At 71.3% G+C, this 452,410-nt stretch carries 418 protein-coding genes, 4 tRNA genes, 1 rRNA gene and 4 pseudogenes (2 of these 427 only partly in view); 189 read left to right on the forward strand and 238 right to left on the reverse strand.

Annotated features, from left to right (window positions below; genetic code table 11):
* Window positions 1-71 (reverse strand): 16S ribosomal RNA (locus Sspor_RS19910); it reaches 1,454 nt to the left of the window's first position.
* A gap of 906 nt (window positions 72-977) precedes the next feature.
* Between Sspor_RS19910 and trpS the strand changes: the two genes are divergently transcribed.
* A complete protein-coding gene (trpS, locus tag Sspor_RS19915) occupies window positions 978-1,982 on the forward strand; it encodes a tryptophan--tRNA ligase (protein ID WP_202200336.1) in 1,005 nt (334 codons plus the stop codon).
* 47 nt (window positions 1,983-2,029) lie between these two features.
* Here the strand turns inward: trpS and proC are convergent, their stop codons facing one another.
* The 5 genes from proC to Sspor_RS19940 form a co-directional block, all read right to left on the reverse strand.
* Window positions 2,030-2,839 (reverse strand): pyrroline-5-carboxylate reductase, encoded by an 810-nt coding sequence (gene proC, locus Sspor_RS19920; RefSeq protein WP_202200337.1) that lies wholly within the window; start codon window positions 2,837-2,839, stop codon window positions 2,030-2,032.
* A gap of 124 nt (window positions 2,840-2,963) precedes the next feature.
* A complete protein-coding gene (locus tag Sspor_RS19925) occupies window positions 2,964-3,701 on the reverse strand; it encodes an ABC transporter permease (RefSeq protein WP_202200338.1) in 738 nt (245 codons plus the stop codon).
* On the reverse strand, window positions 3,698-4,519 hold the full coding sequence (locus tag Sspor_RS19930) for an ABC transporter ATP-binding protein (RefSeq protein WP_202200339.1): 822 nt from the start codon (window positions 4,517-4,519) through the stop codon (window positions 3,698-3,700). Before Sspor_RS19930 ends, Sspor_RS19925 begins: the two co-directional genes overlap by 4 nt.
* A gap of 81 nt (window positions 4,520-4,600) precedes the next feature.
* Window positions 4,601-5,131 carry a hypothetical protein gene (locus tag Sspor_RS19935; RefSeq protein ID WP_372499706.1) on the reverse strand — a complete coding sequence of 177 codons (531 nt, stop codon included), beginning with the start codon at window positions 5,129-5,131 and terminating at the stop codon, window positions 4,601-4,603.
* Window positions 5,132-5,273: 142 nt separating this feature from the next.
* Window positions 5,274-5,576 (reverse strand): SH3 domain-containing protein, encoded by a 303-nt coding sequence (locus Sspor_RS19940; RefSeq protein WP_202200340.1) that lies wholly within the window; start codon window positions 5,574-5,576, stop codon window positions 5,274-5,276.
* A 106-nt stretch (window positions 5,577-5,682) separates the two neighbouring features.
* Between Sspor_RS19940 and Sspor_RS19945 the strand changes: the two genes are divergently transcribed.
* Complete coding sequence (locus tag Sspor_RS19945) at window positions 5,683-7,809, forward strand: serine/threonine-protein kinase (protein ID WP_237403937.1); 2,127 nt, start codon at window positions 5,683-5,685, stop codon at window positions 7,807-7,809.
* 52 nt (window positions 7,810-7,861) lie between these two features.
* Here the strand turns inward: Sspor_RS19945 and ilvD are convergent, their stop codons facing one another.
* The 5 genes from ilvD to Sspor_RS19970 form a co-directional block, all read right to left on the reverse strand.
* Window positions 7,862-9,712: a dihydroxy-acid dehydratase gene (gene ilvD / locus Sspor_RS19950; RefSeq protein ID WP_202200341.1), complete on the reverse strand. Its 1,851-nt coding sequence runs from the start codon at window positions 9,710-9,712 to the stop codon at window positions 7,862-7,864.
* 122 nt (window positions 9,713-9,834) lie between these two features.
* Complete coding sequence (locus Sspor_RS19955; RefSeq protein ID WP_202200342.1) at window positions 9,835-10,464, reverse strand: TetR/AcrR family transcriptional regulator; 630 nt, start codon at window positions 10,462-10,464, stop codon at window positions 9,835-9,837.
* A complete protein-coding gene (locus Sspor_RS19960) occupies window positions 10,461-11,315 on the reverse strand; it encodes a sugar phosphate isomerase/epimerase family protein (RefSeq protein ID WP_202200343.1) in 855 nt (284 codons plus the stop codon). The genes Sspor_RS19955 and Sspor_RS19960 overlap by 4 nt, the downstream gene beginning before the upstream one ends.
* Window positions 11,316-11,882: 567 nt before the next feature.
* On the reverse strand, window positions 11,883-12,263 hold the full coding sequence (locus Sspor_RS19965; protein WP_202200344.1) for a DUF3592 domain-containing protein: 381 nt from the start codon (window positions 12,261-12,263) through the stop codon (window positions 11,883-11,885).
* Window positions 12,264-13,083: 820 nt separating this feature from the next.
* Entirely contained in the window at window positions 13,084-14,022 is a 939-nt protein-coding gene (locus Sspor_RS19970) for a Ppx/GppA family phosphatase (RefSeq protein WP_202200345.1), read from the reverse strand.
* A 63-nt stretch (window positions 14,023-14,085) separates the two neighbouring features.
* Here Sspor_RS19970 and Sspor_RS19975 point away from each other — a divergent pair, with 63 nt between their 5' ends.
* Window positions 14,086-14,955: a DUF3109 family protein gene (locus tag Sspor_RS19975; protein WP_202200346.1), complete on the forward strand. Its 870-nt coding sequence runs from the start codon at window positions 14,086-14,088 to the stop codon at window positions 14,953-14,955.
* Window positions 14,956-14,987: 32 nt separating this feature from the next.
* On the opposite strand, the gene Sspor_RS19980 is transcribed toward Sspor_RS19975, so the two are convergent.
* Entirely contained in the window at window positions 14,988-16,751 is a 1,764-nt protein-coding gene (locus Sspor_RS19980; protein WP_202200347.1) for a BACON domain-containing protein, read from the reverse strand.
* A 182-nt stretch (window positions 16,752-16,933) separates the two neighbouring features.
* Between Sspor_RS19980 and radA the strand changes: the two genes are divergently transcribed.
* Together radA and disA are read left to right on the forward strand one after the other, a co-directional pair.
* Window positions 16,934-18,346: a DNA repair protein RadA gene (gene radA / locus Sspor_RS19985; protein ID WP_202200348.1), complete on the forward strand. Its 1,413-nt coding sequence runs from the start codon at window positions 16,934-16,936 to the stop codon at window positions 18,344-18,346.
* A 211-nt stretch (window positions 18,347-18,557) separates the two neighbouring features.
* Complete coding sequence (gene disA, locus Sspor_RS19990; protein ID WP_202200349.1) at window positions 18,558-19,682, forward strand: DNA integrity scanning diadenylate cyclase DisA; 1,125 nt, start codon at window positions 18,558-18,560, stop codon at window positions 19,680-19,682.
* Window positions 19,683-19,700: 18 nt separating this feature from the next.
* Here the strand turns inward: disA and Sspor_RS19995 are convergent, their stop codons facing one another.
* Window positions 19,701-20,507, reverse strand: a complete 807-nt coding sequence (locus Sspor_RS19995) for a hypothetical protein (RefSeq protein WP_202200350.1) — start codon at window positions 20,505-20,507, stop codon at window positions 19,701-19,703.
* Between the two features lie 227 nt (window positions 20,508-20,734).
* Between Sspor_RS19995 and Sspor_RS20000 the strand changes: the two genes are divergently transcribed.
* The 6 genes from Sspor_RS20000 to Sspor_RS20025 all read left to right on the forward strand — a co-directional run bounded on the left by Sspor_RS20000 (window position 20,735) and on the right by Sspor_RS20025 (window position 26,763).
* Window positions 20,735-21,718, forward strand: coding sequence for an iron-sulfur binding domain-containing protein (locus Sspor_RS20000; RefSeq protein ID WP_237403938.1), 984 nt, complete (start codon window positions 20,735-20,737; stop codon window positions 21,716-21,718).
* A gap of 185 nt (window positions 21,719-21,903) precedes the next feature.
* Complete coding sequence (locus Sspor_RS20005; RefSeq protein WP_030010715.1) at window positions 21,904-22,464, forward strand: SigE family RNA polymerase sigma factor; 561 nt, start codon at window positions 21,904-21,906, stop codon at window positions 22,462-22,464.
* Window positions 22,465-22,499: 35 nt separating this feature from the next.
* Window positions 22,500-23,132: a hypothetical protein gene (locus Sspor_RS20010; RefSeq protein WP_202203754.1), complete on the forward strand. Its 633-nt coding sequence runs from the start codon at window positions 22,500-22,502 to the stop codon at window positions 23,130-23,132.
* Window positions 23,133-23,161: 29 nt separating this feature from the next.
* Window positions 23,162-23,875, forward strand: a complete 714-nt coding sequence (cseB, locus tag Sspor_RS20015; protein ID WP_030727090.1) for a two-component system response regulator CseB — start codon at window positions 23,162-23,164, stop codon at window positions 23,873-23,875.
* Between the two features lie 273 nt (window positions 23,876-24,148).
* Window positions 24,149-25,465, forward strand: a complete 1,317-nt coding sequence (gene cseC / locus Sspor_RS20020) for a two-component system sensor histidine kinase CseC (protein WP_202200351.1) — start codon at window positions 24,149-24,151, stop codon at window positions 25,463-25,465.
* 71 nt (window positions 25,466-25,536) lie between these two features.
* Complete coding sequence (locus Sspor_RS20025) at window positions 25,537-26,763, forward strand: LamG-like jellyroll fold domain-containing protein (protein ID WP_202200352.1); 1,227 nt, start codon at window positions 25,537-25,539, stop codon at window positions 26,761-26,763.
* Window positions 26,764-26,869: 106 nt separating this feature from the next.
* Here Sspor_RS20025 and Sspor_RS20030 read toward each other — a convergent pair whose 3' ends face one another.
* Complete coding sequence (locus Sspor_RS20030; protein WP_202200353.1) at window positions 26,870-27,463, reverse strand: M23 family metallopeptidase; 594 nt, start codon at window positions 27,461-27,463, stop codon at window positions 26,870-26,872.
* A 317-nt stretch (window positions 27,464-27,780) separates the two neighbouring features.
* Here Sspor_RS20030 and Sspor_RS20035 point away from each other — a divergent pair, with 317 nt between their 5' ends.
* Window positions 27,781-30,729 (forward strand): NACHT domain-containing protein, encoded by a 2,949-nt coding sequence (locus tag Sspor_RS20035; RefSeq protein WP_237403939.1) that lies wholly within the window; start codon window positions 27,781-27,783, stop codon window positions 30,727-30,729.
* Between the two features lie 79 nt (window positions 30,730-30,808).
* Here the strand turns inward: Sspor_RS20035 and Sspor_RS20040 are convergent, their stop codons facing one another.
* Entirely contained in the window at window positions 30,809-33,334 is a 2,526-nt protein-coding gene (locus Sspor_RS20040) for an ATP-dependent Clp protease ATP-binding subunit (protein ID WP_202200354.1), read from the reverse strand.
* A 462-nt stretch (window positions 33,335-33,796) separates the two neighbouring features.
* On the opposite strand from Sspor_RS20040, the gene Sspor_RS20045 reads away from it, so the two are divergent.
* Window positions 33,797-34,429 (forward strand): SCO3374 family protein, encoded by a 633-nt coding sequence (locus Sspor_RS20045; protein WP_202200355.1) that lies wholly within the window; start codon window positions 33,797-33,799, stop codon window positions 34,427-34,429.
* Window positions 34,430-34,433: 4 nt separating this feature from the next.
* On the opposite strand, the gene Sspor_RS20050 is transcribed toward Sspor_RS20045, so the two are convergent.
* From Sspor_RS20050 to Sspor_RS20080, 7 genes are all read right to left on the reverse strand, one after another.
* Window positions 34,434-34,769: a histone-like nucleoid-structuring protein Lsr2 gene (locus Sspor_RS20050; protein ID WP_202200356.1), complete on the reverse strand. Its 336-nt coding sequence runs from the start codon at window positions 34,767-34,769 to the stop codon at window positions 34,434-34,436.
* Between the two features lie 165 nt (window positions 34,770-34,934).
* Window positions 34,935-35,465, reverse strand: coding sequence for an amino-acid N-acetyltransferase (locus tag Sspor_RS20055; protein WP_030727070.1), 531 nt, complete (start codon window positions 35,463-35,465; stop codon window positions 34,935-34,937).
* Window positions 35,466-35,476: 11 nt separating this feature from the next.
* Window positions 35,477-35,929 carry a BlaI/MecI/CopY family transcriptional regulator gene (locus tag Sspor_RS20060; RefSeq protein WP_202200357.1) on the reverse strand — a complete coding sequence of 151 codons (453 nt, stop codon included), beginning with the start codon at window positions 35,927-35,929 and terminating at the stop codon, window positions 35,477-35,479.
* Between the two features lie 102 nt (window positions 35,930-36,031).
* Entirely contained in the window at window positions 36,032-36,196 is a 165-nt protein-coding gene (locus tag Sspor_RS20065) for a hypothetical protein (protein WP_202200358.1), read from the reverse strand.
* 14 nt (window positions 36,197-36,210) lie between these two features.
* Window positions 36,211-36,774: a hypothetical protein gene (locus Sspor_RS20070; RefSeq protein ID WP_202203755.1), complete on the reverse strand. Its 564-nt coding sequence runs from the start codon at window positions 36,772-36,774 to the stop codon at window positions 36,211-36,213.
* A 97-nt stretch (window positions 36,775-36,871) separates the two neighbouring features.
* Window positions 36,872-37,057 (reverse strand): DUF397 domain-containing protein, encoded by a 186-nt coding sequence (locus Sspor_RS20075; protein ID WP_202200359.1) that lies wholly within the window; start codon window positions 37,055-37,057, stop codon window positions 36,872-36,874.
* A 227-nt stretch (window positions 37,058-37,284) separates the two neighbouring features.
* Entirely contained in the window at window positions 37,285-38,415 is a 1,131-nt protein-coding gene (locus tag Sspor_RS20080; protein ID WP_202200360.1) for a threonine aldolase family protein, read from the reverse strand.
* Between the two features lie 112 nt (window positions 38,416-38,527).
* Here Sspor_RS20080 and Sspor_RS20085 point away from each other — a divergent pair, with 112 nt between their 5' ends.
* The 5 genes from Sspor_RS20085 to Sspor_RS20105 are packed head-to-tail and all read left to right on the forward strand — an operon-like array spanning window position 38,528 to window position 43,960.
* Window positions 38,528-39,439, forward strand: a complete 912-nt coding sequence (locus tag Sspor_RS20085) for a Rossmann-like and DUF2520 domain-containing protein (RefSeq protein ID WP_202200361.1) — start codon at window positions 38,528-38,530, stop codon at window positions 39,437-39,439.
* The gene (gene panC, locus Sspor_RS20090; RefSeq protein ID WP_202200362.1) at window positions 39,436-40,428 is read left to right on the forward strand and encodes a pantoate--beta-alanine ligase; all 993 of its coding nucleotides are present in this window, start codon (window positions 39,436-39,438) and stop codon (window positions 40,426-40,428) included. The genes Sspor_RS20085 and panC overlap by 4 nt, the downstream gene beginning before the upstream one ends.
* A complete protein-coding gene (locus tag Sspor_RS20095; protein ID WP_344550415.1) occupies window positions 40,425-42,176 on the forward strand; it encodes an L-aspartate oxidase in 1,752 nt (583 codons plus the stop codon). Before panC ends, Sspor_RS20095 begins: the two co-directional genes overlap by 4 nt.
* A 2-nt stretch (window positions 42,177-42,178) precedes the next feature.
* A complete protein-coding gene (gene nadC, locus Sspor_RS20100; RefSeq protein ID WP_202200363.1) occupies window positions 42,179-43,147 on the forward strand; it encodes a carboxylating nicotinate-nucleotide diphosphorylase in 969 nt (322 codons plus the stop codon).
* A 3-nt stretch (window positions 43,148-43,150) separates the two neighbouring features.
* A complete protein-coding gene (locus Sspor_RS20105) occupies window positions 43,151-43,960 on the forward strand; it encodes a type III pantothenate kinase (protein WP_202200364.1) in 810 nt (269 codons plus the stop codon).
* A 69-nt stretch (window positions 43,961-44,029) separates the two neighbouring features.
* Here the strand turns inward: Sspor_RS20105 and Sspor_RS20110 are convergent, their stop codons facing one another.
* Entirely contained in the window at window positions 44,030-44,239 is a 210-nt protein-coding gene (locus Sspor_RS20110; protein ID WP_202200365.1) for a hypothetical protein, read from the reverse strand.
* A gap of 198 nt (window positions 44,240-44,437) precedes the next feature.
* Here Sspor_RS20110 and Sspor_RS20115 point away from each other — a divergent pair, with 198 nt between their 5' ends.
* Window positions 44,438-45,565 (forward strand): DUF5937 family protein, encoded by a 1,128-nt coding sequence (locus tag Sspor_RS20115; protein ID WP_202200366.1) that lies wholly within the window; start codon window positions 44,438-44,440, stop codon window positions 45,563-45,565.
* 231 nt (window positions 45,566-45,796) lie between these two features.
* On the forward strand, window positions 45,797-47,347 hold the full coding sequence (locus Sspor_RS20120) for a M28 family metallopeptidase (RefSeq protein ID WP_202200367.1): 1,551 nt from the start codon (window positions 45,797-45,799) through the stop codon (window positions 47,345-47,347).
* A 73-nt stretch (window positions 47,348-47,420) separates the two neighbouring features.
* Here the strand turns inward: Sspor_RS20120 and Sspor_RS20125 are convergent, their stop codons facing one another.
* Window positions 47,421-48,374 carry an SAM-dependent methyltransferase gene (locus Sspor_RS20125; RefSeq protein ID WP_202203757.1) on the reverse strand — a complete coding sequence of 318 codons (954 nt, stop codon included), beginning with the start codon at window positions 48,372-48,374 and terminating at the stop codon, window positions 47,421-47,423.
* A 154-nt stretch (window positions 48,375-48,528) separates the two neighbouring features.
* Between Sspor_RS20125 and Sspor_RS20130 the strand changes: the two genes are divergently transcribed.
* Together Sspor_RS20130 and Sspor_RS20135 are read left to right on the forward strand one after the other, a co-directional pair.
* Window positions 48,529-49,731 (forward strand): sensor histidine kinase, encoded by a 1,203-nt coding sequence (locus Sspor_RS20130; protein ID WP_202200368.1) that lies wholly within the window; start codon window positions 48,529-48,531, stop codon window positions 49,729-49,731.
* 17 nt (window positions 49,732-49,748) lie between these two features.
* Complete coding sequence (locus tag Sspor_RS20135; protein WP_202200369.1) at window positions 49,749-50,423, forward strand: response regulator transcription factor; 675 nt, start codon at window positions 49,749-49,751, stop codon at window positions 50,421-50,423.
* A gap of 63 nt (window positions 50,424-50,486) precedes the next feature.
* Here Sspor_RS20135 and Sspor_RS20140 read toward each other — a convergent pair whose 3' ends face one another.
* The 4 genes from Sspor_RS20140 to Sspor_RS20155 all read right to left on the reverse strand — a co-directional run bounded on the left by Sspor_RS20140 (window position 50,487) and on the right by Sspor_RS20155 (window position 53,338).
* Complete coding sequence (locus Sspor_RS20140) at window positions 50,487-51,083, reverse strand: hypothetical protein (RefSeq protein ID WP_202200370.1); 597 nt, start codon at window positions 51,081-51,083, stop codon at window positions 50,487-50,489.
* On the reverse strand, window positions 51,080-51,355 hold the full coding sequence (locus Sspor_RS20145; RefSeq protein WP_202200371.1) for a hypothetical protein: 276 nt from the start codon (window positions 51,353-51,355) through the stop codon (window positions 51,080-51,082). Before Sspor_RS20145 ends, Sspor_RS20140 begins: the two co-directional genes overlap by 4 nt.
* A 76-nt stretch (window positions 51,356-51,431) precedes the next feature.
* Complete coding sequence (locus Sspor_RS20150; RefSeq protein WP_202200372.1) at window positions 51,432-52,850, reverse strand: PH domain-containing protein; 1,419 nt, start codon at window positions 52,848-52,850, stop codon at window positions 51,432-51,434.
* Complete coding sequence (locus Sspor_RS20155; protein ID WP_202200373.1) at window positions 52,847-53,338, reverse strand: PH domain-containing protein; 492 nt, start codon at window positions 53,336-53,338, stop codon at window positions 52,847-52,849. The genes Sspor_RS20150 and Sspor_RS20155 overlap by 4 nt, the downstream gene beginning before the upstream one ends.
* 31 nt (window positions 53,339-53,369) lie before the next feature.
* Here Sspor_RS20155 and Sspor_RS20160 point away from each other — a divergent pair, with 31 nt between their 5' ends.
* The 5 genes from Sspor_RS20160 (at window position 53,370) to Sspor_RS20180 (ending at window position 57,505) form a co-directional block, all read left to right on the forward strand.
* Window positions 53,370-54,512 carry an NADH-quinone oxidoreductase subunit D gene (locus tag Sspor_RS20160; protein WP_202200374.1) on the forward strand — a complete coding sequence of 381 codons (1,143 nt, stop codon included), beginning with the start codon at window positions 53,370-53,372 and terminating at the stop codon, window positions 54,510-54,512.
* A 44-nt stretch (window positions 54,513-54,556) separates the two neighbouring features.
* Entirely contained in the window at window positions 54,557-55,405 is an 849-nt protein-coding gene (locus tag Sspor_RS20165) for an arylamine N-acetyltransferase family protein (RefSeq protein ID WP_202200375.1), read from the forward strand.
* 29 nt (window positions 55,406-55,434) lie between these two features.
* Window positions 55,435-55,650, forward strand: a complete 216-nt coding sequence (locus Sspor_RS20170; RefSeq protein WP_202200376.1) for a hypothetical protein — start codon at window positions 55,435-55,437, stop codon at window positions 55,648-55,650.
* A gap of 135 nt (window positions 55,651-55,785) precedes the next feature.
* Complete coding sequence (locus tag Sspor_RS20175) at window positions 55,786-56,130, forward strand: hypothetical protein (RefSeq protein WP_202200377.1); 345 nt, start codon at window positions 55,786-55,788, stop codon at window positions 56,128-56,130.
* 109 nt (window positions 56,131-56,239) lie between these two features.
* A complete protein-coding gene (locus Sspor_RS20180) occupies window positions 56,240-57,505 on the forward strand; it encodes an alpha/beta hydrolase family protein (RefSeq protein ID WP_202200378.1) in 1,266 nt (421 codons plus the stop codon).
* On the opposite strand, the gene Sspor_RS20185 is transcribed toward Sspor_RS20180, so the two are convergent.
* Entirely contained in the window at window positions 57,502-58,398 is an 897-nt protein-coding gene (locus Sspor_RS20185; RefSeq protein ID WP_202200379.1) for an NAD(P)-dependent oxidoreductase, read from the reverse strand. The genes Sspor_RS20180 and Sspor_RS20185 overlap by 4 nt on opposite strands.
* 117 nt (window positions 58,399-58,515) lie before the next feature.
* Between Sspor_RS20185 and Sspor_RS20190 the strand changes: the two genes are divergently transcribed.
* Window positions 58,516-59,109, forward strand: a complete 594-nt coding sequence (locus Sspor_RS20190; RefSeq protein WP_202200380.1) for a TetR/AcrR family transcriptional regulator — start codon at window positions 58,516-58,518, stop codon at window positions 59,107-59,109.
* 229 nt (window positions 59,110-59,338) lie between these two features.
* Here Sspor_RS20190 and Sspor_RS20195 read toward each other — a convergent pair whose 3' ends face one another.
* The 4 genes from Sspor_RS20195 to Sspor_RS20210 all read right to left on the reverse strand — a co-directional run bounded on the left by Sspor_RS20195 (window position 59,339) and on the right by Sspor_RS20210 (window position 62,837).
* Window positions 59,339-60,346 carry a hypothetical protein gene (locus Sspor_RS20195; RefSeq protein ID WP_202200381.1) on the reverse strand — a complete coding sequence of 336 codons (1,008 nt, stop codon included), beginning with the start codon at window positions 60,344-60,346 and terminating at the stop codon, window positions 59,339-59,341.
* Window positions 60,347-60,443: 97 nt separating this feature from the next.
* Window positions 60,444-61,433, reverse strand: coding sequence for an ABC transporter substrate-binding protein (locus tag Sspor_RS20200; RefSeq protein WP_202200382.1), 990 nt, complete (start codon window positions 61,431-61,433; stop codon window positions 60,444-60,446).
* Between the two features lie 32 nt (window positions 61,434-61,465).
* A complete protein-coding gene (locus Sspor_RS20205; protein ID WP_202200383.1) occupies window positions 61,466-62,134 on the reverse strand; it encodes an ABC transporter permease in 669 nt (222 codons plus the stop codon).
* Window positions 62,135-62,138: 4 nt separating this feature from the next.
* A complete protein-coding gene (locus Sspor_RS20210; RefSeq protein ID WP_202200384.1) occupies window positions 62,139-62,837 on the reverse strand; it encodes an ABC transporter permease in 699 nt (232 codons plus the stop codon).
* Window positions 62,838-62,986: 149 nt separating this feature from the next.
* Between Sspor_RS20210 and Sspor_RS20215 the strand changes: the two genes are divergently transcribed.
* The gene (locus tag Sspor_RS20215) at window positions 62,987-63,949 is read left to right on the forward strand and encodes an ABC transporter ATP-binding protein (protein ID WP_202200385.1); all 963 of its coding nucleotides are present in this window, start codon (window positions 62,987-62,989) and stop codon (window positions 63,947-63,949) included.
* A gap of 60 nt (window positions 63,950-64,009) precedes the next feature.
* Here Sspor_RS20215 and Sspor_RS20220 read toward each other — a convergent pair whose 3' ends face one another.
* Complete coding sequence (locus tag Sspor_RS20220; protein WP_202200386.1) at window positions 64,010-65,119, reverse strand: alpha/beta hydrolase; 1,110 nt, start codon at window positions 65,117-65,119, stop codon at window positions 64,010-64,012.
* 152 nt (window positions 65,120-65,271) lie between these two features.
* Between Sspor_RS20220 and Sspor_RS20225 the strand changes: the two genes are divergently transcribed.
* The 6 genes from Sspor_RS20225 to Sspor_RS20250 all read left to right on the forward strand — a co-directional run bounded on the left by Sspor_RS20225 (window position 65,272) and on the right by Sspor_RS20250 (window position 70,259).
* Window positions 65,272-67,119: a phosphatidylglycerol lysyltransferase domain-containing protein gene (locus tag Sspor_RS20225; RefSeq protein ID WP_202200387.1), complete on the forward strand. Its 1,848-nt coding sequence runs from the start codon at window positions 65,272-65,274 to the stop codon at window positions 67,117-67,119.
* A 172-nt stretch (window positions 67,120-67,291) separates the two neighbouring features.
* On the forward strand, window positions 67,292-68,164 hold the full coding sequence (gene folP, locus Sspor_RS20230) for a dihydropteroate synthase (RefSeq protein ID WP_202200388.1): 873 nt from the start codon (window positions 67,292-67,294) through the stop codon (window positions 68,162-68,164).
* Between the two features lie 25 nt (window positions 68,165-68,189).
* Entirely contained in the window at window positions 68,190-68,633 is a 444-nt protein-coding gene (locus Sspor_RS20235) for a nuclear transport factor 2 family protein (protein ID WP_202200389.1), read from the forward strand.
* Window positions 68,634-68,762: 129 nt separating this feature from the next.
* Complete coding sequence (gene folB, locus Sspor_RS20240) at window positions 68,763-69,122, forward strand: dihydroneopterin aldolase (RefSeq protein ID WP_030010912.1); 360 nt, start codon at window positions 68,763-68,765, stop codon at window positions 69,120-69,122.
* Window positions 69,119-69,727: a 2-amino-4-hydroxy-6-hydroxymethyldihydropteridine diphosphokinase gene (gene folK, locus Sspor_RS20245; RefSeq protein WP_202200390.1), complete on the forward strand. Its 609-nt coding sequence runs from the start codon at window positions 69,119-69,121 to the stop codon at window positions 69,725-69,727. Before folB ends, folK begins: the two co-directional genes overlap by 4 nt.
* 46 nt (window positions 69,728-69,773) lie before the next feature.
* Window positions 69,774-70,259: a DUF3180 domain-containing protein gene (locus tag Sspor_RS20250; RefSeq protein WP_202200391.1), complete on the forward strand. Its 486-nt coding sequence runs from the start codon at window positions 69,774-69,776 to the stop codon at window positions 70,257-70,259.
* Between the two features lie 8 nt (window positions 70,260-70,267).
* Here Sspor_RS20250 and Sspor_RS20255 read toward each other — a convergent pair whose 3' ends face one another.
* The 9 genes from Sspor_RS20255 to dacB form a co-directional block, all read right to left on the reverse strand.
* The gene (locus tag Sspor_RS20255; protein WP_030654589.1) at window positions 70,268-70,597 is read right to left on the reverse strand and encodes a hypothetical protein; all 330 of its coding nucleotides are present in this window, start codon (window positions 70,595-70,597) and stop codon (window positions 70,268-70,270) included.
* Window positions 70,598-70,668: 71 nt separating this feature from the next.
* Window positions 70,669-71,538, reverse strand: a complete 870-nt coding sequence (locus tag Sspor_RS20260; RefSeq protein WP_202197473.1) for an IS5 family transposase — start codon at window positions 71,536-71,538, stop codon at window positions 70,669-70,671.
* A gap of 93 nt (window positions 71,539-71,631) precedes the next feature.
* Complete coding sequence (locus Sspor_RS20265) at window positions 71,632-72,009, reverse strand: hypothetical protein (protein ID WP_202200392.1); 378 nt, start codon at window positions 72,007-72,009, stop codon at window positions 71,632-71,634.
* Window positions 72,010-72,012: 3 nt separating this feature from the next.
* Window positions 72,013-72,621 (reverse strand): GTP cyclohydrolase I FolE, encoded by a 609-nt coding sequence (gene folE, locus Sspor_RS20270; RefSeq protein WP_030756162.1) that lies wholly within the window; start codon window positions 72,619-72,621, stop codon window positions 72,013-72,015.
* Window positions 72,622-72,727: 106 nt separating this feature from the next.
* A complete protein-coding gene (gene ftsH, locus Sspor_RS20275; RefSeq protein ID WP_202200393.1) occupies window positions 72,728-74,755 on the reverse strand; it encodes an ATP-dependent zinc metalloprotease FtsH in 2,028 nt (675 codons plus the stop codon).
* Between the two features lie 216 nt (window positions 74,756-74,971).
* Complete coding sequence (gene hpt, locus Sspor_RS20280) at window positions 74,972-75,532, reverse strand: hypoxanthine phosphoribosyltransferase (RefSeq protein WP_030228417.1); 561 nt, start codon at window positions 75,530-75,532, stop codon at window positions 74,972-74,974.
* 65 nt (window positions 75,533-75,597) lie between these two features.
* Entirely contained in the window at window positions 75,598-76,650 is a 1,053-nt protein-coding gene (gene tilS / locus Sspor_RS20285) for a tRNA lysidine(34) synthetase TilS (protein ID WP_202200394.1), read from the reverse strand.
* A 224-nt stretch (window positions 76,651-76,874) separates the two neighbouring features.
* Window positions 76,875-78,017 (reverse strand): Rv3626c family coenzyme F420 biosynthesis-associated protein, encoded by a 1,143-nt coding sequence (locus Sspor_RS20290; RefSeq protein ID WP_202200395.1) that lies wholly within the window; start codon window positions 78,015-78,017, stop codon window positions 76,875-76,877.
* 38 nt (window positions 78,018-78,055) lie between these two features.
* Complete coding sequence (gene dacB / locus Sspor_RS20295) at window positions 78,056-79,534, reverse strand: D-alanyl-D-alanine carboxypeptidase/D-alanyl-D-alanine endopeptidase (RefSeq protein WP_202200396.1); 1,479 nt, start codon at window positions 79,532-79,534, stop codon at window positions 78,056-78,058.
* 133 nt (window positions 79,535-79,667) lie between these two features.
* Here dacB and Sspor_RS20300 point away from each other — a divergent pair, with 133 nt between their 5' ends.
* A complete protein-coding gene (locus Sspor_RS20300) occupies window positions 79,668-80,162 on the forward strand; it encodes an inorganic diphosphatase (protein WP_030756147.1) in 495 nt (164 codons plus the stop codon).
* Between the two features lie 215 nt (window positions 80,163-80,377).
* The gene (locus Sspor_RS20305; protein WP_237403940.1) at window positions 80,378-82,018 is read left to right on the forward strand and encodes a threonine/serine exporter family protein; all 1,641 of its coding nucleotides are present in this window, start codon (window positions 80,378-80,380) and stop codon (window positions 82,016-82,018) included.
* A gap of 153 nt (window positions 82,019-82,171) precedes the next feature.
* Here Sspor_RS20305 and Sspor_RS20310 read toward each other — a convergent pair whose 3' ends face one another.
* From Sspor_RS20310 to Sspor_RS20350, 9 genes are all read right to left on the reverse strand, one after another.
* The gene (locus Sspor_RS20310) at window positions 82,172-82,873 is read right to left on the reverse strand and encodes a DedA family protein (RefSeq protein ID WP_202200397.1); all 702 of its coding nucleotides are present in this window, start codon (window positions 82,871-82,873) and stop codon (window positions 82,172-82,174) included.
* 120 nt (window positions 82,874-82,993) lie between these two features.
* Complete coding sequence (locus Sspor_RS20315; RefSeq protein ID WP_202200398.1) at window positions 82,994-83,752, reverse strand: MerR family transcriptional regulator; 759 nt, start codon at window positions 83,750-83,752, stop codon at window positions 82,994-82,996.
* Window positions 83,753-83,828: 76 nt separating this feature from the next.
* A complete protein-coding gene (locus tag Sspor_RS20320; protein WP_202200399.1) occupies window positions 83,829-84,611 on the reverse strand; it encodes an ABC transporter permease in 783 nt (260 codons plus the stop codon).
* On the reverse strand, window positions 84,608-85,543 hold the full coding sequence (locus Sspor_RS20325) for an ATP-binding cassette domain-containing protein (RefSeq protein ID WP_202200400.1): 936 nt from the start codon (window positions 85,541-85,543) through the stop codon (window positions 84,608-84,610). The genes Sspor_RS20320 and Sspor_RS20325 overlap by 4 nt, the downstream gene beginning before the upstream one ends.
* 76 nt (window positions 85,544-85,619) lie before the next feature.
* Window positions 85,620-86,249, reverse strand: coding sequence for a PadR family transcriptional regulator (locus Sspor_RS20330; protein WP_202200401.1), 630 nt, complete (start codon window positions 86,247-86,249; stop codon window positions 85,620-85,622).
* 24 nt (window positions 86,250-86,273) lie between these two features.
* A complete protein-coding gene (locus Sspor_RS20335) occupies window positions 86,274-86,786 on the reverse strand; it encodes a DinB family protein (protein WP_202200402.1) in 513 nt (170 codons plus the stop codon).
* Window positions 86,787-86,889: 103 nt separating this feature from the next.
* Window positions 86,890-88,977: a penicillin-binding protein 2 gene (gene mrdA, locus Sspor_RS20340; RefSeq protein ID WP_202200403.1), complete on the reverse strand. Its 2,088-nt coding sequence runs from the start codon at window positions 88,975-88,977 to the stop codon at window positions 86,890-86,892.
* Window positions 88,978-89,038: 61 nt separating this feature from the next.
* Window positions 89,039-90,496 (reverse strand): aldehyde dehydrogenase family protein, encoded by a 1,458-nt coding sequence (locus Sspor_RS20345; protein WP_202200404.1) that lies wholly within the window; start codon window positions 90,494-90,496, stop codon window positions 89,039-89,041.
* A gap of 89 nt (window positions 90,497-90,585) precedes the next feature.
* On the reverse strand, window positions 90,586-91,464 hold the full coding sequence (locus tag Sspor_RS20350) for a Sco1979 family transcriptional regulator (RefSeq protein WP_202200405.1): 879 nt from the start codon (window positions 91,462-91,464) through the stop codon (window positions 90,586-90,588).
* A 341-nt stretch (window positions 91,465-91,805) separates the two neighbouring features.
* Between Sspor_RS20350 and Sspor_RS20355 the strand changes: the two genes are divergently transcribed.
* The gene (locus tag Sspor_RS20355) at window positions 91,806-92,315 is read left to right on the forward strand and encodes an ATP-binding protein (RefSeq protein WP_094744647.1); all 510 of its coding nucleotides are present in this window, start codon (window positions 91,806-91,808) and stop codon (window positions 92,313-92,315) included.
* Window positions 92,316-92,436: 121 nt separating this feature from the next.
* On the opposite strand, the gene Sspor_RS20360 is transcribed toward Sspor_RS20355, so the two are convergent.
* Window positions 92,437-92,682, reverse strand: coding sequence for a DUF397 domain-containing protein (locus tag Sspor_RS20360; RefSeq protein WP_030726905.1), 246 nt, complete (start codon window positions 92,680-92,682; stop codon window positions 92,437-92,439).
* A 136-nt stretch (window positions 92,683-92,818) separates the two neighbouring features.
* The gene (locus Sspor_RS20365; RefSeq protein WP_202200406.1) at window positions 92,819-93,997 is read right to left on the reverse strand and encodes a DUF2786 domain-containing protein; all 1,179 of its coding nucleotides are present in this window, start codon (window positions 93,995-93,997) and stop codon (window positions 92,819-92,821) included.
* A gap of 156 nt (window positions 93,998-94,153) precedes the next feature.
* On the opposite strand from Sspor_RS20365, the gene Sspor_RS20370 reads away from it, so the two are divergent.
* On the forward strand, window positions 94,154-95,872 hold the full coding sequence (locus Sspor_RS20370) for a bifunctional 3'-5' exonuclease/DNA polymerase (protein ID WP_202200407.1): 1,719 nt from the start codon (window positions 94,154-94,156) through the stop codon (window positions 95,870-95,872).
* 6 nt (window positions 95,873-95,878) lie between these two features.
* Here Sspor_RS20370 and Sspor_RS20375 read toward each other — a convergent pair whose 3' ends face one another.
* From Sspor_RS20375 to Sspor_RS20390, 4 genes are all read right to left on the reverse strand, one after another.
* Complete coding sequence (locus Sspor_RS20375; protein ID WP_202200408.1) at window positions 95,879-97,132, reverse strand: hypothetical protein; 1,254 nt, start codon at window positions 97,130-97,132, stop codon at window positions 95,879-95,881.
* A gap of 73 nt (window positions 97,133-97,205) precedes the next feature.
* The gene (locus tag Sspor_RS20380; protein ID WP_202200409.1) at window positions 97,206-97,721 is read right to left on the reverse strand and encodes a SigE family RNA polymerase sigma factor; all 516 of its coding nucleotides are present in this window, start codon (window positions 97,719-97,721) and stop codon (window positions 97,206-97,208) included.
* A 76-nt stretch (window positions 97,722-97,797) separates the two neighbouring features.
* Window positions 97,798-98,304: a GNAT family N-acetyltransferase gene (locus Sspor_RS20385; RefSeq protein WP_202200410.1), complete on the reverse strand. Its 507-nt coding sequence runs from the start codon at window positions 98,302-98,304 to the stop codon at window positions 97,798-97,800.
* A 205-nt stretch (window positions 98,305-98,509) separates the two neighbouring features.
* A complete protein-coding gene (locus tag Sspor_RS20390) occupies window positions 98,510-99,733 on the reverse strand; it encodes a serine hydrolase domain-containing protein (RefSeq protein ID WP_202200411.1) in 1,224 nt (407 codons plus the stop codon).
* Between the two features lie 141 nt (window positions 99,734-99,874).
* Here Sspor_RS20390 and Sspor_RS20395 point away from each other — a divergent pair, with 141 nt between their 5' ends.
* The 4 genes from Sspor_RS20395 to Sspor_RS20410 all read left to right on the forward strand — a co-directional run bounded on the left by Sspor_RS20395 (window position 99,875) and on the right by Sspor_RS20410 (window position 104,384).
* Window positions 99,875-101,482, forward strand: a complete 1,608-nt coding sequence (locus Sspor_RS20395; protein WP_202200412.1) for an outer membrane protein assembly factor BamB family protein — start codon at window positions 99,875-99,877, stop codon at window positions 101,480-101,482.
* Window positions 101,483-101,508: 26 nt separating this feature from the next.
* Complete coding sequence (locus Sspor_RS20400; RefSeq protein ID WP_202200413.1) at window positions 101,509-102,351, forward strand: DUF8017 domain-containing protein; 843 nt, start codon at window positions 101,509-101,511, stop codon at window positions 102,349-102,351.
* A gap of 146 nt (window positions 102,352-102,497) precedes the next feature.
* Entirely contained in the window at window positions 102,498-103,751 is a 1,254-nt protein-coding gene (locus Sspor_RS20405; protein WP_202200414.1) for an MFS transporter, read from the forward strand.
* Window positions 103,752-103,805: 54 nt separating this feature from the next.
* Window positions 103,806-104,384 (forward strand): TetR/AcrR family transcriptional regulator, encoded by a 579-nt coding sequence (locus Sspor_RS20410; protein WP_237403941.1) that lies wholly within the window; start codon window positions 103,806-103,808, stop codon window positions 104,382-104,384.
* 70 nt (window positions 104,385-104,454) lie between these two features.
* On the opposite strand, the gene Sspor_RS20415 is transcribed toward Sspor_RS20410, so the two are convergent.
* Genes Sspor_RS20415 through Sspor_RS20425 form a run of 3 tightly spaced genes read right to left on the reverse strand, consistent with a single transcriptional unit; the run spans window position 104,455 to window position 106,838 of the window.
* Complete coding sequence (locus tag Sspor_RS20415; RefSeq protein ID WP_202200415.1) at window positions 104,455-104,640, reverse strand: hypothetical protein; 186 nt, start codon at window positions 104,638-104,640, stop codon at window positions 104,455-104,457.
* A gap of 45 nt (window positions 104,641-104,685) precedes the next feature.
* Entirely contained in the window at window positions 104,686-105,510 is an 825-nt protein-coding gene (locus tag Sspor_RS20420; RefSeq protein WP_202200416.1) for a class I SAM-dependent methyltransferase, read from the reverse strand.
* Complete coding sequence (locus tag Sspor_RS20425) at window positions 105,507-106,838, reverse strand: cytochrome P450 (RefSeq protein ID WP_202200417.1); 1,332 nt, start codon at window positions 106,836-106,838, stop codon at window positions 105,507-105,509. Before Sspor_RS20425 ends, Sspor_RS20420 begins: the two co-directional genes overlap by 4 nt.
* Window positions 106,839-107,146: 308 nt before the next feature.
* Here Sspor_RS20425 and Sspor_RS20430 point away from each other — a divergent pair, with 308 nt between their 5' ends.
* From Sspor_RS20430 to Sspor_RS20465, 8 genes are all read left to right on the forward strand, one after another.
* A complete protein-coding gene (locus Sspor_RS20430) occupies window positions 107,147-107,515 on the forward strand; it encodes a hypothetical protein (RefSeq protein WP_202200418.1) in 369 nt (122 codons plus the stop codon).
* A gap of 197 nt (window positions 107,516-107,712) precedes the next feature.
* A complete protein-coding gene (locus tag Sspor_RS20435) occupies window positions 107,713-108,102 on the forward strand; it encodes a hypothetical protein (protein ID WP_237403942.1) in 390 nt (129 codons plus the stop codon).
* A gap of 27 nt (window positions 108,103-108,129) precedes the next feature.
* Window positions 108,130-109,101: an ABC transporter ATP-binding protein gene (locus tag Sspor_RS20440; protein ID WP_237403943.1), complete on the forward strand. Its 972-nt coding sequence runs from the start codon at window positions 108,130-108,132 to the stop codon at window positions 109,099-109,101.
* 2 nt (window positions 109,102-109,103) lie between these two features.
* Complete coding sequence (locus Sspor_RS20445) at window positions 109,104-109,988, forward strand: ABC transporter permease (RefSeq protein WP_202200419.1); 885 nt, start codon at window positions 109,104-109,106, stop codon at window positions 109,986-109,988.
* A 17-nt stretch (window positions 109,989-110,005) separates the two neighbouring features.
* On the forward strand, window positions 110,006-111,241 hold the full coding sequence (locus Sspor_RS20450; protein WP_202200420.1) for a cytochrome P450: 1,236 nt from the start codon (window positions 110,006-110,008) through the stop codon (window positions 111,239-111,241).
* Window positions 111,241-112,470, forward strand: a complete 1,230-nt coding sequence (locus Sspor_RS20455; RefSeq protein WP_202200421.1) for a flavin monoamine oxidase family protein — start codon at window positions 111,241-111,243, stop codon at window positions 112,468-112,470. Before Sspor_RS20450 ends, Sspor_RS20455 begins: the two co-directional genes overlap by 1 nt.
* Entirely contained in the window at window positions 112,467-113,459 is a 993-nt protein-coding gene (locus Sspor_RS20460) for a Rieske 2Fe-2S domain-containing protein (protein WP_202200422.1), read from the forward strand. The genes Sspor_RS20455 and Sspor_RS20460 overlap by 4 nt, the downstream gene beginning before the upstream one ends.
* A gap of 2 nt (window positions 113,460-113,461) precedes the next feature.
* Window positions 113,462-114,241: an alpha/beta fold hydrolase gene (locus Sspor_RS20465; RefSeq protein ID WP_202200423.1), complete on the forward strand. Its 780-nt coding sequence runs from the start codon at window positions 113,462-113,464 to the stop codon at window positions 114,239-114,241.
* A gap of 81 nt (window positions 114,242-114,322) precedes the next feature.
* On the opposite strand, the gene Sspor_RS20470 is transcribed toward Sspor_RS20465, so the two are convergent.
* Genes Sspor_RS20470 through Sspor_RS20500 form a run of 7 tightly spaced genes read right to left on the reverse strand, consistent with a single transcriptional unit; the run spans window position 114,323 to window position 126,369 of the window.
* Window positions 114,323-116,287 (reverse strand): carbamoyltransferase C-terminal domain-containing protein, encoded by a 1,965-nt coding sequence (locus tag Sspor_RS20470; protein ID WP_202200424.1) that lies wholly within the window; start codon window positions 116,285-116,287, stop codon window positions 114,323-114,325.
* Between the two features lie 33 nt (window positions 116,288-116,320).
* A complete protein-coding gene (locus Sspor_RS20475) occupies window positions 116,321-116,458 on the reverse strand; it encodes a hypothetical protein (protein ID WP_202200425.1) in 138 nt (45 codons plus the stop codon).
* A gap of 12 nt (window positions 116,459-116,470) precedes the next feature.
* The gene (locus tag Sspor_RS20480) at window positions 116,471-119,425 is read right to left on the reverse strand and encodes an NHLP bacteriocin export ABC transporter permease/ATPase subunit (protein WP_202200426.1); all 2,955 of its coding nucleotides are present in this window, start codon (window positions 119,423-119,425) and stop codon (window positions 116,471-116,473) included.
* Window positions 119,422-121,722, reverse strand: coding sequence for an NHLP family bacteriocin export ABC transporter peptidase/permease/ATPase subunit (locus Sspor_RS20485; protein WP_237403944.1), 2,301 nt, complete (start codon window positions 121,720-121,722; stop codon window positions 119,422-119,424). Before Sspor_RS20485 ends, Sspor_RS20480 begins: the two co-directional genes overlap by 4 nt.
* Window positions 121,723-121,734: 12 nt before the next feature.
* Window positions 121,735-122,547, reverse strand: coding sequence for a biotin/lipoyl-containing protein (locus Sspor_RS20490; RefSeq protein WP_202200427.1), 813 nt, complete (start codon window positions 122,545-122,547; stop codon window positions 121,735-121,737).
* The gene (locus tag Sspor_RS20495; protein WP_202200428.1) at window positions 122,544-124,064 is read right to left on the reverse strand and encodes a SagB family peptide dehydrogenase; all 1,521 of its coding nucleotides are present in this window, start codon (window positions 124,062-124,064) and stop codon (window positions 122,544-122,546) included. The genes Sspor_RS20490 and Sspor_RS20495 overlap by 4 nt, the downstream gene beginning before the upstream one ends.
* Before the next feature lie 19 nt (window positions 124,065-124,083).
* Entirely contained in the window at window positions 124,084-126,369 is a 2,286-nt protein-coding gene (locus tag Sspor_RS20500; RefSeq protein ID WP_323187537.1) for a TOMM precursor leader peptide-binding protein, read from the reverse strand.
* A gap of 254 nt (window positions 126,370-126,623) precedes the next feature.
* Here Sspor_RS20500 and Sspor_RS20505 point away from each other — a divergent pair, with 254 nt between their 5' ends.
* Entirely contained in the window at window positions 126,624-129,167 is a 2,544-nt protein-coding gene (locus Sspor_RS20505; RefSeq protein ID WP_272934840.1) for an AAA family ATPase, read from the forward strand.
* Window positions 129,168-129,258: 91 nt separating this feature from the next.
* Here Sspor_RS20505 and Sspor_RS20510 read toward each other — a convergent pair whose 3' ends face one another.
* The 4 genes from Sspor_RS20510 to Sspor_RS20525 form a co-directional block, all read right to left on the reverse strand.
* Complete coding sequence (locus Sspor_RS20510) at window positions 129,259-130,044, reverse strand: VOC family protein (RefSeq protein WP_202200431.1); 786 nt, start codon at window positions 130,042-130,044, stop codon at window positions 129,259-129,261.
* A complete protein-coding gene (locus Sspor_RS20515; protein WP_202200432.1) occupies window positions 129,978-130,880 on the reverse strand; it encodes a hypothetical protein in 903 nt (300 codons plus the stop codon). The genes Sspor_RS20510 and Sspor_RS20515 overlap by 67 nt, the downstream gene beginning before the upstream one ends.
* An 84-nt stretch (window positions 130,881-130,964) precedes the next feature.
* Complete coding sequence (locus tag Sspor_RS20520; RefSeq protein ID WP_202200433.1) at window positions 130,965-131,240, reverse strand: hypothetical protein; 276 nt, start codon at window positions 131,238-131,240, stop codon at window positions 130,965-130,967.
* A gap of 10 nt (window positions 131,241-131,250) precedes the next feature.
* Window positions 131,251-131,448 (reverse strand): hypothetical protein, encoded by a 198-nt coding sequence (locus Sspor_RS20525; RefSeq protein WP_202200434.1) that lies wholly within the window; start codon window positions 131,446-131,448, stop codon window positions 131,251-131,253.
* Between the two features lie 410 nt (window positions 131,449-131,858).
* Between Sspor_RS20525 and Sspor_RS20530 the strand changes: the two genes are divergently transcribed.
* Window positions 131,859-132,827 carry a LuxR C-terminal-related transcriptional regulator gene (locus Sspor_RS20530; protein WP_308445575.1) on the forward strand — a complete coding sequence of 323 codons (969 nt, stop codon included), beginning with the start codon at window positions 131,859-131,861 and terminating at the stop codon, window positions 132,825-132,827.
* A gap of 89 nt (window positions 132,828-132,916) precedes the next feature.
* On the forward strand, window positions 132,917-133,624 hold the full coding sequence (locus Sspor_RS20535; RefSeq protein WP_202200436.1) for a PaeR7I family type II restriction endonuclease: 708 nt from the start codon (window positions 132,917-132,919) through the stop codon (window positions 133,622-133,624).
* A 21-nt stretch (window positions 133,625-133,645) separates the two neighbouring features.
* On the opposite strand, the gene Sspor_RS20540 is transcribed toward Sspor_RS20535, so the two are convergent.
* The 11 genes from Sspor_RS20540 to bldG all read right to left on the reverse strand — a co-directional run bounded on the left by Sspor_RS20540 (window position 133,646) and on the right by bldG (window position 151,660).
* Entirely contained in the window at window positions 133,646-135,319 is a 1,674-nt protein-coding gene (locus tag Sspor_RS20540; RefSeq protein ID WP_202200437.1) for an Eco57I restriction-modification methylase domain-containing protein, read from the reverse strand.
* Window positions 135,320-135,533: 214 nt separating this feature from the next.
* Window positions 135,534-135,607, reverse strand: a tRNA-Thr gene (locus Sspor_RS20545).
* A gap of 145 nt (window positions 135,608-135,752) precedes the next feature.
* Entirely contained in the window at window positions 135,753-137,321 is a 1,569-nt protein-coding gene (locus Sspor_RS20550; protein WP_202200438.1) for an alpha/beta hydrolase, read from the reverse strand.
* Between the two features lie 184 nt (window positions 137,322-137,505).
* On the reverse strand, window positions 137,506-138,717 hold the full coding sequence (locus tag Sspor_RS20555) for a DNA polymerase III subunit delta' (protein ID WP_202200439.1): 1,212 nt from the start codon (window positions 138,715-138,717) through the stop codon (window positions 137,506-137,508).
* A gap of 78 nt (window positions 138,718-138,795) precedes the next feature.
* Window positions 138,796-142,071 (reverse strand): dTMP kinase, encoded by a 3,276-nt coding sequence (tmk, locus tag Sspor_RS20560; protein ID WP_202200440.1) that lies wholly within the window; start codon window positions 142,069-142,071, stop codon window positions 138,796-138,798.
* A 157-nt stretch (window positions 142,072-142,228) separates the two neighbouring features.
* The gene (topA, locus tag Sspor_RS20565) at window positions 142,229-145,048 is read right to left on the reverse strand and encodes a type I DNA topoisomerase (protein ID WP_202200441.1); all 2,820 of its coding nucleotides are present in this window, start codon (window positions 145,046-145,048) and stop codon (window positions 142,229-142,231) included.
* Between the two features lie 610 nt (window positions 145,049-145,658).
* Window positions 145,659-147,173 (reverse strand): DUF7059 domain-containing protein, encoded by a 1,515-nt coding sequence (locus Sspor_RS20570; RefSeq protein ID WP_202200442.1) that lies wholly within the window; start codon window positions 147,171-147,173, stop codon window positions 145,659-145,661.
* Window positions 147,174-147,358: 185 nt separating this feature from the next.
* Entirely contained in the window at window positions 147,359-147,925 is a 567-nt protein-coding gene (locus tag Sspor_RS20575) for a small secreted protein (protein WP_202200443.1), read from the reverse strand.
* A 163-nt stretch (window positions 147,926-148,088) separates the two neighbouring features.
* Window positions 148,089-150,491, reverse strand: a complete 2,403-nt coding sequence (locus Sspor_RS20580; protein WP_202200444.1) for a sodium-translocating pyrophosphatase — start codon at window positions 150,489-150,491, stop codon at window positions 148,089-148,091.
* A 267-nt stretch (window positions 150,492-150,758) separates the two neighbouring features.
* A complete protein-coding gene (locus tag Sspor_RS20585) occupies window positions 150,759-151,196 on the reverse strand; it encodes an ATP-binding protein (RefSeq protein ID WP_202200445.1) in 438 nt (145 codons plus the stop codon).
* A gap of 122 nt (window positions 151,197-151,318) precedes the next feature.
* A complete protein-coding gene (gene bldG, locus Sspor_RS20590; protein ID WP_008743037.1) occupies window positions 151,319-151,660 on the reverse strand; it encodes an anti-sigma factor antagonist BldG in 342 nt (113 codons plus the stop codon).
* 70 nt (window positions 151,661-151,730) lie between these two features.
* Here bldG and sftH point away from each other — a divergent pair, with 70 nt between their 5' ends.
* Window positions 151,731-154,220 carry a DEAD/DEAH box helicase gene (gene sftH / locus Sspor_RS20595; RefSeq protein WP_202200446.1) on the forward strand — a complete coding sequence of 830 codons (2,490 nt, stop codon included), beginning with the start codon at window positions 151,731-151,733 and terminating at the stop codon, window positions 154,218-154,220.
* Between the two features lie 321 nt (window positions 154,221-154,541).
* On the opposite strand, the gene Sspor_RS20600 is transcribed toward sftH, so the two are convergent.
* From Sspor_RS20600 to ssd, 7 genes are read right to left on the reverse strand one after another with little or no spacing between them, the layout of a single operon-like run.
* Window positions 154,542-154,883 (reverse strand): Rv3654c family TadE-like protein, encoded by a 342-nt coding sequence (locus Sspor_RS20600; protein ID WP_202200447.1) that lies wholly within the window; start codon window positions 154,881-154,883, stop codon window positions 154,542-154,544.
* Complete coding sequence (locus tag Sspor_RS20605) at window positions 154,880-155,266, reverse strand: TadE family type IV pilus minor pilin (RefSeq protein ID WP_202200448.1); 387 nt, start codon at window positions 155,264-155,266, stop codon at window positions 154,880-154,882. The genes Sspor_RS20600 and Sspor_RS20605 overlap by 4 nt, the downstream gene beginning before the upstream one ends.
* Window positions 155,253-155,450 (reverse strand): DUF4244 domain-containing protein, encoded by a 198-nt coding sequence (locus tag Sspor_RS20610; protein WP_202200449.1) that lies wholly within the window; start codon window positions 155,448-155,450, stop codon window positions 155,253-155,255. Before Sspor_RS20610 ends, Sspor_RS20605 begins: the two co-directional genes overlap by 14 nt.
* A 49-nt stretch (window positions 155,451-155,499) precedes the next feature.
* Complete coding sequence (locus Sspor_RS20615) at window positions 155,500-156,276, reverse strand: type II secretion system F family protein (RefSeq protein WP_202200450.1); 777 nt, start codon at window positions 156,274-156,276, stop codon at window positions 155,500-155,502.
* Window positions 156,276-157,142, reverse strand: a complete 867-nt coding sequence (locus Sspor_RS20620) for a type II secretion system F family protein (protein ID WP_202200451.1) — start codon at window positions 157,140-157,142, stop codon at window positions 156,276-156,278. Before Sspor_RS20620 ends, Sspor_RS20615 begins: the two co-directional genes overlap by 1 nt.
* 14 nt (window positions 157,143-157,156) lie before the next feature.
* Window positions 157,157-158,305: a TadA family conjugal transfer-associated ATPase gene (locus Sspor_RS20625; protein ID WP_202200452.1), complete on the reverse strand. Its 1,149-nt coding sequence runs from the start codon at window positions 158,303-158,305 to the stop codon at window positions 157,157-157,159.
* Window positions 158,302-159,435, reverse strand: coding sequence for a septum site-determining protein Ssd (gene ssd / locus Sspor_RS20630; RefSeq protein ID WP_202200453.1), 1,134 nt, complete (start codon window positions 159,433-159,435; stop codon window positions 158,302-158,304). The genes Sspor_RS20625 and ssd overlap by 4 nt, the downstream gene beginning before the upstream one ends.
* Window positions 159,436-159,974: 539 nt before the next feature.
* Here ssd and Sspor_RS20635 point away from each other — a divergent pair.
* On the forward strand, window positions 159,975-160,850 hold the full coding sequence (locus Sspor_RS20635) for an HAD family hydrolase (RefSeq protein WP_051778799.1): 876 nt from the start codon (window positions 159,975-159,977) through the stop codon (window positions 160,848-160,850).
* 422 nt (window positions 160,851-161,272) lie between these two features.
* Here the strand turns inward: Sspor_RS20635 and Sspor_RS20640 are convergent, their stop codons facing one another.
* Window positions 161,273-162,094, reverse strand: a complete 822-nt coding sequence (locus Sspor_RS20640) for a Fic family protein (protein WP_202200454.1) — start codon at window positions 162,092-162,094, stop codon at window positions 161,273-161,275.
* Window positions 162,095-162,203: 109 nt separating this feature from the next.
* On the opposite strand from Sspor_RS20640, the gene Sspor_RS20645 reads away from it, so the two are divergent.
* Window positions 162,204-163,226 carry an ATP-binding protein gene (locus tag Sspor_RS20645; protein ID WP_202200455.1) on the forward strand — a complete coding sequence of 341 codons (1,023 nt, stop codon included), beginning with the start codon at window positions 162,204-162,206 and terminating at the stop codon, window positions 163,224-163,226.
* Here the strand turns inward: Sspor_RS20645 and Sspor_RS20650 are convergent.
* On the reverse strand, window positions 163,180-164,487 hold the full coding sequence (locus Sspor_RS20650) for a polysaccharide deacetylase family protein (RefSeq protein WP_202200456.1): 1,308 nt from the start codon (window positions 164,485-164,487) through the stop codon (window positions 163,180-163,182). The two genes, Sspor_RS20645 and Sspor_RS20650, sit on opposite strands and share 47 nt — an antisense overlap.
* 235 nt (window positions 164,488-164,722) lie before the next feature.
* Between Sspor_RS20650 and Sspor_RS20655 the strand changes: the two genes are divergently transcribed.
* The 5 genes from Sspor_RS20655 to Sspor_RS20675 all read left to right on the forward strand — a co-directional run bounded on the left by Sspor_RS20655 (window position 164,723) and on the right by Sspor_RS20675 (window position 172,439).
* A complete protein-coding gene (locus Sspor_RS20655; protein WP_202200457.1) occupies window positions 164,723-167,164 on the forward strand; it encodes a SulP family inorganic anion transporter in 2,442 nt (813 codons plus the stop codon).
* 159 nt (window positions 167,165-167,323) lie between these two features.
* Window positions 167,324-169,321, forward strand: a complete 1,998-nt coding sequence (gene acs, locus Sspor_RS20660; RefSeq protein WP_202200458.1) for an acetate--CoA ligase — start codon at window positions 167,324-167,326, stop codon at window positions 169,319-169,321.
* Window positions 169,322-169,530: 209 nt separating this feature from the next.
* The gene (gene nhaA, locus Sspor_RS20665; RefSeq protein WP_202200459.1) at window positions 169,531-170,964 is read left to right on the forward strand and encodes a Na+/H+ antiporter NhaA; all 1,434 of its coding nucleotides are present in this window, start codon (window positions 169,531-169,533) and stop codon (window positions 170,962-170,964) included.
* A 60-nt stretch (window positions 170,965-171,024) separates the two neighbouring features.
* A complete protein-coding gene (locus Sspor_RS20670) occupies window positions 171,025-171,483 on the forward strand; it encodes a phage holin family protein (protein ID WP_202200460.1) in 459 nt (152 codons plus the stop codon).
* Window positions 171,480-172,439 (forward strand): alpha/beta fold hydrolase, encoded by a 960-nt coding sequence (locus Sspor_RS20675; protein WP_202200461.1) that lies wholly within the window; start codon window positions 171,480-171,482, stop codon window positions 172,437-172,439. The genes Sspor_RS20670 and Sspor_RS20675 overlap by 4 nt, the downstream gene beginning before the upstream one ends.
* Before the next feature lie 330 nt (window positions 172,440-172,769).
* On the opposite strand, the gene Sspor_RS20680 is transcribed toward Sspor_RS20675, so the two are convergent.
* The 3 genes from Sspor_RS20680 to nth all read right to left on the reverse strand — a co-directional run bounded on the left by Sspor_RS20680 (window position 172,770) and on the right by nth (window position 175,701).
* Window positions 172,770-173,972, reverse strand: coding sequence for a MarP family serine protease (locus tag Sspor_RS20680; RefSeq protein WP_202200462.1), 1,203 nt, complete (start codon window positions 173,970-173,972; stop codon window positions 172,770-172,772).
* Between the two features lie 13 nt (window positions 173,973-173,985).
* Entirely contained in the window at window positions 173,986-174,708 is a 723-nt protein-coding gene (locus tag Sspor_RS20685) for an NUDIX hydrolase (RefSeq protein ID WP_202200463.1), read from the reverse strand.
* A 144-nt stretch (window positions 174,709-174,852) separates the two neighbouring features.
* Window positions 174,853-175,701, reverse strand: a complete 849-nt coding sequence (gene nth, locus Sspor_RS20690) for an endonuclease III (RefSeq protein ID WP_237403945.1) — start codon at window positions 175,699-175,701, stop codon at window positions 174,853-174,855.
* A 271-nt stretch (window positions 175,702-175,972) separates the two neighbouring features.
* Here nth and Sspor_RS20695 point away from each other — a divergent pair, with 271 nt between their 5' ends.
* Both Sspor_RS20695 and Sspor_RS20700 read left to right on the forward strand, forming a co-directional pair.
* Window positions 175,973-176,647, forward strand: a complete 675-nt coding sequence (locus tag Sspor_RS20695; RefSeq protein ID WP_003981529.1) for a Crp/Fnr family transcriptional regulator — start codon at window positions 175,973-175,975, stop codon at window positions 176,645-176,647.
* A 176-nt stretch (window positions 176,648-176,823) separates the two neighbouring features.
* On the forward strand, window positions 176,824-177,630 hold the full coding sequence (locus tag Sspor_RS20700; RefSeq protein WP_202200465.1) for a nucleotidyltransferase domain-containing protein: 807 nt from the start codon (window positions 176,824-176,826) through the stop codon (window positions 177,628-177,630).
* Window positions 177,631-177,680: 50 nt separating this feature from the next.
* Here the strand turns inward: Sspor_RS20700 and Sspor_RS20705 are convergent, their stop codons facing one another.
* The 5 genes from Sspor_RS20705 to sp36 form a co-directional block, all read right to left on the reverse strand.
* Window positions 177,681-177,980: a hypothetical protein gene (locus tag Sspor_RS20705; RefSeq protein WP_202200466.1), complete on the reverse strand. Its 300-nt coding sequence runs from the start codon at window positions 177,978-177,980 to the stop codon at window positions 177,681-177,683.
* Window positions 177,977-178,822, reverse strand: coding sequence for an MBL fold metallo-hydrolase (locus Sspor_RS20710; RefSeq protein WP_202200467.1), 846 nt, complete (start codon window positions 178,820-178,822; stop codon window positions 177,977-177,979). Before Sspor_RS20710 ends, Sspor_RS20705 begins: the two co-directional genes overlap by 4 nt.
* Window positions 178,819-179,790 (reverse strand): NUDIX hydrolase, encoded by a 972-nt coding sequence (locus Sspor_RS20715; protein WP_202200468.1) that lies wholly within the window; start codon window positions 179,788-179,790, stop codon window positions 178,819-178,821. Before Sspor_RS20715 ends, Sspor_RS20710 begins: the two co-directional genes overlap by 4 nt.
* A 176-nt stretch (window positions 179,791-179,966) precedes the next feature.
* Window positions 179,967-180,440 (reverse strand): RidA family protein, encoded by a 474-nt coding sequence (locus tag Sspor_RS20720; protein ID WP_202200469.1) that lies wholly within the window; start codon window positions 180,438-180,440, stop codon window positions 179,967-179,969.
* Entirely contained in the window at window positions 180,437-180,598 is a 162-nt protein-coding gene (gene sp36, locus Sspor_RS20725) for a Sp36 family protein (protein ID WP_007264966.1), read from the reverse strand. Before sp36 ends, Sspor_RS20720 begins: the two co-directional genes overlap by 4 nt.
* Before the next feature lie 208 nt (window positions 180,599-180,806).
* Here sp36 and bagA point away from each other — a divergent pair, with 208 nt between their 5' ends.
* Together bagA and bagB are read left to right on the forward strand one after the other, a co-directional pair.
* Window positions 180,807-181,790: an ATPase BagA gene (gene bagA / locus Sspor_RS20730; RefSeq protein ID WP_202200470.1), complete on the forward strand. Its 984-nt coding sequence runs from the start codon at window positions 180,807-180,809 to the stop codon at window positions 181,788-181,790.
* Window positions 181,787-183,070: an ATPase BagB gene (gene bagB / locus Sspor_RS20735; protein ID WP_202200471.1), complete on the forward strand. Its 1,284-nt coding sequence runs from the start codon at window positions 181,787-181,789 to the stop codon at window positions 183,068-183,070. Before bagA ends, bagB begins: the two co-directional genes overlap by 4 nt.
* A gap of 29 nt (window positions 183,071-183,099) precedes the next feature.
* Here the strand turns inward: bagB and Sspor_RS20740 are convergent, their stop codons facing one another.
* Entirely contained in the window at window positions 183,100-183,450 is a 351-nt protein-coding gene (locus Sspor_RS20740; RefSeq protein WP_202203763.1) for a WhiB family transcriptional regulator, read from the reverse strand.
* A gap of 384 nt (window positions 183,451-183,834) precedes the next feature.
* On the opposite strand from Sspor_RS20740, the gene Sspor_RS20745 reads away from it, so the two are divergent.
* Window positions 183,835-186,138 (forward strand): transglycosylase domain-containing protein, encoded by a 2,304-nt coding sequence (locus Sspor_RS20745; protein ID WP_202200472.1) that lies wholly within the window; start codon window positions 183,835-183,837, stop codon window positions 186,136-186,138.
* 96 nt (window positions 186,139-186,234) lie between these two features.
* Here Sspor_RS20745 and Sspor_RS20750 read toward each other — a convergent pair whose 3' ends face one another.
* Entirely contained in the window at window positions 186,235-186,696 is a 462-nt protein-coding gene (locus tag Sspor_RS20750; RefSeq protein ID WP_202200473.1) for a GatB/YqeY domain-containing protein, read from the reverse strand.
* A gap of 68 nt (window positions 186,697-186,764) precedes the next feature.
* Here Sspor_RS20750 and Sspor_RS20755 point away from each other — a divergent pair, with 68 nt between their 5' ends.
* The 3 genes from Sspor_RS20755 to Sspor_RS20765 all read left to right on the forward strand — a co-directional run bounded on the left by Sspor_RS20755 (window position 186,765) and on the right by Sspor_RS20765 (window position 189,761).
* Window positions 186,765-187,703 (forward strand): metallophosphoesterase, encoded by a 939-nt coding sequence (locus Sspor_RS20755; RefSeq protein ID WP_202200474.1) that lies wholly within the window; start codon window positions 186,765-186,767, stop codon window positions 187,701-187,703.
* A gap of 161 nt (window positions 187,704-187,864) precedes the next feature.
* Window positions 187,865-187,938, forward strand: a tRNA-Pro gene (locus tag Sspor_RS20760).
* A gap of 188 nt (window positions 187,939-188,126) precedes the next feature.
* The gene (locus tag Sspor_RS20765; protein ID WP_202200475.1) at window positions 188,127-189,761 is read left to right on the forward strand and encodes a cell envelope integrity TolA family protein; all 1,635 of its coding nucleotides are present in this window, start codon (window positions 188,127-188,129) and stop codon (window positions 189,759-189,761) included.
* Here the strand turns inward: Sspor_RS20765 and Sspor_RS20770 are convergent.
* Entirely contained in the window at window positions 189,691-190,530 is an 840-nt protein-coding gene (locus Sspor_RS20770; RefSeq protein ID WP_202200476.1) for a PE-PGRS family protein, read from the reverse strand. The two genes, Sspor_RS20765 and Sspor_RS20770, sit on opposite strands and share 71 nt — an antisense overlap.
* Window positions 190,531-190,723: 193 nt before the next feature.
* On the opposite strand from Sspor_RS20770, the gene Sspor_RS20775 reads away from it, so the two are divergent.
* The gene (locus tag Sspor_RS20775; protein WP_202200477.1) at window positions 190,724-192,124 is read left to right on the forward strand and encodes an MGMT family protein; all 1,401 of its coding nucleotides are present in this window, start codon (window positions 190,724-190,726) and stop codon (window positions 192,122-192,124) included.
* 32 nt (window positions 192,125-192,156) lie between these two features.
* Here the strand turns inward: Sspor_RS20775 and Sspor_RS20780 are convergent, their stop codons facing one another.
* The 3 genes from Sspor_RS20780 to Sspor_RS20790 form a co-directional block, all read right to left on the reverse strand.
* Entirely contained in the window at window positions 192,157-193,671 is a 1,515-nt protein-coding gene (locus Sspor_RS20780) for a LacI family DNA-binding transcriptional regulator (RefSeq protein WP_202200478.1), read from the reverse strand.
* A gap of 29 nt (window positions 193,672-193,700) precedes the next feature.
* Window positions 193,701-194,030, reverse strand: a complete 330-nt coding sequence (locus tag Sspor_RS20785; RefSeq protein WP_202203764.1) for a helix-turn-helix domain-containing protein — start codon at window positions 194,028-194,030, stop codon at window positions 193,701-193,703.
* 138 nt (window positions 194,031-194,168) lie between these two features.
* The gene (locus Sspor_RS20790; RefSeq protein WP_202200479.1) at window positions 194,169-194,420 is read right to left on the reverse strand and encodes a helix-turn-helix domain-containing protein; all 252 of its coding nucleotides are present in this window, start codon (window positions 194,418-194,420) and stop codon (window positions 194,169-194,171) included.
* A gap of 589 nt (window positions 194,421-195,009) precedes the next feature.
* Between Sspor_RS20790 and Sspor_RS20795 the strand changes: the two genes are divergently transcribed.
* The 6 genes and pseudogenes from Sspor_RS20795 to Sspor_RS20820 all read left to right on the forward strand — a co-directional run bounded on the left by Sspor_RS20795 (window position 195,010) and on the right by Sspor_RS20820 (window position 201,814).
* On the forward strand, window positions 195,010-195,849 hold the full coding sequence (locus Sspor_RS20795; protein WP_202200480.1) for a winged helix-turn-helix transcriptional regulator: 840 nt from the start codon (window positions 195,010-195,012) through the stop codon (window positions 195,847-195,849).
* Between the two features lie 5 nt (window positions 195,850-195,854).
* Window positions 195,855-196,355 (forward strand): annotated as a pseudogene (locus Sspor_RS41735) (zinc finger domain-containing protein); the annotation flags it as partial.
* Window positions 196,356-196,628: 273 nt separating this feature from the next.
* Window positions 196,629-197,579 carry an ATP-binding protein gene (locus Sspor_RS41790; protein ID WP_237403946.1) on the forward strand — a complete coding sequence of 317 codons (951 nt, stop codon included), beginning with the start codon at window positions 196,629-196,631 and terminating at the stop codon, window positions 197,577-197,579.
* An 870-nt stretch (window positions 197,580-198,449) separates the two neighbouring features.
* On the forward strand, window positions 198,450-199,010 hold the full coding sequence (locus Sspor_RS20810) for a MobC family plasmid mobilization relaxosome protein (RefSeq protein ID WP_202200482.1): 561 nt from the start codon (window positions 198,450-198,452) through the stop codon (window positions 199,008-199,010).
* On the forward strand, window positions 199,007-200,707 hold the full coding sequence (locus Sspor_RS20815; RefSeq protein ID WP_202200483.1) for a relaxase/mobilization nuclease domain-containing protein: 1,701 nt from the start codon (window positions 199,007-199,009) through the stop codon (window positions 200,705-200,707). The genes Sspor_RS20810 and Sspor_RS20815 overlap by 4 nt, the downstream gene beginning before the upstream one ends.
* A gap of 315 nt (window positions 200,708-201,022) precedes the next feature.
* Window positions 201,023-201,814: a ParB N-terminal domain-containing protein gene (locus Sspor_RS20820; protein ID WP_202200484.1), complete on the forward strand. Its 792-nt coding sequence runs from the start codon at window positions 201,023-201,025 to the stop codon at window positions 201,812-201,814.
* Window positions 201,815-201,885: 71 nt separating this feature from the next.
* Here Sspor_RS20820 and aspS (Sspor_RS20825) read toward each other — a convergent pair whose 3' ends face one another.
* The 8 genes from aspS (Sspor_RS20825) to Sspor_RS20860 form a co-directional block, all read right to left on the reverse strand.
* On the reverse strand, window positions 201,886-203,202 hold the full coding sequence (gene aspS, locus Sspor_RS20825) for an aspartate--tRNA(Asn) ligase (RefSeq protein ID WP_202200485.1): 1,317 nt from the start codon (window positions 203,200-203,202) through the stop codon (window positions 201,886-201,888).
* Window positions 203,203-203,574: 372 nt separating this feature from the next.
* Complete coding sequence (locus tag Sspor_RS20830) at window positions 203,575-204,318, reverse strand: class I SAM-dependent methyltransferase (RefSeq protein WP_202200486.1); 744 nt, start codon at window positions 204,316-204,318, stop codon at window positions 203,575-203,577.
* A 20-nt stretch (window positions 204,319-204,338) separates the two neighbouring features.
* Window positions 204,339-205,733, reverse strand: a complete 1,395-nt coding sequence (locus Sspor_RS20835) for a hypothetical protein (RefSeq protein WP_202200487.1) — start codon at window positions 205,731-205,733, stop codon at window positions 204,339-204,341.
* Entirely contained in the window at window positions 205,733-206,500 is a 768-nt protein-coding gene (locus Sspor_RS20840; RefSeq protein WP_202200488.1) for a hypothetical protein, read from the reverse strand. The genes Sspor_RS20835 and Sspor_RS20840 overlap by 1 nt, the downstream gene beginning before the upstream one ends.
* Before the next feature lie 37 nt (window positions 206,501-206,537).
* A complete protein-coding gene (locus Sspor_RS20845) occupies window positions 206,538-207,122 on the reverse strand; it encodes a CYTH domain-containing protein (protein WP_202200489.1) in 585 nt (194 codons plus the stop codon).
* A gap of 146 nt (window positions 207,123-207,268) precedes the next feature.
* The gene (locus Sspor_RS20850) at window positions 207,269-207,568 is read right to left on the reverse strand and encodes a hypothetical protein (RefSeq protein ID WP_202200490.1); all 300 of its coding nucleotides are present in this window, start codon (window positions 207,566-207,568) and stop codon (window positions 207,269-207,271) included.
* Between the two features lie 73 nt (window positions 207,569-207,641).
* The gene (locus Sspor_RS20855) at window positions 207,642-208,151 is read right to left on the reverse strand and encodes a nucleoside-diphosphate kinase (RefSeq protein ID WP_202200491.1); all 510 of its coding nucleotides are present in this window, start codon (window positions 208,149-208,151) and stop codon (window positions 207,642-207,644) included.
* Window positions 208,152-208,472: 321 nt separating this feature from the next.
* Window positions 208,473-208,697, reverse strand: a complete 225-nt coding sequence (locus tag Sspor_RS20860; RefSeq protein WP_237403947.1) for a hypothetical protein — start codon at window positions 208,695-208,697, stop codon at window positions 208,473-208,475.
* Between the two features lie 268 nt (window positions 208,698-208,965).
* On the opposite strand from Sspor_RS20860, the gene Sspor_RS20865 reads away from it, so the two are divergent.
* The 3 genes from Sspor_RS20865 to Sspor_RS20875 all read left to right on the forward strand — a co-directional run bounded on the left by Sspor_RS20865 (window position 208,966) and on the right by Sspor_RS20875 (window position 211,411).
* Window positions 208,966-210,189, forward strand: coding sequence for a helix-turn-helix domain-containing protein (locus Sspor_RS20865; protein ID WP_202200492.1), 1,224 nt, complete (start codon window positions 208,966-208,968; stop codon window positions 210,187-210,189).
* Between the two features lie 10 nt (window positions 210,190-210,199).
* Window positions 210,200-210,682, forward strand: coding sequence for an NUDIX domain-containing protein (locus tag Sspor_RS20870; RefSeq protein ID WP_202200493.1), 483 nt, complete (start codon window positions 210,200-210,202; stop codon window positions 210,680-210,682).
* A 120-nt stretch (window positions 210,683-210,802) separates the two neighbouring features.
* Complete coding sequence (locus Sspor_RS20875) at window positions 210,803-211,411, forward strand: nucleotidyltransferase domain-containing protein (RefSeq protein ID WP_202200494.1); 609 nt, start codon at window positions 210,803-210,805, stop codon at window positions 211,409-211,411.
* A gap of 266 nt (window positions 211,412-211,677) precedes the next feature.
* On the opposite strand, the gene Sspor_RS20880 is transcribed toward Sspor_RS20875, so the two are convergent.
* Window positions 211,678-214,125, reverse strand: a complete 2,448-nt coding sequence (locus Sspor_RS20880; RefSeq protein ID WP_202200495.1) for a WD40 repeat domain-containing protein — start codon at window positions 214,123-214,125, stop codon at window positions 211,678-211,680.
* 200 nt (window positions 214,126-214,325) lie between these two features.
* Here Sspor_RS20880 and Sspor_RS20885 point away from each other — a divergent pair, with 200 nt between their 5' ends.
* The 3 genes from Sspor_RS20885 to Sspor_RS40665 all read left to right on the forward strand — a co-directional run bounded on the left by Sspor_RS20885 (window position 214,326) and on the right by Sspor_RS40665 (window position 217,086).
* Window positions 214,326-214,559 (forward strand): hypothetical protein, encoded by a 234-nt coding sequence (locus Sspor_RS20885; protein WP_202200496.1) that lies wholly within the window; start codon window positions 214,326-214,328, stop codon window positions 214,557-214,559.
* Between the two features lie 419 nt (window positions 214,560-214,978).
* Complete coding sequence (locus tag Sspor_RS20890) at window positions 214,979-216,313, forward strand: DNA cytosine methyltransferase (protein WP_202200497.1); 1,335 nt, start codon at window positions 214,979-214,981, stop codon at window positions 216,311-216,313.
* A 161-nt stretch (window positions 216,314-216,474) separates the two neighbouring features.
* On the forward strand, window positions 216,475-217,086 hold the full coding sequence (locus Sspor_RS40665; protein ID WP_237403948.1) for a very short patch repair endonuclease: 612 nt from the start codon (window positions 216,475-216,477) through the stop codon (window positions 217,084-217,086).
* 6 nt (window positions 217,087-217,092) lie between these two features.
* On the opposite strand, the gene Sspor_RS20900 is transcribed toward Sspor_RS40665, so the two are convergent.
* Window positions 217,093-217,281, reverse strand: coding sequence for an AbrB/MazE/SpoVT family DNA-binding domain-containing protein (locus Sspor_RS20900; protein WP_202200498.1), 189 nt, complete (start codon window positions 217,279-217,281; stop codon window positions 217,093-217,095).
* Between the two features lie 223 nt (window positions 217,282-217,504).
* Between Sspor_RS20900 and Sspor_RS20905 the strand changes: the two genes are divergently transcribed.
* The 3 genes from Sspor_RS20905 to Sspor_RS20915 are packed head-to-tail and all read left to right on the forward strand — an operon-like array spanning window position 217,505 to window position 222,183.
* On the forward strand, window positions 217,505-219,850 hold the full coding sequence (locus Sspor_RS20905; protein ID WP_202200499.1) for an ATP-binding protein: 2,346 nt from the start codon (window positions 217,505-217,507) through the stop codon (window positions 219,848-219,850).
* A 12-nt stretch (window positions 219,851-219,862) separates the two neighbouring features.
* Entirely contained in the window at window positions 219,863-221,521 is a 1,659-nt protein-coding gene (locus Sspor_RS20910) for a DEAD/DEAH box helicase family protein (protein WP_202200500.1), read from the forward strand.
* Window positions 221,522-221,526: 5 nt separating this feature from the next.
* Window positions 221,527-222,183, forward strand: coding sequence for a hypothetical protein (locus tag Sspor_RS20915; protein WP_202200501.1), 657 nt, complete (start codon window positions 221,527-221,529; stop codon window positions 222,181-222,183).
* Window positions 222,184-222,375: 192 nt separating this feature from the next.
* Here Sspor_RS20915 and Sspor_RS20920 read toward each other — a convergent pair whose 3' ends face one another.
* The 6 genes from Sspor_RS20920 to Sspor_RS20945 form a co-directional block, all read right to left on the reverse strand.
* Entirely contained in the window at window positions 222,376-223,305 is a 930-nt protein-coding gene (locus Sspor_RS20920; RefSeq protein WP_202200502.1) for a hypothetical protein, read from the reverse strand.
* Between the two features lie 451 nt (window positions 223,306-223,756).
* Window positions 223,757-224,035, reverse strand: a complete 279-nt coding sequence (locus tag Sspor_RS20925; RefSeq protein ID WP_189743857.1) for a hypothetical protein — start codon at window positions 224,033-224,035, stop codon at window positions 223,757-223,759.
* A 150-nt stretch (window positions 224,036-224,185) separates the two neighbouring features.
* Window positions 224,186-224,701 (reverse strand): DUF5956 family protein, encoded by a 516-nt coding sequence (locus Sspor_RS20930; protein ID WP_202200503.1) that lies wholly within the window; start codon window positions 224,699-224,701, stop codon window positions 224,186-224,188.
* Between the two features lie 52 nt (window positions 224,702-224,753).
* The gene (locus Sspor_RS20935) at window positions 224,754-225,350 is read right to left on the reverse strand and encodes an HD domain-containing protein (protein ID WP_202200504.1); all 597 of its coding nucleotides are present in this window, start codon (window positions 225,348-225,350) and stop codon (window positions 224,754-224,756) included.
* A 6-nt stretch (window positions 225,351-225,356) separates the two neighbouring features.
* Window positions 225,357-226,658, reverse strand: a complete 1,302-nt coding sequence (codA, locus tag Sspor_RS20940; protein WP_237403949.1) for a cytosine deaminase — start codon at window positions 226,656-226,658, stop codon at window positions 225,357-225,359.
* Between the two features lie 35 nt (window positions 226,659-226,693).
* Window positions 226,694-226,861: a hypothetical protein gene (locus Sspor_RS20945; RefSeq protein WP_202200505.1), complete on the reverse strand. Its 168-nt coding sequence runs from the start codon at window positions 226,859-226,861 to the stop codon at window positions 226,694-226,696.
* 97 nt (window positions 226,862-226,958) lie between these two features.
* Here Sspor_RS20945 and Sspor_RS20950 point away from each other — a divergent pair, with 97 nt between their 5' ends.
* A complete protein-coding gene (locus tag Sspor_RS20950) occupies window positions 226,959-228,764 on the forward strand; it encodes a S9 family peptidase (RefSeq protein WP_202200506.1) in 1,806 nt (601 codons plus the stop codon).
* A 43-nt stretch (window positions 228,765-228,807) separates the two neighbouring features.
* On the forward strand, window positions 228,808-229,569 hold the full coding sequence (locus tag Sspor_RS20955) for an SURF1 family protein (protein ID WP_202200507.1): 762 nt from the start codon (window positions 228,808-228,810) through the stop codon (window positions 229,567-229,569).
* A gap of 87 nt (window positions 229,570-229,656) precedes the next feature.
* On the opposite strand, the gene Sspor_RS20960 is transcribed toward Sspor_RS20955, so the two are convergent.
* The 7 genes from Sspor_RS20960 to Sspor_RS20990 all read right to left on the reverse strand — a co-directional run bounded on the left by Sspor_RS20960 (window position 229,657) and on the right by Sspor_RS20990 (window position 235,810).
* A complete protein-coding gene (locus tag Sspor_RS20960; RefSeq protein ID WP_202200508.1) occupies window positions 229,657-230,742 on the reverse strand; it encodes a hypothetical protein in 1,086 nt (361 codons plus the stop codon).
* A complete protein-coding gene (locus Sspor_RS20965; RefSeq protein WP_202203769.1) occupies window positions 230,739-231,446 on the reverse strand; it encodes a SigE family RNA polymerase sigma factor in 708 nt (235 codons plus the stop codon). The genes Sspor_RS20960 and Sspor_RS20965 overlap by 4 nt, the downstream gene beginning before the upstream one ends.
* Window positions 231,447-231,692: 246 nt before the next feature.
* A complete protein-coding gene (locus tag Sspor_RS20970; protein WP_202200509.1) occupies window positions 231,693-232,766 on the reverse strand; it encodes an aspartate-semialdehyde dehydrogenase in 1,074 nt (357 codons plus the stop codon).
* Entirely contained in the window at window positions 232,763-234,037 is a 1,275-nt protein-coding gene (locus Sspor_RS20975; RefSeq protein WP_030726444.1) for an aspartate kinase, read from the reverse strand. The genes Sspor_RS20970 and Sspor_RS20975 overlap by 4 nt, the downstream gene beginning before the upstream one ends.
* 151 nt (window positions 234,038-234,188) lie before the next feature.
* Window positions 234,189-234,836: a DUF5063 domain-containing protein gene (locus Sspor_RS20980; RefSeq protein ID WP_202200510.1), complete on the reverse strand. Its 648-nt coding sequence runs from the start codon at window positions 234,834-234,836 to the stop codon at window positions 234,189-234,191.
* Window positions 234,829-235,428, reverse strand: coding sequence for a recombination mediator RecR (gene recR / locus Sspor_RS20985; protein WP_030010802.1), 600 nt, complete (start codon window positions 235,426-235,428; stop codon window positions 234,829-234,831). The genes Sspor_RS20980 and recR overlap by 8 nt, the downstream gene beginning before the upstream one ends.
* 37 nt (window positions 235,429-235,465) lie before the next feature.
* Window positions 235,466-235,810: a YbaB/EbfC family nucleoid-associated protein gene (locus Sspor_RS20990; protein WP_094744798.1), complete on the reverse strand. Its 345-nt coding sequence runs from the start codon at window positions 235,808-235,810 to the stop codon at window positions 235,466-235,468.
* Between the two features lie 270 nt (window positions 235,811-236,080).
* On the opposite strand from Sspor_RS20990, the gene Sspor_RS20995 reads away from it, so the two are divergent.
* Window positions 236,081-236,827, forward strand: a complete 747-nt coding sequence (locus Sspor_RS20995; RefSeq protein ID WP_202200511.1) for an SLATT domain-containing protein — start codon at window positions 236,081-236,083, stop codon at window positions 236,825-236,827.
* Window positions 236,828-236,883: 56 nt separating this feature from the next.
* Here the strand turns inward: Sspor_RS20995 and Sspor_RS21000 are convergent, their stop codons facing one another.
* From Sspor_RS21000 to Sspor_RS21010, 3 genes are all read right to left on the reverse strand, one after another.
* A complete protein-coding gene (locus Sspor_RS21000) occupies window positions 236,884-237,534 on the reverse strand; it encodes a putative DNA-mimic protein (protein ID WP_202200512.1) in 651 nt (216 codons plus the stop codon).
* A gap of 195 nt (window positions 237,535-237,729) precedes the next feature.
* On the reverse strand, window positions 237,730-238,395 hold the full coding sequence (locus Sspor_RS21005) for a GntR family transcriptional regulator (protein WP_202200513.1): 666 nt from the start codon (window positions 238,393-238,395) through the stop codon (window positions 237,730-237,732).
* 175 nt (window positions 238,396-238,570) lie between these two features.
* Window positions 238,571-239,932: an aspartate aminotransferase family protein gene (locus tag Sspor_RS21010; RefSeq protein WP_202200514.1), complete on the reverse strand. Its 1,362-nt coding sequence runs from the start codon at window positions 239,930-239,932 to the stop codon at window positions 238,571-238,573.
* Between the two features lie 177 nt (window positions 239,933-240,109).
* Here Sspor_RS21010 and Sspor_RS21015 point away from each other — a divergent pair, with 177 nt between their 5' ends.
* The 11 genes from Sspor_RS21015 to Sspor_RS21065 all read left to right on the forward strand — a co-directional run bounded on the left by Sspor_RS21015 (window position 240,110) and on the right by Sspor_RS21065 (window position 250,279).
* Window positions 240,110-240,739, forward strand: coding sequence for a DJ-1/PfpI family protein (locus Sspor_RS21015; protein WP_202200515.1), 630 nt, complete (start codon window positions 240,110-240,112; stop codon window positions 240,737-240,739).
* On the forward strand, window positions 240,732-241,304 hold the full coding sequence (locus Sspor_RS21020) for a MarR family winged helix-turn-helix transcriptional regulator (protein WP_202200516.1): 573 nt from the start codon (window positions 240,732-240,734) through the stop codon (window positions 241,302-241,304). Before Sspor_RS21015 ends, Sspor_RS21020 begins: the two co-directional genes overlap by 8 nt.
* A 128-nt stretch (window positions 241,305-241,432) precedes the next feature.
* Window positions 241,433-241,822: a nuclear transport factor 2 family protein gene (locus Sspor_RS21025; RefSeq protein WP_202200517.1), complete on the forward strand. Its 390-nt coding sequence runs from the start codon at window positions 241,433-241,435 to the stop codon at window positions 241,820-241,822.
* 5 nt (window positions 241,823-241,827) lie between these two features.
* Window positions 241,828-242,460 (forward strand): LysE family translocator, encoded by a 633-nt coding sequence (locus Sspor_RS21030; RefSeq protein ID WP_202200518.1) that lies wholly within the window; start codon window positions 241,828-241,830, stop codon window positions 242,458-242,460.
* 224 nt (window positions 242,461-242,684) lie between these two features.
* Complete coding sequence (locus tag Sspor_RS21035; RefSeq protein WP_202200519.1) at window positions 242,685-243,755, forward strand: alpha/beta hydrolase; 1,071 nt, start codon at window positions 242,685-242,687, stop codon at window positions 243,753-243,755.
* Entirely contained in the window at window positions 243,748-244,950 is a 1,203-nt protein-coding gene (locus Sspor_RS21040; RefSeq protein WP_202200520.1) for an acyltransferase family protein, read from the forward strand. The genes Sspor_RS21035 and Sspor_RS21040 overlap by 8 nt, the downstream gene beginning before the upstream one ends.
* Before the next feature lie 22 nt (window positions 244,951-244,972).
* Window positions 244,973-246,292, forward strand: coding sequence for a sensor histidine kinase (locus Sspor_RS21045; protein WP_237403950.1), 1,320 nt, complete (start codon window positions 244,973-244,975; stop codon window positions 246,290-246,292).
* Window positions 246,289-246,960 (forward strand): response regulator, encoded by a 672-nt coding sequence (locus Sspor_RS21050; RefSeq protein ID WP_202200521.1) that lies wholly within the window; start codon window positions 246,289-246,291, stop codon window positions 246,958-246,960. The genes Sspor_RS21045 and Sspor_RS21050 overlap by 4 nt, the downstream gene beginning before the upstream one ends.
* An 87-nt stretch (window positions 246,961-247,047) precedes the next feature.
* Window positions 247,048-248,385, forward strand: a complete 1,338-nt coding sequence (locus Sspor_RS21055) for a sensor histidine kinase (RefSeq protein WP_202200522.1) — start codon at window positions 247,048-247,050, stop codon at window positions 248,383-248,385.
* Window positions 248,382-249,041: a response regulator gene (locus tag Sspor_RS21060; protein WP_202200523.1), complete on the forward strand. Its 660-nt coding sequence runs from the start codon at window positions 248,382-248,384 to the stop codon at window positions 249,039-249,041. The genes Sspor_RS21055 and Sspor_RS21060 overlap by 4 nt, the downstream gene beginning before the upstream one ends.
* A gap of 29 nt (window positions 249,042-249,070) precedes the next feature.
* Window positions 249,071-250,279, forward strand: a complete 1,209-nt coding sequence (locus Sspor_RS21065) for a cytochrome P450 (RefSeq protein ID WP_202200524.1) — start codon at window positions 249,071-249,073, stop codon at window positions 250,277-250,279.
* A gap of 35 nt (window positions 250,280-250,314) precedes the next feature.
* Here Sspor_RS21065 and Sspor_RS21070 read toward each other — a convergent pair whose 3' ends face one another.
* Window positions 250,315-251,907, reverse strand: a complete 1,593-nt coding sequence (locus tag Sspor_RS21070) for an ABC transporter permease (protein ID WP_202200525.1) — start codon at window positions 251,905-251,907, stop codon at window positions 250,315-250,317.
* Window positions 251,904-252,797 (reverse strand): ABC transporter ATP-binding protein, encoded by an 894-nt coding sequence (locus Sspor_RS21075; protein WP_202200526.1) that lies wholly within the window; start codon window positions 252,795-252,797, stop codon window positions 251,904-251,906. Before Sspor_RS21075 ends, Sspor_RS21070 begins: the two co-directional genes overlap by 4 nt.
* Before the next feature lie 72 nt (window positions 252,798-252,869).
* Here Sspor_RS21075 and Sspor_RS21080 point away from each other — a divergent pair, with 72 nt between their 5' ends.
* From Sspor_RS21080 to Sspor_RS21095, 4 genes are all read left to right on the forward strand, one after another.
* Window positions 252,870-253,442 carry a GbsR/MarR family transcriptional regulator gene (locus tag Sspor_RS21080; RefSeq protein WP_237403951.1) on the forward strand — a complete coding sequence of 191 codons (573 nt, stop codon included), beginning with the start codon at window positions 252,870-252,872 and terminating at the stop codon, window positions 253,440-253,442.
* A 119-nt stretch (window positions 253,443-253,561) separates the two neighbouring features.
* Entirely contained in the window at window positions 253,562-253,981 is a 420-nt protein-coding gene (locus Sspor_RS21085; protein WP_030755782.1) for a helix-turn-helix domain-containing protein, read from the forward strand.
* Window positions 253,982-253,991: 10 nt separating this feature from the next.
* Window positions 253,992-254,408 (forward strand): VOC family protein, encoded by a 417-nt coding sequence (locus Sspor_RS21090; RefSeq protein ID WP_202200527.1) that lies wholly within the window; start codon window positions 253,992-253,994, stop codon window positions 254,406-254,408.
* Window positions 254,409-254,475: 67 nt separating this feature from the next.
* Window positions 254,476-256,869: an ATP-binding cassette domain-containing protein gene (locus tag Sspor_RS21095; protein WP_202200528.1), complete on the forward strand. Its 2,394-nt coding sequence runs from the start codon at window positions 254,476-254,478 to the stop codon at window positions 256,867-256,869.
* A 165-nt stretch (window positions 256,870-257,034) separates the two neighbouring features.
* Here Sspor_RS21095 and Sspor_RS21100 read toward each other — a convergent pair whose 3' ends face one another.
* On the reverse strand, window positions 257,035-257,868 hold the full coding sequence (locus Sspor_RS21100; protein WP_202203772.1) for a diacylglycerol kinase family protein: 834 nt from the start codon (window positions 257,866-257,868) through the stop codon (window positions 257,035-257,037).
* 184 nt (window positions 257,869-258,052) lie between these two features.
* On the opposite strand from Sspor_RS21100, the gene Sspor_RS21105 reads away from it, so the two are divergent.
* Together Sspor_RS21105 and Sspor_RS21110 are read left to right on the forward strand one after the other, a co-directional pair.
* A complete protein-coding gene (locus tag Sspor_RS21105) occupies window positions 258,053-259,336 on the forward strand; it encodes an adenylosuccinate synthase (protein ID WP_030010833.1) in 1,284 nt (427 codons plus the stop codon).
* Between the two features lie 192 nt (window positions 259,337-259,528).
* A complete protein-coding gene (locus tag Sspor_RS21110) occupies window positions 259,529-260,365 on the forward strand; it encodes a PP2C family protein-serine/threonine phosphatase (protein WP_202200529.1) in 837 nt (278 codons plus the stop codon).
* Here Sspor_RS21110 and Sspor_RS21115 read toward each other — a convergent pair.
* Window positions 260,362-261,324 carry an IS481 family transposase gene (locus Sspor_RS21115; RefSeq protein ID WP_202200530.1) on the reverse strand — a complete coding sequence of 321 codons (963 nt, stop codon included), beginning with the start codon at window positions 261,322-261,324 and terminating at the stop codon, window positions 260,362-260,364. The genes Sspor_RS21110 and Sspor_RS21115 overlap by 4 nt on opposite strands.
* A 157-nt stretch (window positions 261,325-261,481) precedes the next feature.
* On the opposite strand from Sspor_RS21115, the gene Sspor_RS21120 reads away from it, so the two are divergent.
* The gene (locus Sspor_RS21120; RefSeq protein ID WP_202203773.1) at window positions 261,482-262,444 is read left to right on the forward strand and encodes an MASE1 domain-containing protein; all 963 of its coding nucleotides are present in this window, start codon (window positions 261,482-261,484) and stop codon (window positions 262,442-262,444) included.
* Window positions 262,445-262,486: 42 nt separating this feature from the next.
* The gene (locus tag Sspor_RS21125; protein ID WP_237403952.1) at window positions 262,487-263,338 is read left to right on the forward strand and encodes a hypothetical protein; all 852 of its coding nucleotides are present in this window, start codon (window positions 262,487-262,489) and stop codon (window positions 263,336-263,338) included.
* A 39-nt stretch (window positions 263,339-263,377) separates the two neighbouring features.
* Here the strand turns inward: Sspor_RS21125 and Sspor_RS21130 are convergent, their stop codons facing one another.
* From Sspor_RS21130 to Sspor_RS21185, 12 genes are all read right to left on the reverse strand, one after another.
* Window positions 263,378-264,256, reverse strand: coding sequence for an alpha/beta hydrolase (locus Sspor_RS21130; protein ID WP_202200531.1), 879 nt, complete (start codon window positions 264,254-264,256; stop codon window positions 263,378-263,380).
* A gap of 171 nt (window positions 264,257-264,427) precedes the next feature.
* Window positions 264,428-265,639 carry a kynureninase gene (gene kynU, locus Sspor_RS21135; protein ID WP_202200532.1) on the reverse strand — a complete coding sequence of 404 codons (1,212 nt, stop codon included), beginning with the start codon at window positions 265,637-265,639 and terminating at the stop codon, window positions 264,428-264,430.
* The gene (locus Sspor_RS21140; protein WP_202200533.1) at window positions 265,632-266,486 is read right to left on the reverse strand and encodes a tryptophan 2,3-dioxygenase family protein; all 855 of its coding nucleotides are present in this window, start codon (window positions 266,484-266,486) and stop codon (window positions 265,632-265,634) included. Before Sspor_RS21140 ends, kynU begins: the two co-directional genes overlap by 8 nt.
* Before the next feature lie 165 nt (window positions 266,487-266,651).
* Window positions 266,652-267,065: a DUF3151 domain-containing protein gene (locus Sspor_RS21145; protein ID WP_150258495.1), complete on the reverse strand. Its 414-nt coding sequence runs from the start codon at window positions 267,063-267,065 to the stop codon at window positions 266,652-266,654.
* Between the two features lie 76 nt (window positions 267,066-267,141).
* Window positions 267,142-267,846 (reverse strand): ScbR family autoregulator-binding transcription factor, encoded by a 705-nt coding sequence (locus Sspor_RS21150; RefSeq protein ID WP_202200534.1) that lies wholly within the window; start codon window positions 267,844-267,846, stop codon window positions 267,142-267,144.
* A 188-nt stretch (window positions 267,847-268,034) separates the two neighbouring features.
* A complete protein-coding gene (gene fbaA, locus Sspor_RS21155; protein ID WP_030012792.1) occupies window positions 268,035-269,057 on the reverse strand; it encodes a class II fructose-bisphosphate aldolase in 1,023 nt (340 codons plus the stop codon).
* 320 nt (window positions 269,058-269,377) lie between these two features.
* Window positions 269,378-269,941 (reverse strand): orotate phosphoribosyltransferase, encoded by a 564-nt coding sequence (pyrE, locus tag Sspor_RS21160; protein ID WP_237403953.1) that lies wholly within the window; start codon window positions 269,939-269,941, stop codon window positions 269,378-269,380.
* Window positions 269,942-269,974: 33 nt separating this feature from the next.
* Window positions 269,975-270,763, reverse strand: a complete 789-nt coding sequence (locus Sspor_RS21165; RefSeq protein ID WP_202200535.1) for an aldose epimerase family protein — start codon at window positions 270,761-270,763, stop codon at window positions 269,975-269,977.
* Between the two features lie 32 nt (window positions 270,764-270,795).
* Complete coding sequence (locus tag Sspor_RS21170) at window positions 270,796-271,623, reverse strand: SRPBCC family protein (protein ID WP_202200536.1); 828 nt, start codon at window positions 271,621-271,623, stop codon at window positions 270,796-270,798.
* Between the two features lie 33 nt (window positions 271,624-271,656).
* Window positions 271,657-273,300: a polyamine aminopropyltransferase gene (locus Sspor_RS21175; protein ID WP_202200537.1), complete on the reverse strand. Its 1,644-nt coding sequence runs from the start codon at window positions 273,298-273,300 to the stop codon at window positions 271,657-271,659.
* A 115-nt stretch (window positions 273,301-273,415) separates the two neighbouring features.
* Window positions 273,416-273,964 (reverse strand): DUF2617 family protein, encoded by a 549-nt coding sequence (locus Sspor_RS21180; RefSeq protein ID WP_202200538.1) that lies wholly within the window; start codon window positions 273,962-273,964, stop codon window positions 273,416-273,418.
* Window positions 273,965-274,287: 323 nt separating this feature from the next.
* The gene (locus tag Sspor_RS21185; protein WP_202200539.1) at window positions 274,288-274,515 is read right to left on the reverse strand and encodes a hypothetical protein; all 228 of its coding nucleotides are present in this window, start codon (window positions 274,513-274,515) and stop codon (window positions 274,288-274,290) included.
* Window positions 274,516-274,652: 137 nt separating this feature from the next.
* Between Sspor_RS21185 and Sspor_RS21190 the strand changes: the two genes are divergently transcribed.
* Complete coding sequence (locus tag Sspor_RS21190; RefSeq protein ID WP_202200540.1) at window positions 274,653-275,840, forward strand: pyridoxal phosphate-dependent aminotransferase; 1,188 nt, start codon at window positions 274,653-274,655, stop codon at window positions 275,838-275,840.
* Window positions 275,841-275,914: 74 nt separating this feature from the next.
* On the opposite strand, the gene Sspor_RS21195 is transcribed toward Sspor_RS21190, so the two are convergent.
* Window positions 275,915-276,265, reverse strand: coding sequence for a hypothetical protein (locus Sspor_RS21195; RefSeq protein WP_202200541.1), 351 nt, complete (start codon window positions 276,263-276,265; stop codon window positions 275,915-275,917).
* Window positions 276,262-276,747, reverse strand: coding sequence for a prevent-host-death family protein (locus Sspor_RS21200; protein ID WP_237403954.1), 486 nt, complete (start codon window positions 276,745-276,747; stop codon window positions 276,262-276,264). Before Sspor_RS21200 ends, Sspor_RS21195 begins: the two co-directional genes overlap by 4 nt.
* Window positions 276,748-277,212: 465 nt before the next feature.
* Here Sspor_RS21200 and Sspor_RS21205 point away from each other — a divergent pair, with 465 nt between their 5' ends.
* Complete coding sequence (locus Sspor_RS21205) at window positions 277,213-278,403, forward strand: putative hexosyltransferase (protein ID WP_202200542.1); 1,191 nt, start codon at window positions 277,213-277,215, stop codon at window positions 278,401-278,403.
* Window positions 278,404-278,406: 3 nt separating this feature from the next.
* On the opposite strand, the gene Sspor_RS21210 is transcribed toward Sspor_RS21205, so the two are convergent.
* Window positions 278,407-278,958, reverse strand: coding sequence for a type III secretion system chaperone family protein (locus Sspor_RS21210; protein ID WP_202200543.1), 552 nt, complete (start codon window positions 278,956-278,958; stop codon window positions 278,407-278,409).
* A 166-nt stretch (window positions 278,959-279,124) separates the two neighbouring features.
* A complete protein-coding gene (clpB, locus tag Sspor_RS21215; protein WP_202200544.1) occupies window positions 279,125-281,725 on the reverse strand; it encodes an ATP-dependent chaperone ClpB in 2,601 nt (866 codons plus the stop codon).
* Window positions 281,726-281,848: 123 nt separating this feature from the next.
* On the opposite strand from clpB, the gene Sspor_RS21220 reads away from it, so the two are divergent.
* Window positions 281,849-282,262: a pyridoxamine 5'-phosphate oxidase family protein gene (locus tag Sspor_RS21220; protein WP_202200545.1), complete on the forward strand. Its 414-nt coding sequence runs from the start codon at window positions 281,849-281,851 to the stop codon at window positions 282,260-282,262.
* A gap of 134 nt (window positions 282,263-282,396) precedes the next feature.
* Here Sspor_RS21220 and Sspor_RS21225 read toward each other — a convergent pair whose 3' ends face one another.
* Window positions 282,397-282,711 (reverse strand): Rieske (2Fe-2S) protein, encoded by a 315-nt coding sequence (locus Sspor_RS21225; protein WP_030383724.1) that lies wholly within the window; start codon window positions 282,709-282,711, stop codon window positions 282,397-282,399.
* 353 nt (window positions 282,712-283,064) lie between these two features.
* Here Sspor_RS21225 and Sspor_RS21230 point away from each other — a divergent pair, with 353 nt between their 5' ends.
* The gene (locus tag Sspor_RS21230; protein ID WP_202200546.1) at window positions 283,065-284,141 is read left to right on the forward strand and encodes a helix-turn-helix transcriptional regulator; all 1,077 of its coding nucleotides are present in this window, start codon (window positions 283,065-283,067) and stop codon (window positions 284,139-284,141) included.
* A 108-nt stretch (window positions 284,142-284,249) separates the two neighbouring features.
* Here the strand turns inward: Sspor_RS21230 and Sspor_RS21235 are convergent, their stop codons facing one another.
* Window positions 284,250-287,351 carry an FG-GAP-like repeat-containing protein gene (locus Sspor_RS21235; protein ID WP_202199063.1) on the reverse strand — a complete coding sequence of 1,034 codons (3,102 nt, stop codon included), beginning with the start codon at window positions 287,349-287,351 and terminating at the stop codon, window positions 284,250-284,252.
* 469 nt (window positions 287,352-287,820) lie between these two features.
* Here Sspor_RS21235 and Sspor_RS21240 point away from each other — a divergent pair, with 469 nt between their 5' ends.
* Both Sspor_RS21240 and Sspor_RS21245 read left to right on the forward strand, forming a co-directional pair.
* Complete coding sequence (locus Sspor_RS21240; protein ID WP_237403955.1) at window positions 287,821-295,113, forward strand: ricin-type beta-trefoil lectin domain protein; 7,293 nt, start codon at window positions 287,821-287,823, stop codon at window positions 295,111-295,113.
* 40 nt (window positions 295,114-295,153) lie between these two features.
* A complete protein-coding gene (locus Sspor_RS21245; protein ID WP_202200547.1) occupies window positions 295,154-295,573 on the forward strand; it encodes a barstar family protein in 420 nt (139 codons plus the stop codon).
* 159 nt (window positions 295,574-295,732) lie between these two features.
* Here Sspor_RS21245 and Sspor_RS21250 read toward each other — a convergent pair whose 3' ends face one another.
* From Sspor_RS21250 to dnaK, 4 genes are read right to left on the reverse strand one after another with little or no spacing between them, the layout of a single operon-like run.
* Window positions 295,733-296,203: a heat shock protein transcriptional repressor HspR gene (locus Sspor_RS21250; RefSeq protein ID WP_202200548.1), complete on the reverse strand. Its 471-nt coding sequence runs from the start codon at window positions 296,201-296,203 to the stop codon at window positions 295,733-295,735.
* A 2-nt stretch (window positions 296,204-296,205) separates the two neighbouring features.
* On the reverse strand, window positions 296,206-297,387 hold the full coding sequence (gene dnaJ, locus Sspor_RS21255) for a molecular chaperone DnaJ (protein ID WP_202200549.1): 1,182 nt from the start codon (window positions 297,385-297,387) through the stop codon (window positions 296,206-296,208).
* 39 nt (window positions 297,388-297,426) lie between these two features.
* Window positions 297,427-298,077: a nucleotide exchange factor GrpE gene (grpE, locus tag Sspor_RS21260; protein ID WP_202200550.1), complete on the reverse strand. Its 651-nt coding sequence runs from the start codon at window positions 298,075-298,077 to the stop codon at window positions 297,427-297,429.
* Window positions 298,077-299,924: a molecular chaperone DnaK gene (gene dnaK, locus Sspor_RS21265; protein ID WP_202200551.1), complete on the reverse strand. Its 1,848-nt coding sequence runs from the start codon at window positions 299,922-299,924 to the stop codon at window positions 298,077-298,079. The genes grpE and dnaK overlap by 1 nt, the downstream gene beginning before the upstream one ends.
* A gap of 243 nt (window positions 299,925-300,167) precedes the next feature.
* Here dnaK and Sspor_RS21270 point away from each other — a divergent pair, with 243 nt between their 5' ends.
* Both Sspor_RS21270 and Sspor_RS21275 read left to right on the forward strand, forming a co-directional pair.
* A complete protein-coding gene (locus Sspor_RS21270) occupies window positions 300,168-300,701 on the forward strand; it encodes a sugar transferase (RefSeq protein ID WP_202200552.1) in 534 nt (177 codons plus the stop codon).
* Between the two features lie 110 nt (window positions 300,702-300,811).
* A complete protein-coding gene (locus Sspor_RS21275) occupies window positions 300,812-303,337 on the forward strand; it encodes a (Fe-S)-binding protein (RefSeq protein ID WP_237403956.1) in 2,526 nt (841 codons plus the stop codon).
* 74 nt (window positions 303,338-303,411) lie between these two features.
* Here the strand turns inward: Sspor_RS21275 and Sspor_RS21280 are convergent, their stop codons facing one another.
* A complete protein-coding gene (locus Sspor_RS21280; protein WP_202200553.1) occupies window positions 303,412-304,119 on the reverse strand; it encodes a hypothetical protein in 708 nt (235 codons plus the stop codon).
* Window positions 304,120-304,416: 297 nt separating this feature from the next.
* Here Sspor_RS21280 and Sspor_RS21285 point away from each other — a divergent pair, with 297 nt between their 5' ends.
* Window positions 304,417-305,328, forward strand: a complete 912-nt coding sequence (locus Sspor_RS21285; protein WP_202200554.1) for a Yip1 family protein — start codon at window positions 304,417-304,419, stop codon at window positions 305,326-305,328.
* Between the two features lie 67 nt (window positions 305,329-305,395).
* Here Sspor_RS21285 and Sspor_RS21290 read toward each other — a convergent pair whose 3' ends face one another.
* A complete protein-coding gene (locus tag Sspor_RS21290; RefSeq protein ID WP_030009869.1) occupies window positions 305,396-305,893 on the reverse strand; it encodes a phosphoribosyltransferase in 498 nt (165 codons plus the stop codon).
* A complete protein-coding gene (dcd, locus tag Sspor_RS21295) occupies window positions 305,890-306,477 on the reverse strand; it encodes a dCTP deaminase (RefSeq protein ID WP_202200555.1) in 588 nt (195 codons plus the stop codon). The genes Sspor_RS21290 and dcd overlap by 4 nt, the downstream gene beginning before the upstream one ends.
* Before the next feature lie 459 nt (window positions 306,478-306,936).
* Between dcd and Sspor_RS21300 the strand changes: the two genes are divergently transcribed.
* A tRNA-Gly gene (locus tag Sspor_RS21300) sits at window positions 306,937-307,010 on the forward strand.
* A 115-nt stretch (window positions 307,011-307,125) separates the two neighbouring features.
* On the opposite strand, the gene Sspor_RS21305 is transcribed toward Sspor_RS21300, so the two are convergent.
* The 6 genes from Sspor_RS21305 to Sspor_RS21330 form a co-directional block, all read right to left on the reverse strand.
* Window positions 307,126-309,717 carry an FtsX-like permease family protein gene (locus tag Sspor_RS21305; protein WP_202200556.1) on the reverse strand — a complete coding sequence of 864 codons (2,592 nt, stop codon included), beginning with the start codon at window positions 309,715-309,717 and terminating at the stop codon, window positions 307,126-307,128.
* Entirely contained in the window at window positions 309,714-310,334 is a 621-nt protein-coding gene (locus tag Sspor_RS21310) for an ABC transporter ATP-binding protein (RefSeq protein WP_237403957.1), read from the reverse strand. Before Sspor_RS21310 ends, Sspor_RS21305 begins: the two co-directional genes overlap by 4 nt.
* Window positions 310,335-310,517: 183 nt before the next feature.
* Entirely contained in the window at window positions 310,518-310,847 is a 330-nt protein-coding gene (locus Sspor_RS21315; RefSeq protein WP_202200558.1) for a hypothetical protein, read from the reverse strand.
* Between the two features lie 1,005 nt (window positions 310,848-311,852).
* A complete protein-coding gene (locus Sspor_RS21320; protein WP_202200559.1) occupies window positions 311,853-312,281 on the reverse strand; it encodes a hypothetical protein in 429 nt (142 codons plus the stop codon).
* Window positions 312,278-312,664: a hypothetical protein gene (locus tag Sspor_RS21325; protein WP_202200560.1), complete on the reverse strand. Its 387-nt coding sequence runs from the start codon at window positions 312,662-312,664 to the stop codon at window positions 312,278-312,280. The genes Sspor_RS21320 and Sspor_RS21325 overlap by 4 nt, the downstream gene beginning before the upstream one ends.
* A gap of 159 nt (window positions 312,665-312,823) precedes the next feature.
* On the reverse strand, window positions 312,824-313,450 hold the full coding sequence (locus Sspor_RS21330; RefSeq protein ID WP_202200561.1) for a TetR/AcrR family transcriptional regulator: 627 nt from the start codon (window positions 313,448-313,450) through the stop codon (window positions 312,824-312,826).
* A gap of 134 nt (window positions 313,451-313,584) precedes the next feature.
* Between Sspor_RS21330 and Sspor_RS21335 the strand changes: the two genes are divergently transcribed.
* Entirely contained in the window at window positions 313,585-314,523 is a 939-nt protein-coding gene (locus Sspor_RS21335; RefSeq protein WP_202200562.1) for an alpha/beta fold hydrolase, read from the forward strand.
* 90 nt (window positions 314,524-314,613) lie between these two features.
* Here the strand turns inward: Sspor_RS21335 and Sspor_RS21340 are convergent, their stop codons facing one another.
* A complete protein-coding gene (locus tag Sspor_RS21340; RefSeq protein ID WP_202200563.1) occupies window positions 314,614-315,105 on the reverse strand; it encodes a hypothetical protein in 492 nt (163 codons plus the stop codon).
* A gap of 103 nt (window positions 315,106-315,208) precedes the next feature.
* Here Sspor_RS21340 and Sspor_RS21345 point away from each other — a divergent pair, with 103 nt between their 5' ends.
* Together Sspor_RS21345 and Sspor_RS21350 are read left to right on the forward strand one after the other, a co-directional pair.
* Window positions 315,209-315,451, forward strand: a complete 243-nt coding sequence (locus Sspor_RS21345) for a hypothetical protein (protein ID WP_202200564.1) — start codon at window positions 315,209-315,211, stop codon at window positions 315,449-315,451.
* Window positions 315,452-315,608: 157 nt separating this feature from the next.
* A complete protein-coding gene (locus Sspor_RS21350) occupies window positions 315,609-316,541 on the forward strand; it encodes a CAP domain-containing protein (protein ID WP_202200565.1) in 933 nt (310 codons plus the stop codon).
* Between the two features lie 58 nt (window positions 316,542-316,599).
* Here the strand turns inward: Sspor_RS21350 and Sspor_RS21355 are convergent, their stop codons facing one another.
* Window positions 316,600-317,898, reverse strand: a complete 1,299-nt coding sequence (locus tag Sspor_RS21355) for a VWA domain-containing protein (RefSeq protein ID WP_202200566.1) — start codon at window positions 317,896-317,898, stop codon at window positions 316,600-316,602.
* Between the two features lie 208 nt (window positions 317,899-318,106).
* Between Sspor_RS21355 and Sspor_RS21360 the strand changes: the two genes are divergently transcribed.
* Window positions 318,107-318,571: an anthrone oxygenase family protein gene (locus Sspor_RS21360; RefSeq protein ID WP_202200567.1), complete on the forward strand. Its 465-nt coding sequence runs from the start codon at window positions 318,107-318,109 to the stop codon at window positions 318,569-318,571.
* A 69-nt stretch (window positions 318,572-318,640) separates the two neighbouring features.
* Here the strand turns inward: Sspor_RS21360 and Sspor_RS21365 are convergent, their stop codons facing one another.
* Together Sspor_RS21365 and Sspor_RS21370 are read right to left on the reverse strand one after the other, a co-directional pair.
* Window positions 318,641-318,931: a helix-turn-helix domain-containing protein gene (locus tag Sspor_RS21365; protein ID WP_202200568.1), complete on the reverse strand. Its 291-nt coding sequence runs from the start codon at window positions 318,929-318,931 to the stop codon at window positions 318,641-318,643.
* A gap of 29 nt (window positions 318,932-318,960) precedes the next feature.
* Complete coding sequence (locus Sspor_RS21370) at window positions 318,961-319,371, reverse strand: VOC family protein (protein WP_030011646.1); 411 nt, start codon at window positions 319,369-319,371, stop codon at window positions 318,961-318,963.
* Window positions 319,372-319,746: 375 nt separating this feature from the next.
* Between Sspor_RS21370 and Sspor_RS21375 the strand changes: the two genes are divergently transcribed.
* The gene (locus Sspor_RS21375) at window positions 319,747-321,594 is read left to right on the forward strand and encodes a galactose oxidase early set domain-containing protein (protein WP_202200569.1); all 1,848 of its coding nucleotides are present in this window, start codon (window positions 319,747-319,749) and stop codon (window positions 321,592-321,594) included.
* A gap of 96 nt (window positions 321,595-321,690) precedes the next feature.
* Here Sspor_RS21375 and Sspor_RS21380 read toward each other — a convergent pair whose 3' ends face one another.
* Entirely contained in the window at window positions 321,691-322,161 is a 471-nt protein-coding gene (locus Sspor_RS21380) for a MarR family winged helix-turn-helix transcriptional regulator (protein WP_202200570.1), read from the reverse strand.
* 99 nt (window positions 322,162-322,260) lie between these two features.
* Here Sspor_RS21380 and Sspor_RS21385 point away from each other — a divergent pair, with 99 nt between their 5' ends.
* Together Sspor_RS21385 and Sspor_RS21390 are read left to right on the forward strand one after the other, a co-directional pair.
* The gene (locus Sspor_RS21385) at window positions 322,261-323,103 is read left to right on the forward strand and encodes an NAD(P)H-binding protein (RefSeq protein ID WP_202200571.1); all 843 of its coding nucleotides are present in this window, start codon (window positions 322,261-322,263) and stop codon (window positions 323,101-323,103) included.
* 27 nt (window positions 323,104-323,130) lie between these two features.
* A complete protein-coding gene (locus Sspor_RS21390) occupies window positions 323,131-323,556 on the forward strand; it encodes a MarR family winged helix-turn-helix transcriptional regulator (RefSeq protein ID WP_202200572.1) in 426 nt (141 codons plus the stop codon).
* A gap of 20 nt (window positions 323,557-323,576) precedes the next feature.
* Here Sspor_RS21390 and Sspor_RS21395 read toward each other — a convergent pair whose 3' ends face one another.
* Window positions 323,577-323,966, reverse strand: a complete 390-nt coding sequence (locus tag Sspor_RS21395; protein ID WP_202200573.1) for an SHOCT domain-containing protein — start codon at window positions 323,964-323,966, stop codon at window positions 323,577-323,579.
* Between the two features lie 115 nt (window positions 323,967-324,081).
* Between Sspor_RS21395 and Sspor_RS21400 the strand changes: the two genes are divergently transcribed.
* Window positions 324,082-324,630 carry a potassium channel family protein gene (locus Sspor_RS21400; protein ID WP_202200574.1) on the forward strand — a complete coding sequence of 183 codons (549 nt, stop codon included), beginning with the start codon at window positions 324,082-324,084 and terminating at the stop codon, window positions 324,628-324,630.
* Window positions 324,631-324,685: 55 nt separating this feature from the next.
* Window positions 324,686-326,077 carry a chloride channel protein gene (locus Sspor_RS21405; RefSeq protein ID WP_202200575.1) on the forward strand — a complete coding sequence of 464 codons (1,392 nt, stop codon included), beginning with the start codon at window positions 324,686-324,688 and terminating at the stop codon, window positions 326,075-326,077.
* 62 nt (window positions 326,078-326,139) lie between these two features.
* Here the strand turns inward: Sspor_RS21405 and Sspor_RS21410 are convergent, their stop codons facing one another.
* The 3 genes from Sspor_RS21410 to Sspor_RS21420 all read right to left on the reverse strand — a co-directional run bounded on the left by Sspor_RS21410 (window position 326,140) and on the right by Sspor_RS21420 (window position 328,406).
* Window positions 326,140-326,565: a type IV pili methyl-accepting chemotaxis transducer N-terminal domain-containing protein gene (locus tag Sspor_RS21410; RefSeq protein WP_202200576.1), complete on the reverse strand. Its 426-nt coding sequence runs from the start codon at window positions 326,563-326,565 to the stop codon at window positions 326,140-326,142.
* Window positions 326,566-326,691: 126 nt separating this feature from the next.
* Window positions 326,692-328,062, reverse strand: a complete 1,371-nt coding sequence (locus tag Sspor_RS21415; RefSeq protein WP_202200577.1) for an FAD-binding oxidoreductase — start codon at window positions 328,060-328,062, stop codon at window positions 326,692-326,694.
* A 44-nt stretch (window positions 328,063-328,106) separates the two neighbouring features.
* Window positions 328,107-328,406, reverse strand: a complete 300-nt coding sequence (locus tag Sspor_RS21420) for a hypothetical protein (protein ID WP_202200578.1) — start codon at window positions 328,404-328,406, stop codon at window positions 328,107-328,109.
* 186 nt (window positions 328,407-328,592) lie between these two features.
* On the opposite strand from Sspor_RS21420, the gene Sspor_RS21425 reads away from it, so the two are divergent.
* Entirely contained in the window at window positions 328,593-329,333 is a 741-nt protein-coding gene (locus tag Sspor_RS21425; protein WP_202203776.1) for a PP2C family protein-serine/threonine phosphatase, read from the forward strand.
* A gap of 26 nt (window positions 329,334-329,359) precedes the next feature.
* On the opposite strand, the gene Sspor_RS21430 is transcribed toward Sspor_RS21425, so the two are convergent.
* From Sspor_RS21430 to Sspor_RS21440, 3 genes are all read right to left on the reverse strand, one after another.
* Window positions 329,360-329,725, reverse strand: a complete 366-nt coding sequence (locus tag Sspor_RS21430; protein ID WP_202200579.1) for a 5-carboxymethyl-2-hydroxymuconate Delta-isomerase — start codon at window positions 329,723-329,725, stop codon at window positions 329,360-329,362.
* A 114-nt stretch (window positions 329,726-329,839) separates the two neighbouring features.
* Window positions 329,840-330,319 (reverse strand): SRPBCC family protein, encoded by a 480-nt coding sequence (locus tag Sspor_RS21435; protein ID WP_202200580.1) that lies wholly within the window; start codon window positions 330,317-330,319, stop codon window positions 329,840-329,842.
* Entirely contained in the window at window positions 330,316-330,849 is a 534-nt protein-coding gene (locus Sspor_RS21440; protein WP_202200581.1) for an RNA polymerase sigma factor, read from the reverse strand. Before Sspor_RS21440 ends, Sspor_RS21435 begins: the two co-directional genes overlap by 4 nt.
* A gap of 400 nt (window positions 330,850-331,249) precedes the next feature.
* On the opposite strand from Sspor_RS21440, the gene Sspor_RS21445 reads away from it, so the two are divergent.
* The 5 genes from Sspor_RS21445 to pucL all read left to right on the forward strand — a co-directional run bounded on the left by Sspor_RS21445 (window position 331,250) and on the right by pucL (window position 335,691).
* Window positions 331,250-331,453: a cold-shock protein gene (locus tag Sspor_RS21445; RefSeq protein WP_030011983.1), complete on the forward strand. Its 204-nt coding sequence runs from the start codon at window positions 331,250-331,252 to the stop codon at window positions 331,451-331,453.
* Between the two features lie 168 nt (window positions 331,454-331,621).
* Window positions 331,622-331,993, forward strand: coding sequence for a GvpU-like protein (locus Sspor_RS21450; protein ID WP_202200582.1), 372 nt, complete (start codon window positions 331,622-331,624; stop codon window positions 331,991-331,993).
* Window positions 331,994-332,229: 236 nt separating this feature from the next.
* Window positions 332,230-333,057, forward strand: coding sequence for a PaaX family transcriptional regulator C-terminal domain-containing protein (locus Sspor_RS21455; protein ID WP_202200583.1), 828 nt, complete (start codon window positions 332,230-332,232; stop codon window positions 333,055-333,057).
* A gap of 84 nt (window positions 333,058-333,141) precedes the next feature.
* Window positions 333,142-334,491, forward strand: coding sequence for an aspartate aminotransferase family protein (locus tag Sspor_RS21460; RefSeq protein WP_202200584.1), 1,350 nt, complete (start codon window positions 333,142-333,144; stop codon window positions 334,489-334,491).
* Between the two features lie 282 nt (window positions 334,492-334,773).
* Complete coding sequence (gene pucL / locus Sspor_RS21465) at window positions 334,774-335,691, forward strand: factor-independent urate hydroxylase (RefSeq protein ID WP_202200585.1); 918 nt, start codon at window positions 334,774-334,776, stop codon at window positions 335,689-335,691.
* 58 nt (window positions 335,692-335,749) lie between these two features.
* Here pucL and Sspor_RS21470 read toward each other — a convergent pair whose 3' ends face one another.
* Window positions 335,750-336,214 carry a histidine phosphatase family protein gene (locus Sspor_RS21470; RefSeq protein WP_202200586.1) on the reverse strand — a complete coding sequence of 155 codons (465 nt, stop codon included), beginning with the start codon at window positions 336,212-336,214 and terminating at the stop codon, window positions 335,750-335,752.
* 189 nt (window positions 336,215-336,403) lie between these two features.
* Between Sspor_RS21470 and Sspor_RS21475 the strand changes: the two genes are divergently transcribed.
* From Sspor_RS21475 to Sspor_RS21500, 6 genes are all read left to right on the forward strand, one after another.
* The gene (locus tag Sspor_RS21475; protein ID WP_150258425.1) at window positions 336,404-336,619 is read left to right on the forward strand and encodes a CbtB domain-containing protein; all 216 of its coding nucleotides are present in this window, start codon (window positions 336,404-336,406) and stop codon (window positions 336,617-336,619) included.
* Between the two features lie 50 nt (window positions 336,620-336,669).
* Window positions 336,670-337,437 carry a CbtA family protein gene (locus Sspor_RS21480; RefSeq protein ID WP_202200587.1) on the forward strand — a complete coding sequence of 256 codons (768 nt, stop codon included), beginning with the start codon at window positions 336,670-336,672 and terminating at the stop codon, window positions 337,435-337,437.
* A 21-nt stretch (window positions 337,438-337,458) separates the two neighbouring features.
* Window positions 337,459-337,707, forward strand: coding sequence for a hypothetical protein (locus Sspor_RS21485; RefSeq protein WP_202200588.1), 249 nt, complete (start codon window positions 337,459-337,461; stop codon window positions 337,705-337,707).
* Between the two features lie 221 nt (window positions 337,708-337,928).
* Window positions 337,929-338,528, forward strand: a complete 600-nt coding sequence (locus Sspor_RS21490; RefSeq protein WP_202200589.1) for a class F sortase — start codon at window positions 337,929-337,931, stop codon at window positions 338,526-338,528.
* Between the two features lie 114 nt (window positions 338,529-338,642).
* Window positions 338,643-339,026 carry a hypothetical protein gene (locus Sspor_RS21495; protein WP_202200590.1) on the forward strand — a complete coding sequence of 128 codons (384 nt, stop codon included), beginning with the start codon at window positions 338,643-338,645 and terminating at the stop codon, window positions 339,024-339,026.
* Window positions 339,027-339,083: 57 nt separating this feature from the next.
* A complete protein-coding gene (locus Sspor_RS21500; RefSeq protein WP_202200591.1) occupies window positions 339,084-339,308 on the forward strand; it encodes a hypothetical protein in 225 nt (74 codons plus the stop codon).
* Window positions 339,309-339,377: 69 nt separating this feature from the next.
* Here Sspor_RS21500 and Sspor_RS21505 read toward each other — a convergent pair whose 3' ends face one another.
* Window positions 339,378-339,785, reverse strand: a complete 408-nt coding sequence (locus Sspor_RS21505; RefSeq protein ID WP_202200592.1) for a hypothetical protein — start codon at window positions 339,783-339,785, stop codon at window positions 339,378-339,380.
* A gap of 179 nt (window positions 339,786-339,964) precedes the next feature.
* Between Sspor_RS21505 and Sspor_RS21510 the strand changes: the two genes are divergently transcribed.
* From Sspor_RS21510 to Sspor_RS21525, 4 genes are all read left to right on the forward strand, one after another.
* Window positions 339,965-340,792 (forward strand): hypothetical protein, encoded by an 828-nt coding sequence (locus Sspor_RS21510; protein WP_202200593.1) that lies wholly within the window; start codon window positions 339,965-339,967, stop codon window positions 340,790-340,792.
* A gap of 82 nt (window positions 340,793-340,874) precedes the next feature.
* Window positions 340,875-342,869, forward strand: coding sequence for an FUSC family protein (locus Sspor_RS21515; RefSeq protein WP_202200594.1), 1,995 nt, complete (start codon window positions 340,875-340,877; stop codon window positions 342,867-342,869).
* A gap of 108 nt (window positions 342,870-342,977) precedes the next feature.
* Entirely contained in the window at window positions 342,978-343,679 is a 702-nt protein-coding gene (locus Sspor_RS21520) for a hypothetical protein (protein ID WP_237403958.1), read from the forward strand.
* The gene (locus Sspor_RS21525) at window positions 343,667-344,956 is read left to right on the forward strand and encodes a sensor histidine kinase (protein WP_202200595.1); all 1,290 of its coding nucleotides are present in this window, start codon (window positions 343,667-343,669) and stop codon (window positions 344,954-344,956) included. Before Sspor_RS21520 ends, Sspor_RS21525 begins: the two co-directional genes overlap by 13 nt.
* Window positions 344,957-345,038: 82 nt before the next feature.
* Here the strand turns inward: Sspor_RS21525 and Sspor_RS21530 are convergent, their stop codons facing one another.
* Window positions 345,039-347,126 carry a PhoX family protein gene (locus Sspor_RS21530; RefSeq protein ID WP_202200596.1) on the reverse strand — a complete coding sequence of 696 codons (2,088 nt, stop codon included), beginning with the start codon at window positions 347,124-347,126 and terminating at the stop codon, window positions 345,039-345,041.
* Between the two features lie 312 nt (window positions 347,127-347,438).
* Between Sspor_RS21530 and Sspor_RS21535 the strand changes: the two genes are divergently transcribed.
* Entirely contained in the window at window positions 347,439-348,992 is a 1,554-nt protein-coding gene (locus tag Sspor_RS21535) for a VWA domain-containing protein (protein ID WP_308445547.1), read from the forward strand.
* A 108-nt stretch (window positions 348,993-349,100) separates the two neighbouring features.
* Here the strand turns inward: Sspor_RS21535 and aspS (Sspor_RS21540) are convergent, their stop codons facing one another.
* Window positions 349,101-350,921 carry an aspartate--tRNA ligase gene (gene aspS, locus Sspor_RS21540; protein WP_202200598.1) on the reverse strand — a complete coding sequence of 607 codons (1,821 nt, stop codon included), beginning with the start codon at window positions 350,919-350,921 and terminating at the stop codon, window positions 349,101-349,103.
* 158 nt (window positions 350,922-351,079) lie between these two features.
* Between aspS (Sspor_RS21540) and Sspor_RS21545 the strand changes: the two genes are divergently transcribed.
* Both Sspor_RS21545 and Sspor_RS21550 read left to right on the forward strand, forming a co-directional pair.
* Complete coding sequence (locus Sspor_RS21545) at window positions 351,080-353,305, forward strand: SpoIIE family protein phosphatase (protein WP_202200599.1); 2,226 nt, start codon at window positions 351,080-351,082, stop codon at window positions 353,303-353,305.
* 40 nt (window positions 353,306-353,345) lie between these two features.
* Window positions 353,346-354,419 (forward strand): AI-2E family transporter, encoded by a 1,074-nt coding sequence (locus Sspor_RS21550; RefSeq protein WP_202200600.1) that lies wholly within the window; start codon window positions 353,346-353,348, stop codon window positions 354,417-354,419.
* A gap of 31 nt (window positions 354,420-354,450) precedes the next feature.
* Here Sspor_RS21550 and Sspor_RS21555 read toward each other — a convergent pair whose 3' ends face one another.
* The 6 genes from Sspor_RS21555 to Sspor_RS21580 form a co-directional block, all read right to left on the reverse strand.
* A complete protein-coding gene (locus Sspor_RS21555) occupies window positions 354,451-355,446 on the reverse strand; it encodes a pirin family protein (RefSeq protein WP_202200601.1) in 996 nt (331 codons plus the stop codon).
* A 108-nt stretch (window positions 355,447-355,554) separates the two neighbouring features.
* The gene (locus Sspor_RS21560) at window positions 355,555-355,935 is read right to left on the reverse strand and encodes a hypothetical protein (protein ID WP_237403959.1); all 381 of its coding nucleotides are present in this window, start codon (window positions 355,933-355,935) and stop codon (window positions 355,555-355,557) included.
* A 112-nt stretch (window positions 355,936-356,047) separates the two neighbouring features.
* Window positions 356,048-357,007 carry an ArsR/SmtB family transcription factor gene (locus Sspor_RS21565; protein WP_202200602.1) on the reverse strand — a complete coding sequence of 320 codons (960 nt, stop codon included), beginning with the start codon at window positions 357,005-357,007 and terminating at the stop codon, window positions 356,048-356,050.
* A gap of 72 nt (window positions 357,008-357,079) precedes the next feature.
* The gene (locus Sspor_RS21570; protein ID WP_033215170.1) at window positions 357,080-357,538 is read right to left on the reverse strand and encodes an SseB family protein; all 459 of its coding nucleotides are present in this window, start codon (window positions 357,536-357,538) and stop codon (window positions 357,080-357,082) included.
* Between the two features lie 82 nt (window positions 357,539-357,620).
* A complete protein-coding gene (locus Sspor_RS21575; RefSeq protein ID WP_202200603.1) occupies window positions 357,621-357,836 on the reverse strand; it encodes a DUF397 domain-containing protein in 216 nt (71 codons plus the stop codon).
* Window positions 357,817-358,668, reverse strand: coding sequence for a helix-turn-helix domain-containing protein (locus tag Sspor_RS21580; RefSeq protein ID WP_202203779.1), 852 nt, complete (start codon window positions 358,666-358,668; stop codon window positions 357,817-357,819). Before Sspor_RS21580 ends, Sspor_RS21575 begins: the two co-directional genes overlap by 20 nt.
* 122 nt (window positions 358,669-358,790) lie before the next feature.
* Between Sspor_RS21580 and Sspor_RS21585 the strand changes: the two genes are divergently transcribed.
* The 5 genes from Sspor_RS21585 to Sspor_RS21605 all read left to right on the forward strand — a co-directional run bounded on the left by Sspor_RS21585 (window position 358,791) and on the right by Sspor_RS21605 (window position 363,576).
* Window positions 358,791-359,000, forward strand: a complete 210-nt coding sequence (locus Sspor_RS21585; RefSeq protein ID WP_202200604.1) for a hypothetical protein — start codon at window positions 358,791-358,793, stop codon at window positions 358,998-359,000.
* The gene (locus tag Sspor_RS21590) at window positions 358,997-359,362 is read left to right on the forward strand and encodes an ATP-binding protein (protein ID WP_202200605.1); all 366 of its coding nucleotides are present in this window, start codon (window positions 358,997-358,999) and stop codon (window positions 359,360-359,362) included. Before Sspor_RS21585 ends, Sspor_RS21590 begins: the two co-directional genes overlap by 4 nt.
* A gap of 116 nt (window positions 359,363-359,478) precedes the next feature.
* Window positions 359,479-361,305 carry an acyl-CoA dehydrogenase gene (locus Sspor_RS21595; protein ID WP_202200606.1) on the forward strand — a complete coding sequence of 609 codons (1,827 nt, stop codon included), beginning with the start codon at window positions 359,479-359,481 and terminating at the stop codon, window positions 361,303-361,305.
* A 149-nt stretch (window positions 361,306-361,454) separates the two neighbouring features.
* Window positions 361,455-362,183, forward strand: a complete 729-nt coding sequence (locus Sspor_RS21600; RefSeq protein WP_202200607.1) for a hypothetical protein — start codon at window positions 361,455-361,457, stop codon at window positions 362,181-362,183.
* A 100-nt stretch (window positions 362,184-362,283) separates the two neighbouring features.
* Window positions 362,284-363,576, forward strand: a complete 1,293-nt coding sequence (locus tag Sspor_RS21605) for a M18 family aminopeptidase (RefSeq protein ID WP_202200608.1) — start codon at window positions 362,284-362,286, stop codon at window positions 363,574-363,576.
* Between the two features lie 23 nt (window positions 363,577-363,599).
* Here Sspor_RS21605 and Sspor_RS21610 read toward each other — a convergent pair whose 3' ends face one another.
* Window positions 363,600-365,444 carry an NHL domain-containing thioredoxin family protein gene (locus Sspor_RS21610; protein ID WP_202200609.1) on the reverse strand — a complete coding sequence of 615 codons (1,845 nt, stop codon included), beginning with the start codon at window positions 365,442-365,444 and terminating at the stop codon, window positions 363,600-363,602.
* A 763-nt stretch (window positions 365,445-366,207) separates the two neighbouring features.
* On the reverse strand, window positions 366,208-367,953 hold the full coding sequence (locus tag Sspor_RS21615; protein ID WP_372499829.1) for a recombinase family protein: 1,746 nt from the start codon (window positions 367,951-367,953) through the stop codon (window positions 366,208-366,210).
* Between Sspor_RS21615 and Sspor_RS21620 the strand changes: the two genes are divergently transcribed.
* Window positions 367,952-368,506, forward strand: a complete 555-nt coding sequence (locus Sspor_RS21620) for a Uma2 family endonuclease (protein WP_202200611.1) — start codon at window positions 367,952-367,954, stop codon at window positions 368,504-368,506. The two genes, Sspor_RS21615 and Sspor_RS21620, sit on opposite strands and share 2 nt — an antisense overlap.
* A 26-nt stretch (window positions 368,507-368,532) precedes the next feature.
* Entirely contained in the window at window positions 368,533-369,198 is a 666-nt protein-coding gene (locus Sspor_RS21625; RefSeq protein ID WP_202200612.1) for an MSMEG_1061 family FMN-dependent PPOX-type flavoprotein, read from the forward strand.
* Here Sspor_RS21625 and Sspor_RS21630 read toward each other — a convergent pair.
* Window positions 369,189-369,719 (reverse strand): DUF4240 domain-containing protein, encoded by a 531-nt coding sequence (locus tag Sspor_RS21630; protein WP_202200613.1) that lies wholly within the window; start codon window positions 369,717-369,719, stop codon window positions 369,189-369,191. The two genes, Sspor_RS21625 and Sspor_RS21630, sit on opposite strands and share 10 nt — an antisense overlap.
* 28 nt (window positions 369,720-369,747) lie before the next feature.
* A complete protein-coding gene (locus Sspor_RS21635; RefSeq protein ID WP_202200614.1) occupies window positions 369,748-370,560 on the reverse strand; it encodes an ATP-grasp domain-containing protein in 813 nt (270 codons plus the stop codon).
* A 32-nt stretch (window positions 370,561-370,592) separates the two neighbouring features.
* Here Sspor_RS21635 and Sspor_RS21640 point away from each other — a divergent pair, with 32 nt between their 5' ends.
* Entirely contained in the window at window positions 370,593-371,114 is a 522-nt protein-coding gene (locus Sspor_RS21640; RefSeq protein ID WP_202200615.1) for an LURP-one-related/scramblase family protein, read from the forward strand.
* Here the strand turns inward: Sspor_RS21640 and Sspor_RS21645 are convergent.
* On the reverse strand, window positions 371,086-371,397 hold the full coding sequence (locus Sspor_RS21645; RefSeq protein WP_237403960.1) for a hypothetical protein: 312 nt from the start codon (window positions 371,395-371,397) through the stop codon (window positions 371,086-371,088). The two genes, Sspor_RS21640 and Sspor_RS21645, sit on opposite strands and share 29 nt — an antisense overlap.
* A 105-nt stretch (window positions 371,398-371,502) precedes the next feature.
* Window positions 371,503-372,282 (reverse strand): carbon-nitrogen family hydrolase, encoded by a 780-nt coding sequence (locus Sspor_RS21650; RefSeq protein WP_202200616.1) that lies wholly within the window; start codon window positions 372,280-372,282, stop codon window positions 371,503-371,505.
* Window positions 372,283-372,432: 150 nt separating this feature from the next.
* Here Sspor_RS21650 and Sspor_RS21655 point away from each other — a divergent pair, with 150 nt between their 5' ends.
* Window positions 372,433-373,263 (forward strand): maleylpyruvate isomerase family mycothiol-dependent enzyme, encoded by an 831-nt coding sequence (locus tag Sspor_RS21655; protein WP_202200617.1) that lies wholly within the window; start codon window positions 372,433-372,435, stop codon window positions 373,261-373,263.
* Here the strand turns inward: Sspor_RS21655 and Sspor_RS21660 are convergent.
* Together Sspor_RS21660 and Sspor_RS21665 are read right to left on the reverse strand one after the other, a co-directional pair.
* The gene (locus tag Sspor_RS21660; RefSeq protein WP_202203781.1) at window positions 373,238-374,614 is read right to left on the reverse strand and encodes an MFS transporter; all 1,377 of its coding nucleotides are present in this window, start codon (window positions 374,612-374,614) and stop codon (window positions 373,238-373,240) included. The two genes, Sspor_RS21655 and Sspor_RS21660, sit on opposite strands and share 26 nt — an antisense overlap.
* 68 nt (window positions 374,615-374,682) lie before the next feature.
* The gene (locus Sspor_RS21665; RefSeq protein WP_202200618.1) at window positions 374,683-375,333 is read right to left on the reverse strand and encodes a GntR family transcriptional regulator; all 651 of its coding nucleotides are present in this window, start codon (window positions 375,331-375,333) and stop codon (window positions 374,683-374,685) included.
* Between the two features lie 173 nt (window positions 375,334-375,506).
* Here Sspor_RS21665 and Sspor_RS21670 point away from each other — a divergent pair, with 173 nt between their 5' ends.
* Window positions 375,507-376,688, forward strand: a complete 1,182-nt coding sequence (locus Sspor_RS21670; RefSeq protein WP_202200619.1) for a DUF418 domain-containing protein — start codon at window positions 375,507-375,509, stop codon at window positions 376,686-376,688.
* Here Sspor_RS21670 and Sspor_RS21675 read toward each other — a convergent pair.
* From Sspor_RS21675 to Sspor_RS21685, 3 genes are all read right to left on the reverse strand, one after another.
* Window positions 376,672-377,004 carry a protease inhibitor I42 family protein gene (locus Sspor_RS21675; protein WP_202200620.1) on the reverse strand — a complete coding sequence of 111 codons (333 nt, stop codon included), beginning with the start codon at window positions 377,002-377,004 and terminating at the stop codon, window positions 376,672-376,674. The genes Sspor_RS21670 and Sspor_RS21675 overlap by 17 nt on opposite strands.
* A 15-nt stretch (window positions 377,005-377,019) precedes the next feature.
* Complete coding sequence (locus Sspor_RS21680) at window positions 377,020-378,894, reverse strand: C1 family peptidase (RefSeq protein ID WP_237403961.1); 1,875 nt, start codon at window positions 378,892-378,894, stop codon at window positions 377,020-377,022.
* Window positions 378,895-379,134: 240 nt separating this feature from the next.
* Entirely contained in the window at window positions 379,135-380,244 is a 1,110-nt protein-coding gene (locus tag Sspor_RS21685) for an FAD-dependent monooxygenase (protein ID WP_202200622.1), read from the reverse strand.
* Window positions 380,245-380,410: 166 nt separating this feature from the next.
* On the opposite strand from Sspor_RS21685, the gene Sspor_RS21690 reads away from it, so the two are divergent.
* The 3 genes from Sspor_RS21690 (at window position 380,411) to Sspor_RS21700 (ending at window position 383,134) form a co-directional block, all read left to right on the forward strand.
* Window positions 380,411-381,415 (forward strand): TetR/AcrR family transcriptional regulator C-terminal domain-containing protein, encoded by a 1,005-nt coding sequence (locus tag Sspor_RS21690; RefSeq protein ID WP_202200623.1) that lies wholly within the window; start codon window positions 380,411-380,413, stop codon window positions 381,413-381,415.
* Window positions 381,416-381,426: 11 nt separating this feature from the next.
* Complete coding sequence (locus Sspor_RS21695; protein ID WP_202200624.1) at window positions 381,427-382,632, forward strand: DUF1266 domain-containing protein; 1,206 nt, start codon at window positions 381,427-381,429, stop codon at window positions 382,630-382,632.
* Window positions 382,633-382,723: 91 nt separating this feature from the next.
* Window positions 382,724-383,134: a PPOX class F420-dependent oxidoreductase gene (locus Sspor_RS21700; RefSeq protein WP_202200625.1), complete on the forward strand. Its 411-nt coding sequence runs from the start codon at window positions 382,724-382,726 to the stop codon at window positions 383,132-383,134.
* Window positions 383,135-383,187: 53 nt separating this feature from the next.
* Here Sspor_RS21700 and Sspor_RS21705 read toward each other — a convergent pair whose 3' ends face one another.
* The 10 genes from Sspor_RS21705 to pdhA (Sspor_RS21750) all read right to left on the reverse strand — a co-directional run bounded on the left by Sspor_RS21705 (window position 383,188) and on the right by pdhA (Sspor_RS21750) (window position 395,303).
* On the reverse strand, window positions 383,188-383,952 hold the full coding sequence (locus tag Sspor_RS21705; protein WP_202200626.1) for a hypothetical protein: 765 nt from the start codon (window positions 383,950-383,952) through the stop codon (window positions 383,188-383,190).
* 25 nt (window positions 383,953-383,977) lie between these two features.
* Window positions 383,978-384,748: a hypothetical protein gene (locus Sspor_RS21710; RefSeq protein WP_202200627.1), complete on the reverse strand. Its 771-nt coding sequence runs from the start codon at window positions 384,746-384,748 to the stop codon at window positions 383,978-383,980.
* Between the two features lie 26 nt (window positions 384,749-384,774).
* Entirely contained in the window at window positions 384,775-385,365 is a 591-nt protein-coding gene (locus Sspor_RS21715) for a DUF4291 domain-containing protein (protein WP_202200628.1), read from the reverse strand.
* Window positions 385,362-385,919: a hypothetical protein gene (locus Sspor_RS21720; RefSeq protein ID WP_202200629.1), complete on the reverse strand. Its 558-nt coding sequence runs from the start codon at window positions 385,917-385,919 to the stop codon at window positions 385,362-385,364. Before Sspor_RS21720 ends, Sspor_RS21715 begins: the two co-directional genes overlap by 4 nt.
* A gap of 13 nt (window positions 385,920-385,932) precedes the next feature.
* Window positions 385,933-390,558, reverse strand: a complete 4,626-nt coding sequence (locus Sspor_RS21725; protein WP_202200630.1) for a putative T7SS-secreted protein — start codon at window positions 390,556-390,558, stop codon at window positions 385,933-385,935.
* Complete coding sequence (locus Sspor_RS21730; protein ID WP_202200631.1) at window positions 390,558-391,115, reverse strand: hypothetical protein; 558 nt, start codon at window positions 391,113-391,115, stop codon at window positions 390,558-390,560. The genes Sspor_RS21725 and Sspor_RS21730 overlap by 1 nt, the downstream gene beginning before the upstream one ends.
* Entirely contained in the window at window positions 391,115-391,444 is a 330-nt protein-coding gene (locus Sspor_RS21735) for a hypothetical protein (RefSeq protein WP_308295950.1), read from the reverse strand. The genes Sspor_RS21730 and Sspor_RS21735 overlap by 1 nt, the downstream gene beginning before the upstream one ends.
* 236 nt (window positions 391,445-391,680) lie before the next feature.
* A complete protein-coding gene (locus tag Sspor_RS21740; protein ID WP_202200633.1) occupies window positions 391,681-393,108 on the reverse strand; it encodes a dihydrolipoamide acetyltransferase family protein in 1,428 nt (475 codons plus the stop codon).
* Window positions 393,109-393,120: 12 nt separating this feature from the next.
* Window positions 393,121-394,101: an alpha-ketoacid dehydrogenase subunit beta gene (locus Sspor_RS21745; protein ID WP_030010542.1), complete on the reverse strand. Its 981-nt coding sequence runs from the start codon at window positions 394,099-394,101 to the stop codon at window positions 393,121-393,123.
* Window positions 394,101-395,303 (reverse strand): pyruvate dehydrogenase (acetyl-transferring) E1 component subunit alpha, encoded by a 1,203-nt coding sequence (pdhA, locus tag Sspor_RS21750; RefSeq protein WP_202200634.1) that lies wholly within the window; start codon window positions 395,301-395,303, stop codon window positions 394,101-394,103. Before pdhA (Sspor_RS21750) ends, Sspor_RS21745 begins: the two co-directional genes overlap by 1 nt.
* 327 nt (window positions 395,304-395,630) lie before the next feature.
* Here pdhA (Sspor_RS21750) and Sspor_RS21755 point away from each other — a divergent pair, with 327 nt between their 5' ends.
* Window positions 395,631-396,290 (forward strand): response regulator, encoded by a 660-nt coding sequence (locus tag Sspor_RS21755; protein ID WP_202200635.1) that lies wholly within the window; start codon window positions 395,631-395,633, stop codon window positions 396,288-396,290.
* Between the two features lie 70 nt (window positions 396,291-396,360).
* Here the strand turns inward: Sspor_RS21755 and Sspor_RS21760 are convergent, their stop codons facing one another.
* Window positions 396,361-397,980 carry a protein kinase domain-containing protein gene (locus Sspor_RS21760; protein WP_202200636.1) on the reverse strand — a complete coding sequence of 540 codons (1,620 nt, stop codon included), beginning with the start codon at window positions 397,978-397,980 and terminating at the stop codon, window positions 396,361-396,363.
* Window positions 397,981-398,209: 229 nt separating this feature from the next.
* Here Sspor_RS21760 and Sspor_RS21765 point away from each other — a divergent pair, with 229 nt between their 5' ends.
* From Sspor_RS21765 to Sspor_RS21810, 10 genes are all read left to right on the forward strand, one after another.
* Complete coding sequence (locus tag Sspor_RS21765; RefSeq protein ID WP_202200637.1) at window positions 398,210-399,886, forward strand: protein kinase domain-containing protein; 1,677 nt, start codon at window positions 398,210-398,212, stop codon at window positions 399,884-399,886.
* 182 nt (window positions 399,887-400,068) lie between these two features.
* Window positions 400,069-400,542, forward strand: a complete 474-nt coding sequence (locus tag Sspor_RS21770) for a hypothetical protein (RefSeq protein ID WP_202200638.1) — start codon at window positions 400,069-400,071, stop codon at window positions 400,540-400,542.
* Window positions 400,543-400,638: 96 nt separating this feature from the next.
* Complete coding sequence (locus Sspor_RS21775) at window positions 400,639-401,295, forward strand: PadR family transcriptional regulator (RefSeq protein ID WP_202200639.1); 657 nt, start codon at window positions 400,639-400,641, stop codon at window positions 401,293-401,295.
* Window positions 401,296-401,320: 25 nt separating this feature from the next.
* Window positions 401,321-402,079: an ABC transporter ATP-binding protein gene (locus tag Sspor_RS21780; RefSeq protein ID WP_202200640.1), complete on the forward strand. Its 759-nt coding sequence runs from the start codon at window positions 401,321-401,323 to the stop codon at window positions 402,077-402,079.
* Window positions 402,080-402,180: 101 nt separating this feature from the next.
* Window positions 402,181-404,937, forward strand: a complete 2,757-nt coding sequence (locus tag Sspor_RS21785; protein WP_237404351.1) for an ABC transporter permease — start codon at window positions 402,181-402,183, stop codon at window positions 404,935-404,937.
* Between the two features lie 111 nt (window positions 404,938-405,048).
* Complete coding sequence (locus Sspor_RS21790; RefSeq protein WP_030014634.1) at window positions 405,049-405,588, forward strand: bacterial proteasome activator family protein; 540 nt, start codon at window positions 405,049-405,051, stop codon at window positions 405,586-405,588.
* A gap of 158 nt (window positions 405,589-405,746) precedes the next feature.
* Window positions 405,747-406,610 carry an NTP transferase domain-containing protein gene (locus Sspor_RS21795; protein WP_202200642.1) on the forward strand — a complete coding sequence of 288 codons (864 nt, stop codon included), beginning with the start codon at window positions 405,747-405,749 and terminating at the stop codon, window positions 406,608-406,610.
* Complete coding sequence (locus Sspor_RS21800) at window positions 406,607-407,935, forward strand: molybdopterin molybdotransferase MoeA (RefSeq protein ID WP_202200643.1); 1,329 nt, start codon at window positions 406,607-406,609, stop codon at window positions 407,933-407,935. Before Sspor_RS21795 ends, Sspor_RS21800 begins: the two co-directional genes overlap by 4 nt.
* Window positions 407,923-409,023 carry a potassium channel family protein gene (locus Sspor_RS21805; protein WP_202200644.1) on the forward strand — a complete coding sequence of 367 codons (1,101 nt, stop codon included), beginning with the start codon at window positions 407,923-407,925 and terminating at the stop codon, window positions 409,021-409,023. Before Sspor_RS21800 ends, Sspor_RS21805 begins: the two co-directional genes overlap by 13 nt.
* Before the next feature lie 26 nt (window positions 409,024-409,049).
* Window positions 409,050-410,027, forward strand: a complete 978-nt coding sequence (locus Sspor_RS21810; protein WP_202200645.1) for an NAD(P)H-quinone oxidoreductase — start codon at window positions 409,050-409,052, stop codon at window positions 410,025-410,027.
* Between the two features lie 73 nt (window positions 410,028-410,100).
* Here Sspor_RS21810 and Sspor_RS21815 read toward each other — a convergent pair whose 3' ends face one another.
* The 3 genes from Sspor_RS21815 to pdhA (Sspor_RS21825) are packed head-to-tail and all read right to left on the reverse strand — an operon-like array spanning window position 410,101 to window position 413,587.
* The gene (locus Sspor_RS21815) at window positions 410,101-411,435 is read right to left on the reverse strand and encodes a dihydrolipoamide acetyltransferase family protein (RefSeq protein WP_202200646.1); all 1,335 of its coding nucleotides are present in this window, start codon (window positions 411,433-411,435) and stop codon (window positions 410,101-410,103) included.
* The gene (locus Sspor_RS21820) at window positions 411,435-412,403 is read right to left on the reverse strand and encodes an alpha-ketoacid dehydrogenase subunit beta (RefSeq protein ID WP_202203782.1); all 969 of its coding nucleotides are present in this window, start codon (window positions 412,401-412,403) and stop codon (window positions 411,435-411,437) included. The genes Sspor_RS21815 and Sspor_RS21820 overlap by 1 nt, the downstream gene beginning before the upstream one ends.
* A 47-nt stretch (window positions 412,404-412,450) precedes the next feature.
* Window positions 412,451-413,587: a pyruvate dehydrogenase (acetyl-transferring) E1 component subunit alpha gene (gene pdhA / locus Sspor_RS21825; RefSeq protein WP_202200647.1), complete on the reverse strand. Its 1,137-nt coding sequence runs from the start codon at window positions 413,585-413,587 to the stop codon at window positions 412,451-412,453.
* Between the two features lie 178 nt (window positions 413,588-413,765).
* On the opposite strand from pdhA (Sspor_RS21825), the gene Sspor_RS21830 reads away from it, so the two are divergent.
* Complete coding sequence (locus tag Sspor_RS21830; RefSeq protein WP_372499700.1) at window positions 413,766-414,338, forward strand: Lrp/AsnC family transcriptional regulator; 573 nt, start codon at window positions 413,766-413,768, stop codon at window positions 414,336-414,338.
* An 82-nt stretch (window positions 414,339-414,420) separates the two neighbouring features.
* On the opposite strand, the gene Sspor_RS21835 is transcribed toward Sspor_RS21830, so the two are convergent.
* Both Sspor_RS21835 and Sspor_RS21840 read right to left on the reverse strand, forming a co-directional pair.
* Window positions 414,421-415,008, reverse strand: a complete 588-nt coding sequence (locus Sspor_RS21835) for a TetR/AcrR family transcriptional regulator (protein WP_202200648.1) — start codon at window positions 415,006-415,008, stop codon at window positions 414,421-414,423.
* The gene (locus Sspor_RS21840) at window positions 415,005-416,516 is read right to left on the reverse strand and encodes a 3-hydroxyacyl-CoA dehydrogenase (protein ID WP_202200649.1); all 1,512 of its coding nucleotides are present in this window, start codon (window positions 416,514-416,516) and stop codon (window positions 415,005-415,007) included. The genes Sspor_RS21835 and Sspor_RS21840 overlap by 4 nt, the downstream gene beginning before the upstream one ends.
* A 124-nt stretch (window positions 416,517-416,640) precedes the next feature.
* On the opposite strand from Sspor_RS21840, the gene paaN reads away from it, so the two are divergent.
* Entirely contained in the window at window positions 416,641-418,323 is a 1,683-nt protein-coding gene (gene paaN / locus Sspor_RS21845; protein WP_202200650.1) for a phenylacetic acid degradation protein PaaN, read from the forward strand.
* A gap of 60 nt (window positions 418,324-418,383) precedes the next feature.
* Here paaN and Sspor_RS21850 read toward each other — a convergent pair whose 3' ends face one another.
* Complete coding sequence (locus Sspor_RS21850) at window positions 418,384-419,031, reverse strand: MerR family transcriptional regulator (RefSeq protein ID WP_202200651.1); 648 nt, start codon at window positions 419,029-419,031, stop codon at window positions 418,384-418,386.
* Between the two features lie 101 nt (window positions 419,032-419,132).
* Here Sspor_RS21850 and Sspor_RS40670 point away from each other — a divergent pair.
* Window positions 419,133-420,065: pseudogene (locus Sspor_RS40670) on the forward strand (hypothetical protein); the annotation flags it as partial.
* Here the strand turns inward: Sspor_RS40670 and Sspor_RS21855 are convergent.
* The 3 genes from Sspor_RS21855 to Sspor_RS21865 are packed head-to-tail and all read right to left on the reverse strand — an operon-like array spanning window position 420,021 to window position 422,654.
* Entirely contained in the window at window positions 420,021-420,782 is a 762-nt protein-coding gene (locus tag Sspor_RS21855; RefSeq protein WP_202200652.1) for a TrmH family RNA methyltransferase, read from the reverse strand. The pseudogene Sspor_RS40670 and the gene Sspor_RS21855 sit on opposite strands and share 45 nt — an antisense overlap.
* 52 nt (window positions 420,783-420,834) lie before the next feature.
* Window positions 420,835-421,995, reverse strand: coding sequence for an HTTM domain-containing protein (locus tag Sspor_RS21860; protein WP_237404352.1), 1,161 nt, complete (start codon window positions 421,993-421,995; stop codon window positions 420,835-420,837).
* The gene (locus Sspor_RS21865; protein ID WP_237403963.1) at window positions 421,992-422,654 is read right to left on the reverse strand and encodes a DUF5819 family protein; all 663 of its coding nucleotides are present in this window, start codon (window positions 422,652-422,654) and stop codon (window positions 421,992-421,994) included. The genes Sspor_RS21860 and Sspor_RS21865 overlap by 4 nt, the downstream gene beginning before the upstream one ends.
* Window positions 422,655-422,789: 135 nt before the next feature.
* On the opposite strand from Sspor_RS21865, the gene paaA reads away from it, so the two are divergent.
* The 6 genes from paaA (at window position 422,790) to Sspor_RS21895 (ending at window position 427,797) form a co-directional block, all read left to right on the forward strand.
* Window positions 422,790-423,851 (forward strand): 1,2-phenylacetyl-CoA epoxidase subunit PaaA, encoded by a 1,062-nt coding sequence (gene paaA / locus Sspor_RS21870; protein WP_372499699.1) that lies wholly within the window; start codon window positions 422,790-422,792, stop codon window positions 423,849-423,851.
* Entirely contained in the window at window positions 423,848-424,132 is a 285-nt protein-coding gene (paaB, locus tag Sspor_RS21875) for a 1,2-phenylacetyl-CoA epoxidase subunit PaaB (RefSeq protein ID WP_030009045.1), read from the forward strand. The genes paaA and paaB overlap by 4 nt, the downstream gene beginning before the upstream one ends.
* Window positions 424,129-424,872: a 1,2-phenylacetyl-CoA epoxidase subunit PaaC gene (gene paaC, locus Sspor_RS21880; RefSeq protein ID WP_202200655.1), complete on the forward strand. Its 744-nt coding sequence runs from the start codon at window positions 424,129-424,131 to the stop codon at window positions 424,870-424,872. Before paaB ends, paaC begins: the two co-directional genes overlap by 4 nt.
* Window positions 424,866-425,372, forward strand: a complete 507-nt coding sequence (gene paaD / locus Sspor_RS21885) for a 1,2-phenylacetyl-CoA epoxidase subunit PaaD (protein ID WP_202200656.1) — start codon at window positions 424,866-424,868, stop codon at window positions 425,370-425,372. Before paaC ends, paaD begins: the two co-directional genes overlap by 7 nt.
* Complete coding sequence (locus Sspor_RS21890; RefSeq protein ID WP_202200657.1) at window positions 425,373-426,476, forward strand: 2Fe-2S iron-sulfur cluster-binding protein; 1,104 nt, start codon at window positions 425,373-425,375, stop codon at window positions 426,474-426,476.
* A gap of 178 nt (window positions 426,477-426,654) precedes the next feature.
* Window positions 426,655-427,797 carry an acyl-CoA dehydrogenase family protein gene (locus Sspor_RS21895; RefSeq protein WP_202200658.1) on the forward strand — a complete coding sequence of 381 codons (1,143 nt, stop codon included), beginning with the start codon at window positions 426,655-426,657 and terminating at the stop codon, window positions 427,795-427,797.
* Between the two features lie 7 nt (window positions 427,798-427,804).
* Here Sspor_RS21895 and Sspor_RS21900 read toward each other — a convergent pair whose 3' ends face one another.
* From Sspor_RS21900 to Sspor_RS21935, 8 genes are all read right to left on the reverse strand, one after another.
* The gene (locus Sspor_RS21900; RefSeq protein ID WP_202200659.1) at window positions 427,805-428,149 is read right to left on the reverse strand and encodes a rhodanese-like domain-containing protein; all 345 of its coding nucleotides are present in this window, start codon (window positions 428,147-428,149) and stop codon (window positions 427,805-427,807) included.
* A 69-nt stretch (window positions 428,150-428,218) separates the two neighbouring features.
* Window positions 428,219-428,980, reverse strand: a complete 762-nt coding sequence (locus Sspor_RS21905) for a J domain-containing protein (protein WP_237404353.1) — start codon at window positions 428,978-428,980, stop codon at window positions 428,219-428,221.
* Window positions 428,981-429,150: 170 nt separating this feature from the next.
* Window positions 429,151-430,551 (reverse strand): DUF2252 domain-containing protein, encoded by a 1,401-nt coding sequence (locus Sspor_RS21910; RefSeq protein ID WP_202200661.1) that lies wholly within the window; start codon window positions 430,549-430,551, stop codon window positions 429,151-429,153.
* Between the two features lie 57 nt (window positions 430,552-430,608).
* A complete protein-coding gene (locus tag Sspor_RS21915; RefSeq protein WP_272934841.1) occupies window positions 430,609-431,268 on the reverse strand; it encodes a response regulator in 660 nt (219 codons plus the stop codon).
* 9 nt (window positions 431,269-431,277) lie between these two features.
* Complete coding sequence (locus Sspor_RS21920) at window positions 431,278-432,984, reverse strand: sensor histidine kinase (protein ID WP_237403964.1); 1,707 nt, start codon at window positions 432,982-432,984, stop codon at window positions 431,278-431,280.
* Between the two features lie 122 nt (window positions 432,985-433,106).
* Window positions 433,107-434,162 (reverse strand): toxin glutamine deamidase domain-containing protein, encoded by a 1,056-nt coding sequence (locus tag Sspor_RS21925; protein WP_202200662.1) that lies wholly within the window; start codon window positions 434,160-434,162, stop codon window positions 433,107-433,109.
* The gene (locus tag Sspor_RS21930; RefSeq protein WP_202200663.1) at window positions 434,150-434,365 is read right to left on the reverse strand and encodes a hypothetical protein; all 216 of its coding nucleotides are present in this window, start codon (window positions 434,363-434,365) and stop codon (window positions 434,150-434,152) included. The genes Sspor_RS21925 and Sspor_RS21930 overlap by 13 nt, the downstream gene beginning before the upstream one ends.
* A gap of 307 nt (window positions 434,366-434,672) precedes the next feature.
* Window positions 434,673-434,755 (reverse strand) — tRNA-Leu (locus Sspor_RS21935).
* Window positions 434,756-435,048: 293 nt separating this feature from the next.
* On the opposite strand from Sspor_RS21935, the gene Sspor_RS21940 reads away from it, so the two are divergent.
* The 6 genes from Sspor_RS21940 to pknB all read left to right on the forward strand — a co-directional run bounded on the left by Sspor_RS21940 (window position 435,049) and on the right by pknB (window position 443,152).
* Window positions 435,049-435,888 carry an FHA domain-containing protein gene (locus Sspor_RS21940; RefSeq protein WP_202200664.1) on the forward strand — a complete coding sequence of 280 codons (840 nt, stop codon included), beginning with the start codon at window positions 435,049-435,051 and terminating at the stop codon, window positions 435,886-435,888.
* Between the two features lie 10 nt (window positions 435,889-435,898).
* The gene (locus tag Sspor_RS21945) at window positions 435,899-436,402 is read left to right on the forward strand and encodes an FHA domain-containing protein FhaB/FipA (RefSeq protein WP_202200665.1); all 504 of its coding nucleotides are present in this window, start codon (window positions 435,899-435,901) and stop codon (window positions 436,400-436,402) included.
* A 147-nt stretch (window positions 436,403-436,549) separates the two neighbouring features.
* Window positions 436,550-438,010 (forward strand): PP2C family protein-serine/threonine phosphatase, encoded by a 1,461-nt coding sequence (locus Sspor_RS21950; RefSeq protein WP_237403965.1) that lies wholly within the window; start codon window positions 436,550-436,552, stop codon window positions 438,008-438,010.
* Window positions 438,011-438,044: 34 nt separating this feature from the next.
* Entirely contained in the window at window positions 438,045-439,469 is a 1,425-nt protein-coding gene (locus Sspor_RS21955; protein WP_202200667.1) for an FtsW/RodA/SpoVE family cell cycle protein, read from the forward strand.
* Entirely contained in the window at window positions 439,466-440,929 is a 1,464-nt protein-coding gene (locus Sspor_RS21960) for a peptidoglycan D,D-transpeptidase FtsI family protein (RefSeq protein WP_202200668.1), read from the forward strand. Before Sspor_RS21955 ends, Sspor_RS21960 begins: the two co-directional genes overlap by 4 nt.
* Before the next feature lie 195 nt (window positions 440,930-441,124).
* Window positions 441,125-443,152: a Stk1 family PASTA domain-containing Ser/Thr kinase gene (gene pknB, locus Sspor_RS21965; RefSeq protein ID WP_202200669.1), complete on the forward strand. Its 2,028-nt coding sequence runs from the start codon at window positions 441,125-441,127 to the stop codon at window positions 443,150-443,152.
* Between the two features lie 225 nt (window positions 443,153-443,377).
* Here pknB and Sspor_RS21970 read toward each other — a convergent pair whose 3' ends face one another.
* From Sspor_RS21970 to Sspor_RS21995, 6 genes and pseudogenes are all read right to left on the reverse strand, one after another.
* Window positions 443,378-444,103 (reverse strand): class E sortase, encoded by a 726-nt coding sequence (locus tag Sspor_RS21970; protein WP_202200670.1) that lies wholly within the window; start codon window positions 444,101-444,103, stop codon window positions 443,378-443,380.
* Between the two features lie 13 nt (window positions 444,104-444,116).
* Window positions 444,117-444,956 (reverse strand): annotated as a pseudogene (locus tag Sspor_RS21975) (class E sortase); the annotation flags it as partial.
* The gene (locus Sspor_RS21980) at window positions 444,938-445,576 is read right to left on the reverse strand and encodes an aminodeoxychorismate/anthranilate synthase component II (RefSeq protein WP_202200672.1); all 639 of its coding nucleotides are present in this window, start codon (window positions 445,574-445,576) and stop codon (window positions 444,938-444,940) included. The pseudogene Sspor_RS21975 and the gene Sspor_RS21980, both read right to left, overlap by 19 nt.
* Window positions 445,573-445,773, reverse strand: coding sequence for a hypothetical protein (locus tag Sspor_RS21985; RefSeq protein WP_158721000.1), 201 nt, complete (start codon window positions 445,771-445,773; stop codon window positions 445,573-445,575). The genes Sspor_RS21980 and Sspor_RS21985 overlap by 4 nt, the downstream gene beginning before the upstream one ends.
* Before the next feature lie 65 nt (window positions 445,774-445,838).
* Window positions 445,839-446,594 (reverse strand): class E sortase, encoded by a 756-nt coding sequence (locus Sspor_RS21990; RefSeq protein ID WP_202200673.1) that lies wholly within the window; start codon window positions 446,592-446,594, stop codon window positions 445,839-445,841.
* Window positions 446,566-447,340 (reverse strand): annotated as a pseudogene (locus tag Sspor_RS21995) (DUF881 domain-containing protein). Before Sspor_RS21995 ends, Sspor_RS21990 begins: the two are co-directional and overlap by 29 nt.
* A 91-nt stretch (window positions 447,341-447,431) precedes the next feature.
* Between Sspor_RS21995 and crgA the strand changes: the two are divergent.
* Window positions 447,432-447,686: a cell division protein CrgA gene (gene crgA, locus Sspor_RS22000; RefSeq protein ID WP_030383881.1), complete on the forward strand. Its 255-nt coding sequence runs from the start codon at window positions 447,432-447,434 to the stop codon at window positions 447,684-447,686.
* A gap of 115 nt (window positions 447,687-447,801) precedes the next feature.
* On the opposite strand, the gene Sspor_RS22005 is transcribed toward crgA, so the two are convergent.
* The gene (locus tag Sspor_RS22005; protein ID WP_202200674.1) at window positions 447,802-448,680 is read right to left on the reverse strand and encodes a rhomboid family intramembrane serine protease; all 879 of its coding nucleotides are present in this window, start codon (window positions 448,678-448,680) and stop codon (window positions 447,802-447,804) included.
* Between the two features lie 102 nt (window positions 448,681-448,782).
* Window positions 448,783-449,310, reverse strand: coding sequence for a peptidylprolyl isomerase (locus Sspor_RS22010; RefSeq protein ID WP_202203786.1), 528 nt, complete (start codon window positions 449,308-449,310; stop codon window positions 448,783-448,785).
* Between the two features lie 147 nt (window positions 449,311-449,457).
* Between Sspor_RS22010 and Sspor_RS22015 the strand changes: the two genes are divergently transcribed.
* The gene (locus Sspor_RS22015) at window positions 449,458-450,165 is read left to right on the forward strand and encodes a DUF5324 family protein (RefSeq protein WP_372499697.1); all 708 of its coding nucleotides are present in this window, start codon (window positions 449,458-449,460) and stop codon (window positions 450,163-450,165) included.
* An 87-nt stretch (window positions 450,166-450,252) separates the two neighbouring features.
* Here the strand turns inward: Sspor_RS22015 and Sspor_RS22020 are convergent, their stop codons facing one another.
* Complete coding sequence (locus Sspor_RS22020; protein WP_237403967.1) at window positions 450,253-450,792, reverse strand: LysM peptidoglycan-binding domain-containing protein; 540 nt, start codon at window positions 450,790-450,792, stop codon at window positions 450,253-450,255.
* 198 nt (window positions 450,793-450,990) lie between these two features.
* On the opposite strand from Sspor_RS22020, the gene Sspor_RS22025 reads away from it, so the two are divergent.
* Window positions 450,991-451,896, forward strand: coding sequence for an ATP-grasp domain-containing protein (locus tag Sspor_RS22025; protein WP_202200675.1), 906 nt, complete (start codon window positions 450,991-450,993; stop codon window positions 451,894-451,896).
* A gap of 85 nt (window positions 451,897-451,981) precedes the next feature.
* Window positions 451,982-452,164: a hypothetical protein gene (locus Sspor_RS22030; protein ID WP_202200676.1), complete on the forward strand. Its 183-nt coding sequence runs from the start codon at window positions 451,982-451,984 to the stop codon at window positions 452,162-452,164.
* A 74-nt stretch (window positions 452,165-452,238) separates the two neighbouring features.
* Here Sspor_RS22030 and Sspor_RS22035 read toward each other — a convergent pair whose 3' ends face one another.
* Window positions 452,239-452,410 carry the final stretch of an AfsR/SARP family transcriptional regulator gene (locus Sspor_RS22035; RefSeq protein WP_266817282.1) on the reverse strand. It continues 2,993 nt past the right edge of the window, so the window shows 172 of its 3,165 coding nt (coding positions 2,994-3,165); its start codon lies beyond the right edge, outside the window — the gene reads right to left on this strand; the stop codon is at window positions 452,239-452,241.

A 452,410-nucleotide genomic window follows, 5' to 3' on the forward strand; every position in this document is an offset into this window, starting at 1 on the left:
CATCGTTCGACTTGCATGTGTTAAGCACGCCGCCAGCGTTCGTCCTGAGCCAGGATCAAACTCTCCATGAATGTTTACCCGTAATCGGGTGCACACATCACTTAGAGCGGGCGCATCATGTCGGAATATGACCGACGCGCCACAACGTCCTCGCTGTGTTGTTGCCTGCAAGTGCACCGGCGAACCGGAGCCTTACAGGTCTTTTTCAAAGGAACCTCATCCACCGAAGTGGACGGGGTATCAACTTCTGGCGTTGATTTTTGGCACGCTGTTGAGTTCTCAAGGAACGGACGCTTCCTTTGTACTCACCCTCTCGGGCTTTCCTCCGGGCTTTCGTTCTGTTCTTGCGTTTCCGACTCTATCAGAGTCAGTCCCGCTCCGCTTTCCAGGTTTTCGCTTTCGCGTTTCCCTTTCCGGCGAGTCCGACTCTATCAGATCCTTTCGGGCCTGACCCCCAGTCAGCGGGGCTTGTCTTCCGGGCTGTTGGGCCCTTTCGACGAGTGAGACAGTAGCGGATTCCTTGCCCCCGAACCTAATCGGCGGCCGCGTCCTGGAACGCGGATTCCTCATTCGCAAATACGCATGAAAACGAGACGACGGAGTGCGTCGTTCGTTCGAATGTGTGGTGCGGGATGGCCGTCCGGGGACCGACCAGGGTCGGCGCTCACTTCGGACAACTCGAAGAACCTTACGGACCGGGCACACCTGTGTCAACCCCCGGCCGGCCCGCCACGCCGGATCCGCAAAACTCCCGCCGCCCCCGGACCCATCGGTCTACGCTGGGCCCATGACTACGCATGCGCTCACGCTCAGCCTTCGCTGGTGGGCCGCCTGACGGCGGCCGACCTTCCACGCGAGCACGCATGCGCTCACGGCCGCCGCTTCGGCGGCCGTTTTTGTTTCTCCCCTCCCGGGGAGTGGCTCGGTCGCCCGACGCGGTGGCCGCCGACACCACTCACACCCAGGGAGAGCAGGACATGACGACGAAGAGGATCTTCAGCGGGATCAAGCCCACCGGACATCTGACGCTGGGCAACTACCTCGGGGCGGTACGGCAGTGGGTCGCCGCCGACCGGACGCCGGAGTCGGCGCTGTTCTGCGTCGTCGATCTGCACGCTCTGACCGTCGAGCACGAGCCGGCGCGCGTACGAAGGCTCAGCCGGCAGGCGGCGACCCTGCTGCTGGCCGCCGGCCTCGATCCGCAGCGGTGCACCCTCTTCGTGCAGAGCCATGTCGACGAGCACACCCGGCTGGCGTACCTCCTGGAGTGCACCGCCACCGACGGGGAGCTGCGGCGGATGATCCAGTACAAGGAGAAGGCGGCGAAGGCGCAGCTCTCCGGGGAGGGGGTGCGGCTGTCGCTGCTCACCTATCCCGTGCTGATGGCGGCGGACATCCTGGCGTACGACGCCCAGGAGGTGCCGGTCGGGGAGGACCAGCGGCAGCACGTCGAGCTGACCCGGGATCTGGCGGTGCGGTTCAACCAGCGGTACGGGCACACCTTCACCGTGCCGAAGGCGACGCTTCCGGAGGTGGCCGCGCGGGTCATGGACCTCCAGGATCCGACGTCGAAGATGGGGAAGTCCCACGAGAGCGGGGCGGGCATCGTCTATCTGCTCGACGAGCCGGGGGCCGTGCGCAAGAAGGTGATGCGGGCGGTCACCGACAGCGGGGACGGTGCGGTGGTCTACGACCGGGAGGCGCGGCCGGGCGTCGCCAATCTGCTGGACATCCTGGCGGCGTGTACCGGGGGTGACCCGGCTGTGCTCGCCGACGGGTACGGCGGCTACGGGGCGCTGAAGCGGGATGTCGCCGACGCGGTGGTCGAGGTGCTGCGGCCCGTACAGGAGCGGCACGCGGAGCTGGCGGGCGATCCGGCTCAGGTGGAGAAGGTGCTGCGGGAGGGTGCCGGGCGGGCCAGGGAGCTGGCGCGGCCGGTGGTGGACCGGGCGTACCGGGCCATCGGATTGCTGGAGCCGTGACGGGTGGGGGTCTCGCGTGCCTCGGGGCCCCCACCGGTACGGGTGTCTCAGCTGTTGCCGGAGGCGAGCTCGCGGCTGCGGTCGCGGGCCGCTTCGAGGGCGGCGATGAGGGCGGCGCGTACGCCGTGCTTCTCCAGCTCGACGATGGCGTTGATCGTGGTGCCGGCCGGGGAGGTGACGGCCTCGCGGAGCTTGACCGGGTGTTCGCCGCTGTCGCGGAGCATGACGGCGGCGCCGATGGCGGCCTGGACGATCAGGTCGTGGGCCTGGGCGCGGGGCAGGCCGAGGAGGATGCCGGCGTCGGTCATGGCCTCGACGAGGAAGTAGAAGTAGGCGGGTCCGGAGCCGGAGAGGGCGGTGGCGGCGTCCTGCTGGGACTCGGGGACGCGCAGGGTCTTGCCGACGCCGCCGAAGATCTCCTCGGTGTGGGCGAGGTGCTCGGCGGTGGCGTGGCTGCCGGCGGAGATGACGGACATGGCCTCGTCGACGAGGGCGGGGGTGTTCGTCATGACGCGGACGACGGGGGTGCCGGGGCTGAGCCGTTCCTCGAAGAAGGCGGTGGGGACGCCGGCGGCGCCGCTGATGACCAGGCGGTCGGCGGGCACGTGCGGGGCGAGCTCGTCGAGGAGCTTGGCCATGTCCTGGGGCTTGACGGTGAGGATGAGGGTGTCGGCGCGCTTGGCGGCCTCGGCGTTGGAGACGGCCTCGACCCCGTAGCGGGTGCGCAGTTCCTCGGCCCGTTCGGGGCGGCGGGCGGTGACGAGGAGCTTCGCGGCGGGCCAGCCACCGCGGATCATGCCGCTGAGCAGGGCCTCGCCGATCTTGCCGGTACCGAGGACCGCGACTGTCTGGGTCATGCCCGATTCACCTCGCCTGGGGGTACCCCCAGCGGTGGCCGGGGGTGCTTCTTGCGCGCTACGTGTGCGTCCTCATCCTTTCACCCGTGGAAGGAACGGGGCGGGGTTGTCCGGCCTGTGGGCGTCAGGGGGTGCGGCGGCGGAGGGTGACCGCGCCGAGGGCGAGGACGAGCAGTGCGCAGGCGGCGACGATCGCGGCGTCGCGGACGAAGTCGGCGGTCATGTCGGTGTGGGTGAGGACCTGGGTCATGCCGTCGACGGCGTAGGACATGGGCAGGACGTCGGAGAGGCCTTCCAGGACGGGGTGCATGGTGTCGCGGGCGGCGAAGAGGCCGCACAGGAGCAGCTGGGGGAAGATCACGGCCGGCATGAACTGGACGGCCTGGAACTCGGAGGCCGCGAAGGCGGAGACGAAGAGTCCGAGTGCGGTGCCGAGGAGGGCGTCGAGGAGGGCTACGAGGAGGAGGAGCCAGGGGGATCCGACGACGTCGAGGCCGAGGGCCCAGAGGGCGAGGCCGGTGGCGAGGAGGGACTGGAGGACGGCGACGGCTCCGAAGGCGAGGGCGTAGCCGGCGATGAGGTCGCCCTTGCCGAGGGGCATGGCGAGGAGGCGTTCCAGGGTTCCGGAGGTGCGTTCGCGCAGGGTGGCGATGGAGGTCACCAGGAACATGGTGATGAGGGGGAAGATCCCGAGGAGTGAGGCGCCGATGCCGTCGAAGGTCTTGGGGCTGCCGTCGAAGACGAAGCGCAGCAGGGTGAGCATCAGTACGGGGACCAGGAGCATCAGCGCGATGGAGCGCGGGTCGTGGCGGAGCTGGCGCAGGACGCGGGCGGCGGTGGCGGTGGTGCGGGCGGCGTTCATCGGGTCTGCTCCCGGATGGCGGTGACGTTGGTGGCGGCAGCGGCGTCGGCGTTGGCTTCGTCGACGAGGCGCAGGAAGCCCTCCTCGACGGTGGTGGCGTGGGTGCGGGTGCGCAGTGCGTCGGGGGTGTCCTGGGCGAGAATGCGGCCTTCGCGCATCAGGAGCAGGTCGTGGCAGCGCTCGGCTTCGTCCATGACGTGGGAGGAGACGAGGATCGTGGCGCCGCGGGTGGCGGTGATGTCGTGGAAGAGGTTCCACAGATCGCGGCGCAGGACGGGGTCGAGGCCGACGGTGGGTTCGTCGAGGACGAGGAGCTCGGGGGTGCCGAGCAGGGCGACGGCCAGGGAGACGCGGCTGCGCTGGCCGCCGGAGAGGTTGCCGGCGAGGGCGCCTGCGCGGCTGGTGAGGTCGACGTCGGTGATGGCGCGGCTCACGGCGGCGGCGCGGCGGTCGGCGGCGGCGCGGCCGGGGTCGAGGACAGCGGCGAAGTAGTCGAGGTTCTGCCGGACGGTGAGGTCGTCGTAGACGCTGGGCGCCTGGGTGACGTAGCCGATGCGGGAGCGGAGGCGGGGGTGGCCGGCGGGGTGGCCGAGGACGTCGAGGGTGCCGGTGACGTGGGCCTGGGTGCCGACGATGGCGCGCATGAGGGTGGATTTTCCGCAGCCGGAGGGGCCGAGGAGGCCGGTGATGCGGCCGCGGGGGACGTCGAAGGCGAGGGAGTCGAGGACGGTGCGGGGGGTGCGGCCGGTGCCTCGGCGGACGGTGAGGTCATGGGCGTGGACGGCGGCCGGGTCTCCCTCGGGCTGCTTATTCATCATGTGATGAATAATGCTCCTGGGGGTGCCGGACGTCAATCTCCGGGAGGAGTGAGGTGCGGGCTCCGGGCGCCGGGCTGCGGGCTACTTCTTGCGCTTGGGCCGGCGGGCGGCCGGGTTCCCGGTACGGGTGCTGCGGCGGCGGGCGTACTCGGCCCGGGCGCGCTCGTACTCGGCGCGGCGGAGCTTCTCGCCCGGCGCCTCACCGAGGCAGCGCAGGAAGTACGCGATCAGGGAGCCGATGAAACCGATCGTCTTGAGGCCCTTGAGGGCGGCCTCGTCGGAGGACGGGGCGGGGCGACGGCTGTAGGAGGCCCACGTCTTGGTGAAGGCGATGGAGCTGGCGATCGCGAAGAGGACGACGACCGAGATGCTGAGGAAGGGGCCGACGTTGCCGATCTCCAGCCCCTCGTAGGACAGGCGCAGCAGCAGGGCGGCGGAGATCGCGGTGGCCAGGGAGCCGATGGCGAGGCCGACGCGACGCAGGGCGTAGCCGCCGTCGTGCTCGACCCAGGTGGTGCCGAAGAACCGGATCGGCTCGGGCTGCGGGCCGGCGGGCACCGCCGCCTGCGCGGCCGGCTCGGCGGGGGTCTGGTCTCGCTGGTCGTCGCTCACGCAGCGATTATCCCTCGCCGGGCCGGTCGGGCCCGGTGTGTCTCACGTGTCAGACGGGGCGGGCGCGGGTCGCCCCTGCCGCCGCCCCGCGCCACCGCGGACCTTCACCCGGTCCCCGGGACCGCGCTCCCGTTCCGGGCGGTCAGCCGCACTGGGTGACGACGTAGCCGTCACTGCCCGTCTTCACGTACGCGTCGGAGACGAAGCGGCCGTTGCCGATGCAGTCCCAGATGTCGGTCGTGCCGTACGGGCCCGAGACGGTGGTGCCGTCGCACTGGCAGCGGAGCGTCACGGTCGCGCCGTACGGCAGGACGTCGATCACCGGATAGTTGGTGCCGGGGCCGCTGCGGACGTTCAGCCGGGAGCCGGGGGCCACCGGGTAGGACGGGTAGCCCGAGCCGGACGCCAGGCTCTGGACTTGGCTTGAATCGTTCTCCACCGACATACGAAATCTCCCCCCATGGGTGTTGCCGTGCGCAACTCGCGCAGGGTAGCAGGACCTTGGAGACTCCTACGGGTCATCGACTAGGCTCCGGCGGGGGTGGTGATCGGTGCATTCGCTGCGCGCGGACTACGCGGGATTTCCGGAGTACGCCGGGCAGTACCGGCTCGAATCGGTGCTCGGCTCCGGAGGGATGGGCGTCGTCCATCTGGCCACGTCCGGCTCGGGACTGAAACTCGCCGTCAAGATCGTGCACGCCGAGCACGCCGTCGACCCGGAGTTCCGGGCCCGGTTCCGCCAGGAGGTCGCCGCGGCGCGCCGGGTCAGCGGGGCGTTCACCGCACCCGTCGTGGACGCCGATCCCGATGCCGAACGGCCGTGGATGGCCACGCTGTTCATCGACGCACCGACACTCTCCGAGCGCGTACGGGAAAAGGTGCTGGACCCGGCCGAACTGGCCCGTCTCGCCGCCGGCCTGGCCGAGGCGCTGCGGGACATCCACCGTGCGGGAGTCGTGCACCGGGACCTGAAGCCCAGCAACGTGCTGATGGCTCCGGACGGTGTGCGGGTCATCGACTTCGGGATCTCCCGCCCGGCGGACAGTGACCTGCGGACCGAGACCGGCAAGCTGATCGGCACCCCGCCGTTCATGGCGCCCGAGCAGTTCCAGCGTCCCCGCGAGGTGGGGACGGCCGCGGACGTCTTCGCCCTGGGCGCGGTACTCGTGTACGCCGCGACGGGGCACGGCCCGTTCGACTCGGACAGCCACTACCTGGTGGCCTACCAAGTGGTGCACAGCGAACCGGACCTGACCGGGCTCCCGTCGCGGCTCGTCCCCCTCGTCGCGCGGTGCCTGGCGAAGGATCCGGCGGAGCGGCCCACCGCCGAGGCACTGATCGCCGAGATGCGCGCGCTCGCGTACCCGACCGCCGAGGACACCCAGGCCTTCATCCCGCGGCCGCGGCGGCCCGTCGAGGCCGAGCAGGTCACCCACCAGAGGGAGCGGGTCGCCGCCGCACCGCAGGCGCCGCCCCGCCGGCGGACCCGGATGGCGGTCGGGGCCGGGGTCGGGCTGCTGCTGCTCGTGGGCGGGACCGCCGCCGGATACCAGCAGTTCGGGACGGCGCCCGGACCGCCCGCCCAGATCGCGGCGAAGACGGGTACGGCACCGCAGAAGAGCTTCGCCCCGTGGGCGGTCCCCCTGGGCAAGCCCGCGACCGGCAGCCGGACCGGGGCCTGTTCCTGGCAGGCGGCCCTCTACTGCGCCGGACCGGGCCTGGTCGCCGCACGGCTCGACCCCGCGGACGGCTCCACGGTATGGGCCCTGGAGGCGCCCGGACCGGCGCAGGGCGCGACGGTCCTCAGCGCGCCCCAGCACGCGGGCGGGCAGGTCCTCGCCGTGGTGCCGGGCAGCGAAACGCTCCAGGCACTGGACCCGGACACGGGAGCCGAGCGCTGGAGGCACAAACTCCCGGGCGGCTCGCAGGCCGTGGTCGCGGGCGGGCAGATCCTGCTGGTGGGGACGGGCGGCAGCGTCACGGCGCTGGACCCGGCGCACGGCACGCCGCGCTGGACCAGGCAGATCGGCGGGGTCGGATCCGTCTGGTGGGGCGACGGCGGTCCGAAGGGCGGGACGCCCGCGCTGTACGTGGCGACGCCCGAGAGCGGCGGCGGGTCCACGCAGATCGCGGCGGTGGACCCGGCCGACGGGACGGTGCGCCGGCAGCTGCGGACGGAGGGGCGGCTGCGGCCGGTCGGCACCGCGCGGGGCGGGCTGTACCTGCTGGAACTCGACGCGTCCTCCAGGACCACCGCCGTCGTGCACGCCGACCTCACGACGCGCACCGTGCACCGGGTACGGCCGAAGGCGCCGCTCTTCGACGCGGAGGCGACGGTCGACCCGGACGGGAACACGTATCTGTTCGGGACCTCCGGCACGCTGGTCGCGGTCGGAGCGGACAAGGAGCTGTGGCGGTCGGAGACGGGCGTGACCGTGGCCTCCCGGCCGGTCTTCACCGACGGCCGGGTCTGTCTGATGGCGCCGGACGGACGGCTGCTGGCCGTCGACGCCGCCAGCGGCCGGCCCGCGGGGCAGACCCGGCCGCGGATGACCGACGGCAAGGCCACCACCTACGCGGCGACCCTGCCCGCTCCGGTGGCCGGGGACGGGCGGGTGTTCGGGAGCGCGCCCGACGGGACGGTGTTCGCGGTGGCGGCGGATCCGGGCGGGTGGTGAGACGCCGGCGCCCCCGCACCGGAGGGTGCGGGGGCGCCGGCGGGGTCGGTGGTCAGCCCAGGCGGGTGACGTCGCGGACCGCGCCCTTGTCGGCGCTCGTGGCCATCGCCGCGTAGGCGCGCAGGGCCGCCGAGACCTTGCGCTCGCGGTTCTTCGGGGCGTAGACGCCGCCGAGGGCCGCGTGGCGGGCCGCCAGCGTGGCCTCGTCGACCAGGACCTCGATGGACCGGTTCGGGATGTCGATGCGGATCCGGTCGCCGTCCTCGACGACCGCGATGGTGCCGCCCGAAGCCGCCTCCGGGGAGGCGTGGCCGATGGACAGGCCCGAGGTGCCGCCGGAGAAGCGGCCGTCCGTCACCAGGGCGCAGACCTTGCCGAGGCCGCGGCCCTTGAGGAAGGAGGTCGGGTACAGCATCTCCTGCATACCGGGGCCGCCGCGCGGGCCCTCGTAGCGGATGACGACCACGTCGCCCGCCTTGACCTCCTTGCGGAGGATCTTGTCGACGGCCTCGTCCTGCGACTCGCAGACGACGGCCGGGCCCTCGAAGGTCCAGATCGACTCGTCGACGCCGGCGGTCTTCACGACGCATCCGTCCTCGGCGATGTTGCCGCGCAGGACGGCCAGGCCGCCGTCCTTGGAGTACGCGTGCTGCACCGAGCGGATGCAGCCGCCCTCGGCGTCGAGGTCCAGGGACTCCCAGCGCTTGGACTGGGAGAAGGCGGTGGCGGAGCGCTCGCAGCCGGGGGCCGCGTGCCACAGCTCCATGGCCGTGTCGGTGGCCGTGCCGGAGCGGGCGTCCCACTTCGCCAGCCAGTCCTCCAGGCCGTCGGAGTGGACGGTGGTGACGTCCTTGTTGAGGAGACCGCCGCGGTGCAGTTCGCCGAGGATGGCGGGGATGCCGCCGGCCCGGTGGATGTCCTCCATGTAGTAAGTGCCGCCGGGCGCCACGTTCGGAGCGACCTTGGACAGGCACGGGACACGGCGCGAGACGGCGTCGATGTCGGTGAGGTCGTACTCCAGACCCGCTTCCTGCGCCGCGGCCAGCAGGTGCAGGATCGTGTTCGTCGAGCCGCCCATGGCGATGTCGAGGGCCATGGCGTTCTCGAAGGCCTCGCGGGTGGCGATGTTGCGCGGGAGGACGGACTCGTCGCCGTCCTCGTAGTAGCGCTTGGTGATCTCCACGACCGTGCGGCCGGCGTCCTCGTACAGGGCGCGGCGGGCGGTGTGCGTGGCGAGGACCGAGCCGTTGCCGGGCAGGGCCAGGCCGATGGCCTCGGCGAGGCAGTTCATCGAGTTGGCGGTGAACATGCCGCTACAGGAGCCGCAGGTGGGACAGGCGTTCTCCTCGATGCGCAGCACGTCCTCGTCGGAGACGTTCTCGTTGGACGCGTCGACCATGGCGTCGATCAGGTCCAGCTTGCGGACGGTGCCGTCGACGAGGGTCGCCTGACCGGCCTCCATCGGGCCGCCGGAGACGAAGACGACCGGGATGTTGAGGCGCATGGCGGCCATCAGCATGCCGGGGGTGATCTTGTCGCAGTTGGAGATACAGATCAGCGCGTCGGCGCAGTGCGCCTCGACCATGTACTCGACCGAGTCCGCGATCAGGTCGCGGGAGGGGAGGGAGTACAGCATGCCGCCGTGGCCCATGGCGATGCCGTCGTCGACCGCGATGGTGTTGAACTCGCGCGGGATCGCGCCGGCGGCACGGATGGCGTCGGAGACGATCCGGCCGACCGGGGCCAGGTGGGTGTGACCGGGGACGAACTCGGTGAAGGAGTTGGCGACCGCGACGATCGGCTTGCCGATGTCCGCGCTCGCTACGCCCGACGCGCGCATCAGCGCACGCGCGCCTGCCATGTTGCGGCCGTGGGTGACGGTGCGGGACCTCAGCTCGGGCATGCGGTTTCACTCCCCATGAGTGCGGCTGTACGGTCAGCCGCGACTGCGGATATGGCTCAGATACGAGGCTACGCCCACCGCCCGCGATCCGGACACCGCGTCCGGATGCCGGGACGGCGGGCTCATTCCTCGGTCAGGTACCGCTGGAGCGTGGGCGCAACGAGCGCCACGATCTTCTCCGGGTCGGCGGACGCGAGGGGCTCGACCTGGACCACGTAGCGCAGGATCGCGATGCCGACCATGTGGGAGGCGGCGAGCTCGGCGCGGAAGGTCGGGTCGGGGACGTCCAGGTCGGCGGCGACGCGCTCCAGCAGCCGCCGCAGCACCAGCTGGCGCAGCACCTTCGCGGCGGCCTCGTGCGTGAGCGCCGAACGGATCACGGCGAGCAGCGGGACCCGGGTGACCGGGTTCTCCCAGACGCCCAGGAAGTAGCGGGCGAGGCGCTCGCCGATGCCTTCCGGCCCCTCGCCGATGATCGCGGGGACCACCAGGGCGGGCTCGATGCTGACCTCGATGGCGGCGGCGAACAGGTCGTCCTTGCTGCCGAAGTAGTGGTGCACCAGCGCCGGGTCGACACCGGCGACCCTCGCGATGCCGCGCACGGACGTCTTGTCGTACCCGCGCTCCGCGAACACCTCACGGGCGGCGAGCCGGATGCGCTCCGGGGTGCCGGGGCCGTCGTCGGCCTCGTCCTGCCGGGGCCGGCCGGGGCCGCGGCGGCGCGGCTTGGGGGCGTCCGGGGTATCGGTCACGGTCGGCGGGCCCTGTCACGCTCGGCGGTGGGGGTGGGGCCGGCGGTGGGGCCGGCGGCGAGGTGCAGGCGGGTGAAGGCCAGCGCCTCGGCGAGATCGGCCTCGCGCTCGGCGGAGGACATCGCCCGGCGGGTGTTGACCTCGATCACCACGTGCCCGTCGAACGAGGTCCGCGCGAGGCCCTCCAGCAGCTCGGCGCAGGGCTGCGTACCGCGGCCGGGAACCAGGTGCTCGTCCTTGGCCGAGCCGTTCCCGTCGGCGAGGTGGATGTGCGCGAGCCGGTCGCCCATGCGGTCGATCATCGCGCTGGCATCGGTACGAGCGGTCGCGGTGTGCGACAGGTCGACGGTGAAGTGGCGGTAGTCGTCCTTGGTCACGTCCCACTCGGGGGCGTACGCGAGCATCTCGCGGTCGCGGTAGCGCCACGGGTACATGTTCTCCACGGCGAACCGGACGTCGGTCTCGTCGGCCATCCGCCAGATGCCGGTGACGAAGTCCCGCGCGTACTGGCGCTGCCAGCGGAACGGCGGATGGACGACCACGGTGCTCGCCCCGAGCCGCTCGGCCGCCGCCTGGGCGCGCTGCAGCTTGGTCCACGGGTCGGTGGACCACACCCGCTGGGTGATCAGGAGGCAGGGCGCGTGCACGGCGAGGATCGGCACCCCGTGGTGGTCCGACAGCCGGCGCAGGGCGTCGACGTCCTGACTGACCGGATCCGTCCAGACCATCACCTCGACGCCGTCGTAACCGAGGCGCGCGGCGATCTCGAAGGCGGTCGCCGTCGACTCCGGATACACGGAGGCGGTGGATAGGGCGATTTTCGCGGTCGGGACACGGACTGGTTCTGCCACGGAGACAGGGTACGGGCCCGGGACGACACCTGACCGTGACAACGACCACGAGGGCGGGGGCGGGGCTCCGGAGGGGCGGGCTGGGGGGACGAGGGGAGGTGGCTGAGCGGGGTCGGGTGGTGGGGCGGGGCTCCGGAAGGGCCGATCCGCTCATTCGGTGGTCAGGGATGTGTATGGGGGTTTCCCGTCAGTCTCATCGTCTCTCCGTGTCGGGCCGGTCCCTCAAGGGCGCTCCTTCGTCGCGTCGCTACGCGATGGCCTGACGGCCACCCTTGACCGACCGTCCCGCCCCGGAAATCCGAAGACTGCCGAGAAGCCCCCAAAAGAACGAGCCGGTCCAAGCTTTAAGGGACGGGGTAGTCAGAGACCCCCTGCCCGGACGGGGGTGGGGACGCCCGACAGACGGGGCCCATCCAGACCCGGACCCGGGTCGGGTGAGGCGCGTCCAATCGCTACGCGCTCCTGACGTCTCAGCGTCCGACGACCGTCCTGGGCTGGACATAGGCAGCCCAAGGCCCGGGGCCGGTGAGGACGGTCTTGCGGCGACAGGACCGTTGCGCATCGGATTCAGAGGGTGACCAGCCGTACCAGCAGCACCGTCACCGTGCAGAGCGTGAACGTCGCCCCGATCGTGGTGAACAACAGATAGAGCCCCCTCCCGTCCATGCCCACGATCGAGAACCGGCGTGTGTTCTCCGGGTCGTACCGGACCGTGACGGTGGCCCCCACGCGGAAGGCGCTTCCGACCGATCCGCGACCGTACCTGGACCTGTGTTCGCAGGCCTTCCCGTCCTGGGAGGTCCACGCTGCGACCGGAAGGTAGTACGTGTCGCCCTCACTGCCCTTGTGGGCTTCGTGTCGAACGATTCGACCCACGGCGGTCACACCCTTGCGCCGCAGCAGACTCAGGTGGCGCAGGCCGACCACGCCGACAGCGAGAAACCCCATGCCGAGCGTCAGCGGGATGAGGGAGACAAACCATTCACGTCCCATGATCTACGCGACGCAAACCCTGAACGGTCGGTTGCGGGACCGCCTGTGGCTGAGCGTGGAACAACGGCTATTTCGTCGTGGAAGCGGGTCAACGCACGCGACTGACCTTGAGAGCTGACGATTTGCCCCAATTGGCCCGATCTGGGAGCGAGTCTGTGGTGTCGTGCCGGCGTTGACCCGGTTCCACGACGACATAGTCGAGGTACCGGCCGTCAGTCCCTCTCAGCGGCTCTCATCAGCCCCGGACGGTCGTCGGACGCAGGTCGAGCGCCGGATCGAGGTCGTGGGCGGCCTATGTCCAGCCCAGGACGGTCGTCGGACGCTGAGACGTGGGGAGCGCGTAGCGATGTGGTGCGCTTCCCCCGATCCGGGTCCGGGTCTGGATGGGCCCCGTCTGTCGGTCGTCCCCCACTCCCGTCCGGGCAGGGCATCTCCGACCACCCCGTCCTGATCCTTGAGTGCCCGGCTCGTTCTTTTGGGGGCTTCTCGGCAGTCTTCGGATTTCCGGGGCGGGACGGTCGGTCAAGGGTGGCCGTCAGGCCATCGCGAAGCGACGCGACGAAGGAGCGCCCTTGAGGGACCGGCCCGACACGCAGAGACGATGAGACTGACGGGAAACCCCCATACACATCACTGACCGCCGCCCGAGCAGCTCCCGCCCTCCGGAGCCACCGCCCCACCACCCGACCCCGCCCCAGCGGAACAGCCCCTCCGTAGCCACCGCCCCACCACCCGACCCCGCCCGAGCGGAACAGCCCCTCCGGAGCCCCCGCCCCTACGCCTCCGGTGCCGGCATGTGGTCCAGCCTGCGCAGGATCACGCCCTCGCGGAGGGCCCACGGGCAGATCTCCAGTTCCTCCACGCCGAAGAGGTCCATCGCGCCCTCCGCGACCAGCGCTCCCGCCAGGAGCTGGTTCGCCCGGCCCTCCGAGACGCCCGGGAGGGCCGAGCGCTGGGCGGTGGTCATCGCCGCCAGGCGCGGGACCCATTCCTCCAGGGACTTGCGGGTCAGATCCCGCTGTACGTACAGGCCCTCCGCCGAGCGGGCCGCGCCCGCGATGCGGGCCAGCTGCTTGAAGGTCTTCGAGGTCGCCACCACGTGGTCCGGCGCGCCGAAGCGGCTGAACTCGCGGACCGTGCGGGCGATCTCCGCCCGCACGTGCCGCCGTAGCGCCCGGATGTCCAGCGCGTCCGGCGGGTCGCCCGGGAGCCAGCCCGAGGTGAGGCGCCCCGCGCCCAGGGGGAGGGAGACGGCCGCGTCCGGGTCCTCGTCGATGCCGTACGCGATCTCCAGGGAGCCGCCGCCGATGTCCAGGACCAGCAGTTTCCCGGCGGACCAGCCGAACCAGCGGCGGGCCGCGAGGAAGGTGAGCCGGGCCTCGTCCTCGCCGCTCAGCACCGGCAGGTCGACGCCGGTCTCGGCCTTGACCCGGGCAAGGACCTCGTCCGCGTTCGTGGCCTCGCGTACGGCGCTGGTCGCGAAGGGGAGGACGTCCTCGCACCCCTTGTCCTCGGCGGCCTGGACCGCGTCGCGGATCACCGATACGAGGCGCTCGACGCCGTCGGGCGTGACGGCGCCGCGCTCGTCCAGCAGCTCCGCCAGCCGGATCTCCACCTTGTGCGAGTGCGCCGGCTGCGGGCGCGCGCCGGGGTGCGCGTCCACCACCAGCAGATGGACCGTATTCGAACCCACATCCAGCACACCGAGTCTCATAGGGGGAAACGCTACTGCGAGGAAGACTCGGGGGCTGTGTAAGGGGCGCATAGGCTTGGGTATGTGCCAAATACGAAGAAGGCCAACAAGACCCGGTCGCAGAAGGACACGGGCAAGGACACCAAGGACACCGTCAAGGGCAAGGCGAAGGCCGGCACCAAGGGCGGTAAGGACAAGGCCGTGATCGCGGCCGACGAGAAGGGGCTCGACTTCCCCCGGGCCTGGGTGGAGTTCCCCGATCCCGCCGACGACGAGCAGGTCTTCCGCTGTGACCTGACCTGGCTGACCTCCCGCTGGACCTGCATTTTCGGCAGCGGCTGTCAGGGCATCCAGGCGGGCCGGGCCGACGACGGCTGCTGCACGCTCGGCGCGCACTTCTCCGACGAGGACGACGAGAAGCGCGTCGCGCAGCACGTGGCCCGGCTGACGCCCGAGCTGTGGCAGTTCCACGACGTCGGCAGCGAGAGCGGGTGGACGCAGGCCGACGACGACGGGGAGAAGCAGACCCGCCGCTGGGACGGCGCGTGCATCTTCCTGAACCGGCCGGGGTTCCCCGCCGGAGCCGGCTGCTCGCTCCACATCCTCGCGGTGAAGGAGGGCCGGGAGCCGCTGGAGACCAAGCCCGACGTCTGCTGGCAGCTGCCGATCCGCCGGACATACGAGTGGATCGACCGGCCGGACGACACGCGCGTGCTGCAGGTGTCGATCGGTGAGTACGACCGCCGCGGCTGGGGGCCGGGCGGCCACGATCTGCACTGGTGGTGCACGTCGGCCACCTCCGCGCACGGTGCCGGGGAGCCGGTGTACGTGTCGTACCGTCCCGAGCTGACGGAGCTGATGGGCAAGGAGGGCTACGAGGAGCTGGTGAAGCTGTGCGAGGCGCGGCTCGCCTCGCTGCTGCCGATGGCCCCGCATCCCGCGGATCCTGCCTGATCGCGGTCCCGCTCAGGGCTGACCGCGGCCCCTCAGGGTCCGGGTGACACCGACGGGGCGGGGTCCGGGGCGGGGGAAACCGTTCCGCCTGAGCCCTCCGTCGGGGTCGGCGCCGGCGTCGGGGACGGCGGAGGGATCGTCGGCTCCGTCGGGGTCGGTGTCGGGGTGGGCGGCGGGGTCGGGTCCGGCGAGGGTGCCGGGGTCGCGGGCTGCGTCGGGTCCGGGGTGGGCGCGGGCGTGGCGGCGGGACGGCCGCGGCCCTGGATGGAGACCACCGCGCCGCTCGGGTCGACCCCGACCCGGGCGCTCCAGGCGCCGACGGGCTGGCCCTCGGGGTCCACGTTGATCCGTAGGGTGACCGATTCTCCTGGGGCGAGCGTGCCCGCGGTGCGGCTCGCGCGCAGCCAGGGGGCGTCGGACCAGAGCCGCCAGTCCACCGGGGCGCCGCCGGAGGCGGTGAGGGTGAGCAGGGTGACGGCGCCCTGGGCGGCTGCGGCCACGGTGAGGCGGCCGGGGTCGCCGGCGTGGTCGGGGGTCGCGGGCGGGCCGGTGCTGATGACCTCGACGGAGACGTCGGAGGTGGTGTCGCTCGGGGCGAAGCCCGGGCCGCTGGTGGTGGTGGCGGCGTTCCCGGCGTTCTCGTAGGCGGTCAGCGGGCGGCCGTCGGTCCGTGCGGCCGGGAGTTCGGACTCGCTGGCGGAGATACGGGTGGCGTCGCCGCCGGCGGGCTCGCCGGTCTCGTGGCCGCCGCGGTACGCCGCCCACAGGGCCAGGACCGGGGCGGCGACGACGGTGGCGACCACGGTCGTGGTCACCACGCGGGCGCGCAGCCGGTCGCGGCGGGCCGCGCGGTCCTTGGGGTCCATGGGGAAGCCGGTGCGGTCGAAGCGCGGTCCGGGCCCGCGGCCGCGGCCCCGGGCGGAGCGGAGCATCGCGGCGTGGACGGCGGTGCGGGGGGCGGGTACGAGGGGGAGCGCGGCGGTGTCGAGGCCGCCGGAGCCGGGCCAGGGACCCGCGGCGCCCACGCGTTCGGCGACGCGGCGACATCGGGGGCAGTCGTCGACGTGGCGGACGAGTTCGGTGCGCAGGGTGCTGGAGAGCAGGACGTTGCCGTCGCCGTCGTCGCCGGTGAGCCGGGAGACGCTGGGGCAGTTGCCGGTCTCGACGACGGCGAGGGCGGCGCGGGTCCGCTCGACCTCGCAGGCGGCGCCGGAGAGCAGCTCGCGGGCGGCGGCCGCGGGGGTGCCGAGGACGGCGGCGAGTTCGGGGACGCCGAGGCGGTGGCGGACGGCGAGTTCGAGGGCCTCGCGCTGCTCGGGTGTGGTGCCGGCGGCTTCGGGCCAGGCGAGCCGGGCCAGCTCGGTACGGCGGTAGGCGCTCACGTCAAGCGGCCGGTGGGCGTCCTGGCCTCGGTCGGGTTCCGTTCCGCCACCCGGCGCACGGTCACGCCCGGCGTGCTCCGGCGCACGCCGGGCGGAATGCGCTCCCTGTCGTGCGCGCCGTTGCTCGGCCAGCCGGTGCAGGCAGCCCCAGCGGGCGAGTGCGTAGAGCCAGGCGCGCCGGTCCCCCTCGTCGGGGCAGCGGCTGGGATGCCGCTCGGCCACGGCGAGGACGTCCCCGAGCACGTCGGTCGCGGTGTCGTGGTCGCACAGGACCGACAGGCAGTACGTGAACAGGCCGTCCAGGTAGGGCTCGTGCCGGAACGGCGGCGGCTGCTCGGTCTCGTGGGGCGTGCGCCCGTGCGCCCGGTGTGCGCCGGTGCGCGCTGAGGAGTGTGCCTGGCTGCTGCTGTTCACTTGGCGACCGTAGGCGGCACGCCGGTGACGCCCTGGAAGCCTTCGCCACTTTTAGCCCTTACGGGTGAACAGATCGGTGGGGTGCTGACGCAGGCCCTGACGCGGTCGCACCGGCACCGCGACCGCCGCCCCGGCCGGCACCCCGGTCCGCTCTGTCGGTGCGGGCGGCTACCGTGAACGGCATGGCTGCCCGCACCGCTCGTTCATCCGCCAAGGACCGGCCGTCCTACCGCTGTACCGACTGCGGCTGGACGACCGCGAAGTGGCTCGGCCGCTGTCCCGAATGCCAGGCCTGGGGCACGGTCGAGGAGATGGGCGCGCCCGCCGTGCGGACCACAGCCGCCGGCCGGGTCTCGACCGCCGCCGTGCCGATCGCGCAGGTCGACGGCCGGACCGCGACCGCCCGCAGCACGGGCGTGGACGAACTGGACCGCGTCCTCGGCGGCGGGCTCGTGCCCGGCGCCGTCGTCCTGCTCGCGGGCGAGCCCGGCGTCGGCAAGTCGACCCTGCTGCTGGACGTCGCCGCGAAGGCGGCGAGCGACGAGCACCGCACGCTGTACGTGACGGGCGAGGAGTCGGCGAGCCAGGTGCGCCTGCGGGCCGACCGGATCAACGCGCTGAACGACCACCTCTACCTGGCCGCCGAGACGGATCTGTCCGCCGTCCTCGGGCATCTCGACGCCGTGAAGCCCTCCCTGCTGATCCTGGACTCCGTACAGACCGTCGCCTCCCCCGAGATCGACGGCGCGCCCGGCGGCATGGCCCAGGTGCGGGAGGTGGCCGGAGCGCTGATCCGGGCCTCCAAGGAGCGCGGGATGGCCACCCTCCTCGTCGGCCACGTGACCAAGGACGGGGCCATCGCCGGTCCCCGCCTGCTGGAGCACCTCGTCGACGTCGTGCTGAGCTTCGAGGGCGACCGGCACGCCCGGCTGCGCCTGGTGCGCGGCATCAAGAACCGGTACGGGGCCACCGACGAGGTCGGCTGCTTCGAGCTGCACGACGAGGGGATCACCGGGCTCGCCGACCCGAGCGGGCTGTTCCTGACCCGGCGCGCCGAGGCCGTTCCGGGCACCTGCCTGACGGTGACCCTGGAGGGGAAGCGTCCGCTGGTCGCCGAGGTGCAGGCGCTGACCGTGGACTCGCAGATCCCCTCCCCCCGGCGGACGACCTCGGGCCTGGAGACCTCGCGCGTGTCGATGATGCTGGCGGTGCTGGAGCAGCGCGGCCGGATCACGGCGCTCGGCAAGCGCGACATCTACAGCGCCACCGTGGGCGGCGTGAAGCTCACCGAGCCGGCCGCCGACCTGGCGATCGCGCTCGCGCTGGCCTCCGCCGCCAGTGACGTCCCGCTGCCGAAGAACCTCGTCGCGATCGGTGAGGTCGGCCTGGCCGGCGAGGTGCGGCGGGTGACCGGTGTGCAGCGGCGGCTCGCGGAGGCGCACCGGCTCGGGTTCACGCACGCGCTGGTCCCGGCGGATCCGGGGAAGGTGCCGGCCGGTATGAAGGTCATCGAGGTGGCCGACATGGGCGACGCGCTACGGGTGTTGCCGCGCGGCCGTTCCCGTACCCCCGCCAGGGAGCGGTCGGCGGAGTAGCGCGCCCGGGGGCAGCCGGGGCGCCCGGGGGACGCCCGGGGGGACGATCCCCTGGTCAGAGGGCCCGTACGGGCCCCTCGCGGGCCGTACCCGGTCAAGCCACGGCGGGGCCGTGGCGCACGCCGGTAGACTTCTGGATGGTCCGCCCGGCCGTACGCACGTCCTCGTGCCCGCGGCGCTGGGCGGCGCAACCCGCGACCGGAGGAGTGCAGTGGCAGCCAAGGACGGGGCAGCAGCATCCGGGAAGTCGGGCGCGAGCTCCAAGCAGGAGGCCATGATGCGCGCCTCGCTGAGTGCGGTCGCACCTGGTCAGCCGCTGCGTGACGGCTTGGAACGGATCGTCCGCGGCAACACCGGCGGGCTGATCGTCCTCGGTATGGACAAGAGCGTCGAGGCGATGTGCACCGGCGGCTTCGTCCTGGACGTGGAGTTCACCGCGACCCGGCTGCGCGAGCTGTGCAAGCTCGACGGCGCGCTCATCCTCGACAAGGACCTCACCAAGATCCTGCGGGCCGGTGTGCAGCTGGTGCCGGACGCGTCGATCCCGACGGAGGAGACGGGTACGCGGCACCGTACGGCGGACCGCGTCTCCAAGCAGTGCGGCTTCCCGGTGGTGTCGGTGTCGCAGTCGATGCGGCTGATCGCGCTGTACGTGGACGGCGAGCGGCGGGTCCTGGAGGAGTCCGGGGCGATCCTGTCGCGCGCGAACCAGGCGCTGGCCACGCTGGAGCGGTACAAGCTGCGCCTCGACGAGGTCGCGGGCACGCTGTCGGCGCTGGAGATCGAGGACCTGGTGACGGTCCGCGACGTGACGGCGGTCGCGCAGCGGCTGGAAATGGTCCGCCGGATCGCGACCGAGATCGCCGAGTACGTGGTCGAACTGGGCACGGACGGGCGACTGCTGTCGCTCCAGCTGGACGAGCTGACGGTCGGGATCGAGCAGGAGCGAGAGCTGGTCATCCGGGACTACGTGCCGGAGCCGACGGCGAAGCGTTCCCGCACGGTGGACGAGGCGCTGGCGGAGCTGGACGCGCTGACGCACCCGGAGCTGCTGGAGCTGGCGATCGTGGCGCGGGCGCTGGGGTACACGGGCTCGCCGGAGACGCTGGACTCGGCGGTGTCGCCGCGCGGGTACCGGCTGCTGGCGAAGGTGCCGCGGCTGCCGGGCGCGATCATCGAACGGCTCGTGGAGCACTTCGGCGGGCTGCAGAAGCTGCTCGCCGCGAGCGTGGACGACCTGCAGACGGTGGACGGGGTGGGCGAGGCCCGCGCCCGGAGCGTCCGCGAGGGACTGTCCCGGCTGGCCGAGTCGTCCATCCTGGAGCGGTACGTCTAGGTTCCGGGCGGGGCCGGGTCAGTCCTGCTTGAGGACGAACGAGGTGCGGGCCACCGGCATGCCCGGGGCCTTGACCTCGACCACGTAGGTGTCGGGCGCCGCGGACCCCGGCGGAGGCGTCTGGCACTGGTCGGCCGCGCTGAACCTGCGGTCCCAGTCCAGTGACTGCTTGGTCTCGCCCTGTGCCGGGAGGCGGTAGAAGGCGTTGCCCGCGCCCGCCGGGCAGTCGGCCGAGGACCAGACCGCCTTGCTGCTGCTCGCCTGAAGGATGGTCAGGACGGCCTGCTTCGGGCCGAGGTCGATCTTGCAGGTGGTTCCCGAGGTGTTGCGGGCGACCAGTTCGAGGCGGGGCTTCTCGTTCGCCTCGTACTCGTTCTTCGCGCTCTTGACCTCCCACTGCAGCGCGCCCGGTGCGCATGTGGGGAGCGGGGAGTCCGCCGGGACCGGAGCCGGGCCGCCCGCGGCGCCGCCGGAGCCGGAGGCCGCGCCGCCGTTCGAGCCCGTACCGCCGCCCGGTTCGCCGTTCTTGCCCGCGCCGCCCGTGGAGCCGCCCTCGGAGCCGGTGCTCCCGCCGCCGCCCGACTCGGGGCGGCCGCCGGGGGCCGCGCTGATCGCGGGTCCGGTGCCGGCCGGACCCGGGGTGATCGAGGTGACGGGGTCGGGGCCGCCCTGGCCCTTTCCGTTCGTACTCGTCCTCCCCCCACCGGAACTGACGGTCCATACGGCGAGGAGTGCCAGGAGCGCGACGACGGAAGCCAGCACAGCCCTCCGTCGCCAGTAGATGGAGGAGGGGAGCGGCCCGACCGGATTGCGCAGAGATCCCACGGACGGAACTTTACGAGAGTTCGCGGCCCGATCAGTGCCCCACATGCCGCACGGAGGACTTGATTTGCCGATGATCATCCTGCGGGCGCAATCGGGGCGGCGAGATCCGGCCGGCGGGTCGCCGCGGACTTCGCCCGCCGGACACCCGCACGGGTGCGGTCGGCCCGGTTCACCGGCCCCGGTCCGGCGCGCCGGGAGAGGCGAAACGTGCCAGGATGCCGTCTGCCATGACTGCATCCCCCGCTTCCTCCCCGGCCGTATCCACCGACTCCTCCCACGCGCTGCACTCCCCCGTCATCGCGTGGTTCGACGAGCACGCCCGCGACCTGCCCTGGCGCCGCCCCGAGGCCGGCCCCTGGGGGGTCATGGTCAGCGAGTTCATGCTCCAGCAGACGCCCGTCAGCCGGGTCCTGCCGGTCTACGAGCAGTGGCTCGCCCGGTGGCCCCGCCCCGCGGACCTGGCCGCCGAGGCTCCCGGCGAGGCCGTACGGGCCTGGGGCCGGCTCGGCTACCCGCGCCGCGCGCTGCGGCTGCACGGCGCGGCCGTCGCCATAACGGACCGGCACGGGGGCGACGTACCGCGCGAGCACGGGCAGCTGCTGGCGCTGCCGGGGATCGGCGAGTACACGGCGGCGGCGGTGGCCTCCTTCGCGTACGGGCAGCGGCACGCCGTCCTGGACACGAACGTGCGCCGGGTCCTCGCGCGCACCGCGACGGGGGTCGAGTACCCGCCGAACGCGACGACGGCCGCCGAGCGGCGCCTGGCGCGGGCCCTGCTGCCCGAGGACGAAGGCACCGCGGCCCGCTGGGCGGCGGCCTCGATGGAGCTCGGCGCGCTGGTGTGCACCGCCAAGAGCCCCGACTGCGCGCGCTGTCCGGTGGCCGGGCTGTGCGCGTGGCGGCTCGCCGGGAAGCCGCCGCACGAGGGACCGCCGCGGCGCGGGCAGACGTACGCCGGTACCGACCGCCAGGTGCGCGGCAAGCTCCTGGCCGTGCTCCGGGAGGCGGTGGGCGCGGTTCCGCAGTCCGTGCTCGACACGGTCTGGGACGAGCCGGTGCAGCGGGCCCGGGCGCTGGACGGGCTGGTCTCGGACGGGCTGGTGGAGCCGCTGGACGGCGGGTTCTACCGGCTGCCGCAGACCCTGCCGCAGCCGGATCCTCACGCACGGACGCAGCCTCGGGCGCAGACGCCGGGTCACCCGCAGGTCTGACGGAAGCTGACTCAGAGATTCCGCTTCCTGCCGGTAAACCCCAGCTCACGGGGGCTGTTACACAACCTATGGGTGTCCGTGCGCCCACCGAAGGCTGGCTCGCACAGGCCCGTGACAACCCCTCCGTACCTTCGAATCCGTAGGGCACGGGGATGAACGGGTTGGACGGGTGGAGGCGGTCTCAGATGGCGCACGGTGAGGTACTCGGATTCGAAGAGTACGTACGCACCCGGCAGGACGCGCTGCTGCGCAGCGCCCGGCGCCTGGTCCCGGACCCGACCGACGCCCAGGACCTCCTGCAGACCGCGCTCGTACGCACCTACGGCCGCTGGGACGGCATCGCCGACAAGTCCCTGGCCGACGCCTACCTGCGCCGAGTCATGATCAACACCCGCACCGAGTGGTGGCGGGCCCGCAAGCTCGAAGAGGTCCCCACCGAGCAGCTCCCCGACGCCTCCGTCGAGGACGGTTCCGACCAGCGCGCCGACCGCGCGCTCCTCATGGACATCCTCAAGGTTCTCGCGCCCAAGCAGCGCAGCGTGGTGGTCCTGCGACACTGGGAGCAGATGAGCACCGAGGAAACGGCCGCGGCGCTCGGAATGTCGGCGGGAACCGTGAAGAGCACTCTGCACCGCGCGCTGGCCCGCCTCCGGCAGGAGCTGGAGAGCCGGGACCTGGACATGCGTGCGCTGGAGCGCGGTGACCACACCATGCGGTACGAGGGGCGTGAGCGGTGCGCGGCCTGAACGGCCAAGGTTTGTCCGGAGGTTCTCTGGTGCTGATGTCGGCGGGGACGGTCGTCCTCGTCGGCACAGCCGTGTTCGCGGTCGGGTGCGCCACCGGCGGCACCGGCCTGCGCGACGGCGGGCCGGCCCGCACCGAGGCCGTGTCCAAGGCGGCGCCCTCGGGGCCCACCCCCGACGAGTCCGCGTCGGCCTCGTCCGGCCGGCCGCTGAAGAAGGTCGACCCCGTCGGGCTGCTGTTGAAGGACCCCAAGGTCAGCACGGAGGTCAAACGGGACCTCAAGCCCTGCTCGGGCAAGGAGTACCCGGTGGACGTGAGCTACGGGAGGGTCACCGGCGGTCCCGTCGTGGACATCGTCGTGAACGTCCTGTCCTGCGCCGATGCCCTGGGCCGCGGCACGTACGTGTACCGGTCGGAGGGTGACGCGTACGAGAATGTGTTCGCGGACGAACAGCCACCCGTCTACGCGGAGATCGACCGGGGGGACCTGGTGGTCACGAAGCAGGTCTACGGAAAGAGCGACGCGCTCGCCTATCCGTCGGGCGAGGACGTGATCACGTACCGCTGGAACGGGGAGAAGTTCACCGAGCACGACCGGGTTCACTCGGAGTACAGCAACGTGGTCGACGGCAGCGTCCAGCCCGCCCCGGCCACGAGTCAGAAGAACTGAGCACAGAGGAACCGAGGCGAGGCTCCCGCATGGCCGAGACCCATGTCCTGTTCGTCGAGGACGACGACGTCATCCGTGAGGCCACGACCCTGGCGCTGGAACGCGACGGGTTCGTGGTCACGGCCATGCCCGACGGTCTGTCCGGCCTGGAGTCCTTCCGCGCGAACCGGCCCGACATCGCCCTGCTGGACGTGATGGTCCCGGGTATGGACGGCGTGAGCCTGTGCCGCCGGATCCGCGACGAGTCCACCGTCCCGGTGATCATGCTGTCGGCGCGGGCCGACTCCATCGACGTGGTGCTGGGCCTGGAGGCGGGCGCCGACGACTACGTCACCAAGCCCTTCGACGGGTCCGTGCTCGTGGCCCGGATCCGCGCGGTACTGCGCCGCTTCGACCACTCGGGCGGACCGCAGAACGGCGGACCGAACGCGGCCGACAACGGCTCGGACCCCGAGCGGGGGGTGCTCTCCTTCGGTGACCTGGAGGTGGACACCGAGGGCATGGAGGTCCGCAGAGCGGGCGCCGCCGTGGCCCTGACCCCGACCGAGATGCGGCTGCTGCTGGAGTTCTCCTCCGCGCCCGGCACGGTGCTCTCGCGCGACCGGCTGCTGGAGCGGGTCTGGGACTACGACTGGGGCGGCGACACCCGCGTCGTGGACGTCCACGTCCAGCGGCTGCGCACCAAGATCGGCCAGGACCGGATCGAAACGGTCCGCGGCTTCGGCTACAAGCTCAAGGCCTGACCCCCTCCCCTGACCGGGGGCTTCCCTCCCTCGCGGGCGGGATGTCCCGCTTCATGACGGACCGACACGACCGAGAGGAGGACTCCCGTTGAGCTCTGACACCCGCTCCACCGGCGCGCACGGCAGCGGCCGCCGCGTGCGGGAGCACCGCCCCGGTACGGTCGGCTCTGGCCAAGACCTCACTCACCGGTACCCTGCGGCTCCAAGGCCTTGTGCCGAGAACACCTTTCCTCCCCCGGCCGGGGCCGGGACTTTCCACGCAAGAAGACGGGCATGAGACGGTTCACCCTCCGCACGGGGATCCGCTGGAAGATCACAGTCGCCATCGCCTCCGTGGGCGCCCTCGTCACGATCGCGCTCAGCCTGGTGGTGCACAGTGCTGCCCGTGTGTCGATGCTGGAGAGCGCCCGCGAGGTGCAACTGGACCGCGTGCAGTTCATCTCCCGCAACGTCGACGCCGGACGCAAGCCGCCCATGGGGGCCAAGCTCAACGACCCCGAACTGCCCGCCGAACTGCGGCACAAGGCGCAGTCGGGACGGCGCGGGACCTACATCCAGGAGCGGCCGCAGGGGCTGCCCGAGGTGTGGGCCGCCGTACCGCTCGGGAACGGGCAGGTGCTGTCGCTGCACACGCCGTTCCGGGAGGGCGCCAACCTGATCCCCGACCTGGACCGGGCCCTGGTCATCGGCGGCATGTCCGCCGTCATCGGCGGCTCGGCGCTCGGCGTGCTCATCGGCGGGCAGATCTCGCGCCGGCTGCGCAAGGCCGCGGCCGCCGCGCAGCGGGTGGCGCACGGCGATCCCGATGTACGCGTACGGGACGCGGTCGGCGGTGTCGTACGCGACGAGACCGACGACCTCGCGCGGGCCGTGGACGCCATGGCGGACGCCCTCCAGCAGCGGCTGGAGGCCGAGCGGCGGGTGACCGCGGACATCGCGCACGAGCTGCGGACTCCGGTGACGGGCCTGCTCACGGCGGCGGAACTGCTGCCTCCGGGGCGGCCGACGGAGCTGGTGCGGGACCGGGCCCAGGCCCTGCGCGCGCTGGTCGAGGACGTACTGGAGGTGGCCCGGCTGGACAGCGCGTCGGAGCGGGCCGAGCTCCAGGACGTGGCGCTGGGCGAGTTCGTGAGCCGGCGCGTGACGTCGCTGATGCCGGAGGCGACCGTACGGGTCGTCGCGGACGAGATCGTCAGCACCGACCCGCGCCGCCTGGAGCGGATCCTGGGGAACCTGCTGGCCAATGCCGCCCGGTACGGGCAGCCGCCGATCCAGGTCGACGTCGAGGGCCGGGTCGTCCGGGTCCGGGACCACGGGCCGGGCTTCCCGGAGGCACTGCTGCGCGAGGGGCCGAGCCGCTTCCGCACCGGGTCGACGGACCGCGCGGGTGTGGGGCACGGACTGGGGCTGACCATCGCGGAGGGCCAGGCGCGCGTGCTGGGCGCCCGGCTGACCTTCCGTAACGTGGCCGCCCGGGGCGGCTCGGAGCGCGCGGGCGCGGCGGCGGGCGCGGTGGCGGTCCTGTGGCTGCCGGAGCACGCTCCGACGGCGACGGGCAGCTTCCCGATCCTCACGCTGCCGCAGGGCTGAACCGGGGCGGGTCGGGCGGGACGGGTACCGGGCCGTATCCGCCCGGAGGCCGGTGACTTAGCATCCGTGGCATGACCGACGGTACGAATCCCCCGAGCCACCCGCAGCCCGAGCCCGCCCCGGGGAGCGGCGGATACGGGTTCCCGCCGGGACCGCCCGCGCAGGACGGCTACGGCTACCCGACCCCGGCGGGCGGCTACGGCTACCCGCAGGCGGGACAGCAGCCCAACCCGTACCAGCAGGACGCGGGCGGCGGTTACCAGGATGCGGGCGGCGGTTACCCGCAGGACGCGGGGGGTTACCCGCAGGACACGGGCAGTTACCCCCAGGACGCGGGCGGCGGACAGTGGCCCCCGGCCCAGCCGGGCTTCACGAGGCTGGCCGGTCCGGACCTGGCCGGGGCGTCGCAGCAGCCGGACTGGGAGGCCATGGCCGACCGCTCGGCGGCCGAGCGGCGCAAGAAGCGGCTGTGGATGCTGGGCGGCGGGGTGACCGTACTGGCGCTGCTGGCCGGCGGCGGAACGTTCTTCCTGCTGGGCAACGACGACGACGGACAGGACGCCCAGCCCTCGAACTCGGCCTCCGCCTCGCCCGAGCCGGAGGACGCGAAGGGGCCCGCCGCCTACACGGCGACCGTCGCGGGCGACGACACCCTGCTGCGCGACAGCTACGGCAGCATGGGCATCCGGCTGGGCCCCGACCTCAAGGTCGGCCCACTGGGCAAGCGCTTCCAGGTCATCGGCAAGGGCACCGGGAACTCGTGGGCGCAGTCCGCCGAGCCGGTCGTGGACGTGACCAAGAGCTTCACCGTCACGGCCCGCGCCTACAACTCCGCCGCCAAGGGCTCGCGGATCATCATGAGCCAGGGCGACGGGGAGTCCTTCTCCTTCGAGCTGGGCGTGAACGAGGTGAACGGCAAGCAGGCCTGGATCTTCCGCGTGCAGACCGGCGACAAGGGCGCCGCCGCCACCACGCGGACGGTCACCGCCGAGGGGCTCAACATGGTGAAGACGCCCACCTTGCTGATGGCCACCTACGACGCCGAGAAGAAGGCCATCGCGCTCTACGTCGACGGCCAGAAGGCCGGCGAGACCCCGGTGCCGCCCATCTGGCAGGCCCCCGGTCCGCTCCAGCTCGGCCGCTCCAAGCACCACAACATCTGGACCGGTCCCTGGCAGGGCGCCCTGCACAGCCTCAAGACCTACGACATGGCCTTCACGGCGGAGCAGGCCGCCGCCTACAAGGAGGGAAAGCTCGAGCCGTCGCCGAAGCCGACCCATGCCTGGCTGCTCACCTGACCGGTGAGCAGGGCGGGCCGGCCGGTACAACGGGTGCAGCACCCGCGGCGGATGCCGTGGGTGCTGCGGGTACTGCGAGTACTGCGGGTGCCGCGGGCGGCACGGGTCAGACGCGGACGCCGTTGGTGCGCAGGAAGGCCACCGGGTTGACGGCGGAGCCGTAGTTCGGGGTGGTGCGGATCTCGAAGTGCAGGTGCGGGCCGCTGGAGTTGCCGGTGTTGCCGGACAGGGCGATCCGCTGCGAGGCGTTGACCTTCTGGCCGATCCGGACCTGGATCTTCGAGAGGTGCGCGTACTGCGAGTACGTGTTGTTCGCGTGCTTGATCACGATGGCGTTGCCGTACGCGGGGCCGTCGCCGCCGCCGTTGGGGCCCGCCTTGACGACCACGCCGGCGGCCGCGGCCTTGACCGGGGTACCGACCGGAACGGCGAAGTCCTGGCCGGAGTGCTTGTGGGACCACATGGTGCCGCCCTTGCCGAAGGTCGCGGACAGCGTGTACTTCTCCAGCGGCTTGTCCCAGAGACCGGTCTTCGAGGCGCCCGCGGCACCGGCGGCGCCGGCGGCCTTGGCGGTGACGGCGGTCTGCGGGGCGTCTGCGAACGCGGCGGTCGTGCCCGCCCCGAGGGCCAGCACCGCACCGAGAGCGGTGGTGCCGACAGCGATACGGGTACGACGGGTGTAGACGCGCTTCGCGAACATGTGCAGACCTCCGGGGCCGGGGACAGGGGGCTTCACACCTGTCGGAGGCATGAAGTGACCCGGCACGATCGAGCGAGTGCCGGGCTGGCTCATCCTTGGTAACCCGCGCCCCGGTACTTCCCCAAACCTCCCGATTACTAGCGGAACTCGTAGCGGCGCCCGTGTGACGCGTCCCGTTGACGCCTCTCTCCAGGGACAAAGGTCCCGCGGCAGGTCCTGTTTGATCTACGAAACGACCTAGTACGTCCGATATGTCCTGTGCGGCTTGTCACCGAAGCCAGGACGGTTTGCGACCCACGTCACTAGGCTCCAGCGTCGTGGACGCATCGGTGGTGGGGATCCGGCTGGCCTCGGGGGTCGTGACCCCCCTCGTCAGGAAGCTCTTCCGGCAGGAAGAGGCGGGCGCGGGGCTCGTGGACCGGCCGCACCGCATCTCCTCCTACGTGGCCTGGCGCGAGAAACGCGGCCTCGGCGCGGCGGACCTGCGCCGGCTCGCAGACCGACTGGTCGAGGAGGCGTTACGGGCCCCCGGGGAGCGGCCCCTGCCGCCCGGCGAAGAGGCGGGCGTGGCAGCGGCCCTCGCCGCCACCCTGTACGCGCTGGGCGACCTCACCCTGTCCGACGTGGAGGCCGTCCGCCTCGGGCCGCAGGCCTTCGCCCGGCAGCTCCGGGCCGCCGCACCGCACCCCGGACTCTCCCGGGACGCCGAGCTCTTCCACTCCCGCCTGGTGGACCTGGCCTGCCTGCACATCCTGAACTTCTTCACCCGGCGTTCCACCTTCGTGGCGTCGACCCTGGTCGAGCAGAGCCGGCTGCACGCCGAGACCATCGCCAAGGTGGACGAACTGCTGACCCGCCTCCCCCGCCAGGACGGCCGGGACACCGCCTTCGAGGCCCGCTACCTGGACTACCTGGCCCGGCGCCACAGCGCCCTCACCATCTTCGGCCTGGACCTGGAGCCGGGATCCTCCCGCTGGCCGCTGGACGCGGCGTACGTGAGCCTGGAGGTCACCGCCGCCCCCGGGACCCGGGCCGAGGCGCTCCCCGCCCCCTACTCCCTGCCCGCCGAACGGCTGCCGGCCGAGCACCACCGCGTCCTGCTGCGCGGCGAGGCCGGATCCGGGAAGACCACCCTGATCCAGTGGCTGGCCGTCTCCGCCGCCCGGGACCCCCGCGCGGGGACCGTCCCCTTCGTCCTGCCGCTGCGCAGCCTGACCCGGCACGGGGAGCGGCTGCCCGCGCCCCACGAGTTCCAGGCCGGCTCCCCGCTGGCCGGGGAGGCCCCCGAAGGCTGGGAGGGCCGGGTCCTGCGCGACGGCCGCGCCCTCCTGCTGGTCGACGGCGTCGACGAGATCCCGGCGGCCGAACGCGACCGGGCCCGGGACTGGCTCGCGAACCTGATGACCGCCTACCCCGGCAACCGCTGGCTGGTCACCTCACGGCCCTCGGCGGTCCGCCCGGACTGGCTCCGGGACGAGGACTTCACCGAGGTGACCCTGGCACCGATGAGCTGGGCGAACGTCGGGGCCTTCATCGAGCGCTGGCACACCGCCGCGGCGGCCCCGGAGGGGTACGCGGACCTGCTGCTGGACTCCGTACGCACCAAACCGGACCTGGCGCGCCTCGCCACCAACCCGCTGCTGTGCGGACTGATCTGCGCCCTGCACCGCGAGCGCCGGGGATTCCTGCCGGCCGGCCGCAAGGAGCTGTACACGGCCGCCCTGTCGATGCTGCTGCACCGACGCGACCGCGAGCGGGGCCTGCGGCTGCCCGACCTGGCCGAGGAGCCCCAGCTGCAACTGCTCCAACGGCTCGCCCACTGGCTGATCCGCAACGGCCGCACCGAGATGGACCGGTCCCGGGCCGAGGATCTGATCGCCGGCGCGCTGCCGGCCGTCCCCGTCGCCCGTGTCCTGGGCGAGGCGCCGCTGGTGTACCGGCACTTCCTGGAACGCACCGGACTGCTGCGGGCGCCCACCGAGGACACCGTCGAGTTCGTCCACCGCACCTTCCAGGACTACCTGGGCGCCCGGGCCGCCCTCGACGAGGGCGGGGTCGGCGAGCTCGCCGGGCACTCGGACGACGACCAGTGGGAGGACGTCATCCGCATGGCGGTCGCCCAGGGGCGGCCGCGCGAGCGCACCGAGATCATCCGGGCCCTCCTCGACCGGGGCACCGACCGGTCCGTGCTCCTCGCCTACGCCTCCCTCCAGTTCGCGGCGGAACTCGACCCCGCGCTGCGCGCCGAGGCCGAGGCCGCCGTACGGCACCTGCTGCCGCCGCGGAACATCGACGAGGCGCAGGAACTCGGCCGGACGGGCCCGCTGGTGCTGGAGCTGCTCGCCGACCCCGGCACGGCGGACGATCACGAGGCCCTGATGGCCGTCACAGCGGCCGGCGAGACCGTCTCGGAGCTGGCGATCCCCTACCTGGCGCGCTTCCACGACTCGTCGTCGCCGGAGGTCCGGCGGGCCCTGGTCTCGCTGTGGGGCCGCTTCGACACCCGCGCGTACGCCCGGGAGGTGCTCGCACGCCTCACCCCGCCCCCGACCGGCCTGCTCGTGCGCACGGACACCCAGGCCGACGCCCTGTGCGCCTTCGCCGGGCCCCCGGGCCTCGTGGTCGGCAGTGAGGTGACCCGGCCCGCCTTGTCGGAGCTGTTCTCGCGCGTCAGGGTGTCGGAGCTGAGTATCGACGGGCACCGGAACCTCGGTGACCTCGACTTCCTGCGCGGTCAGACGTCACTGGAACGGCTGCGCATCAGCCGGTGCGACCCCTCCACCGACGTGAGCGGCCTGCGGCGCCTGCCCCTGCGGACCGCGCACCTGGACTTCGGCACCCCGGGCGTGCACGAGGCCATCGCGACCTGGGACCACCTGAGCCACCTGGAGCTGTACTCGCCGCAGCCGTGGTCGGCCCGGAGGCTCGCCCCCGGGGCGCGTCTGGTGCACCTGGTCCTGGACACCCCGGCGGCGGACGTGACGGACCTGGGCCGGCACACGGAGCTGCGCGTCCTGAACCTCGGCCACCGCTGGCGGCCGGCAGGCCCGGCGGACTGGGCGGAGCTGTCGCGGCTGGAGCGGCTGGAGGAGCTCGCCGTGCCGGAGGAGGCGCTGGAAGGGCTCGTCCGGCACGTCCGGCTGCCGGCTCTGCGGACCCTGCAGCTGTACGGGGACCGGACGCTGGCGCCGGGGATGGAGGAGCGGCTGGGCGAGCGGTTCCCGGGGGCCGTGGTGGAGCCGTACGGCCCCGTGGGTGAGCAGTGACCCGTCGGCCTGACGACAGAAAAAGGGGCGGCCCCGGGACCGAAGTCCCGGGGCCGCCCCTTTTACCGCTCAGTCGCGCTTACGCGCCCTTCGACAGGTCCGGGCCGGAGCCCGTGGCCTCGATCGGGGGGAGGTCCGGCAGAGCCGACTTCTCCTCGCCGCGGAAGGTGAACTTGGCGTTCTCGCCCTCACCCTCCTTGCCGACGACCACGATGTGACCGGGGCGCAGCTCGCCGAAGAGGATCTTCTCCGACAGGATGTCCTCGATCTCGCGCTGGATGGTCCGGCGCAGCGGCCGGGCACCCAGGATCGGGTCGTAGCCGCGCTTGGCGAGCAGGAGCTTCGCGTCACCGCTCAGCTCGATGCCCATGTCGCGGTCCTTGAGGCGCTCGTCGACCTTGGCGATCATGAGGTCGACGATCTGGATGATGTCTTCCTCGGTGAGCTGGTGGAAGACGACCGTGTCGTCGACACGGTTGAGGAACTCGGGCCGGAAGTGCTGCTTGAGCTCTTCGTTGACCTTCGCCTTCATCCGGTCGTATCCGGTCTTGGTGTCGCCCTGGGCCGCGAAGCCCAGGTTGAAGCCCTTCGAGATGTCCCGGGTACCCAGGTTGGTCGTCATGATGATGACCGTGTTCTTGAAGTCCACGACCCGGCCCTGGGAGTCGGTCAGGCGACCGTCCTCCAGGATCTGGAGAAGGGAATTGAAGATATCCGGGTGGGCCTTCTCGACCTCGTCGAAGAGGACGACGGAGAACGGCTTGCGGCGCACCTTCTCGGTGAGCTGGCCGCCCTCTTCGTAGCCCACGTAGCCGGGGGGCGAACCGAAGAGACGGGAAACCGTGTGCTTCTCGCTGAACTCCGACATGTCGAGGGAGATCAGTGCGTCCTCGTCGCCGAAGAGGAATTCGGCGAGCGTCTTCGAGAGCTCGGTCTTACCGACACCGGACGGACCGGCGAAGATGAACGAGCCACCCGGGCGCTTCGGGTCCTTCAGGCCCGCACGGGTACGGCGGATCGCCTGGGAGAGCGCCTTGATGGCGTCCTTCTGGCCGATGACCCGACGGTGGAGCTCGTCTTCCATGCGGAGCAGTCGCGAGGACTCCTCCTCGGTGAGCTTGAAGACGGGAATGCCGGTCGCGGTCGCGAGGACTTCGGCGATGAGCTCGCCGTCGACCTCGGCGACGACGTCCATGTCGCCGGCCTTCCATTCCTTCTCGCGCTTGGTCTTCGCCGCCAGCAGCTGCTTCTCCTTGTCGCGGAGGGAGGCTGCCTTCTCGAAGTCCTGGGAGTCGATGGCCGACTCCTTGTCGCGGCGCACGCCCGCGATCTTCTCGTCGAACTCGCGGAGGTCCGGCGGTGCGGTCATCCGGCGGATGCGCATCCGGGAGCCGGCCTCGTCGATCAGGTCGATCGCCTTGTCCGGGAGGAAGCGGTCCGAGATGTACCGGTCCGCCAGCGTCGCCGCCTGGACGAGGGCCTCGTCCGTGATGGAGACGCGGTGGTGGGCCTCGTAGCGGTCGCGCAGGCCCTTGAGGATCTCGATCGTGTGGGGGAGGGAAGGCTCCGCCACCTGGATCGGCTGGAAGCGGCGCTCAAGGGCCGCGTCCTTCTCAAGGTGCTTGCGGTACTCGTCGAGCGTCGTGGCACCGATGGTCTGGAGCTCACCACGGGCCAGCATGGGCTTGAGGATGCTGGCGGCGTCGATCGCGCCCTCGGCGGCGCCCGCACCCACGAGGGTGTGGAGCTCGTCGATGAACAGGATGATGTCGCCGCGGGTGCGGATCTCCTTGAGCACCTTCTTCAGGCGCTCCTCGAAGTCACCGCGGTAGCGGGAACCCGCGACCAGGGCGCCGAGGTCGAGCGTGTAGAGGTGCTTGTCCTTGAGCGTCTCGGGAACCTCGCCCTTGACGATCGCCTGGGCCAGGCCCTCGACGACGGCGGTCTTGCCGACGCCGGGCTCGCCGATGAGGACCGGGTTGTTCTTCGTACGGCGGGACAGCACCTGCATGACCCGCTCGATCTCCTTCTCGCGCCCGATGACCGGGTCGAGCTTGGATTCGCGGGCCGCCTGGGTGAGGTTGCGGCCGAACTGGTCCAGGACGAGCGAGGTCGAGGGCGTGCCCTCGGCCGGGCCGCCGGCCGTGGCCGACTCCTTGCCTCCACCGGTGTAGCCGGAGAGCAGCTGGATGACCTGCTGCCGGACTCGGTTGAGATCGGCGCCCAGCTTCACGAGGACCTGGGCGGCGACGCCCTCGCCCTCGCGGATCAGGCCGAGCAGGATGTGCTCGGTGCCGATGTAGTTGTGGCCGAGCTGGAGGGCCTCTCGGAGCGAAAGCTCCAGGACCTTCTTCGCCCGCGGGGTGAAGGGGATGTGGCCGGAAGGGGCCTGCTGCCCCTGTCCGATGATCTCCTCAACCTGCTGGCGAACAGCCTCGAGCGAAATCCCGAGGCTCTCCAGGGCCTTAGCGGCGACACCCTCACCCTCGTGGATCAAGCCCAGGAGGATGTGCTCGGTGCCGATGTAGTTGTGGTTGAGCATCCGGGCTTCTTCCTGAGCCAGGACGACAACCCGCCGCGCGCGGTCGGTGAACCTCTCGAACATCGTTTATCGCTCCTCAGAGCGGTCGGGCAGTTCGGGGTCGGTCCCCGCCCTGTCCTTCCGCATGCTAGTCCCGCGGGGCGGGACAGCTCATTCCAACTGCCGACATCCGTCTGCGGCTCACCCCTGCATCAGCGGGAAAACCGGCTTGAAGAGCCGACAACTGCTCCAACTCGATGGTGCGAGACGATGTTCCCGCAGGCCAGGCAGATACCCGTCATGCGTGTACGCCGACGGCGAACGGAGGCCCGTCAAATCAGCGTGTCGCCCCGATCCACTAGGAATGTCTTACCCGTAAGGACTGACACTCCATGCCGGTGGCACCGGTTCCCTCCGCTAAGGGCGAACACAGTTGCGTCCCGAATGTGGACTCCGTACTGCACGGATGTTTACGTTCCGCACGGCGGTGAGTGCGGTGTGTCACATCGAGCGTAACCCCGGGGCGTTTCGGAAGTTGCTCCGGACATGGCCGTGACCCTTCCGCCGTTCGCCCCGTTGACCGTGCCGCCGTCCCGCCCGGCGCCCGAGGAGGACGCGTGCGCCTCCTGGTACCGGAGAGTGCTCGGCTGGACCGTGACGGGCGGGCCGCCCGCCCAGCTCGCGACCGGGGTCCGGTTCGACGTGCTGGAGCTGCCGTCCGACGCGGGGGCCGCGCTGCTGCGCAGGCCCGTCGACACCGGCCCGGTGGCCCTGATGGGGCGCCGGATGCGGTTCCTGGTGGCCGCGGGGAGCGCGGAGGAGCTGGACGGGCTGCTCGACTGGCTGGAGTGGGGCGGAGTCGCCCTCGATCTCACCGCCCTGGGTGCGGGCGGCCGGATCACCGCACCGCTGCCGCCGGGACATTCCGTACGGGACGGGAGTCCCCGGGGGGCCGCCGTGTGGCTACGGCCCCCCGAGCAGGGGTGCGAGGCAGTTCTGCCTGCCCTGTCCGGTCCGGGACAGGGTGCCGGTCCCGGGCGGGTGAGCGCCGGGCCCGATCTCGTGCGCCTGGTCTCCGCGGCGGCGACGGAATGCCACCGCGCGCGGCTCCGGCGCCGTACGCCCCTGCGGAGCGCCGTGGCCGGGCCTCCCTCACGGGCCGGCCGGGTCAGTCCCTGACGGGTCAGCCCCGGTTCTCGTAGGCGTCGCGGATGTCCTGCGGCACGCGACCGCGGTCGTTGACGCTCATGCCCTGGGACTTCGCCCAGGCGCGGATCTCGGCGGTGTCCGGGTTGCCGGACGCCGCCGCCGTGCGGCCCTTGGCGCGACCGGCGGACGCGCGGCCACCGGTGCGGCGGCCGCCCTTGGTGTACGGGTCGAGCAGACCGCGGAGCTTTTCAGCGTTGGCGGTGGTGAGGTCGATCTCGTAGGTCTTGCCATCCAGAGCGAACGTCACCGTCTCGTCCGCCTCGCCACCGTCGAGGTCGTCGACAAGAAGGACCTGAACCTTCTGTGCCACCGGGATTTCCTTTCATCGAAAAGCAGTACGCGGAAAGGAAACCGCTTTTGCCTGGAAAACACAAACCCCCGGGGAGAGGTTCGAGACCGCAACAGGGCGGGAAACGTACGCGATTCGGACATAGGCCACAGGTGCGCGGAGGGCCGGAAAAGCTGAGGCCATCGATCAGAGGTGCAGAAGCATCCGACTGTTGCCCAAGGTGTTCGGCTTCACTCGTTCGAGACCGAGGAACTCGGCGACACCCTCGTCATAGGAACGCAGCAGCTCCATGTAGACATCGGTCTTGACCGGGGTCTCGCCGATCTCGACGAAGCCGTGCTTCGCGAAGAACTCGACTTCGAAGGTCAGGCAGAAAACCCGGCTCACCCCGAGGGTTCGGGCCGTGCGCAACAACTGCTCCAGCACCTGATGCCCGACTCCGGCACCCTTCAAGCCCCGGTCGACGGCGAGAGTGCGTACTTCGGCAAGGTCTTCCCACATCACGTGGAGAGCGCCGCAGCCGACGACCTGTCCGTCGGACTCGCGTTCCGCGACCCAGAACTCCTGGATGTCCTCGTAAAGCACGACCGGAGCTTTGTCGAGCAGGATCCGCTGCTGCACGTACTGGTCGAGGAGGCGGCGCAGCGCGGGAACATCACGCGTCCGGGCACGGCGGATCGTCACTGTTTCTGCATGTGCAGTGGAAAACTCTCCCATGGCTGCGGACGTTATCGCCCCGGCTCCTGCGGGTGCTCGCCGGACTCCCCCTCGGCCACGGGCGGAGCGGGAGGTTCGGGGGCGGCGTCGGCGCCCGACCCGTCGTCGTACTGGACGACGCGCACGGCGTCCCGGAGGGCTTCCCGCTGTTCCGCGGACATCATGCCGAAGAAGGCCACGAGGGCGGCCGCGGGGTTGTCGCTCGTCGACCAGGCTTCGTTCATCAGTGCGGCCGAGTAGGCGGCGCGGGTGGAGACCGCCGTATATCGATAGGCGCGGCCTTCGGCTTCCCGGCGGACCCAGCCCTTCTGATGGAGATTGTCCATAACGGTCATGACCGTGGTGTACGCGATGGACCGTTCCTGCTGGAGGTCTTCCAGTACTTCTCGCACGGTGACCGGGCGGTTCCACTGCCACACCCGTGTCATGACGGCGTCTTCGAGTTCTCCCAAGGGGCGAGGCACACCAGCACGATAGTGCGGCTTGTGCGGAATTGCCCGACTATTCACTCGGCAACGCGCAACAAAATCGGGCGCGCAGCCGGTGAGGCCGCACGCCCGGAGGGGTTACTTCTGCTGCTGGGCGGCTTCGGCCCGGGCGAGCACGGCGTCGACCGCCGCGTCTTCCTTGGCCTTGTTGGAACCGCCCTGGCTCTTCACGATCGTCACGACGAGAGCGATGAAGAACGCGGCCATCACGAAGGGGGGCACGAGCGCGGAGACATAGTCCATGCCCCACAGCGTAGCTACCCGGCGGCCAGCCCGGCCGCCGGGGGCGGGGTGGGCTTGCGGCGCGGCGGGAACACCTCACCGGGGGTCGGGATGGGCCGCTCCGGGCGCGGCGGCTCCTTGGGGTGCGGTGCCGGACGGGCCGGCTGGTCGTCCTTCTCCTTGCCGCCGGCCAGGGCCAGCAGCCGGGTCCGGGGCGCGGGGGCGGTCGACAGCCGCCGCCGTACGGAGCGCTCCGCGACCGCGCGGGCCCGTTCCAGCAGTGCGGCGGCGACCGGATTGGCGCGGAGCGCGCGCAGGGCGGCGAGGTCGTCGGGCTCCGGTTCGTACCCGGCGGCCAGTGCGTCCTGCAGCAGCTCCAGGTAGCCGGAGAGACTGCCGGGCAGGGCGCCGCGGTAGCGGGCGAGGTCCGCGAGGAGGAACGCTCTGAGCCGGCCCGCCTCCTGGACCGCGTCGTCCACCGACTGCGCGAGGCGCAGGCAGTCCTGGACCTCCTCGGCCGCCAGGGGGGCCGAGGAGGACTGAAGGGCGTGGGCGAGGAGGCGCCTGAGCAGGTGCAGCTCAGCGGCGCTGAACGCCATGCCGCCGCAGGATCCGTAGGGCGTGGGCATGGGCCGAAGATACGCGCTAATCGGACAAAATCCCCTCAGCGTGGGCGCGGCGCGCTCGGCGGGTCCCTCAGCCGGTCTCTTTCACCGCGCGCAGGAAATCCGCCCAGGCGGCCTGGGTGGTGGCGAGCACGAGGTGGGCGGGGTCGGCGCGGTCGGCGACCTTGACGAGGGCTCCGGGGGCGGTGGCGACGTAGACGCAGGCGTCGCCCTCACTGCAGAACGAGGACTTCCGCCACACGGGCTGAGCGGTCATGGTGTCTCCTCCGGGCACGGTGGCCGGTAATTGCCGTCAATGACGGTAACTCCGCGGCCGGGCCGCGCCGGCGGCTTTCGGGAATTCGGCGTTTCGCCCTTGCCTTCCGGGGGGCGGTGCGGGTACCGCTGAGCTGGTCCTCTCCCCGCCCCGCCCCGTCGCCGTTTCCCGCGGCCGCGCCCCGGACCCCGCGCCTCAAACGCCTGGCGGGGCTGGACTCGCACCCCCTAAATGCGGGCCACGAAGGCCGAGACCGCTTCGTGGACGTCGGACTCCGTCCAGGACAGGCCGGGCTCGGTGATCTCCAGTTCGGTCACCGCCAGGCCCGGCGGGCCGTCGGCGGACCAGCGGCGGAAGAGGACCGTGCCCGTCTCCTCGGCCTGCCGCAGGCCCGCCTCCGTCAGCCGGTCCGGCTCGTACGGGAGCCACACCTGGAACTGGTGGGTGTGCGGCTCCTCCGGATTGATCCGGGCCCACGGCACCCCCGAGTCCGCGAACGCCGAGCGCAGCGCCCGGGCCACCGTCCGCGCCTGGGCCACGTACGACGGCAGCCGGGGCAGTTCCCGTTCCAGCCCGGCCAGCGCCGAGAGGGCCTGCGGGAACTGCCGGAAGACCTGGCCGCCGTAGCGGTGCCGCCAGACCCGGGTCTCCTCCACGAACCCCCGCGGCCCCGCCAGGGCCGCCCCGCTCAGGCCCCCGAGCGATTTGTAGAACGAGACGTAGACCGAGTCCGCCAGGCCCGCGATCTCGGGCAGGGTGCGGCCGAAGTGGACGGTGGACTCCCACAGCCGGGCCCCGTCGAAGTGGACGACCGCCTCCCGCTCCCGGGCCGCCTCGGTGAGCGCCTCCAGCTCCTCCCAGGTGGGCAGCAGGAAGCCCGCGTCCCGCAGGGGCAGCTCCACCATCAGCGTGCCGAAGGGCTCCCGGAGGGCCTCGACGTCCGCGGCCGACGGCTGGCGGGCCTCGGTCGTCGGGTGCGCGACCCGCAGTCCGGAGACGGCCGACAGGGCGTCCCCCTCCCACCGCTCCGGATGGCTCATCGGGTGCAGGGCCACCACCGGGTTCCCGGTCCGGCCCGCCCAGCAGCGCAGCGCGATCTGCTGCGCCATCGTGCCGCTGGGGAAGAACGCCGCGTCCTCGGTCCCCAGCAGTCCGGCGACCTTGCGCTCCAGTTCGGCGACGACCCCGTCGCCGTAGACGTCGGCCGGCCCGTCCATGTCGTACGGGGCTCCGGCGAGCGAGCCGAGCAGCTCCCCCACCGTGGGTTCCAGCAGGCTGCGGGACAGCCTCCGCTCCGCCCCGCGCCACGCCGCGACCAGCCGCTTCGTACGTTCCGTGTCCTCGCTGTCGTCACTCATGGACAAAGATCCTCGCTCCTGTCGCCACCGACCGGCCAACTGCCCCAGGGGCTAGCATGGCGGCGTATCGTCCGGTACCCCCCGCGGACTGGAACGGAAGGGCCCTCCCCGCGTGAATCCATCACAGCAGCCACGCCCTGCCCGGCTCGCCGTCGGCGTCGTCGGAGCCGGCCGCGTCGGTCCCGCGCTGGCGTGTGCGCTCCAGCAGGCCGGGCACCGGCCCGTCGCCGTCTCCGGAGTCTCGGACACCTCCGTGCGCCGCGCCGCGCGGATGCTGCCCGATGTGCCGCTCGTACCGCCCGCGCAGGTGCTGGAGCTGGCGGATCTGGTGCTCCTGACCGTCCCCGACGACGCCCTGCCGTCCCTCGTGGAGGGCCTCGCCGAGACCGGCGCGGTCCGGCCCGGACAGCTCCTGGTGCACACCTCCGGCCGGTACGGGACCTCCGTGCTCGACCCCGCGCGCCGCGCGGGCGCGCTGCCGCTGGCCCTGCACCCGGCGATGACCTTCACCGGCACCGAGGTGGACGTACAGCGGCTCGCCGGCTGCTCCTTCGGCGTCACCGCCCCCGAGGAGCTGCGGCTGGCCGCCGAGGCCCTGGTCATCGAGATGGGCGGGGAGCCCGAGTGGATCGCGGAGGAGAACCGTCCGCTCTACCACGCGGCCCTGGCCCTCGGCGCGAACCACCTGGTCACCCTCGTCGCCCAGTCGATGGAGCTGCTGGCCCGGGCCGGGGTGGAGCACCCCGACCGGATGCTCGGCCCGCTGCTCGGCGCGGCCCTCGACAACGCCCTGCGCTCCGGTGACGCCGCCCTGACCGGGCCGGTGGCCCGCGGGGACGCCGGTACGGTCGCCGCGCACGTCTCGGAGCTGCGCAGGCACGCGCCGGGCGCGGTCGCCGGGTACCTGGCGATGGCCCGCACCACCGCGGACCGGGCCCTCGCGCACGGTCTGCTCAAGCCCGAACTCGCCGAGGACCTGCTCGGTGTGCTCGCCGACACGGAGTCCGACGGGGGCGACCGGTGACCGACCTGCTGCTGCACACCGCCCGGGAGCTGTACGAGCTGCCGCGCACCGGCCGCCGGGCCGTGGTGATGACCATGGGGGCCCTCCACGAGGGCCACGCCACCTTGATCCGCACGGCCCGCGAACAGGCCGGGCCCGAGGGCCAGGTCGTCGTCACCGTCTTCGTCAACCCGCTGCAGTTCGGGGCGGGCGAGGACCTCGACCGCTACCCGCGCACGCTCGACGCGGACCTGGCGATCGCCGAGGAGGCGGGCGCCGACGCGGTGTTCGCCCCCGCGGTCGACGAGGTCTACCCGGGCGGCGACCCGCAGGTGCGGATCACCGCCGGTCCCATGGGCGAGCGCCTCGAAGGGGCCACCCGCCCCGGGCACTTCGACGGGATGCTGACCGTCGTGGCCAAGCTGCTCCACCTCACCCGCCCCGACCTGGCCCTCTTCGGCCAGAAGGACGCGCAGCAACTGGCCCTGATCCGGCGGATGGTGACCGACCTGAACTTCCCCGTCGAGGTGGTCGGCGTACCGACCGTCCGCGAGGAGGACGGGCTCGCGCTGTCGTCCCGCAACCGCTACCTCTCCCCGGCCGAGCGGCACACCGCCCTGGCGCTGTCCCGCGCCCTGTTCGCCGGGCGCGACCGGCTCGCCGCGCAGGCGGCGCTGCGCGCCCGCGCGGAGGCGTCCCCGGCCAGCGACGAGCGGGCCACCGCCCTGGCCCGCCTCGGCGAGATCCGCGCCTCCGCCGACGCGCACGCCGTCTCGGCGGCGGGCGCCGGGCTGCCGGACGCCGTACGGGCCGCCGCGCTGCACGTCCTGGACGAGGCGGGCCGCCACGAGCCGCCGATCGTGCTCGACTACCTGGCGCTGGTGGACCCGCTGGACTTCACCGAGACCGGACCGGACTTCACCGGGCAGGCCGTGCTGGCCGTCGCCGCGAAGGTGGGCTCGACCCGGCTGATCGACAACATCCCATTGGAATTCGGAGCACACTCGTGAGCACCCCAGGCAGAGGCATTCCGTCGGGCGGGGCAGGCGCGGGCACCGGTATACGGCTGCACGCACCGGCCCCCGGCTGGTCCCTCGACGCCGACGTCGTGGTCGTCGGTTCCGGCGTGGCGGGTCTGACCGCCGCGCTGCGCTGCGCCGCCGGGGGCCGCCGTACCGTCGTGGTCACCAAGGCCCGGCTCGACGACGGCTCCACCCGCTGGGCCCAGGGCGGCATCGCCGCGGCCCTCGGCGAGGGCGACACCCCGGAGCAGCACCTCGACGACACCCTGGTCGCCGGGGCGGGCCTGTGCGACGAGGAGGCCGTCCGGCTGCTCGTCACCGAGGGCCCCGACGCGGTACGGCGGCTGATGGCCACCGGCGCGGTCTTCGACACCTCCACGGAGACCGGCGAGATAGAACTGACCCGCGAGGGCGGACACCACCGCCGCCGGATCGCGCACGCGGGCGGCGACGCCACCGGCGCCGAGATCTCGCGGGCGCTCGTCGAGGCCGTGCAGGCCGCGGGCATCGAGACCGTGGAGAACGCCCTCGTACTGGACCTGCTGCAGGACGCGCAGGGCCGTACGGCCGGTGTCACCCTGCACGTCATGGGCGAGGGCCAGCACGACGGGGTCGGCGCCGTGCACGCGCCCGCCGTGATCCTCGCGACCGGCGGCATGGGCCAGGTCTTCTCGGCGACCACCAACCCGTCGGTGTCCACCGGCGACGGCGTGGCGCTCGCGCTGCGGGCCGGCGCGGAGGTCTCCGACCTGGAGTTCGTGCAGTTCCACCCGACGGTGCTCTTCCTCGGCCCGGACGCCGAGGGCCAGCAGCCGCTGGTGTCGGAGGCGGTCCGGGGCGAGGGCGCGTACCTCGTCGACGCGGACGGCGTGCGCTTCATGCAGGGGCAGCACGAGCTGGCCGAGCTGGCGCCGCGCGACATCGTTGCCAAGGGCATCATGCGCCGCATGCAGGAGCAGGGCGCGCAGCACATGTACCTCGACGCCCGGCACTTCGGCGCGCAGATGTGGGAGCAGCGCTTCCCGACCATCCTGGCCGCCTGCCGCTCCCACGGCATCGACCCGGTGAGCGAGCCCATCCCGGTGGCGCCCGCCGCGCACTACGCGTCCGGCGGCGTCCGGACCGACCTGCACGGGCGGACCACGGTCCCCGGCCTGTACGCCTGCGGCGAGGTCGCCTGCACCGGTGTGCACGGCGCGAACCGGCTCGCCTCCAACTCGCTGCTGGAGGGTCTGGTCTTCGCCGAGCGGATCGCCGAGGACATCGTCGCCGAGGGGGCCGCCGGCAGCGGCCCGGGCATACCGGTCCCGGCGACCGGCCCGCTGCAGCCCGCCGGCGCCCGGTACGAGGTCCAGCGGATCATGACGCAGGGCGCGGGCGTGCTCCGCTCCGCCGACTCGCTCAGTGCCGCGGCCGACGCCCTGGAAGCGCTGTACGCCACCGCCCTGAACGACCTGGAAGCGCACGGCAAGACCGCCGAGCCGGGTGTGGACACCTGGGAGGCCACGAACCTGCTGTGCGTGGCGCGGGTCCTGGTCGCCGCGGCGCAGCGGCGCGTGGAGACCCGCGGCTGCCACTGGCGCGAGGACCACCCCGAGCGGGACGATGCGCACTGGCGCCGCCACCTCGTCGTCCGGCTCTCGGCGACCGAGAAGCGCGCCCTGGTCGTCGTACCCACCGACTCCGCGGACTTCCCGTCCGTGCACCCCCTGAGCACCCCGAGCCTGGAGCAGTGACCGTGAGCACCCCCGAACTTCCCCTGATCGACCAGAACGACGGCGGCTGCGGCGACGACTGCGCCTGCGGCGACGGCGAGGAGAGCGGCCTGGACCCGGCGCTGGCGCAGCTGCTGGCGGACGCGGGCCTGGACCCGATCGAGGTCGAGGACATCGCGCACATGGCGCTGTCCGAGGACCTGGACGGGGGCGTGGACGTGACGACCGTCGCGACCGTGCCGGAGGAGGCCGAGGCCGTCGCCGACTTCGTCGCGCGCGAGAGCGGTGTCGTGGCCGGTCTGCGGATCGCCGAGGCCGTGTTCTCCGTGGTGTGCACGGAGGCCTTCGAGGTGGAGCGGCACGCGGAGGACGGCGACACCGTCGAGGCCGGGCAGCTGCTGCTGTCCGTGCGCTCGCGCACGCGTGACCTGCTCACGGCGGAGCGCAGCGCGCTGAACATCATGTGCCGCCTGTCGGGCATCGCGACGGCCACCCGCCGCTGGGCCGACGTGCTGGAGGGCACCTCGGCGAAGGTCCGCGACACCCGCAAGACCACGCCGGGCCTGCGCGCGCTGGAGAAGTACGCGGTGCGCTGCGGCGGCGGCGTCAACCACCGGATGTCGCTGGCGGACGCGGCGCTGGTCAAGGACAACCACGTGGTGGCGGCGGGCGGTGTCGCCCAGGCCTTCAAGGCCGTGCGCGAGGCCTTCCCCGAGGTCCCGATCGAGGTCGAGGTCGACACGCTGGAGCAGATCGGCGAGGTCCTGGAGGCCGGCGCCGACCTGATCCTGCTGGACAACTTCACGGTCGGGCAGACCGCCGAGGCCGTGGCCCTGGTGGCCGGCCGCGCGGTGCTGGAGTCCTCGGGCCGCCTGACCCTGGACACCGCCCGCGCGTACGCGGAGACCGGCGTGGACTACCTGGCGGTCGGCGCGCTGACCCACTCCTCGCCGATCCTGGACATCGGGCTCGATCTGCGCGAGGCGGTGTAACCCGTGCTCCTCACCATCGACGTGGGCAACACCCACACGGTCCTGGGCCTGTTCGACGGTGACGAGATCGTCGAGCACTGGCGGATCTCGACCGACCCGCAGCGCACGGCCGACGAGATGGCGGTGCTGTTGCAGGGGCTGATGGGCATGCACCCGATGCTCGGCAGCGAGCTCGGAGACGGGATCCACGGCATCGCGATCTGCTCGGCGGTGCCGTCGGTCCTGCACGAGCTGCGGGAGGTGACCCGCCGCTACTACGGCGACGTGCCCGCGGTGATCGTGGAGCCGGGCACCAAGACGGGCGTGCCGATCCTCATGGACAACCCGAAGGAGGTCGGCGCGGACCGCATCGTGAACGCGGTCGCGGTGGTCGAGCTCTACGGGGGCCCGGCGATCGTGGTCGACCTCGGTACGGCGACCACCTTCGACGCGGTGTCCGCGAAGGGCGAGTACGTGGGCGGGGTGATCTCCCCGGGCATCGAGATCTCGATGGACGCGCTCGGCGTACGGGGTGCCCAGCTGCGGAAGATCGAGCTGGCCCGGCCGCGCAACGTGATCGGGAAGTCCACGGTCGAGGCGATGCAGTCGGGCGTGGTCTACGGCTTCGCGGGGCAGGTCGACGGGGTCGTGACCCGGATGGCGAAGGAGCTGGCCGGACCGCACGGCGACCCGGACGACGTGCGGGTCATCGCCACCGGCGGGCTCGCGCCGATGGTGCTGGGCGAGTCCTCGGTGATCGACGACCACGAGCCGTGGCTGACGCTGATCGGGCTGCGGCTCGTGTACCAGCGCAACGCGCCGAGTTTCGACTAGCGGGGGCGACGGGGACCCGGGCCGGGAACGGCTCGGGACCCGCGCCGGACCGGCACGCCCGCGGGGGGATCAGCACGCCCGCGGGCGGACCAGTATCCGGCGCAGGGCGGCGCGCCAGGGATGGCGGGCCGGTCTGCCCTCCATCACGGCTCTGGCCTGCTCGTACGTGCGCAGGGAGCGGAGGACGGCGACGTCGTCGCGCCCGGGCGGCGGGGGCATCGGGGCGCCCTGCTGGGACGCCCGCCAGGTGTCGATGAGGTACTGCTCGGTGGCGGTCATGACTCCAGCCTCACCCCGTCGGCGGCATCGCGCACGACAGTTGACGTTCCCCGTCAATCGACGGCGTGAAAGCGCCCCCGGGGTGGCGGATGATCACTCGTCCGGCCGCCGCGCCGGGCCGCCGGAGGCCACTCGTACGGCGGGGCGGCACGGCCCGCCCCGGCGTCCCCGTCGTGCGCGGAACGACAGAATGGCCTGATGAGCGTCACGATCGACATCGCAGGCCTGCCCACCGAGCGGATCACTTTCGCGCCCTCCCCGCTCGCCGAGCTCTGCATGGCCCTGCACGCGCTCTCCCAGCCCGCGCACCACCCCGCGCTGAGCTCGTGGACCACCGCCACCGCCGCCTCGCTCGATCCGTGCCTCGCGGACCGGCTGCTGGAGGCCGACTTCATGTGGCGGAGCTCCTTCTCCGACATCTTCATGCCCTTCGCCGGGCTGCCCGGCGGAACCGGGCAGCCGGCCGCGACCCTGGCCGAGGCGCTGGACGTCCTCGACCGGCTGGACGACGAGCGGTTCGTGCGGGCCGCTCTGGAGCAGTGCTGGCTGGCGCTCTACAACGAGGGCGGCCCGTCCTCCTCACCGCTGGCGAACCCGGCGGCGCGGGCCAAGGCGCTGGAGACGGCCGCCGCCCGCGGCCCGCGCCAGCTGGACTTCTCCATGCGGCTCCTGGACGACACGGCGGCCGTACGGGTGTGGATGCGGCGCCTCCTGGAGGACTGCGACGAGGCCTTCTTCGCCGAGACGTGGAAGCGCGTCGAGCCCGGGCAGAGCGCCGACGCCCGGCACAAGACCGAGGTGCTGCGCCGCAAGGGGCTGCCGACCGTGCTGAAGGAGGTCTCGGCGGCGCTGAGCGTCGACGAGGGCGCCACCACCATCACCGCCGACAAGATGGTCAACGGGTCGACGACGGCGACCGATCCCCGAATAGGCGCCGGCCTGGTCTTCGTGCCGACCAACTTCGGCTGGCCGCATCTGCTGGTGCTGCACGCGCCGGGCTGGCGGCCGGTGGTCCACTATCCGCTCGGCACCCCCGAACTGGCCTCCGAGCCCGGCTCGGTGGAGCTGCTCCAGCGGCGGATGGAGGCGCTGGCGCATCCGATGCGGATGATGCTGTGCCGGAGTCTGGCGCGGGCCCCGTTCACGACGAGCGAGCTGGCGACCGTGTACGGGATCACCGCGCCGGAGGTGTCGCGGCATCTGGCGGTCCTGAGGAGGGCCGGCCTGATGCACACGCGCCGTCAGGGCCGGTACGCACAGCACCAGTTGAACCTGCCGGCGGTCGCACGTATCGGTTCGGACTTCATCGAGGGCGTCCTCCGCTAGGGCGCTCGGCGCACCGGTGGCTGGATCCTGGCGGCCCGTATTCACCGATATACGGAATTCATAAACCGGAATCAGCTAAAACTCTGGCCATGGTGGCCACTTGCTGTCTAACGTGCGTCCACCGCTCCCTCACGTGACACGCACCACTTCTGCTCACCTGCTCCACAACGCTCCGCCTCGCTGTGCCCTGTTCCGCCCTGCCCTGCTCGCTCTTACCGTGGAAGGACCTTCATGCCCTCACGCCGTATAGCCGCAGCAACCGCCGCCCTGGCCGCCGCGGCTCTCGTCTCGCCTCTCCTGCTGGCCGGACCGGCCGGAGCCACCGGCAGCCCGCAGAGCGACGCCGCCCGGGGTGACGCGCTCGCCAGGAAGCTGGTCAAGGAAGCGACCGGCAAGGGCGCCTACAACCACCTCAAGGTCCTGCAGTCGCTCGCGGACTACAACAACGGCAACCGCGCGGCCGGTTCCAAGGGGCACGTGCAGTCGGCCAAGTACGTCGAGGCCGTGATGAAGGCGGCCGGCTACCAGGTCACGAAGAACGAGTTCGACTTCGTGTACGTCGAGACCATCGAGGAGAAGCTGACGGTGGGCGGCGCGAACCAGCGCGACGTGCCCATCCACCTGATGTCCTACACGGCGAGCAGCCCGGAGGGCGGTGTGACCGCCGGCGTCGCCGTCGCCCCGGTCGACGCGGACGGGACGAACGGCTGCGAGCCCGGAGACTTCGCCTCCGGCACCTTCACCGGCAAGATCGCCCTGGTCAAGCGCGGCGGCTGCACCTTCGCGGTGAAGCAGGCCAACGCGGCGGCGGCCGGCGCCGTCGGCGCGATCATCTACAACAACACCGCGGGCGCCCTCAACGGAACCCTCGGCGACCCGAACGCGGGCAAGATCCCGACGGGTGGCATCACCCAGGCGGACGGCGAGAAGCTCGCCGCAGAGGCCGCGGCCGGCCCGGTCGAGGTCACCCTCGACATCCGGCAGCTGCGCGAGAACCGCAAGACGTACAACGTCATCGCCGAGACCAAGGGCGGCGACGAGAACAACACCGTCTTCCTCGGCTCGCACCTCGACTCGGTCGCGGCCGGCCCGGGCATCAACGACAACGGTTCCGGCTCGGCCGGCATCCTCCAGGTCGCGCAGCGCCTCGCGAGCAGCCAGACGAAGGTCAAGAACAAGGTCAAGTTCGCCTGGTGGTCGGCGGAGGAGTTCGGCCTGCTCGGCTCCGAGGCGTACGTCGCCGGGCTGACGGACGCGCAGAAGAAGCAGATCAAGCTCTACCTGAACTTCGACATGATCGCCTCGCCGAACTCCGCGTACTTCGTCTACGACGGCGACGACTCGGACGCGACCGGCTCGGGCCCCGGCCCCCAGGGGTCCGCCCAGCTGGAGAAGGGGATCAACGACTTCCTCGACTCGCAGAAGATCCCGCACGAGGGCACGGACTTCTCGGGCCGCTCGGACTACGGCCCCTTCATCGAGGTGGGCATCCCGTCCGGCGGCACCTTCACCGGCGCCGAGGGCATCAAGACCCCGGAGCAGGCCGCGAAGTTCGGCGGCCAGGCGGGCGTCGCCTACGACGTGAACTACCACGGCAAGGGTGACGACATCACCAACATCGACCAGAAGGCGCTCGACATCAACGTCGACGTCATCGCGGACGCGGTCGGCCACTACGCCTTCGACCTGGCCCCGCTGTCGAAGCCGGTCGTCTCGCAGCCGACGAGCGGCTCGGGCAGCGGCGGCGGCCTGCACCAGGGCCACGACGAGCTGACCCGGTAGGCACGCGGGCGGGCGGAGAGCGGCAGGGCCGGGGTCCCCAGCGGGTCCCGGCCCCTCCGCGTTCCGGGCAGGGTCAGCGCGCCGCCGGCGGGCCCCCGGCGCCCGGCCACGCGGGGGCCGTGATGCCGACCGGCTGGAGCAGCCAGCCGAAGGCGCCCAGCCCGGCGCGGTCCGTGAGCTCCGCCGCCTCACCGGCCGAGGACAGGGCCCGTACGTAGGCCGCCGGGTCCGCCGAGGCCAGGGCCAGCGGGGGCCGGGCGCCCGAGACGCCGAGCGCGGCCAGGGCCTCGCGCTGGGTCAGCAGGACCGCCCCGGGCCCCGCGCAGGAGTCCAGGGCCACGTGGGCGGTGACGTCGCAGGAGCCGTCCGGGACCGGCGGGACCTCCCGGCCACCCCGGAAGCCCGTCAGGGTGCCGTACGGGGGCCGCGCGCCCCGGGTGTGGGCGTAGTCCACCGCGACCGCCAGACCCCGCTCCAGAGATCCCGCGGCGCCCGCCCAGGCCTCGTCGCGGGCCCGGCCGATCTCGGCACGGCCGCCGCCGGGCCACCACCGGTCCAGCCAGGCCCGGTCCGGGCCGTCCAGCGGGCCGCCCGGGCTCTCCGTACCGTCCGGGGCGACCAGCACGTAGCGCCCGTCCTCGGCGACCTCCAGCGGCACGTTGTCCAGCCATTCGTTGGCGAAGAGCAGGCCCGTCGTCCTCTCCGGCACGGCCTGGACCCAGCGGATCCGCGGGTCGAGCCCGGCGGGCCGGTCCGCCCGTTCCACGGCGTACGGGCGCACCCGCGCGGCCGTCCCCGGCTCCAGCGCGGCGAGCACCCCGGCCAGCAGCTCCCCCCGGCCCGCCCCGACGTCGACCAGGTCCAGCTCCGCCGGGTGTCCGAGCTCCTCGTCCACCCACCGCAGCAGCCGGGCCACGGCCGCGGCGTACAGCGGCGAGGCGTGCACGGAGGTACGGAAGTGCCCGGCGGGTCCGGGGCCGCCCGGGCGTACGTAGAAGCCGCCGGGCCCGTACAGCGCGGCCTCCATCGCGTCGCGCCACCGGACCGGACCCGCCTCTGCACCCTGAGAGCTCACCGGACAAAGGCTAAGCTTCCGTCCACCTCTGGGAGTACGCAGCGGGGGTCAGGTTCGGACCTCTGGTTGACTCCAGCACCTATCCGCGTTCCCTACTCTGGGTTACGTGCAGCGCCTCTACGACTTCCTCCGCAGACACCCGACGGGCGTCGACAGCTTCTGGGCTGTCTTCCTCTTCGGGATCGGGATGCTGCAGGTGGCCGACGACAGTTTCAGCAGCACCACCGCCCGGATGCTCGCCGTCCCCGTAGTGGTGGCGATGAGCATCGTGGTGGCCCTGCGCCGCAGGTGGACCCGGGCGATGTTCTGGCTGGCCGCCGCCACCGGCGTCTACCAGCTGATCACCCACACCGACGCGAACACCGCCGACGTCGCGATGCTGATCATCCTGTACACGGTCGCCGCCTCCTCCGAGATCTCGCGCCGGATGTCCCGTACCGCGTTCGCCATCGGATTCCTCGCCGCCCCCGTGTACGCCGTGCGCTTCGCGGTGGACCAGGGCAACCTCCGCGAGAACGCCCTCTTCGTGCTCTTCGCGATCGTCCCGTTCGCCCTCGCCTGGGTGCTCGGCGACTCCCTGCGCACCCGCCGGGCGTACTACGCCCAGCTCGTCGAGCGGAACCAGCGCCTGGAGAACCAGCGTGAGGCCCAGGCCAAGGTGGCCGTCGCCGCCGAGCGCGCCCGGATCGCCCGCGAGCTGCACGACGTCGTCGCGCACAACGTCTCGGTGATGGTGGTCCAGGCGGACGGGGCCGCGTACGTCATGGACGCGGCCCCCGAACAGGCCAAGGAAGCCCTCCAGACCATCTCCGGCACCGGCCGCCAGGCCCTGGCCGAGATGCGGCGGCTGCTGGGCGTCCTGCGGACCGGCGAGCCGCAGGAGTCCGAGGACTACGTGCCCCAGCCGGACGTCGAGCAGATCGAAGTCCTGGTCGAGCAGGTACGGGTGGCAGGGCTCGCGGTGGACTTCGAGGTCGAGGGCGCGCCCCGGCGGCTGCCCAGCGGCGTCGAGCTGACCGCGTACCGGATCGTGCAGGAGGCGCTGACCAACACCCGCAAGCACGGCGGCCCCGACGCGAAGGCCAGCGTCCGGCTGGTCTACTTCGACGACGGGCTCGGCCTGCTGATCGAGGACGACGGCCGGGGCGCGGCCCACGAGCTGTACGAGGACGGCGGCGCGGACGGCGCCGGGCACGGGCTGATCGGCATGCGCGAGCGGATCGGTATGGTCGGCGGAACCCTGGACGCGGGGCCTCGGCCCGGTGGCGGCTTCCGGATCAGCGCACTGCTTCCCCTGAAGAAGAGATGACGAGGACGAGGTAACTGATGTCCATCCGAGTGATGCTGGTCGACGACCAGGTGCTGCTGCGCACCGGCTTCCGGATGGTGCTCGCCGCCCAGCCGGACATGGAGGTCGTCGCCGAGGCGGGCGACGGCCTGGAGGCGCTGGAGGTGCTGCGGGCCACGAAGGTGGACGTGGTGCTGATGGACGTCCGCATGCCCAGGCTGGACGGGGTGGAGGCGACGCGGCGGATCTGCGAGCCGGAGGAGCACCCGAAGGTGATCATCCTGACCACCTTCGACCTGGACGAGTACGCCTTCTCGGGCCTGAAGGCGGGCGCGAGCGGGTTCATGCTGAAGGACGTCCCGCCGGGCGAGCTGCTCGCGGCCATCCGCTCGGTGCACAGCGGGGACGCGGTGGTGGCCCCGTCCACGACGCGGCGCCTGCTGGACCGCTTCGCGCCGATGCTGCCGACGACCACGCAGGAGCCGCAGAACAAGGAGGTCGAGCGGCTGACGGAGCGCGAGCGCGAGGTCATGCTGCTGGTGGCGCAGGGCCTGTCGAACGGCGAGATCGCGGCCCGGCTGGTCCTGTCGGAGGCGACGGTCAAGACCCATGTGGGCCGCATCCTGACCAAGCTGGGGCTGCGCGACCGGGTCCAGGTGGTGGTCCTGGCCTACGAGACGGGCCTGGTCCGCGCGGGCGGCGGAGCCGGCTAGCCGGCCCCGGCCGCCCCCGTCGGGCGGGGCCGGCCCGGGGTCCGGCCGCTTCGGCGGAACCCCTCAGCCGCCCGGGCCCAGGGGCCGCTTGTAGTAGCGCCAGGGGAACCAGCCCGCACCGACCGGAATCCAGCCTTCCGATTCCATCCGCCGGTGCCGCGCGAGGGACGGGAGCGTCACCCGGCAGTGCTCCCAGGGGTGGTCGGAGGCCTCCACCTCGTGGAAGAAGGGGCCGTAGCCGACCACGTGCCAGCCGTCGCGGCCGGCCTCGTCCAGGGCGGCCATCTCGTTGAAGGCGGACAGGCCCCCGAGGGTCCGGCGCTTGGGGGAGTCCGGCCCCCCGGCGGGCGGCGCCGACGAGCCCGCGCCACCGGCCGCCTTGCCCGCGAAGCGCTGCTGGGCGGCCTGGCGGCTCACGCCCAGGACGCGGCCCACCGCGTCCCAGCTGTGGCCGGCGGCCCTGGCGCCCTGAACGGCCTCGCGCAGCAGCCGGCTCGCCTCCTCGGCGCCGACGCGCGAGGCGTCCACCAGGCGCAGGTATCCGTGGGGGTCGTGTTCGAGCGATTCGGCCAGCCCCTCCGGGGCGCCGAGGACGGCCGCGGCGATCCCTTCCCGGATCCGGTCCATCTCCACCGGCTCAAGCAGCGGTTCGCCGCTCATCGGCGCAGTCCGGCGAGGGGTTCGAGGGCGTCGAGGACCGCCTCGTCGCGGCGCGCCCGCTCGGAGCGCGCCGCCGCCCGGGCGGCCAGTGCGGCCGTGCAGGCGATGAGCGCCAGACCCACGAGGATCAGGGCGAGGGTGGCGGGGGTACCGAGCCGGTCGCCGGACACCGCGGTCAGGGCGGGCAGACCCACGCCGAGCGGCACGGCGGCGGCCATGGACGGGGTGGCGGGAAGGAGGTTCCGGTGGTCCTTCGATCGCAAGATCAACATATGTCAAGGAAACCTTGACGTGATCACTTTGTCAAGATTCCCTTGACGCGGGGCGCGGGATCGTGGCGGGACGGCCTCACGCCTCCGGGCCGGGCTCGGTCATCCAACGGTCCGGGCGGGCCGTGGCCCGGGAGGTGCGGGAGCGGGCGGCCTGGTCGTACAGCAGCGTCGCGGCCTCCGGCTCCGGACGGAGCCGGGCCGTGACCGTGCAGTTCGCGCCGGTGTCCACGTGGACGTCGGCGACGCCGCGGGCGCGGGCCCACGGGCCCTGCGTGAAGCGGACGCTCTGCACCTTGGCGTGCGGGACGATGTCCGTACGGAGGCACAGGCGGCCGTGCCGCGCGGCGAACACCTCCGGGGACAGCGCCAGGGCGTAGCCCTTCCACCACACCGGGACCACCCAGCGGGACCCGGTCCGCGGGGAGCCGGAGAAGGACAGGGCCGCCAGGTCCACCCCGGGCAGCACCCGGGCGACGACGGCGAAGGCGGCGTCCTTCGAGGCCACGGGGACCAGGACCGTGTTGTTCGAGCCCGCCACCTTCAGCTCCACCCGGACCAGGCCGCGCCGGCGCCACAGCAGCGGCTGCACGATCCGTACGCACTGCACGCGCCCCGGCGGCACCGTCTCGTGGGCCCGGTCCAGCAGTCCGTGGTCCAGGCGCAGCCCGTCCGGGGATTCGGCGACCCGCCAGTCGTACTCGGTGAGGAAGCGGCCCGCGGTGCCCGCCCAGACCGCGCCGAGCATCGGGAGCACCGCGGCGAGGGCCGCCCACGGGCTGGAGCTGAGCCACCACACGACGGCCGGCACGGCCAGCCCGGGAACCAGCAGCACCCAGACGCCCAGGTTGAGGAGCAGCGAGACGACGAGCTCGCGCGGGGTCACGTGCAGCAGTTCGCGTTCGGGGGCCTCGCCCAGGCTCACGGCCTCCTCGGGGGCGAAGCCGGCCGCGCGGGCGAGGAGCTCGGCACGCAGGGCCACGGCCTCCTGCTCGCCGAGGAAGGACAGCTGGTCCTTCTCCTCGGTGCCGATGACGTCGAGCCGGAGGCTGGCGACGCCGGTCAGCCGGGCCAGGAGGGGGCGTGTGACGTCCACGGCCTGGAGCCGGTCGAGGCGGATGTGCGCGGTGCGCCGGAAGAAGAGCCCGGTGCGGATGCGCAGTTCGGTGTCGGTGATGGCGTAGTGGGTGAACCACCAGCTCAGGAATCCGTACGCGCCGAAGACCAGGATCAGGCCCGCCACCGCCGCCACCCGCAGGAGGGCGGACAGGTCGGCCACCCACCTCCCGGCCTGGTCGCCCTGCTGGGCGAGCACGCCGACGGTCGCGGCGATCGGCACCCAGGCGCGGCGCAGCGGGGTGAAGGGGTGCAGCCGCCGCTCCACCTGTCCGCCCGCGGCGGACTCGGCGGCGGGTCGGCCCGCTGCCGACGGCCCGGGTGCGGTCTGCGCGTCGCGTACCTCGGGGCGGGGGTCGGAGCCCTGCGGACCGGAGCTCACAGGCCCGCCGACCTTGCCTCGCCGAGCGCGCTGAGCCGGTCGCGCAGCCGCTCCGCCTCGGCCGGCACCAGCCCGGGGATCTTGGCGTCGCTGGCGGCCGCGGCCGTGTGCAGCTGTACGGAGGCCAGGCCGAAGCGGCGTTCCAGCGGGCCGGAGGTGACCTCGACCAGCTGCATCCGCCCGTACGGCACCACGGTCTGCTCCCGCCACAGCACGCCCCGGCTGATCAGCAGGTCGTCGGCGCGTTCGGCGTACCGCCAGGACCGCCAGTTCCGGCCGAGGAGCACCCAGCCCCAGGCCAGGACCGCGAGCCAGAACACCCCGAGGGCCGCCCACGCCGGGCCGAGCGTCAGCCCCGTCACGACGGCGGTCACGACGGCGAGCAGCACCGTCCACACCAGCAGCAGCGTCCGCCGCAGCGTGAGCAGCCCGCCGGGCAGCCCGACCCATGCGGGTCCGTCTGTCTCACCCATCGTCCCCGTTTCCATGCGTCCACACTAGGGCTGAGACAATGCCCGCATGACGGAGACCACGGTCGGTATCGGCGGAGCGGCGGAGAGCACCGACATGGTGCTCAACATCGGCCCCCAGCACCCTTCCACGCACGGCGTGCTGCGCCTGCGCCTCGTCCTGGACGGCGAGCGGATCGTCAGCGCCGAACCGGTGGTCGGCTATATGCACCGCGGTGCGGAGAAACTCTTCGAGGCCCGCGACTACCGGCAGATCGTGATGCTCGCGAACCGCCACGACTGGCTGTCCGCGTTCTCGAACGAGCTGGGCGTGGTCATGGCCGTCGAGCGGATGCTCGGCATGGAGGTCCCCGAGCGGGCCGTGTGGATGCGGACGCTGCTGGCCGAGCTGAACCGGGTGCTGAACCACCTGATGTTCCTCGGTTCGTACCCCCTCGAACTGGGCGGGATCACTCCGATCTTCCACGCGTTCCGGGAACGCGAGGAGCTCCAGGCCGTCATGGAGGAGATCTCCGGCGGCCGCATGCACTACATGTTCAACCGGGTCGGCGGCCTCAAGGAGGACCTTCCGGCCGGCTGGCTCGGCCGGGCCCGCGCCGCGATCGCCGACGTCCGGACCCGGATGGACGTCTACGACAAGCTGGTCCACGGGAACGAGATCTTCCGCGCCCGCACGCGCGGGGTCGGCGTCCTGTCCGCCGAGGCGGTGCACGCGTACGGGGTCTCCGGCCCGATCGCCCGGGCCTCCGGCGTCGACTTCGACCTGCGCCGCGACGAGCCGTACCTGGCCTACGGCGAGCTCCAGGACGTGCTGAAGGTGATCACCCGCACCGAGGGCGACTGCCTGGCCCGCTTCGAGTGCCTGCTGGACCAGACCCACAACGCGCTCGACCTGGCCGTGGCCTGCCTGGACCGGATGGCGGACCTCCCGCCGGGGCCGATCAACCAGCGGCTGCCCAAGGTCCTGAAGGCGCCGGAAGGGCACACGTACGCCTGGACCGAGAACCCGCTCGGCATCAACGGCTACTACCTCGTGTCCAAGGGCGAGAAGACCCCGTACCGGCTGAAGCTGCGCAGTGCCTCCTACAACAACATCCAGGCGCTGGCGGTGCTGCTGCCGGGGCAGTTGGTCGCCGACATGGTGGCGATCCTCGGCTCGCTCTTCTTCGTGGTCGGCGACATCGACAAGTAGTCCCGCCCGGCCCCGGCGACATGTCCGGATCTACAGTGATCAACATGATCTCTGGTATCTACACCGAATACCTGGGTCGGATCGGCATCACCGACCCCGGATCCCCCTCTGTGGAAGGGCTGTTCGCGCTCACGCGGGCCCACCTGGAGCGGATTCCGTTCGAGAACACCGAAATCCAGCTGGGCCGGCCGCCGGGCATCGACCCGGAGCTGTGCGTACGCCGCCTCGCCGCGGGGCGCGGCGGCTACTGCTTCCACCTCAACGGCGCCTTCGCGGCCCTGCTGGAGCAACTCGGGTACGACGTGACCCGCCACGTCGGAGGCATGGCTGCGGACACCGTCACCACGGACGTCCGCGGCGACCACCTCACCCTGACCGTACGGGTCGACGGGGAGGCCTACTTCGTGGACGTGGGCCTGGGCGACGGTCCGCCGGAGCCGCTGCCCCTGCGCGAGGGCCGCTACGAGCGGGGCTTCCGGTACGGCCTGCGGCCGCTCGGGAGCGCCGACGGGCCCGACACGGGCTGGACCTTCCTCAACGAGGACTCGCCCTTCCCCGCGATGAACTTCCGCTCGGCCCCCGCGACCACGGCCGACTTCGAGGCCGAGCACCTGCGGCTGTCCACGGCCGAGGACTCCCCCTTCCTGCAGTCCTTCTTCATGCTGCGGCGCAACGCCGGGGCCGTCGACCGGCTGCACGGCAGGTTCCTGCTCCACATCGACCCGCGGGGCGGGCGCGACAAGCGGGAACTGGCCTCCCCGGAGGAGCTCTTCGAGGTCATGGCCACGGTGTTCGGGCGGGAGCTCGACGACCTGACGGCGGCGGACCGGGCCGAGCTGTGGGACCGGGTGCAGCGGGCGCACGAGGCGTGGCTCGCCTCCCAGCAGAGCTGATGTCGGTGCGGCAGGGCAGACTGGGCGGCATGTCCCACTCTCCCCGCCGGGCCTGCCCTTCCTGCGGCCGCGACTGCGCCGTCACCGCCGGACGGATCGCCCGCCACGATCCACCTTCCGGGCGGGGACGCGGCGACCTGGTGTCCTGCCCCGGGTCCCGCGCCCGGGTGCTGCTCGGCGCCTCCGCGCCGACGCTGGACGGCTTCGTGCTGTCCGAACACCCCGGGCAGCTCCCGCTGTTCTAGGACGCCGGGCATCGGGGCTCCGGGCTCCGGGCTCCGGGCTCCGGGCTCCGGGCTCCGCGGAAATGAGTACGGGCCCGCGCGGGCTGAGTACCCGCGCGGATCCCCGTGCGGCGGCCCCCGCGGCACCGTGGTGACATGACCCGGAAGCCCGCGCCCGCCGCCCTCCCCGCCCCGTCCTCCGCGTCCGTGACGGCCGCTTCCCGGATCCGGTCGCGCTCGGGCCTCGCCGCCCTGCTGTTCCCGCCCGCCCTCCTCGTCGCGAAGCTCCTGATGCTGAGCACCGACAGGGGTGGCCGCTGTTTCGTGAACGACGTCAGCTGCGCTCCCTTCCCGGTCGGCGCCTTCGGGGCACTGCTCGCCGCCCTGGTGGTGTCCTTCGTCGTCGCGCTGGCCGCGCCGGTCCGGGCCGGACGGGTCGCGCTGGCCGCGCAGTTGACGCTGGAGGCACTGGCCGTACTGCTCGTCCTGGCCTTCCCCTGACCTTCCCCGACCCCCTGCGTACTCCACCGGCCGCCCGGGGGTTTCCCCCCGCGGCCCACGGGTGCCGCCCGGATGTCCCGGCTCCGCGGGCCTCCGTAGCGTTCCCGGTATGACGATCACGCAGCACAGCAAGCAGTGGCACCGGCCGTGGCTCCGGCGGGGCGCCGCGGCCGTGGCGCTCGCCGCCGTACTCGGCGGGATCGCGGCCCCGGCGGCGCTGGCGGCGCCCGCCGCACGGGCCACCCCGTCCACCGCGGCCACCGCGGCCACCGCCCGGGGCGGTCTGGTCTCCGTCGTCCCGCTGGACACCCTCGACCGCGACCAGGTCGTCGCCGCACTCGGCACGCTGGGCATCGACCCCGGGACCGTCCGGTACGGCGTGCGCGCCTACCGGCTGACCTACGCCACGGTGGACCCGCAGGGCCGGCCCACCACCGCGACCGGGCTGCTCGTCCTGCCGCGCGGCGGCCCGCACCGCCTCGACCTGGTCTCCGACACCCACGGCACGGTCGCCACCCGCGACGAAGCCCCGTCCGGGGGCGCCGGCTACAACCGGCTCACCCCGTACCTGCACGCCTCGGCCGGCCGGGCCGTCGCCGCCCCCGACTACCTGGGCCTGGGCGGCGGCCCGGGCAGCCACCCGTACATGGACACCCGGTCCGCGGTCACGGCCTCCGTCGACATGCTGAAGGCCGCCCGCACCGCCGCCGACCGGCTGGGACGCCCGGTCGGCCGGGACGTGTACGCCACCGGCTTCTCGCAGGGCGGACAGGTGGCGATGGCCCTGGGCCGGGAGCTCTCCCGCGGGCGCGACGGCCTGCGGCTGCGGGCGCTGGCCCCGATGGCCGGACCGCACGACCTGCTCGGCACCCAGTTCCCCGGGATCACCGACGGCCGGGTCGACCCGCGCGTCGCCGTCTTCTACCTCTCCTACTTCCTCACGGCGCAGAACCGGCTCCACCCGCTCTACAAGGACCCGGCCGAGGTGTTCCGCGCGCCCTACGCACAGGCTGTGGAGGGCCTGTTCGACGGGAGCCGCCAGTCGCAGGACATCGTGGCCGCGCTCCCGGCGACACCGCAGGAGCTGCTGACCCCGCAGTGGGCCGAGAACGTCCGGAACCCGCGCGGAGACCTGCTGGAGGCCGTACGGGACAACGACGGCGTCTGCGACTGGAAGCCGGCCGCGCCCGTGCGCCTGTACGCGGGCACGGGTGACACCGACGTACCGATCGCCAACTCCCGCGCCTGCGCGGCCGACCTGGCCCGCCACGGGGTCCGGGCGAAGGTCGTGGACCAGGGCCCGGACGCCGACCACACGGCCACCGCGGTCCGCTCGGCACCGGAGGTCGTCCGCTGGTTCGACTCGGTCCGCTAGGCCGTCGTGGCTTCGTTGCCCAGCAGGCGGATCAGGCGCGAGCTGCTGTCGGCGCCGAAGCCCGCCTCGACCCCGCGCCGGTAGAGCGCGGCGTGCGCGGCCAGGATCCCGGTGTCCACACCGGAGTCCGCGGCCGTGTGCAGGACGTGCTCGACGCTCGCGGCGCACATCGCGAGGCGCTCGTGCTCGCCACCGTGCTCGTCGGCGTCGATGAGCGGGGCGCCCCCGGTGTAGAAGCCGCGCATGGTGTCGGCCGTGTAGCCGGCGTACGGAAGGATGTCGGCCGCCGTCAGCCCGTTGGCGCGGGCGACGGCGACGGCCTGGTACCAGCCGGTGTAGGCCGTCCAGAAGAGGATCATGTTGAGCTGGTAGTAGAGCTGCGCGTGGCCGGGGTCGGCACCGCGGTAGTCGGTGGCGGCGAGCAGGTCGAGCGCGGCGCGGTGCTCCTCGTAGACCTCCCGCGGGCCGCTGATGAAGATCGAGGACCCCTCCTGCCCGATGCCGGCGGGCGGTACGTTGACCCCGCCGGTGAGGTAGGCGGCCCCGCGCGCCTCGGCCCAACGGGCGGCGGCGCGGGCCTTTTCCGGGACATCCGAGGACAGATTGACCAGCACGCGGCCGTCGAGGCCGGTGTCGCCGAGCGTGCCGTACATGGCCTCGACGTCGATCAGGCTGAGCACGGTGAGCGGGCTCGCGGCGACGGCCTCGGCGATGCCGGCGGCGCGGCGGGCCCCGCGGGCGACGAGCTCGTCGTCCTTGCCCGTGCTGCGGTTCCACACGGTGACCTCGTGGCCGGCGTCGAGATAGGCGTTGGCCATGGCGCGGCCCATCGGCCCGAGGCCCACGACGGTGACCCTGGCGCCCTGGGTCCGGGTGGTACGGATCTGGTTCATGACGGAGTTCTCCCCCAACACATCGTCTAGAACGAACGCTCTATCCAGCGCTCGGGACGACCGTAGCACGGAGCTAGAACGAACGCTCTATCCAGATTCGGCGGTAGGATCACGCCCATGGCAACAGCAGCGACGACCACAGCGCCCGGGACACGCGACCGGCTGGTGCGCACCGCATCCCGCCTCATGCAGCACGGCGGATACGAGAACACCCCGGTCAAGCAGCTCGTCCGCGAGGCCGAGGCCACCCTCGGCTCGCTGTACCACTTCTTCCCGGGCGGCAAGCAGGAACTCGCGGTGGCCGCGATCCACTTCGGCGACGAGGAGTTCGCGGAGCTGCTCCGCGCCGGGCTCGCCGCTCACGCCGACCCCGCCGAGGCGGTCGAGGGCGTGGCCGCCGTGCTCGCGCAGGCGCTGGAGGCCTCCGACTGGCGGGACGGCTGCCCGGTGACGGCCACGGCCCTGGAGACGGTCGGCCGTCTGCCGGAGCTCCAGGCGGCCTGCGCCCGGGCGTTCGCCAACTGGCAGCACCTGGTGGCCGCGAAGCTCCTGGCGTCGGGCTATGCGGAGCCGGACGCCCGCGACCTGGCGATCACCGTGATCAGCACTCTGGAGGGCGCCGAGACGACCTCACAGGTCACGATGAGCCGCACCCCGCTCCTGGTGGCGGGCCGGCACCTGGCCCGGCTGGTGGCCTCGTACCGGGACTGACGCCGTGCCCGGGTCCGGACCCGGGCACGGGCGCTAGGGGGTGTCTTGTCGATCAGGGTGGATCAGGGAGCGGTGGTCGGTGCCATGGGGTCTCCCCAGGCCCGCCAGGGCCGAGGGGAAGGATCGCAAGGCGGACGAGGGAGGCGACGCGGAGCGTCGCCGACCGAGGACAACGCGGCGAGGCGCGGTGCCGACCACCGCGAGCCCGCCCTGATCGGCAAGACACCCCCTAGGAGATCGCGGTGCGGAGCCGGGCCACGTCGATCGGCTCGGTCTCGTCGTGGGCCGTCAGGTCGATGACCTGGCCCACCGCGCGGGTCTCGTCGGTCGCCGGCTTGAACTCCGGCTCGACCACGGCCTGGGCGGACTCCGCCTTGTGCACGGCGAGGGCCTCCGCGCCGACCACGTCGGCCAGGTCCTCGTTCTGCACCGCCTCGATCACCGCGCGCGCCTGCGCCGCGTTCTTGGTGCCGAAGAAGTCGAAGCCGCCCTCGACGCGCGAGGCCGTACGCCGCTGGGCCGCGTACGGGGCCACCGCGGCCGCCGGACGGCGCGCGGGGAGCGAGGCGGCCGCGGGGGCCGGAGCGTGGCCGCGGCCGGGGCCGGGGTCGGGCTCCGGGGCCGACGGCCCGGCGGGCAGCGCCCGCGCCTCCTGACGCCTGCGGGCCAGCGCCTCCAGGGCCGAGTGGGCCCGGGCGTAGCCGACCGCGGTGGGCGCGCCCGCCGAGGTGCGCTCCTCGGTGACGGCCGGAAGTTCCTTCGGCGCGGCGGCCGGCGCGGCGGAGGCCTCGATGGCCAGCAGCCGACGGCCCTCCAGGGCACTGGCGCGCTCGGTCTCGGCGGTGGCGTACCGCCGCAGCAGCGCCGCGTGCTCGCCGCGCAGGCCTGCCAGTTCGACCCGCTTGGCGCGCAGCTTGGCGTCGAGCCTGGCCCGCAGCATCCGGGCCTCCTCGAGGTCGGATTCGAGCTCGGCTATCCGCTCGTCCGTCCGCCACTCGTCCTTGACGCGCTCGCGCCCGAGCTCGGCGACGCGGCGGCCCGCCGAGCGGTCCCAGGCGCGCATGACGACGGCGCCGGCGACCCCGGCCGCCGCCGTGACGGCCACGAGGAGCCGGAGCGCCATCGGTTCCGCCAGCAGCCAGGCCGCGCCGGCGCCGACGACGGATACACCGGCCACGGTCGTCGGCGTGAGCAGCCGGTGCAGGGGTTCGGGATTGCGGTGGCGTCCACGGGGCATGGCCCGAAATTTACAGGGCATGGGGGTCGAGTGGGATACCCGCCCGGCAAACTCTTCCCGGTCAGTTGAGCACTTTTCTCCGCCGACCCCGTGCGCGCTACTTCTTCAGCAGGCCCTTGGACTCCAGATAGGCCTTGGCGACGTCGGCCGGCTTGGCGCGCTCGGCGTCCACCTTGCGGTTGAGGTCGACGAGATCGGCCGTCGTGAGCGCTTTGGTCAGCTTGTCCAGCGCGGCCGCGACCTCCGGCGTTCCGGCGTCCTTGGCGTTGACCACGGGCAGGACGTTGTCGGCGTTCTGGAGCTTCTGGTCGTCTTCCAGCAGGACCAGGCCGTAGCTGTCGAGGGTGGCGTCGGTGGTCGTGGTGAGCACGAGCTGGTCGGCGCCGTCCTTGACCGCCTGCTTGGCCTGCGGGGTGCCGACGCCCTTCGGGTCGACCCCGGAGACCTGAATTCCGTACGTCTTCGTCAACCCCGGTGCGCAGAAGGGACGGACGCTGCATTCGTCGCCCGCGGCGATCTTCACCTTGAGTCCGGACTTGCCGAGATCGGAAAGGGTCTTGAGGTTGTTCTTCTGGGCGAATTCCTTGGTCACGGCGAATGCGTTCTGGTCGACGGCCTCACCGGCGGTCAGCGCCTTCAGGCCGAGCGGGGCCGCCAGCTTCTCCAGACCCGCCACCGTCGCCGCGACGTCGCTGGAGGCGACCGGCTTCTCCTCGGGCGCCTTCGGGCCGTTGACCTTGGCGTTGAGGAACTCCGCGAGCGTGGCCGCGTACTCCGGGACGATGTCGATCTCGCCCTTCTCCAGCGACGGCTCGTACAGCTCACGGTTGTTGACCGTCTTGACCGAGGTGCTGTAGCCGGCGTCCTTCAGGACCTGCGCGTACAGCTCGGCCAGGACGTTCGACTCGGTGAACCCGGCCGCTCCGATCACCAGGCTGCCCTTGCCGCCGCCTCCGGACGAGGAGGCGTCGGCGGCCGGGCCGCCGTCCTTGCTCTTCTCCAGGCTGTCGCCGCCGCACGCGGCCAGCGACACCGTCAGGGCCAGGGCGCCCAGGGACGCGCCGAGGACGCGCGTGGTCTTGGTCATGGAGGTACTCCGTTCGAGGCGATGGACAGGAATCAGCGGGACGCCGCCCGCGGCAGCAGCAGCCGGTCCGCCGCCACGAGCGCGCCCTCCACCAGCAGGGCGAGCGCGGCCACCAGCAGGGCGCCCGCGACGACCTGCGGGGTGTTGTACGTGTTGAAGCCGGCGGTGATGATCCGGCCGAGGCCGCCCTGGCCGACCATGGCGGCGATCGTGGCCGTGGCGATGACCTGTACGGCGCCCGAGCGCAGCCCGGTCATCACCATGGCGCGCGCGAGCGGCAGCTCGACGTGCAGGAACAGCTGGATCCCGGACATGCCCATGCCGCGGGCGGCCTCCACGACGGAGCGGTCCACCTCGCGCATGCCGACGTAGGCGTTGGTCAGCAGCGGCGGTACGGCGAAGAGCACGAGCGCGGCGATGGTGGGCAGGTACCCGGCGTTGCGCAGCGGGGAGACCATGAACAGCGCCAGCACCGCGAAGACGGGCACGGCCCGGCCGATGTTGGAGATGTTGATCGCGAGGGTGCCGCCCTTGCCTAGGTGGCCGAGGAACAGGCCGACCGGCAGCGCCACCGCGCAGGCGATCGCGAGCGCGACCGCGCTGACGTAGGCGTGCTCGCCGAGCCGGTGCCAGACACCGCTCTCCCCCGACCAGTTGGCGCCGTTGGCCAGCCAGTCCCAGGCTCCCGTGAAGACGTCCACGGCCTCAGGCCCCCTTCGCCCGGGCCGCGGGCCGGCCACCGGCCCGGGTCCACGGGGTGAGCAGCCGCTGTACGCCGAGCAGCAGCAGGTCGGCCACGAGCGCGAGCAGCACGCACAGCACCGAGGCGGTGAGCACCTGGGCCTTGAAGGAGCTGTTCACGGCCGGGGCGATGAGATTGCCGAGGCCGCCCTTGCCGACGATGGAGCCGACGGTGGTCAGCGCGACCGTCGAGACGGTGGCGATCCGGACGCCGGCGAGCAGCGCGGGCAGCGCGAGGGGCAGTTCGACCTGCCACAGCAGGCGCCCGGGACCGTATCCCATGCCGCGCGCGGCCTCCCGTACGTCCTCGGGGACGGCCTCCAGGCCGGCCAGGACGTTGCGGACCAGGATCGTCAGCGAGTACAGCACCAGCCCGGTCACCACCAGCGCCGCCGAGAGTCCGAAGACCGGCAGCAGCAGGGAGAACATGGCCAGCGAGGGGACGGTGTAGAGGAGGGTGGTCAGGCCCAGGACGGGCGCCGCCCAGTGGCGGCCGCGCCGGGCCAGCAGGGCGAGCGGCACGGACACGGCGATGCCGATCAGGACCGACACGCCTGTGATCCAGATGTGTTCGAGGGTGGCGTCGGTGAGTTCCTGGGAGCGGGAGCTGACGTAGTCCCAGCAGATCCAGTCGTTCGCCACCAGGCAGTTCTGTGCCGCCATGCCCTTCACCCCCCGTCGCTCGAACGCACGTCTTCACGTTCACCCGTCACAGCGACCCTAACCCCCACCACCCTCAATGGCCGGAATCCTTCGCAGCCAGGCAACACGGCCTTCACAAATCGGCGGCCGGAGTACGGAAAGATGGGTTTGTGATCCGATTCGAGCAAGTGACCAAGCGCTACCCCGACGGGACGACAGCCGTCGAGGACCTGTCCTTCGAGGTGGCGGAGGGTGAGCTGGTCACGCTCGTGGGCCCGTCCGGCTGCGGCAAGACGACCACGATGAAGATGGTCAACCGGCTGATCGACCCGACATCCGGCCGGATCCTGCTGAACGGCGAGGACATAGCGGCCGCCGATCCGGTCGAACTGCGCCGCCGGATCGGGTACGTCATCCAGCAGGTCGGCCTGTTCCCGCACAAGACGGTGCTGGAGAACACGGCGACCGTGCCGCAGCTGATCGGCACCCCCAGGGCGAAGGCCCGCGCCCGGGCGGCCGAACTCCTCGAACTGGTGGGCCTGGACCCGGCCGTCTACGGGGGCCGCTACCCGGAGCAGCTGTCCGGCGGGCAGCGCCAGCGCGTCGGCGTGGCCCGCGCGCTCGCCGCCGATCCGCCGGTGCTGCTGATGGACGAGCCCTTCGGCGCGGTGGACCCGGTGGTGCGCGAGCGCCTGCAGAACGAGTTCCTGACGCTGCAGAAGACCGTACGCAAGACGATCCTGCTGGTCACGCACGACCTGGAGGAGGCGATCCGGCTCGGCGACCGCATCGCGGTCTACGGCACGGGCACCATCGAGCAGTTCGCCCGCCCGGCGGCGGTGCTCGCCGCGCCCGCCACCGCGTACGTGGCCTCCTTCGTCGGCGCCGACCGGGGGCTCAAGCGCCTCGCGGTCACCGCCGTCGAGGCGGCCGACCTGGCCGCGGCGCAGGGGGAGGACCCGGCGGTCTCGGTGGAGCTGGGGGCGACCCTGCGCGAGGCGCTCGCCGCCCTGCTCCAGGAGGACTCGGGGCGGGTCGGGGTCACGGACCCGCGATCCGGCGCGCTGGTCGGCGTACTGACGCCGGAGGGCGTCCACCGGGCGCTGCGCCGGGCCGAACTGCAGGAGGCATGAGAAAGGGGCCCGACCGTGGTCGCGCCCCTGCCCCTGCTCCTGCCGCGTACGGCCGGGTCGTCAGGCCTCGATCCGGCCGCTCATCCACATCAGCATCGGCGGGATCTCACGTCGCCACGTGTTGAAGTTGTGGCCACCGCTGTCGAGGATGATGGAGGAGACCCGGTCCGGGCCCTGCACCTTCTTGATGAACTTCCTGGTGTCGGTGAGGTTCGGCTCGCCCTTCTCGCTGCTGGTCACGAGGAAGGACGTACCGGTCGGCTTCTTGTGCTCGATGCTGTGCAGCACGTCCGCACGCTTCTTCAGCTTCTCGTCGCCGTGGAACAGGTCACCGGTCGTCGGGTCGTCCGGGGCGTCGTAGTACGCGGACAGACCCGCGGCGGCGCCGAAGGTCTGCGGGTAGTGCGCGGCGATCTTCAGCGCGCAGTAACCGCCCGTGGAGTTACCGATGAAGCCCATGTTCTCGGGCTTCTTGCCGACCCGGAAGGTGCTCGTGATGGCCTGCGGGAGGTCCTCGCCGAAGAAGGTCTCGGTCTGCGGGCCACCGGGTATGTCGACGCACTCGGTGTCACGCGGCGGCGCCACGGTCGGGCGCAGCATGACCAGGATCATCGGCTTCATCTTGCCCGACTTGGACAGGCTGAAGGCCTTCATGGGGTAGTCGAGCCCTTTGATGAGGTTCTCGGCGGTGCCCGGGTAGCCCGTCAGGACGATGGACGCGGGGAAGTTCTGGTCCTTGTGCTGCGGCTGGAAGTACTCCGGCGGGAGCCACACGTAGCCGGGGCTCGTTATCTTCGACTTCTGCCCGGTTATGGCAACCTTCAGGATCTGACCACCGACCTGGGGCTTGGCGCCACCGGGTACGTCCAGCTTCTGCTTGTCGACGACCTTGATGTCCTTGCTGCTCATCGAGTGGTCGACGACCTTGCCCATGGACGTCTCCTGACCGAGCAGGTCGGCCCAGGAACCGTAGAAGAGGAACGACTTGTTAGCCGCCAGTCCCACAGCCGAGAACAGCGCCAGCTGGGTCGCCAGCAGCAGCCCGATCCGGCCGGCGAACGCGCGCCAGGTGCGGCCCGAGAGCTTCGGCCAGAACCACACCGTGGCCGCGAAGAGCAGCACACCGGCGATGATGGCCAGCGCCAGAACCGTATTACTGGTGAGACCCATGAGCAGTCAGTCGACTTTCTGGTGGCAGGACTGTTTTTTTCCGACGAAAGAGTGAACCCGCTCCTCGTCGATGTCGTCCTAAGGGACGCACCACACACCGGAGGCTGTCGCGGCCTTCGGCCACATGATCTCTCGCGGAGCAACGGGAAGCGATGTCTAGCAGGATAGATGGCGATAAGTCGGGACAGGTTCCGAGCAGGGTCCGCCGAATCCTCCGAGGCCCACAGCCGGAGTCGGTGCCCGGCCTGGTAGGTACGGCCGTCATGATCGTCGGCCTTCTGGACGTCGCGGCAGGGGTGTTCCCGAGATTCCGGCACAGCCGGATCCACGCGGTCGCCGAGGTGCTGCCGGTGTTCGGCCCCTTCGCAGCCGCCCTCGCCATCAGCGCGGGCGTACTGCTCCTGCTGCTCGCGCACGGCCTCAAGCGCCGCAAGCGCCGGGCCTGGCGGGCGGCGGTCGTGCTGCTTCCGGCCGGTGCCGTGGCGCAGTTCCTCTACCGGCACTCGATCCCCGGTGTGATCATCGCAGCGCTGCTCTTCGTGCTGCTGCTGCGCCACCAGAATGAATTCAAGGCGCTGCCCGACCCGCGCAGCCGCTGGAAGGCCCTCGCCAACTTCGTACTGATGAGCGCCGGCTCCATCGGGCTCGGCCTGCTCATCGTGAACGTCCACCCGAACCGGGTCGTCGGCAACCCGGGCCTGTACGAGCAGATCACGCACGTCGTCTACGGGCTCTTCGGCTTCGAGGGCCCCGTCGACTACGCCGGCCAGGTGTCCTGGACCGTCGGGTACTCGCTCGGCGCGCTCGGCATGCTGACCGCGCTCACCACCATGTACCTGGCCTTCCGACCCGAGCACCCGGCCGCCCGGCTCACCTCCGACGACGAGGACAAGCTGCGCGAGCTGCTCGCCAAGCACGGCGGCCGCGACTCCCTCGGCCACTTCGCGCTCCGCCGCGACAAGGCCGTCGTCTTCTCCCCCAGCGGCAAGGCCGCCGTCACCTACCGCGTCGTGTCCGGCGTGATGCTCGCCTCCGGCGACCCCATCGGCGACGTCGAGGCCTGGCCGGGCGCGATCGAGCGGTTCATGGAGGAGGCCAAGGCCCACTCGTGGACCCCCGCCGTCGTGGGCTGCAGCGAGACCGGCGGCGAGGTCTGGACCCGCGAGACCGGTCTGGACGCCCTGGAGCTGGGTGACGAGGCGATTGTCGATGTCAAAGACTTCTCCCTCGCGGGCCGCCCCATGCGCAATGTCCGCCAGATGGTGAAGCGCATCGAGCGCAACGGCTACACCACGCAGGTCCGCCGGGTCAGCGAGCTGAGCGACGAGGAGCTGGAGCGGGTCCGCGGCGCGGCCGAGGCCTGGCGCGGCACCGACACCGAGCGCGGCTTCTCGATGGCCCTGGGCCGGGTCGGCGAGGAGGGCGACGGCGACTGCTTCATCGCCACCGCCCACCGCGTGGAGGAGGGCGACACCAGCCCGTTCGGCGACCTGAAGGCCGTCCTGCACTTCGTCCCGTGGGGCACCGACGGCATGTCGCTGGAGCTGATGCGCCGCGACCGCGCCGCCGACCCCGGCATGAACGAGCTGCTGATCGTCGCCTCCCTCCAGGCCGCACCCGACCTGAAGATCGAGAAGGTCTCGCTGAACTTCGCGATGTTCCGCGCGGCCCTCGCCCGCGGCGAGAAGATCGGCGCCGGCCCCGTCCTGCGGATGTGGCGCGGCCTGCTGGTCTTCCTCTCCCGCTGGTTCCAGATCGAGTCGCTCTACAAGTTCAACGAGAAGTTCCGCCCCCGCTGGGAGCCGCGCTTCATGGTCTACCGCAACAGCCGCGACCTGCCCCGCATCGGCTTCGCCGTGATGCAGGCCGAGGGCTTCGTGACGCTGGCCCTGCCCCGGCTGTTCGCCAGCCGCCGGCGCCCCAAGCCGGTGCGCACCTGCACGCACAACCACATGACGACCGTGCCGAAGCAGCCGGAGCGTGAGGTCCAGGCGGCATGAGAACCGGCCGGACGGGTACACGTCCGGCACACCGAAGCCCGGCTCCCGGTGTTCCCGGGGCGCCGGGCTTCGGCTCGTACGGGCCCGGGAGCCCCGGTACGGCCGGGCCCCCGGGGCCGGGGCACGGCCGCCGGGGCCCTGTCGTATCCAGGTCAGCCCTACCCTTGGACCTATGAACACGAAGCGCGGAGCCACCGGCAGGGGCCGGGTCGCAGGTCTGCCGGACCGGGACCGTTGCGCGGTCATGGGCGTCGTCAACGTCACTCCCGACTCCTTCTCCGACGGCGGCCGCTGGTTCGACACCACCGCCGCGGTCAAGCGCGGCCTCGACCTCGTCGAGCACGGCGCCGACCTCGTCGACGTCGGCGGCGAGTCCACCCGCCCCGGCGCCTCCCGCGTCGACGAGGACGAGGAGCTGCGCCGGGTCGTCCCCGTGGTCCGCGGCCTCGCCTCGGAAGGCGTCACCGTCTCCGTCGACACCATGCGCGCGGTCGTCGCGGCCCGGGCCGTCGAAGCCGGCGCGGCCCTGGTCAACGATGTCAGCGGCGGCCTGGCCGACCCCGGGATGATCCCGGCCGTCGCCGCCGCCGAGGTGCCCTTCGTGGTGATGCACTGGCGCGGTTTCAGCGAGGGCATGAACAGCCTCGCCGTCTACGAGGACGTGGTCGCCGAGGTCACCGCCGAATTGCGGGCCCGGATCGACGCGGTCGTGGCGGGCGGGATCACCCCCGAGCGGATCATCGTCGACCCCGGACTCGGCTTCGCCAAGAATGCCGAGCACGACCTGGCCCTGGTCGCGCACCTGCCCGAGCTGCGCACGCTGGGCTTCCCGCTGCTGGTCGCCGCGTCGAGGAAGCGTTTCCTCGGCCGGGTCCTGGCCGGCGGGACCGGCACCACCCCGCCGCCCGCCCGCGAGCGCGACGCCGCCACGGCCGCCGTCTCCGCGATCGCCGCCCACCAGGGCGCCTGGGCCGTACGGGTACACGAGGTACGGGCGACCGCGGACGCCGTACGGGTTGCCCGGGCCGTCGAAGGGGCACTCTGATCGTCACCCACCGACAAGGAGCACCGTGAGCAGAACCGACATCGAGGCGGTCGAAGAGGTCAACACGGCCTTCTACGAGGCAATGGAGCGGGGGGACTTCGACTCACTGTCGGCGCTCTGGCTGGAGGACGAGATCTCCTGCGTCCACCCCGGCTGGCCGGTGCTCTCGGGCCGCGGCGAGGTCCTGCGCTCGTACGCGCTCATCATGTCGCACACCGACTACATCCAGTTCTTCCTCACCGACACCAAAGTGGCCGTCATAGGTGATACCGCCCTGGTGACGTGTACGGAGAACATCCTCAGCGGAGGCCCCGCCGAGGACGGCGGGGAACTCGGCCCGCTCGTCGGTCAGCTGGTCGTCGCGACGAATGTGTTCCGACGCACATCCGAGGGCTGGCGGCTCTGGTCCCACCACGGTTCTCCCGTCCTCACGGAGTCCGACGACGACGAGGAAGACGACGCCTCCTGACCCCTCCGGCGGGGTGCGGACTATTTCGCAGGTAAATTCGAAGACGGACGACGCCGACCGCACTCGGCGCAGCCATGGCCCCGGGGAGCCCCGGGACCGGAAGCACCTACGAAAGCAGGAGTGATTCGCGTGGATCGTGTCGCGCTGCGCGGCCTCAAGGCTCGCGGGCACCACGGCGTCTTCCCCCGGGAACGCGAGGAAGGCCAGACCTTCATCGTCGACCTCGTGCTGCACCTCGACACCCGCCCCGCGGCGGCCGGAGACGACCTGGCTAAGACCGTGCATTACGGGGTAGTCGCGGAGGAAGTCGTCGACGTGGTCCAGGGTGAGCCCGTCGACCTCATCGAGACCCTCGCCGAGCGGATCGCCCAGCAGTGCCTCAAGCACGAAGCGGTGGCGCAGGTGGAGGTCGTCGTCCACAAGCCGGACGCGCCCATCACCGTCCCCTTCGACGACGTGACCATCACGATCACCCGGAGCCGCGCATGAACAACGGACTGAACGCACCGAGCGACCCCACCGTCCAGCCGGTACCCGCCTCCGTCGTCGAGACGGTCGACGCGGCGGACGTGACCCTGTCCAACCCCAAATGGGCCGTCATCGCGCTCGGCGCGAACCTCGGCAACCGGCTGGAGACCCTTCAGGGCGCCATCGACGCACTCGGTGACACCCCCGGCATGCGGGTCAAGGCCGTGTCCCCGGTCTACGAGACCGAGCCGTGGGGCGTCGAGCCCGGCTCGCAGCCCTCGTACCTCAACGCGGTCGTCGCCGTGAAGACCACCCTGCCGCCCTCCTCGCTCCTGGAGCGCGCGCACGCCGTCGAGGAGGCGTTCGACCGCGTCCGCGAGGAGCGCTGGGGCCCCCGCACGATCGACGTGGACATCGTCGCGTACGCCGACCGCGTCTCCGACGACCCGGTCCTCACCCTCCCGCACCCGCGCGCCCACCAGCGGGCCTTCGTGCTGGCCCCCTGGCACGACATCGACCCGGAGGCCCGGATCCCCGGCCACGGACCGGTCACCTCGCTGCTGGCCGAAATCGGCCTGGTCGGCGTGACGCCGCGCCCCGACCTGGAACTCCACCTCCCCGAGTAGTCGTTAGCCTGTTCACGGCTACTCGCTGAAAGTGGGGAACAGGCAAGTGAAGCAACTGAGGCCGGGGGTCCTGGCGGGCATCTTCGTGGTCGCCGGGATCCTGTCCTGGGCGGGCGCACGCCTGTGGAACGCCTACGGCACCCTGCCGGGCGTTCCGCTGGCCGCTCCGATCGTCCTGGGCATCATCGCGGCGGTGCTGCTGGCCACGGCCCTGTCGATGCGCGCCCGCCTCAAGGCCCAGCGCGAGCGCCGCCCCGGCGCCAAGGGCGTGGAGCCGCTGATGGCGGCCCGCGCGGTGGTCTTCGGCCAGGCCAGTGCCCTGGTGGCGGCGCTGGTGGCGGGCATGTACGGCGGGGTGGGCGTCTTCCTGCTGACCGACTCCCTCGACATCCCCGCCCGCCGCGACCAGGCCTGGTACGCCGGCGCCTCGGTCCTGGCGGGAGCGGCCGTCATCGCCGCCGCCCTCTTCCTGGAGCACGTACTGAAGCTCCCCGAGGACGAGGACCCGGCCAAGGCCCCGGCCAAGGCTTAGGCCGTGTTTTAGAACTCGCTGACCTGCCTGGTTGGCCTTCCGGGGAAGTCGCGGGCGGCCATCCAGATGGTGAGGTCGCGGGCGATGTCGTTGATGCTGGTCGCCGTGGTGACCTCGTGCTCGTTGCGCGTGGTGTCACGGCGGACGATCTCGTAACCGCCTTCGTCCAGGACGGCCACGGAGGCGAACCAGACAGGGTCGTCCTCGTCGGGCTGGACGACCACGAAGGTGTTGTCGGAGTCGTTGAGTTCGCTGATCAGCATGAACAGCGCATCCTCGGAGGGGTCGTCGATGCGGTCGCCGCTCTCGCTGTCGGCGCCGTAGTACTGAGCCCCCATCGTTGCCTTCCCCTCGCCTGTTCACCTGGGTCGCGGTCAGCATGGCATGAGGAACCGACAGCTCAGAGCGGTCATAGCCATTCGCCGATCGCGGCGATCAGGACGGTGGCCTCGAAGCGGACCGCGAGTTTGTCGAACCGGGTGGCGACCGCCCGGTTGCGCTTGAGCCGGTTGATCCCGCACTCGACCGCGTGCCGGGCCTTGTAGTCCTCGCGGTCGAAAGCCGGGGGCCGCCCGCCGGCCTTCCCGCGCCGTTTGCGGTTGGCGGCCTGGTCGGCAGGCTCCGGGATCGTGCACCGGATTCCCCGCTTCCGCAGGTAGGCTCGGTTGGCGCGGGAGGAGTACGCCTTGTCGCCCCGCACTCGCAACGGCCGGACACGGGGACGGCCTCGTCCGGTGCGAGGGACTCGGATGCCTTCCAGGACAGCGGCGAACTGAGGACTGTCACCACGCTGACCTGCGGTGACCAGCAAGGACAGCGGCCGTTGGCCTTGCTCGCAGGCGAGATGAATCTTGGTGGTGAAACCTCCCCGGGACCGGCCCAGGCCGTGGTCGTCGGGCTCGGTGCGGGTTCCGCCAGGCGGTTCCTTCTGGGCCTGTCCGTCGCGGCGGGCGCCTGCGGCGTGCTGATGGGCCCGGCAGATCGTGGAGTCGACGTTGATCTCCCACGTGATCAGCCCGGCTGCATCCGCCTGAGCCTGCAGCCGGGTCAGCAGCAAGTGCCAGATCCCGTCGCGCTGCCAGCGGCGGAAGAGTCCGTAGACCGTCTGCCACGGCCCGTATTCGAGTGGCAGATCCCGCCACGGAGCACCAGTCCGTGCCCGCCACCGGATGCCGTCGATCAGCTTCCGCCGACCCAGCGACCGCCTGCCCACCACCGCCACCGGCAGCAACGGCTCCAGCACCGCCCACTGCTCGTCAGAAAGATCCCCTCGCCCCACCCCGAGATCATCACGGCGCGAGACGAGGGAACGAGCCCACTTCTAAAACACGGCCTAGGGGGCGCCGTCGGCCCCGGCCGGGGCCGACGGGGACTACCCGGGGTACACGTACCCCAGCCACTCCCAGAGCCTGCGGCCGCCCGGCCCCTTGTCCTCCCAGTCGCAGAACTGGAGGTCCGCGAGGGCCCCGTCGACCGCGAAGAGGGACACCTCGCCGTCGTACCCCCCGTCGGCGTCACAGAGGGCGGCCCCGGCCACCACGGCCGTCCGCCTCTCCGTCGCAACCGCCGGCACGGCGTCCGTGTCCACGCTCAGGTACACGCACGGACACGCGCAGTCGCTCGCGCGCATCACCGTGTGCGGGATCTGGGCCCGGAAGCGCCGCTCGTCGTCCGAATCCCCGGCCAGCAGCAGCTGGAGCGTCCGCCGTACGTCCTCGTCCAGGGGCTCCCAGCCGTCCGGCCCGGGCACCGGTCAGCGAGCCATGATCAGGCTCATGGCCTCGTTGCGGGTGGCGGGGTCGCGGAGCTGGCCGCGGACCGCCGAGGTGATGGTCTTCGCGCCGGGCTTGCGGACGCCTCGCATGGTCATGCACATGTGCTCGCACTCGATGACCACGATGACCCCGCGCGGGTCCAGGATCTCCATCAGGGAGTCCGCGATCTGCGTGGTCAGACGCTCCTGCACCTGGGGGCGGCGGGCGAACACATCCACGAGGCGGGCCAGCTTCGACAGGCCGGTGATCTTGCCGTCGGTGGACGGGATGTAGCCGACGTGCGCCACCCCGTGGAAGGGGACCAGGTGGTGCTCACAGCTGGACATGACTTCGATGTCCTTCACGAGGACCATCTCGTCGTGGCCCAGGTCGAACGTCGTGGTCAGGACCTCTTCGGGCTTCTGGTAGAGGCCGGCGAATATCTCCCGGTACGAGCGCGCCACGCGCGCCGGGGTCTCCAGGAGGCCCTCGCGGTCCGGGTCCTCGCCGACCGCGATCAGGAGCTCACGGACCGCCGCCTCGGCGCGCTTCTCGTCGAACACGCCGATCGTGCCCTCGTCGCCGGTCAAGGTCACTGGGTCGGTCATCTCTTCCTCGTTCCTGTCCGCACACGCGGTCTTGCGAATGAGCCGCGCCCCCCAGGCTAGAACCTGGGGGGCGCGGCTTCCATTCCGGGTGGGGTGGGGCCCCTGGTTACTCGGGGCGGTCCTCCGGGGCCACCTCGATGCCCTTCTCCGTGGAGACGGGCGTGACCGCGGCCGACGTACCGTTCGCCGAGTTCGTCAGCTGGAGCTCCTTGGGAGAGAGCACCGGCGGACGGGTGGAGGGGGTACGGCGGGAGGAACCGGTCCACGCGGGGCGGGCCGGACGCTTCACGATCGTGGAGAAGATCTCGGCGATCTGCTCCTTGTTCAGCGTCTCCTTCTCCAGCAGCGCGAGAACCAGGTTGTCGAGGACGTCGCGGTTCTCGACCAGGATCTCCCAGGCCTCGTTGTGCGCGGTCTCGATGAGCTTCTTGACCTCTTCGTCGACCAGCGCCGCGACCTCTTCCGAGTAGTCCCGCGGGTGCGACATCTCGCGGCCCAGGAACGGCTCGGTGTTGTCGCCGCCGAACTTGATCGCACCGAGACGCTCGGTCATGCCGTACTGCGTGACCATGGCCCGCGCCGTGGCGGTGGCCTTCTCGATGTCGTTCGCCGCGCCGGTGGTCGGGTCGTGGAAGACCAGCTCCTCGGCCGCGCGCCCGCCCAGCATGTACGCCAGCTGGTCGAGCATCTCGTTGCGCGTGGTCGAGTACTTGTCCTCGTCGGGCAGGACCATGGTGTAACCCAGGGCCCGGCCGCGAGACAGGATCGTGATCTTGTGGACCGGGTCCGAGTTCGGCGAGGCCGCCGCGACCAGGGCGTGTCCGCCCTCGTGGTACGCGGTGATCTTCTTCTCCCGGTCCGACATGATCCGGGTCCGCTTCTGCGGGCCCGCCACGACGCGGTCGATCGCCTCGTCCAGCGAGTGGTTGTCGATCAGCTTCTTGTCCGAGCGGGCCGTCAGCAGCGCGGCCTCGTTCAGGACGTTGGAGAGATCGGCACCGGTGAAGCCGGGCGTGCGACGGGCGACGGCGCCCAGGTCGACGTCCGGGGCGACCGGCTTGCCCTTCTGGTGGACCTTGAGGATCTCCAGACGGCCCTGCATGTCGGGGCGGTCGACCGCGATCTGCCGGTCGAAGCGGCCCGGGCGCAGCAGCGCCGGGTCGAGGATGTCCGGGCGGTTCGTGGCGGCGATCAGGATGACGCCGCCCTTCACGTCGAAGCCGTCCATCTCGACCAGGAGCTGGTTGAGGGTCTGCTCGCGCTCGTCGTGACCGCCGCCGAGGCCCGCACCGCGGTGCCGGCCGACGGCGTCGATCTCGTCGACGAAGACGATCGCCGGCGCGTTGGCCTTGGCCTGCTCGAACAGGTCGCGGACACGCGAGGCACCGACACCGACGAACATCTCGACGAAGTCGGATCCGGAGATCGAGTAGAAGGGGACACCGGCCTCGCCCGCGACGGCACGCGCCAGCAGGGTCTTACCGGTGCCGGGCGGGCCGTACAGCAGCACGCCCTTGGGGATCTTGGCGCCGACGGCCTGGAACTTCGCCGGCTCCTGCAGGAACTCCTTGATCTCGTGGAGTTCCTCGACCGCCTCGTCCGAGCCCGCCACGTCGGCGAACGTCGTCTTCGGGGTGTCCTTGGTGATGAGCTTGGCCTTGGACTTCCCGAAGTTCATGACCCGGGAGCCGCCGCCCTGCATCTGGTTCATCAGGAACAGGAAGACCAGGACGATGAGGACGAACGGCAGGAGCGAGAGCAGCACGCTCAGGAACGGGCTGGTCTTGTCCGGGGTGACGGAGTACCCGTCCGGGATCTGACCGGCGTCGTACTTGGTCTGGAGGCTCTGGGCGAGCTGGACGCCCTGATCCCCGATGTAGTTGGCCTGGAACTTGGTGCCGTCGTGCTTGCCGAGCTTCTCGCCTTGCTTGAGCTCAATCTTGATCATCTGGCTGTCGCCGGTGGTCAGCTTGGCTGTCTCCACCTGGCCAGTGTTGATCGCCTTGATGACCTCGCTGGTGTCCACCGACTTGTAGCCGCCGCCGGAGCCGACGACATTCATCAACACGACCACGGCGAGGACGGCCAGCACGATCCACATGACCGGCCCACGGAAGTATCGCTTCACGTCCATCCATACGGGACGCCAGGCGTCCCGTCCCTCCTGCCCGTAGGTAAATGCTGCTGTGAGTAAAGACTGTTCTTCGGAATGTACCCCTGAATTGTCACCCGCGGCCCTGTGGGACGGCTGACAGACCCGCCTTCCCCTGCTCCAACGGCGGGAATCGCCCCCAGGTTCCCCGCGGGCCTGCCGGGGTTCCCGGGGACGGGAGCGGGAGCGGTGGCCGGATCAGCCGCCGTAGACGTGCGGGGCGAGCGTGCCGACGAACGGCAGGTTGCGGTACTTCTCCGCGTAGTCCAGGCCGTAGCCCACGACGAACTCGTTCGGGATGTCGAAGCCGACCCACTTCACGTCGATCGCGACCTTCGCGGCCTCGGGCTTGCGCAGCAGCGTGACGACCTCCAGGGAGGCCGGCTGGCGGGAGCCCAGGTTCGACAGGAGCCAGGACAGCGTCAGGCCCGAGTCGATGATGTCCTCGACGATCAGGACGTGCTTGTCCTTGATGTCGGTGTCCAGGTCCTTGAGGATCCGCACCACACCGGAGGACTGGGTCCCGGCGCCGTACGAGGACACCGCCATCCAGTCCATGGTGAGCGGGGTGGACAAGGCGCGCGCCAGGTCCGCCATCACCATCACGGCGCCCTTGAGCACACCGACGATGAGCAGGTCCTTGCCCGCGTACTCCGCGTCGATCTTCGCGGCCAGCTCGGCCAGCTTCGCGTCGATCTCTTCCTTGGTGATGAGCACCGACTGGAGGTCGCTGCCCATGTCCTTCTCGTCCACCCGCATCACTTTCGTTGTCGGCCGGGGCTCCGGGGGCGACCCCGGAGGACTCAGCCGTGTTTCAGCACCAATCAGCCCTGCCGGATGACAAGTCTGCCACCCTGCCGCTGGGCCTCGACCCGGCCGGGCAGGTTGATGGCGCCCTGACCGCGCCATCCGGTGATGAGACGGTCGACTTCTTCGATGTGGCGGGCGAAGAGGGAGCCCGCGGGGGACCCCGCCGCGACGACGGCCCTGCGCAGCACGCGGCGGCGGACGGCCGGGGGCAGGGCGTAGAGCTTGGCGCACTCCAGGCGGCCGTCCGCGTCGCGTACGCCGGTCTCCGCCTCGGCGGCCCAGGCGTCCAGGGCGTCGGCGTCGTCCCGGGAGAGCTGCGCGGTGCGGGCGAGCGCCTCGACGACTCCCTTGCCGAGCGCCTTTTCGAGGGCGGGCAGTCCCTCGTGGCGCAGCCGGGAGCGGGTGTAGGCGGGGTCGATGTTGTGCGGGTCGTCCCAGACGGGGAGGGACTGGACCATGCAGGCCTTGCGGGCGGTCTGCCGGTCGACCTGGAGGAAGGGGCGGCGGTAGCGGTTGGTGCGACGCGCGGTGCCGGGACCGCCGGAGACCTCGGGCATGCCGGAGAGCGAGCGGATGCCGGAGCCGCGGGCCAGGCCCAGCAGGACGGTTTCGGCTTGATCGTCCCGGGTGTGGCCGAGCAGCACCGCGGCGGCGCCGAGGCGGTCCGCGGCCTCGTCCAGGGCCCCGTAGCGGGCGTCGCGCGCGGCGGCCTCGGGGCCTCCGTCGCGCCCGACGCGCACGGCGACGGACTCCACCGGGTCGAGGCGCAGTGCGGTCATGCGGGTGACGACCTCGGCGGCGCGCAGGTCGGAGCCGGGCTGCAGTCCGTGGTCGACGGTGATGCCGCCGGCCCGGATGCCGAGCTTGGGGGCCTCGAAGGCGAGGGCGGAGGCGAGTGCCATGGAGTCGGCGCCGCCGGAGCAGGCGACGAGGACGAGCGGCAGGGAGCCCGCGGCGCGGCGGGGGCCGGCGGGGCTGCCTGTGTGGTCGGTGAGGTCGGTGAGGACGTCGTGGAGTACGCGGCGGACCGCCAGGCGTATCGCCGCGACCGCAGGATGGGGACCCATGTCCGGTGCCCTTCGATGGAGTTCGGATGCCTCGGAGGCGTTGGGGTGGTGTGCTGGGGTGCTGCTGCCCGGCTGCCCCCGCGGAACGGGAGGATGTCACTCAGAGTGCGTCGATGGTGACAGAACCGAGCCGTTCCCCGAGCATCGCACGCCCTTCCACGGCCCACGGTCCCTCGGATGGGTGACGCTGCTTCCCCCAGTGAGACATGTTTACGCCCCGTGTGTCACTCCGCTTCGCTCGGTTCGCTCCCCTTGCGGTGCACGCGTGCCACCCAGTCGGCGGGCCTGGCGATCTCGGCCTTGGTCGGCAGTGTGTTCGGGGAGGTCCACACCCGGTTGAAGCCGTCCATGCCGACCTGGCCGACGACGGCGCGGACGAAGCGCTCGCCGTCGCGGTACTGGCGCAGCTTGGCGTCGAGGCCCAGCAGCTTGCGCAGCGTGGCGTCGAGCCGCCCGGCGCCGCTGGCCCGGCGCTGCTGGAACTTCTCGCGGATCTCGGCGACCGAGGGCACCACCTGGGGACCGACCCCGTCCATGACGAAGTCGGCGTGCCCCTCCAGCAGGGACATGACGGCGGTGAGCCGGCCCAGGATCTCGCGCTGCTCGGGGGTCTGCACGAGCTCCACGAGCGAACGCCCCTCCTCGCCCTGCTCGGCGTCGGGGCGGGCGCCCGCGAAGGACTGGGCGGCCTCGCGGATCCGTTCCAGGACGGTGGACGGGTCCACCTCGGTGGCGCCGAGGAACGTCTGGATTTCGCCTTCGAGGTGGTCGCGCAGCCACGGGACGGCCGTGAACTGTGTACGGTGCGTCTCCTCGTGCAGGCAGACCCACAGCCGGAAGTCGTGCGGGTGCACGTCCAGCTCGCGCTCCACGTGCACGATGTTGGGCGCGACGAGCAGCAGCCGGCCGCCGGCGGCGGAGGCGGGCAGGTCACGGGAGACCGGCGCGAAGGTCTCGTACTGGCCCAGGACCCGGGAGGCCAGGAAGCTCAGCAGCATGCCCAGTTCGACGCCGGTGACCTTGCCGCCGACGGCGCCGAGGACGGCCCCGCCGGAGGCGCCCGCCCGGCGCTCCTGCATCTTGCCGAGGAGCGGCTGGAGCAGCTCGCGGAACCCGGCGACGTTGGCCTTGACCCAGCCGGCCCGGTCGACGACCAGGACGGGCGTGTCGGGGACGGCCGACCCCTCGGGGATCATCCGGGTGAACTCGCGCACGTGCCGTTCCGAGGTCCTGGCGTGCCGCCGCAGCTCGGCGACGACGGCTCGCGCCTCGTCCCGGGTGACCTCCGGGCCGGGTCGTACCAGCCGGGTCGCGGTCGCCACCGCGAGGTTCCAGTCGACCATCTCCGCACCACCGATGCTCGTCATGCGTCAACCGTACGTGGACCGGCCCTCCGGCGGACCCCCTACGAAGCGGTCGCGACGGCGGCGGCCAGCTTGTCGAGGGCCTTCTCGGCGCCCTCGGGGCCGGGGGTGTTCGCCGTCAGGAAGGCGAAGGCGAGGAGCCGGCCGGAGGAGTCGACGACCGTCCCGGAGAGGGAGTTCACCCCGGACAGGGTGCCGGTCTTGGCGCGGAGCAGGCCGGCCGCCGGGGAGCTGCCGGAGTTGCGGGCCTTGAGGGTTCCGGTGAATCCGGCGACGGGCAGTCCGGTGAGGACGGGTCTCAGCTCGGGGCGCTGGGGGTCGGCGGCCTTGCTGAGGAGCCCGGTGAGCAGGCCGGCGCTCACCTTGTCGGCGCGGTTCAGGCCGCTGCCGTCGGCGAAGCGGGAGCCGGCGGTGTCGATGCCGAGGGTGGTCAGCCGGTCGGTGACGGCCTTCTCGGCGCCCTCGAAGCTCGCGGGACGGCCGGAGGCGAGGGCGGTCTGCCGGGCGAGGGCCTCGGCGATGTCGTTGTCGCTGTTGGTCAGCATCCGCTCGACGAGCCCGGCGACCGGGGTGGAGAGGGTGACGGCCAGCGGCTGGACGCCGGCGGCGGCCTTGGCCTTCGCGGGTTCGCCGGTGACCTTGATGCCGCGTTCGGCCAGCAGGGTGCGGAAGGCCCGGGCGGCGTCCTCGGAGGGGTCGTCGGACCGGTCCACGGGCCCGGAGGCGGAGTCGTCGGGGCGGCCCTCGTCGGCCGTCAGGGCGGTCACCGGAGCGATGTTGGGGTTGGCGCCGATCGGGTGGCGGGCGGGGCCGGTGTAGAGGCTGTCGTCGTATCCCAGGGTCACGGTGTCGGTGCCGGCGGCCTTGAGGGCCTGCGCGGTGTCGGCGGCCAGGGCGACGAGGCTGCCGCCGGATCCGGCGGGGCTCTTCTTCTTCGCGGTGAGCGAGGGGTCGCCGCCGCCGACCAGGACGATCTGCCCGGGGGCGGCGCCGGGCGTGACGGTGGTCCTGATCCGGTGCTCGGGCCCGAGGGCGGCCAGCACGGCCGCGGCGGTGGCGATCTTGACGGTGGAGGCGGGGGTCATCGCGTCCCGCGCCCCGGACTCGTAGAGGACCTGCCCGGTGGCGGTGTCGACGACGGACGCGGTGCGGACGGTGCCGAGCGCGGGGTCGGCCAGCAGCGGCTTCAGCGCGGCGGCCAGGCCCCCGGCGGAGGCGGGCTCGGCGGGGGCGCTCTGTTCGCGCGGTGCGCCGGGGCCGATCGCTCCGAGCACCCCGGGGGCGCTGGGCGCCGCCTCGGGCAGGGCCCCGGAACCGGGCCCTCCATCGTGATCTGTGCCACCCGTACGGCTCCAGGAGGCGGCTCTGTCCCGCTCGGCCTTACGCTGGCCGGAGTCCCAAGGACCGGCGGCGGTCACCGCTGCCACCGACAGGGCGAGGCCGGCGACGGCCGACCCTGCGATGAGCTGCCACGTCTTGACCAATGGCACCTCGGACCAGCCCCTTTCGCGATCACACATATGCGTGAGGGACACTTAACCACTGCGTCTTGCCGCGAGCATGGCACCCCACCCGGCAGGGCTGGGACGGACGCCCACGCAGTTGAACCGACGCAGTCCCGAAGCAATGAAGCTGATCATGGAGGAGCAGGACGTGGAGTTCGACGTCACCATCGAGATCCCCAAGGGTTCGCGGAACAAGTACGAGGTGGACCACGAGACCGGCCGGATCCGTCTGGACCGTCGCCTCTTCACCTCGACCAGCTACCCGGCCGACTACGGCTTCGTCGAGAACACCCTCGGCGAGGACGGCGACCCGCTGGACGCGCTGGTCATCCTTGACGAGCCGACCTTCCCGGGCTGCCTGATCAAGTGCCGCGCGATCGGCATGTTCAACATGACGGACGAGGCGGGCGGCGACGCCAAGCTGCTGTGCGTGCCGGCCTCCGACCCGCGTGTCGAGCACCTGCGCGACATCCACCACGTGTCCGAGTTCGACCGCCTGGAGATCCAGCACTTCTTCGAGGTCTACAAGGACCTGGAGCCGGGCAAGTCCGTCGAGGGCGCGAACTGGGTCGGCCGCACCGAGGCCGAGGCCGAGATCGAGGCCTCGTTCAAGCGCCTGGAGGCGCAGGGCGGCCACCACTGAGCTCGCGCTCTGCGGTGACGGGCCGGGGTACTCCCCCGCGCCCCTCGTGACATGGCGGGCGGTATCCCTCCGGGATGCCGCCCGCCGTCGTGTTCGCGGGACGGGGCGGGGCGGTCGGGCCGGGCGTTGCGGGGTATCGGGTACGTGCTGGGCATGCGGCAGGAGGAAACGATTCCGCATACTGATACCCCGGATGATCACGGACTGGAGGACGCGTGGCGGAGGCCGACGGGGCGGAGGACAGGAAGCCCCAGTCCGACGAGGCGCACAGCGCCTTCACGCCGCCGCCCGGAATGGAGCCGGACGTTCCCGAGGAGGACCAGCCCACCTCGGAATTCGCCCGTCCGGCGGGCGCCGAACCTGTGGAGCCCGAGCCCGAGGGGTCGGCCTTCGCCGCCCCGGCCACCTACCGGGCCGCGCAGTCCCCGCCCGCCTACACCCCCGGCCAGGGCTTTCCCGTCGCGCAGATGAAGGAGTCGCCCTGGCAGGACCGCATGCGCACGATGCTGCGCATGCCGGTCGACGTACGCCCCGTGCCGGAGCTCGTGCAGCGCCACAGCGAGAGCGGGCCCGCCGTGGGCCGCGTGCTCGACCTGACCCTGCGCATCGGCGAGCTGCTGCTCGCGGGCGGTGAGGGCGCCGAGGACGTGGAGGCCGCGATGTTCGCGGTGGCCCGCTCCTACGGACTGGACCGCTGCGAGCCGACCGTCACCTTCACCATGCTGTCGATCACCCACCACCCCTCGCTGGTGGGCGACCCGGTCACGGCCAGCCGGACCGTGCGCCGCCGCGGCACCGACTACAACCGGCTCGCGGCCGTGTTCCGGCTCGTGGACGACATCAGCGCCCACGAGATCGACGTGACGCTGGAGGAGGCCTACCGGCGCCTCGCCGAGATCCGCCGCAACCGGCACCCGTACCCCGGCTGGATGCTCACGGCCTCCGCCGGACTGCTCGCCGGGGCCGCCTCCACCCTCGTCGGCGGTGGGGTCCTCGTCTTCTTCGCCGCTGCGATCGGCGCGGTCCTCGGTGACCGCCTGGCCTGGCTGTGCGCCGGGCGCGGGCTGCCCGAGTTCTACCAGTTCGTCGTCGCCGCGATGCCGCCCGCCGCCATCGGGGTGGCGCTGAACATGACCGCGATCGACGTCAAGGCCTCCGCCGTGATCACCGGCGGGCTGTTCGCGCTGCTGCCGGGACGGGCCGTGGTCGCGGCCGTGCAGGACGGCCTGACCGGCTACTACATCACCGCGTCCGCCCGGCTGCTGGAGGTCATGTACCTCTTCATCGGCATCATCATGGGCGTGCTGGTGGTGCTCTACGTGGGGCTGCAGTTCGACGCCTCGCCGCGGCCGGAGGAGGTCCTCCAGATCCAGCAGCGGCCGCTGATCCAGATCGCCGCCTCGATGGTGCTGGTGTTCACCTTCGCGATCCTGCTCCAGCAGGAACGCTCCACCGTGTGGATCGTGACCCTGAACGGCGCGGTCGCCTGGGTCACCTTCGGGGCCCTGCACTACGCGGGGGGCATCCCGCCCGTTCCGTCCACGGCCATCGCGGCCGGGCTGGTGGGCCTCTTCGGACAGCTCTTCTCGCGCTACCGGTTCGCCTCCGCCCTGCCGTACGTGACGGCCGCCATCGGCCCGCTGCTGCCCGGCTCGGCCGTCTACTACGGGCTGCTGCTGATCGCCGAGAACCGGCTGAACGAGGGCCTGGGCTCGCTGGTGAACGCCGCGGCCATCGCGCTGGCCATCGCGATCGGGGTCAACCTCGGCTCGGAGGCCTCGCGGCTGTTCATGCGCATCCCGGGGGCCACGAGTGCCGCCAAGCGCCGGGCGGCGAAGCGGACCCGCGGCTTCTGAGCGCTGCGTCTGCGGGTGCCCGTACGGGGCCGTCCGTGCGGGGCCGCCCGTACGCGGCCCCGTACGGACCCGTGCACGGGCACACGTACGCCCCGGGGCCTCTGGCGGGCCTCCGGGGCGTGACGGTCGTACGGGGGGTGCTGCGGGCGGGCCTCAGCGCTTGGCGTGGCGGCCGCGCGCGCCCGGGGCCTGCGGGGCGGAGCCGTCGGCCACGGCCTCGGCCGCCTCGGCGGCCGCCTTGCCCTCCTTGCGGGCCTTCAGCACCTCGAAGATCACCGGGATGACCGAGATCAGGACGATGCCCACCAGGATCGGCTCGACGTTCGTCTTGATGAACTCGATCTGCCCGAGCCAGTAGCCGGCGAGCGTCACGCCCGCACCCCAGCCGATGCCGCCGATGACGTTGTAGGTCAGGAAGGTGCGGTACTTCATCGTGCCGGCGCCCGCGACCATCGGGGCGAAGGTGCGGATGATCGGCACGAAGCGGGCCAGCACGATGGCCTTCGGGCCGTGCTTGTCCATGAATTCGTGCGCCTTGTCCAGGTTCTCCCGCTTGAAGAGCTTGGACTTCGGCCGGTTGAAGAGCTTCGGCCCGAAGAACTTGCCGATCATGTACCCGACCTGGTCACCGATGATCGCGGCGGCCACGATCAGGGTGCAGACCAGCCACAGCGGCTGCTTGATGTACTGCCCGTCCGCGACCAGCAGACCCGCCGTGAACAGCAGGGAGTCGCCGGGAAGGAAGGCGAAGAGCCCCGATTCGGCGAAGACGATGACCAGGATGCCGATCAGACCGAAGTGCGAGATCAGGTAGTCCGGGGACAGCCACTCTGGGCCGAGCGCAAGCGTATACACGGGTTCCGGGCTCTCCTGGAATCGGGGGGCGTACAGCGGAGGGGGCGGTTTCAATTATCAACGCACGCGACCCCCGCCCGGTTCCAGGGACCGGAGGGGGTCGCGCGGGTGATCATCCGGTTACGCCTTGCGCACCGCGTTCGCCAGGATCGCGTCCCGGACGTAGAAGGCGAGGCCCGGCCGGACGGCCTCGTAGTACTCCGTGAACCGCTCGTCCGCGACGTACATCTCGCCGAGGCAGGTGTGGATCTCGTACGTGCAGAAGTAGTAGCTGCCGTTGATCCAGCCGCGGTGCTCCTCGGCGAGGTCCATGGCCTCCTCGGACTCCGCGGGCGCGCCGGAGGCCAGCAGGTCCGCGAACCGCCGGTTGATGCCCTCGGCCTGCGCCTGCACCCGCTGCCAGTCCTCCTTCGTGTACGAGGCGGTCCGGCGCGCCGACTCCTTGTACGCGTCCGTTCCGCCCCAGCGGCGCTCCGCCTCCTCGGCGTGCTCGTCGGGATCGAAGTCCCCGAAGACCTCGAACTTCTCCTCGGGCGCGAGGTTGATGCCCATCTTCTTCGCCTCCATGGCGTGCTCGACGGCCTTGGCCATCTGCTGGAGCCGGTCGATCCGGTCGGTCAGCAGGGCATGCTGCCGGCGCAGATGCTCCCGCGGATCCGTCGCCGGGTCGTCCAGCAGGACCGCGACCTCGTCGAGGGGGAAGCCGAGCTCCCGGTAGAACAGGATCCGCTGCAGCCGGTCCAGGTCGGCGTCGTCGTACCGCCGGTGTCCCGCGCTGCTGCGGCCGCTCGGGGAGAGCAGCCCGATCTCGTCGTAGTGGTGCAGGGTGCGCACCGTGACTCCGGCGAAACCGGCGACCTGGCCCACGGAGTGGCTCATCTCTTCCGCCCTCTGGTTGGGTACGCCCTTCACTGTGGTCCCTCACGCGGCGTGAGGTGCAAGTCCGCTTCGGCGGCTACCTGCTCAGGCCCCGGAACCTGGCCACCGCCAGGGGGAAGAAGACCGCCAGCAGCAGGACCGGCCAGCCGACGGCGAGCAGCGCCGCGTGGTCACCGGCCCACGAGGTCCCGGCCGCGGCGGGATTGCCGAACAGGTCGCGGACCGCGGTCGCCGTCGCCGACATCGGGTTCCATTCCACCACCGTCCCCAGCCAGCCCGGCATCGCCTCCGGGGTGGCGAAGGCGTTGGAGAGGAAGCCCACCGGCCACACCAGGATCTGCACCGCCTGCACCATCTCCGGACGGCCCGCGAGCATGCCCAGGAAGATGCCGATCCACAGCATCGCGAAGCGCAGCAGCAGGAGCAGTGCGAAGGCGGACAGGGCGGCCGCCGGCGAGCCGTGCCAGCGCCAGCCCAGCAGCAGGCCGACGCCCGCGAGGACGGCGAGGCCCACCGCCGACTGGAGCATGTCCGCCGCGCTGCGGCCGACGAGGACCGCCGCCGAGGACATCGGCATGGCGCGGAACCGGTCGACGACCCCCTTGCCCAGGTCCTGGGTGACGGCGGTCATCGTCGCCTCCAGTCCGAAGGCCATGGTCAGCGCGAACATCCCGGGCACCAGGAACTCCACGTACTCGCCGTCGATCCCGCGCCCGCCGCCGATCAGGAAGCCGAACATCAGCAGCAGCATGACCGGGAAGACCAGTCCGACGACCATCTGGACCGGCCGGCGCGCCCAGTGCGCGAGCTCGCGCCGGGTCATCGTCCAGGAGTCCGCGACCACCCATGCCGCGCTCATGCGGCCACCTCCGTGGCGTCCTTGCGGTCGGTCAGGTGCAGGAAGACCTCGTCGAGGGTGGGGCGGCGGACCGCGAGGTCCAGCGCCTCGATGTCCGCGCCCTCCAGCGCGCGCAGGGTCAGGGACAGGCCCGCCATCCGGTCCGCGACCGGAAAGCTCAGGGTCAGGGTGTCCGGGTCCACGGCCGGGTCCGGCAGCAGCGCCGCCGCCTGCCCGAGCCGCGCCGCGTCCCGCAGGACGACGACGATACGGTCCGCCCCGACGCGGGCCTTCAGCTCGTCGGCCGTACCCTCGGCCGCCACCCGGCCCGCGTCGATCAGGGTGATGCGGTCCGCCAGCTGGTCGGCCTCCTCCAGGTACTGCGTGGTCAGCAGGACGGTGGTGCCGCCGCCGACGAGGGAGCGGACCGCGCTCCACACCTCGGTGCGGCCGCGCGGGTCGAGTCCGGTGGTCGGCTCGTCGAGGAAGAGCACCTCCGGCTCGGTGATCAGGGACGCCGCCAGGTCGAGCCGGCGCCGCATGCCGCCGCTGTACTGCTTCACCGGCTTGCGGCCGGTGTCCGCGAGGCCGAAGCGGTCCAGCAGCGCGTCGGCCCGCAGTCCGGCCCGGCGTGCGCCCAGGTGGTGGAGGCGGCCGAACATCTCCAGGTTCTGCCGGCCGGACAGGTCCTCGTCGAGCGCCGCGTGCTGGCCGAGCAGCCCGATCCGGGCGCGGACGGCCGGCGCCTCGGTCCGTACGTCGTGACCCGCGACCCGGACCACGCCCTCGTCGTGCCGCAGCAGGGTGCTCATGACGCGCACCGCCGTGGTCTTTCCGGCTCCGTTGGGGCCGAGGACGGCGTGCACCGTCCCGGGCTTCACCTCCAGGTCGAGTCCCGCCAGCGCGGGCTTGTCGCCGTACCGCTTGCGGACACCTTCGACGAAGATCGCCAAAACCGCTCCCTCATTAGTCAAATTTGAGTAGCTGGGCGCTCAAGGTAATGCCCGCCTTCCGGCTAGTCAAACTTGATTACGCATCCTGCTGCGCGGCGTAGGGATTCTCCTGGCCGTCCGCGAGGACGCCCACGAACGGTTCGCCGCCCTCACCGGCGAAGGAGTACGCGCCCCCTTCGATCCGGGCGACCAGACCCCGCGTCCACTCCGCCTCGGCATCCGCGGAGTGGACCCACATGTGCATGATCTCGCCGATGTGGCCCAGCGCCTCCGGGCCGCCCTCCGGCGTGTAGTAGTCCGTGACCGACGACCGCCAGAGGGCCAGCTTCGCCATCCGCTCCCGGAGCAGCGCGAGCACCTCCGCCCGCGGCAGATCGACCATGAAGCCGATCGCCGCGGACAGCACGTCCGTCTTCTGGTCGTACGCCGCGAGGGCCTCGCGCAGCAGCCGGAAGTACTCCTCGCGGCCCGCGTCCGTCACCTCGTACTCGGTGCGCGGAGGCCCGCCCGCGGCGCTCGGCGCCACCTCGTGCGCGTGCAGGACTCCCTGCTTCGCCATCTGCTTGAGCGCGTGGTAGATCGATCCGGGCTTGGTGTTCGACCACTCGTGGGCGCCCCAGTACTCCAGGTCGTTGCGGACCTGGTACCCGTGGGCCCGCCCGTGCTGGCGGACCGCACCGAGGACAAGAAGCCGGATCGCTGACATGGGGCCAGGCTAAGCCCCCACCGTCTAGCCCATCGCCTTGGTGCCGTCGAGGGATTCGCGGACGATGTCCGCGTGGCCCGCGTGCCGGGCGAACTCCTCCACCAGGTGCAGGAGCATCCAGCGCATCGAGACCTTGGCGTCCTTGGGGAACCAGGGCGCCGGCGGCAGCGGGAAGGTGTCGTCCAGACTCGGGACGGCGGCGATGAAGGCGGCCGTCTGCTGCGCGACCTCGTCCCAGAAGGCGAGGACCGACGGGATGGACTCGCCGTCGACCAGGCGGAAGCCCTCGCCCCAGGTCTCCTGGCTGCGCTGCCGCTCGTTGGGCGTCTGCTGGGCGAGGCGCAGCCAGTTCAGCTCGACCTCGGCCACGTGCTTGAGCAGCCCGGACAGGCTGAGCTCGCTGGCGCTCGGGCGGCTCGCGGCCTGCTCCTCGCCGAGACCGAGGAGCGATTCGCGGATCGCCGTGCGCTGGGCTTCGACGAAAGCGAGGAGAGTGCCGCGCTCGTCGCCGAGGACTTCGGTGGAAATCTGAGCCATGACCGACCGCCTTATGCGTGAGGTGCCGTGCCGGGGGGCTTCTTCCCCCCGACACGACCCACGCTACGGAGCATCGAGGTCAGACTCTGTCCTCATTGGCCGTTCAGTTGCCTTCGATTTCGCCGTCGGGGTGGATCGCCGGCAGCGCGGTGGCGGGCTTGGGGAGCAGGGCCTTGGAGAGGTCCTGCCTGCCCGTCGGGTCGAGCCCGTACATCGCCTCGTAGATGCTGCGGACCGCAGGGCCGGACGCGCCCGAGCCGGTGCCGCCCTGGGAGATCGTCATGACGATCGCGTAGTCCTCGGTGTACGAGGCGAACCAGGAGGTGGTCTGCTTGCCCTGGACCTCGGCCGTGCCCGTCTTGGCGTGCATCGGGATCTGCTTCTGCGGCCAGCCGCCGAAGCGCCAGGCGGCGCTGCCGTTGGTGGCCACGCCGGCGAGGGCCTCGTCGATGTCGTCGCGGGTCTTCGCGTCCATCGGCAGCCTGCCCTGCTCCTTGGGCGCGATCTCCTGGACCGACTTCCCGTCGGCGCTGACGATCGCCTTGCCGATGCTGGGCTGGTGGAGCGTGCCGCCGTTGGCGATGGCCGAGTAGACGGAGGCCATCTGGATCGGGGTGACGAGCGTGTCGCCCTGTCCGATCGAGTAGTTGATGGCGTCACCCTCACGCATCTGGTTGCCCTGGCGGCAGTTCTCGTAGGCGATCTTCTCGGCGAAGGAGCCGTTCTTCTTGCCGTCACGGCACCATGCGTCCTTGTTCGCCTCGAAGAAGTCCTGCTTCCACTTCCGGTCGGGGACCCGGCCGGGGACCTCGTTCGGCAGGTCGATGCCCGTGCGCTTGCCGAGCCCGAACTCGTGGGCGGTCTTGAGGAACCAGTCGTTCGGGTCCTTCTTCGGCTTGATGCCGCCGTCCTTCTTCCACTCCCGGTCCGCGAGGGCGTAGTAGACGGTGTCGCAGGAGACCTCCAGCGCCCGGCCGATGGTGATGTCGCCGTGGCCCTGCGACTCGAAGTTGGTGAAGGTCTGGCTGCCGACCGAGTACGAGCTGGGGCAGGGGTAGCGGTCGTTGAACGGGTACCCGGCGTTGACCGCGGCCGTCGAGGTGACCACCTTGAAGATGGAGCCCGGTGCGGCCTGGCCCTGGATGGCCCGGTTCAGCAGCGGGTAGTTCGACTTCTTGTCGGTGAGACCGGCGTAGTCCTTGGCGGAGATGCCGCCCACCCAGGCGTTGGGGTCGTAGGTCGGGTTCGAGGCCATCGCCACGACCCGGCCGGTCTTGGTCTCCATCACCACGACGGCGCCCGAGTCGGCCTCGTAGTTGCGGCCGGTGTTCTTGTCGGGGACCTTGCGGGCCTCGATCATCGCGTTGTTCAGCTCGCGCTCGGCGACCGCCTGCACACGGGAGTCGATCGAGGTCACGATGTTCGAGCCGGGCTTCGCCGGGTCGGTCTCGCCCTGGCCGATGACCCGGCCGAGGTTGTCCACCTCGTAGCGGGTGATGCCGGCCTTGCCGCGCAGCTCCTTGTCGTACGTGCGCTCCAGGCCGGAGCGGCCGACCTGGTCGGACCGCAGGTACGGCGAGTCCGACTTCTTCGCCTTGGCGATCTCCTCGTCGGTGACCGGCGAGAGGTAGCCCAGCACCTGGGAGGTGTTGGCCTCGTCCGGGGCCGCGTACCGGCGCAGGGCGGTCGCCTCGGCCGTGATGCCCGGGAAGTCCTCGGGGTGCTCGCGGATCTGCAGGGCCTGCTCGGTGGTGGCCTCGTTGCTGACCGGGATCGGCTGGTAGGGGGAACCGTTCCAACAGGGCTGCTTGGTCTTGGCGTCGCAGAGCCGGACCTTGTCGATGACCTCCTGGGGGTCCGTGCCCAGCACCTCGGCGAGCCGGGTCAGCACCGACCTGCCCTTGTCCTTCATGGTGAGCAGTTCGGTACGGCTGGCGGAGACCACCAGGTGGGTCGCGTTGTCGGCGAGCGGAACCCCGCGCGAGTCCAGGATCGAGCCGCGCACGGCGGGCTGGACCACCTGCTGGACGTGGTTGTTCTTCGCCTCGTCCGTGTACTCCGAGCCATTGCGTATCTGGAGGTACCACAGGCGTCCGCCGAGCGTGAGCAACAGCGAGAAGACCACGATCTGGATGACGACGAGCCGGTTCTGGACCCGAGGGGTCCGGCCGGTCTCCGGTATGTTGCTCAACTCGTTCTCCCCCGGGCGGCTGCCTACGCCCGGCCGAGTCTAGGGGGACGAACTGTGTGACCTAGAACGGGAACGTGGTCCGGCCGTGCTGGACGGAGATCCACTTCTGGGTGGTGAACGCCTCGATCGTCGCCTCGCCGTTCAGCCGGCCCAGGCCCGAGGCCTTCTCGCCGCCGAAGGCGGCCAGCGGCTCGTCCCCGATCGTGGAGTCGTTGACGTGGATCATGCCCGTCTCGATCCGCTGGGCGAAGCGGACGCCCCGCTCCACGTCCCGGGTGTGCACGGCCCCGCTCAGCCCGTAGGGGGTCGCATTGGTCAGCCGTACGGCCTCGTCCTCGCCGTCGAAGACCACCAGCAGGGCCACCGGGCCGAAGATCTCCTGGCTCAGCAGCGGGGAGTCCTCGGGAATCCCGGCGAGCACCGTGGGTTCGACCAGGTTGCCGCGCGTAGACCCGCGTACGAGCGCCTGCGCGCCGGATTCCACGGCCTGGTCCACGAGCGCGGTCAGGGCGTCGGCCTGGAAGGAGTTGATCAGGGGGCCGATGTGGGTGTCGGCCTCGTGCGGGTCGCCGGTCTTCAGGGCGCGCACGCGGGCGGTGAACTTCTCGGTGAACTCCTCGGCGACGGAGGCGTCGACGAGGATCCGGTTGGCGGCCATGCAGACCTGGCCCTGGTAGACGAAGCGGCTGAAGACGGCCGCGTCCACCGCGTAGTCGAGGTCGGCGTCGTCGAGGACGACGAGCGCGCTGTTGCCGCTGAGCTCCAGGACCGTGCGCTTGAAGTGGCGGGCGGCGATCGCTCCGACGTGCCGGCCGACCCGGTCCGATCCCGCGAACGAGATGACCTTGGGGACGGGGTGGGTCAGGAGCGCGTCGCCTATCTCGGCGATGTCGGTGACGAGGACGTTCAGCAGGCCGGCCGGCAGCCCGGCGTCCTCGAAGATCCTGGCGATCAGACCGCCGCCGACGACCGGGGCGTTCTGGTTGGGCTTGATGACGACCGCGTTGCCCAGCGCCAGGGCCGGGGCGACCGACTTCAGCGTCACCAGGAAGGGGAAGTTGAAGGGGCTGATCACCGTGACGACGCCCACGGGGAGCCGCTGGACCCGGTTCTCCTTGCCCTCGACCGGCGAGGGCAGGATCCGCCCTTCGGGCCGGACGGCGAGCTGGAGGGACTCGCGGATGAACTCCATCGCGAGGTGGACCTCGTACTCGGCCTTGGGACGCGTCCCTCCGAGCTCGTCGATCATCGCCTCGACGATCTCCTTCTCGCGCTCCTCGGTGATCCGCAGGGCGCGCTCAAGGACGGCGCGTCTGATGTAGGGGCTGGTGGCGGCCCACTCGCGCTGGGCGCGCTCGGCGCCGCGGTAGGCCTGGTCCACCTGCTCGACGGTGGCCACCGTGATGGCCGCGAGCTTCTCCCCGTTGAAGGGGTTGACGTCGATGATGTCCCACGAACCGGTACCGGCCAGCCATTCGCCGTCGATGTACTGGTGAGCCAGGTCGCTGAATATGGACATGCCATCCCTTACTGCGAGCGCGCACCCGTGCGCTGCACCGGAGACCGATCGGTCATCATGCACTGATCAGACGTCATACTACGTGCCAATCAAGACAGTTGAAGCAGGCCGCGGAGAAGATCCCGCGTCCGTTCGGCATCGGGGCAGTCGGCCTGGAGCCGCTCCATCGCCCGCCCGTACTGCCCCACTTCCTCGCCCTTGTCCAGGTAGAGGGCACTGGTGAGCTGTTCCAGATAGACGATGTCCTGGAGGTCGGACTCGGGGAAGCGCAGCAGGGTGAAGGCTCCGCTCTCGCCCGCGTGGCCGCCGAAGGAGAAGGGCATCACCTGGAGCTGCACGTTGGGCCGCTGGGACACCTCGATGAGGTGCTCCAGCTGACCGCGCATGACCTCGCGGTCGCCGTACGGGCGGCGCAGCGCGGCCTCGTCGAGGACGGCGTGGAAGATGGGGGCGTTCTCCGAGACGAGGACCTTCTGGCGCTCCAGGCGCAGGGCGACGCGGCGGTCGATCTCGGCGGCGGTGGCGCCGGGCATGCCGCGGCTGACGACGGCGTGGGCGTAGGCCTCGGTCTGCAGCAGTCCGTGGACGAACTGGACTTCGTAGATCCGGATGAGCGAGGCGGCGCCCTCCAGGCCGATGTACGTCTGGAACCACCCCGGCAGCACGTCACCGTAACTGTGCCACCAGCCGGTCGCGTTGGCCTCCCGGACCAGTCCGAGCAGCGACTCGCGCTCCGTGCTGTCCGTGACTCCGTAGAGCGTGAGGAGGTCCTCGACGTCCCTGGCCTTGAAGCTCACCCTTCCCAACTCCAAGCGGCTGATCTTCGATTCGGATGCGCGGATCGAGTAGCCGGCCGCCTCACGGGTGATGCCGCGGGATTCTCGGAGTCGCCTGAGCTGGGAGCCCAGGAGGATGCGGCGCACCACAGAACCGCTTGCTTCTGCGGTCACTAGTACTGCCCTCCCCATCGCATTGGCGTGCGCGTGGTGTGCGCGAGCGTCTCGGGGCCCCCGTACCCCAGGGGCCGCAGTCTGCCACCAAAACGCACCGGCCCGTACTCGTTCTGTAACGGAATCCTGTCTGCGGGAAAAGAAGTCCGTAAGTATGCGTAGGAAGAAATGAGTCAGAACCGTCACGGGAGGGGACAGGTCCGGCGCGTGCACGTGCATCTGCCCTTGCATCCGGCTCCGGCATTCGGAACGATGGTCCCCGCGCACCTGCGTGCTGTTCGCGCCGGCGCCGGACCCACCCCGCAGTTCTTTCTGGACGGAGACGACCGCTCCGCCCGCGAATCCCGGGAGTGCCTCGCATGGGGACGAATGGATCGACCATGCTCGAGCCGTTACGGCAGGGGCTGCCCCCGGTCGACCCCACGGCTGTCTCCGGGTCCGCCTCCTGCGCCCTGCCCGCCCGCTACGAAGCGGTGCGCGGAGCACGCTCCTTCTGTCGCTCGACCCTGTCCCAGTGGGGCCTCGACGACCGCTTCGACGACGTGGCCCTGGTCGTCTCCGAGCTCGTCACCAACGCGCTGCGCCATGCCCTCCCCGAGGACGCGCGGGGCGCGGACGCCGAGCCGGAGCCGCCGGTACGGCTGCACCTGATGCGGTGGAGCACGCGGCTGGTGTGCGCGGTGCGGGACCCCAGCGAGGACCGGCCCGGCGGGGCCTTCTCACCGGAGCGCACCGAGGAGAACTTCGACCTGGAGTCCGGGCGCGGGCTGTTCCTGGTGGACTCGTACAGCGACAGCTGGGGCTGGCACCCGCTGGCGGGGCGACTGACCGGCAAGGTGGTCTGGGCGCTCTTCCTGCTCCAGGACTGAGCGCGCGACAACCGCCGACGCCCGCCGGCAAGTGGCACGGAACAGGACAACTGGCCGGGACCGATCCTTGCGATCGGTCCCGGCCAGTGCACGTGCATGGCCTGATGGATGCGCTGTTCCGTCAGCTGATCAGGTGATCGAACTCGCCGTCCTTGACGCCCAGGAGCAGGGCCTCTATCTCGGCAGGCGTGTAGACGAGCGCCGGTCCGTCGGGAAAGCGCGAATTGCGCATGGCGACATCGCCTCCCGGCAGCCGTGCGAACTCCACGCAGGAACCCTGCGAGTTGCTGTGTCTGCTCTTCTGCCACGTCAGCTCAAACAAGGTAGCGAGTTCTGCAGCTGCCATCCCGTTGTACGCGTGGTCCACAGGAAGCCCCCGATAGTGCAGATGTCAACTCCTCCGGATCATAGCTGTGTTCACGAGCCGCTGCATGGGCAGATGCACGTGCACGCGGGGTGGTCCGTTGATCACGGACAGATCCGTACTCAGGAGTAAAGAGCGCCTAGCGAGGCAGCTGGTTCCGCCTGCCGACCATGTGGGCGCGGTCCGCGGCCGCCGTGCCGTCCTCCCAGCCCGCGTGGTCGGTGGCGCCGCGCAGCCTGGTCGTGGTGGTCCGGGGGAACATCTCCTCCGCCCGCGAGGTGACCGCCACGTCTCGGGCCACCAGGGCCGGCAGGTTGTCGGGGGCCTCGGTCGCCGTGTGCTCGGCGGTCTCGGTGAGCCGCTGGCCGAGCCGGCTGGCGTAGGCGAGCAGGAAGGACTGCCTGAAGGTCTTCGTCCGCTTGCGCCCGCCGGAGCGCTGCGCGGCCTCCGCGCGGGTCATCGCCGCCGTGCCCTGCACGAGCAGCGAGGTGTACAGCAGCTCCACCGCCTCCAGGTCGCTCTCGAAGCCGACCACGGTGGAGAACTCGAAGCCGCTGTTCCACACCGCCCGGCAGCGGTTGGCGGTGGCCACCGCGTCGAGCAGCACGGCCTTCGCCTCCTCGTACGGCGGCTCGACACCGATCCGGCAGGCCCCCGGGACCTGCGCCGGGCCGCCCCCGCGGGCGGCCAGCAGCGCCTCGTCGACGGTGTGCCGGGCCATCAGCTCCTGGGCCTTGGCGCTGAGCGCCTCCGCCTCCTCCGGGAAGGTGGTCGCCTCGGCCTTGGCGAGCAGGGCCCGGATCCGGCCCAGCATGCGCGGCTCGATGTGGGCGTGCTCGGCGAGCGCGTCGGCGGGGTCGCCGGGGAGCGGCCCCACCGGCTCGATCGAGGGCAGCCGTATCAGCAGCCGCAGCACCTCCAGGAAGGCGGTGGCCAGCGTGAACCGGTCGGCCCGTTCCCGCTGCGCGAGCCGGTCGGCGTACTCCTCGTCGCCCTTCCACCACACCTCGGCGGCGCCCCAGCGCGCCGGGAGCCGGGCGTAGCGGCGCGCCTCGGCGGCGATCAGGTCCCCGGTGATCCGCTGGTGCCGTTCGTCGAGGTCCCGGCGGACCAGCCGCAGCACGTCGGCCGGCTGCCAGCCCCGCTCCCAGCCCTGGCGTACGTACGCCTCCCCGCGCGCCAGCAGCTCGCGCCCGACCGCGGGCCAGCCCCCCTGGTCCGCGACGAGCAGCGAGGCTCCGGTGTCCAGCCCGGCGTCGTCCTGGGCGTAGAGGGCGGCGGCGAAGGCTCGGTCGACGGTCTCGGCAAGGTCTCTCACACCTCTCAGCTTGGCATGTCCGCCTTCGCGTCCCGTTCCCGGCGGTGCTGGTGGCCACGTACTCGGCCATCGCCCCGGGCTTCCTCGACACCCCGGACACGGGCACCCTCCCCCGCCGCCCGGCCCCTGTCAGACCCCGGTGGGACACTCGCACCCATGAGCGACCGCACTCCCCGGTGGGCCCTCGCCGAGGACGGCGACGGGTGGTGGCACGCCGCGCCCGTCGACCCCGCGGACGGGGCGCGGATGCGCGTACGCGACCCCGCCGAGGCGATCCGCGCCACCCCGCCCGGCACCCGCTGGGTCTGGCGGTCCACCGCCGCGGTGTATCCCCGCCTGCTCGCCGCGGGCGCCACCGTCGAGCGGTGCCACGACATCGAAGCCGCCGAGCTGCTGCTCCTCGCCCACGAGGGCCGCTTCGGCGAGCCCCGCTCGGCCGCCGCCGCCTGGGCCCGGCTCACCGGCGCGCCCGTGCCCCCCGATCCGCCCCAGCGCGCCGCCGACCCCCGCGCCCAGGACTCCCTCTTCGACCCGCGGCCCACCACTCCCGTCCCCCTGGACGCCCTGATCGCCGTCCACGCCGACCAGGCGAAGCGGCAGGGCGCCACCGCCCACCCCGACCGGATGCGGCTGCTCGTCGCCGCCGAGTCGGCGGCCTTCCTCGTCGCCGCCGAGATGAACCGCGCGGGCCTGCCCTGGCGGGCCGACGTGCACCGCGCCCTGCTGACCGAGCTGCTCGGCGAGCGGTACGCGGGGGGCGGTGAGCCCCGGCGGCTGGCCGAGCTGGCCGACCGGGTCTCCGCCGCCTTCGGCAGGCGCGTGCGCCCCGACCTGCCCGCCGACGTCGTCAAGGCCTTCGCCGGGGCCGGGATCAAGCTCAAGTCGACCCGCCGCTGGGAGATCCAGGAGCTGGACCATCCCGCCGTCGAGCCGTTGATCGAGTACAAGAAGCTGTACCGGATCTACACCGCCCACGGCTGGGCCTGGCTCGCGGACTGGGTCCGGGACGGCCGCTTCCGCCCGGAGTTCATCCCCGGCGGCACCCTCACCGGCCGCTGGGTCACCAACGGCGGCGGGGCCCTGCAGATCCCCAAGGTGATCCGCCGGGCCGTGGTCGCCGACCCGGGCTGGCGGCTCGTCGTCGCCGACGCCGACCAGATGGAGCCGCGCGTCCTCGCCGCGATCTCCCGCGACCCCGCCTTCATGGAGGTCGCCGGGGAGGCCTCGGACCTCTACACCGCCGTCTCCCGGCAGGGCTTCTCGGGCGACCGGGACAAGGCCAAGCTCGCCGTGCTCGGCGCCGTCTACGGCCAGACCTCCGGGGACGGCCTGAAGAACCTGGCCGCGCTCCGCCGCCGCTTCCCCCGGGCCGTCGCGTACGTGGACGACGCGGCGAAGGCCGGGGAGGAGGGCCGGCTCGTACGGACCTGGCTGGGCCGCACCTGCCCGCCGCCCGCGGGCTCCGGCGAGGGGGACGAGGCCGGTGACGGCGGCGTCGACCCGGGCGAGGGGTACGGGGAGGGCGGGGCCGTGCCCCCGCAGGACCGGGAGGACGGCTGGACGCCGAGCTACGCCTCCACCAACACCCGGGCCCGCGGCCGGTTCACCCGCAACTTCGTCGTCCAGGGCAGTGCGGCCGACTGGGCCCTGCTGCTGCTCGCGGCGCTGCGGCAGGCGACCGCCGGGATGCGGGCCGAGCTGGTGTTCTTCCAGCACGACGAGGTGATCGTGCACTGCCCGGCCGAGGAGGCCGAGGCCGTCGTGGCGGCGATCCGCGCCGCCGGGGAACGGGCCGGACGGATCGCCTTCGGCGACACGCCGGTCCGCTTCCCGTTCACGACGGCGGTCGTGGAGTGCTACGCGGACGCCAAATGAGGCCGATCAGGGAGTGGGCGCGCGCAGCTTCCACTCCGGGGCGAGCGCGATCTGCCGCAGCTGCCCCAGCGTCAGCGCGGGTGCGGGGCGGGTGGCCGGGCCGTTCTGATCCGCCGTGTTGAAGGCGCTGACCACCACCCGCAGCCCGTCCTTGCGCAGGGTGTCCACCTTCCACTGGGTCACGCCGCCGTTCTTCTCGCCGGGCCCCGCCAGGGTCTTCACCTTGGTGCCGTCGGACTCCGTGGTGAAAGCGGAGTTCCCCGTGAAGCCCGGGTGGTCCGCGGCCGACTGGACGTTGATCTGGACCAGGGACTTGCCCTTGCCGTCGTCGAGCACGACGTAGCCGTACGTCCCCTGCCCGCCCTTGGAGACGACCGGGACGGTGATCCCGAGCCGGGTCATCAGCTGCTCCAGGGCGTCCACGGCCTTCCGGTCCCGCAGGACGAGCGACTCCGGCGGGGGCGCCGGCTCGGGATCGGCCGCCGGCAGGTCGTTCAGGGCCGCGTGCCACGTGTCCGAGGTGACCAGGTTCTTCAACTGCGCGACGGTCAGCGGCGGGTCGGTCCGGGAGACGGGGGCGCCCTTGTCGGACGCGGCGTTCCACTCGGACGCGTCGACCAGGAAACCCTGCACGGTCACGAGGACGGCCCGCCAGACCTTGGTGTCCACCCGGCGGTCCGGGTACTCGTACCCCTGGTGGAGCAGCAGCCGGGAGCCGTCGGGCAGTTGCTCGGTCCGGCAGTCGTCGTGCGGGTGCACGTTCCCGTCCTCGCACTCGGTCTGCGCGCGGGCCTGGCTGCCGAACGGGTCCACCCGCTGGAGGCCGAGGGAGATGGCCGCCGGGCCCTTCCCGTCGTCGTAGACGGCGCCGACCCTGGGCCCCAGCTCGTCCTCGGTGCCCCGTGCCCTGGTCTCGGTGAGCCGGCCGGCCGGCAGCAGCGCCTTCAGGTTGCCGATCATCTGGTCGGCGCTGACCGCGCCGGTGCCGGTCAGCCGCCCGTTGCCCGGTGGGGTCGGCGCCGGCGCGGCGACACGGGCCGCGCCCTCGGCGCCGGAGCCGCCGAACAGGCCGGCGGAGTAGGCCCCCGCCGTGGCGATCAGGACCAGGGCCAGCACGGATCCACCGGCCACGGCGGTCCGGCGGCGCGCCACGAGCCGCCGGCCGCGCTCCCCGCCGCCGTTCGTGAGGGCCGCGGGGTCGGTCGTGAAGCCCTCCCCCGTGCGCCGGAGGGCTTCGGCGAGCTCGTCTTCGAAGGACATCGGAAACCAGGCCTTCCGTATATCGGGCGGGGTGAGGGGGCCGAGCTGGGCGGAGCGGGGCGGACCGGCGCTCTCAGAGGTCCACGAAGGCGGTGAGGCTGCCGCCCAGCTGCTCCCGCAGCAGGGCGAGCGCCCGCGAGGTCCGGGTTCGGACCGCCGCCGAGCTGGAGTTCATCGCGTCGGCGGTCTCCTCGACGCTGCGGTCCTCCCAATAGCGCAGCACCAGCACCGCCCGGTCCTTGGGCGCCAGCCGCCCCAGCGCCTCCAGCAGCGTCAGCCGCAGCGCCGGGTCCTGGCCGCCGGCCGCGGGCGTGCCGGCGTCGGGGAGCTCCCCGACCGGCCGCTCCCCCGCCGACCGGCGGCGCTGGTGCGTGAGGAAGACCCGTACCAGCACCGTCTGCGCGTACGCCGCCGGATTGTCGATGCGGGAGATACGGCCCCACCGCAGGTACATCCGCCCCAGGGTCTCCTGCACCAGGTCCTCCGCGAGGTGGGTGTCCCCGCCCACGAGCAGACATGCCGACCGGTACAGATGGCCCGAACGGCCCGCGGCGAACTCACGGAACCCCTCCCTGCGCCCCTGCCGCATTCACTCCCCCTCGCGTCCCTCTCCCCTTCTCTGACGCGATGGCGGTCGAGAATGTTTCATCCCTGCCCGAATTCGGTCAGCCGAGGTCGTGGAAGTACACGTGGAACTCCTCGCGGACGAAGCCCTCCGTCTCGTACAGCCCCTGCGCGACGGTGTTGTCGTAGGCGGTCTCCAGCTGTACGCCGGACACCCCGGCCTCGCGGGCCCGGCGCAGCACCTCGCGCAGCAGCGCCCGGCCGGCCCCGGTGCGGCGGCCGGCGGGGGCGACGTAGAGGTCGTTGAGGACCCAGGCGGTCCGCAGGGAGAGGGAGGAGAAACCGCGGTAGACCTGCGCGAAGCCGACCGTGCCGGTCTCCGGGACATCGGCGAGCAGGACCAGCGACTCGTCCTTGGCGATCCGCTCCGCCAGGAAGGCCCGCGGGGCGTCCGGGTCCTCGACGTCCACCTCGTAGAAGTCGAGGTAGCCGCGGAACAGCGCGGCCGCCGTGTCGACGTCCGCCTCGCCGGCCGCGCGGACCGAGACCGCGGACGCGGAGTCCGCCGCCGGGGACAGACCGTCCCGCTGTACTGCCTGACCGTTCATGTGCGTCTCCCTCAGGGGTTGTTCGGCGCGCCGCGGACCAGGGTGCGCGGAGGGTGCGTCACGCGCTTCACCCGCTCCACCCTCGACTCCCTACGCTACGGCCGGAGTCGGCCGGGGCGAAGGACGGGCCGCGCCCACACGGCGGCGGGCCCCGGGAGCGAAGTCCCGGGGCCCGGCGGGCACAGGTGCGCCGTCCAGGGTCAGTTCACGACGCCGGCTGGGCGGGGAGCGTGTAGACCCGGTCGGGGGTCACGATCTTGGTGATCGCCTCGCCGAACAGGGTGCTGGGTTCCTGGCCCTGGTACCCGATGTCCGTGTTGAGCAGGACGACCAGTGTGGCCTTCGCCTCCGGCAGGTAGAGGACGAGCGACCCGTAGCCCGGCAGTGAGCCGTTGTGCCCGATCCAGCCCTGGACGTTGAAGATGCCGAGGCCGTAGCCCGTGCCGGGGAGCGCGTCGACCACGTCGAGGCGCTGGGCCTGGGTGGCGGGGGTCAGCAGGGTCCCGGTGGCCAGGGTCTTGGCCCAGCTGCGCATGTCGGGGAGGTCGGAGATCATCGCGCCGGCCGCCCAGGCCCAGGAGGGGTTCCAGTCGGTGGAGTCCTCGACCTTCCCGGAGGCCGTCTGGTTCGTGTAGCCGTGGGCGTGCGGACTGGGGAACTCCGGGCCCGTGGGGAACAGGGTGTGCTTCAGCCCGGCCGGTGCGACGACTTCCTGGTCGATGAACCGGTCGAGGGGGACGCCGCCGACCTTCTCCACCACCAGCCCGAGCAGGATCAGGTTGGTGTTGCAGTAGTAGAACTTCGCGTTCGGCTCGAAGAGCACCGGGTGCTTGAAGGAGTAGCCGAGCAGCTGCTGCGGGGTGAAGGGCCGGTCGGGATTGCTGGTCAGCGCCTTGTAGAAGTCCTCGTCCGCCGAGTAGTTGAACAGGCCGCTGCGCATGCCGGCCAGCTCGCGCAGGGTGATCCGGTCGCCGTTCGGCACCCCGTCGACGTACTTGCCGATCGGGTCGTCCAGCCCGACCTTCCCGTCGTCCACCAGCTCCAGCAGGGCGGTCACGGTGAAGGTCTTCGTCACGCTGCCGATCCGCATGTTCAGGTTCGGGGTCATCGGCGCGCCCGTGGCCTTGTCCGCGACACCGAAGGACCGTACGTACTCTCCCTTGCCCGGGGCCGACACGGACACGATCACACCGGGGATCTTCGCCTCGGCCAGGACCTGCTTGATCGCCGCGTCCAGCCGGCGGGTGACCTCGGGGGTCAGCTGGGCGAACTCGTCCGAGGCCGGCGTCGGGGGCGGGGGCGGCGCCGGTGCGGGGACCGGAACCGTCGCGGCCGGTACGGGCGCCGCGGGCGCCACCGCACCGGCGGGCCCCACCAGGATGGCCGCCGCCGCCACGGCGACGGCCGCGCTGCGCCAACGTGTCGTCATCCCCGGCCTCCTCACCCGCCGAGCCACGGACCCGTATTCCACGCTAGACCTGTGCACACGGGCGGGCGACCGGAGCCGGGAGCGGCGAATTCGTCCAAAAATCTATTCTAGAAATATCTCCGGATCGGCCAGACTTCCCCCATGACCGGTCGCACCTTCGGCCCACGGCCGGAACCCGGCGAGCAGCGACCCGACGACCGGCGGCCCGCCGGCTTCGGGCCACCGCCCGCACCGTTCGCTCCCCACACCCCGATCACGCCGATCACACCGGCCGCCCCGACCACGCCGGCCGCCCCGCACTCCGGCGGCCGGTCCCGGCTGCCGCGGCCCGTGGCCGCGGTCGGCGCCCTCGCGGCGCTGCTCGCCGCACTGCTCCTCATCGGCGGCGGCGCCTACCGCCTCACGGTCCGCGGCGAGCCCGCGCAGCCCCTGGCCGGGCCCTCCGGTTCGCCCTCGGTCGACCAGGGCGACGGCAAGGGGCCCGGCGGGGGACCCGACGCCTACGACCCCAACTCCGGTATCCAGGCGGGCGAGGCCCGGGTCTGGCTGCGCGACAACCGGGCCGAGGTACCCGGGGCGGGGACCTCGCAGTACGGCCCGTGGCGGGTGGGCGACACCGTGGTCGGCGCGATCCCGACCGGTCTCACCGCCTATGCGGTGGCCGACGGCCAGGAGAAATGGACGCTTCCGCTCCAGACGCCGCTGTGCGGGGTCCCGCGCGCCCCGTCCGCCGACGGCAAACTCGTCGTGGGCCTGAAGGAGAGCGCGTCGGAGACCTCGCACTGCACCCAGCTCCAGCAGATCGACCTCACCACGGGGCGGGCCGGCTGGAAGATCCCGCTGCCGCCGGAGAACAAGTACGACAGCGCGCTGCAGTTCGAGCTGGCGATCAGCGGTGACACCGTCGCCGTCGCCCGGTCGGCCGTCATGAGCGGCTTCTCGGTCGCCGACGGCCACAAGCTCTTCGGCACGTCGAGCCCGAACGGCTGCTACCCGTACGGCTTCGCCGGGGGCTCGCGGCTGATCGGTCTGCGCCAGTGCCCCGACCCGAAGGACGCCGTCGCACGGGGACAGGCGATGGTCGAGGAGCTGGATCCGGCCACCGGCGGCGCGCGGTGGAGTTACAAGTACGCCCAGGACTGGACGGTCGGCCGGGTGCTCTCCGTCGACCCGCTGGTGATCACCGCGCACCACAAGGACAAGAAGACCTGGAACGTCACGGCGTTCGCCGCCGACGGCACGGTCCGCTCGCAGAGCTCCCCGGCCTTCGGGGTCAGCGGCCGGTGCAACGGGTTCGGCCACGCCGACGGCTTCCAGGAGTGCTACGCCGCCGCGGCCGACGCCGACACCCTCTACATCGGGGCGGGCCCGCCCGGCGCAACCCTCGACACCGACGTCACCGACCAGGTCGTCGCCGTCGACCTGAACACCGGCAAGGAGCGGTGGCGCACCGCCGGGCAGCCCAAGGGGCGCACCATGTGGCCGCTGGCGGTCGAGGAGGGCAGGGTCGTCACGTACGTCACCCCCGGCAGCGGCCGGGCGGCGTCGGTCGTCTCCCTCGCCGCGGCCGACGGGGCCTCGCAGCCGGTCCTGCAGAGCCCGGCCGCGGCCAGCGGCGCCGAGGACGTCTTCTACCCCCACGGCATCCGTATCGCGTGGACGGGCGGACGGCTGTTCCTGCTCAACGGCCGGGTCTACAGCCCCGAGCCACGGAAGGTGAGCCGCGCGATCCTGTCCTTCGGCAAGTAGGGCAGGCAGGTACCAGGAGGGGCACCGTGCAGAACCCGTACCAACAGCCGGACCAACAGCCGGACCGACAGCCGGACCGACAGCCGGACCGACCCGGCGGCCCCGCGGCCCGGATCAGCAGGAGGCGGCTCGCCGCCGGCATCTGCGCGCTGACCGCGATGGCGGTCGCGGCGGCCGCGACCGGCGTCGCACTCGGCGTCCGCGAGAACCGGCACCGCTCGGCTGCGGCCGCCGCCGCGGCCGCAGCCGACCCGACGAAGCCGCTCGTCGCGGGGTGGAAGACCGTGATCAACCCCGAACACGGCACCGCGTTCGACGTCCCGCCGGGGTGGGAGGTCCTCGAACCCCAGGTCTTCAGCGGCTATGAGGACACCAAGGACAGGGAGAAGGTCCTCATCGGGCACACGGCCCCGGCCTTCTACAAGTCCCGGTGGTGCAGCGTCGACGCGAACGGCGACGGCCAGGTCTCGGACGTCCGGCTCGGCAACGTCGGCACCAAGGGCGCCGGCGGCGCCAAGGATCCCGCCGACATCGCCGTGAAGGAGGCGCCCACCTGGGTCTACGCCGCCTACACCCAGCCGGACAAGAGCGTGGTCACGGCGGACAAGCCGGTGGCGTACACCACGAAGTCGGGGGTCAGGGGCAGCTACGTCAGAGCGCGCTCCTCGGGCGCCAAGCGGACCGACCGCTGCGCGGGCGACGGCCAGGCCGTCGTCTTCGGCTTCAAGAACTCCCGGGGCGACCTGGTCTCCTGGGACTTCTACGGCCGCACGGGCGTCCCGGGCGCCGTCGACGACGCCCTGATCATGCGGATCCTGAGCACGGTCCGCCTGGCGGGCGACCCGAAGGACCCGGGCCCCGGGCCGTGACACCGGGGAGCTGACGGAGCCGGGCGGCCCGGCGGCGGCGACGCACGACGCGTTGAATAGACGCAACGGCTAGTCTAGTGTCGCCATCAGACGCAACGCACCGTCACGTCTTCTCATGCCGTCCGCACGCTCCGAAAGGACAGCCCGTGCCGAACCGAACCGACCGCGCCGCCTCCCCGGCAGGCGCGGCGATCTCCTCCCCGCCCCGTAGCGGGATCGGGGCCGCCGTCGTGGCCTTCGCCTTCTGGATCACCATGGCGGGGACCACGGCGCCCACCCCGCTCTACCCGCTGTACGGCAAGGCCTTCGGCTTCTCCCCGATCACCGTCACCGTGATCTTCGCCGTCTACGCCCTCGGGGTCGTCGCCGGACTCCTCGCCTTCGGGCGCCTGTCGGACCAGATCGGGCGGCGCCCCGTACTGGTCGCGGCGACGCTGCTCTCCGTCTGCGCCGCCCTGGTCTTCCTGGCCGCCGGCAACGTGGCCGTCCTGCTCGTCGCCCGCGTGGTCTCCGGTTTCTCCGCCGCCCTCGTCACCGGCGCCGCCACCGCCTCGCTCGCGGAGCTCATCCCGCAGGGCCGCCGGGTCCGGCCCGCGACGGTCGCGCTGTTCGCCAACATGGGCGGCCTCGCCTGCGGCACCCTGCTCGCGGGGATCCTGGCCGATGCCGCGCCCTCACCGCTGCGCACACCGTGGATCGTGATGCTCGTCCTGGCGGCAGTCGGCCTCGTCGGCGTGGCCGCGTCCCGGCAGACGGCCACGCACCGCTCCGGATTCACCTTCCGGCTCCAGCCGTTGCACATCCCGTCGGAGATCCGCTCGGACTTCCTGCGTTCCGCGATGGCCGCCGGTGCGGGCTTCTCGGTGCTCGGCGTCCTCACCGCCGTCACCGGCCTGTTCCTCGGCACGGTCCTCCACGAGACCAGCCACTCGCTCACCGGGCTGGTCGTCTTCACCGCCTTCGCCTGCACCGCGCTGGGTCAGCTGCTGGTCCGCCGGATACGGCCGGGCTCCGCGCTCTCCGTCGCCTGCCTGGGGCTGATCCTCGCCGCGGCCCTGATCGCACTCGCCATGGCGATCACCTCCCTGGTCCCGCTGCTCATCGGCGCCGCCGTGAACGGTCTGGCCACCGGCATCGCCATCAGCCACGGCATCGGCGGCATCACCACCCACGGCGATCCGCAGCACCGCGGCGCGTCGGTGTCGACGTTCTTCGCGATCCTCTACTCGATGCTCGCCGTACCCGCGATCGGCGTCGGCGTACTGATCCGCGCCACGAGCCTGCGGCCGGCCGGGGAGATCTTCAGCGCCCTGGTCGCGCTGCTCGCGCTCACCGTGCTGCTGAGCCTCGCCCGTTCCGGTGTGCCAGAATCGCGCCATTCGTACGAAAGCGAGAGGTGAGCGACCATCAGCGCCGCACGGAAGACCGAAGGCCGCCACGCCCCCTCCCCCGTCGTGAGCCGCACGGGTCCGCGACGCAGCGAGAGCATCCGCGTCGCGGTGCTGAACGCCGCCGACGACCTGCTGGTGGAACAGGGGTTCGCCGCGACGACGATCGAGGGCATCGCCGCACGGGCGGGCGTCGCCAAGCAGACGATCTACCGCTGGTGGAAGTCGAAGGTCGAGATCCTGCTCGACGCCCTGACGGACGACGCACTCGAAGGCCTGGCCTGGGCCGAGCCGGCCGGCACCGCCTCGGAGGACCTCACCGCGCATCTGCACCGCGTCGCCGACTTCTTCCAGGAGCCCGCGGGCCAGGTGCTCCAGGCACTCCTCGGTCACGCGCAGCTGGACAAGGAAGCCGCCACCGCCCTGCGCAAGGCCTTCCTACTCAAGCAGCGCGAGCGCGATCTGGCCGGTCTGGGCGCCGTCCTCGAACGCCACACGGGAAGGACCCCGGACGCGGAGACCCTCGGCCGGCTCACCGACCTCCTGCTGGGCCCCCTCTACTACCGCGTACTCGTCTTCGGGCAGCCGGCCGACGAGCAGCTCATCGAGTCCGCCGTGGATCTCGCCCTGAAGCTCGCGGACTGACCGGGCGACACCGCCCGGCCGCCCGTCGGGCCGGTGCCGGGCGCGGACGCCGGCACCGGCAGGGGCCGCATCAGTAGCGCGGCTTGCGCGTGAGGATCAGTCCGCTCAGCAGGAACACCACGCCGATCGCACCGGCGACGACGGCGGAGGTCATCTGCGCGGGCTTGCTGCTCGCGTCGAGCACGGCGGTGACCAGCCCGGCGACGCCGCTGATGTAGCAGAAGATCGTGATGAAGATCTTGAGGTTGGGGTTCATGGAGGGGCCTCTCGTATCAGGTCGGTTCTTGTTGTGCCGGGCTTGTCATGCCGCGGGGCCGGGGGAGGTTCCGGCGGCGGTGAGGCCGAGCAGCATCACCCAGGCGTCGGGGTCGGAGCGGAAGCGGTTCCACCGGTCGGCCGCGAGGGAGAGTTCGGCGAAGGACAGCACCCCGGCCGCCAGCAGGGGTTCCAGGCGCTGCGGCCCGAGATGGGGCGCGAAGGCCTCGGTCGGGTGATCGTCGTTGGTGGTGGCGAACGGGCGCAGTACGACGTCCTCGAAGCCGTCCGCGCGCAGCATCCGGGTGAGGCGGCGGCCGATCGAACGGTCACCGCCGGCCGCGCGCTGGGCGCCGGCCACCTTGGCGTGGATGCCCGCCATCTCCGGGTAGGACGGTTCGGCGATGCCCCAGCAGGAGGTGTCCACCTCGGTGACGATCACGCGGCCGCCGGGCCTCAGCACCCGGCGGACCTCGGTGAGCACCTTCGACGTGTCCGGGACGTGTTGCAGGACGTACCGCAGCAGGACGGTGTCGACGCTGCCCGTCTCCAGCGGAAGGTCTGCCGCGTCGGCCACGACGAGCTCGGCGCCGGTGCCCTCGGCATGGGCCAGCAGCGTTTCGTCGATGTCGACCGCGACGATCGTGAGGCCGGGGAGCGCGGCGCGCAGGCAGCGCGTGACCGCGCCCGACCCGGCCCCGAGTTCGAGCAGTGTCGACGACTCGGTGACGCCCAGCTCGCGCAGGATGCGCAGCTCTTCGGGGAAGGACAGGGCGGCCTGTGCTTCGAGGCGGGCCAGCTCGCCGGTCAGACCGCCGGTGGTGGTCCGGGCCGGATCGTACGAACCGCCCTTGAGGGTCGAGGTGTTCACCGGGTCCTCACCATCATGCTCATGCCGTGCCGGGGGCGGAGGGTGACCAGGGCTTCCGGCTCGACCGGAAAGCCCTCGACGAGTTCGAACGCGACGGACTGCGTCAGCATGGCCAGGACGAGGGTCGCCTCGACCATCGCGAAGTGCTGGCCGACACAGATCCGGTCTCCGCCGCCGAACGGCATGTAGAGGTGGCTGGGGAGGTCGGCGTCGATGAAGCGGTCGGGGACGAACTCCTCCGGCGCATCCCAGTGGTCGGGATGACGGTGCAGCACCCACTGGCTGATGCAGATCAGGGTGCCCGGTGCGACGTCGTACCCGCCGATGACATCGGGGCCGGTCGCCCGCCGGGAGGTGAGCCACACCGGCGGGTAGAGGCGCATGGCCTCCTTGATGGCCCGCTGGCAGACGGGCAGGTCCACCAGGTCGGCGGCGGTCGGAGTACGCCCCTGGAGCACCCGGTCCACCTCCTCGCGGACCCGCGCGGCCTCCGCCGGGTTGCGGTCGAGCAGGTAGAGCGTCCAGGTCAGCGACTTCGCGGTGGTCTCGTGACCGGCCATGATGATCGTCAGTACCTGGTCGCGCAGATCGGCGTCGGAGACCTGGTGGTCGGCGCTCATCATCGCGTCCAGCAGGTTGGTGCTGCCGGCGGCGGCGCCGGTGGCCCGGCGGGAGGCGATGAGGGTACGGGTCACGGCGTCCAGGAAGGCGCGCGCCGAGGCGAATCCCTGCCGGCGCAGCGCGGTGTCCGTCGGATCGGGGTCGTCGGCCGGTACGTAGTGGCCGATGTAGCGGTTCACCGCGTCCACCGCGCGGCCGAAGCCCTCGCCGATCCCGTCGATGTCGGCGCCCAGGATCGCCCGGGTGATGATGCCCAGGGTCAGGGCTGTCAGATGGTGGTCGACCGCGATCGGGGTGTCGCCGTCCAGGGCCGGGCGCCAGCGCTCCAGCATGTTCGCGGTGGCATCGGTGACGATGCCGTCGAAGGTGCGTACCGCGCTGGGCCGGAAGGCCGGCGCGCACATCCGGCGCTGCTTCGCCCACTCCTCGCCGTCGCTGGTCAGCAGCCCGTTGCCGAGCAGTGGACGCAGCATGTGGTCGTCGGGAGTGTTCTCCTTGGTGTAGTTGGCGCCGTTCTCCTTGAGTACGTAGCGGGCCAGCTCCGGCCGGTTGAGCAGGTAGACGGTGTCGCCGTCGGCGCGGTGGCACGTGATGTCGCCGTACTCATGCGCGAGCCCGGTGACGAAGGCCAGCGGATCGTTGCGCATCCCCTGCATGTCGGCGGGGCCTTCGGGGCCGGGGGGCAGGACCAGGGTCCGTGCGGGCATGGTGGCGGTCACCTCCGTGGTGTGGCCGTTGGCTGAATGCGTACACCGAATGCGTACGCAGAATCGTTGATACGTAGCCGAGAATGCCCGATACGTAATCCGAATACGTATACCTAGGGTCGGCAATACGCATCGATTCGCATATCCAAGGGCTTCTGCGGGGCGCAATCTATCGCACTGTTCTGGGGCTCTCAATACTTACTGGTCCGCGCCGAAGATTAAGTCTTGGCGGGGTCTTCCCCTCATGCCAAGCTTCGTTTGTCGCCAGCACAACACGGTGCGAGGCGGTACTCGAAGGAGGAGTCCACATGTCGCTGGACCCGCAGCAGCGCGCTGAATTCGTCAACGCGTACACCAAGACGCTCATCACCGCCTGGTCGAGCGAGGAGTACGTGGCCCGCCTGAACTCGGAGCCGCGCGCCGCGCTGGCCGAGTCCGGTCTGAACGTCCCCGAGGACGCCGAGATCGTCATCGTCCGCACCCTCCCGGACGGCAAGCAGGACGGCAACCTGGACGTCCAGGTCTCCTTCTGGGAGCTCGGCCTGGCCACCGGCCGCTACGAGTTCCACATCCCGGAGACCCCGGTCGTGGACACCGCCGAGCTCAGCGAGGGCGACCTGTCCGACGTCGCCGCCGGTGGCAACTACTGCTGCTGCCCCTGCTCCTGCTGCACCTGATCCGCGGCTGCGGAGAGCCCGAGGTGGTTCGCGGCTCCGCAGGATGACGGACCCGGTGCTGTGCGCGGGCCCTCGGCCGGACAAGGCCGAGGCCCCGCGCAGCCGGCTCCGGCCACAGCATTTGGATCCTGTTCTCAGTGCCCCCCGTGCGTCCCCCGTGTACAGGGTGCCTGGAATACACAGAAAGAGAAGCCAGCATGGCGATGGACGCCCAGCAGCGTACAGAATTCGTTAACGCTTACACCAAGACGCTCATCACCGCCTGGTCGAGCGATGAGTACCGCGCCCGGCTGAAGTCGGACCCGCGATCCGCCCTTGCGGAATCCGGTCTGACCCTTCCCGCGGACGCCGAAATCGTCATTGTCAGCGCCGACCCGGAGACCCAGCCGGACGGAAATCTGGACGTCCAGGTCGGTCTGTGGGAGGCGGGGCTCGCGAGCGGCCGATTCGAGTTCCACGTGCCGGACGCCCCCGTCGTCGAGACCGCCGAGCTGAGCGAGAGCGACCTCTCGGGCCTCTCCGGCGGCGGCAAGGGCGGCGGCCCGACGGTTCTCACGTGCTGCTGCCCCTGCTCCTGCTGCACCTGATCACCGCCTCGTAAGGAGAGCACCGAAGTGCTGCACACCGCATCGGAAGAAGACCCTGTCGTTGTCCGGGGCCTGCGCAAGCAGTACGGCGATTCGCACGTCGTACGGGGCGTGGACCTGACCATCCACAAGGGAGAGGTGTTCGCCCTGCTCGGGCCGAACGGCGCGGGCAAGACGACGACCGTCGAGATCCTTGAGGGGGTCCGGCAGCGGACCGGCGGCGACGTGCGGGTACTCGGATGCGATCCGGCCGACGACAGGCGCGACTGGCGGGCACGCATCGGTGTCGTGCCCCAGTCCACGGGCGCCTACACCGATCTCACCGTGCGCGAGGTCGTGGAGCACTTCGCGGCGCTGTATCCGGCGCCGTTGCCCGTGGGCCAGGTCATCGACATGGTCGGGCTGGGCAAGCACGGCAAGAAGCAGACGACGGCTCTGTCCGGCGGCCAGCAGCGGCGGCTGGACGTGGCGGTCGGGGTGGTCGGTGACCCCGAACTCATCTTCCTCGACGAACCCACCACCGGGTTGGACCCGGTGGCTCGTCGAGAAGCCTGGGATCTGGTGCAGTACTTCGCCGACCGCGGGCGCACGACCGTCCTCACCACGCACTACCTGGATGAGGCCGAGGCGCTCGCCCAGCGCGCAGCCGTCATCGTCGACGGGAAGGTCGCCGAGGTCAGCCGGGTGTCCGAACTCGGCGGGCGTGCCGACACGTCGACCACGGTGTCGTTCCGCATGCCGCCGGAACTGGCGGGACGGACCCTGCCGGCCCTGCCCGCCGGCGTCACCGTCGAACGGGACGGAACCAACGGCGACGCCCCCGGCATCGTCAGCATCCTGACCAGGACGCCCACCGCCGTCCTCCTGGTCCTGCTGGCCTGGGCCGACGAGGCCAGGGTGCGGGAGCTGCCCGAGCTGCGCGTGCACCGGCCGACGCTCGAGGAGATCTACCTCGACCTGATCAGCAGGAACCGCGAAGCAAAGGCAGGAACCCCGTGACCGTGTCAGACGCCCCTTCCGTCCCCGTCCGCACGACCGCGGGCACCGCCGCGACCGCCGAAGCCGGCGGACGCCGCGCACCCCGCCGCACACCCGGTATCTGGCGCGCCTCCGTCGCGCGCTCCTCGGTGGAGCTCAAAGGCTTCTTCCGCAACAAGCAGTCACTGATCTTCACCCTGATGTTCCCGGTGCTGATGCTTCTGGTCTTCGGATCGATCTTCTCGGGCAAGGTGGCGGGCACCGACACGGACCTCAAGCAGGTCTTCATGGCCGGGATCATCGCGTCCGGCGTGATGAGCACCGCCTTCTCCGGTCTCGCGATCAACATAGCCATCGAGCGCGACACCGGCACGGTCCGCCGTCTCGCCATGACGCCGATGCCCAAATCCGCGTACTTCATCGGCAAGTTGGTGCGCGTGGTGGTCACCACCGTGCTGGAGACCGCACTGCTGATGGCGATCGCCGTGACGGCCTTCGGCCTGCCGCTGCCCTCCACCGTGCAGCGCTGGACGACGCTCGGGTGGGACCTGGCCCTGGGTACGGTCGCCTGCGCCCTGCTCGCCGTGGCCTACAGCGCGATCATCCCCAACAGCCGTTCGGCCGCCGCCATCGTGACGCCGGTCTTCATGGTGACGCAGTTCATCTCGGGTGTGTTCTTCCCCTTCAACCAACTGCCCTCCTGGATGCAGACCCTGGCGTCGTTCTTCCCCCTCAAGTGGATCGCCCAGGGGTTCCGGTCGGTGTTCCTTCCGGACTCCTTCACCGTGGTGGAGCCTGCCGGCAGCTGGGAGCTCGGCAGGATCGCGCTGGTCCTGGCGCTCTGGTCGCTGGGCGGACTCGTGCTCACCGCGATGTCGTTCCGCTGGCGCGGCCCGCGCGTCAACTGACCCAGACAGGAAACGCCGTGTCCACAGCCACCCTTCGCCTCCCGGGCCACCTCGCTCATCCGTTCTCGCCGACCGGACGGGTGAACCCCTACCCGGCGTACCGGTGGCTGCAGACGTACGCCCCGGTGTACCACGACCCCGCCACCCGGATGTGGCTGCTCACCGGTCACGCGGACTGCTCGGCGGCCCTCAGGAGCGACGCCTTCTCCGCGGCCCAGGGGCAGCAGGGCCGTGCCCGGGACGATGCCCTCCCCCCGTCCATGCTCACCACCGATGCGCCCGACCATCACCGACTGCGCGCCCCCGGCGGCCTCCTGCTCGGCCCCGAGGCGATCCGGTCGGTGGCGGACGGGATCGGCCACGAGGTCGACGCCCTGCTGGACCGCTCGGGTGGCCGGGCAGGAGAGCTGGACGCCGCGACCGGCATCGGACAGCCCCTGGCCACCGCCGTCTACGCGCGGCTCTTCGGGCTGGAGGACGCCGAGCGCCCGCGCTTCGAGGAGCTGGCCCGCGCAGTCTCCGTCAACCTCGACCCGATGGCGGGACCGGCGGCGGCCGCCGCGGGCCGGGCCGCCATGGGTGAGCTGAACCGCTTCCTGGACGCGGTGGCGAAGCGCCACGCCGTGACCGGATTCGACTGCCCGCTGTCCCGGCTGGCCGCCGACGACCGGCTGACCAGGCCCGAGATGCTGGGCATCCTGGGCCTCGCCGTCGTCGGCGGCTGGCAGCCGCTGGCCGAGACCGTGGGCAACGCCCTGTACTGGCTGCTGCCCCGCCCCGCAGCGGTGGAGTACCTGCGGCGGTCCGACGAGCAGTCGGCCCGCACCGCGGTGGACGAGCTCCTGCGCCTGGAGGCCCCGATCCCGTTCACCGCGCGCGTCACCACGCGGGAGGTGGAACTGCCCGGCGGCCGGGTGCCCGCCGACGCTCGGGTGCTGGCCGTGCTGGCCGCCGCGAACCGGGATCCGGCGGTCTTCGAGCGCCCCGACGAGCTGCTCCTGGACCGGTCCCCCAATCCCCACCTGGCCTTCGGCGGCGGGCCGCACTTCTGCCTGGCGGCCCTGCTGGTCCGGCAGACCGGGGCACTTCTGCTGCCCCGGCTGCTCCGCCGCTTCCCGGCCGTCGCGGCGTACCAGGAGCGCGCCCGCTGGGACGACTGCGTGCTGCCGCGCCGCCTCGCGGAGTATCCGCTGGAACTGGGCCCGCGCCACTCGGACGCCCGCGGCCGGAACACGAACGACATGGAGGCCTGATGCGAACCGACGTCCTCGTCGTGGGCGCGGGAATCAGCGGATTGACCTGCGCGAGCCGCCTCACGGAGGCAGGCCTTCGCGTCATCGTCCAGGAGAGCCGCGAACGGGTGGGCGGACGCATCCGCACGTTCCGCCCGGCCGACGGCGGGCCCGCTCTCGAACTCGGCGCACAAGTGGTCCACGGCGTCCGCAACCCGGTCCACACCCTCATGGGGAGCGACCGTATGGAGACCGTGCCGCGCGACGTCGCGGCCCGGGTGGTCGAGGACGGCGCACTGGCGGAGATGGCGGTGCTCGCGCGCGGCCGCCGCGGCCCGTGGGCGCTGGAGGCCGAGCTGAACGCGGCGCAGGGCGATGCGGACGTGTCGGTCGGCGACTGGCTGCGTTCCAGGGGCGCCGACGGTGCCGAAGGGCGCGCGGTACGGGAGTGGTACCGGCAGAACTGGGCCGCGGAGCCGGACGCGTTGAGCGCCCGGGCGGTGGCCCGCGCGCACCGCGGAGATGACGTCGGTGGTGGCGAGTTCGCGGTGAGCGGCGGTTTCGACCGGCTCCCCGCACAGCTCGCGCGGAGTCTCGACGTACGCCTCGGCTGCCCGGTGGACGAACTCGACTGGTCCAAAGGACGGGTACGGGCCCGCACCGCGCAGGGAGAACTGCACGTCGGCGCGGCGGTCGTCACCGTCCCCCCGCAGGTGGTCGTGAACGGCCGGCTGCGGATCGGCGGGCTGCCCGCGGCCAAGTGGCAGGCGGCGAAGGACCTGTCGGCCGGAGACGGCTACTGCGCGGTCGTCACGCTCTCCGCCCCCGCGCCGGAGTCCGCGGTGGTGTTCGACGTGGACGGGCTCGGCGGATTCGCCCGCAGCCGGGCCGGACGGCCGGAAGTGCTGATCGTGGCCAAGGCCGGAGCTGCCGCCGCCGTACGGTCCGCCGTGCGCGGCGGCGGTGGCCCGGCGGCGCTCCTGGCCCGGTCCATGCCCTGGACCCGGTCGGCCCGGGTGGTGGCCGCCGAGGAAGCCGACTGGGGGAACGACCCCTGGTCGGGCGGGGCTTTCACGGCTCCCGGGACCGGCGCGCGGGACGCATCGGACCTGTGGGCCGAGCCGGTCGAGGACACGCTGTTCTTCGCGGGGGAGGCGACCGTCTGCGGCCGTCGGCTTCCCTGGGTACAAGGCGCGATCGCAAGTGGCGAGCGCGCGGCCGCGCAGATCCTGTCGGGGGTGGCACGATGACCGTACGATCCGAGGCCGGGCGGCCGGGCGCGGTGCGCTCCGAAGGGGCGTACGCCCAGACGGTGCACTCCGGCTGGCACCTGCTGGCCTTCCTGTCCGAACTCACCGCCGAGGTGACGCCGCTGGCGATCGGCCGGCGCCGCCTGGTGGCGGTCCGCGACGGCGACGACGTCCGGCTCTTCGACGCGAACTGCCCGCACCGGGGCGCGCACCTGGGATACGGCGGCACGCTGGACGGGAACTGCCTGGTCTGCCCCTTCCACGGCAAGCGCATCGCGCTCGGCGACGGGGGCAAACGCTGGTCGGTCGCCGAACACCAGGTGGTCCGGGCCGGTGAGGCGGTCTTCGCGAGGCTCGGCGACACCGCGCGGGACGACCGCGGGTTCGAGAAGGTGATCAAGGAGATCGCCGTCAGCCATCCGCTGGTCGAGGCGGTCGTCCTTCCGGTCGCCGCGCCGTCCGGTCTCATCATCGAGAACGCCTTCGACACAGACCACTTCACCGCCCTGCACAAGGTCGAGGCCGTCGAAGGCATGGACATCGTGCCGACCGAGAACGGTGAACTGGCCATCGAGGGCACGTTCCCGATGCGCAACTCCCCGTGGAAGAGCGATCTCGCCCGGGCGGAGGCCAAATGGCGGGCGAGGCGCAACGGCGAGACGCGGCTGGAGTACGTACCGCGCTTCTACGCACGGGCCTTCAGCCCCGGCCTGGTGGTCACCGAGTTCGGGCCGCCCGGACAGGTGCACGTCCTGGTCACCGGAGCCACGCCCACCCCGGACGGATGTGTCGCGCGCGTGGCGGTCGGCGTCAGCCCCGGCCGGGAGAGCGACCTGCGGATGCTGATCGTCGGCAGCGAACGCGCGCTCGCCGAGGACCTCACGGTCTGGGAACACCTGGATCCGCACGCGCCCGTGCGCTACGACGCCAGGGACGAGCCGGTGATCGCCTTCCGCGAGTTCTGCGAAGGCTTCGAGGAAGTGAACTGATCATGAACCAGCTGTCCGTCCGCTCGTCCGGCAGCGGCCCCGCCGTGCTGTGGATCCACGGCTACACCATGGACTCCAGCACCTGGGAGCCCCTCTGGGAGCTCCTGCCCGGCTGGCGTCACATCGGCGTCGACCTGCCCGGACACGGCGGCTCCGACCCCATTCCCGCCGGGCTGACACTGCCCGCCCTGGCGCGGCAGATCGCCGGAATCGTCCGGGCCGAGCAGGCCCACCGGATCGTCTCGCTCTCGTACGGCTCGTCCGTCGCGCTCCAGCTGGCCATCGACGAACCCGAGCTGGTGCACGCCCTGGTGGCCGCCGCGCCCACCCTGGCGGGCGCGGCCCCGGACGCCGATGCCCGGCGGCGGTATCAGCAGCTGATGATGCTCAAGCCGCTCGCCGGCCCCGGGGAGCAGATGGCCGATCTGTGGATGGCCTCGCCCCCCGACATCTTCCGCGGCGCCGAAGGGCATCCGGAGCTCCGGGCCGCGCTGCGCTCGGTGATCGTCAGGCACTCCTGGGCGGAACTGGACAGCGGCGCCATGATGACGCTGTCGGCGCACCGTCACACCACGGCGGACCTGGCCCGGATCCAGGCCCGCACCCTGGTGTTCATCGGCGACGAGGACATGCCCGCCTTCGTCCGCAACGCCGAACTGCTGCGCGACAACGTCGCCGACTGCGAGGTCGTGACGCTGCCCCGGTCCGGTCATCTGCCGCTGCTGGAGCGGCCCGAGGCCGTCGCGGCCGACCTCGCGGCACACCTGCTCGGCGCCGGTTGAGCCACTGACCCGGCTTCCTTCCTCCTCCCATGCCGATGGCCCGCGGACCACCCGTCCGCGGGCCATCGGCATGGGCGCGTTTCAGCGGTCGGACGGGGCTCCGGGGCCGTGCGCCGTGCAGAACCGCCGCACCATCAGCGCGTGGCCCGGGCTGCCGGCGGCCTCGTACGCGCCGAGGGCGTTGACGCGCTCCACGGTGGAGGACCCCAGCTCGGCACGGAGGTCGGGCGAGCGGGAGAGCAGGAACATTCCCGCCTCCGTGTAGCCCTCGTCCAGCCACCCCTGCCACAGGGCGTCGCGGTCCTGCTCCTGGCCCGCGAAGTACGCGGTGCTCCGCTCCCGCGGTGCGGTGGGCGGTGCGGTCTCCGGCACGGGTGCGGTGCGCAGGGCGATCCGCCGGCCGCCGAGGTAGGCGACCCGCAGGCCCTTGCGGATACAGAAGACCAGCGCCTCGGCCGCGGTGTCGACGACCGGCTCGCCGCGGTCGTTGAGCGAGGTGTTGCACACGATCGGCACCCCGGTCCGGGCGTGGAACGCCGCGATGGCGCGGTGCAGAAGCGGGTTGGCCCCGGCGGTGAGGACCTGGTGGCGCGCCGATCCGTCCAGGTGCACGATCGCCGGTACGGCGTCACGCACCTCCGGCCGCACCTGCACGGTCTCCAGCATGTACGGGGACGGCCGGTCGCCTTCGAACCAGTCCGCGGCGGACTCGGCCAGCACGATCGGGGCGACCGGGCGCCACCACTGACGCTGCTTGTACTCGTTGAGCAGGTCCTTGACCTTCGTCGACCGGGGGTCGCCGAGCAGGCTGCGGTGGCCGAGGGCGCGGGGGCCGATCTCGGCGGCGCCGTCGACCCAGGCGACCACGCTGTCGGTGAGGTCCTCGGCGAAGCGGTCGGGTGAGAAGTCGCCGACCTCCTCGACCCACGGGGCGAACTCCGCCAGCGCGGCGTCCACGTCGCACAGGTCGTTGCCGTAGTAGGCGGAATCGATCAGGATGTCGGCGGTGTCCAGGGCCCCGGTGCCGTACAGGGCGAGCAGCCCGAGCCCCAGTGCCTGGCCGGAGTCGTTGGCGCAGGGCGGGGTGAGCAGGCCCTTGAAGCCGAAACGGTCCATCAGCAGGGAGTTGGCGGGGCAGTTCAGCGCGAATCCGCCGCTCGTGGAGAGGTAGGCGTCCTCGGCGCGTACGCCGCCGGCCTCCAGCAGGCGTTCGACGTTGCGGACCGCGACCAGCTCGCAGCACCGCTGGACGACCTCCATGACGGCGCTCTGCAGGTTCTCCTCGTCGGTGAACTCCCGGTCCGGCTCCCGGCCCGCCAGCTGCCGGCGTGCCTCGGACACGATCGTCGCGACCACCCGGTGCGCTTCCTGCCACGGCGCCCGCCGCCCGCCGAACAGCTCGACTCCGGCCATGACGGCTTCGGCGTCGACGTCGATCCGGGTCCGGCAGGCCGAGGCCAGGGCCATGAGGGTGCCCGGCTCCTTGCCGAAGATCGTCTCGGCCGCCGTGTAGAGGGGGCCGGGGGACTCCACCGGGACGAAGGCCAGGCGTCCCCGGACGGAGACGCACCCGGCGTACCAGGCGCTCTTGGTCTCCCGGTCCTGGACGAAGTCGGGGCCGCCGTCCACGGCCATCGCGATGACCGTCTCCCGCTTGAACAGCGCGCTGTCCATCAGCAGACCGCTGAAGAGATGACCGAGGCTGTGGAGGGGGAAGTCCTCGGCACCGGCCGGGACAGGGATCTCGGCGTGGCCGGGCAGGCTCGGGGTGCCCCAGGAAGCGCTGATGTCGGACAGGTCCAGCCCTTCGGTGGCGAGCAGTCCGTTCAGGAACGCCTCCGCCCGGGAGGGCGTGTAGAGCGGCTGGTGATGGTGCTTCTGGCCGCTGACGCGTTCGACTTCCCAGACGCGCACCAGCTCCACGGTCCGCCCGGTGCGCCGCCACAGTGCGACGTTCTGGTCGTGACGCGCGGACAGCACGGCGATGGGACCCGGCGGTGTCAGGTAGCCGGAAAGGAAGTGCTCCACGTCATGCCGATCAGCCACGGCACTGCTCCTCTGCTTGCTGTCCTGGTGTGTTCATCGGGGTGTCCGGGAAGCGCCGGGGCGTTCGCAGCGGCGCAGCCCGACCGTGTTCGCGGGGCCCGCCGGCATCCGCCGGGCCCACTCCCGTGCCTCTTCCTCGGTGGCCACGTCGATCAGCCGTGCGCGTTCCATGAAGGTCCTCCCTCAGGAGACCTGGCGGCTGGCCAGGCGGGCGAACAGGCCGTTCTCGTCGGCGAGCAGTTCCTCGTACCGGCCCTGCTGCACGATCCGTCCCTGGTCCAGGACGATGACCTTGTCGGCGTCGGCCACGGTCGACAGCCGGTGGGCTATGACGATCCGGGTGGCGCTGAGCTTCCGGGTGCTCTCCGCGACCAGCCGCTGGGTCGGGTTGTCCAGGGCGCTGGTGGCTTCGTCGAAGAAAACGATGCGGGGGCGGGCGACCAGGGCGCGGGCGATCATGAGTCGCTGGCGCTGTCCGCCGGAGAGGGTGTTGGTGCCTTCGGACAGCACGGTGTTCATGCCCATGGGCATGGCCGAGATGTCGTCGGAGATGCCTGCCATCGATGCCGCCACCCAGGCGTCGTCCAGGGTGTGGCTGCTGCTGCCGATGATGTTGGCCTTGATGTCGCCCGCGAGCAGCGAGCCGTTCTGCAGAACGACGCCGCACTGCCGGCGAACGGCGGAGACCTCCAGCTCCGCCAGGTCCTGCCCGTCGTACAGCACCGTGCCCGACACGGGCTGCTCGAAGCCCAGCAGCAGTCGCAGCACGGTGGACTTTCCGCTGCCCGAGGACCCGACGATGGCGACGAACTCGCCCGGTGCGATCGACAGGGTGACGTCGTCCAGCACGAGCGGGCCGTCGTCGCCGTAGCGGAAGGAGACCCGGCTGAGGTCGAGCCGGCCGGAAAGATCCCCCGGGGCGGCCTTGGACTGGTCGACCTCCGGTGCCGTCTCCAGGATCGGGCGCAGCTTCTCCAGCAGCGGTACGACGCCCATCGCCGTGATCGCGGCCGAGGTGAACTGCAAGCTGGAGGCCAGGAGGAGGTTGAAGGCCGCGAAGAACGAGAGGAAGGCCGCGATGGGCACCTGGCCCTGCAGCGGTCCGCCGATCACCGCGAAGATGATGACCGAGCACACCAGCGGAAAACCGGCGTTGAAGGTCGTCACGATGTTCTGCACCCGCCGGGACGCGGCGGACAGGCTGCGGCCCTTGGCCAGTTCCGAGGCCCAGACACCGAACACCCGGTCCTCGGCGGCGGTGACCCTGAGCTTGGGGACGGCAGTGAGCAGTTGGAAGACCCGCGACGACAGCTTCTGCTCGTGTGCGTACAGCTTGCGCTGCCAGCGCACCTCTATCCGTCCCGCGACCAGCGCGAACACCGCGCCGACCAGCACCAGCACGGTGGCCAGCAGCGCGAGCCGCAGGTCGTAGAAGTAGACGAGGACGAGATTGGCGGAGCCGGTGATGAACCCCAGGGTCGCGCTGGTCATCATGCCCGACAGCATTTCCTGGGCGGCGCTCACACCGAGCACGGTCGTGCCGAGTTCGCCGGTGGAATAGCGGGTGAAGAAGGACGTGGGCAGGGACAGCAGCTTGGTCCAGACGCCCACCTGCATGGCGGCCGTGGAACGGCTCTCGATGCGCAGGACGGCGATGTTCTGGACGATGGACAGCGCCGCGACGACCAGGGCCGACCCGATCACCACCAGCGAACCCTGGACGATCAGGCCCCGCTGGGCCTGTGCGACGAAGGTGCCGAGGACCTGCCCGGTCATGACGGGGACCAGCAGTCCGACCAGGGCGGCCAGGGCCGCCGTCCAGGCGAACATCCACAGGTCGCGCCGGTTGCTGCGGATACCGAAGCGCAGCAGGCCGCTGATCGACCGCACCGCGGAGGGCAGCGGCTGGTAGAGCATGGCGCCCTTGGTCTGCAGCTCCTCGGCGAGCTTGGCGGTCACCTCGGTGATCTTGCCCGCTTCGGCCATCACGTAGCGGCCGCCGATGGGAAGCAGTGCCACCGGCTGGTCGCCGACCTTGCGGTAGCCGATCGCCGGGCCGAAGTCCGTCTTCCACCACTGGCCGTCCAGCCGGATGGCACGGGTGCGGACGCCGGAGGCGTGCGCGATGGACTGCAGGTCGTCCAGGTTGCGGCCGTGACCACTGCCGACCAGGGGGGCCTTGACGGCGAAACCCTGGTGCGAGGCGACCAGCCGGGCGGCCGCCAGCGTCGGCGGGTCCGCGGCGACGTCCGCGAGCCGGATGCGGGCCTCGGTGTCGTGCAGGACGGCTTCGAAGCTGCGGGCCGTGGTGGCCAGGGTGCCGGCCTCGCGGGCCTGGCGGACGTCGAGGGCCTCGCGTTCCAGGCCGCGCTGGCCCTCGATGCGACGGTCGACGGTGTAGAGCAGGCGGGTCGCGTGGGCGAGCAGGAGACCCCAGAGGGCTCCCTCGTCGAGCAGTTCCCGCGACGAGCGGGCGCGCAGCCGGGCGGGTGAGTCGGCGATCAGCCAGTCGCGCTGGGTGAGGCAGGTGTCCATACCGGTCGTGAGCCGACCGGAGACGCCCTCGCCGAGTTCGACCGAGCCCTCCTCCACCCGCACCCAACGGACGCCGTCCACCGAACGGACGGCCTGTCCGGCGGCGAGCGCGGTGGGCCCGTCGGTGGACAGGGGTACGAACTCACGGGGCGGCAGGGTGTCGCGCAGAGCCTGGGCGAGGGCCACGATGCCCTGCTCCAGGCCGTCCAGGAACTGCTGTACCGCGTCCCCGTAGGCCTCGGCGGACAGGGCGCGCACCGCCAGCCCCGACGACGTGTCGCATGCGACGCGCCGGGCCGAGAGGCCTTCGAGGTGGGAGAGCGGCAGGTACGACAGCACGGTGTCGGGCACCGGCCGGCCGACGATGCCGTGCTGCGGTCCGGACGGCGATCCCATGAGCAGGGCGCCGGCCTCCACGCGGGCCAGGAAGTTCCAGCGCCCGGTGGGCACTCCGTCCACCAGGCGGACGGCGAACAGGTCCACGGCGCCGGCCTCCACCAGCAGCACGCGGCGTACGTCGTCCAGGACGGTGAACGGCTCGGTCCGGAGGTCGGCGCGGGTGGCCGCGTCGGAGAAGAACGGCGCGAACGCAGAGGTGATCACAGGTCGCCCCCTTCGGCGGTGCGGACCGACTCGATGAGACCGGTGTAGTGGCCGCCGCGGGCCAGCAGGTGCTCGTGGGTGCCGCGTTCGGCGATCTGCCCCTTGTCGAGCACGATGATCTCGTCGGCGTCCCGCACGGTGGACAGGCGGTGGGCGATGGTGAGGCAGGCGCATCCACGGCGGCGCAGGTTGTCCATGATGACCCGTTCGGTTTCCGGGTCCAGGGCGCTCGTGGCCTCGTCCAGGATGAGCAGGGTGGGCTGGGTGGCCAGGGCGCGCGCGAGCTCCAGGCGCTGGCGCTGGCCGCCGCTGAAGTTGCGTCCGCCCTCCCAGACCATGGAGTGCAGACCGCCGGGACGGGCCATCACCGTCTCGAAGATGGCGGCGTCGTGCAGCGCGGAGATGATGACGTCGTCGGGGACGTCGTTGTTCCACAGCGCGAGGTTGTCCCGGACGCTGCCCTCGAAGAGGGAGATGTCCTGGTCCACGTAGGCGACCGAGGCGGCGAGCACGGTGCGCGAGATCTCCTCGCGGGGACGGCCGTCGAGCAGGATGCGGCCCGACCACGGGGCGTACAGACCGGTGAGCAGCCTGCCGAGGGTCGACTTCCCGCTGCCGGAGCTGCCGACGACGGCGACCCGGCGGCCGGGCACCACGGAGAAGGACAGGTCCTTGATGAACGGCGCGGCCAGCGGGCTGTAGCCGAAGGTGACGTCCTCGAACTCCAGGTGCCCGTCGAGCCGGCCGGTACGGGAGGGGTCCTCGGGAACGTCGAAGGAGGTGTCGGCCGGATAGTGCTCGACGTCGTACAGCCGCTTGATGTCGGCGGTGACGTCCTGGAGCCGGCCGCCGAGATTGGTGAGCTGGGTGACCGGACGGCTGAGCGCGGCGAGCAGGGTCTGGAAGGAGACCAGGATGCCGACGCTGATCGCGCCGTCCACCACCCGCTGACCGCCGACCAGCAGGATCAACCCGCTGTTGAGGGAGGCCAGCATCGGGGGCACCACGATCAGTACGGCGGTCGGCACGCCCAGGTGCTGCTTCGCGGAGATGACCTTGGCGAGGAAGCCCGCCCAGCGGCTGAAGGCGTCGGGTTCGGCGCCCGTGGCCTTGACCGTCTCGATCTGGCTGAGGGTGGTGAAGGTGGTCGCGGTGAGGTTGCCGCGGTCGGTGCGCAGCGCCACCACGGCGTCCGTGCGGGCCCGGGCGACCCAGCGCAGCACCACGATGTTCAGCAGTGCCATGCCGACGCCGATGGCGCCGAGCAGGACGTCGAAGTGGATCAGCAGGGCCGCGTAGAACACCACGAGCACGAGGTTGACGACGGTGAGGGCGAGGTCCCGGGAGAGGATCTCGGCCACGACGTCGTTGCCCGCGACCCGGTTGGCCACTTCGGCCGGGCGCCGCTGCATGAAGAAGTCGACCGGAAGCCGCAGGAGATGGCGGAAGAAGCGGGCCGAACTGACCAGCCCCATCCGGATCTCCAGACGCAGCAGGTAGTGCCGCTGCACGGAGGTGAGGACGAAGACGCACAGCGCCGTGAACATCATGGCGAGCAGCAGGGGCACCAGGTACCCCGCCGAGCCTCCTGCCAGGACCCGGTCGATGAAGACCCGGGTGAACGCGGGGGTGGCGATGCCGGGAACGACCAGCAGGGCGCTGGCCATCAGCACGAGCGGGAGGGCCCGTCCCGACGGCAGCCGGCGCGACAGCAGCGCGGCGCCGACCTTGGTGCGGGTACCGCCGCGCACGAAGTCCGGGCCGGGTTCGAAGGACAGGACGACGCCGGTGAAGCCGGAGTCGAACTCGTCCCAGTCCATCAGCCGGGGCCCGCCGGCCGGGTCGTTGACGGCCACGACGGTCTTGCCGTACTGGGTGCGCACGCCCTCGACGACCAGGAAGTGCTGGAAGGCCCAGAAGATGACGACCGGCCGGTCGAGGTCCTTCAGGTTCTCCGCTTCGGTCTGGTAGCCGCGGGCGGTCATGCCGTACTGGCGGGCCGCCGCCAGCACGGTGGCGGCGTTGGCGCCGTCCCGGGAGACGCCGCACACGCCGCGCAGCTCTTCGAGCGGGACGTGGCGTCCGTAGTGGGCGAGGATCATCGCCAGGGAGGCGGCGCCGCACTCCACCGACTCCATCTGCATGACGGTCGGGACCTTGTGGCGCCAGGGCCGCATGCGGGGCAGCGGGATCCGCCGGCGCCGGCCGGCCGGGCGGCCGGGTCCGCCCGGGGCGGGCGGGGTCGTGTTCTTCGCCGGGGGCCCGGCCGGGGGCTTGGCCAGGGTGCTCTGCGTCATGGCGATGTCCCCTCAGCGTCCGAGGATCAGATTGAACGGGGTCTGCTTGCCGAGATTGATCGTCGCGGAGACCCCCACCTGGGTGGTCAGCGCTGTCTGGGGGCCGCTGGTGTTGGACCAGGCGAAGCCGGAGCGGGTGTTCTCGTCGCGTACCAGGTCCACGATGACCAGCCGGGGCGCGGAGCCCGAGGCGAACTGCCGGGCTGCCAGCTCGCCGCCCACCAGGCCGGACAGGGCCTCCGACGTCAGCGGGTAGGGGCTGACGGAGGTGACGGTTCCGCGGAGCAGGCCGAAGGCGGCCGGCGGGGCCGTGGAGACGGCCAGGTCCACCTTGTTGCCCGGGAAGAGCCGGGCGGCCCGGTCGGCGGGCACGAACACCATGGCGATCATGCGATCGCCGGAGACGTCGGTGCGCTCCACGGTGAGGACGGCGGAGCCGACGTCGATCATCTGCCCGTCGCTGACCGCCAGCCCGACCACGTGGCCCGCGAACGGGCTGGTGATCCGGCGGATCTGACCGGCGAGGTCCTGCACCTCGATGACCGTCTGCCCCGCGGTGACCGTGGCGGTGGGCTGGGTGAGCACCCGCTGCACCATGCCTGTGAAGGGACTCTGCACCTGTGCCGTACCGCCCGGGCGGGTCAGCAGGCCCGGCGCGCTCACACTGATCAGCAACTGGCCGGCGAAGGCCCAGATCACCGCGGCCGCCATGGTGATCATGACGACGAACAACGCGATCCAGCCGCGTGGCGCCGCCAGCAGGGTGGGTGAGTCCAGTTCGTCGGGCTCGCGCATCCGCTGGAGCGCCTTGAAGCGGAACATCATGACTGGTCCTCCCCTCGGGGGACTCCCGCGCTGTGCCGCAGCGTCCGGGGACGGCTGCCGACGACGAGCTCGCCGACCGCGCCCTCGGAGTGGCGGTCCAGGCCGGAGGCGGCCGCGAACTCGTCCGCGTCTCCGCCGCCGAGGCCGCACACCGCCAGCCCCATGGCCGTTCCGACCAGGTAGAGGGTCTGGTAGAGCACGCCGACGTGCTTGAGGACGAGGGAGTAGGCGACGGTCTCGTACTTCCACATCACCCGCCCGAAGCGGGCCGCGACCAGAAGCGTCACCTGCGGAGCGGAGTCCATCAGGGCGCTGCCCCGTGCGGACTCCACCAACGCGGCCGTGGCGGGACCGGATTCGGCCACCAGCTCCAGCTCGTGACGGTCCGGCGCGTAGTGCCACAGCCCCGGCTCGGCGCCGACGCACTCGGTGATGAGCGGGTAGACCTCCAGCTCGTGGACGGAGCCACCGGACGGGTAGGGGCGGTCGCTCAGCTCCTGCCCGTCACTGCCGGTGAAGGTCTGCCGCAACCGCATGCTGCGGTAGAGCAGTTCACCCAGCTGCTCCAGGGTGATCGGCGCGTCCGCGTCGTGCTCACGGATCGACCTGCGCCCCTCCAGCACCTCGCTGAACGAGGCCTCGCTCTTCGCGCGGGCGCCCAGGTCGGGGACGGGCAGGGCGATCCGCTGTCCCGGGAAGGGCTCCCGGGACGCCGGCTCGGGGCCGAAGCGCTCCCCGAGCGGGTACGTGCCGCCGTAGCCGGTGACCGTACGCGGGCCCCGGGTGCGGGAGTGGAGGGCCAGGTCGGCGGCGGACCACTGGGCGAGCCGCCGCTCCCCGGCCTCCGGGTCGTGTTCCGGCCCGCCGGTGACGAGCAGACCACCGGCCGCGCACAGCCGCAGCACCTGGGACACGGCCGTGTCCGGGAGCCCGCACAGCTCGGCCGCCCCGGCCGGGCTGTTCCAGTCGGCGAGGACACCGAGCAGTGCGGCGGCGGCCGGCGAGAGCTCCAGCGCCAGCGGGCTGCCCGGCGCGCGCACCACCAGCAGTCCGCCCTCGGCGGTCGCGGTGGCGAACCGGGACAGTTTGACGGGTGCGTCGGCGGCCGGAGCGGCCGGCAGCGCGAGGCGGCCGCGGCCGACCTGGCGCAGGCGGGCGATCGGCGCGCCATCGAGCCGTACGGCGCGCTCCGTCATGCCCGCGGCGTCGAGCTTGTGCAGCAGCATGTGGAGGCGCAGCAGGCCGAACTCCCCGTCGTGTGCGGTGACGAGGGGAGCGAGCTGGTCCTCGGCCCGGTCGTCGCTACCGAGGGCGGTCAGCACCGCCAGCAGTCCGGGAGTGGTGTCCGGCAGAGCGACGGAGCCGGCCGGGGCCGACAGGAGCCAGGCCCCGGTGGCCGCGGCTCCGGTCTGGCCGGGAGCCTCTTCGAGCGTCGCGTCACGCCGCAGCCGCAGGACCGCCTGAACGGTCCGGGCCGGGTGGTCCAGGTGGGCCGGGTCACTCTGCCCAGTCGTCATGATGTCCGTTCGGCCGGGTCTAGAAGAAGACATTCCAGGGGTTCATCTCGTCCTCGGTACGCGGCTGTTCCAGCCGCCCGGTGCGGGTCGGGACCTCGTAGAGCCGGCCCGGGCCCAGGCGCCGCCAGAAGTGCCGCATGCCGGGGGCGATGACCTTGACCACGCACAGGTCGAGATCGGGGCGCGTCTGGTCCAGCACGATGACCTCGATGCCGGCGGCCTCGGCCCGGGACACGCAGTCCTTGATGTGGTCGGCGAGGTCGTGGCCCGCCAGCGGGGCGAAGTCACCCACCGTGGTGGGCTTCTGGTCCGGGTCGGGGGTCAGCCAGGGCTCGTCCGCCAGCTTGACCTTCTTGCACCACGCGAGGGTCTCCGGATCGTCCGACCGGTAGACGGTGTTGCCGTCGGCGTCGCGCCGGTCCACGTACGGCAGGAACTGGTTGACCTCGGTGAGGGCGCGGATGGCGGCGATCCGCGCGTCCGGGTGCGAACCGAAGCCGACCATCACGTCCTCGACGTCGTGGCGGCGCCCGGAGACCGCGGCGAAGGTGGGGATGCCCAGGTCGGAGGTGATGTCCAGGACCCACACGTCGCGGTCCATGCTCGCGTAGAACGCGCGCATGGTGTCCACGTACGGGTCTTCCAGCGAGTCCAGGTCGAACGCCGGGACGCGCAGGCGGTTGTACCACCACAGCGCCACCGAGTCGCGTTCCACGACCTCGCAGAAGCCCTGGAGGATGGCCTCTTCCAGGGTGTTGCCGCTGGCGCCGCCGTTGGAGTCGCCCACGCAGTAGAAGTGCTCGGAGAGATCCGGGTGGCCGTACCAGGCGTAGCCGGACGGAATCATCCGCTCGGTCTCGCGGGTCAGGGACCAGCCGGTGGACCAGTCGATCGGCAGATCGGTGCGGAAGGGGTCCGGAACCAGGTGGAGCCGGTGGGTGGGGTCGGCGTTCCACCGCTCGCGGCCGGCGACCTGCGCCTCGGAGAAGCCCAGCAGTTCGTCCATGTGCACGGCGACGTCCGGGTCGAGGTCGTCGTACGCGGCCCGGGTGACCGGCTCGCCGCCCCGCCACACCGCCGAATAGCGCTCGATGGCCTCGCACATCGCGCTGACCTTGGCCTGGATCTCCGAGCGGCCCTTGCCGCCGCTCTGACCGCGCATGTTGCGGCGCAACAGGTCCATGTTGTCGTTGACCATCGCGAAGTTGTGGCCCGCGGTGAAGCTGTAGGTGACGCCGTTGCCGGTCTCCTCGTGGGCGCCGAGCTTGGTGATCGCGCCGAGGTAGGGGCTGATGTGCCGCTTCAGCCGGTCGTACGTCAGCTGCGGCGGCTGGATCCGGTAGCCGCCGTCCGTGGTGTGCCGGGCGGGGCTGGCGGTGAGGGAGACCTTGGGGCTGCGCTCGGAGACCAGCGTCGGGTCACCGCAGGAGGCGCACTGCGGCTGCCGTACGAGGGTGTGCTCGGCGCTCTCCAGAGTGATCAGGTCCATGGTGCGCATCACGCCGGTCAGGGACTCGGACGTGCCGGTGACGACGATCCGGGCGGCCTCGACGGCGAGCAGGCCCGCGATCAGCGTCGAGCTCGCGGGAAGTGCCGCGTGCGAGGGGTGGCGGGGGGTGTGGTCGCCGCGCTTGCCGGAAAGGTAGCGCTCGACCTGGCGGTTGCCACCGAGCCGCTGGGCCAGGCAGGTCCAGCAGCCGGTCTCGCCGGGACGCAGGAAGGGACCGACCCACGGCACGACACCGGCGGGCTTGGCCGGCAGCCAGGAGCGGCCGGCGGCCAGGTAGGCGGTGTTCAGGCGGTCCAGTTCCGGGTCGAGGTAGTCGTCGACCAGGACGACCGTCAGGCCGTCCCCGGCGTCCGCCGAGCCGATCGCCTCGTCGAAGCCGACCACACGCACCCGGAGGCCGTTGGACTCCAGCGCGCCGAGCACCGGTCGGTGGTCCAGGCCGGGTCCGGCGACAAGGGTCAGCTCGGTGGCCGCGGTGGCGGCGACCACCTGGTGGGGGTCGACACCCTGGGCGTCCCAAAAGGCCAGTGCCTCGTCCGACATCTCGGGCCGGCCCTCGGCCAGATGGCCGGCCGCCTCGTACCGGCGCAGTGCGGTCAGGGTCTCGGTGATCGCCAGCTGTCCGCTGAGCGCCACGACGATCTCGGCGACGGTCTTGCGGCCGTCGAGGTGCGGAAGCACCGCGGCCGCCGCGGCTCCCTGGACGAGGAAGTCCTTTCCCTCGGCGAGCAGGAAGACCTTCGAACCGTCAACCACTTCACTTATGAAATGGGCCTTGAGTCGCGGACGCTCCATCTGGCTTCCCCCTGTTTATTGCCTGTGTCCCGTATTTCGCTCGCCATCCAATCATGTGGCTGAAACCGATGTACATGCTGAAAAGCGCGGTGCAATGCGCCGCTTAAGCATCTGCGCACCGATGCGTAATCTCGGGCCGCGATACGTAAGGCATACGTATCTTTCCGAAAGGTCCTGCCTGTTCTGGACTACAGTGGTCGCGGATGCGATGATCATGGCTGCGGTTGTCTGCCGCTGACGGGGGATGATTTACGGTGCCGACGGGGCAGTTGCTGCATCGGGAACGCGAGTTGGCCGCACTGGGGGAAGTACTCGGGGAGGCGGCTCAGGGCCGACCGGCGCTCGCGCTGATCCAGGGGCCCAGGGGCATCGGCAAGTCCGAGCTGCTCCGCGCGGCCCTCGCGGGGCTGCCCCAGCAGAGCATCGTCCTGCGGGCCCGATGTCATGAGAACGAGCAGGAATATCCCTACGGAGTCGTCCGCCAGCTGTTCGACCCGTTCATATCGGCTTCCGGGAGTCCGGAGGCGGCTCCGGAACCCCTCTCCGTGAATTTGCCGAACAGCCTGGATCAGGAAACTGTTCCCGCAAACGGCGCCGCCGCACATCATCTTCTGCAGAATCTGTTCCAGGCCACCCGCTCCATGGCGACGGCCCGGCCGGTGGTCATAGCCATCGACGACCTCGATTTCGCGGACGAAGCCTCGCTGCAGTGGTGCTCGTACATCGCCCGCCGCCTCGAAGGCCTCCCGGTCGCATTGCTGGCCACGGTTTCCTCGGAGACCGCCGACGTTCACGAGAGCCTGCCCGCCGAACTGGGTGCCCTGCCGTACACCCGGGTGGTCCGGCCGGGGCCGCTGTGCGACACCTGCAGCGCGGAACTGATGGCCGCCGCTTTCGGCGCCCCGCTCGACGCCGAGCTCGCCGCCGCCTGCCACACCCTCTCCCAGGGCAACCCCCTGGTGTTGCGGGAGCTGACGAAGCGGCTGATCGCCGCGCCGGTCTCCCCCGGGTCTCCGAACCTGGACGACGTGCTGCGGATCGGCGCCCAGACGCTCTCCGACACCACGTTGACGTGGCTCGACCAGTGCCGGCCGGCCGCCGTGGAACTGCTCAACGGTCTCGCGATCCTCGGTCCCGGGGCGGATCTGACGACCGCGGCCATCCTGGCCGGCCAGGGCGACTTCCAGGCCGCGCAGGCCCGAGCGGCGCTGTGCCGCACCGGCCTGCTCAACCCCGGGCCGCCGGAACACTTCCGGCACGAGTTGGTCCGTACCGCCATCCTGTCCCGCATCGACGCCGGCCGCCGCCTGGACCTGCACGAACGTGCCGCCGCCCTGCTCGCCCGGCTCGGCGCCCCGGCCACGCAGACCGCCGAGCACCTGATGTCCCTGAGCACCGCCAACCGCGCCTGGGCGCTGCCGATCCTGCGGTCGGCCGCCGACGAGGCCGCCGCGGCCGGGTCGTGGGACATCGCCGCGCGCTACCTCCGCCGGTCCCTCGCGGAGTCAGACGACCCCACGGCGCTGCGGGAGACCACGGTCCGGCTGGGCGCCGTCGAGCTGCACCGGGACCTCGAGTCGTGCGTGCGCTACGCCGCGACGGCCGCTGGCGCCTCCGACCCGGCCGACCGCGCCCGGGACCTGCTGCCCCTGGCCCACCCCGCCCTCACCGTCACCTCCACGGCCACGGCCCGGCTCTTCGCCGATACCGCGGCCGCGTTGAGCACCGTCGAGGACGCGCCACGCGAACAGCTGCTGCAACTCGGTTCCCAGGCACTGCTGGCCGGTCACCGCGTCGGCATGAAACGAGCCGTACGGGAACTGCGCACCGGTGAGAACGTCCCGGCGAGCCGGAGCTTCCTCGGAGCCCTGGCGGCGATGACCGCCGCCGGAGGCCGCTCGCCCCTGCGCGCCGCGCGGCTGGCGGCGCGTTGCACCGAGGCCGCGTCCCCGGCCGGTGCGGACGCCGGGGTGCTGGGCGCGGTACTGGCCTTCGCCTGGACAGGCCGTCCGGCCGAGGCGGAGCAGTGGAGCGCCTGGGCCGTCCGGTCCGCACGACGGCTCCGGCGCCCCGCCGAACTGGCCCTGGCGCTGCTGGTGCACAGCGAGGTGACGTACCGCCGGGAACAGTGGGACGAGAGTCTTCGCGACGCCCGTGAGGCCCTTCGGCTCGCCCGGGCCGTCAACGCCGTCGGTCTGCGCGGTGCGGCCGCCGCCTGCGCGGCGCGCGCCCTGGTGCGGCTCGGTCAGGTGCCGGAGGCGGCGGGGTTGCTGGTGGGCATCGACGTCCCGAGTGACGTCCATCCGCTGATCCGGGGCGTGATCCTGGAAGGACAGGGCGTCGTCGCGGCCGCCCGCGGCAACCACCAGGAGTCGCTGCGGCTGTTCCTGGAGTGCGGGCACCAGCTCGCCGGCCGGGGCATCGCCAACCAGGCCTGCATTCCCTGGCGGGCCCATGCCGCCGGCTCGTACCAGAGCCTGGGCGAGTACGCCGCCGCGCGGACCATCGTCGCGGACTCCGTCGGCACCACGGCGCGCCAGAGGACCGGTGCGGTGGCGCCGGAGAGGACACCGTCCGGGAGCGCGTCGCCGGAAGCCGCGGCCGTCCGGCTGAGCCCCGCCGAGCGCCGGGTGACCGACCTCGTCCTGATGAACCTGAGCAACCTCGAAGTGGCCGAGCGGCTGTGCCTCAGCAAGCGCACGGTCGACACCCACCTGGGCCGCATCTATCGCAAGCTCGGGATCGTCGGCCGCCCCGAGCTGGCCGCCGCCGTCGAGGGGCTCTCGCCGCGCGGTTGAGCGCTCCCGGACCTACGGCAAAGCGGCGTGTGCACAGCCGAGAAGCTGTGCACACGCCGCTTTCCGGGTCAGGTCCGGTGCCCGCGCGGTGTCAGACCGGTACGGAGGGCCTGGTCATACCGAAGACGGCCCCCCAGGGGTCGCGCAGCACCGTCCGGCTCCGCGTCGGCCGCCCCAGCAGCCGCGCACCCGCGGCGAGCGCGTCGGCCTCCGCCGCGGCGAGGTCGTGCACGCCGATGTAGGGGACCCAACCCGGTTGCGCCGCAGGGTCTTCGACGAGCCTGGCCCAGGCGGTGCCGTCCAGGTCGAGGGTGAGCCGGTGCTCGCCGTCCTCGCCGTCCTCGCCCTCCTCGCCCTCCTCGCCGTCGGCCCCGTCCGCCTGGTGTCCGCCGGTACTGAATCCGAACAGGCCACCGTAGAAGCGCTCGGCGGCATCGGCGCGGGGCACCACGAGATCGTGGCCGCACACGGCCCCGGCCTCGTCGGCGAGGACGACGCCCTGGGCATGGTGGCCCTCCCAGAAGCCGACCGGCGCTCCCTGCGGGTCGACGGCCAGGAACAACCGGCCGTCCTCGCCCGCCGGAACGGGCCCCATCACGACGGTCCCGCCCCGGTCCTCGACGTCGGCCCGGGTCCGGTCGGCGTCCTTGGTGGCCAGATAGACGTTCCAGGCGGCTCCGGACCAGCGGCCGGGGGGCGCCGTCCCCAGGCCGCCGATCAGCTCCCCGTCCAGGCTGGCCAGCCGGTAGCTTCCGCCTTCGTCGGCGAACTCCCAGCCGAAGAGAGCGCCGTAGAAGCGCTGGGCGCCCGTCAGATCAGGAGTGATGCAGTCGACCCAGCAGGGGACGCCCGGCTGATAACTGGTACGTCTGGGCACAGCTCTCGCCTTTCCGAGGTCATTCGGTGATCGATGAGTCCGGCGGCCTCCTCGGCGCCGCCGGACTCGGGAAGCTCCAAGCGGAACGAAGGGACGTCCGCCAACTCCTGAGCGGCCTCGGGCGGCCAGGTCTGCGTGGGAAAGTCCCACGGCTCCAGCCGGGCCCCCTCGTTGCCGCTCCGGCACAGCCGGAAGAGCTCCGGCGGCCCGAGCCTCGCCTGGATGGGCACGATGTCGCCGAGGGCCTCCGGGCGCACCATCAGGACGTCACCCGTGACGGGTGAGGTACGCGAGGTCCAGCTGCCCGGAGCGAGCCCCGCAGCCCGTACGCCGGCGGCCGTGGCGCCGCGGAATTCCAGCGGAACGTGGTACGGCATGACGTTTCCACCGGCTCGGTCGGTGATGAGCAGTTGGCCGGAAACGATCCGCCACGAGCGCTGAGCCAGCGCCAGGGCGACGCCCTCCCGGTCGGAGTGCGGACTGCCGATCAATGCGATGGTCGTCGCCCCTTTGGCCAGTACTACTGCCTGGACCAAAGAAAACCGTTCGCGGAGTACGGAGAATGGCGGCACGGGAGGCGGAACATTGCTCCAGCCACGGAATGCCCGGCGCAGCAGGGGAGGTCCGTCGTTGCGCCGCACCACCAGTTCCGCCCAGGCGTCGCCCGGCAGGGAATGGCCTGGGTGCGGATACCCGAACTCGACCTGGAGCCGGTCTGCGGATCGCGAGTCGGGCACGACGTGCGGCCCGAAGAGAAATTCCAGATCGGATACCGCGTCGGTGGTGGTGGAGACGGAAATCTCGGCACCGAAGAACTCAAGACAGAGGGAAACCATGTCGGCGTTGACGGTCCCTTCCGGTTCAGCGGCGAACGGTGGCGGTCATGGTGACCGCCACCACGGCGAAGACACACGGCGGTCTCACAGCTCCGGCGCCAATCCCCAGCCGCCCAGCTGCCGAGCGGCCTCCATCGCCCGTCGGCAGATCTCCGCAGCGGCCGACGAGGCGGCGCACGGACTTTCCATCGCGTGGAAAAACACCAGCTCAACGCGGCCGGGGGTGCTCCGGACGGTGATGTGCTCGGGACGGTCGGCAGGAGCTGAGGTCCCCGTGAGCCAGGCCGTGAGCAGTTCCGGGTCGAGTTCGAGCCGGGCATCCCCGTCGACGGCGACCATGGTCACTTCGGTCATCTGCACGCCGGCGGCCTCAGTCCCAGTTGAGGTTCGCGGTGTAGGCCGGGGCGAAATCCCAGTTGAGATTCGAAGGGTGGACGTGCGCCGCCACTGCCGTTTCTCCCGAGGTCACCGCAGATGCGGTGGCGGCCGGAGAAGAAGCGGCGGTGACGCCGGCGGCGAGACAAAGGCACGCTGCCGCGGCACGCCAAAAGGAAATGGAAGAAGACATGGTGGTACCCCGTTGGTTGTAGCGAAGTGTCAGCACGCCAGGCGCGGGAATCCGGGCCTGTGGTCCGCGTGGTCGGCGGACATTGCCCCGATGATCACAAGTCTGCGTGAGTTGCTTTGCGACGGGAAGGGGGTAAGCCTGGCAGCAAAAGCCGGGTGGCACCTCAGTGCCAAATCAAAATCCTTGAACTTTGAATCAGCGGGATATTCAAGTCCCCTACGACTCTCTGATTATCTTGTCCGTTTTGCTAGCTATTATCACGATTGCGTACTTTCTTTGCCCGTAAAAGCACAACTTCTTGGCCTACGGTTTACTTGATCATGGTTGGTCCATTGCGAAGGGTCGGAATGATGTCGCGAGCGGTGACTTCAGGCCAATGCAAGGGGGAGGTAGGGCGAGCCATGCTCGAGGTGTTGGGGCTTGACATGCGTACGGAGGCGATTTACCGCCTCATGCTGACCAATCACCGCTGGGGCGTAGCCGAGCTCGCGGAGCAAGTGGGCCTGCCGGAAGCCGAGTTGCGGAAGGCGCTCGACCACCTGGCCGAACTGAAGCTCTTGACCCACTCGACCGTCCCCGGCGAGATGGTGCCCCTGGACCCGAAGGTCGGCCTGCAGACACTCCTCCAGCGGCAGCGCTTCGAACTGCAGCGGCAGCAGGAGGAGTTCGAGCGATGTCAGGCCGCCATCACCTGCGTCCTCGACGAGTACGCCGACCTGTACGCCGGCCGCCAGCAGCACGCCGAGCACCTCCTCGGCGTCGAGGCCGTTCAGGAACGCATCAAGGACCTGGCCCGCGAGGCCACTTCGGAATGCCTGACCTTCAACCCCGGTGGCGCACAGTCCGCGTTGAGCCTGGAAGCCAGCAAACCGCTTGACCACGACGTCATGTCACGCGGCGTCATGATGCGGACCGTCTATCTCGACAGCGTGCGCAACGACTCCGTGACGGCGGAGTACGCACGGTGGCTGACCGAGTCCGGCGGTCAGGTACGGACCGTCCCGGCGCTGCCGCTGCGGATGCTGCTGATCGACCGCCGCGTGGCCCTGGTCCCGGTGGACCCCGGAAACTCCCGCAAGGGTGCGGTCCAGCTCAGCGGAATCGGCGCCGTCGCCGGGCTGGTCGCGCTCTTCGAACAGGTGTGGGCCGGTGCCGCCCCGCTGGGAGCCAGCCCCGAACGCGACGAGCAGGGTCTGAGCCGGCAGGAGCAGGAACTGCTGCGGCTCCTGGCCGAGGGACTCACCGACGCCGCCGCCAGCGTGAAGCTCGGGCTCTCCCTGCGCACGGTCCGCCGCATGATGGCCGACCTGATGGAGCGGCTCGACGCCCGCAGCCGCTTCGCCGCCGGCCTCCGCTCGGCCGAACGCGGCTGGCTCTGACCCACCCCGGACGGATTGTCAGACCCGTCACGCAGACTGTCCTGGGCGGGAGTTACCCCTGCCCACTGCCGAGGACGGGGAGACGCAGCGTGGCCACCGAGGACATCCAGTACGCGGTCGAGGACTTCTGGCGCCGGCGGGACAAGCAGGAGGGCGACCTGGAAGACGGCGGAAGGTCGGGCGGAGCCGCCCGGGGGAACGGGCACATGAAGGCCCTCGAAGCCCTGGTGAAGGGCATCTTCATCGACTGCGGGATCCCCGAGGACTGCGTCAGGACCGGCCAGCCCTACCTGCCCGGCTACTACCGCGTCCGCAAGCAGTGGGACCTCGTCGTGGAGTACAAGGGCGTGCTGGTCGCCGCTTTCGAGTTCAAGTCGCAGGTCGGCAGCGTCGGGAAGAACTTCAACAACCGCTTCGAGGAGGCGCTGGGCAGCGCCACCGACATCGAGGCCGTACAGCGGAAGAACGAGGAGAGCCCGTTCGGGCAGGTACCTCCGTGGCTGGGTTACGTGTTCATCCTGGAGGAGACTCCCGAGACGGAGAAGGAGGGGAGGACGACGCGGGCCCTGTTCCCGACCGATCCCGCCTTCCAGGGCCTGTCGTACAACCAGCGGTACCAGGAGATGATCCGGCGGTTCATCAAGGAACGCGTCTACGACGCCGGCTGGTACATCACCGCGAAGCGCGTCGATGGTGACATCAGCTACCTGGAACCCCTGGCGACCGCGACGTCGGACGTCCTTCGCGCAGCGATCGAGGGACGCGTCAAGGTGGTGAAGGCGATGCTGAAGGAGTAGGCGGCCACGATCCGCCCGTTCCTAGGCCGGCAGTTCGGCGAGGCCGTAGACACGCAGGGCGGCGATCGTGGCGGCCTCCGCGTCCCGCCTGTCGAAGGCATCGGCCAGGGCTGCCCGATCGCTCTCGCTGATCTGCGCCGGATCAGGCACACGGATCTTGCGCAGGTACTGGGCCTGGAAGCGGAGGGTTCCCCCACGCATCTTGACCGCGTACGCCTCCACGAAAGCCTCCGCGACCTTGGACAGCAGCAGGCCACCGAGTACGCGCATGTCCCAGACGTCCGAGACGATGAAGTACAGGTTGTGGTGCGGGTACAGGCCGCCCTCGTCGAGGACCGGATGGATCCGCAGCTTCATGTCCGGGAACAGGAGCTTCTCCCGGCGCGTCAGGCGGTGATCGACCTTGTCGATGGTCTTGTACCAGCGATCGGGCTGCTTGACGGCGACGTAGCGCTTCCGCAGGGCGGCGCTGTGCTTCTCGAAGTAGGCGGCGAGACGCGGGTACAGGGTCAGGTCGACCAGATCGCCGCCGGCTGTCCAGGGGTTGACCAGGCGCGTGCCGTTCCAGTCGAGAGTGCCGCTGGTGGTGTCGCGGACCATGGCCATGGGCAGCAACCGGTCCTCTTCGACCAGGTCCGCGTCCTTCGTGAGGAAGACCTTGTCGGCTCCGGTGGCGATGCCGATACCGACCTTGGTTCCCGTCCGGGTGTCCTCCAGCAGCCGGAAGCGCTCGGTGAGATCCTCGAGGACCGCGAGCCTGGCCGGCGAGGCGGCCGGCCACGAATCCTCCTCCGGGAACCAGTGCGGCATGCGAGCGGCTTGGTGGGAGTCCGTGGTGACCGTGGGAGACTCGCCCGCCAGGTACCAGTCGGCGAAGTCCCGTGCCTCTTCCGCCCCGAAGGACCGGCTGGTGTCCGCGGCGACCGCTGCGCCCTGGGGCCTGTTCGAGATGAGGGTGATCGCGGGATAGGCCGAAACCTGATCCTCGAAGGCGTCGACATCGTGCATCACGAGGGCGAGATCCATGCTGAAGTGCTGGGTCACCAGCTGTCTCAGCCGCCGCCCGTACTGGTTCCGCATCCAGCGGTCGGCACAGATGAAGCCCAGTTGGCCGCCTCGGTTGAGGCTCCGCAGGGCCGCCTCGTAGAAGCCGACGTAGATGTCGGCCCGGCCGCCCATCGTGGGGCGGGCCCGGCGGTAGGCGGCCATGCGGTCGCCGGGAACGTCTTCGAGCCTGATGTACGGAGGGTTGCCGACGACGTAGTCGGCGCGATGATCGGCGTCCGACGTCAGCAGGTAGTCGCCTTGCTGCACCCACTCTGCGGCGACCCTCGCCGTGTCCTGCGGCTCCCAGCCCTCGTCCTGCAGCCTTTCCGACACCACGGCCCGGCTCTGCTCCACGTTCCGGCCCAGCAGGTCGAAGGCGCGGACCGCGTCGACCGCATCCGTGAGGGGGCGTTGGTGCGCCCGGCACGACGCACTGATCCGGGACGCGATCACGCTCAGGAACGCGCCGCCGCCGCAGGCCGGCTCAACGAGCCTCAGGTCGCAGAGGTCCTTGTCTGCGGTGTAGCCGAGAAGGTCCAGGATGAGCTCGACAACCCAGACGCGCGTGAACACCTCGCCGTGCTCCACGGCCTCCTGAAGAGACTCGGGGAGTGTGAGGTCGTCGGTGAAGAGCGCGATGGTTGCCACGCAAGGACAGTACCGCCGAACCTCCCCGAAGCCCGACGTTCATCCACAGAGCGTAGTCAGTCGATCACATCATCGCGGGAGTGCGGTCCCCGGCGGACGAGCGGGGCCAGCCGCTCCGGACGGGATGAAACCCCCTCAGGCCGCACTCGCCCGCCCGATTCCGGGCATAGCAAAAGCCCCAGGTCACGGCGAGTGAGTCCTGGGGCTTCTACAGAGCCGCCTTCGGGATTCGAACCCGAGACCTACGCATTACGAGTGCGTTGCTCTGGCCAACTGAGCTAAGGCGGCACCGCTGGTCAGACAAGTATTCCCTCGAAGAGGGGCGCTCATCAGCAGCGGCGCCAAGTCTACAGGGTCTGGAGGGGTGCCCCGAACCGGGTTGCGACTCGACGTGCCGGCCGCCGACGAAGGCCGTTCACCGGGGCCGGCGGCCTCAGCACTTCTTGCCGTCCTGCGGGGCCTTGCCCTCCAGGAGGTAGCGGTTGATCGCGGTGTCGATGCAGTCGCTGCCGCGCCCGTACGCCGTGTGGCCGTCGCCGTCGTAGGTGAGGAGCGTGCCCGAGTCGAGCTGGCCCGCCAGCGCCTTCGCCCACTTGTACGGGGTCGCCGGGTCGCGGGTGGTGCCCACCACCACGATCGGCGCGGCGCCCTTCGCGGTCAGCTCCCTCGCCTCGCCGGTCGCCTTCACGGGCCAGTACGTGCAGTTCATCGCGGCCCAGGCCAGGCCCGCGCCGAAGACCGGGGAGGCCTTCTCGAAGGAGGGCAGGGCCTTGTCGACGGCCTCCGGGCCGCTGAAGGCCGCGGGCTGGTCGAGGCAGTTGACGGCGGCGTTCGCGGACATCAGGTTGGCGTACTTGCCGTCCGCCTCGCGCTCGTAGTAGCTGTCGGCGAGGCTCAGCAGGCCCGATCCGTCGCCGTTCATCGCCGAGCTGAGCGCCTCGCGCAGTTGTGGCCAGGCGCTCTCGTCGTACAGCGCCGCGATCACCCCGGTCGTCGCCAGGGCCTCGCCCAGCGGGCGGGTCGGGTCGCCGGTCGCCACGGGCTGGGCGTCGACCTTGCGGAAGAACTCCTTCAGGCGCGCCGCCACCGCATCCGGGCCGCCCTTGCCGAGCGGGCAGTCGGGCTGCTCCGCGCAGTCCTTGGCGAAGGAGGTGAAGGCCGTCTCGAAGCCCTCCGTCTGGTCCCGGTTCAGTTCGAGCGCGGGCCGCTTGGGGTCCATCGCCCCGTCCAGGACCAGCCGGCCGACCCGGTCCGGGAAGAGGTCCGCGTACGTGGCGCCCAGGAGGGTCCCGTACGAGGCCCCGACGTAGTGGAGCTTGTCGTCGCCGAGCACCGCGCGCAGCAGGTCCATGTCCCGGGCGGCGTCGACGGTGGAGACGTGCGGCAGGACCCGCCCCGATTTCGTCTGGCAGGCCGCCGCGAACTCCTTGAAGGCCGTCACCAGCTCGGCCCGCTCGGCCGGGTCGTCCGGTGTCTGGTCCACCTGCGTGTACTTGTCCATGGCCGGGCCGTCCAGGCACTCGACGGGGCTGCTGCGCTCCACGCCGCGTGGGTCGAAGGACACCATGTCGTACCGGGCCCGGACGGCCGCGGGGTAGCCGATGCCCGCGTACGCCTGGAGGTAGCCGATGCCGGATCCGCCCGGGCCGCCCGGGTTGACCACGAGCGAGCCGAGGCGCTTGCCGGGGCCGGTGGCCGTACGGCGCGACACCGCGATGTCGACGTCCTGGCCGGAGCCGGGGTTCGCGTAGTCCAGCGGGGCCTTCATCGTGGAGCACTGGAATCCGGGGACACCGCAGTCGCGCCAGGTCAGCTTCTGCTCGTAGTACGGGCGCATCGCGGCCGCGTCGGGGGACGGCGGCGCCGAGTGCGTGGCGGACTCCGTCGGGGAGGACGCGGCGGCCCGGGGTTCCCCCGGCCCGCCCGAGGTGCACCCGGACAGCAGCAGCCCGGTGGCTGCGATCACGGTTCCGGTGGTACGCAGCAGGCGACTGGTGTCCATCCCAGGAGCGTACGTCCTGCCGGAGGACACGAGGAGGCGAGCCGGGTCCGGACGGCCGCACGCCTTCCGTGGCCCGCGCCGGGCGTGGCCGGGACCGGGCGCTGCCCGGCCCGGGCGACCGGTTCGCCCGTAGGGGTGAGCCGGTCAACCGGGTGTGGACCGCCGCCCGGCGGCCCGGGCTCGGTCAGCCCGCGCGCAGGGCCAGCGTCATCGCCTCTACCGCGAGCAGCGGGGCGACGTTGCGGTCGAGGGAGTCCCGGCAGGCGATGATCGCCTCGATCCGGCGCAGGGTCCGCTCGGGGCCCGAGGCGCGGGCGATCCGGTCCAGGTCGGGCCGTATCTCCTCATTGGCGATCTCCACGGACGAGCCGAGCTGCAGGGCCAGCACGTCCCGGTAGAAACCGGTGAGGTCGGTCAGCGCCAGTTCGAGGGTGTCGCGCTGCGTGCGGGTACGGCGGCGCTTCTGCCGGTCCTCCAGCTCCTTCATGACGCCCGCCGTGCCGCGCGGCATCCGGCTGCCGGCGCCCGCTCCGGCGCCGAGCGCTGCCCTCAGCTCCTCGGTCTCCTTCGTGTCGACCTCGTCCGCGACCAGCTTGGCGTCCTCAGCTGCGGCGTCGACCAGCTCCTGGGCGGCCTTGAGGCAGGCACCGACGTCGTCCACCCGGAGCGGCAGCTTCAGGACCGACGACCTGCGCTCCCGGGCTCCCGGGTCGGTGGCCAGTCGGCGGGCGCGGTCCACGTGCCCCTGGGTCGCCCTGGCGGCGGCCAGGGCCGTCGGCGGCTCGATGCCGTCGCGCCGCACCAGCATGTCGGCGACGGCCGCGACCGAGGGGGTGCTGAGGTTGAGGTGGCGGCAGCGGGAGCGGATGGTGGGCAGCACGTCCTCCACGGAGGGCGAGCACAGCAGCCAGACCGTGCGGGGTGCCGGCTCCTCCACGGCCTTGAGGACCGCGTTGGCCGACTTCTCGTTCAGCCGCTCGGCGTCCTCGACCAGGATGATCTGCCAGCGGCCCGTGGCCGGGGACGTGTAGGACTTGCGGACGGTGTCCCGCATGTCGGCGACGAGGATCTGGTTGCCGACGGCGACGACGGTGGAGACGTCCGCGTGCGTGCCGACCATCGTGGTGTGGCAGCCGTCGCAGAACCCGCAGCCGGGCTCACCGCCGAGGGCACGGTCCGGGCTGGTGCACTGCAGAGCGGCCGCGAAGGCCCGGGCGGCGGTGGTCCGCCCGGATCCGGGCGGACCGGTGAACAGCCAGGCGTGGGTCATCTTGGACGCCGCGGGCGGCTCGGTCCCCTCCACGGCGGCCGTGACCAGTGCGTCGGCGTCGCGGGCGGCGGCGGCCAGCTGCGTCTGGACCCGCTCCTGTCCCACCAGGTCGTCCCATACGGGCATCCCGCCCACCACCTTTCACTCTCCGTGCACCCATTGTGGCGGGCGCCACCGACAATCCCGTCCGCGCCCAGACCTCCGTCAGCGGCGGCGGCGCGGTCCCCGCTCGCCCTCGTCGCCGTCCTCGTCGTCCCGGAGGCGGCCCAGCAGCTCGTCCGCCAGCGTCGGCAGGTCGTCCAGCGGGGTCTCCTCGGCCCAGTCGGGGCGGGCCCGGCGCGGCCGGCCCTCGTCGTCGACGACGGGGAGCTCCCGCGTCCGGTCGTTGCCGGAGTCCCGGAAGATGCCCGACGGCACCCGGTCCGCCGGGTTCTCCTCGGGCCGCTGGGCCGTCGGCCGCGTGGCGGACCGGGCCTGCCGGGTACCGCTGTCCTGCGACCGCCGGGGCGCCTGCGGATCCTGGGACTGCTGCGGCGCCTGCGGCGACGGCTCGGCGTCCGGACGTACCGGCGGCAGCACCGCCGTCTCGTCCGTCGCGCGGACCGGCGGCAGCACCGCGGTCTCCGCGGCGGACGCCGGGTCGATCTTCGGCACCGGGACGGTCTGGGTGACGTCGTCCGGCTGGACGACCCGCTTGACCGGCGTGGCCACCGGGGTCTCCACCGTCACCGCGTCGTCCGGGTGCGGCCCCGGCTGCGGCTCCGGCTCCGGCTTCTTGGTCATACCGACCTTGGGCGCGGGAGCCGGCGCGGGGGCGGGAGCAGGCGCATGCGTGGGCGCGGGAGCCGGCGGCACCACCGCGGCGGCCTCGGCAGCCACCGCGGCGGCTGCCGCGGCCTTCGCCGCCGCCTCGGCCGCCACCAGCCGACGTGCCTCCTCGGCCTTCAGCAGGGCTTCCTCGGCCCGGCGCTGCTTCTCCCGCCGCCGCTCCTCGGCCTCGGCCCGCAGCCGGGCCTCCTCCTCGGCCTGGCGGCGCAGTCGCTCGGCCTCCGCCGCGCGTGCCTTCTCCTCGGCCTCCGCGCGCAGCCGTTCGGCCTCGGCCCGGACCCGGGCCTCCTCCTCCAGGCGCAGCCGCTCCTCCTCCGCCCTGCGGGCGGCCTCCGCCTCGGCCTTGATCCGCGCTTCCTCGGCCTCGCGGGCCAGCCGGGCCTCTTCCTCGGCCCGCAGGCGCGCTTCCTCCGCCTTGCGCGCCGCTTCTTCCTCGGCCTTGCGCCGGGCCTCCTCCTCGGCGAGGCGCCGGGCCTCCGCCTGGGCGGCCACTTCGGCCTCCGAGAGCGGAAGCATCCGGTCCAGGCGGTGCCGTACGACGGTGGTCACCGACCCCGGGTCCTGGCCCGCGTCGACCACGAGGTAGCGGCCGGGGTCGGACGCGGCGAGGGTCAGGAACCCGGACCGCACCCGCTGGTGGAACTCCGCCGGCTCCGACTCCAGCCGGTCCGGTGCCTCCGTGAACCGCTCGCGCGCCGCCTCCGGCGACACGTCGAGCAGCACGGTCAGGTTCGGGACGAGTCCGTCGGTGGCCCAGCGCGAGATCCGGGCGATCTCCGTCGGGGAGAGGTCACGGCCGGCGCCCTGGTAGGCGACCGAGGAGTCGATGTAGCGGTCCGAGATGACGACCGCGCCGCGTTCCAGGGCCGGACGCACCACCGTGTCCACGTGTTCCGCCCGGTCGGCGGCGTACAGCAGCGCCTCGGCGCGGTTCGACAGACCGGCCGAGGAGATGTCGAGCAGGATCGAGCGGAGCCGCTTGCCGACGGGGGTCGCCCCGGGCTCCCGGGTCACCACGACCTCGTGGCCCTTGCCCCGGATCCATTCGGCCAGCGCCTGGACCTGGGTGGACTTGCCGGCTCCGTCGCCGCCCTCCAGGGCGATGAAGAACCCGGTGGCGGACGCCGCCTGTACGGGCTCCCCGCCGCGCAGTGCCTCGCGCAGGTCCCGCCGCAGGGGTACGCCCCGGCGGTCGTCGGCCTTCGTGAGCACCAGGACGGCGACCGGCAGCAGCAGGGCGCCGACCAGCATCAGGGTGAAGGCGGCGCCGCCGTGCGCGAAGACGACCTCGGCGCCGGTCAGCCGGTGCGGGCCGATGAGCGCGGCCAGGACGGGCGCCAGGACGGCGCCGAGCGCCACGGCGACGCGTACGGCGGCCTGGAGGTGCTCGGTGATCCGGGCCCGCCGGAACTCCTCGGTCTCCTGGTCCAGCAGGGTGTGGCCGGTGTTGGCGGCGACGCCCGCCGCGGTGCCGGCGAGCAGCGAGAGGAACAGCACGGTCGCCGTGTCCGGGACGAGCCCGGTCAGCAGCAGGGCGATTCCGGTGACCGCTATGGCGAGGGCCATCAACCGGCGGCGGGACAGGGCGGGCAGCACCTTGCCGGCCTGGGTGGCGCGGATGCCGACGGCGGTGCCGCCGACCAGCGCGAGGACGAACAGCGCGAAGGCGGCCGGGCCGCCGCCCAGGTCGAAGGCGTGCAGCACGGACACGGACACGGCGCAGGACACCGCTCCGGCGACCGCGGCGCAGCTCAGAACGAGCAGGGGAATGGCGCCCGTACGGCCCTTGTCGGGCCGGTCGCCCGCCTTGGGGGTCCGCAGGCCCTCCAGCGGCGAACGCGGACGCGGGGTCGTCCCGCCGGGCAGCACCAGCGGCAGCAGCAGCGAGACCGACGCGGCGAAGAGGCCGGAGGCCACGTACGAGCCGAGGGCGGCCTGGTTCGCGGCGAACCAGTCGATGCCGAGGCCGAGCGCCTTGCCGACCAGGGTCGCGGCGAGCAGTGCGGCCGCGGCGATCGGAAGCGCCGCGAAGGCCGTACGCAGCGTCAGCCGGCGCAGTGCGTCCAGGTGGTCCGGGAGCGGCCGTACGGTCGCCCCCTCCGGCGGCGGCGCGGGCAGCAGGGCGGGCGCGGCGCTCTCCTTGGCCAGGGTCCACAGCCGCTCGGCGGCGCCCGACACGAAGACGGTGGCCAGCAGCGCCGTCAGTGCGTGGGCCGGGATCCAGTCGAGCCACAGCGGGGCGACGACGAAGAGCCCGAGGCGGACCCCGTCGGCCCCGATCATGGTCCAGCGGCGGTCCAGCTTGCCGCCCGCGCCCAGCAGTGCGGCCAGCGGGCCGAGGAGGACCGCGCCGAAGAGCAGGGTGGCGAGGATCCGGACTCCGAAGACGGCGGCGACGGCGAGGGCCGCGCCGCGGTACCCGCCGCCGAAGCCCCCTTCCGAGGCCGCGGCCTGCAGGGCCAGCAGCACCAGCACCAGCAGGGCCAGGGCATCGCCGATGCCGCTCACCAACTGGGCGCTCCACAGCCGGCGCAGCCTGGGAGTGCGCAGCAGTGCGCGCACCGCACGCTCGCGGGAATCCGCGGCTAGGGCTTCGTCGTAGGTGGGGTTCGCCGGGGCGGTCACGACCGCCGGCTGCTCGGCTCGCGTCATCCGCCCAGCCTATCCGCTGCGCTTGGCGGCTGCGGAGGGCTGTGCACGACCCCGGGGTGTGACCCCGGACCCACCTTCCGGACCCGCCTTCCCGGCCCGGCCCGAACGCCGGTGGGGCCGGAGGTGCCGCGCGGCGCCTCCGGCCCCACCGGGGGGGTTACTCGTCCGCGGCCGCCGGGGTCGCGGCCGTCTTCTTGGCCGGGGCCTTCTTGGCCACCGTCTTCTTGGCGGTCGTCTTCTTGGCCGCCGTCGTCTTCTTCGCGGCGGCGGCCTTCGTCGCCGTCGCCTTCTTCGCCGGGGCCTTCTTGGCGGGGGCCTTCTTCGCCACCTTCTTGGCCGGGCCCTTCGCCCGCTTCTCCGCGAGCAGCTCGTAGCCCCGCTCCGGCGTGATCGTCTCGACGTCGTCGTCCCGCCGCAGCGTCGCGTTCGTCTCGCCGTCCGTCACGTACGGACCGAAGCGGCCGTCCTTGACCACCACCGGCTTCTCGCTGACCGGGTCCGTGCCCAGCTCCTTCAGCGGCGGCTTGGCCGCGGCCCGGCCCCGCTGCTTCGGCTGCGCGTAGATCGCCAGCGCCTCGTCCAGCGTGATCGAGAAGAGCTGGTCCTCGGTCTCCAGCGACCGCGAGTCCGTGCCCTTCTTCAGGTACGGGCCGTAGCGGCCGTTCTGCGCCGTGATCTCCACGCCCTCCGCGTCCGCGCCGACCACGCGCGGCAGCGACATCAGCTTCAGCGCCTCGTCGAGGGTGACCGTGTCCAGGCTCATGGACTTGAAGAGCGAGGCCGTCCGCGGCTTGACCGCGTTCTTGCCCGTCTTCGGCGTGCCCTCGGGGAGGATCTCCGTCACGTACGGCCCGTAGCGGCCGTCCTTGGCGACGATCTCGTTCCCGCTGACCGGGTCCTTGCCGAGCTGGAACTCGCCGCTCGGCTTGGCGAACAGCTCCTCCGCGTACGCGATCGTCAGCTCGTCCGGAGCCATCTCGTCCGGTACGTCGGCCCGCTGGTGGCCCTCCGCGTCCTTCTCGCCGCGCTCCACGTAGGGCCCGTAGCGGCCGACGCGCAGCACGATGCCCTCGCCGACCGGGAAGGAGGAGATCTCCCGGGCGTCGATCGCGCCGAGGTCCGTGACCAGTTCCTTCAGACCGCCGAGGTGGTCCCCGTCGGCCGGCACGACCTCAGTCGCGTCCTCCGAGCCGAAGTAGAACCGCTTCAGCCACGGCACGGACTGGGCCTCGCCCCGCGCGATGCGGTCGAGGTCGTCCTCCATCTTCGCGGTGAAGTCGTAGTCGACGAGCCGCCCGAAGTGCGTCTCCAGCAGGTTCACCACGGCGAACGACAGGAAGGACGGCACGAGTGCCGTGCCCTTCTTGAAGACGTAGCCGCGGTCCAGGATCGTGCCGATGATCGACGCGTACGTCGACGGGCGGCCGATCTCGCGCTCTTCGAGCTCCTTGACCAGCGAGGCCTCGGTGTAGCGGGCCGGCGGCTTGGTCGAGTGCCCGTCCGCCGTGATCTCCTCGGCGGCGAGCGCGTCGCCCTCCGCGACCTGCGGCAGGCGCTTCTCGCGGTCGTCGAGCTCGGCGTTCGGGTCGTCCGCGCCCTCGACGTACGCCTTCATGAAGCCGTGGAAGGTGATCGTCTTTCCGGAGGCCGTGAACTCGGCGTCCCGGCCGTCGGAGGCCCGGCCGCCGATCTTCACGGTGACGCTGTTGCCGACCGCGTCCTTCATCTGGGAGGCGACGGTCCGCTTCCAGATCAGCTCGTACAGGCGGAACTGGTCGCCGGTCAGACCGGTCTCGGCCGGGGTGCGGAAACGATCACCCGAAGGACGGATCGCCTCGTGCGCCTCCTGCGCGTTCTTGACCTTGCCGGCGTAGACGCGCGGCTTCTCCGGCAGGTAGTCGGCCCCGTAGAGCTGGGTGACCTGCGCCCGCGCCGCCGACACCGCGGTGTCGGACAGCGTGGTGGAGTCGGTACGCATGTAGGTGATGAAGCCGTTCTCGTACAGCTTCTGCGCCACCTGCATCGTCGCCTTCGCACCGAAGCCCAGCTTGCGCGAGGCCTCCTGCTGGAGCGTCGTCGTGCGGAAGGGCGCGTACGGGGAGCGGCGGTACGGCTTGGACTCGACCGAGCGGACGGCGAACGAGGCGTCCGCCAGCGCGGCGGCCAGCGCCCGCGCGTTCGCCTCGTCGAGGTGCAGCACCTCGCTCTTGAGCTGCCCGTTCGAGCCGAAGTCGCGGCCCTGCGCGACGCGCTTGCCGTCCACCGTGTTCAGGCGGGCGACCAGCGTCGACGGGTCGGAGGCGTCACCGGCGCGGCCGGTGGAGAAGGTTCCGGTCAGGTCCCAGTACTCGGCGGTGCGGAAGGCGATGCGCTCGCGCTCTCGCTCGACGACGAGGCGGGTGGCCACCGACTGGACGCGGCCCGCCGACAGCTTCGGCATGACCTTCTTCCACAGGACCGGCGAGACCTCGTAGCCGTAGAGGCGGTCGAGGATGCGGCGGGTCTCCTGGGCGTCGACCATGCGCTGGTTGAGCTCGCGCGGGTTGGCGACGGCGTCGCGGATCGCGTCCTTGGTGATCTCGTGGAAGACCATCCGGTGGACGGGGACCTTGGGCTTGAGGACTTCCTGCAGGTGCCACGCGATGGCTTCGCCCTCGCGGTCCTCATCGGTGGCGAGGAAGAGTTCGTCGGACTCGGCCAGCAGCTCCTTGAGCTTCCTGACCTGGGCCTTCTTGTCCGCGTTGACCACGTAGATCGGCGCGAAGTCGTGCTCGACGTCGACGCCGAGGCGGCGGACCTCGCCCGTGTACTTGTCGGGAACCTCGGCCGCGCCGCTGGGGAGGTCGCGGATGTGCCCGACGCTCGCCTCGACGACGTATCCGGGGCCGAGGTAGCCCTTGATCGTCTTCGCCTTGGCTGGGGACTCGACGATGACGAGTCGGCGGCCGCCCTTTGCGGTCTCGCTAGTCGGGGACAACTTGGCTCTTCTCTCCGGTCGGCACTCGGTCGCAGTACGGCGACGCTGCGGAGTGTGACGGTACAACCCGCCCCCGTGTCAAACGGCAGAAGCCCGCAACGGCCACTCGAACGGTAACCCGACAAGTGCCGTTTCTGCCGCCCGGATGCCGCGCCGGGGCGTTGCCGATCACCGCGCAGGGTGGCCGGGGGGCCGTCTGGCCGCGCCTTCGGCCCTGGTCCCGGGCCTGCTCCGGCGTCGCCCGAGCGGGTCGGACACACGGCCGGATCCGGCCCGCGCGGCCCTCTCGATCCCGGTGCGGGAGCCGCGCGGGGCGCACCGGTCCGAAGGCCGTCCCCGCCCCGCCGGCGGGCGCGCCCGGCGCCGCGGCCACGACGGGGCGCACGCCCTGCGCCACCGGCACCCGATGGCGGGGCACGCGCCCCCGTCAGGCCTGCGGAGCGGCCCCGAACAGCGGGAACACGGCCTTCGCGAAGATCGCCGGACCGTTTTCCGCGCCGATTCCCCTTACCCCCGGGCCGCTCCGGGGATCCCCCCGGATCCCCCTGCGCAGGAGACTGGCAGCCCTGTGGGTACGGCGGGCGAACCCCGGGTTACATCCCGGGGCCGACTACTGGGCGGGGCGTGCCACGGGGTCCAGGAAGCCCTGCTCGACCAGCAGCCGGATGGCCTCCGGCGTGCGGTCCCGCAGCACGACCGGGTCCTCCTGCATCAGCTGCGCGATCGCGTCCAGGATCCGGCCCGCGCTCAGTGAGCCGTCACACACTCCGGCGAAGCCGGCGCCGACCGTGTCGACCTTGGTGGCGCGCCGCATTCCGCGGTTCTGCCGGAGCACGACGTGTTCCGGATCCTCGGCTCCGGGCGCGCCGACCTGCTCCTGGACCACTTCCTCGGCCAGCGCGAAATGGGCCTCCAGCAGGGCCGCGTCGTCGTGCTGGCGCAGGTAGTCCTGGCGCGCGAAATGGGCCAGGACGGCCTCGCCGAGCGGCTGCTCCACCGTGTGGGGCCACTCCTCGACCACGATCGAGGGCTCGGCCGCGTCCGTCCGGCGCAAGGTGATCCACCCGAAGCCGACGGACTTGGTCCCCCGGGCCTCGAACTCGTCCAGCCAGTCCTCGTAGCGCCGCGTGTACTCGGCGGGGTCGCTCCGGTGGTCGCCCGCGTCCCTCAGCCACAGCTCCGCGTACTGCGTCACGTCCTGCTCGTCACGCTGCACGATCCAGGCGTCGCAGCCGCGCGGCACCCAGGAGCGCAGCCGGTCGCGCCAGTCCTCGCCCTCCACGTGCTGCCAGTTGCCGAGGAACTGCGCGTAGCCGCCCTGGTTGAGCCGCTCGCCGGCCTGCTGGACCAGGGTCCGGCACAGGTCGTCGCCGCCCATGCCGCCGTCCCGGTACGTCAGCCGGGCGCCGGGGGAGATCACGAACGGCGGGTTCGAGACGATGAGGTCGTACGTGGCCTGGCCGACCGGCTCGAAGAGCGACCCGGTGAGCAGCTCGGCCTCCGGAGCCCCGGACAGGGCCAGCGTCAGACGGGTGAACTCCAGGGCCCTGGGGTTGACGTCGGTGGCCGTGACCCGGGTGGCGTGCCGGGACGCGTGCAGCGCCTGGATTCCGGATCCGGTGCCGACGTCGAGGGCGGAGCCGACCGGGGTGCGGACGGTGATCCCGGCGAGCGTGGTGGAGGCGCCGCCGACGCCCAGGACCACGCCCTCCTCGCGGCTGCCGATCCCGCCGGCCCCGCCGACGGAGCAGCCGAGGTCGGAGACGATGAACCAGTCCTCGCCGTCCGGGCCGCCGTACGGGCGCACGTCGACGGTGGCGTGCACCTCGTCGCCCTCCAGCCGCAGCCAGCCGTCGGTCAGCGCCGCCTCGACGGGCAGCGCCCGTTCGGCGTGTACGTACGGCTCCGGCTGCTGGAGCAGGAACAGCCGGACCAGGCTCGCGAGCGCTCCGTCGCCCCGGCCGCGGGTGGCGCGCAGGGCGGGGACGGTCTCGCTGCGGGCCAGCGCGGCGTAGGCGGGGGCGCCGAGCAGGTCGAGCAGCCCGTCGGCGGTGAATCCGGCGGCGAGCAGCGCGGCGCGGAGCTCGGGGGCGCGGTCGGGCTTGGGGAGGCTGGTGGTACTCACCCGTCCATTGTGTCGGCTGGGACCCGTCCTGCCGGTCACACCGGGCCCGGAGGTACGAAAGGGCGGCCGCGGCCCCTTCCGGGACCCCGGCCGCCCTGATCGGCGTACGCACGGGTGAGCGCGTGGGGCGCTGCGCGGCGTACCGCGCGAAACGGCGCCCGCGCGCCTCGCGCGCCCCGGCCGCGCTACTGGGACGGCGCCGGTGCCGTCGCGGCCTGGCAGCCCTTCTGACTGTTGATCGCCTGGCCCAGGCCGCCCGCCTTGAGCTGCGCGAGCGCGTCCTGGCCGCCCTTCGTCACGTCCTTGAGCCCGCCCGCGACCTCCGTGAGGCCGTCGGCGAACTTCGTCTTGTCCTGGGGGTCGAGAGCGTCCGTCTTCGCCTTCAGGTCGGCGTAGCCCTGGGAGGTCGTGTCGAAGCCCTTGGCCGCCGCCTCCTGGGTCGCGGCGCCGTTCTTGACCGGCGGAACGCCCGCCGACCGCAGGGCGGCCGCCATCGCCTTGTACGACTCGGTCATGGTCGCGAACGCCGCCGAGTCGGTCTTCTGGACCTGGTCGGGCTTGTTGCTCTCCGAGGCCACGCGCTTGATCTCGACATTGGCCGCCTCGATCTTCTCGATCTCGGGCTGCCACTGGTCACAGACCTTCTTGGCCCAGGAGCCGGCCTTCTGGTCGGTCTCGTCCCCGCCGCATCCGGACAGGACGAGCATGAGCGCCGCACCGCCCGCCAACGTGGCCGCAAACTTCTTGTTCACCGGATTGGTCCCTTCGAAGGCTTCCGCCCGGAAGATACACGCCCACCCTCCGGAGACGCACAAAGGCGGACAGACGGCGCGTGAGTACGCGCCGCCCGTCCGCCTTTCGGACGTACCGGCCGGCCCTGCCCGGCCCTGTCCGTGACGCTGTGCGGTCCTCCGGTCAGGAGACCGTCGCGGGATCGGCCGACTGGGCCACCCGCTCGGCGGCTCCGCCTTCGGTGTCGTCGCCGACGGCGATGCCGCGGCGCTTGGAGACGTACACCGCGACGATGATGACGCCGATCGCGAGGACTGCGACGACGGCCCGCACGGCCGGGCTGCTGTCCCCGCCGTAGCTGAACTGCACGACCGCGGGGGCGATCAGCAGTGCCACCAGGTTCATGACCTTGAGCAGCGGGTTGATCGCCGGTCCGGCGGTGTCCTTGAAGGGGTCGCCGACCGTGTCGCCGATGACGACCGCGGCGTGGGCCTCGCTGCCCTTGCCGCCGTGGTGGCCGTCCTCGACGAGCTTCTTCGCGTTGTCCCACGCGCCACCGGAGTTGGCGAGGAAGACCGCCATCAGGGTGCCCGTACCGATGGCGCCGGCGAGGAAGGAGCCGAGCGCGCCCACGCCGAGGGAGAAGCCCACGGCGATGGGGGTGAGCACGGCGAGCAGGCCGGGCGTGGCGAGCTCGCGCAGCGCGTCCTTGGTGCAGATGTCCACGACGCGCCCGTACTCGGGCTTCTCGCTGTAGTCCATGATCCCGGGGTGCTCGCGGAACTGGCGGCGCACCTCGTAGACGACGGCGCCCGCGGAGCGGGAGACGGCGTTGATGGCGAGACCGGAGAACAGGAACACGACGGCCGCGCCCAGGATCAGCCCGACGAGGTTGTTGGGCTGTGCGATGTCCAGGCTGAGGTTCATCTCCCCGGCCTTGGCACCGACCTCCCTGACCGCGGTGGCGATCGCGTCGTTGTACGAGCCGAACAGGGCCGCCGCGGCGAGCACGGCCGTGGCGATGGCGATGCCCTTGGTGATGGCCTTCGTGGTGTTGCCCACGGCGTCCAGGTCGGTCAGGACCTGCGCACCGGCGCCCTCGACGTCGCCGGACATCTCGGCGATGCCCTGGGCGTTGTCGGAGACGGGCCCGAAGGTGTCCATGGCGACGATGACGCCGACGGTGGTGAGCAGGCCGGTGCCGGCCAGGGCCACCGCGAAGAGCGCGAGCAGGATCGACGTACCGCCGAGCAGGAACGCGCCGTAGACGCCGAGGCCGATGAGCAGGGCCGTGTAGACGGCGGACTCCAGGCCGACCGAGATTCCGGCGAGGACGACGGTGGCGGCTCCCGTCAGGGAGGACTTGCCGATGTCCCGGACAGGGCGCCGGTTGGTCTCGGTGAAGTAGCCGGTCAGCTGCTGGATCAGGGCCGCGAGCACGATGCCGATGGCGACGGCGACGACGGCCAGGATGCGCGGGTCACCGGTGTGGTTGGTGATCGCCGGGTTCTCGACGCCGACGAGCTCCTTGTAGGTGGCCGGCAGGTAGGCGTAGACGGCGATCGCGACCAGCGCCAGGGAGATCACGGCGGAGATGAAGAACCCGCGGTTGATGGCGGTCATCCCGCTGCGGTCGCTGCGCCGCGGGGAGACCGCGAAGATGCCGATCATCGCGGTGATGACGCCGATCGCGGGCACGATCAGCGGGAAGGCGAGGCCCAGGTCGCCGAAGGCGGCCTTGCCGAGGATGAGCGCGGCCACCAGGGTGACGGCGTAGGACTCGAAGAGGTCGGCCGCCATTCCGGCGCAGTCTCCGACGTTGTCGCCCACGTTGTCGGCGATGGTCGCGGCATTGCGCGGGTCGTCCTCCGGAATGCCCTGCTCGACCTTGCCGACCAGGTCGGCGCCGACGTCGGCGGCCTTGGTGAAGATTCCGCCGCCCACACGCATGAACATCGCGATCAGGGCGGCGCCGAGACCGAAGCCCTCCAGGACCTTGGGGGCGTCGGCGGCGTAGACCAGGACGACGCAGGAGGCGCCGAGGAGTCCGAGGCCGACGGTGAACATGCCGACGACGCCACCCGTCCGGAAGGCGATCTTCATCGCCTTGTGGGAGACCTCCGTCAGGTCCTTGGCGGGCTCCCCCTCGGCCGGGGTGGCCTCACGTGCGGCGGCGGCGACGCGGACGTTGGCGCGGACCGCCAGGCGCATGCCGATGTAGCCGGTGGCGGCCGAGAAGATGGCGCCCACGAGGAAGAAGGCGGAACGCCCGCCCCGCTGCGACCAGTCGTCGGCGGGGAGCAGGAAGAGCAGGAAGAACACCACGACGGCGAAGATGCCGAGGGTGCGCAACTGCCGGCCGAGGTAGGCGTTGGCGCCTTCCTGGACGGCTGCGGCGATCTTCTTCATGCTGTCGGTTCCCTCGTCGGCGGCGAGGACCTGGCGGACCAGGATCTGCGCGACGACGAGTGCGGCAAGTGCCACTGCCGCAATGACGATCACGATGAGCCGATTGTCATCGGTGAGTACTGCGGCTGCCAGATCTGTGGTGCGATCCGGCGCAATGGGGGTGAAGAGCCCCGTCATTCGTCCTCCTTGACGTGATGAGCTCAAGATGTGGACGGATTGTAGGGAGCGTTCCCCGATCAAAACAGTGCGCAGGAAACGCAATTGGCGTGCTCTCGCTCCTCAGCAATAGATCGCGTCACTCCATTACCCTCGAAAGTAGTAATGGGGCAAAGGCATTGACGCCTCATCATTGATCTAGGGAAATGAAAAAGGCCCTGCTCAGCAGGGCCTTGATAAAGATCGGAAGATACGAAGGATTGCGCACGGGGCGGCTCGCGGTGGATCTCAGGGAAGATCGGAGACTCCGGCCACGGGCCAGCTCATCCGGATGGTCCCGCCCGATTCCCCACTGCTCACCTCGACGTCGTCGACGAGCCCGCTGATCACCGCGAGTCCCATCTCGTCCTCGGTCTCGCCTTCGGACTCCAGGACGGCGGTGATGCCGGACACCGCCTCCCCGCCGCCGGACGGCGCGGGGACCTCGTCGCCGACCTCGATGGAGAACACCTTGTCGTCCTCGGTCAGCACCACCCGGACGGGCGCGGTCAGCCCGTTGCTCCGATGGAGTCCGACGGCACGCGAACAGGCCTCACCCACGGCGAGGCGGACCTCGTCGAGGACGGCTTCCTCCACGCCGACCCGGCGCGCCACGGCGGCCGCGACGAGGCGGGCCGTCCGGACGTGTTCGGGCTGGGCGCTGAAGCGCAGTTCAACGGTGGCCATGCGCATCCCCCTCGGACTACGGGCGTGCTTTGACAGGGGCCCAGGCCGACCATGGCCCGGTATCCCCGCTCTCCTTGCCGGCCCCCCGCCGCCCGAAGGCCGCAGGGAGCCGCGCGGAGCCGTCAGTCGGTCGCGTTGACGGCGTCTTCCACCGTGGTGTGGATCGGAAACACCTTGGTCAGACCGGTGATGCGGAAGATCTTCAGGATGCGCTCCTGGTTGCACACCAGACGGAGCGAGCCCTCGTGCGCACGGACGCGCTTGAGGCCTCCCACGAGCACACCGAGGCCGGTGGAGTCGAGGAAGTCCACCCGCTCCATGTCGACAACCAGGTGGTAGCTGCCGTCGTTCACCAACTCGACCAACTGCTCGCGCAGCTTGGGCGCGGTATACACATCAATCTCGCCACCGACCTCCACGACCGTACGGTCGCCGACAGTGCGAGTCGACAGGGACAGGTCCACGGATCCTCCAGCACCTTGCTATCGAGCGACGCCCCCTCACCCGAAGGTAGGCGAGGGAATGGCTGCCGCGATGGCATTCAATCACTTACCGGCAGGCGCGCACGACGCCTTCGGACCATTGTCCCGCACGCCGGTGACACACTCGGTTCCGATGGCCGACACATCCGGTCCCGGACGGCCCACGGCACCCGCGGACCCACGACCCACCCCCGACACGGTCCTGGACCGCCTGTCACGGGGGCCTTCCCGTGCTGCGCGCATCACCCATACGGAGCACTTGCCCCCTCGGGCGGGTCGTCATGCAGTCTGGCCGGACCGCATCCGAACAGACGTCGTAGCCGCGATCCGATCGGCCGGAATCGACCATCCGTGGGAACACCAGGCCGCGGCGGCCGAGCTCGCCCTCGACGGAACGTCCGTGGTCGTGGCCACCGGAACCGCCTCGGGCAAGTCCCTGGCCTATCTCGCACCCGTGCTCTCCGCCCTTGCGGACGGCGCCGAGGCCCCGAACGGCAGGGGCGCGACCGCCCTGTACCTGGCCCCCACCAAGGCCCTGGCGGCCGACCAGCGGCGCGCCGTACGGGACCTGGCCGCCCCGCTGGGCAACGCCGTACGCCCCGCGGTCTACGACGGGGACACGCCCGTCGAGGAACGCGAGTGGGTGCGCCAGTACGCGAACTACGTCCTGACCAACCCCGACATGCTGCACCGCGGGATCCTCCCGGCCCACCCGCGCTGGTCCTCCTTCCTGCGGGCCCTGCGCTACGTGGTCATCGACGAGTGCCACACCTACCGCGGGGTCTTCGGCTCCCACGTGGCACAGGTGCTGCGCCGGCTGCGGCGCCTGTGCGCGCGCTACGGCGCCGAACCGGTGTTCCTGCTGGCCTCCGCGACCGCGAGCGACCCGGCGGCGGCCGCGTCCCGGCTCACCGGCGTACGGGTGATCGAGATCACCGACGACGCCTCACCGCGGGGCGAGGTGGTCTTCGCCCTCTGGGAGCCGCCGCTGCTCACGGAGCTGCGCGGCGAGAAGGGCGCGCCCGTACGCCGTACGGCCACCGCCGAGACGGCCGACCTGCTGACCGACCTGGTGGTCCAGGGGGTCCGTACGGTCGCCTTCGTCCGCTCCCGGCGCGGCGCCGAGCTGATCTCCGTGATCACCCAGGAACGGCTCGCGTCGGTCGACCGGTCGCTGCCCCGCCGGGTCGCCGCCTACCGCGGCGGCTACCTCCCGGAGGAGCGCCGGGCCCTGGAGAGGGCCCTGCACTCCGGCGAACTGCTCGGACTGGCCGCCACGACGGCCCTGGAGCTGGGCGTGGACGTCTCCGGGCTGGACGCCGTCCTGATCACCGGCTACCCGGGCACCCGGGCCTCCCTGTGGCAGCAGGCGGGCCGCGCGGGGCGCTCGGGCCAGGGCGCCCTGGCCGTGCTGATCGCCCGGGACGACCCGCTGGACACCTACCTCGTCCACCACCCCGAGGCGCTGTTCCAGCGGCCGGTGGAGGCCACCGTCCTGGACCCCGACAACCCGTACGTCCTCGCCCCGCACCTGTGCGCGGCGGCGGCGGAGCTACCGCTGACCGACGCCGACCTGGAGCTCTTCGGCCCGGCGACCGAGGACCTCCTCCCCCAGCTCGAAGCGGCGAAGCTGCTGCGCCGCCGGGCCACCGCCTGGCACTGGACCCGCCGGGAGCGGGCCTCGGACCTGACCGACATCCGGGGCGGCGGCGGCCGCCCGGTGCAGATCGTCGAGGCCTCCACCGGCCGGCTGCTGGGCACGGTCGACGAGTCGGCGGCCCACACCGCCGTCCACGAGGGGGCCGTCCACCTCCACCAGGGCCGCACGTATCTCGTGCAGCACCTGGACCTGGAGGATTCGGTGGCCCTCGTGGAGCAGGCGGACCCGCCCTTCTCCACCACGGCCCGTGACACCACCTCCATCTCCGTCCTGGAGACCGAGACCGAGATCCCGTGGGGCTCGGCCCGGCTCTGCTTCGGCTCCGTCGAGGTCACCAACCAGGTCGTCTCCTACCTGCGCCGCAAGCTGATCACCGGCGAGGTGCTGGGCGAGGCCAAGCTCGACCTGCCGCCCCGCACCCTGCGCACCCGGGCCGTGTGGTGGACCGTGACCGAGGACCACCTCGACGAGGCCCGGATCAGCCCGGAGATCCTCGGCGGCGCCCTGCACGCCGCCGAACACGCCTCCATCGGCATGCTCCCGCTGTTCGCCACCTGCGACCGCTGGGACATCGGCGGCGTCTCCGTGCCGCTCCATCCCGACACCCTCCTCCCCACGGTCTTCGTCTACGACGGCCACCCCGGCGGCGCCGGATTCGCGGAACGCGCCTTCAGCACCGCCCGCGCCTGGCTGACGGCGACCCGCGACGCGATCGCGGCCTGCGAGTGCGAGGCCGGCTGCCCCTCCTGCATCCAGTCCCCCAAGTGCGGCAACGGCAACGAACCCCTGCACAAGCGCGGCGCCGTCCGCCTGCTCACCCGCCTCCTCGCCGAATCCCCGGCCACCCCGCCCACACCACCCGCCCCACCGCCCGAAACCTGACCCTGGGCCGGGCCCGGCCCTGGGCGGGGTCCGGCCCAGAGCGGAGACCGGCCCTGGGCGGGGACCGACCCAGAGCGGAGACCGGCCCTGGGCGGGGTCCGGCCCAGAGCGGAGACCGACCCAGAGCGGAGACCGACCCAGAGCGGGGACCGACCCAGAGCGGGGACCGACCCAGGGCGGGATCCGACCCAAGGCTGGGGCCGCAGCCAGGTGGGACCGGGCGGGGCCTCCTGCCGGCGCGGGGCCTCAGCCCTGGGACGGGGACCCCGGCCGGGCCGGGGCTCCGCCTCACCGGGGCCTGCCCAACCCTGCAGCGGGCCCTCAGGCCGGCGGCTCCGTGGGCGGGCCTGCCCGGGCCCGGATCGCCGCGGTGAACGGGCCCGCCGCGACCCTCGCGGTGACCTCGGCAACCTCACCCCGGAGCAGGCACCCACCGAGCGCCGCCCCCTGCGCCCGGGCCACCCGCAGAGCCGTCGCGCACGCCGTCTCCGGCCCGTGGGCCCAGGTGGCCGCCGCCGCGAGCGCCGCCAGGTCCGCGGCGGCGGCCGCCCGGTGGCGGGCCACGACGGCCTGGCCGAGCAGCAGCACGCCGCCGAACACCGCACCCAGCACCGTCGCCACCAGCGCCGCCCAGACCGTGGCCGAACCCCGGTCCCGGCTCACGGCGGCGGCCCCACGCTGTCCTCCGCCAGGGCCACCGCCTGCGCGCCGAGCCGCACCGGCAGCCCGTTCGGCCCCGGCGCGGGCGCCGCCACCCGGACCCGCCAGAGGTCGCCCACCCGCTCCAGCTCCACCCGTGCCCCCGGTGGGGCGGCCGCCCGGGCCGCCGCCTCCGCCACCTCCACCGGCTCCGACCGGGCCGCCGCCCGGGCACCGGCCCGGGCCGCGTCCACACACCGGATCTGTGCGGCCGCCGCCATCAGGGCCCACACCAGCAGCGCGGCGAACAGCACCAGCGCCGGGATCACCAGGGCGGCCTCCGCCGTCACATAACCCCGGTCGGACTTTCCCCGGGCGCTGCGTGACCCTCCCTCAGAACGGCACATCGAGCGCCTTTCCGATGGTCGACTGCAGGGCGGTGGAGACGACTTCACTCGTCACCACCTTGTAGAGGACGGCCGCGAATGCGCACGCCGCGATCGTGCCCATGGCGTATTCCGACGTGGACATCCCCTTGTCGCCCCCGCGCCCCTTGAGCGCCGTCCGAACACGAAACCAGATGATCCTCATGACAACCTCCTGTGGATTTCCGCTGTTGATGTCTGTGGTCAATGCGACTTCAGGTGTTCGAGAGAAGTCCCGAGGCCATACCGATCACCACCGGCGCGACCCCGATCGCGAGAAAAGCGGGGAGAAAACACAGCCCGACCGGTGCGGTGACGAGAACCGCCGCCCGCTGCGCCCGCGCTGCCGCCGCACGGGCCCGGTCCTCCCGCAGCCCGGACGCGAGCCGGGAGACCGGTTCCGCCGCGGGCGCCCCCGTCCGGTCGGCCCGTTCCAGGCAGTCCGCGAGCGCCCGGGCACCCGGTATCTCCGCCAACCTCCCCCACCCGGCGCCTGGTTCACCGCCGAGCCGCAGCTCCGCACCGGCCCTCGCCAGCCGGTCGCCGACCGGGCCGCCCAGCGACTCCCCGACCACCTCGGCGGCCTCCACCGGGCCGGCCCCAGCCGCGAGGCATGCGGCCAACAGATCGGCGGCGAAAGGCAGCTGACGCTCCGCCTCCCGGAGATCCAGCGCGACCGGCGGCCGCGCCCTGGCCTGCCACCGCCGCACACCGAGTGCGGCCAGACCGCCGACGGCCACCCCCGTCACTCCGCCGACGAGCACCCAGCCCGCCAGCAGCGCTCCGGCCGGACCGGCCCACGCGGTGACCGCGCCCCTGATCGCGAAGCCGAGCACCGGTCCCCGGAGCCCCGGTCGGGGCCCGAACAGGGCCGCCGTCCTGCGTCCGGCCGCCCGCGTCCGGATGCGCGCCGTCACCGCCGACACCAGCCACAGCGCGATCGCCGCCGTACAGACGGCCATCCCCAGCCTGTGGACGGCGGAGCCACCCATCACCGCTCCCCCGCCCGGACGATCCGCCGGCACCACGACAGCCCGAGCGCCTCCAGCACCCCACCCGCCAGCAGGCAACCCCACCCCATCGGCGTGTGCAGCAGCACCCGCAGCGGATCCGCGCCCAGCCCGGTGCCGATCAGCAGGCCCACCAGCGGCAGCAGGGCGAGCACCAGCACCGTCGACCGCGCCCCCGCCAACTGGGCCCGCAGCGACTCCTGCCGGTCCCGCTCGGCCCGCAGGGCCCCCTCCAGCCGTTCCAGTCCGGCGGCCAGTCCCGCACCGCCGTCCACCGACACCCGCCAGCAGGCCGCCATCCCGGCCAGCCCTCCCGCACCTGGCTCCCGTGCCGCCTGGCGCAGCGCACCGGGCACGTCTCCGCCGAAGGCCGCGGCGGCCAGCACCCCCGTCTCCGCCGCGCCCGGCCCACCGGGGCCGACGGCCGTTCTGCGCATCGCGGCCGTGAGCGCCTGCCCGGGCTGGGCTCCCGCCCGCAGCTCACCCACGACCGCCCCGCACAGGGCCACCACCTCGGCGGCCCGTGCCGCCCGGGCCCGCTCCCGCGCCCGTACCCGCAGCCACCGGCGTACCAGCGGCACCGCCGCCGCCCCCGCCAGCAGCGGGATAACCGATCCGCCGAGCCCCGCGACGACCAGCCCCGCCGCGAGGCAGGCCCACTCCCGCCACCGCGCCGCCCGCACCCGTACGGCGATCAGCAGCCGTTCCTGGCGCGGCGGACCGAGGGGGACGACCGGACCGCCCGCGGCGAGCACCACCCGGGCCCGCCGGGACACCCGGTCGCCGCCGGCGAGCCCCCAGGCGGCCGCCCCGGCGCACAGCACACCGGCGAACAGCGGCAGCGGCATCCCGGCCCCCGCGCTCACCGGACGCCTCGCAGCAGCGGGCGAAGCCGTTCCCAGCCCGGCTCCTTCACGAAGCCCCGGGCGGCCCAGCGCAGCGCCGGTACGGTGACCACCAGGCCGGCGGCGTCCCGCTCCAGTACGTGCACCTCGGCCAGTCGGCGCCGCCCCTCCCGGTCCCGGACCAGGTGCAGCACCAGGGTCAGCGCGGCGGCCAACTGGCTGTGCAGGGCCGCCCGGTCGAGCCCGGCGGCCGTCCCGAGCGCCTCCAGCCGGGCGGGGACATGGGCCGCGGCATTGGCGTGGACCGTCCCGCAGCCTCCCTCGTGCCCGGTGTTCAGGGCGGCGAGCAGGTCCGCCACCTCGGCGCCCCGCACCTCACCCACCACCAGCCGGTCGGGCCGCATCCGCAGCGCCTGGCGGACCAGGTCGGCCAGGGTGACCAGGCCCGCCCCCTCCTGGTTGGCCGGCCGGGTCTCCAGCCGCACGACATGCGGATGGTCGGGGCGCAGCTCGGCCGAGTCCTCGGCCAGGACGATCCGCTCGCCCGGGCCGACCAGCCCCAACAGGGCGCTGAGCAGAGTTGTTTTGCCGGTTCCGGTGCCGCCGGAGACGAGGAACGACAGCCGGGCCCGGACCATGTCCCGGAGCAGTCGGTGCCCGCCCGGCGGCAGTGTCCCCGCGGCGACGAGCTCCTCCAGCGTGAACGCCCGCGGCCGCACCACCCGCAGCGAGAGGCAGGCCGAGCCGACCGAGACCGGAGGCAGCACGGCATGGAGCCGGGTCCCGTCGGGCATCCGGGCGTCCACCCAGGGCCTGGCGTCGTCCAGGCGCCGCCCCGCCACCGCGGCGAGCCGCTGGGCGAGCCTGCGCACGGCCTCCGCGTCGGCGAAGGTCACCCCGGTCAGCTCCAGTCCGCCGCCCCGGTCCACCCACACCCGGTCGGGGGCCGCCACCAGCACGTCGGTGACCTCCGGATCGGCGAGCAGCGCCTCCAGCGGGCCCGCGCCGACGAGCTCGGACCGTAACTCGGCTGCCACGCCCAGCACTTCCGCGTCGCCGAGCAGCCTGCCCTGGGCCCGCAGAGCGGCCGCCACCCGCGCCGGGGTCGGTTCCGCCCCGCTCTCGGCGAGACGCCGGCGCACCGCGTCCAGGAGCACGGCGCTCATGCCGGCACCCCCTGGGCGGAGCCGAGCGCCCGCTGCCAGAAACCGTCGCAGAAGCGGGCTAGCGCGCCCCGCCCCTGTGTCCCCGGCGGTTCCCCCTCGGCCACCCGCCCGGGCAGCCCCACCTCGACCGGCACCTCCCCGGCCAGCGGTGCCCCCAGCAGCCCGGCCACGGACTCCGGATCGAGACCACCCGGGCAGCGGCCCCGTACGACGACCCGCACGTCCCGGGCCACCATCCGCACCCCGGCCGCCACCCGGCCCGCGGCGGCCACGGACCGCAACTCGCCCGGCACCACCATCAGCACCAGGTCGAGCTGGGCCAGCACCTCGGCCACGGCTTCGTCGACCCGCCGCGGCAGGTCGACCACCACCACCCCGCCCCGGCGGCGCGCGGCGGCGACCACGGACCGGATCGCGGCGGGCGGCACCACCACCCGGTCCCCGCGGTCCCAGCTGAGCACGCGAAGGTCGTGCAGCTCGGGCAGGGACTCCTCCAGCGCTCCGGCCCCGACCCGGCCCCGCGAGGCCGCGAAGTCCGGCCAGCGCAGCCCTTCGGCGCTCTCGCCCCCGAGCAGGACGTCCATGCCCCCGCCCAGCGGGTCACCGTCGATGAGGATGGTCCGCTCCCCGGCGCGGGCGGCCCGCACGGCGAGCGCGCAGGCCAGGGTGGAGGCTCCGGCCCCGCCGCTGCCGCCGATCACCCCCACGGCGAGGGCGGGCCGTCCGGCTCCCTCCACGACGTCGGCGATGCGGTCGACGAGCAGGCTCTCGGCGTCGGGGAGCCGCAGCACCTCCTCGGCGCCGATCTCCACCGCCCGCTGCCACACGTGGGGGTCGTCCAGGTCCCGGCCGACGAGGAACACCCCGGCCCTGCGCGGCGCTCCCCGCACCCGCCGGGCGGCGTCGTCGCCCACCAGCACGAGCGGTGCGGATTCCCATCCGGCGTTCACCGCCTCCCCGACCACCCCGGCGGCCCCGCCCGGCTCGGCAGCAACCCCCGGCTCGGGCACCGCCTGGCGCACCTGCGGCTCGGCACCCGCCGCGGCGCACAGCCGCAGCAGATCGTCGAGCAGCAGCGGATCCTCGGTGATGATCAGCGGCCGCCCGCCGCCAGGTGCGGATCCGGCCATGGATCCGCGTCCGAGGGCCGTACCGGCCCCTGCCCCCCTTCCGCCGACCACGGCTTCCGGTGATTCACACGACTTCGATCGGGCCACGATCTCCGCCCCCTTCTCACTGCAAATGCTTCCGCCACGGACTTCGCGGCTGGAATCACCGTGCAGCGATCAGGAAAAAGAAGTGGATCTTGGTGGATAACTGTGGACAACCCCTCGGTTGTGAATAACCCGGTCACCCTCTCAGGTGAGTTCCGGAGCGAGGCGGAACCACTACGCACCGTCACGAGTCTGATGTGGTGAGGGCCTTCGCCGCGTCGGCCCCGCACAAGAGGAGGGGCCGGAGGATGGTCACTTGGGGCCGAAGGCAGGGACGCGAACCGCGTCCGGACATGCGACGACCCCCGCCGGGGGGGAGAGCGGGGGTCGTCCCCACGGTCCGACTCGGGGGGGGAGGAGCCAGACCGGGTTAGCACGGTCGCGAACGATCCGTGACTTCCATGGTGTACCCGAGAGCCTTCTCAGGCAAACCCACGCGCCACACCTTACGCCGAATGGTGGGCGCATATGCTCGGGGCGTGGAAAATCAGCCCTTGCCGCACTCCTCGCCTCGCACGGCAGCCTTCTTCGACCTGGACAAGACGGTCATTGCGAAGTCGAGCACCTTGACGTTCAGCAAGTCCTTCTACCAAGGCGGCCTGATCAACCGGCGAGCCGTGTTGCGCACCGCGTACACGCAGTTCATCTTCCTGGCCGGCGGCGCCGACCACGATCAGATGGAACGGATGCGCGAGTACCTGTCCGCCCTCTGTAAGGGGTGGAACGTGCAGCAGGTGCGGGAGATCGTCGCCGAGACCCTGCACGACCTCATCGACCCGATCATCTACGACGAGGCCGCGTCCCTGATCGAAGCCCACCACACCGCCGGCCGCGACGTGGTGATCGTGTCCACCTCGGGCGCGGAAGTCGTCGAGCCCATCGGGGAGATGCTCGGCGCGGACCGGGTCGTCGCCACCCGCATGGTCGTGGGTGAGGACGGTTGCTTCACCGGCGAGATCGAGTACTACGCCTACGGGCCCACCAAGGCCGAGGCCGTACGCGAACTCGCGGAGTCCGAGGGGTACGACCTCACCCGGTGCTACGCCTACAGCGACTCGGCCACCGACGTCCCGATGCTCGAAGCCGTCGGGCACCCCCACGCCGTCAACCCCGACCGGGCGCTGCGGCGGGAGGCCGTGGCGCGCGAATGGCCGGTCCTGGTCTTCAACCGGCCCGTGCGGCTGAAGCAGCGCCTCCCCGGACTCTCCATGCCGACCCGGCCCGCCCTGGTCGCCGCGGCAGCTGTGGGCGCGGCGGCCGCCACCGCCGGGCTGGTCTGGTACGCGAGCCGGCGCCGCGCCCACGCGCTCGCCGCGACCCGCTCTGCCTGAATGTCCTGACCTGCACTGATAAGACCTGTCCGGTTCGCCCTTGGTCGTCCCGGAAAGTAAAAACTGGAGCCAGGGGTTTCGCATGGCTCCGAAGCGGAGTACAAATAAAGCAACGGCCCGCGAGACCAAAGAACATCCGAGAGGATCATCTTTAAAACGCAGTAAGGCCCACGGACCGAAGCATGAGCGCCGAGCACCCACGCGACGTCGACCCGTCGATTACGGGCCAGCCGCACCAGGTAACGGGCAAAGACCCCGACCTGATGGGCAACTATCGAGGACGCTTGGTAACTGGGCGTAAATGCCAGCGGCGACACCAAAGCAAGACGGTGTCGCCGCAACCCGTGTCCGGGGCCGAACGGCTGTAACACGCGGATCGGGTGGGTCCGCGGACAGGCGGGGAACGGGCGGGAACGGACGGATCAGGCCGCGCCGCGCTGCAGGGCTTCGCAGACCGCCGTCGACTCCCGGACACCCAGCTCGATCGCCCGGCCGCAGTGGCCGATCCACGCCGACATGCCCTCCGGGGTCCCGGAGACGTAGCCCTCGAAAGCGGCCAGGTAGGCGTCGCTCCCCTGCTCCGCGTGGCCGACCTCCGCCGGACAGATGGCCTTCGGGTCCAGGCCGCTGTTGATCAGGACGATCCGCTCCGCCGCCCGTGCGACCAAGCCGTTGTACGAGGCGAACGGGCGCAGGGCCAGCAGCTCGCCGTGCACCACCGCCGCCGTGATCAGGGCCGGGGCGGAACCGCCCGCGATGATCAGGCGGGACAGCCCGTCGAGGCGGCCCGCCACCTCCTCGGCGCTCGGCAGCGGGAGTCCGACCAGGGGCTCGGTCACCGGTTCGCCCGCCAGCCGGGGACGGCCCACCACGTCGCCGTCCGCCGTCGACCCGCACGCCACCAGGTGCAGCCGCGCCAGGACCCGTAGCGGCGACTGCCGCCAGATGCTCAGCAGTTGGCCGGCCTCCGCCGTCAGCCGCAGCGCCGCGCCCACCGTCAGGGCCTCCGGCTCCGACCCGAAGTCGGTCCGGCGGCGCACCTCCTCCAGCGCCCAGTCCGCGCCGGACAGCGCCGCGCTCCCGCGGGCGCCACGCAGGGCCGCCTCCGAGGTGATCTCACCGCTGCGGCGACGCATCACGCGGTGCCCGTAGACACGGTCCACGGCCTTGCGTACGGAATCGACGGACTCGGCGACACCGGGCAGCCCGGCCAGGGGGGCCAGCGGGTCAGAAGCGCTACTCATAAGTAGGGAGCCTACGCACTGCGCACCCTCGACACCGACCCCTCCTTGGAGTGGTCTTCTTCACTCACCTTGACAACACAGTGCTATCGAACCACTACGCTTGGTGAACATGAAGATCGCTTTCGTAGGGAAGGGCGGCAGCGGCAAGACGACCCTGTCCTCCCTCTTCATCCGCCACCTCGCCGCCAATGAGGCCCCTGTCGTCGCGGTGGACGCCGACATCAACCAGCACCTGGGCGCCGCGCTCGGCCTCACCGAGGAGGAGGCCGCCACACTGCCCGCCCTCGGCGCGCACCTGCCCCTGATCAAGGAGTACCTGCGGGGCTCCAATCCGCGCATCGCGTCCGCCGACACGATGATCAAGACCACCCCGCCCGGCCGCGGCTCGCGCCTGCTGCGCGTCACCGAGGACAACCCGGTCTACGAGGCCTGCGCGCGCACGCTCCTGCTCGACGGGGAGCCCGTACGGCTCATGGCCACCGGGCCGTTCACCGAGGCCGACCTGGGCGTGGCCTGCTACCACTCCAAGGTCGGAGCGGTCGAGCTCTGCCTCAACCACCTGGTGGACGGCCCGGACGAGTACGTGGTCGTCGACATGACGGCCGGCTCGGACTCCTTCGCCTCGGGCATGTTCACCCGATTCGACGTAACCTTCCTGGTCGCCGAACCGACCCGCAAGGGCGTCTCCGTCTACCGCCAGTACAAGGAGTACGCACGGGACTTCGGGGTCGCCCTCAAGGTCATCGGCAACAAGGTCCAGGGACCCGAGGACATCGAGTTCCTCCAGGACGAGGTGGGCGAGGACCTGCTCGTCACCGTCGGGCACTCGGACTGGGTACGGGCGATGGAGAAGGGCCGTCCGGCCTCCTTCGAGCTGCTGGAGGCGTCCAACCGGTTCGCCCTCCAGGAGCTCCAGGACGCCGCCGACGACTCCTACGCGCACCGTGACTGGGCCCGGTACACGGAGCAGATGGTGAGCTTCCACCTCAAGAACGCGGAGAGCTGGGGCAACGCCAAGACCGGGGCCGACCTGGCGGACCAGGTCGACCCCGATTTCGTCCTGCGCGAGGGGGCCGAGGCGCTCGTCAGCCCTCGTTCGCACTCTCCCCGGCCGGCTCCGCAGCCGGCTTGACGCCCGCGGGGGCGGCCGGCTTCGCCGGCGGCCCCGCGGTCAGGAACTTGGCCCAGCCCTCCTTCGGCGTCTCACCGACGTCGAGGCCGCGCATCCACTCCAGGGTCTTCGGGTCCTGCGCGTCCAGCCAGTCAGCCAGCTCCCGGAACGGGACGCAGCGGACCTCCTTCTGGGTGCACATGGTCTTGATGGACTCCTCGACGGCGCGCATGTAGGTGCCGCCGTTCCAGGACTCGAAGTGGTTGCCGATGATCAGCGGTGCGCGGTTGCCCTGGTAGACCCGGTCGAAGGCCTCCCGCAGGCCGTCGCGCATCTGGTCGCCCCAGTAGGCGTGCTGGGAGGGGTCGCCCTGCGAGGTCGTCCCGGACTGGTTGACCATGTAGTTGTAGTCCATGCTCAGCGTGTCGAAGGCGCGCCCCGGCATGGGCACCAGCTGGAGCGGGATGTCCCAGAGCCCGTCCGTCTTCTTGGGCCAGATCTGCTTGCTGATGCCGCTGGAGTCGTAGCGGAAGCCCATGTCCTTCGCGGCCAGCATGAAGTTCTTCTGACCTTCGAGGCAGGGGGTGCGGGCGCCGATGAGCTCCTTGTCGTAGTTGAAGGGCAGCGCCTCCTGGTCCTTCAGACCGGAGTTGGTCTTCCAGTTCTTGACGAAGGACTTGGCCTGGTTGATCTCGCTCTTCCACTCCTCGACGGACCAGGTGCCGACACCGCCGTCCGGGCCGCAGAAGTGCCCGTTGAAGTGGGTGCCGATCTCATTGCCCTCCAGCCAGGCCGCGCGGACCTGGGCGGCGGTGTCCTTGATGCCCTGGAGGTCGCCGAAGCCGATGTCGGAGAGGCCGGACGAGTGCTGGGGCGCCGTATAGAGGGAACGTTTCTCCTCCGGGAGCATGTAGACGCCGCTGAGGAAGTACGTCATGCGCGCGTTGTACTTCTTGCCGACCTCCCGGAAGTGCGAGAAGAGCTTCTGACTGTCCTCGCCGGCCCCGTCCCACGAGAACACGACGAACTGCGGCGGCTTCTCGCCGGGCTTGAGCTTCTGCGGCTTCTGCACGTTCGGCTGCATGCCGGTGTACGCGGTCGAACCGTCGCCGATGGGCCGGTTGACGCTGCCGGGGGCCTCCGGGGCGGCGGGCCCCTTCAATGCGTTCGGGGCGCCGGGAGCCGGGGACTTGACGGGTTCCGAGGTGCTGCATCCGGCGACCCCCAGGACCAGCGCCGTGGCGACCAGGCCGCCGGCGATCTTCTTCGTGGCGACGATCATCCGCCCCACCTCTCCCTCGCAGTTCCATCGCGGGACTTCCGCGCCGCAACGTCCCATGCGGTCCGCTCTGAAGAAGATGTGACAAGCCGTACAAAATGCTTAATCACCCCTGAGTGCTAATTCATAGCCCATTTGCCCGTATTATTCACCGCTCACCTTTACTCTCCATTACCATCCATTTACCGAGTGTTGAGACTCCCGCCGCTTCATCCCTCCCCAGAGGAGACGGGACCCGATGACAGCCACCTCCCCCGCACGCACCGCCCAAGAGATCCGCAAGGACCTTCCCGCAGACTTCTCCGCCTCCATCGCGGTCTTCCTGATCGCACTGCCGCTCTCGCTCGGCATCGCCCTGGCCACCGGCGCCCCGCTCCAGGCGGGGCTGGTCGCCGCGGCGGTCGGCGGGATCGTCGCCGGGCGCCTCGGCGGCGCACCGCTCCAGGTGAGCGGGCCCGCCGCCGGACTCACCGTGGTCACAGCCGAGTTGATCCAGCACTACGGATGGCGCACCACCTGCGCCATCACCGTGCTCGCCGGCGTGTGCCAGCTCGGCCTCGCCGCGCTGCGCACCGCCCGGTCGGCGCTCATGGTCAGCCCGGCCATCGTGCACGGCCTGCTCGCCGGGATCGGCGTGACGATCGCCCTCGCCCAGCTGCACATCGTGCTCGGCGGCAACCCGCAGAGTTCCGCCGTGGCCAACGTCCTCGGGCTGCCCGCACAGTTGGCCGATCTGCATCCCGCGGCACTGGGCGTCAGCACCCTGACCCTCACCGTCCTGCTCGCCTGGCCGTGGCTGCCCGGACGGGCCGGCCGGTTCCTGCGCAAGGCTCCCGCCGCACTGGCGGCGGTGGCCGCGGCCACCGCCGCGGCCGCGCTGTCCGGGCTCGCCCTGCCCCGGGTGGACCTGCCGTCCTGGCGCAGCCATGCCCTGCCCGAGCTGCCCGAGGGCCCCGTCCTCGGCATCCTCGCCGCCGTCCTGACCATCGCCCTGGTCGGCAGTGTGCAGTCCCTGCTCTCCGCGGTCGCGACCGACAAGCTGATCGCCTCCGAGCGGCGCACGGACAAGCGCCCCCCGCGTACCGACCTCAACCGCGAGCTGTGGGGGCAGGGTGCGGCGAACATCGTCTCCGGCGCGCTCGGAGGACTGCCCGTCTCCGGTGTGGCCGTCCGGAGCGTGGCCAACGTCAAGTCCGGTGCGGTCAGCCGGAGATCGACCATGCTGCACGGTCTCTGGGTGGTGCTGGCGGCCGGCCTGCTCGTCCCGGTCCTCGACCTGATCCCGCTCGCCGCGCTGGCCGCCCTGGTGATGGCGGTCGGCTTCCAGATGGTCAGCATCACGCACCTTCGCAGCGTCACCCGGCACCGGGAGGTCGTGGTCTACGGCACGACCATCGTCGCCGTGGTGCTCGGCGGGGTCCTGGAGGGCGTGGCCATCGGTATCGCGGTGGCCGTCGCGCTGGCCCTGCACCGGCTGGCCCGGACCCGGATCACCGTGGAACAGCTGGACGGCGGCGTCCACCGGGTGCGGGCGCGCGGGCAGTTGACCTTCCTCGCGGTGCCCCGGCTGAGCCGGGTGCTGAACCAGATTCCGCACGACCGGCACGCGGTGGTCGAGCTGGACGGCTCGTTCATGGACCACGCGGCCTACGAGACGCTGCACGACTGGCAGGACTCCCACCTGGCGCACGGGGGCTCGCTGGAGGTCACAGGCCGCGCCGGGGCTTCGGCCCGGCGGCCCGAAGCCGCACCCGGAGCGGACTCCGGAGCCGTGCCCGTCGGTGAGCCCGCCGACGGAAGCCGCCACGCGGACCGGTCCCGCCGCGCGCCGCAGCGCGGGGTGCACCAGTGCTGCCGCCCCTGGACTCCGTGGCAGAACCACTGCGACCACCGCCCCGCGGGCACCCGTACGCTCACCGCCGCGGCCGCGGCCAAGGCGGCCGCGGCGGTCACCGAGGCGGAGGCGAAGGCCGCCGGTGAGCAGGCCGCCTCGCCCGCTCCCCGGCGGCGGGGCGCGGGCCAACTGGCCAGCGGGATCGGCGCCTTCCAGCGCGACACCGCCCCCCACGTGCGGGACGAGCTGGCCCGGCTGGCCCGCGAGGGGCAGCGGCCCTCGCAGCTCTTCCTCACCTGCGCGGACTCCCGTCTGGTGACCAGCATGATCACGGCCAGCGGCCCGGGCGACCTGTTCACGGTCCGCAACGTCGGCAACCTGGTCCCGCTGCCCGGCGCGGAGTCCACCGACGACTCGGTCGCCGCGGCCATCGAGTACGCCGTGGACGTCCTGCAGGTGGAGAGCATCACGGTGTGCGGGCACTCGGGCTGCGGGGCCATGCAGGCCCTGCTCAGTTCCACGCCCGGGGCCCCGATGACCCCGCTGCGCCGCTGGCTCCGGCACGGGCTGCCCAGCCTCGAGCGGATGGCCAGCCGCCACCACGCCTGGGCCCGGATCTCGGGCCGGCTCCCGGCGGACGCGGTGGAGCAGCTGTGCCTGACCAACGTGGTCCAGCAGCTGGAGCACCTGCGGGCCCACGAATCGGTGGCCAGGCGGCTCGCCGAGGGCACCCTGGAGCTGCACGGGATGTACTTCCACGTGGGCGAGGCGCAGGCGTATCTGCTGTCCGAGGGCGAGGACTTCTTCGACTGCCGGGTCTTCGACAGCGTGGGTCAGCACGCCTGAACCGATACCCTCCCGTATTCGTGCAATCGTTTGGCCCCTTCCCGCCCCTGCGGCGGGGAGGGGCCATTCGCACTCCGTTCTCGCGCGGGCCGGATCGTGATATAGGTCTAAACCAATTCTCGGCTACCCCTTGTCACCTGGGCCGCTGACTGATGAGCTATGCCCGGGGACACAACGGACACCCTGGGAAAGGGAGATGTCGTGAGCAATGAGAGCCTGGCCAATCTGCTCAAGGAGGAGCGGCGGTTCGCACCGCCCGCCGATCTGGCCGCCGCCGCCAATGTGACCGAGGCTGCGTACACACAGGCCGACGCGGACCGGCTGGGCTTCTGGGCCGAGCAGGCCCGGCGGCTGACCTGGGCCACCGAGCCGACGGAGACGCTCGACTGGACGAACCCGCCCTTCGCGAAGTGGTTCGCGGACGGCAAGCTGAACGTCGCGTACAACTGCGTGGACCGCCACGTCGAGGCCGGCAACGGCGACCGCGTCGCCATCCACTTCGAGGGCGAGCCCGGCGACAGCCGCTCGATCACCTACGCCGAGCTCAAGGACGAGGTCTCCAAGGCCGCCAACGCCCTGACCGAGCTGGGTGTCGCGGCCGGCGACCGGGTCGCCGTCTACCTGCCGATGATCCCCGAGGCGGTCGTCGCGATGCTCGCGTGCGCCCGCGTCGGCGCCGCGCACTCCGTGGTCTTCGGCGGCTTCTCCGCCGATGCCGTCGCCTCCCGCATCCAGGACGCCGACGCCAAGCTGGTCATCACCGCCGACGGCGGCTACCGCCGCGGCAAGCCCAGCGCCCTGAAGCCCGCCATCGACGAGGCCGTCGCCAGGTGTCCGCAGGTCGAGCACGTACTCGTCGTGCGCCGCACCGGCCAGGACACCGCCTTCACCGAGGGCCGCGACGTCTGGTGGCACGAGGTGGTCGGCCGGCAGTCCGCCGAGCACACCCCGCAGCCCTTCGACGCCGAGCACCCGCTCTTCATCCTCTACACCTCGGGGACCACGGGTAAGCCGAAGGGCATCCTCCACACCTCCGGCGGGTACCTCACGCAGGCCGCGTACACCCACCACGCGGTCTTCGACCTGAAGCCGGAGACCGACGTCTACTGGTGCACCGCCGACATCGGCTGGGTGACCGGGCACTCCTACATCGTCTACGGGCCGCTCGCGAACGGCGCCACCCAGGTGATGTACGAGGGCACCCCGGACACCCCGCACCAGGGGCGGTTCTGGGAGGTCGTCCAGAAGTACGGCGTGACCATCCTTTACACGGCGCCGACCGCCATCCGTACGTTCATGAAGTGGGGCGACGACATCCCCGCGAAGTTCGACCTGTCGAGCCTGCGCGTGCTGGGCTCGGTCGGCGAGCCGATCAACCCCGAGGCCTGGATCTGGTACCGCAAGCACATCGGCGGCGACCGCTGCCCGATCGTGGACACCTGGTGGCAGACCGAGACCGGCGCGATGATGATCTCCCCGCTGCCGGGCGTCACCGCCACCAAGCCGGGCTCCGCACAGCGGGCCCTGCCCGGGATCTCCGCCACCGTCGTGGACGACGAGGCGCACGAGGTCCCGAACGGCGGGGGCGGCTACCTGGTCCTCACCGAGCCGTGGCCGTCGATGCTGCGCACCATCTGGGGCGACGACCAGCGGTTCATCGACACCTACTGGTCGCGCTTCGAGGGCAAGTACTTCGCGGGCGACGGCGCCAAGAAGGACGACGACGGCGACATCTGGCTGCTCGGCCGGGTGGACGACGTGATGCTCGTGTCGGGCCACAACATCTCGACCACCGAGGTCGAGTCGGCGCTCGTCTCGCACCCCTCGGTCGCCGAGGCGGCCGTGGTCGGCGCCAACGACGAGACCACCGGTCAGGCCATCGTCGCCTTCGTCATCCTGCGCGGCAGCGCCTCCGAGACCGAGGGCCTGGTCGCGGACCTGCGCAACCACGTGGGCAGCACGCTCGGACCGATCGCCAAGCCGAAGCGGATCCTGCCGGTCCAGGAGCTGCCGAAGACCCGCTCGGGCAAGATCATGCGCCGTCTGCTGCGCGACGTGGCGGAGAACCGCGCCGTCGGCGACGTCACCACGCTCGCCGACTCCTCGGTCATGGACCTGATCCAGAGCAAGCTCCCGGCCGCCGGCAGCGAGGACTGAGGCACGGGCCCACACGGGACACACCGAAAGGGGCACCCGGCGCGCCGCGCCGGGTGCCCCTTTCGCACTTAAAGTGATGATCGCCGGATACGCCCTCGCGCACGCCCTGTAAAATATTGAAAGCGTAAAAAGATCACAGGGTGCGCCGGGAAGTCTGGTCGGCAATGAGCTTCGCCATGCCGTCCATCCGACCCCGGAGGTGTCCCCTCGTGGCCGCGCCCAGCCCCACCGACCACAAGAGCCGCAAGCTGCTCGGCCGCCTCTCACTGCCCGAGCTCCGCTTCGTCGGCGACGCCCTGCGCGCCGAGACCGTGGGCGGAGTCCTGCTGCTCGTGGCCGCGATCGCCGCCCTCCTGTGGGCGAACATCCCCGCCATCTCCGCGAGCTACTCCAGCGTCCGGTCCTTCCACATCGGCCCCGCCTCCCTCGGCCTGGACCTCTCGCTCCAGCACTGGGCGGCCGACGGGCTCCTCGCCGTCTTCTTCTTCGTCGCCGGCATCGAGCTCAAGCGCGAGCTCGTCGCGGGCGATCTGCGCGACGCCAGGGCGGCCGCGCTCCCGGTGATCGCCGCCCTGTGCGGCATGGCCGTGCCCGCGGTGGTCTACGTGCTCGTCAACGTCCTGGGCCACGGCTCCACGGACGGCTGGGCCGTGCCGACCGCCACCGACATCGCCTTCGCGCTCGCCGTCCTCGCCGTCATCGGCACCTCACTGCCGTCGGCCCTGCGCGCCTTCCTGCTGACCCTCGCGGTCGTCGACGACCTCTTCGCCATCCTGATCATCGCGGTGTTCTTCACCAGCGACATCGACTTCCTCGCGCTCGGCGGCGCGTTCACGGGACTCGCCCTCTTCTGGTTCCTGCTCCGCCGGGGCGTCCACGGCTGGTACGTCTACGTCCCGCTCGCCCTGGTCATCTGGGGCCTGATGTACAACAGCGGCGTCCACGCCACCATCGCCGGCGTCGCCATGGGCCTGATGCTCCGCTGCACCCGCCGGGACGGTGAGCAGCACTCCCCCGGCGAACGGATCGAGCATCTGGTCCGCCCCCTGTCGGCCGGTCTCGCCGTCCCCCTCTTCGCCCTCTTCTCCGCCGGAGTCTCCCTCTCCGACGAGGCCATCGCCCAGGTCTTCACCCGGCCCGAGACCCTCGGCGTGGTGCTCGGCCTCGTCATCGGCAAGACGGTGGGCATCTTCGGCGGCACCTGGCTGGCCGCCCGCTTCACCAAGGCCGAGCTGAACGAGGACCTCGCGTGGCCGGACGTACTCGCCGTGGCCTCGCTCGCCGGCATCGGCTTCACCGTCTCCCTCCTGATCGGCGAACTCGCCTTCGCCGACGACCCGGTCCTCACCGACGAGGTCAAGGCGGCCGTCCTGATCGGCTCCCTGATCGCCGCCGTGATCGCGTGCGTCATGCTCAAACTCCGCAACCGCAGGTACCGGGCGCTCACCGAAGCCGAGGAGCGCGACGAGGACCACGACGGCATCCCGGACATCTACGAGGAGCACAACCCCGCGTACCACCTGCGGATGGCCGAGATCTACGAGGAAAGGGCCGCGGAACACCGCCGCAGGGCCGAGACCGAGGCCGCCACCGCCCTCCAAACCGCAGCCGGGTCCACCAACGACGGCGACCGTCCGGCATGATCTGACTGACGACGCAGGACAGCCGCGCCGACCGGCAGCAGACGACAGAGGGAGAGAGCGATGAGCGCAGTGGACCAAGAGGCGCAGGGAGCCGAGCTCACACTCGGCCAGCTGGTCGCCTCGGCCACCGCCGAGATGTCCGCGCTGGTGCACGACGAGATCGCCCTCGCCAAGGCGGAGATCCGCGAGGACGCCAAGCGCGTGGGCAGCGGCTCCGCCTCCATCGCCGCCGCAGGAGTGTTCGCGGTCTTCTCCCTCCCGGTGCTGACCTTCGCGGCGGCCTACGGGATCCACAACCTCGGGCTCGGACTCGCGTGGTCCTTCCTCATCGTCGGCAGCGCGTTCCTGCTGATCGCGGGCGTGCTCACGCTGATCGCCGTACGGAAGTTCAAGAAGATCAAGCCGCCGGAGAAGTCCATCGCCTCCGTCAAGCAGACCGCCGCGCTGGTCGGGACCGTCAAGCCGCACCCGCGGCCGGTGAGTGACAACGCTGTGGGTGTGGCACGCTCGTCCTCATGACAGCGCCCACGCCGGACTCCAGCGTTCCTCCCACAGCTGCCACGGCGGTACGGCTCGACCTCCCCGGCGGGCGGGTGGTGACCCACCGGGACGTCGCCGCGAACGGCGCCCGGTTCCACGTCGCCGAGCTCGGTGACGGGCCGCTGGTGCTGCTGCTCCACGGCTTCCCGCAGTTCTGGTGGACCTGGCGGCACCAGATGACCGCGCTCGCGGACGCCGGGTACCGGGCGGTCGCGATGGACCTGCGCGGCGTGGGCGGCAGCGACCGCACCCCGCGCGGCTACGACCCCGCCAACCTCGCGCTCGACATCACCGGAGTCGTACGGTCCCTCGGCGAGCCGGACGCCGCGCTCGTCGGGCACGACCTGGGCGGGTACCTGGCCTGGACGGCGGCCGTGATGCGGCCCAAGCTGGTGCGCCGGCTCGTGGTGTCGTCCATGCCGCATCCGCGCCGCTGGCGCTCGGCGATGCTGTCGGACTTCGGCCAGACCAGGGCGAGTTCGCACATCTGGGGCTTCCAGCGGCCCTTCGTTCCCGAGCGGCAGCTCGTCGCCGACGGCGGAGCGCTCGTAGGGGAGCTGATCCAGGACTGGTCGGGTCCGCGGCCGCCCGAGGAGGAGGATCTGGCCGTGTACCGGCGGGCCATGTGCATCCCGTCCACCGCGCACTGCTCGATCGAGCCGTACCGCTGGATGATGCGGTCGATGGCGCGGCCCGACGGGATCCAGTTCAACCGGCGGATGAAGCGTCCGGTGCGGGTGCCCACGCTGCATCTGCACGGTTCGCTCGACCCGGTGATGCGTACCCGCAGCGCGGCCGGGTCCGGGGAGTACGTCGAAGCCCCTTACCGGTGGCGGCTGTTCGACGGCCTCGGGCACTTCCCGCACGAGGAGGACCCGGTCGCCTTCTCCTCCGAACTGGTGAACTGGCTGAAGGACCCCGAGCCGGACCGCTGACGGGACGACCGCCCCCTGAACCGGGGGCAGTTCGATCGCGCGATTGTCTTACGAGCATTCAATTGCCTGGCGCATAGGCCAATTGGCCGCGCCTGACGGGATTACGGACCTTGGGGCACGGGCAGAGCTCGGAGTATGAGCTGGACGCACGACTACGGTGACACCGCGCACGAACGCCGCTCGGCAGCTACGCCGGGCACCTACGAGAGGGCCGGCCGGCACGGCCACGACCCCCGTCTCGGGATTCCGCTCATCCTGCGCCGACGGGCCCGCTGGGTCTCCGCGCGCCTGCGTCATCCACGGACGTAGGGACCCGGCGGGGGCCTCGTCTCAGAGGGCGCAGCCCTGGCTGTCCACCCGGCGTACGGCGTCCTTGCCGACCCGGATGTCGTCGCGGATCTCGTCCGCCGTCAGCACGTAACCGGTGTTGGGGTCGTCGAGGGACTTCGCGAAGACGACCCCGTACACCCTGCCGTCGGGCGTCAGCAGCGGTCCGCCGGAGTTGCCCTGGCGGACCGTCGCGAACAGCGAGTAGACGTCCCGCCGGACGGTTCCGCGGTGGTAGATGTCCGGGCCGTTGGCATTGATCCGCCCGCGGACGCGGGCCGACCGGACGTCGTACCCGCCGTTCTCCGGGAAGCCGGCGACGATCGCGTCGTTGCCGCTCGCCGCGTCCCTCTCGGAGAACTCCAGCGGCGGGGCCTTCAGCTTGGGCACGTCCAGGACGGCGATGTCGCGCGCCCAGTCGTAGAGCACGACCTTGGCGTCGTACAGCCTGCCCTCGCCGCCGATCTGCACGGTCGGCTCGCTGACCCCGCCGACGACGTGCGCGTTGGTCATCACCTTGCCGGGCGCGAAGACGAAGCCCGTGCCCTCCAGCACCTTGCTGCAGCTGGGCGCCGTACCGACGACCTTCACGATCGAGCGCTTCGCCAGATCGGCCACGGGGCTGCTGGCCAGCGTCGGGTCGGGCGCCTGCACCTCGGTGATCGGCTCGTTGGAGAACGGGCTGAACACCTGTGGGAAGCCGTTGCGCGCGAGGGTGGAACTGAAGTCGGAGAACCAGGTGTTCGCCTGCTCCGGGAGGACTCGCGACACGCCGAGGAGGACCTTGGAGTTGCGGACCTCCTTGCCCAGCGTGGGGAGCGAGGTCCCGGCGAGTGCCGAACCGATCAGCCAGGCCACGAGCAGCATCGCGACCACGTTGACCAGGGCCCCGCCGGTCGCGTCGAGCGCGCGCGCCGGTGACCAGGTGATCTGGCGGCGGAGTTTGCTCCCGAGGTGGGTGGTCAGGGCCTGGCCGATCGAGGCACAGATGATGATCACGACCACGGAGATCACGACGACCGTGGTGGACACCTGGGTGCCGTTCTCCGTCACCCGGTCCCAGATCAGCGGGAGCAGGGACACGGCGATGAGACCACCGCCGAGGAAGCCGATCACCGACAGGATGCCGACGACGAACCCCTGGCGGTAGCCGACGATCGCGAACCATACGGCGGCGAGAAGCAACAGGATGTCCAGCACGTTCACGTGGGCCACCGTCTCATGCGCGCCAGTCGAGCGGGACCTGCCGTGAGCGGTCCCACGGACGCTCCCAGCCCGCGAAGTGCAGGATCCGGTCGATCACTCCGGCGGTGAAACCCCAGACCAGAGCAGATTCGACGGTGAATCCCGGCCCCAGGTGGCCGCTCGGGTGAACGGTCGTGACCCGGTGTTCGGGATCCGTGAGATCGGCCACGGGAACCGTGAAGACCCGTGCGGTCTCCGCGAGGTCCACGGCTCCGACCGGGCTGGGGTCACGCCACCAGCCGAGCACCGGGGTCACGACGAACTCGCTGACGGGGATGTAGAGACGGGGCAGCACGCCGAAGAGCTGCACGCCGGAAGGATCCAGTCCGGTTTCCTCCTCGGCCTCGCGCAGCGCGGCGCGCAGCGGGCCGGTGGTGTGCGGATCGCCGTCCTGCGGGTCCAGCGCACCGCCGGGGAAGGACGGCTGGCCCGCGTGCGAGCGCAGCGTGCCCGCACGCTCCATCAGGAGCAGCTCGGGGCCCCGGGCGCCCTCCCCGAACAGGACGAGCACGGCGGACTGCCGCCCGCGGCCGTCCTCGGGCGGCAGGAACCGGCTCAGCTGCCCCGGCTGGACGGACCGGGCCGCCTCGACGACGGGGTCGAGCCAGCCGGGCAGGCCGACGGTGGTGACGGCCGGGCCGCCGCCCCCGCGGGCTCCCACCGTGGTTCCGGCCTCGTCCCGTGTACCGCGCGTCATAGACACCCCTGTCCGCGTCGTCCTGTCCAGCGCCGTCTCCCCACACCGCAAACGCGGTCCGGGTACAGATTCGTTCCTGAGCCGCCGGGTCCGCGGGTTTTTGCGCTCCCGTGCGCCACTGCGCCCCTGGCGGCCCCGCACCCGCTAGGGCGCCGCCACCGGGCCCCCCAGCGGCGGGGCCGGGAGGCCCGGGTAGTCCGGGGGCGGGGTGAGCCGCTGGCCCGGCTGGCCGCCCTTCTCGTACTTGAGCAGCTTCTTCGCCTTCTCCGGGTCGGTCTCGCCCTCCCCGTACGCCGGGCAGAGCGGGGCGATCGGGCAGGCCCCGCAGGCCGGCTTGCGCGCGTGGCAGATCCGGCGGCCGTGGAAGACGACCCGGTGCGAGAGCATCGTCCACTCGCTCTTCGGGAAGATCGCGCAGATCTCGGCCTCGACCTTCTCCGGGTCCTCCTGCTCGGTCAGCTTCCAGCGGCGCACCAGCCGGCCGAAATGGGTGTCCACCGTGATCCCCGGGACACCGAACGCATTGCCGAGGACCACGTTCGCGGTCTTGCGGCCCACCCCGGGCAGCGTCACCAGGTCCTCGATCCGGCCCGGCACCTCCCCGCCGAAGTCGTCCCGCAGGGCCTGCGAGAGGCCGAGCAGGGACCTCGACTTGGCCCGGAAGAACCCGGTCGGCCGGATCAGCTCCTCCAGATCCTCGGGAGCGGCCGCGGCCATGTCCTCGGGGGTCGGGTAGGCGGCGAAGAGGGCCGGGGTCGTCTGGTTCACCCGCAGGTCGGTGGTCTGCGCGGACAGCACCGTCGCGACGAGCAGCTCGAAGGGATTGCGGAAGTCGAGCTCCGGATGGGCGTACGGATAGATCTCGGCCAGCTCGCGGTTGATGCGCCGCGCCCTGCGCACCATGGCCAGGCGCGATTCCGGCTTGACCGCCTTCGGTTTCTTGGCCGAAACTTTGCCCTGAGGGGTGGCCGCAGCCCTCGCGGACGTCTTCACTGGGACATGTTCGCCCACGGCTGAATTTTGGGGCTCCGTCACTCCGCCGGACCCCTTGGCCTGTGCTCTCACCGGCTTATTGGACACCCGGCCAGCCTAAGGCCGCCCGCTGACACCCGCCCGGACCTCAGGTAACACCACTCCGATTGGCCTCCCGCCGCACAGCACGCCCGTACGTCCGGCATCCTTGTGATTGATCGCACTGATACAGCCGTCCGGCAAAATAGGGAGCATCGGTCCCCCTGAGCCGGTCGACATAGGAGAGAGACTCGTGGACGACGTTCTGCGGCGCGCCCCGCTCTTCGCGGCGCTCGATGACGAGCAGGCCGCGGAGCTCCGCGCCTCCATGGGCGAGGTGACCCTCGCACGCGGTGACGCCCTGTTCCACGAGGGCGACCCCGGCGACCGGCTGTATGTCGTGACCGAGGGCAAGGTGAAGCTCCACCGCACCTCCCCCGACGGCCGCGAGAACATGCTGGCCGTCCTCGGCCCCGGCGAGCTGATCGGCGAGCTGTCGCTCTTCGACCCGGGCCCGCGCACCGCCACCGCCACCGCCCTGACCGAGGTCAAGCTCCTCGGCCTCGGCCACGGTGACCTCCAGCCCTGGCTCAACGCCCGGCCCGAGGTCGCGACCGCGCTGCTGCGCGCCGTCGCCCGGCGCCTGCGCAAGACCAACGACCAGATGTCCGACCTGGTCTTCTCCGACGTTCCCGGCCGTGTGGCGCGGGCGCTCCTCGACCTGTCGCGCCGCTTCGGCGTGCAGTCGGAGGAGGGCATCCACGTGGTGCACGACCTGACGCAGGAAGAGCTCGCACAGCTCGTCGGCGCCTCGCGCGAGACCGTGAACAAGGCCCTGGCCGACTTCGCGGGCCGCGGCTGGCTGCGCCTGGAAGCGCGTGCGGTCATCCTGCTGGACGTGGAGCGCCTCGCGAAGCGCTCCCGCTGACGCCGGCCCACAGCCGTTCGAAGGGGTCCTGCCCGACCGGGCAGGACCCCTTCGCGTTCCCCTTCCGCGTTCCCCCTGCGCGTGCGCCGGGGCCACGGCGCCGCGCGGGGGCACCTCCGGCCGACGCACGGCGTCCGGTCGGCCGCCCCGGGCGCGCGGCCAGGCACAGTTGAGCCATGGAGCACAGAGGGATGGACGCGTACGGGTACTTCGAGCGGGAGGGGTCCCTGGGACGGGTGCAGAGCGAGTTCAGGGGCGTCGTGGCGGCCGCCCGGGGCCGGATCTCCGAGGCGTACGGCCGCCGGCTGCACAGCGCCTACCTCTACGGATCCGTGCCGCGCGGAGCGGCCCGGCCCGGGCGGTCCGACCTCGACCTGCTGCTCGTACTGCACCACGTGCCTTCCGACGAGGACCGGGACGGCGCCGAGGTGCTCGCCCGCGGGCTCGACGAGGACTTCCCGGAGGTCGACGGGGTCGCCGTCCTGCTCCGGGACAAGGGGGCCGTGCTGAGCGAGGCGGAACGATTCGACCTGGGCTGGTTCCTCGCCTGCCTGTGCACCCCACTGCTCGGCGCGGACCTGGCCGAGCACCTGCCGCGCTACCGGCCGGACAGCCTGCTCGCCCGCGAGACCAACGGCGATCTGGCCGACGTACTGCCCGGATGGCGCAAGCGGGTGCGGGAGGCTTCGACGCCGCAGGAGTACCGGAAGCTGAGCCGCCTCTTCTCCCGGCGCCTGGTGCGCACCGCCTTCACGCTGGTCATGCCGCGGTGGGGTGGCTGGACGAGCGACCTCGGCGAGTCCGCGGAGATCTTCGGCATGTACTACCCGGAACGCGCGGCTCAGCTGCAGGCCGCGGCCGGGGTCGCGCTGGAGCCCGTCGCGGATCCGGAGGTGCTGCGCGGTTACGTCGAGGACCTCGGGCCGTGGCTGGCCGACGAGTACACGGCCAGGCACGGGACCAAGACGCCGCGCACGGCCTGAGGACCGGCGGGATCCGGAGAGGGCGGCCCGGCGATCGGTCCGCGCCGGGTTCAGGCCTTCTCGGCCGCGGCGAGGGCGTCGACGGCCAGCTTGGCCTCCGCCAGGCCCGCCCCGGTGATCCGGCGGTACTCCTTGATCGCCGAGATGTGCCGGTCGGCCCTGAGGTGGGCGCGCACCTCGTCCATCCCGGCCGGCTCCGGCTCCTCGATGCCGAAGTGGTCCAGCACCAGGGCCAGGCGGCGCTCCATGCGGTCCGCCTTGTTCTGGAGGCTCTGGACCCGGAGGGTCACCGTCGAGGTGATCCATCCGGCCGTCGCGATCAGCATGATCAGCAGGAACACGGTGTTCATTCAGGCCCTCCCGGGATCAGTCCGTGATCTTGAAGGTACTCCAGCTGCGCCCGGACGGACCATTCCGCGGCCGGCCACAGGGACCGGTCCACATCCGCATAGACCTGGGCGACGACCGACTCCGGGGTCAGGCAGCCGTTCTCGACGGCGGTCTCGACCTGGGCGAGCCGGTGCGCGCGGTGGGCCAGGTAGTACTCGACGGCGCCCTGCGCGTCCTCCAGGACCGGCCCGTGGCCCGGCAGGACGGTGTGCACCCCGTCGTCCACGGTGAGCGAGCGCAGCCGGCGCAGGGAGTCCAGGTAGTCGCCGAGGCGGCCGTCGGGATGGGCGACGACGGTGGTGCCGCGGCCCAGGATGGTGTCACCGGTCAGCACGGCCCGGTCGGCCGGCAGGTGGAAGCAGAGCGAGTCGCTGGTGTGGCCGGGGGTCGGGACCACGCGCAGCTCCAGCCCGCCGGTCCGGATCACGTCACCGGCGGCCAGGCCCTCGTCGCCGAGGCGCAGGGCCGGGTCCAGGGCGCGGACCTTCGTACGGGTGAGCTCGGCGAAGCGGCCCGCGCCCTCGGCGTGGTCGGGATGGCCGTGGGTGAGCAGGGTGAGGGCGATCCGCTTGCCGGCCTGCTCGGCGGTGGCGATGACCGCCCGCAGGTGTACGTCGTCCAGCGGGCCGGGATCGATCACGACGGCGAGGTCGGAGCCAGGCTCCGACACCAGCCAGGTGTTGGTGCCGTCGAGGGTCATCGCGGAGGCGTTGGGGGCCAGGACGTTCACCGCGCGGGCGGTCGCGGGCCCGGAGGTGACGACTCCGCGGGGCTGTCCGGGCAGTGCGGCGGCGTCGGTCATGCGGGGCCTCCCGGACCTGCGGGCTCGGCGGGACCTGCGGGACCCGAGGCATCCGCGGGACCCGCGGCATCCGCGGGACCCGCGGGGCGGACCCGCTTGGTGAACTCGTCGTGCCCCGGCCAGCTGAGCACCAGCTCGCCGTCCTCCAGCGTGGCCTGGGCCAGCACGGGGGCGAGGTCCTGCTCCGCCGCGGAGGCGAGAGCGCCCGCGGCGGTCCCGTACGGCTCCAGCGACCGCAGCGTGGAGATGGTGGGCGGCATCATCAGCAGCTCGCCCTTGTCGTACCCGGCGGCCGCGTCGGCCGGGCGGATCCACACGGTCCGGTCGGCCTCGGTGGAGGCGTTGCGGGTGCGCTGCCCCTCGGGGAGGGCGGCGACGAAGAACCAGGTGTCGTAGCGGCGCGGCTCGAACTCGGGGGTGATCCAGCGCGCCCAGGCGCCGAGGAGGTCGGAGCGCAGCCGCAGGCCGCGGCGGTCCAGGAACTCCGCGAAGGACAGCTCCCGTGCCACGAGTGCCAGCCGGTCGGCCTCCCAGTCGTCCCCGGTGGTGTCGCCGACGATCTCGTCCGGGGTCTGCCCGGCGAGCAGCACGCCCGCCTCCTCGAAGGTCTCCCGTACGGCGCCGCAGACGATGGCCTGGGCGGTACGGGGATCGGTCCCGAGCCGGGCCGCCCACTCCTCCTGGGAGGGGCCCGCCCAGCCGACCTGGTGCTCCTCGTCGCGGGGATCGACCCCGCCGCCCGGATAGGCGTACGCGCCCCCGGCGAAGGCCATGGAGGCCCGCCTGCGCAGCATGTGCACGGCGGGACCGTCGGGGGTGTCGCGCAGGAGCATCACGGTGGCGGCGCGCCGCGGATCCACCGGGACGAGCGAGCCGTCCGCGAGCGCGCGGATGCGGTCGGGCCACTCCGGCGGGTACCACTGGCCTCCGGCGGGGGGCTGCTGCTGACCATGCTGACCATTCGGCATGGCCGGATGCTACGGCCATCCGGCCCGATGTTCGAGGGTCCCCCGTCACAGGTGGCCGACACGGGCGGCCGATACGGGCCTGTCACCGGCGGTCCGGCCCCGGCGCCACGCGGGACGGGCCGGGAATCGCGCGGTGCGCGACCCCGGCCCGTCCCGGCGGAAACCACCCCGGAGGGTCAGGCTCCGGCGACCAGCTCCACCTGGATCTCGACCTCGACCGGGGCGTCCAGCGGCAGGACCGCCACGCCGACGGCGCTGCGGGCGTGGACGCCCTTCTCGCCGAGGACGGCGCCCAGGAGCTCGCTCGCGCCGTTCAGCACACCCGGCTGGGCGGTGAAGTCGGGGGCGGAGGCGACGAAGCCGACGACCTTCACGACACGCGCGATCTTGTCGAGGTCACCCACGACCGACTTGACGGCGGCCAGGGCGTTCAGCGCGCAGGTGGCGGCCAGCTGCTTGGCCTGCTCCGGCGAGACCTCGGCGCCGACCTTGCCGGTGACCGGCAGGCTGCCCTTGATCATCGGGAGCTGGCCCGCGGTGAAGACGTACGCACCCGACCGTACGGCCGGCTGGTACGCGGCCAGCGGCGGAACAACCTCGGGAAGGGTCAGGCCGAGCTCGGCCAGCTTCGCCTCGACGACGCCGCTCATGCCTTCTCCCGCTTGAGGTAGGCCACGAGCTGCTCGGGGTTGTTCGGGCCGGGCACGACCTGGACGAGCTCCCAGCCGTCCTCGCCCCAGGTGTCCAGGATCTGCTTGGTGGCGTGAACCAGCAGCGGGACCGTCGCATATTCGAACTTCTTGGTCATGGGAGCGAGGGTAGTGCCTGTCGTGCGGGCCGCACGCCGCCCCCGGAGCCGACGGTCGGACACCTCACCCGGGCAGGCGCCGGGCCGCCCCGGCACCGGCCCGACGCGGACCGTCGCCGGCCCGACGTAACGGAGCTCACGCCCGAACACTCCGGCAGAACCACCCGGCACCACCGGAGTCGAAGCGAAGGAATTAGGCTCGGGCGCTGTGAGCAGGCTCCAGGTGGTCAGCGGCAAGGGCGGCACCGGCAAGACCACGGTCGCCGCAGCACTCGCGCTTGCCCTCGCACGCGAGGGCGGCCGGACTCTTCTCGTGGAGGTCGAGGGCAGGCAGGGGCTCGCGCAGCTCTTCGGCGCCGAGGCACTCCCCTACGAGGAACGGAAGATCGCCGTGGCGCCCGGCGGGGGCGGTGAGGTCTACGCGCTCGCCATCGACGCCGAACGGGCGCTGCTGGACTACCTCCAGATGTTCTACAAGCTCGGCTCGGCCGGCCGCGCCCTCAAGAAGCTCGGCGCCATCGACTTCGCGACGACCATCGCCCCCGGGCTGCGCGACGTCCTGCTGACCGGCAAGGCGTGCGAGGCGGTGCGGCGCAAGGACAAGGCCGGCCGGTACGTCTACGACCACGTGATCATGGACGCGCCGCCGACCGGGCGGATCACCCGGTTCCTGAACGTCAACGACGAGGTGGCGGGCCTGGCCCGGTTCGGGCCCATCCACAACCAGGCCCAGGCCGTCATGAAGGTCCTCAAGTCCCCCGAGACGGCCGTGCACCTGGTCACCCTCCTGGAGGAGATGCCCGTCCAGGAGACCGCCGACGGCATCGAGGAACTGCGCGCGGCCGGCCTGCCCGTCGGCCGGGTCGTCGTCAACATGGTCCGGCCGCACCACCTGGACGAGGACACCCTGCGCACCGCGGCCGGCGACCACCGCGCCGAGGTGGCGAAGTCTCTGTCCCGGGCGGGCCTCGGCGGGGCGCGCCGCGGCGGGCTGGCCGAGCGGCTGGTGGACCCGCTGCTCACGCAGGCCGCCGAGCACGCGGGCCGGGTGGAGCTGGAGCGCGCGCAGCGCACCGTACTGGCGGGGCTGGACCTGCCGACGTACGAACTGCCCCTGCTCGGCGCGGGGATGGATCTGGCCGGGCTGTACGCGCTGGCCAAGGAATTGCGGAAGCAGTCGGTGGCCGAATGAGCGAGGGGGTGGACACCGTGGGCATGGACACTCCGCCGCGACTGGCGGTCGACCGGCTGTTGGACGACCGGGAGACCCGGATCATCGTGTGCTGCGGGGCGGGCGGGGTCGGCAAGACCACCACGGCCGCGGCGCTCGGCGTACGGGCGGCCGGGCGCGGGCGCAAGGCCGTCGTGCTCACCATCGACCCGGCGCGGCGGCTCGCGCAGTCGATGGGCATCGACTCGCTGGACAACACCCCGCGCAAGGTGGAGACCGTAGGGGCGGGCGACGGCGAACTGCACGCCATGATGCTGGACATGAAGCGGACCTTCGACGAGATCGTCGAGGCGCACGCGGACGGCGAGCGGGCCCGGGCCATCCTCGCCAACCCCTTCTACCAGTCTCTGTCGGCCGGCTTCGCGGGCACGCAGGAGTACATGGCGATGGAGAAGCTGGGGCAGCTGCGGGCCCGGGACGACTGGGACCTGATCATCGTCGACACTCCGCCGAGCCGGTCCGCGCTGGACTTCCTGGACGCGCCGAAGCGGCTCGGGTCCTTCCTGGACGGGAAGTTCATCCGGGTGCTGATGGCGCCGGCCAAGGTGGGCGGGCGGGCCGGGATGAAGTTCCTGAATGTCGGCATGTCGATGATGACCGGCACCCTCAGCAAACTGATGGGTGCCTCGCTGCTGAAGGACGTGCAGACCTTCGTGGCCGCGATGGACACGATGTTCGGCGGCTTCCGCACGCGCGCGGACGCGACCTTCCGGCTGCTCCAGGCTCCTGGCACGGCCTTCCTCGTGGTCGCCGCGCCCGAGGCGGACGCCCTGCGCGAGGCGGCGTACTTCGTGGAGCGGCTGGCCGCGGAGCGGATGCCGCTGGCCGGTCTGGTACTGAACCGGGTGCACGGCAGTGGCGCCGCCCAGCTGTCCGCCGAGCGGGCGTCGGCCGCCGCAGAGAATCTTGAAGAAGGCGGCATTGTCGATCAGGAGTCCGGGAAAGCTGGACTTCGTGACTCGGGCGCTGAACCGACCGAACCGACCGAACCGACCGAACCCAGCGAACCCACCGAAGGCGACACCGCGGTCGTCGACCGGATCACGGCAGGACTGCTGCGCCTGCACGCCGAGCGCATGCAGGTGATCGCGCGTGAACAGCGCACACGCGATCGCTTCACCTCACTGCACCCCGAAGTGGCGGTGGCGGAAGTGGCCGCCCTGCCCGGCGATGTGCACGACCTCGCCGGGCTGCGGGCCATCGGAGAACGACTCGCGGCCGGGGTACCGGCCGGAGCGTAGGCGTGGGTACGTCGTGGTGGCCGTGTGGTCTACCCGGCTGCCGCGTATGTCTCGTACTCCACGTCGATCTCCGCGTCTGCATCCATGGTGAGGATGCCTGTGCTGCGCTCGTACTCCGTACGTGCGGTTTCGAGCAGCCGTCGCCACGAGGTGACGGTGGGACGCCGGCGCAGCAGCGCACGTCGTTCCCGCTCGGTCATTCCACCCCACACGCCGAACTCGACACGGTTGTCGAGCGCGTCGGCCAGGCATTCGGTCCGCACCGGACATCCGGTGCACACCGCCTTGGCCCTGTTCTGTGCCGCTCCTTGAACGAACAGTTCATCCGGATCGGTAGTGCGGCAGGCTGCCTGCGCACTCCAGTCGGTAACCCAGCCCATCCCGGCGCCGTCCTCTCCCGAATCGAGGCTCCCCCACGGCGGCAGCGGCATATTCACCGCTGCCAGTTGAGGACGTTACGGAAGGCGAGCACAGTGCAACACCCCCGACGGGCCCAATCTTGAATGGTCCGAACGGACTATGGGTAAGCGGCAGATCACCCGACGGAGTGATCCGGCGACATGCCCGGCCATTGCGGCAATTCGGGTGTAATCGTCACTTCTAGCTCAACCGAGGGGCGAGATTCGGACATGTGTCCACCCCATTCGGGAAGGGTGAAAATCAAGCCGAGGGGTTGATGTCGCACCACACTGCTGTGACAGTTGGGGACAGCTTAGGCCAAGGCATTCGCGCGTGTCCGGTGAATGAGAACGTAGGCTGCCCCCATGGGAAAGAAGCGCTCGGGCGGCGGGCTCACGGGGAGCCAGCAGGCCGCCAAGTTCCTCGGGGTGTCCGTCCTCTCCGGGGTTGTAATGGCCGGCATGGCGATTCCGGCCGCTGGCGCCCTGGGCCTGGCGGCCAAGGGGACGGTCGAGGGATTCGATGAGATTCCGGCCAATCTCAAGACTCCGCCGCTGAGCCAGCGGACCACGATTCTGGACGCCGAGGGTGGCACGATCGCCACCGTCTATTCGCGCGACCGGCAGGTGGTCCCGCTCACGGCGATCTCCCCGTACATGCAGAAGGCGATCGTCGCCATCGAGGACTCGCGTTTCTACGAGCACGGCGCGGTCGACCTCAAGGGCATCCTGCGCGCGGTGAACCGCAACGCGCAGGAAGGCGGCGCCGCGCAGGGCGCCTCCACCCTCACCCAGCAGTACGTGAAGAACGTGTTCGTCGAAGAGGCCGGCGACGACGAGACGAAGGTGCGCGAGGCCCAGGAGAAGAGCCTCGGCCGGAAGATCCGCGAGCTGAAGTACTCGATCCAGGTCGAGGAGGAGCTCGGGAAGAAGAAGATCCTCGAGAACTACCTCAACATCACCTACTTCGGCCAGCAGGCGTACGGCATCGAGTCCGCCGCCCAGCGCTACTTCAGCAAGCCGGCCAAGGACCTGACGCTGGAGGAGTCCGCGATGCTCGCGGGCGTCGTGCAGTCGCCGAGCCGGTACGACCCGGTGAACGACGTGCAGGAGGCGACGAAGCGCCGCAACATCGTCCTGCAGCGGATGGCCGACACCAAGGACGTCTCGCAGGCGGAGGCCGACGCGGCGAAGGCGAAGCCGCTCACCCTCAAGGTGACCAAGCCGAAGAACGGCTGCATCACCGCCGTCAAGGGCGCGGGCTTCTTCTGCGACTACGTGCGCAACTCCTTCCTCACCGACACGGCCTTCGGCAAGACGCGCGAGGACCGGGCGAAGGTCTGGAACCAGGGCGGCCTGACGGTACGCACCACCCTGGACCCGCAGTCGCAGGACGCCGCCAACGAGTCGATCAAGGATCACGTCTACCAGGAGGACTCGATCGCGACGGCTGTGACCATGGTCCAGCCGGGCACCGGACGGGTGCTGGCGATGGGTCAGTCGAAGCCGTACGGCTTCGGGAAGAACGAGACCCAGATCAACTACTCCGTGGACAAGCGGATGGGCGGCTCGAACTTCGGCTTCCAGGTCGGCTCGACCTTCAAGCCGTTCATCGCGGCGGCCGCCATAGAGCGCGGCATGCCGGCGACCAAGGTGTACCCGGCGCCCAACAAGCTGGAGTACCCGACGCCGATCTCGCGCTGCGACGGCAGCTCGTGGCTGAACCTGCCGATCAACGGCAAGACCCAGACGGCGAAGAACGAGACCGAGGACGAGGTCGGCCCGTACGCACTGCGGACGGCGATGGAGAAGTCCATCAACACCTACTTCGTCGAGATGATCGGCGAGATCGGCCTCTGCCCGGTGACGGAGATGACGCAGAAGCTCGGCGTCGTCCCGGCCGACGGCTCCAAGATCCCCGAGGCCCCGTCGATCGCGCTCGGCTCCGCCGAGCTCTCCCCGCTGACGATGGCCAACGCGTACGCGACCTTCGCCAACCGCGGCGTCTACTGCACCCCGGTCGCCATCGAGTCGATCACCGACGCGCACGGCAAGGCGCTCGCCGTGCCGAAGTCCAAGTGCGAGCGGGCGATGGCCACCGAGACGGCCGACACCATCAACACCCTGCTGCGCGGAGTGGTCGACTCCGGTACCGGTGAGCGGGCCGGTCTGAGCGACCGCGACAGCGCCGGCAAGACCGGTACGACGGACGAGCGCTACAACGCCTGGTTCGTCGGCTACACGACGAACGTCTCCGGCGCGGTGTGGGTCGGCTCGGGCGGCGCGAAGAAGATCACGATGGAGAACATCGTGATCGGCGGCAAGCCCTACGACAAGGTCTTCGGCGGCGGTCTGCCCGGTCCGATCTGGAAGGACGCCGTCAGCGGCGCGCTCTCCGGCCGCGAGTCGGGCAACTTCGTCACCGTCGGCATCGCGGAGCCGACCCTCCCCACCGGCGGCCCGCGCGGCAACAAGCCGCCGACGACCCCGACCCGGCCCGGCAAGCCCGGCGGTGACGGCAAGCCCGGCGGGCGGCCCGGCGGCCAGACCGGCGGAAACCACGGGGGTGCCACGGGCGCCACGGGCGACGTCCAGCCGCAGCCCCCGTTCCCCGGGATCTCGATCGACCCGAACACGGCCGGCGTGATCGGCGGCCGCGACGACCAGTAGCCCGGCAGGGCCGCCGGCGCGCAGCCCGGCATACAGAAGGGGGAGGGCCCCGGCCGACACCGGCCGGGGCCCTCCCCCTTCTTCCGTTCCGCGGTCCTACGAGAGCTGCTGCTTGACGACGGCGGCGACCCGGCCGCCCTCCGCCAGCCCGGCGACCTTCGGGTTCACGATCTTCATGACGGCGCCCATGGCCCGCGGCCCCTCGGCACCCGCGGCCTTGGCCTCCTCGACGGCCTGCGCCACGATCGCGACGAGCTCGTCGTCGCTGAGCTGCTTGGGCAGGTACGTGTCGAGGAACTCGCCCTCCGCGGTCTCGCGCGCGGCCTGCTCGGGACGGCCGCCCTGGGCGAAGGCCTCCGCGGCCTCGCGGCGCTTCTTCGCCTCCTTGGCGATCACCTTGAGGACTTCCTCGTCGGAGAGCACACGTGCCTCCTTGCCCGCGACCTCCTCCTTGGTGATGGCGGAGAGGGTCAGGCGCAGCGTCGACGAGTGCAGCTCGTCGCGCGCCCGGATGGCGGTCGTGAGGTCTTCCTGGAGCTTGGCCTTGAGCGTGGTCATGGATGTGAGTGTGCCAGGTGCGGGGGCAGTGGCGCTCAGGGGTTTTCCCGGTCTGCGACGATGGGTCCATGCGTGCGCGTTACGGAGTACCCCTGAAGGCGGCTGCCGGAATCGCTGCGGTGGGGGCCGCGGGTGTGGCCTATGCCGCCGGTTTCGAGGCGCGGTCCTTCCGCCTGCGCCGGGTCACGGTGCCTGTCCTTCCCCAGGGGATGCGCCCGCTGCGCGTGCTCCAGGTCTCCGACATCCACATGGTCGGCGGACAGCGCAAGAAACGTGCCTGGCTGCAGTCCCTGGCCGGCCTGCGCCCCGACTTCGTGGTGAACACCGGCGACAACCTCTCGGACACCGAGGGCATCCCCGAGCTGCTCGACGCCCTGGGCCCCCTGATGTCCTTCCCGGGCGTGTACGTCTTCGGGTCGAACGACTACTACGGGCCGCGCCTGCGCAACCCCGGGCGCTACCTGATCGAGCGGACCCAGGGCCGTCACGGGCTGAACGGCAACAAGCCGGTCGTCGGCGCCGTCCACAACCCGTGGGAGGAGATGCGGGACGCCTTCGACGCGGCCGGCTGGCTGAACCTCACCAACACCCGGGCGCGGCTGAAGCTGGACGGCCTGGAGCTGGCCTTCACCGGGCTCGACGACCCGCACATCAAGCGGGACCGGTACGCGAGCGTCGCCGGCGGCCCGGAGGCCGGCGCGGACTTCTCGATGGCGGTGGTGCACGCCCCGTACCTGCGGGTCCTGGAGTCCTTCACCGCCGACCGGTACCCGCTGATCCTCGCGGGCCACACCCACGGCGGGCAGCTGTGCATCCCCTTCTACGGGGCGCTCGTCACCAACTGCGACCTGGACACGAAGCGGGTGAAGGGGCTCTCCACGCACGAGGCGGAGGGCAACCGCGCGTACCTGCACGTCTCGGCCGGCTGCGGCACCAACCGGTTCACCCCGGTCCGCTTCGCGTGCCCGCCGGAGGCGACGCTCCTGACGCTGACCCCGAAGGGGTAGGACACGCCGGAACGACCGCCCGCCGCGCCCGGCACCGGCGGTGTCCCCCGCCCCGGTCCGCACCGCGGCAGCGGCTCCGCGAAAACCGGATTTCGTCTCCGGCGAGAGGTCCGCTAAAGTAATCGATGTCGCCAGGGCAGCAAGCGCTGCAAGGTGGCGATCGGGGTGTAGCGCAGCTTGGCAGCGCGCTTCGTTCGGGACGAAGAGGTCGTGGGTTCAAATCCCGCCACCCCGACTTCGTAAGACCAGGTCAAGGGCTTGATCCGCATCGCGGGTCAGGCCCTTCCTGCGTTTACGGGCCTGTCTTGGGAGCCATCTGGGAGCCGACCCCGGAATCCGGCTCCCACGGGGAGCCGGGCCGAGCGCTCGGAAAGCTCACCCCAAGGCTTGTGCCGCAACGAGCGCTGGCGATACGACGATCACATGCACCGTTGGTCACCCCTCAACGATCGCCAACTCGCCCTCCTGACCCGGATCGGGGAGAGCGACGAACCTGTCACGTCAGACACCCCCGAATTCGCCGCCACCGCCCGAGCCCTGAAGGAGCGGGGGCACATCGTCATGCCCAAGGAGGGCGGAAGATGGCAGGCGGAGATCACCGAGGTTGGGCGCTTCTACCTCCAGCACGGCCATCACCCCGACAGGGCCGAGCCGGCGCCACGGAAGTCACGCCCGGCAACGCCGTCCGGCCCCGGGAAGCAGGAATCCGAACACCCCGAGCAGCAGGCCGCTGCCGAGCGGAAGCTCCCCGTGCAGCGCGTTGCCAAGGCCCCACGGCGTTCTCCTGCGGACATCGGGCAAGCTCTAGTCGCCGAGGTACAGCAGGCCGGCCGCTTCCTGCGGATCCCCAACCCAGACGAGGCGGAGCGAGCCCGCTACCGAAGGGCTTTTGACGCGGCTCGTCAGTGTGCGCCTGCCGGGTACCACCTGAAGTACAGCGGGCGGGCCAAGGGGGATTTCTTCCTGGGGCTGCTCCGGGTGACCGGCGAGGACGACACGGAGTGGAACCGGATCCGCCTGGCGCGCAGTCGTGTGATCACCGACGTGGACGACGTCCTAGCTGCCGTGACTGCGGACCACAGCGCCTTCGAGATCTCCGAGGGAGTCCTTCCTCGCGTGTTGTCCCTGCTCCGCCTCATCGCCGAGCAGGCCCTCCCCCTGCACGGGGAGATCGCCGTGTCCAAGAAACGCAGGCAGGCGAGGCCGCTGCTCACGATCCATGGCCGGACGTACGAGATCACCTTCAAGGAACGGCAGAAGCAGGTCCGGTACGTGCCCAAGCCGGCGGGCCGCCGCACGTACGACTGGCAGCGGGTCGTCCCGGCGCAACGTTTCGAGCCGTCCGGCGAGCTGGAGATGGTTCTCGCCCAGCAACAGGGCTACCAGTACGGCTGGAAGAAGGAGTGGGCCGACACCGAGAAGAAGCCGCTTGAGGACCAGATCGGTTCGGTACTCCGGGCGCTGAGAGCCCGGGCCGATGAGCAGGAACGGGCCCGGCTGGAGCAGGAGGCCGAACAGCGTCGGCTCCGGGACGAGCGGGAACGGCAGCAAGCCGAGAACCGCCGACTGGAAGCCGAAAGGCAAGAGCGCGCCCAACGGGAGTGGGAGGCCGCGGTCGGCGCGGCTTCAATCAAGGCGGTGGACGCGGCTCGGGCCGAACACTTCGGCACCGCGCTGGAACAGTGGCGAGCCGCAGGAGAGATCCGGACCTTCTGCACGGCGCTGGATGAGGCCGCCGCCCAGACGGAGGACCCCTTCGAGGCCGAGCGGCTCCGGGAGTGGTCGGCGTGGGGCAGGGCGGAGGCCGACCGCCTGGACCCCACCCTGAACGGGAAGGGTCTCGGTGTCCGCAACTTCCACGCCGAGCCGACGGGGGACGAGTTGCGGCCGTTCCTCGACGGCTGGCACCCGCACCGCCCGGAGAAGGTGAAGCCACCGGTGGAGCCCACACCGCCCAAGCCGGAGCCCGAGCGGTGGCGCGACGGCTTCAACGACGTACGTCGGGACCAAGGCTGGAGATATGGACCCCAAGGCCGCGCTCAATGGTGGAGGCGATGACGCCGTGCCCACGGTCCCGGAGCGCCTTCACCGCCTGCTCGACCAGTTCGCCGAGTCGCAGCACCTCGGCACGTAGGGCGACGAGCTCGTCGTAGCGCTCGGCCTTCTCCTCCCCGCACCACTCCCGGACGGTGCGCAGGGCGGCGGCCTCTGCATCCAGCTTCCGGTCGTCCCGGCGGTGGTACGAATGCCAGGAGGGCCGGGCGCGCTCCTCGTCCACGGCCTGCTGACGGCGGTCCACCTCCGGCAGGACCTCCTCGGCCAGGCGCTGGGCCACCTGCCGCGCGATCCGCTCGGCGATCGGCCAGCCCACCAGGCAGAGGCCGTTGCGGTCCTCGTGGACCATGGCGTCGCCGCGAAGGTCGGCGGGGTCCATGCCGACGAGCGGCGCCGTCTCGTCGAGGTGGCCGAGCTCCAGCACGCCCGCGTCCGCCACCGCCTTGCGCAGACGCAGTCGCCCCTTGGGGCGGACGAAGCCCAGGATCATCCGCGCCGCCTCGAACTCGGCGCTACCCCGCACCTCCCTCGACGCCTCGGTCAGGGCGAGCTCCGCCGTGTCATCCGCACGGAAGGCATCGACATCAGCCCAGAGCGCGACCAGACAGCCCGCGCTGACCCACTCCTGCAGTCCGGCCTCATCGCCGTCCAGGAACCGCACGTGGATGCCTGACCTGCCGGAGGCGCCCACCCGGACGATCTCCACCTGGCGCAGGGCACCACCCAGCTCCTTCGGCTTGGCCCGATAGGCCAAGCGCTCCCCGATCTCCATGCCTCCATTGAGCCAGGCCGACGGCACCGCCGTGTGCCCATCCACGAGATCTCGCCGGGGACCGACCTCGGAATCGCCTCCCAGGCCGTCCGTGATCTACCGCAAAGCGAGTGCCCCGTGTCACAACCCGCACGTAGGCTCGGGGCAGTCGGCGTGGGAGCGCCGGGCTGACGGACTGGGGCAGGGGGACAGCGTGGATCATCTCTTCACCGTCGACGGGGACTCGGCCACGCCGGTCTCACCGACCACGCTGGCAGCGGAAGGCCTCTTCGAACGGCAGCACCTCCAGGAGTGGGTGATCGAGCACCCTCAGGTCCTCGGCGAATCGGTGCTCGTGATCACCTCCGAGTTCGATCGGTGGGCCGACACGGACGGGGTGCCGGCGCGCGACCGCTTGGACGTCCTGGGCCTGGATGCCACCGGGCGCCTCGTGGTGGTCGAGCTGAAGCGGGGTAGCGCCGACCGCGACGTCCACCTCCAGGCGATCACCTACGCCGCCCTGGTGTCCCGGTTCGACCTCGACACCCTGGCCCAGGCGCACCGTGACTTCCTGAAGGGCAGGGGCGAGAGCGTCGAACTCGACGAGTGCCGACAGCGCCTCTTGAACCACGTGGACGGGGACTGGAGTCCGGAACTGCTCCAGCGCCCCCGACAGGTGATCATCGCGGCCGGCTTCCCCAAGCAGGTCACCCACACCGTCGTGTGGCTGTCGGAGATGAACCTCGACATCGACCTCATCGAGGTCGGCCTCTGGAAGGTCAAGGGACAGCTCGTCGCCGGATTCACCAAGGTCTACCCGACCCCGGAGGTCGAGGAGTTCACGCTCGCTCCGGCCCGGATCGAGGCCAAGGCCGCGGCCCAGAAACTGGAGGAACGCTCGCGTGCCCGCAGCGCGGTGCACGTTCTCGTCGACGCCGGACTGCTGCCGGACGGGGCTCGGCTGCGGCTGGTACCGAGGCATGGCGCACCGGAATCCATCCGCGAGGACATCCGGGCCTGGGTGGGTGAGGACGGCAGACGCGCGAGCGCCACATGGAGCAACAACACCACCGAGCCACTGACCTGGGAAGCCGACGGCAAGCCGTACACGCCGACCGGGCTGGCCAACCACATCTTCACCAGCGTGACCGGCCGCAAAGCCGACGGGATACAGGGCACCACCTGGTGGGACGTCGATGCCAATCCCGTCCCGGACACCGTCGACCCCGACGAGTGGGCAGCGCTGGTGGGCAGCCACCTCGCGGACCTGGCCAAGCAGCTCAGCGGTACCCGCAAGGACTGGTCGAGTCTGCACGCTCTCCTGGAAGCCATCCCGTCCGGGCGATGGACGACCTACGGAGACGTGGCGACTGTGATCAACAGTCATGCCGTCCCGGTCGGCACTCACCTGGCGACCTGCGGCAAGTGCCCCAACGTCTGGCGGGTGCTCACGACGTCGGGGGCCGTCAGCTCGAGCTTCCAGTGGCCCGACCCGGCGCGCACGGAGACTCCCGCAGATGTCCTCGGCACGGAGGGCATCCACTTCGAGGCGGGCGCCGCCGCTCGGGAAGCACGCCTGCCGCTGGACGACCTCCGGCGTCTCCTGCGCAACTGACGCGCTGCAGGCGCGGCACGCGCCCCGTCCAGCTACCGTGCGGCCGATCGAGCTCGCAGAAGCGTGTCTAGCGCACGCACCGGCGACCTCGGGCTCATCGACAGGCGGGCATCGAGCGCGGCCTCCCACTGCTGGGTGAGGCCAGCGAGCAGGCGCTGACGCATGCCCGAGGTCACGTGGGCGTAGCGGGCGGAGACCGAGCCGTCGATGTGGCCCATGCGGTCGTCCATGAGGACCTTCTCCGTGCCGAGGTCCTCCATGTGGGTGCGGTGGGAGTGGCGTAGGCCATGCGGGGTGAGGCCCCTGGCGATGGCCGTCCAGCAGGCGTCGGCGCGACCCTGGGCGTTGCGACCCCGGACCGGTATGCCCGGGAACGGGTCGCCGAGGAGCGGAACGGGGCGGGGCTCCTGCGAGGCCTTCTTCGGGTACCAGCCGGTAGTCGCCGGGTGGAAGAGCCAGGTGGCGAAGCCGTTGCGGCGCCAGTGGGCGGCGTGTTCCGTGGGTGCGCCGCCTCGCACGAAGCCCAGCTCGGTGATGGCGAGTTCGACCCGGGTGCGAGTGGCCTCGCGCACGCGGTCGGGGTGGTTCAGGACGTTGGACACCGTGCCCGTGGAGACGCCGGCGCGGCGGGCTACGTCGACCAGCTTCGCGCCCTGGTGGCCTCCGGTGCGGGCGGTGCCCTGGCCCTGGAAGACGTACGTCCTGCCATGGCACGGGCACGGCTTGGGCTTGGTACGGGCGACGTGGTCGGCCACGAGGGCCGAGAGCCAGTCGGGGGCGTCGATGGTGCGGTAGCTGTCGTCCTTGGGCGGGCAGCGGACCATCACCCCCGAGTCGAGCTCGTACAGCTGCCACTCGACTCGGACCGAGCCCCTACGGGCGAACTCGGTCTCCAGGCCGACGATTTCGCCCCAGCGGATGCCGGTGTACGCCTTGAGGATCACCGCGACGAACTCGTCGTCCCGGCCGGAGAGCAGGGCGGCCCGCTCGGCGATCAGGAGTGCGCCGAGCGCGTCCGTGACGACCTTCTCAGGGCCGCAGTCGGCGGAGCGGCCGGCCCGCTTGCCCCTCCCCCGGCGCTTGGCGGCGGGGTTCGCGTCGATGAGCCCCTCATCCACGGCGTCGGCGAGGATGAGGTGGAGCGTGGCCCGCCAGGTCTTGACGCTGGAGGCGGCGTAGGAGGCCCGTTCCTTCTTCTCCCACAGCGCGACGTCGGTACGGAGGATGCCGGCGAGGGCCTTGTCCTCGAAGTCGGGGAGCAGGTGCTCCTCGATGTGGCGGCGGTAGTTCTGCATGGTGGACGCGGCCAGGTCTTGGGCCTCGTACCAGCGGCTCGCGTACTCGCCGAACGTCTCCTGGCCCAGTGACGGGTCACGTACGTCGCCGCGCCGGAAGCCGATCTCCGCCTCGTCGGCGGCCCGCTTGGCCTCTCGCTTGGTGGCGAACTTGATGGTCGCTCCGGTCGAGTCGACGACCGTGTTGTGCTTTCCGGGCGCCGTCTTGTAACGACCGCGCCAGTAGTTGCTGCGCTTCTCCGCGAAGCCCACTATTCCCTCCCCTCTTGGTTCGTCGTCAGCTACGCGGTGGTGTCGAAGTCGTCCTGGCGTGCGCGGCGGGGTCGACGGGCGTGGAGGCGGGCGGATGGGGCTGCCGTGCGCGACGGCACCGTGCGGACGGAGGGTGCGACTGGTTCGGGTGCGATCGCCGGCCGCACTTCGTACAGGCGGATGATCTCCGCGAGGTGTTCAGCGGTGAAGCGGTACGAACGTCCGACCCGGGTGAACGGGATGCGTCCCCGGCTGGCCCGGTCCTTGACCCACCAGGCGGAACAGCCGAGGGCATCGGCTATCTCCTCGGGGCGGAACAGTCGGGGGAGGGCGGAGGAGTCGGAGCAGGCTGCGGCCATGGGCGATTGACGCAAGAAGGATCCTCATCAGGTACGGCGGAGTAGGTCGAGGGTTCGACCACGGTTCTGGAGTGGGCAGATGGCCTGTGCGGAGGGGCCGGCGGCGACACTGGCACGCCGCAGGCCGGGCTGGTGCGGCTACGCGGCGGGCTGGAGCAGCACGAGCGGGGAGACGCCGAGGGCGGCGGCGATCGCGACGAGGTCGTCGACGTCGCAGCGGCGGCGTCGGCGTTCGATGCGGGAAATCGTCGTGACGGTCATGGGGTGGCCCAGCGCGGTGGCACGGGCTGCCAGCTGGCGCTGGGCGACACCACGCGCGGTGCGGGCTCGCTCGATGGCACGGGCGACTCGATTCCCGGCCGGACCGATTTCCAGAGGTGTTGGGGGCATGCATATTTTGTAACTTGGGATCCCCGGTTTGGGTAACCGGGGATCTGCTGCTACATTCCGCCGCTTTGTTGTCAGGTTCCCTACCCTGCCGCCGAAAAATTGCGAAACATAGCAGCGGATCCCCGGTTGACCAAATAATGGCCCGTCAGGTCCGTCGACCGGAGGACCGGCTGCAGTTCGCACACCCTTTCAACCTGCGCAGATAGGGCACCTGGAGGTAGCGGCGGGGAGCAGCACGGTCATTGCCGAAGCGTTGCGACTTGCCCTATTCGTCCCGCCAATTCTTCGAGCTATTTGGTCAACCGGGGATTCGGGTTTACCGTTTTTACACACCCACAGGGACATGTTCGCCGTGAGCTGTTTGCTTTCTCGGCGGAATGCTGGACTTGCGCGAACCAATGTGGCTGTCTTGTCCATGCGCCCCGAACGCTGACCCCGGGGGACACGGCAAGCCCCGGCTCTCCAAGGCCGGGCAGCGAAGCTGCCAGCACCACACGCCGGCAGGCCGCAACCGTCACACCCCGCCCTCCCCCTCCCCCACCCGAAACGGGCTACCCCCTGCCCGCCCTTACCAAGGAGCCGCCACCCGATGAGTCACGACGCCCGCGCATGGGTGTGGGACCACAGCCGCAGCAAGGGCACCGCCCGCATGATCCTCGTGCTGATCGCCGACCGATGCGTCGATGGCCGCTGCATCGCGTACGCCTCGGTCCCCGCCCTCATGAAGCGGGCCAACGCCTCCCGCAGCGCCGTGCGGGACGCCCTCGACAAACTGATCGCCAGCGGCGAGCTGGTGTGGATCGAGGATCGCAAGGGCCCTCGCGGCGAGAGGTACTACCACCTCCCCGACGCGGCTCGGTTCCTCTCCGAGCAGGCCACAGCGAGGGACCGGGATCCGGCCCCCACAGGGCCGGAATCCAGCCCGTCGAAGCCACTTGTAGAGGGGCCGGAAACCGGCCCCGGGGACCGGAATCCAACCCCTGGGGGGACCGGATTCCAGCCCGGCCGGGGGCCGGAATCCGACCCCCAGAACAGTAGAGAACCAAAGATGAACGGTAGTAAGAGCAGCAGCTCCCCGCTCATCCCCGCCGCCCAGTGGCACATCGACGACGCCACCGAGACGTGGCTGCGGCAACAGGGCCACCTCGACCGGCTCGGCGAGCACGCCCTGCGAGCGGCTGACGAGAAGTGGCGCAACTACCGGGCGGTCTGGGGACCGCGCACCGCCGCCGCCTGGTCCGCCGACTGGCGCGAGTGGATCACCCGCGAACACACTCCCGCTCCTGGCCGCCCGCACCTGCGCTCCCTGCCAGGCGGCGCCTCCTCCGGTCCTGCACCCGGAAGGACCCGCGCCGAACAGCACACCAGCGCCCTGCTCGATGCCCTCACCGAGCTCGAAGCCCATGACACCCCTACCGGAACGGAATAACTACCCTGGACCTCCGAGAGATCGCCATCCTGCTCGCCTACGTCGGACGCCTCGACACCCGCACCGCCCACACGGACAGCGGCACTGCCCGTGACCAGATCGCCCAGTGGCACGAGATCCTGGCTGACGTTCCCTTCACCGCCCACGGCTGGGACGTCCGTGAAGCGGTAACGGCACACACCCGCACCTCCGGATTTCGGATCCTGCCGGTGGACATCGCCCGCCAGTGGGACGCCTACCGCCGCGACCGCCTGGCACGGCACACCGATCCCCTCCCGGTCGCGGATCCGGACGACGTGACCGCATACCTATCCGAGCTGCGCGGAAACCGGCGCGCCGTCGCGGTCGGCGAGACAGCACCGTCCACCCTCCACGAGCTCACCGCCGGCCCGCACCCCGACGTCGAGGCCCGCCTGCGCTCCGTCGGATCCGTCATCCCTCCAGCGGCACGCGCCCAGCTCGCGCCTTACCGGTCCGTTCGTGCCGGCCGCGAAGCCACCACCGCCACGACTCCCACCCGGCAGTCGGCCCCGCCACGCCCGACCACCGGCGTGGCGGGCGGCATCAGCACTCCCCCTTCGGGTCCCGCTCGCTCCAGCAGACGCTGAGCCGCCCCCCGCTCGTGCCGGTCCGGCCTCCGGGTCAGCCACCCCACCGTGCTCCTGGCCTCGTCGCAACGGCCTCGCCCGCCTCCGGCGCCGCCTCCCCACCTCATCGCCATCACCACACCGCCCGCCCGCGCCTCTGCATGGCGCGGGCGGGTCTCCGGAGACCCCTGCATGACACCACTCGCCCTGCCCGCACTCGGGCACTGGAACGCAACGTCCCTCACTCTCATCGCCCTCGCACTGACCTGCTCCGCGCTGCTGATCAGGCGGCTGACACAGCAACGCACACGTCGGAACGGCGGCATCCGCAAGCCTGCGTCGCCCGCCGTCACCATCGCCGCGCTGGCCGCGGTCGGCTGCACCGCGTACAGCGCCGACACCAGCTGGCGGTTCGCCGCCGACTACCTGGACATGAGCGGCACGGCCGAACGCGCCACCCGAAAGGCCGTCGCCCTGGCCGCACGCCTCGCCGAGCGCACCCCGAAGCAGCGCGGCGGGTGGCGCGGCCGGCGCATCGCACGGCGGTTGTCACGGGCCGTCGCCCAAGCCGCAGTGGGCATCGACGACCGCCGCATCCCGCCCCGCTACCGCGAGGCACTCGCCACGCAACCCGAAGTCCTGGGCTGGGTGGAGGCGGTCACCCGCGCCGGGCGAAGCGGGCCGGCCGGTACCCGGGGCATCTCCTACGGCCCCTCGCTGCTGATCGCCGGACCCACCGGCATCGGCAAGACCCATCAGGCCTACGGAGCCGTCCGCTCGCTGCTGGCCGCCGGAGTACGCCTTCGCTGGCAGGCGGTCACCTCCGCCGACCTCTACGCCCAGCTCCGGCCCCGGCCCAACCACGACCCCGAGCGGGAGATCCAAGAGCTCGGCCGGTGCCCGCTGCTGATCCTGGACGACCTCGGCGCAGCCAAGCAGTCCGAGTGGACCGAGGAGCTGACGTACCGGCTGATCAACCGCCGCTACACCGAGATGCTCCCGACCCTGATCACCACCAACCTGCCGATCGCGGAACTCCGCAACGCAGTCGGGGACCGCGTCGCCTCCCGCCTGGCAGAGATGACCACCCGCGCCATCCTCACCGGCCCGGACCGCCGACGCACACCCCCGCTGGCAGCCTGACGACTACGGTCCCCCATGCGCCACGGTCCCGGTGACCCTTGGGGACCGTCCTATCGCGACGTTTCGGTCCCACCCGAGCGGGACCGTCCCCAAATCCACACCTCGGTCCCGCCAAGGGAACCGTCCCCAGACGATCGGGGACGGTCCCGGATTGCCGCCCGGCGACGGGGACCCTCCCCGCAACCACCACGGTCCCCTGCGAAGGACATGGGGACGGTCCCCACATCGGGACCGTCCCGGAACGCTTTCCGCAGGTCAGATGGCCTATAGGTGACTCGGTCCCCAATTGCCCGCCCGACATCACCAGATGGTGGGGACCGTCGTGATGGTCCCCACCATCTGGGGACCGTCCCCATGTCCGATCGGGGACCGTGAGGTCATCGGATTCCGGGACGGGAGGGGATCGGTCCCCCACCGCGTCCACGGGGACGGTCCCCGGTCCGGTCCCCGATCCTTCTCCCGCGGTCCCCGGGCTCGGGACGGTCCCCCATTTCCTTCCGGTCCCAGTTCGGGACGGTCCCCGATTCCCCTGGTCCCGGTGGTCCGCGGCGGCCCGGTCCCCGAAGAGCTGCGGGGACCGGCCCCGCACGCCTCGCCCGGGGGACCAGCCAGCCGCCCACGCCACGCCCCGGTAGGCGCCTGCCCCGAGACCGCGAGCCGACCACCCCACTCACCTCACCTCACCCCGCAGGAGAACGACCCATGACAGCGGCCCCGCAGCACCACGACGACACACCCTCACCGCCTTCGAAGTCATCTACCCTGATGGACCATTGGCGGCGTGCATTCGGGATGACGGCAGCTCCTGGCGGAGCCAGTAGTACCCCGAGTCCGACTCAAGGCCGGTCTTCGGGGATCTCCGCCCCGGGGGTGGCGGAGACGGCCCGGCGCCAGGGAGCGCCGGACCGTGAGGTCGGGTCCGAGGGCGGCCCCGACCAGGACACGCTCCACGCCGTCCAGCGCGAGATCCTCCACGCCGAACGCAACGCCGAGCCCGCCGCCGGCGAGCCGACGGTCAAGAACGCCCAGCCCACGATCCGCCGCTTCACCGGCAACAAGCGCGGCGACCGCGTCGGCCCGCTGCGCTTCACCGACGACGAACGCCCCCGCCTCCAGGAGGCCGCCGCCGAGCACGGCTACAAGGGCGAATCCGGCTTCGCCGCCGACATCGTCCTCGCCTTCATCAACGGCCGGTTCACCGCCAACCTGCCCCTGTCCGAGGACCGCCGCCGCACGCACGTCTTCCGCGCCCAGGTCCTGCGCCAGTGCAACCGCATCGGCGTCAACATCAACCAGATCGCCCGCGCCCTGAATAGCGACCTCACCGCGCCCGACATACGCCAGCGCCTCGACGAACTCCACCACCTGCTCACCCTGATCGCCGAGACCCTGCGCGAACCCGCCAACCCGCAGGAGGTCCGACAGCCGTGATAGCTGCCATCAAGCCCTCCGGCGCCAACACCCGCGGGCTGCTCGCCTACCTCTACGGCCCCGGCCGCCACGACGAACACACCGACCCCCACATCGTGGCCGGCTTCGCCATGCTCGCCATGCCCGACCCCGGCCGCGACGAGAACGCCACCCTCACCCAGCTCGCCCGCTACCTCGACGAACCCGTACGCCTCCGCAACAGCGAGTTCGGCAAGAAGATCACCGACCACGTCTGGCACTGCCCCGTCCGCGCAGCCCTCGAGGACCGCCACCTCTCCGACGCCGAGTGGGGCGAGATCGCCCAGCGCATCGTCGCCGCGGCCGGCATCGCTCCCGAAGGCGACGACCTGGCCTGCCGCTGGATCGCCGTACGCCACGCCGACGACCACATCCACATCCTCGCCACCACCGTCCGCGAGGACGGCCGCCGCCCCAAACTCCACGACAGCGGCATCCGCGTCGGCGACGCATGCCGCCAGATCGAGAAGGACTACGGCCTGCGCCGCCTGAAGAAGGGCGACCGCACCGGGACCCGCGCCCCCACCCAGGCCGAGATGCACAAGGCTCAGCGCCTCGGCTGGGAGCAGACGAGCCGCGAGTGGCTCCAGGACCGCATCCGCGCCGCCATCCCCCACGCCCGCACGGCCGAGGAACTCCTCGCCTACATGGAAGCCGACGGCATCGCGGTCAAGGCCCGGCGCGGCCCCTCCGGAGACCTCCTCGGCTACGCCGCGGGCCGCCCCGGCGACCTCAACAAGGACGGCGAACAGACCTTCCACCCCGGCGGGAAGATCGCCCCCGACCTCACCCTCCCCAAGCTCCGGGACCGCCTCGAAGCCGGCGAGCCGGAGGAACACCCCACCGCCCGCCGCGACCAGCCCGCCACCGCCTGGCACCAGGCCACCGAAGCCCTCGACACCTTCCGCACCGACCTCGCCGACGACACCCACGCCCAGGCACACATCACCGCCCTCGGCGAACTCCTCGAAGCCACCGCCCAGAAAGCCCCCACCCACCTCCGCACCGAACTCCACGCCGCATCCAAGGCGTTCGCACGCGTCCAGCGCTCCCAGATCCGCGCGGAAGACCGCGCCGCCCACGCCATCCGGAACGCAGCACGCGACATCGTCCACACCGCCACCGGCCCCGACGGCAGCGCCCTCGCCGCCCTCATCGCAGCGCTCCTGTGGGCCGGGATCGTCGCCGGCCGCTGGCACGAGGCCAAGGGCCACGCCCACCAGGCTGACGCCGCCCGCCAAACCCTCCACCACCTGCAGGCAGCCGCCGAGCAAGCCCTCACACCCACGCTCGTCGTACTCGAACAGCGTCAGCCGAGGGAGGAAACCCGCCGGACCCTCGCTCGCGACGTACGCGCCGCCGTCCCCGACCAGGCCGACCGGATCCTCACCGACCCCAGCTGGCCCGCCCTCGCCGCACTCTTGGCCGACGCGGAGGCCCGAGGCCACCAGCCCCACCAGCTCCTGCAGGAGGCCGCAGCCCAGCGCGAACTCGGCACAGCCCGCCAACCGGCCCGCGTCCTGATCACCCGCCTCCAGCACACCAGCCGCAACCCCAGCCCCAACCCCCGCGCCGAAGCCGCCCGCCGACGCACAACGGCATCGTGGACCGGCCAGCCGGGACACGGCACGCAGCCGCCTGCGGCGCCCGCGACCCCGCCGAACCGCCCACGACGCTGACCTCTAAGGCGCCGCACTCGGCGCCCCACGCTGTGGCAGACGGGCCCTCCCTACGGGGCAGCTCGACCGGCCAACTTGTGCACCTACCTGGGCGAAAGCGGCAAGGACGTACCCGTGCGAACCCACTCCTGCTCGCAGACGGGGCCGACATATATAGCCGACGAACCCCGGTCAGCCAAACCGGGGATTCTCCAGATCATTGAAATACCTGGGCTCCACGCCCAACCCCGTCAAGCCGCACGGCACCCCCCACGGTGCTGTCAGCACACCCACACCACAAGGAGCACCACCCTGAAGGTCCACCCCATCGCCACTATGTTCCCGCCCCTCACCGACGAGGAGCTCCACGAGCTCACCGCCTCCGTCAGGACCCACGGCCTACGTCACCCGATCGTCCTCGGCCCTGACGGGGTTCTCCTCGACGGCCGCAACCGACTGGCCGTCTGCGAGGCCCTCGGAATCGAGCCCCGCTTCACCACTTATGAAGGCGATGATCCGGACGGATACGCCCTGAACGTCAACATCCGCCAGCGCAACCTGACCACGGGGCAGGCGGCAATGATCGCGACCAAGGCCCAAGCCGGCACCGAGACGAATGAGCACCTCGCCCCTGAGGCCGCGATACGTTCCCTCAGCGAGAGGACCGGTGTCTCCACGGGCCGACTGGAACTGGCTGACTTCGTCATGCGCCACGAGCCCAACCTCGTGGACCTGGTGATCACGCGTGCCGTCAGCCTGGACGAGGCCCACGGCACCGCCCTCGTGAGCAAGGCTCGTGCACAGGCCAGCCGGGAACACCTCGCCCGCCTACGCACTGAGGCCCCTGACCTCGCCGACCGGGTCATCACGGGTGAGTTCACCGGGATTCAGGCCTGGAACAAGTACAGGGAGCGCGTCAAGGAGGACATACGGCAGCGGAGGGTCGCAACCTATCTCCTGTGCGATGTCGTCACGGCTCTGGCACACACACGGGGCAGCAGGACCTTTGCCAAGTACGACCCCCAGTACCAGGCACCGGGGCGACCTGTCACCCGCGAGACCATCGCCCATGCGATGACCGCCTTGACCGAAATGGGCGCCGTATGGCGGGAGCGCAACCTGCCGTAAGCCGGAGCAAACGCCGACCCGCTGCTCCCGCCGCCAGACCGGCGGCGGGAGCAGCGGCACATACGGCCCGGTCAGGGCGTGAGGCGGTTCGGTCCGCGGAAGAGGAAGGTCGCTTCGCGGATGGAGTCCAGGCCGAGCATGACCATGAGGACCCGGCCGAGGCCGGCGCCGAAGCCGCCGTGGGGCGGGCAGCCGAAGCGGAAGATGTTCAGATAGTCCTGCATCCCCTCGGTGCTCATGCCTTTCTCCTCTGCCTGCTTGAGCAGGACGGCGGATCGGTGCTCACGCTGGGCCCCGGTGGTGACCTCCAGGCCCTTCCAGAGCAGGTCGAAGCTGAGCGTGAGGTCTGGCTGTCCCTCTGGGCGCATGTGGTAGAAGGGCCGGATGCTTGCCGGGTAGTGCGTGATGAACACGAACTCGTGCCCGGTCTGCTCTTTCATGTGTGCGGCGATCCGGCGCTCACCGTCGGGGTCCAGGTCCTCCTTCACCCGCTCCGGGTCCCACCCGCCGGCCCGCAGAACCTCCTGCGCCTCAGCCATCGTGATCCGCGGGAACGGCGTCTCCGGCACGGTGACCTCGACCCCGGATACCTCCCGAATCTGCTCCCCGTGGACATCGGCGACCTTGGCGATGGCATGGGTGAGCATCCGCTCCTCGAAGGCCATCACGTCCTCGACGCTTTCGATCCACGAAAGCTCCACGTCCACACCGGTGAACTCGGTCGCGTGCCGGGAGGTGAATGACGGCTCGGCCCGGAAGACAGGACCGATCTCGAAAACCCTGTCGATACCGGCCGCCACCGCCATCTGCTTGTAGAACTGCGGCGACTGTGCCAGATACGCCAACCGGTCGAAGTACCCGAGCTTGAATACCTCCGCCCCCGACTCCGAGGCGGTGCCCATCAGCTTCGGGGTGTGCATCTCCGTGCAGCCGTTCTGCATGGCGTACTCGCGCAGCCCCTGCTCCAAGGTCGTCTGCACGGCGAACACCATCTGTGCGGTCTCTCTCTTGCGGACGTCGAGGAAGCGCCAGTCGAGCCGGTGCTCCGGCCCGGTCTGCTCGTCGATCGGCAGAGGCGTCTCTGCCAAGTTCAGTACCTCGACCGCCTCGGGGACGATTTCCAGGGCTCCGAGCTTGACTTGCGCCGCGTCCACGACGCGGCCGGTGATCCGTACGGCGGACTCCGGGGTGAGGGACTCGAGCACGGCCTCCAGCGGGCTGCCGTCGCGCCTGTGGGTCACCTGGACCATGCCGGAGTGGTCGCGCAGGATCACGAACTGCATCTTGCGCTGCAGACGGAGTGCGTTCACCCAGCCGGAGACGGAGACGGTCTGGTCGATGTGGCCGCGTAGGTCAGAGGTCAGTACGCGGCTCGTAGTGTGGATCATCGCAGCCCTCCAGGGCGTCGTCATGATCCCTTGGGAGTGCGGGCGAGAAGGGAACTCGCGGTACCACCGCACTTTCGCCGCCACCCAGAAGGCAGCAGCCTCATTCCGCCCTGTGACGGGGGCGAACCGGCGGGGCATTGGGCCCAGGGGCCGTTCCTCCCCGCGCTCAGGAGGGTCTTCGCCTCGGGCGCGAGTCCGCCTTCCCAGCTACTGGCGGCTCTCTCTGCTCGCGTGATCCTCGGCTACTCGTCTCCGTCTACGCGTTGGCCACGAGGATAGGAAGCGGGCACGGCACCTGCAACGCAATAGGTGTGTAACCCGACCTCGTCGGGCCTCCTGAGGCGGAAGCCCAACGAGGCCTGCACCAGCCCGCTACTTGGTCGCGACGACGTAGACGCTCGCCCACTGCCGCTTCGGGTTCGCCAGGTCCGGGTCGAAGTCCCAGGGCTCGACGGCGGAGAAGCCGGCCTCTGTGAACAGCTGGCTGAGCTTCTCGAAGTCGTACGCCCAGTAGTGCGGGTTGTACGTGGGGTCGTCGTCCTGGTCACGGAAGACGTAGTTGATCAGGTCGAGGTAGGTGTTGATGTCCTTGCGACAGTCCCGCTTGCCGTACCACCGGGAGATCATTTCCTCGGCCTGCTCGGGGCCAGCCGGGTACTGGCCGAGTACGAAGGCCGCGTCCGGCACCCCAGTGATGAGACGGCCGCCGGGGGCGAGGACGCGCTGGGCCTCTCGGGCGTACTGCTTGGCGGAGACCGGGTAGTCGATGTGCTCAAGGAAGTGCTCGGAGAACAGGACGTCCACGGAGTCGTCCTGCAGCGGGATCCCCTCACGGACATCCCAGAGCAGGTCGGCGGGCGGCACAGCGTCGATGTTGAAGAAGCCATCGAGGCGGTGGGCTCCACCGCCGACCTGAACTTTCTTCGGTGCGGCGGCGACCAAGCCGCTGGGGAACGCCTTCTGGCTGGCGCGGTGGTAGCGGCTGAGCTCGATCTCCTTGGCCGCGGCACGAAGAGTGCGCGCGAGGCCGTGGGTAGTGGCAGGGTCGGCGAGGAGAGTCGTGATCTGCTCGCCGAGGAGATCCACGGAGCAGCCGTCCGTGCGGTGGGCGTTCATCAGCTATGGGTCCTCTCGCTTTAAGCCGTGGCAGGGGTGGGTGAGGTCCACTGGTTGTTGCGCATGAGCGTGTACTTGATGTCGACCAGGCGTGGGGCGATGGTCAGGGCGAGTTCTTCGGCGGGATGGAGCCGGCCGTGGTCGTCCTGCTCGGCCCGCCAGACGCGGTAGTCAAGATCGGGGTACGCAGGGTTGATGCCGATCTCGCCCTTGGGGATCGTGCCGTTGAAGGGCGCGACGATGTCCATGTGGTTCCAGTAGTTCCACGCCTGGAGCGCCTTGTGCTGGTCGAAGTAGAAGTAGAAGTCCGGGTACCGGCCGAAGGTCCGCAATTCGCGGTGGATCAGGTGTCCGAGGAGCGGGCCGAGCTGGGTGGAGAGGCTGTCGAACTCCCAGCGGGTGTGGTGCCAGGCTTCCGGGACCTGGCCGGGCGTGAACAGCCGGGCCGCGACGAGGTGGCTGATCCGCTCGGTGAGGTAGGCGCAGGCGTGGGCGGCGTCCAGGCTGGGGTCGATGCGGGCGAATAGCGCGCCCAGCTCGTCGGGGGAGGGTCGGAACTTCGCGAGATCGAACTTGCCCGCCATGTGCGGGAAGGATGCGAACAGCATGTCCTTGTAGAGCCAGTTGTTGAACTCGCCGAGCTCGGCCATCTCCTGGGTCTGCCTCGTGGTGGAGTGCAGCATCAGGTACTCCGCCAGGGCCTCGAAGTACACGTACCCGAGGATCGGTAGCCGAGGGATCGTCTCGTCCAGCAACCGCAGGAACGTACTGGGCTGGACGGCGGCGCCCTGGTAGGCGACGGCAGCCGCCAGGGCGAGGAAGGCCGTGGAGTTCTTGATCCTGCTGACGACGGTCTCGCGCAACTGGTGTCGCTCGGTCTTGGAGAGCAGGTACTCCAGGCGGCTGTAGATCTGGAGGTGGATCGAACCGAGGCGGAGGTAGTCCACGCCGGCCAGCCCGCGATAGGCCTGGGGTGGCAGGTTGATCTCGAAGATCAGTGGCGTCGGTACGCGCTTCGGTGTGCCGGCCTTAGCCACGAAGGCCGGGGCCTCCTTGGTGAGCACGTACTCGGCGAGGTTGTGCATGCGGTATCCGCGCTCGGTCGGGGTGAGGGGCGCGCAGTACACGCTGCCGACCAGGCAGCCCCCGGAGGGATAGAGCGATCCGTGCTCGCTGATCTGCTCCAGGGCGTGGGTGACGTGCAGCAGGTGGAGCTTGCCGTCGCCGCCCAGGGCGCGGAAGAGGGCGTTGTCCCGCAGCAGTCGGCCGTTGGGAGTCTGCGCCACGAGCCGGTTCTCCCAGGCTGCGGCCTGATCGGCGAGCGGGTCCTGGCCGTGCACAGGGCTGGGTATCAGGGTCGTGTCGAAGAATGCGTGGGCGTCGGCCCACTGCTCATAGGCGTCCAGGAAGTCCATCAGCCTGTCAGCCCCACATCCGCGAGACCTACGAGGGCCGCCTCCGCGCTGCTCGCTCCGGCCAGCCACGCGGTCTCGGACCGGATGACGAGTTCGACGGCGGTCGTGCGTAAGGCCTTGAAGGCGTCGGACCGGACCTGGACGGGGTCAGGCCACCAGCTGAGCTTCGGCAGTCGGTAGCGGTCCAGCGCATCCGCGGCCTTGAGGAGATCGCAGATGACCTCGGCGCGGGCGTGGTCGGCCTGATCGTCCTCGGAGAAGGCGTCGTACGGCACATCGTGGAGCCGCACCGCTGTGGCGGCAGTGGCGATCCGGCTGGGCGTCGCCACGAGCCCGAAGTGGTTCCAGACGGTGTCGGCCTGATCCGTGAGCCAGATGGCGGCACGCGCCCCGTGGCCGCGGTCGTCCTTGTCGTGGAGGCGCCGGCAGTCGTGCACGGCGGCGGCCAGGACCAGCGTGGCGGTGTCGTCCTCGCTGAGCCCGGCCGACTCCGCAAGGAGCGCGGCCAGTGCGGCGGTGCGCATCGCGTGCCGGATCCCGTGGAGGGAGTCCAGGCACTTCTCCTCGGCCAGCCACCCGGCAGGGATGGCCGAGCGAGACAGGAGCCTCTGCGAAGTCGCTCGCAGTCGGGGAGGCGGGCCGTCCGAGAGGACGGGCCGGTTCGCGGTGATCCAGCGGACGGTGGCGGGATCGGTGTACTGGTGGTGCGGTAGCTGCTTACGTGCAGCCAGCTCGACCAGACTGTCGGCCGGCGAGGTCGTGCTCATCGGGCCCACCCCCTCGGTGGTCTGCGACAGCGGATGCCTAGCTGACGGACGCGGCCTGGGCCGCCTGCTCCTTACGGGCCTGCTCGGCGGCCTCGAAGGCAGCCGTGAAGTCGGCGAGCTCTTCCTCGCTCATGAGGTGCACGCCCAGCTCATCGGCCACGGCACCGATGCGGGCGACGGCCTCGTCCCGCGCGGTGGCGCTGGCCTCGTCGTCGAGCAGCACCTCGAACTCGGCGTGATGCCCCCAGGCGTCGCTCCACTTCACGGCGATCTCGACACCGCGGAAGCGGAAGTTGTGGCGTTGGTTGAACGCCTCGTGCATGGTGTCCTCGAAGCCGAGGGCGTTGAAGATCCGCACGGCGGCCGGAACGTCCTCGCGGCCGATGGCGAACTCGGTCTCCGGGAAGGCAGCACCCTGGCCGATCTTGCTGGCCTTGAGGGTGACCTTCGCGGAGCCGGCCGCGATGTTGTCCGTGACCTTCAGCAGCTGGTCGGGTAGCACGTAGAAGTGGATGTTCTTGTCGTCGCAGCCGAGGTCCTCGGCCTCCCGCGTCAGGCGTTCGACGAGCTGCTCGTACGCGTCCTTGTCGAAGCGGGCGCGCATCTCGATCTCGATGGCCACAGTGGCTCCCTTACGGAATCGGGCATAGGTGATCCGCCCGAGCCAGGCAAAGCGGGGCTGGCTCAGTTCAGTGCGGTGTGTGATTGATCAAGCATCCGGGCGGTGCGGTACGCCGGTGCGTGCCGCACCGCCACAGGGCAGGAGCGTCAGGCGAGCTCGCCGAAGCGGTCACGCACGACGCCCTCGTGCAGGTAGTTCGGGAGCGGCACGCCGCCGACGGACGCGCGCTTGGTGGCGACCTGTTCCTCGGTCTCGTCCGGGAAGCCCTCCAACAGCTGTAGGCACTGCGCCACCCACTCGCGGGACTTCTCCCAGTCGCCGGTGTCACGGCTGCGGACGGCGAGCGCGAAGGCGGTCTCCGTCGCGGCCCATCGGTCGGTGGCCAGCTCCTGCTGGAAGATGCTCTCCAGCTCGGCCACAGAGGCGACGCGGGTCGGGTTGGTCATGACGTCTTCTCTCCTACGTTGGTGCCTGGTGGTGTTCAACGCGTCGACGGCCGATTGGTGACATCGATCGGGCTCAGTAGGTGAAGATCTCCGCCAGGGTGCGGTAGTCGTGGAGCTCGTCCTTGTCGAACCACAGTTCCAGCTCCTGGTCCGCCTCGGCCTTGTTACCGGAGGCGTGCACCAGGTTCGCGACGGCCTTGCCGGAGGCCGTGCTGGCGCCCCGGCTGTAGTGCGAGAAGTCGCCGCGGACAGTGCCGGCGGGGGCCTCGTTCGGGTAGGTGCTCCCGACGATCTTGCGCACGGTGGCGACGGCGTCGAAGCCCTCCAGCACGAGCGCGATCACCGGGCCCTGCTGCATGAACGTGGAGGTCAGGTTGTAGACCTCGGCACCGAGCCGCTCCTCCAGGTCGAAGTAGTGGCGCCGGGTGAACTCGGCGTCCATCTGCTTCATCTTGATGCCGACGATCTTCAGCGCCGCATCCTCGAATCGAGCGATGATCTTCCCCGCGAATCCGCGGACCATCGCGTCGGGCTTGAGGAGGACGAGCGTGCGCTCCACGGTGTTTTCCTGATCCTGGGCCATCGGTTCCCTTTCAGCTTTCAGGCAAGCCATATGACGGGCGCTCAGCGCCTCGCCTGCATGAGGTTACCGGCGCTGGAACACCCTTCTACGCCTGTTAGTTGAGGCCCGAAGAGGGATATCGGCCAAGTGGCCGAGACCTTCGCTCGACGAGCACCCAGTGCAGCTGTTCCAGGCGGAAAACGCATTTCCTGCACGCGTGGATCTCGACCTCGACACCGCTCACGGCGATGGAGCCGATGACGGTCACCTCTAGATGGAGCCGTTCGCAGCGGAAACAACTCCCGGTGGTCCACTCGAACCGCTGCCACAGCTGCTGAGGCTTCACGTGGCCGGATGGTCGCGGGCCGGCCGGAGGCCGTCGATCGGGGCCATCCACTCCTTTCCGCCGCCCTCCGGCCGCAGCCAGGCGCTGGCGGGCGGCCTCTCGGAGTAGTAGGGCCACGGCTGCACCTCACCCCGCCGGCCAGTGCCCGTGTCGATCACCGGCGCATGGACCGTGAGCCACTCCGGCAGCGAGCTCCAGCCGACGGCGGCCTCGACGTTCACGGGGCGTCCCGATAAGGCCTGGACCACCCCTTCGGGGCCTTGCGATGCGGGCTTCATGGCTTTGCCATCTCCGATCTCTCTGCCTGAGGAAGACGGGTGGTACGGGCGAGCGTCGCCGGCCAAAGCCATTTGATGCAGGATGAGTTGCTCGCATCGTCCAGCGGCGTTCTCGGTCTGTTGCGACAGTAGCCAGGGCGCCCCACGACACCCCGGAAAAACCTTCCGGGGTCCACTTCGGCCACGAGGTGATGATCAGGACATGCGAGGTATGACAGAGGACCTGACCATCGGCGAGCGCGTCGCCTGGTATCGACGCCGGCGCGGCCTCTCCCAAGAGGTACTGGCCGGCCTTGTCGGCCGTACCACCGACTGGCTGAGCAAAGCGGAGAACAATCGGATCGAGCTCGATCGCCTCTCGGTGATCACCTCGCTCGCCGACGCCCTCGATGTCTCCCTGGGAGACCTGCTCGCCGAGCCGACTCTCATTGAATGGTCGCCCGACAGCGGCCATCGCACCGTTGCCGCGTTGCGCGAAGCGCTCATGGACTACAAGCAGCTCACACCCCTGCTGGGATCTGCGCCCGATGACGAGCCACCTGCCCTACAAGACCTTCGTGCCAACGTGGGCGAGGTCCTCGATGCCTACCAGGCATCCCGCTACGGCTTCGCCACTCGACGTCTCCCCCTCGTGCTGGCCGACGCCCTCGCCGCATCCCGTGCTTACTCGGGACACGAGGGAGAGGAGGCCCACGCGCTACTCGCCTTGGCCTACCACGGAGCAGCCATGGTGCTGGGCAAGGTCGGAGAGTCCGAGCTGGCATGGATCGCCGCTGACCGCGGTCTGGCAGCCGCGCAGCACAGCGGCCGGAGCGAGGTCACAGGTTCGCTCTTCCGCGCGGTCACGCACTGCCTCCTGGCCACAGGACGCTTCACAGCAGCGATCCAGCTGGTGAACGACGCGGCAGCCGTCATGCAACCGGAACTGGGCAACGCGAGCGACGAGTACCTCTCGGTGTACGGCACGCTGTTCCTCACCGGGGCGATGGCTGCCGCCCGGGCAGAGGATCGGGCAACTACGCAGACCTTCCTTCGGGAGGCCGACGAGACCGCGCAGCGACTCAGCGCCGACGGCAACCACCTGTGGACAGCCTTCGGACCGACCAATGTGGCCATCCATTGCGTGGCCGCCGCCGGCGAACTCGGCGACATTCAGGTCGCTGCGGACCTCGGTCCACGAATCGACACCAGCGGTATGCCAGTGGAACGGCGTGCGCGGCACAGCCTCGAAGTCGCCAGGGCGCTGAGTGCTTGGAACCGAACCGACGAAGCCCTGGCCGTCCTGCTGGAAGCCGAAAAGGTCGCACCGGAACAGGTCCGCCACCACTACATGAGCCGAGAACTGGTCATCGGCTGGATACGCGGTACCAGAGGCCGGCCGTCCCACCCCCTGGCCGACCTGGCCCGCAGGCTCCGCATTGTGGCGGGCGGCTAGAGTCCAATCCGTGAGCGAGAACGAGCATGAAGCGAAGATGGCCCACCCCCGCATGGCGGCTGGTGCTCTCTTCTTCGACGAAGCTGATCGAGTGCTCCTCGTCGAGCCGTCGTACAAGGACTACCGAGACATTCCCGGCGGCTACGTCGAACAGGGCGAGTCACCCCGACAAGCCTGTGTGCGCGAGGTCCATGAGGAACTGGGCATCAAGCCCCATATCGGCCACCTCCTCGTTGTCGACTGGGCGCCGAACCCGGGCGAGGGCGACAAGGTCCTCTACCTCTTCGACGGTGGCCGCCTCGACGCAGACCACCGTCAACAGATCGCACTCCAAGCGGACGAGCTCCGCGGCTACGACTTCCACGGCGCCGAACAGGTGCCAGACCTCACCATTCCCCGCCTCGCGCGCCGAATCGCCGCAGCCATCCAGGCCCGAACGGACGGCCTGACTGCCTACCTGGAACACGGGCAGTCGCCGGAAGTAGGGACCTGACAACACCTGTGCTGCCATCCGGGACCGAAAGGAAGGGGTCCGGGCAACCCCGATGTCCGTCTGTGCGGGACTCTAGCCAAGACACATGCCGACTTGTCGCACCACTGACACGATGGCTTCATGACGAGCAACAACCTTGGGGAGTGGAGCCCCGCTTCAGCTAGCGAGATGGCGGAAGTCTTCAAGCGGGCCAACTTCCCGTGGTGGATCGCCGGCGGCAGCGCGATCGAACTCTTCGTCGGCCGCGAGCTCCGGACGCATGGAGACCTCGACGTTCTCGTGCTGCGGCGCGATCAGACACGGGCCCAAGAGTGCCTGTCAGGCTGGGATCTCCACATTGCAGACCCACCAGGCACCGGCAGGCTCCGCGCATGGGGCTTCGGCGAGATGCTCGAAGAGCCCCTTCATGACATCTGGTGTCGCCGAACACCAGACGCGCCCTGGTCGGTGCAGCTCATGCTCGACGATGCAGTCGGAGACGAATGGGCATCGAGACGCGACCCGCGCGTGCGGATGCCCATTACCCGTCTCAGTCGCGTCGCCGCAGATGGCACCCCCTACCTCGCCCCCGAGATGCAGCTCTTCTACAAAGCGAAGAACACCAGAGAGAAAGACGAGGTGGACTTCGGCGCGGTCCTCCCGTCGCTGGACCAGGACCAGAGGGCTTGGCTGCTGGACGCCCTCAAGCTGACCGCACCAGAGCATCCCTGGCGCCAGAGACTGCAGTAGGCCATCTCATCGCTTCTCCGCCAGCTTCTCCAACTGCCGGTGAAACCGGCTTGGCCGTGGACCGCCGCGTACGACGCAGCCTCGAAGTCGCCGACGCGCTGAGCTCTGGGAACCCGAGGCCCGGCCCTCCTACTGGAAGCCGCACAGGTGCCGCCGACTAGGCGCGCCACCACTCCCTGAGCCAGAGAAGTGATCATCAGCTGGGGGCCGGCCTGCTCACCCCTTGGCAGACCAGGCCGCAGGCCGTCTTTTCGGTCCCTGCCTGATCAACCTTGGGACCCAGCTGGGCTGCTTGCCGCCGGAGGCACCCACAATCGAACGGTGCGGTCGACGCTAGCGCTGGCGAGCACGGAGCTGTCTGGCGAGAAGGTGACAGCCGTCACTGCGCCGTGGTGACCGACGAGAGCGTCTCCGACAGGCTGGTGGGTGACAGGATCCCAAAGGCGGACGGTGCGATCGTCGCTGGCCGTAGCTAGTAGGCCGCCATCGGGAGAGAAAACCAGGGCCGCAACGGCATCATCATGGCCCTTCAGGGGCTTTCCTACCGGCTGGTGGGTGGGTACGTCCCACAGTTGAACCAAGTGATCATCTCCAGCGGTAGCGATCAGGCTGCCGTCAGGCGAAAAGCCCACAGAGGTGACGGAGCCACCGTGGCCGTCCAGGAGCTTGCCTGTTGACACTCGGCTCGTGGAGTCCCACAGCCACACCGTGCCGGCGTCGGTGGCGGTTGCGATCAACCTGCCATCGGGGGAGAACGCGATGCCGGTGACGAGCCCGTCATGGCCGGTCAACGGGTCACCCGCGGCTTGCTGGGTGGTTGGCACCCACAGCCGTACGGCGCCTCCGTCATCGGCGACGGCGAGGAGGGTTCCGGTGGGCGAGAAGACCACTGACGTGATGGCGCCGAGGTGGTCGGTCAAAGGGCTGCCCGCTGGCGTCCGAGTGGCCGCATCCCATAGACGTACCGCGCCGCCACGGTCCGCCGTGGCGATCAGGGTGCCGTCGGGAGAGAAGGTCACCGCACTCACGGAGTCACGGTGATTGGTCAGGGGCCGGCCGACTGATCGCCGACTGGCCGGGTCCCAGAAGCGCACCGTATCGTCAGCGCCGGCAGTCACGAGTTGGGTCCCGTCCGGGGAGAACACCACAGCGCGAACCGCGTCACGGTGCCCGACCATAGGCGCCAAGGAAATGGCTTCCCCGTTCTTGAGTGCGGTGAGGACACTCCTGCTGGCGAGCCCCCGTGCGGGCAGGAAATCGAGCCGGGCACGTGGTTCGGCGCGCTGTGTGATCAGGGTCTCGCGCGGGTCGCTCTCATGCCGCGCACGCTGTGTCGGAACCGGCGTTGGCAGGATGTTCTCGGCCGTCCACAGCCGCACCGTGCCATCAAATCCGGCGGTGGCGAGCAACCCACCGTCGGGGGAAAAGGCTACGGCTGTGGCCTTGCCGATATGGCCGATCAGGGGCGCGCCGACAGCCTGCCCGGTGGCGGGATCCCAAAGCCGCACCACGCCATCGAAGTCGGTGGTGGCGAGCAGTTTGCCATCAGGGGAGAACGCTACGGCCGTGGCGGAGCCGGTGTGCCCTGTGAGGGGCGCTCCGACTGTCCGCCGGGTCGCGGGATTCCAAAGGCGCACCATGCCGTCGTCACTGGCGGTGGCGAGCAGGTCGCCATCAGGGGAGAAGGCGACCGATCTGACGGCGCCTGAGTGGCCCATCAGAGGTTTTCCGACTGTACGGCGAGTTGTCGGGTCCCAAAGGTGCACCATGCCGTCGAAGCTCGCGGTAGCGAACAGGCCGCCGTCAGGGGAGAACCTCACCGCTGTGACGGGTCCGGAGTGGGCGGCCAGCGGCTTGCCTATGGGTTCGTGGCTGAATCGATCCCATAGGCGTACCTTGTAATCGAAGCTGGCGGCGACCAGCAGACTGCCGTCGGGGGAGAACGCCACCTCCGTGACCGCGACATTCTTCGTGGTAGGGAGCGCCTTGACCTCCTCATGGGTGCCAGGATCCCAAAGGCTCACCTCGCCATAGTCGTTGGCCGTCGCGAGCAAGCTGCCGTCGGGGGAGAACACGACCGACCGCGTGATGTTCCCACGACCAAGCAGGGGCTCACCGACCGTTTCTTGGGTGACCGGGTCCCAGAGCGTCACCACTCCAGCCGCGCTAGCGGTTGCCATCAGGTTGCCAGCGGGGCGAAACGCCACTGACCACACGAAACCGGAATGTGGAAGGGCCGACGGCTCGAGATGAGACCTCGAGCGTCGACCACCCTCCACGGACACGGCCGAGTTCGCCGAATGTACCGGCGTATCGGGCGTCGCCGCAGTAGGCGAGGCGTTAGCCGGGACGGGCGTCTGCATGGACTTGGATGTCGAGCGCGCGCGGCGGACCCCAACACGTAGCTTTTCGAGTCGGGTCCACTCCGCGCGCCACCACTCGACTGTCGGATGATCTCGGCCTACTGGACGGCCGCCGCTCGAGATGCTGAGAAGTGTCTGGACGAGCGCGATGAGGAAGTCGACGCGGGGCAGACGTTTCGCGTTAAGGGCTTCACTGATCGCGGAGGCTGACAACGTCTGCCCCGGAGGCGCGGCACGGCTGATCGCGCGTTGGGCCGGTTTGCCGCAATCGATCCGCAGCGTCTCGAGATTGGAGGCGAAGTCCTCGAGTTCGCGCTGGAACACGGCTCCGGGAGCGTCCTCGTCCGCCACGTACGTCCCCCTGATGGTCTGTGGGATTCAGCGTAGGACGCGGTTTACCGAACAGGACCGAACTCTGCCGAACATCACCATACATAGTGTGTGTTCGCTCGGCGGGCCACACCGTACGGCGATGGCCTGCGCCGATCGAACTTGTCCGGGTCTCTTCGTGCCGTGCGGGGCGTTGCTGGCCGGGCTGGTGTGCTGAAGGCATGGACGAAAACGAAGAGACCACCGCGCCGCCCGCTCCCCGGACTCCCGCCACGTCGGAGCCGGCGCCGGAGGCGCCGATCCACGAACGGATGCTCGACCTGGCCGCGCTGCTGATCCTGATCACCATGGCGACGGGCGTCTTCATGCTCGCGGGCCCCGAGGCGTTCACCGCGGTCACCAGTGTCGGGTTGGGGCTGTTCGCGGCCTGGCGTGGCCGGCCGCCGAGACCGTGAGTCGCGGTGGAGACCCCGACGGTTACCGATGGTCGCCTCCTGTTGATGGGGCTACGCGAGGCGACCCTCGGGCCCACGCGCGATCCATCGAGCGATCCCCGTATGGATCGGCGGGGCGGGCCGACGCCGATCCATCACCGAGCGGCGCACCCGGCGTCGGGACTTATCCGACGGATGCCCCCTTGGATGTCCCGGCGGTCTTGTGCTGGCCGAGCTCTCTCGGACCTGTCTGGCACCGCCCGTGCGTGGCCTGGGCAAGACGCCCTCGCCCCCTGAAGTCGGTGGTCGACCACCTACGAAGAGTGAGCGCTCTCCCCGCTGGGATCACCAATCGCGCCATGCTCAGCCACCCACAGGAATGTGGCGAACTTTCTCGACAACGGTTACATGTACCATCCAATCCGCGGTATGCTTTCGCAATGTCTGAGCTGCAAGAAGAGCCAAAGCGTGATCGCACCGGGGTCGAGCTGTTCGCGGGGGCGGGCGGCCTGGCCATGGCGGTCCATCAGGCGGGCTTCCGGCCATTGCTGTTCAATGAGTTCGCGCCGCGAGCCTGTCAGACCCTGGAGGCGAACGGGGCGAAGCCTCGGGGAGACGAGGAACGCATCCCCGAGCCTGGGGAGCCGTGGCCGCTGGTCGCGGGCGACGTCCAAGACCTGGACATGAGCTATCTGCTCGGCCGTGTAGACGTGCTCGCCGGCGGCCCTCCGTGTCAGCCCTTCAGCCTCGGGGGGATCGCGAAGGGGGACGAGGACAAGCGGAACATGTTCCCGCAGATGTTCAAGGCGATGCGCCAGATCCGACCCAAGGCCGTGATCTGCGAGAACGTCGTGGGACTTCTTAGGCCATCCTTCAAGCCGTACCTCGAGTACATCCTGCGTGAGATGGAGATGCCCTTCGAGCTGCGGGACCCCAATACCCCTTGGCAGAGGCACAATCAGGACCTCATGGACCTCATCGAGGCCAGAGACAGGGCTTCGGGTGACCCGGCGGAGCGCTACAAGGTGGTGATGACGCGCGTGAACGCCGCGGACTACGGCGTCCCGCAGATCAGGCATCGCATCATCATCGTCGCCTTCCGGGAGGACCTCGGTGTCGACATCGAGCAGTTCAAGGAGGATGTACTTCCCCAGTACTCCGAGGAGGCGCTCTTCCGGGCGATGCTCGATGATTCCGAAGACTCCTACTGGAGCCGCCATCCCGAGGTTCCCGAACCCGTGCGCGCCGCGGCCAAGGCCAGGGCCAGGACAGGGATCGCTAAGGGCTCCGCGCTCATCTCGGACGGATTGAAGCCCTGGCGGACCTTCCGGGACGCCATCGCCGGCATCGACGAGAACGAGGGTAATCCGCTGCCGAAGATCACCTGGGACAGGCTCGACCGCCAGGAGCATCGCGCTGGGGGATTCACTGACCACATCGGGTGGCCCGGGGCTCGGATCTATAAGGGGCACACACCCAATGAGCTGGACCGTCCCGCCAAGACCGTGAAGGCTGGCGTGCACGGCGTCCCTGGCGGGGAGTCCGTGATGCTGACCGATGATCTGGAGACTCCGGAAGGCACCACCTACAAGCACAGGTATATGACCGTGAGGGAGACTGCCCGCGTCATGACCTTCCCCGACGATTGGAAGCTTGAAGGACCTCGTGGGGAGAAGATGCGGCAGCTCGGCAACGCGGTCCCGGTGAAGCTCGGCGCGGTATTCGCCAATGCGGTGGCCAAGGCCCTTGATACGGCGTCGGGGCCGACGACGTGATTGACGTCTCGAAGCCGCCTCAGGGTCGATGGAACGACAGGTTGCCCCCCGATCGCGCCTGGAAAGGGCGGCCGGGAAGGACCCGGAAGGCGCTGTCCGCTGAACAGGACAAAGCGGCGGGTGGTCGCCATCGGCGTGAGGTTGTCCTGGGAGACGGCCGCGTGGTTCACGCCTCGGTCTCCTTGAGGGTCCTACCCAAGACGCGGCGTATCCGCGCGTCACTACGCTGGGGCGATGGGAGGAAGTCCCCGGAGCGCTATCTGGGGGAGGTCGAACACGACAGCCGTGGAGCCAACCTCGCTGAGGGGTGGCGGCTGGCCTGGGCTAAGGGCCTTTTGCGGGAGCACGCCCTGCCGGAGGGCTCGACGGCTTCGACGCCGGCGGTCCGTGCCTCCATGAAAGGCAACCGTGGAAGGGACACAAAGCCCGAGAAGGTACTCAGGTCCCTCCTCTTCAAGGAAGGGCTTCGCTACCGGGTCAACGCACCGCCCGTCCAGGGCCTCCGACGTAGCGCGGATGTGCTGTTCCCGAAGGCAAGAGTCGCGGTGTTCGTCGACGGCTGCTTCTGGCACGTCTGTCCGGAGCATCATCGGCCGGCGACGAAGAACAAGGAGTTCTGGACGGAGAAGTTCACCGAGAACCAGCGGCGGGACGCCGAGACCAACCGGATCCTGGAGGAAGCGGGCTGGACGGTCATCCGGGCTTGGGAGCACGAGGCGCCGGACAAGGTGGCGCGACGGGTCATCTCAGCGGTCCGCCGTGCGACCGCCTAGCTGCGCCTACAGCTCCTCACCATGCAGTAGGTCGTCCATAGCGTCGGTCAACCTGCGTAGGACGATGCGGCCGTCACCATCGCTGTATGCGAGGACGGCACTCCCCGCGTCGAGACCGGCCTCGGCGAGGATCCCCAAGGGGATCTGCACCTGGCCGCTCGCATCGATTGTGACCTGCGCGGGTTCCCGGATCATGAGGTGATTCTCGCACGCTGTGAACCGTGGGGGCGGGGTGCGGAGTGGGTTCCAGCGGGGGTTTCGAGATCTATGTCCCGCGGGTACCGGTGCCGCCCATTAGGGTTGACGCCATGCTGGTGGATGCACCGGGACCGGGACCGGTGGGGGCGTCTAGACACTGGTGGGCGCGCTTCGCGTCTGCCGGCAACGCGTTTGTTCACGACGAAGACGGGGGCCGACTGTGACCGCGAGCCAGTACATCAATGTCACGCCACACCCGCGCATCTTGGGTGTGCTGGGCGACATCGAGTTCTCTCACTGGCAGTGCCTGGCCGAGTTGATCGACAACTCCTTCGACGAGTTCCAGGCGGCCGCCGGGACTGTGGACCGACCCTCGGTCGCGATCTCGCTCCCGCCGGCGAACTCGCAGCGTGCGACGGCTGAGATCAAAGTCCAGGACAACGGCCGGGGCATGAGCCTGGAGGCCGTCACCAACGCCATCAGCGCGGGTTGGACGAGCAACGGTCGACATGGTTCCCTCGGCCTGTTCGGCATGGGCTTCAACATCAGCACCGCCCGGCTTGGTCGACGTACCACGGTACGCACCAGTCGTGCGGGCGATCCGGACTGGATCGAGGTGACCTTGGATCTGGCGCGGATCGCCAACTCCTCCGAGTACCAGGCGCCGTACCGCTTGACGCCCAAGGCCAATCGTGACGAGCACGGCACCACGGTCACGATCAGCGAGCTCAAGCAGGAGCAATACGCGACACTCTGCCGCCCTCAGACGCAGACCGTGATCAGGGAGAAGCTCGGAGACGTCTACAGCTACCTGCTGGCGGAGAAGGGCTTCCTGCTCACGCTCAACGGCAAGAAGGTCAGGCCACGCCTGCCCTGTGTCTGGGATGAGAAGCGGACCGTCACCCGCCAGGGCGTGGAGATCCATGCCGTACAGAGGATCGACCGCGTTCTGAGCACCAAGAACGCGTGCATGGCGTGCGGATACTGGAGCACCGCCGATGCGGAGCACTGCGAGGAATGCGGACAGGACCGCCTGGAACTGCGGGAGCGCAGGATCTGGGGCTGGATCGGGATTCAGCGCTACCTCCACCGCACCGACTACGGGCTGGACTTCCTCCGTAACGGGCGCAAGATCATGCTCAAGGACAAGCGTGCCTTCCACTGGGAGGACGAGGACGGCATCGCGGAGCCGGAGCTGGAGTACCCCATCGACTCCGGGGCCGTACAGATGGGCCGGATCGTCGGTGAGATCCATTGCGACCACGTCACTCCGAACTATCAGAAGACCGCCTTCGAGTTCGATACAGCCGAATGGCGTCAAGTGCTGCGCGAGGTCCGCGGAACCAGCCCCCTCCGCCCTAAGATCGCCAAGAACCTTGGGCTGCCCGAGAATCGCAGCCCTCTCGCCCTGCTCTACGCGGGCTTCCGCCGCCAGGACCCGGGGCTCAACTACCTGATCCCCGGCGATGGGCGTAACGCTCTCCACGAGACGGCGGTGAAGTGGGCCGGCTTGATGCGGAAGGGCGGCTACGAGTACCAGACCGATGAGGTGTGGTACCGCGCCGCTCATCAGCACGACAACCCGATAGCGGTGGACCCGCAGCCGGAGAATGACGACATCCTCCCCGGGTTCGGGGCTGGACTCCTCGACCTCGATGACGAGCCGGAAGACGGTGCGGCGCCGGGTGCGACTGGCATGACCGCAGGTGGTCAAGAACCCCCCGAGGGCGAGGTCGCACCGGCGGAGACGCTGGACCAAAGGCTCCAGCGATACCGAGATAACGCCGACCCCATCGTGGACCTGACAGGCCCGTACTACCTTGAAGAATTGGGCCGCGTGGATCTGACGGCCTGGGCGGTCCGCGGACAGAATCTCGTCACCAAGGATGAGCGGCCCGCACCTGCGATCGTCTCGATGGTCCGAGCCCCACACCTCGATGTTTTCGTCGACACCGGCCACCCGCTCTTCCGAGAGCACGGGGCTGACTTGCGTGACCTGGCACTCGTCGAGGTCGCGGAGTTTATGCGGGTACGGGCCAACATCGTCTCGATGCCCTTGAGTGAGATCGTGGCGCAGCTCAAGAGCCACACCTCCAGTCCTCGGCTGACGCCGGCGGCGACGGCGGAGGAGTCCGAGAGGCTGCTGGAACAGGTGCGCATGGCAATGGTGGCGCCAGTCTCGGCGAACCCAGCGGTGCACTGGCTACTACTCACGAAGGATGAACGAGCCGATGCTGAGCGTCGGTTCGCGGTCGAGGCCGGCGGAACGTCTCCTTGGAACGACGCGATCTCCAGCGGTGAGTTCATCCGCTATGTCCCGGCCAGTGCGGTCATCCGTATCATCCAGGACTCCCCGGAGACTTTCCTCGACGGCTGCGTCTTCAAGCGCGGGTACATCGCTCTGAGCGATCCCGGCGCTCGGGCGCTCGTCGTGGAACGACTGATCAACCCCTTGGGGGACCTCGCGCTCCTGGAACAGCACCGTCCACGCCTCGACGTGGAGGAGCTGTCCCGGATCAGGATCAGCTGCAGACTCATCGCGCGCGACCTCGCCGACAACACATAGGGGGGGAGCGGAATGCGATTCCTTGACGCCGCCTCGCTGCTGGACTCGGGCCCACTGCAGTTCCCTCGCCGCATCGAACGCCTCCTGTGGCACTTGGGCTTCTCCGATGTGTCCAACATCGATGGTTCCGGTGACGAGGGAGGCGACATCCTCGCCCTCCACAAGGGCGAGACCTGGGTGATCCAGTGCAAGTGGAAGCGGCACGGAGCCGTAGGGGCCGACGCGGTGGATGAGGTCGCTCGTGCCCGGGATCACTATCGCGCCCACAAAGCCGTCGTCGTCACCAACACCCGCTTCAGCCCTGACGCCCGGAAGCGGGTGGCGAATCTGGCACGCCTCGGTCCTGGAATCCTCCTGTGGGGCGGAACCGACCTGACGACCAGCTTCGACCGGGTACCGCCCCGCTTTGGCCGAGTGACACCACGGCCGTACCAGACCGAGGCACTTCAGGAACTGACCGCCGATCTCGACGCCTCAGGTCGTGCGCTCCTCGTCCTGGCCACCGGCCTGGGCAAAACGGTCGTCGGAGGCGAGATGATCGCGGCGCACCTGCGACGTGTCCCCCAGGACCAGGTCCTGGTCGTCGCGCACGCGAAGGACCTCGTCCAGCAACTAGAGCGGGCCCTCTGGCGGCACCTTCCCAAAGATGTCCCGACGCGGCTCCTCACGGGTGACACCCGCCCCGACGATCTCTCCGGCCTCACCTGCGCGACGGTCGGCTCGGCGCTGTCGGCCGCGCGATTCGGATACCGCCCAGGCCTCGTCATGATCGACGAAGCGCACCACGTAGGGGAAGAGGGCCAGTACGACGAGCTGCTGGAACTCCTCAGCTCGGCGAGGCACCTGGGCGTAACGGCGACCCCATGGCGCGGTGACAAACACGACATCACCCATCAGCTCGGTGCCCCCAGCTTCAGCCTGGGGATCGAGGAGGGCATGCGGCGCGGCTACCTCGCCCAGGTCGACTACCGCCTGTTCGTCGACGACATCGACTGGGACATCGTCCGCGAGGCCAGCGACCACTCATACGGGCTGGCCGAACTCAACGCCAAGCTGTTTTTGCCGCAGCGGGACGAAGCCATCCGCGACGAGCTGGCCACCGCGTGGGCCGGCACGCGTAATCCCCGGGCCATCGTCTTCTGCCGCACTATCGAACACGCCGAGCGGCTCGCTGACATGCTGCGACGCACCCCTCTTTGGTCAGGCGCCCTCGCCATCCACGCGGGACTCGCCAAGAGGGAACGACAGAACCGCCTACTCGCCTTCCGGGCCGGCGAAGTGCCCATCCTGACGGCGATCGACATCCTCAACGAGGGCGTCGATGTGCCGGACGTGAATATCCTCTGCTTCGCGCGAGTCACTCACTCCCGCCGCATCTTCGTTCAGCAACTTGGGCGAGGCCTCCGCTTGCGCGAGGGAAAGGAGCGGGTCACAGTGCTGGACTTCGTCAGCGACCTCCGCCGCATCGCCGCCGCGCTCAAGCTCAAACGCGCGCTCGACGGAGACGGCGAGATCGAGACCCTGGCGAAGATCACCCCGTCGAACATCGACTTCAGCGACCAGAAGGTGGCCACCCTCATGGACGAGTGGATCAAGGATGCTGCCAGTCTTGAGACCGCGTACGACGAGCACCGACTCCAGTTCCCCTCCACCCGCGCCCCCCAGGAGTAGTCACCGTGGCCTTGCAGCATCTGCCTGCGCCCATTCGCGAGCGCCTTCTCATCGAGATCTACCAACAGGCCAACGATATGGACTGGGAGTTCTTGAGTAACGCCGAGAAGACGAATCAGTACCGGCGATGGATCGAGGACCCCAAGGTTGGCGGCGTCCTGCTCGCCTACGGGCCGGAGAAGGACGCCAGGGTCTGGATCAAGGACGTCCCCATGAAGGAGTACGCCCGAGCGCAGGAAGGGATCGGGAGCTATGTCCGCTATGCGGTAAATCGATTCCAGGGTCCGGAGGAAATTGTTCGTGCGGCATGTGGCAGCGGCTGGGTGATTAAGCCCGATTCGGTTGGGGAGAAGCCGAACCACTGCTACGCCGTCGCTGGCGAGGCCACTCGATACATTTGCTGGGGCCGCGCCGCGAACTTCCGCGACCTCATCTGGGCCGCGCTGAACGAGGCCATCGACTCGACGGAGCGGCCCGCGATCGTCATCACGACCCGCAATGGCGAGACTGTCTCCACGGCCGAGCGCACGCGCCAGGATCGCCTCGCGTTGCGTTGTGGAGCGGACCTGCGGTACCTGCATCGCGAGATTGTCCCCAACCCGGACTACCTCGGGGTGACGGACGGTAGCCGCAGCCAATTGCAGCCCACGCTCCTGGACTAGCCACCGGTCCATTCGACCAGCCTCCCCTCTGGGAGGCAGGGCGGCACCGTGTTCACGGATGGCCAGTAGTGCGGCGAAGGCGGCGAACTCACTGGTCAGACGTCCTTTACCTGCGCCCGCCCGTTCTATCAGACTCGGCTATTCCGGCACGGATCGCAGCTGCTCGGTAGGCGCCAGTGGCCGTCGGTCAGATCAGGCGCGGTGCGCGGGCGGACTGGGCAGAACACGGCATGCGTCTGGGCCCTCGTCATACCCGGCCAACTGCGTTCGCAGCTGCTCAGCCTTGGCCTCGGCCCTGCGGAGCCGGCGCTCCAAGACATCGCGGGCCGGCGGTGCCTGGTACTCGGGCTTCGGTGCCTCATTGCGCGGAGTGAGCCAGCCCACGCGCTGGTACGCCACGATCACGCGAGCGTGGGGGCACGTATAGCACTGCCGTTCCTGACTCGGAATCGGCCAGCCTGACGCCAACATGCGGCAGGTGTGCTCACGTTGGTGCTCGGGTTCAAGGGTCGGATTGGAGATCAAGAGCTGCTCGAATTCCTCGGTCATCTGCTGCACCCTGGAGGCGTCGGCCAAGCGAGGCCCGTCGGCCGGCTTCCAGTCGAGGGTTGGCGCTACGACCTCTTCGAGGTGTCCGCAGTCCAGCGTGACCTTCCAAAACGCCGAGGTATGGGGTTCCTCGTGGCGCAGCACGGCCCACACTTCGGCATCGGCCCAATCGGGTGGCTCCGCCGGGTCGGCGGGGAAGCTCACCTCTCGCCGGTCTCCCCACTCGACGATGCCGCGGTAGGGAACATGACCGGCCTCTTCGTGCCAGCAATACAGCTGTCCCGGCGGCAATGCTTCGCCATCACCGGGAGCTCGCCACTGCCTTTCACTCGGCGGGGTGCCGTCGCCTGGTGTCATGAGCTCCTTGATGCAAGCGCAATCAAGCTGAACCCGCCAGCGGTAATACCGGTCCGGGTCCGGCGCGAAGAACGGCCACAGCACCAGAGGGATCGTCCTGCGGCGATCGGCGTTGAACTTCTCGTACTCGCGCAGGACGTCCGTTCGCTGCTTCGCCCGGCCGGGCAGTCTGCGCGCTAGAGCAGGTGGGCGCATGTCAGCGGCGGGGTCTGCCACGTTCAGGTCCTCTCGCCGTGCGAACCGCTGCGGCCGACGGTAGGGCCCCTGAGATCGGCCTGGGAGGAAGATGACGCTCGCTTCGCCCGAACGGAGGAAGAACTCGCTGACGCCCCTCGCGGTCCGGATGGATCGCGAGTGATCACCGGCGGGGGCGTCGGTGGCTGGGAGCCGACTGGGAGCCGATCTGCTCCCCGAGCCCCTTTGGGACTCCCCCAGACCGTCCGAGGCCAACGCTCTGACCTGGGGAAACGTCGTTCGCGCTGGTGGGGATCTTGGGTGGACCTCATTCGGGACGAAGAGGTCGTGGGTTCAAATCCCGCCACCCCGACACTGAAGTACCAGGTGAGAGCCGGTGCAGAGAAATCTGCACCGGCTCTCTCTGCGTTTGGGCGGCTGTGCAGGTCGGGCCGCTACGCAGGAGGGCAGGGCGGGCCGCCGGCCGCCGCCGTCAGTAGGGGCGGGGGGACATGATGTGCGGCTCGATGGCCGGGGCCTCGAAGATGCAGCGGGGTACACCCGGCCCGGGCGTCGCGCGGACGGAGACCTGTGTCGGCGGATCCGTCGGCAGCTCGACGTGCACGGTCACCGGGTGGTCGTCGTGCGTCGTGGCATGTCCGGTCTCCTTGCCGTCGACCAGTACCTCCACGACGGCGGTGTGCCCGGTCTGGACCGTGGCGCTGACCGAGTGCCCGTCGTGGTCGATGTGGAAGTGATGGCGCCGACCCATGAGATCGCCTCCCGGCAGTACCCCCCTCATGACAAGCGTAGCGACGGGAGCGCGGGACGGCCCCGCGTCGCGCCGGTGACCGCACTCCCCACTCCTCGCATACCCGCTCGGCGCCGGCCGGCAGCGCCGGCCCGGGAGAAGTGACCGGGCTCACGGCTCCTCAGCGGCGGCGAGCCGGGCGAGTTCGGCCCGGGCCAGGGTCAGGAAGGCCGCGGAGGGCCGGGCCGCCACGCTGCGCGCCTCGGCCAGGCCGTCGAGGTGGCCGAGGAGCGCGTCCAGGGTGGGGAAGGGGCCGACCGGGCGGAGCAGCCACAGGCGCCCGCGCGGGCGGGGCGGGAGCCCGAGCTCGGCGAGGGCCTCGTCGGCCTCGCGGTCGAGGTCGCGCAGGTCGGGCTCGGGCAGCGGGGCGCACTCCACGCCGGTGATGTGGCCGTGGCCGTCGAGGGCGGTGTCCACCGCCCAGTGGGTGGAGCGGTCGGGGATCCAGGTGCGGTCCGCGGGGGGCCAGACGTACGGGAGGAACACCCAGCGCAGGTCGTCGGGCGCCGGCTCCCAGCCGAGCACCTCCAGTTCCCGCATCTCGGGCAGCCGGTCCGGCTCCAGTTCGCTACGGCCGGTGCGGCGCAGTGCGAGCGGGTGCGGTGTTCCGTCCTCGTCCCACGACATGCGGGCACGCTATCCGACCCGGTGTCCGATATGTGTGACCCCCGCATACGACCTACGCGCGCATCCGGTCGAGGGGGTTCGCCGCGATCCGGGTGGCCGCGCCACCGGCCACGTACGCGGCCGCCGCGCACTCGGGCTTGCGTACCGCCTGGTCCTCGACGAGTGCGAGGAACGCGGCGCCGAAGCCGCTCCGCGGGTACGCGGCGAGGAGGTCGGCCGTGAAGGCGGGGTCGAACTCGGCGACGCGCAGGCCCGAGACGTCCGCACTCGTACCGACCTGCAGCAGGTGGCTCTCCACGTCCGCGGCGGCGCTCACGTCGTCCCGCATGTGCAGGACGATAACCTCCTCGGCGCGCGCCCGGCGGGCCGCCGGCCAGCCCAGGCCCGCCGTCAGGACGCGCGCGACGTGGCCGCCCGCCTCCTCGAAGGGCAGGGTGTGGCTGTCGAAGGGCGCGGTCAGGCCCAGATCGTGCACCAGGGCGCTGACGTAGAGGAGTTCCGCGTCGTACGCCAGCCCGTGCTGCTCCGCGTACCGGGCTCCGAAGGCGTAGGAACGGACCGAGTGGTTCAGGAGAGTCGTGTCCGCGTACTCCGAAGCGATCTCGAGAGCTGCGCGGGCCGATGCTGTGTCAAGCGTCCACGTCTTCATGGGGCGTCAGCGTAGGCGGCGGCTGAAATCGATCTCGGACGGGGGCTCCCCCGGCCAGTTCAGCCGGGTCGGGGCGGGCGGGGTCTCGGCGAGGACGGTGCCGCGCGAGACGACGTACCGCGGGCGGACCTGGCGGCGGATCGCCTCCTCCGGCGACGGCGCAGGGAGCAGTACGAAGGAGGCGGGGGCGCCCGCGGTGACGCCGTACTCCGTCTCCGCGAGGCCGAGCACCCGCGCCGCGCGCTCCGTCACCATCGAGAAGGCCAGCGGGATCTCGTCGGCGCCGGTGAGCTGGGCGGCGTAGAGCCCGACGAGGGCGGTCTGCAGCGGGTTGGCGGTGCCCAGCGCGTTCCAGGGGTCCATCACGTCGTCGTGGCCGAAGGCGACGTTGACCCCGGCGGCGAGCATCTCCTTGACCTGGGTGAGGCCGCGCCGCTTGGGATAGGCGTCGAAGCGGCCCTGGAGACCCAGGTTGGCGAAGGGGTTGGAGACGAGGTTGATGCCGGAGCGGGCGAGCAGGCGCTGGAGCTTGTAGCTGTACGCGCCGTTGTAGGAGCCCATGGCCGTCGTGTGCGAGGCCGTGGCGCGCCCCCGCAGCCCCGAGCGCAGGGCCAGGGTGGCCAGCACCTCCACGAAGCGGGACTGCTCGTCGTCGATCTCGTCGCAGTGCGCGTCCACCCGCAGGCCGTGTTCCTCGGCCAGGGCGAAGGCCGTGTGCAGCGAGGCGAGGCCGTCCTCGCGGGTGTCCTCGAAGTGCGGGATGGCTCCGACGACGTCCGCCCCGCGGGCGACGGCCTCGCGCAGCAGCCCCTCTCCGCCCGGGAAGGAGACGATGCCCTCCTGCGGGAAGGCCACGATCTGCAGGGTCATGAACTCCCGCACCCGGTCGCGCACCTCCAGCAGGGCTTCGAGTGCGGTGAGGTCCGGGTCGGTGACGTCGCAGTGGGTCCGCACGTGCAGCACCCCGTGGGCGGCCTGCCAGCGCAGTACCTCCGTGGCCCGCGCGATCACGTCCTCGCGGGTCAGGGTCCGCTTGCGCTCGCTCCAGCAGGCGATGCCCTCCCAGAGGGTGCCGGAGGCGTTGGGGCGCGGCTCGCCCACGGTCAGTGCCGTGTCGAGGTGGATGTGCGGCTCGACGAAGGGAGGCGTGAGCAGGTCCCCGTGGGCCTCGATGAGGATGCCGGTGACCGGTGGTTCCTTCTGGTCGTCGTACGGGACGACCCGTGCGATGCGGCCGTCCTCCGCGACCTCGACGTCGGACAGGCCGTGGGTGTGCAGCAGCCGGGCGCCCCGGACGATCATCCGCATGGCGCCAGCCTAGACAGAGCTCGGGCGGAGCGGGCCTAGCCGCGCTTGGCCTGGGCCTTCTGCTGCATGCCGCGCGTCTTCGCGGCGGTGTTGTGGAGGTCCCTGACCGCGGCTTTGGCACGGGCCTCGGCGGCCGTGTTCTTCGCCAGCGCGCGCTCGGAGTCCTGGTGGCTGTGGTGGCCGGTGCGGGCCTTCTTGGCCATGATCGTTCCTCCTCGGACGGGACGGCCGACGCGTTCCACTCTCCGCCCGTTCGCAGGGGTCGGCATCCCGGGGACCGCTGCGGCCACAATGGGGCGCATGACCAGCGACAGTGAGACGACCCCCGACATGCCCGACTGGGAGAAGCGGTTCCGGGCACCGCGCGTCGGGCTCCCCGACTGGGCGGAGGACGCCCCCGACCGTTCGCTCTTCGTGTCCAACGCGACCGGAACCTACGAGATCTACGCGTGGGACCGCGCCACCGGCGCGCAGCGGCAGGCCACGGACCGCCCCAACGGCACCACCGACGGGACCCTCTCCCCGGACGGCGAGTGGATCTGGTGGTTCTCCGACACCGACGGCGACGAGTTCGGCACCTGGGTGCGCCAGCCCTTCGCGGGCGGCCCCGACGAGCCGGCCACCCCGGGCCTGGAGCCCTCGTACCCCGCCGGGCTGGCCATCGGGCGGGACGGGACGTCCGTCGTGGGGCGCTCCACCGACGAGGACGGCTCGACCGTGCACGTGGTCCGGCCGGACGGCTCCGCGCCCACCGTGATCTACCGGCACCGGGAGTCGGCCGGCGTCGGCGACCTGTCCCGCGACGGGACGCTCGTGGCCGTCGAGCACACCGAGCACGGCGACGCGATGCACTCCGCCCTGCGCGTCCTGACCCTGGACGGGACCACCGTCGCCGAGCTGGACGACTCCCGGGGCGGGTCCGAGGAGCTGGGTCTGGAGGTCCTCGGCTTCGCGCCGGTCGTGGGCGACACCCGGCTGCTCGTCGGCCATCAGCGGCGCGGCCGCTGGGAGCCGATGGTGTGGGACGTGGCCACCGGTGCCGAGCAGGAGCTCGCGATCGACCTGCCGGGCGACGTCAGCGCGGAGTGGTACCCGGACGGGTCCGCGCTGCTGGTCGCGCACAGCTTCGAGGCGCGCAGCGAGCTGTGGCGCTACGACCTGGCCGCGCGCGAGCTCGTACGCGTGGACACGCCCGCCGGGTCGGTGTCGGCGGCCACCGCGCGGCCCGACGGGACGGTGGAGTACCTGTGGTCCTCGGCCGCCGAGCCCTCGGCGGTACGGTCCACCGCGGGCGGGATCGTCCTGGACCCGCCCGGTTTCCGGGCGCCCGGCTCGCAGCCCGTCGAGGACGTGTGGGTCGAGGGCCCGGGCGGGCGGATCCACGCGCTCGCGCAGCGGCCGGCGGGTCACGGCGAGGGCCCTTTCCCGACGGTCTTCGAGATCCACGGCGGGCCGACCTGGCACGACAGCGACTCCTTCACGTCGGCCCCGGCGGCCTGGCTGGACCACGGGTTCGCCGTGGTGCGGGTCAACTACCGCGGTTCGACGGGTTACGGGCGCGAGTGGACCGACGCGCTCAAGCACCGGGTCGGGCTGATCGAGCTGGAGGACATCGCGGCGGTCCGGGAGTGGGCGGTCTCCTCCGGCCTCGCGGACCCGGCGCGCATGGTGCTGTCGGGCGGTTCCTGGGGCGGGTACCTGACGCTGCTGGGCCTGGGCACGCAGCCCGACGCCTGGGCCGTGGGCCTGGCCGCGGTGCCGGTGGCGGACTACGTGACGGCGTACCACGACGAGATGGAGGCGCTGAAGGCGCTGGACCGCACCCTCTTCGGCGGTACGCCTGAGGAGGTCCCGGACCGCTTCGAGGCGTCCTCGCCGCTGACGTACGTGGACGCCGTGAAGGCGCCCGTCCACATCGCGGCGGGCGTGAACGACCCGCGCTGTCCGATCCGCCAGATCGACAACTACGTGGACCGGCTGACCGCGCGCGGGGCGGTGCACGAGGTGTACCGGTACGACGCCGGGCACGGTTCGCTGGTGGTGGAGGAGCGGATCAAGCAGGTCCGGATGGAGCTGGAGTTCGCGCTGAAGCACCTGCCGCACTGACCCTGCGGGAGGGCGACCGGTGCACCCCCCGTACGGTGGTGGGGTGCACCGGTTTCTCCTGACCCCGCGCTGGTGGGGGATCAACGTCTTCGTCGCGCTCGCCGTTCCCTTCTGCCTGTTCATGGGGTCCTGGCAGCTCGGCCGGTTCGAGGACCGTGTCGACAGCCACCGGGAAGCGAATGCGGAGCGGCCCGCGGACCAGGTGGCCACCCCGCTGGAATCGCTGCTTCCGGTCGACAAGACGACCTCCGGACGGCTGGCCTCCACGGCCGGGGAGTACGCCGACCAGCTGCTGGTGCCCGAGCGCCGGCTGGACGGCGAGTCCGGGTTCTACGTGCTGACCCTGCTGAAGACCGACTCCGGCAAGGCCGTCCCGGTGGTCAGGGGCTGGCTTCCGGGGGTGGCGGATCCCGCGAAGGCGCCGGCCCCGCCGACCGGCCGGGTCGAGGTCACCGGGGCCCTGCAGTCCTCGGAGAACTCCGGCACGAAGGGGGTCCACTCCCAGGGCGGGCTGCCGGCCGGGCAGCTCGGCGTGATCGGGGCGGCCTCGCTGGTCAACATCGTCCCGTACGAGCTGTACGACGCCTGGCTGACCGTGCAGACCCCGTCGGAGGGGATGATTCCGGTGCCTGCCCAGGCGCCGACCAACACCGGGCTCGACCTGAAGGCCTTCCAGAACCTCGGCTACACCGGCGAGTGGTTCGTCTTCGTCGCCTTCGTGCTCTTCATGTGGTTCCGGCTCTACCGGCGCGAGGTGGAGACCATCCGCGACGCCGAGGCGGGCCTGCTCGAACCCGCCGCGTAGCGACTCGGGCCCACCGGGGTCACCGCGTCCGCCGGACCCGCCGGACCCACCGCGTCCGCCGGGCCCGCCCTGGACCGGAAGAACCGGTCAGGTCAGCGGGATCGCGCCCGTCCGGTACACCGTGCCGCCGCAGGCCTCGGGGATCGTCGTCCGAGTGGTCGTGGCCCCCGACTGCGGGGTGTGCGAGACGGCCACGCCGGCCGGGGCCGGGGAGGCGCCCGCCTGCGGTTCGACGGCCGCCGCGTCGCCCGTGCCGCCGGTGGTGCCCGCCGGTTCGGTCTGCGGGGACTTCCCGCCCGCGTCCGGGTTCGCCGGTGCGCAGGCCTCCCCCGACGGCACCCACGCGAAGCGGACCTCGTACGCCGTGTTCGGCGGGAGCACCAGCGCCGGAGCGGCCGCCGCCGGGTCGGGCAGCAGCCCGCTCGCCGGATCCCCCGCCTTGTGGCCGACCACGGCGACCCCGGAGGCCGGGCCGGACCCGGTACCGGGCGCCGGTGCCGCCGTCAGGGTGTCCTGGCCGCTGACGGCGCAGCCCTGCGCCGAGACGTTGGTGACCCGGAAACTGCCGTACACCCTGCCGTCGGTCTCCGGGGCCCGGGCCGAGCCCACCACCCCGAGCTGGTCCGCCCCGCACCCGGGTACGCCCGGCGCCGCGACCGGCGGCAGCGGGCCCGGGCCCACCGCCGAGCCGCCGGAGCCGGCCGGTCCGCCGGAGGTCCCGGCGCCCGACGGGCCTGCCGCGAGTCCGGCCTCCGGAGTGCCCGCCGTGGCGTTCGGCCGCCCGGTGACCCCGCCCACGGCCGGGACTTCGCCGAAGGAGGGGGTCGGCCTCGGCAGGGACCCGAAGCCGTTCTGGTGGGGGTCGGAGGTCAGCGTGTCGTGCTTGTCGCCCGTGGCCGCGCCGTGCCCGGCCATGGCCGGATGGTCCTGTGCAGCGCCCTGGGCCCCGGACAGGTGCAGGGCGGCCGGGATCGCGGACCCGGCGAGCAGCACGGCCGCGGCGGCGCCGACGAAGGCGGCCCGGCGGTTGCGGGTCCGGCGCGCGGGGACGGCGTCCCGTAGCCGCTCCAGCGCGCCCGCGGAGGGCTGGAGGCCCTCGACGGCCCCGCGCAGGAGGACGCGCAGCTCTTCTTCCCCGCTCGCCCCGCCGGACGGTGTGTGGTCGTCCATCATGACTGCGCAGCCTCCATCGCCACCCGCAGCGCGGCAATGCCCCGCGATCCGTACGCCTTCACCGAGCCGAGCGATATGCCGAGCGTCTCGGCGACCTGGGACTCCGTCATGTCCGCGAAGTAGCGCAGCACGAGCACCTCGCGCTGGCGGCGCTGCAGCCCACGCATCGCCTTGATCAGATCGTCCCGCTCCAGCTGGTCGTACGCGCCTTCTTCGGCGCTCGCCATGTCAGGCATCGGCTTCGAGAGGAGCTTGAGGCCGAGGATGCGGCGGCGCAGGGCGGACCGCGACAGGTTCACGACGGTCTGGCGCAGATACGCCAGGGTCTTCTCCCGGTCACGGACCCGGTTCCGGGCGGAATGCACCCGGATGAAGGCCTCTTGGACCACGTCCTCGCAGGAGGCGGTGTCGTCGAGGAGCAGTGCGGCCAGGCCCAGGAGCGAGCGGTAGTGCGCCTGGTAGGTCGCGGTGAGGTGGTCGACGGTGGTGCCGGCCACCACTTCGGCCACCGCTTCGGTCGCCTCGACGGCTTCGACCGCCTCGGCCGTCCCTGCCGCCTCGCTCTTGCCGCTCCCGTCCGTGTCAGCGCTGTCGCGCTGCGCGGGCACGAGGCCGCCCCGGATCGGTACGGCGGTCCGTACGGGCGTCTCCGACGGCCCCGCCGGCGGGACGGGCACGATCACGGGAAAACCGCCGCCGGGCACACGGGAGCCCCGGCGCGACGGGATGATCCCGATCCCCGCCGGCCGGACGGCCGGTTCGAGCAGTGTCTCTGCCACGCCGGTTGGACACGCGTCCCCCCATCAGGGTTGTACGCGTGAGGCATCCTCACCAGCAAAATCCCTATTGCCCTCATACGTACCCGCTCTTCCCGATTGCCCCGTCTTTATCGAGACGGCAGTCGGGCCATCACCTTGATCAAGGGATCAGCACCGATCCTACAAAGCGAATTACGCAAATTCACCTGCGATCAGTTCCGCGATCTGTGTGGCATTCAGCGCCGCGCCCTTGCGCAGATTGTCGGCGCACACGAAGAACTCCAGGGCGTTACGGTCGTCGAGCGAGACCCGTACCCGGCCCACCCAGGCGGGATCCGTCCCGGCGGCGTCCACGGGGGTGGGGAACTCCCCGGCCGCGGGGTCGTCCACGAGCACCACGCCGGGCGCGGCCTCCAGGATCTCCCGGGCGTGCGAAGCCGTCACCTCGTGCTCGAACCGGGCCCGTACGGTCAGCGAATGCCCGATCAGCACGGGCACCTGTACACAGGTCACCGACACCGGGAGCTGCTCCAGCTGCAGGATCCGGCGGGTCTCCCCGCGGACCGCCAGCTCGTGCGAGGACCAGCCGTCCGCACGGAGCTCACCGGACCAGGGCACGACGTTGAGGGCGAGCGGGGCCGCGAAGGGACCGGTGTCCTCGCCCACGGCCCGGCGTACGTCCCCGGGCTGCTCGCCCAGCGAGGTGCCGGCGACCAGCGACTGCTGGCGGCGCAGCGTCTCGGAGCCGGCGCGGCCGACGGCGCTCGCGGCCTGGTACGAGGAGACGGCCAGGTCGCAGAGGGAGTACTCGGAGTGCAGCGCGCCCAGGGCCGCGATCATGGTGGCGGTCACGCAGTCCGGGCCGGCGACGATCCCGCGCGGCCGGATCCGTACCGCGTGCCCGTTGACCTCGGGCACCACCAGCGGAACCTCGGGGTCCTCCCGGAAGGCGGCGGACAGGTCGATGACGACCGAGCCGCGCGCGGTGACCACGGGAGCCCACCGGGCCGATACGTCGGCCGGGGTGAGGAAGAGGGCGATGTCACCCGGTCCGAGGCCGTCGAAGGCGTCCTCGGTGAGGGCGATCACCTCGGTCTCCTCCGCACGGACGGCCAGCATGCGGCCGGCCGAGCGCGCGGAGGCGATCAGGCGGATCTCACCCCAGACGTCCGCCCGCAGGGACAGCATCTGGAGCAGGACCGAACCGACTGCTCCGGTCGCCCCGACCACGGCGAGTGCCGGGCCGGAGGACCGGGTGCGGGTCATCGTCCGGTGCCTCCGTAGACGACCGCTTCGGCGCTGTCGGAGTCGAGGCCGAAGGCCGTGTGCACGGCGCGGACGGCCTCGTTGACGTCGTCCTGGCGGGTGACGACCGAGATGCGGATCTCGGAGGTCGAGATCAGCTCGATGTTCACGCCCGCGTCGGACAGCGCCTGGAAGAAGGAGGCGGTGACGCCCGGGTTCGTCTTCATGCCCGCACCGACCAGGGAGATCTTGCCGATCTGGTCGTCGTAGCGCAGGGAGTCGAAGCCGATCGCGCCCTTCGCCTTCTCCAGGGCCTCGATGGCCTTGTGGCCCTCGGTCTTGGGGAGGGTGAAGGAGATGTCCGTGAGGCCCGTGGAGGCCGCGGAGACGTTCTGCACGATCATGTCGATGTTGATCTCGGCGTCCGCGATGGCACGGAAGATCGCTGCGGCCTCGCCCGGCTTGTCCGGGACACCGACGACCGTGATCTTGGCTTCGGAGACGTCGTGCGCGACTCCGGAGATGATGGCGTGCTCCACCTGCGCGTCCCCTTGCGGATTCTCGTTGCTGACCCAGGTGCCCGGCAGTCCGGAGAAGGACGAGCGGACGTGGATCGGGATGTTGTAGCGGCGCGCGTACTCGACGCAGCGGTGCAGCAGCACCTTGGAACCGGAGGCCGCGAGCTCCAGCATGTCCTCGGAGGAGATCCAGTCGATCTTCTTCGCCTTCTTCACGACGCGGGGGTCCGCGGTGAAGACGCCGTCGACGTCGGTGTAGATCTCGCAGACCTCGGCGTCCAGCGCCGCGGCGAGCGCGACGGCGGTGGTGTCCGAGCCGCCCCGGCCGAGGGTGGTGATGTCCTTGGAGTCCGCGGACACACCCTGGAAACCGGCGACGATGGCGATGTTGCCCTCGTCCAGCGCGGTGCGGATCCGGCCCGGCGTGACATCGATGATGCGCGCTTTGTTGTGGACCGAGTCGGTGATCACGCCTGCCTGGCTACCGGTGAACGACTGGGCCTCGTGGCCCAGGTTTTTGATCGCCATGGCCAGCAGGGCCATGGAGATCCGCTCTCCGGCGGTCAGCAGCATGTCGAACTCACGCCCGGCAGGCATCGGGGATACCTGCTCGGCGAGATCGATCAGCTCGTCCGTCGTGTCGCCCATCGCGGAAACCACGACGACCACCTGGTGGCCGTTCTTCTTGGCATCCACGATCCGCTTGGCGACACGCTTGATGCCCTCGGCATCGGCTACGGAGGAGCCTCCGTACTTCTGCACGACAAGGCCCACGTGCGCTCCTCGCTCAATCCGTCTCATTGCTGGTGCAGTCTAACGAGCGACCGGGATCCGACCGCCTCGTACCACATCATGAGACGAGAAGATCAGAGAATGAGTTCCCGGTCCGGCCGCCCGGTTCACCCGGGTGCGGCGCCGAGTCCGCTCAGGCGCGCCCGAGGCCGCCGAGTTCCTCGGCCATCACCTGTCCGGCCTGTTCCGCGAGGTCGTCCTCGGTCAGGTCCTCGTCCGTGTCCAGGCCGTCCAGCGCCGCCAGCGGCTGGTCCAGGCGTACGTGGGCGATCAGCGACTGGAGGGCGCGCAGGGTCGCCGAGGCCGTCGGACCCCAGTTGGTGAAGTACGAGAACTGCCACCACCACAGCGCCTCGGTGATGCGGCCCGACTGGTGGTGGATGAGCCCGTGCCGCAGGTCGGCGACCACGTCGGCCAGGTCGTCGGAGATCCGGTGGGCCACCGGAGCCTTGCGCGGCTCGTACGGGTCGAAGACCTCGGAGTAGACGTCGACCGGCTCCAGCATGACCGCGAACCGCTCGCGCAGGTCGTCCACGTCCGGCTCCGGGCCGAGATCGGGCTCGTAGCGCTCGTCGGGCAGGACGTCCTGGTACGCGCCCAGCCGGCCGCCCGCCAGCAGCAGCTGGGACACCTCCAGGAGGAGGAAGGGCACCGCGCTGTCCGGGTCCTCGCCCTTGGCCACCTCGGTGACCGCAACGATGAACGACTCGATCTGGTCCGCGATCGAGGCGGCGAAGTCGTCCGGATCCTGGCCGAGGGCGTGCAGCGTTGCGTCAGACATCGAGAAGTCGCCTTCCTTCAAAGGCCCGCCCGAGCGTGACCTCGTCCGCATACTCCAGATCTCCCCCGACGGGGAGTCCGCTGGCCAGGCGGGTGACCTTCAGGCCCATGGGCTTGATCATGCGGGCGAGGTAGGTGGCGGTCGCCTCGCCCTCCAGGTTCGGGTCGGTGGCGAGGATCAGCTCGGTCACCTCGCCGTCCGCGAGGCGCGCCAGCAGCTCGCGGATCCGCAGGTCGTCCGGGCCGACGCCCTCGATCGGGCTGATCGCGCCGCCGAGGACGTGGTACTTCCCCCGGAACTCGCGCGTCCGCTCGATCGCGACGACGTCCTTCGGCTCCTCGACGACACAGATGACCGTGGTGTCCCGGCGCGGATCGCGGCAGATGCCGCACCGCTCCTCCTGCGCCACGTTCCCGCACACCGCGCAGAACCGGACCTTGTCCTTGACCTCCAGCAGCGCGTGCGCGAGGCGGCGGACGTCGGTGGGCTCGGCCTGCAGGATGTGGAAGGCGATCCGCTGCGCGCTCTTGGGCCCGACGCCGGGCAGCCTGCCCAGTTCGTCGATCAGGTCCTGAACCACGCCTTCGTACAACGGACTGCCTTCTTTCGTGGGGTGGGGTGAGGAGGGGCTAGAACGGGAGGCCGGGGATACCGCTGCCGCCGCCCAGGCCCTGGGCCAGGGGGCCCAGCTTCTGCTGCTGGAGCGCCTGCGCATTCTCGTTGGCCGCCTGCACCGCGGCGACCACCAGGTCGGCGAGCGTCTCCGTGTCCTCGGGGTCCACGGCCTTCGGGTCGATCACCAGCGCGCGCAGCTCACCGGAACCGGTGACGGTCGCCCTGACCAGGCCGCCGCCGGCCTGACCCTCGACCTCGGTCCGTGCGAGTTCCTCCTGCGCGGCCGCGAGATCCTGCTGCATCTTCTGGGCCTGCTGGAGCAGCTGCTGCATGTTGGGCTGGCCACCACCGGGAATCACAGGGCACTCACTCCATACGTCGTTACGTCGAGACCTTCGGAACGCTGGTCAATCCGAGCCTACGTGCTCCCCGGGCGCCGCGCCCTACGCCGTGAGGACCAACTCTTTCGAGTGAGAGACGGGGCATGCGCGTACCTGCTGGAGACCTCCTTGCGGGCGGAAAACCCGGGAATCGTCGCCCATCGCCCGTCTTTCGAAGGTAGGAAGAGCATGCGCATCATTGCGCACACGCGCACCACCACACGTCAGCGCAGGCAGAGGGAGTGCCGGGTGAGCCAGCCGGAGATGCAGCCCGAGGGGCCACCCCGGGATCCCCGGGAGGAAGGCGGCGGACCGATGGCGGCGGGCGATCTGACCGGCCGGCCGTTCCCCCTCGGAGACTGGGGCGAGCCCGCCGAGCGGCTCGACGAGCTCTACCGGCGGGTCGAGGCCGACGCGCTGCGCACCGCCGAGTGGTACCTGTCCGACCGGGCGTGGAAGCGGCGCGGTGCGCGCGTGCTGCGCGCGGGCGCCGCCGTGGGCGCCGTCACAGGTGCCTCGATGCCGCTGCTGGAGCTGACGGGGTCGATCCCGGGCGCCTCCACGTACGGCTACCTCGCGCTGCTGCTGGGCGCGGCCGCGCTGGCCTGCGACCGGTTCTTCGGACTGACGTCCGGGTGGATGCGGGACGTGGCCACGGCGCAGGCGGTGCAGCGCCGGCTCCAGACCCTCCAGTTCGACTGGGCCTCGGAGAACGTGCGCGAGGTGCTCGGCCCCACCGAGGGCACGGCCAGCGAGGCGGCGGAGCGGTGCCTGACCGTGCTGCGCCGCTTCTCGGAGGACATCACCGAGCTGGTGCGCTCGGAGACGGCGGACTGGATGGTGGAGTTCCGGGCCGGGCCGGCGCCGCTCGTGATGCAGTCGCTGGGGGCCTCCGGGGGGCGCACGGACGCGAACATCCCGCCCGCCCGCTTCCCGCTGCCGCCGGGCACCAGACCGAACATGCCCCGGCAGCGGCCGCCGGAGCAGCCGCGCTGAGACGGGCGGGGCCGGGGTTCCGCGCAGCGGACCCGTACCCCGCCCGCCGGACCCGCTCAGCTGAAGATGATCATCGATCCCTGGCCGAGGCTCCGCGTCGCGGCCGCATGCAGGCCCAGCCACACGTGCCGCTCACGGGCGAAAGGGCTGTCGTCGTACGGAATGGGCCCCGCCGGCTCCTCCAGCATCGTCGGCCGCCCCGGGGGCGCCGGCGCGGCGGGCGGGTTCCCCGGGTCTATCCCGATGGCGGGGGCCACGAACAGCAGCTCACGCAGCAGCCCCTGCGCGGACCCGAGCGGGCCGCCCCCGGCCAGCAGCTCCTCGTTCGCCAGCGGAGCCGTGAAGTCCACCGGCACGTACGCCCCGGCGTGGTCGTAGTGCCAGACCAGGTGCGACTGCTGGGCGGTGGGCTCGAACATCTCCAGCAGCTGCTCGTAGTCCCCGCCCAGCTCGTCCACCGGGGTCACGGGCAGCCCGCAGAGCTGGAGCATGTACGCCCGACGCAGGAAATGCAGGGCGTCGTAGTCGAAGCCGGCGACCGGGGCGACGTCCCCGCTCAGGCCCGGCATGTACGCGAACACGGGCACGGACGGCAGTCCGGCCGCGCCCAGCGCCCTGTCGTACGAGGCGATCTCTTCCGCGAAGGGGTTGTCGGGGCTGTGGCACAGCACGTCGACAAGGGGGACCAGCCAAAGGTCACAGGCCACTCGGCCTCCGATCAGTCGTTGCCGCCGATCCGGCCAGCGTAGTGGGCCGGACACCCTCCGCGAAGGGGTGCGCAGAACCTCGGGCTCCGGCGGGCCCCGCCGGGCCTCGGCGGCCGATGCCGGACACGCCGGGAGTCGTCGGGAAACGTCGGGACTCGGCAGGCCTGGTCGGGCCTCGTCGGGCCTCGTCGGGCCTCAGAGGCGGGCGGCCCAGGCCAGCGCGTGCTCGTTGTAGCCGCGTACGATGCCGCGCACCGCGTCGGCGTCGGCCAGCGTGACCGCGTCCACCAGCTCGCTGTGGCCGTCCCACAGCGCCGCCCGCAGCTGCTGCTCGCGCTGGAGGTGGGGGACGGCGAAGACCCAGCACTGCACGCGGATGCGGTGCAGGAACTCGGATATGTAGGTGTTGGCGACCAGCCCGCTCAGCTCCCGCCAGAAGCGCAGGTCGTAGCCGATCAGCACCTCGAGCGAACCGCTCTGCGCGGCCCGCCGGGCCTCCTCGCCCCTGCGGCGCACCGACACCAGCAGCTCGCCGGAGCCGGGGGCGGTGCCGCGCTCGGCGAGGCGGCGGAAGATCCCGTCCACGACGAGCGCGCGGGCCTCGATCATGCCCCGGAAGTCGTCCACGGAGAAGATCCGCACGCGGAAGCCGCGGTGCTGGACCAGTTCGAGCAGCCCTTGGGCCGAGAGGTCCACGAGTGCCTCGCGCACCGGGGTGGCGGAGACCTCGTACTGCTCGGCGATCTGCTTGACGGTGAACTCGGTCCCCGGAGGCAGGCGTCCCGCGAGCACCTCGTCACGCAGCGCGTCCGCGATCTGCTGGCGAAGTGTGTTGCGGGTGACAGCTCCGCTGCCTGGCATAGGGGTCCGTCTCCTGTCGTAGAGCTTCGGACACCATAGGCCAGACAACCCGGCTGAAAACCGATCGGTAGCCAACCGATATCCGACATCCGCACCGGCATCCCGCACCCGCGGTGCGGATGCGGGTGCCGGATGCGGGACGCGGGTGAGGCTGCGGGCGCGGGCGAGGGCCGGGTCAGCCGGCCGTGGTGTGGCGGTCGGCGACCGTCAGCGCCTCGTCCAGCAGGGCCAGGCCCTCCTTGGCCTCCGCCTCCGTGGCGTTGCACGGCGGGACCACGTGGGTGCGGTTCATGTTCACGAAGGGCCACAGGCCCGAGGCCTTGCAGGCGGCAGCGAACTCGGCCATCGGCGCGTTGTCCGCCCCGGCCGCGTTGTACGGGACGAGCGGCTCGCGCGTCTCCTTGTCCCGTACGAGTTCCAGGGCCCAGAAGGTACCCAGGCCGCGGACCTCGCCGACGGAGGGGTGGCGCTCGGCGATCTCGGCGAGCGCCGGGCCGATCACGTTCTCGCCGAGGTGGGCGGCGTGCTCGACGATGCCCTCCTCCTCCATCGTGTTGATCGTCGCGACGGCGGCGGCGCAGGCCAGGGGGTGGCCGGAGTACGTCAGTCCGCCCGGGTAAGGGCGGGTGGCGAAGGTCTCGGCGATGGCGGACGAGATGGCGACGCCACCGAGGGGGACGTAGCCGCTGTTCACGCCCTTGGCGAAGGTGATCAGGTCGGGGGTGACGCCCCAGTGGTCGGCCGCGAACCACTTGCCGGTGCGGCCGAAGCCCGACATGACCTCGTCCAGGATGAAGACGATGCCGTGGCGGTCGCAGAGCTCGCGCACGCCCGCGAGGTAGCCGGCGGGCGGGGTCATGATGCCGGCGGTGCCGGGCACGCTCTCCAGGATGATCGCCGCGATGCTCTGCGGCCCCTCGAAGGCGATGGTGTCGGCGAGGTGGGCGAGGGCGCGGGCGCACTCCTCGGCCTCGGTGGTGGCGTGGAAGGCGGAGCGGTAGAGGTACGGGCCCCAGAAGTGCACGACGCCGGCGGAGGCCGTGTCGGAGGGCCAGCGGCGCGGGTCGCCGGTCAGGTTGATCGCGGCGGCGGTCGCCCCGTGGTAGGAGCGGTAGGTGGAGAGCACCTTGGCGCGGCCCGTGTGCAGACGGGCCATGCGGACGGCGTTCTCGACGGCCTCGGCACCGCCGTTGGTGAAGAAGATCTTGTCCAGGTCGCCCGGGGTCCGCTCGGCGATGAGGCGTGCGGCCTCGGAGCGGACGTCGACGGCGAAGCCGGGCGCGAGGGTGCAGAGCCGGGCGGCCTGCTCCTGGATCGCGGCGACGACCTTGGGGTGCTGGTGGCCGATGTTGGTGTTGACCAACTGGGAGGAGAAATCGAGGAACCGCTTGCCTTCGTAGTCCCAGAAATACGACCCCTCGGCCCCGGCGACGGCGAGGGGGTCGATCAGGGCCTGGGCGGACCAGGAGTGGAAGACGTGCTTCCGATCTGCGTCCTTCACGGTGGCAAGGGTGTGCGAGGTGACATGAGGGGTCATGTCGTCACGCTAGAAGTGCGCAGGTGGGGCGGGATATCGGCGGACTGTATGGGGGTGGGGGGCCACTCTCGGCAGTCTGTCTGCGAAGGGACTCCGACCCTCTGTCAGATTGACAGCATCCTGTCGTTATGACAGTCTATTGTCATCAGCAGGAACCACGCTGGAGGCGAAAGCACCATGAGCGAGACCCCGCGCAAGCCCGTCCACCTCGCGGTCTACGACACGTACGCGGACTGGGAGACCGGCCACACCACCGCGCACCTCACCCAGCGCGGCCACACCGTGCGCACGGTCGGCCTGAGCACCGCGCAGCCGGTCACCACCATGGGCGGCGTCCGCATCCAGCCTGATCTGCTCCTGGCCGACCTGCGACCGGAGGACTCCTCGCTGCTGATCCTCACGGGCGCGTCCCTGTGGGACACGGGCGACGAGCTGAAGCCTTTCGCGGCCAAGGCGAGGGAGTTCCTGGCCGCCGGAGTGCCGGTCGCGGCGATCTGCGGAGCCACCGCCGGCCTGGCCCGCGAGGGCCTGCTGGACGGCCGCACCCACACCAGCGGCGCCTCCTTCTACCTGGCCGAGCAGCCCGGGTACGGAGGCGCCGGGAGCTACGTCGAGGCCGACGCGGTGACCGACGGCGACCTCATCACGGCGGGGCCGACGGAGCCGGTGGCCTTCGCCCGCGAGGTCTTCGCGCGCCTGGACGTCTACAAGCCGGACGTCCTGGACGCCTGGTACGGGCTCTTCCACGACTCGGACCCGAACGCCTACCCGGTCCTGATGGCGGCATCGGCGGCCGGAGATGCGTGAGGCGGCCGACGAGGTGACGTACGGGGCGACCCACGAGGCGGCGCAGGTGGCGCAGGTGGCGCGCGAGACTCTGCCGTCGGGGGAGTCCCGGACCCAGCAGGACCTGCTGAGCCGCACCGCGCTCGGGGTGTTCCGGCTGAACGGCCAGTTCCTCGCCATCTCGGAGGAGCTGGCCAAGCCGGCCGGGCTGACGGCCGCCTGGTGGCAGGTGCTGGGCGCGGTACTGCGGGAGCCGCTGCCCGTCGCGGGCATCGCCCGGAACATGGGCATCACCCGGCAGAGCGTGCAGCGCATCGCGGACCTGCTGGTCGCCAAGGGCCTGGCGGAATACGCCCCGAACCCCGCCCACCGGCGGGCGAAGCTGCTGCGGCCCACGGAGGAGGGGCTGGACGCGGTGGACCGGATCGGCCCGGGCCACGCGGCCCTGGCGGCCCGCCTCGCGGCGGAGCTGGGCGACGACGCCTTCGCGGAGACGGTCCGCGCCCTGGAGCGGCTGGCCACGGCACTGGACGCGCTGGAGTCCCCGGCGCCGTCCGCGCCCGTTCCCGCACCCGCGCCGGAGTGAGCCCGGTCGGCACCGCGTTCGGTGCCCCGGCGCGGGTTCCGAAAGCCCGCCACGGGCGATTGTGTCGAAGTCAATAAGCCTGCAAGCAAAGCTTGTTGCGTATAACGGGCTGGCGGACACTGCGGCACATGGAGCCGTTGAAGGTAGTGGCACGACTGTGGGAGCGAATCGAGGCACGCGACTGGGACGGCGTGGCCGGGCTCATCGCCGAGGACGCGGTCATCGAATGGCCCGTGAGCGGTGAGCGCATCGTGGGGCGCGCCAACTTCATAGCCGTGAACAGCGACGACGGCTACGCGGACGAGAGATCCGTGGAACTGCTGCGGATCCTGGCCGACGGGAACCTCGTGGTCACCGAGGTGGAGATACCCCAGGACCACGTCGTCTACCGGGCCGTCTCCCTCTGGACCGTGCGGGACGGGGAGATCGTGGGGGCGAGGGAGTACTGGACCAGCCCCGGCCAGGACCCGGCCCCCCGCTGGCGGGCGGGCTACGTCGAACCCCTGGTGGCAGACTGAGCCGCGTGCTCACCGCTCTTCTCGGCGCGACCGGGGTCCTGGCGCTCCTCACCCTCGTCCCCGGCCCGGACATGGCGATCGTCACGAAACGGGCCGTCACCCGGGGGCGCGCCGACGGGCTGCGCACCGTCGCGGGGATCGCCGTCGGGCTGCTGCTCTGGGGTGCCCTCACCGTGGCGGGGCTCGCGGCGCTGCTCGCCGCATCCGCCGACGTGTACCTGGTGGTGAAGCTGGCGGGGGCCGCGTACCTGTGCTGGCTCGGCCTGCGGGCCCTGCTGCGGCCGGGCGCGGAAGCCGCGGACGGGCGGGCGGCGGACGGGCGGCCGACGGGCGAGCGGTCGGCGGGTGCCGGCGGGGCCTGGCGGACCGGACTGGTCGCGAACGTCCTCAATCCCAAGATCGCCGTCTTCTACACGGGGCTGCTGCCCGCCCTCGCGCCGCCGGGGCTGCGGCCGGCGGTCGGCATGGCGCTGCTGGTCCTGGTCCACGTGCTGCTGACGGTGGTCTGGCTGGGCACGTACGTGTACGTGCTGTCGCGCGCCGGGCGTTTCTTCGCGCGGCCCCGGGTACGGCGGGCGCTGGACCGGACGACGGGTGTCGTGCTGATCGGCTTCGGTGTGCGGGTGGCGACGTCGTGACGTCGTGACGTCGCGGCGGGCTGGATGTCGGGGGGCGGGATGTCGGGGGGGGCGGGATGTCGGGGCGGGAGTGCGGCGGTGCCTCTCAGGTATCCCGCGTCATACCTGAGAGCTACGCGCGAACACGGCTCCATGGCGTGACGCCGACGACGGGCCCGGATTTCTAACTTCGTTAGCAGAGAGGAGCGTTCACAGCTCTTCCGGGCGACCGAAGGCAGAGGGCCATGGCAACGGGGACGACGACGCGGAGCAAGACCGGCACCGAGACCGGGACCGGGACCGGGCAGCTGCCGACCGGGATCACGGGCGGGGTCTGTGTGTCGGGTGCGGCGTCCGCCACCGGGAGGGCGGGGTCCGGCCGTGGCCGGCTTCTGCGCGGCCTGCTGGCCACTCTGGTCGCCGCAGCCGTCGTGGTCCCCGTATCCGCCGCCGCCTCCCCGAACGTCCCCGCCCCCGCACCCGCCACGTTCTCCGAGGACACCGCCCCCGGAATCCGGTACGCCGCCAACGCCGCCAACCTCACCGAGGCGATCCGCACCGCCGAGGACGCCGACCGCCCCGGCCGGGCCGCCAGACTGCGCGCCATGTGGGCGTCCGGCGCGGCACAGTTCCTCGCCTTCGACGGCCGCGGGAAGGGCCGGGCCGTCGAGGTGTTCGGCGAGCTGGAGAGCGCCGACCGGGTCGCCGTACTGGTGCCCGGGTCCGACACCACCCTGGACACCTACGAGCGGTTCCGGGCCGGGGCCGTCTCCCTCCAGCAGCGCCTGCAGGCCGAGCATCCGCGCTCCGCCGTGGTCGCCTGGCTCGGGTACGACACCCCCGGCACGGTGAGCACCACCGTCCTGAGCGCGGGCCGCGCCGATGATGCCGCTGCCGAACTGGCCCCGTTCCTGAACCGGTTGAGGGACATGGCGGCGCCCGGTGCCGAGCTCTCGCTCCTGTGCCACTCCTACGGGTCCGTGGTCTGCGCCCGGACCGGCACGGGTCCCGCGGTCGGCGACATGGTGCTGTTCGGCAGCCCGGGGACGGGGGCAGGATCCGCCCGTGAGCTGCCGACCGGGGCACGGGTCTGGGCCGGCCGGGGCAGCGGCGACTGGATCGGAAACGTCCCGCACGTCCGGCTCGGCGGGATCGGTTTCGGCACCGACCCGGTCGACCCCGCCTTCGGTGCACGGCTGTTCGCCGCCGGCTCCGCCGGGCACAGCGACTACCTCAAACCGGGCACCGAGTCCCTCGACAGTCTGGCCGCCATCGTCCTCGGCACCACCCCCGCATCGGAGGCCGACCATGGTTGAGTTCCGCGGCCGCTGGTCCGCTCTGGCGGCGGGCATCGACGCGGCCACCCCGGCCGACCGCGACCGGACCGTGGACGCGCTGCGGTCCTTCGCGATCCTCGGCGTGGTCCTCGGCCACTGGCTGGTCACCGCGCTGACGGCCCGCGACGGCGCTCTGAGCACCACCAGTCCGCTGGTTCACATGCCGTGGCTGGCCCCGATCTCCTGGGTGTTCCAGACGCTGTCCGTCTTCTTCCTGGTCGGCGGTCATGTCGCCGCCCGCGGGTACGAGTCGGCCCGGGAGCGTGGCGTCCCGTACGGCGCGTGGGTCGGGCATCGGCTGGGCCGGCTGTTCCGTCCGGTTGCCGCGGTGCTGGTCCTCTGGGCGGTCGTCGCGGGCGGGATGCTGGTCGGCGGGGCCGAGTTCGACACCGTGCGGTCACTGGTCAGGCTGGTGCTGTCGCCGCTGTGGTTCCTGCTGGTGTTCGCCGCGCTGACCGCCGCGACCCCGCTCGTGGCCCGGCTCAGCCCGCTGTGGCCGCTGGCCGTGGTGGCTTCCGTCGACCTGTGGCGCTTCGGGCTGGAGGGGCCCGAGTGGATCGGCTGGATCAATGTGGCCGCGGGCTGGCTCGTCCCCTTCACCCTGGGCGCCGCCTGGTCCCGCGGGGCCTTCGCCCGGCGCGGACCGGCGCTGCTCCTCCTCGGCGCGGGCGCCGTGGCCACGGCCGCGCTGATCCTCTGGGGCGGGTACCCGGCCTCCATGGTGGGTGTCCCCGGCTCCGCGATCTCGAACCTGAACCCGCCGACACTGGCCGCGGCCGCTTTCGGACTGGCCCAGTGCGGGCTGGCCCTGCTGGTGCGCGAGCCGCTGGCCCGGGCCATGCGGCGGCCGAAGGCCTGGGCGAGGGTGGCGCTGCTGAACCTCTCGGCCATGACCGTCTTCCTGTGGCACCAGACCGCCATGATGGCCGTCACCGCCCTCGGGCTGCTCGTCTCGGCCGACCTGCCGGGGCTGCACACGATGCCCGACTCGGTGGGCTGGATAGCGGCTCGCGCCCTGTGGCTGCCGGTGTTCGCCGCCGCGCTGGCGCTCTGCTGGGCCGCCTTCCGTGTCCACGAGCAGGCCTCCCGGCGTCCGAGGCCGTCCCGAGCCAGCCGCTCTGTCACGGTCCCCCGCCCCAGGACGGCCCCCGCCAAGGAGATCACCCGTGTCTAGGGCCCGCCTTAGCCTGGACGGCGTGAAACAGCAGAAGGAGACATCCGCCGCCGAAGTCCGCGTCCGCCTCCCGCGCGGCCTGGTCCGGGAGTTGTTCACACTGCGGCGGGACCCGCTGCCGAGGATGTCGCGGCCGCGCTGGCTGGCCTGGCTGCCCCATGTGGTCCTCTGCTACGTGGCCATTCCCTGCGGCGTCGTCACGGGGATGACGCTGAACGACCACTACGGGGTGCAGGGTTCTGCCGTGCTGGGGCTGTCGCTGCTGACCTCCCTGTCCGTCGTGCTCAGCATGTTCCGGCCGATCGCGGCCTGGTGGCTCGGGCTCGTCACCGCCGGCCTGATCGCCTGGGCCATCCACGACCACGTCGGGCATGGGCAGTCCTGGCCGTGGTCGCCGGCCGGGCCGTTCACGCTCGTGCCCGTGCTCCTGATGGTCGCCCTGCGGGTGCCGCCCCGGGTGACCGTCTCGGTCATCGGCATCACGCTCACCCTCAACGGACTGGCCGACATCGTCCTCAGGCCGCCGCAGAGCCAGACGATCATCGGCGGGGTGGCGATCCTCTTCGCGTTCGTGGGGATCCTCGGCTACGCCCTGCGGGCCACCCGCCTCGCCCGCGGCAAACTCGTCGAGCAGGAGACCCTCACCGAGGAGGAGCGGGCCCGGCGCACCCTGCTGGAGGAGCGCAGCCGCATCGCCCGCGAACTGCACGACGTCGTCGCCCACCACATGTCGGTGATCTCCATCCAGGCGCAGGTCGCCCCGCACCTGGTGGAGAACCCGTCCGAGGAGCTCAGGGAGAACCTGGCCGGCATCCGGGAGAACGCGCTGGAGGCGCTGACGGAGCTGCGGCGGGTGCTGGGCGTGCTGCGGTCCGAGCAGCCGGACGATCCCGCGAACCCCCACCATCCGCAGCCCACCCTCGGCGAACTGGACGGCCTCGTGGACAACGTGCGGGGGGCCGGGCTGGACGTCACGACCGAGATCGCGGGGATACGGCGGCCGCTGACCCCGGGCGTGGAGCTGACCGCGTACCGGATCGTGCAGGAGGCACTGAGCAACGCGCTGCGCCATGCGCCCGGTTCACGGGTGGAGGTGGGCATCGCGTACGGGCCGCGTGATCTGCACCTGTGCGTCGCGAACAGCGCTCCGACCCGGTCGGCCCCGCCCTCGCCCGGAGCGGGGCACGGGCTGCTGGGGATGCGGGAGCGGGCAGGCATGCTGGGGGGCGAACTGGCCGCCGGCCCGCGCCCCGACGGGGGGTACGAGGTGAGCGCCGTACTCCCGATGGATCCGCAGGACGTGCCCGCGGTCCGCGACCCCGAGACGAAGAGGGCCTCATGAGCACCCCGATCAAGGTGATGATCGCCGACGACCAGATGATGGTCCGGCAGGGCTTCACCGTGCTTCTCAACGCGCAGCCCGACATAGAGGTCGTGGGGCAGGCCGTGGACGGGGCGGACGCGGTGGCCAAGGTCGCCGAGCTGGCCCCGGACGTGGTGCTGATGGACATCCGTATGCCGGGGATGGGCGGCATCGAGGCCACGTCCGTCATCACCGCGGCTCCGGAAGCCGCCGTGAAGGTGCTGGTGCTGACCACCTTCGATCTCGACGAGTACGTGTACGAGGCGCTGCGGGCCGGGGCCTCCGGTTTTCTGCTCAAGGACGCGTCGGCCGACCAGCTCGCCGAGGCGGTGCGGGTGGTGGCGGCCGGTGAGGCGCTGCTCTCGCCGAACATCACGAAGCGGCTGATCACGGAGTTCTCCCGGCTGGGGGCGCCGCGCGCGCCGTCTCGGGCCCGTATCGAGGCACTGACCGAGCGGGAGACGGAGGTCCTGTCGCTGATCGCCCAGGGCCTGTCCAATGCCGAGATCTCGGAGCACCTGGTGCTGGCCGAGCAGACGGTGAAGACGCATGTCAGCCGGATCCTGGTGAAGCTGGGGCTGCGGGACCGCACGCAGGCGGCGGTGTTCGCGTACGAGACGGGCCTGATCCGCCCGACGGGCTACTGAGGAACCCGTGTAGTACTTGAGAGGGACCCCGGGAAATCCCCATCAGCGGCGACGCGGACCAGGGCGGCGCGGACCTACGGTGGTGGCATGACCGAGACGACCACCGGGGGGACATCCCGGGCACCTGAGTTCCGACTGGCATCTGAGGTGATCGCGACCCTGCGCCGGGATCTCGTCACCGATGCCTTCGCCTACCGGCCGCTGCCCCTGGCCGATACCTCCGGGCGCTTCGTGCGCCTGCTTCCCGGGGTGCTGCGCCGGTACGCGCCGTGGCGGCGGTATGCGGCGGTGGGCGCCCTGGCCTTCCTCGTCGCGATGACCGCGCTCAACACGCAGTCGGACGCCTGGGGCGACCTGGGGCCGATCGCCATGTCGATGCTGGCCGCGGCCCCGGTCCTGATGACGCTGGTGCGGCCGGTCGGCGCGTGGTGGGCGGCCATAGCCATGACGGTGGTGACGGCCGGCCTCGGTGGTGGTGACAGCTGGCCCTGGACCGACAGCAGTTTCTTCTCCTACATCGTGGTCATGTTCCTCGTCACCCTGCGGACCGGGCCCCGGGTGGCGGCCTGGATGTGGACGCTCACCCTCGTGCTGGGAACGGCGATCTCCGTCCTGTTCAACGGCCGCTGGGGATCGAACATGCCGGAGATGGCGCTGACCTCGGCCTTCGCCCTGGTGATCGCCAGCAGTATCCAGATACGCCGGCACGCGAAAGCGGAGGTGAGCGCGCAGCAGGAGGTCACGGCCGTCGAGCGGGACAAGCGGACGCTGCTGGAGGAGCGGACCACGATCGCGCGGGAGTTGCACGATGTGGTGGCCCACCACATGTCGGTGGTGGCCATCCAGGCGGAGGCCGCGCCGTACCGGGTGAAGAACCCGCCGCCGGAGCTGGAGGCGGCGTTCGCCACCATCCGGGAGAACGCGGTGGCGGCTCTGACGGAGCTGCGGCGGGTGCTGGGTGTGGTGCGGTCCGCGGACTACGAGGCCCCGGACGCCCCGCAGCCGACGCTGGCCTCGCTGGAGGGCCTGCTGGCCAATGTGCGGGAGGCCGGGCTGAGCGTGGAGAAGACGGTGACGGGCTCGGTGCGGGAGCTGCCGCAGGGTGTCGAGCTGTCGGCGTACCGGATCATCCAGGAGGCCCTGAGCAACACGCTGCGGCACGCGCCGGGGGCCGCGGCCGAGGTGGAGGTCTCGTACGTGCTGGGTGGCCTGGGCATACGGATCGTCAACGACCGGGCCACCGGGGATGCGCGGCCCTCGGCGGGGGCCGGACACGGGATCACGGGCATGCGGGAGCGGGTGGCCATGCTGGAGGGCGAGATGACGGCCGGACGGACGCCGGCGGGCGGGTACGAGGTGGCGGTGTTCATACCGGTGCCCCACCGTGCGGAGCCGGCGCCGGAGCCGCAGGAGGGGACGGTATGACGATCAGGGTGCTGATCGTCGACGACCAGGTGATGGTGCGCGAGGGCTTCTCCGTCCTGCTGAACGCGATGGACGGGATCGAGGTGGTCGGCGAGGCGGTCGACGGCCGGGAGGCCATCGGGCAGGTGGCGGCGCTGCGGCCGGATGTGGTGCTGATGGACATCCGGATGCCGCGGATGAACGGGCTGGAGGCCACACGGGAGATCGTGGCCGCCGACACGGACGCGAAGGTGCTGGTCCTGACGACCTTCGACCTCGACGAGTACGTGTACCAGGCGCTGCGGGCCGGGGCCTCCGGGTTCCTGCTCAAGGATGCCTCGGCCCGTCAGCTCGCCGATGGAGTGCGGGTGGTGGCGGCCGGTGAGGCCCTGCTGGCGCCGTCGGTGACCAAGCGGCTGATCGTGGAGTTCTCGAAGATCTCCGAGGCCCGCAAGCTCGCGGACCCGGCGGGTGCGGGGGAACTGACGGAGCGGGAGACGGAGGTGTTGATACTGATCGCGCAGGGCTTGTCCAATGCGGAGATAGCCGACCGGCTGGTCGTCGCCGAGTCCACCATCAAGACCCATGTGAGCCGGATCCTGGTGAAGCTTGGCCTGCGCGACCGGACCCAGGCGGCCGTGTACGCGTACGAGACCCGTTTGGTGACGCCCGCCTGATCGGGCCCGGCTGCCCTTAGGGTGCGGGGATGGGGTTTGATCCGTGGGATGCCGAGTTCGTCGCCGATCCTTATCCGGCGTACCGGGAGTTGCGGGAGCAGGGGCGGGCCGTGTGGTGCGAGGCCACCGGGCAGTGGCTGGTGCCGCACTACGCCGATGTGAGTGCGCTGCTGCGGGACCGGCGGCTGGGGCGGACCTACCTCCACCGGTTCTCGCACGAGGAGTTCGGGCGCGAGGCGCCGCCGCCAGAGCACGAGCCCTTCCACGTGCTCAACGGCAACGGCCTGCTGGACCTGGAGGATCCCGCGCACGCCCGGGTGCGCAGGCTCGTGGCGAAGGCCTTCACCCCGCGGACGGTGGAGCGGCTCGTGCCCTCCGTGCGGCGCATGGCCGGGGAGCTGGTGGGGCGGCTGCGCGCGGACGGGGGCGGGGATCTGCTCACCGTCGTCGCCGAGCCGCTGCCGGTGGCGGTGATCGCGGAGCTGCTGGGTGTGCCCGAGGCGGACCGGGGGCTGCTGCGGCCGTGGTCGGCGGACATCTGCGGGATGTTCGAGCTCCGGCCGGACGAGGAGACCGCGCAGCGTGCGGTGCGGGCGAGCGTCGAGTTCAGCGCGTACCTCCGGGGGCTGATCGCCGAGCGGCGGAGCCGCCCCGGGGAGGATTTGATCTCCGGGCTGATCGCCGCTCACGATGAGGAGGGGCGGCTCAGCGAGCAGGAGATGATCTCCACTTGTGTGCTCCTGCTGAACGCCGGGCACGAGGCCACCGTCAACACGACCGTCAACGGGTGGTGGGCGCTGTTCCGCAACCCCGCGCAGCTCGCCGCGCTCCGCGGGAGTCACGATCCCGAAAAGTTGTCCACAGCTGTGGATGAACTCATGCGGTACGACACTCCCCTCCAGATGTTCGAGCGCTGGGTGCTCGACGACATCCGGATCGGTGACACCGTCATCCCCCGCGGGGCCGAAGTCGCACTGTTGTTCGGGTCGGCGAACCGGGATCCCGCGCGCTTCGGCGATCCCGACGCGCTGGACCTCTCACGGGCCGACAATCCGCACCTGACCTTCGGGGCCGGGATCCACTACTGCCTCGGGGCGCCGCTGGCACGGCGGGAGTTGGAGGCCTCGTTCGGGGCGCTGCTGGCGGACGGAGTGCCGCCACTGCGGCTCGTCGAGGAGCCGCAGTGGCAGGACGGGTACGTCATCCGGGGGCTGAAGCAGCTGCTCGTGGAGTTCTAGGGAGCCGCGAAGGACCGGGATTCCGTCGGGCGGGTCTACGCGATCATGTCGCGGCGGCGCAGGGCGCCGAGGCCCGCCGCCGTCAGGACCGCCGCCAGGGCGGTCAGCGCCGACAGGGGAGCCCAGTCCAGGGCCTGCGCTCCCGGGAGCCGGGGCAGGTGGGCGAAGGGCGAGAGGTTCAGGACGGCCTGCGGAAGGTTCAGGGCCGGGCCGACCCAGCCCAGGGCCAGCGCGCCCCCGGCCACCGCCCAGGCGGCGGCCGCGTACCGGGGGGCGGCGCCGTACAGCAGCACCGCCAGCGCCCCGATCAGCCACACCGCCGGGAGCTGGGCGAGCGTGGCGCCGATGGCCGCGCCCGGCTCGCGGCCGTGTCCGAGGCCGAGACCGAGGCCCGCCAGCAGCAGGACCAGCGCCGAGCCGCCGAAGGCCACGGCCAGGTGGCCGCCGGCCCAGCGCAGTCGGCCCACCGCGTTCGCGAGCAGAGGCTCCGCGCGCTGCCCCGACTCCTCGCCGCCCAGGCGGAGTACGGAGGCGACGGCGTACAGGGCGGCGACCATGCCGAACATGCCGGCCATCGTCGCGAGGAAGGCGTCGGTCAGCGCGCCCTGTCCGCCCGGCCCGCCCTGCCCGCCCATCCGCTCGATGATCTCGCGGGTCCGGTCGTTGTCGCCGACCAGGTCCGCGGCGCCGTCCGCCATCCCGCCGAAGACGGCGCCGGCGATCAGAAAGCCCGCGCTCCAGCCCAGTACGCTGCCGCGCTGCAGCCGCCAGGCCAGCGCGCCCGCCGTGCCCAGGCGTCCCTCGGCCGGTCCCGGCCGGGACGGCAGGAAACTCATGCCCAGGTCACGGCGCCCGGCCAAGGCGTAGGCGGCGCCCGCCTGCACCGCGACGGCGGCGGCGAACAGCGGGAGCACCCACCAGCGTTCGGCGGCGAAGGCCCGTACGTTCTCCACCCAGCCGAGCGGCGAGGCCCAGGTGAGGGCCGACCGCCCGCCCCCCGTACCGGCGTCGCCCGCGGCCTTCAGGACGAAGGCCGCACCGAGCACCGCGGCCGTGATCCCCTTGGCCGCGCGGGCACTCTCGGTCAGCTGGGCGGCGACGGCCGCCGTGCAGGCGAAGAACATCCCGGTTGCCGCGACGGCCAGGCCCAGAGCGATCGCGCCGGGCGCGCCCTGCCCCGCGAGACCGCCCGCCACCAGCAGGGCGACACCGGCGTTCGCCACGAGGGCGGCGAGCAGGGCGGCGGTCAGCGGGGCCCGCCGCCCCACCATCGCAGCGGAGAGCAGTTCCTGACGGCCCGTCTCCTCCTCCTCGCGGGTGTGACGGACGACGATGATCAGGCTCATGGCGGCTGCGAGGACGGCGGCGTAGACACCGGCCCGCCAGGCGGTCAGGGCGCCGAGGGAATCGCCGAAGACCGGTCCGTACAGGGCGCGCATCGAGCCGTTGGCGTTCATCGAGGCGGCGACGCGGGCCCGTTCGGCGGTGGTGGCGTACACGCTGCCCAGGGAGCCGGGCATGCTCACCACCATGAGCGTGGTGACGGCGACCCACACCGGCATCATGACGCGGTCGCGGCGCAGGGCGAGCCGCAGCAGCGCCCCGGTACCCGCCAGTCGGTGCTTCATCGGGACGCCTCTTCGGTGTAGTGGCGCAGGAAGAGCTCTTCGAGGGTGGGCGGGGTCGAGGTCAGCGACCGCACCCCCGAGGCGGTCAGGGAGCGCAGTACGGCGTCCAGCTTGTCGGTGTCGGCCTGGAGGGTGACCTTCAGCCCCTGCACCTGTACGTCGTACACGCCGGGCAGGTGTGCGAGGCCGTTCGGCGGGCCGGCCAGCTCGGCGCTGATCGACGTACGGGTGAGGTGGCGCAGTTCGGCGAGGGTGCCGGTCTCCACGGTGCGGCCCTTGCGGATGATGCTGACCCGGTCGCAGAGGGTCTCGACCTCGCTGAGGATGTGCGAGCTGAGCAGGACGGTGCGCCCGGCGGCGCGCGCCTCGGCGACGCAGCTCTGGAACACCTCCTCCATCAGCGGGTCGAGGCCGGAGGTCGGCTCGTCCAGGACGAGCAGGTCGGCGTCGGAGGCGAAGGCGGCGACGAGGGCGACCTTCTGCCGGTTGCCCTTGGAGTAGGTGCGCCCCTTCTTGGTGGGGTCCAGTTCGAACCGCTCGACGAGCTCGGCGCGCCGGGTCCGGTCGAGCCCGCCGCGGAGGCGTCCGTAGAGGTCTATGACCTCGCCGCCGGAGAGGTTGCGCCACAGGGTGACGTCGCCGGGTACGTAGGCGACGCGGCGGTGGAGGGCGACCGCGTCGGCCCAGGGGTCGCCGCCGAGGAGCTCGGCGGTGCCGGAGTCGGCGCGCAGCAGGCCCAGCAGGACCCGGATGGTGGTGGACTTGCCGGCGCCGTTGGGCCCGAGGAAGCCGTGGACCTCGCCGGTGGTGACCGAGAGGTCGAGCCCGTCCAGTGCGCGGGCGCGGCCGAACGCCTTGTGGAGGCCGGCGACTCTGATTGCCTTCGTCATGTTTCCGAACGTACGCTAGCTTCACAAATTTGTGAAGCTTGGGAATCTCAAGAATCGCGTAAAGTCGGGAAGGTGGCAGATGACATGGTGAATGTGGACGCGAGGACCGCGGTGCCGACGGGGACCGGTGCCGGCACCGGTGCAGGCACCGAGACCGGCATCGCCGCCGACGCCCGGGACGGCGACGCCGTCTCCCGCTTCGTCGAGCGGTTCGCCGCGCAGCTGACCGAGGCCGGGATGCAGCGGATGGCCGCGCGCGTCTTCGCACAGCTGCTGGCCAGCGACGGCGGCGCGATGACCTCGGCTGAACTGGGCGAGGCGCTGCGGATCAGCCCGGCCGCGGTGTCGGGCGCCGTGTCCTACCTGACCCAGGTCAACATGGTCAGCCGCGAACGCGAACCGGGCTCGCGCCGCGACCGGTACGTCCTGCACAACGAGCTCTGGTACGAGACCTTCACGCGCCGCGACCAGGTCCTGACCCTGTGGGAGAAGACCCTGCGCGAGGGCGCGGCCACCCTCGGCACGGACTCGCCCGCCGGGGCCCGCGTCGCGGAGACGGCCGCCTTCTTCGAGTTCATGCAGGGCGAGATGCTGGGCCTGATGGACCGCTGGCGGGCCCACAAGGCGACGATCGGCCTCGGCTGAGGGTGCCCGGCGCCGCGGGCAGACCTGCGCGGGCACGGGCGGACCCGCGGTCCGGTGATCGAATCCGGAAGCACCGATACCCGCAGACGGGACGTCTCCCGCGTGCCATGCTGGACCGCATGAACCTGGAGGACCTGGTACGGCTGCGCCGCGCCCGGGACATGATGGACCGCGAGTACGCGGAGCCGCTGGACGTTCAGGCACTCGCGAACGTCGCCCTCATGTCGCCCGGGCACTTCTCGCGCAGCTTCCGCACCGCCTTCGGGGAGACCCCGTACAGCTACCTCATGACCCGCCGCGTCGAACGGGCCAAGGCGCTGCTGCGACGCGGCGACATGAGCGTGACGGACGTCTGCTTCGCCGTCGGATGTACCTCGCTGGGGTCCTTCAGCTCACGTTTCACCGAGCTCGTCGGGGAGACGCCCAGCGCCTACCGGGCCCGCAGCCACGACGACGGCGCGGCGATCCCGGCGTGTGTCGCGAAGATCCTCACGCGACCGGTCAGGATCGGAGAAGCGAAATCCGCACCCTCCTCGTAGCGTCGACGGCATGAACATCAACCTCTCGCAGTGCTTCATCGCAGTCGACGACCACGACAAGGCGCTCGCCTTCTACCGCGACATCCTCGGCCTGGAGGTCCGCAACGACGTCGGGTTCGAAGGGATGCGCTGGGTGACCGTCGCCTCCCCCGCCCAGCCGGACGTGGAGATCGTCCTCGAACCGCCGCTCGCCGACCCGGGCGCCTCGGCGGCCGACCGGCAGGCCATGGCGGAGCTGCTGGCCAAGGGCCTGCTGCGCGGCGTGATCTTCTCCACCGACGACGTCGACGCCACCTTCGAACACATCCGGGCCGCCGGCGGGGAGGTCCTGCAGGAGCCCGTCGACCAGCCGTACGGCGTCCGCGACTGCGCCTTCCGGGACCCGGCGGGCAACATGCTCCGCTTCAACCAGCCCCGTAAGCCCTGACCGCCGGCCGCCGCAGGAATCCGCGCAGGAGTCCGCGCAGGCGGCCCGCCCGAGAGATGGAGACACGATGAGCAGGGCCCCCGAGCCGGACCCCGGGAAGACGCCGCACGCAGCCGACAGCCACGGTCTGATCCGCGTGCACGGTGCGCGCGTGAACAACCTCAAGGACGTCAGCATCGAGATCCCCAAGCGCCGGCTGACGGTGTTCACCGGAGTCTCCGGTTCGGGCAAGAGCTCGCTGGTGTTCGACACGATCGCCGCCGAGTCCCAGCGGATGATCAACGAGACCTACAGCACCTTCGTCCAGGGCTTCATGCCCACGCTGGCCCGCCCCGAGGTCGACGTACTCGACGGCCTCACCACCGCGATCACCGTCGACCAGCAGCGCATGGGCGGCGACCCCCGCTCCACGGTCGGCACCGCCACCGACGCCAACGCGATGCTGCGCATCCTCTTCAGCCGGCTCGGGAAGCCGCACATAGGACCGCCCAGCGCCTACTCCTTCAACGTCGCCTCCGTCCGGGCGAGCGGCGGCATCACGGTCGAGCGCGGCGCCGCCAAGACCAAGACCGTGAAGGCCACCTTCTCCCGCACCGGCGGCATGTGCGTGCGCTGCGAGGGCCGGGGCTCGGTCTCCGACATCGACCTCACCCAGCTCTACGACGACTCCAAGTCGCTCTCCGAGGGCGCGTTCACCATCCCCGGCTGGAAGTCCGACAGCTTCTGGACCGTACGGGTCTACGCCGAGTCGGGCTTCCTCGACCCGGACAAGCCGATCGCGAAGTTCACCAAGAAGGAGATGCAGGACTTCCTCTACCGGGAGCCCACCAAGGTCAAGGTCGAGGGCGTCAACCTCACCTACGAGGGCCTCATCCCCAAGATCCAGAAGTCCTTCCTGTCCAAGGACAAGGAAGCGATGCAGCCGCACATCCGGGCCTTCGTGGAACGAGCGGTCACCTTCACCGTCTGCCCCGAGTGCGAGGGCACCCGGCTCAGCGAGGGCGCCCGGTCCTCGAAGATCAAGAAGATCAGCATCGCCGACGCCTGCTCGATGCAGATCAGCGACCTGGCCGAGTGGGTGCGCGGCCTCGCCGAGCCCTCGGTGGCCCCGCTGCTCACCGCACTGCGGCTCACCCTCGACTCGTTCGTGGAGATCGGCCTCGGCTACCTCTCGCTCGACCGGGCCTCGGGCACCCTGTCCGGCGGAGAGGCGCAGCGCGTCAAGATGATCCGCCACCTCGGCTCCTCGCTCACCGACGTCACCTACGTCTTCGACGAGCCCACCATCGGCCTGCACCCGCACGACATCCAGCGCATGAACGACCTGCTCCTGCGGCTGCGCGACAAGGGCAACACGGTCCTCGTCGTGGAGCACAAGCCGGAGACGATCGCGATCGCCGACCACGTCGTCGACATCGGCCCCGGCGCGGGCACCGCGGGCGGCACCGTCTGCTACGAGGGCACCGTCGAGGGGCTGCGCTCCGGCGGCACCATCACCGGCCGCCACCTCGACGACCGGGCCAAGCTCAAGCCGTCGGTACGCAAGCCCACCGGCGCGCTGGAGATCCGCGGGGCCACGGCGAACAACCTGCGCGACGTCGACGTCGACATCCCGCTCGGGGTGCTCACGGTCGTCACCGGCGTGGCCGGTTCCGGCAAGAGCTCACTGCTGCACAAGTCGCTCTCCCCGGACGCGGACGTGGTCTCCATCGACCAGGGCGCGATCCGCGGCTCGCGGCGGAGCAACCCGGCGACCTACACCGGGCTGCTCGACCCGATCCGCAAGGCGTTCGCCAAGGTCAACGGGGTGAAACCGGCGCTGTTCAGCGCGAACTCCGAGGGCGCCTGCCCCAACTGCAACGGCGCCGGCGTCATCTACACCGACCTGGCGATGATGGCCGGGGTCTCGACCACCTGTGAGGAGTGCGAGGGGAAGCGCTTCGACGCGTCGGTGCTGGAGTACCACCTCGGCGGCCGCGACATCAGCGAGGTCCTCGCGATGTCCGTGACGGAGGCCGAGGAGTTCTTCGGCGCGGGCGAGGCGCACACTCCCGCCGCGCACCGCATCCTCACCCGGCTCGCGGACGTCGGGCTCGGCTACCTCAGCCTCGGCCAGCCGCTCACCACGCTGTCCGGCGGCGAGCGGCAGCGGCTCAAGCTGGCCACCCACATGGCGGAGAAGGGCGGCGTCTACGTGCTCGACGAGCCGACCACCGGACTGCACCTGGCCGACGTGGAGCAGCTGCTCGGCCTGCTCGACCGGCTGGTCGACTCCGGGAAGTCGGTCATCGTCATCGAGCACCACCAGGCGGTCATGGCGCACGCCGACTGGATCATCGACCTCGGTCCCGGCGCAGGTCACGACGGCGGCCGGATCGTCTTCGAGGGCACCCCCGCCGATCTGGTGGAAGACCGCTCCACCCTCACGGGCGAGCACCTCGCGGCGTACGTCGGCGTCTGACCGGCACCGCCCCTGCCCCCCGACCCCTGCCCCTGACCGCTGCGGCGGCAGGGGTCGGGGGGCAGGGGTCCTGGGTGCTGCCTGGCGTGGTGAAAAGTTCCACGAGGGCTTCGCGCAGGACCTCCGCGCCGGGTGCCGCGGACGCAGTCCGTGCACCCGGCGTGGTCACCGGGGCACGGTGAGCGTCCACGCCCCGGGACGCAGGGTCCACGTACGGCGGCGGACCGGGCCGGTCAGCGCCGCGTCGGCGCGGTATCGGAAGTCCGCTCCCGACACCGTCACCGTCTTCGCCCGGGCCGTGACCGTCGACTCGGCGGAGCCTCCGCCACCCGTCCGGACCACGACCTCCGCCGCACCGCCGTCGTCCCGGGTGCGAACCGAGACGTCCTCCACAGGCCGGTCCACGTCCGCCAGCAGCACCCCGTCGGCCTCGACCCGCAGCCGGTGCCGGCCCGTGGCCACGCCTCCGGCCGCGGCCACCGGACGGACCAGCGTCCGCACCAGCGAGCGGTACGCGCTCCACACCGACGGCCCGGCGGGCCGCTGGACCCCGTGCACGGGCGGGATCCGCAGCGCGCCGAGCACCACCCCGTCGCTGTCGTCGACCAGCAGGTCACAGCTCCGCACCGTCCCGTCGAGGACCGCCCGGGCCGCGGAGACGGCCGAAAGCGGCACGCCGAGGGACCCCGCCAGCCCCAGGGAGGCCACGGGGCCCACGGGGACCAGCGCGAGCGGTCCCTCCCCGAGCCCCCGCTCCCGGTGCAGCAGCCCGACGGTGCGCACCAGGGCCCGGTCGTCACCGACGATCACCAGCCGCCGATGACCCCGGCGGGCAAGAGCCCGCGCAAATTCCTCCTGCGAATCCGGGAGGCAGATCTTCGCTGCCGCGCCCGCTGACAACACATCCTTCGCGATCCGCACGGACTCGCCGTCTAGACGGCGGGCGACCGGGTCGACGAGCACGAGCAGGCCGCCTACCGGCGCGCCCGCTTGGCTCATGGTGGGCTCTGGAGCCGACACCTCGGTCCTTCCTCGGGTAGCATCTTTGTGCAAGAGGCCCTTGCGCTATTGCGCCAGGGCCTTCGTCTATTCCGGGGTACCGGTCCGACGGCTCAGCCTGCGGTGTACATCGTCGTACGCCCCCTGACCTTGGACATGCCCCATCCGGAAGAGGTGTACGCCTGTGCCCGCTCTTGTGCTGCTCGGAGCTCAGTGGGGTGACGAGGGCAAGGGAAAGGCCACCGACCTGCTCGGTGGATCCGTCGACTATGTAGTGCGCTACCAGGGCGGCAACAATGCCGGCCACACGGTCGTCGTAGGCGACCAGAAGTACGCGCTGCACCTTCTCCCTTCCGGCATCCTCTCCCCCGGATGCACCCCGGTCATCGGTAACGGTGTCGTCGTCGACCCGGCCGTCCTGCTCTCCGAGCTGCGCGGCCTGAACGAGCGCGGCATCGACACCTCCAAGCTGCTCATCAGCGGCAACGCGCACCTGATCACGCCGTACAACGTCACCCTCGACAAGGTCGGCGAGCGTTTCCTCGGCAAGCGCAAGATCGGTACCACCGGTCGCGGCATCGGCCCGACCTACGCGGACAAGATCAACCGCGTCGGCATCCGCGTCCAGGACCTCTACGACGAGTCGATCCTCGTCCAGAAGGTCGAGGCGGCGCTGGAGGGCAAGAACCAGCTGCTCGCGAAGCTCTACAACCGCCGCGCGATCGACGCCGCCCAGATCGTCGAGGAGATGCTCCAGTACGCGGAGCAGATCAAGCCGTACGTCGCCGACACCACCCTGATCCTCAACAACGCGCTGGACGAGGACAAGGTCGTGCTGTTCGAGGGCGGACAGGGCACGCTGCTCGACGTCGACCACGGCACCTATCCCTTCGTCACCTCGTCCAACCCGACCGCCGGCGGCGCCTGCACCGGCACCGGCGTGGGCCCGACGAAGATCAGCCGCGTCATCGGCATCCTCAAGGCCTACACGACCCGAGTCGGCGCCGGCCCGTTCCCGACCGAGCTGTTCGACCAGGACGGCGAGGACCTGCGCCGCATCGGCGGCGAGCGCGGCGTGACCACCGGACGTGACCGCCGCTGCGGTTGGTTCGACGCGCCGATCGCACGTTACGCCACCCGCGTGAACGGCCTCACCGACTTCTTCCTCACCAAGCTGGACGTACTGACCGGCTGGGAGCAGATCCCGGTCTGCGTCGCGTACGAGATCGACGGCAAGCGCGTCGAGGAGCTGCCGTACTCGCAGACGGACTTCCACCACGCGAAGCCGATCTACGAATACCTCCCCGGCTGGTCCGAGGACATCACCAAGGCCAAGACCTTCGAGGACCTGCCGGCGAACGCCCAGGCGTACGTCAAGGCCCTGGAGGAGATGTCGGGCGCCCCGATCTCCGCGATCGGCGTCGGCCCCGGCCGTACCGAGACGATCGAGATCAACTCGTTCCTCTAGGGAGACCCGGTCCCTCCGAAGGGGCGGCAGGCGCACCCGCGCCCGCCGCCCCTTCGGCGTCGAGGCCCCGGCACGGCCCCGTGGGGGCGGGCCCGGTCTCGGGGGGCGGGTTCCGGGTGGGCGGAAATATGATGTCCACGGGCTTTTCGCGCAGCGGAAGCAGGGACGAATGGATGCACCTCGGAGCGGTCCGTGACTCCTCGCCGTGCCCCGCGGGCGGCCAGCGCCGACCTGCTCAGCACGCTCGGGCGGCTCGCCGACCAGGCCCGCCGCGGGGTGGAGCTGCAGCAGGCCAGGGTGGACCTGGCCGAGGCGCTGCAGAGCGAGATGCTGCCCGCCTCGCTGCCCGCGCTGCCGGGCCTGCGGACCGCCGCCCGCTACGCTCCCGCCCGGCACGGCCTGGACATCGGCGGCGACTGGTACGACGGCTTCCTGCTGCCCGAGGGCGCGCTCGCCTTCTGCATCGGTGACGTCCAGGGGCACGATGTGGAGGCCGCCGCGTTCATGGGGCAGGTACGGATCTGCCTGCGCGCCGTGGCCGCCGTCGTCGTCGATCCGGGCGAGGTGCTGAGCCGGGCCAACGAGGTGCTGCTCTCCATGGACCGCGACCTCTTCGCGACCTGCAGTCTGCTCCGCTTCGATCCGGAGACACGGGAACTGGAGACCGCCCGGGCCGGCCACGTTCCGTCGGTCTGGGCCACCGTCGACGGCGACTACGGCATAGCCGAGGACGACGGCGGGCTGCCGCTGAACCTGGTGCCCGGGACCGGGTACGCGGTGACCCGCCGCCGGCTGACCAAGGCGGGGTCGATCGTGCTGCTCACCGACGGTGTGGTCGAGGGCCCGAAGTTCCCGATCGAGGTGGGGCTGGAGCGGGTGGCCAAGGTGGTGCGGGAGGCCGCGGGCACCGACCCGGGCGAGCTGGCCGCCGCAGTGATGAAGGTGGCCGACTCGACCGGCCACGCCGACGACGCCGCCGTACTCGTGCTCAGCCATGACGCGAGGCCCGACCCACAAGACACCCCCTAGCTGTGTTGTCCGGACAGGTTGGTGACGCGGCTGGCGGGTGTCTGGCCACTGATGCCGGTGTGGGGTCGGTGGTAGTTGTACCAGTGCAGCCAGTCGGTGAAAGCTTCCTGGCGCTGCCGGTCTGAGGTGTAGGGCTTCTGGTAGGCCCATTCTTCGAGCAGGGTGCGGTGGAAGCGTTCGACCTTGCCGTTGGTCTGTGGGCGCCAGGGCCTGGTCCATCGGGGCTGGATGTCCAGATCGCGGCAGGTCTGGCTCCAGGTGTGCTTGGTGTAGGCCCAGGCGTTGTCGGTCAGGACCCGTTCGACGGTGATGCCCAGGGACGCGAACCAGGCGGTGGCCCGGGTGAGGAAGGCGGCGCAGGTCGGGGCGGTCTCGTCGGGCAGGTCTTCGGTGTAGGCGAGTCGGGTGTGGTCGTCGAGGGCGGTGTGGAGGTAGGCGTATCCGGCGCCGTTGCGGCGGTCCTTGTTCGGGCTGCCGGCGGCCCGGCCGAGGACTCTGTGGCCGCCGCCGTCGGGGATCCGGCCGAGCTTCTTGACATCGATGTGGACGAGTTCGCCGGGCCGGGCGCGTTCATAGCGGCGGACGGGTTCGCCGGTGGCCCGGTCCAGAGCCGCCAGGGGCGGCTGGCCGTTGCGGACGAGGATGCGGTGGGCGGTCGAGGCCGCGATACGGCACCGGACTGCCAGCCGCAGTGGACCGATCCGGTGTTCCCGCCGGAGGCGGAGCACTTCCGTCTCGATCTCGGCTGCTGTCCTGCGGGGCTGGTGGTGGGGCCGGCTGGAGCGGTCACTCATTCCGGCGACGCCCAGCAGCCGGTAGCGGGTGGCCCAGCGGGCCGCGGTGGTGTGGCTGACCTGGAAACGCTCTGCCGCCCGGCGCACGGGCCAGCCGTCATCGACGACACAACGCGCCAGACGAAGTCGCCCGGTCTCGGTCAGCGGCGCATTACGGTGGACCACGAGGGCCTCCTGAAGTTGGCGTAGATGTCGCAATCCACACCGAGCCAGAAGGCCCTCACCCATTTCAAGAACCCAGCACGCGTGTCACCAACGTCCCGGGACAACACACCTAGCGCGTGTCACGGCCCGCGGGGGCGCCGGGCTGTTGTCTGATGATGTGGTGCGCACCGAGGGATGGCGACGTCTGCCCGCAGCTCTGCTGCCGATCCTCGCCGTGGCCGCCGCCTACTACGTGGGCGGACTGATCGGCCTGTACCAGCGTGTGGTCGTCGACGGCGCGGAGGTCACGCCCCTGTGGCTGCCGACCGGCATCGCGGTGACCTCCCTGCTCTGGCTGGGCCTGCGGGCGTGGCCGGGGATCGCGATCGGTACGTACCTCACCATCGAGCGGATCGCCGATTTCGACCTGGCCAGCCTGATCATCGTCGCGGGCAACGTGCTCGCCCCGGTGTGCGCGTACCTGATGCTCCGCCGGGCGGGTTTCCGTACCGAGATGGACCGGCTGCGGGACGCCCTGGCGCTGGTCTTCCTGGGCGGTCTGCTGCCCATGCTGATCAGCGCGACGATCGGAACCTGCACGCTGGTGCTCACCGGGGACCTGCCGATGTCGCAGTTCTGGTCGGTCTGGGCGGCCTGGTGGGCCGGGGACGCGATGGGCGTGCTCGTACTGACCCCGCTGCTGCTCGTCCTGCGCAGGCTCGTGACGGTCCGGCGACCCCGGGAGGGCTACCGCGCGGCTGAGGCGACGGCCCTGGTGGTCGCCTCGGTCGGCGTCACGCTCGTGGCCACCCGGAGCCCGCTCTCGCTGCTCTTCCTCGTCTTCCCGCTGATCATCTGGGCGGCCGTGCGTTTCCAGCTGGCCGGGAGCGCCCCGGTCACCCTGGTGGTGTCGGTCCTGACGATCGCCGCGGCGACCTCCCACGTCGGGCCGTTCGCCCATCACACCCTCTTCGAAGTCATGATCAACCTCCAGGGGCTCAACGGCGCGGCGGCCCTGACCGGTCTGCTGCTGTCGGCCCTGGTCACCGAGCAGAACAACGTCCGCCTGACGATCGAGCAGGTCTGCGAGGACCTGGCCGACCTGGTGGAACAGCTGGCCCCGGGCAAACCCGATCACTAGGGGTCCGCCGGGCCCCGGCCGCTCGCGCCGATCCCCTTCGACGTGGAGGCGGTCTTCCCGGAACTGACCGGAACGGCCCGCGAGGTGACCCTGCTCTTCCCGCGGGCCGGATCACCCGGCCCGCGGGACAGCTCCATCGGCGGACCGCTGCTCTGGCCGGCGGCCGAGCCGTGGCCCATGTGCGCCGAACCGGACCACTACAAACCGCTCGACCCGCCCGTCGGGCCCGAGCCCGTCGCCATGGTCCCGGTGGTCCAGCTGTACGCACGGGACGTGCCCGGCCTCGTCTTTCCCGCCGGGACCGACCTGTTGCAGATCCTGTGGTGCCCGCTCGTCCATGAGGACGGCCGGTACGCGGCCCGCCCCAGCCTCCACTGGCGCGGCACGGCGCCGACGGCTGCGGGCGCCCTCGCCGGGGAACCGCCCCGCCCGCACACCGCCTACGAGGAGTTCCTGCCCCGCCCCTGCACGGTGTCCCCCACCCCGGCGGTGGAATACCCCCACTGGGACATGCCGGCGGGGCTGGGCGAGCGGCTGGACGAGCGGTTCCAGGCCCTGCAGGAGGAGCGGGGCCACGGCTACTTCGACGTGGCCACCACCCAGCAGAGCAAGGTCGGCGGCTACCCGGGGTGGACCCAGCCGCCGTCCTGGCCCGACTGCGCCGGCTGCGGCACCCGTATGGAACACCTGCTCAGCGTCACCGCGACCGAACCCGATGCGGGGCGCTGGCTCCCCCTGGACGACCGGGACCACCGGCGGGAGGGGGCCGGGGCGGACCCCGCCGCCGCCGACTCGTTCGGGCACGGCATGAACCTGGGCGACCTCGGCGGCATGTACTTCTTCGTCTGCCGCGGCTGCCCGGACACCCCGTACACCCACCGCTACGACTGCTGAGCGGCGGCGGACCGGCGGCGGGTGCCGCGCCGCGGGGGGCTACCAGGCCAGCTGGGAGATCTCCTCGGCGACCACCGCGCACGCGTCCGCCGCCGGGTCGATCAGCGGGAAGTGACCGACCGCGTCGAGGAGGGTCAGCCCGACCGTCTCCCCCGCCTTCGCGGCCGCCGCCACGTACGCCTCGGCCACCTGCTGCGGGACCACGATGTCGTCCCGGCCCTGGACCACTGCCGTGGCGATCCCCGTCGGCAGCAGCGCCGCCGGATCGGCGTACGGCAGCCGCTCGTCCCAGTGGTCCGCCCCGCCCAGCAGCTGCGCGCTCGCGCCGCCGCACACGCCCAGTTCCTCCGCCACCGCGAAGTCCGCGATCGGGGCCAGCGCCACCACGCCCCGCAGCATCGGAGGGGAGGGCAGCCGCCACGGGGAGCCGGCCGGGAGCACGTGCCGGGCCGCGGCCCACAGCGCGAGGTGACCGCCCGCCGAGTGGCCGGTGACGACCGTGCGGCGGACATCGGCCTGGGGGAGCGCGTCGGCCGCCAGCCCCGGGAGGGCGTCCATCGCGGCGGCGACATCGTCGAAGGTCTCCGGCCAGCGCCCGGCGACCGGCCCCTCGGCGTTCTGGTGCGGCAGTGAACTGCCGCGCCGGTACTCGACGTTGGCGACGGCGAAACCGCGTCGGGCCAGGAAGTCCGCGAGCGGTGTGACGTGCTGCCGGTCGTACGGGGCCCGCCACGCACCCCCGTGCAGCAGCACCACGAGCGGTGCCGGGCCCTGGGTTTCACCGCGCGGGGCGTAGAAGTCGACGACGTGGTCGGGGTGTTCCCCGTAGGCGGCGGTCGCATCCGGCGCCACGGCGGGGTGGGCGAAGGCCGAGGCGGCCTCCGCGGCGTCCCGTTCCACTGCGGCGGGGTCCGTCATCGGCTCAACCTCTCGGTAACGCGTGGGACAGCGGGGACAGATGTTCCGGTGTTCCGGCAGAGCGGGACCGTATCAGTCCGGAACGGGGGCCACCGTGCGGGCCCCGGAATATGACCGGGCGGACGGAGCCGTAGCCCCGCCCGCCCGGTGATGTGACGTTTCGCTACCGAGTCACCCGAAAATGTGACCCAGGGTCCGCGCGGCACGCTCGGCGTCGGCGAAACCGACGTAGAGCGGCGTGAAGCCGAAACGCAGGACGTCGGGTGCGCGGAAGTCTCCGATGACGCCGCGGGAGATGAGCTCCCCCATGACCTCGCGGGCGTTCTCGGTCCGCAGCGAGATCTGGCTGCCGCGGCGGCCGTGCTCGGCCGGGGTGACCGACTCGACCCGGCCCTGCGGGACGTACGCCGCCACGCATTCGAGGAAGAAGTCGGTCAGGGCGAGCGACTTGGCCCGTACGGCTTCGACGGACACCCCGTCCCAGGCGTCGAGCGCCGACTCCAGGGCCAGCATGGACAGGATGTCCGGCGTGCCGACGCGCCCTCGGGTCACGCCCTGGGCCGCCTCGAAGGCGGGGGTCATCGCGAACGGATCCGCGTGGCCGTTCCACCCCGGGAGCGGGGAGTCGAAGCCGGCCTGGTGGCGGGCGGCGATGTACAGGTAGGCGGGCGAGCCGGGGCCGCCGTTGAGGTACTTGTACGTGCAGCCCACCGCGAGGTCGACGGCGTGCGCGTCGAGGCCGACGGGCAGCGACCCGGCGGAGTGGCACAGGTCCCAGACCGTGATCGCCCCGGCGGCGCGGGCCGCCGTGGTGAGGGCGGGGAGGTCGTGGAGACGTCCGCTGCGGTAGTCGACGTGGTTGAGGAGGACCACGGCGGTGTCCTCGTCCATGGCCTCGGCCGCGTGCGAGGGGTCCACCGGGACGACGGTCAGGCCCGTCATCCGGGCCGCCGACTCCGCGATGTAGCCGTCGGTGGGGAAGGTGGCGGCGTCGACCAGCAGCCTGGTCCGGCCGGGGGCCGCGAGACGGGCGGCGCCGACCAGGGCCTTGAAGAGGTTGACGCTGGTGGAGTCACCGACGACCACCTGGCCGGGGGCCGCGCCGATGAGCGGGGCGATCCTGTCGCCGATCCGCTCGGGCGCGGTCCACCAGCCGCTCTCGTCCCAGGACCGGATGAGGAGCTCGCCCCACTGCCTGGCGACGACGTCGGCGGTGGTGTCCGCGACACCGGCCGGGAGGGCGCCGAGGGAGTTGCCGTCCAGGTAGACGACGCCGTCGGGAAGGGTGAAGCGCTCGCGGAGCTTCGCGAGCCCGTCGGCGGCGTCCAGCGCGGCCGCCCGGTCGCGGAGGTCGGCCGATATGTCCTTGGAGTCGTCAGACATAGCTGCGGGCCGTCCAGAGCTCCGGGAAGACGTTCTTCGTCGCGCGCTTCTCCAGCCAGGTCACGCCGGCCGAGCCGCCCGTACCCGTCTTCGCTCCCATCGCGCGCCGGGTGGCGACCAGGTGGTCGTTGCGCCAGCGCCAGACGAGCTCGGCGACATCCGTGAGGACCTCTCCGAGGCGGTGCAGGTCCACGGTCCCGTTGTCGTCCGGGGCGGCGTACAGACCCGTCCACACGGCCTCGACCTCGGCCGAGGGCTCGTAGCGCAGCGAGAGGTCGCGGTTCAGGACGGCGTCCGGGACCGGCAGGCCGCGGCGCGCGAGCAGGCGCAGCACCTCGTCGTAGAGGCTGGGCTCGTGCAGGGCCTTCTCCAGCTCCGCGTGGACGCGCGGGGCGCCCCGGTGCGGGACCAGCATGGAGGCGGACTTCTCGCCGAGCAGGAACTCCATCCGGCGGTACATCGCCGACTGGAAGCCGGAGCCTTCGCCGAGGGCGGCGCGGTAGGCGTTGAACTGTCCCGGGGTGAGCTGGGCGAGCGGGCGCCAGGAGGCGTTGAGGGCTTCCAGCTCGCGGAGGGAACGTTTCAGCGCATCCATCGCGACCGGGATGCGGTCCTCGCGCAGGGCCTTCGCGGCGGTTTCCCACTCGTGGACGATGACCGTGAACCACAGCTCCATGACCTGGGTCGTCACCAGGAAGACCATCTCGCCCGGGTCGTCCGAGCGCAGGTGCTGGAGGTGGGTGAGAACGTCCGCCTGGACGTAGTCCTCGTACGGGGTGGTGCCGTCGAAGTCGAGGTTCGGGGTTTCCGACCCGCCGACTCCGGAGGCATCAAGGGTTTTCGACATCGCTGTCTCCTCGACACGTGCTTCCGGGTAGCGGTCCGCCCCTTCCGTGAGGTGAGTGGAGCCCCGGTCCCCTGCCCGCATCATAGGACCTCGTCGCGCCGCCGCTCCAGCGGAGAGTGACACAGACCACACATTCCGGTGCGTGTCACTCCCCGCCGTACGGACTCAGGCGCTCAGCGTGTCCGCGGCCGTCGGGGACGAGTCGCGCAGGAAGGTCGAGCAGCGCTCGTACTCCTCCTTCTCGCCGATCGCCTCGGCCGCGCGGGCCAGGGCGTGCAGGGCGCGCAGGAAGCCGCGGTTCGGCTCGTGCTCCCACGGGACCGGGCCGTGGCCCTTCCATCCGGCGCGGCGCAGTGCGTCGAGGCCGCGGTGGTAGCCCGTACGGGCATAGGCGTACGACTCGACGGTGCTGCCCGCGGCGAAGGCCTCGTCGGCGAGGACCGCCCAGGCGAGGGACGACGTGGGGTGCGCGGCGGCCACCTCGACGGCGGGGGTGCCGGCGGCGATGGCCTCGCGGCCCGGCTCGTCGGGCAGGTGGGTGGGGGCGGGGCCCCCGAGCAGGTTCTGGTGAATGGACATGCCCCCAGTCTGCCGGGCCTCCGCCGCACGACGAGCGCAGGTCGCCCCTGCGCCCGGAGCGGGCGCGGCGTACGGATCAGCCGACGGCGGCCGGGACCGGCGGCTGCGGGGGCGAACAGTCACACCACGGGGCCTCGTCCGGACCGTGCAGCACCCGCGCGCCGCGGCCCGGCGCGGTGTCGAGCCGGACCGCCACGGCCGGGACCACCAGGCTCGGCAGCAGGCCCGTGTAGAGCGCCGAGACCTCCCGGTCCAGGTCGAGCCCGAGGGTCTGCGCCATCACGTTGAGCCCGGCGAAGGCCCCGACCACCAGCCGCGAGGGCCCCGACGGGTCCACGTGCGGGAGCAGTTCGCCGCACTCCTTCGCCTGCACCAGCAAGGCGGTGTGCAGGTCGATCCACCCCTGGTACGGCGCCGCCCGGTCCAGTTCCCTGCCGTTCTGCTCCAGGGTGAGCCGGGCACTGCCGCGCATCAGGACGTCGTACCGGAGCCGGTGCGAGAAGACCATGCCGACGTCGACGAACTCCTGCGCCCTGAACTCCTGCGGGACGACCGGCGCGTGCATGCTGACCTGGGCGTCGATCACGGCCTGCGCCAGGTCCTCCTTCGAGTCGAAGTGGAAGTAGAGCGCGCCCTTGGTGACGTTGGCGAGCGCGACGATGTCCGTCAGCTTGGCCGCGCCGAAACCCCGGTCCTCGAACACCACGGCGGCGGCTTCGAGGATCGCCCGGCGGGTGCGCACGGCGCGGTCCTGCTTCACCTGCGTTCGTTCGGCCCTCATGTGCACCTGCCCTCTCCCCGCCCCGACCGATCGGTCCGTACATGCCCCCAGCACGTACTGCCGGGGGCAGTTCACACCATCGTGCGGCCACCGTCCACCGCCGCCGCCCCTGGCAGGAGGAACGCCGAAGGGCCCGGCCTCCGTCGCGGGACGGGGGCCGGGCCCTTCGGTACGGTGCTGCGGGCCTGCTACTTCAGCTTGGTACCGGTGGAGCGCAGGTTCGCGCACGCCTCGGCGACGCGCGCGGCCATGCCCGCCTCGGCGGCCTTGCCCCAGGTGCGGGGGTCGTACTTGGACTTCGTACCGACCTCGCCGTCGACCTTCAGCACACCGGCGTAGTTGCTGAACATGTGGTCCACGACCGGGCGGGTGAAGGCGTACTGGGTGTCGGTGTCGAGGTTCATCTTCACGACGCCGTTCTCCAGCGCGGTGGCGATCTCCTCGGCCGTGGAGCCCGAACCGCCGTGGAAGACGAAGTCGAACGGCGAGGCCTTGCCGTACTTCTCGGCGACACCGGCCTGGAGGTCCTTGAGGAGCTCGGGGCGCAGGACGACGTTGCCCGGCTTGTAGACGCCGTGGACGTTGCCGAAGGAGGCGGCCAGCAGGTAGCGGCCCTTCTCGCCCAGGCCGAGGGCCTCGGCGGTGCGGATCGCGTCGTCGACGGTGGTGTACAGCTCGTCGTTGATCTCGTGGCTGACGCCGTCCTCCTCGCCGCCGGTCGGGGTGATCTCGACCTCAAGGATGATCTTGGCGGCGACGGCCTTGGCGAGCAGCTCCTGGCCGATGGCCAGGTTGTCGGCCAGGGTCTCGGCGGAACCGTCCCACATGTGCGACTGGAAGAGCGGGTTCAGACCGCGGGCCACGCGCTCGGCGGAGATGTCGAGCAGCGGACGTACGTAGCCGTCCAGCTTGTCCTTCGGGCAGTGGTCCGTGTGCAGGGCGACCGTGATGTCGTACTTGGCGGCCACGATGTGCGCGAACTCGGCCAGGGCGACCGCGCCGGTGACCATGTCCTTGTTGTGCTGGCCACCCAGGAACTCGGCACCACCGGTGGAGATCTGGATGATGCCGTCGCTCTCGGCCTCCGCGAAGCCGCGCAGGGCCGCGTGCAGGGTCTGGGAGGAGGTCACATTGATGGCCGGGTAGGCGAACTTGCCTGCCTTCGCCCGGTCGAGCATCTCGTTGTAGACCTCGGGGGTTGCGATGGGCATCTGCCGGCTCCTTGGATGTGCGGGAGTGTGCTTATTGCGGGCCCTGACCTGGGGGCGACGTCATCGTCGCGCCTATCTTTCCAGACTCAGCGCGGGGGTCCAGACTGCCGGTCTCACGTAGTGGGCGAACGGCCCGGGATGTTTCACGTGAAACACCCCGGGCGCCCGGAAAAGGGCAGGTCAGGCCGGTCCAAGGGGCGGCCGGAGGGTGTCTTCACCCGTTCTCGCGGTGGCCGGACAACACCGGAAAAGCCGGACGGAAGCCGGACCGGGGCTGACCCGGCGCCCGAGCGGGGCCGGGCATGCGCGGCCCGACGCCCTTAGGACAGGCCGAGGTCCTCAAGGAGGTAGCCGGTGAGGTAGGGCAGGCCGGCCTCGGCGATCGCGTCGGCCGCACCGCGGTCGACGATGGTGGCGACGGCCACGACCTCGCCGCCGGCCTCGCGGACCGCCTCGACGGCGGTCAGCGGGGATCCGCCGGTGGTCGAGGTGTCCTCGACCACCAGGCAGCGCTTGCCCTTCACGTCGGTGCCCTCGATACGGCGCTGCATGCCGTGGGCCTTCTGCGCCTTGCGGACCACGAAGGCGTCCAGGCGCTGACCGCGCGCGGCGGAGGCGTGCAGCATCGAGGTCGCGACCGGGTCGGCACCCAGGGTCAGACCGCCGACGCAGTCGAATTCGAGCTCGGCGGTGAGGTCGAGCATGACCTGGCCGACCAGCGGGGCCGCCTCGCCGTCGAGGGTGATGCGGCGGAGGTCGATGTAGTAGTCGGCCTCGCGACCGGAGGAGAGGATCACCTTGCCGTGCACGACGGCCTTGTCCTTGATCTGCTGCAGAAGCGCATCGCGTGTGCCTGACGGCATTACTTCGTTGACGTCACTCATGCCTCTGAGCTTAGAGGGGGGTGAGGAGGGGACCTAGCCGAGGCGACGCCATGTCCAGGTCGTGGAGACCTCCAGCGGATCGACCGGGGTGACCAGGCGCGGGAGGGTGTTCAGCCCGTTCGGCGGGCCCGACTGGGGCTCCACGCAGACGGCCTCGGGCTCCTCGTCGTAGATGACCACCCATTCGGCCCGGCTGGTGACCCGCAGGGCGAGGGCGCCGGGCCAGGTGAGGGTGACGTCGACGCCGTGCGGCATACCGAAGCAGTCGTCCCAGGGGCGGGGCTTCGGATCGATGCGGTTGCCGTCGGGGATGTGGTCCTCGCCGCGCTCCTCCTGCCACGCGGGCTCGAAGGCGACCTCGGCGTCCGGCCCGCCGGCGTCGAGGTTGCGCTTGAACCAGGGGTGCCAGCCGACCTGGGCCGGGAAGGAGTCCCCGTAGGTCTCGACGCCCATGGTGAGGGTGAGCGAGTCCTCGGCGAGCGTGACGACCTGGGTCACCCGGCCGGGGTACGGCCACGGGTCGGTGAGGTCGTAGGTGAAGGCGGCCTCGGTGGCCGTGGCACCGGCCGGGCGCCACGGCGCGTCGCGGCCGAAGCCGTGGAGGGCGTGCGGCGGGTGGTTGAGCGGCATCTGATGGACGGTCGCACCGTCGTGGAACCGCCCGTTCGCGACCCGGCCGCACCACGGGACCATCGGGAAGGCCCCGTACCGCGGCCCCTGGCGCAGCAGTTCCGTCCCGTCGATGCGCAGGCTGCTGATCCGGCAGCCGTTCTCCTGGTCGACCGTCACCTCGGCGCCGCCGGCGCTCAGTTGCGTACTCATGCGGTCGACCCTAATGGGGACAGGCCCGCAGATCAGCGACGTCGCCGCAGGGCTCGGCCGATGACGACCGCCGAGGCCAGCGCGAAGGCCGCGGCCGGGGCGATCCAGCGCAGACTGTCGCCGGCGCCGGCGGAGGCGGGCGCCGGGACCGGGGCGTACCGGCCGCGCGGCGGCGCGTGGTCCACCTCCTCCGCGCTGCGGCCGATCATGGTGCGGCGGGCGTGGGCCGCCTCGGCCGGGGGCCGCGGGGCTCCGTCGGAGCCCTCGAACCGGCCGGCGAGGAAGGGGTCCAGGGACGGGGGCGGTACGTCGGTCTCGAAGAGGGAGGCGGTGATCTCGGTGACGTCGCCCTCGACGAGGCCGGGCCCCTCCGCGCCCTCCCCGCCTTCCGCTTCCTCGGCTTCGGCCACCGGATCGCTCACGGCGTCGGGCAGCGCGCCGAGGGTCAGCTGTCCGGCGGCCCGGTCCAGCAGTCGCCGCACGGCGGTGGCGGCCGCCTCGGGCGGGAAGGCGGCGGCGCGCCCGTCGGCGGTGGCCGCGGCGGTGAAGTCCAGCCGGGTCCCGTCCGCGACGGGGGCCAGCCGCAGGTCGACGGTGAATTTCACGGTCCCGCTGCCCCGGGCCTCCGTGCCCTCGCCGTCGAAGGTGAAGTGCCCGGGGTCCCGCTCGGTGACGCTCAGGGCGCCCCGGTAGGTCACGGTGCTCCCGCCGACCCGGACCTTGAGCCGGCCCGAGACCGGCCCGGCATCGGTGTCGGCGTCCTGCTGCAGCCCCGGCACGCACCGGGCCACCCGGGAGGGGTCGCGCAGCACGGCGCGGAGATCGTCTGCCGGTACCGGGACGAACACCTGATGCTCCATGTGGTCGAGCCTACCGACGAGACCCGCACCCGGTCACGAATACCGCGGGTGCGGCAGCGTCGACGGCGGAAGTCCGGGCATCCGGGTGCGTTCCGCGTCGCGGGCGGCGTCCTGCAGGGAACGGGTGGACAGCGAGCGCAGGGCGGGCGTGTCGCGGTCCACGCGCAGCGGCGGTTCCCGGTCCCGGGCGGCCAGCACGAAGCCCCAGTCCTGCGGCGGCGTCTGCGTCACGCCGTGGGGGGTGCGGTCGGGTCCGGCGGCGAAGCCGGTGAGGCGGCCGCCCGCGCTGTAGGGGGCGGTGCGCAGGCCGGCCGCGCGGAGGGTGGAGTCGACGGTCCAGTACGCGCGCGGTCGCGTGGCCAGCGGTCCGGCGTGCACGGCGATGCGGCCCCCGGGACGCAGGGCCCGCGCGGCCAGCCCGTAGAACTCCTGCGAGTACAGCTTCGTGCTGGGGGTGATGCCCGGGTCGGGGAGGTCGGAGACGATGACGTCGAAGCGGTCGCCGGAGGCCGGGCCCCGCAGCCAGCGGAAGGCGTCCTGGGTGACGACGGCCAGCCGCGGGTCCTCGTACACCCGGGCGTTGAGCGCGGAGAGCATCGGATCGGTACGGGCCAGGCGGACCACGCCGGGGTCGAGTTCGACGACGGTGACGGAGGAGACGTCCCGGTAGCGGAGCACCTCGCGCGCGGCGAGCCCGTCGCCGCCGCCGAGGACCAGGACGCGGGTGTGGGGGCCGGTCATCGCGGGGTGGACCAGGGCCTCGTGGTAGCGGTACTCGTCGTAGCCGCTGACCCGCAGCCGCCCGTCCAGGTAGAGGTCGAGGGAGCGCGGGGAGCCGGTCCGCGGTCCGGTGAGCACCAGCTCCTGCACCCCGGTCTGGACGGCGACCCGCACCTCCCCGCCGTAGACGGCGTGCCGGGCGGTCCGCTCGAAGTCGTCGGCGAGGACGGTCGCGGAGGCGAGCACGGCAAGTACGGTCACGTTCGCGCCGATCAGCAGCCAGCGGCAGCGCCGGCTCAGGTCGCGGCGGAAGAGCCACAGGACCAGCCCGCCGCCGACGATCACGTTGACGGTGCCGGTGACCATGGCTCCGGTGAGCTGGCCGAGCATCGGGAGCAGCAGGAAGGGGAAGGCGAGGCCGCCGACGAGGGCGCCCACGTAGTCGGCGGCGAACAGGTCGGCGACGGCCCCGCCCGCGTCCTGTCTGCGGATGCGCTGGATGAGGACCATCAGCAGCGGGATCTCCGCGCCGATGAGCACCCCGATGGCGAAGGAGAAGGCGACGAGCGCGGGGCGGGACTCCCCCAGCCAGGCGAAGCTCGCGTACAGCGCTATGGCCGACAGCCCGCCGAGGAGGGCCAGTCCGGCCTCGATGGCGCCGAAACCGAAGGCGGGCCGGTGGCGGAAGCGCTTGGCGAGCAGTGAGCCGACCCCCATGGCGAAGACCATGACGGACAGCACGACCGACGCCTGGGTGACGGAGTCGCCGATGAGGTAGGTGCCGAGGGCGAGCAGCTCCAGCTCGTACACGAGCCCGCAGGCGGCGCAGATGAACACGGTGGCCAGGACGAGGAGTCGGCCGGTCCGGGGCCGTACGGGCAGGGCGGCCGGGACGGTCGCGGCGCGCCGAGGCTCCGGGGCCGGGAGTACCCGGCGCGGGACGGAACGGTCGATCATGCAGCGAACCGTACGTCACCGCTCACTCGCATCCGGTCACCCACATGGGTGTAAGTGGCTTACTGATCCGGCCAGTTGGCGTAACCATGGCGGGATAATCACGCCCCCGCGCCCACTACAGCAGCGCGGGCGATTCCAGGGCCGCCTCGGCGGGCGCCCCGATCCGTACGCCCACCCGGGTCCGGGTGGCCACGAGCTGGCCCTCCTGCGGGTACGCGTGCCAGGTCCGCCAGCGCACCTGGCCCTCGTGGCGCTGCGCGAGCATGGCGGTGAAGGCGTGCGGACTTCCGGGAAAGGTGCCCGCTAGTCCGTTCGGGTGGTCCGCCACCAGTGCGAGCAGCTCCTGGGCCCGCCCGGCGAACGAGCCCCGGGAGAGGGTCTCGACCCGTGCGGCGAACTCGTACTCCCAGTCGCCCGCCCGCTTGGCCACGCCGAGCGGCAGCGGCGTACTGCTGCCGGGCATACAGGCGACGGTCTCCGAACAGGACACCTCCCCCTCCTCCAGAAGCACCTGGTGGGACGCCCCGAGCAGGCGCAACTCCACCTTCGCCCCCGAAAGTTCGAGGTTCAGTACGGCCAGGGCGGGCAGCCGGTCCCGTCCCAGGGCCCAGGCGAGATCGGCGGCACGCGTGTCGGTGTATGAGGTCTGGAGGGTCGTGAGCATGAGTCGGCTCCGCAAACGCGCGAGGGAGATGGGCCGGGGCCCGCCAGCGGTAGCAAGCACGGGTGGGGGGACACCGGCACGGGTCCACAGGAAGTCCAGGGAGGTCCGAGGACTGGTCTACTCAACCGAGGGAATCATGAAAGGCACGGCACTCACAGCGTTTTTACCCAACTTGACGGGGTTTACATCCCCCCGGGGGCTCCGCAGTTCACGTGTTCAACAGGTTGCGTCCCGCGCGTCGTCATGCATCGGCGAACGAGAGGGCGCCGGGCGGCAGTCGGACCGCCGAACTCCCTCGTCCGCGCGGTGCCCGCCGCCCCGTGTCAGCTGGAACCGCAGCCGCCGCCACCGCACGAGGAGGACGATCCTCCGCACGACGAGGAGGAGCCGCAGCCGCCCCCCGAGGAGCCGCCGTCCCCCCACCAGCTGGTGCCGCCGCCCCGGCCGCTCCGGCGGCGGCGGGACGTGCTCCGGCCCGTGGACGAGCGGACCAGCTTGGCAAGGAAGTACGCCGCGACGAAGAGCAGGATCACAACGAAGACGAACCCCATGTCCGCCACCTCTCTCACACCCCGGTCTTCCCGGGGGAGCGGGCTCCCCACGTCCCGCGTGAAGGGGGAATGCCCCAGGTCGGCACGGCTCAAAGCACACTTGAGGAAGTCCAGAGGTTGCCCCCAGGATGACGACCATGAGCACCTCTGTGAGCAGCGACCGCCCCTTCCTGAACCGCAGCCTGGCGGCCTTCGGCACGACGATCTTCGCGGAGATGTCGGCGCTGGCCACCCGCACCGGCTCGATCAACCTCGGCCAGGGTTTCCCCGACACCGACGGCCCGGCGCAGATCGCCGAGGCGGCCTCCCGCGCGGTCCTCACGGGACTCGGCAACCAGTACCCGCCGGGCCCGGGCGTCCCCGAGCTGCGCACCGCGATCGCCGCGCACCAGCAGCGCTTCTACGGCCTCGGCTACGACCCCGACACCGAGGTCCTCGTCACGGCGGGCGCCACCGAGGCCATCGCGGCCGCCCTCCTCGCCCTCCTGGAGCCGGGCGACGAGGTCATCGCCCTGGAGCCGTACTACGACTCGTACGCGGCCTGCATCGCGATGGCCGGCGCGGTACGCGTCCCCGTCACCCTGCGCCCGCACGCCGGAGCCTTCGCCCTCGACCTGGACGAACTGCGCGCCGCCGTCACCCCGCGCACCCGCCTGCTCCTGCTGAACACCCCGCACAACCCGACGGGCACCGTCCTGACCCCGGCCGAGCTCACGGCGATCGCCGAGCTGGCGGTCGAGCGCGACCTGCTGGTCGTCACGGACGAGGTGTACGAGCACCTGGTCTTCGAGGGCGCCCACACCCCGCTGGCGGGCCTCCCGGGCATGCGCGAGCGCACGGTCACCATCAGCAGCGCCGGCAAGACGTTCTCGTTCACGGGCTGGAAGGTCGGCTGGGTCACCGCGTCGCGCGAGCTGGTCGCGGCGGTCCGCTCGGCGAAGCAGTTCCTCACCTACGTCTCCTCGGGCCCGTTCCAGTACGCGATCGCCGAGGCCCTCGCCCTGCCCGACAGCTACTACGACACCTTCCGCGCCGACCTGGCCGCCAAGCGCGACATCCTCGCCGACGGCCTCGCGGCGGCCGGCTTCGAGGTCTTCCGCCCGCAGGGCACGTACTTCATCACGACCGACATCACCCCCCTCGGCGAGAAGGACGGCCTCGCCTTCTGCCGCGCCCTGCCCGAACGCTGCGGCGTGGTCGCCATCCCCAACCAGGTCTTCTACGACGACAAGGCCGCGGGCCGGACCCAGGTCCGCTGGGCCTTCTGCAAGCGGACGGTTGTGTTGGAAGAGGCGGTTGAGCGCCTCGGCCGGCTGGCTCACTGAGCGCGAGGCAGATGTACGTGCAGGCACAGGGCCCGGCCTTTCAGCCGGAGCCCGTGCTGTACGGGAACTACGAGTTACTCGGTGTCCTTGGGGTGCCGCGTGGACGCGTAGACCAGGATGACGGTCAACGTCTCGGGGCTGACCAGGTAGCGCACGCGGCCGCCACTCGTAACCTCGAACTCCCATTGCTCCAGCGCCGAGCCCTTCCACTCCTTGGTGGCGAGCCTCCCGCGTAGCTGATGCTGACGGTTCCAGTTATCCCGCGACAGCGGGTCGGTGCGCAACGCCTCCAGGCATCTGTGGGCGCTGGGCAGCGCTACGCGACACAGCTCCTCCCAACCCGTCACCGCCTCCGTGGCCCCGAAGACCACGTTCCAGCCGCTCAGGGGTGGAACGCTGACACGATCGCCCTTCTTGGGGCTCACCCGCCCACCTCGACCGGCCCCAGGTCATCCCCGTCGAGCGGTCGCAAAGCTTCCTTGAGCTGCTCCGGATCAGCGTTGATACGAGCCGTCGCCCTCCAGGACACCAGCGCACGGTGCACGGCCTCCCGGGCACCCAGCTCTGCCGCATCCGAAAGCGCTTCCAGGAGCTCCACGGTGAACGCGCGCATCTCTTCGTCGTCCAGGTGCCGCACCCAAGGGAAGACTTCGGGCAGAGCCAGCAGGAGCGACCGAGCACCGTCATCGTGCTTCATGAGCGCGAGGAAGAGCCGGGACGCCGTCGTGAGGTTCTCCTCGGTGCGCTCCGCGTGCACGGCCGTCGTCAACACCATGTCGGGTGCGTCCCGATGCGTGACGCGCAGAGAACCGAGGGCGGCCGCCCGGGCGGCTACGGCCTTCGGGTTTCTCGACAGGTCCGTGAACGAAACCGACTCGGGCTCGGCTCCCAGGTAAGCAAGGCTCATACTCAGACTGTACTCAGATTGTGGTCTGATTTCCAGCGCTGAGTGAACGCTCGGAGGACGCTCAAACCAGCCTTATGGGGCATGCCGACGGGGCACCCTCACGCCATGTCGACCGTCACCTCACCACCAACCGCAGAGACGGACGTCTCCCCTGTTCTGAGCAAGAAGGACGCCCTCCCCGAAGTGCATGGTTCGTGCCGATGAGGCCTGGGCGTCCGACACCGCCCGCAGGTGCTCACGCCTTGCCCTTCTGCAAGCGCGAGGACGTCCTGCGCGAGGCGGTCGAACGGCTGCGCGGGCTCTGAGGGCCGCCGGGCGGTCCGCTCCGGACGGGCCGTTCCGACACCGGACATCCGGCGTCCTTGCGGGGTTGTGGGGGTGGTGTGAAGCTGTGCGTCGTGCAAGTGCCCGAAGCCCTCACCACCGGGTGAGCGGACCCACCCGCGAGCTGGAAAGTCGGGACAGATGGCAACGGGCAGAGCGGCCGTGTCCGCGTCTCCGCTGGAGATGCGCGCCGTCCGGGCCGTACGGTCGGCCGCGCCGACCACCGTGATCGCGCTCGGGGTGTTCGCGGCCGTACGCGGGGCCGGGGTACTGGTGCTCGGCCTCGGGGCCTGGTGGGCCGGGCGGGATCCGCTGAAGGTGCTCGGCAGGTCCTGGGACTCGGACTGGTACCTGCGGATCGCCGCCCACGGCTACGGCCGGACCCTGATGTGGCCCGAGGCCGCCACCGGGACCGGGCCCGTGCAGAGCGACTACGCCTTCTTCCCGCTGTACCCCACCCTGATACGGATCGTCTCCGGGATACTTCCCGGCGGGATGGTCCCCGCCGCCCTCCTCGTCGCCTGGGTCTCCGCGGCCGTGGCCGCCCTCGGGATCTACCGGGTCGGGGAGCGGGTGACGGGGCCGCGCGCCGGGCTGCTGCTCGTCGGGCTCTGGGCGGCGCTGCCGCACGCGGTGGTGCTCACCCTCGCCTACACCGAGGCCCTGCTGGCCGCCTTCGCCGCCTGGTCGCTGTACGCCCTGCTGCGCGGCCGCTGGCTGTGGGCCGCCGGCCTCGCCGTACTGGCCGGGCTGACCCGGCCCACCGGGCTGGCCGTCGCGGCCGCCGTCTCGGCCATGGCCCTGTACACGGTCTTCGTACGAAGATCCCGCGCGCCCGGGGTGTGGCTGGCCGGGCTGGTGGCGCCGGCGGGCTGGGCGGCGTACGTCCTGGCCGTCGGGGTGAAGGTGAGCGACCCCTTCGGCGGCTACTTCGCCGTGCAGCGCGACTGGGGTTCCCGCTTCGACTTCGGCGCCGGGGCGCTGCGCTCCTCGGAGCGGGTCCTGACCGGCGGGCACGTGCCGCTCGCCACCACCGTGACGGTGGTCCTGCTGGCCATGGCCGGGCTGCTGGCGGTGCTGCTGCTCCTGGACCGCACCCCGCTGCCGCTGCTCGCGTACACCGCGGTGCTGCTGGTCATCGGCTTCGGCGGGGCCGGCTTCTTCGAGTCCAAGCCGCGCTTCCTGCTGCCGGCCTTCCCGCTGCTGCTGCCGATGGCCGCCGTCATGGCGAGAGCCCGGCCTCGCACCGCGGTCATGGTGACCGCGGTGGTGGCCGGGCTCGGTTACGGCTACGGGCTGTACCTGCTGCTGATCGCCCGCGTTCCGCTGTAACGGCTAGTTGTTGCTGTCGCCTTCGCCGTCGCTGTCGTCGTCGCCGTCGGTGGAGTCGATGTCCTGCTCCAGGCCGAGCTGCTCGACGAGCCACTTGTCGAACTCGATGGAGGCGCGGACCCAGCTGACCGTGGAGGACACGAAGTGCTCCAGGCTGACGCCGGTGCCGATCAGCATCTGCGCCTCACCGATCAGGCGGACCGAGCCGTCGTCGTGCGTGTGGCTGTAGACCTTCGGCCACAGGGTGCGGCGGTTCCAGTCGTCGATCGACTCGAGAAGCTGGGGCTTCTCGTCGATCTTGTGCGGACGGTCGTAGAAGGTCCGCACCGAGAAGACCTGCTGCTCGTCCTCGCCGCGGAACATGAAGTACGTGCGGAACTCCTCCCACGGCGCCGCGAGGTCACCCTCGTCGTCGACGACGTACTTGAGCTCCATCTGCTCGAGCAGCTGCTTGACCAGATCCTGGTCGGGGACGACGGGGCCCGCCGGTCCTGTGGCCTGCGGATCGGGCTGCTGCCCTCCGAAGTTCGGAATCGAGGCCGGGTCGATGCTCACCGTGTTTTCCCTTCGTGCGGATACCTGCATCCTCCCCCATGGCGCCCACCTTGTGTCCAGCCTCGCACGTACGATCCGCTCCCGGCGGAACCCGTAAGTCCCGGGTGAGAACCGAGGAGGAACCGGGCGGGCTCCGGAGCGGCGGGACCGGCCGCCGCCCCGGGGCTCAGAGGGCCTTGCCGACCAGCAGGTCCTCCCCCGCCACGTCGACCCGAACGGTGTCGCCATCGCGGACCTCGCCGGACAGGATCTCCCTGGCCAGGCGGTCGCCGATCGCCGTCTGGATCAGGCGGCGCAGCGGCCGTGCGCCGTACGCCGGGTCGTTGCCCTTCTCGGCCAGCCAGGCCAGGGCCTCGGGCGTGACGTCCAGGGCCAGCCGGCGGTCGGCCAGGCGCCGGGCCAGGCGGCCGATCTGGAGCTGCGCGATGTGCGCGAGCTCGTCCTTGGTCAGCGCGGAGAAGACCACGAGGTCGTCCAGGCGGTTGAGGAACTCCGGCTTGAAGGAGGCCCGCACCACGTCCAGGACCTGCTGCTTCTTCTGCTCCGGCGGGGTCAGCGGATCCACCAGGAACTGGCTGCCCAGGTTCGAGGTCAGGATGAGGATGGCGTTGCGGAAGTCCACGGTCCGGCCCTGGCCGTCCGTGAGGCGGCCGTCGTCGAGGACCTGGAGCAGGATGTCGAAGACCTCGGGGTGGGCCTTCTCCACTTCGTCCAGGAGCACCACGCTGTACGGGCGGCGGCGCACGGCCTCGGTGAGCTGGCCACCCTCCTCGTAGCCGACGTAGCCGGGCGGGGCGCCGACGAGACGGGCCACGCTGTGCTTCTCGCCGTACTCCGACATGTCGATGCGGACCATGGCCCGCTCGTCGTCGAAGAGGAAGTCGGCGAGCGCCTTGGCCAGCTCCGTCTTGCCCACGCCCGTCGGGCCGAGGAAGAGGAAGGAGCCGGTCGGGCGGTCCGGGTCGGCGATCCCGGCCCGGGTGCGGCGCACGGCGTCCGAGACGGCCCGTACGGCCTCGCCCTGGCCGATCAGGCGGCGGCCCAGCTCGTCCTCCATGCGCAGCAGCTTCTGGGTCTCGCCCTCCAGCAGCCGGCCGGCCGGGATACCGGTCCAGGCGCCCACCACGTCGGCGATGTCGTCGGGGCCGACCTCGTCCTTGACCATCGAGTCCTTGGAGTGCCCGGTCTTGGACGCCTCGGCCTCCTCCTCGGTGGCCTCCGCCAGCTCGCGCTCCAGGGTCGGGATCTCCCCGTAGAGCAGCTTGGAGGCGGTGTCGAAGTCGCCGTCGCGCTGGGCGCGCTCGGCCTGGCCGCGCAGGTCGTCGAGGCGCTCCTTGAGCTCGCCGACCCGGTTGAGGGACTGCTTCTCCTTCTCCCAGCGGGCGGTCAGCCCGCGCAGCTCCTCCTCCCGGTCCGCGAGGTCCTTGCGGATCTTCTCCAGGCGCTCGATCGAGGCCGGGTCGGACTCGTTCTTCAGGGCCAGCTCCTCCATCCGCAGGCGGTCCACGGAGCGCTGGAGCTCGTCGATCTCCAGCGGGGAGGAGTCGATCTCCATGCGGAGCCGGGACGCGGCCTCGTCGACGAGGTCGATGGCCTTGTCGGGCAGGAAGCGGGAGGTGATGTACCGGTCGGAGAGGGTCGCGGCGGCCACCAGCGCGCTGTCGTTGATGACGACCTTGTGGTGGGCCTCGTAGCGGCCCTTGAGCCCGCGCAGGATCGCGATCGTGTCCTCGACGGAGGGCTCGGCGACCAGCACCTGCTGGAAGCGCCGCTCCAGCGCCGGGTCCTTCTCGATGCGCTCGCGGTACTCGTCGAGGGTGGTCGCGCCGACCATCCGCAGCTCGCCGCGGGCCAGCATGGGCTTGAGCATGTTGCCCGCGTCCATGGCGGAGTCGCCGCCTGCGCCCGCGCCGACGACCGTGTGCAGCTCGTCGATGAAGGTGATGATCTGGCCGTCGCTGGACTTGATCTCCGCGAGGACCGTCTTCAGCCGCTCCTCGAACTCGCCGCGGTACTTGGCGCCGGCGACCATGGCGCCGAGGTCCAGGGAGACGAGGCGCTTGTTCTTCAGGGACTCGGGGACGTCGCCCTTGACGATGCGCTGGGCCAGGCCCTCGACGACGGCGGTCTTGCCGACGCCGGGCTCGCCGATGAGCACGGGGTTGTTCTTCGTACGGCGCGAGAGCACCTGGACGACGCGCCGGATCTCCTGGTCACGGCCGATGACCGGGTCGAGCTTGCCCTCACGCGCGGCTGCGGTGAAGTCGGTGCCGAACTTCTCCAGGGCCTTGTACTGGCCCTCGGGATCGGGGGTGGTCACCCGCCGTCCTCCTCGTGCGTTCTCGAAGGCGTCGAGCAGCTTCTTCGCCGTCGCGCCCTGGGTGGAAAGGACCTCGCCGGCCGCGCCGCCCTTGGCGGCGAGGGCGATGAGGAGGTGTTCGGTCGAGAGGTAGTCGTCGCCGAGCTTGCCGGCCTGCGCGTCCGCCTCGGCGAGTACGGCGAGCAGGTCGCGGGTGGGCTGCGGGGGCGCGACGGTGGAGCCGGTGACGCTGGGCAGGGCGGCGAGCAGCCGCTCGGCGCCGGCCCGGACGGCGGCCTGGTCGGCGTCGGTGGCGACCAGCAGGTCGATGACGTTCTCGTTGTCCTCGCCGGCGAGCAGGGCCAGCAGCAGGTGCGCGGGGGTCAGATCGGCATGGCCGTCCTTGACGGCCCTGCTGGTGGCCGCGTTCAGCGCGTCCCGGCTCTTGTTCGTCAGTTCGGCGTCCACTGCGTCTTCTCCTCTCCCCGAGGGGTAGCTCCGACAACAACACTGACAGAGTCAGCGTACGCAAAGTTGAGTCTATTCCACTCAAGGCAGGCGGGGACACCGTTGCCCCGTACTCTTCGGGCCATGTCCCACGACGTACTCAATCCGACGCCCGAGTACCTCGCCTTCTGGCGGGAGCGGCACGTCTGCACCCTGACCACCCACCGCCCGGACGGCACGCCCCACGTGGTGCCGGTGGGCGTGACCTACGACCCGGAGGCCGGCCTGGCCCGGGTGATCAGCAACAGGCACAGCAGGAAGGTGCGCAACGTCCTGGCGGCGCAGGAGGCGCACCCGCAGGGTGCGCGGGTGGCGGTCTGCCAGATGGAAGGGCGCCGCTGGGCCACACTGGAGGGCCGTGCGGTGATCCGCACGGACGAGGCGTCGGTCGCCGACGCGGTGGCGCGCTACGCGGAGCGCTACGGGCGCACGCCGTCGCCCAATCCCGACCGGGTCGTCATGGAGATCACCCTGGACCGGGCCATGGGGCGCGCGTAGACCGTTGATCCTTCATCTTGTCCGGTTCGGACACTGGACGAGGGCATCACAACGGCGCCATCGTGGTCAGGTCCACGATGGCGCCGTTGTGTGGGGGTAGCGCCTGAGCGATCTGGAACGACGGGGGAATCGCTTCAGGCACTGCGGGGGGTGGCGGTGGTGATATCGGGTTCGAAGAGCTGGTGGTCACGCTGATCGAGATTGACGAAGACCATTCCGTAGCGCACCTCGCAGCGGACGGGCTGCGGCGCGCCCCGCGGGCGGCGCAGGCACCGGTAGGCACGTACGTCCTCGTCCTCCTCGCGCACGACGACGATCGGTTGGCCGAACAGGGTGACCATCAACGAGTCGCCGGGGTGGGGGATGGCCGTGGCGAGATCGATGAATTGCCAGCCCGAACGGTAGGCGGAGGCCATTTCGCGGCGGAAGCCGCGATCGTCGGGGGTCATGCGGACACCGTCACAGGCGCGTCGGTCCAACCCGTATCGCCGTTTCCGCCCAGCTGGTGGCTGGTCCAGCCGGTGTCCGCGTACTTACGCGCGGGCGCCGTGGTCCAGCCGGTGTCGTCCGTGCTCGTCAGGCTCGTGCCCTGACCGTCCCTAGCGCTCCCCGCGTCACTTTCGACGGCGCTGACTGCCCCAAAAACCGCAACGGCGGAGAAAACTATGGCAAGCACCGAGCGAAGCATTCTCTTGTACATGGTCGGCTTCGTCCTCACTTGATGGAATCCTCTCCCCCGCGTGACAGACGATGGCTCATTCAGGCACGTCAATGCCACAGGGACGATGCATCATGTTCTTGCATGTTCAGGACCCTGGGGGGTGGAGATTTGACGCGAAACCAGACAAAGACGACACATCCCCACCCTGTGACGTCCATGTGCGCCGAGGGGACGCGGCTCTACGCGACCGCGCTGAGCACCGGCCGGATCGCCCGGGGCGAGATCCAGAACGCCCCCTGCCTGCTTGAATTCGCTCTTCTGCAGCCCGACCCGGATGACGCGAACCAGCTCCGTCCGGTTCCGCCGTCCGTCGCTTTGGCTCAACGGCTCCATCCGATTGAACGCGAGATCCAGGACCGCCGACGCAGCGCTGTAGATCTCACCGACACTTTCGAGCCTTTCCTCGCCATCAGCGCACAGAGCCCGGCCAACACCCACGCCATCACGGTGCTGGAAGGCTTCGAACAGATCAACGCCGCCCTGAACCTCGCGACGGCCGAATGCCATACCGAGGTGCTGACGGTCCAGCCCGGCGGCGCCCGCCCCTCGCTGGCCCTCACCCAGGCCCTGGAGCGCGACCAGCCGCTGATCGACCGCGGGGTCAGCATACGGACCCTGTACCAGCACACCGCGCGGCACAGCCAGGGCACGCTCGCCTACGTGGAGCGGATCTCCACGGGCAAGGTAGAGATCCGCACGCTCGAAGAACTGATCGAGCGTCTGATCATCTTCGACCGCACGGTCGCCTTCATCCCGGTGAGCGACGACCGCCGGGTCGCCCTGGAGCTGCGCCACCCGGGCCTGGTCGACTACCTCATCAAGGTGTTCGAGCAGCTGTGGCACCGCGCTGTGCCCCTCCAGGAGGAGGTGACGTACCGCAGCACCCCCGGCGGGATCTCCGGCGTGCAGCGGACCATCGCCCAGCTCCTCATCGAGGGCCACGTGGACGAGGCCATCGCACGCCGCCTCGGCATGAACGTCCGCACCTGCCGGGCGCACATCGCCAAGCTCGCCACCATCCTCGGCAGCGGCAGCCGGGCACAGCTCGGCTACCTCATCGCCCAGGCCGGCATCCTGGGCCGCCCCTCGGGCCCGGAGCAGGACTGCGAGGGCCACCCGGACCACGAGGCCCACGACCCGGACGAGGGCGGGCTCTGAAGCCCCGCCCGCAGCACTCGCGCACGCGGAGCACCGCCGGTGACGGCACGGCGCCCTCCCCGATCCATCCGGGGAGGGCGCCGTGGCCCGCAGACGTCATGCCGTCGGTCATCCGATGGTGAGGAAGGTGCTCCAGCCGTCTTCGTCGCGTCCGGTGGCGCCGCCGTAGGTGGTGGTGCCGCCCTGGAAGTAGTACTGGTATCCGTCGTAGGTGCTGACGCCCCAGATGTCGGGGATGCCGTCGCCAGTGTTGTCCTCGGTGCCGAGGACCATGGGCCAGTCGGTGCGGTTCCAGGCGGTGGTGGCGTAGGTGTAGTCGACGCCGCCTTCGGCGTTCGCCGCGTACTGCAGGGAGGTCAGGTCCGCGCCCGCGATGGCGCCCGCCTTGCCCTTGCGCAGGGCCATGGTGCGGTTGGCGTTGGCGTTGTCGCGGAAGAGGAGGTCGGGGATGTTGTCGCCGGAGACGTCGCGGACACCGACGATGTCGCGGGCGGCCCAGCCGGTGGCCATCTTGCGGTAGGAGGCGAAGCTGGATCCGGTGTAGCCGGAGAACGCCCAGAAGCCGTCGGCGTCCAGCGCGAACAGGTCGGGCAGGCCGTCACCGTCGACGTCCTCGGAGACCACGATCTGCCGGAAGGTCGCCGGGTCGGGTGCGGACGCCGGCAGCTGCATCTCGATCCGGCGGCCCGCGTCGAACTGGCCGGTCCCGGTGCCGGGGTAGATGTACAGCTTTCCGTCGGGCATCCGGGCGATCATGTCGGTGATGCCGTCACCGGGATGCCAGTCGGTGGCATGCCCGATCAGGGCCGGGATCGTGGACGCGGGGTCCTTGAAGTGGCCCGGCGCGACGGGCTTGCCGTTCTGAACGGCGCCGGGGATGAACGCGTCGGTGTCGCCCTGGCGGTCACCGGCGTAGGTGCGCAGGTTGCCGTCCTTGTCGATGGCCAGGAGGTCGGCGAACTGGTCGCCGGTGACGTCGCCGGGCTTGTCGGTGCCGATGCGGGGGCTGACGTAGAAGAGGTATTCGGTGGGAACGGAGACGTTGCCCGCCTGGTTGACGGTACGGACGTACAGGACGTTGGGTCCGGCGGTGTCGACCTGGAGCTTGACGGAGGCGAGGTCACCGCTGGCGGGGACGGCCTTGTTCTCCCAGGACGGCTTGTTCAGGGACCACTGGTACTCGCGGATGGTGCCGGCCGCGGTGCCGTTGCCGCGGATCTCGACGACCTGGTCGGGGGTGGAGGCCGGGTTCACGCTCCACTCGGCGGCGTCGGGGCCCGGGGCGGGGAAGTGCGCGGAGGAGACGGCCGGGTTGGCGGGCGCGCTGTGGTCGACGGTGAAGGTGCACCATCCTCCGCCGCCGGAGTCGGCGGGGCCGGAGCCCGCGGACCACCAGCCGTCCCAGTCCTGGGTCCGGGAGAGCCAGAAGTACTTGCGGCCGGAGGTGAAGGAGGCCCAGGGGACGGACTTGGTGACCACTCCGTCGCTGTTGGGCCACAGCCACTCGTTGGCGATGTTGGTTCCGTTCTCGGCGTCCCAGACCTCGATCTGGACCTGCTTGAGGTTGCCGTCCCGGTCACTGCCCTTGGACTGGAAGGACACGTCCGTCTTGCCGATGCTGGTTCCGGTGCCGCTGGTCAGGCACGGGCCGCCCGGGGAGGTGTTCATGTTCGACGCGAGCGGGATGTCGGGCCGGGTGTTGTAGACGACCTCGATGTACGGGGCGCTCTCACCGTTGGCGAGGAGCTTCTTCCAGTAGTACGAGTCCGACTCGTTCGGCGCCTTGAAACCCAGCGAGAGGGCACCCCAGTTGGCGCTCGCGGCCTGGGTCACCAGGCCCTTGATGTCGGGGGCGACCCAGTTGTCGGGGCAGGAGGAGTTGTAGCCGTAGCCGGCCATCTCGGTGGCGACCTTGTTTCCCCACCAGCCCGTGGTGTTGTTCCACGTCGAGGACGAGGACACGAACGGGGTGGAGTAGATGTCCATGGCCTTCTGACTGCACGACCACGAATAGGTCTGCAGGGCGCGGACACTCGCCGACTGGATACCCGCACCGTACAGTTCGGGCCCGAAATAGAAATTGAACACCGAACGGGAAGTGCCGCCGGAATCCGACTCGTAGCCGACGCGGGCCTCGTTCGTGCCCGACGCATTGTAGTTCTGGCCGTTGTAGAAACTCGAATCGCCGGCCGTCTTGTAGAGCAGCGACCAGGCGTGCTTGTGACCCTTGTACGAAGGATCGACGAAGACCGGATACACGGTGTCCGCGGCATTCAGCAGCGCCGCATCCGGCTTCAGGGACAGCGTGTTGTCCCTGAAAGAGGCCGCGGCGACCGACAGGTGCGCGCGCTCCGCACCGGCCAGACCCGCCAGCCCCAGCGTCGGATGCTCCTTCGCGGCAGCCGGGGCCTTCCACGCGGGCACGTCATCGGTCGTGGCGACCTTCCCCGACGAATCCCACATCAACGGCGACGGCGACCCCGCCACCTCCTCGCCCTTCGCATCCCGGGCGGACAGCGATCCGGACGCGGCATCGAGCTGGAACTGCAGATCAGGGGAAGCGAGCCGGTAGTTGACCTCGGCCAGCAGCGGATCCGCGGCGGCCTGCCTGTCCTTCACGACCAGCAGGTGCGAATAGCCACCGTCCTGCGCCGTCATCAGCAGATCGATGCCCGGCCGCACATTCTCGTACAACGCCCGCGGACCGTCGATCACCGGCGCCGGCAGCACACCCGGCCACGACACCGACATGTCATGCCCGTCGACATTAAGACGCACCAGCTCGGTCCACACCTGACCCGGCGCATCCACCGCCGGAGCGGACCGCACCACACCACGCGAAGACCGCCCGGCACCCGGCGTTCCCGCACTGAAAACAACCGACCCGTTCACCGCCTTCGCGGCGAACCCGCCCTCGACCTGCTGCAGATCGGTATCGATCGCCTTCCACACATCCCCGACCCTCGCCCGGACTGCGGAGCTGGAGATGTGCTTCTTGAACAGACCGTCCGGCTGCGCCCACGTCGTCGTATTCGCACTCCGGTCGGCCGTCACCTCGACGTCCTTGCCCGTCTCGGCAGCCAGCTTCCGCGCCTGCGGCGCCGCCACCGGACCACCCGCCCCGCCGGACGCCTTCCCCTTCGGCTTCTCGCCCCCACCCAGCTGCACACCCACGGGCACGGCAACAGCCACCGCGAGCAGAGCAGCCAAGCCGCCCACCGCTCTGCGGCGCCGGTACCAGCTACGTCTCGGTGGATCGTCGGCCACGGGCTCGGCTTCGGTCTCGGAACCGCTGACAGCCATTCTTCGCTCTCCCCCTCGGGCACGTTCACAAAACTGCGACCCGATCATGAACCATCCCCCGGTCGCCGTACCTCACCGGCCGCGACATCTCACATTCCGATACACCGAAATCGCGCCACTTTTCCCGATATCCGAAACCCTCCGAGTGATTAAAACCACTCACACCCCTCGGGCAGTGGACTTACCGATAGCCCTCACCCCAAGATCTGCTGGCAATTTGTCAATTCCCTGCGGTTCGGAGCGTCCGACATTCGAGCCGCAGCGGCATGGGGGGTAAACGATGTCGCCCTTTGCGGCGAGTAATTTGCGCCTGCCCGGAAACGGGAAGGCGCGCAAACACCTGGCGCGTACCGGAATCGCACTGTCTGCGGTTCTGGTGGCCTCTCTTCTGCCCGCCCAGGCATGGGCGGCGCCTCCGGGTGACCGCACCGGAGTCCAGCTCCCTGGGCTCCAGGCCGATCTGAAGGCCAAGCTCGACAAGGTCGAGGCCGCAAAGCTTGAGGGGTGGGCCGGCGCTCCGGCCCAGCCTCCGGCCGGTTACGAGCCCTCCAAGGTGACTCCTCCGGCAGCCGGTTCGGCAAATGTCGCACTGAATCCGGGCACCGGAGGCGCGCTGGTGCAGGCGGGCACCCTGCCCGTCAGCATCGGCAAGGCGTCCCCCACGGAGAGCAACCCGACTCCGCCCGACCCTTCGGGCACCTGGTCGGTGGCGGTCGAGGCCCGTACGGCCACCGAGTCGGTCGGCATCGACGGCGCGATCATCAAGGTCACGCCCCCGGCCGAGGGGTCGACGCCGGTAGACATCCAGCTCGACTACAAGCAGTTCGAAGACCTCTACGGCACCGAGTGGGCCACCCGTCTGGAACTCAGGCAGCTCCCCGAATGCTTCCTGACCACGCCCACGATTCCCGAGTGCACCACCGCAAAGGCCGTTCCGACCACCAACGACCCGGCCACCGGCACCGTCCGTGCGACCGTGGACCCGGCCACGGGGCCGGGCCAGGGTCTGCGGACCATGGCACTCAGCGGCGGTGCGGGCCCGACCGTGCTGGCGGCGACGGACTCCGCCTCGGGTGCGGGTGGCACGTACAAGGCCACCTCGCTCTCCCCGTCCGGCTCCTGGAGCGCGGGCGGCAGCGGCGGCGGCTTCTCCTGGAGCTACCCGCTCGGCGTACCAGCGGCCCCGGCGGGCCCTGAGCCGAAGATCGCCCTCTCGTACGGCTCCCAGTCGGTCGACGGCAAGACCTCGGTCGCCAACGGCCAGGCCTCCTGGATCGGTGACGGCTGGGACTACCACCCCGGCTTCGTCGAGCGGCGCTACCGCCCCTGCTCGGCCGACCTCAAGGGCACGCCGAACAACAACAACAGCGCGGACAAGAAGAAGAACGACCTGTGCTGGGCCGGCGACAACATGGTGATGTCGCTCGGCGGCAGCACCACCGAGCTCGTCAAGGACGCCACCACGGGCAACTGGATCCCCGCGGACGACGACGGCTCCAAGGTCGAGCGCCTGACCGACGCGAACGTCGCCAACGGCGCCAAGGACGGCGAGTACTGGCGCGTCACCACCCGCGAGGGCACCAAGTACTACTTCGGCCGCCACGACGTGGACGGCGCCGGGACCCGGCCCGTGACCGACTCGGTCTTCAACGTCCCCGTCTTCGGCAACCACCCCGGCGAGCCCTGCTACCAGAGCACCTTCGCCGCCTCCTCCTGCAAGCAGGCCTGGCGCTGGAACCTCGACTACGTCGAGGACGTGCACGGCAACGCACTGATCATCGACTGGAAGCGGGAGGAGAACCGCTACTCCAAGAACGAGAAGTGGAAGGAGAAGAACAGCGCCGAGGTCGGCTACGTCCGCGGCGGCTACCCGTCCCGGATCACCTACGGTCTGCGGGCGGACAACCTCTCCGGCGCCCCGGCGGCCAAGGTCGAGTTCACGGTCGACGAGCGCTGCGTCAAGGAAGGCGCCACGAAGTGCCAGGACTCGGAGTTCACATCGAAGAACTACGAGGTCAAGCAGCCTTGGTGGGATACCCCGTCCACGCTGAACTGCACGTTCACCGATGAGACCTGCTACGTCTCCGTCCCCACCTTCTGGACCCGCAAGCGTCTGACCGCCATCACCACCTACGGCCAGCGCACCGAGGGCACCACCGATCTCTCCAAGGTCGACCAGTGGACCCTGCAGCAGTCCTTCCCGAAGCAGCGCACCGACACCCACCCGCCCCTGTGGCTGGAGTCGATCAGTCGCACCGGGTACGGCACGAAGAAGGACGAGAACGGCAACCAGCTCAGCGCCCCGCTGCCGCCGGTCTCCTTCCTCGCCAACGTCCAGGACATGCCCAACCGCGTCGCGAAGAGCGCCAACGACGCCACCCCGGACTACGACCGCCTGCGCGTGGAGACCATCCGCAACGAGACCGGCGGTGAGATCTACGTCGACTACTCCGCGCCGTGCCCGGTGGGCACCACCCACCCCAAGCCCGAGGAGAACACGGGCCGCTGCTTCCCCAACCACTGGTCCCCGGACGGTGATCTGGAGACGCCCCCGCTGGAGTGGTTCAACAAGTACGTCGTCGACAAGGTCGTCGAGAAGGACCGCGTGGCCCGCCAGCCCGACGTCACCACCAGCTACACCTACGAGGGTGACGCCGCCTGGGCCAAGGACGACGACGAGTGGACCAAGCCCGAGCTGCGCACCTACAACCAGTGGCGCGGCTACGCCTCGGTCGTCACCACGAGGGGTGTCACCAGCACCTCGGTCGCGAAGGAGGCCACCGAGCAGGCCCTGACCAGGACCCGCTACTTCCGGGGCATGTCCGGCGACGCCGGCCGCCCCGTGATCACGGTCAAGGACTCCACCGGCACGGAAGTCCTCGGCGACGACCTGCCCCAGTACGCGGGCAAGGCCGCGGAGACCCTCACGTACACCAAGGCCGGGGGCACCATCGCCGCCCGCGACCTCAATTGGTACGAGAGCAAGAAGACCGGCTCCCGGCCCCGCACCGGAACCACCGACCTTGAAGCCTTCCGCGTCAACACCAGGCAGACCGACCAGTACGAGGCAATCGACGGCGGCACGCGCCTCATACGTGCGGTCGACACCTACGAGCCCGTCTACGGCCTGAAGACCAGCACGGAGACCGAGGCCAAGACCTCGAACGGCTCCGGCGGCTGGACCGTCAACGACCAGAGCTGCAGCACCACCACCTACGTCCACAACACCACCAAGTACCTGATCGGACTGGTACAGAACGTCCGCGCCACCTCCGGCACGTGCGCGCAGGCGGCCACCGGCACCCTGCTGTCCCAGACCCGCACCGCGTACGACGCCCTGAACGCCTTCGGTACCGCGCCGGTCAAGGGCCTGGTCTTCCAGACCGACACCCAGGACGGAGCGGGCACCGGCTGGATCACCACCGGGCGCTTCGAGTACGACGCTCTCGGCCGCGTGGTCAAGTCGTACGACCCCGCCGGCAACGCCGTCACGACGACGTTCACCCCGGCGACCGGACCGGCCTTCACCCAGGCCGCCACCAACACCCTGAACCACAAGTCGACCACCAAGGTCGACCCGGGCCGCGGCCTGGTCCTGGAGCTCACCGACCAGAACAACCGCAAGATCACCTCGGCATACGACCCCCTGGGCCGTACGACGGCGGTTTGGACACCTTCCCAGAACCCGGCCACCGACAAGGCCCGGCAGACCTTCGACTACCAGATCACCGAGCACGAGCCCCCGGCCGTCACCTCGCGCATCCTGCGGGACAACGGCACCTACGAGAGCTCCATCGAGATCTACGACGGCCTGCTGCGCCCGCGCCAGACCCAGGCGGAAGCCGTCGGCGGCGGCCGCCTGGTCAACGACAAGCTGTACAACGCGAACGGCACCGTCCGCCGGACCAACAACGCCTACTACGCGGAGGGCGAGCCGGACCGGAACATCTTCGTCCCGGAGACCGACTTCCACGTACCCAACGCCACCGCGACCGCCTACGACGGCCTCGGCCGGCCGGTACGCAACACCACGCTCTTCGCGGGCACCGACCACCACTCCGATGTCACCGCGTACGGCGGCAACTGGACCCTCCAGCGCAGCGGCATGTCGGCGAACGGTTCGACCGCGCTGCCGGGCAGTCAGTCCACCAAGACCTGGACCGACGTGCTGAACCGCACGACGCTCATCCAGAAGGCCACCGCCAACGACCTGACCACCTGGAACGACACCACCTACACGTACGACGTGCGCGGCAAGCTGGCCAAGGTCACCGACGCCGCCGCCAACAACTGGACGTACACCTACGACGCCCGCGGCCGCCTGACCGGCTCCACCGACCCGGACATGGGCGCGGCTTCCTTCGGCTACAACAACCTCGACCAGCAGGAGTGGTCGCAGAACTCGGCCGGCAAGAAGACCTACACCCTCTACGACAAGATCGGTCGCCCGACCGAGTCGCGCGAGGACTCCGCAACCGGCCCGCTCGCGGCCTCGTGGGTCTACGACACCCTGGCCGGAGGCAAGGGCAAGCCCGTCTCGTCCACCTCCTACAGCAACGGCGCGGCGTACAAGAGCGAGATCACCGGCTACGACACCGAGTACCGTCCCACCGGGACAAAGATCACCATCCCGGACAACGCCGCCACCAAGGGCCTGGCCGGCACGTACGCCTACAGCACCACCTACACCCCCACGGGCGCGGTCCAGTCGACGACCCTCCCGGCCACCCCGGGCGGCCTCGCGGCCGAGAAGCTGATCACGCGTTACAACGCCGACGGCCTGCCCCAGACCGTGTCGGGCCTGTCCTGGTACACCGCCGAAGTGGCGTACAGCCCCTTCGGCGAGGTCCTGCGCACCGCGTCGGGCAACGCCCCGAACCGGGTGTGGACGACCACGATGCACGACCCGAACACGGGCCGTGTCACGCAGTCGATCGCCGACCGGGAGACGCCGAACGACCACCGGATCTCGGCGCTGTCCTACACGTACGACGTGGCGGGCAACCCGACCTCGATCACGGACACCCGGGCCGGCGGCCTGATCGACCGGCAGTGCTTCTCGTACAGCCCGATCGGGCAGCTCACCCAGGCCTGGACCGGCAAGACGGCCGCCTGCACCGGGCCCTCGCTGAACGACGTCACCGCCGGTCCGGACGGTGACGGCTACTGGCAGTCGTACAAGTTCGACGCCGTCGGCAACCGCACCGAGCTGGTGAACCACCACCTCACCAACTCCGCGCTGGACCAGACGACGACGTACTCCTACGGCGTCAACACCTCGCCGGCCGGCCAGGCCCCGGTCATGACCAAGCCCCACGCCCTCACCAAGGCGGACAAGAAGCAGGGAGCGACACCCCTCTCCCAGTCCACCTACGAGTACGACGCCGCCGGCAACACCAAGACCCGGAAGATCGACACCGATACCCAGGCCCTGACCTGGGACCGCAACAACAAGCTCGCCGAGGCGTCCAGTCCCGGCATCGGCGCCGTCGCCATCACCGGCCTGTCCGGCAAGTGCCTCGACGTCGACGGGGGCCGCACCGCGGACGGCACCGCCGTCCAGCTGTGGCCCTGCAACGAGTCGAAGGCGCAGCAGTGGCGCCTCAGCGGCAACACCGTCCGGGCCCTGGACAAGTGCCTGACCGCCCAGGGCGGCAAGGCGGTCGTGGCCACCTGCAACGGCGGACCCGAGCAGAAGTTCGTTTACCGCACCGCCGACAAGACGCTCTACAACGCGGCGGCCAACGCCTGCGTCGACGTCCCGAACGGCAACGACGCGGACGGCACCGACCTGCTGATCTGGGCCTGCGCAGGCGCCACCAACCAGCAGTGGAACCCGTCCGACACCACCACCAAGTACATCTACGACGCGAGCGGCACCCGGCTCATCGAGGAGACCGGCAGCAGCCGGACCCTCTACCTCGGTGAGACCGAGTTCACCGTCAACAAGGCCGGCCAGGCCATGGACGCCGTCCGGTACTACGGCGGTCCCGGCGGTGTCACCACCACCCGGCAGACCTACGGCAAGGCGACCGGCCACAAGCTGACCGTCCTGCTGGCCGACCACCACAACACCGCGACCGTCGCGGTCGAGCAGACGGCCGGACAGCCGGTCACCCGCCGCAAGTTCGACCCGTACGGCAACCAGCGCGGCGGAGCGGTCAACAACTGGCCCGGCAGCCGCACCTTCCTCGGCACGGGCGTCGACGACGCCAGCACCGGCCTCACCCACATCGGCGCCCGCGAATACGAACCGGCCACCGGCCGCTTCATCTCGGTCGACCCGGTCATCGACGTCACCAACCCGCTCCAGATGAACGGGTACAACTACGCGAACAACAACCCGATCTCGCAGATGGACCCGAGCGGTCTCGAGAGCTGCTTCGGGTACGGCTACTGCGGTGGTGGCGGTGAAACCAACGGCCTGACCATCGAGGAGCACAACAAGACCAAGGGCAACGACACCAGACCGCCCAGGGTCACCGTCACCGTCGACAAGCAGGGCGACATCCACGTCAACGGTGGACGTCTTCTCACCGCCGAGGAACTGAAGGTCCGCTACCCGGCCAAGAAGACCTACTACGAGCGGATGAAGACCTGGCTGAGCACGGAGAAGTGCCGCCACATCGACGACCAGAAGACCGCCTTCTGCCAGGGTGCGGCCGACCTCGGCCTCTTCGACTACGAAAGGTCCGCACGGGACGCCGAGATCGGCGACTTCATGCTCCTGGTCATCGTCCCGGACGCGGCCGCATGGGCGTCCTGCGCCTCCTTGTCCGTGAAGGGCTGCGCGGTATCCGCTCTGGACCTCCCATGGGGCAAGTGGGCCAAGGGCATCAAGATCTTGGTGAAGGGCGAGAAGAAGCTGGACAACTTCAACCTACCGGGAGTCAAATGTGCTAAATGCTTCCTCGCCGGCACCGACGTCCTCATGGCCGACGGCACCACCAAGAACATCGAAGACGTCGAGGTGGGCGACGAGGTAAAGGCAACCGACCCCGAAACCGGGGAAACCGGAAGTCGTCAGGTCACGAACTTGATCGTCACCGAGGACGACAAGTACTTCAACACGCTCTCGATAGCCACCGAAGACGGCATTGAAGAGCTCACCGCCACCCACGAGCACCCCTTCTGGTCCCCCTCGGCCAACACCTGGCTGGAAGCACGGGAACTCACCGCCGGGGCGTCCCTGCTCACGGACGACGGCACGACCGTCATCGTGACGGCCAACAAGCCCTACACCCAGCACGCCCGGACCTACAACCTCACCGTCGATGACCTGCACACGTACTATGTGCTCGCGGGCTCTACTCCGGTTCTGGTTCACAACAGCGACTGCCTCTTCGGCTCCCCGCTCAAGGACGGAATCTTCGGCCAGAGCAAGGCCGCTACCAAGGATCGGATCCAAGAGGTCGTTGATTTCTTCGACATGAATGGGCGCCCGCCTGCCATGACACATCAGGGCAAGCGAAGCGGTCGACCTGTCGGAGAGTATGGAAATGGCAATGGACAACTCCCGGACAGGCCTCTCGGCTACTACACGGAGAGCGACGTCTGGCCTTCTGCCCAAGGGACCGGGCCTCGCGGATCGGAGCGTCTCGTGTTCGGAAAGAAGGGTGAGGTGTACTACACCACCAGCCACTACGACAATTTGATCCGGCTTCGCTGAGAAGTTGGCGAAAGGTTGAGCAAAAATGCAGTGGCGGCCTATGTCCAAGGTCATCCCGGGGTTGTCGACCCCTCCCCATCTACTTCCGAATGACGGCCGGGATGGGGTCACACATCGTGTAGAGGGACAAGGGTTCAAAGTCTGCCGAATCGATGCATCGCAATTCCAGACGGGACGCGATGCCTCTCTGGCAGTTGGCCGAGAGCTTGACTTCCCGAGCTACTACCGCGGAGGCTGGGACGGGTTCTTCGACCTGCTCACCGCCGAGTTCCAGGAGAAGCCGCGTCGCGTGATCGTGGGGCTGCTCAACTCGGATGTTCTTGCAGATCGTGATTTGCGCTTGTTCGTGAACACGACCTGGCAGCTTCAGAACGCCACAGAAACGATCGAATCCGAGGGCGGCGGTGATTGGCAGCTGGAATTCTTGTACTGGGGGGCTTGGCGCCCAGTAGGGGATTGAGGTTTCCTGCCCACGATCCTTCGTGGGCAGGACCCACCGGCAGACGCCCCTGGGTCCTGCGCGTGTGGACGAGTCCGCATGGCGCAAGCCCCAACACGAAGCCCCGTCCGGAAACTTCCGGGCGGGGCTTTCTCGTGTTCGGGTGCGCGGGGACCCGGGTCAGTCCAGGGGGCGCTTGGGGCTGGGGCGCCAGACGACCAGGGCGCTGCCCGGCTGCGGGGGCTGGTACGGGACCAGGTCGCGCCGGTACGAGGCGTGCACCTGGGCCTCGCGGGCCTGCAGCGTGGCCGCCGCGCCGTCCACGGCCGCGGAGAGCTCGGCCACGCGCTGCTGAAGCGCGGCGACCTGGTTCTCCAGTTCGATGATGCGCTTGATGCCCGCCAGGTTGATGCCCTCGTCCTGCGACAGCGCCTGCACCGTGCGGAGCAGTTCGATGTCACGGGCCGAGTAGCGCCGGCCGCGGCCGGCCGTTCGGTCCGGGGAGACCAGGCCGAGGCGGTCGTACTGGCGGAGGGTCTGCGGATGCAGACCCGAGAGCTGGGCGGCCACCGAGATCACGTAGACCGGGGTCTCGTCGGTGAGCTGGTAGCCCCCGCCCAGGCGGGAGGACTGTCGTCGGCGGCCGTCCATGGTCATGCTCCCTTCGCGGACTCGAACAGCGCGGAGCGCGGGTCCTGCGACTCCGTCGCCTCGCGGTACATCTCCAGGGCCTCACGGGCCTTGTCCGACAGCTCGGTCGGGACCGCGACCTCCACCGTGACCAGCAGGTCGCCGCGGGTGCCGTCCTTGCGGACCGCTCCCTTGCCGCGGGCCCGCATGGTGCGTCCGTTGGGGGTGCCCGGGGGCAGCTTCAGCGTCACCGACGGGCCGTTCAGGGTCGGAACCTTGATCTCGGCCCCCAGCGCCGCCTCCGCGAACGTCACGGGCACGGTGACGGTCAGGTTGTCGTCCTTGCGGCCGAACACCGGGTGGGAACCGACGTGCACGACCACGTAGAGGTCACCGCCGGGACCGCCGCGCTCGCCCGGCGCTCCCTTGCCGCGCAGCCGGATCCGCTGGCCGTCGGAGACGCCCGCCGGGATCCGGACCTGCATGGTGCGGGAGCTGCGGGCGCGCCCGCTGCCCTTGCACACGTCGCAGGGGGTCTCCGCGATCAGGCCGCGGCCCTTGCAGTCCGCACACGGGTCGGTCAGCGAGAAGCCGCCGCCGCTGCCCCGCGAGACCTGGCCGGTGCCGACGCAGGTCGGGCACACCCGGGGGGTGCCGTTCTTGTCGCCGGTGCCCGAACAGGCCTTGCAGGGGGCCTGGGAGGACATCCGGAGCGGGACCGTGGCCCCGTCCACCGCCTCCGTGAAGGAGAGGGTGACCTCCGACTCGATGTCCTGGCCGCGGCGCGGCTGGGTACGGGTTCCCGCACCGGGGCCGGCGCCGCGGTTGAACAGGCCGCCGAACACGTCGCCCAGGCCGCCGCCGAAGCCGCCGGCCTGGCCGGCGCCCTGCTGCTGACCCCCGAAGAGGTCGCCGAGGTCGAAGTTGAACGAGCCGCCGCCGCCCGGCCCGGGGCGGAAGCCACCGTTGCCGAACAGGGCGCGCGCCTCGTCGTACTCCTTGCGCTTCTTGGCGTCGCCGAGGATGTCGTTCGCCTCGGAGATCTCCTTGAAGCGCTCCTCGGCCGAGGCGTCGCCCTTGTTGGCGTCCGGGTGGAACTCGCGCGCGAGCTTCCGGTACGCCTTCTTGATCTCGGCCTCGGTGGCGTCCTTCGGGACACCAAGGACCTTGTAGTAGTCCTTCTCGACGAAGTCCTTCGTGCTCATCCCCGGTGTCCCTCCTCCCGTGTTCCTACGTGTGGTGCATCAGCCCTTGTCGGGGGCATCCGTGTCCTTGTCGGACGGTGCTTCGCCCTCCGCCGACTCGGACTTGGGGGCCGCGCCCGGCTGGGGCTCGGCCACCGCGACCCGCGCGGGACGGATCGTACGCTCGCCGATCCGGTACCCCGGCTGAAGGATCGCCACGCAGGTGTCCTCCGTGATGTCCGGCGCGTACGAGTGCATCAGGGCCTCGTGGATCGTCGGGTCGAAGGGCTCGCCCTCCTTGCCGAACTGCTGCAGGCCCATCTTCGCGGCGACGGTCTCCAGCGATTCGGCCACCGACTTGAAGCCGCCGACCAGCTCGCCATGTTCCCGCGCCCGGCCGATGTCGTCCAGGGTCGGGAGCAGCTCCGTCAGGAGGGACGCGACCGCGATCTCCTTGACGGTGATCCGGTCCCGCTCCACCCGGCGGCGGTAGTTCTGGTACTCGGCCTGGAGCCGCTGGAGGTCCGCGGTGCGCTCGGAGAGCGCGGTACGGGCCTGGTCCAGCTGCGCCAGCAGCGCCACGTCCTGGCTTGCGTCCCCGGCCGGGGCCGCCTCGTCCTTGGCGGAGTCGGCGGCCTTCGGCTCGGCGTCGTTCTGACCGGCGTCGGGGACTTCGGGCTTCTCGTCGAAGCCCGGGGTCTCCTCCGACATCAGGCAGCGCCGCCCTTCGGCTTCTCGTCGTCGACGATCTCGGCGTCGACGACGTCGTCGTCGGCCTTGGCCTGGCCCGCGTCACCGGCACCGCCGGCCGCGCCCTGGGCGGCCTGCGCGTCGGCGTAGATGGCCTGGCCGAGCTTCTGGCTGACCGCGGCGAGCTTCTCCGTCGCGGTGCGGATCTCGGCCGTGTCCTCGCCCTTGAGCGATTCCTTCAGCTCGGAGACGGCGGACTCGACCTCGGTCTTGACGTCGGCCGGGACCTTGTCCTCGTTGTCCTTGACGAACTTCTCCGTCTGGTAGACGAGCTGCTCGCCCTGGTTGCGGGACTCGGCCGCCTCCTTGCGGCGCAGGTCCTCGTCCGCGTACTGCTCCGCCTCCTGGCGCATGCGGTCGACCTCGTCCTTGCCGAGCGAGGAGCCGCCGGTGACGGTCATCTTCTGCTCCTTGCCCGTGCCAAGGTCCTTGGCCGTGACGTGCATGATGCCGTTCGCGTCGATGTCGAAGGAGACCTCGATCTGCGGGACGCCACGCGGGGCCGGGGGCAGGCCCGTCAGCTCGAACATGCCGAGCTTCTTGTTGTACGCCGCGATCTCGCGCTCGCCCTGGTAGACCTGGATCTGCACGGACGGCTGGTTGTCCTCGGCCGTCGTGAAGATCTCGGAGCGCTTCGTCGGGATCGTGGTGTTGCGCTCGATCAGCTTGGTCATGATGCCGCCCTTGGTCTCGATACCGAGGGACAGCGGGGTCACGTCGAGGAGCAGGACGTCCTTGACCTCACCCTTGAGCACACCGGCCTGGAGGGTGGCGCCGATGGCGACGACCTCGTCCGGGTTGACGCCCTTGTTGGCGTCCTGACCGCCGGTGAGCTCCTTGACGAGCTCGGCGACGGCCGGCATACGGGTGGAGCCGCCGACCAGGACCACGTGGTCGATCTCGGACAGCTGGATGCCGGCGTCCTTGATGACGTTGTGGAACGGGGTCTTGCAGCGGTCGAGCAGGTCCGCGGTCAGCTGCTGGAACTGGGCGCGCGTGAGCTTCTCGTCCAGGTGCAGCGGGCCCTCGGCGGAAGCCGTGATGTAGGGCAGGTTGATCGTGGTCTCCGTGGAGGAGGACAGCTCGATCTTCGCCTTCTCGGCGGCCTCGCGCAGACGCTGGAGCGCCATCTTGTCCTTGGACAGGTCGACGCCGTGGCCGTTGGCGAACTGCTTCACCAGGTAGTCGACGACGCGCTGGTCCCAGTCGTCGCCACCGAGGTGGTTGTCACCGTTGGTGGCCTTCACCTCGACGACGCCGTCGCCGATCTCCAGGAGCGACACGTCGAAGGTGCCGCCACCGAGGTCGAAGACGAGAATGGTCTGGTCGTCCTTGTCGAGACCGTAGGCCAGGGCGGCGGCAGTCGGCTCGTTGACGATGCGCAGGACGTTCAGGCCCGCGATCTCGCCGGCTTCCTTCGTCGCCTGACGCTCGGAGTCGTTGAAGTAGGCCGGGACGGTGATGACCGCGTCCGTGACCTTCTCACCCAGGTACGCCTCGGCGTCGCGCTTCAGCTTCTGCAGGATGAAGGCGCTCATCTGCTGCGGGTTGAAGTCCTTGCCATCCAGGTTGATCTTCCAGTCAGTGCCCATGTGGCGCTTGACGGAGCGGATGGTCCGGTCCACGTTCGTGACCGCCTGGCGCTTGGCCACCTCGCCGACGAGGACCTCACCGTTCTTGGCGAAGGCGACGACGGACGGCGTGGTCCTGGCGCCCTCGGCGTTGGTGATGACGGTGGGCTCGCCGCCTTCCAGAACGCTGACGACGGAGTTAGTGGTGCCCAGGTCGATGCCGACCGCACGTGCCATTTCAATTCCTCCAGCTGACTTGAGTGGAACAGACTCAACCATGCCGTATCGCCGCGCTTGCGTCAACAGAACTGAGTCGAGTCGGCTCAACCTTTAGCTGCCACTTACGCGCAATCTTGAGGCTCGGGCGCGGCCCGGCCCCCTGCTCCGCCCCGAACCCCCGGCAGCGGTGCTGCGGCCGAACGGGTCACCGCAGCCGCGCGCCACCGCGAGACCGCCCGGGGCATACGGCAGCGTGCTGGCATGCCCCTCACACTCACCGCTCCGCGGGTACGGGTTCCCGCCGCCCCCTCGGCGAAGCGGGTGCTCGACCTCGTCGGGGCAGTGACGCTGCTCGCCGTGCTCGGCCTGCCGCTCGCGGCGATCACCGCCCTGCTCTACGCGACCCAGGGCGGCCGCCCCTTCGTACGGCAGCCGGCCGCGGGCCTGGCCGGGCGGCCCTTCCGCACCTGGCGGCTGCGCACCGACGACGGCGCCGGCCGGATCGGCGCGGCTCTGGACCGCTGCGCCCTCGACGTCCTCCCTCAGCTGCTGAACGTGATCCGCGGCGAGATGTCGCTCGTCGGGCCGCGCCCGGAGGCCCGTACGGACCGCCCCGAGCGGCTCCTCGTACGACCCGGAATGACCGGGTTGTGGCAGGTCAGCGCACGTTCGGACCTCCCCTGGGAGGAGATGGCCCTGCTCGACCGGCATTATGTGGAGAACCACTGGCTCGGGATGGACCTCGCGATCCTGGCGCAGACCCCGCGCGCGGCGTACCGGCAAAGGGTCGCCTGAGCGACACAGATCACCGCACGCTCAGCTACATTGCGGCGTCGGGAATGGGTAACCTCAAGCCTTGACTTCATAAGTTACCGCTTAGTAAGTGCCGCCCGAGGAGCCCTTCCATGCAACTCGCCGCGATCATCGTGTCGCTGGTCATCACGGTGGTGGCCGTCGCGCTGTTCGGCCGTGCCACCGTGCAGATCTACCGCTTCGTGCGGCTCGGCCAGCCAGTGCCCGCGGGCACGCGCACCGGCGATCCCACGCAGCGCACCATCACCCTGGTCAAGGAGTTCCTCGGCCACACCCGGATGAACCGCTGGGGCATCGTCGGCTTCGCCCACTGGTTCGTGGCGGTGGGCTTCTTCTCGCTGCTGCTGACGATCGTCAACGCCTTCGGCCAGCTCTTCCAGGCCGACTGGCTGATCCCGATGATCGGTGACTGGCTGCCGTACGAGATCTTCACCGAGTTCCTCGGCCTGATGACCGTGCTCGGCATCGTCACGCTGATCGTGATCCGGCAGCTGAGCCGGCCGAGCGCGGCGGGCCGCAAGTCCCGCTTCGCGGGTTCCAAGACGGGCCAGGCGTACTTCGTCGAGGCCGTCATCCTGATCGTCGGCGTCTGCATCATGACGCTGCGCGCGCTGGAAGGCGCCCAGCACGGCGTCGACGGCTGGGAGCCGGGCTTCTTCGCCTCGTACCCGCTGATCGCCGCCTTCGACGGGCTGAGCCTGAGCACGCTCCAGTACCTGACGTACTTCTTCGCCGCGCTCAAGATCGTCACGTCCTTCACCTGGATGATCACGGTCTCGCTCAACACCAACATGGGTGTCGCCTGGCACCGCTTCCTCGGCTTCCCGAACATCTGGTTCAAGCGGAACGCGGACGGCTCCACTGCCCTCGGCGCCCTGCAGCCGATGACCTCGGGCGGCAAGGAGATCGACTTCGAGGACCCGGGCGAGGACGACTCCTTCGGCGTCTCCCAGGTCGAGCAGTTCTCCTGGAAGGGCATCCTCGACTTCTCCACGTGCACGGAGTGCGGTCGCTGCCAGTCGCAGTGCCCGGCCTGGAACACGGGCAAGCCGCTGTCCCCGAAGCTGCTCATCATGTCGCTGCGCGACCACGCGCACGCCAAGGCCCCGTACCTGCTGGCCGGTGGCGGCAAGGACATGGAGGGCAACGAGAAGGCCACGGCGGAGCAGCTCAAGGACGTCCCCGCCGCGGCGCTGGCCGAGGCCGAGCGCCCGCTGATCGGCACCGCCGAGGAGAACGGCGTCATCGACCCGGACGTGCTGTGGTCCTGCACCACCTGCGGTGCGTGCGTGGAGCAGTGCCCGGTCGACATCGAGCACATCGACCACATCGTCGACATGCGCCGCTACCAGGTGATGATCGAGAGCGCGTTCCCGTCGGAGGCGGGCACGATGCTCAAGAACCTGGAGAAGAAGGGCAACCCCTGGGGCCTGGCGAAGAAGCAGCGCGTCGAGTGGACCAAGGAGGTGGACTTCGAGGTCCCGATCATCGGCAAGGACGCGGAGGACCTCTCCGAGTTCGACTACCTCTACTGGGTCGGCTGCGCCGGCGCCCTGGAGGACCGGGCCAAGAAGACCACGAAGGCCTTCGCGGAGCTGCTGAACATCGCGGGCGTCAAGTTCGCGATCATGGGCGGGGACGAGAAGTGCACCGGTGACTCCCCGCGCCGCCTGGGCAACGAGCCGCTGTTCCAGCAGCTGGGCCAGGAGAACGTGGCCATGCTGAACATGGCCTTCGGCGAGGACGACGACGACCCGTCGACGAAGAAGCCGAAGTCGGCGAAGCGGATCGTCTCGACCTGCCCGCACTGCTTCAACACCATCGCGAACGAGTACCCGCAGCTGGGCGGCGAGTACGAGGTCATCCACCACACGCAGCTGCTCCAGCACCTGATCGACGAGGGCCGCCTCACGCCGGTCACGCCGGTCGACGGCCTGATCACGTACCACGACCCGTGCTACCTGGGCCGGCACAACAAGGTCTACACGCCGCCGCGCGAGATCATGTCGGCCGTGCCGGGCCTGCGCCAGCAGGAGATGCACCGCCACAAGGAGCGGGGCTTCTGCTGTGGCGCCGGTGGCGCGCGGATGTGGATGGAGGAGCGGATCGGCAAGCGCATCAACAACGAGCGCGTCGACGAGGCCCTGTCCCTGAACCCGGACATCGTCTCCACCGCCTGCCCCTTCTGCCTCGTGATGCTCACCGACTCGGTGAACGGCAAGAAGAACGACGGCCAGGCGAAGGAACACGTCCAGGTGGTCGACGTCGCGCAGCTGCTGCTCGACTCGGTGAAGGCCCCGGGCCCGACGGAGGAAGAGCTGGCCGCGCTCGCCGCTGAGGCCGAGGCGGAGGCCGCGAAGGCCGCTGCCGAGGCGGAGGCCGCTGCCGCGAAGGCCAAGGCGGAGGCGGAAGCCAAGGCGAAGGCGGAGGCCGAGGCGAAGGCGGAGGCCGAGGCGAAGGCCAAGGCGGAAGCGGAAGCCAAGGCGGAGGCGGAAGCCGAGACCGAGGCTGACGCGGAGACCGAGCCGAAGCCGGAGGCTGACGCAGAGGCCGAGCCGGAAGCCGGGGCAGCGAAGCCCGAGGCAGCCGAGGCGAAGCCCGAGGCCGAGACCAAGTAGGACAAGGGCACAGCGGAACGGCCGGTCCCCCACCCGGGGGACCGGCCGTTCCGTCGTACGGGGCGGGCGAGGCCTCAGCCCTGGCCGCGCAGCGCGGTGAAGCCCGGATGGGCCGCATCCGCCGCGGCCGGGCCTCCGCGCGAGGCGACCAGCCTCGGGGTGTACTCCTCGATCAGCCTGCCGTTGAAGTCGTACACCCGGCTCTTCCCGCCGCCCTTGCCGTCGATGACGACGAACTTCACGCGCTTGCCGTCCTGGACGAGCCCGTACGTCCAGCCGTCGTGGTGGACGCTCGGCCGCCACAGGTCGATCGTGGCCAGGGCGCGTCCCTTCGGCGTGGAGAGCTCGACGCGCTTGCCGTGCGGGCCGTCCACGAGCACGGCGATCCGCCCGTCGGGCAGGGTGAGCCGCACCGCGCTCTCCTTCCTGCTCTCCCGCTGCGCTCCGTCCATCCAGGTGGTGACGGTGCCGTTCGGCCGCAGTACGACGTGCAGGCCGTTGTTCTGCCCGTACGACGCGGCGGCGCCCTTGCTGACCAGCGTGTCCAGCTTCGTGGAGCCGGCGTAGATGTCCGCCTCGAAGTGGTTCGCGCCGACCCTGTGGACCTTGGCGACCGACCCGTCGGCCAGCTTCACGGTGGTGACGTACGCGCGGACGCCCGGAGCCGGCTCCGTTACGACCGGCGAGGCCGCGAAGGCGGACCCGACCGGGAGGGCCAGGACGGAGGCCGTGCCGGCGAGGACGGCGGCGCTGCGGAGGGTGGTTCGGCGAGTGGTGCGCATGTGTGGGCTCTTCTCGTGTCTCGTACTCGTACTCGTTCGTGCTCGTGCTCGGTCGTGCTGCGTGACGGTGGGGCGAGTACGAAACTACGGACCCGATATGTGCGTATTCCATCGAGAATGTAACGGAACGCCGCAGAGCGGCACACAGCCTGGTAAATCAGACACAAGGCAAGATCGGAAACGGGGTGGGGACAGCCCCTCCGGGATCCCCTAAGGGATGTCACAGGTCAGCCGCAAAGGGTGGCTGTTCCGGCTGCCCGTCCACCGATGCTCGCCGGACCAGGTACGTTCGATCACGTGGCTGGATTCAGGATCGGACGCGGCAGGGACAACGACCGCTCTCCGCAACAACCCCCGCAGCAGCAGCAGTCGTACGGCCAGCAGCAACCGCCGCCGTACGGTCGGCCGCCGTACCCTCCCGTCGGCGGCCCGCCACCGCAGCAGCAGTGGCCGCAGCCGGGCGCGGGAGGTCACGGTGAGCCGGAGTACTTCGACCCGTACGGGCAGCAGCAGCCGCAGGCGCAGCAGCCCCCGTACGGCCACGGAGGCCAAGGAGGCGGGGGCTACAACGACAACCCGGGACACACCCAGGTCTTCGCCGTCGGCGAGGACCCGTACGGCCAGGGGGCGACCTACCAGGCGGGTGCGGCCTCGGCCGCGCCGTCCGGGCCGCGGCTGCCGTGGAAGGAACTGCTCCGCGGCATCGTGACGCGGCCGGGGCAGACCTTCCTGCAGATGCGCGACTACCCCGTCTGGGGTCCCGCGCTGATCGTGACCTTCCTCTACGGGCTGCTCGCGGTCTTCGGCCTCGACGACGCCCGCGAGGACGTCATCAACGCGACCGTGCCGAAGGCCGTCCCGATCGTCCTCTCCGCCGGTGTGGCCTTCGTCATCTGCGGCCTGATCCTGGGCGCCGTCACGCACACCCTGGCCCGCCAGCTGGGCGGAGACGGCGCGTGGCAGCCGACGGTGGGCCTGTCGATGCTGGTCATGTCCATCACGGACGCGCCGCGCCTGCTGTTCGCCGTGTTCCTCGGCGGCGACAACATGGTCGTACAGGTGCTGGGCTGGGTCACCTGGGTGGCGGCCGGAGCCCTGTTCACCTCGCTGATCAGCAAGTCGCACGACCTGCCGTGGCCGAAGGCCCTGGGCTCGTCCGCGATCCAGCTGGTCGCCCTGCTGTCGATCATCAAGCTGGGCACGATCTAGCCCGCGCACGCACAAGAAAGGGCCCGCCGCGCACTCCACGCGCGGCGGGCCCTGTCCATGCTGTCGGCTAGGCGTCGAGGACCTGGCCCTCACGCTTGACGACGGGCGGTTCGACGGACCAGGGGAAGTTGATCCACTCGTCGGTCTTCTTCCACACGTACTCGCACTTCACGAGGGAGTGGGACTTCTCGTAGACGACGGCGGAGCGCACCTCGGCGACGTGGCCCAGGCAGAAGTCGTGGACGAGCTTCAGCGTCTTGCCGGTGTCGGCCACGTCATCGGCGATGAGGACCTTCTTGTCGGTGAAGTCGATCGCCTCGGGCACGGGTGCCAGCATGACCGGCATCTCCAGCGTGGTCCCGACGCCGGTGTAGAACTCCACGTTCACCAGGTGGATGTTCTTGCAGTCGAGCGCGTACGCCAGGCCGCCGGCGACGAACACGCCGCCGCGGGCGATGCTCAGGATGATGTCGGGCTCGTAGCCGTCGTCGGCGATCGTCTGCGCCAGCTCGCGGACGGCGCGCCCGAATCCGTCGTAGGTCAGGTTCTCGCGTACGTCGCTCACGCCTCGTGCCTCACCTGGGTGCGGTGGAAGTTCTGGAAGGAGCGCGAGGCGGTCGGCCCGCGCTGCCCCTGGTACCTGGACCCGTAGCGCTCACTGCCGTACGGGAACTCGGCGGGCGAGCTGAGCCGGAACATGCACAGCTGCCCGATCTTCATGCCCGGCCAGAGCTTGATCGGCAGCGTGGCGAGGTTCGACAGCTCCAGGGTCACGTGACCGGAGAACCCGGGGTCGATGAACCCGGCCGTCGAGTGCGTCACCAGCCCGAGCCGGCCCAGGCTGGACTTGCCCTCCAGCCTGCTGGCGATGTCGTCGGGCAGCGAGATGACCTCGTACGTCGACGCCAGGACGAACTCACCGGGGTGGAGGATGAACGCCTCGTCACCCTCCGGCTCGACCATCCGCGTCAGATCGGACTGCTCGGTCGCCGGGTCGATGTGGGCGTAGCGGTGGTTCTCGAACACCCGGAAGAACCGGTCGAGACGTACATCGATGCTGGAGGGCTGCACCATCGACTCGTCGAACGGGTCGATGCGAACCCGTCCGCTGTCGATCTCGGCCCGGATGTCTTTGTCAGAGAGAAGCACGTCCCGAGGATACGCAGAGCGCGCGGGCCACCCCCAATCGAGAGCGGCGATCCGCGCGCCCGGCCCGGCGACTACCGCTTCGCGCCGCCCACGGGCACGGCGTGCCGCAACCGCGCACACCGCGGACACCGCAGCAGCCGCCCGGGCCCGATCCGGCCGGCACCGAGGTGCTGCAGCGGGAAGGAGGCGGTACTGAAAACGTGCCCTTCGGCACAACGGACGACGGTGTGCTCCATCGAGTCCCTTTCCCCAACGAGCCGTACTACGACGAATCGCCACATTAGGGGATGATCGGCACCCACTCCAGCCGCCGCTCCGCAGCACACGGTACGCCCCAACTCCCGCACCCACACGTGCCGGTGTAAGCCACACACGACAACGACCCCGCGGCAAATTCACCGGGGGTCGATCATGGGGTAGAGTGAGCAAAACCAGGGATCCAGGCAACTGGCCCTAGGTGCGGATGTAGTTTAATGGTAGAACATGAGCTTCCCAAGCTTATAGCGCGGGTTCGATTCCCGTCATCCGCTCCATGACAAAGCCCCAGGTCAGCGACCTGGGGCTTGTTCATTGTCTAGACCTCTCGGCCCTCGCCGTGCCCCAACTCCCGCGAATGCCTTGGCAGCAGCCCTGCTTGAGCCTGCTCGATCAGGCTTGCCGCTGCGCTCGGGCGTTACGTGGCACCAGAAGCCCGCCCATCGCGGCAGCTGTGATCACAGCCGCGACGACGGTGAGGGCGAGCCATCCGGCGGGAATGGCGACATGGGTCTCCATGCCGACCAAGAAGGCTACGGCCGCTGCGATACCCCACCCGGTTCCGATGACTCCGCTCATGACGATCAGCAAAGCGGACATGGAGGACGCCAGTCGGCGACGCCACCAGGAACTGGCACCCACCGCACCGAGCATCTGGTACTCGCCCCTCAGATCGGAAGTCCAGAGGCTGACCATGGCCGCGACGATCACCATCGTCGTCAGTGCGGAGATCGCGGCGACCAGTGGTTGGAGTCGTTCCACTGCGCTGACCACCGAGGGTCCGGATTCCACGGCGACCGTGGAATCCGCCTGCACGTCCGCCGGAAGGGCCCGCAAGACATCCTGCTGCTTGAGTTCGGAGTCGGCAGTGAGAAGGTAGGTCTCCGCGCCGACAGGGATAATGCGGGAAGCCCGTGCACCCGCAGGACTGACCACGACCGCAGGCAGCTGCTGGTACTCCTCGGCTCCGGTACTCCGCAGCCGGATCAGAGGCAGCTTCACCGTCGTCTCAAGAACGAAGCCGTTCCTGTCACGGACCATGGCCACGAGCTCCACGGTGTCCTTCAAGCCGGCCGGCGTGACCGCAACGGCTGCCTCTCCGCTCTCGTACTGCCTGCGCTGCTCGTCGGTCATCTCCCCGGCGAGGGTCTGCGCCCCAGCAGTGTCTGCGATCGCGACGGCCGGGAAAGGGATCCGGGAAGCCGAGGACACGTAGCAGGGCTGCCAGTCGTTCTGTCCGTAGGACAACAGCCCTCTGTCGCTGATACAGCCGACGAAGTCGGTCCGAGGAGCGACCTGTAGTTGCTTGCCGTCGCGTGCGACCGCGGCACGCTGGTAGCCGGTGGATACGTCAGCGGCCCTGGTGGAACTCTTCAACGCGGCACGCTCCGCGTCACTCAGCGCACGCGGGGCCACGATGAGCGCGGACTTGCCGGGGAGCGACGGCTGATAGCTCTCCCGCTGCTTCTGAGCCACTGAAGCCGAGGCGATGAGTACGGTGGCGGACACGGCCGCGACCACACCGAGCGCGATCAACGTGGTCGCGGCCCGCACGGGGAACGCGAGCAGGGATCGCGCGGCGGTGCGCAGCAGGGTCGGCAGGGGGAGGTACGGGATGTCCGCTCGATGGGCGGCTACCGCAGAGAGACCCATCGCCGTTCCCGTAATGCCGAAGGTGAAGACGACGACGCCCAAGCCCGCGGTCAACGCACTGGCATCCGTCACCACCGCCGCCAGCCCGGCAACTGTCGCCACCACCAGGCAACCGCCGGCGGCAGCACGCACGCGCAGCCGACGGCTACTGTGGACGGGCGGAAGCGCCTTCAACAAGGCGATGGGATTTTCGCGCAACGCTGCCCGTGCGGGAAGGGTCGACACGACCACAGTGACGAGCACCGCCATTGCGACCAGGATCAGCGAAGTGAGCCAGGCTCCCTCCACCACACCCCAATCCGCACCCGCACGTTCGGCGAGCACGGGAGCGAGCAGATGAGCCGCAACCTGCCCGGCCCCGACACCGACGATGGATCCCACCAGGGAGACGCAGAGCGCGTGTGTCCTGAAGAACGCGGCACTCACCTGGGTCGGAGCACCGAGCGCGGCCAGCAGACCCATGTGCCGACGCTGACTGCGCACGACCACGGCGAATACGGCGGTCACCAGGAGCGCGATCTCTGCCAGCAGCCCGAATCCGATCAGCAACGCGGTGGAGTCCGTGGCATCGCTTTCCTCGGCGATGGCCGTGGCCTGGCTGCTGGGCGTATAGGCGTAGCCCGCGCTCTTCAGTTTTCCGGAGATCGCGGGAAGGTCATCCTGCCGCGGCAGGCCGACGAACCATCGGGGGCTCCCGACGTCCTTGGCCGACGTCATGGCGGCCCAGGTCTGGGGTCCACCCGGCGGGAGGATGACCAAGCGGTGGTTCAGGTCGACCCGGTCGGATACGAGGGCCGAGACGATGAGGCGGGCACTCCCGACCGACACCTGCTGGCCGACTTCCGTGACACCGACGGCCTTCGCCAGCGCGGACGACAGAGTGATGGTCCCGTCCTGGGTCGGGAAAGCGCCCCGGTCCTTGCGGTAGAGACCGGTGGTCAGAGGAGATGCCAGGTCGATCGCGCGCCCGTCGACGGTGCCCTGCTGCCCCTCCGGGCCGCGGATGGTCAGTCCGATGACGTCGATGTCGTAGGCGAGGCGCGTGCCGTCGGGTAGCGAGGCTGCCACGTGCGCCGTGGAGGCGGCCGGGTCTGCCGCGTTGTCCTTCCGCTCACCGGAGAGCGTGCTGATCCGGCCGTCTGCCGTGCCGTAGGCCATGGCCCTCGCCTCCGCGACCGAGACGCGGGAGGTAGCCGTCAGCGCCGCCACCGTCGAACCGGCCCCGACTGGTAGGGCGATGGCCAGGCAGACGAGCAGCGTACGGAAACGGCTGCGGCTCGCGAGGCGCCAGCCGAGCACCCAGGCCAAGCGGCGGCGGCCGAGGCGGCTCACGGTGTGTCCGCCGCGACGATACGGCCGTCCTGGAGTCGGACGACCTGGTCTGCGGCAGCCGTCACTTCCGGGTTGTGGGTCGCGATCACGCACGCGACGCCGCTGTTCGCGACCTCTCGCAGTAGTGCGATGACGCGCTCGCCATTCGCGGAGTCCAGGGCTCCGGTGGGTTCGTCGGCCAGTACCAGCGGCCGGTGGTCGGCGATGGCCCTTGCTATGGCCACCCGCTGCTGTTCCCCACCGGACAGCTGATCCGGGAACTTCCTCGCGTGCCCCTGGACGCCGGTCCGCTCAAGCGCCTCGGCCGCTTGCCGCCGTGCCGCCTTGCGCGCCATGCCGGACAGTTCCAGCGGGAGGCAGACGTTCTCCAGCACCGTCATGGTGCGGATGAGGTTGTACTCCTGAAAGATGTACGCCACCGAGCTGGCCCGAGTGCGGGTCAGCTCAGCCGGCCCCATCTTCGTGAGCACGTGCTGGGCCAGCGTCACGGTGCCGGAGGTCGCCTGTTCCAGGCCGCCTGCGATGTTGAGCAGCGTCGACTTCCCCGATCCGCTGTGGCCGACCACTGCGGCCAAGTTCCCGGGGTGGAAGTCGACCGTCACGGCGTCGAGGGCCACATGACGCGTCTCGCCCGTTCCGTATATCTTGTGAACGCCCTCAAGCCGGAGGACCGGTTCGAGCGGCCCTCCGGCTTGAGGTGCATTGGCTAACGCAGTGCGCATGTTCCGGAAACAACCTCTCGTGAATTCTGATGAGTTGTCATCGCGGAGCGCCCCGCGGTGAGCAGCAGGTGGCCGGAGCTAGGAAGCCTTGGTCTCCAGGATGGCCTGCCGCATGCTGAACCAGCAGAAGCCGTTCTGGGAGTACTTCCAGCCCCCCACCCAGGCGGTGTAGATGTCCGGCGCCCCCTTGCAGTCGGCACGGCCACGTGCCTGGCCACCCACGACGTCGCCGCAGGAGATCCACACGCCGTCGCTGTTCTCGCCGTAACTGCCCACGGCACAGTCCGCGTACACCGTATTGGCACCGGTCGGCGCAGCCTGCGCCGGCGCGGCAGCTGCCACACCGGCGAATGCGACGGCACTGATGCCGAGCGCCGCTACCTTACGCCCGAATTTGCCCTGTAACACGAGATTTCCCCCTCCGGGATGTTGGTACGGAAACGGATCTTCGGTCGTGCAGGAACGACTCAACCGCCCCCGAGGAAGCATCGGAACCGAGGATTGCGCCACATCGGGATTCCCGCGCCCCCTGCGACCGGAGTGAGAACTCCTTGCATGAGTCGGCAGCAGAAGAAAGTAGGCTGAATGAGCACCCCATCCCACCTGCGACACACGCCGAGCCATTGCAAACGCGACGCGCAACGACTCCGCGACGGCCGACCAACGACTCCCGCAGAACCCGACCGCACCATGCCTTCCACCCCTATTCTCCGTAGATTTACTACCTCCATTGAATGAGTCCGACCCACGACATCCCACGGAGCGGGTACGCGTACAACCGGAGGAGGCCGCAATTCCGGCGGCCTCTCACCAGCAGCCCTGGGACGAATTCTGGCGTGAACCACACGAGCTCGACAGCACGCGCCAGCCCGATCGGCGGTGGACGCACGTAGGGCTGAAGCCGGCCCAGGCGAGTGGCTCGCAGATTGCCGATTCCCAATCGCTCAGGGCAGCGCATGGAGTGAACGCGATGCGGCAAGCAGCGCCTACGGCGGAGGGCAGGAACGACGGCTTCCGTAGATCGGATGCGGCGAGCAGACCCGGCGGGGATCCGCCGCCAGCCGTGTGGTGGCGCTTCAAAGGCCGGGCCCCCAGCGGAACGCTCCTCTGGCGACCTGCATGCTGCGCATCTCGACCTGGCCGCCGCCTACCTCGTGAACGGTGACGCGGAAGGCGCCGGTATGGAACTCGCGGCAGCCCTCGACTCCCGCCCCAAGGCACGGCGCGCGGCCGTGTCATACCGTGCCAGTAGGGGCGGTGTACAGCGGTCAACAGGGGGCTGCCGAGGACATCCGGAACTGCACACCTGGCGGGTGTTACCGCAGGCCAGAGGGCATATCGACACCCTTAGCACCATTGATTCCCAAGCTTATAGCGCGGGTTCGATTCCCGTCATCCGCTCCTGGAACCGGGCTACGGCGAGAGCAAGGTTCTTGGATCGTCGACGTCAACTGTGATCTCGAATCCCGAGGTTGAGCTGAAGGTGGCCACGTTCCCGGAGAGCTGGATCCGATCAAACGGATTGGATTCCGTGAAGAAGACTGCCCAGCTGAGCGCGCGGTCGACAGTCAACCGCGCAATGAACCCCTCCGACCCGTGCGAACCCTCGCCGCCCCACAGCAGCCCCTCACTCCCCAGGTCTGCTGCGACCAGCCCATCGACCGAGGAGACCCAAGAGGGATCACTCTCCAGAATTTCATCAAGATCGAACGGGCCAAGCACCCTCAAACCACCCGGCGCGTCGGAGTCGAGGTCGACATCGCAGGACGTCCCATCCGCAAAATGCAGGGCATCTCTGATGGGAAGCCGAAAATCTTCCCATAGGCGTTCGATCGCGTTCATTTTGACGGTGCCGCGCCACCGGCGCTCTCCTGGAGCGGTGCTTCCCTGACAATCCGCGGCCGGCCGGCGCATGCCACCAGTGCCAGGCCGTCCTCGGTGAGGAAGAGGAGGAAGTGCCATGTCCGATCGGCAGAATCGATCAGCCCTACGCGCACTGGCCGCTCATGCTCGCTGAGGAGCCGCACTGCTCGTTCCAGCCCGATAGGTTCGACGCCATGCATCCTCATGCGCCGAAGCCGGCGCCGGAAGACCCCGGCATGCCGACCTGAGGAATGCGCAGCGTCTCCCACGCTGTAGGTGGCGCCGCTCCGGAGGGCAGCCACGGCGAGCGCGGCCGCCTCGTCGCCACCGGCCAACAGCTTTTCCAACGCATGCCGTTCCATGGGCACCCCCGCCGCGATCCTGCGGTACAGCAGCCACGTACCGCAACACAAAACCGAGTCCAGCCGGTTCGGCCCTACGCCGGACCGGTCCCGTCAGGAGGCCGTTCCGCGTAGCTCGGGGAGCGTGCCCGAGTCGTGGAGGACACGTTGCGTTGCTCCTCATTCCCGGTTCGGCGCCGTGCCGGGCGTCGTGAAGATCCGGTCCAGGTGGTGGCGGAGCACCGCGATGGCCGACTCCGGGCTCCGCTGGCCCACGAGGATGCTGGTGCCCATGGTCGCCGCCATCGCCAGCAGGCTGATCGCCTCCGTGCGCGCGTCGGCGCCCGGGTCGGCCAGGCCTGAGCTCTGCGCCTGTTCGATGAGGCCGGTGAGGGCGTGCTCCGCGGCGTCGGGGTTGTCGATGAAGGGCTGGGCGGCCAGCGCCTCGTCGGTGACCGACAGGATCGCGTACGAGCTGTACAGCAGGTGGAACGTGCGGCTCTCCTCGTCGGTCGGCAGCGAGGCCAGCAGCAGTGCCTCCACCGTGGCGCGCGGGCCCGGGTCCGGGCCCGCGGCGGCCAGTCGGGCGCCCACCCGCGCGGTGAAGCGGTCGGTCAGGTGGCGGAGGCCGTAGAAGAGCAGCTTCTCCTTGGTCTCGAAGTAGTACTGCACGAGCCGGAGCGACACTCCCGCCTCCGCGGCCACGTCGCGCATACCGACGGCGTGCAGTCCGCGCCGCCCCGCGACCTGGATGAGCGCCTCGGCGATCTGGGCGCGCCGCTCCTCGTGATCCACACGCTTCGGCATGTTCCCGTGTCTCCGCCTGTCGCCTGTCGATGGTGGGTTCGTGCTCCGCTGCCCGAACCCCTTCATGGTACCGATGTACCACATTGGTGATACGGTCGTACCACGAAGAACGGATCTTCACAGGAGGTGCCGCCGTGCCCGAGAACACCGCCCGCGTACGCCGCGATGTCGGCCGCTACGTCAACGACACTCTGCGCGACCGCTACTTCGCCGCCGAGGACGTGCTCCACGCGATGGGGGCACCCATCCGCTCCGAGACGGACGTCGAGACGACCTTCGGCACCACGCACGTCTACCGGTACGGGCCCGCGGACCCCGCCGCCGAATCCCGGACGCCGATCGTCCTGATCCACGGCGCGGCCTACTCCTCCGCCATGTGGTTCCCCAACACCCCCGGGCTCAGCCTCGACCGCCCCGTCTACGCCCTCGACACCCCGGGCGACGCGAACCGCAGCATCCACCGCGAGCCCATGTGGCAGCCCGAGCGCGCCGCGCAGTGGATGGACGAGGCCCTCGACGCGCTCGGCCTCGACCGGGTCCACCTCGTCGGCTCCTCCTACGGCGGCTGGCTCGTGCTCAACCAGGCCCACCGGCGGCCCGAACGGCTGGCCTCGGTCACCGCCCTGGACCCCGGCGGCCTGGAGAAGGTCGGCCTGCGCTTCTTCGTCTGGATCTTCATCAGCCTGTTCGCCACCTTCGCCCCGAAGGCGCTGCGTCCCCGGCTCGCCCAGTGGCTGGACCAGCCGGTCCTCGCCATCCCCGAGATGCGCAAGTGGATCCAGCTGGGCGCCCGCGCGTACCGGATCCGCCGCCCCGCGCCCCTGCCGCTGTCCGAGGACGCGCTGCGGTCCATCCGGACCCCGCTGTACGTGATCATGGGCAAGCACAGCCTGCTCGTGCACCCGAAGCGGCAGCTGGAACGCGTACCGCGCCTCGTCGCCGGAGCCCGCGCCGAGATCATCACCGCGACCGGGCACGGCCCGCAGATCGACCACCCGGACGTGGTCAACGCCCGGATGCTGTCCTTCATGGAGGAGGCCGATTCCCTCGACCCCGCGCCGGCCGACGCGTAGGACCACCGCGGGAAGGGCGGCGCCGACGGCGCCCGCCCAGGCCCAGGTCACACACCTGGGCCTTCGTCGGACGTACGGCGGCCGGTCCGCCTACGTCCTCTCCCACCACCAGCCCGGGGTCTTCCTGCGCGCTTCCCATGCCTCGGGGGCGGCGTCCAGCGCCGAGTCGAAGTTCTGCTGCAGGCGTTCGCACGCCACGACGAGCAGGCCGAGTTCCTGCTGTACGGATAGCTCATGCCCCGCCGCGAACCTCTGGGCGTCCTGCGCGACCTGGTCCGTGGCAGCGGACAGCCTTCGGTGCAGGGACTGCCGCGTCACGTCGTACCTGCCGGCCATCGCGTCCCAGGACACGCCCGCATGGCGCAGGACCGCGCAGGCGAGCGCCTCGACATGGGCGGCCTTGCTCCGGAGACTCGGCGCGATCACCAACCCGAGAGCCGACCCTTCACGCGGATGCGCCAGCACCACACCGTCGTTCGCCAGATCGAGCGCGGCATCCGACAGCGCCAGGAGCAGGTTCCTCAACCGATCGTGCTGAGACAACGTCATATCAGCATCCTGGCGCACGCCTGTCAGCTTCACGCTGACAACCGGCAAGTGCCCCCTCGACCATGCTGGTTACGCGAAGAGCGGCCCCTGTTGGCCCAGGAGCCGCCCGAGTCCACTCGCGTCGAAGGAGACACCGATGAACCACTGCCAACGTACCGTCTTCAGCCCTTGCGGCGATCCGCTCGGGCTGACGGGCCCGAGGTATCCCACGGGTCCGATGCCCGACGCCCGACTGTGGCTGATCGTCGTCATCGTGCTGGTTCTGACGAACAGCTCGGCAGGCGGCCAGACCCTGAGCCTGTGCGCGGACGCGCTCGCCGTGCTCGGCGCAGCGGCCACCGGACTCGGCCGAGTCCGTCCGGAGCCGGCTTCGAGCTGACACTGCCGGTCCGGCCCCCGAGGGGGCTCCGAGGCGACGGGCGGGAGACCGGCTCCGGCTCCCGCCCACTTTCCTGCGAGAAAGGTGTTATCGCCGCGCGCCCCGCGGGTCTCCTTCAGTGTCAGGCCAGGTGGGCCGTCACCTTCGAGGAGATGCGATGCAGTTTCACGACGATGAGTTCACGTACGGCGCGGACGCTCCCGCGGACGGTGCCGGGTCCGGCCGGCGGGGTGGGGCGCGCGCCGGTGGCCATCGCAAGGGCCGTCGCAGGGCTCCCCTCATGGCGGCGGCCGCCGTGGTCCTGCTGGCGGGGGTCGGCAGCGCGTACGCCCTGATATCCGACGGGGCCCCGGACCGCACGGCGGCGGCGGGCTCCCCCTCGGCACTCGGCGGCCGGTCCGATGCGGCGGACGGTCTGCCGGCCGACGCCGCGTCTCCCGCCGCCGGTGCCGACCCGGCCGCGGCCGGTGCGGCAGCGGCCCCGAGCGCCACCGCGTCCGCACCGGCACCCGCGTCGGCACCCGCATCCGCGGCCGCGTCCGCACCCGCCGCGCAGGCGAAGGACGGCGAGCAGCGCTCCGGTACGCCGACCACGGAACGCACCGCCAAGCCGACCGCGCCCCCGACCCGTACTGCCTCGGGGTCCGGACCGACGGGACCGGACCCCAAGGTGCCCGGGGCCCGCACCTCGACGCAGGACGTCGCGACGGCCCAGTCGCTGTCCCTGCAGCTGCTCAACAACGAACGCGCCGCCGTCGGCCGGCCTCCGCTCGCGCTCAAGCAGGACCTCAGCTCCTTCGCCCGCAAGTGGGCCGAGCACATGCGGAACAACGGCTTCGCCCACTCCTCGCCGGAGGACCGCGCCTACCTGAAGACGGGCTCGCGCACCTGGACCGGCGAGAACATCGTGTGGTTCAGCGACGCCTCGATGACCGCCCAGGAAGCCGCCGAGAAGTTCCAGTCGATGTGGCGCCACAGCTCCGGTCACTACAAGGCGCAGGTCAACCCGGACTTCACCGAGGTCGGCGTGGGCCTGTACCACGACTCCTCGGGCTGGTGGGGCGTGCACAACTTCTCCGACGGCAAGTGACACGGCGGCGGCCCCGCGCACCGCGCGTGCGGGAGGGAGGATCCGGACCGCGGCGGCGCTACCGGATCACCCCGGCCGCGCGTGCGGCCTTGAGCCAGTCCGGGAACTCCTTCATGAGGCGGTCGTAGAGGTCCGCGTCCGAGCGCGAGGCCGGCCGCGGACCGGCGGCGAAGTAGCCGGCGTTGTCGACCGTACGCCGGTCGAGGGTGTCCAGGCTGCGGAGGAAGCGGAGGTCCCGGCTGGGCCCGAAGCCGACGAACTGCCAGAAGATCGGCAACGCGCTGGCGCGACGGAGCAGTTCCCGGGTCGCCTTGCGGTCGAAGGGCTCTCCGTCGGTCTGGAAGATCACGAAAGCCGGGTCGGCGGACCCGGTGGCCTGGTAGTGCTCGATGACGGCCCGCATCGCCGGGGTGTAGCAGGTGCCGCCCCAGTCCAACGGCGCGTGGAGGTGGTCGATCCGGCCCCGGTAGTTCTCCAGGTTGAGGTCCGCGATCAGGTCGACGCCGTTGGAGAAGAACAGGAGCGGCACCGTGCCGTCGTCGTCGAGGTTGACCGACAGCCCGAGTACCTGCTCGGCCAGATGCTGCATGGTGCCGTCGCGGTAGAAGCCGCTCATGCTCCCGGAGTGGTCCAGCACCAGGTAGACGGCGGCACGTTGGCCGATGACTCCGCTCTTGGCCAGGGAGACATGAGCGGCCTTGTAGAGGTTCACCAGCCCGGGTGCCGCCCGCTGGACCTTCTCCAGACTCATGGCCGCTGACGGGACGGGGACGGGGACCGCTGCCGGGACGGGGACCGGGGCCGCTGCCGGGGCGGGGACCGCAACGGGTACCGGCACGGGGAGGGGGACCGGGACCGCGTCGTCGACCACGATGCCGAAGGAGGTCGCCAGACCCGCGAGACCCGTGTCCCAGCCCTGCCCGACCGCCCGTACCTTCCAGGCTCCGTCACGCCGGTAGATCTCGACCAGTACGGCCACCGTCTCCCGGTGCGTGAACGGCGGGGGCTCGAACCCGATCCGCACTCCCCCGCACTCGATCACCGCTCGCGGGGTGTCGGCGGCGCTGAAGTGAGCGTTCGGCAGCGTCGGGTCGATGCCCGCCACGATCGCTATCCGGTCCACCGTGGCAGGTACCGCCGACAGGTCCGCGGTGATGGTCCGGCCGCCGAGGGCCACGCCGTCCTGCGCCGGATGGTTGTAGAAGACCAGGTCGTCGTCGCCGCGCACCTTGCCGTCCTTCGCGAGGAGCACGGCGCACACGTCCGTCGCGGCTCCGGCCGGTGCGGTGGTGACGGTGACTTCACAACGTCCCGTGGGTAGCGGCGCGTTGCCGCCTTTCGGGAGCATGACTGACATGGGCGGCTTCCTTCCGGCGGGCCACTCGGACCTCAGCGGACACGTGAGCGGTCCAGTCTCGCCGAGGCGGAAGTGATCTCGTGGCCGAACTCCCCAAGCCGTGCCGGGGACCCCTGGGACGACCGCCGACGCCCCGGCACCCCGACGCCCCGATTTCCCGACGCCCCCACGCACCCACGCACCCACGCACCCACCGGAGCCGACGAACATGCGCACACGCCTTCTGCTGGGCCTGGCCCTCCTCTCCACCGGTCTCCTCGCCGGCGCGTTCGGATACGGAGCGGCCAACCTCGTACCCACCTTCAACGCCGTACCGCTCGACATACGGCTGTCGTTCCACACCGAACTGATGAAGATGAACGGCATCACCATGCAGGCCGCGATGGGCCTGTCGATCGTCAGCTCGCTGACCCTGGCCGCCGTGGCACACGGCCGTACGCGGATGCTCGCGGGCGGGGCCGGCCTGCTGGCCCTCACCTCCCTCCTGGTCACCCGGTTCGGCAACGTCCCGATCAACGGCCGGATCAAGGAATGGGCGCGCACCTCGGCCCCGGCCGATCACGCGGAGATCCTGCGGCGCTGGGCCATGTTCAACGACATCCGCACCGTCACCGCGCTCGTCGCGTTCGCGGTGCTGGTCTTCGCCGCCCTGAGGAAGCCCGCCCGCGACTGACGCCGCCTCCGGCCCCCGTCCCCGGGGCACACGCCCCGGGGACGGGGGCCGGAGGCGGGTCCGGGTGGGTCAGCCGACGGCGCGGCAGACCTCGGCTGCGCCGAGGTCGCCGCCTCGCCGCAGGTCCGCCGCGCGCTGGATGCGGCGCGCCGTCAGATAGGCGTACGGGGACATGCCGTAGGCGAGCCGGAACTGGCGGCCGAGGTGCCCGGGCGCCATGTCCGCGGCGCGGGCGAGCGCCACCACGTCCAGCGGACGCGCGTGCTCCCGGTCGATCCGGTCCCGGACCCGGCGCAGCCGCGCGAGGTCCTTCAGGTGCGATGCCTCGATCAGTGCCTGTCTCCACGCGGGACGACACATGGAAGAGCCTCCTTCGTCGCGCTGCCGGATCAGCGCAGTTCCTGGATGCGGATCAGGTTGCCGGCGGGGTCGCGGAAGGCGCAGTCGCGGACGCCGTACGGCTGCTCGGTCGGCTCCTGGACGACCTCGGCATCGCCGGCCTGGATCTTCTCGAAGGTGCTGTCGAGGTTCTTGGTGGCGAGGAGGATCCAGCCGTAGGTGCCCTTCGCCATCATCTCGGCGATGGTCCGGCGCTCCGCCTCGGTGACACCGGGGTCCACGGCCGGGGGCGCGAGGAGGATGGAGGTGCCGGGCTGGTCGGCGGGGCCGACCGTGATCCAGCGCATCTTGCCCTGGCCGACGTCGCTGCGGACCTCGAAGCCGAGGACGTCGCGGTAGAAGGCCACGGCGGCGTCCGGGTCGTCCTGGGGGAGCGTGCTCATGTGAATGCTGATGTCCATGTCCCTCACGCTAACTTCGCCTGGACCACGGGCGCTTCTCGAATCCTGACCGATCGGGCCTCCTCCTTCCGACCCCTTCTTCCGCCCCCTCCTACCGGCCCGTGCCGGGGCGGCGGCGACCCGGTTCGCCGAGGGGGCCGACCGGTGTCCGTGATCACTACGGGCTGCGGCCGGGCGAGGGACCGGCGGACGGGCCGCGGACCGCCGTCGGCGCAGCTCAGGGCGGTGGCTTCACCCGGGCGGCTCGAAGCTCGGACGATCTTCCCGGTGTGCGGCGCCCGACCCGTCGGCATAGGTCTGTGTGCAGAGGCGTCGCAGGCGCCCTGTGCCCCCGCACGGGCACCCGTCGCTCCAGCACCCCTGGTGAGGAGTCACATGTCACGTATCAAGCGCCGATCCGCGCGACGATCAGCTCCCCGAGCCGCCCGCCGCGCTGCCCGCCGGGCCGCGGTCTCCGTGCTCGCTGCCGCCGCCGCCCTGGTCACCGCCGTCCCGGCGGCCGCGCACGACGGTTCGGCCCGCCCCGAGGAGAAAGCGGCCCTCGGCGCCGAACACGCCCAGGAGCATACGAAGGTCCGCGAGCAGCTCCTCAAACTGGGCGGGTACTCCCAGCTCGCCCGGATCGACAGCCTGAACTCACTGACCCGGTCCCAGGCGGACGTGAACGCCCGCTTCCACCCCAAGGCGTTCGGCCAGTTCGCCGAGTACTTCCAGTCCCCGGACTTCGCCGCCCACATCGCCATGCTCCCGACCGGCAAGGTGCTGCTCTTCTCCTTCGAGCGCATGGAGACCGACCCGACCGAGGAGCCCGCACCGACCAACACCCTCGGCAGGGCCAACGCCGGCCGCGCCTTCCTGTGGGACCCGCGCCGCGGCACCGGAGCGGCCGCCTTCACGAAGGTCACCCCGCCCGAGCTGGTCGTACCGGACGGCACGGGCGAGAAGCGCCCGGCGCCCTTCTTCTGCGCCGGACACGCCTTCCTGCCCAACGGCATGGTCGGCGTCTTCGGCGGCAACCTCGGCTACGGCGGCGGCGCCGGCGCCAAGCTGTCGCTGGTCTTCGACCCGTGGACCGAGAGCTGGTCCGTGAACAAGGACATGGAGGTCGGCCGCTGGTACCCCTCCGTGGCCGCCGCTCCCGACGGCCGCCTGCTGATCATGTCCGGCCACACCGACCAGGGCTGGGGCACCTCCACCTCCGTGATCGAGCGCTTCCCCGCGAAGAGCCACCCGGTCCCCTTCGAGAAGACCCTGATCCCGAAGGACGTCCCGACGGACACCCTGCGCGTGGACGCGCCCTTCGGTGCCGACAGCGACTACCCGCACCTGTTCACCCTGCGCGACGGCAAGGTCTACGGCCTGGGCCGGCACGCCACCAGGCAGTGGGCCTTCGACCCGGTCGCGGAGACCCGTACGGACCTGCCCGCGCGCCCCGACGGCGTGCACCGCGGCTACGGCTCCGCCGTGCCGCTGCCCGCCGGACTGCGCGGCCCGGACTCCGTACTGGTCCTCGGCGGCGACCGCGACGACCCCAACACCTACCGGCTCACGAGCGGCGGCGGCTGGGAGAAGCAGCAGCCCCGCGCCTTCGGCCGGACCCAGGACGACACGCTGCTGCTCCCGGACGCGAGCCTGCTGACCGTCAACGGCGCCTACGGCATCCGGGACTACGGCAACGGCGACTACAACCCCAAGTCCGATCTGAAGTACCGGCAGATCGAGACCCGCAACGCGCTGGGCGAATGGAAGCTGGGCCCGGCCCAGCGGCTGCCGCGCGGCTACCACTCCAACGCCGTCGTCCTCCCGGACGGCCGGATCATGGTCACGGGTGACGAGCTGCAGCAGCTCGCCAACGACCCGAAGATCGACGACGACATGAACGGCAGCGTCGAGATCTTCGAGCCGGCCTACCTCCACCAGGGCAGCCGCCCGGCCCTCGACCGCGCCCCCGACGGGCCGCTGCGGTACGACACCGCCTTCAACGTGGGGACCTCCACGCCCGACCGGGTCAAGAAGGCCGTGCTGCTGGCCCCGACCACGGCGACGCACTCGCTCAACACCAGCCAGCGCCACCTGGAACTGGGCATCGTCAAGCGCCAGGGGAACAGCCTGCGCCTGCAGGCACCGCCCTCGGCCAACGACGTCCCGCCCGGCTACTACATGCTCTTCCTGCTGGACGAGAACGGGGTGCCGAGCACGGCCAAGTGGGTCTCCTTCCGGTAACCCACCGGGCCTGGCGCCCCACGACACAGCCCCGGGCCGTCCGCCCGGGGCTGTGGTGTCGCCGCCCGCGGGCGGCAGGCGGCCGTCCGGCGGTCGTCAGCGGTGGCGCAGCGCGTTCTGGGCGTCGACGTACTTCAGCATGAGGCGGGCGAGGTCGAGGCGGTCGCGCTCGCTCCAGTCGGCCGTCACCTGCTCGAAGGCCGCGCGCTGGTGCCGCCGGAAGCGGGCCATCATGTCCCGGCCCTCGGGGCTGAGGTGGAGGATCGTGCGGCGGCCGTCCTGCTGGGAGGCGGCGCGGACGAGGTAGCCGGCGGAGATGCTGTCGGACACCATGCGGCTGGCCACCGAGGGGTCGACGGCCAGGTACGCGGCCACGGCGCCGACGGTGATCTCGCGGCCGTCGCCCTGTTCGGCCTCCAGGACGATGTTGAGGACCAGGGTGCGGCTGAGGTCCTTCTGCGAGATCGGGTTCTCGACCTCCAGGAGCATGGAGCGCCGCAGTTTCCCGAACGCCGGGCCCACGGCGTCCAGCAGTTCCTCGTCGGTCGCCGGCTCGTGCTTGGTCATGCCCCTCATCGTACATACGTGAGCTCGCGCAGACATGTGTTGACGTGAAAACGTGTGCATGCAAGCATGCATATGTCTTTGCGAACGAATGGAGCTCTCGTGACCATCCTCATCACCGGCGCGCGCGGCAAGGTCGGCCGGGCCGTCATCGACCGCCTGCACTCCGCCGGTCTCCCCGTCCGGGCCGCCAGCACCCGCCCCGCCGAACTGACCGTCCCGGCCGGCGTCGAGACCGCCGAGCTCGTCCTGGACCGGCCCGAGACCTTCGCCGCCGCGCTCCGCGGCGTCCGCCAGGTCTTCCTCTACCCGGAGCCCGCCGGCATCCACGACCTGATCGAGGCCGCCGAGGCCGCCGGGGTCGAGCACGTCGTCCTGCTCTCCTCGTCCTCGGTGCTCGCCCCGGACGCCGAGGACGACCCGCTCGCCAGCCACAGCCTGAAGGTCGAGCGCGCTCTCGCCGACTCCCGTCTGACCTGCACGTTCCTGCGTCCCGACGCCTTCGCCAGCAACTCGCTGGGCTGGGCCTGGCCCGTCGGCCGGTCGATGCCGGTCCAGCTCGCCTACCCGGACGCGCAGATCGCGCCCATCCACCCCGAGGACATCGCCGACATCGCCGCCCTGGCCCTGACCGGGGACTCCCTCACCGGCCGGGCGCTCACCCTGACCGGCTCCGAGTCGCTCTCCTTCCGCGAGCAGCTCGCCGTCCTCTCGGAGACCCTCGGCCGCGCCGTCCAGGTCGAGCGCATCACCCGCGCCGAGGCGGAAGAGCAGATGGGCCGGCACATGCCCGCCCCGATGGTGTCCTCGCTCCTCGACCTGTGGGAGGCGGCCGACCACGGCCCCGCCGCCCTCGGCGAAACCACCGAGACCCTGCTCGGCGTACCCGCCCGCACCTACCGGCAGTGGACCCGCGAGAACGCGGACGCCTTCACCGGCCACTGATCCGCCGACCTTCCGAAGGAGCAGGACATGAAGCCCATCGGCTACTGGCTCAACCGCACGGACCAGGCCCTCACCGCGTCCATGGACGCGGCACTGGCCGACTTCGGCCTCACCCGGCTCGGCTGGCAGGTCCTCAATGCCGTCAAGGACGACCCGCGGGCCACCGACTGCGCCGTCCGGGCCGCCCTGGCCACGGGTGCCGACACCGCGGCGCTGGACTCGGCCGTCGCCTCGCTGCTCGCCGGCGGCTGGGTGACCCGCCCGCGGCCGGAGGGCCTCGCCCTGACCGACGACGGCCGCGCCCACCTCGCCGAGGTGGGCGCTCGCGTGGCCGACTTCCGCGAACTGTCGGCGACGGGGATCACGCGCGAGGAGTACGTCACCGCCGTCACCGTCCTGGAGCGCATGACCCGCAACCTCACCGAGCCGCGGAACGGGTCCGCGGCTCGGTGAGGTCGCGGGGAAGCCGCCGCTCAGGCCAGGATCCTGGCCTTGGCCCGGTCGAACTCCTCCTGGCTGATGTCGCCCTTGTCCTTGAGGGCGGAGAGCTTGTGCAGCTCGTCGGCCGCTCCCCCGCCGCTCCCGGCCGTCTGCTGCACGTACGAGCGGAAGCGGGCCTGCTGCTCCTCGGCCTGTTTCAGGTCCCGTTCGCGCATGCTCCGACCGCGGGCGATCAGGTACACGAGGATGCCGAGGAACGGCAGCACCAGCACCAGCACCAGCCAGCCCGCCTTCCCCCAGCCGCCCAGGGTGTGGTCACGGAAGATGTCCGTGATGACCTTGAAGAGCAGGAAGAACCACATGACCCACAGGAAGAACCACAGCATCGTCCAGAAGAAGTTCAGGAGCGGGTAGTCGTCCATGGTCGGCTCCGATCACACACGGGTCCTTCATTCATACAGGTGACCCCGGCGGTCCGCACGCGGACCGCCCGCCGCTCCGGTCGCGCGATGGGGTCCGGCCCGTTCTCCTGAACCCATGGAACGCAACGCGGCCGATCACCCCCGGCTCGCCCTGCTGGGCCACCTCCTGCGCTCGGTGCTCGCGGTCGCCCTCCTCACGGGGCTCTACTACGTGGTGCCGCTGGAGGGCGGGTTCGGTATCACCACGGTCCTGACGCTGGCGCTCGGCCTGGTGGTCTTCGGGCTCCTGACTGCCTGGCAGATCACCGCCATCGCCCACGCGCCGTACCCGCGGATGCGCGCCCTGGAGGCGCTGGCCACCGGCGTACCGCTGTTCCTGGTGCTGTTCTCCGCGACGTACTACCTGCTCGCCGCGCAGGACCCCGCGTCGTTCTCGGAGCCGCTGAGCCGTACGGACGCCCTCTACTTCACGATCACCACCTTCGCCACCGTGGGTTTCGGGGACATCGTCGCCACCACCCAGGGCGGCCGGGTGCTGGTCACCTTCCAGATGGTCGCCGACCTGATCCTCATCGGGATCATCGCCAAAGCACTGGTCGGGGCGGTCAAAATCGGCATGCACAGGCGCAGTTCGCAGGCCCCCGGCCGGAACGACGAGTCCTGAGCGGCGAAGTGCGCCCCCGAGGTGGACCATCGAGGAAGCGGAAAGGAAGTGAGCCATGCCGCAGTCGCGTCCTCGATCCGAACCGCCCCCCGGCGGTACGCAGCCGCAGGAGGCCGACGTCCTGAGGCAGACCCTCCGCAGCCCCGGATACCTCAAGTTGCTCGTCTTCTGCGCCCTCATCAGCATCCCGGTGTCCCTCGCGTCGTTCTGGTTCCTCGCCGCGCTGCACAAGATGGAACACGTGATGTGGACGGACCTCCCCGAGGCCCTGGGCTGGGGCGTCCCGCCCTGGTGGTGGCCGCTGCCCCTGCTGCTCGTCGCCGGTGTCGTGGTCGGCCTGGTCGTCCCGCACATGCGCGGCAACGGCGGTCACCTCCCCGCGGCCGGCCTGCACACCGGCGGGGCCTCGGCGGGCGCCCTTCCCGGCGTCGTGATCGCGGCGGTGGCCAGTCTGCCGCTCGGTGCGGTGCTGGGTCCCGAGGCCCCGCTGATCGCCCTCGGCGGCGGACTGGCGCTGCTGTTCCGCAACCTCGCGCAGGTCCCGGTGACCCCGCAGGGCACCGCGCTCGTGGGCGCGGCGGGAGCCGCGGCGGCCATCGCCACGATCTTCGGGAATCCGCTGATCGCCGCGGTGCTGCTGATCGAGGTGGCGGGCGTGGGCGGGCCGCAGCTGTTCGCGGTGATGCTGCCGTCCCTGCTGTCCGCCGGGGTCGGGGACCTGGTCTTCACGGGCCTCGGACGCTGGACCGGCCTGCCGATCGGGAGCCTGAAGCTGGAGCTGGGCGTGCCCGTGCCCCACCTGGACGCGGCGGACGTGCTCTGGGCGGTGGTCATCGCCGCGGCCCTCGCCGCGGCCCTGCACCCCGTGCTGACCGGAGCCCGGGTGATCGCCACGTACGTCCTCGCACGGCCCCTCCTGCGGACGGTCCAGTGCGCGCTGGCCGCCGCGGCCTGCGCCAGTCTCTACGCGCTCATCACCGGCCTCTCCCCCGCCGATGTGACGGGGTCGGGCCAGGAGCTGATCGGGCGGCTGGCAGCCGACCCGCACGCCTGGGGTGTGGGTGCGCTGATCGGCGTACTGCTCTTCAAGGGCACCGCCTACGCCATCTGCCTCGGCAGCCTGCGCGGCGGCCCCATCTTCCCGGCGCTCTGCCTCGGCGCCGTGGCGGGCGTCCTGCTCGGGCCGCTGCCCGGTCTCGGCATCGTGCCCGCCATGGGGGCGGGCATGGCGGCGACCGCCGCCAGCGCGCTGCGGCTGCCGGTGAGCAGCGTGGTGATGGTGGTCCTGATGCTCGGCGGCACCGCGATGATCCCGGTCGTGATCATCTCGGCGGTGGTCGCCTTCGTGGTGACCGAGCTGCTGCCCGTGGGACCCCCGATCCCCGACCTGCCGGCCGTGCCCGCGAAGCCCGCCGCACCCGTCACGCCCGCCGCGCCCGCGGCCTGACCGGCACACGAGGACCCCGCCCGGAGAGCCGGGCGGGGTCCTCGTTCACGTCCTTCGACCGGTCAGCAGCGCAGGCCGGTGGCGGCGGCCGTGGCGGCCTGGTCCAGGTTCTCGATCTGCGGCTGCAGCTGGGTGCGCGCGTCCTTGCCGGTCGTGTCGCCGGGCAGGCCCTGGTAGCTCTTCTTGAGGTCCTCGGCGGCCGACTTGACCGCCTCGCGCTCCGCGTCCTTCAGCTGGTTCGCGTTCTCCTTGACGCCCTCCCAGTCCTTCTGGACGGCCTCGTAGGCGTCCTTGACCTGGTCCTTGGTCGCGTTGGCGGGGTCCAAGGCCTTCAGCTTGGCGTTGTCGGCCTTCAGCGCGGCCAGGTCGGTGCACAGGTCCGCGGCGGCCTTGGTGGCCTCCTCCTCGGGCGAGCTGTCGTCGGAGCACGCGGAGAGTCCGAGAATCGCGCCGACGCAGAGCACACCGATCACCGGGAAACGCTTCATGGGGGCCTTCCTCAATCCGACAAACCGGCTGTACAGGATCTTCCGGTACACCAGCTAAAAATATGCAGACAAAGGAACACTCCGCATCCGCACCGCTACGGACGGGCGACGAGGGCCGGGCAGCCGCTACGGCCGGATGTTCTGGTTCAGGTGGAACAGGTTCCCCGGGTCGTAGGCCCGCTTGACGGCGACCAACCGGTCGTAGTTGCCCTGGTAGTTGGCCCGGATCCGGTCCTGGTCGTCATCGGCCATGAAGTTGATGTAGCCGCCCTCCTCCGAGTGCGGGGCGGTCGCCTCGTAGTAGTCGCGCACCCAGGCCGTGCCGGCCTCGTTGGTGGCCGGGTCGGGCCACATGCCGGCGATCACCGTCGCGAACGAGGCGTTCCGGTAGGCGAAGGCCGTCGCGTCCGGTGCCACGCGGTGGCAGGCGCCGTTGATCGGGTAGATGTGGACCGTCGAGTTCACGGCCGGCAGGCCCGGCGCGTGGCGCAGGTGCGCGTCGATCACGTCGTCGGTGAGCTCGGTCACGAAATTGGCCTTCCAGTAGTGCTGGAGGCCGGGCGGTACGAGCGCGTCGAACGCGCTGTTGAGCGCCGGGTAGGGCATCGGGCCCACATGCTCGGCGACCACCGGGGCGAAGTCGTGGAAGGCCTGCAGGGCGCGCTCGCCCTCGTCGAGCGGCCCGCTCCAGCACGCCACGATCAGCGCGAAGGTGTCGCCGTGCCGGTCCTCCGGGATGAACGGGAGCGGCGGGGCTATCTGGAAGGCCGGGAACCCGCCGAGTTCCTCCGGCGCGTCGGCGATGTAGTCGGCGAAGGAGCGCAGCACGGTGGGAGCGTCCGCCAGCTCGAAGAGCATCGGCCCGCCGTAGATGTCCTTGACGGGGCTCAGCCGGAACTCGAAGGAGGTCACCGCGCCGAAGTTGCCGCCGCCGCCGCGCAGCGCCCAGAAGAGGTCGGCGTTCTCCTCCTCGCTCGCCACGACGAGCTTGCCGTCCGCGGTCACCACATCGGCCGAGACCAGGTTGTCACAGCTCAGGCCCAGCCCTCGGGCCAGGTAGCCGATGCCGCCGCCGAGGGTGAGGCCCCCGATGCCCGTGGTGGAGATGATCCCGCCGGTCGCGGCCAGCCCGAAGGCGTACGTGGCCGCGTTGAAGTCGCCCCAGGTCGCCCCGCCCTCCGCGCGGGCCGTACGCCCCGCGGCGTCGACGCGTACGCCTCGCATCCCCGACAGGTCGGCCACCACGCCGCCGTCGCAGGTGCCGAAGCCGGGCACGCTGTGGCCGCCGCCCCGCACCGCCAGGTCGAGCCCGTTCTCACGGGCGAAGTCGACGGTGGCCATGACGTCCCCCGCGTTGGCGCAGCGCACCACGGCCGCCGGCCTCCGGTCGATCATGGCGTTGTGGACCTTGCGCGCCTCGTCGTAGGAGTCGTCGTCGGGGGTGACCACCGCCCCGCGTACCCGTTCTCGCAACTGGTCGATCGAGAGCTTGCCCATGGCCATCGCTCCTCGTCCATCATGTCGTTCCACGCTGTGCCGTACTACGGCTGCAGGTGGCTGAAGCCCACCTCGAAGCGTTCGACCGAGACGATCCGCTGGCCCTCCCGCTGCGCGGTCTGCTCACGGATCCGGGCGGCCTGCTCCTCGCTGTCCATCATGGTCCGCTCGTCGTCCCACAGGGTCAGCGACTTGGCCACGCCCGTGGCCCGGTCGACGAGGTAGTAGACGCCCCGGAATCCGGGAACGTCCTGGACCTGCCTGACAATCGCCTCCGAGTGCGCGCTCACTTCTCCCTCCGCGGGGACCGGTGATCCCTGGTAGGTGCTCAGCCTCGCGAACATCTGCGGCAGTCCTTCCTCGCAGGGCCGCCGGTCGGGTGAACAGACGGCTCCACGACCAGCGTGCTCCGGCACAACGCCCCCCGCATGCCGGAGCGGCGCGACAATGGTGAGGACGGACGCGCGTGCCGCTGCGCCGCTGTTGTCGTAGCGGTTGTCGTTGCCATGGCCGAGAGGCGGGACGTCGAGGTGCCGTACATAGCAGTGACCGCCCTGAGTCATGTCGGGCTGGTGCGCGAGCACAACGAGGACAGCCTCGTCATCGGACCGTGGACCCTGTGCGGGACCGTCACCCAGAATCCGCAGACCCTGGTCTTCCCCTTCGGCAGACCGCTCGTCGTCGCGGTCGCCGACGGCCTCGGCGGCCAGCCGGCCGGCGAGGTCGCCAGCGAGCTGGTCGTACGCCAGCTCTCCTCGCTCGGGCCCACGCTGGACGGCCCGGAGGCCGTCGGTGACGCGCTGAGCCTGTGCAATCGCGCGGTGTACTCGGCCACCGAGGGGCGGCCGGAGCTGGCCACCATGGGGACCACGGTCGCGGGCGCCCTCGTCCTGGCCGATTCGCTGCTGATGTTCAACGTCGGCGACAGCAAGGTGTTCCACGCGGCGCAGGACGGGCTGCGCCAGGTCAGTGTGGACGACAGCCCGCCGCCGGCCCCCGGGCACCGCACCACCTCCGCGGTCACCCAGGTCCTCGGCGGCACCCGCGGGTACAACGAGATCACCCCCCACATCGAGGCCTTCCCGGTGACCGAGGGCGATCGCTACCTGGTGTGCAGCGACGGGCTGACCGATCCGGTGCCGACCGAGGAGATCGAGGGGCTGCTGCGGGTGCACGACGACGGGCGGGCGGCGTTCGAGCTGTGGCGGGCCGCCATCGACGCCGGCGGCCCGGACAACATCACGCTGGCGCTGCTGCGCATCGGCGCCTAAGGGGTGTCTTGCGGATCAGGGCGGGGTCAGGGGGTCGCCACGCTCTTCGTGTAGGCCTCGCCGAGGTCCCGTACGTCCACGGAGGCGTGGATCTCCAGGCCGGCGGCCTTCGCCGTGTGGCGCTCGACCAGCTCCAGCACGGCACGGGTCAGGCGCGACTTGGTCTGCGCCGTGCGCCCGCGGGCGATGGCCAGCTCGACGTGGACGACCACGGCCCGGGCGTCGGTGCCCTCCCCGACGACGGACTCCTCCAGCCGGTGGAAACGCGTCTTGCAGTTGCCGATGGCGGTGTCGAGGATCTCGACCACCAGCGCGTGCAGTTCGAGCGCGAAGGCCCGCCGGTCGAAGGCACCGGTCAGCGAGTCCGAGTAGTCGACGACTGCGTGGGGCACGGGGCCACTCCCTGCTCTACGGATTCGGGGCCACGGGCCCCGGTCCCGCGCCGGTCGGCGGGTACGCGGTCGACCGTAACCGAGCCCGCCCCGCCAAGGGTCGTGTCCCGGACATCATCCTCCGTGCCCCTCCAGCTGGTCCGTGAGCCGCCCCAGCGCCCTCGCCCCCAGCGGAGCCAGCAGCGGGCGCAGCACCGGTTCGGCCAGTCGGACGCCCGGGAGGCGCAGGCCCCCGAAGAAGGCGAGCCGGGTGCCGTCCCGCTCCGCCACGGCGGCCATGCCGCCGACCACGAACCGGCTCTGCATGAGGCACCAGCCCGGCCGCAGCACGACGTCGAAGCGCGCCCGCATGCCGAGCGGGCTGCGGGCCCTGGCCTCCAGGCGCTCCCCGGCGGCGGACGTCACGTTGAAGGAACGGATGTCGCCGATCATCAGGGGCAGTTGGTTCTCCAGATCGGAGGCGAGCCCCCAGACCCGGTCGAAGGGGGCGTCGACCAGGTGCTCGGCGAAGCTGGTGCCCGGAGTGCTGCGGGCGATCACGCGCAGCCTGCGGACGGCGTCGAGTTCGGCGACGATCGGCCAGGTGTCGTTCAACGTTCCCACGCCTTCCGGAAGTTGCGGCGGGCCCGGAAGAGCCGGGTCCGCACGGTGGGTTCGGGCACGCCGAGGAGCGCGCTGACGGAGTGCTCGTCCAGCCCTTCGAGGTCGCGCAGGACCAGGACGGCGCGGTGGGCCGGTGAGAGCCGCCCCAGTACGTCGCGCACGTCGGCGGCGAGCTGCGGATCGTCCCGCGCCGGCACGCCGTCGAGCGGGTCCGGTACGGACCGGGCCGCCGCGCGGGCGATCCGTACGGCCTCCCGTACGGCGATCACCCGCGCCCAGCCGAACAGGGCGGCCGGTTCGCGGAGTCCGCCGATACCGCGGAAGATCACGATCAGCGCCTCCTGGGTGGCGTCCGGACCGTCCTGCAGGGCGATCGGGCCGCACAGCCGCCCGACGTACGGGGTCAGCAGGTCCAGCAGCTCCTGGACCGCCAGGGCGTCGCCGCGCTGGGCGGCGCGGACGAGCGGGGCCAGGTCGGCCTGGTCGGCCTGGTCGGCCGGACCGGGACTTGGGCTCCTCATCGGGCGTCCTCCTTCTCGACGGGCCCTCCGGAAGGAAGAGGGCCCGGACCGCCCGAACATTCCGCGTGACCTGCGCCACACCACCGCGGGAACGAGTCCGCACAATACGTTCCGCCGCTCATATGATTTTCCGCTTCAGATTTTCCCTGCGCGGGCGCGGAATTTCAGGAGTGGGGCGCGTCCAGATTTCCATGGCCGCCGACATCCGCTGTGCTACGGTGACGTTCGTTGCAGTTGTGGTTCCCAAAAACTTACAAGTGCTCTCACCGGATTTTCGGTGGGTGCACTTTTTATTTCCGGTACCTGCAGTGAAATTTACGCGTTCCGGTCGGGGCAATCATCACGGCGACACCGGGCCCGCACAGTGCGGTTCCGGGCACTGCCCCAAAGGAGAATTCATATGGCATCTGGCACCGTGAAGTGGTTCAACGCGGAAAAGGGCTTCGGCTTCATCGAGCAGGAGGGCGGCGGCGCCGACGTCTTCGCCCACTACTCGAACATCGCCTCTTCCGGCTTCCGTGAGCTTCAGGAAGGCCAGAAGGTTACCTTCGACGTCACGCAGGGCCAGAAGGGCCCGCAGGCCGAGAACATCGTTCCCGCCTGACGCCTGACCTCCGAGGTCCACGCCGGCGCCCGCGCCGGCGCGCAGACGCGGCCGAGGCCCGCACCCTGGGGTGCGGGCCTCGGCCGTCCGCATGTCCCGGAGCGCGCCGAACAGGCCACTCGCCGGAAGCCCGGCCGGTGGGCGGGCACGCTTGCTAGAGTCCGGCCCATGTCGATCCCTGACGACCTGCTCCTCGATCTCGCCACCATGGTCGAGTCGGAGCAGACCAATCAGATGTCCCTGACCGTCGTGGTCCACGGCGCCGTCATCACAGGCCGCCTCGCCCCCGAGAGCGTCTGGCGCCAGCGGGTGGCCGAGGTCCTGCGGGACTCCGACCAGCTGGGCCCGTTCGCCGAGATCTTCAGCTCCCCCGGACGCGGCGACAGACAGCAGGCCGGAGCACCCTCACACCTTCATTTCCACGTGGCACGCATCCTCCAGGGCACCCTGGGCATCCCCGAGACCGGCGGAATGTACCGGATCGCGGTCAAGGACGTCAGCGCGTGGACCGTCGGGGACTTCAGCTACTCCGACAAATAACCCACCGTCCCGTCCTCGGCCTTCCGGCCCCGAATAGCCGAAATGCCGGCACCGCCGGTCCGCGGGCCGCGGCGACACGCGACTGCTCGGTCATGTGTTCGCTCATGCCAAAAACGATCGTATTGATAACGAACGTATTATTCTTGCCGGCATGACGACGGAGAGCGCGCGCCCCGGCTGCGGAACGCGCCGGGGTCCGGCGGCGTGACGACGATGCGCAAGGAGGTGGCGGCGCGATGAGCGGGATCTCCACACGCATGGTGGTGCACGCGCTGGTCCAGGAGGACGGGTCCGTCGCGGGCGGCGAGCTGTACGAGGTCGCGGCCCTGATCGGCATGACCGACCAGCAGGTGCGGCTCTGCGTGAAGCGGCTGGTGACCGAGGGCCGGTTCACGGTGGAGGGGCGCGGCCGCGGTGCCGTACTGCGCCTGGCCGGACCGGAGCCGGGGGCCGGGCTGCCGCTCATACCGGAGGGGGAGTTCGTCCGGCACGCCTACCGGCAGGACCGGGGTCTGGAGCCGTGGGACGGGCTCTGGCACGCCTTCGCCTTCGCCGTACCGGAATCCGCGCGGGCCGCGCGGGACTCCCTGCGGGACGCGCTGACCGGGCTCGGGGCGGCGCCGGTCCAGGGCGGCCTGTACGTCACGCCCAACGAGATCGGCCCGTACGTGCGGGCGCACGCGGCCGAGCTGGACCTGCCGGAGGCGCTGACCTGCCTGAGCACCCGGGACCTGGCGGTGGGCGGCACCTGCGAGCCGCGGGCCCTGGCCGAGCGGCTGTGGCCGCTGCCGGAGATCGCGGCGCGCTACGGGGAGCTCGCCGCTCTCGCGGAGCAGCCCGCCCCGCCCGGCCGACCCGCCGGACTGGCGCACGCCGTGGCACTGGCCGCGGCCTTCTCCGCCGCGATGCTCCCCGACCCGCTGCTCCCGCCGGAGCTGCTGCCGCAGCCCTGGCCGGGCACGACGGCCCGGGCGGCGGCGTCCGAAGCATGGGCCCGGCTGGCGGAGGCCGCCCCGGCCCCGGGCCCCCGGCTGTTCCGCCTGTACGGCGAGGCCCTGGCCTGACCCGGCGCGCACGGCCCGGAAGGGACGGCCCGGGCCGGAGGCCGACCCCGCCCCGTCCACATCATGGACAACTACCCTCATTTCATGAACACAGAAGCCGACGCCCTCGCCGCCGTGAAAGACGCTGACCGGAAGCACGTCTTCCACTCCTGGTCGGCGCAGGAGCTCATCGACCCGCTCGCCGTGGCCGGCGCGGAGGGCTCGTACTTCTGGGACTACCAGGGCAACCGCTTCCTCGACTTCTCCAGCGCCCTCGTCTACACGAACATCGGCTACCAGCACCCCAAGGTCACCGCGGCCATCCAGGAGCAGGCGGCCAAGCTGTGCACCGTCGCGCCGGGCTTCGCCGTGGACGTTCGCTCCGAGGCGGCCCGGCTGATCGCCGAGCGGACCCCCGGCGACCTCGACAAGATCTTCTTCACCAATGCCGGGGCCGAGGCCGTCGAGAACGCCGTCCGCATGGCCCGGCTGCACACCGGCCGGCCCAAGGTGCTGTCCGCGTACCGCTCGTACCACGGCGCCACCTCCACCGCGATCAACCTGACGGGCGACGCCCGCCGCTTCGGCAACGACTCCGCGACCGCCGGTGTCGTGCACTTCTGGGGGCCGTTCGCCTACCGCTCGCCCTTCTACGCGGCCACCGAGGCCGAGGAGTGCGAGCGGGCCCTGCGCCACCTTGAGGACACCATCGTCTTCGAGGGGCCGCAGTCCATCGCCGCGATCATCCTGGAGACCGTGGGCGGCGCCCCGGGCGTGCTCGTGCACCCGGACGGCTACCTGGCCGGCGTCCGCGCGCTGTGCGACCGCTTCGGCATCGTCTTCGTCCTGGACGAGATCATGGTCGGCTTCGGGCGCACCGGTAAGTGGTTCGCCTCCGAGCACTGGGACGTGACCCCCGACCTGATCTGCTTCGCCAAGGGCGTGACCAGCGGATACCTCCCGCTCGGCGGAGTCGCCATCTCGGCCGCCATCGCCGAGACCTTCGCCCGCCGGCCCTACCCGGGCGGGCTGACGTACTCCGGGCACGTACTGGCCTGCGCGGCCGCCGTCGCGACGATCAACGTCATGGAGGAGGAGGGCACCGTCGAGCAGTCCGCCCGCACGGGCGCCGATCTGCTCGGTCCCGGCCTGCGCGCGCTCGCCGAGCGGCACCCCTCGGTCGGAGAGGTCCGCGGGCTCGGCACCTTCTGGGCCCTGGAGCTCGTACGGAGCAAGGAGACCCGCGAGCCGCTGGTCCCGTACAACGCCTCGGGAGCCGAGAACGCGCCGATGGCCGAGTTCGGGGCGGCGTGCAAGAAGGGCGGGCTCTGGCCGCTCCTCGCCGGGAACCGCATCCACATCGCGCCGCCGTGCAACATCTCGCCGCAGGACGTGGCCAAGGGGCTGGAGATCCTCGACGAGGCCCTCACCGTGGCGGATGCGCACACCGCCTGACCTGCACGTCTGTGGGGTCGCCCAAGGCGTGGGCGCTGGTGTTCGGAGGATTTGTACGGGGATCAACCGCCCGTGCGCGTGCTGCAATCCGTTCAGGCCTCAGTACGCACACCAGGCCAAGCACCTACGAACCGGGATGCACGTCAGGCCCGGGGCGGTCCCTCGGCGAGGGGCCGAACGGCGGGGAGCGGGACGTCCTTGATTCGGGCGGGCGCTGGACGCCGGGCGTACGGGATCCAGACGACCGGACTCCGTGTTCCCGAGTACCCGAAGGAAGACAGCATGAGCAAGCACGTCCTGGCCCAGAACCAGTACGGCAAGGCCGAGAACCGCATCGTGAAGGTCACCCGCAAGGGCGGCGACGGTTCCTGGCACGAGATCCGCGACCTCAACGTCTCGGTCGCGCTCCGCGGTGAATTCCGCGATGTCCACCTCACCGGCGACAACGCCAACTGCCTGCCGACCGACACCACCAAGAACACGGTGTACGCCTTCGGCAAGGAGCACGGCATCGACTCCCCCGAGGCCTTCGGCATCCTGCTCGCCAAGCACTTCGTCTCCTCGCAGCAGCCGATCCGCGAGGCCCAGATCCGCATCGAGGAGTACGTGTGGGACCGCATCCCGGTCCCCACGCGCAAGGAGCAGCACTCCTTCGTCCGCAAGGGCCAGGAGGTGCGCACCGCGCAGATCACCTACAGCGAGACGACGGGCCTGCAGGTCATCTCGGGCCTGAAGGACCTGACGGTGATGAACTCGACGAACTCCGAGTTCCACGGCTACATCAAGGACAAGTACACGACCCTGCAGGAGGCGTACGACCGCATCCTGGCGACCAAGGTCACCGCGCGCTGGGCGCACTCGGCGCTGGCCGCCGACGACGCCGGGTACGACTGGGACCAGGCCTACAAGAAGGTCCGCAAGAACCTGCTGGAAGCCTTCGCGGAGACGTACTCGTACTCGCTGCAGCAGACCCTGAACCAGATGGCCGAGCGCGTGCTCGACAACTGCCCCAAGGTCAACGAAGTGCGCCTCAACCTCCCCAACAAGCACCACTTCCTCGTCGACCTGGAGCCCTTCGGCCTCAAGAACGACAACGAGGTCTACTTCGCGGCGGACCGCATGTACGGCCTGATCGAGGGCACCATCCACCGCGACGGCGTGCAGCCGGTGATCGCCACGTCCGACTGGATCGTCGCGTGACGCGCGGCTGACCGCCCGTTCGGCCCGGACCGCGTCGCGGGGTCCGGGCCGAATCGTTTCACCCCGGCTGCTGCTCGTCCTGCCTCTGGCCGATCAGCAGGTTCCAGCGCCCCGACCGCCCGGTGAGGGTGGTCACCGACTCCGGCCGTACGTCGAGCCGCCAGAAAGCCGCCGCGGGCAGCTCCAGGGCGTGCACCACGGCCGCCCGTACGACGGCCTGCTCGACCACCAACCGGTGCGTGCCCTCGGCCAGGCCCGCCAGTTCCGCCCCGACGCGGGCGATCAGCGCGTCCACGGACTCCCCGCCCGGCGGCGCGTACGCGGCATCGGACAGCCAGGCCCGCACGGCCGCCGGATCCCGGCCCGCCACCTCGTCCAGGGTGCGCCCGGCCCACTCACCCGTGGCGAGACCACGCAGCCCCTCGTGGCCCGGGCACGGCCGGGCGTGACCGAAGCGGCCCTGACGGGCGTCTGCGTCCAGAGGGAAGCTGACCAGTCGAACTCGTACCAACGGGGTCTTCATAAGGGGAGCGTAAGCGCGGTACGGTCGCAAATGGTTCAATTGACCTACGACGGAACGACGGAAGCCCGGTGAGAATCCGGCACGGTCGCGCCACTGTGAAACCTCCCGGAGGGGGGAGGAAAGTCAGACCCGCCACCGTCGTAGCGAGCACCACTGACCGGGACGCGTGTTCCCTCTGGAGGTTCTGCCATGGCCCACTCCGCCGTGCCCACGACGAACTCACCCGCCGTCGCCCCCATCTCGCTCTCCGCACTGGCCCCCTGGGCCGTGTTCGTCGGCATCCTCATGCTCGTCCTGCTGTACTTCGTCGGCGCCGAGCAGGGCGCCACCTCGGTCTTCGAAGGGGAGACCATCCACGAATGGCTGCACGACGGCCGCCACCTGCTCGGTTTCCCCTGCCACTGACTCCCCTGCCGCCAACCGGCGTCCGACGTCTCAGCAAGGGAACAGAACCGATGACTTCCACTTCTCCGGGTGGGGTCTCCCCCCGCACCCTGCTCGTCCGCGGCATGCTCGCCGGCCTGCTGGCCGGCGTGGCCGCGTTCCTCGTCGCCTACCTTCTCGGCGAGTCCAAGGTGGACGCGGCGATCGCCATCGAAGAAGCCGCCGCGGCCGGTCACGACCACGGCGAGGACGCGCCGGTCAGCCGGGCCCTCCAGGCCACGGCCGGCCTCGGCACGGGCGTACTGCTCTACGCGGTCGCGCTCGGCGGCATCGCCGCGCTCGTCTACTGCTTCGCCCTGGGCCGCATCGGCCGCTTCGGCCCCCGGGCCACGGCCGCACTGGTCACCGGGGGTCTGTACGTCACCGTGACACTGGTGCCGTTCTTCAAGTACCCCGCCAATCCCCCCGCCGTGGGCGACCCCGAGACCGCCGCCCGGCGGACCGCCCTCTACCTCCTGATGATCACCCTGAGCGTGCTGGTGGCGGCCGGCGCACTGATCCTCGGGCGACGGCTCGCGCCGAAGCTCGGCAACTGGAACGCGTCGGTCGTCGCCGGCGCGGCCTTCGTCCTGGTCATCGGCGTCTCGTACGCCGTGCTGCCCGGCATCGACGAGGTCCCGGCGGGCTTCCCGGCCGCGCTGATCTGGGAGTTCCGCCTCGCGTCCCTGGCCATCCAGACGGCACTGTGGACGACTTTCGGCCTGGCATTCGGTTTTCTAGCCGACCGGGCCCTTGTGCCCGCCTCCGCACGCAAGGAGGCTGTGCAGCCGACCAGTTGAGCACGAGGGGGCCGGTAGTACATGGCGACGGCAATCAGGCAGTGGCGGGGCTGGACGGGCGCGGCCCCGTTCTGGCTGAACTCGCTCCTGCTGCTCCTGGCCCCCTGCTGTGCCGTCACGCTCTTCGGGCAGATCGGGATCATCGCCGCGCTGGCCGCACTGGGCGGCCTGGCCCGCCACCTCTGGTACGGCGACTACGGCCACCCGGCCATGCACCTGGCCGGCGCGCTGATGGGAGCGGGCACGGCCGCCTTCGTCATGTGCGCCTAAGGGGTGCCTCGCCGATCGGGCTCTCACCCGTTCGGGCGCATGGCCGCCGGCCCGGGCATCCGGCGGGTGGACCCGTCACGATCTGCGAAGACTCCCCGAACGGGCGACGACACGCCCGTGACGTCATGTCAGTCCACCGTGTTGCACGGGGTGCCGATGGGCAGAGGAGGTGTCCACTGCTCACATGACCCGGCCGTCCGTGCCGGACAGGAGGGAATCCCATGCCCCGCGCCCAGTGGGTCGTCGCCTCGCTGACGGTGGTTCTGCTGTCCACCGGAATCGCGGTGTTGCAGCGGACCGAGGGTGCCCGGCCCTCGGCCGTGACCACCGACGACTCGCTGCCCTCGCGGGCGTTGGGGCTGTCCGGCCACCGCCGGCTGGTGCGGGAGCTGGAGCAGTCCGGCGAACACACCCCCGGCACGGGGGCCCGGTCACCGAGGACCGCCCCCGGGCCGCTGCGGGCGGTCAAGGGACCGCTGCGGGCCGCGCGGCCCCTTCGGTTGCGCATCCCGAGCCTGGGCGTGGACGTACCGCTGACCGGCGACCGCGCCGGGGTCGCCTGGGACACGGGGGGACCGGCACCGGGTGCGGAAGGTACCGCGGTGGTGACCGTTGAAGGGCTTCGGCTCGGCGAGTTGCGGCGGGGCCGGACCATCGAGATCCCCCGCGCGGACAGCCGTACGGCCGTGTTCACCGTCGTACGGATCTCCCCCGGCAGGACCTCCGGTCACGAGGGCCGGCCCGCCCGGGCTCAGCTGCGGCTGGTCGACGGTGAGACCGCCGTGCTGGCCCGGCTGACCGGGCAGCGCCGCACCCGCTGAGCCGACCGGCCCGGTCGGCGGTCTGTCAGCCGTGGGGGGTGTCTTCGTCCCCCGGTCGGGGGCTTCTTGAGGTCCGGACGGGAGTCGCCCGGCGCGGCGGGGCACACCCCTCGCATGAGCGGGAGGCATCCAGCACGTTCGGCACTGGCCAGGGCTCTGACCGTGGCCTGTGTCGTGCTGCTGTGCGTCTTCGGCGCCGGTCCGGCCGGCGCCTCGGCCGCCGAGTTCCGCCCCGCCTCCACCGCGCCCGCCGCGCCGGGCGCCCCCGCCGAGTCCCCCGAGCCCGGCGAGGGCCAGTCCGATCCGGCTCCGGCCACCGACCCCGAGGCACGGGCGGCCGTACGGACGTTCACGCGCGGGCTGCCCGGCGTACGACGGGCACCGCTCGCGGTGTTTCACGTGGAACAACCGGCTGACGCGCCGCGCGGACCCGCCGCGGAGGCGGCCGAACCGGCCCTGTCCCGGCGGACGGTGCGGAGTGTGGTCCTGCGCTGCTGAGCGGACCGAGGTCCGAACGCAGCCCCCACACCCCCCTGAGCACCGTGAGGTTCCGCCATGCCCATCGACCCGTACGCCGCACTGAACGCCATGCTCCGCGCCGAGGTCACCCGGTTCTCCCCGCCGGTCCGGCAGACCGAGCCGGCCGCGTCACCGACGGCCACGGCCACGGCCACAGCCACGCCCGGAGCCACCGCCACGGGCACGGGCACGGCCGTCGAGGCCGAGAGCGAACCGCGGCGAACCGCCCCCGCGGCCGCCCCCGCGGATTCGGCCGCGTAGGAACCGCGCGGACGCGCCAGGAGCGCCGGGGGTACCGGCGCTCCTGGCGCGTCCCGGCGGGCGGCCGGCTCAGTCCTCGTGCGTGTAGTAGCGGTAGAAGGCCGCCGCGCCGACGCCCGCGGCGACGGCGAGGCCCACCACCACGGACTTGAGGATCGACTGGTCGGTGAGGCTGTGCAGATAGCCCACCGCGATGCCGCCGAAGGCTCCGTAGGCGGCGGCGTGGACCTCGCGCATCATCCGGGGACCGACCCTGGCCAGGGCGAACATGATCCCTGCGAAGATCACGCCGCAGAGGATCCCGTAGAAGACGTTGGCCGTGGTCACCGGACCCGCCTGGCGCTCGATGAAGGCGGCCCAGACTCCGTAGACGAGTCCGAGGAGCAGCGGCCCCACGAACGCGCTCTTGTGCAGGTGGGTCTTGCTCGCCGTCCGCCGCTGCTGCCGCCCGAAGGCGCTGGGTGCCGCATGTGCCATGACGGGCTCCTCTCTCCCATCCTCAAGGGCACACCCCCCGCCCCCGACCGGCAAGTGGATCAGCGGTCCGGCCCACGGCCCGGCGAGCCGGGCGCCCAGCCGCTCGGGCCCAGGCGTCCCACCACCCGCCCGCAGCAACACCGCTCGCGGCCGCTCCCGTGTTCGCATTCCCTGGTGACGTGCGCACCATCCTGTCGTCGGTCCTCATCGTGCTCGTGACCCTTCTGGTGCCCGCGAGCGCCGTCGCGTACTGGGCCGACCGCGAGCTGGGCGACGCCGACCGGTACACGGCCGCCATGTCCCCCCTCGCCGAGAACCCGAAGGTGCAGGAGGTCGTCGTCACCCAGGTCTCGCGCGCCCTCGCCGGGCAGATCGACGCGGGCCCCTTCCAGATCGGGGTGGACACCCTCCTCGGCGAGGCCCTGCACTCCTTCGCCGGCACCGCCGCCTACCGCACCGCCTGGGACGCGGCCAACCGCGCCGCCCACGTGGCTTTCCTCGACGCCCTCACCACCGGCCACGGCGACGCCCTCACCATCGACCTGGCGCCCGTCATCGCGCAGGTCAGGGGCGATCTCGTCGCCGACGAGGTGCCCTTCGCCGACCGCATCCCGGTGACCCACCTGACCGTGAAGGTCATGGAGTACGACAACCTCGCCGCTCTCCGGAAGGGCTTCCACATGCTTCAGGTCGCCGGCGTCTGGCTTCCCGTACTGACCCTGGTCCTGGCCGCGGCGGCCATCGCCGTCGCGGTCCACCGGCGGCGCGCCGTCATGGCCACCGGAGTGGGACTGGCGGTCGGGGCGGGACTGCTGTGGCTCGCGGTGGACGTGTGCCGCCGGCTCACCCTGGACGATCTGCCCGCCGACATCGACCGGCCCGCAGCCGGCGCGGTGTACGACGCCCTCACCGCGTACCTGCGCACCACCGCCTGGGTGGTGCTGCTGATCGGGCTCGCCGCCGTACTCGCCGCATGGGTGATGGGCCGACTACGCCGCACCCCATAAGCTCGGAAGGTACCCACACGCGCAGAACCACGTAGAAGATCCCAGAAGAGCCGATTCGCGAGCGGCGGGCACGGAAGCGGGAATGAGCACCGAACGCACCGAACACATACCTTCGCGGCGAGCCCGGCACCATCCGCTGGCCCCGCCGGCCTGGCTGCTGGGCGGTCTGAAGCCCAGCACCGCCCCGATCCCGTGGGCCGCCGTGGCCCGTGCCTCGGTCGCGATGTCCGTCCCGCTCGCGGTCGGCTTCGCCCTGGACGAGCCCGAATACGGCGCGCTCGCCTCCATGGGCGCCCTCGCCGGGGTCCTCGGCGACACCGCCGACGCCTACCGGATGCGCGTCCTGAACATCGCCGTCCCCCAGGTCGTCGGCGCGGTCGGAGTCGCGCTGGGCACCCTGGTGTACGGCCACGGCTGGCTGGCCGTCGCAGCCCTCACCCTCATCGCCCTCGTCTCCGGGATGATCTCCTCCATCGGCACGGTCGCCTCCGTGTCCGGACTGCTGCTCCTGCTCAACGCCGTGATCGGCGCCGGGCTGCCGCTGCCCGAACCCTGGTGGACGGCACCGCTGCTGCTGACCGCGGGCGGACTGTTCGTCCTCGCGCTGACCCTGCTGGGCTGGCCGCTGCGCGGCCGCCGGCCGGAACGCACCGCCGTCGCCGACACCTACCGGGCGCTGGCCGACGCCCTGGAGGCCGCCGGCGGCCCCGGTGAGGTGTACGAGGAACGCCGTCAGCAGGTCACCCAGGCCATCAACCACGCCTACGACCTCGTGCTCGGCCGCCGGGCCCGGGTGCACGGGCGCAGCCCCACGCTGGTGCGGCTGCTGGCCCAGCTCAACGTGGTGATCCCGCTCGTGGAGGCCGCACCCGCCGCACACCTGCGCGGCCGGCCGCTGCCCCCCGAGATCCCGGCGGCCGTACGGGAACTGGCCGACGCCGTCGAGGAGGGCCGCACCGGGACCCCGCTGCTGGAACTGCCCGCCGCGCACACCCCCGCCGAACGGGCCGTCGACGCGGCCCTGCGCCACGCCGCGAAGATCGTGCACGTCGCCGAACCGGACCTGAACAACGTGGACGACCGCCTCGGCCGGCCCGCCGCGCTGCGGGTCCGGGCCCGGCGGGCGGTACGCGACATGGTGCTGTCCCGGGCCTCCTGGCGGTACGGGCTGCGGCTCGCGCTGTGCATCGGGATCGCGCAGTGCCTCGTATCGGTGATCGAGGTCGAGCGGTCCTACTGGGTCGCGCTGACCGTCACCTTCGTCCTCAAGCCCGACTTCGGCTCGGTCTTCTCCCGGGCCGTGCTGCGCGCGCTCGGCACCGCGGGCGGGCTGGTCATCGCGGCCGCCGTGCTCTCCGAGGTACCGCGCGGCTGGTGGGACGTCCCCGTGATGGTGGTGCTCGCCGGGCTGATCCCCGCCTTCTCCGCCAAGGGGTACGCCTTCCAGACCGCCGCGATCACCCCGGTGATCCTGCTCCTCTCGGACCTGCTCAACCACCAGGGCTTCGACCTGATCCGCCCCCGGCTGGTGGACAGCCTGATCGGCTGCGCCATCACCCTCGTCTTCGGCTACCTGCTGTGGCCCGAGAGCTGGCACACCCGGATCGGGCACCGACTCGCCGACACGGTGGACGACGCCGCCCGCTACGTGGAACGGGCCTTCGCCCCCGTCGCCGACGAGGCCGCGTTCGCCGTGGCACGGACCGCCCGGCTCCAGGCCCGGCGGCGTATCTACCGGGACCTGTCGGGCGTACGCAGCGAGTTCCAGCGGGCGCTGACCGAGCCGCCGCCCACCGGGGCGCGGGCCGCCGCCTGGTGGCCGCTGGTGGTCGCCGTCGAGCGGATCGTGGACGCGACCACCGCCGCCCGGGTCCGGGTCAACCACGGCGCGGCCCCACCCCCCGCCGACGAGGTCGAGTCGATCGCGCGGCAGCTCCACGAGCTGGCGCACCGGGTGCGCAGCAGCACCGTCCCGGTCCGGGTCGACGCGGAGCCGGAGGGCGCGGCGACGAGCGTGCTGGCCCCCGTCCACCAGGAGATCGCGGCGGCCCTGGCCATCGCCCGGCCGGAGTCCTGACCCGCCGCCGTCCCCGCCCGGGACGGGTCCGGGGCCGGTCCGGGACCGGCGTCCCCCGAATGGGTCGCCTCCCGGGCCGGGCGGGGGCGGACGGGGCAGCATCGGAGCATGCGCCGCGTCCCTGCCGTGATGGTCCTCGCCGTACTGCTGGCGGGGTGCGCCGATGTGGAGGGACTGCAGAGCGAGGGCGATCTCGGCACGGTGCACGCCCCGAAGAGCCTGTGGAAGGACATCCGCCCCGACCCGCCCGCCCCGGACCAGAAGCCGGGCACGGCCGCGGTGGTTCCCGGCCTTCCCAAGGTGACGGACCTGAGCATGCGCGGGGTGGACGCGCTGTCCGTCGTACGGGCCGACATCACCTCCTCCGCCGAGCAGGACGGCGGGACCGGCCGGCTCGTCGATCCGCGCGCCGTCCAGCGCCTCGCCCTGTGCACACAGGCTGTGGACGGCGGCCCCGACTGCCCGGTGCGTCCCGGGGTCCTGCACGACCTGACGGGCAACGGCCGGGAGGAGCTCATCACCGCCCTGGACATCGACGGCCGGCTCAGCGAGCTGCGCGTCTACACCGTTCAGGACGACGGGACCATCGCCCGGATCCTGTCCCGGCGCGGGGTGCTGGAGGGCGTGGAGGTGGCCGCGGAGCACCTGGCGGTCCGCGAGCCCACGACGAACCCCGACTACGTGGCCGTCTCCGACTACGTGTGGGACCCGAAGGCCGGGATCATGAACCTGTCCCAGCTCACCCTCGACGACTGCCCGGGTCTGAAGCGGAACCCGGCGGGCGAGGCGGGATCGCGATGCGCGCGCTGAGCAGCCTGCGCTGGAAGATCGCGCTGACCACCACCATGGTGTGCTGCATGGTCGCCCTCGCACTCGGCATCCTGGTGCACAACGTGGTCGCCCGGCAGATGGTCGGGGAGGTCCGCAAGGCCGCCGCCACCGAGCTGGACCACGCCCTGGGCCACTACGAGTACGGCACCGCGCACGGCGACGTGAACGCCGTGTTCGACCCGCCCGACCTCCCCCGGCGACTGCGTGAGCTCGTCGCGAGCGGCCAGACCGGCAGCATCGTCGGAGTGCAGGGAGGAAAGCCCGTCATGTGGGCGGCCGGACCCGCGGACGGCAAGGCCCTCGCGGTCTGGCTGCCCTTCGGGAGCACCCGCGAGCGGCTGCGGGACATCGACACCGCCATCCTCGCCTCCGCGATCCTCGCGGCCGGGCTGGTGGCGCTGGCCGGTCTGTTCCTCGCCGACCGGATCAGCCGCCGGCTCGCGACCACGGCCGCCGTGGCCCGCCGGATCACTGCCGGGGATCTGGACGCCCGGGTGAACTTCCCGCACGAGGGGGACGATGCGGGCCCGCGCGGCTCCCGCGACGAGGTACGGGACGTGGCGCACGCGCTGGACTCGATGGCGAGCTCGCTCCAGGGCCGGCTGGAGGCGGAGAAGCGCTTCACGGCGGACGTCGCGCACGAGCTGCGCACCCCGCTCACCGGTTCGCTGGCCGCGGCGGCGCTGCTGCCCGAGGGCCGCCCCAAGGAGATGATCAACAACCGGCTGAGGGCCCTGCACCTGCTGACCGAGGACCTGCTGGAGATCTCCCGGCTGGACTCGGGCGTCGAACGCGCCGACCTCGCCCGGGTGGAGCTCGGCCGGGCGGTGGAGCGGGCCGTCGCCGCGGCCGCCGGAGGGAGCGGGGCCGCGCCCGAGGGCGAGCCGGCCGCCTCGGTACGGGTCGTCCAGGACATGGTGGTGGTCACCGACCGGCGGCGGCTGGACCGGATCCTGGCCAACCTGCTGGTCAACGCCGGCAAACACGGCCGGCCGCCGGTCGAGGTGACCGTGGAGGGCCCGGTGGTGGTGGTCCGCGACCACGGACCCGGCTACCCGCCCGAACTCATCGAGCAGGGCCCGCAGCGGTTCCGTACCGGGGACCCGGGCCGCGGGCGCGGTCACGGACTGGGCCTCACGATCGTGATGGGGCAGGCGGCCGTGCTGGAGATCGCGGTGGGCTTCGCCAACGCGCCCGACGGGGGCGCGGTGACGACGCTCCGGCTCCCCGTCGGCAGGGTGCCGCCAGGGGATTGAGCGGTTTTGCACGAAACGAGCGGATCCGGTGCCCGTGGGGTGTGTTTCACGTGAAACACACCCCACGGGTCAACTGGTCCGGTCAGACACCGATGTTGCGGCCGTCCTTGCGCCAGACGGACACGACCGCCGGGCGGACGATCTTGCCCGGGCCGTCGGGCCACACCGACTGCGGCTTCTCGACGGAGGCGCCGTCGATCTCGCCCGGGTGCTGGACGGAGACCAGGACGCGCTTGTCCTGGACGAGCGGGCCGCAGGTCTCGGCGCCGCGCGGAACGGTCAGGAACTGCTTCAGCTCACCGCGGCGCTCACCGGCCGTCGCGACGCCGAACAGGCCGTCGTGGGAGCCGAGCTGGTTGCCGTCGGTGGAGATCCACAGGTTGCCGTGCGGGTCGAAGGCCACGTTGTCCGGGCAGGAGATCGGGCTGACCTTGTCCTTCGGGAAGCCCGCGAAGTAGGTGGCCGGGTCGTTCGGGTCACCGGCGACCAGGAAGAGCCGCCAGGCGAAACCGTCGCCCGCCGGGTCGTCGAAGTTCTCGGCGAGCTCCAGGATCTGGCCGTGCTTGTTCAGGTTGCGCGGGTTGGCCTCGGTGGGGCCTTCCTTGCCGGGCTTGCCGCGGTCGGTGTTGTTGGTCAGCGCGATGTAGACGCGACCGGTGCGCGGGGAGGGCTCGACGTCCTCGGGACGGTCCATCTTGGTCGCGCCCACCTTGTCGGCGGCCTGGCGCGTGAAGACGTACACCTCTTCGGCGGTCATGCCCTCGACGTGCGAGACGTTGCCGGTGGCCAGCTTGATCCAGACGCCGGAGCCGTCGAACTCGCCGTCGGAGGGGTGCTTGCCGGTGCCGTCGATCTCGGCGGCCGGGGAGTCACCGGTGAGCTTGGCGACGTAGAGGGTGCCCTCGTCGAGCAGCGTGAGGTTGTGCTCCTTCGCCGCGCGGGAGTTGCCCTTCTTCATCTGCTTCGACGAGACGAACTTGTAGAAGTAGTCGAAGCGCTCGTCGTCGCCCATGTAGACGACCGGACGGCCGTCCTCGGTCAGGCGGGGCTGCGCGGCCTCGTGCTTGAAGCGGCCGAGGGCGGTGCGCTTGCGCGGGACGGAGTTCGGGTCGTACGGGTCCAGCTCGACGACCCAGCCGAAGCGGTGCGACTCGTTGGGCTCCTGGGCCACGTCGAAGCGCTTGTCGAACCGCTCCCACTTGCGCTCGGTGGCGCCGGTGGTCATGCCGTAGCGCTTCAGGCGGGCGGCCTGGGTCGGGTCGGTGACCTGTCCGGCGTTGGCGAAGTACTGGTTGAAGTTCTCCTCGCCGTGGAGGGTGGTGCCCCACGGGGTGGTGCCGCCGGCGCAGTTGTTGAGCGTGCCGAACACCTTGGTGCCGGTGGCGTCGACGGAGGTCTTCAGCAGGCTGCTGCCCGCGGCCGGGCCCGTCAGCCGGAACTCGCTGGTGGCGGTCAGCCGGCGGTTGAGCTGGTGGCGGCTGATCGCGGTCAGCTTGCCGCTGCGGTGGTCCTCCTGGACGGCGACCACGGACAGGCCGTGCGCGGCCCAGGCGATCTCGACCTGCTCGCGGGTCGGGTTGGCCGGGTCGTACGCCTTGAACATGAGGTTCTCGTCCGTGTACTCGTGGTTGGCCACGAGCAGCTGCTGGCGTTCGTAGTCGCCGCCGAGCGGGAGAAGGCTCAGGAAGTCGTTGTTGTAGCCGAACTGACCGGCCTGCGCGGCGGCCGTCTGCTTGTCGGGGTTGAAGCCCGGGGCGCCCTTGACGATCGGGTCGCCCCAGCGGATCACCAGGTTCTGCTCGTGGCCCTCGGGGATGGTGACCTTGTCGTCGGTGTTCGGCGCGACGGCCTTGAAGCGCAGACCGCGGGCGGCCTCGCCGCCCTTGCCCGCGGCGGCCGCGGCGGCATCGGCGGAGGGGGTGGCGTGGGCGGTCTGGCCCGAGCCGCCGAGCGCCACGGCGGAACCGGCGGCGGTGGCGACCGTCACGACGGCGGCGGAGCGCAGCATCGCGCGGCGCGAGTAGGCACGGGCTATGACATCGCCGACGTACTCGTTGTCGCTGGTGTTCGGCACCTCGTGGAAGCAGGCGTCGCCACAGCGGTAACGACAGGTGAGAGCGGACCGGCCGCTCCCATGCGGGTTGCCGATGAACGGCAGAAGCTTGCGCACGAGTGTCCTCCGAGTAGCTGCGTGGGCCCCGACAACGCGTCGGTACGATCCAGCCGCGACGGTAGGCCCGGGTTGCGCCGAAGCGGCGGCGCGGGGATGAACGGTCGGTGAACCCGGCACGTCGGAGCGGCAGTTCACGGAGCGTGTGCGGGTGTGTGGGAGCCGGGCGCCACGAAAGGCGCCCCTGCCGAAGATCCAGCCGGGCGGCCGATAACCTTACGTGTCCACTCTGGGCAGGGATCATCCGCGCAGCACGGACAAATGACGCACGCACACATGCGAAAGGCCTGGCCCATGGGTATTCGGAGCTTGTTGCGCAAGGTATTCGGACGGTCCGCGGAATCCGTTCAGGAGACTACGGACACCCCTTCGGCCGCCGTCCCGAACCAGGCGGAACGGACCCCTCTGGACGTCGCCGCCGAACTGGTGGCGGCGTCCTTCGACAACCCGACGGTTCCCCCGCAATCCACCCCGCGTGACCGCGAACCGGGCACGGTCCTCACCGCCCCCGCCCCGGCGGCGGACCCCACGGTCCCGGAAGCCCGCCGCGCGCCTGCGGCGAAGCCCGGCGGCGAATCCCCCACGCCGACGGCGGAGCCGTCCCCTCCGGCGAAGGCCACCACCGCCGCCGAGCCGGCCGCCGCCGAGGCCGCCGCCCCGGAGGCGGACACCACCGCCGCCCCGGAGCAGGCCGACGCCGAGGCCCCGGCCGCCGCTCAGGCGGAGCCCGAGGCCGAGGACACCCCTGCGGCGGAGCCGACCCCGTCGGCAGCCGCCGACGCGGACGCACCGCAGGCGCAGGACGAGCCCGTGGCCGAGCCGGAGGCCGAGCCGGCCGCCGCCGAGGCCACCGCCCCGGAGGCGGACACCACCGCCGCCCCGGAGCAGACGGACGCGGACGCGCCGCAGGCGCAGGACGAGCCCGTGGCCGAGCCGGAGGCCGAGCCGGCCGCCGCTGCGGAGCACACCGACGCGGCCGAGCCGCAGGCCGAGGCCTCCGCCGGAGCGCCCGCCGCCGCGGACCTGCCCGAGGCCGAGGACGCCCCCGCGGCGGAGCCGGCGCAGGCGCAGGACGAGCCCGTGGCCGAGCCCGACACCGCGCCGGAGGCCGAGCCGGCCGCCGCCGAGGCCACGGCGCCGGAGGCGGACACCACCGCCGCCGCGGAGCAGACGGACGCGGACGCGCCGCAGGCGCAGGAGCAGGCCGGGGCCGCGACGGGGGCGGCCGCCGTGCGGCGGCGGGCTCCCGAGGTCGCCGGGGCCTACAAGGCCGCCGGGCAGGTGCTGCGGGGCAAGGGGAAGGCCGGGGCCCGGGCCAAGGTGTACCTCGTGCTGGACCGGTCCGGGTCGATGCGCGGGTTCTACAAGGACGGCAGCGCCCAGTACCTCGCCGACCACGCCCTCGCCCTCGCCGCGCACCTCGACGGCGCGGCGACCGTGCACACCGTGTTCTTCTCCACCGAGGTGGACGGCACCGCCGACCTGGCCCTCGACGGTTACGACGCCGCCTGGGTCGAGGCCCGCCACGCCGAGCTCGGCCGGATGGGCCGCACCAGCTACCACGTGGCCGTCGAGGCCGTCCTGGAGCGCTACCAGAAGGACGGCGGCGAGGGTCCGGCCCTGGTCGTCTTCCAGACCGACGGCGCCCCCGACAACCGCCAGCCCGCCCGCCAGGCACTGGCCGACGCCGCCACCACCGCTCCGGAGATCCACTGGCAGTTCGTGGCCTTCGGTGACCACGACGCCAAGGCCTTCGACTTCCTGCGCAAGCTGGACGCCGAGAACGCCGGGTTCTTCCACGCCGGTCCCGCCCCCACCGAGCTGACCTCGTCGGCTCTCCTCAAGGGCGTTCTCGACCGGTTCTGACACCGGTCCGCCGCATCGGCCGCACACGGCGAAGGGCCCGGGATCCTCGGATCCCGGGCCCTTCGACCGTCAGTGCCCCAGTGCGTCAGTGCGTCGGCACTCGGCGCCTCAGCGCGCCGCGTCCGGGTGGACGGCCTCGCTGACGGGGCGCTCCGCCGCGGCCGCCTTCGTCTCGACCGGCTTGCGCAGGGCGATGTTCAGCTCGCGCAGACGGGCCTCCTCCAGCACCGTCGGCGCGCCCATCATCAGGTCCTGCGCGTTGCCGTTCAGCGGGAAGGCGATGGTCTCGCGGATGTTCGGCTCGTCGGCCAGCAGCATCACGATGCGGTCCACGCCCGGGGCGATGCCACCGTGCGGCGGCGCGCCCAGGCGGAACGCGCGCAGCATGCCCGCGAACTCGCGCTCGACGGTCTCGGCCTCGTAACCGGCGATCTCGAAGGCCTTCAGCATGACCTCGGGCTCGTGGTTGCGGATGGCGCCGGAGGACAGCTCGATGCCGTTGCAGACGATGTCGTACTGCCAGGCCAGGATGTCGAGCGGGTCCTTCTCCTCCAGGTCCTTCATGCCGCCCTGCGGCATGGAGAAGGGGTTGTGCGAGAAGTCGATCTTGCCGGTCTCCTCGTCCTTCTCGTACATCGGGAAGTCGACGATCCAGCAGAACCGGAAGACGTTCTCCTCGAAGTGGCCGGCGCGCTTGGCGGCCTCGACGCGGACGCCGGACATGATCTTGGAGACCTCGTCGAACTCACCCGCGCCGAAGAACACGGCGTGGCCGGGGACCAGGCCCAGGCGCTCGGTGAGGACCTTGACGTTCTCCTCGGTGAGGAACTTGGCGATCGGGCCGGTCAGCCCGCCGTCCTCGCCCACGCGGACCCAGGCCAGGCCCTTGGCGCCCAGCGAGATCGCGTACTCGCCGAGGCCGTCGAAGAACTTGCGCGGCTGCGCGGCGGTGTCCGGGACGGCCAGGGCACGCACGTGCTTGCCGGCGAACGCCTTGAACTCCGAGCCCTCGAACACGTCGGTGATGTCGACGAGCTCCAGCTTGGCGCGCAGGTCGGGCTTGTCGTTGCCGTACTTCAGCATCGACTCGCGGAACGGGATCCGCGGGAACGGCGAGGTGACCTCGCGGCCGTTGCCGAACTCGGTGAAGAGCTCGGTCATCAGGCGCTCGATCGGCTGGAAGACGTCCTCCTGCTCGACGAAGGACATCTCCACGTCGAGCTGGTAGAACTCGCCCGGCGAGCGGTCGGCGCGGGCGTCCTCGTCGCGGAAGCAGGGCGCGATCTGGAAGTAGCGGTCGAAGCCGGAGATCATCAGCAGCTGCTTGAACTGCTGCGGGGCCTGCGGCAGGGCGTAGAACTTGCCCGGGTTCAGGCGGGACGGCACGACGAAGTCACGGGCGCCCTCGGGGGAGGTCGCGGTGAGGATCGGCGTCGCCATCTCGTTGAAGCCGAGGGCGACCATCTTCGAGCGGATCGACGCGATGACGGCCGAGCGCAGCATGATGTTGCGGTGCATGCGCTCGCGGCGCAGGTCGAGGAAGCGGTACTCCAGGCGCCGCTCCTCGTTCACCCCGTCGTCGGTGTTGATCGTGAACGGCAGCGGGGCGGCCGCGCCGAGCACCTCGACCGCGGAGACCTCGATCTCGATCTCGCCGGTCGGCAGCTCCGGGTTGACGTTGTCGGCGCCGCGGGAGACGACCTTGCCGTCGATGCGGACGACCGTCTCCTTGGTGACGCTGCTGAGCGCCTCGTTCGCCGCGGTGCCGGGCCGGGCGACCAGCTGCGTGATGCCGTAGTGGTCGCGCAGATCGATGAAGAGGATGCCGCCCAGGTCTCGACGGTTGTGCAGCCAGCCGCTCAGCCGGACGTCGGCGGCGACGTCAGAAGCGCGGAGCTCGCCGCAGGTGTGGGACCTGTACCGATGCATCAGTCATCCAGTTCTACGCGATACCAGGGTGGATTCAACCGTCCCAAGGTTACCGTCCGGGAAGGTGACGGGTCGGGCACTCCCTCCAGCCTGGGCAAATGCGTCCGCCGGTCGGGGCGAACAGGCACGTAACGGATATGACCTGTAAAGATGGCCGGGTGCGCACCGAGGACGTTCTGGCCGCCATTGCGACCGGCCTGTGGCGATGGGACAACGCCTCCGGGACGGTCACCCTCGACGGCGAGGCCGCCCGGCTCCTCGGGCTGCCCGCCGAACCGGCGGTGCTGCCGGAGGTCGCCGTGCGGTCCCGTTTCCACCCGGTGGACTGGAACGAGATCAACGGGATCGTGAACCTGGCCGTCGCCGAGGGCACGCTCGCCGAGGCCCGGCTGCGGATCATGGACGTGGACGGCCGGGTGCTGCGGACCGTGCGCAGCCGCTCCAAACCGGTGGCGAACCGGACGGCCGACGGGACCGCGGACTACGAGCTGATCGGCACGATCCAGGAGATCGCCGAGCCCCAGCCCGGCACCACGGCCGCGCACACCCCCATCACCGGCGACTGGCGGCGCTCCCGCGAGGCCTTCCTGCTCGACGCGGGGCGCGCGCTGGCGGAGGCCCGGTCCACGGCCGAGGTGCTGCGCGTCGCCGCCTCGCTGTCCATGCCCGGTTTCAGCCCGGACGGGCTGGCCGTCTTCGGCGTGGCCGGGGACCGGTTGTCGGTCATCGGGCACCACGGGCACGACCCCGGGGACGAGGGCCTGTTCTCCGACATGCCGCTGGACACGAACTACCCGGCCGCGGAGGTCGTCCGCACCGGCCGGGCGATCTACCTGCCCACCCCCGAGGACTACAAGAGGCGCTTTCCGGCCGCCTGGCCGCTCGCCCGGCGCTTCGAGCGGGTCTCCTGGGCCTTCCTGCCGCTGATCGTGGCCGGGCGGACCATGGGCGCCTGGATGGCCGCCTTCAAGCACCCGGCGTCCTTCTCGCCCGACGAGCGGTCCGTCCTGACCACCGTGGCCCGGATGCTGGCCCAGGCGCTCCAGCGCGCCGTGGTGGCCGAGTCCGAGCGGGAGCTCACCACCGGCCTGCAGCGGTCGATGATGCCGCAGCTGGGCCCGGAGATCCCCGGCATGCGGATCGCGGCCCGCTACGTCCCGACGGGCGGCGGGCTGCAGGTCGGCGGCGACTGGTACGACATGATCCCGCTGCCGTCGGGCAGGTTCGCGCTGGTCATCGGCGACGTGCAGGGCCACGACGTGCGCGCGGCCGGGCTGATGGGCCAGCTGCGGATCGCCGTACGGGCGTACGCGTCCGAGGGCCACCGGCCGGACGCGGTGCTCTCGCGCGCCTCCCGTTTCCTGGCCGGGCTGTGCTCCTCGCCGGAGTCCGACCCGTACCAGGACGACGGCGGCGGACGGGACTCCGACTCCGACTTCCTGAGCCCGCGGTTCGCGACCTGCCTGTACGTGGAGTGCGATCCCCGGACCGGCATGCTGGAGGTGGCCCGCGCCGGCCACCCCGATCCCGCGATCCGGATGGCCGACGGCACCGTCCTGATGCGCCCCACCGCGGGCGGGCTGCCGCTGGGGATCGACCCCGACACCGACTACCCCACCACCCGGTTCACCCTGGAGCCGGGCGAGACGATGATGCTCTGCACCGACGGGCTCATCGAGACCGGCGGGCACGACCTGGACACCGGCTGGGCACGGCTGCGGGCGGTCCTGGAGTCCGACGCGCACGAGCACGAGCCCGCCCACGATCCGCAGGGCCCGGCCGGGCACCTCGCGCCCCCGCACCTCGAAAGACTGGCCGACCTGCTGGTCCAGGCCGTGCACGGGCCGTCCTCGCACCACACCACCGGCCCGCTCGCCGACCGCCGCGAGGACGACATAGCCGTCGTCCTGCTGTGCCGCGAGAGCGTCGACCGCGGCGCCGGCACCGCGCTGCCGCACCCGGCCCGCCCCCTGCGCCGCACCGTACTGACCGTGGCGCAGGCGGAGCCCGAACGGATCGCGGGCGCGCGGCAGCAGATCCGCGAGCTGCTGCACGACTGGGCCGATCCCGACCAGGTGGACTCGGCGGTGCTGATGGTCTCCGAGATGGTGACGAACGTCCTCACGCACACCGACGGCGACGCCCTGCTGGTCGCGGAGGCGGTCGGCGAGCTGGGCACGCGCCGGCTGCGCGTCGAGGTCGCGGACGGCAGCGACGAGCTCCCGCACAAGCGGCAGCCGGGTGAGATGTCCTCCAGCGGCCGCGGGGTGCTGCTGATGGAGATGCTGGCCGACGCGTGGGGCGTGGACCCGCGGGGCGAGGGCAAGTCGATCTGGTTCGAGCTGCACGAGCAGTCGAAGACGGACGCCGACCAGGTGTTCTGACGCGGGCGCGCGGCGCGGCAGGGTGTGATGGGATGCAGCGGTGTCCCCTGTCCCGGATCGTCTCCTGCCCGAGGCCGTACGGCGGCTCGCCGCCTGGTGCGGCGTCGTCCTGCTCGTCACCGCGGTCCTCGCCGTCGGGGTATGGCTGTGCACCGTGTTCGAGTCCGTCGTGACGCCCGTGCTGCTGGCCGTGCTCGGTACGGCGCTGCTCGGTCCGATGCACCGGCGCCTGGTCCGCATGAGGATGAACCGCTCGCTGGCCGCGGCCCTGACCTGCCTCGCCGTGGTCGCCGTCGTCGGCGGGGCCGCGTACGTCGTCGTCCTCGCGCTCATCGAGACCGGCGGCGAGATCCTGGACTCGCTGCGGCGGGCCGGCGAGATGGTCTCCGAGCACTTCGGGGCGGTGGGCACCTCGCTGGAGGACATCGCCGCGAACTCCAAGGACCTGCTCGCGAAGTTCGGCGGAACGGCCGCCTCGGGCGTGGTCTCGGGACTCAGCGTGGTGGGCTCGCTGATCGCGATGGTGCTGCTCGCCCTGGTGCTGATCTTCTTCTTCCTGCGCGACTCCGACCGGGCCGTGGGAACCCTGCGCTCCGTCGTCCCGAGCGGCTCGGGCGACCTGATGGAGGCCATGGGACGGCGTGCCTACGAGGCCGTCGAGGGCTTCATGCGCGGGACCACCTTCGTGGCCCTGGTGGACGCCGTGCTGATCGGCGCGGGTCTGCTGGTCCTCGACGTGCCGGGTGCGCTGGGGCTGGCCGCCCTGGTCTTCGTGACGGCCTACATCCCCTACCTCGGGGCCATCCTGTCGGGCGCCGTGGCCGTCCTCGTGACCTTCGCCGACCGGGGCTGGGTCATCGGCCTGTGGGCGCTGGGCCTGGTGCTGCTGGTCCAGATGATCGAGGGCTACGTACTGCAGCCCGTGGTGCAGAGCCGCACGGTGCAGATGCACCCGGCCGTGGTGATGCTGGCCATCACCGCCGGGGCGAGCGTCGCCGGGATCCTGGGGATGCTGCTGGCGGTGCCGCTGACCGCGGCCGTGTTCGGGGTGATCTCAGAACTGCGGGCCCGGTACGCCGCCGATGCGGCGCCCGGGCCCGTGGATCCGGCGTAGCGGACCGCGGGTTCGGTCCTGGTCCGCCGGGTCAGTCCTGGTCGGCCTCACCCGCGCCGCGGTGGCCGAGGCCGGTGCGCGCCGTGGTGGGGATGCGGCCCAGCCGGCCCGCCTGGAAGTCGTCGAAGGCCTGCTGCAGCTCGTGCTTGCTGTTCATCACGAACGGCCCGTAGTGCGCCATCGGCTCCCGGATCGGACGTCCGCCGAGCAGCACGATCTCCAGGTCCGGGGCGTTCGAGTCCTGGGACGCGTCCGCCCGCACCGTGAGCGAGCCGCCTTCGCCGAAGACGGCCGTCTGGCCCGTCTGCACGGGCCTGCGGTCCTCGCCGACGGACCCGCGCCCGGCCATCACGTACGCCAGGGCGTTGAAGTCCTCGCGCCACGGCAGGGTGATCTGCGCGCCCGGCGAGACGGTCGCGTGGATCATCGTGATCGGCGTGTGGGTGATGCCCGGGCCCTGGTGGCCGTCCAGCTCACCGGCGATGACGCGGAGCAGGGAGCCGCCGTCCGGGGTGGTCAGCAGCTGCACCTGGCCGCCGCCGATGTCCTGGTAGCGCGGGGGCATCATCTTGTCGGAGGCCGGGAGGTTCACCCAAAGCTGGAGGCCGTGGAACAGCCCGCCGGACACGACGAGGGACTCCGGCGGAGCCTCGATGTGCAGGAGGCCCGAACCCGCGGTCATCCACTGGGTGTCGCCGCCGTTGATGACTCCGCCGCCGCCGTTGCTGTCCTGGTGGACGAAGGTTCCGTCGATCAGGTACGTGACGGTCTCGAAGCCGCGGTGCGGGTGCCAGGGGGTTCCCTTCGGCTCGCCGGGCGCGTACTCCACCTCACCCATCTGGTCCATCATGATGAACGGGTCGAGGTACTGGTAGTTGATCCCGGCGAACGCGCGGCGCACCGGGAATCCCTCACCCTCGAACCCACCGGGAGCGGAGACGACGGCCAGCACCTTGCGCGGGACGGCGGCCTGCGGCTCGGCCACACGCGGAAGGGTCAACGGGTTCTCAACAGTCACTGCGGGCATGGTCAGGACCTCCTTCTGCGTCGAGTTTAGTTGAAACTCGAACTTTCTGCCACACCCCGCAGAACGGAGGGGCCCCGGAGGAAATTCCCCCGGGGCCTTCGGGTCCGACTAGTACCTGCTGAGCTTGATCGAATTCATCGGGGACAGGTTCAGCTGCCAGGTGGTGCCGGGCGGCTGGACGTACGCGTCGCAGCTGCTCCCGTAGGAGTCGTAGCAGATGCGGTCGACCCAGCCGCCGGTCTGGTTGTTGACGACGAAGTGCGTCCCCTCCTGGCCGTAGAGCCGGTAGACGCCCTCCCAGTACACCTGGGACGGCCTGTCGTTGTTCCAGCCGGCATCCTGCGGATAGATGCAGACGGCGCCCGAGGGGCACCCGTGCCACGAGCCCGCGGCATGCGCGGGCGATGCCGCCAGGACCCCCGTGCCCAGCGCCAGCATGGTGGTGGCCGCCACCGCGGCGAGCGTCGTGCGGATCTTCGTACGGGCCATCTCTGCCTCCTCAAGGTGGGGCGGGGGGTCCCCCGTGGATCCCCCCGCGACACCGATACTCGGGGCCGGCCGCACCGGGCCGCGATCCTTTCGGGCAGGTCCGAAAGGTGGGTCAGCCGCCGCTGTGCAGCAGGTCCACGCCCAGGCCCGTCACCGAGTGCAGGACCGCCTTGCCGTCGCGCTCCGTGGTGATCAGCCCGGCCGCGCGCAGGGTGCGGGTGTGCTCGGAGGCCGAGGGGAGGCTGATGTCGAGGTCCCGGGCCAGCTCGCTGGTGGTGCGCTGCTCGATCAGCGACTGCAGCACGGCCGCCCGGGTCCGGCCCAGCAGCGCGTCCAGCGCCCCCTGCGCCGGGCCCGGCCCCACCAGCGGCAGGGGCGTCAGCGCCGGATAGAGCAGCACGCACCTGCCGTCCGGGCCGTCCGGACCCTCGGCGAGCAGCGGCCGGCCCGTCCAGAACGGCGAGGGCATCAGCAGCAGGCCGCGCCCGCCCAGGCGGACCTCGTAGTGCGGCGGCCCGTCCACCTCCAGCACCGTGCCCGACCACGCGGCCAGCGGGTGCGTGCCGGCCAGGCACGCCTTGATGCCGTGGGCGGCCAGTAGCCGGCTGCGCCAGGCCACGTCCGCCTGGAAGGACTGCCGGATCCGCGGCCAGTGCGGGGCGACGACCGCTTCGTAGGCGGACCGGAGCGCACCGCCGAGCTGGTCCCACGCCTCGCGGTCCTGGGCCCACAGGGCACGCACCCACGACGCGGAGCCGGGGGCCCGGGCGGCGACGCGGTGCAGCTCGCCGGGGGTCAGGAGCGGGCCCGAGTCCCGTACGACGGCCAGCGCCTCCTCCAGGCCGCGCGCGTACGGCTCGACGAACTGGGGGTTGTCGCCGTCGGGGCGCAGGAGGTCGAGCAGCGGGCGGGCACGGCCGGGCAGCTCCCGGCCGACCCGACTGCGCCAGCGGCCGAAAACCGCCTGCTCGTCGGTACGCTGCCAGGCGACCATCGCCATGCCCAGCTCCACCAGGGGCAGCGGCTCGCTCGCGAAGGTGACGTTGAGCAGGTCCTCCGCCGTGAAATGCACGCGCAGCACAGTCCGCCCCCCGTCAGGCGTCAGCCGGTACGTCTACGGCGAGCCGTCTACGCAGTCATGGCTCTAGCCGTACATCCGGCGCATCGCGAAGTCGACCATCTGCTCGACCGCCTTCGCGTCGAAGACCATCCGGTGGTCGCCCTCCATGTCGAGGACGAAGCCGTACCCGGTGGGCAGCAGGTCGATCACCTCGGCGCCGGTGATCACGAAGTACTTGGACTCCTTGCCGGCGTACCGGCGCAGTTCCTTGAGCGTGGTGAACATGGGGATCACCGGGTGCTGCGTGTTGTGCAGCGCCAGGAACCCGGGGGTGTCGCCGCGCGGGCAGTAGACCTTCGAGGTGGCGAAGATCTGCTGGAAGTCCTCGGCGGAGAGGGACCCCGTGGTGAAGGCCCGCACCGCGTCCGTGAGCGAGGGCGGGGACGGCTCCGGGTACAGCGGCGGCGCTTGCTGCGCGTAGCCCTGCGGGGGCTGCTGCGCATACTGCTGCTGGGCGCCCGGGTTCTGGTCGTAGCCGTACATGCGGCACACCCTATCGAGCACCTGCCCCCATACCGGCCGGTACCGGCCAGTCCCCTCCCGGGGCGGGCGCGGGCGGACGGCCTCAGCCGGGTAGCTCCCCGGCCTTCAGCGCCCGCACGAACGGCCCCCACGCACCGGCGGCGACGACCACGGCGGGGCCGTGGGGCCGCTTGGAATCCCGGACGGGGACCAGCCCGGGCAGGCCGTCTGCCACCTCGACGCAGTTGCCTCCGTCGCCATTGCTGTAGCTGCTCCTGCGCCAGCGCGTGGCACGCAAATCAACGTGGCTGCTTGCCATTTCGGTAGTCCTCTGCGATCGCCTCGATCATGGCGAGGGACGCCTCCGGCGGCAGCGCGGCGGCCCTGAGCCGATCGTATGCCTTGCGGTACTGCTTCACGAGGGCCGGATCGTCGACCGTGTGGCCGTGGTAGGGCCCCTCCGTGTACATCAGCGGCGGTTCGTCGTCGAACTCCATGAACAGGAGCGAGAGCCCCATGAACGGTCGGGTCGGCGCGTTCCACAGCAGGAGCTGTGGAACGATGCGGCTGCGATCCGCCAGGGCAGCGATTCGGTCCAGTTGTTCGGCCATCTGAGCCGGTGGGAGGAACGGCTCGCGAAGCACGGACTCGTGCAGGATGACCCAGTACTCCGGCCTCTTCGGGTCATCGAAGAGCTTGGCCCGCCCCAGCCGCTGGCTGACCTTCGCGTCGACCTCTTCCTTGAGGTCGAGTGAGTGCGTGGACCGGATGACCGCGCGTGCGTACGGCTCGGTCTGGAGCAGGCCAGGAATCAGCGTGCTGTTCCACTCCTCGATGGTCCGCGCCCGTGTCTCCGCCTCCGCGACCGGAGCGAAGTACTCCGCGTGCGCACCCTTCCGGGCCTTCCGGACGTCCTCACATCGCCGCTCGAAGAAGCCGTCCGTACGCATCACCTGATCCACGTGGCGAGCCAGGTCGGCCGGCATCCGACGCTGAGCGCGCTCGATCTCGCTCAGGTAGCTGGCACCGTAGAAGCTCCCCTCCACCGCCTGCTGGAGTGTGAGCCCCGCCGCCTCGCGCCGCCAGCGCAACTCCGTGCCATAGAAGGCCGGCACGCTCGCCGAGCCGTCAATGTCCTTACGCGCAGCCACGATCGGCCCGCCTTCCACACTCCGCACTGTGGACTGAAAACCCTTCCCACGGTACGCCGCCCGGCGCCAGCCTGTGACTTGTTCATCACACTCCGCATCCGAACGGAACGGCAGGCACACCCATGAGCGACCACCCCCACGACCGCGAGGCCGTCGCGGCCCTCGACGCACTGCGAGCGGCGCTCGCCGCGCACGGGGTCACCCTCCCCTCGCTCGACCTGCACCTCCTCTCCTACGCCGGGCGGTACGACTCGCCACCGCTGATCACCCTCGGCAACTGCAACCCGGCCACCGCGCAGCGACTGGCCGACGTCCTGCGCGCGGCGCGGTGAACGCCCTCACGATCCGGCTGCTCGCCGTCCCCCAGGCGGCCCCGCTCCTGCGCCACGCCGTGCGCGAGCACCTCGGCCCGGACGGCCATCCCGACGCGGAGCTCTGCGTCAGCGAGCTGCTGGCCAACGTGATCACCCACCTCGGTGCGGGCACCCCCGTCACCCTGCGCGTCACCGGGACCGGAAGGGCAGCCCGTACGCGGGTCGAGCTCACCGATCCCGCACCGCGGGTGCGGCCCGTACGGCGCGAGGCGGCCGGAACCGACGAGTCCGGGCGGGGCCTCGCCCTGCTGGAGGCCGTGGCGCTGCGATGGGGGGTCACGCAGGGGTACCGGACCAAGACGGTCTGGTGCGAGCTTTGACCCTGGTCACAGTCGGCTCGGAAGGGTTGCCGTTATTACCGGCGGGTAGCATCATGTTGTTACCGATTGGTATGTACGAGGAACCTGTCTCCCCGAGCCTTAACGGAGCCGTCGCCATGGGGCACTACAAGTCGAATCTCCGCGACATCGAGTTCAACCTCTTCGAGGTGCTCGGCCGCGACCAGCAGTACGGCACCGGTCCGTTCGAGGAGATGGACACCGAGACCGCCAAGAGCGTCCTGTCCGAGCTCGCCCGCCTCGCCGAGAACGAGCTGGCCGCCTCCTTCGAGGACGCCGACCGCAACCCGCCGGTCTTCGACCCGGCCACCAACACCGCGCCCGTCCCGGCCTCCTTCAAGAAGAGCTACGAAGCCTTCATGGAGTCGGAGTACTGGCGCCTGGGCCTGCCCGAGGAGATCGGCGGCACCACCTCGCCCCGCTCCCTCATCTGGGCCTACGCGGAGCTGCTGCTCGGCTCGAACCCGGCCATCTGGATGTACTCCTCCGGCCCGGCGTTCGCCGGCATCCTCTTCGAAGAGGGCAACGAGGCGCAGAAGAAGGTCGCCCAGATAGCCGTCGAGAAGCGCTGGGGCTCCACCATGGTCCTCACCGAGCCGGACGCCGGCTCGGACGTCGGCGCCGGCCGCACCAAGGCGATCCAGCAGGCGGACGGCTCCTGGCACATCGAGGGCGTGAAGCGCTTCATCACGTCCGGTGAGCACGACATGGAGGAGAACATCCTCCACTACGTCCTCGCGCGCCCCGAGGGCCACGGCCCGGGCACCAAGGGCCTGTCCCTCTTCCTCGTCCCGAAGTTCCACTTCGACTGGGAGACCGGCGAGCTGGGCGAGCGCAACGGCGTCTACGCCACCAACGTCGAGCACAAGATGGGCCTCAAGGCCTCCAACACGTGCGAGATGACCTTCGGCGACCAGCACCCCGCCAAGGGCTGGCTGATCGGCGACAAGCACGACGGCATCCGCCAGATGTTCATGATCATCGAGTTCGCGCGCATGATGGTCGGCACGAAGGCCATCGCCACCCTCTCCACCGGCTACCTGAACGCGCTGGAGTACGCCAAGGAGCGCGTGCAGGGCCCGGACCTGGCGAACTTCATGGACAAGACCGCGCCCAAGGTCACCATCACGCACCACCCGGACGTGCGCCGCTCGCTCATGACGCAGAAGGCCTACGCCGAGGGCATGCGCGCCCTGGTCCTCTACACGGCCTCCGTGCAGGACGAGATCCAGGTCAAGCAGGCCGCCGGCCAGGACGCCTCCGCCGAGATCGGCCTGAACGACCTGCTCCTGCCGATCGTGAAGGGCTACGGCTCCGAGAAGTCTTACGAGCAGCTCGCCCAGTCCCTGCAGACCTTCGGCGGCTCCGGGTACCTGCAGGAGTACCCGATCGAGCAGTACATCCGCGACGCCAAGATCGACACCCTCTACGAGGGCACCACGGCCATCCAGGGCCAGGACTTCTTCTTCCGGAAGATCGTCCGCGACCAGGGCGCCTCCCTGAACGTCCTCTCCGAGACGATCAAGAAGTTCCTGGCCGAGGCCGTCGGCGGCGAGGAGCTGGCCGGCGCCCGCGACGCGCTCGCCAAGGCCGCCGTCGACCTGGAGGCCATCGTCGGCCAGATGATCGTCGACCTCACCGCCACCGGCGAGGACGTCAAGAACATCTACAAGGTCGGCCAGAACACCACCCGCCTGCTGATGGCCTCGGGTGACGTGGTCGTCGGTTACCTGCTGCTCAAGGGCGCCGCCGTGGCCGCCGAGAAGCTCGCGACCGCCGCCCCCAAGGACGTCGCCTTCTACACCGGCAAGATCGCCGCCGCGAAGTTCTTCGCGTCCCAGGTCCTGCCGAACGTCTCGGTCGCCCGCGCGCTGGCCGAGACCGTCGACAACTCCCTCATGGAGCTCGACGAGGCCGCCTTCTAAGCAGGCGCCCCCACCGCGCCACCGCCGCGCACACGCACCAGCGGCCGGGCTCCCCCGCACAGGGGCCCGGCCGCTGGCGCGTATCCGGCCCCAGGCCCCTGTCCTGCGGCTTTCCCCCGATGTCAGTCGTTCATGGGACGCTCGTACACATGAGTCCACAGGATCAGCACGGCAGCAGGGGGTACTCCGTCCCCACCGGGCGTCCGTACGCCCTCAAGGAGCTGCAGGCGAGCCTGGGCAGCCTCGGCGACCACCTGCGCGAGCTGTACGACGGCGCGCACCCCGCCGAGTACGACACCATCGCCGACGCGCTGTACGTGGCCTTCCAGACGGCCACCGGACTGGCTCCCGCCAAGAGCTACACCGGCTGCCCCGAACACCCCAACGGCGCCCTCGACCCCGAGGCACCCGACGGCTGGGGCCGCTGCCTCATCTGCAACGACCGCCGCCGCCTCGGACAGCGCCGGCACGGCGGCCCGGCCGCCGCCCCCGCCGCAGAGCAGCGCCGCCTGGGATACCCCGTACCGGACCCCCCGTACACGCTCCAGCGCCTGCGCACCTATGTGCGCGCCGTCGAGGACCAGCGGTTCCACCTCGGCCTGTCCTCACCCGCCGAGGACTTCGTCCGCATCGCCGACGACCTGCACCGCGCCTTCATCGTCGCCCGCGAACTCTCCCGGCCGCGCAACGCGTCGGGATGCGCCGAACATCCCGGCGCGCCGATCGACCCCGACGCGCCCCCCGGTGAGGCCTGTATCTTCTGCGCCGGACGCAAGAGACGCGCGCAGCGCTCCCCGCAGACCCCGGAGATGCTCCCGCGCATCCGCCGGGGCGAGCGCAGGCAGTTGCAGCGCCGCTTCGAGCGGCCGCCGGGCTGAAACCGACGGGACCGCAGATCACCCAGCCTGCGGACCCCGACCTCCGGCCATCCCTCGCAGTCCGGCCATGGCGAACACGACCGTCACTAAGGTGAACCACATGAGCTCTCCCGCCCGCTTCGACCGCGGCCACACCGACGATCTGATGACCTTCCTGACGGCCAGTCCGTCGCCCTACCACGCCGTCGCCAACGCGGCGGAGCGGCTGGAGAAGGCGGGATTCAGGCAGTTGTCGGAGACGGACGCCTGGGATGCGGGCACCGGGGGCAAGTTCGTGCTCCGCGGTGGTGCGCTCATCGCCTGGTTCGTCCCCGAAGGCGCGGCCGCGCACACCCCGTTCCGGATCGTCGGCGCGCACACCGACTCCCCGAACCTGCGGGTCAAGCCGCTGCCGGACACGGGCTCCCAGGGCTGGCGGCAGATCGCCGTCGAGATCTACGGCGGCACCCTGCTCAACACCTGGCTGGACCGCGACCTGGGCCTGGCCGGACGGCTGACCCTGCGCGACGGCACCGAGCGCCTGGTGAACGTGGACCGCGCCCTGCTGCGCGTGCCCCAACTCGCCGTGCACCTGGACCGGTCGGTGAACAGCGACGGCCTCAAGCTCGACAAGCAGCGGCACATGCAGCCGATCTGGGGTCTGGGCGAAGCGCACGAGGGCGACCTGATCGCCTTCCTGGAGGAGGAAGAGGGCCTGGATCAGGGGTCGGTGGCCGGCTGGGACCTGATGGTCCACTCCATCGAGCCGCCCTCGTACCTGGGCCGCGACCGCGAGCTGGTGGCCGGACCACGGATGGACAACCTGCTGTCGGTGCACGCGGGCGTCGCGGCGCTGGCCGCGGTCTCCACCGCCGGCAAGCTCGACCACATCCCGGTGCTGGCCGCCTTCGACCACGAGGAGAACGGCTCGCAGTCCGACACGGGCGCCGACGGCCCGCTCCTGGGCAACGTGCTGGAACGTTCAGTCTTCGCCCGCGGCGGCTCGTACGAGGACCGTGCGCGGGCCTTCGCGGGCACCATCTGCCTGTCCTCGGACACCGGGCACGCCGTGCACCCCAACTACGGTGAGCGGCACGACCCGACGCACCACCCGCGCGCCAACGGCGGACCGATCCTGAAGGTCAACGTCAACCAGCGGTACGCGACGGACGGCAGCGGGCGCGCGGTGTTCGCCGCCGCGTGCGAGCGGGCCGGCGTGCCCTGGCAGAACTTCGTCTCCAACAACTCGATGCCGTGCGGCACCACGATCGGCCCGATCACCGCCGCCCGCCACGGCATCCAGACCGTGGACATCGGCGTCGCGATCCTCTCGATGCACAGCGCCCGCGAACTGTGCGGCGCGGACGACCCGTACCTCCTCGCCAACGCCCTGGTGGCCTTCCTGGAGGGCTGAGCCCCCAGGAAGGCCGGTGCCGGCTACCCCTCGGCGTCCATCCCCGCAAGGACGAGGGGCAGCCGGGAAGCGCCCTCGGCGGTGACGCGGACGGGCACGCCCCAGTCCTGCTGGTGGACGTGGCAGGCCGGGTACTCGTTGGCGGGGTCGTCGTCGCAGGACGCCGCCATCGCCGAGACGTGCAGGACGCCCTCGGTGACGTCCGGGTTCAGCACGAGATCCCGGAACAGGTCCGTCCCGGCGCCCTCGCCGTCCGCCAGCAGCCCGGGCGGGGTCGAGGAGACGAGCAGCCGGGTGGAGGGCCCGTAACGGGTGTCGAGCTTCTGCCCGGTCGGGGCCTGGAAGACCACGTCGAGGCGGAGCGTGCCGGCCGCCACCTCGGTGGCGGCCCGCTGCGTCCGGTGGGCCACCGCGTCCACGCGGACCGCCTCCTCCGGGAGGCGCAGCCGGGTCAGCCGGTGCCGGGCCGACTCGACGACCACGATGTCCTCGCCGACCAGCACGGCGTCGCTGGGCTCGCGCAGGTCGGTCGCGAGGGTCGAGACCTGACCGGTGGCGGGGTCGTAGCGGCGCAGCGCGTGGTTGTACGTGTCGCTCACCGCGACCGAGCCGTCGGGCAGGGCGGTCACCCCCAGCGGGTGCTGGAGCAGCGCCTGGGCGGCGTCCCCGTCCCGGTGCCCGAAGTCGAACAGCCCGGTGCCGACGGCCGACTTGACGACGTACCCGTCCTCTCCGGCCTCCACGTACCGCAGGGCGCTGGTCTCGGAGTCGGCGATCCACAACCGGTCCCCGGCCGCCGCGAGCCCCGAGGGCTGGGCGAACCAGGCCTCGGCGGCCGGACCGTCGAGCAGCCCCTCGTTGGTCGTACCGGCCGCGACCTCGACCGTCCCGGCCTCCGGGTCCCAGGTCCACAGCTGGTGCACACCGGCCATGGCGATCCAGACCCGGCCCTGCCACCAGGCCACGTCCCACGGCGAGGACAGGTCCACCTCAAGCGCCGGCCCGGAGGTCGGCGAACCCTGCCACCACTGCCGGCCGGTCCCGGCGACGGTCTCCACGTGCCCGGTGGCCGGGTCGTAGACGCGCAGCGCGTGGTTGACGGTGTCGGCGACGACGACCCTGCCGTCGGGCAGCAGTGCCAGTCCCTGCGGCTCGCTGAAACTGTCCCCGGCGAAGCCGCGCTCGCCGCTGCCGACGCGGCGTACGACGCTCTCGCCGTCGGCGGCCAGCTCCACGAGCTGGTGCCGGGTGGAGTCGGAGACCAGCAGGTTCCCGGACGGCAGGAGCAGCGCCTTCCCGGGAAACCGCAGGGCGCCGGCCACGGGCTCGGGCGCCACGTACGGTCCGTCGCCGCGCCGCAGCGTGCCCTTGGCCTCGTGCTCGGCCTCCAGCTCCTCGACCAGGCGGGCGATGGCGTGCGCGTGCCCCTCGCCGGCGTGCTGGGCGACGATGTACCCCTCGGGGTCGATCACGACGAGCGTGGGCCAGGCGCGTACGGCGTACTGCTTCCAGGTCGCGAGCTCGGGATCGTCCAGCACCGGGTGGTGCACCTGGTAGCGCTCGACGGCATCGACGACGGCGGCGTGCTCGGCCTCGTGCACGAACTTCGGGGAGTGCACACCGATGATCACGACGGTGTCGCGGTGCTTCTCCTCCAGCTCGCGCAGCTCGTCCAGGACGTGCAGGCAGTTGATGCAGCAGAAGGTCCAAAAATCTACAACAACGCACTTGCCTCGCAGGTCGGCGAGGGTGAGTTCCTTGCCACCCGTATTCAACCAGCCACCCTTGCCGATCAGCTCGGGGGCACGGACACGGGCACGTCGTCGGGGCGCGGGCGCGGGGGTGGGCACCGGGGCGGCATCGTTCATGCTTCAAGCTTGCCATCCGCGCATGAACGCCCGGTCACACCCGTACAAAGCGCCTGCTCAGGGCATGCGCTCCACCACAGCGACTTCCGAGACTCCCGGAGGAAGGCCATGTGCCCGGTCCGGCCGGTGTGCTGAATGCACATGTCGGTCCACACCCCCGCGCTGCCGGTCGGTGCGGAGATTCACTGGCAGTCCGGGTTCAGACAGCGCGCGGTTGCCGTGGTCTCCGCCGACAGGTGGCGGTGTATGACGTAGGTCACGTACCTGAGCACCGCGCGTACGCTCAAGCCCGGCGCCCGGGCTGCGGATGGTTGCGCAGCTCCACGTTGCAGTCGCTGACCTTCGAAGCGTCGCCCGAGCCCGCTCCCGGTGTCGCGGCGGTTGCATCAGCGTGCACGAGCCTCACCCCCTGCGACCGACGGGCGCAAGAGGGCCGTCAGACGGGGCCGTTGGGAGGTGTTCAACTCGCTGCAGAGGGCGTTGACGGGGGCATTCTCACCCTCTGTGGCATGGATTCTGCGAGGTCAGTGCCGTGTGGCTGCCCAAAAACGAAGCGGCAGCCAGGGCGCGCTTTCCGGCCTGGGGCCGGGGCAGCCGCGAAGGATCCGCCTGAACTTTAAACCTCTCTCGTGACGAAGTGACGGAATGACGATTACTTCCATTCCACCCATAGAAACAACAACACCCCTAATAAGAGGTAACCGGGCGAGAGCGTCATTCCGTCACTTCGTCACTCCTCTCCGCTGCGCGCTTGCCGTGGTGCTCAGGTAGGAGTGTCGGTTCCCGCCAGCTCTGCCCAATGGATCTGAATGCGTTGCTCGGGGATGATGCGCTGCCCGCGCACTCCCTTGCTCACCTCAACGCGATCTATGGCGAGCGACAGCCTTTCGCGCCGGTCTTCGTTCGTCGCGTCCGTCCATGCCTCGCGCAGGGTGACGCCATCGAGCATCGGAGACACGTCCACGGACGGCATGGGGAGCCTGTGGAGATCACCACGAAGGCCGTCGATGCGTCCCCTCAGCCGTCCTGAAAGCCGGTTGTAACGCTCCACGGCTGCGGCGCCGCTGAACTCACCACGCACATAGCGCGCATCCTCCAGATCAGCCAAGCGGGCTTCCTCGTCCTGGATCTCCGCGGTGAGCGCATCACGTTTCGCGAAGGTCTCCGGGTCCACACGGTGCACCCAGCGATCTGCGATCGCGACGAGCAGCGGGTCGTCCGGTTCGAGCGCCGGGAGCTTGGTGAGGAACTGTTCTGTCACGTACTGGTCCACCGCCTGAGCCAACGCTGAGGCTCCGATGCACTGGTTGCCCGCGCGTCGGGCCATGCACTGATAGCTCCCGCCCACACGGTGCATCCGGCGACCGCAGCCGGGAACCGCACAGAAGACGAGTCCCGTGAGCAGGGCCGTCCCCTCGGGTTTCGGCCGCCGCTTTCCTGCGTGCATGAACGTCCTGGATTCCAGGGTGCGGATGATCTGCTCACGCTCTCCGACCGTGATGATCCCCTCGCCGATCTCGACGGTGTCCAGCGTCTTGGGATCGCGGTACGGGAAGACCCTGCCCGTGTACTTCCGCTCGCCGTCATCCGTCTCGACCCTCTCGGTCTCCGGCATCAGGCCGGCGAACGATGGAGAACGCAGGAGCTGCATAATGCTGGCCGCGTTCCACTGCCCGCCCCGGGGAGAGAGGATCTCGTACTCGTTGAGGAGTCGGGCGATCTTGGCCAACGATGTTCCAGCCAGCGCTTCATCCGCGATCAGGCGGGCGTGGACGGCGTGCTCAGGGTCGTGGACGAGCTTCTTGGTCATCGGGTCGATGAGCAGCCCGTACGGAGGCTGTCCGCCGATCCACTGCCCCTTGCTTCGGAGGTAGCGCTTCGCGTGCCCGACGCGCGTGCCGAGATTCTTCGACTCGCACCGGGCGAGCTCAGCGAGCATCGAGACGACCATGCGCGCCGAGTCGTTCGAGGTGTCGAGGCCGTCCACGACTGAGACCAGACGGCCGCCGGCCTTCTCGATGTCGTCCAGTACTTTGCCCACCTGGCCGATGCCCTTGCGGGACAGGCGGTCCAGTTTCCAGACGATCAGTGTGCCGACGACGCCCGCCGTGACGGACGCCAGCGCGGCGTCGAAGCCCTTGCGCTCAACGGTCTTGTAGCCGGAGCGCCCTCTGTCTATGTGGACCTTGCGGACGGTCAGTCCGTTGCGCTCGGCCCAGGCACGGCAGTCGGCTTCCTGCCGTTCGATTGCGGTCTTGCCGTCCCGGTCGAGGGACAGGCGGAGGTACAGGTCACAGACCGTGTCTTGGTGCACACACTCAGTGTGGCTACGAGTTCGGTGCTCTGTTGTCCATTTTAAGAAATCGAGGATCGCAATGCGTCCTCGCAGGTCGGCGAGGCTCAGGTCCTTCCCGCCGGTGTTCAGCCAGCCGCCCTTGCCGATCAGCTCGGGGGCACGAACACGGGCACGGCAGGGCGCGGGGGTGGGCGCCGGGGAGGCGTCCGGGATGACCACCGCGCACGACTACAGCGAGGGCATCGATCCCGAGCGGGCCCTGAAGTACGCCATCCAGCACCACAGCGGGGACCGCACCGAGATCGTCGAAGGGGTCATCACCAACGTGACACCGAGCTGGGACCACGAGCGGGCCGCCAAGCTCGTACGGCGCCAGATCCAGGACAGGGTGGACGCACTGGGCTGCGTCGAGGGCTCGGGCCATCTGGACCTGCCCCTGTCGTCGAACTGGTACGTGCCCGACATCGCCGTGGTGCCCGATCGCCTCGCCCGCGTCGGCGCGGCGCTGTTGCCCGATCAGACGTTGCTGATCGTCGAGGTGACATCGAAGTCGAACGCCGAGACCGACCGTGTCGTCAAGCGCAAGCGGTACGCCGAGTACGGCGCGCCCCTGTACCTCCTCGTCGACCGGATGCAGGAGACCGTCACCCTCTTCGCCGGGCCCGGACGGCTCGGCGACACCACGGTGGACGGGCCGCATCCCTTCGGGACGCCGGTGCGGCTGCCGGAGCCGTTCGGGATCGATCTCGACACCAGCGGGCTGTAGTCGCCCGGCCCGGTAACGTGCCGGGGGTGACAGTCAGCACGCCGCCGAGCGGGCGGATATTCGATGCCGTGAGCGCCACCGCCGTCCGGAGCACCGACGGGTTGCGGGAGCTCTACGAGCATCCCGGCGAGATGGCCCGCCGCAAGGCCGTTGACCGGATCCACGAGGCCGCGCGGGCGGTCATCGGGCGGTCGTCACTGGTGTTCGTCGCCAGTGCCGGGGCCGACGGGACCTGCGATGTGACGCCCCGGGGCGGGCCGCCCGGATTCGTGGCCGTGCTGGACGAGTTCACCCTCGCGCTGCCCGACGCCACCGGCAACAAGCGGCTCGACACCGCCCACAACATCGTGGAGACGGGCCGGGCCGGGCTGATCTTCGTCATCCCCGGGCGGACCACCACGCTGCGCGTGAACGGGCGGGCCTGCGTGTCCGCCGATCCGCGGCTGCTGGAGCAGCTGACCGCCGTCGGCAAGCCGCCGCGGAGCGCGATCGTGGTGGAGGTCGAGGAGGCCTACCAGCACTGCCCGAAGGCGTTCCTGCGCAGCAACGCGTGGCAGCCCGAGAAGTGGCTCGCCGAGGACGCCGTCCCGAGCTCCGCCGAGATCACCCTCTCCCACCTGGATCTCCCCGGTCTGACGATCGAGCAGATCCGCCAGCAGGAGCACGAGTCCCTGCTGTACCGCTACGAGTAGTCGAACAGGGCGCTCAGGCGGGGCAGTCGGGCCGACGTCTCGTCCGTGTCGTCGAAGTCGAAGTCCCAGGACGGGTCCAGCTCCGGGTAGCTGATGGTGAAGGAGTCCGCGGGGAGTTCGCGGCCGGTGGCGGCCTCGTAGGCGGTCCAGGCGATCGAGAGGGCGTCCTCGTCCTCCAGGTCGCCCGCGCCCCCGGTGGCGGCCCCGCGGACCGCCGGGTGTCCGGCCAGGGAGTCGGGGTCGGCCAGGGCCGCTTCGAAGGCCTCCCGGCCCTGGGTGAGGAGCCAGCCGCGGAAGTAGTCGAAGCCGTCGTCCGAGCAGCCGCCGTTGATCACGTAGGCGGCGGCCCAGAGCGGGGCCCGGTAGGACTCCGCGAGGAGGTCCCACAGCACCTGCTGGGCCGCCGCTATCTCCGACTCCGGTCGTTGCGCGAGCAGTTCGGCCGCGCGCGGGGCCACCTCGTGCTCCTGCGCGTCCGCGCGGGCCGTCTCGATCAGCTGCCAGAACGTCTGCTTGTCCATGGGACAAGCCTGGCAGCCGGGTCTGACATCAGGCGGTGCTGCCGAGGAAGGTGTGGAGGGATCTTGTGAGGGCGTCGACGAAGCCGTCCTGCACCGGCGCCGGAACGAGGTCCAGGGACAGATACGGGTTCAGGTCCTCCAGTTCGACGAGGAGCAGTTCACCGGAGGGCGCCCGGCAGGCGTCGACGCGCTGGATACCGTGGTCGAGGGTGTTCCAGTCGACGAAGGAGCGGGCGAAGGCCAGGTCCGCCCCGGTCGGGGAGTAGGGCTCCAGCTCCCAGCGGCGGGCCGGATCGGGGGCGTACAGCGCGTACTGGAAGGCGTCGTCGACGAAGTAGAAGGACACTTCGTACGTGAAGTCGATGCGCGGCTGGATCAGCACGGCCCCGGCCGGGCCGTCCGGTGTCGCGGTGAAGGTGAGGCCGATGGAGTCGGCGCCCTGCTTCGGCTTGACGGCGTAGGAGGGCACCTGCGGCAGCTCCGCGAGCCGCGCGGGGTCGTCGATCGTCGGGATGACCGGGTAGCCGGCGGCCGTCAGGTCGAGGAGGTACTGCTTGCCCGCCATGTCGCCGCGTCCGGTGAGCGGGTTGTAGACGCGGGCCCCGGAGGCGAGGGCGGCCGCGCGGAAGGAGTCGTAGGCCTCCTGGTAGTGCAGGACCGGGCCGCTGTTGCGGACGATCACCGCGTCGAAGCCGAGCGGCAGCATGGCCTCCGCGTCCGCGGGATGGCACAGGGCCAGGTCGAATGCGGCGCGCAGCCGGGACGTGAGGAATATGTCCTCGTCGCAGTAGCGGCGGCCGCGTGCGGGGTACGCCAGGTCGGTCACGTAGAGCAGGGGCATGAGGGCAACCTATCGCGGGCACTGATCAGCGCATGAAATACCTCGTACGGGACAAAATGCTGGCCATCGGGGACGACTACTGGATCGAGGACGAGGACGGCCGGCACGCCTTCCTCGTCGACGGGAAGGCCCTGCGCTTCCGGGACACCCTGGAGCTGAAGGATCCGGACGGGCTGATCCTGATCACCCTGCGGGAGAAGCTGTTCACCTTGCGGGACGCGATGACCCTGGAGCGGGACGAGCGGCGGCTCGCCGTGATCCGCCGCAAGCGGCTGTCGCTGCTGCGCAACCACTTCCGCGTGACCCTGGCGGAGGGTACGGAGCTCGACGTCAGCGGGCGGATCCTGGAGCGCGAGTTCAAGGTCGAGTACGACGGGGAGCTGCTCGCGCTGGTCTCGCGGCAGTGGTACCGGGTCCGCGAGACCTACGCGGTGGACGTGGTCCGGGAGGACGCGGACGCGGCGCTGCTGATCGCGGTCGCGGTGTGCGTGATCCGGATGGCGGAGAAGGAGCGGGAGGGCGCGGTCAGCCCCGATGGTGTTGCCGGGCCGTGAGCTGGCCCTGGACGTAGGCGTCGGTGTCCGGCGCGTACGGGCCTCCGTGGTCGAACAGGAGCTCGCTGATGCGCTGCCATTCCGCGGCCTCGGCGCGGACGGCCGCGTCGGCGCGCTCCAGGTCGCATGCGTCCGCCAGGACCGCCTCCAGGGCGGCCTGCGCCTCGTGGTGGGTCAGGCCGGTGGCCCGGTCCCGGACGCGCTGCCGGGCCGCGATCTCCGCGGCGGCGGGCTCGTGCGGCTCCAGCTCGGCCTCCAGCACGGCCTCTGTGTCATGCGTCACGGTGTGCCCGCCTCCTCGTCCTGGACCGGCGGCCTGCGCCGCCCGTCCCTCCCGTGTGCCCCGGAACCCCGGCGCCAACCGGGGTTCCCGGGGCCCGGGAGCCCGTCAGCGGCCCATGCGGCGGTCCTTCAGGGCCGGGAACTGGGCGCGGGTGTCGGGGACCTTGGCCGGGTCCAGGTCCACGGTGAGGACCTCCTCGCCGGGGCCCGCCTCGGCCAGGACCTCGCCCCACGGGTCGACCACCAGGCTGTGCCCGGCCTGCTCCACGCCCGCGTGGGTGCCGGCGAGCCCGCAGGCCAGGACGTAGGACTGGTCCTCCACGGCGCGCGCCCGGTTCAGCAGGGTCCAGTGCGAGCGGCGGCGGGCGGGCCAGCCCGCCGAGACGACCATCGTGGTGGCCCCGGCGTCGACGAGACCGCGGAACAGCTCCGGGAAGCGCAGGTCGTAGCAGGTGGCGATGCCGAGGGTCTGCTCCGGCAGGGTCACCGTCGTCAGGGAGTCGCCGGGCGACATCAGGACCGCCTCGCCCTGGTCGAAGCCGAAGCGGTGGATCTTGCGGTAGGTGGCGGCCAGCTCGCCCGCCGGGGACAGGACGAGGGCGGTGTTGTAGAGGGAGCCGTCGCCCGCGCGCTCCACGACCGAGCCCGCGTGCAGCCAGACGCCGGCGTCGCGCGCCGCCTTGGACATGGCCTCGTAGGTCGGGCCGTCCAGCGGTTCGGCCTCGGTCTCGAACTGCTCGTAGGCGAATGCGCCGACCGGCCACAGCTCGGGCAGGACGACGAGATCGGAGCCCGCCTGCTCCCGTACGAGTTCGGCCACGCGGGTCCGTCGGGAAGATACCGACTCGCCCTCGTTCACTGCGATTTGGATCAGCGAGGCGCGCACATTACCACCGTCCTGGCGTTCAAGCCGTCAACTCGGGCCTACGATCGTCACACGAAAGCACTGCCGGGGTGTTCACCGGCAGCGTAGTTTTGGAAACTGAGTCCACAGCTTCTTGAAACGCGCCATTGAACAGCACCGCAAGGGGTCCCGTTGACCGTCCAGCCGCATCCCGCCCTTCAGCCCTATGCCGACGCGTGGACGCACTCCGTCGAGGCTATATCCGAGCTGGTCCTCCCGTTGACGGAGGGCGAGTGGAACCGGGCCACGCCGTGTCCGGGCTGGTCGGTCCGTGATGTCGTGTCACACATCATCGGCATCGAGTGCGAGCAGCTCGGGGATCCGCGGCCGATCCACACCGTGGCGCGGGACCTGCGGCACGTGGTGGACGAGTTCAGCCGGTACATGGAGGTGCAGGTCGACGTCCGGCGTCACCACACCGCGCCGGAGATGACCTCGGAGCTGGAGTACACCGTGATCCGGCGCTCGCGGCAGCTGCGGAACGAGAAGCGGGATCCGGCCACGATGGTGCGCGGGCCGCTCGGTGACCAGGTGACGCTGGAGCACGCGCTGCGGCTGCGGGCTTTCGACGTGTGGATCCACGAGCAGGACCTGCGGGCGGCGCTGGGGGCACCGGGCAACTGGGACTCGCCGGGCGCGTACGTGGCGCGGGACCTGCTGCTGGCCGGGCTGCCGAAGGTGGTGGCGAAGCGGGCGGCCGCGCCCGCGAACTCGGCCGTGGTGATCGACGTGCACGGGCCGCTGGAGTTCATGCGGACGGTCCGGGTGGACGCGGACGGCCGCGGCACCGTGGACAAGTCGCCGTCACTGGGTCCGGCGGTGACCCTGACGATGGACTGGGAGACCTACGTCCGCCTGGCGGCGGGCCGGGTGCGGGCGCACACCGTCGCCGACCGGGTGAAGGTGGAGGGCGACGTGGAACTCGCGGACGCCATCCTCACGCAGTTCTCCGTGACCCCGTAGGAGGGCGCGGGACCGCGGGGACGGTCCCGCGGCCCCGGGCGGCCTCGCGGGCCAGGGCCGGGCCGCGCAGCCGCAGGATGCGCAGGACGCCCAGCGCCTCCAGTGCGAAGACCGTCGAGAAGGCGATGCGGTAGTTGTCCCCGGTGGCGTCGAGCAGGACGCCCACCGCCAGCAGCGTGGTCATGGACGCGATGAATCCGCCCATGTTCGTGATCCCGGAGGCGGTGCCCTGGCGCTCGGCCGGGTTGGCCGGGCGGGCGAAGTCGAAGCCGATCATCGACGCCGGTCCGCAGCCGCCGAGGACCAGGCACAGCGCGACCAGCAGTCCCATCGGCGCCCGCTCGCCCGGATACACGAGGACCGCCGCCCACAGCAGGGCGGTGAGGCCGACCGTGCCCAGGGCGAGCGGGATCCGCGCGGACTGGCGGCGGCCGACGATCTGGCCGTAGACCAGCCCGAGCGCCATGTTCGAGGCGACGACCAGCGTCAGCAGTCCGCCCGCGGTGGTCCGCGACAGCCCCTGCGCCTCGACGAGGAACGGCATCCCCCACAGCAGCAGGAACACCATCGCGGGGAACTGGGTGGTGAAGTGCACCCATAGGCCGAGGCGGGTGCCGGGTTCGGCCCAGGACTCCCGGATCTGGCGGCGCACGAAACCGCCCGGGGCACCCGGGGCACCCGGGGCACCCGGGGCACCTGGAGCCCCGGCGGCGCGCGGCACGGGCCCGTGACCCTCCGGGTGGTCGCGCAGGAACAGCACCAGCGGCACCAGGACCACCAGCCCCGCCACCGCGCTGCCCGCGAAGGCGGCCGTCCAGCCGACCCCGTGCAGGACCGGGGCGAGGACGAGGGTGGAAACGAGGTTGCCCGCCATGCCGACCAGCCCGGCCAGCTGCGCCATCAGCGGCCCGCGCCGGGCCGGGAACCACCGGGTGCCGAGCCGCAGCACCGATATGAAGGTCATCGCGTCGCCGCAGCCCAGCAGCGCCCGCGCGGCCAGCGCCGTCCCGTAGGAGGGCGACAGCGCGAAGCCGAGCTGGCCGGCGGTGAAGAGCACCGCGCCCAGGGTCAGCACCTTCTTGGTGCCGAGCCGGTCGACCATCAGGCCCACCGGTATCTGCATGCCCGCGTAGACGAGCAGCTGGAGGAGCGAGAAGGTGGCCAGCGCCGAGGCGTTGACGTGGAAGCGGTCGGCGGCGTCGAGGCCGGCCACGCCCAGGCTGGTGCGGAAGATCACCGCCACGAAGTAGACGGCGACGCCGATGCCCCACACGGCGAGGGCCTTCCGGCCGCCGGGCGGGTCCTCGGGCAGGCCGGTCCTGGGAAGGGCACCGTTCGCGGACCCGTCCACCGCACCGTTCGCGGACCCGTCCACCGCACCGTTCGCGGACCCGTCCACCGCGGCGTTCACCGGACCGTTCACCGGGCCGGCCCCCGCACCAGGTCCTCGACCCGGCCGATGTGCCCGCGGACCGCCGCGGCCGCCGTGTCCGCGTCCCCGGCACGCAGCGCGTCCAGGATCTCGGCGTGCTCGGCGAGGGTGCGCTCCAGCCGTTCGGGGTGGGCGTGCAGGAGGGCCACTCCCATCCGCAGCTGCCGGTCGCGGAGTTGGTCGTAGAGCCGGCACAGGATCTGGTTGCCGGCGCTGCGCACGATCTCGGCGTGGAAGCCGCGGTCGGCGGCCATCATCGCGGCGAGGTCGCCCGCCCCGGCGTGCCGGCGCTGTTCGTCGAGCAGGGCGGCGAGCCGCTCCAGCAGGCCCGGTGGCGCCGGTACGGCTCTGCGCACGGTGAACTCCTCGACCAGCAGCCGGGTTTCGAGGACGTCGGTGATCTCCTGCGCGGAGACCGGGAGGACCAGCGCCCCCTTCTTCGGGTACAGCTTCAGCAGCCCCTCGGTCTCCAGCCGCAGCAGCGCCTCGCGGACGGGCGTACGGGACACTCCGACCGCCGAGGCCAGTTCGCCCTCGGTCAGGAGCGTGCCGCCTTCGTAGCGGCGGTCGAGCACCCCCTGTTTGACGTGCTGGTAGACGCGGTCCGCGGCGGTCACGGCAGGGGCGGGGGCAGGCATGCGCACAGGATAGATACAACAGGGGTGCACGCCGTGCCGGGTCCAGGATGTGGACCGGGACCGGGGCGGGAAGCCGGGTGTGAGCCACCGGCCCCGGGCTGCATCGAAAGGTGTACCGCGCCTTCGTCCACCCGCAGGACGTACGGGGGCCCGTGCCCCGGGAGGCTGGGGTCATGGCCGAAACCCTGCTCGCCCCGGCGGCTCAGAAGACCGCCCGGCTCCCGCTCCTGGACGTCCTGCGCGGCGCCGCCATCCTCGGCACGCTCATGACCAACGTCTGGATCTTCACCTCGCCCGGCTCGGAGTGGGGGGTGCTGCAGGGCGCGCTGAAGCCGCCGGACCCGCTCGCGGACCCCTCGGTCGCGAACCTCGCCGAGAGCGTGTTCCGCTTCCTCGCCGACGGCAAGTTCCTGGCCCTGCTGACGGTCCTGTTCGGGGTGGGCCTGGCCATCCAGTACGACTCCGCCGCCCGCCGCGGGGACCCCTGGCCCGGCCGCTATCCGCGCCGGGCGGCGTTCCTCTTCGTCGAGGGCACCGTGCACTTCGTGCTCGTCTTCGCCTGGGACGTGCTCATGGGGTACGCCGTCACCGCCCTGCTCGTCGCCTGGCTGCTGGCCCGCTCCGAGAAGGTGCGCCGGCGGGCCATGTGGACGGCCGGCGGACTGCACCTGGCGCTGATCTCCCTGGTGACGCTCGACTCGCTGAGCCGGCCCGCCGGCGCCCCTAAGGCCGTGGACCCGGACGCCGTCGAGCTGTACGCCCACGGCGGCTACCCGGCCCAGATCGCCTTCCGCCTGGAGCACTTCCTCGCCCTGCGCATCGAGCCGGTCATCTCCTTCGGGCTGCTCGTGTTCCTCTTCCTCCTCGGGGTCCGGCTGCACCGCGCGGGGGCCTTCACCGCCACCGCCGAGGGCCGCCGTGTGCGGACCCGGCTGGCCGTCTGGGGCCTGGGCCTCGGCCTGCCGCTGAACGCCGCGACGGCCCTCGGCGGCGCCGACTTCTACCTCCTGGGCCGCTACGGCGCCGCGCCGGTGCTCGCGCTCGGCTACATCGGCCTGATCGGCGTCGTCCTCGACCGGCGGTGGGTCCCGGCCGCCGCCAGCCGGGCCCTCGGCTCCGTCGGCCGCACCGCCCTGTCCTGCTACGTCGCCCAGAACCTGCTGTGCATGCTGCTCTGCTACGGCATCGGCCTGGGCCTCGCCGAACGGTTGGGCGGCACCGGCCCCTGGTGGGTGATGGGCCTGTGGGCCGGCGTGAGCCTGACCCTCGTCGCCGGGTCGCGGCTGTGGCTGCGCCGTTTCGGCCACGGCCCCCTGGAAGCCGTACAGCGCACGGTCCTCAGGCCCCGCCGGTGACCGCCGGCACCTCGACGTCCAGGACGAACTCGTCGTACGGGGCCTCGTCCGGGTAGGGCGGCCGGACCTGCGCGAAGCGGATCCGGGCCCGGCCCCCGCCCGGGGGCCGGGCCCGGACCACGTAGGTCCGCTCCACCGCGGCCCCCGGCGGCGGGGCCGCACCGGCGGCGGCCGGAGCCTCGGGGGCCTCCGTCACCGCGACCACGTCCGCGTCCCCGGTGACCTGCCAGGTCCACACGTACCCGCGCGCCCCGCGCCCGGTGAGCCGCAGCTCGTACGGCTGGTCCGGGACCAGCACGATGCTCCGTACCTCCACGCCCGCCCGGTCCTCTCAGACGGGGCCGATCACCGACCCCTCGTGCCAGCCCGCGCCGTCGCGCCAGTAGTGCTGGAGGCGGCGGTCGGTGCGCAGGACGATGACTTCCAGGTTGAACCCGAAACTGCCCTGGAGCATCCCGGTGACGGCGGCGACGTCGTGCCCGAAGACCGCGCCGCGCCGCCAGGGCGAGCCGCCCGCGTTGCCGCGCCACCAGTGCTCGACCTGGCCGCCGGCGACGGCCACGCACAGCTCGTAGTTCCCGGCGGTGTCCTCGTCGGCGGCCCCGAACTGCCCCTCGATCAGGCAGGGCGCGGAGACGGCCGGGGTACCGCTGCCGAAGATCTCCCCGGGCCGCCAGGTGAAGCCGTTCGGATCGTCGCGCCACCACAGCTGCATGCGGCCGTCGGTGAGCGCGGCGACGAGGTCGAGGTGGCGGCCGCGGGTCTGGACGAGGGCGGGTCCGTAGTGGGCGATGCCGGAGGCGAACCGGCCGCCGTCGTTCCAGGTCCAGGGGGCGCCGTTGATCCGCCACCAGTGGTTGAGCCGGCCGTCGGCGGTCCGCACGACCACCTCGAAGTTGCCCGGCTTGCCGTAGTCGCTCTGGATGAACGCCGGGGTCGAGCCGGCCGCCGCGTCGCCCGGTCCGAAGACGCCGCCGTCGCGCCAGGCCCCGCCGGACTGCTCGTAGTACCAGTGGCGCAGCCGGCCGCCGGTGGTCACGTGCAGGGACTCCATGTTGCGGTTGTAGGTGGTGCCGGTGAAGGCGGGCTGGCCGGAGGCGTCGGTGGCGAAGGTGCCCGCGCGCGCCCAGGCGAACGGGGAGTCGCCCTCGCGCCACCAGTGCTGGAGGCGGCCGCCGCCGGGGGCGGTGGCGAGGAGCTCGAAGTTGCGGTGGGCGCGGCCGTTGCCGCTCTCGTAGACATTGCCGGTGTGCAGGCGGCGCTTGGTCCACGGGTCGGGGTTGGTGCCGCGCAGGCCGCACTTGGCCCAGTAGTCGATGTTGACCTCGCCGTAGGCGATCCGGCCGTAGCCGCCGACGTGGTAGCCCGTGCCCCAGGAGTTCTTGAACAGCCAGCAGCCGGCCGCGTCGTCGTAGCCGACGATCAACACGCAGTGCCCGCCCGCGAGATGGTCGCTCGTACGGTGGTACACGCCGGAGCCGAGCCCGAAGAAGTCGTCGTAGACGTCGAAGCAGGCGGTCAGCGGGCCGACCGTGTCCAGCCAGACCTTCTGCTGCTCCACGTCGCCGAGGCGGACGTAGTCGGTGATCCGGACGGTCCGGCCGGAGCGGTCCCAGCTGGGTGTGTACTCGGCGCGCCAGGCGTCGCGGCGGGCGGCCGGCAGCCCCGCGGGCGGGGTGCTGTAAGGCCAGCAGTCCGGGTCGGCGAGCCCGCCGTTCGCCTTGATCCAGTCCAGGGCGGTCTCCGGATTGCTGCCCTGGCCACAGGCGAAGCGCAGGCCGTCGTGCACGTCGCCCTCGGAGCGCTCCGCCCATACGTCGTGCTCGATCCGGGCCATGGACTCCACCAGGCCGGCGGCTCCGAAGGCCCAGCAGGAACCGCACGGGTTCTGGTCCTTCACCTTGGTGATCCAGGGCCATCCCCAGCGGGTGCGCCAGTCCACGGCGGCCGGCCGGGCCGGGGCCGCCACCCCCTGGACCCCGGGCAGCAGCCCGTGGGCGGCCCGGCGCCGCGTCAGATGCGGATTGCCGCTCGCGTGGCCGATGATCCCCGGGAGATCGATCACCCCCACGTCCTCGGCGGGTGTCAGGTTCGCCCCGGGCTCCAGACCGAGCGAGGGCCGTGGCACGGGCTCCTCGTCGGCGAGGTGCTCCAGTACCGACCAGCGCGCCCCCTGCGCGACGAGCCGCGCGCGCAGCTCCCCCACCGATTGGACAGACTCCTCCGGCATAGCGGCCCCCCAGCTGCAACCGTTCGGATCCAAGACCCGGGAGCGTCTCCCCGGCGCCCGGGGGCGTCAAGGGGGTCCGCACGGTCGCGTGGGGGCACGAGGGGGCGTGCCGCTCCGGCGCCCGCCGGATCGGCGCTCGCGCCGGGCGCGGCCGGCGCGCCGGACGGCTTCCCTGCCGCCGGCCTGCCACCGGCCTGCCGCCGGCCTGCCGCCGGGTCAGCCGTCCAGCGAGATCGCCTGCTTGGCGCGGTCCACGGATTCCTCGGAGGCCGGTCCGCCCGGGTTCTCCGTCGCCAGCGCCTGGTTGAGGTCGACGAAGGGCCGCATCCGCTCCTCGTAGCGGGCGTACGCGGCAAGGTGGTCGCCGGAGGACTGGGCGAGGGAGTCGGCCAGCACGTGGGCGCCCACCAGGGCCAGGCTGGTGCCCTGGCCCGAGAGGGGGGAGGGGCAGTAGCCGGCGTCCCCGAGCAGGACGACCCGGCCCCGCGACCACCGGTCCATGCGGATCTGGGCCATGGCGTCGCAGTAGAAGTCGGGCGCCCGCCGGGCGGCCTCGGCCAGGCGGGTCCCCTCCCACTGCAGGGACTCCAGCCTGTCGACGACGGTCCGCCGCAGGGCCTCGGCGGTCCGCAGTTCCGGCGCGAGCGGGGCGGACTCGAAGCCGAAGGCGACGCGCAGTTCGGTGTTGTCGCGTACGGGCATGACGCCGAAGCCCATGTCGCCGTCGCGCAGCCACATCTGCCAGTCCTCCAGGCCGAGGAAGTTGTCGGCGCCGAAGACCGAGAGGTAGCTGCCCAGGTGGTGGACGTAGTCCTCCTCGGGGCCGAAGGCCAGGCGCCGCACGGTGGAGTGCAGGCCGTCCGCCCCGACGACGAGGTCGAAGGTGCGCGGCTCCGCGTGCGCGAACTCCGCCCGCACCCCGCTCCCGTCCTGCGCCAGCGCGGTGACGGTGTCGCCGAAGAGGTACTCGACGTCCGCGCGGGTGTGCTCGTGGACCAGCCGAACCAGGTCCTCGCGCAGCAGCTCGATGTCCTCGCCGTCGAGCCGGCCGCTGCTGTAGGTCGCCTCGGTGGAGCGGCCGACCTCGCCGCCGTCGGGGCCGAGCATCGACATGCCGCGCATCCGGGTGCGTACGCGGCTCGCCGGCTCCAGCAGGCCCATGCGCTCCACGACGTCGAGCGCGACGCCGCGGATGTCCACGGCCTGCCCGCCGCCGCGCACGCCCGGGGCTCGTTCGACGACGGTGGGCTCGAAGCCGCGGCGGTGCAGGAGGTGGGCCAGGACGGGTCCCGCGATGCCGCCGCCGGAGATGAGTACGGTCCGCATGAGAAGCTCCTTCAGTGGTCTGTACGCTGTACGCACACTGAATGTACGACGTACGCGCAGGCCTCTCAACTGGCATAACAACGCTCCTGTACTAGGCCAGAACGGCTCCGGCGGACATCGCCGCCGGTAGCCTCTGAACTAGTACAGACAAGAAAGGCGGCAGAACGTGACGCAGACCACAGGCACACCCGGCGATCCGCCCTACCTCCGCATCGTCGCCGCGATCCGGCGGCGCATCGCGGACGGGGAACTCGCCCCCGGGGACCGCGTCCCCTCCACCCGGCAGATCGCCTCGCAGTGGGGCGTCGCGCTCGCCACCGCCACCAAGGCCCTGACCACCCTGCGCCTGGAGGGCCTGGTCGAGGCGCACCCCCGGGTCGGCACGGTCGTCGCCGGGAGCACGGCCGCCGGAAACACCCCCGCCGCCGCCCCGGCCCGCCGGCGCCCCTCGACCGCCCCGGACGCCGAGCCCGAGCTGACCCTCGACCGGATCGTCCGCGCCGCAGTCGAGATCGCCGACGCCGAAGGCCTGGACGCGCTCTCCATGCGCGCGGTGGCGGCCCGGCTCGGCGTCGCGGCGATGTCGACCTACCGGTACGTCCCGAGCAAGGAGGACCTGGTCCTGCTCATGGCGGACGCCGCCTTCGGCGAGGAGTCCCCCGCCGCCTCCGGGGCCCCCGGGGACTGGCGGGCGCGCGTCGAGGTGGGCGCCCGGACCCTGTGGCGGCTGTACCGCGCGCACCCGTGGCTGGCCCGGATCGGCTCCCTCACCCGCCCCCTGCTCGTGCCCAACCTGCTGGTCCACGGCGAGTGGATGCTGGGCGCCCTCGACGGCCACGGACTCGACCCGACCGCTCTCTTCGACATCCACGTCCTGCTCTACAGCCACGTGCACGGCCTGGCGGCGCACCTGGAGCTGGAGGCCGACGCCGAGGCCGCCACGGGCCAGTCGGAGGACCAGTGGATGGACAGCCGCGCCCCCGTCCTGCAGGACCTGGTGGACTCCGGCCGCTTCCCGACCTTCGCCAGGGTGGTCGGATCCTTCGAGGACGGCTACGACCTGCGGCTCGACGCCCTCTTCGAACTCGGCCTCACGGCGCTCCTCGACGGCCTGACCCCCGTGGTCGAAGGCCGGGGACACTCCCGCGGCCCCGGGCGGGGGCCCGTATAGGCTCGGGCCGCATGGGGAAGTGGATCGCGCCGAGCGCCGTCGAGAGAGCGCTGTACGAGGCCAAGACCGCGGGTGACTGGGCCGCTTACTTCGACGCGCTGGCCCGTACACCGCTGTACGTGGCGCAGCCCCGCGGGCAGTCGGACGCGCATCCCGACTCGGTGTTCTTCCACGCCACCCCGGACCGGACGCTCGCCGTCCACACCCCGGGGATGCTGCCCGCCCCCACCCCGGGGACGGTCTACGAGTCCCGGAGCCTGCGCTGGTTCGCCCAGGTCTGGGCCGCCGCCGACCCCGCCTTCCTCGCCGTGAACCCGGGCTCCCCCACCGAGGCCTACCTCACCACCACCCCCGCCGACCTGGCCCGCTGGCGCACCCACGCGGAAGCCGCCCCCCACTACGGCCTGCCCGAGGGCAAGGTCCACGCCCTGTTCACCGGCGGCCCGCTGCACGGGCCCGTCGCCCACGGTCTCGCCGTCGGCGCCCATCTCGCCGTGACCAACGGCGAGTTCTGGAACTCCCTCGCCTACCACGGCAGCGGCTACCAGTCCGAGCGCCGCCGCGTCGCGAAGAGCTGGAGCATCACCGACCGGCCCGACTGGCTCTCCGTCCTGGAGACACTGCTGGACTGCGGGATGGTCAGCCCCGTCTGGGAGTACGCGCTCCGCGTCCGGCGCGCCCTCGCCTCCGACTTCGCCGGGCCGGTGGACATCGAGCACTGGCGGCACGCGGCCGAGGCGAGCCTGCGCCGCAACGCCGAACGCGCCGCCGAGCCGCGGCTGACCCCCGACGGGGTCACCGTCGCCCAGCCGCGCCCGGCCGCCGAGGTCGAGGGGGAGATAGCCGGTGTCGGACGCCTCATCGGCCGGATCACCCGCTACGAGCAGCGCTTCCGGGCCGACGGACTGCTTCCCGAGGACGGCTGGGTCCGTTCCGTGGAGGGCTGGGACACAGGGCGGGCCTCGCAGATGGCCCGCTGGGGTGTCGGCTGCCGCTACGGCAGCGTCGAGGAGGCCGAACAGGCCGTACTGCGCGCCGGGGAGGCCGCGCGCGACACGTACCGCTCGTGGGCGGACTTCTCCGCCGGGTACGTCCTCGGCCGGTGCCTGCACTTCGACGAGGAGGAGTTCGGCCCCTGGTACACGACCGCCCTCGCCGCCCACCTCGCCCTGACGACCGACCCGGCCAGCCCCTGGCTCAACATCCCCTGGAACTGAACCCGTCCGTACGGTGTCCGACCTCGGGTAGTCGGCGGCCGCGGCCGGAAACCGGCTGCCGGCCACCGGGTCCCCGACTAGCCTCGCCGCCATGACTGTTGAGCTGAACGAGACCGTGCGAGGGCTGCTCGACGCGCCGCACCCCGCCGTCCTGTCGACCATCAACCCCGACGGAAGCCCGCAGAGTTCGGTGATCTGGGTGACCCGCGACGGCGGCGACCTGCTGATCTCCACCGAGCAGGGACGCCGCAAGGAACGCAACATCGTCCGGGACGGGCGGGTCGGCCTCACCGTCTTCGACCTGGCCAACCCCTTCCTCTACGCCGAGATCCGCGGCACCGCCACCGTCACCGAGGACGTCGGCCGCGCGGTGGCCGTGCGCATCGCCGAGGAGTACATGGGCCCGGGCGCCGGCAAGGAGTACGCGGACGCCCCGGCCGAGGACGTCCGGGTGATCGTCCGCATCACCCCGACCAAGGTCCTCGGCAACGCGGCCCGATAGGCCCGACAGCCCCGGCGTGCCCGGAAGGCCCGGCGGGACGGGGGCGGCAGGGCTCAGGGAAGGCCGGGCCGGACCGCCGCCCAGGCGTCGACCGCCCGCGCCGCGGGGTCGGTGTCCGCGAGGTGGGGCCGTACGAGCACCAGCCACGGGATCAGGCTCTTGATCCGGCGCAGGTGCCGGATCCGGTGGTACGGGAGGTCCCGCCAGACCCGGCCCTGCGCCGCGGCCTGCTCCGGGCTCAGGTCCATCAGCGCCAGCAGCTCCCGGCACAGCGCGGCCGGGTCACCGCCCCGGTCCGGGCCGAACCGCTCGATCAGGTAGACCCGTACGCCGGCGAGCTCCGGTGCCCGGAGCAGATCGGGCCCGCCCTCGGCCCGTGCGCAGCGGTGGGCGGCGGCCAGCGCGATGCGGCCCCAGCGCAGCCGGATCGCGTCCGGCAGCCGCTCGTCCCGCATCCGCACCCCGGCCAGGACGCGCAGGGTCCGCGGGTGCGGTTCGTCGCTCAGCGGCGGGTCGGTGGCCAGCCAGGCCTCCAGCTCCTCCAGCGCGTGCCCGTCGGGCGGCACCGAGGTCAGCACCTGTCCCCGGGTGAGGAGTGCGACCATCGCGCCCGCGAGGTGGACCTTCGCGACGTGCCCGGCGTCGAAGGAGCCGACGGCCCGGCCGTAGCGCTCGATGCGGCGCAGGGCGATCCTGGACTCCCCGACGGCGTAGACCTGTCCGGCCCGTGCCACCCCGCCGACGCACCGGACCACGCACACGCCGCCCGTGACGTCGGCCTCCTCGACGGAGTACACCTGCAATTCGGCGATGGACACCCGCGCCCCCTTCCCCGGGCGGAGGTTACCTCCCGGGGCCGCCCCCCTGCCCCGGACCCCGCTCGACGCGGTCCAGCAGGGGCGCCGCCCACTCCGGGAGGGCGGACGCCGCCGGGCGGGGCGGGCGGGGGTCGGAGGTGATGCCGATGCCTCCCGCCGGGTCGCCGTACACGAACCGCCGGGACCACTCCAGCCAGGAGCGGACGAACAGGTTCGCGCTCCACGCCAGGGCCAGCGCGCCGCGCAGCCCGGGGACCTCGTACCAGTAGCCGGTGAGCACCACGGCGCGGGAGACCGCCTCGTCCTGGTCCCCCGGCCGGGAGTCGGCGGTGAGCCCGGCGGCCAGCACCGATGCCGCGAACGGATGGCCGGCGAGCAGCCCTCCGACGTCGCAGACGACCGCGTCCAGCAGGTCCGCCGGGAGGCCGGCGGCGGCCTGCTCCAGCCTCGCCAGCAGCTCGGGCAGGCCCGGATCGCCGACCGCCTCCGGGCCGGGGACCACCCTCAGGTCGACCGGCAGCCGCCCGTCCCCCGGGCGGGCGGCCAGCAGGTGCACGTACGCCAGCACGCGCAGGGTCTGCCAGCGGCAGAGCGTGTCGAGCAGCGCGGTCCGGGAGCTGCGGAAGGCGAGCCGCACCGGCCAGTGGGCCGCCCGGACGTCGTCGCCGAGCGCCCGCAGCTCCGTCGGCACCGGGGCCGGGAAGACCCGGATCCGGCCGGGGTCGCAGGACGGCTCGGCGCGGTAGCCCGGCCGGCCGGGTGCGGGATCGCCGGGGGTACCGCTGCGGCTACTCATTCACTTCTTCGTCCTCCGCGAGGGCGTCAGGCGATCCGTTCGACGAGGGCCGGGGGAAGCGGGTAGACGCGTTCCTCGGGCAGCAGGGCCGCGGCCGCGTCGAGGTTCCCGGCCGTCACCGCGGCATGGATCTCGTGCGCCGTGGCGGTGACGTCCCGGATGCCGCTGATCCAGTTCTCCACGTACCGCTCGACCGCGGGTCCCGAGAGGCCGATCTGGATCGCCCGGTGCGGCAGCGGATTCAGGTGCAGATCCCGCTCGGGGTCCCATTGGACGCGCACCGGGCTGTCACGAACGGCGGCACGCCACTCCTCGACCCCCGGGAAGCGTGTCCTGTCGAAGTGGCTGAGGCAGGACCGGGAAAGCGCCTCCTCGAATCCGTCCCGCGTGATGTCGATCGCCAGGACGCGCTCCTGATCGCTCTTCGTGGCCCATCCGCAGCGGTACATCATCCACAGGAACGACGGCTTGATCCACGTCATCCTGGCGCGCTTGAACGGATCCACGAAGGTGCCGGCCTCCAGGGCCGGTTCGGCGATGCGTGCCGGGTACGCCTGATAGACGGTGATGGTCGCGTCGTCGAACCGCGCCCTGACCTCGTGCGTCGCGCCGGTCATACGGAAGGCTCGCCGGCCCAGACCTGCGGCTTGGCGATGACCGGGTCGGCCACCGTGCGCGCGCCGCAGGCGTGCAGGAGCCAGCGCAGGTCCTCCCAGGCGAAGAAGGGCTCGCCCCAGGTGTCCGCCCACAGCCGCAGCCGGTCCGTCCCGTCGGCCGGGCGCGTCAGGTCCCACCAGGCCCAGCCCCGCACCTCAAGGTCCGGATCGAAGCGCGAGAGCCAGTTCTGCAGGTCCCAGGGCTCGCCGCCGGTGCGCTCGCGGTAGCGGTCGCGCCCCTCGGCCGCGAAGGGTTCCGGGGAGGAGCCGCCCCGGCAGACGGCGGGGAACCATGCGGGAATGCCGTCGACGGGCAGATCGTCGTCGTCGAAGGACTCCGAGGCCGCGATACCCAGCACGGCGTCCATGACGGCGCGCAGCCTGCCGGCGTACCGCTCGGGGTCCCCGTCCACCGCCACTTCGAAGAAGGCCAGGACCGGGGGCGCGGAATCGGTGTCCGGACGGCCGGACACGCGGGCCCTCTCCCTTTCGAGGTCTTCGATTTCGTGCAGCATTCCGTAATCCTCACTAATGATCTTGTACGATCCTACCAGAGCCGGGAATGATGGCTTTTCGCATTTTCTCGATCACCTCACCCGGAAGGCCGTACAGGTCCGTCCCCCTGGTGGGGTCGGAGATTTCCGGATAGATCTGCTTCACCTGTTTCCATTCTTGTTTGGTGAAGCCGAGCCCGTCCGGCTGTTCCTGCGGAACCGCGTGCGTGCGGATGTCGTCCACGAAACTCTTCGGTACGTCGAACGCGACGATCTGGCCGCTGTCCCCCCGGAACTCCACGGTGTGCCGCAGGTCTCCGCTCATGTTCACGTACAGGTGGTTGTTGCCCTCGATCGTGACGTTGCCGTTCCCGTCGATGTGCACCCGCTGGCTGAGCGGATGGTCGGTCTGCTTGCGGTAGACGGTGACCGTGCACTCGTCCGGCGCCAGGCCGAGGTGGTCCGACCAGGTGTGGGGGTTGGGAACGTACGCCGCCGGGTTGGGCGCCGGGGCGAGACCCAGCGGGTCCTGGCTGAGGTACCGCGCCGTCGACGGGTCGTAGGTGCGGAAGACGTTGTGGTGCAGACCCGATTCGGGGTCGAAGTACTGCCCCGGGAAACGCAGCGGCGTGTACGTCGACGCGCCGCGGTTCCAGGTCGTCGCGCCCCACAGGGTGGACCGGGTGTGCCAGGCGATGTCGCCCCGCTCGTCCACGAGTTCGGTGGGCGTGCCCACCAGGTCCGTGACGATCGAGAAGAAACGGCTGTCGATCTCCTCGCTGGAGGCCCCGAGGATGCGTTCCGTCTGCGTCAGCGGGTGCAGTCCGCGGTGCTCCCAGGTCAGGACGACCGGATGGGGAAGACCGGGCGACCGCGTGACCTGCTCGCAGAGGGTCGCGCCCTCCCAGGTGAAGAGGACCTCCTCCACGACCTCACCGGCCGCCGACAGCCGTTGCTTGGCGGCCCGCCGGCCCAGCGGGTCGTACAGGTAGCGCCACACCGTGCCGTCCGGGGTCGTAACCCCCACCAGCCGGTCCTCCGCGTCCCAGGCGTAGTGCCAGGTGTCCGGCTTGCGGGACAGACGCGTCTTGCGGCGCAGGACGACGCGCCCTTGCGCGTCGTACTCGTAGCGGACGCCTCCCGCGCCCGTGAGGCGGTTGCCCGTGTAGGTGCGCGGCCCGGTCGCCACGTCGGCGTCCGGATGGGTGGCGGGCCAGGACGCGGACGTCTGGTTGCCGGCCTCGTCGTAGGCGTAGCGCTCGGACCAGGCCTCCGCCTCCACCGCGGTCACACGGGCGGCGGCGTCCAGGGTGAAGGAGCGGGAGCCGCCCAGCGCGTCGTCCACCGCGGTCAGGTGGCCATCGGGCCGGTAGGTGTAGCCCCGGCGCTGGAGGGTCCGGCCGTCGTGGCCCGTCAGGTGCTGCTCGGTGAGGCGGCCGACCTCGTCGAAGCCGTGCCGGAGCGTGAGGCCCCCGCCGATCCGGCGGACCGTCTCACGGCCCGCCGCGTCGTGTTCGAAGGCCAGGGTCCGGCCGGAGGTCGTCAGACCCGCGCGGCGGCCGGCGGCGTCGTAGGACCACTCGCCGACCACACCGGTCGGCGTGGTGCGCCGCGTCGTCCGCCCCAGCTCGTCGTAGGCGAAGCCGAGCGTCCGGCCGTCGACCGTCTCCGAGTGCAGCAGGCCCTCGCGGTTGCGAATCCGGCTCAGGGTCACGTCCGGCCCGACGGCCCGCGCCAACTGGTCCGCGTAGTCGTACTCGTACGTGGTCACCGCGCCGGCGGCGTCCTTGCGGACGGTCTGGCCGAGCTCGTTGTACTCGTACCGGACCGTCTCCCCGAGCGCGTTGGTCCGCGCGGTCAACCGGCCCGCCGCGTCGTACGCGTAGCCCAGGGTCCGGCCGTCGAAATCCGTCTCCGCGGTCAGCCGGCCCGCCGGGTCGTAGTCGTACGTCCAGGTCAGCCCCTGCGGGCCGGTGACCTCCGTGAGCCGCAGCTCCAGGTCGTGCGCGAACGAGTAGCGGGCCCCGTCGGGACCGGTCCGCGCGACCAGGGCGTCGAAGTCGCCGTACTCGTAGACCGACCGGCCGCCGGCCGCGTCGGTGTGGCTGAGGCAGTTCCCCTCGCCGTCGTACACCCAGGACTGCTCGCTGCCGTCGGGTTCCACCCGGCGCAGCAGACGGCCCTCCACGCTCCATGTCAGCCGGGTGACCGCGCCGAGCGGGTCGGTGACGGTGGCCGCGCGGCCGAAGGAGTCGTACGTGTACCGGGTGACCGCGCCCAGCGGGTCGGCCGATTCGACGACGAGGCCCGCCGCGTTGCAGCGGAACGAGGTGGTTTCGCCCAGCGCGTTCGTCACCGAGGCGAGGTGGCCCCGGTCGTCGTACGTGAACCGGGACGTCGCACCGGAGGCGTCCCGCACGGCGACGGGGTTGCCGCGCTCGTCGTAGGTCCGGCGCACGGAGGTGCCGTCCGGCCGGGTGATGCGTTCGGGCAGGCCGAGGCCGTTGTACTCGATGGCCGTGCGGCGCCCGTCGGTGCGTTCGACGGAGGTGACGAGCCCGTTGTCGTCGTATGCGATCCGGGTCGTCAGTCCCAGCGGATCGGTGCGCGTCAGCAGCCGGTTGAAGGAGTCCCGCACGAAGCGGGTGGTGGAGCCGTTCGCGTCGGTCTCGGCGACGATCCGGGCCTTCTCGTCGACGAGGTAGCGGCGCTGGTGCCCGAGCGCGCCGGTGACCGTGGTGACGCCGTCCTCGTACGTGAAGCGCGAGTCCACGTGCCCGTTCGTGCCGGACTGGGCGACGCAGCGGTCCCGTTCGTCGTACGCGTAGTCGAAGTGGCGGCCGTTGCTGTCGGTCCACGAGACGATCCGGGCGCGGTCGTCGTACCCGAACCGCAGGGGCAGGCCCGAGGAGTTGACGACCTCGGTCAGATTCCCCTCGGTGTAGCGGTAGTCGAGGACCTTCGTTCCGTCCGCGAGGGACAGCGAGGTGATCCGGCCGTCGGCGGTGGTGAGCCGCACGCGGTAGCCGCCGCTGTGGCTGATGCCCGTCGGAGCGCCGTCCGCGTCGTACTCGTAGGCGATCCAGCCCCCGTTGCGGTCGTCCAGCTGGAGCAGGGCGCCCTCGGCGGTGAAGTGCCAGACGCGGCCCGATTCCGGGTCGGCCACCGTGTACCCGCCGTCCGGTGTGGCGGACAGGGGCCATCGCCGGCCGTGCGTGGGCAGCACCGGCAGACCCGGTGCCGGGTGCGGATAGGCGAGGACACTGCCGTCCTCGCCCAGGAGGAGGACACCGGCGGCGTCGATCTCCAGGCGCTGGTCGACGGTGCTCGCCCAGCTCGGACCGAACCAGCGGCCCGCCCGGTACGAGGACTCGAAGGAGCGGGTGAAGACCAGCGGCAGCGATCCCGGCAGGACGAGGTCGGTCTGCGGCAGAACCATCCGCCCGGTCGCCACGTCGACCGGGTCGTCGACGCACGTCTTGTCGGCCGGGGTGCGCGACGGGCTGTCGGGGCCGTCGCTCTCGAGGTGGGTGCGACCCGGTCCCTTGAGGTCGTCGGCGTGCTTGGCGATGGACGCCGTCTTCTTCAGGGCGCCGAGGCCCTTGGAGCCGATGAGTTCGGGGAGCATCTTGCCGATGCCCTCGCTGGGGTCCTTCATGAACTCGTCGAGCATCTGCTTGCCCGCGCCCATGGGGTCGTTGACCGCCACGGCCAGGCCGGCGACCGTCGAGTTGAGGCTGGTCATGTACTCGGCGGGGTGGGTCAGGTTGTACGGGTCCATCGGGTTGACCGAGCGGACGAAGTTGACGAGACCCGCCGTGCCCTTGACCACGCCGCCCGCGAGGTGGGTCTGCGCGAGGTCCAGGTAGTCCATCCCGTCCTTGAGCTGCTCGGCGTACGAGGGCTTGGGCGGGGCGGCGTCGCGGGCCGCGCGGACCGCCGTACGGGCCGTCTCGGCCACTTCGTTGCGCTGGGTACGCGCCTCGTCGAGCTTGTCCTGGGCGGCCTTCACGAGGGGCTCGCCGGGATCGGTGAAGTCGTCGGCCGGCCGCGGCGGCAGCGTTTCCTTCTCCGCCTTCACCGCGGCCTTGTAGTCGGTGATCGACTTGTTGTAGGCGGTGCGCGCGTCCTGCGAGACCTTCCTGGCCTTGTTGTAGTCCTCCAGGGCCTCCTTGGCCTGGCGCTGCGCCCATTCGACGGTGTCCGCGAAGCGGTTCATCGCGTCGGCGGCCTTGCCGAAGGCCTCGGCCGCCTTGAACCAGCGCGGCGGTTCCTTGGCTATCGCCTCCCGGAACGCGTTGGCCGACGCGCCCTTCAGTCCGTCGCCCTCCAGTCCCTTCAGACCGTTGCCGACCATGGTGAAGGAGGCCTTGAAGTCGTCCAGGTGCGAGACCTGGGCGCGGATCTTCGACACGCTGCCGTAGACCAGCTTGTTCGGGTCCTCGGTCTGTCCGAGCTCCAGCTCCGAGACGTCCGCGCCGAGCTGGTTGGCGGCCGAGCGGCTCTTGTCGCGGACCCAGTCACCGGCCTTGTCGAGCCCGACCTCCTCCGCCACGTCGGCGACCTTGTCGCCGGTCCACTCGATCGCGTCGCCGACGTCCTCGGCCCGGTCCTCGACCCAGTCCTCCGCCGAGTCCGGTACGAAGTCCCTCCAGCCCATCAGCTACCGCCCCCGCCGGCCTGGTCCAGCAGGTCCTTGATCGAGCCGATCTTCCCGCTGGAGGTCAGCTTGTCGCCCGTGTCCGACCAGGTCTGCTTCATCTCCTGCCGGCTCTTCTCGAAGGACTCCGCGCTGTAGTCCGGCTTGTAGACGTCCGCCCGCCAGATGTCGTCCCAGCTCTTCTGCTCGATCTCGTCCTCGCTCGCGTGCGGATTGCCGTACGCGGCGTTCGCCACGACCTTGAACGCACCCTGCATGTACTGCTCTTCCTCCCACACCGTGCCCGCCGCGATCCCGAGGTTCCCGGCGAGGGCACTGGCGTTCTGCACGAGACTGCGCACGCCCCACTCCCAGCGCTCGCAGAAGTCCTCGAAGTCGGTGGCCAGACCCATGTGTCCGGCTTCCATCCCCGTCATCGACAGATCGCTGAACCCGGCACCCTGCGAGGCGCCGGCCGCATCCCCCGACTCGCGCAACTCGGCGATGGCCTTGCGCAGACCGTCCTGGATGTTCTTGACGGCGGCCGGCGAGACCTCAAGGTCCCCGTCGCCCGCCATCAGACGGCGTCCGCGGAGTCGGGCCCGGCGTCCACGGCGCACGCGTCGGGCACGATGCCCACGACCGGCGGGAACAGCATCGAGCCGTCCTGGTCCGCCACGTTCACCGCGACACCCGTCGGGCCCTCGGCCGCGGGTACCACCGCGTCGAGGAGTCGGGCACCCAGGATGGAGAGGTACTCCCACTCACCGGCCGCGGCACCGGCACCGGCACTTCGCATCGCCGCGAACCGCGCCAGGGCCTCCTCGTCCGTGAAGGCGTAGATCCAGCGGACGCCGCCCTGCCACCCCGACATCAGCCCGCCCTCGGGGTCCTCCGACAACGGCACGAGCAACGCGGTACGGCGAAATTCACCCAGCAAACTACCGGAGTGCCCCAATCCGCCTCGCATGGCGGCGATTTGCTCGGTAAGTCCCATCACGTACCCCATCCCCGAAGGGCAGTCGGCGCCCCCGATTCGCATACGTTACTTAGATACGCGCGGGAGTCCGAACGGTTCCACTCAGACCGATGGCCGGTCTCCACGAGGGAGACCGGCCATCGGGTGGGGCGTCGTACGTGCCGCTACGACCAGGTGATCAGGCGGCGGGGGTGTTCCAGGACCGCCGCGATGTCGGCCAGGAAGCGGGAGCCGAGCTCGCCGTCGATCAGACGGTGGTCGAACGACAGCGCCAGGGTGGTGACGTGGCGCGGCTTGACCTTGCCCTTGTGGACCCACGGCTGCAGCTTGATCGCGCCGACCGCGAGGATCGCGGACTCGCCCGGGTTCAGGATCGGCGTACCGGTGTCGACGCCGAAGACGCCGACGTTGGTGATGGTGATCGTGCCGTTCTGCATGTCCGCCGGGGAGGTCTTGCCGTCACGGGCCGTGGCGACCAGCGAGGACAGGGACTCCGACAGCTCGCCGAGGGACTTGGCGTGCGCGTCCTTGATGTTCGGGACGATCAGCCCGCGCGGGGTGGCCGCCGCGATGCCCAGGTTGACGTAGTGCTTGAGCACGATCTCCTGGGCCGCCTCGTCCCAGGACGCGTTGACGTCCGGGTTGCGGCGGATGGCCACCAGCACGGCCTTCGCGATGAGCAGCAGCGGGTTGATCCGCAGCCCCGCGAGGTCCGGGTCGGCCTTGAGCTCCTGGACCAGCTTCATCGTGCGCGTCACGTCGAAGGTGATGAACTCGGTGACGTGCGGCGCGGTGAAGGCCGAGCCCACCATGGCCTGCGCGGTGACCTTGCGCACGCCCTTGACCGGGATACGGGTCTCCCGCGCCGAGGCGTCGGCCACGGGGGCCGCGGCCACCGCGACGGGCGCCGCCGGGGCGGCCGGGGCGGCGGCCGGAGCCGCCGCGGGAGCGGCGGCCTGCGGGGTGATCGCCGCGGCGGCCGCCGCGTGGACGTCCTCCCGGGTCACGACCCCGCCGTCGCCGCTGGGCACCACCGAGGCCAGGTCGATGCCGAGGTCCTTGGCGAGCTTGCGCACCGGCGGCTTGGCCAGCGGCCGCTCACCGGCCGGCTGCGCCGGGACGGCGGGAAGCGGCGCCGGTGCGGCCGGAGCCGCGGGGGCGGCCACCGGGGCCGTCGTGCCGTTCTGCGCGGCCACGGCGGCCGCGGGGGCGGCCTTGCGCGGGCGGCGCTTGGTGGAGGACTCGGAGACCCCGTAGCCGACCAGGACGGGCTGGCGGGCGGCCGGGGCCGGCTCGGCGGCGGCCGGGGCCGCCTCCACGGCAGCGGCGGCGGGGGCCGGAGCCTCGGCCTCGCCGGTCTGCACCGAGATGATCACCTGGCCGACGTCGACCGTGGTGCCCTCCTCGAAGAGGAGGGCGTGCACGACACCGTCGAACGGGATCGGCAGTTCCACGGCGGCCTTGGCCGTCTCGACCTCGCAGACGACCTGGCCGTCGGTGACCGTGTCACCCGGCTGGACGTACCACTTGAGGATCTCGGCCTCGGTGAGGCCTTCGCCCACATCGGGCATCTTGAATTCGCGGATGGTCATGACGCGGGTCTCCTAGTACGCCAGCGAGCGGTCGACGGCGTCGAGCACCCGGTCCAGGCCGGGCAGGTACTCGTCCTCCAGGCGGGCCGGCGGGTACGGGGCGTGGAAACCGCCCACGCGCAGGACCGGCGCCTCCAGGTGGTAGAAGCACCGCTCCGTGATGCGAGCGGCGACCTCCGCGCCCACGCCGAGGAAGACCGGCGCCTCGTGGACGACCACGAGCCGGCGGGTCTTCTCGACCGAGGCCTGGATCCCGTCGAAGTCGACCGGGGACATCGAGCGCAGGTCGAGGACCTCCACCGACTTGCCCTCCTCGGCGGCCGCGGCCGCGGCCTCCAGGCAGACCTTCACCATCGGGCCGTAGGCGGCCAGGGTGACGTCCGAGCCCTCGCGGCTCACGCGCGCCTTGTGCAGCTCACCGGGGATGGCGTCGAAGTCGACCTCGCCCTTGTCCCAGTAGCGGCGCTTCGGCTCGAAGAAGATCACCGGGTCGTCGCTGAGGATCGCCTGCTGGAGCATCCAGTAGGCGTCGCTCGCGTTCGAGGGGGAGACCACCTTGAGGCCCGGCACGTGCGCGAAGAGCGCCTCGGGGGACTCGCTGTGGTGCTCGACCGCGCCGATGCCGCCCGCGTACGGGATGCGCACGACGACGGGCATCTTGACCTTGCCCAGGGCGCGCGCGTGCATCTTCGCGAGCTGCGTGACGATCTGGTCGTACGCGGGGAAGACGAACCCGTCGAACTGGATCTCCACGACCGGCCGGTACCCGCGCAGGGCCAGGCCGATCGCGGTGCCGACGATGCCCGACTCGGCGAGCGGGGTGTCGATGACCCGCTCCTCGCCGAAGTCCTTCTGCAGGCCGTCGGTGATCCGGAAGACACCGCCCAGCTTGCCGACGTCCTCGCCCATGATCAGGACCTTGGGGTCCTGCTCCAGGGCCTTGCGCAGCGACTCGTTGAGCGCCTTGGCGATAGACATCTTCTCGACAGCCATCAGTGACCCTCCTCGAAGGACGCGAGGTAGGCGGCGAACTGGGCGCGCTCCTCGTCGACGAGCGCGTGCCCGTCCGCGTAGACGTTCTCGAAGATCGCCATGGTGTCCGGGTCGGGCATGGCGCGCACGGCCTCGCGCACGCGCTTGCCCATCGCCTCGCTCTCCGCCTCCAGCTCCGTGAAGAACGCCTCGTCGGCGCCTCCGGTGGCCAGCAGGTGGGCCTTCAGGCGCAGGATCGGGTCCTTGGCCTCCCAGGCCGCCGTCTCCTCGTCCCGCCGGTACTTCGTCGGGTCGTCGGAGGTGGTGTGCGCGCCCATGCGGTACGTGAACGCCTCGACCAGGGTCGGGCCCTCACCGCGGCGGGCCCGGTCCAGGGCCCAGCGGGTCACGGCCAGGCAGGCCAGCACGTCGTTGCCGTCGACGCGGACGCCCGGGAAGCCGAAGCCCTGCGCGCGCTGGTAGAGCGGCACGCGCATCTGGCGCTCGGTCGGCTCGGAGATCGCCCACTGGTTGTTCTGGCAGAAGAACACCACGGGGGAGTTGTAGACGGCGGAGAAGGTGAACGCCTCCGCGACGTCGCCCTGGCTGGACGCGCCGTCGCCGAAGTAGGCGATGACCGCGGAGTCCGCGCCGTCCTTGGCCACACCCATCGCGTAACCGGTCGCGTGCAGCGTCTGCGAGCCGATCACGATCGTGTAGAGGTGGAAGTTGTTGGTGTTCGGGTCCCAGCCGCCGTGGTTCACACCGCGGAACATGCCGAGCAGGTTGGTCGGGTCGACCCCGCGGCACCAGGCCACGCCGTGCTCGCGGTACGTCGGGAAGACGTAGTCGTCGTCGTTCAGCGCCCGGCCGGAGCCGATCTGCGCGGCCTCCTGCCCGAGGAGCGAGGCCCACAGGCCCAGCTCGCCCTGACGCTGCAGGGCGGTCGCCTCACCGTCGAAGCGGCGGGTCATGACCATGTCGCGGTACAGCCCGCGCAGGTCCTCGGTGGTGATGTCGGCGACGAAGGGGGCGAACTCGGCGTTCTCCGCGTTGTCGACGCGGTCCCCTTCGGGCGTCAGCAGCTGTACGAGCTGAGGTACGACATCCTGCGTCTGCGCGGTGGCAGCGGCGGGCTTGGCGGCGGCGTTCGCCGCGCCTGCCGCCCGCTTGGTGCCGCTGCTGCGTCGCGGCTTGCGCGCGGCAGTGCTCTCCACGGTCACGTGTGCTCCTCCGTCGGTCCGGCACCCGGGTTCTCCGGGGTCCAGTGCGGCTCACCTGTATCCGTAACGAGCGCACGGGGTGGGTGCGCGTCGCGTACGGGGATTCAGGCGTGACAGGTGCCCCGGCGAGTGCCCTGCGCAATGCACGTTACCCAGTGCGCCGCATAACTGCGAAACCCCGTTTGACCTGCGTTTTTGCTTGGATTTCCTAGTAAAAACACAGCGGCGGGAACAATCACTGGTCACAGCCTTGCAGGGGCCGGGAACAACGGCACGTTATCCCGGGTAACTCCGGCAGGGAAGGGGTGAGTGTGTGAAACTGACTTCGTGCGCGAAGACGGAAAAATCAAGGTATTCCTCCTGGACGACCACGAAGTGGTACGTCGGGGCGTCCACGAGCTCTTGTCGGTCGAAGAGGACATCGAGATCGTCGGCGAGGCGGGTACCGCGGCCGACGCCCTCGTGCGCATCCCCGCCACCCGTCCGGACGTGGCCATCCTGGACGTGCGGCTGCCGGACGGCAGCGGGGTGGAGGTCTGCCGCGAGGTGCGCTCGCAGGACGAGGACGTCCGGTGCCTGATGCTGACCTCCTTCGCCGACGACGAGGCGCTGTTCGACGCGATCATGGCCGGGGCCTCCGGTTACGTGCTCAAGGCGATCCGCGGCAATGAGCTGCTGAGCGCCGTACGCGATGTCGCCGCCGGCAAGTCCCTGCTCGACCAGGTCGCCACCGCCCGCGTACTGGAGCGGCTGCGCGACGGCGGCAGGAACGGGGGCGACGACCGCCTCGCCAACCTCACCGAGCAGGAGCGGAAGATCCTCGACCTGATCGGCGAGGGCCTGACCAACCGCGTGATCGGCGAGCGGCTGCACCTGGCCGAGAAAACGATCAAGAACTACGTCTCCAGCCTGCTCTCCAAGCTGGGCATGGAGCGCCGCTCCCAGGCCGCCGCCTACGTGGCCCGCCTGCAGGCCGAACGGCGCTGACCCGCGCTCCCGCGGATGCGCGGACGGGCCCGGCGGAACTGATTCCGCCGGGCCCGTCCGCGTGTCCGTGTCACTCTTCCGAGTTGGTACCGCCACCGCCGGGGCCGGCGGGCCCGCCGCCGCCACCGCCCGTCTCCGTCGGCTTCGTCGGCGTCGTCGAGGGCTTCGGCGACGTGCTCGTCGTGGGCTTCGTCGTCGCCGTGGCGGTCGGCGAGGTCGTACCCGTCGGCGAGTGCGTCGCGGTGGCCGTCGGCGACTGGCTGAAGGTCTGCGACCGGGTACGGGTCGGCAGGGGCGAACTGTCGTTGGTGGCCGGGGAGTTGTCCTGGGTCTGCGGCGCGGTGGTGAGGCTCGGCGCCGGGGACTTGCTCGGCTGGTCGCCCGGGGTGCTCTGGGTGGTCTCCGGCTTCTTCTTGTCGCCCTTGCCCACGGTGTTGACCGCATAGGCCACGCCGCCGAGGACCGCGACGATCGCGAGGACCGCGAACAGCCATGCCTTCCAGCGGCCGCCGCCGCCACCGCGGTCGTCGTAGCCGTCGTATCCGTCGTAGCCGCCGTTGCCGGCCACGCCGTGACCGCCGGGGAAGGCCGAGCCGTCGTCCGGGTTCAGCGAGGGCACCATCGGCTGCTGGAACTGCGAGGTCGAGGCGTGCGCCCCGTACTGCTGCTGGCCGCCGCTCCCGCTCACGGGCATGGCCGTGGTCGCGGCGGCGCCGCCGCGCCCGTGCGGCAGGGCCATGGTGACCGGGCCGGTGCTCCAGGTGCCGGTGTTCGGCCCCTGGTCGTGCAGCATCTGGAGCGCGTACTGCACCAGTCCGCGCATCTCCTCGGCGCTCTGGAACCGGTCGTCCGGGTCCTTGGCGAGGGAGCGCATGACCAGGCCGTCGAGTTCCTGCGGGAGGTGGCCGCCCTCCGGCAGCTGCGAGGGCGGCACCGGCGCGTCCTGGACGTGCTGGTAGACCACCGACAGCGGGGTCTCGCCGGTGAACGGGGGACGCAGCGCGAGCAGTTCGTACAGCAGGCAGCCGGTCGCGTACAGGTCGGAGCGGTGGTCGACGGCCTTGCCGAGGGCCTGTTCGGGCGACAGGTACTGCGGGGTGCCCATGACCATGCCGGTCTGGGTCATCGTCGACTGGGCGCCATGCAGAGCGCGGGCGATGCCGAAGTCCATCACCTTGACCGCGCCGGTCTCGGTGATGATGACGTTCGCCGGCTTGATGTCGCGGTGCACGATGCCGTGCTGGTGCGAGTACGCGAGCGCCTCGAGCACGCCCGAGGTGATGATGAGCGCCTGCTCGGGCCCCGGGGCCTCGGCACTGAGCAGGAGGTCCCGGATGGTGCGGCCCTCGACGAGCTCCATGACGATGTACGGAACGGTGTTCGGGCCGACCTTGTCCTCGCCGGAGTCGTACACGGCGACGACGGCGTGGTGGTTGAGTCCGGCGACCGACTGGGCCTCACGCGTGAAGCGGGCCTTGGACACCGGGTCCTCGGCGAGGTCCGCGCGCAGCAGCTTCACGGCGACGGTCCGGCCCAGGCGGACGTCCTCGGCCGCGAACACCTCGGCCATGCCGCCGCGTCCCAGCCGGTGCGTCATCCGGTAACGGCCGTCTCCCACCAGGCCGCCGGCGCCCCAGTGCTCAGGACCATCGGTCATCCCGGCGCCGTTTCCATCGGGTTCGGGTGCCATCAGTCCTCGCCGTCGTATCTCTCGGCCGCCGCTCGGCGGTCGTCCTCTTCGTCGGTGCTCCGGTGAACGCTACAGCCTCGGAACCGGTCACCGTTCGGACAAAGCCGCCTGTGCCCGTGTGGTCACGGAACGGGCACCTGGCTTGACGTGTGCTTGCCCTCGGGCAGACTGGGCGCCATATGCGCCCGGCCACCGGCGTGGGGACACATCGCGAGGGGAAGCAACAGTCATGAGCCAGGACGGCACTCAGGGCCAGTACGCGGGCGGCTCTCTGGCCGGTGGCCGTTACCAGCTAAGGGACTTGCTCGGTGCGGGCGGCATGGCGTCCGTGTACCTGGCGTACGACTCGGCCCTCGACCGGCAGGTCGCCATCAAGACGCTCCACAGCGACCTCGGCCGGGAGCAGTCCTTCCGCGAGCGTTTCCGCCGCGAGGCCCAGGCTGTAGCGAAACTGTCGCACACGAACATCGTCTCGGTGTTCGACACCGGCGAGGGCGAAGTGACGTTCGGCGGCGCCGGCGGCGGCGACGGCGCGGTGATGCCGTACATCGTCATGGAGTACGTCGAGGGCCAGCCGCTCGGCTCGGTGCTGGAGGCGGACATCCGCCAGTACGGGGCCATGCCGGCGGACAAGGCCCTGAAGGTGACGGCCGATGTGCTGGCCGCCCTGGAGACCAGCCACGAGATGGGGCTCGTCCACCGCGACATCAAGCCCGGCAACGTCATGGTGAACAAGCGCGGCGTGGTCAAGGTCATGGACTTCGGCATCGCCCGCGCCATGCAGTCGGGGGTCACCTCGATGACCCAGACCGGCATGGTCGTCGGCACCCCGCAGTACCTCTCGCCCGAGCAGGCGCTGGGGCGCGGGGTCGACGCCCGTTCCGACCTCTACTCGGTCGGCATCATGCTGTTCCAGCTGCTGACCGGGCGGATCCCGTTCGACGCGGACTCGCCGCTGGCCATCGCGTACGCCCACGTGCAGGAGGAGCCGGTCGCCCCGTCCTCCGTCAACCGCTCGCTCACCCCGGCGATGGACGCGCTGGTGGCGCGGGCCCTGAAGAAGAACCCGAACGAGCGTTTCCCCACGGCCGCGGCCATGGGCGACGAGGTCGCGCGGGTGCTGGGCTCCGGGCAGACCGGGGCGCCGGTCATCGTCCAGGGCCAGGGGCCTCTGAGCAGTGGCGCGGGCGTGGCCTCGGCCGTGTTCCCGCCGGTGGAGTCCGGGTACCAGGCGCCCCCGCAGTCGGTGCAGCAGCCGTACCAGGCCCCGCACACCCCGCCGCCGGCCCCGTACGCGCCGACTCCGGCCCCCCAGCAGCACGCGCAGGGCGGCTACGCCTACCCGCACACGCCCCCGCCGCAGCAGCAGTACGCGCCGCAGACCCCGCCGCCGTACACGATCTCCCCGACGGGCGCGGGGTCCGGCGCGGGCTCGTCCGCGGCGGGCGGCGCCGGCAAGCGGAACATGCCGGTGCTCGTCGGCGCGATCGCGGTGGCCCTGCTGGCCGTCGGCGGTCTGATCGCCGCGATCTCGATGAACGGCGACGACAAGGACAAGGGAGGGACGACGGCGGACCCCGGGAGCTCCACGGCCGCCTCCGCGTCCGCGAAGGCCGGGTTCAAGGGTCCGGACACCACGCGCACGATCGACCCGAAGAAGTGCTCGGAGCCGGTGAAGCACTACAGCGAGGCCGGCAAGTACATGGCGCCGGACCTGAAGTACAAGAACCTGCTCTCCGTGAAGGAGTGCATCCAGGCCTCGGGCGGCAAGTACAAGATCGAAACGAAGGACGAGGCCGTGTACGGCAAGGACACGGTGCTCTTCCAGTCCCCGGCCGCCGGGGAAAAGATCAACAAGGAAGGCACGGAGTACACGCTGACCGTGTCGACCGGCAACCCCGAATAGCGCGACCGCTGCCGCCGCGCGCCGTCGCGCGGCGGCGCGGCACGGACCCCGGTCCGGCACACCGGCATCCCGGGCACCCGACAGGGTGTCCGGGATGCCGGTTTTGCCCCGCTGTGCAAATCTGGGCGCATATCTCTGACGCGCAGCGAGCAGCTCGTGGCTCGGGACGGGAGGGGCTCCCCGTGATCCAACGCTTCCGCCCGCCGCACTGGCTGGCCTGCGCGGCCCTGGCCGCCGCCGCGGCCGTGCCCTCCGCCTCCGCGTACGCCGGCCCGTTCCACAGCCCGCCCCGGCACGTCGCCGCCCCCGCCTCGCCGGACGACCCCTACGAGGAACTGGCCGGCAGCCTCGCCGGCGTCGGGCGGGAGCACCCCGGACGGCCGGCCGGCGAGCCCGCCGACCCGGAGCTGGTCGTGGCCGCCTCCCGGCCGCTGCCGGCCCGCCCGCGCACCGAGCCCGCCCCCCGGCCCACCCCCAGGCCGACCACCGTGGTCGCCGCCCCGAGCCCGCCGCCGACGGTGGTCAGAGCCCTCGGCACCGGACCCAACGACCGGGCCGCCGATCTGGCCGCGCACATACTGCCGCTCGGCACCGGATTCGCCCTGATGGGGCTCGGTCTCGGCTATCTCGGGTTGCGGCTGCGCCGGGGGATGTGACCGGCCCGGACCACCGCCTCCGGCCCCGCGTCCCCCGTAAGGCGTACATCCGAGGGTGGTTGCCGTGCGTGAACATACTCGGTATACATACCGAGTATGTCGATCCGTCACGGGCTACTCGCCCTGCTGGAACGGGGTCCTCGGTACGGCTCCCAGCTGCGCACCGAGTTCGAATCCCGCACCGGCTCCACCTGGCCGCTCAACGTCGGGCAGGTGTACACGACCCTCGCCCGTCTCGAACGGGACGGCCTTGTCGCCCCCGGCGGCGAGGACGCCGCCGGCCACACCCTGTACGCCATCACCGACGCCGGGCGCACCGAGCTGCTCCAGTGGTACGAGCGCCCCGTCGACCGGGCCAACCCGCCCCGCGACGAACTGTCCATCAAGCTCGCCATGGCCGTGGGGGCCCCCGGCGTCGACATCCGCGCCGTCATCCAGTCCCAGCGGCACGCCACGATCAAAGCGATGCAGGACTACACCCGGCTCAAGGCCACGGCGCTCGCCGCGGTCGAGAGCGGCCGGTCCCACGAACGCGACGACGTCGCCTGGCTGCTCGTCCTGGAACAGCTGATCTTCCAGACCGAGGCCGAGGCCCGCTGGCTCGACCACTGCGAAGCCCGGCTCGTCCGGCTCTCCCTGCCGGCCGACCGGAGAGCCGCCGAGCCCGAACCGCCCCAGGCCGCCACCGCCGAGACCCCGACCCCGACCCCGACCACCCGGCCCCGTCGTACCGCTCGTACGCGCCGTGGCTGAACCACCGTTCCAGGGGGGACACTCCATGCCTGACCAGCCCCAGCCCCAGCCCCAGCCCCAGCAGCCCGTACTCCAGTTGGACCGGCTCGTGCGCACGCACGGCAGCGGGGCCACCGAGGTGCACGCCCTGCGCGGGATCAACCTCTCCGTCTTCCCCGGCGAACTCGTCGCCGTCATGGGCCCCTCCGGCTCCGGCAAGTCCACGCTGCTCACCCTCGCGGGCGGCCTCGACACCCCCAGCAGCGGCCGGGTGATCGTCGAGGGCACCGACATCACCGCGGCGAGCCGCAAGCAACTGGCCGCCCTGCGCCGCCGCAGCATCGGGTACGTCTTCCAGGACTACAACCTGATACCGGCCCTCACCGCCGCCGAGAACGTGGCACTGCCCCGGGAGCTCGACGGGACCTCCGCCCGCAAGGCCCGCGCCTCCGCGCTCGCCGCGCTGGAGGAGATGGGCCTCGGGCAGCTCGCCGACCGCTTCCCCGACGAGATGTCCGGCGGCCAGCAGCAGCGCGTGGCCATCGCCCGCGCCCTCGTGGGGGACCGCCGCCTGGTCCTCGCCGACGAGCCGACCGGCGCCCTCGACTCCGAGACCGGCGAGTCCGTACTCGCCCTGCTGCGCTCCCGCTGCGACGCGGGCGCGGCCGGGATCCTCGTCACGCACGAACCGCGGTTCGCCGCCTGGGCCGACCGGGTGGTCTTCCTGCGCGACGGCAGCGTGGTCGACGAGACCCTGCGCAGCCACGCCGACTCCCTCCTCTCCGGGCAGGCGGCCGGCCAGTGACCGCTCCACTCCAAGGCTGGTACCACTCCTGGGTCGCGGCCCTGCGCATCGCCCGCCGCGACGCCTGGCGCGCCAAGGGCCGCAGCTCCCTGGTCCTCGCGATGCTCGCCCTGCCGATCGTCGGGGTGAGCGCCGCCGACCTCACGCTGCGCAGCGCCGAACTCTCCCCCGAGCAGAGCGTCACCCGGATGATCGGCACCGCCGACGCCCGGGTGAGCCACTCGCACATGTCCGGGCCCATCAACCAGAGCCCCGACAGCCGCACTTCCGCGCCCGTCGGCGGCTACAAGGCGTACGACCCCTCGAAGTCCACTCGGGACAAGCCGGAACCGGTGGAGTCCGCGCTCCCGCCCGGGGCCCAGGTCCTCAAGGACAGCAGCGGCTACGCCAAGGTCCGCACCACGCACGGACTGCTCGACACCCAGCTGCGCGAAATCGACGCGCACAGCCCCCTGGTGAAGGGGATGATCACCCTCGACCGCGGCCGGCTGCCCGAGAACCCGGGCGAGGTCATCGCCACCCGGGCCTTCCTGAAGGATTCCGGCTTCTTCGTCGGCTCCTCGGTCACCCCGCGCGGCGCCACCTCCCCGTACAAGATCGTCGGCGCCTACGAGCTGCCGGACGAACTCGGCCGCCCCGAGATCATCGCCCCGCCCGGGACGCTCATCGCCCCGCTGAACAAGGCGCTGACGGAGTCCGGCGGGCGCACGGTGACCCCCGACGACAGCTACCTGGTCAAGGTCGGCGGCGCGGGTGTCACCTGGGACGCCGTCAAGGCGGCCAACGCCAAGAGCCTGCTCGTCCTCTCCCGCGCCGTCATCCTCGACCCGCCCGCCGACTCCGAGGTCCCGCTCTACCGCGACGAGCCGGCGTCGAAGTTCCAGGGCGAGGGCAACAAGGTCGTCGAGACGGCCATCCTGGCCACCGTCGTGGGCCTGGCCATGCTGGAGATCTGCCTGCTCGCCGGACCGGCCTTCGCCGTCGGCGCCCGCCGCTCGCGCCGCCAGCTGGGCCTGGTCGGCGCCAACGGCGGCGACCGGCGCCACATCCGCTCCATCGTGCTCTCCGGCGGGCTGGTCATCGGCGCCGTCGCCGCCGTGACCGGCACCGTCGTCGGCATCCTGCTCACCGTCGTCCTGCGACCGGTGCTGGAGGAGACCCTCGGCAACCGCTTCGGCGGATTCGACTTCCGCCCGCTGGAACTGGCCGGCATCGCCCTGCTCGCCGTGTTCACCGGCCTGCTGGCCGCGATCGTGCCGGCCGTCACCGCCTCCCGGCAGACCGTGCTGGCCTCGCTGACCGGCCGCCGCGGCATCCGCCGCGCCAACCGGGTGCTGCCCGTCCTCGGCCTGATCGCCGTCGCCGTCGGCGCCTCGATCGCCCTCTACGGCACCACCTCGAAGCTGGGCAGCACCGTCGTGGCGGGCGGCAGCGCCCTCGCCGAACTCGGCATCGTCGCCCTCACTCCAGTCCTGGTCGGCCTGTTCGGCCGGCTCGGGCGGTGGCTGCCGCTGTCGCCGCGGCTCGCGCTGCGCGACGCCGTGCGCAACCGCGGACGTACGGCGCCCGCGGTGGCCGCCGTACTGGCCGCCGTCGCCGGAACCGTCGCCGTCGCCACGTACCAGCAGAGCAACGACGTCCAGATGCGCCAGGAGTACCGGGCCGACCTGCCGCACGGCACCGGGCTGCTGCAGGCCTCCGAGAACGGCGCGTACAAGGAGGTGCCCGCCCTGCGCGAGGTCCTCTCCAGGGAACTGCCGCTGGCCCAGCGGGCGGACGTCGACCGGCTGGTCGTCGGCAAGCCGAGCTGCGAGTCGTACTCCTCGGACCCCGGCTGCGGCCGCGCCGAGGTCATCACGCCCAAGGACCAGCGCTGCCCGCTCTACGAGGACGCCAAGGGCAGCGATGCCTTCACCGAAGCGCAGCGCAGGGAACTGCGCCAGGACTGGCGCTGCCAGGAGCCCTGGCACGGTATGGAGCATTCCGTCCTCGTCGGCGACGACAAGCTGCTGAGCGTGCTCGCGGTCACCGACCCGGGCACCGTGGCCGCCCTCAAGTCCGGTCAGGCCGTCTCCTTCGACAAGCGCCAGGTCAAGGACGGCAAGCTCACCCTGCGGATCATCACCGACCAAGGCGAGAACGACATCATGACCGGGCGCTACGACGAAACACCCGGTGAGGACAAGGTCCTTCCCGTCCACCTGGCGCCCGACTCGGCCGAGGGCTGGGGCGTCGAGCTGATCCTGCCGCCCACGGCCGCCAAGGCCGCCGGACTGACCACCGCGCCCGTGGGCTCGTTCTTCAGCCTCGACGGGACGGCGTCCACCGAGCAGCGCCAGAAGCTGGACGGGGAGATCGACCGGATGGGCGTGGACACCTCCCTGCGCATCGAGGCGGGCTACCAGGGCGACAACAGCATCGTCATGCTCGCCCTCGCCGTCTTCGCGGGGCTCGTCACCATCGGCGCGGCCGGCATCGCCACCGGGCTGGCCCAGGCCGACGCGGAGGCCGACCTGAAGACGCTGGCCGCGGTGGGCGCGGCACCGCGGGTGCGGCGGACGCTGAGCGGCTTCCAGTGCGGGGTGGTCGCCCTGATGGGCGTCGTCCTGGGCTCGGCGGCCGGGATCCTGCCCGCCGTCGGCCTGCGCCTGACGCAGCAGCGGGAAGCCGAGTCGCTCTACCGGCGGTCGATCGAGCAGGGCTACACGTCGCTGACGGAAGCGGCGCCGTTCGTACCGATCTCCGTGCCGTGGGAGACCCTCGGCGGGCTGCTCGTCGTGGTCCCGCTGGGCGCGGCCCTGCTGGCGGCCCTGGTGACCCGATCCAGCGGCGCACTGGCCCGCCGGGCCGCGGGTTAAGACCGCGGCCGGACCCGGGGCGGGTACCAGGCTGGTGCCCCCGTACAGGGTGGATCACGACTGTACGGGGGCACACCGTGTGAGTACGGAGGTGTGCGAGAGAATGACGGCATGGAGATGCCGAGGAGTGAACGGTCGCAGGACAGCCCCCCGCACGTCCTGATCGTGGGACAGGACGGGACGGCGGTCGGCGACGCCGATGACGAGTCGCGCGAGGTCCCGGTGACGGAAATGGTCGAACAGCCCGCCAAGGTCATGCGGATCGGCAGCATGATCAAGCAACTCCTGGAAGAGGTACGTGCCGCGCCTCTCGACGAGGCGAGCCGGGTCCGGCTCAAGGACATCCATGCCGCCTCGGTCAAGGAGCTGGAGGACGGCCTGGCTCCGGAGCTCGTGGAGGAACTGGAGCGCCTGTCGCTCCCGTTCACCGAGGAGGCCATTCCCTCCGAGGCCGAACTCAGGATCGCCCAGGCCCAGTTGGTGGGCTGGCTGGAAGGCCTCTTCCACGGCATCCAGACGGCTCTGTTCGCGCAGCAGATGGCGGCGCGGGCCCAGTTGGAGCAGATGCGCCGCGCCCTCCCGCCGGGCGGCCCGCACGACGACGACGAGGACGGCGGCCACGGCGCGATCCGCTCGGGCCCCTACCTCTAGCCCTCCGGCGGACAGCAGAAAGCGGGTCCGGCCCACGCCCCACGGGCGCGGCCGGCCCCGCTTCCGCCGTTTCGGCCCCGCCGGCGTTCGCGGCGCGGGGGTCCGGGGGCAGCGCCCCCGGCAACGGCGCCGCACCCGCCCGCCCCATACTCATGGGCATGAGCTACGACGCGATCGTGCTGGCCGGCGGCGCCGCGCGCCGCCTCGGCGGGGCCGACAAGCCCGCGCTGAGCGTCGGCGGCCGCACACTCCTCGACCGCGTCCTCGACGCCTGCCCCGACGCCCGGACCACGGTCGTCGTCGGCGGCCGCCGCGCCACCACCCGCCCGGTCCACTGGACCCGCGAGGACCCGCCCGGCGGCGGCCCCGTGGCCGCCCTGGACGCCGGGCTGCGCCGGACCACCGCCGAACTGGTGCTCGTACTCTCCGCCGACCTGCCGTTCCTCGACCGGGAGACCGTAGGGGCCCTGCTCGACGCCCCCGGGGCGGACGGGGCGATGCTGCGGGACGCCGACGGCCGGGACCAGCCGCTGGTCGCCGCCTACCGGGCCGAGCCGCTGCGCCGGGAGATCGCCCTGCTCGCCGCCGAGCACGGCACCCTCACCGGGCTCCCGCTCCGCGCCCTCACCGCCGAACTGGACCTCGCCCGCGTGTCCTCCCGGCCACTCGCGTCCTTCGACTGCGACACCTGGGACGATCTCGCCGCCGCCCGTGCCCGGATCAGGGAGCATGGAGGCGTGCTGGAGCAATGGATCACCGCCGTCAAGAGCGAGCTGGGCATCGACCTCACCGTCGACACCAAGACCCTCCTCGACCTCGCCCGGGACGCCGCCCACGGCGTCGCCCGGCCCGCCGCCCCGCTGACCACCTTCCTGGTCGGCTACGCGGCCGCCCACGCCGCCGCCACCGGCGCCGACCCCGCCCAGGCCGTCGCCGAGGCCTCCCGCAAGGCGGCCGACCTGGCGCTGCGCTGGGCCGACGAGGCAGCGGCCGACTCCGCCGAACAGAACGGCTCCGGATGACCCCCACGAACTCCGCCGAGCAGGCCCTCGACGAGGCCCTGGCGCTGGTCAGCCGCGCCCCCGAGGGCGGCGGCGGTGGCGGCACGGGCGGCGGCGCGGGCGGTCACCGCGCGGCCGGCTGGCAGCGGGCCCGGGACATCGCCGCCCACGCCGGGAGCACCGTGCGGGCCCGGACCCACCGCGTGCCCCTCGCGGACGCCCTCGGCGAGGTCCTGGCCACCCCCCTGGACGCGCTGACCGACCTGCCGTCCTTCGACACCTCCGCCATGGACGGCTGGGCCGTCGCGGGCCCCGGCCCCTGGAGCGTGCGCAGCGGCGGGAGTGTCCTGGCCGGCTCCGAGCGGCCCGAGCCCCTCACGGACGGCGAGGCCGTACGGATCGCCACCGGCGCCCGGATCCCCGCCGACGCCACCGCCGTCATCCGCAGCGAGCACTGCCGCGAGGCCGGCACCCAGCTCTTCGCCGACCGGCCCGTCCTCACCGGCCAGGACATCCGCCCGCGGGGCCAGGAGTGCCGCTCCGGCGACCTGCTGCTGCCCGCAGGCTCCCTGGTCACCCCGGCCGTGCTGGGGCTCGCCGCGGCCGCCGGGTACGACGAGCTGACCACCCGGCCCCGCCCCCGCGTGGAGATCCTGGTGCTCGGCGACGAACTGCTCACCGAGGGCCGTCCGCACGAAGGGCTGGTGCGCGACGCCCTCAGCCCCATGCTCGGGCCCTGGATCGGCCGCCTCGGCGCCGAGGTCATCGGCACGCGGCGGCTCGGCGACGACCCGGCGGGGGCCGCGGCCCTGCTCGAGGCCGTCACCACGAGCACCGCCGATGTCCTCATCACCACCGGCGGCACCGCCTCCGGGCCGGTGGACCACGTCCACCCGGTGCTGCGCGAGGCCGGCGCCGACCTTCTGGTCGACGGGGTGGCGGTACGGCCCGGGCACCCCATGCTGCTGGCCCGCACCGGATCCGGGACGCCCGACGAGCCCGCGGTGCGCCATGTGGTCGGGCTCCCCGGCAACCCGCTGGCCGCCGTCTCCGGGCTCCTGACCCTCGCGGAACCGCTGCTGCGCGCCCTCGCCGGCCGCCGCAGGCGCCCCCGCTACACCGCGCCGGTGCAGGGCGACGTACCCGGCCACCCCTACGACACCCGGCTGGTCCCGGTCCTGCTGAGCGACGAGCACGCGGTGCCGCTGCGCTACCACGGACCTGCGATGCTGCGCGGGGTGGCCGCCGCCGACGCGCTGGCCGTCGTACCGCCCAAGGGCGCGCGGTCCGGGCAGGAACTGGAGATCCTCGATCTGCCCTGGGCTTCTGGAGGATGTTTCACGTGAAACTGCACGGCCAGGACTCCATGGCCCGCGGCGCCGACGAGAAGCTCGTATCCCGGCGCATCAAGCTGCCCAAACGCGTGGTCGAGGCTCCGCTGAGCCAGGTCGGCAAGCGTCTGCTGATGGCTCTGTTCGTGCTCTTCCTGACGGTCTTCGTCGTGTGGCTGGACCGCGACGGCTACCACGACAACGCGAACGAGCAGGTCGATCTCCTCGACTGCTTCTACTACGCGACGGTGACGCTGTCCACGACCGGCTACGGCGACATCGTGCCGTACAGCGACAGCGCACGGCTGATCAACATCCTGGTGATCACGCCGCTGCGCGTGCTGTTCCTGATCATCCTGGTCGGTACCACCCTGGAAGTCCTGACGGAGCGGACGAGGGAAGAGTGGCGGCTGAAGCGCTGGAGGAAGAACTTGCGTGACCACACGGTCGTCGTCGGCTTCGGTACGAAGGGCCGCTCGGCCCTTCTGACGCTGCTGGCCACCGGCCTCTCGAAGGAGCAGGTCGTCATCGTCGACCCCAGCGCCAAGGTGATCGACACGGCCAACGCGGAGGGGTTCACGGGCGTGGTCGGCGACGCCACCCGCTCCGACGTCCTGCTCCGCGCCGAGCTGCAGAAGGCCCGTCAGATCGTCATCGCCACCCAGCGGGACGACACGGCGGTCCTGGTCACCCTGACCGCCCGGCAGCTCAACCGCGGAGCGAAGATCGTCGCTGCGGTGCGCGAGGAGGAGAACGCCCCGCTGCTGCGGCAGTCCGGGGCGGACGCGGTCATCACGAGCGCGAGCGCGGCCGGCCGGCTGCTGGGCCTCTCGGTGCTCAGCCCGAGCGCGGGCACCGTGATGGAGGACCTCATCCAGCAGGGCAGCGGCCTCGACCTCATCGAACGCCCCGCCCGCAAGGCCGAGGTCGGCAAGTCGGTCCGGGACACCGAGGACCTGGTGGTGAGCGTGCTGCGCGGGCACCGGCTGCTGGCGTACGACGATCCGCACGCGAGCCCGATCCAGCTGACGGACCGTCTCATCACCATCGTGCGGGCGGCTCCGCCGACTTCGCCGCCGGTGAGGCTGGGACCTGCCGAGTAGCCGCGCCGTGGCGTAGCCTCCGGGCCATGCATGCGATCACCATCGAGCAGCCCGGCGGCCCCGAGGCCCTCGTCTGGGCCGACGTACCCGATCCGGTGCCGGGCGAGGGCGAGGTCCTCGTCGAGGTCGCGGCGAGCGCCGTGAACCGCGCCGACGTACTCCAGCGACAGGGGTTCTACGATCCGCCGCCCGGCGCCTCGCGCCATCCGGGGCTGGAGTGCTCCGGGCGGATCGCCGCACTGGGGCCGGGGGTGTCCGGCTGGTCCGTGGGCGACGAGGTGTGCGCCCTGCTGGCGGGCGGCGGATACGCGGAGCGGGTGGCCGTGCCGGCGGGCCAGCTGCTGCCGGTCCCGGCGGGCGTGGACCTGGTGACGGCGGCCGCGCTGCCCGAGGTCGTCACGACGGTGTGGTCCAACGTGTTCATGGTGGCCGGACTGCGCCCCGGCGAGACCCTGCTGGTGCACGGCGGGTCCAGCGGGATCGGGACGATGGCGATCCAGCTGGCCAAGGCCGTGGGCGCGACGGTCGCCGTGACGGCGGGCGGCCCGGACAAACTGGCGCACTGCAAGGAGCTGGGCGCGGACATCCTGATCGACTACCGCGAGCAGGACTTCGTGGCCGCGCTGCGCGAGGCGACGGGCGGGGCCGGGGCGGACGTGATCCTGGACATCATGGGCGCGAAGTACCTCGCCCGGAACGTGGACGCCCTGGCCGTGAACGGGCGGCTCGCGGTCATCGGTCTCCAGGGCGGGGTGAAGGCCGAGCTGAACCTCGCAGCGCTGCTGGCCAAGCGGGCGGCGATCACCGCCACCTCGCTGCGCGCGCGCCCGCTGGAGGAGAAGGCGGCCATCGTCGCCGCCGTACGCGAGCACGTGTGGCCGCTGGTGGCTGCGGGCCGGATCCGCCCGGTGGTCCACGCGGCGTTCCCGATGCGGGATGCCGCCGAGGCCCACCGGGTCCTGGAATCCAGCGCCCACGTGGGCAAGCTGCTGCTCACGGTGTGAGCCCCGGGGCTCCGCCCCGGATCCCGCGCCCCACACGCCGGCGGGGCTGATTTTCAGCCCCGCCCGCGCTGAGCTACAGGCTGCGCAGCAGGACCGCCGGGGATTCCACGCAGTCGGCGACGTAGCGCAGGAAGCCGCCCGCCGTGCCGCCGTCGCACACCCGGTGGTCGAAGGTCAGCGACAGCTGGACGACCTTGCGGACCGCCAGCTGGCCCTCATGGACCCACGGCTTGTCGATGATCCGGCCCACGCCCAGCATCGCCGCCTCGGGGTGGTTGATGATCGGCGTGGAGCCGTCGACCCCGAACACCCCGTAGTTGTTCAGCGTGAAGGTGCCGCCGGTCAGATCGGACGGGGCCAGTTTCCCGGCCCGGGCCAGCTCGGTCAGCCGGGCGAACTCGGCCGACAGGGACTCCGGATTGCGGTGCTGCGCGTCCCGGACCACCGGGACCACCAGGCCCCGCTCGGTCTGCGCGGCGAAGCCCAGGTGCACCGACGGGAGCCGGACGATCTCCTTGGCCGCGAGGTCCACGGTGGAGTTGAGCTCCGGGTACCGGGCCAGGGCGGCCGTGCAGATCCGCGCCAGCAGCGCGAGCACCGAGATCTTGGGCCCGCCCACGGCGTTCATCGCGGCCCGGGCGGCCATCAGCTCGGTGGCGTCCGCGTCGACCCAGCAGGTGGCGTCCGGGATCTCCCGGCGGCTGCGCGACAGCTTCTCGGCGACCGCCCCGCGCACCCCCTTGAGCGGGATCCGCTCGCCCTGTGCCGTCACCGGCGCCGGCGGCGCGGTGACGGGAGCCGGCTCGGGCGCCCGCAGCGCGGCCAGCGCCGCCTCGACGTCGGCCCGCAGGATCAGTCCTTCGGGCCCGGACCCGGTGAGGCCGCGCAGGTCGACCCCGCCGTCCTTGGCCAGCTTGCGCACCAGCGGCGAGATCACCGGCACCGGTCCGGCCGGAACCGCAGGAGCGGCCGGAGCGGCCGGAGCGGCCGGAGCGGCCGGAGCGGCGACGGCGGGTGCCGAGACCGCGGCGGTGACGGGTCGCACCCGTCGCCGACGCGCCGGACGCGAGTGGTCCTCGCCGTAACCGATCAGCGGCCGGGGCACATTGCCGGAGCCCTCGGCCTCGGGCGCCTGCGCGGCCGGTGCCTCCGGGAGCGACACGGCCCCCACCGCCACGGTGATCAGCGGTGCTCCGACGGGCAGTTCCGTGCCCTCCTCCCCGAAACGGGCGGTGACCACACCGCCGTAGGGGCACGGAACCTCCACCATCGCCTTGGCCGTCTCGACCTCGACCACCGGCTGGTCGATGGCGACGACATCGCCCACGGCCACCAGCCAGCGGACGATCTCGGCCTCGGTCAGGCCCTCCCCGAGATCGGGAAGCTTGAATTCCATTACCTGCGGCATCAGTTCTCCCACTGCAGGCGGGCCACGGTGTCCAGGATCCGGTCGACACCCGGCAGGTGGTGCTTCTCCAGCATCGGCGGCGGGTAGGGGATGTCGAAGCCCGTCACCCGCAGCACCGGCGCCTCCAGGTGGTGGAAGCACCGCTCGGTGACGCGGGCGGCGATCTCCGCGCCCGGCCCGCCGAAGCCGCCGGCCTCGTGGACCACCACCGCGCGCCCGGTGCGGCGTACGGACTCCACGACCGTCTGCTCGTCGAAGGGGACCAGCGAGCGCAGGTCGACGACCTCCAGGTCCCAGCCCTCCTCGCGCGCCGCCTCGGCCGCCTCCAGGCACACGGGCAGCGAGGGACCGTAGGTGATCAGGGTCGCGCTCGTGCCGGCCCGCCGGACCAGCGCCTTCCCGATGCCCGGCACGGCCGCCGGCGCCTCGGGCCGCCAGTCGGCCTTCGACCAGTAGAGCCGCTTCGGCTCCAGGAAGACCACCGGGTCGTCGCTCGCGATGGACGCGCGCAGCAGCCCGTACGCGTCCTCGACCGTCGCCGGGGTCACGACGTGCAGGCCGGGAGTGGCCACGTAGTACGCCTCGGAGGAGTCGCAGTGGTGCTCCACGCCGCCGATCCCGCCGCCGTAGGGCACGCGGATGGTGATCGGCAGCGGCATCGCGCCGCGGGTGCGGTTGCGCATCTTCGCCACGTGCGAGATCAGCTGCTCGAACGCCGGGTAGGCGAAGGCGTCGAACTGCATCTCCACCACCGGCCGCAGCCCGTACATGGCCATGCCGACCGCCGCGCCCAGGATTCCCGCCTCCGCGAGCGGGGTGTCCGTGCAGCGCTCCTCGCCGAACTCCTTCGCGAGGCCGTCCGTGATCCGGAAGACCCCGCCCAGCGTCCCGACGTCCTCGCCCATGACGTGGACCGTCGGGTCCTCGGCCATCGCGTCGCGCATCGCGCGGGTCAGGGCCTGCGCCATCGTCGCGGGCTTGGCCCCCGACTTCGCGGACTTCGCCGCCACCGTCGTCACGCCTGGTCCTCGGCTTCCAGCTCTGCGCGCAGCATGGCCGCCTGCTCCCGCAGCCGGTCCGTCTGCTCCGCGTACACGTGCGCGAACAGGTCCATCGGGTCCACCACCGGGTCCGCGTTCATCCCCTCGCGGAGCGCCGCCGCCATCGTCTCGGCATCGTCGCGCACCGCCTGGATCGCCGTTTCGTCGATGATCCCGCGGGCGGTCAGCTCACGCTCCAGCAGATCGACCGGGTCGTGCGCCTTCCAGGCCTCGACCTCCGCGTCACCGCGGTAGCGGGTCGCGTCGTCGGCGTTCGTGTGGGCTTCCATCCGGTACGTGACGGCCTCGATCAGGGTGGGACCGCCACCGGCCCGGGCCCGCCGGACCGCCTCGGTCAGCACCTCGTGCATGGCCGCGATGTCGTTGCCGTCGACCAGCCGGCCGGGCATCCCGTACCCGACGGCCTTGTGGGCGAGCGTCGGGGCGGCGGTCTGCTTGGCGAGCGGGACGGATATCGCGAAGCCGTTGTTCTGCACGAGGAAGACCACCGGGGCCTGCCAGACGGCGGCGAAGTTCAGCGCCTCGTGGAAGTCGCCCTCGCTGGTGCCGCCGTCGCCGACCATGGCGAGGGCGACGACGTCGTCGCCGCGCAGCCGGGCCGCGTGCGCCAGGCCCACCGCGTGCGGCAGCTGGGTGGCGAGCGGCGTCGAGAGCGGGGCGATGCGGTGCTCGCGCGGGTCGTATCCGGTGTGCCAGTCGCCGCGCAGCAGGGTCAGTGCCTGTACGGGGTCCAGTCCGCGCGCCACGGCCGCCAGGGTGTCCCGGTAGCTCGGGAACAGCCAGTCCTGCTCCTCCAGGACCAGTGCGGCCGCGATCTCGCAGGCCTCCTGGCCGACGGTGGAGGGGTACACGGCGAGCCGGCCCTGCTTGGTGAGCGCCGTGGCCTGGGCGTTGTACCGCCGGCCGCGCACCAGCTCGGCGTAGCAGCGGCGCATCAGCTCCGGGTCGAGCCGGTCCGCCGCCTCGGTGCCCAGCACCCGGTAGGGCTCGGGGTCCGGAAGCAGCGGCGCGGCATCCGTACGGGGGCTCCAGGCGGGCGGCGGGGTGGAACGGTGGGACGCACCGGCACCGGGCAGCTCTTGGACCGTCATGGCGGCGTACACCTCCTCGTGGGAAGCGGGCAGGGGGTGCCCCGGGTGTGAGGCCCCTCACCTACCGATTGTTCGGTTGTCTGCGCAATTTGGCTACAGGCGACTCCAGGCTGTGGACAAACGGGCGCCGGAGCCCTGGGATGGATGCAGGACGTCCAGGAGAGGGAGGCATCGGGCAATGCCGGATGAACAAATGGCCGGAACGGGTCCTGCACCGGCTGCGCCGGGGGGCGCACCGGGAGCCACGGGAGGCCCGCCCGTCACACCCCGTCCCCTGGATCCGATCGACCGGTCGATCATGCGGCTGCTCCAGGCGGACGGCCGGGCGTCGATACGTTCGGTGGCGGAGCAGGTGCACGTCTCGCGGGCGAACGCCTACGCCCGGATCAACCGGCTGATCGACGACGGGGTGATCCGCGGGTTCACTGCCCGCGTCAACCACGAACGCGCCGGTCAGGGCGCCTCCGCCTACATCACCCTGAAGATCGTCCAGAACTCCTGGCGCACGGTCCGCGAGCAGCTGCGCGAGCTCCCCGGCGCCGCGCACATCGCGCTGGTCAGCGGCGACTTCGACGTCCTGCTGCTGGTGCACACCCCGGACAACCGGACCCTGCGCGAGCTGGTCCTGACCCGGCTCCAGGCCATCCCGGAGGTCCTCTCCACGCGCACGCTGCTGGTCTTCGAGGAAACGGATCTCCTGGACTCCGGACGGGGTCCGGGCGGCGGCGCTCCGGCGTTCGGCGAGGAGTAGGCCGTCCGGGGGACCCGGGGGACGACAGAGCCCCCGGTACGGCCGTACGGCGGCGTTGCCGGGGGCTTTCTCCGTCCTGGGGTCAGCGGGCGGTGCGCAGCCCGTCGAAGGCCATGTGCACGACGGCGTCCGCGAGCTGGTCGGGGCCCGTGCCCGAGTGCGGGCGGTACCACTCGACCAGGGAGTTGACCATGCCGAAGAGGAGCCGGGTGGCCAGGCGTATGTCCACGTCGGCCCGCAGGTCGCCGTCCGCCGCGGCGGCCTTGAGCAGGTCGGCGACCGCGTGGTCGAAGTCGCGGCGGCGTTCCAGCGCCCAGCGCTCGGTGCGGGTGTTGCCGCGGACGCGCAGCAGCAGCGTCACGTACGGCAGCTCGCCGACCAGCACCTCGACCGTGCGGCGCGTGACGTACTCGACGCGCTCGACGGCCCGGCCGCGGACCGCGCCCGGCTCCTCCAGGATCGCGAAGAGCCCGTCGAGGGCCCGGCTGACGGCCCGCCGCAGCAGTTCCTCCTTGCCCGCGACGTGGTGGTAGATCGAGGACTTCGAGATGCCCGCCGCCTTGGAGAGGTGCTCCATCGAGGTGCCGTCGTAACCGCGCTCGTTGAAGACCTGGACGGCGACCGACAGCAGCGTCTCGGGGGTGTACGTGTCCCGCTTGACCGTCGTCATTCGGCCCCCTCCTCGTCTCCGGCGGCGTAGCCCAGCTTGAACAGGGCCAGGGAGGGCGCGTACCGGCCCCCGGGACAGCGCTCGTCGAGGTGGTGCAGCAGGTCGTAGGCCCAGTCCCGGCCGAGCCGCTCGTGCCATTCGGACGGGCCCACCGGGTAGTTGACGCCGAGCCGCATCGCCGTGTCGATGTCCTCGGCGGTGGCCGCGCCGCGGGCGACGGCGTCGGCCGTGAGGTCGATCAGCATCGCGACGGTCCGCGCGACGATCATGCCGGGGACGTCGCCGATCACGGAGACCTGCTTGCCCAGCTTCTGGAAGAGGCCGATGGCCTCGGCGAGGGTCCGCTCGCTGGTGTCCTCGCTCGCGGAGAGCGCGATCCGGGTGGCGCCCCGGTAGTCGGGCGCGAGGTCGAAGTAGACGACGTCCGCGAACTCCACGGAAGTCTTGCCGTCCGCGAGGACCAGCTGGCCCTCGCCGGGCAGCTGGATGTACGGGCCGCCCTGCTCGGTGGCCGCGACCGCGATCCCGGCCTCCTCCAGCAGGTCCACCAGGTCGGCGGCGGGGCCGAGGTCGCCGACGACGGTGACCTTCGCCGGGGCCTCCTCGGGCCCCGCGGTGTGCGGGAGCGCGGGTTCGGCGTCCGGGCCGTACGGGTACCAGCCGTGGCCGGTCTTGCGGCCGAGGCGGCCCGACTGGACGAGGCGGCGCTGGGCGAGGGAGGGGGTGAACTTCGGGCTGCGGAAGAAGGACTCCCACACCGAGCGGGTCACGGCCTCGTTGACGTCCTGGCCGATGAGGTCGGTCAGCTGGAAGGGGCCCATCTTGAAGCCGCCGCTCTCGCGGAGCACGGCGTCGATGGTGGCCGGGTCGGCGCCCTGCTCCTCGTACACCGCGAAGGCCTCGGCGTAGAAGGGGCGGGCGATCCGGTTCACGATGAAACCGGGGGTGTCGGCGCAGCGGACCGGCGTCTTCCCCCAGCCCAGCACGGTGCCGTACGCGCGCTCGGCGGCGGCCGGGTCGGTCGCGAAACCGCTGACCACCTCGACGAGCGGGAGCAGGGGGGCCGGGTTGAAGAAGTGCAGGCCGAGAAAGCGGCCGGGGTGCGCGAGCCCGGCGGCGAGCTCGGTGACGGAGAGCGAGGAGGTGTTGGTGGCCAGCAGCGCGTCCGGCGCGAGCACCTCTTCGAGAGCGGCGAAGAGCGTCTGCTTCACGGTGACGTTCTCGACGACCGCCTCGATGACGAGGGCGGCCCCGGCGAGGTCCGCCAGGTCGGCGGCCGAAGCGATCCGGCCGATCGCCTCCTCGGCCTCGGCGCGGTCCAGCCGGCCCTTGGCGGCCATCCGGTCGACCCGGTCCTGGACGATGCCGACGCCGTCGGCGGCGAGGGAGGTGTTGATGTCGTAGATCAGCACGCGGTGACCTGCGAGAAGGGCGACCTGGGCGATGCCCTGTCCCATGGTGCCGGCGCCGACGACCGCCACAGTGCGGGACCGCTCGATTGCTGTCATGCCCTGATCCTCCCGCACACGGTTGTCCACAGGTCCGCCGGGCCCTCTTGTCCCGACCGATCGTTCGGTTACTCTAACTCCAGTCTGCTCTTCTTCGCCCGGCTCAACGAGGAGTTGGTCCCTGATGGCCGCCGAGCTCACCGTCCCCCAGCTGTCCGCCAAGCACCGGCCCACCCTGGACCAGGCCCTTTCGGCGATCCGCAGCCGTGCCTACTGGTCCCCGCATCCCGAACATCCCAAGGCGTACGGCGAGACCGCGCCCGCCGACGGGCTCGCCGCCTTCGAAGCCGTCCGCGGCACGCGGCTGGACCTGGGCCAGCCCGGCACCGACGGCTGGACGGGCGCCGAGGTGTCCCCGTACGGCCCGGAGCTGGGTGTCGAGTACCCGCACGTGGACCCGGACGTGCTGCTGCCCGCGATGAAGGCCGGCATGGGTGCCTGGCGCGACGCGGGCCCCGAGGCGCGCGCCCTGGTCTGTATCGAGATCCTGGCCCGCATCTCCGCCCGGACCCACGAGTTCGCGCACGCGGTCATGCACACCAGCGGCCAGGCCTTCATGATGGCGTTCCAGGCCGGCGGCCCGCACGCCCAGGACCGCGGCCTGGAGGCCGTGGCCTATGCCTACGAGGAGCAGACCCGGGTCCCCGGCCAGGCCGACTGGTCGAAGCCGCAGGGCAAGAAGGACCCGCTGGAGCTCGGCAAGACCTTCACCGCCGTCCCGCGCGGTGTCGCCCTCATGATCGGCTGCAACACCTTCCCGACCTGGAACGGCTACCCGGGCCTGTTCGCCTCGCTCGCCACCGGCAACGCGGTGCTGGTCAAGCCGCACCCGCGGGCCGTGCTGCCGCTCGCGCTGACCGTCAAGGTCGCGCGCGAGGTCCTCGCCGAGGCCGGCTTCGACCCGAACCTCGTGGCGCTCGCGGTCGAGCGCCCGGGTGAGGGCATCGCCAAGACCCTCGCGGTCCGCCCCGAGATCAAGCTGATCGACTACACCGGATCCACGGAGTTCGGGGACTGGCTGGAGACCAACGCCCGCCAGGCGCAGGTCTACACGGAGAAGGCCGGCGTCAACACCGTCGTCCTGGACTCCACCGACAACTACAAGGGCATGCTGTCCAACCTGGCGTTCTCGCTGTCCCTGTACAGCGGCCAGATGTGCACCACCCCGCAGAATCTGCTGATCCCGCGCGACGGCATCGCGACGGACGCCGGCCACAAGACCTACGACGAGGTCGTCGCCGACCTCGCCGCCTCGGTCGGCGGCCTGCTGGGCGACGACGCCCGGGCCAACGCGCTGCTCGGCGCACTGGTCAACCCGGACGTCAGGACGCGGCTGGAGGCGGCGGCCGCGCTCGGCGAGGTCGCGCTGGCCTCCCGCGAGGTCGTGAACCCCGAGTTCCCGGACGCCGTGGTCCGCACCCCCGTCATGGTCAAGCTGGACGCCGCCAAGGCGGACCCGGAGGCCCCGTACCTCTCCGAGTGCTTCGGCCCGGTCTCCTTCGCGGTGGCCGTGGACACCACCGCCGACGCCCTCGACCTGCTGCGCCGCACGGTGCGGGAGAAGGGCGCGATGACGGTGGGCGCGTACACCACCTCCCCGGACACCGAGCGGGCCGTCGAGGAGGTCTGCCTGGAGGAGTCCGCGCAGCTCTCCCTGAACCTGACCGGCGGGGTGTTCGTCAACCAGACCGCCGCGTTCTCGGACTTCCACGGCTCCGGCGGCAACCCGGCGGCCAACGCGGCCCTGTGCGACGGCGCCTTCGTCGCGAACCGCTTCCGGGTGGTGGAGGTCCGCCGCCAGGCGTAACCGCGTCACCGCGTCACCGCACGACCGCAGACCCCCGGCCCGGGTGGACCGCACCCCCCGCTACTCCTGCCGCTCCCCGGCGAAGAGGCGTGAGGAGGCGTCCACCTGGGCCATCCTGCGCAGGGCCGCGAACATCGCGTCGCCCACCACGGTGCCCACGACCACCGCCTCGACCAGGTCCGCGCGGTCCGCCCGGCGACCCGTGTACTCCAGGTCCACCCGGGCCACGCGCTCGGCCGCGTCGGCGTAGTCGTCGAGCAGTTCGGCGAAGGAGCCGTGGCCCACCCGTGCGAGGGAGGCCAGGGCCGCCACGAGCGCGCCGAACGCCTTGTTCCCGGCGTGGACGCGCCAGCCCCGCTCCTCGATCAGGCGCGTCACCCGCTCCCGGGCCAGCACCGTCTCGGCGTCGTCGTCGACCCCGCCGTCGCCGTACTCGGGCACCAGCCGCCGGGCCGCGGTGCCGAGCAGCTTGTGCACCGGCTGCTCCTTGTCGTCGATGGCCTCGAGGACGTCCCCGATGGCCGCCACCGACAGCCCGCCGACCTCCAGCAGGGCGCGGATCAGCCGCAGCCGCCGCTCGTGCCCGTCGTCGTAGCTCGCCTGGTTGGGGCTGCTCAGCTCGCCCGGCGGAAGCAGGCCCTCCCGTACGTAGTACTTGATCGTCGGTACCGGGACCCCGGTACGGCGGCTCAACTCTCCGATGCGCATGGCGTCTTCACTCGTTTCTCCTTGCCCCGTCCCCGCCCATCATAGATAGTGGAGCTATCAGATAGTGGCGAGCATCACTATCCATTCTTCTAGGGGGACCCATGTCCGCGTTACGCACCTGGCACCGTCCACTGACCGTGTTCGCCGCAGTGATGGCGGTGTGGGCCGTCGGCTCGGCCGTGGGTCTCGCCGTCGACGACCGGGTGCTGGTCGGCGCCCCGATCTGGGCCAAGCCCTTCAAATTCGCCGTCTCGTTCGTCGGCTACGCGCTCAGCCTGGCCTGGATGCTCTCGCTGGCCACCCTGGCCCGCCCCCGCCTGCGCAGGCCCGCCTGGTGGGCCGGCACGGTCGTCGCCGCGGCGAGCACGGTGGAGATGCTGCTCATGACGGCCCAGGTGTTCCGGGGCCGGCAGAGCCACTTCAACCAGGCGACACCGCTCGACGCGCGGATCTACAGCGCCATGGCCGTCACCGTCGTCGTGCTCTGGACGGCCACGCTCGCCGTCGCCGTCCTGCTCTTCCGGTCCCGCGTCGCCGACCGGGCCACCACCTGGGCGATCCGGATCGCCGCCGTCCTCGCCCTCGCGGGCGCCGGACTCGGCTTCCTGATGACCACCCCCACCGAGGCCCAGCTCGCGGTCGACGGCACACCCGTGGCGGGCGCCCACAGCGTGGGCGTGCCGGACGGCGGACCCGCCATGCCGCTCACCGGCTGGTCGACCACCGGCGGTGACCTGCGCATCCCGCACTTCTTCGGCATGCACGCACTGCAGCTGCTCCCCCTGCTCGTGCTCGTGACGGCGGCCCTCGCCGGGCGCTTCGCCCTGCTGCGCGGGGAGCGGGTGCGGCTGCGGCTGGCCCTGGTCGCGGCCGGGGTCTACGCGGCGGTGTTCGCGCTGGTGACCTGGCAGGCGCTGCGCGGCCAGGCGCTGGTCCACCCGGACCGGCTGACGCTCGGCGCGGCCGCGGCGGTCCTGGCCGGGGGTGTTCTAGGAGTCCTCGCCGTCCTGTTCCGGGGCCGGGGGACCGCCCCAGTGGAAGAGGGTCATGGCCACGCTGGTGGCGAGGTTGTAGCTGGAGACCTGGGGGCGCATCGGCAGGGAGACGAGATGGTCCGCCCTGGCGCGCAGCTCCGGTGAGATCCCGTGGCGCTCCGAGCCGAAGGCGAGCAGGGCGTCGTCCGGGAGGGTGAGGGCGCGGATGTCCGCGCCCTCCGGGTCGAGCGCGTAGAGCGGCCCGGGCGGCAGCTCGTCCAGTGCGAGCCGCTCGACGGTGGTGGCGTAGTGCAGCCCGGCCCCGGCCCGGACCACGTTCGGGTGCCAGGGGTCGAGGTCGCCCCGGGTCACCACGCCGGTGGCGCCGAAGCCGGCGGCGAGCCGGACGACGGCTCCGACGTTGCCCAGGTTGCGGGGGTTGTCGAGGACGACGACCGGCGCCGGCCGGGGGACCCGGCCCAGCCCCGCGAGGCCGGCGGCCCGGTCGGGCCGTACCGCGAGCGCCGCGACCCCGGTGGGATGCACGCGCGGCAGCAGGCCCCTGAGACCGGCCCGCCGCGTCAGCCGCGCCACGGCGGCCTCGACGTCCGGAGCCAGTTCGCGGGCGAGCGCCCGTACCGCGCCGGGATCCTCGGCGATGACCATCCGCACATCGGCCCCGAACCGCAGAGCGTGCTTCAGCGTGTGAAACCCGTCGAGCAGCACGAGATCCCCCGCCTGCTCGGCCTCCCGCCATTCCCGCACCGTGTCGTCCATACCCCCGACCCTACGGTCCGCCGCAGGGCTCGCGGACCGGAGGATCCAGCCGTCAGCGCGGCGCGGGCAACTGGACCGGCACCGGCTCGGCGGGGTCCGCCACCGGCTCCGCCGCACGCCGCCGCGCGGCGGCCCGTACCCCCACCCACACCAGAAAGCCCGTCGGCAGGAACACCGCATCCGCGGCGATCATCGCCAGCGAGAAGAACGGCAGCCCCAGCAGCACCGCGATGCCCGCGTGCTCCAGCATCATCAACGCCAGCAGCACGTTCTTGATCCGCCGGTTGAACAGCGTGAACGGGAACGCCACCTGCACCGCCACCGTCCCGTACGACAGCAGCATCACCAGCGTCCCGCTCCCCGCCACCAGCTCCGACAGCGTCGGCCACGGGGTGAAGTAGTCCAGCCCCAGCGGGTAGTACAGGGCCGTCCCGTCCTGCCACCGGGACCCCTGGATCTTGTACCAGCCGGCCGTCGCGTAGATCAGGCAGACCTCCGCCATGATCACCAGCATGCCCGCGTTGTGCAGCAGGTTCGCCAGGACGTCGAGGAACGCCCGCGCCTCGCCCTCCGGCTCGTGGCGGTCGACCAGCCACCACAGCCCGCAGGCCAGCCACAGCGCCGCGAACGCCGCCAGCCAGCCGTAGCCGAACCGGCCGGTGCCCGCTCCGAAGACGCACACCGCGCCCAGCACGCCCCACAGCACCGGCCCGGCCGCCCCGGCCGTCGCCGAGCCGTGCGTACGGGCCCTGCGCGCGTCCAGCGACCAGACCTGCGCGCACCGGGTCAGCACCAGGTAGATCGCCATCAGGTGGATGACGTTGTCCCCGCCGTCGCCCATGAAGACGCTGCGGTTCTGCAGCGACAGCACGCCGACCATGAAGACCACGGACGTCGCCCGCGTGCGCCAGCCCAGCAGCAGCCCCATGCTCGCCAGCACGGACACCGCGTAGACGAGCTCGAACCACAGCGTGGAGTCGGACCACATCAGCACCGTGAAGGCGTGGTTGGAATCGATCAGCCGCTCCGCGAGGTGCCAGCTCCACGGCCCGTCCGGCCCGTACAGCTCGGCGCGGTTCGGGAACTCGCGCAGCAGGAAGAAGAGCCAGGTCCCGGCGAAGCCGATGCGGACCACGGCGCTCTGGTACGGGCCCAGCGCCTGCCCGGTGATCCGCGCGGCCGCGTGGCCCGCCGCCCGGCGGGCGCGCTTCACAGCGTCCACCACGGCAGCTCCCGGTAGTAGGTCTGGGTGTCGGTGGTCTCGGTGCTCCACTTCGGCGCGGGCACCGCCGTGGTCGCCGAGCGCACCTGGATCCGCAGGACGGCCGCGTCCCGCAGGTCGGGGAGGAGCCGGTTCAGCGCGATCCGCCGGAGGTACTCCTCGGACAGCTTCCCGCGCTCGCCGGTCGGATGGTTGTCGTCGTCGTGGGAGCCGGTGAAGAAGTCCCAGGCGCGGCGGAGCTCGTTCTGCCGGGTGTGGCTGGGCAGCAGGCTGTGCCGGATGGCCTCGCCGTCCTCGGCGCTCAGGTCGTGCCAGGGGGTGGTGACCACCTCGCCGCCGGCGGCCCTGAACTCCGCGCGCGCCTCGACCGCGATGTTCTGCTGCAGGGGATTGGGGGCGAAGAGCTTCCAGTTCTGTTCGAACTCGGGGTAGACCCAGGCGTCGATCGTCTTCGCGTGCTGCTTGCTGAGGGTGTTGCCGGGGGCCACGTGCAGGAAGACGAGCGCGAGGTGCAAGCAGGCCGCGACCGCGATCGCCCCCAGGGCCAGGGCGGCCATGACCCGGAACGGGGCGGACAGACCGGCGATTCCGGGCGTCCGCGGGGGCGGCGGAGCAGCCCCTTCGGCGGGCTCGTGCTCGTTCGAATCCATCCCCACCCGATCGTCCGGCGTCCACAGGGTTGACCTCAGAGGTTGACACCCTACGGGCCGCCGTCTCACCATTGAAGCGAATGAACCGAACGATCGGTCGGTCGGGCGGACAGCGGACTCTGGCAGGGGGCCGGAATGGTGGCAGTGACCCCGGAGACGGGGCCGGACACGGCCCTCGGGACAGACGGGACGGACGGGACAGGCATGACTGCTGACCTGGGCGCACAGCTCGCGGCGGCATTCGACGCGGCCGTGGCGGCCGACGAGCGCGTGGAGCCGCGCGACTGGATGCCGGACGAATACCGCGCCTCCCTGGTGCGCCAGATGGCGCAGCACGCCCATTCCGAGATCATCGGCATGCAGCCCGAGGCCAACTGGATCACGCGCGCGCCCTCGCTGCGCCGCAAGGCGATCCTGATGGCCAAGGTCCAGGACGAGGCCGGCCACGGGCTGTACCTCTACAGCGCGGCCGAGACCCTCGGCACCAGCCGCGACGAGCTGCTCGACAAGCTCCACTCGGGCAAGCAGAAGTACTCCTCGATCTTCAACTACCCCACCCTGACCTGGGCGGACGTCGGCGCCATCGGCTGGCTCGTGGACGGTGCGGCGATCACCAACCAGGTCCCGATCTGCCGCTGCTCCTACGGGCCCTACGCACGCGCCATGGTCCGGATCTGCAAGGAGGAGTCCTTCCACCAGCGCCAGGGGTACGAGCTGCTCCTCGCCCTCTCGCAGGGCACCGAGGCCCAGCACGCGATGGCCCAGGACGCGGTGGACCGGTGGTGGTGGCCGTCGCTGATGATGTTCGGCCCGCCGGACGACGAGTCCGCGCACTCGGCGCAGTCGATGGCCTGGCGCATCAAGCGGCACTCGAACGACGAGCTGCGCCAGCGGTTCGTGGACATCGCCGTCCCCCAGGCCGAGTCCCTCGGCCTGACCCTGCCCGACCCGGACCTGAAGTGGAACGAGGAGCGCGGGCACCACGACTTCGGCGCCATCGACTGGGCCGAGTTCTGGAACGTCCTCAAGGGCAACGGCCCCTGCAACGAGGAGCGGATCGGCCAGCGGCGCAGGGCCCACGAGGAAGGTGCCTGGGTGCGCGACGCGGCCGCCGCGTACGCGCGCAAGCAGACGGCACAGCAGGTGGCACAGCAAGCGGCGAAGCACGCCGGACAGAACGAGGAGGCACGGGTATGACGCAGAACTGGCCCCTGTGGGAGGTCTTCGTGCGCTCGCGCCGCGGCCTCTCGCACACGCACGCGGGCAGCCTGCACGCCCCCGACGCGGAGATGGCCCTGCGCAACGCCCGCGATCTCTACACCCGGCGCGGCGAGGGCATCTCGATCTGGGTGGTGCCCTCCACCGAGATCACCGCCTCCTCCCCGGACGAGCGGGACCCCTTCTTCGCCCCGTCCGCCGACAAGCCGTACCGGCACCCCACCTTCTACGACATCCCGGAGGGGGTGAGCCACCTGTGACCAGCACCGACACCACGCGCCTCACCGGCGCCACCGCCGCGGCGGCGCTCGCGCTCGGCGACGACGCGCTGATCCTCTCCCACCGCCTCGGCGAATGGGCCGGACACGCCCCCGTGCTGGAGGAGGAGGTCGCCCTCGCCAACATCGCCCTCGACCTGCTCGGCCAGGCCCGGATCCTGCTGTCCATGGTCGGCGACGAGGACGAGCTGGCGTACCTGCGCGAGGAGCGGTCCTTCCGCAACCTCCAGCTGGTCGAGCAGCCGAACGGCGACTTCGCCCACACCATCGCCCGTCAGCTCTACTTCTCCTTCTACCAGCACGAGGTCTACGGAGAGCTCGCCCGCGGGGACGGCCCGTTCGCCCCGCTGGCGGCCAAGGCCGTCAAGGAGACCGCGTACCACCGGGACCACGCCGAGCAGTGGACCCTGCGGCTCGGGGACGGCACCGAGGAGAGCCGCAGCCGTATGCGGGCCGCCCTCGACGCGATGTGGAAGTACACCGGCGAGATGTTCCAGCCGGTGGACGGCCTCGACGGCCTGGACCTGACCGCCCTGGAGGAGCGCTGGCTGGCCGCGCTGACCGGCGTACTGGAGCAGGCCGGCCTCGATCTGCCCCAGGGGCCGCGCACCGGCGCCTGGGCGGCCGGGGCCGGACGGCAGGGTCTGCACACCGAGTCCTTCGGCCGGATGCTCGCCGAGATGCAGCACCTGCACCGCAGCCACCCGGGGGCCTCATGGTGACCACCGACGCCGGAACGACCCGCCTGGAGGCGGAACTGGCCGCGCTGGCCGGCTCCGTCCCGGACCCGGAGCTTCCCGTGCTCACCCTCGGCGAGCTCGGCGTGGTGCGCGGGGTGCGGATGCACGAGGACGGCCATGCCGAGGTCACCCTGACCCCGACCTACACCGGCTGCCCGGCCATCGAGGCCATGTCCGCCGACATCGAGCGGGCCCTCACCGGCCACGGCATCCCCGAGGTGCGGGTCACCACCGTGCTGGCCCCCGCCTGGACGACCGACGACATCAGCGCCGAGGGCCGCCGCAAGCTCGCCGAGTTCGGCATCGCCCCGCCCCGGCCGCACGCGGCCGGCGGGCCGGTCCCGCTGACCCTGTCGGTCCGCTGCCCGAACTGCGGATCGACCGACACCGAGCTGCTCAGCCGCTTCTCCTCCACCGCTTGCAAGGCGCTGCGCCGCTGCACCGCCTGCCGCGAACCGTTCGACCACTTCAAGGAGCTCTAGATGGCCGCCCCCCGCCACGGCGCGTTCCACCCGCTGACGGTGGCGGCTGTCGACCGGCTCACCGACGACTCGGTGGCACTGACCCTGCGGGTTCCCGAGGAGCTGCGCGAGGACTACCGGCACGCCCCGGGCCAGCACCTGACCCTGCGCCGCACCGCCCCCGAGGGCGGCACCGAGGTCCGCCGCACCTACTCGATCTGCTCCCCCGCACCGTCCGCGGACGGGCCGGGCCCGGAGCGGCTGCGGGTCGGGGTGCGGCTGGTGGAGGGCGGTGAGTTCTCCACCTTCGCCCACAAGGAGATCGCCGCCGGGGACGTGCTGGAGGTCATGGTCCCGGCCGGGCGCTTCGTGCTGGAGCCCGCCGCGGCCCCGGCCTCGGGGCACTACGCGGCGATCGTCGGCGGCAGCGGCATCACACCCGTGCTGTCGATCGCGGCGAGCCTGCTGGCCGCCCGGCCCGACGCGCGTTTCTGCCTCGTGCGCAGCGACCGTACGGCCGCCTCGACGATGTTCCTGGAGGAGGTCGCCGACCTCAAGGACCGGTATCCGTCGCGGTTCCAGCTGGTGACCGTCCTCTCCCGGGAGGAGCAGGAGTCCGGGCTGCCCTCGGGGCGGCTGGACGAGGAGCGGCTGGCGGCCCTGCTGCCCGCGCTGCTGCCGGTGGCGGAGGTGACGGGCTGGTTCCTGTGCGGCCCGTACGGCCTGGTGCAGGGCGCGGAGCGGGCCCTGGGCGCGCTCGGTGTCCTGCGGAGCCGGGTGCACGAGGAGATCTTCCACGTCGAGGACACCACGCCGGCGGCCCGCCCCGCGGGTTCCCCGGCCCCCTCGCACGGCAGGGTCACCGCGCGGCTCGACGGCCGCTCGGGCACCTGGCCGGTCCAGGACGGCGAGTCCCTGCTGGACGCGGTGCTCCGCAACCGCGCGGACGCCCCGTACGCCTGCAAGGGCGGGGTCTGCGGCACCTGCCGGGCGTTCGTGGTGTCGGGCGAGGTCCGGATGGAGCGGAACTTCGCGCTGGAGGCCGAGGAGACGGAGGCCGGGTTCGTCCTGGCCTGCCAGTCGCATCCGGTGACGGAGGAAGTGGAGATCGACTTCGACCGCTGAGCGGGAGACGTCCTGCGGGTCCGGCCCCTGTCCCACGACAGGGGCCGGACCCATTTCGAGGCCCGCCCCCCTTGCAGGGCCTGTCCATTTCCAAGAACGTGTTCTATCTTGACGCACCGTCAGACGCGTTGCCGTCGGGCGAGTCACCGTCAGACCCGAACGTGCGGGAGGACAGGCAGTGGACTTCACCTTCACCGAGGAGCAGCAGGCCGCCGTCGAGGCGGCCCGGGCCGTCTTCGCGGATGTCGCGCCCGACGGCGTGCCCAGCCCCGCACTGACCCCGGGGGCCGTGGCCGACGACTTCGACCGCCCGCTGTGGGCCAAGCTCGCCGCATCGGACCTGCTGAGCCTGGTCCTCGCCGAAGAGCACGGGGGAGCGGGCCTGGACACCGTCGCCCTGTGCCTGGTGCTGCGCGAGGCCGCCAGAGTGCTGGCACGGGTCCCGCTGCTGGAGCACTGCGCCACCGCCATGGCCGTGCAGGCCCACGGCAGCCCCGAACTGGCCGCCGCCCTGCTGCCCGGCGCGGGGCGCGGCACGCTCGTGCTCACCGCCGCCGCCCACGGGCGCTCCGGCCACGATCCGGCCGAACTCGCCGTCATCGCCCGCCGCGAGGGCGAGGCGTGGATCCTGGAGGGCACGCAGACCGCGGTCCCCTGGGCGCACAGCGCGGACTGGATCGCCGTACCCGCCCACACCGGCGAGGGTGAGGCCGTCCTCGCGTTCGTCCCTCGGGCCGCCGAAGGGCTGGCCCTCGCCGAGCAGGTCTCCACGAACGGTGAGCGCCTCGCCGAACTCGCCCTCGACGGTGTGCGGGTGGACGGGGCCCACCTGATCGACACCCCGGGGGCCTGGGAGCGGCTCCGCCAGGTCCTCGCCACCGGGACCTGCGCGCTGGCGCTCGGACTCGGCGAGAACGTGCTCGCCATGACCGGCCGGTACACCGGCAAGCGCGAGCAGTTCGGCTTCCCGGTGGCCACCTTCCAGGCCGTCGCCGTCCAGGCCGCCGACCGGTACATCGACCTGCGCGCCATGGAGGTCACCCTGTGGCAGGCCGCCTGGCGGCTCGACGCCGCGACCGGCGGCGCCGGCGGTCCGCTGCCGAGCTCCGGTGACGTCGCGGTCGCCAAGATCTGGGCCTCGGAGGGCGTGCGCCGGGTCGTACAGACCGCCCAGCACCTGCACGGCGGCTTCGGCGCCGACACCGACTACCCGCTGCACCGCTACCACGCCTGGGCCAAGCAGCTGGAGCTCCAGCTCGGCCCGGCCGCCGCGCACGAGGAGGCCCTGGGCGACCTGCTGGCCGCCCACCCCCTCGCCTGAGCGGCAGCTAGAGGACGAAGGCCGGGTTCCCGTGGTCCGTCACCATCGGGCGCCCGGCACCGTCCCAGGCCTGCATCCCGCCGTCGACGTTCACCGCGTCGATCTCCTGGCGCACCAGGTACTGGGTGACCTGCGCGGAACGCCCGCCGACCCGGCACATCACGTACACCCGGCGACCGTCCTCGACGGCCTCGGTCAGCTCGCCGAAGCGGGCCACGAAGTCACTCATCGGGATGTGCAGGGCACCCTCGACGTGGCCGGCCGCCCATTCGTCGTCCTCACGGACGTCGAGGACAAAGCCTTCGGAGGGCACCGCGGTGGCGTCCACCGAGGGAAGCGGTCCGAAGTTCATAGCTGTCGCCTTCTCTCTTCACGGATGTGCTGCCAACCTATCCGACCACCCGGTACGGGCGGAGCGGGCTCACTCGGCGGCGAGCTCCGCCGCCAGCTCCGCCTCACGCTCGGAGACCTGCGCGAGCAGCTGCTCCGCGATCTCCTCCAGCAGCCGGTCGGGGTCCTCGGGCGCCATCCTCAGCATCGAGCCGATCGCGCTGTCCTCCAGCTCCTTCGCCACGAGCGCCAGCAGCTCCTTGCGGCGGGCCAGCCACTCCAGCCGGGCGTACAGCTCCCCGCTCTCGCCCGGTGCCGACGCCTCGGGCGCCGGTCCGGCCGCCCACTCCTCGGCCAGCTCGCGCAGCAGCCCCTCGTCGCCGCGCCCGTAGGCCGCGTTGACCCGCGCGATGAACGCGTCGCGCCGCTCCCGCTCGCCGTCGTCCTGGGCGAGGTCGGGGTGCGCCTTGCGGACCAGCTCGCGGTAGAGGCGGCGCACCTCCTCCGAGGGCCGCACCCGCTCCGGCGGCCGCACGGGCCGGTCGGTCAGCATCGCCGAGGCGTCGTCGGAGATCCCGTCCGAGCCCAGCCAGTCGTGGAACAGCTCGTCCACCCCGGGCATCGGCATGACCAGCGAGCGCGCTTCCCTCGCCCGTCGCAGGTCCTCGGCATCGCCGCTGCGGGACGCCTTCGCCTCGGCGATCAGGGCGTCCAGCTCGTCGAGCCGCGTGTACATGGGGCCGAGCTTCTGGTGGTGCAGGCGGGAGAAGTTCTCCACCTCCACCCGGAAGGTCTCCACCGCGATCTCGAACTCGATCAGCGCCTGCTCGGCGGCCCGCACGGCCCGCTCCAGGCGCGCCTCCGGGCGCTCCTCACCGGTGACGGAGGAGTCGCCGGATCCACCGGGGACTGTCTGCTCAGGCTGCTCGGTCTGCTCGCTCACCCGGCCAGCCTACGGCCCGCCCGCGCGGGCGATGCTTCACGTGGAACATCGCCCGCGCGGGCGGCGCCGGCACAACACCGTCAGACCCCGGTCTCCGCGGCGATCCGGCCCGCCCGCACCGCCGCCACCAGGTCGGCGTGATCGGCCTCGGTGCGGTCGGCGTAGGCCACGGCGAAGGCCGCCATCGCCTCGTCCAGCTCCTCGTTCTTCCCGCAGTACCCGGCCAGCAGCCGCGGGTCGACGCTGTGCGCGTGCGCCCGGGCCAGCAGGGCACCGGTCATCCGCCCGTAGTCGTCGATCTGGTCGACGGCCAGCGCCGCCGGATCCACGCTGCCCTTGCGGTTGCGGAACTGCCGCACCTGGAAGGGGCGGCCCTCCACCGTGGTCCAGCCCAGCATGATGTCGGAGACCACCTGCATCCGCTTCTGCCCGGCCACCACCCGCCGGCCCTCGTGCTCCTCCGGCGCCGAGACGAAGCCCAGCCCGGGCAGGTGCGGCAGCAGCACCGAGGGCCGCGCCTCCTTGACCTGGAGCACCAGCGGCTCGCCCCGGTGGTCCAGCAGCAGGACCACGTACGAGCGGGTGCCGACGCTTCCGGTGCCCACCACGCGGAAGGCCACGTCCTGGATCGTGTACCGGGCCAGCAGCGGCAGCCGGTCGCCCTGGAGCGTCTGCAGGTAGGGGCCGAGCGAGGCCGCCACGGCCGCCGCCTCCCCGTCCCCGACGCGGCGCAGCACGGGCAGCGCGTCGACGAAGCGGCGGCCGCCGTCCGGCCCTATCACCGTGGACTTGGTGGCGAACCGCGCCGAGGTGTTGTTGCGGGCCTTCTCCGAGACCCGCTCCAGGGTGCCCAGCAGATCGCGGGCATCGGCGTGCGAGACCAGCTCCTCGTCCGCGATCGCGTTCCACGCGTCGAGGGCGGGCAGCTTCGACAGGAGCCGCATGGTGTGCCGGTAGGCGCCCACCGCGTCCTGGGCGGCCGCCCGGCAGGTGTCCTCGTCCGCGCCGGCCACCCGGCCCGCGAGCACCAGCGAGGCCGCCAGCCGCTTCACGTCCCACTCCCACGGACCGAACACGGTCTCGTCGAAGTCGTTGAGGTCGATGACGAGCCGCCCGCGCGCATCCCCGTAGAGACCGAAGTTCGCCGCGTGCGCGTCGCCGCAGATCTGCGCGCCCACCCCGGTCACCGGACCACCGGACAGGTCGTGGGCCATCAGCCCGGCCGCCCCGCGGAGGAACGCGAAGGGATTCGCGGCCATCCGGCCGACCCGTATCGGGGTCAGCTCGGCGACCCGCCCGGCATTGGACTCCTCCACCGCGCGCACGGCGTCCGGCCGCCCGGCCGGTGCCGTGAAGGCGGCGTGCGCCGACCGCGGGAGACGGGCGCGCAGCGCCTTGCCCTCCTCCTTCGGCGATCCGGCCGCCACCCTCGGCGCGAACCCCGCCACGTCCGGAATCCGCTGACCCGCCATCGCCGTCATCGACGCCGCCCCCACCCGTTCACTTCACCGATCGTTTCTCGAACGGGCTGACCGTATCTACAGCCCGGCGTCCCTGGCCAGCAGCGCCGCCTGCACCCGGTTCTCGCAGGCCAGCTTCGCCAGGATCCGGCTCACGTACGTCTTCACGGTCGCCTCGCTCATGTGCAGCCGCCGGCCCGCGTCCGCGTTGGACAGCCCCTCGCCCAGCAGCGCCAGCACACCGCGCTCCCGCTCGCTGAGCTCCGCCACGCGGCGCCGGGCCGCCTCACCGCGCACGGCGGCCCTCCCGGTCGCCAGCTGGTCCACTACGTGCCGGGTCGCCCCCGGCGAGAGGTACGCGTCCCCGGCCGCGGCCGCCCGGACCGCCCCGATGAGCTCGCCCGGGGCCGTGTCCTTCAGCAGGAACCCCGCGCCGCCCTCGCCCAGCGCCCGCAGCACGTTCTCCTTCTCCCCGAAGGTGGTCAGGATCAGCGCCCGCGCCTGCGGCACGGTCCGCCGCAGCTCCCCCAGGGCCGTCAGCCCGTCCATCACCGGCATCTGGATGTCCAGCAGCATCACGTCGGGCGCGTGCGAGCGCGCCAGGTCCACCGCCTCCCTGCCGTTGGCCGCCTCCGCGACGACCTCGATGTCCGGCGCCGAGGTCAGGATCATCCTGATCCCGGCCCGGATCAGTGGCTCGTCGTCGGCGATCACCACTCTGATCACTTCGGCTGTCACCCCGTGCTCCTACTGCTTGGCCTCGTACTCCTGCTTTTCCACGAGCTTGCCGTCCTTGAAGCAGAACCGGAAGATCCGGTCCGTTCCCAGGCCGCTCGGCTGGTCCTCGGCCAGCAGGGCCAGACATTCCGAGCCGACCGGCCGGGTAGGCCCCTTGCCGGCGGCCCCGGCGGTCATGAAGTTCTCCCCGCTCGGCAGCCGGCCGCGGACGGCCTCCTCCGCCTCGCCCACGTACACGGCGTCGAACGCGTCCCGGTCGACCATCGCCTCGCTCGCCGAGTCGATGAGCAGCACCACCCCGGCGCCGAACACGATCACCAGCAGCACCGCCGCCGCGAAGGCGATCCCGCAGCCCATCGCGACACCGCCGGACCGGCTGGGCATGCGCACGGCCAGCTCCCGGTCCACCGCCGCCCAGTCCATCGGCTGCTCGCCGCCCGGACCCCGGCCGCGCGCCCCCGCCTGGGCCTGGGCCTGGGCCTGCTGCCCGAAGTCGTCGGCCACGTCCTCCACACCGGCCGGCTCCGCCCCGTACGGCAGCACCCCGGCCACCCGGAACCCGCCGCCCTCGGCGGGGCCCGCGTGCACCATCCCGCCGACGAGCCGGGCCCGCTCGCGCAGCCCCGTCAGGCCCTGCCCGCCCGACACCACCCCGTCCGCCGCCGGGCCGGCCGACGGCCCGTTGGCGATCTCCACGACCAGCGAGTCGTCCTCGAACCGCAGCTCCACCGTGATCGGCGCCCCGGGCGCGTGCTTGTACGCGTTCGTCAGGGCCTCCTGCACGATCCGGTACGCGGCGTGGTCGCACGCCGCGACCAGCGGCCTCGGCTGCCCCGCGGTGGTCATCCGCACGTCGGTGCCCGAGCCCCGCGCCGCCTCCACGACCCCCGCGATACCGGCCACCCCGCGCGCCGCGGGCTGCGCCTCCTCCACGGGCGCGGGCGCCTCCACCCCGTCGCGCAGGATCCCGACGACCTCGCGCAGCTCGTGCATCGCGGCGACCGAGGCCTGCCGCAGCACGCCCACCGCCTCGCGCTGACGGCCGGTCAGCTTGGGATCCACCTCCAGCGCACCGGTGTGCACGGCGATCAGCGCCAACTGGTGACCCAGGCTGTCGTGCATGTCCTGGGCTATGCGCTGGCGCTCGCGCAGCCTCGCCTGCCCGGCGACCATGGCCCGCTCGCGCAGCAGCTGCCCGTTGCGCTCCTGGAGCGCGCGCAGCAGCGTACGGCGCTGCGACCAGTACCGGCTGGCCAGGCCCGGCATCACCGTCATCGCGAGGAACATGAGCGTGGAGAAGACGATCACCAGCACCGGCCGCATCTGCGACCACTCGTCGATCACGCTGAAGACGATCGCCGCGGTGAAGGCCAGCGTGAAGGCGGCCAGCGCCCGGCCCACGCCGACGATCCGCCGTCCGGCCGACCAGCCCACCAGGGGCAGGATGAAGAACGCCCCGGGCAGGAAGCTGATCACCGCCGAGCCGAGCACGAGCGTGCCCCCCGGCAGCCTGCGGCGCAGCAGCGTCAGCACGATCACCGCCGCGGCGCCCGCCAGCATGCGGGGCCCGGAGGCGTTGCTGACCTCCTCGACGCCGAGGCCGAGGATGGCCACGACGCCGCCGATCGCCAGGTCCCCCGCCAGCATCCGCCGGGTCCACGGCTCCGGCCCCCTCAGCCAGTCCCAGCCAGCCCGCGTCTTCGCCTTCGCATCCACGCGCCCGACCCTAGACACCCGCGCCCCGGCCCGGCCTCCCTCTTTCGTCTCGCCCGGCCCGACGAAAGTCGCCGCGGCCCGGGCCGGGGGCGGCCGGGCCCGGCCCCCGGCCGGCAGGGCCCTTAGGCCGTCGACCGCCGCGACCACCGTCGGATGCGCTTCTCCCGGACCGGGGCCGGATCGGGCGCGGTCCGCGCCGCACCGGCCCCGGGTGCGACCCGGGCGAAGACCAGCTGCAGCACCCCGGCCCGGTCCAGCCGTGCCAGCCCGCCGGTCATCCCGTCCAGGAACACCACCCGACCGCCGTTGTTGTGCGCGTAGACCAGGTGCCCGCTGACCTCGGTGCCGCCGATGACGCGCCGCACCCACACCACGCCCTGGGTGTCCGGGCCGGTCTCCCCGGCGCGCGCGATCACCTCGTCCCAGCTCGCGCACCGCAGCTCGCGGGCGGCCGGGAAGTAGCGGCGCAGCATCAGCTCCCACCAGCCGGGCGCCTCGTGCGCGGGCTGCCAGGGCAGGGGCGACGAGGGGCCGCCCGCGATCGCGGCGGCCGTCGTGACCACGCAGCCGCGTGCGTTCAGCCGCCTCGCCTGCGTCTGCGGGTCGCGCTCCACCGGGTCGTGCGTGTAGGACGAGGCGTCGCCCCACGGATCGTCCGAGGCGGGGTGGAAGGGCTCCCCGTAGTCCTTGGGCACCACAAGCGACGCCGCCAGCATCGGCGTGCGCGGGTATCCCGGCTGCTCGATGGTCCGGCAGGCGAACAGCCAGGTCCCGGAGTCCTCGGCGACGGGCTCGATGCCCACCAGCTCGACGAGCCCGTGGTACGTGGACAGCAGCCACTCCAGCGCGGTCTGCCACGGCTCGGCCTTCGAGGTCTTCGCCGTGCCGGCCCGCTCCCAGCCGCCGTGGCGCACGTAGGCGAGGTACTCGTCCAGGGGCAGGTGGGTCGGCGGGAAGTCCACCCGGGACCCGTCCTTGGCCACGATCACCAGCTTGTTGAACGGGCCCACCAGGGGATCCCCGGCGTCGATGCCCTCCTGGGTGTCGTACCGGACGATCCAGGCCAGCTCGTGCGCCTGCGTGAGCTCCGGCCTCAGCACGATCGTCCACGGCTCCGAGGCGAACGCCTGCTCAAGGCGGGTCCGGGCCGCTTCGACGGCCTCGTTCAACGTGAGCATTTCTGATTCCTGACGACGCTGGCGGTCAGGGCGTCGATGCCGCTCCCCCTCCCCGACAGCGCCAGATACGAGAAACCCCGGCCCATGCCGCCCGAGCCCACCGTCCCGAGCTCCTTGAGCTCACCCAGCGTGTCCGTGATGTCCTTCGCCATCTGTCCCAGCGCCTGTTTCGAGACATCTACGTCGGCCCCGTCCCCGCTCACGCCGTCTCCTCCCGCCGGTCCCCGCACCGTCCGGTACCCCGCTCGGTCGCGGCGGCGCGCAGCCGCCCCCACTCCTCGTCGAAACCCACCCAAAGACTCCTCGTACCGGCCGGGAAGGGTGATCGCGCACATCCGTCAGCCACAACTGCTCTCGCATTTCGGACAGTTGGCTGAACCCTAACCCTGCCTTCCGGAAGGACCACAGGTCAGGGGCCCCGAGGAGGGACGTACGTCACACACGCACCCGGGGCCAAAAAAACACGAAACGGCCGCCACCGCTTTCGCAGTGACGACCGTCTCGTCGATGTGGGCGAGGGGGGATTTGAACCCCCACGTCCCGAAGGACACTGGCACCTGAAGCCAGCGCGTCTGCCGTTCCGCCACTCGCCCGAGCAGCGCCCCAGTGGATCTTCCCTTTCGGGCCTTTCCCCTGGCGACGTCGAAACATTAGCACGGGAAACGGGTCGGATTCACATCGCTTTCCCGGCACCCCCGCACCCCGCCGAGGACGGCCCCTCCCGCACTCCGCTCCGGGTGCGGGACACTGTCCCTGGAGCGCCCCTACGATCCCTTGTGAGGACCAACACTCGTCCTCACAGGAACGATGGGGAACCACCCGAATCCGCCACGCGTGGATACGATCAGTAAGCAGTACAGGGCGACAGCGACGGAGGAGGTGCCCCATGGGAGTTCTGAAGCGGTTCGAGCAGCGACTCGAAGGTCTGGTGAACGGCACCTTCGCCAAGGTGTTCAAGTCCGAGGTCCAGCCGGTGGAGATCGCCGGAGCCCTCCAGCGGGAGTGCGACAACAACGCCACCATCTGGAACCGCGAGCGGACCGTCGTCCCCAACGACTTCATCGTCGAGCTCAGCGCCGGTGACTACGACCGCCTGAGCCCCTACTCCGGGCAGCTCGGCGACGAGCTCGCGGGCCTCGTCCGCGACTACGCCAAGCAGCAGCGCTACAGCTTCATGGGCCCCATCAAGGTCCACCTGGAGAAGGCCGACGACCTCGACACCGGGCTCTACCGGGTCCGCAGCCGCACCCTCGCCTCCAGCACCTCCCAGCCGCAGGCCCCCCAGGGCGGGCAGCAGGGCGGTCAGGCGGCCCCGGGCGGCTACGGATACCCCCCGGTCGCGGCCCCGCCCATGCCCAGCGCCCCGCCCCCGGGCGGACCCGGCGCCCGGCGACCCGCTCCGGGCGGACCCGCGGGGCCGGCCCCCGCGGCAGGCCCGGGCGGCGCCCGGAGGCACTGGATCGAGATCAACGGCACCCGCCACCAGATCTCGCGCGCCACGCTCGTACTCGGCCGAAGCACGGAAGCCGACGTGCGGATCGACGACCCCGGCGTATCCCGCCGGCACTGTGAGATCCGGACCGGAACGCCCTCGACGATCCAGGATCTCGGGTCCACCAACGGCATCGTGGTGGACGGGCAGCACACCACCCGCGCTACGCTCCGCGACGGCTCGCGGATCGTCGTGGGCAGCACCACCATCATTTACCGGCAAGCCGAAGGGTGAAGCGGGGGCAATGTCAGAGCTGACCCTGACGGTCATGCGGTTGGGTTTCCTGGCCGTTCTGTGGCTGTTCGTCATCGTGGCCGTTCAGGTCATCCGCAGCGATCTCTTCGGGACGCGCGTGACCCAGCGCGGCTCCCGTCGTGGAGCCGGGGGCGCCGGCGGCGCCCCGCAGCAGGCGGGCCGCCAGGCCACGCCTCCGCAGCAGCGCCAGCGGCGCGGGGCACCCACCAAACTCGTCGTCTCCGAGGGAATCCTCACAGGGACCACGGTGGCCCTCGCCGGCCAGACGATCACGCTGGGCCGTGCGCACGACTCCACGATCGTGCTGGACGACGACTACGCGTCCAGCCGCCATGCCAGGATCTATCCCGACCGTGACGGCCAGTGGATCGTCGAGGATCTCGGGTCCACCAACGGCACGTATCTCGACCGGACCCGACTGACCACCCCGACGCCCATTCCGCCGGGCGCACCGATCCGCATCGGCAAGACTGTCATCGAGCTGCGGAAGTAGTACGAGAATGAGCGAGCGGAGCGAGCGCGCGGCGGCGATCCGTCCCACCGAGGACACGGACCCGAGCGCGCTCCCGACCGGAGGGTGGGCAGTGTGGCTCGAGACCGGTTGTACCCGGAGGCAGCTTCGTCGACAGGGCAGGTGCGCATGAGTCTGTCCTTGCGGTTCGCCGCCGGATCACACAAGGGCATGATCCGTGAGGGGAACGAGGACTCCGGCTACGCCGGTCCCCGGCTCCTCGCGATCGCCGACGGCATGGGAGGCCAGGCCGCCGGCGAGGTCGCGAGCTCCGAGGTGATCTCCACTCTCGTGCAGCTCGACGACGACGTCCCGGGCTCCGACATCCTCACCTCGCTGGCCACGGCCGTGCAGCGCGCCAACGACCAGCTGCGCGTGATGGTCGAGGAGGACCCGCAGCTCGAGGGCATGGGCACCACTCTGACCGCCCTGCTGTGGACCGGCCAGCGCCTCGGCCTCGTCCACGTCGGCGACTCCCGCGCCTATCTGCTCCGTGACGGCGTCCTCACCCAGATCACCCAGGACCACACCTGGGTGCAGCGCCTGGTCGACGAGGGCCGCATCACCGAGGAGGAGGCCACCACCCACCCGCAGCGCTCCCTCCTGATGCGCGCGCTCGGCAGCGGCGACATCGTCGAGCCCGACCTCTCCATCCGTGAGGTCCGGGCCGGTGACCGCTACCTGATCTGCTCCGACGGTCTCTCCGGCGTGGTCTCCCACCAGACCCTGGAGGAGACCCTCGCCGACTACCACGGCCCCCGCGAGACCGTGCAGTCGCTGATCCAGCTCGCACTGCGCGGCGGCGGCCCCGACAACATCACCTGCATCGTCGCCGACGTCCTCGACACCGACAGCGGCGACACCCTCGCCGCGCAGGTCAGCGACACCCCCGTGGTCGTCGGCGCGGTCGCCGAGAACCAGCACCAGCTCTTCGACGGCGGCAACGCCATGCAGTCCGCCGCCGGCCGGGCCGCGGGCCTCGGCCGCCAGGGCCAGCCCCCCGCCGGCGCCTTCGGCCCCCCCGGCAGCGGCGACGCCCCCGGCTACGGGTACTCCGACAACGGCCAGGGCGCGGGCGGCTACGGCACCTTCGGCGAGGCCGACGGCTACACCGCCGACCCGGGCTACGAGGACACGTACGACCACCCCCGCAGGCGCCGCAGCAAAGGGCGCAAGTGGACCACCCGTACGCTGACCCTGCTCATCGTCGCCGGCGTCATCGGCGGCGGCCTCTACGCGGGCTGGCGCTGGACCCAGACCCAGTTCTACGTGGGCGTGAAGGGCGAGCACGTGGCGCTCTTCCGCGGCATCAGCCCGAAGCTGGGGCCGCTGGAGCTCTCCAAGGTGCAGACCGACCGCCCCGACATCGAACTGAAGTACCTGCCGCCCTTCAAGCGGAAGCTGGTCGAGGCCACCATCAGCGAGAACAGCTTCGACGCGGCGCGCAAGAAGCTCGACGATCTCGGCGTCCAGGTGTCCGCCTGCAAGAAGGACGAGGAACGCCGCGCCGCCGAGGCGCAGAACAGCCAGACGCCCGCCCCCAGTCTGACTCCCGAGGAGCAGCAACTGGTCGGGCTGTGCGGCAAGTAGTAGACATACGCGGGCGCAGGGGGCCTGCCACACCATGAGCGTAGTCACCAATACGACCACCATCGGAGCCATCGAGCTGCCGAGCAGGCGGAACACCGAGCTCCTGCTGCTCGGCTTCGCCGTGCTCATCCCGATGTTCGCCTACGCCAACGTGGGCCTCGCGATCAACGGCACCCTGCCCCCCGGCATGGTGCTCTACGGTCTCGGCCTCGGCGCCCTCGCCGGAATCGCGCACCTCGTCGTGCGCCGGTACGCCAAGTACGCCGACCCCCTGCTGCTGCCGCTGGCCACCCTCCTCAACGGGCTGGGCCTCGTCCTGATCTGGCGCCTGGACCAGTCCGAGCGCCTGCAGAACCTGGCGAAGCGGGCCTTCGGCGGGTTCTCCCCCTCCGCGCCCCGCCAGATGATGTACACGGCGGTCGCCATCGCCCTGTTCGCCGGCGTGCTGCTGGTCCTCAAGGACCACCGCGTCCTGCAGCGGTTCACGTACATCTCGATGGCCGGCGCCCTGGTGCTGCTCATCCTGCCCGTCATCCCGGGCCTCGGCGCCGACGTCTTCGGCGCCAAGATCTGGATCAGCGTGGGCGGCTTCTCCATCCAGCCCGGTGAGTTCGCGAAGATCGTCATAGCGATCTTCTTCGCCGGCTACCTGATGGTGAAGCGCGACGCGCTCGCCCTGGCCAGCCGCCGCTTCATGGGCCTCTACCTGCCGCGTGGCCGCGACCTCGGCCCGATCCTGATGATCTGGGCGATGAGCCTGCTCGTCCTCGTCTTCGAGAACGACCTCGGCACCTCGCTGCTCTTCTTCGGCATGTTCGTGATCATGCTGTACGTGGCCACCGAGCGCACCAGCTGGATCGTCATCGGCCTGCTCATGTCGGTGGGCGGCGCCACCGTCGTCGGGGCCACGGCCAGCCACGTCAAGGTCCGCGTCACCGCCTGGCTCGACCCCTTCGACTGCTACGCCACCTCGGGCGCCTGTGAGCAGGTCGGCCAGTCGATCATGAGCTTCGGTTCCGGCGGGGTGCTCGGCGCCGGCTGGGGCCAGGGCAACTCCGACCTGATCGGCTTCGCCGCGAACTCCGACTTCATCTTCTCCACGGTCGGAGAAGAGCTCGGCCTCGCCGGGGTCATGGCCTTCCTCCTGCTCTACGGGCTCATCATCGAGCGCGGCGTACGCACGGCGCTGGCCGCCCGCGACCCCTTCGGCAAGCTCTTCGCCATCGGCCTCTCCGGCGCCTTCGCGCTCCAGATCTTCGTGGTCGCCGGCGGCGTCATGGGCCTCATCCCCCTCACCGGCATGACGATGCCCTTCCTCGCATCCGGCGGTTCCTCCGTCCTCGCGAACTGGATCCTCATCGCCATCCTCATCCGGATCAGCGACACCGCACGCCGCCCCGCACCGGCCCCCGCCCCGTCCCCCGACTCCGAGATGACCCAGGTGGTCCGTCCGTCATGAACAAGCCCCTGCGCCGCATCTCGCTGTTCTGCGGGCTGCTCGTCCTCGCCCTGCTGATCCGCACCAACTGGCTGCAGTACGTGCAGGCCGAGGAGCTCAGCACCCGCAAGGAGAACCGCCGGGTCCAGATCGCCCAGTACGCGACCGAGCGCGGCAACATCATCGTCAAGGGCGAGCCGATCACCGGGTCCAAGGTGACCGACGGCAGCGACTACAAGTTCAAGCGGACCTACACGGACGGCGAGCTCTGGGCCCCCGTGACCGGGTACGCCTCGCAGGCCTTCGGCTCCACCCAGCTGGAGTCCCTCGAGGACCGCATCCTCACCGGCAACGACGACCGGCTGTTCTTCGACCGCACCATCGGCATGTTCACGGGGGAGAAGAGGCAGGGCGGCAACGTCGTCACCACGCTCAACCCCGACGCGCAGAAGGCCGCCTTCGAGAAGCTCGGCAAGAACAAGGGCGCCGTCGCGGCCATCGACCCGCGCACCGGCGCGATCCTGGCCCTGGTCTCCACGCCCTCGTACGACCCCTCGCGCTTCGCGGGCAACTCCAAGGACGACGAGAAGGCCTGGGTCGAGCTGAAGGACAGCGAGGACAAGAACCTCGTCAACCGCGCCCTGCGCGAGACGTACCCGCCGGGCTCCACCTTCAAGGTGGTCACCGCGGCGGCCGCGCTGGAGCACGGCGTCGTCTCGGACATCAACGCCGCCACCGACACCCCCGAGCCCTACTTCCTGCCCGGCACCAAGACCGTGATGGTCAACCACGCCCAGGGCTGCGAGAAGGCCAGCCTCAACAAGGCCCTGGAGGTCTCCTGCAACTCCGTCTTCGCGAACATGGGTGACAAGGTCACCCGCGACAAGATGGTGGAGACCGCGGAGAAGTTCGGCTTCAACAACGACAAGATCGATATCCCGGTCCGCGCGTTCGCCAGCATCTACGACAAGAAGATGGGCAAGGACGGCAACGCGCAGAGCTCCATCGGCCAGTTCAACACTGCCGCCACCCCGCTCCAGATGGCCATGGTCACCGCCGCGATCGCCAACGACGGCAAGCTGATGAAGCCGTACATGGTGGACCAGCTCCAGGCTCCCAACCTGGACGTCATCGAGAAGCACGAGCCGCAGGAGATGAGCCGGCCGCTCTCCGCCGCCAACGCGGAGAAGGTGCAGCAGATGATGGTCAACGTCGTCCAGAACGGCACCGGCGGCAAGGCCAAGATGAACGGCGTGACCGTCGGCGGCAAGACCGGTACCGCGCAGCACGGCGAGGGCAACAAGAAGCGCCCGTACGCCTGGTTCATCTCCTACGCCGAGATGCCGGACAAGACCTCTCCCGTCGCCGTCGCCGTCGTCATCGAGGACAGTGACGCGGATCGCGAGGACATCAGCGGTGGCGGTCTGGCCGCCCCCGTCGCCAAGGCGGTCATGGAAGCCGTGCTGAACAGCCAGAAGTGACCGAGGGATCACGGTCCGGAATCCAGTGACTCACATCACAGAATTCCGGCCGGGTCCGAGCGTACGGTACCGGTCCAGTATCAGCCTGTGGCCACGAACCGATCACGGACGATCGGCCGGTAGCCTTTGCGCGAACAGCACACCGCCGGACCACACACAGGTGCGGTCGGGACTGACGGAGAGGGCTGCAACGTTATGGAAGAGCCGCGTCGCCTCGGCGGCCGGTACGAGCTGAGCCACGTGCTCGGCCGTGGTGGCATGGCCGAGGTCTACCTCGCCCACGACACCCGGCTCGGCCGTACCGTCGCCGTCAAGACCCTGCGTGCCGATCTCGCCCGTGACCCGTCCTTCCAGGCCCGGTTCCGGCGCGAGGCCCAGTCGGCCGCGTCGCTGAACCACCCGGCGATCGTCGCGGTCTACGACACCGGCGAGGACTACGTCGACAACATCTCCATCCCGTACATCGTGATGGAGTACGTCGACGGTTCCACGCTGCGCGAGCTGCTGCACTCGGGCCGCAAGCTGCTGCCCGAGCGCACCCTGGAGATGTGCATCGGCATCCTCCAGGCGCTGGAGTACTCGCACCGCGCCGGCATCGTGCACCGTGACATCAAGCCCGCCAACGTGATGCTGACCCGCACCGGCCAGGTCAAGGTCATGGACTTCGGCATCGCCCGCGCCATGGGCGACTCCGGCATGACCATGACGCAGACGGCCGCCGTCATCGGCACCGCCCAGTACCTCTCGCCCGAGCAGGCCAAGGGCGAGCAGGTCGACGCGCGCTCCGACCTCTACTCCGCGGGCTGCCTGCTCTACGAGCTCCTCAGCGTCCGGCCCCCGTTCGTCGGCGACTCCCCCGTGGCCGTCGCCTACCAGCACGTACGGGAAGAGCCGCAGCCGCCGTCGAACTTCGACCCCGAGATCACGCCCGAGATGGACGCCATCGTCCTCAAGGCCCTGGTCAAGGACCCCGACTACCGCTACCAGTCGGCCGACGAGATGCGCGCCGACATCGAGGCCTGCCTCGACGGCCAGCCCGTCGCGGCCACCGCCGCCATGGGCGCGGCCGGCGGCTACGGCTACCCCGACCCGGGACGCGGCTACGGGCACCAGGGCTACGACCAGCCCACCACCGCACTGCGCGCCGCCGACTCCGGCGCCCAGACGTCGATGATGCCGCCCATGCCCCCGGGCGAGGGCGGATACGGCTACGGCGACCAGGGCCACGGCGGCTACGACCAGGGGCCGAACCGCCGCCAGAAGAAGAGCAAGGCGTCCACCGTCCTGCTCGTCGCGGCGGGCATCCTCGTCCTGGTCGGCGCGATCCTCATCGGCCGCTCCCTCTTCGGCGAGGGCGCCGACAACCGGCCCTCCGTGCCCAAGCTCATCGGCCAGACCTTCGAGCAGGCCCAGAAGAGCGCTACCAACGTCGGCCTCAACGTGGTCCAGGGCCCCGCCGCACCCTGCGACGACCAGCCCAAGGGCAATGTCTGCAAGCAGAGCCCCGCGGCCGACGAGAAGGTCTCGGACGGCTCCACCATCACCGTGACCGTCTCCACGGGCGCGCCCAAGTCCCCGGTGCCGAACGTCGTCAACCTCAGCTTCGAGGAGGCGGAGAAGGCGCTGAAGGAGAAGGGCTTCCAGGTCGACCGCAAGCCCCAGGAGTCCGAACGCACGGCCGGGACGGTCCTCGACCAGAGCCCGAAGGGCGGCGAGGCGGAGCGCAACACCGTCGTCACGCTGACCGTCGCCAAGGAGATCACCAAGGCCTCGGTGCCGGACCTGCGGGGCAAGAAGAAGGACGAGGCCAACAAGGCCCTCACCGACGCCAAGCTCCGGCTCGGCAGCGTGACGGAGACCGAGGCGCCCGGATCCGTACCGGGCACGGTCATTGGACAGCAGTTCGAGGCGGGTCAGGAGATCGAGGTCGGCAAGACGGTGAACATCACCATCGCCAAGGCCTCGGCGCAGACCTCGGTGCCCAACTTCGTCGGCATGACCGTGGACCAGTACAAGGACGAGCTGCGGCGCGCCAACCTCCGGGTCGGCGTCGTCGCCGGCTCGACCGAGGGCAACGCGATCGTCGTGCGCACCGACCCGCAGCCGGGCACCCAGGTCAACACGGGACAGCCCGTGAACATCTTCGCCTTCGGCGGCGGCGGCCAGCAGCAGGGCGGCAACAACAACGGCGGCGGCTTCGGCGGCCTCGGCGACAACCGCTAGCGCGACCGCCGTGGCCCCGGCCACGCGCACGGCGCAGAGGTCCGGCCCCCCTCCCGGGAACGGGGAGGGGGGCCGGACCTTCGTGCGTACCGCCGCCGACGGCCCGCTCGCGGCCTTCCGCGGCCGTATGCGGGACGTGTGGGGCTCAAGAGGGCCGGAGAGGCCCGGGAGGTGTCAGCGCCGCCCACAGGGCCCTTCTGGGGCCCTGGTGACGCCGGCGCGCACTCAGCGCAGCTCGGCCGGCGGGGTCCGCTCGGCGTCCACCTTCTCCGTCCGGACCAGCTCGCCCCAGACGATGTACCGGTACTTCGAGGTGTAGACCGGCGTGCAGGTGGTGAGCGTGATGTACCGCCCGGGGGCGGTCTTCCCCGAGTCCTTGGGGACCGCGTTGATCACGTCGGTGTTGTACTTCGAGGTCTGGCGCAGCTCCGCGAAGACCTTGTAGACGTACCAGGTGTCGCGGGTCTCGAAGACGACCGCGTCGCCCTTCTTCACCTTGTCGATGTTGTGGAACTTCGCCCCGTGGCCGTCCCGGTGCGCGGCGAGCGCGAAGTTGCCCTTCTCGTCCCACGGCAGCGCCGACTTCACCGGCTCGGTGTAGTACCCGGCCACGCCGTCGTCGAGGATGTCCGGGTCGGTCCCCGGCTTGACGAGCACCTCGCCGTTCCGCATCGCCGGTACGTGCAGGAAGCCGACGCCGTCCTGGGTGTCCAGCGCCCCGGGTCCGGCGGCCTGCGGGGACGGGGCCTGCCACTGCTGCCGGACCTCGTCGCCGCGCGCCGACGCCTGCCGGTCCGCGAGCACGTTGGTCCACCACAGCGAGTAGGCCACGAACAGGCCGAGCACCAGGCCCACCGTGATCAGGACCTCGCCCAGCAGGCTCAGGAAGCCGGCGAGCACACTGCGGTTGCCGGCGGGCGGGGCCGCGGCGCGGCGGCGGGCACGAGACACTGCTGATTCGTCCTTAGCTGGTCAGCGCGGGCGGCGGGCCCTGGCTGCGGGGGCGTTCATCGGTCATCCTGCCCCATACGATCATCCGGTAGGTGCTGGTGAACTCCGGGGTGCAGGTGGTCAGCGTGATGTACCGGCCCTCGGATGTGAATCCCGACCCCTCCGGCACGGGTTTGATCACCGCCACGTTCGTCGGCGGCGTCTGCGCGAGCGACGAGGTCATCTCGTACGTGTAGTAGGCGTCCCGGGTCTCGACCACGACGGGATCCCCGGGCACCAGCCGGTTGATGTAGCGGAACGGCTCGCCGTGGGTGTTGCGGTGGCCGGCCACCGCGAAGTTGCCCTGCTTGTCCGCCGGCATCGCCGTCTTCAGCGCGCCCTCGCCGTAGTGCCCGACCATGCCCTTGTCCAGCACCTTCGGCTTGCTGATGCCCTCCGCCACCGGGACCTTGAGGTCCAGCTTCGGGATATGGAGGATCGCGAAGCCCTGGCCGGGCTCGAAGGCCGTCACGGGCGGTGGGGCTGCCCCGGAGCCCCCCGGATCCTGCTCCCAGGTGTGGCGCAGGGAGCCCGCGGCCCCGTTCGCCGTCCGCTCGGCCAGCAGGTTCGTGTACCAGAGCTGGTAGGCGACGAACAGCAGCATCACCAGGCCCAGCGTGATGAACAGTTCTCCGCCCAGCCGGCTCGCGATGACCACCGGGCCGCCCGAGGCGGGCCGCTTGCGACGCCGCCCGCCCCGTCTGCGGGTGCGCCGGGCGGCCTGTTTCGCGGCCTCCTGAGCGGCCCTGCGTCGCGCGGCCCGGCCCTGCGTGGGCGCGGACGGCGCGACCGCGGTCACGCGACGGCCTTGCCCACCACCGGGGCCAGCCCCACCGAGCGCTCCACGGCACCCGCGTCACCGCACCGCACCAGCCAGTTGGCGAGCATCCGGTGACCCCACTCGGTCAGCACCGACTCGGGGTGGAACTGCACGCCCTCGACGTCGTGCTCGCGGTGGCGCAGGCCCATGATGATCCCGTCCTCGGTCCGCGCCGTGACCTCCAGCGCGTCCGGCAGGGTCCCGGGCTCGGCGGCGAGGGAGTGGTAGCGGGTCGCGGTGAACGGCGAGGGCAGTCCCGCGAACACGCCGAGCCCCTCGTGGAGCACGGGCGAGGTCTTGCCGTGCAGCAGCTCGGGCGCCCGGCCCACGACGCCCCCGTAGGCGACGGCCATCGACTGCATGCCGAGGCACACGCCGAAGACGGGGACGGCCGTGCGCGCGCAGTGGCGGACCATGTCGATGCAGACGCCCGCCTCCTCCGGCGTGCCGGGTCCGGGGGACAGCAGCACGCCGTCGAAGCCGTCCTGCGCGTGCGCGAGCTCGACCTGGTCGTTGCGCAGCACCTCGCATTCGGCGCCGAGCTGGTAGAGGTACTGGACCAGGTTGAAGACAAAGCTGTCGTAGTTGTCCACAACCAGAATGCGCGCGCTCACGGAGTGGCTCCCGATCCCTCGTCCACCGTCACATCGTTGAACGGGAGAAGCGGCTCGGCCCACGGGAAGACGTACTGGAACAGCACGAAGACCACCGCGAGGACCAGTACGAGCGAGATCAGCGCGCGTACCCACGCGTTTCCCGGCAGGTGCCGCCAGATCCAGCCGTACATGCCGCCCGATTCCTTTTCGTCCACGTTCGTTCAACGCACCGCGGGGGCGGTACGCGAACAGACTAAAGGCAGCGGCCCGAAAGGGTGGGTCACCCGGACAAACCCTCCGGGCGCCCCTGGGCCGCGGGGCGCGTCCCGGTCAGCTCCGCCCAGACGACCAGCCGGTGGCTGTGGCCCCATTCCGGGTCGCAGGTCGTCAGCGTCAGATAGCGGCCGGGCGTCCGGAAGGGCGATCTCTCCGGGACCGGGTCGACGACCGCGACGTCGGTGGGCAGCGTGCGCAGGGGCGCGGTCCGGACCGTGTACGTGTACCAGGTGCTCGCGTCCTTGAGGATCACCTCGTCGCCCGGGCGCAGCTCCGGGAAGTCCTTGAAGGGGTCGCCGTAGGTGCGCCGGTGGCCGGCCACGGAGAAGTTCCCGACGGCGCCGAGGGGGGCGGTGGCGGCGTAGTGGCCCAGGCCCTTCTTCAGCAGTTCGGGGCCGGTGCCCTCCAGCACGGGCTTGACCCAGTCCGGGCCGAAGCGCGGGACGTACATCTCGGCGAAGGCCCGGCCGGCGGGGTGGCGCTCGGGCTCCGCGGCCGGCGGCGGGGGCGGGGCCGCCGCCGGGGCCGGCTCGGGTGCGGCGGCCGGGGCCGGGGCCGCCGCCCAGCGGTCGCGCATCCGGTCCCTCTCCCCGTCCATGGCCCGGTCGGCCTTGACCCCGGTCCACAGCAGGACGTAGGCGACGAAGAGCACGATCAGCGTGCCCGCCGTCAGGCACACCTCGCTGAACGTCCGTACCACCAGGCGCAGTACGACGTCAGGACGGACCCGATCACGGGGTGGGCGCCACCGGCTTCGCATAGTGGAGGTCCACTGTGCCGGAGTAGCCGGGAAGTGTCAGCGCCTTGTGCTCGTCCACTTTCCAGCCGAGGCCGTAGGCGTTCACGTACAGCTGGTAGTTCTGCAGGGCGGGAGAGGCGGCGAGGGCCTTCTTCAGCGCGCCGGGATCGCCGACGGCCGAGATCTTGTACGGCGGCGAGTAGACCCGGCCCTGGAGGATCAGGGTGTTGCCCACGCAGCGCACGGCGCTGGTGGAGATCAGCCGCTGGTCCATGACCTGGATGCCCTGGGGCACCGCCGCGCCAGAGAGCGTTGACCACGGCCTGCAGGTCCTGCTGGTGGATCACCAGGTCGTTGGGCTGCGGCTCGGGCACGTTGGGGATGCGGGCGGTGGCGTTCGGCGGGGCGTCGTTCAGGGTGACCGTCAGACCCTTGCCCGACAGCTCCTCGGTGCCGGAGGCGGCGCGCAGGGCGGCCAGCTTGGCGTCCTCGGCCTTGGTGCTGCCGTCGTCACGCTCGGCGAGGGAGTCCACCCGGCCGCGTACGGCCGCGGTGCTCTGTTCCAGGGCCGCGTTGTCCTGGCTGCGCTCCTTGATGAGGTCCGACAGCTTCAGGAGTGAGGCGTCCGTCCGGATGTTCGTACCCTTGGAGGTGTTGAAACTGGTGACGAAGAGCAGCCCGGCCAGGGCGAAGACGGCGGCCGTCAGCAACCGGACCGGCCTGGCCCGGCGACGGGTACCCGCGGAGGAGTCGTCTGAATTGCTCAACGTACCCTTCTCCTTCAACGCCACAGGTCCACTACGCTAACGGACGCCCGGGGCAGGCAAGGTCCCCAGCGCATCGACAGGAGAGCCCCTCGTGCCGAAGTCACGTATCCGCAAGAAGGACGACTACACGCCGCCGCCGACCCGGCAGCCGCAGAGCATCCGGCTCACGAATCGCAGCTGGGTCGCACCGGTCATGCTGGCGTTCTTCCTGATCGGACTCGCGTGGATCGTCGTTTTCTACGTTACCGAGACCCAGCTGCCGATCGAAGCCCTGGGCAATTGGAACATTGTGGTCGGTTTCGGCTTCATCGCCGCCGGATTCGGTGTGTCCACGCAGTGGAAGTAGCACCCGAAAGCCCCTGAGGGAAGCTCTCCCCATGAGTTATCCACAGCGTCATCCACACCTGAGGAAAAGACAGAAGATCTGTGGATAACTCTGTGGAGAGTTGACGCCGGTGTGATCAGGTGAGTTCCGCGGTGCGGACCAGAACAAGGGCCGCGACCAGCAGGAAAGCCACCGCACAGGTACCCCACTGGACGAGTGCGCGATTCCGGCCGGCGGCGGGCATGAGCATGCCCAGACCCACCAGCGCTCCGGTGACCAGGCCACCCACATGGGCCTGCCAGGACACCGTGAGCGCGCCACCGAGCGGTACGAAGGTCAGCAGCAGCATCAGCACGACCATGACGATCACCGGCCGCATCTCGTAGCGCAGCCGCTTCGCCAGGACGACGGTGGCGCCCAGCAGTCCGAAGACGGCGCCGGACGCGCCGAGGGTCGGGACGTACGGCTCGCTCAGCAGATAGACGAGCGCGCTGCCGCCGAGGCCCGAGAGCAGGAACACCGCGAGATAGCGGACCCGGCCCAGCGCCGCTTCCAGCGGACCGCCGATGACCCACAGACCGATCATGTTGCCGATCACGTGCCACCACTGGACGTGCAGGAACACCGAGGTCAGCAGGCGGTGGTACTCGCCCGCGGCCACTCCGTGGACGGGGCCGCCGGGGTACTCCCGGTACCGGCCGCCGATCAGCTCCAGCTGGACCGCGAGCGCCGGGTCGGCGAGCATCGCGAGGAACACCAGGACGTTGATCCCGATGAGGATCTTGGTGATCAGGTGGGGATCCGCGGCGACCGTCCCGCCCGCGACGGTACGCGGCGCGTTCGCGGCCGGGCGGTGCCCGGTGCCGGAGCCGGCGCGGACGCACTCGGGGCACTGGAAGCCGACCGAGGCGCTGATCATGCACTCGGGGCAGATGGGGCGCTCGCAGCGGGTGCAGCGGATCCCCGTGTCGCGGTCCGGGTGGCGGTAGCAGCCCGGCAGACGGTCGGTGTCCATCGGTTCCCTCGGTCGGCTCGCGAGGCAGGGGGGCGCCCCGCCGGTCCGGTACGTATCCAGTACGGACGGGCAGGGCCCAAAGGTTCCCGGGCGTCCCGGGCGTCAGCGCTTCTCGACGACCACGGACTGGATGATCACGTCGTCCAGGGGGCGCTCGGTGCGCGGGTTGGTCTGGCTGCCGGCGATGGCCTGCACGACCTTCTGGCTGGCCGGGTCGGTGACCTCGCCGAAGATGGTGTGCTTGCGGGTCAGCCAGGCGGTGGGCGCGACGGTGATGAAGAACTGCGAGCCGTTGGTGCCCGGGCCCGCGTTGGCCATGGCGAGCAGGAAGGGCTTGGTGAAGGCCAGGTCGGGGTGGAACTCGTCCGCGAACCGGTAGCCGGGGCCGCCGGTGCCGTTGCCGAGCGGGTCGCCGCCCTGGATCATGAAGCCGCTGATGACGCGGTGGAAGACGGTGCCGTCGTACAGCGGGTCCGTGGTCTTCTGACCGTCGGTGGGACGGGTCCATTCGCGGGCGCCCGTGGCGAGCTCGACGAAGTTCCTGACGGTCTTCGGCGCGAAGTTCTCCAGCAGCTCGATCTCGATGTCGCCGTGGGTCGTCTTCAGGGTGGCGTAGAGCTTCTCGGCCACGGATCTGCCTTCCATAGTCATCACTGTCGGTCCAGATGGTCGCACGGAGCGCTCCGCGGCACTGAAATCCTCCACCCGTATGCCCTGTCACACATGCCTGTCAGCGATATGGCAGGCATGATCCGACAAAGGGTGGAAAGGTGAACTGTGTCCGCCACCGAGGAGGAGGATCCCGTGACCGGCAAGGAGAGCATGCGCCTGGCAGCCGAGAGCGCCAGGGAGAGTGTGCGACACGCGACGGAAGTGGTGGCACCGTACGCGGAATCCGCCAGGGAAGCCGCGGTGCACTACGCCCAGGAAGCGAACGAGCGGCTGGCACCCAAGGTGTCGTACGCGGCGACCAGCGCTGCGCAGCACGCCCGTTCGACCTACGACTGCCATCTGCATCCCCGGCTCAAGGCGGCGCGGGCCCATGTGCCGCCCCCCGTCGACCGGGCGGCGGTCCAGGCGCGCCGGGCGGCGCTGATGGCCGCCGAATACACCCAGCCGAAGATCGAGAGCGCGATCGCGGCCGCCACACCGGTGGCCGAGGAGGCCGCGTCCCGGTCGACGGCCGCCCTCGCCGCGCTGCGCGGCCAGGTGACGGCCAAGGAAGTGCACAAGCTCGTCCGGCGCCACCAACGGCGCGAGCGCAACGGGAAGATCCTGCGCGGCGTCGCGCTCGTCGGCGTACTGGCGTGCGCCGCCTACGCGGCGTGGCGCTGGTGGGACCAGCAGTCGAATCCGGACTGGCTCGTCGAACCGCCCGCGGCCACCGAGCTGTCGGGGCGCGACGCGGCGCCGGCCAGTTTCGACGACGAGCTGGCGGAGAAGGAGCGCGAGGCGGACGGGGGCCCGGACGGCAAGCAGCTCTGAACGGCGCACGAGGAAGGGGCCCGGATCCTGTCACCAGGATCCGGGCCCCTTCCTTCGTGCGCCTCCCGCCGCTTCCCCGCCCGGCCGTCAGCCGGGGAGGGTGAGGACCGTGCCCGGCCGCAGAAGATCCGGGCTGGGGCCGACGACGCCCTTGTTCATCGCGTAGAGCTCACGCCAGCGGGCCTCGTTGCCCAGCTCCTGACGGGCGATCGCGGAGAGCGAGTCACCGGGCTTGACGGTGTACGTGCGCTTCTTCGCGGCGGGCGCGGGCTTGGGCATCGGCGCCGCCGGCACCGCCTTGTGCGCGGCGGAGTGCGGGGTGGGCGTGTGCATGGCGCCCGGCACGGCGGAGGAGGCCCCGGGCTTCGGCATCACGCTCGGCCGGGGAGGGGCCGGCACCGCCTTGTGCGCGGCGGACGTGGGGGTCGGCTTCGCGGGGGCGGGCCTGGGCGGCGCGGCCGCCGCCATCCGCTCGGCGGCGGCCCGGGTGGCCGAAGCGGCGTCGGCCGCCGAACCGGCGCGAGGCCTCCCGGTCTCGGCCGCCTGCTGCTGCACCTGCTCCTTCGCCTGGTCGGCGGCGTCGTGCGCCTTCTTCTTGTCGGACTTCAGGAAGTCGAAGAGTCCCATGTCTGTACGCCTCCGGCGTGATGGTTCCCCCTGGGATCGTTCCCTCCTCCCACTGTCCTGCACCGGGCCTCCCGAGGCCCAGCGACGGGGCCGTCCGGGGGACGCGCCGACCGGTCGCCCCGGCCGGCCGGGAACACGGCGGGAACGGACCGGGAAGGCCCGCCAGCACGATCGTGCGACACGATGGAGGAGAATTCTGTGATCATCAGACAGACCGCGGAACGGGTTCTGCTGGTTCGGCCCGGACCCGGGCTCGTGAGCGCCGCGATCGTGGCGGGCCTGGACGTCTGGGTGGTGTCCGATCCCGGGCCCCACCCCCCGGACGCCCGGCTTCCCGCGGAGCTGCCCCCACAGCGCCTCCTGCGGGTGGACTTCGATGACACGGCCGCACTGCGCGCCCTGCTGACGGACACGGTCCTCGAACACGGGATCGGGCAGGTCCTCTACCTCGCGAGCGATCTCGAGAAGGGTCTCGGCAGCGGGGCCGCGGAGGCCGCCGAGAAGGTGCTGCGGGAGCTGTCCGCGAACCGCGGGAAGCCGGCTCGCGGACTGCCGGACGCCGTGACGATCCGGCGGATACTCAACGAGAGCCGGACCTCGGCCGTGCGCGCCCATGAGGCCCTGACCGTCACCGAGGCGTGTTCGCTGGCGGAGGGATTCCCCCTGCCGGTCGTCATCAAGTCGGCGGACGGATCCGGGTGTTGGTGGACCGTACCGGTGCACGACCGGCCCGCGCTCGACCGGTGGGCCGAACAGGCGGTCGCCACACGGCACTCGGCCCCCTATCTCGTGGAAGAGCTCCTGACAGGGGCCAAGTTCAGGGTGGAGACGCTGACCGTCGACGGTATGCACCTGGTCGCCGACATCGCCCCCGAGGGAACGGCCGAGCCGCTCCACGACGCGCAGCAGGCCGGGATCCGCGCGACGGTACGGGCCCTGCTGGATCTGGCCGGGTACGAATCGGGCACCACGCGGACCGATGTCCTGGTCGGCGCGCGGGGATCGCGTATCGCGGCGGCCCGGGAACCGGACCGGGAACGGGCCGGGAACGGCGGTTCCCTCAGCACGGCCACGGGCGGTAACGAGAGGGGAACGGACCGGTAAGGGCCTCGGCCAGTCTTTGGTCTGTCGAGAGCGGCCACCGCACCACACGGGGGCCGCACCGGGTACACACCAGGGGGTTCACCACATGCGCAGCAAGCTGGCCGGCCTGATCGGGATCATCGCGGCGGCTCTGGCGATCGGAGTCGGCGTGACGGTCGGCAGCGGCCCGGTGGACGCCGACCGGCCCTCCGGCCACCAGGTGCTGGCGGACGACAAGGGTCCGGGTGTCGCCTCCCCCGCCCCCTCCCCGTTCCCGTCCCGCCGGTAGCACGGCCGCTTGCCCCGCACGACGGCGAAGTGCCCCGCACCGGATCCCGGTGCGGGGCACTTCCGCGTGCGCGGTCAGTACGTCCGGCGGTGCGCCGGCAGACCCATGTAGTCGAATAACTCCTCGGCGGCCGCGCGGTGCCCGGCCGCGGCCGGGAGGTCCCCGAGCGCCTCGGCCGCCTGGACCATGCCCACCAGTGCGGACGCCTCCTCGGCGCGGAAGCTCATCGGCTCCGCGAGCTTGTGC

The sequence above is a fragment of the Streptomyces spororaveus genome (genome assembly GCF_016755875.1).
In the GTDB taxonomy this organism is placed as follows: Bacteria; Actinomycetota; Actinomycetes; order Streptomycetales; family Streptomycetaceae; genus Streptomyces; species Streptomyces spororaveus.

Bases quoted from the DNA above. Each gene is read 5' to 3' on its own strand.
- trpS (WP_202200336.1), top strand. From the start codon at position 978: ATGACGACGAAGAGGATCTTCAGCGGGATCAAGCCCACCGGACATCTG.
- proC (WP_202200337.1), bottom strand. From the start codon at position 2,839: ATGACCCAGACAGTCGCGGTCCTCGGTACCGGCAAGATCGGCGAGGCC.
- Sspor_RS19925 (WP_202200338.1), bottom strand. From the start codon at position 3,701: ATGAACGCCGCCCGCACCACCGCCACCGCCGCCCGCGTCCTGCGCCAG.
- Sspor_RS19930 (WP_202200339.1), bottom strand. From the start codon at position 4,519: ATGATGAATAAGCAGCCCGAGGGAGACCCGGCCGCCGTCCACGCCCAT.
- Sspor_RS19940 (WP_202200340.1), bottom strand. From the start codon at position 5,576: ATGTCGGTGGAGAACGATTCAAGCCAAGTCCAGAGCCTGGCGTCCGGC.
- ilvD (WP_202200341.1), bottom strand. From the start codon at position 9,712: ATGCCCGAGCTGAGGTCCCGCACCGTCACCCACGGCCGCAACATGGCA.
- Sspor_RS19965 (WP_202200344.1), bottom strand. From the start codon at position 12,263: ATGGGGTTTCTCGCTGTCGGCGTGGTCGGCCTGCGCCACCTGAGTCTG.
- Sspor_RS19970 (WP_202200345.1), bottom strand. From the start codon at position 14,022: ATGAGACTCGGTGTGCTGGATGTGGGTTCGAATACGGTCCATCTGCTG.
- radA (WP_202200348.1), top strand. From the start codon at position 16,934: ATGGCTGCCCGCACCGCTCGTTCATCCGCCAAGGACCGGCCGTCCTAC.
- Sspor_RS20000 (WP_237403938.1), top strand. From the start codon at position 20,735: ATGACTGCATCCCCCGCTTCCTCCCCGGCCGTATCCACCGACTCCTCC.
- Sspor_RS20005 (WP_030010715.1), top strand. From the start codon at position 21,904: ATGGCGCACGGTGAGGTACTCGGATTCGAAGAGTACGTACGCACCCGG.
- Sspor_RS20010 (WP_202203754.1), top strand. From the start codon at position 22,500: ATGTCGGCGGGGACGGTCGTCCTCGTCGGCACAGCCGTGTTCGCGGTC.
- cseB (WP_030727090.1), top strand. From the start codon at position 23,162: ATGGCCGAGACCCATGTCCTGTTCGTCGAGGACGACGACGTCATCCGT.
- cseC (WP_202200351.1), top strand. From the start codon at position 24,149: ATGAGACGGTTCACCCTCCGCACGGGGATCCGCTGGAAGATCACAGTC.
- Sspor_RS20025 (WP_202200352.1), top strand. From the start codon at position 25,537: ATGACCGACGGTACGAATCCCCCGAGCCACCCGCAGCCCGAGCCCGCC.
- Sspor_RS20030 (WP_202200353.1), bottom strand. From the start codon at position 27,463: ATGTTCGCGAAGCGCGTCTACACCCGTCGTACCCGTATCGCTGTCGGC.
- Sspor_RS20040 (WP_202200354.1), bottom strand. From the start codon at position 33,334: ATGTTCGAGAGGTTCACCGACCGCGCGCGGCGGGTTGTCGTCCTGGCT.
- Sspor_RS20045 (WP_202200355.1), top strand. From the start codon at position 33,797: ATGGCCGTGACCCTTCCGCCGTTCGCCCCGTTGACCGTGCCGCCGTCC.
- Sspor_RS20055 (WP_030727070.1), bottom strand. From the start codon at position 35,465: ATGGGAGAGTTTTCCACTGCACATGCAGAAACAGTGACGATCCGCCGT.
- Sspor_RS20065 (WP_202200358.1), bottom strand. From the start codon at position 36,196: ATGGACTATGTCTCCGCGCTCGTGCCCCCCTTCGTGATGGCCGCGTTC.
- Sspor_RS20070 (WP_202203755.1), bottom strand. From the start codon at position 36,774: ATGGCGTTCAGCGCCGCTGAGCTGCACCTGCTCAGGCGCCTCCTCGCC.
- Sspor_RS20075 (WP_202200359.1), bottom strand. From the start codon at position 37,057: ATGACCGCTCAGCCCGTGTGGCGGAAGTCCTCGTTCTGCAGTGAGGGC.
- Sspor_RS20080 (WP_202200360.1), bottom strand. From the start codon at position 38,415: ATGAGTGACGACAGCGAGGACACGGAACGTACGAAGCGGCTGGTCGCG.
- Sspor_RS20110 (WP_202200365.1), bottom strand. From the start codon at position 44,239: ATGACCGCCACCGAGCAGTACCTCATCGACACCTGGCGGGCGTCCCAG.
- Sspor_RS20115 (WP_202200366.1), top strand. From the start codon at position 44,438: ATGAGCGTCACGATCGACATCGCAGGCCTGCCCACCGAGCGGATCACT.
- Sspor_RS20120 (WP_202200367.1), top strand. From the start codon at position 45,797: ATGCCCTCACGCCGTATAGCCGCAGCAACCGCCGCCCTGGCCGCCGCG.
- Sspor_RS20125 (WP_202203757.1), bottom strand. From the start codon at position 48,374: ATGGAGGCCGCGCTGTACGGGCCCGGCGGCTTCTACGTACGCCCGGGC.
- Sspor_RS20135 (WP_202200369.1), top strand. From the start codon at position 49,749: ATGTCCATCCGAGTGATGCTGGTCGACGACCAGGTGCTGCTGCGCACC.
- Sspor_RS20140 (WP_202200370.1), bottom strand. From the start codon at position 51,083: ATGAGCGGCGAACCGCTGCTTGAGCCGGTGGAGATGGACCGGATCCGG.
- Sspor_RS20145 (WP_202200371.1), bottom strand. From the start codon at position 51,355: ATGTTGATCTTGCGATCGAAGGACCACCGGAACCTCCTTCCCGCCACC.
- Sspor_RS20155 (WP_202200373.1), bottom strand. From the start codon at position 53,338: ATGGAAACGGGGACGATGGGTGAGACAGACGGACCCGCATGGGTCGGG.
- Sspor_RS20160 (WP_202200374.1), top strand. From the start codon at position 53,370: ATGACGGAGACCACGGTCGGTATCGGCGGAGCGGCGGAGAGCACCGAC.
- Sspor_RS20165 (WP_202200375.1), top strand. From the start codon at position 54,557: ATGATCTCTGGTATCTACACCGAATACCTGGGTCGGATCGGCATCACC.
- Sspor_RS20170 (WP_202200376.1), top strand. From the start codon at position 55,435: ATGTCCCACTCTCCCCGCCGGGCCTGCCCTTCCTGCGGCCGCGACTGC.
- Sspor_RS20175 (WP_202200377.1), top strand. From the start codon at position 55,786: ATGACCCGGAAGCCCGCGCCCGCCGCCCTCCCCGCCCCGTCCTCCGCG.
- Sspor_RS20180 (WP_202200378.1), top strand. From the start codon at position 56,240: ATGACGATCACGCAGCACAGCAAGCAGTGGCACCGGCCGTGGCTCCGG.
- Sspor_RS20185 (WP_202200379.1), bottom strand. From the start codon at position 58,398: ATGAACCAGATCCGTACCACCCGGACCCAGGGCGCCAGGGTCACCGTC.
- Sspor_RS20190 (WP_202200380.1), top strand. From the start codon at position 58,516: ATGGCAACAGCAGCGACGACCACAGCGCCCGGGACACGCGACCGGCTG.
- Sspor_RS20195 (WP_202200381.1), bottom strand. From the start codon at position 60,346: ATGCCCCGTGGACGCCACCGCAATCCCGAACCCCTGCACCGGCTGCTC.
- Sspor_RS20200 (WP_202200382.1), bottom strand. From the start codon at position 61,433: ATGACCAAGACCACGCGCGTCCTCGGCGCGTCCCTGGGCGCCCTGGCC.
- Sspor_RS20210 (WP_202200384.1), bottom strand. From the start codon at position 62,837: ATGGCGGCACAGAACTGCCTGGTGGCGAACGACTGGATCTGCTGGGAC.
- Sspor_RS20220 (WP_202200386.1), bottom strand. From the start codon at position 65,119: ATGGGTCTCACCAGTAATACGGTTCTGGCGCTGGCCATCATCGCCGGT.
- Sspor_RS20225 (WP_202200387.1), top strand. From the start codon at position 65,272: ATGTCTAGCAGGATAGATGGCGATAAGTCGGGACAGGTTCCGAGCAGG.
- folP (WP_202200388.1), top strand. From the start codon at position 67,292: ATGAACACGAAGCGCGGAGCCACCGGCAGGGGCCGGGTCGCAGGTCTG.
- folK (WP_202200390.1), top strand. From the start codon at position 69,119: ATGAACAACGGACTGAACGCACCGAGCGACCCCACCGTCCAGCCGGTA.
- Sspor_RS20255 (WP_030654589.1), bottom strand. From the start codon at position 70,597: ATGGGGGCTCAGTACTACGGCGCCGACAGCGAGAGCGGCGACCGCATC.
- folE (WP_030756162.1), bottom strand. From the start codon at position 72,621: ATGACCGACCCAGTGACCTTGACCGGCGACGAGGGCACGATCGGCGTG.
- ftsH (WP_202200393.1), bottom strand. From the start codon at position 74,755: ATGGACGTGAAGCGATACTTCCGTGGGCCGGTCATGTGGATCGTGCTG.
- hpt (WP_030228417.1), bottom strand. From the start codon at position 75,532: ATGCGGGTGGACGAGAAGGACATGGGCAGCGACCTCCAGTCGGTGCTC.
- tilS (WP_202200394.1), bottom strand. From the start codon at position 76,650: ATGGGTCCCCATCCTGCGGTCGCGGCGATACGCCTGGCGGTCCGCCGC.
- Sspor_RS20290 (WP_202200395.1), bottom strand. From the start codon at position 78,017: ATGACGAGCATCGGTGGTGCGGAGATGGTCGACTGGAACCTCGCGGTG.
- dacB (WP_202200396.1), bottom strand. From the start codon at position 79,534: ATGTGTGATCGCGAAAGGGGCTGGTCCGAGGTGCCATTGGTCAAGACG.
- Sspor_RS20315 (WP_202200398.1), bottom strand. From the start codon at position 83,752: ATGAGCCACTCCGTGGGCCAGGTCGCCGGTTTCGCCGGAGTCACGGTG.
- Sspor_RS20320 (WP_202200399.1), bottom strand. From the start codon at position 84,611: ATGAGCGCGGCATGGGTGGTCGCGGACTCCTGGACGATGACCCGGCGC.
- Sspor_RS20330 (WP_202200401.1), bottom strand. From the start codon at position 86,249: ATGTCAGCGATCCGGCTTCTTGTCCTCGGTGCGGTCCGCCAGCACGGG.
- Sspor_RS20335 (WP_202200402.1), bottom strand. From the start codon at position 86,786: ATGGCTCAGATTTCCACCGAAGTCCTCGGCGACGAGCGCGGCACTCTC.
- Sspor_RS20345 (WP_202200404.1), bottom strand. From the start codon at position 90,496: ATGTCCATATTCAGCGACCTGGCTCACCAGTACATCGACGGCGAATGG.
- Sspor_RS20350 (WP_202200405.1), bottom strand. From the start codon at position 91,464: ATGGGGAGGGCAGTACTAGTGACCGCAGAAGCAAGCGGTTCTGTGGTG.
- Sspor_RS20355 (WP_094744647.1), top strand. From the start codon at position 91,806: ATGGGGACGAATGGATCGACCATGCTCGAGCCGTTACGGCAGGGGCTG.
- Sspor_RS20370 (WP_202200407.1), top strand. From the start codon at position 94,154: ATGAGCGACCGCACTCCCCGGTGGGCCCTCGCCGAGGACGGCGACGGG.
- Sspor_RS20375 (WP_202200408.1), bottom strand. From the start codon at position 97,132: ATGTCCTTCGAAGACGAGCTCGCCGAAGCCCTCCGGCGCACGGGGGAG.
- Sspor_RS20380 (WP_202200409.1), bottom strand. From the start codon at position 97,721: ATGCGGCAGGGGCGCAGGGAGGGGTTCCGTGAGTTCGCCGCGGGCCGT.
- Sspor_RS20385 (WP_202200410.1), bottom strand. From the start codon at position 98,304: ATGAACGGTCAGGCAGTACAGCGGGACGGTCTGTCCCCGGCGGCGGAC.
- Sspor_RS20390 (WP_202200411.1), bottom strand. From the start codon at position 99,733: ATGACGACACGTTGGCGCAGCGCGGCCGTCGCCGTGGCGGCGGCGGCC.
- Sspor_RS20395 (WP_202200412.1), top strand. From the start codon at position 99,875: ATGACCGGTCGCACCTTCGGCCCACGGCCGGAACCCGGCGAGCAGCGA.
- Sspor_RS20415 (WP_202200415.1), bottom strand. From the start codon at position 104,640: ATGAACCCCAACCTCAAGATCTTCATCACGATCTTCTGCTACATCAGC.
- Sspor_RS20425 (WP_202200417.1), bottom strand. From the start codon at position 106,838: ATGCCCGCACGGACCCTGGTCCTGCCCCCCGGCCCCGAAGGCCCCGCC.
- Sspor_RS20430 (WP_202200418.1), top strand. From the start codon at position 107,147: ATGTCGCTGGACCCGCAGCAGCGCGCTGAATTCGTCAACGCGTACACC.
- Sspor_RS20435 (WP_237403942.1), top strand. From the start codon at position 107,713: ATGGCGATGGACGCCCAGCAGCGTACAGAATTCGTTAACGCTTACACC.
- Sspor_RS20455 (WP_202200421.1), top strand. From the start codon at position 111,241: ATGCGAACCGACGTCCTCGTCGTGGGCGCGGGAATCAGCGGATTGACC.
- Sspor_RS20460 (WP_202200422.1), top strand. From the start codon at position 112,467: ATGACCGTACGATCCGAGGCCGGGCGGCCGGGCGCGGTGCGCTCCGAA.
- Sspor_RS20465 (WP_202200423.1), top strand. From the start codon at position 113,462: ATGAACCAGCTGTCCGTCCGCTCGTCCGGCAGCGGCCCCGCCGTGCTG.
- Sspor_RS20475 (WP_202200425.1), bottom strand. From the start codon at position 116,458: ATGGAACGCGCACGGCTGATCGACGTGGCCACCGAGGAAGAGGCACGG.
- Sspor_RS20485 (WP_237403944.1), bottom strand. From the start codon at position 121,722: ATGACGCAGAGCACCCTGGCCAAGCCCCCGGCCGGGCCCCCGGCGAAG.
- Sspor_RS20490 (WP_202200427.1), bottom strand. From the start codon at position 122,547: ATGATGTTCCGCTTCAAGGCGCTCCAGCGGATGCGCGAGCCCGACGAA.
- Sspor_RS20495 (WP_202200428.1), bottom strand. From the start codon at position 124,064: ATGACGACTGGGCAGAGTGACCCGGCCCACCTGGACCACCCGGCCCGG.
- Sspor_RS20500 (WP_323187537.1), bottom strand. From the start codon at position 126,369: ATGGAGCGTCCGCGACTCAAGGCCCATTTCATAAGTGAAGTGGTTGAC.
- Sspor_RS20515 (WP_202200432.1), bottom strand. From the start codon at position 130,880: ATGGTTTCCCTCTGTCTTGAGTTCTTCGGTGCCGAGATTTCCGTCTCC.
- Sspor_RS20525 (WP_202200434.1), bottom strand. From the start codon at position 131,448: ATGTCTTCTTCCATTTCCTTTTGGCGTGCCGCGGCAGCGTGCCTTTGT.
- Sspor_RS20550 (WP_202200438.1), bottom strand. From the start codon at position 137,321: ATGGACACCAGTCGCCTGCTGCGTACCACCGGAACCGTGATCGCAGCC.
- Sspor_RS20555 (WP_202200439.1), bottom strand. From the start codon at position 138,717: ATGCCCGTATGGGACGACCTGGTGGGACAGGAGCGGGTCCAGACGCAG.
- tmk (WP_202200440.1), bottom strand. From the start codon at position 142,071: ATGACGCGAGCCGAGCAGCCGGCGGTCGTGACCGCCCCGGCGAACCCC.
- Sspor_RS20580 (WP_202200444.1), bottom strand. From the start codon at position 150,491: ATGACGGGGCTCTTCACCCCCATTGCGCCGGATCGCACCACAGATCTG.
- Sspor_RS20585 (WP_202200445.1), bottom strand. From the start codon at position 151,196: ATGGCCACCGTTGAACTGCGCTTCAGCGCCCAGCCCGAACACGTCCGG.
- sftH (WP_202200446.1), top strand. From the start codon at position 151,731: ATGGCATTCAATCACTTACCGGCAGGCGCGCACGACGCCTTCGGACCA.
- Sspor_RS20605 (WP_202200448.1), bottom strand. From the start codon at position 155,266: ATGTGCCGTTCTGAGGGAGGGTCACGCAGCGCCCGGGGAAAGTCCGAC.
- Sspor_RS20610 (WP_202200449.1), bottom strand. From the start codon at position 155,450: ATGAGGATCATCTGGTTTCGTGTTCGGACGGCGCTCAAGGGGCGCGGG.
- Sspor_RS20615 (WP_202200450.1), bottom strand. From the start codon at position 156,276: ATGGGTGGCTCCGCCGTCCACAGGCTGGGGATGGCCGTCTGTACGGCG.
- Sspor_RS20620 (WP_202200451.1), bottom strand. From the start codon at position 157,142: ATGCCGCTGCCGCTGTTCGCCGGTGTGCTGTGCGCCGGGGCGGCCGCC.
- Sspor_RS20625 (WP_202200452.1), bottom strand. From the start codon at position 158,305: ATGAGCGCCGTGCTCCTGGACGCGGTGCGCCGGCGTCTCGCCGAGAGC.
- ssd (WP_202200453.1), bottom strand. From the start codon at position 159,435: ATGGCCGGATCCGCACCTGGCGGCGGGCGGCCGCTGATCATCACCGAG.
- Sspor_RS20635 (WP_051778799.1), top strand. From the start codon at position 159,975: ATGGTGGGCGCATATGCTCGGGGCGTGGAAAATCAGCCCTTGCCGCAC.
- Sspor_RS20640 (WP_202200454.1), bottom strand. From the start codon at position 162,094: ATGAGTAGCGCTTCTGACCCGCTGGCCCCCCTGGCCGGGCTGCCCGGT.
- Sspor_RS20645 (WP_202200455.1), top strand. From the start codon at position 162,204: ATGAAGATCGCTTTCGTAGGGAAGGGCGGCAGCGGCAAGACGACCCTG.
- Sspor_RS20650 (WP_202200456.1), bottom strand. From the start codon at position 164,487: ATGATCGTCGCCACGAAGAAGATCGCCGGCGGCCTGGTCGCCACGGCG.
- Sspor_RS20655 (WP_202200457.1), top strand. From the start codon at position 164,723: ATGACAGCCACCTCCCCCGCACGCACCGCCCAAGAGATCCGCAAGGAC.
- acs (WP_202200458.1), top strand. From the start codon at position 167,324: ATGCCCGGGGACACAACGGACACCCTGGGAAAGGGAGATGTCGTGAGC.
- Sspor_RS20670 (WP_202200460.1), top strand. From the start codon at position 171,025: ATGAGCGCAGTGGACCAAGAGGCGCAGGGAGCCGAGCTCACACTCGGC.
- Sspor_RS20675 (WP_202200461.1), top strand. From the start codon at position 171,480: ATGACAGCGCCCACGCCGGACTCCAGCGTTCCTCCCACAGCTGCCACG.
- Sspor_RS20685 (WP_202200463.1), bottom strand. From the start codon at position 174,708: ATGACGCGCGGTACACGGGACGAGGCCGGAACCACGGTGGGAGCCCGC.
- Sspor_RS20700 (WP_202200465.1), top strand. From the start codon at position 176,824: ATGGAGCACAGAGGGATGGACGCGTACGGGTACTTCGAGCGGGAGGGG.
- Sspor_RS20705 (WP_202200466.1), bottom strand. From the start codon at position 177,980: ATGAACACCGTGTTCCTGCTGATCATGCTGATCGCGACGGCCGGATGG.
- Sspor_RS20710 (WP_202200467.1), bottom strand. From the start codon at position 178,822: ATGACCGACGCCGCCGCACTGCCCGGACAGCCCCGCGGAGTCGTCACC.
- Sspor_RS20715 (WP_202200468.1), bottom strand. From the start codon at position 179,790: ATGCCGAATGGTCAGCATGGTCAGCAGCAGCCCCCCGCCGGAGGCCAG.
- Sspor_RS20720 (WP_202200469.1), bottom strand. From the start codon at position 180,440: ATGAGCGGCGTCGTCGAGGCGAAGCTGGCCGAGCTCGGCCTGACCCTT.
- sp36 (WP_007264966.1), bottom strand. From the start codon at position 180,598: ATGACCAAGAAGTTCGAATATGCGACGGTCCCGCTGCTGGTTCACGCC.
- bagB (WP_202200471.1), top strand. From the start codon at position 181,787: ATGAGCGAGGGGGTGGACACCGTGGGCATGGACACTCCGCCGCGACTG.
- Sspor_RS20740 (WP_202203763.1), bottom strand. From the start codon at position 183,450: ATGGGCTGGGTTACCGACTGGAGTGCGCAGGCAGCCTGCCGCACTACC.
- Sspor_RS20745 (WP_202200472.1), top strand. From the start codon at position 183,835: ATGGGAAAGAAGCGCTCGGGCGGCGGGCTCACGGGGAGCCAGCAGGCC.
- Sspor_RS20750 (WP_202200473.1), bottom strand. From the start codon at position 186,696: ATGACCACGCTCAAGGCCAAGCTCCAGGAAGACCTCACGACCGCCATC.
- Sspor_RS20755 (WP_202200474.1), top strand. From the start codon at position 186,765: ATGCGTGCGCGTTACGGAGTACCCCTGAAGGCGGCTGCCGGAATCGCT.
- Sspor_RS20765 (WP_202200475.1), top strand. From the start codon at position 188,127: ATGCACCGTTGGTCACCCCTCAACGATCGCCAACTCGCCCTCCTGACC.
- Sspor_RS20770 (WP_202200476.1), bottom strand. From the start codon at position 190,530: ATGGAGATCGGGGAGCGCTTGGCCTATCGGGCCAAGCCGAAGGAGCTG.
- Sspor_RS20785 (WP_202203764.1), bottom strand. From the start codon at position 194,030: ATGGCCGCAGCCTGCTCCGACTCCTCCGCCCTCCCCCGACTGTTCCGC.
- Sspor_RS20790 (WP_202200479.1), bottom strand. From the start codon at position 194,420: ATGCCCCCAACACCTCTGGAAATCGGTCCGGCCGGGAATCGAGTCGCC.
- Sspor_RS20795 (WP_202200480.1), top strand. From the start codon at position 195,010: ATGAGTCACGACGCCCGCGCATGGGTGTGGGACCACAGCCGCAGCAAG.
- Sspor_RS41790 (WP_237403946.1), top strand. From the start codon at position 196,629: ATGACACCACTCGCCCTGCCCGCACTCGGGCACTGGAACGCAACGTCC.
- Sspor_RS20820 (WP_202200484.1), top strand. From the start codon at position 201,023: ATGTTCCCGCCCCTCACCGACGAGGAGCTCCACGAGCTCACCGCCTCC.
- aspS (WP_202200485.1), bottom strand. From the start codon at position 203,202: ATGATCCACACTACGAGCCGCGTACTGACCTCTGACCTACGCGGCCAC.
- Sspor_RS20830 (WP_202200486.1), bottom strand. From the start codon at position 204,318: ATGAACGCCCACCGCACGGACGGCTGCTCCGTGGATCTCCTCGGCGAG.
- Sspor_RS20835 (WP_202200487.1), bottom strand. From the start codon at position 205,733: ATGGACTTCCTGGACGCCTATGAGCAGTGGGCCGACGCCCACGCATTC.
- Sspor_RS20840 (WP_202200488.1), bottom strand. From the start codon at position 206,500: ATGAGCACGACCTCGCCGGCCGACAGTCTGGTCGAGCTGGCTGCACGT.
- Sspor_RS20850 (WP_202200490.1), bottom strand. From the start codon at position 207,568: ATGACCAACCCGACCCGCGTCGCCTCTGTGGCCGAGCTGGAGAGCATC.
- Sspor_RS20855 (WP_202200491.1), bottom strand. From the start codon at position 208,151: ATGGCCCAGGATCAGGAAAACACCGTGGAGCGCACGCTCGTCCTCCTC.
- Sspor_RS20865 (WP_202200492.1), top strand. From the start codon at position 208,966: ATGACAGAGGACCTGACCATCGGCGAGCGCGTCGCCTGGTATCGACGC.
- Sspor_RS20875 (WP_202200494.1), top strand. From the start codon at position 210,803: ATGACGAGCAACAACCTTGGGGAGTGGAGCCCCGCTTCAGCTAGCGAG.
- Sspor_RS20885 (WP_202200496.1), top strand. From the start codon at position 214,326: ATGGACGAAAACGAAGAGACCACCGCGCCGCCCGCTCCCCGGACTCCC.
- Sspor_RS20890 (WP_202200497.1), top strand. From the start codon at position 214,979: ATGTCTGAGCTGCAAGAAGAGCCAAAGCGTGATCGCACCGGGGTCGAG.
- Sspor_RS20900 (WP_202200498.1), bottom strand. From the start codon at position 217,281: ATGATCCGGGAACCCGCGCAGGTCACAATCGATGCGAGCGGCCAGGTG.
- Sspor_RS20910 (WP_202200500.1), top strand. From the start codon at position 219,863: ATGCGATTCCTTGACGCCGCCTCGCTGCTGGACTCGGGCCCACTGCAG.
- Sspor_RS20925 (WP_189743857.1), bottom strand. From the start codon at position 224,035: ATGGGTCGGCGCCATCACTTCCACATCGACCACGACGGGCACTCGGTC.
- Sspor_RS20930 (WP_202200503.1), bottom strand. From the start codon at position 224,701: ATGTCGTGGGACGAGGACGGAACACCGCACCCGCTCGCACTGCGCCGC.
- Sspor_RS20935 (WP_202200504.1), bottom strand. From the start codon at position 225,350: ATGAAGACGTGGACGCTTGACACAGCATCGGCCCGCGCAGCTCTCGAG.
- codA (WP_237403949.1), bottom strand. From the start codon at position 226,658: ATGCGGATGATCGTCCGGGGCGCCCGGCTGCTGCACACCCACGGCCTG.
- Sspor_RS20945 (WP_202200505.1), bottom strand. From the start codon at position 226,861: ATGGCCAAGAAGGCCCGCACCGGCCACCACAGCCACCAGGACTCCGAG.
- Sspor_RS20950 (WP_202200506.1), top strand. From the start codon at position 226,959: ATGACCAGCGACAGTGAGACGACCCCCGACATGCCCGACTGGGAGAAG.
- Sspor_RS20960 (WP_202200508.1), bottom strand. From the start codon at position 230,742: ATGATGGACGACCACACACCGTCCGGCGGGGCGAGCGGGGAAGAAGAG.
- Sspor_RS20970 (WP_202200509.1), bottom strand. From the start codon at position 232,766: ATGACCCGCACCCGGTCCTCCGGCCCGGCACTCGCCGTGGTCGGGGCG.
- Sspor_RS20980 (WP_202200510.1), bottom strand. From the start codon at position 234,836: ATGTCTGACGCAACGCTGCACGCCCTCGGCCAGGATCCGGACGACTTC.
- Sspor_RS21005 (WP_202200513.1), bottom strand. From the start codon at position 238,395: ATGCCAGGCAGCGGAGCTGTCACCCGCAACACACTTCGCCAGCAGATC.
- Sspor_RS21010 (WP_202200514.1), bottom strand. From the start codon at position 239,932: ATGACCCCTCATGTCACCTCGCACACCCTTGCCACCGTGAAGGACGCA.
- Sspor_RS21015 (WP_202200515.1), top strand. From the start codon at position 240,110: ATGAGCGAGACCCCGCGCAAGCCCGTCCACCTCGCGGTCTACGACACG.
- Sspor_RS21020 (WP_202200516.1), top strand. From the start codon at position 240,732: ATGCGTGAGGCGGCCGACGAGGTGACGTACGGGGCGACCCACGAGGCG.
- Sspor_RS21025 (WP_202200517.1), top strand. From the start codon at position 241,433: ATGGAGCCGTTGAAGGTAGTGGCACGACTGTGGGAGCGAATCGAGGCA.
- Sspor_RS21035 (WP_202200519.1), top strand. From the start codon at position 242,685: ATGGCAACGGGGACGACGACGCGGAGCAAGACCGGCACCGAGACCGGG.
- Sspor_RS21040 (WP_202200520.1), top strand. From the start codon at position 243,748: ATGGTTGAGTTCCGCGGCCGCTGGTCCGCTCTGGCGGCGGGCATCGAC.
- Sspor_RS21050 (WP_202200521.1), top strand. From the start codon at position 246,289: ATGAGCACCCCGATCAAGGTGATGATCGCCGACGACCAGATGATGGTC.
- Sspor_RS21055 (WP_202200522.1), top strand. From the start codon at position 247,048: ATGACCGAGACGACCACCGGGGGGACATCCCGGGCACCTGAGTTCCGA.
- Sspor_RS21060 (WP_202200523.1), top strand. From the start codon at position 248,382: ATGACGATCAGGGTGCTGATCGTCGACGACCAGGTGATGGTGCGCGAG.
- Sspor_RS21065 (WP_202200524.1), top strand. From the start codon at position 249,071: ATGGGGTTTGATCCGTGGGATGCCGAGTTCGTCGCCGATCCTTATCCG.
- Sspor_RS21070 (WP_202200525.1), bottom strand. From the start codon at position 251,907: ATGAAGCACCGACTGGCGGGTACCGGGGCGCTGCTGCGGCTCGCCCTG.
- Sspor_RS21075 (WP_202200526.1), bottom strand. From the start codon at position 252,797: ATGACGAAGGCAATCAGAGTCGCCGGCCTCCACAAGGCGTTCGGCCGC.
- Sspor_RS21085 (WP_030755782.1), top strand. From the start codon at position 253,562: ATGAACCTGGAGGACCTGGTACGGCTGCGCCGCGCCCGGGACATGATG.
- Sspor_RS21090 (WP_202200527.1), top strand. From the start codon at position 253,992: ATGAACATCAACCTCTCGCAGTGCTTCATCGCAGTCGACGACCACGAC.
- Sspor_RS21095 (WP_202200528.1), top strand. From the start codon at position 254,476: ATGAGCAGGGCCCCCGAGCCGGACCCCGGGAAGACGCCGCACGCAGCC.
- Sspor_RS21100 (WP_202203772.1), bottom strand. From the start codon at position 257,868: ATGAGCCAAGCGGGCGCGCCGGTAGGCGGCCTGCTCGTGCTCGTCGAC.
- Sspor_RS21130 (WP_202200531.1), bottom strand. From the start codon at position 264,256: ATGACGGACCCCGCCGCAGTGGAACGGGACGCCGCGGAGGCCGCCTCG.
- kynU (WP_202200532.1), bottom strand. From the start codon at position 265,639: ATGTCTGACGACTCCAAGGACATATCGGCCGACCTCCGCGACCGGGCG.
- Sspor_RS21140 (WP_202200533.1), bottom strand. From the start codon at position 266,486: ATGTCGAAAACCCTTGATGCCTCCGGAGTCGGCGGGTCGGAAACCCCG.
- Sspor_RS21145 (WP_150258495.1), bottom strand. From the start codon at position 267,065: ATGTCCATTCACCAGAACCTGCTCGGGGGCCCCGCCCCCACCCACCTG.
- Sspor_RS21150 (WP_202200534.1), bottom strand. From the start codon at position 267,846: ATGAGGGCCGAACGAACGCAGGTGAAGCAGGACCGCGCCGTGCGCACC.
- fbaA (WP_030012792.1), bottom strand. From the start codon at position 269,057: ATGCCCATCGCAACCCCCGAGGTCTACAACGAGATGCTCGACCGGGCG.
- pyrE (WP_237403953.1), bottom strand. From the start codon at position 269,941: ATGAGTGACGTCAACGAAGTAATGCCGTCAGGCACACGCGATGCGCTT.
- Sspor_RS21165 (WP_202200535.1), bottom strand. From the start codon at position 270,763: ATGAGTACGCAACTGAGCGCCGGCGGCGCCGAGGTGACGGTCGACCAG.
- Sspor_RS21170 (WP_202200536.1), bottom strand. From the start codon at position 271,623: ATGGAGCATCAGGTGTTCGTCCCGGTACCGGCAGACGATCTCCGCGCC.
- Sspor_RS21175 (WP_202200537.1), bottom strand. From the start codon at position 273,300: ATGATCGACCGTTCCGTCCCGCGCCGGGTACTCCCGGCCCCGGAGCCT.
- Sspor_RS21180 (WP_202200538.1), bottom strand. From the start codon at position 273,964: ATGCTCACGACCCTCCAGACCTCATACACCGACACGCGTGCCGCCGAT.
- Sspor_RS21185 (WP_202200539.1), bottom strand. From the start codon at position 274,515: ATGGGGTTCGTCTTCGTTGTGATCCTGCTCTTCGTCGCGGCGTACTTC.
- Sspor_RS21190 (WP_202200540.1), top strand. From the start codon at position 274,653: ATGAGCACCTCTGTGAGCAGCGACCGCCCCTTCCTGAACCGCAGCCTG.
- Sspor_RS21200 (WP_237403954.1), bottom strand. From the start codon at position 276,747: ATGAGCCTTGCTTACCTGGGAGCCGAGCCCGAGTCGGTTTCGTTCACG.
- Sspor_RS21205 (WP_202200542.1), top strand. From the start codon at position 277,213: ATGGCAACGGGCAGAGCGGCCGTGTCCGCGTCTCCGCTGGAGATGCGC.
- Sspor_RS21220 (WP_202200545.1), top strand. From the start codon at position 281,849: ATGTCCCACGACGTACTCAATCCGACGCCCGAGTACCTCGCCTTCTGG.
- Sspor_RS21225 (WP_030383724.1), bottom strand. From the start codon at position 282,711: ATGACCCCCGACGATCGCGGCTTCCGCCGCGAAATGGCCTCCGCCTAC.
- Sspor_RS21230 (WP_202200546.1), top strand. From the start codon at position 283,065: ATGTTCAGGACCCTGGGGGGTGGAGATTTGACGCGAAACCAGACAAAG.
- Sspor_RS21245 (WP_202200547.1), top strand. From the start codon at position 295,154: ATGTCCAAGGTCATCCCGGGGTTGTCGACCCCTCCCCATCTACTTCCG.
- Sspor_RS21250 (WP_202200548.1), bottom strand. From the start codon at position 296,203: ATGGACGGCCGCCGACGACAGTCCTCCCGCCTGGGCGGGGGCTACCAG.
- dnaJ (WP_202200549.1), bottom strand. From the start codon at position 297,387: ATGAGCACGAAGGACTTCGTCGAGAAGGACTACTACAAGGTCCTTGGT.
- grpE (WP_202200550.1), bottom strand. From the start codon at position 298,077: ATGTCGGAGGAGACCCCGGGCTTCGACGAGAAGCCCGAAGTCCCCGAC.
- dnaK (WP_202200551.1), bottom strand. From the start codon at position 299,924: ATGGCACGTGCGGTCGGCATCGACCTGGGCACCACTAACTCCGTCGTC.
- Sspor_RS21270 (WP_202200552.1), top strand. From the start codon at position 300,168: ATGCCCCTCACACTCACCGCTCCGCGGGTACGGGTTCCCGCCGCCCCC.
- Sspor_RS21275 (WP_237403956.1), top strand. From the start codon at position 300,812: ATGCAACTCGCCGCGATCATCGTGTCGCTGGTCATCACGGTGGTGGCC.
- Sspor_RS21280 (WP_202200553.1), bottom strand. From the start codon at position 304,119: ATGCGCACCACTCGCCGAACCACCCTCCGCAGCGCCGCCGTCCTCGCC.
- Sspor_RS21320 (WP_202200559.1), bottom strand. From the start codon at position 312,281: ATGAACGCGATCGAACGCCTATGGGAAGATTTTCGGCTTCCCATCAGA.
- Sspor_RS21325 (WP_202200560.1), bottom strand. From the start codon at position 312,664: ATGGAACGGCATGCGTTGGAAAAGCTGTTGGCCGGTGGCGACGAGGCG.
- Sspor_RS21330 (WP_202200561.1), bottom strand. From the start codon at position 313,450: ATGCCGAAGCGTGTGGATCACGAGGAGCGGCGCGCCCAGATCGCCGAG.
- Sspor_RS21345 (WP_202200564.1), top strand. From the start codon at position 315,209: ATGAACCACTGCCAACGTACCGTCTTCAGCCCTTGCGGCGATCCGCTC.
- Sspor_RS21350 (WP_202200565.1), top strand. From the start codon at position 315,609: ATGCAGTTTCACGACGATGAGTTCACGTACGGCGCGGACGCTCCCGCG.
- Sspor_RS21355 (WP_202200566.1), bottom strand. From the start codon at position 317,898: ATGTCAGTCATGCTCCCGAAAGGCGGCAACGCGCCGCTACCCACGGGA.
- Sspor_RS21360 (WP_202200567.1), top strand. From the start codon at position 318,107: ATGCGCACACGCCTTCTGCTGGGCCTGGCCCTCCTCTCCACCGGTCTC.
- Sspor_RS21365 (WP_202200568.1), bottom strand. From the start codon at position 318,931: ATGTGTCGTCCCGCGTGGAGACAGGCACTGATCGAGGCATCGCACCTG.
- Sspor_RS21370 (WP_030011646.1), bottom strand. From the start codon at position 319,371: ATGGACATCAGCATTCACATGAGCACGCTCCCCCAGGACGACCCGGAC.
- Sspor_RS21375 (WP_202200569.1), top strand. From the start codon at position 319,747: ATGTCACGTATCAAGCGCCGATCCGCGCGACGATCAGCTCCCCGAGCC.
- Sspor_RS21380 (WP_202200570.1), bottom strand. From the start codon at position 322,161: ATGACCAAGCACGAGCCGGCGACCGACGAGGAACTGCTGGACGCCGTG.
- Sspor_RS21390 (WP_202200572.1), top strand. From the start codon at position 323,131: ATGAAGCCCATCGGCTACTGGCTCAACCGCACGGACCAGGCCCTCACC.
- Sspor_RS21395 (WP_202200573.1), bottom strand. From the start codon at position 323,966: ATGGACGACTACCCGCTCCTGAACTTCTTCTGGACGATGCTGTGGTTC.
- Sspor_RS21400 (WP_202200574.1), top strand. From the start codon at position 324,082: ATGGAACGCAACGCGGCCGATCACCCCCGGCTCGCCCTGCTGGGCCAC.
- Sspor_RS21405 (WP_202200575.1), top strand. From the start codon at position 324,686: ATGCCGCAGTCGCGTCCTCGATCCGAACCGCCCCCCGGCGGTACGCAG.
- Sspor_RS21410 (WP_202200576.1), bottom strand. From the start codon at position 326,565: ATGAAGCGTTTCCCGGTGATCGGTGTGCTCTGCGTCGGCGCGATTCTC.
- Sspor_RS21415 (WP_202200577.1), bottom strand. From the start codon at position 328,062: ATGGGCAAGCTCTCGATCGACCAGTTGCGAGAACGGGTACGCGGGGCG.
- Sspor_RS21420 (WP_202200578.1), bottom strand. From the start codon at position 328,406: ATGTTCGCGAGGCTGAGCACCTACCAGGGATCACCGGTCCCCGCGGAG.
- Sspor_RS21440 (WP_202200581.1), bottom strand. From the start codon at position 330,849: ATGAGGAGCCCAAGTCCCGGTCCGGCCGACCAGGCCGACCAGGCCGAC.
- Sspor_RS21445 (WP_030011983.1), top strand. From the start codon at position 331,250: ATGGCATCTGGCACCGTGAAGTGGTTCAACGCGGAAAAGGGCTTCGGC.
- Sspor_RS21450 (WP_202200582.1), top strand. From the start codon at position 331,622: ATGTCGATCCCTGACGACCTGCTCCTCGATCTCGCCACCATGGTCGAG.
- Sspor_RS21455 (WP_202200583.1), top strand. From the start codon at position 332,230: ATGAGCGGGATCTCCACACGCATGGTGGTGCACGCGCTGGTCCAGGAG.
- Sspor_RS21460 (WP_202200584.1), top strand. From the start codon at position 333,142: ATGAACACAGAAGCCGACGCCCTCGCCGCCGTGAAAGACGCTGACCGG.
- pucL (WP_202200585.1), top strand. From the start codon at position 334,774: ATGAGCAAGCACGTCCTGGCCCAGAACCAGTACGGCAAGGCCGAGAAC.
- Sspor_RS21470 (WP_202200586.1), bottom strand. From the start codon at position 336,214: ATGAAGACCCCGTTGGTACGAGTTCGACTGGTCAGCTTCCCTCTGGAC.
- Sspor_RS21475 (WP_150258425.1), top strand. From the start codon at position 336,404: ATGGCCCACTCCGCCGTGCCCACGACGAACTCACCCGCCGTCGCCCCC.
- Sspor_RS21480 (WP_202200587.1), top strand. From the start codon at position 336,670: ATGACTTCCACTTCTCCGGGTGGGGTCTCCCCCCGCACCCTGCTCGTC.
- Sspor_RS21485 (WP_202200588.1), top strand. From the start codon at position 337,459: ATGGCGACGGCAATCAGGCAGTGGCGGGGCTGGACGGGCGCGGCCCCG.
- Sspor_RS21490 (WP_202200589.1), top strand. From the start codon at position 337,929: ATGCCCCGCGCCCAGTGGGTCGTCGCCTCGCTGACGGTGGTTCTGCTG.
- Sspor_RS21495 (WP_202200590.1), top strand. From the start codon at position 338,643: ATGAGCGGGAGGCATCCAGCACGTTCGGCACTGGCCAGGGCTCTGACC.
- Sspor_RS21500 (WP_202200591.1), top strand. From the start codon at position 339,084: ATGCCCATCGACCCGTACGCCGCACTGAACGCCATGCTCCGCGCCGAG.
- Sspor_RS21505 (WP_202200592.1), bottom strand. From the start codon at position 339,785: ATGGCACATGCGGCACCCAGCGCCTTCGGGCGGCAGCAGCGGCGGACG.
- Sspor_RS21515 (WP_202200594.1), top strand. From the start codon at position 340,875: ATGAGCACCGAACGCACCGAACACATACCTTCGCGGCGAGCCCGGCAC.
- Sspor_RS21520 (WP_237403958.1), top strand. From the start codon at position 342,978: ATGCGCCGCGTCCCTGCCGTGATGGTCCTCGCCGTACTGCTGGCGGGG.
- Sspor_RS21525 (WP_202200595.1), top strand. From the start codon at position 343,667: ATGCGCGCGCTGAGCAGCCTGCGCTGGAAGATCGCGCTGACCACCACC.
- aspS (WP_202200598.1), bottom strand. From the start codon at position 350,921: ATGCATCGGTACAGGTCCCACACCTGCGGCGAGCTCCGCGCTTCTGAC.
- Sspor_RS21555 (WP_202200601.1), bottom strand. From the start codon at position 355,446: ATGCCCGCAGTGACTGTTGAGAACCCGTTGACCCTTCCGCGTGTGGCC.
- Sspor_RS21560 (WP_237403959.1), bottom strand. From the start codon at position 355,935: ATGGCCCGTACGAAGATCCGCACGACGCTCGCCGCGGTGGCGGCCACC.
- Sspor_RS21570 (WP_033215170.1), bottom strand. From the start codon at position 357,538: ATGTACGGCTACGACCAGAACCCGGGCGCCCAGCAGCAGTATGCGCAG.
- Sspor_RS21575 (WP_202200603.1), bottom strand. From the start codon at position 357,836: ATGGCAAGCAGCCACGTTGATTTGCGTGCCACGCGCTGGCGCAGGAGC.
- Sspor_RS21585 (WP_202200604.1), top strand. From the start codon at position 358,791: ATGAGCGACCACCCCCACGACCGCGAGGCCGTCGCGGCCCTCGACGCA.
- Sspor_RS21595 (WP_202200606.1), top strand. From the start codon at position 359,479: ATGGGGCACTACAAGTCGAATCTCCGCGACATCGAGTTCAACCTCTTC.
- Sspor_RS21600 (WP_202200607.1), top strand. From the start codon at position 361,455: ATGAGTCCACAGGATCAGCACGGCAGCAGGGGGTACTCCGTCCCCACC.
- Sspor_RS21605 (WP_202200608.1), top strand. From the start codon at position 362,284: ATGAGCTCTCCCGCCCGCTTCGACCGCGGCCACACCGACGATCTGATG.
- Sspor_RS21610 (WP_202200609.1), bottom strand. From the start codon at position 365,444: ATGAACGATGCCGCCCCGGTGCCCACCCCCGCGCCCGCGCCCCGACGA.
- Sspor_RS21620 (WP_202200611.1), top strand. From the start codon at position 367,952: ATGACCACCGCGCACGACTACAGCGAGGGCATCGATCCCGAGCGGGCC.
- Sspor_RS21630 (WP_202200613.1), bottom strand. From the start codon at position 369,719: ATGGACAAGCAGACGTTCTGGCAGCTGATCGAGACGGCCCGCGCGGAC.
- Sspor_RS21635 (WP_202200614.1), bottom strand. From the start codon at position 370,560: ATGCCCCTGCTCTACGTGACCGACCTGGCGTACCCCGCACGCGGCCGC.
- Sspor_RS21640 (WP_202200615.1), top strand. From the start codon at position 370,593: ATGAAATACCTCGTACGGGACAAAATGCTGGCCATCGGGGACGACTAC.
- Sspor_RS21665 (WP_202200618.1), bottom strand. From the start codon at position 375,333: ATGCCTGCCCCCGCCCCTGCCGTGACCGCCGCGGACCGCGTCTACCAG.
- Sspor_RS21670 (WP_202200619.1), top strand. From the start codon at position 375,507: ATGGCCGAAACCCTGCTCGCCCCGGCGGCTCAGAAGACCGCCCGGCTC.
- Sspor_RS21685 (WP_202200622.1), bottom strand. From the start codon at position 380,244: ATGCGGACCGTACTCATCTCCGGCGGCGGCATCGCGGGACCCGTCCTG.
- Sspor_RS21695 (WP_202200624.1), top strand. From the start codon at position 381,427: ATGGGGAAGTGGATCGCGCCGAGCGCCGTCGAGAGAGCGCTGTACGAG.
- Sspor_RS21700 (WP_202200625.1), top strand. From the start codon at position 382,724: ATGACTGTTGAGCTGAACGAGACCGTGCGAGGGCTGCTCGACGCGCCG.
- Sspor_RS21710 (WP_202200627.1), bottom strand. From the start codon at position 384,748: ATGAGTAGCCGCAGCGGTACCCCCGGCGATCCCGCACCCGGCCGGCCG.
- Sspor_RS21715 (WP_202200628.1), bottom strand. From the start codon at position 385,365: ATGACCGGCGCGACGCACGAGGTCAGGGCGCGGTTCGACGACGCGACC.
- Sspor_RS21720 (WP_202200629.1), bottom strand. From the start codon at position 385,919: ATGCTGCACGAAATCGAAGACCTCGAAAGGGAGAGGGCCCGCGTGTCC.
- Sspor_RS21725 (WP_202200630.1), bottom strand. From the start codon at position 390,558: ATGGGCTGGAGGGACTTCGTACCGGACTCGGCGGAGGACTGGGTCGAG.
- Sspor_RS21730 (WP_202200631.1), bottom strand. From the start codon at position 391,115: ATGGCGGGCGACGGGGACCTTGAGGTCTCGCCGGCCGCCGTCAAGAAC.
- Sspor_RS21740 (WP_202200633.1), bottom strand. From the start codon at position 393,108: ATGACCATCCGCGAATTCAAGATGCCCGATGTGGGCGAAGGCCTCACC.
- Sspor_RS21745 (WP_030010542.1), bottom strand. From the start codon at position 394,101: ATGGCTGTCGAGAAGATGTCTATCGCCAAGGCGCTCAACGAGTCGCTG.
- Sspor_RS21760 (WP_202200636.1), bottom strand. From the start codon at position 397,980: ATGGCACCCGAACCCGATGGAAACGGCGCCGGGATGACCGATGGTCCT.
- Sspor_RS21765 (WP_202200637.1), top strand. From the start codon at position 398,210: ATGAGCCAGGACGGCACTCAGGGCCAGTACGCGGGCGGCTCTCTGGCC.
- Sspor_RS21775 (WP_202200639.1), top strand. From the start codon at position 400,639: ATGTCGATCCGTCACGGGCTACTCGCCCTGCTGGAACGGGGTCCTCGG.
- Sspor_RS21780 (WP_202200640.1), top strand. From the start codon at position 401,321: ATGCCTGACCAGCCCCAGCCCCAGCCCCAGCCCCAGCAGCCCGTACTC.
- Sspor_RS21785 (WP_237404351.1), top strand. From the start codon at position 402,181: ATGCTCGCCCTGCCGATCGTCGGGGTGAGCGCCGCCGACCTCACGCTG.
- Sspor_RS21790 (WP_030014634.1), top strand. From the start codon at position 405,049: ATGGAGATGCCGAGGAGTGAACGGTCGCAGGACAGCCCCCCGCACGTC.
- Sspor_RS21795 (WP_202200642.1), top strand. From the start codon at position 405,747: ATGAGCTACGACGCGATCGTGCTGGCCGGCGGCGCCGCGCGCCGCCTC.
- Sspor_RS21800 (WP_202200643.1), top strand. From the start codon at position 406,607: ATGACCCCCACGAACTCCGCCGAGCAGGCCCTCGACGAGGCCCTGGCG.
- Sspor_RS21805 (WP_202200644.1), top strand. From the start codon at position 407,923: ATGTTTCACGTGAAACTGCACGGCCAGGACTCCATGGCCCGCGGCGCC.
- Sspor_RS21810 (WP_202200645.1), top strand. From the start codon at position 409,050: ATGCATGCGATCACCATCGAGCAGCCCGGCGGCCCCGAGGCCCTCGTC.
- Sspor_RS21815 (WP_202200646.1), bottom strand. From the start codon at position 411,435: ATGCCGCAGGTAATGGAATTCAAGCTTCCCGATCTCGGGGAGGGCCTG.
- Sspor_RS21820 (WP_202203782.1), bottom strand. From the start codon at position 412,403: ATGGCGCAGGCCCTGACCCGCGCGATGCGCGACGCGATGGCCGAGGAC.
- pdhA (WP_202200647.1), bottom strand. From the start codon at position 413,587: ATGACGGTCCAAGAGCTGCCCGGTGCCGGTGCGTCCCACCGTTCCACC.
- Sspor_RS21830 (WP_372499700.1), top strand. From the start codon at position 413,766: ATGCCGGATGAACAAATGGCCGGAACGGGTCCTGCACCGGCTGCGCCG.
- Sspor_RS21835 (WP_202200648.1), bottom strand. From the start codon at position 415,008: ATGACGACGGTCAAGCGGGACACGTACACCCCCGAGACGCTGCTGTCG.
- Sspor_RS21840 (WP_202200649.1), bottom strand. From the start codon at position 416,516: ATGACAGCAATCGAGCGGTCCCGCACTGTGGCGGTCGTCGGCGCCGGC.
- paaN (WP_202200650.1), top strand. From the start codon at position 416,641: ATGGCCGCCGAGCTCACCGTCCCCCAGCTGTCCGCCAAGCACCGGCCC.
- Sspor_RS21850 (WP_202200651.1), bottom strand. From the start codon at position 419,031: ATGCGCATCGGAGAGTTGAGCCGCCGTACCGGGGTCCCGGTACCGACG.
- Sspor_RS21855 (WP_202200652.1), bottom strand. From the start codon at position 420,782: ATGGACGACACGGTGCGGGAATGGCGGGAGGCCGAGCAGGCGGGGGAT.
- Sspor_RS21865 (WP_237403963.1), bottom strand. From the start codon at position 422,654: ATGGATTCGAACGAGCACGAGCCCGCCGAAGGGGCTGCTCCGCCGCCC.
- paaA (WP_372499699.1), top strand. From the start codon at position 422,790: ATGGTGGCAGTGACCCCGGAGACGGGGCCGGACACGGCCCTCGGGACA.
- paaB (WP_030009045.1), top strand. From the start codon at position 423,848: ATGACGCAGAACTGGCCCCTGTGGGAGGTCTTCGTGCGCTCGCGCCGC.
- paaD (WP_202200656.1), top strand. From the start codon at position 424,866: ATGGTGACCACCGACGCCGGAACGACCCGCCTGGAGGCGGAACTGGCC.
- Sspor_RS21890 (WP_202200657.1), top strand. From the start codon at position 425,373: ATGGCCGCCCCCCGCCACGGCGCGTTCCACCCGCTGACGGTGGCGGCT.
- Sspor_RS21900 (WP_202200659.1), bottom strand. From the start codon at position 428,149: ATGAACTTCGGACCGCTTCCCTCGGTGGACGCCACCGCGGTGCCCTCC.
- Sspor_RS21910 (WP_202200661.1), bottom strand. From the start codon at position 430,551: ATGACGGCGATGGCGGGTCAGCGGATTCCGGACGTGGCGGGGTTCGCG.
- Sspor_RS21925 (WP_202200662.1), bottom strand. From the start codon at position 434,162: ATGCTCACGTTGAACGAGGCCGTCGAAGCGGCCCGGACCCGCCTTGAG.
- Sspor_RS21940 (WP_202200664.1), top strand. From the start codon at position 435,049: ATGGGAGTTCTGAAGCGGTTCGAGCAGCGACTCGAAGGTCTGGTGAAC.
- Sspor_RS21945 (WP_202200665.1), top strand. From the start codon at position 435,899: ATGTCAGAGCTGACCCTGACGGTCATGCGGTTGGGTTTCCTGGCCGTT.
- Sspor_RS21950 (WP_237403965.1), top strand. From the start codon at position 436,550: ATGAGTCTGTCCTTGCGGTTCGCCGCCGGATCACACAAGGGCATGATC.
- Sspor_RS21955 (WP_202200667.1), top strand. From the start codon at position 438,045: ATGAGCGTAGTCACCAATACGACCACCATCGGAGCCATCGAGCTGCCG.
- Sspor_RS21960 (WP_202200668.1), top strand. From the start codon at position 439,466: ATGAACAAGCCCCTGCGCCGCATCTCGCTGTTCTGCGGGCTGCTCGTC.
- pknB (WP_202200669.1), top strand. From the start codon at position 441,125: ATGGAAGAGCCGCGTCGCCTCGGCGGCCGGTACGAGCTGAGCCACGTG.
- Sspor_RS21990 (WP_202200673.1), bottom strand. From the start codon at position 446,594: ATGCGAAGCCGGTGGCGCCCACCCCGTGATCGGGTCCGTCCTGACGTC.
- Sspor_RS22005 (WP_202200674.1), bottom strand. From the start codon at position 448,680: ATGGACACCGACCGTCTGCCGGGCTGCTACCGCCACCCGGACCGCGAC.
- Sspor_RS22020 (WP_237403967.1), bottom strand. From the start codon at position 450,792: ATGGGACTCTTCGACTTCCTGAAGTCCGACAAGAAGAAGGCGCACGAC.
- Sspor_RS22030 (WP_202200676.1), top strand. From the start codon at position 451,982: ATGCGCAGCAAGCTGGCCGGCCTGATCGGGATCATCGCGGCGGCTCTG.